The 454,343-nt window shown below is 70.9% G+C and carries 424 protein-coding genes, 4 tRNA genes, 9 pseudogenes and 1 riboswitch (2 of these 438 running past the window's edge); of the genes and pseudogenes, 236 read left to right on the forward strand and 201 right to left on the reverse strand.

Annotation, left to right across the window (positions count from 1 at the left end; all coding sequences use genetic code 11):
- On the forward strand, positions 1-395 hold the 3' portion of the coding sequence (locus tag OG522_RS18400; protein WP_329464058.1) for a DUF5926 family protein. Its footprint begins 571 nt before the window's first position; only the last 395 of its 966 coding nucleotides appear in the window; its start codon lies off the left edge, out of view; its stop codon occupies positions 393-395.
- A 194-nt stretch (positions 396-589) separates the two neighbouring features.
- Here the strand turns inward: OG522_RS18400 and OG522_RS18405 are convergent, their stop codons facing one another.
- Together OG522_RS18405 and OG522_RS18410 are read right to left on the reverse strand one after the other, a co-directional pair.
- Positions 590-1,132, reverse strand: coding sequence for a hypothetical protein (locus OG522_RS18405; RefSeq protein ID WP_329464059.1), 543 nt, complete (start codon positions 1,130-1,132; stop codon positions 590-592).
- A gap of 197 nt (positions 1,133-1,329) precedes the next feature.
- Complete coding sequence (locus OG522_RS18410) at positions 1,330-1,995, reverse strand: bifunctional DNA primase/polymerase (RefSeq protein ID WP_329464061.1); 666 nt, start codon at positions 1,993-1,995, stop codon at positions 1,330-1,332.
- Positions 1,996-2,435: 440 nt separating this feature from the next.
- Here OG522_RS18410 and OG522_RS18415 point away from each other — a divergent pair, with 440 nt between their 5' ends.
- Together OG522_RS18415 and OG522_RS18420 are read left to right on the forward strand one after the other, a co-directional pair.
- Entirely contained in the window at positions 2,436-3,923 is a 1,488-nt protein-coding gene (locus OG522_RS18415) for a PP2C family protein-serine/threonine phosphatase (protein WP_329467641.1), read from the forward strand.
- A 118-nt stretch (positions 3,924-4,041) separates the two neighbouring features.
- On the forward strand, positions 4,042-5,535 hold the full coding sequence (locus OG522_RS18420; RefSeq protein WP_329464062.1) for an aminopeptidase P family protein: 1,494 nt from the start codon (positions 4,042-4,044) through the stop codon (positions 5,533-5,535).
- Between the two features lie 33 nt (positions 5,536-5,568).
- Here the strand turns inward: OG522_RS18420 and OG522_RS18425 are convergent, their stop codons facing one another.
- Entirely contained in the window at positions 5,569-6,027 is a 459-nt protein-coding gene (locus OG522_RS18425; RefSeq protein WP_329464063.1) for an ATP-binding protein, read from the reverse strand.
- Positions 6,028-6,278: 251 nt separating this feature from the next.
- On the opposite strand from OG522_RS18425, the gene OG522_RS18430 reads away from it, so the two are divergent.
- From OG522_RS18430 to OG522_RS18470, 9 genes are all read left to right on the forward strand, one after another.
- Positions 6,279-7,133, forward strand: coding sequence for a hypothetical protein (locus OG522_RS18430; RefSeq protein WP_329464064.1), 855 nt, complete (start codon positions 6,279-6,281; stop codon positions 7,131-7,133).
- A 107-nt stretch (positions 7,134-7,240) separates the two neighbouring features.
- On the forward strand, positions 7,241-7,972 hold the full coding sequence (locus OG522_RS18435) for a YcnI family copper-binding membrane protein (RefSeq protein ID WP_329464065.1): 732 nt from the start codon (positions 7,241-7,243) through the stop codon (positions 7,970-7,972).
- Between the two features lie 44 nt (positions 7,973-8,016).
- Positions 8,017-8,676, forward strand: coding sequence for an SCO family protein (locus OG522_RS18440; RefSeq protein WP_329464066.1), 660 nt, complete (start codon positions 8,017-8,019; stop codon positions 8,674-8,676).
- On the forward strand, positions 8,673-9,143 hold the full coding sequence (locus OG522_RS18445; protein ID WP_329464067.1) for a copper chaperone PCu(A)C: 471 nt from the start codon (positions 8,673-8,675) through the stop codon (positions 9,141-9,143). Before OG522_RS18440 ends, OG522_RS18445 begins: the two co-directional genes overlap by 4 nt.
- A gap of 28 nt (positions 9,144-9,171) precedes the next feature.
- Positions 9,172-11,091: a copper resistance CopC/CopD family protein gene (locus OG522_RS18450; protein ID WP_329464068.1), complete on the forward strand. Its 1,920-nt coding sequence runs from the start codon at positions 9,172-9,174 to the stop codon at positions 11,089-11,091.
- Positions 11,092-11,102: 11 nt separating this feature from the next.
- Positions 11,103-12,377 (forward strand): iron uptake transporter deferrochelatase/peroxidase subunit, encoded by a 1,275-nt coding sequence (gene efeB / locus OG522_RS18455; RefSeq protein ID WP_329464069.1) that lies wholly within the window; start codon positions 11,103-11,105, stop codon positions 12,375-12,377.
- Positions 12,378-12,452: 75 nt separating this feature from the next.
- Positions 12,453-13,388 (forward strand): prephenate dehydratase, encoded by a 936-nt coding sequence (gene pheA, locus OG522_RS18460; protein ID WP_329464070.1) that lies wholly within the window; start codon positions 12,453-12,455, stop codon positions 13,386-13,388.
- A 554-nt stretch (positions 13,389-13,942) separates the two neighbouring features.
- Positions 13,943-15,232: a serine--tRNA ligase gene (gene serS / locus OG522_RS18465; protein ID WP_329464071.1), complete on the forward strand. Its 1,290-nt coding sequence runs from the start codon at positions 13,943-13,945 to the stop codon at positions 15,230-15,232.
- Positions 15,229-16,050 carry an HAD family hydrolase gene (locus OG522_RS18470; RefSeq protein ID WP_329464072.1) on the forward strand — a complete coding sequence of 274 codons (822 nt, stop codon included), beginning with the start codon at positions 15,229-15,231 and terminating at the stop codon, positions 16,048-16,050. Before serS ends, OG522_RS18470 begins: the two co-directional genes overlap by 4 nt.
- 357 nt (positions 16,051-16,407) lie before the next feature.
- Here the strand turns inward: OG522_RS18470 and OG522_RS18475 are convergent, their stop codons facing one another.
- Positions 16,408-17,106 (reverse strand): rhomboid-like protein, encoded by a 699-nt coding sequence (locus OG522_RS18475; protein WP_329464073.1) that lies wholly within the window; start codon positions 17,104-17,106, stop codon positions 16,408-16,410.
- Between the two features lie 110 nt (positions 17,107-17,216).
- Here OG522_RS18475 and OG522_RS18480 point away from each other — a divergent pair, with 110 nt between their 5' ends.
- The 3 genes from OG522_RS18480 (at position 17,217) to OG522_RS18490 (ending at position 20,514) form a co-directional block, all read left to right on the forward strand.
- Complete coding sequence (locus OG522_RS18480) at positions 17,217-17,900, forward strand: FadR/GntR family transcriptional regulator (protein ID WP_329464074.1); 684 nt, start codon at positions 17,217-17,219, stop codon at positions 17,898-17,900.
- Between the two features lie 311 nt (positions 17,901-18,211).
- Entirely contained in the window at positions 18,212-19,483 is a 1,272-nt protein-coding gene (locus OG522_RS18485; RefSeq protein ID WP_329464075.1) for a CynX/NimT family MFS transporter, read from the forward strand.
- Between the two features lie 440 nt (positions 19,484-19,923).
- Entirely contained in the window at positions 19,924-20,514 is a 591-nt protein-coding gene (locus OG522_RS18490) for a hypothetical protein (RefSeq protein WP_329464076.1), read from the forward strand.
- A gap of 281 nt (positions 20,515-20,795) precedes the next feature.
- On the opposite strand, the gene OG522_RS18495 is transcribed toward OG522_RS18490, so the two are convergent.
- Genes OG522_RS18495 through OG522_RS18510 form a run of 4 tightly spaced genes read right to left on the reverse strand, consistent with a single transcriptional unit; the run spans position 20,796 to position 24,381 of the window.
- The gene (locus OG522_RS18495) at positions 20,796-21,515 is read right to left on the reverse strand and encodes an ABC transporter permease (RefSeq protein WP_329464077.1); all 720 of its coding nucleotides are present in this window, start codon (positions 21,513-21,515) and stop codon (positions 20,796-20,798) included.
- Between the two features lie 28 nt (positions 21,516-21,543).
- Positions 21,544-22,455, reverse strand: a complete 912-nt coding sequence (locus tag OG522_RS18500; protein WP_329464078.1) for an ABC transporter ATP-binding protein — start codon at positions 22,453-22,455, stop codon at positions 21,544-21,546.
- Positions 22,452-23,339, reverse strand: coding sequence for an ABC transporter permease (locus OG522_RS18505; protein ID WP_329464079.1), 888 nt, complete (start codon positions 23,337-23,339; stop codon positions 22,452-22,454). Before OG522_RS18505 ends, OG522_RS18500 begins: the two co-directional genes overlap by 4 nt.
- Positions 23,329-24,381: an ABC transporter ATP-binding protein gene (locus OG522_RS18510; RefSeq protein WP_329464080.1), complete on the reverse strand. Its 1,053-nt coding sequence runs from the start codon at positions 24,379-24,381 to the stop codon at positions 23,329-23,331. The genes OG522_RS18505 and OG522_RS18510 overlap by 11 nt, the downstream gene beginning before the upstream one ends.
- Positions 24,382-24,605: 224 nt before the next feature.
- On the opposite strand from OG522_RS18510, the gene OG522_RS18515 reads away from it, so the two are divergent.
- The 4 genes from OG522_RS18515 to OG522_RS18530 are packed head-to-tail and all read left to right on the forward strand — an operon-like array spanning position 24,606 to position 29,120.
- Entirely contained in the window at positions 24,606-25,454 is an 849-nt protein-coding gene (locus OG522_RS18515) for a M24 family metallopeptidase (RefSeq protein WP_329464081.1), read from the forward strand.
- Between the two features lie 2 nt (positions 25,455-25,456).
- The gene (locus OG522_RS18520; RefSeq protein ID WP_329467642.1) at positions 25,457-27,226 is read left to right on the forward strand and encodes an SDR family oxidoreductase; all 1,770 of its coding nucleotides are present in this window, start codon (positions 25,457-25,459) and stop codon (positions 27,224-27,226) included.
- Entirely contained in the window at positions 27,223-28,155 is a 933-nt protein-coding gene (locus OG522_RS18525; protein WP_329464082.1) for a metal-dependent hydrolase, read from the forward strand. Before OG522_RS18520 ends, OG522_RS18525 begins: the two co-directional genes overlap by 4 nt.
- Positions 28,156-28,166: 11 nt before the next feature.
- Positions 28,167-29,120 (forward strand): MerR family transcriptional regulator, encoded by a 954-nt coding sequence (locus OG522_RS18530; protein ID WP_329464083.1) that lies wholly within the window; start codon positions 28,167-28,169, stop codon positions 29,118-29,120.
- Between the two features lie 153 nt (positions 29,121-29,273).
- On the opposite strand, the gene OG522_RS18535 is transcribed toward OG522_RS18530, so the two are convergent.
- Positions 29,274-29,450 carry a carotenoid oxygenase family protein gene (locus tag OG522_RS18535; protein ID WP_443074836.1) on the reverse strand — a complete coding sequence of 59 codons (177 nt, stop codon included), beginning with the start codon at positions 29,448-29,450 and terminating at the stop codon, positions 29,274-29,276.
- Positions 29,447-30,004, reverse strand: coding sequence for a hypothetical protein (locus OG522_RS18540; RefSeq protein ID WP_329464084.1), 558 nt, complete (start codon positions 30,002-30,004; stop codon positions 29,447-29,449). The genes OG522_RS18535 and OG522_RS18540 overlap by 4 nt, the downstream gene beginning before the upstream one ends.
- 111 nt (positions 30,005-30,115) lie before the next feature.
- On the opposite strand from OG522_RS18540, the gene OG522_RS18545 reads away from it, so the two are divergent.
- Together OG522_RS18545 and OG522_RS18550 are read left to right on the forward strand one after the other, a co-directional pair.
- On the forward strand, positions 30,116-30,631 hold the full coding sequence (locus OG522_RS18545; RefSeq protein ID WP_329464085.1) for a PadR family transcriptional regulator: 516 nt from the start codon (positions 30,116-30,118) through the stop codon (positions 30,629-30,631).
- 62 nt (positions 30,632-30,693) lie between these two features.
- On the forward strand, positions 30,694-31,284 hold the full coding sequence (locus OG522_RS18550) for an RNA 2'-phosphotransferase (protein WP_329464086.1): 591 nt from the start codon (positions 30,694-30,696) through the stop codon (positions 31,282-31,284).
- Positions 31,285-31,540: 256 nt separating this feature from the next.
- On the opposite strand, the gene OG522_RS18555 is transcribed toward OG522_RS18550, so the two are convergent.
- On the reverse strand, positions 31,541-32,446 hold the full coding sequence (locus tag OG522_RS18555) for an LLM class flavin-dependent oxidoreductase (protein WP_329464087.1): 906 nt from the start codon (positions 32,444-32,446) through the stop codon (positions 31,541-31,543).
- 202 nt (positions 32,447-32,648) lie between these two features.
- Between OG522_RS18555 and OG522_RS18560 the strand changes: the two genes are divergently transcribed.
- The gene (locus OG522_RS18560; RefSeq protein ID WP_443074713.1) at positions 32,649-33,527 is read left to right on the forward strand and encodes a Cof-type HAD-IIB family hydrolase; all 879 of its coding nucleotides are present in this window, start codon (positions 32,649-32,651) and stop codon (positions 33,525-33,527) included.
- Between the two features lie 133 nt (positions 33,528-33,660).
- Here the strand turns inward: OG522_RS18560 and OG522_RS18565 are convergent, their stop codons facing one another.
- From OG522_RS18565 to OG522_RS18580, 4 genes are all read right to left on the reverse strand, one after another.
- Entirely contained in the window at positions 33,661-35,418 is a 1,758-nt protein-coding gene (locus OG522_RS18565; protein ID WP_329464089.1) for a GAF domain-containing sensor histidine kinase, read from the reverse strand.
- A gap of 19 nt (positions 35,419-35,437) precedes the next feature.
- Entirely contained in the window at positions 35,438-38,953 is a 3,516-nt protein-coding gene (gene cydD, locus OG522_RS18570) for a thiol reductant ABC exporter subunit CydD (RefSeq protein WP_329464090.1), read from the reverse strand.
- 99 nt (positions 38,954-39,052) lie between these two features.
- A complete protein-coding gene (gene cydB / locus OG522_RS18575) occupies positions 39,053-40,054 on the reverse strand; it encodes a cytochrome d ubiquinol oxidase subunit II (RefSeq protein WP_329464091.1) in 1,002 nt (333 codons plus the stop codon).
- Between the two features lie 18 nt (positions 40,055-40,072).
- Positions 40,073-41,581: a cytochrome ubiquinol oxidase subunit I gene (locus tag OG522_RS18580; protein WP_329464092.1), complete on the reverse strand. Its 1,509-nt coding sequence runs from the start codon at positions 41,579-41,581 to the stop codon at positions 40,073-40,075.
- Positions 41,582-41,789: 208 nt separating this feature from the next.
- Between OG522_RS18580 and OG522_RS18585 the strand changes: the two genes are divergently transcribed.
- A complete protein-coding gene (locus OG522_RS18585) occupies positions 41,790-42,170 on the forward strand; it encodes a cyclophilin-like fold protein (protein ID WP_329464093.1) in 381 nt (126 codons plus the stop codon).
- Between the two features lie 50 nt (positions 42,171-42,220).
- Here OG522_RS18585 and hisC read toward each other — a convergent pair whose 3' ends face one another.
- Positions 42,221-43,300, reverse strand: coding sequence for a histidinol-phosphate transaminase (gene hisC, locus OG522_RS18590; RefSeq protein ID WP_329464094.1), 1,080 nt, complete (start codon positions 43,298-43,300; stop codon positions 42,221-42,223).
- Between the two features lie 408 nt (positions 43,301-43,708).
- On the opposite strand from hisC, the gene OG522_RS18595 reads away from it, so the two are divergent.
- The 3 genes from OG522_RS18595 to OG522_RS18605 all read left to right on the forward strand — a co-directional run bounded on the left by OG522_RS18595 (position 43,709) and on the right by OG522_RS18605 (position 47,280).
- Positions 43,709-44,839, forward strand: coding sequence for a LacI family DNA-binding transcriptional regulator (locus OG522_RS18595; RefSeq protein ID WP_329464095.1), 1,131 nt, complete (start codon positions 43,709-43,711; stop codon positions 44,837-44,839).
- A gap of 255 nt (positions 44,840-45,094) precedes the next feature.
- Positions 45,095-46,258, forward strand: a complete 1,164-nt coding sequence (locus OG522_RS18600; RefSeq protein WP_329464096.1) for a metallophosphoesterase — start codon at positions 45,095-45,097, stop codon at positions 46,256-46,258.
- Positions 46,259-46,431: 173 nt separating this feature from the next.
- Positions 46,432-47,280, forward strand: coding sequence for a hypothetical protein (locus tag OG522_RS18605; protein ID WP_329464097.1), 849 nt, complete (start codon positions 46,432-46,434; stop codon positions 47,278-47,280).
- Between the two features lie 68 nt (positions 47,281-47,348).
- Here the strand turns inward: OG522_RS18605 and thiC are convergent, their stop codons facing one another.
- The gene (thiC, locus tag OG522_RS18610; RefSeq protein WP_329464098.1) at positions 47,349-49,127 is read right to left on the reverse strand and encodes a phosphomethylpyrimidine synthase ThiC; all 1,779 of its coding nucleotides are present in this window, start codon (positions 49,125-49,127) and stop codon (positions 47,349-47,351) included.
- A 198-nt stretch (positions 49,128-49,325) separates the two neighbouring features.
- Between thiC and OG522_RS18615 the strand changes: the two genes are divergently transcribed.
- Positions 49,326-50,672, forward strand: a complete 1,347-nt coding sequence (locus OG522_RS18615) for a YibE/F family protein (RefSeq protein WP_329464099.1) — start codon at positions 49,326-49,328, stop codon at positions 50,670-50,672.
- Between the two features lie 10 nt (positions 50,673-50,682).
- Here OG522_RS18615 and OG522_RS18620 read toward each other — a convergent pair whose 3' ends face one another.
- The 4 genes from OG522_RS18620 to OG522_RS18635 all read right to left on the reverse strand — a co-directional run bounded on the left by OG522_RS18620 (position 50,683) and on the right by OG522_RS18635 (position 52,971).
- On the reverse strand, positions 50,683-51,120 hold the full coding sequence (locus tag OG522_RS18620) for an SsgA family sporulation/cell division regulator (protein ID WP_329464100.1): 438 nt from the start codon (positions 51,118-51,120) through the stop codon (positions 50,683-50,685).
- 102 nt (positions 51,121-51,222) lie between these two features.
- Positions 51,223-51,993, reverse strand: coding sequence for an IclR family transcriptional regulator (locus OG522_RS18625; RefSeq protein ID WP_329464101.1), 771 nt, complete (start codon positions 51,991-51,993; stop codon positions 51,223-51,225).
- 300 nt (positions 51,994-52,293) lie between these two features.
- Positions 52,294-52,515: a DUF5326 family protein gene (locus OG522_RS18630; protein WP_329464102.1), complete on the reverse strand. Its 222-nt coding sequence runs from the start codon at positions 52,513-52,515 to the stop codon at positions 52,294-52,296.
- A 138-nt stretch (positions 52,516-52,653) separates the two neighbouring features.
- Positions 52,654-52,971 (reverse strand): cupin domain-containing protein, encoded by a 318-nt coding sequence (locus tag OG522_RS18635; protein ID WP_329464103.1) that lies wholly within the window; start codon positions 52,969-52,971, stop codon positions 52,654-52,656.
- Between the two features lie 50 nt (positions 52,972-53,021).
- Between OG522_RS18635 and OG522_RS18640 the strand changes: the two genes are divergently transcribed.
- From OG522_RS18640 to OG522_RS18655, 4 genes are all read left to right on the forward strand, one after another.
- Positions 53,022-53,402, forward strand: a complete 381-nt coding sequence (locus OG522_RS18640; RefSeq protein WP_329464104.1) for a phage holin family protein — start codon at positions 53,022-53,024, stop codon at positions 53,400-53,402.
- 38 nt (positions 53,403-53,440) lie between these two features.
- The gene (locus tag OG522_RS18645) at positions 53,441-54,571 is read left to right on the forward strand and encodes a cystathionine gamma-lyase (RefSeq protein WP_329464105.1); all 1,131 of its coding nucleotides are present in this window, start codon (positions 53,441-53,443) and stop codon (positions 54,569-54,571) included.
- Positions 54,572-54,788: 217 nt separating this feature from the next.
- Positions 54,789-55,685, forward strand: coding sequence for a LysR family transcriptional regulator (locus tag OG522_RS18650; protein WP_329464106.1), 897 nt, complete (start codon positions 54,789-54,791; stop codon positions 55,683-55,685).
- Between the two features lie 58 nt (positions 55,686-55,743).
- Positions 55,744-56,226, forward strand: coding sequence for an NUDIX domain-containing protein (locus OG522_RS18655; RefSeq protein WP_053724685.1), 483 nt, complete (start codon positions 55,744-55,746; stop codon positions 56,224-56,226).
- 45 nt (positions 56,227-56,271) lie between these two features.
- On the opposite strand, the gene OG522_RS18660 is transcribed toward OG522_RS18655, so the two are convergent.
- On the reverse strand, positions 56,272-56,907 hold the full coding sequence (locus OG522_RS18660; protein ID WP_329464107.1) for an HAD family hydrolase: 636 nt from the start codon (positions 56,905-56,907) through the stop codon (positions 56,272-56,274).
- Positions 56,908-57,038: 131 nt separating this feature from the next.
- On the opposite strand from OG522_RS18660, the gene OG522_RS18665 reads away from it, so the two are divergent.
- Together OG522_RS18665 and OG522_RS18670 are read left to right on the forward strand one after the other, a co-directional pair.
- Positions 57,039-57,560: a DUF2269 domain-containing protein gene (locus tag OG522_RS18665; protein ID WP_329464108.1), complete on the forward strand. Its 522-nt coding sequence runs from the start codon at positions 57,039-57,041 to the stop codon at positions 57,558-57,560.
- A 5-nt stretch (positions 57,561-57,565) separates the two neighbouring features.
- The gene (locus OG522_RS18670; protein WP_329464109.1) at positions 57,566-58,420 is read left to right on the forward strand and encodes a GNAT family N-acetyltransferase; all 855 of its coding nucleotides are present in this window, start codon (positions 57,566-57,568) and stop codon (positions 58,418-58,420) included.
- 113 nt (positions 58,421-58,533) lie between these two features.
- Here the strand turns inward: OG522_RS18670 and OG522_RS18675 are convergent, their stop codons facing one another.
- Both OG522_RS18675 and OG522_RS18680 read right to left on the reverse strand, forming a co-directional pair.
- Positions 58,534-58,962 carry a GlcG/HbpS family heme-binding protein gene (locus OG522_RS18675; protein WP_329464110.1) on the reverse strand — a complete coding sequence of 143 codons (429 nt, stop codon included), beginning with the start codon at positions 58,960-58,962 and terminating at the stop codon, positions 58,534-58,536.
- 35 nt (positions 58,963-58,997) lie between these two features.
- Positions 58,998-60,209: an MFS transporter gene (locus tag OG522_RS18680; RefSeq protein ID WP_329464111.1), complete on the reverse strand. Its 1,212-nt coding sequence runs from the start codon at positions 60,207-60,209 to the stop codon at positions 58,998-59,000.
- 136 nt (positions 60,210-60,345) lie between these two features.
- On the opposite strand from OG522_RS18680, the gene OG522_RS18685 reads away from it, so the two are divergent.
- On the forward strand, positions 60,346-60,804 hold the full coding sequence (locus OG522_RS18685) for a MarR family winged helix-turn-helix transcriptional regulator (RefSeq protein WP_329464112.1): 459 nt from the start codon (positions 60,346-60,348) through the stop codon (positions 60,802-60,804).
- A 26-nt stretch (positions 60,805-60,830) separates the two neighbouring features.
- Positions 60,831-61,283, forward strand: coding sequence for a GNAT family N-acetyltransferase (locus tag OG522_RS18690; protein ID WP_329464113.1), 453 nt, complete (start codon positions 60,831-60,833; stop codon positions 61,281-61,283).
- Positions 61,284-61,388: 105 nt separating this feature from the next.
- Here the strand turns inward: OG522_RS18690 and OG522_RS18695 are convergent, their stop codons facing one another.
- Both OG522_RS18695 and dnaB read right to left on the reverse strand, forming a co-directional pair.
- A complete protein-coding gene (locus OG522_RS18695; RefSeq protein WP_329464114.1) occupies positions 61,389-62,792 on the reverse strand; it encodes a serine hydrolase domain-containing protein in 1,404 nt (467 codons plus the stop codon).
- Positions 62,793-62,950: 158 nt separating this feature from the next.
- A complete protein-coding gene (gene dnaB / locus OG522_RS18700; RefSeq protein ID WP_329464115.1) occupies positions 62,951-64,447 on the reverse strand; it encodes a replicative DNA helicase in 1,497 nt (498 codons plus the stop codon).
- A 422-nt stretch (positions 64,448-64,869) separates the two neighbouring features.
- Between dnaB and OG522_RS18705 the strand changes: the two genes are divergently transcribed.
- Positions 64,870-66,219 carry an MATE family efflux transporter gene (locus OG522_RS18705; RefSeq protein WP_329464116.1) on the forward strand — a complete coding sequence of 450 codons (1,350 nt, stop codon included), beginning with the start codon at positions 64,870-64,872 and terminating at the stop codon, positions 66,217-66,219.
- A gap of 144 nt (positions 66,220-66,363) precedes the next feature.
- On the opposite strand, the gene rplI is transcribed toward OG522_RS18705, so the two are convergent.
- From rplI to rpsF, 4 genes are all read right to left on the reverse strand, one after another.
- A complete protein-coding gene (gene rplI / locus OG522_RS18710; RefSeq protein WP_329464117.1) occupies positions 66,364-66,810 on the reverse strand; it encodes a 50S ribosomal protein L9 in 447 nt (148 codons plus the stop codon).
- 18 nt (positions 66,811-66,828) lie between these two features.
- Positions 66,829-67,065 (reverse strand): 30S ribosomal protein S18, encoded by a 237-nt coding sequence (gene rpsR / locus OG522_RS18715; protein ID WP_005315025.1) that lies wholly within the window; start codon positions 67,063-67,065, stop codon positions 66,829-66,831.
- A gap of 43 nt (positions 67,066-67,108) precedes the next feature.
- Positions 67,109-67,693: a single-stranded DNA-binding protein gene (locus OG522_RS18720; protein ID WP_329464118.1), complete on the reverse strand. Its 585-nt coding sequence runs from the start codon at positions 67,691-67,693 to the stop codon at positions 67,109-67,111.
- Positions 67,694-67,767: 74 nt separating this feature from the next.
- Entirely contained in the window at positions 67,768-68,058 is a 291-nt protein-coding gene (gene rpsF / locus OG522_RS18725; RefSeq protein WP_100575641.1) for a 30S ribosomal protein S6, read from the reverse strand.
- A gap of 264 nt (positions 68,059-68,322) precedes the next feature.
- On the opposite strand from rpsF, the gene OG522_RS18730 reads away from it, so the two are divergent.
- The 3 genes from OG522_RS18730 to OG522_RS18740 all read left to right on the forward strand — a co-directional run bounded on the left by OG522_RS18730 (position 68,323) and on the right by OG522_RS18740 (position 71,004).
- Positions 68,323-68,640 carry a hypothetical protein gene (locus OG522_RS18730; protein ID WP_329464119.1) on the forward strand — a complete coding sequence of 106 codons (318 nt, stop codon included), beginning with the start codon at positions 68,323-68,325 and terminating at the stop codon, positions 68,638-68,640.
- Between the two features lie 146 nt (positions 68,641-68,786).
- Positions 68,787-69,905, forward strand: coding sequence for a lipid II:glycine glycyltransferase FemX (locus OG522_RS18735; RefSeq protein WP_329464120.1), 1,119 nt, complete (start codon positions 68,787-68,789; stop codon positions 69,903-69,905).
- Positions 69,906-69,972: 67 nt separating this feature from the next.
- On the forward strand, positions 69,973-71,004 hold the full coding sequence (locus OG522_RS18740; protein WP_329464121.1) for an alanine racemase: 1,032 nt from the start codon (positions 69,973-69,975) through the stop codon (positions 71,002-71,004).
- Positions 71,005-71,080: 76 nt separating this feature from the next.
- On the opposite strand, the gene OG522_RS18745 is transcribed toward OG522_RS18740, so the two are convergent.
- Positions 71,081-72,589, reverse strand: a complete 1,509-nt coding sequence (locus OG522_RS18745; RefSeq protein ID WP_329464122.1) for a glycosyltransferase family 87 protein — start codon at positions 72,587-72,589, stop codon at positions 71,081-71,083.
- A 170-nt stretch (positions 72,590-72,759) separates the two neighbouring features.
- Entirely contained in the window at positions 72,760-75,435 is a 2,676-nt protein-coding gene (locus OG522_RS18750; RefSeq protein ID WP_329464123.1) for a transglycosylase domain-containing protein, read from the reverse strand.
- A 375-nt stretch (positions 75,436-75,810) separates the two neighbouring features.
- Between OG522_RS18750 and OG522_RS18755 the strand changes: the two genes are divergently transcribed.
- From OG522_RS18755 to OG522_RS18770, 4 genes are all read left to right on the forward strand, one after another.
- On the forward strand, positions 75,811-76,494 hold the full coding sequence (locus tag OG522_RS18755) for a PadR family transcriptional regulator (RefSeq protein ID WP_329464124.1): 684 nt from the start codon (positions 75,811-75,813) through the stop codon (positions 76,492-76,494).
- Between the two features lie 50 nt (positions 76,495-76,544).
- Positions 76,545-77,627, forward strand: a complete 1,083-nt coding sequence (locus OG522_RS18760) for an inositol-3-phosphate synthase (protein WP_329464125.1) — start codon at positions 76,545-76,547, stop codon at positions 77,625-77,627.
- 81 nt (positions 77,628-77,708) lie between these two features.
- On the forward strand, positions 77,709-78,971 hold the full coding sequence (locus OG522_RS18765; RefSeq protein ID WP_329464126.1) for an MFS transporter: 1,263 nt from the start codon (positions 77,709-77,711) through the stop codon (positions 78,969-78,971).
- 106 nt (positions 78,972-79,077) lie between these two features.
- Positions 79,078-79,548 (forward strand): LppU/SCO3897 family protein, encoded by a 471-nt coding sequence (locus OG522_RS18770; protein WP_329464127.1) that lies wholly within the window; start codon positions 79,078-79,080, stop codon positions 79,546-79,548.
- Between the two features lie 87 nt (positions 79,549-79,635).
- Here OG522_RS18770 and OG522_RS18775 read toward each other — a convergent pair whose 3' ends face one another.
- On the reverse strand, positions 79,636-81,078 hold the full coding sequence (locus OG522_RS18775; protein ID WP_329464128.1) for a CCA tRNA nucleotidyltransferase: 1,443 nt from the start codon (positions 81,076-81,078) through the stop codon (positions 79,636-79,638).
- A gap of 184 nt (positions 81,079-81,262) precedes the next feature.
- Here OG522_RS18775 and OG522_RS18780 point away from each other — a divergent pair, with 184 nt between their 5' ends.
- From OG522_RS18780 to trxA, 7 genes are all read left to right on the forward strand, one after another.
- Positions 81,263-83,584, forward strand: coding sequence for a DUF6049 family protein (locus tag OG522_RS18780; protein WP_329467643.1), 2,322 nt, complete (start codon positions 81,263-81,265; stop codon positions 83,582-83,584).
- Positions 83,585-83,629: 45 nt separating this feature from the next.
- Positions 83,630-85,798: a murein biosynthesis integral membrane protein MurJ gene (murJ, locus tag OG522_RS18785; protein ID WP_329464129.1), complete on the forward strand. Its 2,169-nt coding sequence runs from the start codon at positions 83,630-83,632 to the stop codon at positions 85,796-85,798.
- Positions 85,799-85,926: 128 nt separating this feature from the next.
- On the forward strand, positions 85,927-87,654 hold the full coding sequence (locus OG522_RS18790; RefSeq protein ID WP_329464130.1) for a protein kinase family protein: 1,728 nt from the start codon (positions 85,927-85,929) through the stop codon (positions 87,652-87,654).
- A gap of 26 nt (positions 87,655-87,680) precedes the next feature.
- Positions 87,681-88,385, forward strand: coding sequence for an RNA polymerase sigma factor SigM (gene sigM / locus OG522_RS18795; RefSeq protein WP_329464131.1), 705 nt, complete (start codon positions 87,681-87,683; stop codon positions 88,383-88,385).
- Positions 88,382-89,335: an anti-sigma factor family protein gene (locus OG522_RS18800; RefSeq protein WP_329464132.1), complete on the forward strand. Its 954-nt coding sequence runs from the start codon at positions 88,382-88,384 to the stop codon at positions 89,333-89,335. Before sigM ends, OG522_RS18800 begins: the two co-directional genes overlap by 4 nt.
- Before the next feature lie 139 nt (positions 89,336-89,474).
- On the forward strand, positions 89,475-90,434 hold the full coding sequence (gene trxB / locus OG522_RS18805) for a thioredoxin-disulfide reductase (protein WP_329464133.1): 960 nt from the start codon (positions 89,475-89,477) through the stop codon (positions 90,432-90,434).
- 50 nt (positions 90,435-90,484) lie between these two features.
- On the forward strand, positions 90,485-90,820 hold the full coding sequence (gene trxA, locus OG522_RS18810) for a thioredoxin (RefSeq protein WP_329464134.1): 336 nt from the start codon (positions 90,485-90,487) through the stop codon (positions 90,818-90,820).
- An 80-nt stretch (positions 90,821-90,900) separates the two neighbouring features.
- Here the strand turns inward: trxA and OG522_RS18815 are convergent, their stop codons facing one another.
- The 9 genes from OG522_RS18815 to rpmH all read right to left on the reverse strand — a co-directional run bounded on the left by OG522_RS18815 (position 90,901) and on the right by rpmH (position 97,825).
- The gene (locus tag OG522_RS18815) at positions 90,901-91,518 is read right to left on the reverse strand and encodes a GNAT family N-acetyltransferase (protein ID WP_329464135.1); all 618 of its coding nucleotides are present in this window, start codon (positions 91,516-91,518) and stop codon (positions 90,901-90,903) included.
- Between the two features lie 306 nt (positions 91,519-91,824).
- Positions 91,825-92,919, reverse strand: a complete 1,095-nt coding sequence (locus tag OG522_RS18820) for a ParB/RepB/Spo0J family partition protein (RefSeq protein WP_329464136.1) — start codon at positions 92,917-92,919, stop codon at positions 91,825-91,827.
- Positions 92,916-93,992 carry a ParA family protein gene (locus OG522_RS18825; RefSeq protein ID WP_329464137.1) on the reverse strand — a complete coding sequence of 359 codons (1,077 nt, stop codon included), beginning with the start codon at positions 93,990-93,992 and terminating at the stop codon, positions 92,916-92,918. Before OG522_RS18825 ends, OG522_RS18820 begins: the two co-directional genes overlap by 4 nt.
- Before the next feature lie 318 nt (positions 93,993-94,310).
- Positions 94,311-95,036, reverse strand: a complete 726-nt coding sequence (gene rsmG / locus OG522_RS18830) for a 16S rRNA (guanine(527)-N(7))-methyltransferase RsmG (protein ID WP_329464138.1) — start codon at positions 95,034-95,036, stop codon at positions 94,311-94,313.
- Positions 95,037-95,147: 111 nt separating this feature from the next.
- Positions 95,148-95,660, reverse strand: coding sequence for a Jag family protein (locus OG522_RS18835; RefSeq protein WP_329464139.1), 513 nt, complete (start codon positions 95,658-95,660; stop codon positions 95,148-95,150).
- Positions 95,661-95,674: 14 nt separating this feature from the next.
- Complete coding sequence (yidC, locus tag OG522_RS18840; RefSeq protein ID WP_329464140.1) at positions 95,675-96,967, reverse strand: membrane protein insertase YidC; 1,293 nt, start codon at positions 96,965-96,967, stop codon at positions 95,675-95,677.
- 3 nt (positions 96,968-96,970) lie between these two features.
- Positions 96,971-97,300 carry a membrane protein insertion efficiency factor YidD gene (gene yidD, locus OG522_RS18845; protein ID WP_329464141.1) on the reverse strand — a complete coding sequence of 110 codons (330 nt, stop codon included), beginning with the start codon at positions 97,298-97,300 and terminating at the stop codon, positions 96,971-96,973.
- Positions 97,297-97,668 (reverse strand): ribonuclease P protein component, encoded by a 372-nt coding sequence (rnpA, locus tag OG522_RS18850; RefSeq protein WP_329464142.1) that lies wholly within the window; start codon positions 97,666-97,668, stop codon positions 97,297-97,299. Before rnpA ends, yidD begins: the two co-directional genes overlap by 4 nt.
- Positions 97,669-97,687: 19 nt before the next feature.
- Positions 97,688-97,825, reverse strand: coding sequence for a 50S ribosomal protein L34 (rpmH, locus tag OG522_RS18855; RefSeq protein WP_006381191.1), 138 nt, complete (start codon positions 97,823-97,825; stop codon positions 97,688-97,690).
- Between the two features lie 381 nt (positions 97,826-98,206).
- Between rpmH and dnaA the strand changes: the two genes are divergently transcribed.
- From dnaA to OG522_RS18905, 10 genes are all read left to right on the forward strand, one after another.
- Positions 98,207-100,036, forward strand: coding sequence for a chromosomal replication initiator protein DnaA (gene dnaA / locus OG522_RS18860; protein ID WP_329464143.1), 1,830 nt, complete (start codon positions 98,207-98,209; stop codon positions 100,034-100,036).
- A 970-nt stretch (positions 100,037-101,006) separates the two neighbouring features.
- Positions 101,007-102,137 carry a DNA polymerase III subunit beta gene (dnaN, locus tag OG522_RS18865; protein WP_329464144.1) on the forward strand — a complete coding sequence of 377 codons (1,131 nt, stop codon included), beginning with the start codon at positions 101,007-101,009 and terminating at the stop codon, positions 102,135-102,137.
- A 130-nt stretch (positions 102,138-102,267) separates the two neighbouring features.
- A complete protein-coding gene (gnd, locus tag OG522_RS18870) occupies positions 102,268-103,143 on the forward strand; it encodes a phosphogluconate dehydrogenase (NAD(+)-dependent, decarboxylating) (RefSeq protein WP_329464145.1) in 876 nt (291 codons plus the stop codon).
- A 42-nt stretch (positions 103,144-103,185) separates the two neighbouring features.
- Positions 103,186-104,307 carry a DNA replication/repair protein RecF gene (gene recF / locus OG522_RS18875; protein ID WP_329464146.1) on the forward strand — a complete coding sequence of 374 codons (1,122 nt, stop codon included), beginning with the start codon at positions 103,186-103,188 and terminating at the stop codon, positions 104,305-104,307.
- The gene (locus OG522_RS18880; RefSeq protein ID WP_329464147.1) at positions 104,304-104,846 is read left to right on the forward strand and encodes a DUF721 domain-containing protein; all 543 of its coding nucleotides are present in this window, start codon (positions 104,304-104,306) and stop codon (positions 104,844-104,846) included. The genes recF and OG522_RS18880 overlap by 4 nt, the downstream gene beginning before the upstream one ends.
- Before the next feature lie 446 nt (positions 104,847-105,292).
- Positions 105,293-107,356 carry a DNA topoisomerase (ATP-hydrolyzing) subunit B gene (gyrB, locus tag OG522_RS18885; protein WP_329464148.1) on the forward strand — a complete coding sequence of 688 codons (2,064 nt, stop codon included), beginning with the start codon at positions 105,293-105,295 and terminating at the stop codon, positions 107,354-107,356.
- Positions 107,357-107,400: 44 nt separating this feature from the next.
- Positions 107,401-109,998 (forward strand): DNA gyrase subunit A, encoded by a 2,598-nt coding sequence (gene gyrA, locus OG522_RS18890; RefSeq protein WP_329464149.1) that lies wholly within the window; start codon positions 107,401-107,403, stop codon positions 109,996-109,998.
- 87 nt (positions 109,999-110,085) lie between these two features.
- Complete coding sequence (locus tag OG522_RS18895) at positions 110,086-110,649, forward strand: DUF3566 domain-containing protein (protein WP_329464150.1); 564 nt, start codon at positions 110,086-110,088, stop codon at positions 110,647-110,649.
- Positions 110,650-110,749: 100 nt separating this feature from the next.
- A tRNA-Ile gene (locus tag OG522_RS18900) sits at positions 110,750-110,823 on the forward strand.
- Positions 110,824-111,172: 349 nt separating this feature from the next.
- Entirely contained in the window at positions 111,173-111,442 is a 270-nt protein-coding gene (locus OG522_RS18905; protein WP_329464151.1) for a hypothetical protein, read from the forward strand.
- 473 nt (positions 111,443-111,915) lie between these two features.
- On the opposite strand, the gene OG522_RS18910 is transcribed toward OG522_RS18905, so the two are convergent.
- Complete coding sequence (locus OG522_RS18910; protein ID WP_329464152.1) at positions 111,916-112,473, reverse strand: DUF6344 domain-containing protein; 558 nt, start codon at positions 112,471-112,473, stop codon at positions 111,916-111,918.
- 222 nt (positions 112,474-112,695) lie between these two features.
- Here OG522_RS18910 and OG522_RS18915 point away from each other — a divergent pair, with 222 nt between their 5' ends.
- Complete coding sequence (locus OG522_RS18915) at positions 112,696-112,830, forward strand: DLW-39 family protein (protein ID WP_003958712.1); 135 nt, start codon at positions 112,696-112,698, stop codon at positions 112,828-112,830.
- Between the two features lie 239 nt (positions 112,831-113,069).
- Entirely contained in the window at positions 113,070-114,332 is a 1,263-nt protein-coding gene (locus OG522_RS18920) for a hypothetical protein (protein WP_329464153.1), read from the forward strand.
- Positions 114,333-114,351: 19 nt separating this feature from the next.
- Here OG522_RS18920 and OG522_RS18925 read toward each other — a convergent pair whose 3' ends face one another.
- Together OG522_RS18925 and OG522_RS18930 are read right to left on the reverse strand one after the other, a co-directional pair.
- Entirely contained in the window at positions 114,352-115,713 is a 1,362-nt protein-coding gene (locus tag OG522_RS18925) for a serine/threonine-protein kinase (protein ID WP_329464154.1), read from the reverse strand.
- A gap of 30 nt (positions 115,714-115,743) precedes the next feature.
- Positions 115,744-116,292, reverse strand: a complete 549-nt coding sequence (locus OG522_RS18930) for a helix-turn-helix transcriptional regulator (RefSeq protein ID WP_329464155.1) — start codon at positions 116,290-116,292, stop codon at positions 115,744-115,746.
- A 152-nt stretch (positions 116,293-116,444) separates the two neighbouring features.
- Here OG522_RS18930 and OG522_RS18935 point away from each other — a divergent pair.
- From OG522_RS18935 to OG522_RS18945, 3 genes are all read left to right on the forward strand, one after another.
- A tRNA-Ala gene (locus OG522_RS18935) sits at positions 116,445-116,517 on the forward strand.
- 634 nt (positions 116,518-117,151) lie between these two features.
- Positions 117,152-117,709 (forward strand): hypothetical protein, encoded by a 558-nt coding sequence (locus OG522_RS18940; protein WP_329464156.1) that lies wholly within the window; start codon positions 117,152-117,154, stop codon positions 117,707-117,709.
- 180 nt (positions 117,710-117,889) lie between these two features.
- Positions 117,890-118,249, forward strand: a complete 360-nt coding sequence (locus tag OG522_RS18945; RefSeq protein ID WP_329464157.1) for a hypothetical protein — start codon at positions 117,890-117,892, stop codon at positions 118,247-118,249.
- A gap of 366 nt (positions 118,250-118,615) precedes the next feature.
- Here OG522_RS18945 and OG522_RS18950 read toward each other — a convergent pair whose 3' ends face one another.
- Positions 118,616-118,954, reverse strand: coding sequence for a MerR family transcriptional regulator (locus OG522_RS18950; protein WP_329464158.1), 339 nt, complete (start codon positions 118,952-118,954; stop codon positions 118,616-118,618).
- A 1,673-nt stretch (positions 118,955-120,627) separates the two neighbouring features.
- A complete protein-coding gene (locus OG522_RS18955) occupies positions 120,628-121,332 on the reverse strand; it encodes a DUF5324 family protein (RefSeq protein ID WP_329464159.1) in 705 nt (234 codons plus the stop codon).
- Between the two features lie 293 nt (positions 121,333-121,625).
- Between OG522_RS18955 and OG522_RS18960 the strand changes: the two genes are divergently transcribed.
- Positions 121,626-122,159, forward strand: coding sequence for a peptidylprolyl isomerase (locus tag OG522_RS18960; protein WP_329464160.1), 534 nt, complete (start codon positions 121,626-121,628; stop codon positions 122,157-122,159).
- Positions 122,160-122,244: 85 nt separating this feature from the next.
- Positions 122,245-123,135: a rhomboid family intramembrane serine protease gene (locus OG522_RS18965; protein ID WP_329464161.1), complete on the forward strand. Its 891-nt coding sequence runs from the start codon at positions 122,245-122,247 to the stop codon at positions 123,133-123,135.
- A gap of 302 nt (positions 123,136-123,437) precedes the next feature.
- On the opposite strand, the gene crgA is transcribed toward OG522_RS18965, so the two are convergent.
- Positions 123,438-123,692 carry a cell division protein CrgA gene (gene crgA / locus OG522_RS18970; RefSeq protein WP_329464162.1) on the reverse strand — a complete coding sequence of 85 codons (255 nt, stop codon included), beginning with the start codon at positions 123,690-123,692 and terminating at the stop codon, positions 123,438-123,440.
- A 137-nt stretch (positions 123,693-123,829) separates the two neighbouring features.
- Here crgA and OG522_RS18975 point away from each other — a divergent pair, with 137 nt between their 5' ends.
- The 6 genes from OG522_RS18975 to OG522_RS19000 all read left to right on the forward strand — a co-directional run bounded on the left by OG522_RS18975 (position 123,830) and on the right by OG522_RS19000 (position 128,130).
- Complete coding sequence (locus OG522_RS18975) at positions 123,830-124,609, forward strand: DUF881 domain-containing protein (protein WP_329464163.1); 780 nt, start codon at positions 123,830-123,832, stop codon at positions 124,607-124,609.
- Positions 124,610-124,633: 24 nt separating this feature from the next.
- Positions 124,634-125,326 (forward strand): class E sortase, encoded by a 693-nt coding sequence (locus tag OG522_RS18980; RefSeq protein WP_329464164.1) that lies wholly within the window; start codon positions 124,634-124,636, stop codon positions 125,324-125,326.
- Positions 125,327-125,394: 68 nt separating this feature from the next.
- Complete coding sequence (locus OG522_RS18985) at positions 125,395-125,574, forward strand: hypothetical protein (RefSeq protein ID WP_329464165.1); 180 nt, start codon at positions 125,395-125,397, stop codon at positions 125,572-125,574.
- A complete protein-coding gene (locus OG522_RS18990) occupies positions 125,571-126,209 on the forward strand; it encodes an aminodeoxychorismate/anthranilate synthase component II (RefSeq protein ID WP_329464166.1) in 639 nt (212 codons plus the stop codon). The genes OG522_RS18985 and OG522_RS18990 overlap by 4 nt, the downstream gene beginning before the upstream one ends.
- Complete coding sequence (locus OG522_RS18995; RefSeq protein WP_329464167.1) at positions 126,206-127,366, forward strand: class E sortase; 1,161 nt, start codon at positions 126,206-126,208, stop codon at positions 127,364-127,366. Before OG522_RS18990 ends, OG522_RS18995 begins: the two co-directional genes overlap by 4 nt.
- A 26-nt stretch (positions 127,367-127,392) precedes the next feature.
- Positions 127,393-128,130, forward strand: a complete 738-nt coding sequence (locus OG522_RS19000) for a class E sortase (protein ID WP_329464168.1) — start codon at positions 127,393-127,395, stop codon at positions 128,128-128,130.
- A gap of 101 nt (positions 128,131-128,231) precedes the next feature.
- Here OG522_RS19000 and pknB read toward each other — a convergent pair whose 3' ends face one another.
- The 6 genes from pknB to OG522_RS19030 form a co-directional block, all read right to left on the reverse strand.
- A complete protein-coding gene (gene pknB / locus OG522_RS19005) occupies positions 128,232-130,229 on the reverse strand; it encodes a Stk1 family PASTA domain-containing Ser/Thr kinase (RefSeq protein WP_329464169.1) in 1,998 nt (665 codons plus the stop codon).
- 188 nt (positions 130,230-130,417) lie between these two features.
- Entirely contained in the window at positions 130,418-131,878 is a 1,461-nt protein-coding gene (locus OG522_RS19010) for a peptidoglycan D,D-transpeptidase FtsI family protein (protein ID WP_329464170.1), read from the reverse strand.
- A complete protein-coding gene (locus tag OG522_RS19015) occupies positions 131,875-133,290 on the reverse strand; it encodes an FtsW/RodA/SpoVE family cell cycle protein (protein ID WP_329464171.1) in 1,416 nt (471 codons plus the stop codon). The genes OG522_RS19010 and OG522_RS19015 overlap by 4 nt, the downstream gene beginning before the upstream one ends.
- A 26-nt stretch (positions 133,291-133,316) precedes the next feature.
- Positions 133,317-134,792, reverse strand: coding sequence for a Stp1/IreP family PP2C-type Ser/Thr phosphatase (locus OG522_RS19020; RefSeq protein WP_329464172.1), 1,476 nt, complete (start codon positions 134,790-134,792; stop codon positions 133,317-133,319).
- 135 nt (positions 134,793-134,927) lie between these two features.
- Entirely contained in the window at positions 134,928-135,464 is a 537-nt protein-coding gene (locus OG522_RS19025; RefSeq protein ID WP_329464173.1) for an FHA domain-containing protein FhaB/FipA, read from the reverse strand.
- A 10-nt stretch (positions 135,465-135,474) separates the two neighbouring features.
- Entirely contained in the window at positions 135,475-136,329 is an 855-nt protein-coding gene (locus OG522_RS19030) for a DUF3662 and FHA domain-containing protein (protein WP_329464174.1), read from the reverse strand.
- 378 nt (positions 136,330-136,707) lie between these two features.
- On the opposite strand from OG522_RS19030, the gene OG522_RS19035 reads away from it, so the two are divergent.
- The 7 genes from OG522_RS19035 to OG522_RS19065 all read left to right on the forward strand — a co-directional run bounded on the left by OG522_RS19035 (position 136,708) and on the right by OG522_RS19065 (position 143,170).
- Positions 136,708-136,790 (forward strand) — tRNA-Leu (locus OG522_RS19035).
- A gap of 135 nt (positions 136,791-136,925) precedes the next feature.
- Positions 136,926-138,617, forward strand: coding sequence for a sensor histidine kinase (locus OG522_RS19040; protein ID WP_329464175.1), 1,692 nt, complete (start codon positions 136,926-136,928; stop codon positions 138,615-138,617).
- A 47-nt stretch (positions 138,618-138,664) separates the two neighbouring features.
- Complete coding sequence (locus OG522_RS19045) at positions 138,665-139,324, forward strand: response regulator transcription factor (protein WP_329464176.1); 660 nt, start codon at positions 138,665-138,667, stop codon at positions 139,322-139,324.
- 249 nt (positions 139,325-139,573) lie between these two features.
- Positions 139,574-141,061, forward strand: a complete 1,488-nt coding sequence (locus OG522_RS19050; protein WP_329464177.1) for a DUF2252 domain-containing protein — start codon at positions 139,574-139,576, stop codon at positions 141,059-141,061.
- 149 nt (positions 141,062-141,210) lie between these two features.
- A complete protein-coding gene (locus OG522_RS19055) occupies positions 141,211-141,561 on the forward strand; it encodes a hypothetical protein (protein ID WP_329467644.1) in 351 nt (116 codons plus the stop codon).
- Positions 141,562-141,836: 275 nt separating this feature from the next.
- On the forward strand, positions 141,837-142,781 hold the full coding sequence (locus tag OG522_RS19060) for a J domain-containing protein (protein ID WP_329464178.1): 945 nt from the start codon (positions 141,837-141,839) through the stop codon (positions 142,779-142,781).
- A gap of 44 nt (positions 142,782-142,825) precedes the next feature.
- Positions 142,826-143,170: a rhodanese-like domain-containing protein gene (locus OG522_RS19065; RefSeq protein WP_329464179.1), complete on the forward strand. Its 345-nt coding sequence runs from the start codon at positions 142,826-142,828 to the stop codon at positions 143,168-143,170.
- 54 nt (positions 143,171-143,224) lie between these two features.
- Here OG522_RS19065 and OG522_RS19070 read toward each other — a convergent pair whose 3' ends face one another.
- From OG522_RS19070 to paaA, 6 genes are all read right to left on the reverse strand, one after another.
- Positions 143,225-144,367, reverse strand: coding sequence for an acyl-CoA dehydrogenase family protein (locus tag OG522_RS19070; RefSeq protein WP_329464180.1), 1,143 nt, complete (start codon positions 144,365-144,367; stop codon positions 143,225-143,227).
- 260 nt (positions 144,368-144,627) lie between these two features.
- Positions 144,628-145,677 carry a 2Fe-2S iron-sulfur cluster-binding protein gene (locus OG522_RS19075; RefSeq protein ID WP_329464181.1) on the reverse strand — a complete coding sequence of 350 codons (1,050 nt, stop codon included), beginning with the start codon at positions 145,675-145,677 and terminating at the stop codon, positions 144,628-144,630.
- Complete coding sequence (gene paaD, locus OG522_RS19080; protein WP_329464182.1) at positions 145,678-146,181, reverse strand: 1,2-phenylacetyl-CoA epoxidase subunit PaaD; 504 nt, start codon at positions 146,179-146,181, stop codon at positions 145,678-145,680.
- Positions 146,175-146,894 (reverse strand): 1,2-phenylacetyl-CoA epoxidase subunit PaaC, encoded by a 720-nt coding sequence (paaC, locus tag OG522_RS19085; RefSeq protein ID WP_329464183.1) that lies wholly within the window; start codon positions 146,892-146,894, stop codon positions 146,175-146,177. The genes paaD and paaC overlap by 7 nt, the downstream gene beginning before the upstream one ends.
- Positions 146,891-147,178, reverse strand: a complete 288-nt coding sequence (paaB, locus tag OG522_RS19090) for a 1,2-phenylacetyl-CoA epoxidase subunit PaaB (protein WP_329464184.1) — start codon at positions 147,176-147,178, stop codon at positions 146,891-146,893. The genes paaC and paaB overlap by 4 nt, the downstream gene beginning before the upstream one ends.
- Positions 147,175-148,155, reverse strand: coding sequence for a 1,2-phenylacetyl-CoA epoxidase subunit PaaA (gene paaA, locus OG522_RS19095; protein ID WP_329464185.1), 981 nt, complete (start codon positions 148,153-148,155; stop codon positions 147,175-147,177). The genes paaB and paaA overlap by 4 nt, the downstream gene beginning before the upstream one ends.
- A 113-nt stretch (positions 148,156-148,268) precedes the next feature.
- Between paaA and OG522_RS19100 the strand changes: the two genes are divergently transcribed.
- From OG522_RS19100 to OG522_RS19110, 3 genes are all read left to right on the forward strand, one after another.
- Positions 148,269-149,165, forward strand: a complete 897-nt coding sequence (locus tag OG522_RS19100; protein WP_443074714.1) for a DUF5819 family protein — start codon at positions 148,269-148,271, stop codon at positions 149,163-149,165.
- A gap of 257 nt (positions 149,166-149,422) precedes the next feature.
- A complete protein-coding gene (locus OG522_RS19105; RefSeq protein ID WP_329467646.1) occupies positions 149,423-150,652 on the forward strand; it encodes an HTTM domain-containing protein in 1,230 nt (409 codons plus the stop codon).
- Positions 150,649-151,335: a TrmH family RNA methyltransferase gene (locus OG522_RS19110; protein WP_329464187.1), complete on the forward strand. Its 687-nt coding sequence runs from the start codon at positions 150,649-150,651 to the stop codon at positions 151,333-151,335. Before OG522_RS19105 ends, OG522_RS19110 begins: the two co-directional genes overlap by 4 nt.
- Before the next feature lie 23 nt (positions 151,336-151,358).
- Here the strand turns inward: OG522_RS19110 and paaN are convergent, their stop codons facing one another.
- Positions 151,359-153,023, reverse strand: coding sequence for a phenylacetic acid degradation protein PaaN (gene paaN, locus OG522_RS19115; RefSeq protein ID WP_329464188.1), 1,665 nt, complete (start codon positions 153,021-153,023; stop codon positions 151,359-151,361).
- 199 nt (positions 153,024-153,222) lie between these two features.
- Here paaN and OG522_RS19120 point away from each other — a divergent pair, with 199 nt between their 5' ends.
- Genes OG522_RS19120 through OG522_RS19130 form a run of 3 tightly spaced genes read left to right on the forward strand, consistent with a single transcriptional unit; the run spans position 153,223 to position 156,216 of the window.
- Positions 153,223-154,764, forward strand: coding sequence for a 3-hydroxyacyl-CoA dehydrogenase (locus OG522_RS19120; protein ID WP_329464189.1), 1,542 nt, complete (start codon positions 153,223-153,225; stop codon positions 154,762-154,764).
- Complete coding sequence (locus tag OG522_RS19125; protein ID WP_329464190.1) at positions 154,761-155,354, forward strand: TetR/AcrR family transcriptional regulator; 594 nt, start codon at positions 154,761-154,763, stop codon at positions 155,352-155,354. The genes OG522_RS19120 and OG522_RS19125 overlap by 4 nt, the downstream gene beginning before the upstream one ends.
- Before the next feature lie 49 nt (positions 155,355-155,403).
- The gene (locus tag OG522_RS19130) at positions 155,404-156,216 is read left to right on the forward strand and encodes an alpha/beta hydrolase family protein (protein WP_329464191.1); all 813 of its coding nucleotides are present in this window, start codon (positions 155,404-155,406) and stop codon (positions 156,214-156,216) included.
- 41 nt (positions 156,217-156,257) lie between these two features.
- On the opposite strand, the gene OG522_RS19135 is transcribed toward OG522_RS19130, so the two are convergent.
- Positions 156,258-156,746: an Lrp/AsnC family transcriptional regulator gene (locus tag OG522_RS19135; protein ID WP_329464192.1), complete on the reverse strand. Its 489-nt coding sequence runs from the start codon at positions 156,744-156,746 to the stop codon at positions 156,258-156,260.
- Positions 156,747-156,926: 180 nt separating this feature from the next.
- On the opposite strand from OG522_RS19135, the gene pdhA (OG522_RS19140) reads away from it, so the two are divergent.
- The 7 genes from pdhA (OG522_RS19140) to OG522_RS19170 all read left to right on the forward strand — a co-directional run bounded on the left by pdhA (OG522_RS19140) (position 156,927) and on the right by OG522_RS19170 (position 164,900).
- Positions 156,927-158,051 (forward strand): pyruvate dehydrogenase (acetyl-transferring) E1 component subunit alpha, encoded by a 1,125-nt coding sequence (gene pdhA / locus OG522_RS19140; RefSeq protein WP_329464193.1) that lies wholly within the window; start codon positions 156,927-156,929, stop codon positions 158,049-158,051.
- Positions 158,051-159,058 carry an alpha-ketoacid dehydrogenase subunit beta gene (locus tag OG522_RS19145; protein ID WP_329464194.1) on the forward strand — a complete coding sequence of 336 codons (1,008 nt, stop codon included), beginning with the start codon at positions 158,051-158,053 and terminating at the stop codon, positions 159,056-159,058. The genes pdhA (OG522_RS19140) and OG522_RS19145 overlap by 1 nt, the downstream gene beginning before the upstream one ends.
- Positions 159,058-160,341 carry a dihydrolipoamide acetyltransferase family protein gene (locus tag OG522_RS19150; protein WP_329464195.1) on the forward strand — a complete coding sequence of 428 codons (1,284 nt, stop codon included), beginning with the start codon at positions 159,058-159,060 and terminating at the stop codon, positions 160,339-160,341. Before OG522_RS19145 ends, OG522_RS19150 begins: the two co-directional genes overlap by 1 nt.
- A 164-nt stretch (positions 160,342-160,505) precedes the next feature.
- On the forward strand, positions 160,506-161,369 hold the full coding sequence (locus OG522_RS19155) for an NTP transferase domain-containing protein (RefSeq protein WP_329464196.1): 864 nt from the start codon (positions 160,506-160,508) through the stop codon (positions 161,367-161,369).
- Entirely contained in the window at positions 161,366-162,727 is a 1,362-nt protein-coding gene (locus OG522_RS19160; RefSeq protein ID WP_329464197.1) for a molybdopterin molybdotransferase MoeA, read from the forward strand. Before OG522_RS19155 ends, OG522_RS19160 begins: the two co-directional genes overlap by 4 nt.
- Before the next feature lie 126 nt (positions 162,728-162,853).
- Positions 162,854-163,909 carry a potassium channel family protein gene (locus OG522_RS19165; protein WP_329464198.1) on the forward strand — a complete coding sequence of 352 codons (1,056 nt, stop codon included), beginning with the start codon at positions 162,854-162,856 and terminating at the stop codon, positions 163,907-163,909.
- 10 nt (positions 163,910-163,919) lie between these two features.
- On the forward strand, positions 163,920-164,900 hold the full coding sequence (locus tag OG522_RS19170; protein WP_329464199.1) for an NAD(P)H-quinone oxidoreductase: 981 nt from the start codon (positions 163,920-163,922) through the stop codon (positions 164,898-164,900).
- Positions 164,901-165,008: 108 nt separating this feature from the next.
- Here OG522_RS19170 and OG522_RS19175 read toward each other — a convergent pair whose 3' ends face one another.
- The 3 genes from OG522_RS19175 to OG522_RS19185 all read right to left on the reverse strand — a co-directional run bounded on the left by OG522_RS19175 (position 165,009) and on the right by OG522_RS19185 (position 168,108).
- Entirely contained in the window at positions 165,009-165,548 is a 540-nt protein-coding gene (locus OG522_RS19175) for a bacterial proteasome activator family protein (RefSeq protein ID WP_329464200.1), read from the reverse strand.
- Between the two features lie 138 nt (positions 165,549-165,686).
- On the reverse strand, positions 165,687-166,292 hold the full coding sequence (locus tag OG522_RS19180) for a hypothetical protein (RefSeq protein WP_329464201.1): 606 nt from the start codon (positions 166,290-166,292) through the stop codon (positions 165,687-165,689).
- Between the two features lie 196 nt (positions 166,293-166,488).
- On the reverse strand, positions 166,489-168,108 hold the full coding sequence (locus OG522_RS19185) for a protein kinase domain-containing protein (protein WP_329464202.1): 1,620 nt from the start codon (positions 168,106-168,108) through the stop codon (positions 166,489-166,491).
- Positions 168,109-168,432: 324 nt separating this feature from the next.
- On the opposite strand from OG522_RS19185, the gene OG522_RS19190 reads away from it, so the two are divergent.
- Positions 168,433-170,109 carry a protein kinase domain-containing protein gene (locus OG522_RS19190; RefSeq protein WP_329464203.1) on the forward strand — a complete coding sequence of 559 codons (1,677 nt, stop codon included), beginning with the start codon at positions 168,433-168,435 and terminating at the stop codon, positions 170,107-170,109.
- 61 nt (positions 170,110-170,170) lie between these two features.
- Here the strand turns inward: OG522_RS19190 and OG522_RS19195 are convergent, their stop codons facing one another.
- Positions 170,171-171,184: a phosphotransferase gene (locus OG522_RS19195; RefSeq protein ID WP_329464205.1), complete on the reverse strand. Its 1,014-nt coding sequence runs from the start codon at positions 171,182-171,184 to the stop codon at positions 170,171-170,173.
- A 377-nt stretch (positions 171,185-171,561) separates the two neighbouring features.
- Positions 171,562-172,224: a response regulator transcription factor gene (locus OG522_RS19200; protein ID WP_329464206.1), complete on the reverse strand. Its 663-nt coding sequence runs from the start codon at positions 172,222-172,224 to the stop codon at positions 171,562-171,564.
- A gap of 384 nt (positions 172,225-172,608) precedes the next feature.
- Here OG522_RS19200 and pdhA (OG522_RS19205) point away from each other — a divergent pair, with 384 nt between their 5' ends.
- The 6 genes from pdhA (OG522_RS19205) (at position 172,609) to OG522_RS19230 (ending at position 179,693) form a co-directional block, all read left to right on the forward strand.
- A complete protein-coding gene (gene pdhA / locus OG522_RS19205; RefSeq protein ID WP_329464207.1) occupies positions 172,609-173,787 on the forward strand; it encodes a pyruvate dehydrogenase (acetyl-transferring) E1 component subunit alpha in 1,179 nt (392 codons plus the stop codon).
- 2 nt (positions 173,788-173,789) lie between these two features.
- The gene (locus tag OG522_RS19210; RefSeq protein ID WP_329464208.1) at positions 173,790-174,770 is read left to right on the forward strand and encodes an alpha-ketoacid dehydrogenase subunit beta; all 981 of its coding nucleotides are present in this window, start codon (positions 173,790-173,792) and stop codon (positions 174,768-174,770) included.
- 6 nt (positions 174,771-174,776) lie between these two features.
- Positions 174,777-176,183 (forward strand): dihydrolipoamide acetyltransferase family protein, encoded by a 1,407-nt coding sequence (locus OG522_RS19215; RefSeq protein ID WP_329464209.1) that lies wholly within the window; start codon positions 174,777-174,779, stop codon positions 176,181-176,183.
- 384 nt (positions 176,184-176,567) lie between these two features.
- Complete coding sequence (locus OG522_RS19220) at positions 176,568-177,578, forward strand: hypothetical protein (protein ID WP_329464210.1); 1,011 nt, start codon at positions 176,568-176,570, stop codon at positions 177,576-177,578.
- Between the two features lie 157 nt (positions 177,579-177,735).
- Entirely contained in the window at positions 177,736-178,398 is a 663-nt protein-coding gene (locus OG522_RS19225; RefSeq protein ID WP_329464211.1) for a GntR family transcriptional regulator, read from the forward strand.
- Positions 178,395-179,693, forward strand: coding sequence for an MFS transporter (locus OG522_RS19230; RefSeq protein ID WP_329464212.1), 1,299 nt, complete (start codon positions 178,395-178,397; stop codon positions 179,691-179,693). The genes OG522_RS19225 and OG522_RS19230 overlap by 4 nt, the downstream gene beginning before the upstream one ends.
- 7 nt (positions 179,694-179,700) lie before the next feature.
- Here OG522_RS19230 and OG522_RS19235 read toward each other — a convergent pair whose 3' ends face one another.
- Positions 179,701-180,525, reverse strand: coding sequence for a maleylpyruvate isomerase family mycothiol-dependent enzyme (locus OG522_RS19235; protein ID WP_329464213.1), 825 nt, complete (start codon positions 180,523-180,525; stop codon positions 179,701-179,703).
- A 173-nt stretch (positions 180,526-180,698) separates the two neighbouring features.
- Here OG522_RS19235 and OG522_RS19240 point away from each other — a divergent pair, with 173 nt between their 5' ends.
- The gene (locus tag OG522_RS19240) at positions 180,699-181,493 is read left to right on the forward strand and encodes a carbon-nitrogen family hydrolase (protein WP_329464214.1); all 795 of its coding nucleotides are present in this window, start codon (positions 180,699-180,701) and stop codon (positions 181,491-181,493) included.
- A gap of 61 nt (positions 181,494-181,554) precedes the next feature.
- On the opposite strand, the gene OG522_RS19245 is transcribed toward OG522_RS19240, so the two are convergent.
- Positions 181,555-182,052, reverse strand: coding sequence for an LURP-one-related/scramblase family protein (locus tag OG522_RS19245; protein ID WP_329464215.1), 498 nt, complete (start codon positions 182,050-182,052; stop codon positions 181,555-181,557).
- Positions 182,053-182,128: 76 nt separating this feature from the next.
- Here OG522_RS19245 and OG522_RS19250 point away from each other — a divergent pair, with 76 nt between their 5' ends.
- Positions 182,129-183,940, forward strand: a complete 1,812-nt coding sequence (locus OG522_RS19250) for an NHL domain-containing thioredoxin family protein (RefSeq protein WP_329464216.1) — start codon at positions 182,129-182,131, stop codon at positions 183,938-183,940.
- 60 nt (positions 183,941-184,000) lie between these two features.
- Here the strand turns inward: OG522_RS19250 and OG522_RS19255 are convergent, their stop codons facing one another.
- The 5 genes from OG522_RS19255 to OG522_RS19275 all read right to left on the reverse strand — a co-directional run bounded on the left by OG522_RS19255 (position 184,001) and on the right by OG522_RS19275 (position 191,389).
- Positions 184,001-184,780, reverse strand: a complete 780-nt coding sequence (locus OG522_RS19255; protein ID WP_329464217.1) for a DUF4232 domain-containing protein — start codon at positions 184,778-184,780, stop codon at positions 184,001-184,003.
- Positions 184,781-184,868: 88 nt separating this feature from the next.
- Positions 184,869-187,625, reverse strand: coding sequence for an AfsR/SARP family transcriptional regulator (locus OG522_RS19260; protein ID WP_329464218.1), 2,757 nt, complete (start codon positions 187,623-187,625; stop codon positions 184,869-184,871).
- A gap of 130 nt (positions 187,626-187,755) precedes the next feature.
- Positions 187,756-187,974 (reverse strand): DUF6458 family protein, encoded by a 219-nt coding sequence (locus OG522_RS19265; protein ID WP_329464219.1) that lies wholly within the window; start codon positions 187,972-187,974, stop codon positions 187,756-187,758.
- Positions 187,975-188,054: 80 nt separating this feature from the next.
- Entirely contained in the window at positions 188,055-189,350 is a 1,296-nt protein-coding gene (locus tag OG522_RS19270) for a M18 family aminopeptidase (protein WP_329464220.1), read from the reverse strand.
- Positions 189,351-189,556: 206 nt separating this feature from the next.
- Entirely contained in the window at positions 189,557-191,389 is a 1,833-nt protein-coding gene (locus tag OG522_RS19275; RefSeq protein ID WP_329464221.1) for an acyl-CoA dehydrogenase, read from the reverse strand.
- A 139-nt stretch (positions 191,390-191,528) separates the two neighbouring features.
- Between OG522_RS19275 and OG522_RS19280 the strand changes: the two genes are divergently transcribed.
- From OG522_RS19280 to OG522_RS19290, 3 genes are all read left to right on the forward strand, one after another.
- Positions 191,529-191,990: an SseB family protein gene (locus OG522_RS19280; protein ID WP_329464222.1), complete on the forward strand. Its 462-nt coding sequence runs from the start codon at positions 191,529-191,531 to the stop codon at positions 191,988-191,990.
- 150 nt (positions 191,991-192,140) lie between these two features.
- On the forward strand, positions 192,141-193,097 hold the full coding sequence (locus OG522_RS19285; RefSeq protein ID WP_329464223.1) for a pirin family protein: 957 nt from the start codon (positions 192,141-192,143) through the stop codon (positions 193,095-193,097).
- 141 nt (positions 193,098-193,238) lie between these two features.
- Complete coding sequence (locus OG522_RS19290; protein WP_329464224.1) at positions 193,239-194,330, forward strand: AI-2E family transporter; 1,092 nt, start codon at positions 193,239-193,241, stop codon at positions 194,328-194,330.
- A 146-nt stretch (positions 194,331-194,476) separates the two neighbouring features.
- On the opposite strand, the gene OG522_RS19295 is transcribed toward OG522_RS19290, so the two are convergent.
- Positions 194,477-196,627 (reverse strand): SpoIIE family protein phosphatase, encoded by a 2,151-nt coding sequence (locus OG522_RS19295; protein WP_329464225.1) that lies wholly within the window; start codon positions 196,625-196,627, stop codon positions 194,477-194,479.
- Between the two features lie 148 nt (positions 196,628-196,775).
- Between OG522_RS19295 and aspS the strand changes: the two genes are divergently transcribed.
- Positions 196,776-198,548, forward strand: coding sequence for an aspartate--tRNA ligase (gene aspS / locus OG522_RS19300; protein ID WP_329464226.1), 1,773 nt, complete (start codon positions 196,776-196,778; stop codon positions 198,546-198,548).
- A gap of 66 nt (positions 198,549-198,614) precedes the next feature.
- Here the strand turns inward: aspS and OG522_RS19305 are convergent, their stop codons facing one another.
- Positions 198,615-199,085 carry an NUDIX domain-containing protein gene (locus OG522_RS19305; protein WP_329464227.1) on the reverse strand — a complete coding sequence of 157 codons (471 nt, stop codon included), beginning with the start codon at positions 199,083-199,085 and terminating at the stop codon, positions 198,615-198,617.
- Positions 199,086-199,089: 4 nt separating this feature from the next.
- On the reverse strand, positions 199,090-199,830 hold the full coding sequence (locus OG522_RS19310) for a helix-turn-helix domain-containing protein (RefSeq protein WP_329464228.1): 741 nt from the start codon (positions 199,828-199,830) through the stop codon (positions 199,090-199,092).
- A 110-nt stretch (positions 199,831-199,940) separates the two neighbouring features.
- Between OG522_RS19310 and OG522_RS19315 the strand changes: the two genes are divergently transcribed.
- The 3 genes from OG522_RS19315 (at position 199,941) to OG522_RS19325 (ending at position 201,290) form a co-directional block, all read left to right on the forward strand.
- On the forward strand, positions 199,941-200,141 hold the full coding sequence (locus OG522_RS19315) for a hypothetical protein (protein ID WP_329464229.1): 201 nt from the start codon (positions 199,941-199,943) through the stop codon (positions 200,139-200,141).
- 86 nt (positions 200,142-200,227) lie between these two features.
- Positions 200,228-200,563 carry a hypothetical protein gene (locus tag OG522_RS19320; RefSeq protein WP_329464230.1) on the forward strand — a complete coding sequence of 112 codons (336 nt, stop codon included), beginning with the start codon at positions 200,228-200,230 and terminating at the stop codon, positions 200,561-200,563.
- A 133-nt stretch (positions 200,564-200,696) separates the two neighbouring features.
- Positions 200,697-201,290 (forward strand): XRE family transcriptional regulator, encoded by a 594-nt coding sequence (locus tag OG522_RS19325; protein WP_329464231.1) that lies wholly within the window; start codon positions 200,697-200,699, stop codon positions 201,288-201,290.
- 66 nt (positions 201,291-201,356) lie between these two features.
- Here OG522_RS19325 and OG522_RS19330 read toward each other — a convergent pair whose 3' ends face one another.
- From OG522_RS19330 to OG522_RS19365, 8 genes are read right to left on the reverse strand one after another with little or no spacing between them, the layout of a single operon-like run.
- A complete protein-coding gene (locus tag OG522_RS19330; RefSeq protein ID WP_329464232.1) occupies positions 201,357-202,661 on the reverse strand; it encodes an NADase-type glycan-binding domain-containing protein in 1,305 nt (434 codons plus the stop codon).
- A gap of 3 nt (positions 202,662-202,664) precedes the next feature.
- Positions 202,665-203,231 carry a phage tail protein gene (locus tag OG522_RS19335; RefSeq protein ID WP_329464233.1) on the reverse strand — a complete coding sequence of 189 codons (567 nt, stop codon included), beginning with the start codon at positions 203,229-203,231 and terminating at the stop codon, positions 202,665-202,667.
- A complete protein-coding gene (locus OG522_RS19340) occupies positions 203,228-205,177 on the reverse strand; it encodes a putative baseplate assembly protein (RefSeq protein WP_329464234.1) in 1,950 nt (649 codons plus the stop codon). The genes OG522_RS19335 and OG522_RS19340 overlap by 4 nt, the downstream gene beginning before the upstream one ends.
- Positions 205,177-205,617 (reverse strand): GPW/gp25 family protein, encoded by a 441-nt coding sequence (locus OG522_RS19345; RefSeq protein WP_053724991.1) that lies wholly within the window; start codon positions 205,615-205,617, stop codon positions 205,177-205,179. The genes OG522_RS19340 and OG522_RS19345 overlap by 1 nt, the downstream gene beginning before the upstream one ends.
- A 10-nt stretch (positions 205,618-205,627) precedes the next feature.
- Positions 205,628-207,556 carry a VgrG-related protein gene (locus OG522_RS19350; RefSeq protein WP_329464235.1) on the reverse strand — a complete coding sequence of 643 codons (1,929 nt, stop codon included), beginning with the start codon at positions 207,554-207,556 and terminating at the stop codon, positions 205,628-205,630.
- Positions 207,553-208,275: a CIS tube protein gene (locus OG522_RS19355; RefSeq protein ID WP_329464236.1), complete on the reverse strand. Its 723-nt coding sequence runs from the start codon at positions 208,273-208,275 to the stop codon at positions 207,553-207,555. Before OG522_RS19355 ends, OG522_RS19350 begins: the two co-directional genes overlap by 4 nt.
- Before the next feature lie 2 nt (positions 208,276-208,277).
- Entirely contained in the window at positions 208,278-208,715 is a 438-nt protein-coding gene (locus OG522_RS19360) for a phage tail protein (protein WP_329464237.1), read from the reverse strand.
- 47 nt (positions 208,716-208,762) lie between these two features.
- Positions 208,763-210,208 (reverse strand): hypothetical protein, encoded by a 1,446-nt coding sequence (locus tag OG522_RS19365; protein WP_329464238.1) that lies wholly within the window; start codon positions 210,206-210,208, stop codon positions 208,763-208,765.
- A 331-nt stretch (positions 210,209-210,539) separates the two neighbouring features.
- Here OG522_RS19365 and OG522_RS19370 point away from each other — a divergent pair, with 331 nt between their 5' ends.
- Both OG522_RS19370 and OG522_RS19375 read left to right on the forward strand, forming a co-directional pair.
- Positions 210,540-210,791: a hypothetical protein gene (locus OG522_RS19370; RefSeq protein ID WP_329464239.1), complete on the forward strand. Its 252-nt coding sequence runs from the start codon at positions 210,540-210,542 to the stop codon at positions 210,789-210,791.
- Between the two features lie 138 nt (positions 210,792-210,929).
- Complete coding sequence (locus tag OG522_RS19375; RefSeq protein WP_329464240.1) at positions 210,930-211,208, forward strand: hypothetical protein; 279 nt, start codon at positions 210,930-210,932, stop codon at positions 211,206-211,208.
- Positions 211,209-212,656: 1,448 nt separating this feature from the next.
- Here the strand turns inward: OG522_RS19375 and OG522_RS19380 are convergent.
- The 7 genes from OG522_RS19380 to OG522_RS19410 all read right to left on the reverse strand — a co-directional run bounded on the left by OG522_RS19380 (position 212,657) and on the right by OG522_RS19410 (position 217,557).
- Positions 212,657-212,815, reverse strand: a complete 159-nt coding sequence (locus OG522_RS19380; protein ID WP_329464241.1) for a DUF6760 family protein — start codon at positions 212,813-212,815, stop codon at positions 212,657-212,659.
- Positions 212,812-213,252 (reverse strand): hypothetical protein, encoded by a 441-nt coding sequence (locus tag OG522_RS19385; RefSeq protein WP_329464242.1) that lies wholly within the window; start codon positions 213,250-213,252, stop codon positions 212,812-212,814. The genes OG522_RS19380 and OG522_RS19385 overlap by 4 nt, the downstream gene beginning before the upstream one ends.
- Positions 213,252-213,695, reverse strand: coding sequence for a phage tail protein (locus OG522_RS19390; RefSeq protein WP_329464243.1), 444 nt, complete (start codon positions 213,693-213,695; stop codon positions 213,252-213,254). Before OG522_RS19390 ends, OG522_RS19385 begins: the two co-directional genes overlap by 1 nt.
- A 56-nt stretch (positions 213,696-213,751) precedes the next feature.
- Positions 213,752-215,347: a phage tail sheath subtilisin-like domain-containing protein gene (locus tag OG522_RS19395; protein ID WP_329464244.1), complete on the reverse strand. Its 1,596-nt coding sequence runs from the start codon at positions 215,345-215,347 to the stop codon at positions 213,752-213,754.
- A 66-nt stretch (positions 215,348-215,413) separates the two neighbouring features.
- Positions 215,414-215,590 (reverse strand): hypothetical protein, encoded by a 177-nt coding sequence (locus OG522_RS19400; protein ID WP_329464245.1) that lies wholly within the window; start codon positions 215,588-215,590, stop codon positions 215,414-215,416.
- Between the two features lie 203 nt (positions 215,591-215,793).
- A complete protein-coding gene (locus OG522_RS19405; RefSeq protein WP_329464246.1) occupies positions 215,794-215,946 on the reverse strand; it encodes a hypothetical protein in 153 nt (50 codons plus the stop codon).
- A 156-nt stretch (positions 215,947-216,102) separates the two neighbouring features.
- Positions 216,103-217,557, reverse strand: coding sequence for a hypothetical protein (locus OG522_RS19410; protein WP_329464247.1), 1,455 nt, complete (start codon positions 217,555-217,557; stop codon positions 216,103-216,105).
- 285 nt (positions 217,558-217,842) lie between these two features.
- Between OG522_RS19410 and OG522_RS19415 the strand changes: the two genes are divergently transcribed.
- The 3 genes from OG522_RS19415 (at position 217,843) to OG522_RS19425 (ending at position 224,383) form a co-directional block, all read left to right on the forward strand.
- Entirely contained in the window at positions 217,843-221,016 is a 3,174-nt protein-coding gene (locus OG522_RS19415) for an AfsR/SARP family transcriptional regulator (protein WP_329464248.1), read from the forward strand.
- 51 nt (positions 221,017-221,067) lie between these two features.
- A complete protein-coding gene (locus OG522_RS19420; protein WP_329464249.1) occupies positions 221,068-222,636 on the forward strand; it encodes a COG1470 family protein in 1,569 nt (522 codons plus the stop codon).
- A gap of 349 nt (positions 222,637-222,985) precedes the next feature.
- A complete protein-coding gene (locus tag OG522_RS19425) occupies positions 222,986-224,383 on the forward strand; it encodes a hydrolase (protein WP_329464250.1) in 1,398 nt (465 codons plus the stop codon).
- Between the two features lie 250 nt (positions 224,384-224,633).
- Here the strand turns inward: OG522_RS19425 and OG522_RS19430 are convergent, their stop codons facing one another.
- The 7 genes from OG522_RS19430 to OG522_RS19460 form a co-directional block, all read right to left on the reverse strand.
- The gene (locus OG522_RS19430; protein WP_329464251.1) at positions 224,634-226,625 is read right to left on the reverse strand and encodes an ATP-binding protein; all 1,992 of its coding nucleotides are present in this window, start codon (positions 226,623-226,625) and stop codon (positions 224,634-224,636) included.
- A complete protein-coding gene (locus tag OG522_RS19435; protein WP_329464252.1) occupies positions 226,622-227,257 on the reverse strand; it encodes a DUF4255 domain-containing protein in 636 nt (211 codons plus the stop codon). Before OG522_RS19435 ends, OG522_RS19430 begins: the two co-directional genes overlap by 4 nt.
- Before the next feature lie 84 nt (positions 227,258-227,341).
- On the reverse strand, positions 227,342-228,016 hold the full coding sequence (locus OG522_RS19440; protein WP_329464253.1) for a helix-turn-helix transcriptional regulator: 675 nt from the start codon (positions 228,014-228,016) through the stop codon (positions 227,342-227,344).
- A gap of 186 nt (positions 228,017-228,202) precedes the next feature.
- Complete coding sequence (gene metG, locus OG522_RS19445; protein ID WP_329464254.1) at positions 228,203-229,783, reverse strand: methionine--tRNA ligase; 1,581 nt, start codon at positions 229,781-229,783, stop codon at positions 228,203-228,205.
- A gap of 194 nt (positions 229,784-229,977) precedes the next feature.
- Positions 229,978-231,744 (reverse strand): VWA domain-containing protein, encoded by a 1,767-nt coding sequence (locus OG522_RS19450; RefSeq protein ID WP_329464255.1) that lies wholly within the window; start codon positions 231,742-231,744, stop codon positions 229,978-229,980.
- Positions 231,745-231,912: 168 nt separating this feature from the next.
- On the reverse strand, positions 231,913-232,881 hold the full coding sequence (locus tag OG522_RS19455; RefSeq protein ID WP_329464256.1) for a hypothetical protein: 969 nt from the start codon (positions 232,879-232,881) through the stop codon (positions 231,913-231,915).
- A gap of 14 nt (positions 232,882-232,895) precedes the next feature.
- Positions 232,896-234,383 (reverse strand): APC family permease, encoded by a 1,488-nt coding sequence (locus OG522_RS19460; protein WP_329464257.1) that lies wholly within the window; start codon positions 234,381-234,383, stop codon positions 232,896-232,898.
- Between the two features lie 268 nt (positions 234,384-234,651).
- Between OG522_RS19460 and OG522_RS19465 the strand changes: the two genes are divergently transcribed.
- Genes OG522_RS19465 through OG522_RS19475 form a run of 3 tightly spaced genes read left to right on the forward strand, consistent with a single transcriptional unit; the run spans position 234,652 to position 235,971 of the window.
- A complete protein-coding gene (locus OG522_RS19465; RefSeq protein WP_329464258.1) occupies positions 234,652-235,080 on the forward strand; it encodes a hypothetical protein in 429 nt (142 codons plus the stop codon).
- A gap of 7 nt (positions 235,081-235,087) precedes the next feature.
- Complete coding sequence (locus OG522_RS19470) at positions 235,088-235,600, forward strand: hypothetical protein (protein ID WP_329464259.1); 513 nt, start codon at positions 235,088-235,090, stop codon at positions 235,598-235,600.
- Positions 235,597-235,971 (forward strand): peptidase inhibitor family I36 protein, encoded by a 375-nt coding sequence (locus tag OG522_RS19475; protein WP_329464260.1) that lies wholly within the window; start codon positions 235,597-235,599, stop codon positions 235,969-235,971. The genes OG522_RS19470 and OG522_RS19475 overlap by 4 nt, the downstream gene beginning before the upstream one ends.
- Before the next feature lie 20 nt (positions 235,972-235,991).
- Here the strand turns inward: OG522_RS19475 and OG522_RS19480 are convergent, their stop codons facing one another.
- Positions 235,992-236,954 carry a LysR family transcriptional regulator gene (locus OG522_RS19480; RefSeq protein ID WP_329464261.1) on the reverse strand — a complete coding sequence of 321 codons (963 nt, stop codon included), beginning with the start codon at positions 236,952-236,954 and terminating at the stop codon, positions 235,992-235,994.
- Positions 236,955-237,163: 209 nt separating this feature from the next.
- Here OG522_RS19480 and snpA point away from each other — a divergent pair, with 209 nt between their 5' ends.
- On the forward strand, positions 237,164-237,805 hold the full coding sequence (gene snpA, locus OG522_RS19485; RefSeq protein WP_329464262.1) for a snapalysin: 642 nt from the start codon (positions 237,164-237,166) through the stop codon (positions 237,803-237,805).
- 75 nt (positions 237,806-237,880) lie between these two features.
- Here the strand turns inward: snpA and OG522_RS19490 are convergent, their stop codons facing one another.
- The 4 genes from OG522_RS19490 to OG522_RS19505 all read right to left on the reverse strand — a co-directional run bounded on the left by OG522_RS19490 (position 237,881) and on the right by OG522_RS19505 (position 243,079).
- Positions 237,881-239,839 carry an FUSC family protein gene (locus OG522_RS19490; protein ID WP_329464263.1) on the reverse strand — a complete coding sequence of 653 codons (1,959 nt, stop codon included), beginning with the start codon at positions 239,837-239,839 and terminating at the stop codon, positions 237,881-237,883.
- Positions 239,840-240,079: 240 nt separating this feature from the next.
- Positions 240,080-241,027, reverse strand: a complete 948-nt coding sequence (locus OG522_RS19495) for an NADP-dependent oxidoreductase (RefSeq protein WP_329464264.1) — start codon at positions 241,025-241,027, stop codon at positions 240,080-240,082.
- 183 nt (positions 241,028-241,210) lie between these two features.
- Positions 241,211-242,212 carry an endonuclease/exonuclease/phosphatase family protein gene (locus OG522_RS19500; RefSeq protein WP_443074837.1) on the reverse strand — a complete coding sequence of 334 codons (1,002 nt, stop codon included), beginning with the start codon at positions 242,210-242,212 and terminating at the stop codon, positions 241,211-241,213.
- Positions 242,213-242,272: 60 nt separating this feature from the next.
- Positions 242,273-243,079, reverse strand: coding sequence for an alpha/beta fold hydrolase (locus OG522_RS19505; RefSeq protein ID WP_329464266.1), 807 nt, complete (start codon positions 243,077-243,079; stop codon positions 242,273-242,275).
- A gap of 87 nt (positions 243,080-243,166) precedes the next feature.
- Here OG522_RS19505 and OG522_RS19510 point away from each other — a divergent pair, with 87 nt between their 5' ends.
- A complete protein-coding gene (locus tag OG522_RS19510) occupies positions 243,167-244,663 on the forward strand; it encodes an aminotransferase-like domain-containing protein (RefSeq protein WP_329464267.1) in 1,497 nt (498 codons plus the stop codon).
- On the opposite strand, the gene OG522_RS19515 is transcribed toward OG522_RS19510, so the two are convergent.
- A complete protein-coding gene (locus OG522_RS19515) occupies positions 244,575-245,465 on the reverse strand; it encodes a hypothetical protein (protein ID WP_329464268.1) in 891 nt (296 codons plus the stop codon). The two genes, OG522_RS19510 and OG522_RS19515, sit on opposite strands and share 89 nt — an antisense overlap.
- 101 nt (positions 245,466-245,566) lie before the next feature.
- Between OG522_RS19515 and OG522_RS19520 the strand changes: the two genes are divergently transcribed.
- The 4 genes from OG522_RS19520 (at position 245,567) to trpS (ending at position 249,931) form a co-directional block, all read left to right on the forward strand.
- Positions 245,567-245,974, forward strand: a complete 408-nt coding sequence (locus OG522_RS19520; RefSeq protein WP_329464269.1) for a hypothetical protein — start codon at positions 245,567-245,569, stop codon at positions 245,972-245,974.
- A 62-nt stretch (positions 245,975-246,036) separates the two neighbouring features.
- A complete protein-coding gene (locus OG522_RS19525; RefSeq protein WP_329464270.1) occupies positions 246,037-246,165 on the forward strand; it encodes a DUF6126 family protein in 129 nt (42 codons plus the stop codon).
- A gap of 225 nt (positions 246,166-246,390) precedes the next feature.
- Complete coding sequence (locus OG522_RS19530; protein WP_329464271.1) at positions 246,391-248,562, forward strand: FG-GAP-like repeat-containing protein; 2,172 nt, start codon at positions 246,391-246,393, stop codon at positions 248,560-248,562.
- 289 nt (positions 248,563-248,851) lie between these two features.
- Positions 248,852-249,931 carry a tryptophan--tRNA ligase gene (trpS, locus tag OG522_RS19535; RefSeq protein WP_329464272.1) on the forward strand — a complete coding sequence of 360 codons (1,080 nt, stop codon included), beginning with the start codon at positions 248,852-248,854 and terminating at the stop codon, positions 249,929-249,931.
- A 307-nt stretch (positions 249,932-250,238) separates the two neighbouring features.
- On the opposite strand, the gene OG522_RS19540 is transcribed toward trpS, so the two are convergent.
- Positions 250,239-251,147, reverse strand: coding sequence for a LysR substrate-binding domain-containing protein (locus OG522_RS19540; RefSeq protein ID WP_329464273.1), 909 nt, complete (start codon positions 251,145-251,147; stop codon positions 250,239-250,241).
- A gap of 183 nt (positions 251,148-251,330) precedes the next feature.
- Here OG522_RS19540 and OG522_RS19545 point away from each other — a divergent pair, with 183 nt between their 5' ends.
- The 5 genes from OG522_RS19545 (at position 251,331) to OG522_RS19565 (ending at position 254,748) form a co-directional block, all read left to right on the forward strand.
- Positions 251,331-251,771 carry a nuclear transport factor 2 family protein gene (locus tag OG522_RS19545; protein ID WP_329464274.1) on the forward strand — a complete coding sequence of 147 codons (441 nt, stop codon included), beginning with the start codon at positions 251,331-251,333 and terminating at the stop codon, positions 251,769-251,771.
- 31 nt (positions 251,772-251,802) lie between these two features.
- Complete coding sequence (locus OG522_RS19550; RefSeq protein ID WP_329464275.1) at positions 251,803-252,741, forward strand: zinc-binding dehydrogenase; 939 nt, start codon at positions 251,803-251,805, stop codon at positions 252,739-252,741.
- A gap of 100 nt (positions 252,742-252,841) precedes the next feature.
- On the forward strand, positions 252,842-253,690 hold the full coding sequence (locus OG522_RS19555) for a helix-turn-helix domain-containing protein (RefSeq protein WP_329464276.1): 849 nt from the start codon (positions 252,842-252,844) through the stop codon (positions 253,688-253,690).
- Entirely contained in the window at positions 253,650-254,072 is a 423-nt protein-coding gene (locus tag OG522_RS19560) for a DUF397 domain-containing protein (protein ID WP_443074715.1), read from the forward strand. Before OG522_RS19555 ends, OG522_RS19560 begins: the two co-directional genes overlap by 41 nt.
- 4 nt (positions 254,073-254,076) lie before the next feature.
- Positions 254,077-254,748 carry a transglycosylase SLT domain-containing protein gene (locus OG522_RS19565; RefSeq protein WP_329464277.1) on the forward strand — a complete coding sequence of 224 codons (672 nt, stop codon included), beginning with the start codon at positions 254,077-254,079 and terminating at the stop codon, positions 254,746-254,748.
- A 34-nt stretch (positions 254,749-254,782) separates the two neighbouring features.
- On the opposite strand, the gene OG522_RS19570 is transcribed toward OG522_RS19565, so the two are convergent.
- Positions 254,783-255,508, reverse strand: coding sequence for a helix-turn-helix domain-containing protein (locus OG522_RS19570; RefSeq protein WP_329464278.1), 726 nt, complete (start codon positions 255,506-255,508; stop codon positions 254,783-254,785).
- Positions 255,509-255,631: 123 nt separating this feature from the next.
- Positions 255,632-256,012, reverse strand: coding sequence for an SH3 domain-containing protein (locus tag OG522_RS19575; protein WP_329464279.1), 381 nt, complete (start codon positions 256,010-256,012; stop codon positions 255,632-255,634).
- Between the two features lie 347 nt (positions 256,013-256,359).
- Between OG522_RS19575 and OG522_RS19580 the strand changes: the two genes are divergently transcribed.
- From OG522_RS19580 to OG522_RS19605, 6 genes are all read left to right on the forward strand, one after another.
- The gene (locus OG522_RS19580; protein WP_329464280.1) at positions 256,360-256,839 is read left to right on the forward strand and encodes a hypothetical protein; all 480 of its coding nucleotides are present in this window, start codon (positions 256,360-256,362) and stop codon (positions 256,837-256,839) included.
- A gap of 167 nt (positions 256,840-257,006) precedes the next feature.
- The gene (locus OG522_RS19585) at positions 257,007-258,947 is read left to right on the forward strand and encodes an APC family permease (RefSeq protein ID WP_329464281.1); all 1,941 of its coding nucleotides are present in this window, start codon (positions 257,007-257,009) and stop codon (positions 258,945-258,947) included.
- Between the two features lie 366 nt (positions 258,948-259,313).
- A complete protein-coding gene (locus OG522_RS19590) occupies positions 259,314-260,243 on the forward strand; it encodes an alpha/beta hydrolase (protein WP_329464282.1) in 930 nt (309 codons plus the stop codon).
- On the forward strand, positions 260,236-261,402 hold the full coding sequence (locus OG522_RS19595) for an acyltransferase family protein (RefSeq protein WP_329464283.1): 1,167 nt from the start codon (positions 260,236-260,238) through the stop codon (positions 261,400-261,402). The genes OG522_RS19590 and OG522_RS19595 overlap by 8 nt, the downstream gene beginning before the upstream one ends.
- A 43-nt stretch (positions 261,403-261,445) precedes the next feature.
- On the forward strand, positions 261,446-262,720 hold the full coding sequence (locus tag OG522_RS19600; RefSeq protein ID WP_329464284.1) for a sensor histidine kinase: 1,275 nt from the start codon (positions 261,446-261,448) through the stop codon (positions 262,718-262,720).
- Positions 262,717-263,412 (forward strand): response regulator transcription factor, encoded by a 696-nt coding sequence (locus tag OG522_RS19605; protein WP_329464285.1) that lies wholly within the window; start codon positions 262,717-262,719, stop codon positions 263,410-263,412. Before OG522_RS19600 ends, OG522_RS19605 begins: the two co-directional genes overlap by 4 nt.
- A 33-nt stretch (positions 263,413-263,445) precedes the next feature.
- On the opposite strand, the gene OG522_RS19610 is transcribed toward OG522_RS19605, so the two are convergent.
- Complete coding sequence (locus OG522_RS19610; RefSeq protein WP_329464286.1) at positions 263,446-264,321, reverse strand: lytic polysaccharide monooxygenase auxiliary activity family 9 protein; 876 nt, start codon at positions 264,319-264,321, stop codon at positions 263,446-263,448.
- Positions 264,322-264,461: 140 nt separating this feature from the next.
- Positions 264,462-266,417 (reverse strand): translation factor GTPase family protein, encoded by a 1,956-nt coding sequence (locus OG522_RS19615; RefSeq protein ID WP_329464287.1) that lies wholly within the window; start codon positions 266,415-266,417, stop codon positions 264,462-264,464.
- Between the two features lie 326 nt (positions 266,418-266,743).
- On the opposite strand from OG522_RS19615, the gene cbiE reads away from it, so the two are divergent.
- On the forward strand, positions 266,744-268,012 hold the full coding sequence (gene cbiE, locus OG522_RS19620; RefSeq protein WP_329464288.1) for a precorrin-6y C5,15-methyltransferase (decarboxylating) subunit CbiE: 1,269 nt from the start codon (positions 266,744-266,746) through the stop codon (positions 268,010-268,012).
- Positions 268,009-268,752: a precorrin-4 C(11)-methyltransferase gene (gene cobM / locus OG522_RS19625; protein ID WP_329464289.1), complete on the forward strand. Its 744-nt coding sequence runs from the start codon at positions 268,009-268,011 to the stop codon at positions 268,750-268,752. Before cbiE ends, cobM begins: the two co-directional genes overlap by 4 nt.
- A gap of 353 nt (positions 268,753-269,105) precedes the next feature.
- On the opposite strand, the gene OG522_RS19630 is transcribed toward cobM, so the two are convergent.
- Positions 269,106-270,227: a cobalt-precorrin-5B (C(1))-methyltransferase gene (locus tag OG522_RS19630; RefSeq protein ID WP_329464290.1), complete on the reverse strand. Its 1,122-nt coding sequence runs from the start codon at positions 270,225-270,227 to the stop codon at positions 269,106-269,108.
- 35 nt (positions 270,228-270,262) lie between these two features.
- Between OG522_RS19630 and OG522_RS19635 the strand changes: the two genes are divergently transcribed.
- Complete coding sequence (locus OG522_RS19635; protein WP_329464291.1) at positions 270,263-271,009, forward strand: cobalt-precorrin-6A reductase; 747 nt, start codon at positions 270,263-270,265, stop codon at positions 271,007-271,009.
- Here the strand turns inward: OG522_RS19635 and OG522_RS19640 are convergent.
- From OG522_RS19640 to OG522_RS19650, 3 genes are all read right to left on the reverse strand, one after another.
- Positions 270,994-272,511 (reverse strand): precorrin-2 C(20)-methyltransferase, encoded by a 1,518-nt coding sequence (locus OG522_RS19640; protein ID WP_329464292.1) that lies wholly within the window; start codon positions 272,509-272,511, stop codon positions 270,994-270,996. The genes OG522_RS19635 and OG522_RS19640 overlap by 16 nt on opposite strands.
- A complete protein-coding gene (locus OG522_RS19645) occupies positions 272,508-273,149 on the reverse strand; it encodes a precorrin-8X methylmutase (RefSeq protein WP_329464293.1) in 642 nt (213 codons plus the stop codon). Before OG522_RS19645 ends, OG522_RS19640 begins: the two co-directional genes overlap by 4 nt.
- A gap of 109 nt (positions 273,150-273,258) precedes the next feature.
- Positions 273,259-274,803 carry a cobalamin biosynthesis protein CobG gene (locus OG522_RS19650; RefSeq protein ID WP_329467648.1) on the reverse strand — a complete coding sequence of 515 codons (1,545 nt, stop codon included), beginning with the start codon at positions 274,801-274,803 and terminating at the stop codon, positions 273,259-273,261.
- Between the two features lie 818 nt (positions 274,804-275,621).
- Positions 275,622-275,726, forward strand: a riboswitch (cobalamin riboswitch).
- A 92-nt stretch (positions 275,727-275,818) separates the two neighbouring features.
- Between OG522_RS19650 and cobN the strand changes: the two genes are divergently transcribed.
- The gene (gene cobN, locus OG522_RS19655) at positions 275,819-279,469 is read left to right on the forward strand and encodes a cobaltochelatase subunit CobN (protein WP_329464294.1); all 3,651 of its coding nucleotides are present in this window, start codon (positions 275,819-275,821) and stop codon (positions 279,467-279,469) included.
- 14 nt (positions 279,470-279,483) lie between these two features.
- On the opposite strand, the gene OG522_RS19660 is transcribed toward cobN, so the two are convergent.
- Positions 279,484-281,172, reverse strand: coding sequence for a sigma-70 family RNA polymerase sigma factor (locus OG522_RS19660; protein WP_329464295.1), 1,689 nt, complete (start codon positions 281,170-281,172; stop codon positions 279,484-279,486).
- 443 nt (positions 281,173-281,615) lie between these two features.
- Between OG522_RS19660 and OG522_RS19665 the strand changes: the two genes are divergently transcribed.
- The gene (locus OG522_RS19665) at positions 281,616-282,785 is read left to right on the forward strand and encodes a Dyp-type peroxidase (RefSeq protein WP_329464296.1); all 1,170 of its coding nucleotides are present in this window, start codon (positions 281,616-281,618) and stop codon (positions 282,783-282,785) included.
- Positions 282,786-282,806: 21 nt separating this feature from the next.
- On the opposite strand, the gene OG522_RS19670 is transcribed toward OG522_RS19665, so the two are convergent.
- From OG522_RS19670 to OG522_RS19700, 7 genes are all read right to left on the reverse strand, one after another.
- Complete coding sequence (locus OG522_RS19670) at positions 282,807-283,280, reverse strand: RICIN domain-containing protein (RefSeq protein ID WP_329464297.1); 474 nt, start codon at positions 283,278-283,280, stop codon at positions 282,807-282,809.
- A gap of 40 nt (positions 283,281-283,320) precedes the next feature.
- Entirely contained in the window at positions 283,321-283,785 is a 465-nt protein-coding gene (locus OG522_RS19675) for an RICIN domain-containing protein (protein WP_329464298.1), read from the reverse strand.
- A 227-nt stretch (positions 283,786-284,012) separates the two neighbouring features.
- Complete coding sequence (locus OG522_RS19680) at positions 284,013-284,987, reverse strand: ABC transporter ATP-binding protein (protein ID WP_329464299.1); 975 nt, start codon at positions 284,985-284,987, stop codon at positions 284,013-284,015.
- A gap of 46 nt (positions 284,988-285,033) precedes the next feature.
- Positions 285,034-286,047, reverse strand: coding sequence for an ABC transporter ATP-binding protein (locus tag OG522_RS19685; RefSeq protein WP_329464300.1), 1,014 nt, complete (start codon positions 286,045-286,047; stop codon positions 285,034-285,036).
- Positions 286,047-287,033, reverse strand: coding sequence for an ABC transporter permease (locus tag OG522_RS19690; RefSeq protein WP_329464301.1), 987 nt, complete (start codon positions 287,031-287,033; stop codon positions 286,047-286,049). The genes OG522_RS19685 and OG522_RS19690 overlap by 1 nt, the downstream gene beginning before the upstream one ends.
- On the reverse strand, positions 287,030-287,962 hold the full coding sequence (locus OG522_RS19695) for an ABC transporter permease (protein WP_329464302.1): 933 nt from the start codon (positions 287,960-287,962) through the stop codon (positions 287,030-287,032). The genes OG522_RS19690 and OG522_RS19695 overlap by 4 nt, the downstream gene beginning before the upstream one ends.
- 13 nt (positions 287,963-287,975) lie before the next feature.
- The gene (locus OG522_RS19700; RefSeq protein ID WP_329464303.1) at positions 287,976-289,724 is read right to left on the reverse strand and encodes an ABC transporter substrate-binding protein; all 1,749 of its coding nucleotides are present in this window, start codon (positions 289,722-289,724) and stop codon (positions 287,976-287,978) included.
- Positions 289,725-289,934: 210 nt separating this feature from the next.
- Between OG522_RS19700 and OG522_RS19705 the strand changes: the two genes are divergently transcribed.
- From OG522_RS19705 to OG522_RS19720, 4 genes are all read left to right on the forward strand, one after another.
- Positions 289,935-291,077, forward strand: a complete 1,143-nt coding sequence (locus OG522_RS19705) for an NAD(P)/FAD-dependent oxidoreductase (RefSeq protein WP_382810238.1) — start codon at positions 289,935-289,937, stop codon at positions 291,075-291,077.
- A gap of 27 nt (positions 291,078-291,104) precedes the next feature.
- Positions 291,105-291,419, forward strand: a complete 315-nt coding sequence (locus OG522_RS19710) for a (2Fe-2S)-binding protein (RefSeq protein ID WP_329464305.1) — start codon at positions 291,105-291,107, stop codon at positions 291,417-291,419.
- Positions 291,420-291,501: 82 nt separating this feature from the next.
- Positions 291,502-293,010: an FAD-dependent oxidoreductase gene (locus tag OG522_RS19715; RefSeq protein ID WP_443074716.1), complete on the forward strand. Its 1,509-nt coding sequence runs from the start codon at positions 291,502-291,504 to the stop codon at positions 293,008-293,010.
- Between the two features lie 74 nt (positions 293,011-293,084).
- On the forward strand, positions 293,085-293,792 hold the full coding sequence (locus tag OG522_RS19720) for a GntR family transcriptional regulator (protein WP_329464306.1): 708 nt from the start codon (positions 293,085-293,087) through the stop codon (positions 293,790-293,792).
- 97 nt (positions 293,793-293,889) lie between these two features.
- Here OG522_RS19720 and OG522_RS19725 read toward each other — a convergent pair whose 3' ends face one another.
- From OG522_RS19725 to OG522_RS19750, 6 genes are all read right to left on the reverse strand, one after another.
- On the reverse strand, positions 293,890-294,771 hold the full coding sequence (locus OG522_RS19725; RefSeq protein ID WP_329464307.1) for an AraC family transcriptional regulator: 882 nt from the start codon (positions 294,769-294,771) through the stop codon (positions 293,890-293,892).
- Positions 294,772-294,925: 154 nt separating this feature from the next.
- Entirely contained in the window at positions 294,926-295,315 is a 390-nt protein-coding gene (locus tag OG522_RS19730; RefSeq protein WP_329464308.1) for a hypothetical protein, read from the reverse strand.
- Positions 295,316-295,392: 77 nt separating this feature from the next.
- A complete protein-coding gene (locus tag OG522_RS19735; RefSeq protein WP_329464309.1) occupies positions 295,393-295,734 on the reverse strand; it encodes a helix-turn-helix domain-containing protein in 342 nt (113 codons plus the stop codon).
- A 475-nt stretch (positions 295,735-296,209) separates the two neighbouring features.
- Positions 296,210-296,518, reverse strand: a complete 309-nt coding sequence (locus OG522_RS19740; RefSeq protein WP_329464310.1) for an SCO5918 family protein — start codon at positions 296,516-296,518, stop codon at positions 296,210-296,212.
- A gap of 158 nt (positions 296,519-296,676) precedes the next feature.
- Positions 296,677-298,191, reverse strand: coding sequence for a DEAD/DEAH box helicase (locus tag OG522_RS19745; RefSeq protein ID WP_329464311.1), 1,515 nt, complete (start codon positions 298,189-298,191; stop codon positions 296,677-296,679).
- A 341-nt stretch (positions 298,192-298,532) separates the two neighbouring features.
- Complete coding sequence (locus OG522_RS19750) at positions 298,533-298,736, reverse strand: cold-shock protein (RefSeq protein WP_030664939.1); 204 nt, start codon at positions 298,734-298,736, stop codon at positions 298,533-298,535.
- A 604-nt stretch (positions 298,737-299,340) separates the two neighbouring features.
- On the opposite strand from OG522_RS19750, the gene OG522_RS19755 reads away from it, so the two are divergent.
- A complete protein-coding gene (locus OG522_RS19755; protein ID WP_329464312.1) occupies positions 299,341-300,294 on the forward strand; it encodes a DUF4185 domain-containing protein in 954 nt (317 codons plus the stop codon).
- 138 nt (positions 300,295-300,432) lie between these two features.
- Here OG522_RS19755 and OG522_RS19760 read toward each other — a convergent pair whose 3' ends face one another.
- A complete protein-coding gene (locus tag OG522_RS19760; protein WP_329464313.1) occupies positions 300,433-300,750 on the reverse strand; it encodes a hypothetical protein in 318 nt (105 codons plus the stop codon).
- A gap of 236 nt (positions 300,751-300,986) precedes the next feature.
- Between OG522_RS19760 and OG522_RS19765 the strand changes: the two are divergent.
- The 5 genes and pseudogenes from OG522_RS19765 to OG522_RS19785 all read left to right on the forward strand — a co-directional run.
- Positions 300,987-301,292: pseudogene (locus OG522_RS19765) on the forward strand (transposase); the annotation flags it as partial.
- Positions 301,286-301,579 (forward strand): annotated as a pseudogene (locus OG522_RS19770) (hypothetical protein); the annotation flags it as partial. The pseudogenes OG522_RS19765 and OG522_RS19770, both read left to right, overlap by 7 nt.
- A gap of 351 nt (positions 301,580-301,930) precedes the next feature.
- On the forward strand, positions 301,931-303,121 hold the full coding sequence (locus OG522_RS19775) for a M6 family metalloprotease domain-containing protein (RefSeq protein WP_329464314.1): 1,191 nt from the start codon (positions 301,931-301,933) through the stop codon (positions 303,119-303,121).
- Between the two features lie 133 nt (positions 303,122-303,254).
- A complete protein-coding gene (locus OG522_RS19780) occupies positions 303,255-303,761 on the forward strand; it encodes a SigE family RNA polymerase sigma factor (RefSeq protein WP_329464315.1) in 507 nt (168 codons plus the stop codon).
- 68 nt (positions 303,762-303,829) lie between these two features.
- A complete protein-coding gene (locus OG522_RS19785) occupies positions 303,830-304,633 on the forward strand; it encodes a hypothetical protein (protein ID WP_329464316.1) in 804 nt (267 codons plus the stop codon).
- 157 nt (positions 304,634-304,790) lie between these two features.
- On the opposite strand, the gene OG522_RS19790 is transcribed toward OG522_RS19785, so the two are convergent.
- The gene (locus tag OG522_RS19790) at positions 304,791-305,744 is read right to left on the reverse strand and encodes a helix-turn-helix transcriptional regulator (protein ID WP_329464317.1); all 954 of its coding nucleotides are present in this window, start codon (positions 305,742-305,744) and stop codon (positions 304,791-304,793) included.
- Between the two features lie 243 nt (positions 305,745-305,987).
- Between OG522_RS19790 and OG522_RS19795 the strand changes: the two genes are divergently transcribed.
- Both OG522_RS19795 and OG522_RS19800 read left to right on the forward strand, forming a co-directional pair.
- Entirely contained in the window at positions 305,988-306,140 is a 153-nt protein-coding gene (locus OG522_RS19795; RefSeq protein WP_329464318.1) for a hypothetical protein, read from the forward strand.
- 175 nt (positions 306,141-306,315) lie between these two features.
- Positions 306,316-306,651: pseudogene (locus tag OG522_RS19800) on the forward strand (2OG-Fe dioxygenase family protein); the annotation flags it as partial.
- A gap of 384 nt (positions 306,652-307,035) precedes the next feature.
- Here the strand turns inward: OG522_RS19800 and OG522_RS19805 are convergent.
- A complete protein-coding gene (locus OG522_RS19805; RefSeq protein ID WP_267055052.1) occupies positions 307,036-307,197 on the reverse strand; it encodes a hydrophobic protein in 162 nt (53 codons plus the stop codon).
- Positions 307,198-307,622: 425 nt separating this feature from the next.
- Here OG522_RS19805 and OG522_RS19810 point away from each other — a divergent pair, with 425 nt between their 5' ends.
- From OG522_RS19810 to OG522_RS41255, 3 genes and pseudogenes are all read left to right on the forward strand, one after another.
- Positions 307,623-308,426: an alpha/beta fold hydrolase gene (locus tag OG522_RS19810; RefSeq protein WP_329464319.1), complete on the forward strand. Its 804-nt coding sequence runs from the start codon at positions 307,623-307,625 to the stop codon at positions 308,424-308,426.
- Positions 308,426-309,715 carry a PP2C family protein-serine/threonine phosphatase gene (locus OG522_RS19815; RefSeq protein WP_329464320.1) on the forward strand — a complete coding sequence of 430 codons (1,290 nt, stop codon included), beginning with the start codon at positions 308,426-308,428 and terminating at the stop codon, positions 309,713-309,715. Before OG522_RS19810 ends, OG522_RS19815 begins: the two co-directional genes overlap by 1 nt.
- Before the next feature lie 166 nt (positions 309,716-309,881).
- A pseudogene (locus OG522_RS41255) lies at positions 309,882-309,999 on the forward strand (flavoprotein); the annotation flags it as partial.
- A gap of 206 nt (positions 310,000-310,205) precedes the next feature.
- Here the strand turns inward: OG522_RS41255 and OG522_RS19820 are convergent.
- The 6 genes from OG522_RS19820 to OG522_RS19845 all read right to left on the reverse strand — a co-directional run bounded on the left by OG522_RS19820 (position 310,206) and on the right by OG522_RS19845 (position 313,281).
- Positions 310,206-310,478, reverse strand: a complete 273-nt coding sequence (locus OG522_RS19820) for a hypothetical protein (RefSeq protein WP_329464321.1) — start codon at positions 310,476-310,478, stop codon at positions 310,206-310,208.
- A gap of 5 nt (positions 310,479-310,483) precedes the next feature.
- A complete protein-coding gene (locus OG522_RS19825; RefSeq protein WP_329464322.1) occupies positions 310,484-311,056 on the reverse strand; it encodes a DUF5994 family protein in 573 nt (190 codons plus the stop codon).
- 174 nt (positions 311,057-311,230) lie between these two features.
- A complete protein-coding gene (locus OG522_RS19830; RefSeq protein ID WP_329464323.1) occupies positions 311,231-311,980 on the reverse strand; it encodes a GAF and ANTAR domain-containing protein in 750 nt (249 codons plus the stop codon).
- 118 nt (positions 311,981-312,098) lie between these two features.
- On the reverse strand, positions 312,099-312,323 hold the full coding sequence (locus tag OG522_RS19835) for a hypothetical protein (protein ID WP_329464324.1): 225 nt from the start codon (positions 312,321-312,323) through the stop codon (positions 312,099-312,101).
- A 167-nt stretch (positions 312,324-312,490) separates the two neighbouring features.
- On the reverse strand, positions 312,491-312,844 hold the full coding sequence (locus tag OG522_RS19840; RefSeq protein ID WP_329464325.1) for an anti-sigma factor antagonist: 354 nt from the start codon (positions 312,842-312,844) through the stop codon (positions 312,491-312,493).
- A 224-nt stretch (positions 312,845-313,068) separates the two neighbouring features.
- Positions 313,069-313,281, reverse strand: a complete 213-nt coding sequence (locus tag OG522_RS19845) for an ATP-binding protein (protein ID WP_329467893.1) — start codon at positions 313,279-313,281, stop codon at positions 313,069-313,071.
- Here OG522_RS19845 and OG522_RS19850 point away from each other — a divergent pair.
- Positions 313,246-314,002 (forward strand): annotated as a pseudogene (locus OG522_RS19850) (hypothetical protein); the annotation flags it as partial. The gene OG522_RS19845 and the pseudogene OG522_RS19850 sit on opposite strands and share 36 nt — an antisense overlap.
- Positions 314,003-314,122: 120 nt before the next feature.
- On the opposite strand, the pseudogene OG522_RS19855 reads toward OG522_RS19850, so the two are convergent.
- From OG522_RS19855 to OG522_RS19870, 4 genes and pseudogenes are all read right to left on the reverse strand, one after another.
- Positions 314,123-314,405: pseudogene (locus tag OG522_RS19855) on the reverse strand (hypothetical protein).
- A gap of 51 nt (positions 314,406-314,456) precedes the next feature.
- Complete coding sequence (locus tag OG522_RS19860; protein WP_329464326.1) at positions 314,457-314,723, reverse strand: hypothetical protein; 267 nt, start codon at positions 314,721-314,723, stop codon at positions 314,457-314,459.
- 97 nt (positions 314,724-314,820) lie between these two features.
- Positions 314,821-315,009 (reverse strand): hypothetical protein, encoded by a 189-nt coding sequence (locus tag OG522_RS19865; protein WP_329464327.1) that lies wholly within the window; start codon positions 315,007-315,009, stop codon positions 314,821-314,823.
- A 5-nt stretch (positions 315,010-315,014) separates the two neighbouring features.
- A complete protein-coding gene (locus OG522_RS19870; RefSeq protein WP_329464328.1) occupies positions 315,015-315,590 on the reverse strand; it encodes a DUF5994 family protein in 576 nt (191 codons plus the stop codon).
- Positions 315,591-315,874: 284 nt separating this feature from the next.
- On the opposite strand from OG522_RS19870, the gene OG522_RS19875 reads away from it, so the two are divergent.
- The gene (locus OG522_RS19875; protein WP_329464329.1) at positions 315,875-316,381 is read left to right on the forward strand and encodes a DUF5994 family protein; all 507 of its coding nucleotides are present in this window, start codon (positions 315,875-315,877) and stop codon (positions 316,379-316,381) included.
- 129 nt (positions 316,382-316,510) lie between these two features.
- Here OG522_RS19875 and OG522_RS19880 read toward each other — a convergent pair whose 3' ends face one another.
- The 3 genes from OG522_RS19880 to OG522_RS19890 form a co-directional block, all read right to left on the reverse strand.
- The gene (locus OG522_RS19880; protein WP_329464330.1) at positions 316,511-316,711 is read right to left on the reverse strand and encodes a hypothetical protein; all 201 of its coding nucleotides are present in this window, start codon (positions 316,709-316,711) and stop codon (positions 316,511-316,513) included.
- 386 nt (positions 316,712-317,097) lie between these two features.
- Positions 317,098-317,322 carry a hypothetical protein gene (locus tag OG522_RS19885; protein ID WP_329464331.1) on the reverse strand — a complete coding sequence of 75 codons (225 nt, stop codon included), beginning with the start codon at positions 317,320-317,322 and terminating at the stop codon, positions 317,098-317,100.
- Positions 317,323-317,595: 273 nt separating this feature from the next.
- Positions 317,596-317,669 (reverse strand) — tRNA-Gly (locus tag OG522_RS19890).
- A gap of 230 nt (positions 317,670-317,899) precedes the next feature.
- On the opposite strand from OG522_RS19890, the gene OG522_RS19895 reads away from it, so the two are divergent.
- The 3 genes from OG522_RS19895 (at position 317,900) to OG522_RS19905 (ending at position 319,529) form a co-directional block, all read left to right on the forward strand.
- Positions 317,900-318,085, forward strand: a complete 186-nt coding sequence (locus tag OG522_RS19895; RefSeq protein WP_329467894.1) for a hypothetical protein — start codon at positions 317,900-317,902, stop codon at positions 318,083-318,085.
- Positions 318,086-318,444: 359 nt separating this feature from the next.
- Positions 318,445-319,020: a dCTP deaminase gene (gene dcd, locus OG522_RS19900; RefSeq protein WP_329464332.1), complete on the forward strand. Its 576-nt coding sequence runs from the start codon at positions 318,445-318,447 to the stop codon at positions 319,018-319,020.
- 2 nt (positions 319,021-319,022) lie between these two features.
- Positions 319,023-319,529, forward strand: coding sequence for a phosphoribosyltransferase (locus OG522_RS19905; RefSeq protein ID WP_329464333.1), 507 nt, complete (start codon positions 319,023-319,025; stop codon positions 319,527-319,529).
- Between the two features lie 82 nt (positions 319,530-319,611).
- On the opposite strand, the gene OG522_RS19910 is transcribed toward OG522_RS19905, so the two are convergent.
- The gene (locus OG522_RS19910; protein WP_329464334.1) at positions 319,612-320,532 is read right to left on the reverse strand and encodes a Yip1 family protein; all 921 of its coding nucleotides are present in this window, start codon (positions 320,530-320,532) and stop codon (positions 319,612-319,614) included.
- Between the two features lie 329 nt (positions 320,533-320,861).
- A complete protein-coding gene (locus OG522_RS19915; RefSeq protein WP_329464335.1) occupies positions 320,862-323,129 on the reverse strand; it encodes a (Fe-S)-binding protein in 2,268 nt (755 codons plus the stop codon).
- Positions 323,130-323,401: 272 nt separating this feature from the next.
- On the opposite strand from OG522_RS19915, the gene OG522_RS19920 reads away from it, so the two are divergent.
- The 3 genes from OG522_RS19920 to OG522_RS19930 are packed head-to-tail and all read left to right on the forward strand — an operon-like array spanning position 323,402 to position 326,112.
- Positions 323,402-324,250, forward strand: a complete 849-nt coding sequence (locus tag OG522_RS19920; RefSeq protein ID WP_329464336.1) for an NAD-dependent epimerase/dehydratase family protein — start codon at positions 323,402-323,404, stop codon at positions 324,248-324,250.
- Between the two features lie 12 nt (positions 324,251-324,262).
- Positions 324,263-325,309, forward strand: coding sequence for an MraY family glycosyltransferase (locus tag OG522_RS19925; RefSeq protein ID WP_329464337.1), 1,047 nt, complete (start codon positions 324,263-324,265; stop codon positions 325,307-325,309).
- Positions 325,310-325,341: 32 nt separating this feature from the next.
- Positions 325,342-326,112 (forward strand): FkbM family methyltransferase, encoded by a 771-nt coding sequence (locus OG522_RS19930; RefSeq protein ID WP_329467650.1) that lies wholly within the window; start codon positions 325,342-325,344, stop codon positions 326,110-326,112.
- An 11-nt stretch (positions 326,113-326,123) separates the two neighbouring features.
- On the opposite strand, the gene OG522_RS19935 is transcribed toward OG522_RS19930, so the two are convergent.
- Positions 326,124-327,092 carry a hypothetical protein gene (locus OG522_RS19935; protein WP_329464338.1) on the reverse strand — a complete coding sequence of 323 codons (969 nt, stop codon included), beginning with the start codon at positions 327,090-327,092 and terminating at the stop codon, positions 326,124-326,126.
- A gap of 261 nt (positions 327,093-327,353) precedes the next feature.
- On the opposite strand from OG522_RS19935, the gene dnaK reads away from it, so the two are divergent.
- Genes dnaK through OG522_RS19955 form a run of 4 tightly spaced genes read left to right on the forward strand, consistent with a single transcriptional unit; the run spans position 327,354 to position 331,532 of the window.
- Positions 327,354-329,216 carry a molecular chaperone DnaK gene (gene dnaK / locus OG522_RS19940; RefSeq protein ID WP_329464339.1) on the forward strand — a complete coding sequence of 621 codons (1,863 nt, stop codon included), beginning with the start codon at positions 327,354-327,356 and terminating at the stop codon, positions 329,214-329,216.
- Positions 329,216-329,854: a nucleotide exchange factor GrpE gene (grpE, locus tag OG522_RS19945; protein WP_329464340.1), complete on the forward strand. Its 639-nt coding sequence runs from the start codon at positions 329,216-329,218 to the stop codon at positions 329,852-329,854. Before dnaK ends, grpE begins: the two co-directional genes overlap by 1 nt.
- A 45-nt stretch (positions 329,855-329,899) precedes the next feature.
- Positions 329,900-331,081, forward strand: coding sequence for a molecular chaperone DnaJ (dnaJ, locus tag OG522_RS19950; protein ID WP_329464341.1), 1,182 nt, complete (start codon positions 329,900-329,902; stop codon positions 331,079-331,081).
- Position 331,082: 1 nt separating this feature from the next.
- The gene (locus OG522_RS19955) at positions 331,083-331,532 is read left to right on the forward strand and encodes a heat shock protein transcriptional repressor HspR (RefSeq protein ID WP_329464342.1); all 450 of its coding nucleotides are present in this window, start codon (positions 331,083-331,085) and stop codon (positions 331,530-331,532) included.
- A 78-nt stretch (positions 331,533-331,610) separates the two neighbouring features.
- Here OG522_RS19955 and OG522_RS19960 read toward each other — a convergent pair whose 3' ends face one another.
- Positions 331,611-332,546: a helix-turn-helix transcriptional regulator gene (locus tag OG522_RS19960; RefSeq protein ID WP_329464343.1), complete on the reverse strand. Its 936-nt coding sequence runs from the start codon at positions 332,544-332,546 to the stop codon at positions 331,611-331,613.
- Positions 332,547-332,758: 212 nt separating this feature from the next.
- Between OG522_RS19960 and OG522_RS19965 the strand changes: the two genes are divergently transcribed.
- Together OG522_RS19965 and OG522_RS19970 are read left to right on the forward strand one after the other, a co-directional pair.
- Entirely contained in the window at positions 332,759-332,929 is a 171-nt protein-coding gene (locus OG522_RS19965; protein WP_329464344.1) for a hypothetical protein, read from the forward strand.
- Positions 332,926-333,258 carry a (2Fe-2S)-binding protein gene (locus OG522_RS19970; protein WP_329464345.1) on the forward strand — a complete coding sequence of 111 codons (333 nt, stop codon included), beginning with the start codon at positions 332,926-332,928 and terminating at the stop codon, positions 333,256-333,258. The genes OG522_RS19965 and OG522_RS19970 overlap by 4 nt, the downstream gene beginning before the upstream one ends.
- Before the next feature lie 112 nt (positions 333,259-333,370).
- Here the strand turns inward: OG522_RS19970 and OG522_RS19975 are convergent, their stop codons facing one another.
- Complete coding sequence (locus OG522_RS19975; protein ID WP_329464346.1) at positions 333,371-333,784, reverse strand: pyridoxamine 5'-phosphate oxidase family protein; 414 nt, start codon at positions 333,782-333,784, stop codon at positions 333,371-333,373.
- A gap of 129 nt (positions 333,785-333,913) precedes the next feature.
- Between OG522_RS19975 and clpB the strand changes: the two genes are divergently transcribed.
- Both clpB and OG522_RS19985 read left to right on the forward strand, forming a co-directional pair.
- The gene (clpB, locus tag OG522_RS19980) at positions 333,914-336,514 is read left to right on the forward strand and encodes an ATP-dependent chaperone ClpB (protein WP_329464347.1); all 2,601 of its coding nucleotides are present in this window, start codon (positions 333,914-333,916) and stop codon (positions 336,512-336,514) included.
- Between the two features lie 115 nt (positions 336,515-336,629).
- Entirely contained in the window at positions 336,630-337,172 is a 543-nt protein-coding gene (locus OG522_RS19985; RefSeq protein ID WP_329464348.1) for a YbjN domain-containing protein, read from the forward strand.
- A 15-nt stretch (positions 337,173-337,187) separates the two neighbouring features.
- Here OG522_RS19985 and OG522_RS19990 read toward each other — a convergent pair whose 3' ends face one another.
- The 5 genes and pseudogenes from OG522_RS19990 to OG522_RS20010 all read right to left on the reverse strand — a co-directional run.
- Positions 337,188-338,396 carry a glycosyltransferase family 39 protein gene (locus OG522_RS19990; protein WP_329464349.1) on the reverse strand — a complete coding sequence of 403 codons (1,209 nt, stop codon included), beginning with the start codon at positions 338,394-338,396 and terminating at the stop codon, positions 337,188-337,190.
- A 141-nt stretch (positions 338,397-338,537) separates the two neighbouring features.
- Positions 338,538-338,699: pseudogene (locus tag OG522_RS19995) on the reverse strand (aminotransferase class I/II-fold pyridoxal phosphate-dependent enzyme); the annotation flags it as partial.
- Between the two features lie 2 nt (positions 338,700-338,701).
- Positions 338,702-338,962: a Txe/YoeB family addiction module toxin gene (locus OG522_RS20000; RefSeq protein ID WP_328680960.1), complete on the reverse strand. Its 261-nt coding sequence runs from the start codon at positions 338,960-338,962 to the stop codon at positions 338,702-338,704.
- Positions 338,963-338,972: 10 nt separating this feature from the next.
- The gene (locus tag OG522_RS20005; RefSeq protein ID WP_329464350.1) at positions 338,973-339,230 is read right to left on the reverse strand and encodes a type II toxin-antitoxin system Phd/YefM family antitoxin; all 258 of its coding nucleotides are present in this window, start codon (positions 339,228-339,230) and stop codon (positions 338,973-338,975) included.
- Positions 339,231-339,369: 139 nt separating this feature from the next.
- Positions 339,370-339,812 (reverse strand): annotated as a pseudogene (locus OG522_RS20010) (aminotransferase class I/II-fold pyridoxal phosphate-dependent enzyme); the annotation flags it as partial.
- Positions 339,813-339,985: 173 nt separating this feature from the next.
- Between OG522_RS20010 and OG522_RS20015 the strand changes: the two are divergent.
- From OG522_RS20015 to OG522_RS20030, 4 genes are all read left to right on the forward strand, one after another.
- A complete protein-coding gene (locus OG522_RS20015) occupies positions 339,986-340,267 on the forward strand; it encodes a hypothetical protein (RefSeq protein ID WP_329467895.1) in 282 nt (93 codons plus the stop codon).
- Positions 340,267-340,539: a hypothetical protein gene (locus OG522_RS20020; protein WP_329467651.1), complete on the forward strand. Its 273-nt coding sequence runs from the start codon at positions 340,267-340,269 to the stop codon at positions 340,537-340,539. The genes OG522_RS20015 and OG522_RS20020 overlap by 1 nt, the downstream gene beginning before the upstream one ends.
- A 322-nt stretch (positions 340,540-340,861) precedes the next feature.
- Entirely contained in the window at positions 340,862-342,946 is a 2,085-nt protein-coding gene (locus OG522_RS20025; protein ID WP_329464351.1) for a hypothetical protein, read from the forward strand.
- 119 nt (positions 342,947-343,065) lie between these two features.
- On the forward strand, positions 343,066-343,818 hold the full coding sequence (locus OG522_RS20030) for a UPF0158 family protein (protein ID WP_329464352.1): 753 nt from the start codon (positions 343,066-343,068) through the stop codon (positions 343,816-343,818).
- A gap of 221 nt (positions 343,819-344,039) precedes the next feature.
- Here the strand turns inward: OG522_RS20030 and OG522_RS20035 are convergent, their stop codons facing one another.
- The gene (locus OG522_RS20035) at positions 344,040-345,230 is read right to left on the reverse strand and encodes a pyridoxal phosphate-dependent aminotransferase (protein ID WP_329464353.1); all 1,191 of its coding nucleotides are present in this window, start codon (positions 345,228-345,230) and stop codon (positions 344,040-344,042) included.
- 295 nt (positions 345,231-345,525) lie between these two features.
- Positions 345,526-345,723: a hypothetical protein gene (locus OG522_RS20040; RefSeq protein WP_329464354.1), complete on the reverse strand. Its 198-nt coding sequence runs from the start codon at positions 345,721-345,723 to the stop codon at positions 345,526-345,528.
- 379 nt (positions 345,724-346,102) lie between these two features.
- On the opposite strand from OG522_RS20040, the gene OG522_RS20045 reads away from it, so the two are divergent.
- From OG522_RS20045 to OG522_RS20120, 16 genes are all read left to right on the forward strand, one after another.
- Positions 346,103-346,627 carry a DUF2617 family protein gene (locus OG522_RS20045; protein WP_329464355.1) on the forward strand — a complete coding sequence of 175 codons (525 nt, stop codon included), beginning with the start codon at positions 346,103-346,105 and terminating at the stop codon, positions 346,625-346,627.
- An 83-nt stretch (positions 346,628-346,710) separates the two neighbouring features.
- Complete coding sequence (locus OG522_RS20050) at positions 346,711-348,294, forward strand: polyamine aminopropyltransferase (protein WP_329464356.1); 1,584 nt, start codon at positions 346,711-346,713, stop codon at positions 348,292-348,294.
- Between the two features lie 87 nt (positions 348,295-348,381).
- The gene (locus OG522_RS20055; RefSeq protein WP_329464357.1) at positions 348,382-349,167 is read left to right on the forward strand and encodes an SRPBCC domain-containing protein; all 786 of its coding nucleotides are present in this window, start codon (positions 348,382-348,384) and stop codon (positions 349,165-349,167) included.
- A gap of 35 nt (positions 349,168-349,202) precedes the next feature.
- The gene (locus OG522_RS20060; protein WP_329464358.1) at positions 349,203-349,991 is read left to right on the forward strand and encodes an aldose epimerase family protein; all 789 of its coding nucleotides are present in this window, start codon (positions 349,203-349,205) and stop codon (positions 349,989-349,991) included.
- Between the two features lie 10 nt (positions 349,992-350,001).
- Positions 350,002-350,541, forward strand: coding sequence for an orotate phosphoribosyltransferase (pyrE, locus tag OG522_RS20065; RefSeq protein WP_329464359.1), 540 nt, complete (start codon positions 350,002-350,004; stop codon positions 350,539-350,541).
- Between the two features lie 212 nt (positions 350,542-350,753).
- Complete coding sequence (fbaA, locus tag OG522_RS20070) at positions 350,754-351,776, forward strand: class II fructose-bisphosphate aldolase (RefSeq protein ID WP_114040713.1); 1,023 nt, start codon at positions 350,754-350,756, stop codon at positions 351,774-351,776.
- A gap of 72 nt (positions 351,777-351,848) precedes the next feature.
- Entirely contained in the window at positions 351,849-352,994 is a 1,146-nt protein-coding gene (locus OG522_RS20075; protein WP_329464360.1) for a MalY/PatB family protein, read from the forward strand.
- Positions 352,995-353,118: 124 nt separating this feature from the next.
- Positions 353,119-354,585, forward strand: coding sequence for an MFS transporter (locus tag OG522_RS20080; RefSeq protein WP_329464361.1), 1,467 nt, complete (start codon positions 353,119-353,121; stop codon positions 354,583-354,585).
- Between the two features lie 97 nt (positions 354,586-354,682).
- The gene (locus OG522_RS20085) at positions 354,683-355,096 is read left to right on the forward strand and encodes a DUF3151 domain-containing protein (protein WP_329464362.1); all 414 of its coding nucleotides are present in this window, start codon (positions 354,683-354,685) and stop codon (positions 355,094-355,096) included.
- 323 nt (positions 355,097-355,419) lie between these two features.
- Positions 355,420-356,169, forward strand: a complete 750-nt coding sequence (locus OG522_RS20090; protein ID WP_329464363.1) for a DUF3152 domain-containing protein — start codon at positions 355,420-355,422, stop codon at positions 356,167-356,169.
- A 102-nt stretch (positions 356,170-356,271) separates the two neighbouring features.
- A complete protein-coding gene (locus tag OG522_RS20095; RefSeq protein WP_443074717.1) occupies positions 356,272-357,132 on the forward strand; it encodes a tryptophan 2,3-dioxygenase family protein in 861 nt (286 codons plus the stop codon).
- Positions 357,125-358,315: a kynureninase gene (kynU, locus tag OG522_RS20100; RefSeq protein ID WP_329464364.1), complete on the forward strand. Its 1,191-nt coding sequence runs from the start codon at positions 357,125-357,127 to the stop codon at positions 358,313-358,315. Before OG522_RS20095 ends, kynU begins: the two co-directional genes overlap by 8 nt.
- A 525-nt stretch (positions 358,316-358,840) precedes the next feature.
- Positions 358,841-359,710, forward strand: coding sequence for an alpha/beta hydrolase (locus tag OG522_RS20105; RefSeq protein WP_329464365.1), 870 nt, complete (start codon positions 358,841-358,843; stop codon positions 359,708-359,710).
- A 148-nt stretch (positions 359,711-359,858) separates the two neighbouring features.
- Positions 359,859-361,250, forward strand: coding sequence for a sensor histidine kinase (locus tag OG522_RS20110; RefSeq protein ID WP_443074718.1), 1,392 nt, complete (start codon positions 359,859-359,861; stop codon positions 361,248-361,250).
- On the forward strand, positions 361,247-361,915 hold the full coding sequence (locus tag OG522_RS20115; RefSeq protein ID WP_329464366.1) for a response regulator transcription factor: 669 nt from the start codon (positions 361,247-361,249) through the stop codon (positions 361,913-361,915). The genes OG522_RS20110 and OG522_RS20115 overlap by 4 nt, the downstream gene beginning before the upstream one ends.
- 197 nt (positions 361,916-362,112) lie before the next feature.
- Positions 362,113-363,336: a cytochrome P450 gene (locus tag OG522_RS20120; protein WP_329464367.1), complete on the forward strand. Its 1,224-nt coding sequence runs from the start codon at positions 362,113-362,115 to the stop codon at positions 363,334-363,336.
- 7 nt (positions 363,337-363,343) lie between these two features.
- Here the strand turns inward: OG522_RS20120 and OG522_RS20125 are convergent, their stop codons facing one another.
- Positions 363,344-364,966, reverse strand: coding sequence for an ABC transporter permease (locus OG522_RS20125; protein WP_329464368.1), 1,623 nt, complete (start codon positions 364,964-364,966; stop codon positions 363,344-363,346).
- On the reverse strand, positions 364,963-365,880 hold the full coding sequence (locus tag OG522_RS20130; RefSeq protein ID WP_329464369.1) for an ABC transporter ATP-binding protein: 918 nt from the start codon (positions 365,878-365,880) through the stop codon (positions 364,963-364,965). Before OG522_RS20130 ends, OG522_RS20125 begins: the two co-directional genes overlap by 4 nt.
- 64 nt (positions 365,881-365,944) lie before the next feature.
- Between OG522_RS20130 and OG522_RS20135 the strand changes: the two genes are divergently transcribed.
- Positions 365,945-366,493, forward strand: coding sequence for a GbsR/MarR family transcriptional regulator (locus tag OG522_RS20135; RefSeq protein ID WP_329464370.1), 549 nt, complete (start codon positions 365,945-365,947; stop codon positions 366,491-366,493).
- A gap of 55 nt (positions 366,494-366,548) precedes the next feature.
- Here OG522_RS20135 and OG522_RS20140 read toward each other — a convergent pair whose 3' ends face one another.
- Positions 366,549-367,361, reverse strand: a complete 813-nt coding sequence (locus OG522_RS20140; RefSeq protein WP_329464371.1) for a diacylglycerol kinase — start codon at positions 367,359-367,361, stop codon at positions 366,549-366,551.
- A gap of 176 nt (positions 367,362-367,537) precedes the next feature.
- Between OG522_RS20140 and OG522_RS20145 the strand changes: the two genes are divergently transcribed.
- Complete coding sequence (locus OG522_RS20145; RefSeq protein ID WP_329464372.1) at positions 367,538-368,821, forward strand: adenylosuccinate synthase; 1,284 nt, start codon at positions 367,538-367,540, stop codon at positions 368,819-368,821.
- Between the two features lie 88 nt (positions 368,822-368,909).
- Here the strand turns inward: OG522_RS20145 and OG522_RS20150 are convergent, their stop codons facing one another.
- The 3 genes from OG522_RS20150 to OG522_RS20160 all read right to left on the reverse strand — a co-directional run bounded on the left by OG522_RS20150 (position 368,910) and on the right by OG522_RS20160 (position 370,925).
- Complete coding sequence (locus OG522_RS20150; protein ID WP_329464373.1) at positions 368,910-369,056, reverse strand: hypothetical protein; 147 nt, start codon at positions 369,054-369,056, stop codon at positions 368,910-368,912.
- A gap of 103 nt (positions 369,057-369,159) precedes the next feature.
- Entirely contained in the window at positions 369,160-369,357 is a 198-nt protein-coding gene (locus tag OG522_RS20155; RefSeq protein WP_329464375.1) for an acyl-CoA carboxylase subunit epsilon, read from the reverse strand.
- On the reverse strand, positions 369,354-370,925 hold the full coding sequence (locus OG522_RS20160) for an acyl-CoA carboxylase subunit beta (RefSeq protein ID WP_329464376.1): 1,572 nt from the start codon (positions 370,923-370,925) through the stop codon (positions 369,354-369,356). Before OG522_RS20160 ends, OG522_RS20155 begins: the two co-directional genes overlap by 4 nt.
- Before the next feature lie 215 nt (positions 370,926-371,140).
- On the opposite strand from OG522_RS20160, the gene OG522_RS20165 reads away from it, so the two are divergent.
- Entirely contained in the window at positions 371,141-371,791 is a 651-nt protein-coding gene (locus OG522_RS20165; protein ID WP_329464377.1) for a sensor histidine kinase, read from the forward strand.
- Positions 371,788-372,441, forward strand: a complete 654-nt coding sequence (locus OG522_RS20170; RefSeq protein ID WP_329464378.1) for a response regulator transcription factor — start codon at positions 371,788-371,790, stop codon at positions 372,439-372,441. Before OG522_RS20165 ends, OG522_RS20170 begins: the two co-directional genes overlap by 4 nt.
- Positions 372,442-372,475: 34 nt before the next feature.
- Here the strand turns inward: OG522_RS20170 and OG522_RS20175 are convergent, their stop codons facing one another.
- The 8 genes from OG522_RS20175 to OG522_RS20210 form a co-directional block, all read right to left on the reverse strand.
- Positions 372,476-372,895 (reverse strand): nuclear transport factor 2 family protein, encoded by a 420-nt coding sequence (locus OG522_RS20175; protein WP_329464379.1) that lies wholly within the window; start codon positions 372,893-372,895, stop codon positions 372,476-372,478.
- Between the two features lie 80 nt (positions 372,896-372,975).
- Positions 372,976-374,592 (reverse strand): FAD-dependent monooxygenase, encoded by a 1,617-nt coding sequence (locus OG522_RS20180; RefSeq protein ID WP_329464380.1) that lies wholly within the window; start codon positions 374,590-374,592, stop codon positions 372,976-372,978.
- A complete protein-coding gene (locus tag OG522_RS20185; protein ID WP_329464381.1) occupies positions 374,592-374,834 on the reverse strand; it encodes an acyl carrier protein in 243 nt (80 codons plus the stop codon). The genes OG522_RS20180 and OG522_RS20185 overlap by 1 nt, the downstream gene beginning before the upstream one ends.
- 55 nt (positions 374,835-374,889) lie before the next feature.
- Positions 374,890-375,903: a beta-ketoacyl-ACP synthase III gene (locus tag OG522_RS20190; RefSeq protein WP_329464382.1), complete on the reverse strand. Its 1,014-nt coding sequence runs from the start codon at positions 375,901-375,903 to the stop codon at positions 374,890-374,892.
- Positions 375,904-376,009: 106 nt separating this feature from the next.
- Positions 376,010-376,723, reverse strand: a complete 714-nt coding sequence (locus OG522_RS20195; protein ID WP_329464383.1) for an AAA family ATPase — start codon at positions 376,721-376,723, stop codon at positions 376,010-376,012.
- Between the two features lie 41 nt (positions 376,724-376,764).
- The gene (locus tag OG522_RS20200) at positions 376,765-377,784 is read right to left on the reverse strand and encodes an AvrD family protein (RefSeq protein ID WP_329464384.1); all 1,020 of its coding nucleotides are present in this window, start codon (positions 377,782-377,784) and stop codon (positions 376,765-376,767) included.
- An 84-nt stretch (positions 377,785-377,868) separates the two neighbouring features.
- Positions 377,869-378,804 (reverse strand): SDR family NAD(P)-dependent oxidoreductase, encoded by a 936-nt coding sequence (locus tag OG522_RS20205; RefSeq protein WP_329464385.1) that lies wholly within the window; start codon positions 378,802-378,804, stop codon positions 377,869-377,871.
- 37 nt (positions 378,805-378,841) lie between these two features.
- The gene (locus OG522_RS20210; RefSeq protein ID WP_329464386.1) at positions 378,842-379,234 is read right to left on the reverse strand and encodes a putative quinol monooxygenase; all 393 of its coding nucleotides are present in this window, start codon (positions 379,232-379,234) and stop codon (positions 378,842-378,844) included.
- Positions 379,235-379,472: 238 nt separating this feature from the next.
- Between OG522_RS20210 and OG522_RS20215 the strand changes: the two genes are divergently transcribed.
- Positions 379,473-380,405: an NADP-dependent oxidoreductase gene (locus tag OG522_RS20215; protein WP_329464387.1), complete on the forward strand. Its 933-nt coding sequence runs from the start codon at positions 379,473-379,475 to the stop codon at positions 380,403-380,405.
- Between the two features lie 296 nt (positions 380,406-380,701).
- Here OG522_RS20215 and OG522_RS20220 read toward each other — a convergent pair whose 3' ends face one another.
- Positions 380,702-381,580, reverse strand: coding sequence for a LysR family transcriptional regulator (locus OG522_RS20220; protein ID WP_329464388.1), 879 nt, complete (start codon positions 381,578-381,580; stop codon positions 380,702-380,704).
- Positions 381,581-381,714: 134 nt separating this feature from the next.
- Here OG522_RS20220 and OG522_RS20225 point away from each other — a divergent pair, with 134 nt between their 5' ends.
- The 8 genes from OG522_RS20225 to OG522_RS20260 all read left to right on the forward strand — a co-directional run bounded on the left by OG522_RS20225 (position 381,715) and on the right by OG522_RS20260 (position 389,405).
- On the forward strand, positions 381,715-382,431 hold the full coding sequence (locus OG522_RS20225; RefSeq protein ID WP_329464389.1) for an SDR family oxidoreductase: 717 nt from the start codon (positions 381,715-381,717) through the stop codon (positions 382,429-382,431).
- A gap of 77 nt (positions 382,432-382,508) precedes the next feature.
- Positions 382,509-383,048, forward strand: a complete 540-nt coding sequence (locus OG522_RS20230) for a pyridoxamine 5'-phosphate oxidase family protein (RefSeq protein ID WP_329464390.1) — start codon at positions 382,509-382,511, stop codon at positions 383,046-383,048.
- Positions 383,049-383,174: 126 nt separating this feature from the next.
- Positions 383,175-383,570, forward strand: coding sequence for a carboxymuconolactone decarboxylase family protein (locus tag OG522_RS20235; protein WP_329464391.1), 396 nt, complete (start codon positions 383,175-383,177; stop codon positions 383,568-383,570).
- Between the two features lie 168 nt (positions 383,571-383,738).
- Complete coding sequence (locus OG522_RS20240; protein WP_329464392.1) at positions 383,739-384,938, forward strand: acyltransferase family protein; 1,200 nt, start codon at positions 383,739-383,741, stop codon at positions 384,936-384,938.
- A 46-nt stretch (positions 384,939-384,984) separates the two neighbouring features.
- Positions 384,985-386,451, forward strand: a complete 1,467-nt coding sequence (locus OG522_RS20245; protein ID WP_329464393.1) for an MFS transporter — start codon at positions 384,985-384,987, stop codon at positions 386,449-386,451.
- A gap of 118 nt (positions 386,452-386,569) precedes the next feature.
- Positions 386,570-387,496, forward strand: a complete 927-nt coding sequence (locus OG522_RS20250) for an NADP-dependent oxidoreductase (protein ID WP_329464394.1) — start codon at positions 386,570-386,572, stop codon at positions 387,494-387,496.
- An 89-nt stretch (positions 387,497-387,585) separates the two neighbouring features.
- Entirely contained in the window at positions 387,586-388,416 is an 831-nt protein-coding gene (locus OG522_RS20255) for a thioesterase II family protein (RefSeq protein ID WP_329464395.1), read from the forward strand.
- Positions 388,417-388,736: 320 nt separating this feature from the next.
- On the forward strand, positions 388,737-389,405 hold the full coding sequence (locus tag OG522_RS20260) for an HAD family hydrolase (RefSeq protein WP_329464396.1): 669 nt from the start codon (positions 388,737-388,739) through the stop codon (positions 389,403-389,405).
- Positions 389,406-389,487: 82 nt separating this feature from the next.
- Here OG522_RS20260 and OG522_RS20265 read toward each other — a convergent pair whose 3' ends face one another.
- Positions 389,488-390,084, reverse strand: coding sequence for a TetR/AcrR family transcriptional regulator (locus tag OG522_RS20265; RefSeq protein WP_329464397.1), 597 nt, complete (start codon positions 390,082-390,084; stop codon positions 389,488-389,490).
- Between the two features lie 286 nt (positions 390,085-390,370).
- Entirely contained in the window at positions 390,371-390,994 is a 624-nt protein-coding gene (locus OG522_RS20270; protein WP_329464398.1) for a ScbR family autoregulator-binding transcription factor, read from the reverse strand.
- Positions 390,995-391,164: 170 nt separating this feature from the next.
- On the opposite strand from OG522_RS20270, the gene OG522_RS20275 reads away from it, so the two are divergent.
- The 3 genes from OG522_RS20275 to OG522_RS20285 all read left to right on the forward strand — a co-directional run bounded on the left by OG522_RS20275 (position 391,165) and on the right by OG522_RS20285 (position 394,732).
- Positions 391,165-392,202: a ScbA/BarX family gamma-butyrolactone biosynthesis protein gene (locus OG522_RS20275; protein WP_329464399.1), complete on the forward strand. Its 1,038-nt coding sequence runs from the start codon at positions 391,165-391,167 to the stop codon at positions 392,200-392,202.
- Positions 392,199-393,326, forward strand: coding sequence for an oxidoreductase (locus tag OG522_RS20280; RefSeq protein ID WP_329464400.1), 1,128 nt, complete (start codon positions 392,199-392,201; stop codon positions 393,324-393,326). Before OG522_RS20275 ends, OG522_RS20280 begins: the two co-directional genes overlap by 4 nt.
- Before the next feature lie 647 nt (positions 393,327-393,973).
- Complete coding sequence (locus tag OG522_RS20285) at positions 393,974-394,732, forward strand: bestrophin-like domain (RefSeq protein WP_329464401.1); 759 nt, start codon at positions 393,974-393,976, stop codon at positions 394,730-394,732.
- A 13-nt stretch (positions 394,733-394,745) separates the two neighbouring features.
- Here the strand turns inward: OG522_RS20285 and OG522_RS20290 are convergent, their stop codons facing one another.
- The 6 genes from OG522_RS20290 to OG522_RS20315 form a co-directional block, all read right to left on the reverse strand.
- On the reverse strand, positions 394,746-395,612 hold the full coding sequence (locus OG522_RS20290) for an immunity 49 family protein (protein ID WP_329464402.1): 867 nt from the start codon (positions 395,610-395,612) through the stop codon (positions 394,746-394,748).
- 158 nt (positions 395,613-395,770) lie between these two features.
- Positions 395,771-396,637: an immunity 49 family protein gene (locus OG522_RS20295; protein WP_329464403.1), complete on the reverse strand. Its 867-nt coding sequence runs from the start codon at positions 396,635-396,637 to the stop codon at positions 395,771-395,773.
- Positions 396,638-396,649: 12 nt separating this feature from the next.
- Entirely contained in the window at positions 396,650-399,232 is a 2,583-nt protein-coding gene (locus OG522_RS20300; protein ID WP_329464404.1) for a hypothetical protein, read from the reverse strand.
- Complete coding sequence (locus OG522_RS20305; protein ID WP_329464405.1) at positions 399,229-399,675, reverse strand: DUF6507 family protein; 447 nt, start codon at positions 399,673-399,675, stop codon at positions 399,229-399,231. Before OG522_RS20305 ends, OG522_RS20300 begins: the two co-directional genes overlap by 4 nt.
- A 46-nt stretch (positions 399,676-399,721) precedes the next feature.
- Positions 399,722-400,033 (reverse strand): pore-forming ESAT-6 family protein, encoded by a 312-nt coding sequence (locus tag OG522_RS20310; RefSeq protein ID WP_329460909.1) that lies wholly within the window; start codon positions 400,031-400,033, stop codon positions 399,722-399,724.
- A gap of 18 nt (positions 400,034-400,051) precedes the next feature.
- On the reverse strand, positions 400,052-400,387 hold the full coding sequence (locus OG522_RS20315; RefSeq protein WP_329464406.1) for a hypothetical protein: 336 nt from the start codon (positions 400,385-400,387) through the stop codon (positions 400,052-400,054).
- 474 nt (positions 400,388-400,861) lie between these two features.
- Here OG522_RS20315 and OG522_RS20320 point away from each other — a divergent pair, with 474 nt between their 5' ends.
- The 4 genes from OG522_RS20320 to OG522_RS20335 are packed head-to-tail and all read left to right on the forward strand — an operon-like array spanning position 400,862 to position 404,331.
- On the forward strand, positions 400,862-401,470 hold the full coding sequence (locus OG522_RS20320) for an RNA polymerase sigma factor (protein WP_329464407.1): 609 nt from the start codon (positions 400,862-400,864) through the stop codon (positions 401,468-401,470).
- Positions 401,454-402,206: a hypothetical protein gene (locus OG522_RS20325; RefSeq protein ID WP_329464408.1), complete on the forward strand. Its 753-nt coding sequence runs from the start codon at positions 401,454-401,456 to the stop codon at positions 402,204-402,206. The genes OG522_RS20320 and OG522_RS20325 overlap by 17 nt, the downstream gene beginning before the upstream one ends.
- Before the next feature lie 38 nt (positions 402,207-402,244).
- Positions 402,245-403,300 carry an ROK family protein gene (locus OG522_RS20330; RefSeq protein ID WP_329464409.1) on the forward strand — a complete coding sequence of 352 codons (1,056 nt, stop codon included), beginning with the start codon at positions 402,245-402,247 and terminating at the stop codon, positions 403,298-403,300.
- A 20-nt stretch (positions 403,301-403,320) separates the two neighbouring features.
- Positions 403,321-404,331 carry an ROK family protein gene (locus tag OG522_RS20335; RefSeq protein ID WP_329464410.1) on the forward strand — a complete coding sequence of 337 codons (1,011 nt, stop codon included), beginning with the start codon at positions 403,321-403,323 and terminating at the stop codon, positions 404,329-404,331.
- On the opposite strand, the gene OG522_RS20340 is transcribed toward OG522_RS20335, so the two are convergent.
- Together OG522_RS20340 and OG522_RS20345 are read right to left on the reverse strand one after the other, a co-directional pair.
- The gene (locus OG522_RS20340) at positions 404,324-404,632 is read right to left on the reverse strand and encodes a DUF397 domain-containing protein (protein ID WP_329464411.1); all 309 of its coding nucleotides are present in this window, start codon (positions 404,630-404,632) and stop codon (positions 404,324-404,326) included. The two genes, OG522_RS20335 and OG522_RS20340, sit on opposite strands and share 8 nt — an antisense overlap.
- Positions 404,629-405,465 carry a helix-turn-helix domain-containing protein gene (locus OG522_RS20345; RefSeq protein ID WP_329467654.1) on the reverse strand — a complete coding sequence of 279 codons (837 nt, stop codon included), beginning with the start codon at positions 405,463-405,465 and terminating at the stop codon, positions 404,629-404,631. Before OG522_RS20345 ends, OG522_RS20340 begins: the two co-directional genes overlap by 4 nt.
- 155 nt (positions 405,466-405,620) lie before the next feature.
- Between OG522_RS20345 and OG522_RS20350 the strand changes: the two genes are divergently transcribed.
- Complete coding sequence (locus OG522_RS20350; protein WP_329464413.1) at positions 405,621-406,040, forward strand: hypothetical protein; 420 nt, start codon at positions 405,621-405,623, stop codon at positions 406,038-406,040.
- Here the strand turns inward: OG522_RS20350 and OG522_RS20355 are convergent.
- Positions 406,022-407,605: a serine/threonine-protein kinase gene (locus OG522_RS20355; RefSeq protein WP_329464414.1), complete on the reverse strand. Its 1,584-nt coding sequence runs from the start codon at positions 407,603-407,605 to the stop codon at positions 406,022-406,024. The genes OG522_RS20350 and OG522_RS20355 overlap by 19 nt on opposite strands.
- Positions 407,606-407,881: 276 nt before the next feature.
- On the opposite strand from OG522_RS20355, the gene OG522_RS20360 reads away from it, so the two are divergent.
- The 4 genes from OG522_RS20360 (at position 407,882) to OG522_RS20375 (ending at position 413,276) form a co-directional block, all read left to right on the forward strand.
- Positions 407,882-409,243, forward strand: coding sequence for an aspartate aminotransferase family protein (locus tag OG522_RS20360; protein WP_329464415.1), 1,362 nt, complete (start codon positions 407,882-407,884; stop codon positions 409,241-409,243).
- Positions 409,244-409,334: 91 nt separating this feature from the next.
- Complete coding sequence (locus OG522_RS20365; RefSeq protein WP_329464416.1) at positions 409,335-410,006, forward strand: GntR family transcriptional regulator; 672 nt, start codon at positions 409,335-409,337, stop codon at positions 410,004-410,006.
- Positions 409,982-412,414 carry a dolichyl-phosphate beta-glucosyltransferase gene (locus OG522_RS20370; RefSeq protein ID WP_443074719.1) on the forward strand — a complete coding sequence of 811 codons (2,433 nt, stop codon included), beginning with the start codon at positions 409,982-409,984 and terminating at the stop codon, positions 412,412-412,414. Before OG522_RS20365 ends, OG522_RS20370 begins: the two co-directional genes overlap by 25 nt.
- A gap of 211 nt (positions 412,415-412,625) precedes the next feature.
- Entirely contained in the window at positions 412,626-413,276 is a 651-nt protein-coding gene (locus OG522_RS20375) for a hypothetical protein (RefSeq protein WP_329464419.1), read from the forward strand.
- A 56-nt stretch (positions 413,277-413,332) separates the two neighbouring features.
- Here OG522_RS20375 and OG522_RS20380 read toward each other — a convergent pair whose 3' ends face one another.
- Positions 413,333-414,076 carry an SLATT domain-containing protein gene (locus OG522_RS20380; RefSeq protein ID WP_329464420.1) on the reverse strand — a complete coding sequence of 248 codons (744 nt, stop codon included), beginning with the start codon at positions 414,074-414,076 and terminating at the stop codon, positions 413,333-413,335.
- A gap of 244 nt (positions 414,077-414,320) precedes the next feature.
- Here OG522_RS20380 and OG522_RS20385 point away from each other — a divergent pair, with 244 nt between their 5' ends.
- The 3 genes from OG522_RS20385 (at position 414,321) to OG522_RS20395 (ending at position 416,054) form a co-directional block, all read left to right on the forward strand.
- Positions 414,321-414,656: a YbaB/EbfC family nucleoid-associated protein gene (locus OG522_RS20385; protein WP_329464421.1), complete on the forward strand. Its 336-nt coding sequence runs from the start codon at positions 414,321-414,323 to the stop codon at positions 414,654-414,656.
- Between the two features lie 106 nt (positions 414,657-414,762).
- The gene (gene recR, locus OG522_RS20390; protein WP_329464422.1) at positions 414,763-415,362 is read left to right on the forward strand and encodes a recombination mediator RecR; all 600 of its coding nucleotides are present in this window, start codon (positions 414,763-414,765) and stop codon (positions 415,360-415,362) included.
- Positions 415,363-415,394: 32 nt separating this feature from the next.
- Entirely contained in the window at positions 415,395-416,054 is a 660-nt protein-coding gene (locus tag OG522_RS20395) for a DUF5063 domain-containing protein (protein ID WP_329464423.1), read from the forward strand.
- A 12-nt stretch (positions 416,055-416,066) separates the two neighbouring features.
- On the opposite strand, the gene OG522_RS20400 is transcribed toward OG522_RS20395, so the two are convergent.
- A complete protein-coding gene (locus OG522_RS20400; RefSeq protein ID WP_329464424.1) occupies positions 416,067-416,912 on the reverse strand; it encodes a helix-turn-helix transcriptional regulator in 846 nt (281 codons plus the stop codon).
- Between the two features lie 245 nt (positions 416,913-417,157).
- Between OG522_RS20400 and OG522_RS20405 the strand changes: the two genes are divergently transcribed.
- The 5 genes from OG522_RS20405 to OG522_RS20425 all read left to right on the forward strand — a co-directional run bounded on the left by OG522_RS20405 (position 417,158) and on the right by OG522_RS20425 (position 422,527).
- The gene (locus OG522_RS20405) at positions 417,158-417,703 is read left to right on the forward strand and encodes an RICIN domain-containing protein (RefSeq protein WP_329464425.1); all 546 of its coding nucleotides are present in this window, start codon (positions 417,158-417,160) and stop codon (positions 417,701-417,703) included.
- 340 nt (positions 417,704-418,043) lie between these two features.
- A complete protein-coding gene (locus OG522_RS20410) occupies positions 418,044-419,315 on the forward strand; it encodes an aspartate kinase (protein WP_329464426.1) in 1,272 nt (423 codons plus the stop codon).
- The gene (locus tag OG522_RS20415; RefSeq protein WP_329464427.1) at positions 419,312-420,370 is read left to right on the forward strand and encodes an aspartate-semialdehyde dehydrogenase; all 1,059 of its coding nucleotides are present in this window, start codon (positions 419,312-419,314) and stop codon (positions 420,368-420,370) included. The genes OG522_RS20410 and OG522_RS20415 overlap by 4 nt, the downstream gene beginning before the upstream one ends.
- Positions 420,371-420,638: 268 nt before the next feature.
- Positions 420,639-421,310, forward strand: coding sequence for a SigE family RNA polymerase sigma factor (locus OG522_RS20420; RefSeq protein ID WP_443074720.1), 672 nt, complete (start codon positions 420,639-420,641; stop codon positions 421,308-421,310).
- A complete protein-coding gene (locus OG522_RS20425) occupies positions 421,307-422,527 on the forward strand; it encodes a hypothetical protein (protein ID WP_329464428.1) in 1,221 nt (406 codons plus the stop codon). Before OG522_RS20420 ends, OG522_RS20425 begins: the two co-directional genes overlap by 4 nt.
- A 40-nt stretch (positions 422,528-422,567) precedes the next feature.
- On the opposite strand, the gene OG522_RS20430 is transcribed toward OG522_RS20425, so the two are convergent.
- The 4 genes from OG522_RS20430 to tatA all read right to left on the reverse strand — a co-directional run bounded on the left by OG522_RS20430 (position 422,568) and on the right by tatA (position 426,780).
- On the reverse strand, positions 422,568-423,386 hold the full coding sequence (locus OG522_RS20430; RefSeq protein WP_329464429.1) for an SURF1 family protein: 819 nt from the start codon (positions 423,384-423,386) through the stop codon (positions 422,568-422,570).
- A 236-nt stretch (positions 423,387-423,622) separates the two neighbouring features.
- Positions 423,623-425,428 carry a S9 family peptidase gene (locus OG522_RS20435; RefSeq protein WP_329464430.1) on the reverse strand — a complete coding sequence of 602 codons (1,806 nt, stop codon included), beginning with the start codon at positions 425,426-425,428 and terminating at the stop codon, positions 423,623-423,625.
- A 91-nt stretch (positions 425,429-425,519) separates the two neighbouring features.
- Positions 425,520-426,482: a threo-3-hydroxy-L-aspartate ammonia-lyase gene (locus OG522_RS20440; RefSeq protein WP_329464431.1), complete on the reverse strand. Its 963-nt coding sequence runs from the start codon at positions 426,480-426,482 to the stop codon at positions 425,520-425,522.
- A gap of 19 nt (positions 426,483-426,501) precedes the next feature.
- Positions 426,502-426,780, reverse strand: a complete 279-nt coding sequence (gene tatA, locus OG522_RS20445) for a Sec-independent protein translocase subunit TatA (protein ID WP_329464432.1) — start codon at positions 426,778-426,780, stop codon at positions 426,502-426,504.
- Positions 426,781-426,954: 174 nt separating this feature from the next.
- Between tatA and OG522_RS20450 the strand changes: the two genes are divergently transcribed.
- On the forward strand, positions 426,955-428,472 hold the full coding sequence (locus tag OG522_RS20450; RefSeq protein WP_329464433.1) for an LCP family protein: 1,518 nt from the start codon (positions 426,955-426,957) through the stop codon (positions 428,470-428,472).
- Between the two features lie 65 nt (positions 428,473-428,537).
- Here OG522_RS20450 and OG522_RS20455 read toward each other — a convergent pair whose 3' ends face one another.
- The 3 genes from OG522_RS20455 to OG522_RS20465 form a co-directional block, all read right to left on the reverse strand.
- Positions 428,538-429,632 carry a type III polyketide synthase gene (locus OG522_RS20455; RefSeq protein WP_329467656.1) on the reverse strand — a complete coding sequence of 365 codons (1,095 nt, stop codon included), beginning with the start codon at positions 429,630-429,632 and terminating at the stop codon, positions 428,538-428,540.
- A 29-nt stretch (positions 429,633-429,661) separates the two neighbouring features.
- Positions 429,662-430,867: a cytochrome P450 gene (locus tag OG522_RS20460; protein ID WP_329464434.1), complete on the reverse strand. Its 1,206-nt coding sequence runs from the start codon at positions 430,865-430,867 to the stop codon at positions 429,662-429,664.
- 175 nt (positions 430,868-431,042) lie between these two features.
- On the reverse strand, positions 431,043-432,743 hold the full coding sequence (locus OG522_RS20465) for an IclR family transcriptional regulator domain-containing protein (protein ID WP_329464435.1): 1,701 nt from the start codon (positions 432,741-432,743) through the stop codon (positions 431,043-431,045).
- A gap of 130 nt (positions 432,744-432,873) precedes the next feature.
- On the opposite strand from OG522_RS20465, the gene OG522_RS20470 reads away from it, so the two are divergent.
- The 7 genes from OG522_RS20470 to OG522_RS20500 all read left to right on the forward strand — a co-directional run bounded on the left by OG522_RS20470 (position 432,874) and on the right by OG522_RS20500 (position 439,566).
- Positions 432,874-433,656 carry a CoA transferase subunit A gene (locus tag OG522_RS20470; protein ID WP_329464436.1) on the forward strand — a complete coding sequence of 261 codons (783 nt, stop codon included), beginning with the start codon at positions 432,874-432,876 and terminating at the stop codon, positions 433,654-433,656.
- 20 nt (positions 433,657-433,676) lie between these two features.
- On the forward strand, positions 433,677-434,387 hold the full coding sequence (locus OG522_RS20475) for a 3-oxoacid CoA-transferase subunit B (protein WP_329467657.1): 711 nt from the start codon (positions 433,677-433,679) through the stop codon (positions 434,385-434,387).
- Between the two features lie 95 nt (positions 434,388-434,482).
- On the forward strand, positions 434,483-435,109 hold the full coding sequence (pcaH, locus tag OG522_RS20480) for a protocatechuate 3,4-dioxygenase subunit beta (protein ID WP_329467658.1): 627 nt from the start codon (positions 434,483-434,485) through the stop codon (positions 435,107-435,109).
- Complete coding sequence (pcaG, locus tag OG522_RS20485) at positions 435,109-435,669, forward strand: protocatechuate 3,4-dioxygenase subunit alpha (protein WP_329464437.1); 561 nt, start codon at positions 435,109-435,111, stop codon at positions 435,667-435,669. The genes pcaH and pcaG overlap by 1 nt, the downstream gene beginning before the upstream one ends.
- The gene (gene pcaB / locus OG522_RS20490) at positions 435,656-436,855 is read left to right on the forward strand and encodes a 3-carboxy-cis,cis-muconate cycloisomerase (RefSeq protein ID WP_329464438.1); all 1,200 of its coding nucleotides are present in this window, start codon (positions 435,656-435,658) and stop codon (positions 436,853-436,855) included. The genes pcaG and pcaB overlap by 14 nt, the downstream gene beginning before the upstream one ends.
- A 163-nt stretch (positions 436,856-437,018) precedes the next feature.
- Entirely contained in the window at positions 437,019-438,182 is a 1,164-nt protein-coding gene (gene pcaDC, locus OG522_RS20495) for a bifunctional 3-oxoadipate enol-lactonase/4-carboxymuconolactone decarboxylase PcaDC (RefSeq protein WP_329464439.1), read from the forward strand.
- 1 nt (position 438,183) lies between these two features.
- On the forward strand, positions 438,184-439,566 hold the full coding sequence (locus OG522_RS20500; RefSeq protein WP_329464440.1) for a 4-hydroxybenzoate 3-monooxygenase: 1,383 nt from the start codon (positions 438,184-438,186) through the stop codon (positions 439,564-439,566).
- A gap of 62 nt (positions 439,567-439,628) precedes the next feature.
- On the opposite strand, the gene OG522_RS20505 is transcribed toward OG522_RS20500, so the two are convergent.
- Positions 439,629-440,294, reverse strand: coding sequence for a helix-turn-helix transcriptional regulator (locus tag OG522_RS20505; protein ID WP_329464441.1), 666 nt, complete (start codon positions 440,292-440,294; stop codon positions 439,629-439,631).
- Positions 440,295-440,752: 458 nt separating this feature from the next.
- Here OG522_RS20505 and OG522_RS20510 point away from each other — a divergent pair, with 458 nt between their 5' ends.
- Positions 440,753-441,283, forward strand: a complete 531-nt coding sequence (locus OG522_RS20510) for a GNAT family N-acetyltransferase (RefSeq protein ID WP_329464442.1) — start codon at positions 440,753-440,755, stop codon at positions 441,281-441,283.
- 149 nt (positions 441,284-441,432) lie between these two features.
- Here the strand turns inward: OG522_RS20510 and OG522_RS20515 are convergent, their stop codons facing one another.
- Both OG522_RS20515 and OG522_RS20520 read right to left on the reverse strand, forming a co-directional pair.
- Positions 441,433-442,032 carry a hypothetical protein gene (locus OG522_RS20515; protein ID WP_329464443.1) on the reverse strand — a complete coding sequence of 200 codons (600 nt, stop codon included), beginning with the start codon at positions 442,030-442,032 and terminating at the stop codon, positions 441,433-441,435.
- Between the two features lie 95 nt (positions 442,033-442,127).
- The gene (locus OG522_RS20520) at positions 442,128-442,580 is read right to left on the reverse strand and encodes a DoxX family protein (protein ID WP_329464444.1); all 453 of its coding nucleotides are present in this window, start codon (positions 442,578-442,580) and stop codon (positions 442,128-442,130) included.
- Between the two features lie 326 nt (positions 442,581-442,906).
- Between OG522_RS20520 and OG522_RS20525 the strand changes: the two genes are divergently transcribed.
- Entirely contained in the window at positions 442,907-444,142 is a 1,236-nt protein-coding gene (locus tag OG522_RS20525; protein ID WP_329464445.1) for an amidohydrolase family protein, read from the forward strand.
- Positions 444,143-444,221: 79 nt separating this feature from the next.
- A complete protein-coding gene (locus OG522_RS20530) occupies positions 444,222-445,148 on the forward strand; it encodes an FkbM family methyltransferase (RefSeq protein WP_329464446.1) in 927 nt (308 codons plus the stop codon).
- On the opposite strand, the gene OG522_RS20535 is transcribed toward OG522_RS20530, so the two are convergent.
- The 6 genes and pseudogenes from OG522_RS20535 to OG522_RS20560 all read right to left on the reverse strand — a co-directional run bounded on the left by OG522_RS20535 (position 445,145) and on the right by OG522_RS20560 (position 452,197).
- The gene (locus tag OG522_RS20535) at positions 445,145-445,906 is read right to left on the reverse strand and encodes a glycosyltransferase family 2 protein (RefSeq protein ID WP_329464447.1); all 762 of its coding nucleotides are present in this window, start codon (positions 445,904-445,906) and stop codon (positions 445,145-445,147) included. The genes OG522_RS20530 and OG522_RS20535 overlap by 4 nt on opposite strands.
- Before the next feature lie 179 nt (positions 445,907-446,085).
- Positions 446,086-450,240, reverse strand: coding sequence for an nSTAND1 domain-containing NTPase (locus OG522_RS20540; protein WP_443074721.1), 4,155 nt, complete (start codon positions 450,238-450,240; stop codon positions 446,086-446,088).
- Between the two features lie 223 nt (positions 450,241-450,463).
- A pseudogene (locus tag OG522_RS20545) lies at positions 450,464-450,664 on the reverse strand (AhpC/TSA family protein); the annotation flags it as partial.
- Positions 450,657-450,812 (reverse strand): hypothetical protein, encoded by a 156-nt coding sequence (locus OG522_RS20550; protein WP_329464450.1) that lies wholly within the window; start codon positions 450,810-450,812, stop codon positions 450,657-450,659. The pseudogene OG522_RS20545 and the gene OG522_RS20550, both read right to left, overlap by 8 nt.
- A 557-nt stretch (positions 450,813-451,369) precedes the next feature.
- The gene (locus OG522_RS20555) at positions 451,370-451,537 is read right to left on the reverse strand and encodes a hypothetical protein (protein ID WP_329464451.1); all 168 of its coding nucleotides are present in this window, start codon (positions 451,535-451,537) and stop codon (positions 451,370-451,372) included.
- A gap of 288 nt (positions 451,538-451,825) precedes the next feature.
- Positions 451,826-452,197 (reverse strand): Cmx, encoded by a 372-nt coding sequence (locus OG522_RS20560; RefSeq protein ID WP_329464452.1) that lies wholly within the window; start codon positions 452,195-452,197, stop codon positions 451,826-451,828.
- Positions 452,198-452,717: 520 nt separating this feature from the next.
- On the opposite strand from OG522_RS20560, the gene OG522_RS20565 reads away from it, so the two are divergent.
- A complete protein-coding gene (locus tag OG522_RS20565; protein WP_329464453.1) occupies positions 452,718-453,071 on the forward strand; it encodes a hypothetical protein in 354 nt (117 codons plus the stop codon).
- A 72-nt stretch (positions 453,072-453,143) separates the two neighbouring features.
- Here OG522_RS20565 and OG522_RS20570 read toward each other — a convergent pair whose 3' ends face one another.
- Positions 453,144-453,983 carry an SDR family oxidoreductase gene (locus tag OG522_RS20570; protein ID WP_329464454.1) on the reverse strand — a complete coding sequence of 280 codons (840 nt, stop codon included), beginning with the start codon at positions 453,981-453,983 and terminating at the stop codon, positions 453,144-453,146.
- A gap of 92 nt (positions 453,984-454,075) precedes the next feature.
- Between OG522_RS20570 and OG522_RS20575 the strand changes: the two genes are divergently transcribed.
- Positions 454,076-454,343, forward strand: partial view of a winged helix-turn-helix transcriptional regulator gene (locus OG522_RS20575; RefSeq protein ID WP_329464455.1) — the 5' portion only. 104 nt of this gene lie beyond the right edge of the window; 268 of the gene's 372 nt are visible here — the first part of the coding sequence; the start codon lies at positions 454,076-454,078; its stop codon lies off the right edge, out of view.

Genomic DNA, 454,343 nt, shown 5'->3' on the forward strand with positions numbered 1-454,343 from the left:
CCGCCTCGCTGGAGCGCGCCAACGCCGCCGCGATCCCGACCGTACGGCTGACGTCGGTCGACTCCTCGTACTGGTGCGAGACGCCCGAGAAGAACCACCTGCGGTGGGTCATGCCGCACCCCGAGGAGAAGCTGCTCGACGCGCTGGCGCGGCTGCACGCGGCGGGGACGTCCTCGCTCGGCGAGGGCACCCGGCTGGTGGGCTCCTTCCGGGCGCACGGTCTGACCGTGCCGGTGTGGGACCTGCCGGTCGGCATGGGGGCCGAGGAGTGCGAGAAGCCGGCCGCCGAGTTCGCCGAGCGGCTTGCCGGGGCGCTGGCGAGTGACGCGCCGCTCACGCCGGAGGAGCGCCGGGCCAGGGGCGGCCTCACCAACCGTCAAGTGACCCTCAGCTGAGAGTGACGACCGCTGGAGTTTCGGTCGACCGACAGGTGACTCCTGTCACAACTGCCCGTACTCGCAGGTAAATCGGTGTCCGAATTACCGAGATCGAATTTGCGAACGACCGATCTCTTGTTACGGTTTCCAAGAGCCCGGTCGCTGGTGCATCCCCCGTCGCCAGCGATCGGGCCCTTCCATTGCCGGTCCGGTCAACGGGCCGAAGGCTGCGCGGAGTTGCTACCCGAACGCAGCAGCAGCGGTGAGTCCTCCGCCGCCCCCGAGAACTCCGACACCGCCGAATACGCCCCCGCTCCCGCCGGGCGCCGCGAAACATTCTGATGCGGGGTTTCACAGGATTTCGGCTGGTCGTCCGCGGCCACCAGGCAGTTCGTCTCCAGGGTCTGCCCGTCCGGCCCCATCAGCGTGAGCACGGAGTGCAGCTCCTCGCCAGTGGCGTTGCGGTAGTAGGTACGCGCCCAGGTGTCGCGCCCCCGGTCCAGCACGCAGGTCTGCGCCTCGACTCCTTCGGGGGAGACGAGTTCGGGGCCGCACTGCGCGGCCGCGTCATCGGGCACCGGGCCCCGTGGCTTGTTCGCCCGCACCGCGGTGTGTCCGAGGGGGGTTTTTGCGTCATCCGCCGCACCCTCCCTCTCGGGCCCTCCGGCGGGCCCGGCGGACGCGGCCAACGGCAGTAGTGCGGTGCACACCACGACTGCGGCGAGCCCGGCCATGCGGAGGTGCTGGAGATTCATGGGGGGACCCACCTGCTCTGGATTCCTGATGGTGGGCCGAAGGTATCCACGGAAACCGGGCGCTTTGCGGCCCGCTCGGCCAATTCCCGTACAACCAGGGCTTGCTCACACCCGAAAGAGTGAAGGCGGCTCGGAAACCGAACCGCCTTCTCGCTCATTGGGTATGCCCGGGTCCGCTCACCCCCGGGCCGCCCCTCTCAGTACGCCAGTCGGCTGCCGCCGTCCGGTGCGCTGGTGCTCGCCTCGACCAGCGCGTCCACCACCGCCTCCACGTCCGGCAGCCATGGCGCCGCCGAGCCGGGCAGCGGCGCCCGCTCCCAGCGGACCTGGCCCTTGCCGGTCAGCGACGGAGGGAGCACCAGGTACCCGCCCTCGCTGTGGAAGCGGAGCGAACTGGGCACCCAGTCCTTGGAGTAGAGCAGTTCGCCCAGGCGCTCCATCGAGTACGGAGCCACCAGGAGCGACCACCGGGTGGGGGTCGCCACGACCGGGCCGAGCCGCACGCCCATGGAGTCGAGCGCGGCGAGCGCCCGTGCTCCGGCGACGGCCGGGAGGCTGATCGCGCAGGGCGCGCCGGCGCCGGTGGCGAGCATGACCGGCGCGGTCGGCCGGTTCGCCCACCACCAGCGGATCATCCGCTCGTCGGTGGTGGCCGCGAGCAGCGGGGGGTCGAAGGGGTGCGCCCCGGGCACCACACATTCCGCATCAGGACAGGCACAGCCGCGGCCGCCCGCGGCCAGTCCCACGCCGGGGAGCACAGGCCATTTCCATCGGGTCGCACAGGTCAGCGCGGCGCCGAGCTGAGCAGCCCTTTCACTGCGCCAGAACCGGAACCTGCGTCGCCTTCCGAGGATCTCGCGCATGAGCGCTCGTTCCTTTCCGTTGAACGCCGAGTCCACATCACACCGTGTGTGCATCACTTCTCTGCGCGTACTCGCTCTGTGAGCCTGCGGTACGGGAACCCGCCAGGACCGAACGTGGGCGGGGACCTCTGGTCGCGACGGCCACTGCCTGTAACCATTTAAAGCATGGCGAAGGGTGGCGCGTGCATGGCGCTTGCCGTCCTGTGTGCAAAAACCCCGCCACTCGGGGGTGAGGCGCGGCCGGTCGGCCCTTAAGACGTCAAGACCGACCGCACGGTTCCGGGGCGTCTTCAACTGCCCAGGACCACACCGATTACGTACCCAACGCGCTTGAAACGACGCACAGTTGAACGGCCTCAGTCGACCCCAGGACTGGTCCACCGGGGGCATTTTCCGGCCAAGTTGCGCGTCCCACGGACACCAATAGTCCCGCTATGACAATGCTGGACATCCCCTCACTTGTGCGTGTACATGTGGATGCATTGATAGCGGCGCAGAATGACATGGGGGTTTGCGATGCTATTGAGCAAAATCGACCAGTCGGAAAGCCGGCTGCCATGAGCGCCCCTCACCTGCCGAAAGTGGCTGGAATCGATCCAGCCGTTCCGCCGCCCGCGCACACTCATGCGCCTCTGCCCTCACCAGCCGCCCACACCCCGCCCGGTGCGGTGCTCCAGGACCGGCTCGCCGGCTGGGTCTCCGACCTCACCACGCTGCACGAACTCACCGAGCGCCTCACCCGCACCACCGTTCTTGACGACGCCCTGAACGAACTCCTGAGGGCGGGCGCCGCCCTGGTCGGCGCCCGGCGCGGCCTGGTCGTGCTCGAACCCGCCGACGGCCTCGGCCCTGCCAGCACCACCGGGCTCGGGCTCGCCCACGCCGACCTCGGCCACATCGAGACCGTGCCGCGCAGCGCCACCGCGTACGGCCGGATCCTGGACGGGCTGCCGGACGCGGACGGCGGCTGCGACCTCATGGCGGACGACGGTGGCCTCGACCCGCGCCACCGCGAGGTCGCCACCCGCCTCGGCTACGCCGCCAGCTATGCGCTCCCCCTGTGCACCGACGGCGCGGGACGGCTCGGCGCGGCCGTCTGGTTCTACGACGAGAGCGCCGAACCCGTCGAGCGCCGGCGGTACCTCGCCGGGCTCTACATCCGGTACGCGGCCGAGCACCTGGGCCGCCTCGTCGAACTGGAGCGGGCTCGCACGCAGTTGGCGACCGTCGCCGAGGAACTGCTGCCCAGCCGGCTGCCCCGGGTCGCCCGGGTCCGGCTGGCCGCCCGCCGCCGCACCGGGCCGCGCGGCGGCGGTGACTGGTACGACGCGCTGCCGCTGCCCGAGGGCGCCCTCGGCCTCGCCGTCGGGTCGGTCACCGGTTCCGGGCCGAGCGCGGTCGCGGCGATGGGCCGGCTGCGCGCCAGCCTGAGGGCGTACGCCGTCATGGAGGGCGAGGATCCGGTCGCCGTGCTCTCCGACCTCGAACTGCTGCTCCGGCTGACCGAGCCCGCCCGCTCGGCCACCGCGCTGTTCGCCTACTGCGAGCCCGCCCTGCGCAAGATCGTCCTCGCGGGGGCCGGACACGCCCCGCCGTTGATCGTCGGCGACCGGCGCACCGAGTTCGTGGAGACCTCGCTCTCGGCGCCGCTCGGCATGCTCTCCTGCTGGGAGGCGCCGAGCGTGGAACTCACCACGGAGCCTGGAGAAACGGTGCTGCTGTACACGGACGGGCTGCTTCACCGCACCGGCGAGCCCATGGACCGGGCCTTCGCCCGGCTGCACGCGGCCGCCGCGAGCGTCCCCAAGGCGGTCCGGGACGATCCGGACGCGGTGGTCGATCACGTCCTGACGACCGTGCTGCCCGACGGCCTCGACGGGGCGGACAGCGCCGAGGACGTGGTGATTCTCGCGGCCCGCTTCGGCTAGCCCGGGTAACAGGCACTAAGGCCCTGGACCCCCTTCCGTACGCCCGTACGATGGTGAAGGCCCCCCTGGCCCTGACGGCCTCGGGGGACTCCGATGTCGTACCTAGTGGAGGCAGACCGTGGCCGACCAGCTCACCCCGGCGGAATCGAATCTTGCTGCTGGCGCAGCGGGCCCGGACGAGACTGACGAGAAGCCGATCAAGCAGCGCAAGAACGGCCTGTACCCGGGCGTCTCCGACGAGCTGGCCGAGAACATGAAGTCGGGCTGGGCGGACACCGAGCTGCGCGACCTGGAGCCGATCGCCCAGGCCGGCCGCACCGCCGACCGCCGCGCCGCCCTGTCCAAGCGCTTCCCCGGCGAGCGCCTGGTGATCCCCGCGGGCAACCTGAAGACCCGCTCGAACGACACCGAGTACAGCTTCCGCGCGGCCACCGAGTACGCGTACCTCACCGGCGACCAGACCGAGGACGGCGTGCTCGTTCTGGAGCCCAAGGGCGACGGTCACGAGGCCACGCTCTACCTGCTTCCGCGTTCAAACCGCGAGAACGGCGAATTCTGGCTGTCCGGCCAGGGTGAGCTGTGGGTCGGCCGCCGCCACTCGCTGAGCGAGGCCGAGCGGCTCCTGGGCATCCCCGCCAAGGACGTCCGCGAGCTGGCCGCCGCCCTCACGGAGGCCACCGGCCCGGTCCGCGTCGTGCGCGGCCACGACGCCTCGATCGAGGCCGCGCTGACCGACAAGGTCACCGCCGAGCGCGACGAAGAGCTGCGCGTGTACCTCTCGGAGGCGCGCCTGGTGAAGGACGCGTTTGAAATCGCGGAGCTGCGTAAGGCGTGCGACTCGACCGCGCGCGGCTTCGAGGACGTCGTCAAGGTGCTCGACAAGGCCGAGGCGACCAGCGAGCGCTACATCGAGGGCACCTTCTTCCTGCGCGCCCGCGTCGAGGGCAACGACATCGGCTACGGCTCGATCTGCGCCGCGGGCCCGCACGCCACCACCCTGCACTGGGTGCGCAACAACGGTGCGGTCCGCTCCGGCGAGCTGCTCCTGCTGGACGCCGGTGTGGAGACCACCGAGCTCTACACCGCCGACATCACCCGCACCCTGCCGATCAACGGCACCTTCTCGCCGCTCCAGCGCAAGATCTACGACGCGGTGTACGAGGCGCAGGAGGCGGGCATCGCCGCGGTGAAGCCCGGCGCGGCCTTCCGCGACTTCCACGACGCCGCCCAGCGGGTGCTCGCCGAGAAGCTCGTCGCCTGGGGTCTGCTCGGCGACCTGGACGTGGAGAAGGTCCTGGACCTCGGCCTCCAGCGCCGCTGGACGCTGCACGGCACCGGCCACATGCTCGGCATGGACGTCCACGACTGCGCCTCCGCGCGCACCGACACCTACGTCGGCGGCGACCTGACGCCGGGCATGTGCCTCACCGTCGAGCCCGGTCTGTACTTCCAGGCCGACGACCTGACGGTGCCCGAGGAGTACCGCGGCATCGGCGTCCGGATCGAGGACGACATCCTGGTCACCGAGGACGGCAACGAGAACCTGTCGGCCGCGCTGCCGCGCAGCGCCGACGAGGTCGAGGCGTGGATGGCCCGGGTCAAGCAGGCCTGACCCACCCCGCTCGCGGCATCGGGGGCGCGCCGCTCAGGACACCTTGAGCAGCGCGCCCTCTCGCCATTTGAGGATCTTGTCGAAACTGACCACCGCGCCCCGGCCCGGCCGGTTCCTGAAGTGCACGTGGTCGGCGAGCTGTTCGATCAGGCCGAGGCCCCTGCCGTGTTCGGGCAGCCAGCCGGTTCTGGCCGGGACGGCGTTGCGGTGGGCGCGGCGGGCGGGGAAGCCCGGTCCCGAGTCGGCGACCTCGATGCGGCACTTCTCGCCGTCGAGGTAGGCGGTCACCCGGTACGCCCCCGACGCGCTCCCGGAGACCGCGTCCCCGCCGTGCTCGACCGCGTTCGCGCAGGCTTCGCTGAGCGCGACCGAGAGGTCGTAGGAGATGTCCGGGTCGACCCCCGCGGTCTCCATGGCGCCGAGCAGAAGACGGCGGGCGAGCGGAACGCTCGCAGCCTCGCGCCGCAAGTGGAGAGACCACCAGATGCTCATGTTCCAGCCTCCTGGCTGCGGCTCGACAAAGCCCTTCTCTCTACGGGCGCAGTATTGCCGCAAGTTCCCGCCCGTAAGCGCCCTCTTGACGTGATGGCGCCCATTCGGCGGATGTACGCGCCCCTCACGCCGGTGTAAAGCACCTCGGAACCTTCCGGTCCGTTTCGCCGGAACGCCCCTACCAGTACCAAAGGCGACCTTCCGGACCTGCCGTATGGGGCAGGTAAGCGCAGTGCGATGATGGCCCCGCCATGTCTTCTCCCCACGCCCCAGCAGGCGCCGGTCTCCGGCTGCTCAGGGCCGCGGTGTTCGCCGCGGTCTGCGTCGTGCTGTCCGCGATGGGGCACGTCATGGCCGCCTGCGCGACGGTCCCCTGGTGGACACTGCTCGCCGGGTTCCTCGGGGTCCTGGCCGTCGTCGCACCGCTCGCCGGACGGGAACGCTCGCTGCCGCCGATCGTGGCCGCGCTCGCGGCCGGACAGCTCGGCCTGCACATGCTCTTCGGCGTCGGCCAGCACACGGCGGCCGCCTCCGGCGACGGATCCACCGGCGACCTCCCTCTGGTGCGGTTCGCCGGCAAACTCCTCTGCGGCGCCGGATCGACCCCGCTCACCGCGGCGCAGGCCCAGCGGATCGTGACCGACGCGGGCATCGACCCGGCCCGGGTCAGCGGCGGCCACGCGGGCATGAGCGGCATGGGCGGGATGGCCGACATGATGTCGGGCACCGCAGGCAGCGGCCCGGCCTCGGCGCACTCGGTGTCACTGGCCGCCTCGCTGCTGCCCTCGCTGCCGATGCTCCTGTGCCACCTGCTCGCCGCGCTCGCCACCGGGTGGCTGCTGCGGCGCGGTGAGGCCGCCCTGTTCCGGATGGTCCGCCTGGCCGCCGAGTCCGTCACAGCCGCCGCCGAAGCCGCTTCCGTACGCTCCCTGCGGCGCGCCCTGAGGCTCGTACGCTCCCTGTGCGCCGGGCTCATGGCCGCGGGCCGTCAGGGCTCACGCGCCCCCCGTTCACACCAGTTGGCCCCCCTCCCCCTGGCCGGGGCGGAACTTCAGCACTCGGTGATCAGGCGCGGGCCGCCCGCGGCGTACGCCCTCGCAGCCTGAACGCGGCCCACTCCCCACACGTACCGCAGGAGTGGTGTCGCGGGTCCCCGCGCACCTTTGGCGCGGTGGACCGTCCACACCTTCCTGCTGACTGGAGTGTCTTCGCCATGAACGTTGCCCGTTCGCGCACCCGTATCGCCGTCGTCGGTTCCGTCGCCGCCGCCTCCGTCCTGCTGCTCTCGGGGACGGCCTTCGCGCACGTCACCGTGCAGCCGGAGGGCGTACCCGCCAAGGGCGGGTACGCCGTCGTCGACTTCAAGGTCCCCAACGAGCGCGACAACGCCAAAACCGTGAAGCTTGAGGTCTCCTTCCCCGCCGACCACCCGCTGGCGTCCGTGATGCCGCAGCCGGTGCCGGGCTGGAACATCGAGGTCACCAAGTCCAAGCTCGCCAAGCCGCTGACCGTCCACGGCAAGCAGATCAACGAGGCCGTCACCAAGGTGACCTGGAGCGGCGGAACCATCGAGGCGGGTCAGTTCCAGAAGTTCCCGCTCTCCATCGGCACCCTGCCCACCGACACCGACCAGCTCGTCTTCAAGGCCCTCCAGACGTACGACAACAACGAGGTCGTCCGCTGGATCGAGGAGTCGAAGAAGGGCGCGCCGGAGCCCGCGAACCCAGCCCCCGCCCTCCAGCTCACCGCCGCTGCCGCCCCCGGCGGTGACGACGACGCGGCGGCGCCCGCCGCCACGAACACCTCGGCCAAGCAGACGGGCGCCTCGGCCGCGTCCTCGTCGGACACCGACACCACCGCCCGCGTCCTCGGCATCGTCGGCATCCTCGTCGGCATCGCCGGAGTGGCCTTCGGCGTGTTCGCCGGACGCCGCCGCTCCGCGTGACCCGCCCTCCACTCCTCGACCGGAAAAGACCGGAAAATCTCCTCATGCGCACCAAGACCGCGCTGACTGCCGCCGCTCTCGCGGCGGCAGCGGCGCTCACCCTGACCGCCTGCGGCAGCAGCGGTGACAGCGGCTCCAAGAGCCCCGTCGCCGATGTCTCCGCCTCGGCGAAGACCCAGGCCGCGACGCTGCTCGACCGGCCGTTCACCAAGCCTGACTTCGTCCTGACGGACACCAACGGCAAGAAGTTCGACTTCCGCGCCGAGACCAAGGGCAAGCCGACGCTCATCTACTTCGGCTACACCAACTGCCCGGACGTCTGCCCGCTGACCATGGGCAACATCGCCGTCGCCAAGAAGGCGCTGTCCAAGGCCGACCAGGACAAGCTCCAGGTGGTCTTCGTGACCACCGACCCCGAGCGGGACACCCCCGCCTCGCTCGGCAAATGGCTCAAGGGCCAGGACCCGTCCTTCATCGGCCTGACCGGCGACTTCGCCACCATCCAGGCCGGCGCCCGGCAGCTGGGCATCGGCATCGACCCGGCCACCAAGGACAAGGACGGCAAGGTCGTCTCGATGCACGGGGCCCAGGTCATCGCCTTCTCCCCCAAGACGGACCAGGGATACGTCCTCTACGGAGAGGACGCGACCGTGGCCGACTACACCAAGGACCTGCCGAAGATCATCAAGGGGGAGAACCCGTGAACCGCCGCACCACCCACACCGTCCGCACGACCGTCGCCGCCGCCATAGCCCTGTCCGCGGGCCTCGCCCTGGCGGGCTGCTCCTCCAGCGCCGACGCCAAGCCGAAGCTCACGGTCAGCGACGCGTTCATGCCGATGCCGACCAGTGACATGGCCGGCGGCTTCCTCACCGTCAAGAACGACGGCAAGACCGCCGACAAGCTCACCAAGGTCACCAGCGACCTGTCCGACAACGTCACGATCCACGAGACGAAGAACCAGAAGATGCAGGAGGTGGCCTCCTTCGACATCCCCGCGGGCGGCGAGCTGGACCTCGAACGCGGCGGCAGCCACATCATGTTCATGGGTCTCAAGCAGAAGCCGAAGCAGGGCGGGAAGGTCACCATCGAGCTGCACTTCGAGAAGGCCGACCCGGTCAAGGTCGACCTTCCCGTGAAGGAAGCCACGTACAACCCGAAGCACCACTGAGGCACCCAGAGGGACTTGAGGGACTGACATGACGGCCACCGCCCCACGCCTCGGAACCATCGCGAGCAGCCGCCCCCTGACCCGGCTGCTGCTCGTCACGGTTGCGCTGCTCGGCGCGCTGTTCGCAGGCGCGGTACCCGCGTCCGCGCACGCCGCGCTCACCGGCAGCGACCCGAAGGAGGGGGCGGTGGTCGCCACCGCACCCGCCCAGGTCGCCCTCACCTTCTCCGAGGGCGTCGCCCTGGACGCCAACTCCATCCGGGTCCTGGACCCGGCGGGCAAGCGTTCCGACACCGCCGAACTCGTCAACCTGTGCAGCGGCGACATCGTCAAATACGGCGTCCGGCTGCGCACCGGCATCCCCAACGGCACCTACACGGTGGCCTGGCAGGCGATCTCCGCCGACAGCCACCCGGTGTCCGGTGCCTTCACGTTCTCCATCGGCGCCCCCTCCGCGACCAGCGCCGTCGTCCCCACCCAGCAGGTGGGCGGCGGCCTCGTCGGCGTCCTGTACGGCATCACGCGGTACGCGGCCTACGGCGGGTTCGTGCTGCTCGCCGGCGGCGCCGCCTTCGTCCTCGCCTGCTGGCGGCGGGGGGCGTCCGTGCGCCCCGTGCAGCGGGTCGTCGTCGGCGGCTGGCTCACCATGACCGCGGCCACCCTCGCCATGCTGCTGCTCCGCACCCCCTACACGGGTTCCGGGAAACTCTCCGACGTCTTCGACCTGAACGGGCTGAGGGCCGTCCTGGAGACCAAGCCCGGCGCGGCCCTCATCTCCCGGCTGCTGCTGCTCGGCGCCTCCGCCCTGTTCGTCTCCGTGCTGTTCGGGGCGTACGCCAAGCGTGACGACGAGGCCGAGAAGAAGGACCTCACCTTCGGACTCTCCATCGGCGGAGCCGTCGTGGCCGCCGGACTCGCCGCGACCTGGGCGCTGTCCGAGCACGCCTCGACCGGTCTTCAGCCGGGCGTCGCCATGCCCGTGGACGTACTGCACCTGCTGGCCGTCGCGACCTGGCTCGGCGGGCTCGCCACCCTCCTGGTCGTGCTCTACCGGACCCCGGGCATCGAGCGCGCGGCCGTGCTGCGGTTCTCGAGCATCGCGCTCTGCAGCGTGGCCGTGCTCGCCGCGACCGGGCTCTACCAGTCCTGGCGGCAGGTCGGCACATGGTCGGCGCTGGTCGACACCAGCTACGGTCAGCTGCTCCTGGTCAAGGTCGGCCTGGTCGCCGTGCTGGTGGGGACCGCTTCCCTCTCGCGGCGCTGGACCGCGCGCCTGTCGGAGTACACCGCGCCGGAGGCTGAGGCCGCCGCGATCGTGGAGCAGCGGGCGAGCGAGCCGACGCCCGTCACCGTCCCCGACGACGGCAACGACTCCAAGCGGGCCGCTCAACTCGCGCGCCAGCAAGCCGCGATGAGCACCGCCCGCGAGAAGCGGATCCGGGACGCCGACCCGGAGCGCACCGGGCTGCGCCGCACGGTCCTGGCGGAGGCCGGCATCGCGGTGGTGCTGCTTGCCGTGACGACGGTGCTGACCACGACGGAGCCCGGCCGCACCCAGGAAGCCGTAGACCGGGCGAAGGCCGGCTCCGAGGTCGCCGTCGCGGACCGGCCGGTCGACATCCGGCTGCCGTTCGACACCGGCGGCCCGAACGGCAAGGGCACCGCCAAGCTCACCCTCGACCCGGGCCGCACCGGCGCCAACGAGCTGCACGTCTGGCTGGAGGACCCCTCGGGCAAGCCCAAGGACGCCCCCGAGGTGAAGGTCTCCTTCACCTTGGCCGCGAAGTCCGTCGGCCCGCTGCCCGTCGTGCCGGACCGCGTCACCGCCGGACACTGGAGCGCGAGCGGCGTCCAGATCCCGATGGCGGGCGACTGGCGGATCTCGGTGACCGTACGGACCTCCGACATCGACGAGACCACCGTGGACAAGAACGTCAAGATCGGCTGAGTAGAACTGACATGAGCGAGAGCAAGAACTCCGGCCCTGCCATCACCTCCGGCCCCTCCCTCGACATCTCCCGGCGCAAGCTGCTCGGCACCGTCGGTGCCGCGGGCGTGGCCGGCGTGGCGTTGGGAGCGGCGGGCGGTGCGGCGGCCTATGCGGCCGTGGAAGCTCCGGACTCGGGGACGGCGCTCACGACCGTCGGCGCCACCGAGGTGATGTTTCACGGGAAACATCAAGCGGGGATCACCACTCCGCTTCAGGCCGGCGGGCATCTGATCGCCTTCGATCTCGCCCCGGGCGCCGGCCGCAAGGAGGCGGCCGCCCTGCTGCGGCGCTGGTCGGCGACGGCCAAGTCCCTGATGGCGGGCGAGCCGGCGGGCGGCACGGACACGGGCGTCGCCCTGGACGCGGGCCCCTGTTCGCTCTCCGTCACCTTCGGCTTCGGGCACAGCTTCTTCGACCGTACGCAGCTGACCGACCGGCGTCCGGTCCAGCTCGACCCGCTGCCCGACTTCTCCTCCGACCAGCTCGACCCGCAGCGCTCGGGCGGCGACCTGTGGGTGCAGATCGGTGCGGACGACGCGCTGGTCGCCTTCCACGCCCTGCGCGCGATCCAGCAGGACGCGGGGTCGGCGGCGAAGGTGCGCTGGCAGATGAACGGCTTCAACCGCGCCCCGGGCGCCACCAAGAAGCCGATGACCGCCCGCAATCTGATGGGCCAGATCGACGGAACCGGCAATCCCAAGCCCTCGGACGCCGACTTCGAGCAGCGGATCTTCGTGCCGGACACCGCGCAGCCCGCGTGGATGGCGGGCGGCTCGTATGCGGTCGTCCGCCGGATCCGGATGCTCCTGAACACCTGGGAGAAGCTGCCGCTGCCCGAGCAGGAGAAGGTGATCGGCCGCAAGAAGTCGGACGGCTCCCCTCTTTCCGGGGGCACCGAGACGACCAAGATGCAGCTCGACAAGTTCGGTCCGGACGGCAAGCTGGTCATTCCGGAGAACGCCCACGCACGGATCGCGGCTCCCGAGCAGAACGGCGGCGCGGCCATGCTGCGGCGCGCGTTCTCCTACCACGACGGCATCGCGGCGGACGGCACGCCGGACGCCGGCCTGCTCTTCGTCTGCTGGCAGGCCGACCCACTCAAGGGCTTCGTGCCGGTGCAGCGCAAGCTCGACCGGGGCGACGCTCTGTCGGCGTTCCTGCGGCACGAGGCGAGCGGGCTGTTCGCGGTGCCGGGCGGGCCGAAGCCGGGCGAGTACGTGGGCCAGCGGCTCCTGGAGTCCTGACCCGGGGCCGGCGGCGGGCCGCCGGTCGTGGCGACTGCTGGGTGCGGGCGACTTCGGGCCATTAGTGTGACGTGCATGTCCGCCACGCGATACACCTATCTGGGTCCCGAGGGCACGTTCACCGAGGCCGCCCTGCGCACGCTCCCCGAGGCCGCGACCCGCGAACTGGTCCCGATGGTGTCCGTGTCGGCCGCCTTGGACGCGGTGCGCCACGGAGAGGCGGCCGCCGCCCTCGTCCCCATCGAGAACTCGGTGGAGGGCGGCATCACGACCACCCTCGACGAGCTGGTCTCGGGCGAGCCGCTGATGATCTACCGCGAGGTTCTGCTCTCCATCAAGTTCGCGCTGCTCGTCCGCCCGGGGACCACGCTTGCGGACATCAAAACGGTCACCGCGCACCCGGCGGCCCAGCCGCAGGTGCGCAACTGGCTGAAGGCGAACCTTCCGGAGGCGCTGTGGGAGTCGTCCGCCTCCAATGCCGACGGCGCCCGCCTGGTCCAGGAAGGGCGGTACGACGCCGCGTTCGCGGGTGAGTTCGCGGCCGCGACGTACGGCCTTGAGCCGCTGATCACCGACATCCACGACGCGGTCAACGCGCAGACCCGGTTCGTGCTCGTCGGCCGCCCCGCCCGGCCCGCGGCGCCGACCGGCGCGGACAAGACCTCGGTGGTCATCTGGCAGCGCGAGGACCATCCCGGTGCCCTGCTCGAACTGCTCCAGGAGTTCGCGGTGCGCGGGGTCAACCTGATGCTGCTCCAGTCCCGGCCGACCGGTCAGGGCATCGGCAACTACTGCTTCGCCATCGACGCCGAGGGCCACGTCGCGGAGCGCCGGGTGGGCGAGGCGCTGATGGGGCTGCGGCGGATCTGCCCGGAGGTGCGCTTCCTCGGCTCGTATCCGCGGGCGGAGGTGACGCTCGACGACGTACGGGCGCTGCGGGCCGGAATCTCGGACGTGGAGTTCGTGGAGGCGGCGGAGTGGCTGGCGCGCTGTCAGGACGGCAGGCCGTAGGGCTGTGCCGGGTCAGGCGGTCCTACCTGCTGATTTTCGTTGTCCACAAACTTATCCACAGGCTTGCTTCTCGACCTGTGGGTAAGTCGACAACACAACCGGACACAGTCGACAAATCCCTGTAGTGACGACAGAACAGTCCACAGGGCAGCAGGGCCCCTCCTGTCACCTCAATTCCATTGATCAACTCTTTAGAGCGAGTAATTCCCACCCGAATGAGTGTGTGGAACGGGTTTGAGAGGGGAAACCTGACGCCCGCATGCGGCTTTCGGAACGATCTCTTCCGCAGTCCACAGATCTCCCGCACAGCCTGTGGATAAGTTTTCCCGGACGCGCGCCTCTGTGGACAAGTCCCGGGCGCGGCAGGGCAGTCGGTCAACCGACGTCCATAAAGCGCCCCTTTCCGGGGAATGGCATCGATTTCCTTGACGCGCGCCCGGGAATTTCATTGCCAGATTCCCTAATTCGGTCAATTGGGACAAAGCGTCACGCGGGTGAGGCGCACCGGGGATATCGGGTGGGGGGCGGGGAGTCCGCACCGGTAGCCTGGAGGGGTGATTGACCTTCGCCTGCTCCGTGAGGACCCCGACCGTGTTCGCGCCTCCCAGCGCGCCCGTGGAGAGGACGTCGCCCTCGTCGACGCCCTGCTCTCCGCCGACGAGCTGCGCAGGTCCTCGGGCCTCCGCTTCGACGAGCTGCGCTCCGAGCAGAAGTCGCTCGGCAAGCTCATCCCCAAGGCCACGCCGGACGAGCGCGCCGAGCTCCTGAAGCGGGCCGAGCAGCTCAAGACGGACGTCAAGGCCGCCGAGGCCGCGCAGAACGAGGCCGACGAGCAGGCCAAGCACCTGCTCCTGAAGCTCGGCAACATCGTCCACTCGGACGTCCCGGTCGGCGGCGAGGAGGACTTCGTCATCCTGGAGACGCACGGCACCATCCGCGACTTCGGCGCCGAGGGCTTCGAGCCCAGGGACCACCTGGAGCTCGGCGAGGCGCTGGGCGCCATCGACGTCGAGCGCGGCGCCAAGGTGTCGGGCTCGCGCTTCTACTACCTGACGGGTGTCGGCGCGCTCCTGGAGCTCGCCCTCGTCAACGCGGCGATCGCGCAGGCCACCGAGGCCGGCTTCATCCCGATGCTCACTCCCGCGCTGGTCCGCCCGCGCGCCATGGAGGGCACCGGCTTCCTCGGCCAGGCCGCCGAGAACGTGTACCACCTGGAGAAGGACGACTACTACCTGGTCGGCACCTCCGAGGTCCCGCTCGCGGCGTACCACATGGACGAGATCATCGACGCCGACAAGCTTCCGCTGCGCTACGCCGGCTTCTCGCCGTGCTTCCGCCGTGAGGCCGGCACCTACGGCAAGGACACCCGGGGCATCTTCCGGGTGCACCAGTTCGACAAGGTCGAGATGTTCTCCTACGTCCACCCGGACGAGGCGGAGAGCGAGCACAAGCGGCTCCTGGACTGGGAGAAGCAGTGGCTGACCGCTCTTGAACTGCCCTTCCAGGTCATCGACGTCGCCACCGGCGACCTCGGCGCCTCCGCCTCACGCAAGTTCGACTGCGAGGCGTGGATCCCGACCCAGGGCAAGTACCGCGAGCTGACCTCGGCGTCCAACTGCGACGGATTCCAGGCCCGGCGCCTGTCGATCCGCATGCGCGACACCGCCGACGGCAAGAGCAAGGTCCAGCCGCTGTCGACGCTGAACGGCACGCTGTGCGCGGTCCCGCGCACCATCGTGGCGATCCTGGAGAACCACCAGCAGCCCGACGGTTCGGTCCGGGTCCCGGCCGTGCTCCGCCCCTACTTGGGCGGCCGTGAGGTCCTGGAGCCGATCTCCAAGTGAGCACCGCTGTGGGGCGCCCGTTCCCGTACAAGCTGATCGCGACCGATCTGGACGGGACGCTGCTGCGCTCCGACGAGTCGGTCTCGCAGCGCACGCGCGACGCGCTCGCCGCCGCGACCGCGGCGGGCGCCGCGCACATCGTGGTGACCGGCCGGGCGGTGCCCTGGACCCGGCACATCCTCGACGACCTCGGCTACGAGGGGCTCGCGGTGTGCGGGCAGGGCGCGCAGGTCTACCACGCGGGCGAGCACCGGCTGCTGACGTCGGTGACGCTGGACCGCCAGCTCGCCGGACTGGCCCTGTCCAAGATCGAGGCGGAGATCGGCCCGCTGGCGCTCGCCGCGAGCCGCGACGGCATCGACGGCGAGGTCCTGGTCGGCCCCGGCTACCGGGTGCAGGAGGGGCCGCTGCCGGTCCTGCACGTCGAGGACCCCGCCGAGCTGTGGTCGGCCCCGCTGAACAAGGTGTACGTCCAGCACCCCGGGTACGACGACGACGCGCTGGCGGAGATCGCGCGGCAGGTGGTCGGCAGCCTGGTGGACGTGGTCATGGCGGGCGCGGGCGTCGTGGAGCTGCTGCCGCTGGGGCTCAGCAAGGCGACGGGCCTCTCCCTCGCCGCGCGCCGACTCGGCTGCAAGGCGCGGGACACGATCGCGTTCGGGGACATGCCCAACGACATCCCGATGTTCGGCTGGGCCGAGCACGGCGTAGCGATGGCCAACGCCCACGACGAACTGAAGGCCGTGGCCCACGAGATCACCGCGTCGAACGAGGACGACGGGATCGCCGTGGTGCTGGAGCAGTTGCTCCAGCAGTGAGGTCCATGCCGCGAGCTTCGGCCAAGGGCGGCGTGTACGGCTCCGCACGACGCTGACCACAAGCACCGATACGCGCGACGGGGACAGTGCCGTTGGCGGGCACAGTAAGTACCGTTACGTGTAAGGGGCGTCCGCTACTGCGGGCGCCCCTTACACGTACGAGAGGGGCGGCCTCGCGCGGATGCGCGCTCGAAGCGGCCGCCCCGGCAGCCGCTCGCGAGCGGCTCGTCGGAGTCGTCGGTGCTACTCCGATGCCCGCCCCGCGCCACCCCGCCCGGAGCTCGACCGACTCGTGTGTACGGTCATCGTCGCGCTCCTCCCCGTTCCGACGGGCCGGCGCTGCCGCGTGCGGCTGCCTCAACCACTGTGCCCCGCACGGTCGTTGGCCGCCACTGCTTTTCGCCCGGACGCTCCCTTGGGCACGCCCCTGGTCAACGGCCAGCAGGCGAAGCCGATGGCCAGCGCCGTCACATGGCCGAGGTCGGTGAACGTACCGCCGGTCGCGAGCGGGATGCCGAAGAACCCGACCACCCCGACGAGGTACAGCCAGCGCCAGGGGTACGGCAGCCGGTACACGAGGATGCCCGCCGCCGCGGCAAGCCCATAGCTGACCCCGATGTCCACGACGTGTGACATGGCGTGCGCGAGACGCTTGGGCAGGTGCTGGTTCTGGATCGACCACAGGACGTACTCCTGGCTGATCAGGGTCGCCACGACGTGCCCGACGACGACCGTGCACAGCCAGCGCAGGGTACCGAGCCAGCGTTCCACGTTGGCGTGCACGACCTCGAAGAGCACCAGGTAGAGCAGGAACGAGGACGGGTTCTCGATCCAGAAGGCGCTGGTGAACAGCGACTGCACGGGGTGCTTGGTCAGCTCGTGGATGTTGCTGCTGTTGCGGTGCAGCAGGAAGCGCTCCAGCTCCCGGGTGGAGAGCTGGATGACAAGACTGGTGACGGCGATGATCAGCAACCAGATGTGTGTTCCGGGTGCGGAGCGCACCCAGGACCAGACCGGCCGCGAGGGCTCGGTGCCGCGGTGGAGCGTGGTCGTCATCCCTGAATGATGGCGCGGAAGGCTGTGGGGGCAGGGCCACGCCGCGTGGGGGAGGCCGGTGGAGAGGAGTTGTAGGATGACTGGGCAACCGGGTGAATGGAGTGGACGAGGTGGCTCTTCGTACAGCAGGGCGGCAGTCGCTGGTGGACACGGTGGTCGATCAGCTGCGTGCCCAGCTCACCAACGGCGAGTGGGCGGTGGACGACCGCATTCCGACCGAGCACGAGCTCGCCGAGCAGCTGGGCGTCGGCCGGAACACGGTCCGCGAGGCGGTGCGCGTCCTCGTGCACGCCGGGCTGCTCGAATCGCGCCAGGGCAACGGCACGTTCGTACGCTCCACGGCCGACCCCGCGGCCGTACTGCGAGGCATTCGCGCGGCCGGCGCCCTTGACGTACTCGAACTCCGCGTCGCATTGGAAGCCGAAGCCGCAAGGCTCGCCGCCGAACGCCGGGACACCAACGACATGGTGGCCCTGCGCGGGGTGCTCCAGACCCTGCGGGAGCACGGCGACCGGGCCGCCGACGCCGATATGGCGTTCCACATGGGCGTGGTGCAGGCCACGCACAACCCGGCGTTCATCGAGGTGTACCGGTTCTTCTCGGTCCAGGTGCACGAAAGCCTGATCACCGCGTTGCGCGACGACGAGATGCCGCCCATCGACCTCAACACGCATGAGGCGCTGGTCGACGCGATCGAGAGCGGCGACCCGGCGGCCGCCGAAGCCGCGGTACGCGAACTGCTGCGACAACCGCTGGAAGCGGTGCGCGCGGTGGTGGGCCGTCCCATCGGCTGACACTTCCACCGCGGGGCTCCGGCCGACGGGCGGACGAGGGTGCGGATGAGGGCCCATGGCGAAGGCGGACGAGGGCTGGTCATGGGCGCCGTACGCCATCCGGTGACGAGGGCCTGGCGAAGGCGGACGAGGGGTCGCCACGGGCGCGCCGTACGTCATCCCGAACCCGACCTCTTGCCTGCCGGTCCGCCCAGGCCTCCTGTCCTGCCGTCCGTCCCGATTTTGCGTCTCCCCCTTCTCCCCTTCTCCCCGTCTGCCGTCTTCCCGTCTGCCGTCTTCCCGTCTCCCTGCCTTCGAGAGAGGTGCTTGCTTTGTCACGCCCGGATGCTGACCAACTGCTGTTGCCGGACGCCGAGGCCGATGTGCGGCCCTCGTCCCAGGGCGTCGCCGCGCGGCGGGCGCTGCTCGCGCATCCGGTGGTGCTGCTGGTCGGGATCGTGCTGGCGTCGGTGAACATGCGGGCGGCGCTGGCGAGCGTGTCGCCGCTCGTGAGCGAGATCAGCCAGTCGTTCGGCCTGTCGTCGACTGCGAGCAGCCTGGTGACCTCGGTGCCGGTGCTGTTCCTGGGGCTCGGCGCGCTGGTGGCGCCCTGGCTGGCGCGCCGCTTCGGCAGCGAACCGGTGCTGCTGTTCGCGCTGCTGCTCCTGGCTGGCGGCATCCTGGTCCGGGTGGTGCACTCGACGGCGGCCCTGTACGGCGGCGGAGTGCTGGTGGGAACGGCGATAGCCCTGCTCAACGTGCTGATGCCCGGCCTGATCAAGCGCGACTTCCCGGACAAGGCAGCGTCGATGACGTCGGTCTACACCGGCGCGATGATCGCGGGCGCGACGGTCGTGGCCGCCTGCTCGGTGCCGCTGGAAAAAGCGTTCGGCGGCAGCTGGGAGGCTTCACTCGCGGTGTGGTCGCTGCTCGCGGTCCTCGCGGCGGTGGCGTGGCTGCCGCAGGTACTGATCGCGCGCGGCCGTACGGGCCATGAGGTACGCAGCGCGGCCTCCGCGGGGTCCGGTGAAGGGAAGAGCGTGTGGCGCTCGGCCCTGGCCTGGCAGGTGACGCTCTTCATGGGCCTGCAGTCGCTCTGGTCGTACGTGCTCATCGCCTGGATGCCGACGATCTTCACGGACCACGGCATGAGTCGCTCCACAGCCGGTGTGATCTTCGCCTTCAACAATCTGATCCAGGTGGCCGGTGCGTTCGGCGTGCCGCTCCTGGCCGGGCGGATGCGCAACCAGCGTCCGCTGATCGTTCTGGTCACCTCGCTGGTCGCGGCCGGATACGCGGGCCTGATGATCGCCCCGGTGAGCGGCGCCTGGCTGTGGGCGGCGGTCCTCGGAGTCGGCCAGGGGGGCGCGGTGGGCCTGGCCCTGACGCTGATCGTGCTGCGCTCCGGTGACGCCCGCACGGCGGCCCGGCTGTCGGGCATGGCCCAGACGGTCGGCTATCTGCTGGCGGCCGCCGGTCCCCTCGCCGCGGGCGCGGTCCACCAGGCGACGGGCGGCTGGACCGTGCCGATCGCGTTGGTTCTCGGCGTGTGCGCGACGGCACTGACGGTGGGTCTGTTTGCGGCCCGGGACCGGACGGTGTGACCGTCTGACCTGCCCGGCCGCCGCCGACACCGCGGAGGGCGTTCCAACACCTGTTCCCCGGATGCGCGACTTGTGCCACAGTCCGCTCGTTGTCAACGTGCGTGGAGGCAAATGGAGTTGGTGGCGTCGTACCTTTCGTGAATTCGGGGATTGCCGGTCGCAGTACGAGAACCGGTCATTGAGTCAGTGGCGTAGATGAGCGGACCTCCACCCCCTGTGGCCCGGGGATAGGGCGTCCCGCTCATGCACCAACGACCATGAACGGAAGGCCCAACCATGCCATCCGAAGTCGCCCTACTCGAATCGCGCACCCTGCGCGCCGACCATCTGGGGCGCGTCGACGTCCTGGGAGAAGGTCAAGGCGTTGCAGTTGCTACCGGAAGCTCTGCACGTGACCACCGAGGCCGTAGCCCAATGCTTCGCTGTCCACAAAGGAAGCTGTGCACAGCGTCGTCAGACGTCATCGCGAGGAGCTGACCAACGACGAGGTGATCATCCTCAGCGGCGATGAACTGCACATTTCTGACGTGGTCAAAACGACCACGCCATCCGATGGGGGTCCTGAAAGTTATCCACAGGACCGCTCCCGCCTGCGCGTCCTCAACCGCCGAGCCGTCCTAAACATCGCCATGCTTCTTCGCGACAGCGACGTGACCCGTCGAGTTCGCACCTATCTCCTCGACTCCGAGCAATCCCCCCGGACCGTCATCGCGAGCGACCCCCGCTACGACGGCCTGGACCTCCGGGTCACCAACCTGGGGAGCTCCATGGCCCGCATCGACCCCGCGCTCCAGGAGCTGGGTCCCGTGCTGCGGCGGATGTCGGTGCGGCTGGAGGCGAGGGACCATCGCATGGAGGTGATGGATCACCGGATCGAGTCGATGGACCACCGGCTGGAAGCCGTGGACCGGCGGCTCGACGCCACCAACCGCGTGGTCGGGGCGATGAGCGGCCGGCTCGCGGATCTCTCCGAGGACGTCGCGGAGCTCAAGCGGCAGTGGCCCGCCGTTCCACGACAGCGCCGGAAGTAGACCGGAGGCACGCCGCCCCCGGAAGCGGTCTGGACAAAGGCGCCCCGGCAGCGGAGCCAGAGCCCACCGGCCACCTGCCCACGGGCAGTATCACAGGCAGGGCCCGACAACCGGCCATGCCGACAGGCGCACCACAGGCAAGGCCCGACAACCGGCCACATGCCCACGGCGCGCACAACAGGCAAGGCTCGACAACCGACCACATGCCCACGGGCAGCACCACAGGCGGGGCCCGGCGACGCGTGTCGTCGCCGGGCCCCGCCCCTGTCCGGGGACCCCCGTCACTCCTCCCCGGCCAGCTTCAGGGTGCGGAGCTTCCGGCCCGCGTACCAGGTGGCCGCCATGGTCACGCCCACCAGCAGGATCACCGCGAGCGGCAGCCCCACATCGGAGGAGATCACCCCGTTCGCGCCGATCTTCTCGGCGAGCGCGAGCGACCACTGCTGGACGCTCAGCGTGCGTGCCCCCGGCACCAGGTTGCCGAACAACGACTCCCAGACCAGCGCGTACACCAGGCCGAAGACCACGGCGTGCCGGGTGACCGTGCCGAGTAGCAGGAAGACCGCCGCGTACGCGATGGACGCGACAAGAGCCGCCACCGTGTAGGCGATCGCGATCTGCTGGCCGTTGCCGTTCAGGATGAATCCGGCGATCAGCGTCGGAATCGCGGAGAAGGCCATCGTCACGGCGATCGCGACGATCAGCTTGGTGAAGATGATCGTCGAACGCTTCACCGGCTTGGCCAGCAGATAGACGATCGAGCCGTCGTCGATCTCGGGGCCGATCGCACCCGTACCGGCGATGACACCGATCAGCGGCACCATCGTGGCCAGCGCGAAGCTGCCGAGGAGATCGGCGGTGACCTGGTCGTCCGCACCGGTGAAGGAACGTACGGCCGCCGCGATCACGATCAGCAGGGCGGGCAGGACGAAGAGAATGGCGGCCCGGCGGCGGCCGAGCAGAGCCCGGTAGGTGAGCCGGGCGACGGTCGGGTTGTACATGGGAACGTCCGCTCCTTTCTGGAGGCGCTCAGGCCGCTACGAGGTAGGAGAAGACGGATTCGAGGGACTCGTCGGACGGCGACACCGTGAGCAGCCGGATGCCGTGCGCCTTCGCGACTTGCGGGAGCAGGGTGGTGAACCGGCCGAAGTCGACGGCCTGGATGCGCAGCGCGCCTTCCTTGAGGTCGACCTCGATCCCAGCGGTCGACGGGTCGGCGATCAGCGCCGCGGCCAGCGCCCGGTCGTCGCTTGAGCGGATCAGATAGCGGTGCGGGCGGTCCGTCATCAGCCGCCGGATCTTGCGGAAGTCCCCGCTGGCCGCGTGCCGTCCGGCCACGATGACCTCGATGTGCGAGGCCAACTGCTCGACCTCTTCGAGGATGTGGGAGGAGAACAGGACCGTGCGGCCCTCGGCACCCATTCGCCGCAACAGATCCATCAGTTGCATGCGCTGGCGCGGGTCCATGCCGTTGAACGGCTCGTCGAGCAGCAGCACCGACGGGTTGTGGACGAGGGCGGAGGCCATCTTGACCCGCTGGCGCATGCCCTTGCTGTACGTCTGGATCTTGCGGTCCTGGGCGTACTCCATCTCGACCGTGGCCAGGGCCTGTCCGGCCTCACGGGCACCGAGGCCGTGCAACTCGGCGTTGGCGACGACGAATTCGCGACCGGTGAGGAAGTCGTACATGGCCTCCCGTTCGGGGACGATGCCGATCTTCTTGTAGACGGACTCGTTGCGCCAGATCTGCTCGCCGTCGAGCGTGACCGTGCCCGTGGAGGGGGCGAGGAAGCCGCCCATCATGTTGATGAGGGTGGACTTTCCGGCGCCGTTGGGGCCGAGCAGTCCCGTCACGCCGGGGCCGATCGTCATGGTGACGTCGTTGACCGCCACCACGTTCCCGAACCAGCGCGAGGTGTGGTCGATGTCGATGGTGGTCACAGCCCGACCTTCCGGTAGCGGCGCATCAGCACGGCGTACGAGCCGTAGATCAGCGCGAGGACGACGAGCAGGTAGACCGCTCCGGCCCCGGCCCCCGGGCCGTGGCCACCGGGGAAGTTGGAGCTCGCCCCGAGGAACGCGGTCTGTACGCCGTCGATGAGCGTGATGGGGGAGAACAGGCCGAGCCACTGGACCGCCCCGGGGGAGCCCTGGTTGAAGGCGATGGCCTGGACCGCGGAGACGGCCCCGTAGGAGACGGTCAGTACGGCGATGACGGCGGCCACTCCGAAGCCGCGGCGCGGGGTCAGCGCGGCGACGACCAGGCCGATGCCCGCGAAGAGCAGTGAGAGCAGTACCACCGATACCAGCCCCTGGGCGAACCCCTTCGTCTGGTCCGCGAAGTCGAGTTTGGCGAGCAGCGCGCCGACATAAAGGATGACCAGCGGCGCGCCGGTGATGACGAACAGCGCCGACGCCATCGCGGCGAACTTGGCCAGGACGTAGTCCAGGCGCTCGATCGGCCGCGAGAAATACAGCGGCACCGTCTTGAAGCGCAGGTCCCGCGAGACGGTCTGGGGCGCCTGACCGGCGATGAACAGCCCGATGACGGCCTGGAGGAAGATCGCGTACCGGGTGTACTGCACCGGGAGGTCGTTGGCCTTCGTGGCGACGGCGACCGCGACCATGATGGCCGCGGGCACGCACATCACCGCGAACAGCAGCATCGGAAGCACCTTGGACTTGGCGCTGCGGCCAAGTCCGTACGCCCCGCGCAGCGACTGCGAGAAGAGTGAGCGGCGGGCGTAGGCCCGGCCCAGACGCGGCCCGTCGTAGTTGCGGTAGCCGATGTTGTGGATCTGGGTCTGGGTGCCGTCAGTTGCCATCGTGGCCGCCTCCCTTCTGCTCGGCGCCGGCCGCGGTGGCCGCCCATGCGGCGGCGCGTTCGGAGACCGGCTCCTGCGCCGGGGTCTTGAACACCTCGGCGATGTGGTGACGGCGCTGTTCCATCCGCACGAGACCGAGGCCGAGGCCGGCCACGGTGTCGCGGACGGTGTCATAGGTGTCGTCGCCGGTGGCCTCGACAAGGAGGATGTGCCCGGCGCCCGGCAGGCCGTCCTCCAGGCCCGCGTGCAGTGTGATCCCGGCGGCCGTGAGCGCCTTGCGCACCGCCTCGGTGCCGTCGGTGTGGGTGTCGGAATCGGTGACCTCGACCGCGAGGGTCGTGGTCATCTGCGTGAAGTCGCTGGTGGAGCTGGAGCGGAGCAACTGGCCGCCGTCGATCACCACGACGTGGTCACAGGTGCGCTCCAGCTCGCCCAGGAGGTGCGAGGTGACCAGGACCGAGATGCCGAAGTCGGTGTGGATGCGGCGGATCAGGCCGAGCATCTCGTCTCGGCCGACCGGGTCGAGGCCGTTGGTCGGCTCGTCCAGGAGGACCAGCTGGGGGTCGTGGACGAGCGCCTGAGCGAGCTTGACCCGCTGCTTCATGCCGGTCGAGTAGCCCCCGATGGGGCGGTAGCGCTCCTCGTAGAGGCCCACGTGGCGCAGCGTGTCGGCGGTTCGCTCGCGGGCCGCGGTGGCCGGCAGGCCCGACATGCGCGCCATGTGCACGACGAACTCGGTGGCCGAGACGTCGGGCGGCAGGCAGTCGTGCTCCGGCATGTAGCCCACCCGCTCGCGGATGGCGCTGCCGCTGGTGGCCACGTCGAGGCCGAGCACGGCAGCGGTGCCCTCCGTTGCGGGCGAGAGACCAAGAAGGATCTTGATCAACGTGGACTTGCCGGCTCCGTTGGCGCCCACCAGCCCGGTCACGCCGGGGCCGATGTCCAACGAGAGCCGGTCAAGCGCGGTCACCCTGGGGAACCGCTTGCTCAGGCTTTCGGTCGCGATCACAGTCACGTCATCGACGGTAGTGGCGCAGGACACACGAAGCGTCAGACCAGGCGGCTGGATCGGTGTCCGACTCCAGAGGTACGGACCCGTAGGGGACCCCGTACGTGAGGCTGATGGGCTCACTCCGGCGGTGCACGGAGTTGTCCACAACCGGCTCGTCGTCCACAGGCTGGTGCGGGCCCCTTGACGCAGCCGCCGAGCATTGTCACATTCATCAGTGTCAAGTTACGCACGCGTAGGGCGACAGGGGTGGACGGATGCCATCAGCGGTGAAGGCTGAACTCGACACGCGACTGCGCGGGTTCAGGGAGGTGCAGAGCCTCGCGTACGAGTGCGCGGAGGCGGTTGCCGCCCAGCTCAAGCCCGGTGTGACCGAGCGCGAGGCGGCACGGATGCAGCGGGACTGGCTGCGCGGACGGGGGGTGCGCGACTGGTTCCACCTGCCGTTCGCCTGGTTCGGCGACCGGACGGCGTTCGTGAACTTCCGTGTGCCCCTTCAGTTCTTCCCCACCAACCGGCGCCTGGAGGCGGGGATGCCATTCATCCTCGACATGGCCCCGGTCCACAAGGGCTTCACCGCGGACATCGGCTACTCGGGCTGCCTCGGACTCAACCCGGTGCACAACAGGCTGCTCGCCGACCTGGAGGCGCACCGCGAACTGATCCTGCGCGAGGTGCGCGAGAAGCGGCCGCTGCGCGAGATCTACGAGGACGTGGACCGCCTCATGGTCCGCCAGGGCTATGCCAACCGGCACCGCGCCTATCCGTTCGGCGTGATCGCCCACAAGATCGACCAGGTGAAGGAACGCCGCTGGTCGCCGAATGTGTTCGGGTTCGGCACCCAGGCGCTCAAGGGGCTGGCGAGCGACGCGGTGCACGGCCACCGGGACGGCTGGTCGCCGCTGTGGTCCCCGTACAAGTTTTCCGACCACCCTCCACAGCCCGGACTGTGGGCGGTCGAGCCGCACCTCGGCTTCCGGGGTACGGGCGCGAAGTTCGAGGAGATCCTGGTCGTGACCGACTCCAGGGACCCCGAGCAGAGCGCGTTCTGGCTGGACGACGACCTGCCGCACGTGCGGCGCTGGGCCGAGGAGAAAGCGGCGTGAGCATGGCGAGCGTAACCATCGAAGGGGCGCGCGAGCGCTGGGTGCGGACCGGCGGCATCGAACTGTGCGTCGCCGAGCTGGGCGACGACTCGCAGCCCACCGTGCTCCTCGTGCACGGCTACCCGGACAGCAAGGAGGTGTGGTCCGAGGTCGCCGAACGGCTGGCGGAGCGCTTCCACGTGGTGCTGTACGACGTCCGCGGGCACGGCCGCTCCACTGCGCCGACCCCGCTGCGCGGCGGCTTCACCCTGGAGAAGCTGACGGACGACTTCCTCGCGGTGGCCGACGCGGTCAGCCCGGACCGGCCGGTGCACCTGGTCGGCCACGACTGGGGCTCGGTGCAGGGCTGGGAATTCGCGACGGTCAGGCGCACCGAGGGCCGCATCGCCTCCTTCACGTCGATGTCGGGGCCCTCACTCGACCACTTCGGGCACTGGATCAAGAACCGGATGAGTCACCCCACCCCGCGCAAGGTGGGCCAGCTCCTCGGCCAGGGCGCCAAGTCCTGGTACGTGTACATGCTGCACACCCCGGTCCTTCCGGAACTCGCCTGGCGCGGCCCGCTCGGCAAGCGGTGGCCGAAGATCCTCCAGCGCGTGGAGAAGGTGCCCGCCGACGGCTATCCGACGGAGTCCCTGGCTCAGGACGCGGCGCACGGCGCCTGGCTCTACCGGGACAACGTCCGTGCCCGGCTGCGCCGGCCCCGCACCGACGCCTACGCCCATGTGCCCGTCCAGCTGGTCACCCCGCTCGACGACGCGTTCCTGTCGCCGAAGCTGTACGCCGAACTGGAACAGTGGGCTCCGCAGTTGGTGCGGCGGACCCTTCGGGCCAAGCACTGGGTGTCGCGCACCAGGCCGGACCAACTGGCTGCCTGGATCAGAGAGTTCGTCCGCGCCAACGAGGACGGCATACCGGCGCAGGACGCGGTGGCGACCGGCCCGTACGCGGACCGGTTCGGCGGCCAGCTGGTTCTGGTCACGGGCGCGGCGAGCGGCATCGGCCGGGCCACCGCTTTCGCGTTCGCCGAGGCCGGCGCCCGGGTCGTGGCCGTGGACCGGGACGCGGAGGGCGCCACCCGGACCGCGGAGATGTCCCGCCTGATCGGCGCGCCCGAGGCCTGGGGCGAGACCGTGGACGTCAGCGACGAGCAGGCAATGGAGAAGCTCGCCGAGAAGGTCGCCACCGAATACGGCGTCGTCGACGTCCTCGTCAACAACGCCGGGATCGGCCTTTCGGGCTCCTTCTTCGACACCACGGCCGAGGACTGGAAGAAGGTCCTCGACGTCAATCTGTGGGGCGTCATCCACGGCTGCCGCGTCTTCGGCAAGCAGATGGCCGAGCGCGGCCAGGGCGGCCACATCGTCAACACCGCGTCCGCCGCCGCCTACCAGCCCTCCCGGGCGCTGCCCGCCTACAGCACGTCGAAGGCGGCCGTGCTGATGCTCAGCGAGTGCCTGCGCGCCGAACTCGCCGGCCAGGGCATCGGCGTCTCGGCGATCTGCCCCGGCCTGGTCAACACCAACATCACGTCGACGACGCACTTCGCCGGGACCGACGCACAAGAGGAGAAGCGCCTCCAGAAGAAGACCTCGCGCCTGTACGGACTGCGCAACTTCCCACCCGAGAAGGTCGCTTCGGCAATCCTGCGGGCCGTGGTGAAGAACGAGGCCGTGGTGCCGGTGACGGCCGAGGCCCGCGGCGCCCGCCTCATGTCCCGTTTCGCGCCCAGGGCCCTGCGCGCGATCGCCCGGCTGGAGCCGCCGCTGTGAGCACGGAACGCCGAGAAGGCACGGACGGTGAGGAGCACTACTGGATAACCCCGCGCAGGGTCTCGTTCGACTGGGACGAGACACCGCTGCACTGGATACCCGGCGAGCCCACCGCCACCCATGTCATCAATGTGCTGCACCTGCTGCTCCCGGCGGGCGAGCGGTGGTTCGTGAAGGTGTTCAAGGAGGCTCTGCCCCTGGTCACCGACCCGGTGCTGCTCAAGGACGTCAAGGGCTTCATGGGCCAGGAGGCGACGCACAGTGTGCAGCACGCGTACGTCCTGGACCATCTGGCGGCGCAGCGCCTGGACACCGCCGACTACACCCGGCACGTCGACTTCCTCTTCGAGAAACTCCTCGGCGAGAAACCGCCGTTGGGGGCGCCCGTCCCCACGCAGGAATGGCTGCGTTTCCGGCTCTCGCTGATCGCCGCGATCGAGCAGTTCACGGCGGTCCTCGGCAACTGGGTGCTGCACGCCGAGGGACTGGACCGGGCCGGCTCGGACGCGGTCATGCTGGATCTGCTGCGCTGGCACGGCGCGGAGGAGGTCGAGCACCGGGCGGTCGCCTTCGACATGTACCAGCACTGCGGCGGAGAGCCGCTGCTCCGCTACGCCCGCCGCGTCGAGGGCATGGCGGTGGTCGCCCCGGTGCTGCTGTGGCTGTGGGTGTGGGGCGCCTCCTATCTGATCCGGCACGATCCCCAACTCAACGGCCAACTGCGCTACTCGCTGCGCGAGCACAACCGGGCCGTGCGCCGGGGTCTGCTGCCCAGCTGGAAGGAGCTGGGTACGGCCATACCCCGCTACTTCCGCCGGTCGTACCATCCCTCGCAGGAGGGCTCCCTGCGCAAGGCCGTCGACTACCTCGCGACCTCGCCGGCGGCCCGAGCGGCGGCGGGCGCGCTGGGCCGCGCCGCCTTGGGTTAGAGGGAGTGGGATTGTCCGGGCAGTCAGGGGAGCAGCAGGGGACGCCGTCGTCGGCGACGGCCGAGTACCGGATCGAGGACCTGGCGCACGCCAGCGGCGCCACGGTCCGCACCATCCGCGCGTACCAGGACCGGGGCCTGCTGCCCCGGCCCGAGCGGCGCGGCCGGTCCAACGTGTACGGCGACACCCATCTGGCCCGGCTGCACCAGATCGCCGATCTACTCGACCGCGGCTACACACTGGCCTCGATCAAGGAGCTCCTGGAAGCCTGGGACGCCGGCCGGGGGCTGGGCGGCATCCTCGGCCTGGTCGCCGAGGTCAACGGTCCCTGGACCGACGAGGAGGCCGCTCGGATCTCCCGCGCCGAACTCGACGCGACGTTCGGCGGCACCCAGGACGACAAGGCCGTCGCCGACGCGGTGGAGCTCGGCATCCTGGAACGCATCCCGGGCAACGAATCCGAGTTCCTCGTCCCCAGCCCCCAAGAGCTGGCGGTAGCAGCCGAGTTGCACGCCGCTGGGGTCCCGCTCGATGCCATCTCTGAGCACCTGCGCGAGTTGCGCGGCCAGGTGGAACACATCGCGGCCCGCTTCCTCGACTTCACCACGGAGCACGTCTTCGCCCGTTACCTGGACCATCACCCCCCAACCGACGCCGAGGCGGCCGAAGCCGCCGATCTGGTACGTCGCCTGCGTCCGCTCGCCCAGCAGACCGTCGACGCCGAACTCGCGCGAGCCATGCGCCTGTTCGCGACCAGGCACCTCCAGCGCCACCTCGGCACCCCTGCCGTCGCCCCGCCCGCCGCCGACCCCAGTCCGGTGACACTGCCCGAGGACACGATCCGGGCCGTTCAGGCTCTGGTGGGCCCCGACAACATCACTGCGTTCATCACCGCGGCCGCCGAACGCGAGGTTCAGAGCCGCGTGTTGGACGCCCTCTCTATGTCAACTCAGGTCAAGGAGTAGATGAAGTCCTACTAAATCTATTCATTAGGTACCTAGTTGGCCAAACTTCGCGATCCGGGCTCCAGTTGTCCACAGCGGAGCCAAATAGCCTGTGGATAACGTGACTTCACTGTGGATCAAACGCAACTACCCTCCTCAATAAGGTGATTGGCGTCACTGACCGGCGAACCCCTTGCCGTGGAGGCCGAATGGCACACGGCGAGGGAGATGGACCGTCGCGACGGGCGGATCCGAGACGTTCTCCGCGTCGAGGATGACCGGATCACTGGCGTCCCTCGCCGCGTCGTACCCATAACCGAGGAGCCGCCCCGGACCGGCCGACCGTTTCAGGCGGCCTTCTGGGCGGCGGCGCGGCGGGCGCGCTCCGGGTACTGGGCGGTGATGAACGCGGGAATGGCGAACCCCGCGGCCTGGACGGCTATCGAGGCAGCGCTGCCCAGCGACTCCGCCTCGATGACGGCGAGCCCGGCGGCGGTCAGGGTGAAGGCAGCCGCCCAGACAGTGGTCAGCACCACGTTGATCCGGATGAACACGGGGTGGTTCCACACCTCGCGCGGCGCCTGCCGCTTGGCTATCCCCGTGGTGAAGGGCCGACGGACGGCCAGCGTCGCCCAGGCGGTCAGGGCCAGCCAGCCGGTGGCCAGCGCGCCGCCGTACTCGCGGAGCCCGCTGTCAGGAGAGGCGAAGGCGATGATGCTCAGAACGGCGAAGAAGGCGATCGTGGACTGCTCAAGCATCAGGGAGTCGCCGGAGATTCCGCGCTTGCGGTCGTTGTAGAAGAACCAGGCGGCCACGGCGAGGGCAGTGACCGCGCCCCACTGCCAATGTGCGCTGCCGACGGCGGCGAACGCGATCCACGGGATGAATCCGCGCAGGTAGTTCATGAGGGCCCCCCTTGCTCCGAGCTTTCGCTGCGGTCCACATTCCAACTTCGATATGTCGAATATAGAGGGTCCTACTTTGACATGTCAACAGTGGAATGTAGAGTGGCTCCCATGAGCCTCCGCCACGCAGTCCTGGGCCTCCTTGCCGACCGACCGGCAAGCGGCTACGACCTCATGAAGCTGTTCGAGACCTCCCTCGCCCACGTCTGGTCGGCGACCCAGAGCCAGGTCTACGGCGAGCTGGGGAAGCTGGCCGACAACGGGCTGGTCGAAGTGTCCGCCGAAGGGCCGCGCGGCCGGAAGGAGTACGCGATCACGGCGTCGGGCAGAGCCGCACTGCACCACTGGCTCACCGAGGTCGAGCCAGTCCGCACCCGGCGCAGCGACTCGCTGCTCCGCGTCTTCTTCCTCGGCGAGCTGACCCCGCTCGAAGCGCAGACGTATCTGCGGACCGAGGCCGAACGCTCGGCCCGCCAGCTCGTGGGCCTCAAAGAAGCGGAAGCCGCCATCGACTGGGGCGACGACGCGATCTCGGTGCACGGCCGCCTCGCGCTGGAGTACGGCAAGCGCCTCAGCGCGATGCACGAGGAGTGGGCCCGGTGGGCGGCCGACCAGCTCAAGCCGTAACCAGCCACGCCACCAAGGAAATTGGGGTGCCGGATCGCTGTGCGACGCGCCACCCTGACCGTATGGCCACAACCTCCAACGAGAGGCCGGGCGATTTTGCGCGGCCGCTCCCGGACGACAGACGCACCGTGAAGGTGTCCAAATACCTCTCGAAACACCTGCGCCACCAACCCGAGCGCATCGGGCTCGCCCTCGACCCGAACGGCTGGGTGGAGATCGACGTGCTGCTGCGGGCCGCGGCCGCCCACCGCTTCCCCATCACCCGCGCCGAACTCGACCACGTGGTGGCCACCAACGACAAGCGGCGCTTCGCCGTGCGGGGCGATCGCATCCGGGCCAGCCAGGGCCATACCGTGGCCGTCGACCTCGGTCTGCCCCCCGCCGAACCGCCCGCGTACCTGTACCACGGCACCGTGGCCCGCAACCTGGAAGCGATCCGCTCCGAGGGCCTGCGCCCCATGGACCGCCACCACGTGCACCTCTCGACCGACCGCGAGACCGCCGGCCAGGTCGGGGCCCGCCGCGGCCGTCCCGTCGTGCTGAGCGTGGACGCCGGGGCGATGCACCGAGCGGGGCATGTCTTCCACGTGAGCGCCAACGGGGTGTGGCTGACAGACGCCGTGCCGCCTGAGTACCTCCGGCTGCCGGCCTGAGCCGTGTTGCACGCCATGATCGGCTCCATGGGGCATCCGCGTCCGCCCACCACCGAGTCGGTGATCACCGACGTGCCGCGCGACTTGGCGCCGGCCTTCCCGCGCTCCCTCTACGGTGGGCCCGCCCACTCCAGGGGCGGTTCTTCGCGCCCGGCTGGTGGCTGGTCGTGCCGGTGCCCGGCGACGGGGTTTACAAGGAACTGGTGCTCGGCGCGCTCACCCCATGGATGAGCGCGCACGTCCGCAGCGCCAAGGGCTAACGGCCGAGCTGCGCGAGCCCCTCGGTCGCGATCTGCTCGAAGACCTTGGGGTCGGCCGCGAAGTCGGAGTCCGGGATCGGCGCGTGCAGGACGATCTCCGTGAAGCCGAGCTCGAAGTGCCGGCCCGCGAAGTCCACGAACGCGTCCAGCGATTCCAGCGGGCGGCCGGGCTGCGGGGTGAACCCGGTGAGCAGGATCTTGTCCAGCTCGCCCACGTCACGCCCGATCTCGTCGCAGGCCGCGCCCAACTTCTTGACCTGATCGCGGATCGCCTCGACGGACTGCTCGGGCGTACCGGTCTCGAACAGCTTCGGGTCGCCCGTGGTCACCCACGCCTGCCCGTGCTTCGCCGCCAGTTTCAACCCGCGCGGGCCGGTCGCGGCCACCGCGAAGGGGATCCGGGGCCCCTGCACGCAGCCCGGGATGGTGCGGGCCTCAACCGCCGAGTAGAACGTCCCGTCGTACGTCACCGAGTCCTCGGTGAGCAGCCGGTCGAGCAGCGTCACGAACTCGGCGAACCGGCCGGCCCGTTCGCGCGGCGTCCACGCCTCCTGGCCGAGGGCAGTGGCGTCGAAGCCGTTGCCGCCCGCTCCGATCCCGAGGGTGATCCGGCCGTTCGACACGTCGTCGAGGGTGATCAGGTCCTTGGCCAGGGTCACCGGGTGCCGGAAGTTCGGCGAGGTGACCAGGGTGCCCAGACGCAGCCGGGTGGTGGCGCCGGCGGCGGCGGTGAGGGTCGGGACCGCCCCGAACCACGGTCCGTCACGGAACGTCCGCCAGGACAGATGGTCGTAGGTGTACGCGGTGTGGAAGCCCAGCTCCTCGGCGCGCAGCCACTCGTCACGACCGCCGTCGTGCCAGCGGCGTACCGGAAGAATCACAGTGCTCAGACGCATGCTCACGAGCCTACGTCGGATCCATGCGCCCCCGTGGCCGCTCAGGGTGCACGAGGAAGCAGCGGAAGCGGAAGCCACGACCGCAACACCGTGCACGTGCTTCCCGGAGCGTCAGATTTTTTCCGTACGCCCCCCGTGCCTCAGATGCACCATCGTCCGCTCTCAGATGTGCGCTCATTCGCACGTCCGTGCACATGTGTACGGAACAATGGACCCCGTGACCTTCGCTACGGACCCCGCCCCGGCAACCCGGCACCTGCCGGCCGCTCCACGGTTGATTGCCACCGATCTGGACGGCACGCTGTTGCGCGACGACAAATCGGTCTCCGACCGTACTGTCGCCGCGCTGGCCGCCGCCGAGGAGGCGGGCATCGAGGTCTTCTTCGTCACGGGTCGGCCGGCCCGCTGGATGGGGGTCGTCAGCGACCACGTCCACGGCCACGGCCTGGCCATCTGCGGCAACGGCGCGGCCATCGTCGATCTGCACGGCGTGGGCAACGGACACCGCTTCGTGATGGTGCGGCCCCTGGAGCGGTCCGCCGCCCTCGATGTCGTCACCCTCCTGCGGGCAGTCGCGCCCGGCACGTCATTCGCGGTCGAGCGTACCGGCGGCTTCCACCACGAACCCACCTATCCCCCCATGCACATGAACCCGGCGGCGAGCGTCTCGCCCGCCGAAAAGATCTTGGCCGAAGACGCGGATACGGCGTGCCAGCCGGTACTCAAGGTGCTCGCGTTTCACCCCGAACTGACCCCCGACGGCTTTCTCGCACTGGCGCGCACGGCGGTCGGGAACCGAGCCGAGGTCACCCGCTCCAGCCCCACCGCGCTCCTGGAGATCAGCGGTGCCGGCATCTCCAAGGCCTCCACGCTGGCCCTGTACTGCGCCGAGCGCGGCATCTCGCCCGCCGAGGTCGTGGCCTTCGGTGACATGCCGAACGACATGGCGATGCTGAGCTGGGCCGGCACCTCGTACGCCATGGGCAACGCGCACCCCGATGTCCTCGCCGCCGCCTCCGCTCGTACGGCCGCCAACAACGAGGACGGCGTGGCCGTCGTGATCGAGCAGATCCTCAAGGCCCTCTGAAGCCAGTCGGTCCCGAAGGACGACTCGGCCCCTCGGGTTGCCCGCCCAGCTTGCGCGGCTCGTAGCGCGGCCGACGGGTGTTTCACGTGAAACGCTCCCGCGCCGCTGAGCGCTGTTTCACGTGAAACAGCGCTCAGAGCGGTGCCTCCCAGATCACCGTCGTCCCGGCTCCACCGTCCCCGAGGCCGGCTCCGTACGAGCTCGACCCGCCCAGCGCCTCTGCCCGCCGCTGGAGGTTGCGCAGTCCGCTGCGGCGTCCGCCCGCGGGGATGCCGATCCCGTTGTCGGCGACCGTCAGCCGCACCCCCGGGCTGCCGTCGGGCAGTTGCGCCGTGGCATCCACGGTGACCTCGATCCGGGAGGCCTCGGCGTGCCGGAAGGCGTTCGAGAGCGCCTCGCGCAGCGCCGCGATGAGGTTCTTGCCGGCCAGCTCGCCGACCAACGTGTCGACGGGGCCGAGGAAGCGGTGGGCGGGCTTGAAGCCGAGCGGCACGGCGGCCATGTTGATCTCCCGCAGTACGCGGGTGCGCAGCCCGGAGGGCGCCTCGGCGGGCCCCTGCTGGAGCGCGAAGATCGCGGTCCGGATCTCCTGGATGGTGACATCGAGTTCGTCGACCGCCTTGCCGATGCCGCCCTGCACCTCGGGCACCACCGACTTGCGCTGGGCGCCCTCCAGCATCATTCCGGTGGCGAAGAGCCGTTGGATGACCAGGTCGTGCAGGTCGCGAGCGATCCGGTCCCGGTCCTCGTACACGGCGAGCCGCTCCCGGTCCCGCTGGGCCTCCGCCATCATCAGTGCGAGCGCGGCCTGCGAGGCGAACTGACTGGCCAGGATCCGCTCAGCCTCGCTGAAGGGGCGCCCACCGCGCACCCGGGGCGTGACGAGCGCACCGAGAACACGGCCGCCGCTCTGCAAGGGCAGCAGCATGCTCGGCCCGTAGCGCTCCGCCAGCTTGGTGATCATGCGGGAATCGGAGGCGGCGTCCTCCACGAAGACCGCCTCGCCCTCCAGCAGGGTCGAGACGACCGGACTCTCGGGCGGGATCACCACACCGAGGGAGGCACCCTGGTCGTCGGAGGAGACCGCGACGATCTCCAGACCGCCCTCCTCGGCCGGCAGGAGCACAATTCCGGCGTCCGAGTCCGCGAGATGGCGGGCCTGTTCGGCGACGACCTCCAGCGCGTCGTCGGCATCGCCCCCCGACAGCAGGGCCGTGGTGACGGCGACCGAACCGTCGATCCACCGCTCGCGCTGGCGCGCCGCTTCGTAGAGCCGGGCGTTGCCGATGGCGATCCCGGCTTCGGTGGCGAGGACGCGCACCATGTGCAGGTCGTAATCGGTGAATTCGGCCCCGTTGTGCTTCTCGGTCAGATAGAGGTTGCCGAAGATCTCCCCCTGAACGCTGATCGGGACACCGAGAAAGGTGCGCATCGGCGGATGGTTCGGGGGGAGGCCGGCCGAGCGCGGGTCGGCGGAGATCTCGGCGAGCCGCAGCGGCTCGGGATGGTGGATGAGCCAGCCGAGCAGCCCGCGGTGGCCGTCGGGCAGATGCCCGATGGCGCGAGCCACATCGTCGCCGACGCCGTACGTCACGAAGTCGCAGAGGCCTCGGCGCTCCTCGTCCACGACCCCGATCGCGGCGTAGCGCGCGTCGGCGAGTTCGGCCGCCGTCTCGCAGATCCGGTCCAGCGTGGAGTGCAGCTCCAGTCCGGTGCCCACCGAGCGCATCGCCTCCAGCAACTGCGGCACCCGCGCGGTGAGCTCGGTGGAAAGCCCCTGCAGGCTGCGAGTGGCCCGGGTCGCCGCTTCGAGCGGATCCTGGTCCGTGCGGTCCAGGGCCTTGATGTTCGGGTGGCCCGTCGGACTCTTCGGGTCTGGCGACACTGACATGCCTTGAGACTAGTTAGTCCTATTTGACGGGGAAAGTCGGGTAATGGTTGCCCTCGGTCTCGCGCTCCCGTTCCAGCATTCGTCGCAGCGGGCCTTCGATCAGCGCGAGATCCTCGTACGCACCGCGCTGCACCGTCCGTCCCTCATCGAGGACGACCACCTCGTCCACCGCCTCCAGGCCCCGCAACCGGTGTGTGATCAGCACGGTCGTACGGCCGCGGGTGGCGTCGAGCAGATCCGTGGTGAGCGCGTCGGCGGTGGCCAGATCCAGGTGCTCGGCGGGTTCGTCCAGGACCAGCACAGGGAAGTCGGCGAGGAGCGCCCGTGCCAGTGCGAGCCGCTGACGCTGTCCGCCGGACAGCCGTGCGCCGTGTTCACCGACGAGGGTGTCGAGGCCGTCCGGCAGCCCGTCCACCCAGTCGAGCAGGCGGGCCCGCTCCAGGGCGGTGCGCAGTTCACCGTCGGTGGCGTTGGTGCGGGCCAGGCGGAGGTTCTCGCGCACGGAGCTGTCGAAGAGGTGGGCGTCCTGGGCGCACAGCCCCACGAGCCGCCGTACTCCGTCGCCGCTCAGCAGGTGCGCATCACTCCCGCCGATCTCGTACGCGCCGCTCCTGGCGTCCAGGAACCGGAGCAGCACTTGGGCGAGGGTCGTCTTGCCGGATCCCGAGGCGCCGACGACGGCGACCCGCCTGCCCGGAGTGAGTCGCAGCGCGAAGTCGTGCAGCGCGTCCCGCTCCTGACCGGCGTACCGGGCGGAAAGTCCGCGCAACTCCAGCGGGAACGGCAACACGGGCGCGTCGAGGGCCGATTCGGGTTCCTGTACGGGCACGGGCGCATCGAGCACCTCGTAGACCCGCTCCGCGCTGCGCCGCACCCGCTGGCGGGCCTGGACGGCCAGCGGCAGCGCGGTCACGGCCTCGAAGGCGGCGAGCGGAACCAGGACGATCACCGCGAGCTGCACGCCGTCGAGGCGTCCGGCCACGACCGCCTGCACTCCGACCAGCGCCGCGGCCGCCACGGTGAGCCCGCAGACCAGCGCGGAGAGACCGCCGCCGAGCGCGGTGGCGGCGGCGCCCCGCGAGGCGATCCGGGTCAGTTCCGCATCGGCGTCCTTCACCTCACGGGTGCGGCGGCCGAGCGCCCCTGCGACGGTCAGTTCGCCGGTGCCTGTGAGCAGATCGGCCACCCGGGTGGCGAGTACCCCCCGGGCCGGAGCGAGCTGTCGCTCGGCCCGGCCCGCGCAGGCCCCGCTGACCAGCGGGACCACGACTCCGGCGGCGAAGAGCCCTGCGGCGAGCACTGCTCCGGCCTCGGGCAGCAGCCATGCGGTGAACCCGGCGCTCAGCACGGACACCACGACGGCGACCCCGGCCGGAAGGGCCCACCGCAGCCAGTAGTCCTGAAGTTCGTCGACATCGGCGACGAGGCGGGACAGCAGGTCGCCGCGCCGGGTCTCGCGCAGTCCGGCGGGCGAGATCATCTCAAGGCGCCGGTAGACGGCGACCCGCAGTTCGGCGAGCATCCGCAGCACGGCGTCGTGGGAGACGAGGCGTTCGGCGTAGCGGAACACCGCCCGCCCGATGCCGAAGGTCCGGGTCGCGGTGACGGCCACCATCAGATAGAGCACCGGCGGCTGCTGTGCGGCACGCGAGATGAGCCAGCCGGACGTCGCCATGAGGCCCACGGCCGAGCCGAGCGCCAGCGCGCCGAGCAGCAACGCGAGGGCGATACGGCCGCGCAGCCCGCGGGCCGCGACGCGGACCCGGGCGAGCGGGTTCCGGCCGCTCGGAACCTCACCCGTCGCGCTGTCGACGGAAGAGACCTCAACGGGGCGTGCTTTCATGCCAGTTGATGGGCGGGGCACCGCGCCCGGCACGGGGTATCGGGCCGTCGACTCGGTGGGCCGAAGCTCCACCACCCGGTCCGCGACCGCGAGCAGCGCCGGGCGGTGCACGACCAGCAGGACCGTGCGGCCCACCGCCAGCCTGCGAACCGCCTCGACGATGCCGGCCTCCGTCTCGCCGTCGAGCGCGGCCGTCGGCTCGTCGAGCAGCAGCACCGGCCGGTCGGCCAGGAACGCGCGGGCCAGCGCGAGGCGTTGCCGCTGTCCCGCCGAGAGTCCCGCGCCGCCCTCACCGAGGACGGTGTCGGCACCGCTGGGCAGTGCGGACACGAAGCCGTGCGCTCCGGCATCTCGCAGCGCGTCGAGCACGGCCGCATCGTCCGCGTCCGGCCTGGCAAGGCGTACGTTCTCCGCGATCGTCCCCGCGAAGAGGTGCGGCCGCTGAGGTACCCATGCGATCCGCTCGTGCCAGTCCGTCAGGGACAGCGTGCTGAGGTCGCTGCCGGAGACGAGGATCCGGCCGCCCTCTTGCGGGGCCACGAAGCCGAGCACGGCGTTCAGGAGCGTCGACTTCCCCACTCCGCTCGGCCCGGTCAGCGCGACCGTCTCGCCGGGCTCCACCACGAGCGAGGCGGCCGCCAGGGACGGTTCCGTACGTCCGGGGTGCCGCACGGTCACCGCGTCGGCTTCGATACGGACGGGACCGGCCGGGACCTTGTCGCCACCGCCCTGGGGCAGTGGGGTCTCCAGGACGTCGAAGATCTCCTCCGCTGCCGAGAGCCCCTCCGCCGCCGCGTGGTACTGCGCCCCGACCTGACGCAACGGCAGATAGGCCTCGGGGGCGAGGACCAGGATCACCAGGCCGGTGTAGAGGTCGAGGTCGCCGTGGACCAGGCGCATGCCGATCCCGACCGCGACGAGCGCCACCGAGATCGTCGCGAGCAGTTCAAGGGCGAACGAGGAGATGAACGCTATGCGCAGGGTCTTCAAAGTGGCTCTGCGGTAGTCCGAGGTGATCGCCCTGATCGACTCGGCCTGCGCCTTGGCCCGTCCGAACACCTTCAGCGTGGGCAACCCGGCTACCACGTCGAGGAAGTGCCCCGAAAGGCGGGAGAGCAGTCGCCACTGGCGGTCCATCTGCGACTGGGTGGCCCAGCCGATGAGCACCATGAACAGCGGGATCAGCGGCAGGGTGACGACGATGGTCGCCGCCGATACCCAGTCCTCGGTGACGATCCGGGCGAGGACGGCCACCGGCACCACGATGGCGAGGCCCAGCTGCGGCAGATAGCGCGCGAAGTAGTCGTCGAGCGCGTCGACACCGCGCGTCGCGAGCGCGACCAACGATCCGGTGCGCTGTCCCACCAGCCACTCGGGTCCGAGACACGTCGCCTGTTCCAGGAGCCGCCCTCGCAGCTCCGACTTGACCGCCGCGCTCGCCCGGTGAGCGGCGAGATCCGTCAACCAGGAGACCACACCCCGCCCGACCGCGACCGCCGCCAGGAACAGCAGCGGCGTCCTCAACCCGGCCGCGTCATGGCCGTGCTGGAAGGCACCGACCACGACCTCGGCGATGAGCATCGCCTGGGCGATGATCAGGGCCGCGCCCACGAGACCGAGGGCCACCACCGCCGCCAGGAAGAAGCGGGTGGCACGGGCGTACCGGAGCAGTCGCGGGTCGATCGGTTTCACGTGAAACATCCCCAACTGGAAGACGAGAGTCGGGCCACAGGGGTGTGTTTCACGTGAAACACACCCCGCCGAGGCCTCGGTGGAAGCCCTTCAAAGGCCTCAGTGCGCATCAGCGATGCTCTGGGTGCCGATCCGCTTGCGGAACACCCAGTAGGTCCAGCCTTGGTACAGCAGCACGATCGGGGTCGCGACGCCCGCACACCAGGTCATGATCTTCAGGGTGTAGGGAGTGGACGAGGCGTTGGAGACCGTGAGGTTCCAGGCGTCGTTCAGCGAGGACGGCATGACGTTCGGGAAGAGGCTCAGGAAGAGCGTCGCCACCGCTGCCGCGACCGTGATGCCCGACAGCGCGAAGGACCAGCCCTCCCGCCCGGCCTTGATCGCCCCGATCGCGCCGACCAGCGCCAGTACGGCGATGACCATCGCGACCAGGCTCTTCGTGTCGCCGCGCGAGGCCTGGGTCCAGATCAGGAAGCCGAGCGCCAGCACGGCCGTAGCAAGACCCAGCTTGAACGCCAGCGCCCGCGCCCGCTCCCGGATGTCACCGAGCGTCTTGAGTGAGGCGAACACCGCACCGTGGAAGGTGAAGAGGAAGAGCGTGACCAGGCCGCCCAGGATCGAGTACGGGTTGAACAGATCCCAGAAGGTGCCCACGTACTCCTTGTGGGCATCGATCTTCACCCCGTGCACGATGTTGGCGAACGCCACGCCCCACAGGAACGCCGGGATGAGCGAGGCCCAGAAGATCGCCTGCTCCCAGTTGCGCTGCCAGTTCTCCTCCGGCCGCTTGGCCCGGTATTCGAAGGCGACACCGCGGACGATCAGGCAGATCAGGATGATCAGCAGCGGTAGGTAGAAGCCGGAGAAGAGCGTCGCGTACCACTCGGGGAAGGCGGCGAAGGTCGCGCCGCCGGCCGTGAGCAGCCAGACCTCGTTGCCGTCCCAGACGGGACCGATGGTGTTGATCAGGACGCGCTTCTCGGTGCGGTCCCTGGCCAGCAGCTTCGTCAGGACGCCGATTCCGAAGTCGAAGCCCTCCAGGAAGAAGTAGCCGATCCACAGGACGGCGATGAGTACGAACCAGACGTCGTGGAGTTCCATGCCTCGATCTCCTCAGCCTCAGTACGAGAAGGCCATCGGCCGGTCGGGGTCGCGGTCGTCCCCGCCGATCTTGGTGGGCGGATTGAGGTCGGACTCGGTCAACTCGGGCGGTCCGGCCTTGACGTACTTGACGAGCAACCTGACTTCGATCACCGCGAGCACGGCGTAGAGCAACGTGAAGACGATCATCGAGGTGAGGACTTCGCCCTGCGAGACGCTGGGGGACACCGCGTCCCTCGTGCGCAGCACGCCGTACACGACCCAGGGCTGACGGCCCATCTCGGTGAAGATCCAGCCCCACGAGTTGGCGATCAGCGGGAAGCCGAGCGTCCAGACGGCGCAGAACCAATACCACTTGGTCAGGCGGGCGCCGAGCGGCTTGCTCTTGAAGAGCACCAGGTTCGGCACTTCGTCCTCACCGGTCCGCATCCCCGGCGCCAGCATGAACTTCTTGCGGGTCAGCCACAGCCCGACCAGGCCGATGGCGAACGACGTCATACCGAAGCCGATCATCCAGCGGAAGCCCCAGAAGGTGACCGGGATGTTGGGCCGGTAGTCGCCGGGCCCGAACTTCTGCTGCTCCGACTTGTTCACGTCGTTGATGCCGGGGACGTACGAGGAGAAGTTGCTGTCGGCCAGGAAGGACAGTATTCCGGGCACGGAGATCTCGACGTCGTTGTGGCCCTTGGCCACATCGCCGATGGCGAAGACCGAGAAGGGAGCGGAGTTCTGTCCGTCCCACAGCGCCTCGGCGGCCGCCATCTTCATCGGCTGCTGCTTGAACATGACCTTGCCCAACGAGTCACCGCTGACGGCCGTGAGCAGTCCGCCTATCACCAGCGTGACCAGGCCGAGCCGCAGCGACATCCGCATCACCGGTATGTGCTTCTTGCGGCGCAGATGGATGGCGGCGACACCGACCATGAACGCGCCGCCGGTGAGGAACGCCGCGGTCAGCGTGTGGAAGACGACGACGAGGGTGGTGTCCTGGGTGAGGACGTGCCAGAAGTCGGTCAGCTCCGCACGGCCGGTGGCCTTGTTGAGCTTGTAGCCGACCGGGTGCTGCATCCAGGAGTTGGCCGCCAGGATGAAGTAGGCGGAAAGCATGGTGCCGATGGAGACCATCCACATGCAGGCGCAGTGGATCTTCTTCGGCAGCTTGTCCCAGCCGAAGATCCACAGCCCGATGAAGGTGGACTCGAAGAAGAAGGCGATGAGCGCCTCGAAGGCGAGCGGGGCGCCGAAGACGTCACCGACGAATCGCGAGTAGTCGGACCAGTTCATGCCGAACTGGAACTCCTGGACGATGCCGGTGACGACGCCCATCGCGATGTTGATCAGAAAGAGCTTGCCCCAGAACTTCGTCGCCCTGAGGTACTTCTCCTTGCCCGTTCGCACCCAGGCGGTCTCCAGCCCCGCGACAAGTGCGGCGAGCGAGATCGTCAGAGGGACGAAGAGGAAGTGGTAGACGGTGGTGATGCCGAACTGCCATCGCGCCAGGGTTTCCGGCGCCAGAGCCAGGTCCACGTCGTCACTCTCCTTACGTCGCCGTGGTCACAGCCGCAGCTTGCCCTTTTAATCCCACCGATCATGGGAGCAACAGGACAGCTTGTGAACGCGTTCACATTCACAAGCATTATGTCGCACAGGCTGCCGGATGCTTCAGCGGGGGGGGGGTCCCTAAACGCGGACACCCCCTTCCCGAGAGCTTCAACATATTGTTGAATGCTGCGCCATGGAGAACCCTCTGCGCATACGCATCTCATGGCCCGCGGGAAGCCTCACCGCGACACTCGACGAAACCCCCACGAGCGCGGCGCTCGCGGGGGTACTCCCGATCACCTCCACCGCCCACACCTGGGGCGAGGAGGTCTACTTCGACACCCCGGTCTCCCCCGCCCCGGAGCCGGGCGCCCAGCAGGTGGTGGAGCCGGGCACGGTGGCGTTCTGGACCGACGGCGATGCGCTCGCGCTGCCGTACGGCCCCACTCCCATCTCGCGTGGCGAGGAGTGCCGGCTCGCGAGTCCCTGCAACATCCTGGGCCGCGTCGACGGCGACCCGCGGCTGCTGGCCACGGTCCGCTCCGGCGACCCGATCCGGGTAGACGCCCTCTGAGGGCTGGTGACCGAGCCCGCGCCCGGCGCGGACACCAGCCCCGAGGCCCGTCAGATCTGCTTGCGGAAGCCCTCCGCGACCTTCAGGAACAGATCATTGGCCTCGTTCTCACCGATCGTGACGCGCACGCCCTCGCCCGCGAACGGCCGGACCACCACGCCCGCCTCCTCGCACGCCGCGGCGAATTCGATCGTGCGCTCCCCAAGGCGCAGCCAGACGAAGTTCGCCTGCGTCTCGGGCACGGTCCAGCCCTGCTTCACCAGTCCCTCGTGCACCCTGTTCCGCTCGCACACCAACGCGCCGACACGGCCCATCAGTTCGTCCTCGGCACGCAGTGAGGCGACCGCCGCATCCTGCGCGAGCTGGCTGACACCGAAGGGCACGGCCGTCTTGCGCAGCGCCGCCGCGACCGGCTCGTGGGCGACCGCGAAACCGACCCGCAGCCCGGCGAGCCCGTACGCCTTGGAGAAGGTGCGCAGGACTGCCACGTTCGGCCGCTCGCGGTAGATCTCGATGCCGTCCGGCACCTCGGCGTCGCGAATGAACTCCCGGTACGCCTCGTCGAGCACCACCAGGACGTCGGAGGGCACCCGGTCGAGGAAGCGCTCCAGCTCGGCCCGGCGCACCACCGTGCCGGTCGGGTTGTTCGGGTTGCAGACGAAGATCAGCCGGGTCCGGTCGGTGATCGCGTCGGCCATTGCGTCGAGGTCGTGCACCTCGCCGGGGGTCAGCGGCACGCGGACGGACGTCGCTCCACTGATCTGGGTGATGATCGGGTACGCCTCGAAGGAGCGCCAGGCGTACATGACCTCGTCACCGGGGCCGGAGGTGGACTGGATCAGCGACTGCGCCACCCCCACCGATCCCGTGCCGGTGGCCAGATGCTCCAGGGGAACACCGAAACGCTCGGACAGCTCGTTCATCAATCCGGTGCACGCCATGTCCGGGTACCGGTTGAAGTTCCCGGCGGCCGACATCGCGCTCTCCATCACTCCGGGAAGCGGCGGGTACGGGTTCTCGTTCGAGGAGAGCTTGTAGGCGACCGGGCCGTCGGACGCCGCGGGCTTGCCGGGCTTGTAGGTGGGGATGCCGTCCAGCTCGGCGCGCAGCTTGGGGCTCGTCTCGCTCACCGCAGGTCCTCCTCGACCGTTCCGTGCACGTACTGCGCGCGCCGCCGCGGACAGCCGCGTACACATCCAATGCTTCTTACCTTATGAGGATTCGGCTCCCCTGCGAATAGCGGACGGGAGCCGGTTTCGTGGCGGGCGCGCGGGGAGGGGGAGCGCTGCCGTTCTGTGCGCACGCCGGTGGCTCGCGCCGTGGCGCGCATCACCCGTGAGGGTGAGTTGAGACCTCGCCGAGACCTCTGACAGTTACCAGCCGCGTACGGGTCGACAACCTCCACCATTACGTCATTGCCCTCAACTGCCTTGCATTTCAAGGTGATTAAGGTGCTTCGATCATGCAGAAACGTGTCTGTCAACGCGCGCATATGCACCAGGGCCAACCGCCTGTCATCGCCCTACTATCGGCTCGCCATGACAGCAGCAGGGAAGCACCAGGTGAGCCGGTCGACCGGTCGCCGGCTGGGGCGGGCGGGCATTCGGGACGTGGCCGCCGCCGCCGGTGTCTCCATCACGACCGTCTCCGACGCGCTCAACGGCAAGGGGCGGCTCCCCGACGCCACCCGCCGACACGTCCGCGAGGTCGCAGACCGGCTGGGCTATCGCCCATCCGCAGCGGCCCGCACGCTCCGTACCGGAAAGTCCGGCCTCATCGGCCTGACCGTGACCACGTACGGGGATGAACCTTTCACCTTCACCGAATTCGCGTACTTCGCCGAGATGGCGAGAGCCGCCACCTCGGCGGCGCTGGCCCGCGGCTACGCCCTTGTCATCCTGCCCGCCACCTCACGCCGCAGCCCGGCGGACGTCTGGTCGAACGTCGCCCTCGACGGCACCGTCGTCATCGACCCCTCCGACCAGGACCCCGTCGTCACCGAACTCGTACGCCAAGGCCTCCCGGTCGTCTCCGACGGCCGCCCGGCGGGCTCCCTGCCCGTCACGGCCTGGGTGGACAACGACCACGAGGCCGCCGTACTCGACCTGCTCGACCATCTCGCCGCCGCGGGCGCCCGCCGGATCGGCCTGCTCACCGGAACCACCACCGACACCTACACCCGGCTGTCCACCGAGGCTTATCTGAGCTGGTGCGAACGCGTCGGCCAGGACCCCGTGTACGAGTCCTACCCGGCCCACGACCCCTGTGCGGGCGCCGTCGCAGCCGACCGGCTGCTCGCCCGACCGGACCGGCCCGACGCCGTGTATGGCCTCTTCGACCCCAACGGGACGGATCTGCTCGCGGCCGCCCGGCGGTACGGGCTGCGGGTGCCCGAGGACCTGCTCCTCGTGTGCTGCAGCGAGTCCACCGTGTACGCCACCACCGAACCGCCCATCACCACGCTCTCGCTCAAACCGCGCCGCATCGGCACGACGGTCGTCCAGCTCCTCATCGACGCGATCGAAGGGATCGACAACGGTCACCCGATCGAGCAGGTGATACCGACCGAATTGATCGTGCGGACCTCGTCCCAGCGCCGTCCGCCTCGCACCACGGTCAGCCCGCCCCGCTCCCCGGCAAAAGGCCAACCCGGCCCGAACAAGGAGTGATCCGCGGCCGGTCGGCACCCACCGACCGGCCGGTGCGGGACTCGGGAGCTGGTCGAACCGCAGGGATCGGCCGGGACCAGACCGGCATATTAGGGACGTAACAACCAGCAAACGTCGCCCGCACCCGGATTGACCACCCCTGGTGCGTCACACAGCATGCGGCTCATTCCTATGATGGGCGCACGACACCACGGTTCCCCTCCCGACCTGGAGGCTCCTACGGTGTACGGCGGCGCGACGGTGGTGGAGGGGTCGATGACTCAGGGGGCCGGTCAGGGACCCGTGCGGACGGAGACGTTGCGCGACTTCCGGGTACCTCCGTACGCACAACAGACCCCCGCACCAAACCCGGAGGAACCGGCCGCCCGGCCGGAGCCGATGGCACCTGTGTTCCACCAGGAGCCTCACCAAGAGGCCTCGGCCGCCCCGGAAGCCGCCGTGCCACTCGCGCAGCCTCCGGCACCCGGCGCGAGCGCCACTCCGGCCGACGAGCCCTCCGAGGACTACACGCCGACAGCCCGCGACCTGCCCGTGATCAACCGGGGGGACACCCTGCGGCTGCCGACGGTCGAGCCCGTCGCGCCGCAGGCGCCGGACGGGCCGGGCCCCCTGTTCGTCGTCGGCGACGTCCACGGCTACCTCGACGAACTCCTGGCCGCCCTGCGCGAGCAGGGCCTCATCGACGAGTCGGGCAACTGGGCCGCGGGCACCGCCCGCCTCTGGTTCCTCGGCGACTTCACCGACCGCGGGCCCGACGGCATCGGCGTCATCGACCTGGTGATGCGGCTCTCCGCCGAGGCAGCGGCAGCCGGCGGCTACTGCAAGGCCCTCATGGGCAATCACGAGCTGCTGCTCATCGGCGCCAAGCGGTTCGCCGACACGCCGGTCAACTCCGGCGCGGGGACCGCCACCTTCCAGGCCGCCTGGCTGCTCAACGGCGGTCAGAAGGCCGACATGGACCGGCTCCAGGACGTGCATCTCCAGTGGATGTCCCGGCTCGACGCGATCGAGCAGGAGGACGACCATCTGCTGATGCACTCCGACACCACCGCCTACCTGGACTACGGCGACTCCATCGAGGCGGTCAACGACACCGTCCACGCCATTCTCACGCGCAACGACGCCGACGAGTGCTGGGACCTGTTCCGCAAGTTCACCAAGCGCTTCGCGTTCCGCGACGAATCGGGCCCGCAGGCCGCACGCGAGCTGCTCTCGGCCTACGGCGGGCAGCGCGTCGTGCACGGTCACAGCCCCATTCCCTACCTCCTGGGCGAGGTCGGCACCGAGGACGGCGAGGAGGACTCGCGTCCGGTGGTGGAGGGCCCGCATGTGTACGCCGACGGTCTCGCCATCGCCATGGACGGCGGAGTGACCATGGCCGGAAAGCTGCTGGTCCAGCAACTGCCGTTGCATGGCTGACGGTTGAAAGGGAAGGCGTTCCGCGAATCGCCGGGTATGCCATTTGCGGAAACACCCTGTCACCCCGTGCCGTAGCGGCTCTACCATCGGGTTATCCGTAGCAGGCTCTCCTCCGTTTCCGCCCAGTTGCCCGTTCACCAGGCGGGCTTCCCGGCCCGACGGAGCATCGGGGGATGCACATGAACAGCGCTCCGCACCTGCTGGCCGAGGACCGTCCGGAGTTCGAGCGGATCCTCGACGAAGCACTGCGCACCGCGCATGAACGGCCCGAGCTTTCCGGTATCGGCGACCGCCTCAACGCCGTGCAGTTGCGCACCATGGTGCTCGCCGCCGGCACCTTCATCACCGAGCGGGCAAGTGCCGAGTACGAGCACTACGTCGCGGCGCGCGAACAACGGCGCACTCAGCCGGACGAAGGCGAGGCCGCTGACGCCTCCGTCCTCGTATCAGCGGGCGAGGCCCTGGAGCCCTCGGGCGCGGGCATCGGCGCCGTCGTCACCGTCCTGGCCCCGGTGCTCGCCGGCACCGCCGCCGCAATCTTCCTGCTGGTCGGCTACATCCTGAAAATGCTCCACCCGCAGCCCTCGTTCGCCGACACGATGCTGACGGCGGGCTGGTTCTTCGGCGCGCTGACCGCCGCCGCGATACTGGCCGCCGGAGTCGGCTTGCTGCTCACCGCGCTGCGCAACGGCGCGACCCAGGTGGTGGCCGTCGATGAGGACAGCGAGGCGGATGCCCCCGACGAACGCACCCAGGAAGTCGCCCGCGCCCGAGAGGCCTGGCGTCACGCCGTGCTGGAACGCGGCATCTACCCCTTCCTGCGCGACGCGCTCGCCGACCCGAGCATCGACCCCAGCGCCCCGGCCGCACGCCGCCCTCTGGGCCGCATTCCCACCCTCGGCTACGACCGTCCGGGCTTCGACAGCCCCGACGACGGCGCCTCCCCCAACAGTCATCCCAGCTTCACGAGCCCGGACTTCACCAGCCCCGACTTCGGCGGACCGGAGCACCAGCCGGACTGAACAACCGGACGTGGGCGTGTGTTTCACGTGAAACAGCCGGTTTCACGTGAAACACCCGGCCCCGGGAGTCAGTCGGCGAGCGGCAGGTACACCCGGTTCCCGCTCGCGGCGAACTCCGCGGACTTCTCCGCCATACCGGCCTCGATCTCGTCGGACTTCAGATCGCCGCCGTGTTCGCGCCGGATGTCCTGGGAGATCTTCATCGAGCAGAACTTCGGACCGCACATCGAGCAGAAATGCGCGGTCTTGGCAGGCTCCGCGGGCAGCGTCTCGTCGTGGAACTCCCGGGCGGTGTCCGGGTCCAGGGCCAGGTTGAACTGGTCCTCCCAGCGGAACTCGAACCTGGCGTCCGAGAGCGCGTCGTCCCACTCCTGTGCGCCGGGGTGCCCCTTGGCCAGGTCGGCAGCGTGTGCGGCGATCTTGTACGTGATGACGCCGGTCTTCACGTCATCACGGTTGGGCAGACCGAGGTGCTCCTTGGGCGTGACGTAGCAGAGCATCGCGGTGCCCCACCAGGCGATCATCGCCGCGCCGATGCCGGAGGTGATGTGGTCGTAGGCGGGCGCCACATCGGTGGTCAGCGGGCCCAGGGTGTAGAACGGGGCCTCCTCGCAGATCTCCTGCTGGAGGTCGATGTTCTCCTTGATCTTGTGCATCGGGACGTGCCCGGGGCCCTCGATCATCGTCTGTACGTTGTGGCGCTTGGCGATCGTGTTGAGCTCGCCGAGCGTGCGCAGCTCCGCGAACTGCGCCTCGTCGTTGGCGTCCGCGATGGAACCCGGCCGCAGGCCGTCGCCCAGCGAGTACGTCACGTCGTACGCCGCGAGGATCTCGCAGAGCTCCTCGAAGTTCTCGTACAGGAACGACTCCTTGTGGTGCGCCAGGCACCAGGCCGCCATGATCGAGCCGCCGCGCGAGACGATGCCGGTCTTGCGGCGGGCGGTCAGCGGCACGTACCGCAGCAGTACGCCGGCGTGGACCGTCATGTAGTCGACGCCCTGCTCGGCCTGCTCGATGACCGTGTCCTTGTAGATGTCCCAGGTCAGCTCCTCGGCGCGGCCGTCGACCTTCTCCAGTGCCTGGTACAGCGGCACGGTGCCGATCGGGACGGGGGAGTTGCGCAGGACCCACTCACGCGTGGTGTGGATGTTGCGGCCCGTGGAGAGGTCCATGACCGTGTCGGCGCCCCACTTCGTCGCCCACGTCATCTTGTCCACCTCCTCCTCGATCGAGGAGGTGACCGCGGAGTTTCCGATGTTGGCGTTGACCTTCACCAGGAACCGCTTCCCGATGATCATCGGCTCGATCTCGGGGTGGTTGATGTTGGCGGGCAACACCGCGCGGCCTGCCGCGATCTCCTCACGGACGACCTCGGGGGAGACGTTCTCGCGGATCGCGACGTACTCCATCTCCGGGGTGATCTCACCGCGCCGCGCGTACGCGAGCTGGGTGACAGCCTGGCCGCCGCGGCCCCGGCGGGGCTGGCGCGGGCGGCCGGGGAAGACCGCGTCGAGGTTCTTGAGGCCCCCGCGCGGCGAGGTGTGCTTGATGCCGTCGTCCTCGGGGCGGACCGGACGGCCCGCGTACTCCTCGGTGTCGCCGCGCCCGATGATCCAGTTCTCCCGGAGTGGCGCGAGGCCGCGGCGGACATCGGTCTCGACGTTCGGATCCGTGTACGGCCCGGACGTGTCGTACAGCGTCACGTCCTTGCCGTTGGTGAGGTGCACCTGACGGACCGGCACCCGGAGGTCGGGGCGGGACCCCTCGACGTACCCCTTGTGCCAGCCGATGGACTTCCCGCTCTCCTCAGTGCTGGAGGCAGGCGTGCGTGCATCCTGAATGGTCATTGAGACCTACTCCCTACGCCGGCATTACCCGGTAACAGGTTCGGCGGTCGGCGCAGCCCTTCCGTACGGTTCGTACGGTTTTCAGCGCCCTCTCAGCCCGGTGCTCCGAGCTCCCGCGTGTGCAAAGGTGTCACCACGCTAGCGTCATCACTGGCGCGCTGAACAGAGGGCCCCCTCCGTTCTTGCGATGATCAGGCGGTGACCTCACCAGTACCGCACCATCCGCACCAGTCGAGCGGACACGGCCACGGGCACGGCCACTCTCACAGCCACGGGCCCGCCACACCTGTGTCGAAGCATCTCCGCAAAGTCATCGCCGCCGTGCTGATTCCTTTCTCCGCGGCGGTGGTCGTCGGTCTCGTGGTGCTCTGGCCCGGCGGCGCCCCGCCACACCAGCGCACCGGCGTCGGCTTCGACCGCCAGACCCAGCAGGCCAAGGTCGTCAAAGTCGACAAGGTGGACTGCAAGTCGGTCAACGCCGGTCAGACTCCGTCGAACGGCGACACCTCCACCGCCGAGGGCCAGGAGGCTCGCCGCTCCCAGCAGGGGCTGTGCGGAAAAGCGACCGTCGAGGTCACCTCCGGCAAGGAGAAGGGCCGCACCTTCACCGAGATCGTGCAGCCCGACTCCCCCCGCCAACTGCACCAGGGCCAGGGCGTGATCGTGGCATACGCCCCCGACGCGCCCCATGACCTGCAGTATTCGGTGACCGATGTGAACCGCAGGGTCCCGATGGCGCTGCTCGCCGGGATCTTCGCGCTGGCGGTCGTGGTCGTCGGCCGGCTGCGCGGGGTGATGGCGCTGGTGGCCCTGGTGGTCTCGTTCGCGGTGCTGACCCTGTTCATCCTCCCCGCGATCCTCCAGGGCTCCAATCCGCTGCTCGTAGCGGTCGTCGGGGCGAGTGCCATCATGCTGATCGCGCTCTACATGTGCCACGGGCTCTCGGCGCGCACCTCCGTCGCCGTCCTCGGCACCCTTGCCTCATTGATCCTGATCGGCCTGCTCGGCTCGGTCTTCATCGGCTGGGCCGCGCTCACCGGCAACACCGACGAGAACACCGGTCTGATCCACGGTCTCTACCCGAACATCGACATGTCGGGCCTGCTGCTCGCCGGCGTCATCATCGGCTCCCTCGGCGTGCTCGACGATGTGACGGTCACCCAGACGTCGGCGGTCTGGGAACTGCACGAGGCGAATCCGACGATGGGCCCGCGCGGTCTGTACCGGGCGGGCATCCGGATCGGCCGCGACCACATCGCGTCGGTGGTCAACACGCTGGTCCTCGCGTACGCGGGCGCGGCACTGCCCCTGCTGCTGCTGTTCTCGATCGCGCAGAGCAGTGTGGGGACGGTGGCCAACAGCGAGTTGGTCGCCGAGGAGGTGGTCCGCACGCTGGTCGGGTCGATCGGACTGGTCGCCTCGGTGCCGTTGACCACCGCGCTGGCCGCGCTGGTGGTCTCGGCCGACCGCCCGGTTTCCGGCATTCTCCCCGCCCCACGGTCGAAGCCGGTGCGCAGTGGTGGTGGCCACCGCCGCAAGAAGTAGCGGGACGGCGTCAGCCGGCGTTCTGCTCCTCGGCGAGGATGCGGCCGAGCGCGTCCTCAAGGTGTCCGTCGAAATCACCGAGCGTCCGTTCCTGCCCGAGGGGCACGAGCTTGTCGGTGCGGTCGAGGAACGCGATCAGGGGTGCGGCACCGGCCCTGAACAGGGCTCGGTCGGTGCCCACCTGAAGCCGGATGCGCACATCACAGAGCTCCCCCTGCTCGGTGGGCTCGATCCGCACATCGCCCTCCCCAGTCGGCGCGTTGATGCCGTCGAGCAGCAACTCGCGGCCAAAAGCCCAGGTGACAGGCGTGTCGCCGGGAAGGTGGAAGGTCATCCGCACCGCATACGGGTCCGCCGCTTCGTACGTCAGCTCCACCGGGATCCGAAAGGAAAGCTCCTCGGAGACGAGGAAGCTCATCATCACTTCTGCCTCAACCGACTCACGCATCACACGTACCCCGCTTTAGCTGAATCTGGCCAGGATTGATCCCCCATGGCCCTCTTGACGCCATGGTGCTGTAAGCGCTAACAGATCACAAGGAGTGAGTTTTCAGATACTGATAGAGAACGCGAGCGAACTGAGCAGACTTCCCACTTCTCCGCGTAGCCGCTCGATCGCGGGCAGCAGCCGTTCTTCCTGGTGAAGGGGTACGGAAATGGCCATGGCCGCGACGCTGGAACCGACCGTGACGGGGATCGCGGCACAGACGGTGCCCAGGGCGTACTCCTGCCGTTCGACAAGCGGGCGCATACGCTCAGTAACCGCCAGGCGGTCGAGCAACGCGCGCCGGCTGGGCACGGTGTAGGGCGTGATCGCCTGGACCGGATGCCGGTCGAGGTGGTCCTCACGGGTGCTGTCGTCGAGCTGGCTGAGCAGGCACTGACCGATCGCGTGGGCGTGCCCCGTCTCGCGGAAGTCGGCCCATTCCTCCACGGCGGGCGCGGCGGGGCTGTCGGCAACCCCGGCGATCTCGATCTCACCCTCGCGGTAAACCGCGAAGTAGACGGGCACTCCAATGGAATCCCGCCAGCGCACCAGTGAGTTTGCGATCTTGCTGCGACGATTCTGCAGGGCGCTGCCGTTCGCCAGCCGCTCCGCTGCGCAACCGAGGACGAACACTCCCTTCTCGCGCCGCAGATAGTCCTCGTGGGTCAGGGTCCGCAGCAGGTGGTAAGCCGTGGGGAGCGGCAGCCCGGCCTCACGGGCAAGCTGTTTGGCCGGAGCGCCGTCCGCGTGGGAGCCGACTGCTTCCAGCAGGCGCAGGGCCCGTTGGACCGAGCCGATCAGGGTCGGGACGGCGGCGTTCGAAGCCGTGGCCACAGGTCACCCCCAGGCGTGCTGACGGGCGCCACGCCCGCCTGCGGGGGCCGCCCCCGCGCCCGCCGCGGTCCCGAAGGCGGCGGCACGGACCGGTGGACCGGCGGTTGTGTGCGGTCGGGCCCGTGATTCCGAAGGGGGCGGCGAAGGCTCGCCACTCTAACGGCCGACTCACGGCGGAAGGGGGTTTGCACAGGTCCGTTCCCCCAGCCGGGCTAATCCCCGAACGCACCGGCCGCGACGCCGGGCTCGGTCGAGCCCGCTCCGGAGACCGGGCGGAATCTCAAGTTCCGCCCGACTCCGCTACCAATCGCCGCGTGAGGAGGACGAGGAGGACATGAACCTCCGTACGACGTAGATCAGACCGCCGACCAGGGCCACGAAGACCAGGACCTTGAAGAGCAGCCCGAACAGGAAGCCGACCACGCTCGCGACCAGTCCGCCGAACACGAACAAGGCGATGACGGGCACGGCGACCCACTTCACCCACCAGGGCATCCCCGCGAATATCTCCCGTGCGGCCATCGGCCAACCTCTTTCCGTTCAGTTCACGAGTTGTGTTCTTTCGACACTCCTGATGCTAGGGGCGAGGGGACCTCGTGCGTGGCCCCGCAGCCCTTGAACTCCCCTGATCGAACCCCTAGGGAGAATCGGGGGCGACCCTCAGCTTTCGGGCGGAGAGAAGACCACCAGAACCCTCAGGTCCTCGGTGATGTGGTGGAACTTGTGCGCCGCCCCGGCCGGCACATAGACCACGCTGCCCCGCGCGACCTGCGTCGTCTCCAGGCCCACGGTGATCGAGGCGCGGCCGCTGACCACGAAGTAGACCTCGTCCTGGGCGTGCGGGGACTGCGGGTCGTGTGCGCCCGCGTCGAGGGCGTACAGGCCCACCGACATGTTCCGTTCGCGCAGGAACTGCAGATATGCCCCGTCATTGGCGGCCCGTTCCGCCTCCAACTCGTCGAGCCGGAATTCTTTCATCGCCCTCTGCCCCTGCACTCGTACCGATCAGGTCTGCCACGATCAGACACATGAAGAATTTCGTAGTCAAGACGATCGCCAACGCGGCAGCCCTGGCCGTGGCCATCTGGCTGGTCAAGAACATCACCCTCACCGGCGACAGCACCGGCAGGAAGGCGCTGACGCTGATTCTGGTCGCGCTGCTATTCGGCGTGGTGAACTTCCTCGTCAAGCCCGTGGTGAAGTTGCTCTCCTTCCCGCTCTTCATCCTCACGCTCGGCCTGATCACGCTGGTGATCAACGCGTTGATGCTGCTGCTGACCTCCTGGCTCGCGGACAAGCTGAACCTCAGCTTCCACGTGGAGGGCTTCTGGGCCGCCGTGGTCGGCGGCTTGATCATCTCGATCGTGTCCTGGGCGATGCACATAGTCCTGCCCGACGACAAGGACTGAGCCTTGGCCACCCCCAAATGTGTTGTGGAGCGTGCGGCATGACGAACCCCGGTGACGGAACACGAGCCGTGCGGGCCGGTCTCCCCGACCCCGTGGCGTACGAACCGGCCCTGCCCGGCCCGGTGTTCGCCGCCCATTTCCATCTGCCCGGCGAAGCCGCGGGCCCGTACACCTACGGTCGCGACACCAACCCGACGTGGACCCACCTGGAACGGGCCGTCGCCGAGCTGGAGTCCCCCGACGAGGCTGCCGAGGCGATCGTGTTCGCCTCCGGGATGGCGGCGGTCTCGGCCGTGCTGCTCTCCCAGGCGCGCTCCGGCGACACGGTGGTCCTGCCGGACGACGGCTATCAGGCGCTGCCGCTGGTCCGCGAGCAGTTGGAGGCGTACGGCATCGAGGTGCGCACCGCGCCGACCGCGGACGATGCCCAACTGGGTGTCCTGGACGGCGCGAAGCTGCTGTGGATCGAGACACCGTCCAACCCCGGCCTGGATGTGTGCGACGTACGCCGTCTGGCGCGGGCCGCCCACGAGGCGGGGGCCCTGGTCGCGGTCGACAACACCCTGGCCACCCCGCTCGGGCAGCGCCCTCTCGAACTCGGCGCGGACTTCGCGGTGGCCAGCGGCACCAAGGGCCTGACCGGACACGGCGACGTTCTGCTCGGCTATGTCGTGTGCCGCGATCCAAACCTCGCCGCGCGAATCCGCAAGTGGCGCAAGGTCGTCGGCGCGATCCCGGGGCCGATGGAGGCATGGCTGGCCCACCGCTCGCTCGCGACCCTGCACCTGCGCGCGGACCGCCAGTCGGCGAACGCGCTTGCGCTCGCCGAGGCACTGGCCAAGCGCGATGAGGTCACCGGACTGCGCTACCCGGGGCTGCCGACCGACCCGTCGTACCGCCAGGCCTCGGCGCAGATGCGACGCTTCGGCTGCGTGGTCTCCTTCGACCTGCCGGATCGCGGCTTCGCCGAGCGGTTCCTGGAATCCCTCCAGCTGGTCGACGACGCCACCAGCTTCGGCGGGGTGCGGTCCACGGCGGAACGGCGCGGCCGGTGGGGCGGCGATGCGGTGGCGGAGGGCTTCATCCGTTTCTCGGTCGGCGCCGAGGACGCCGCCGATCTGATCGCGGATGTGGAACGCGCCCTCGACCGGGCGGGTTCCGCCGGATGAGTCCGGTGGGCAGTACATCCGATACGTAACACGGGCGGTCCGAGCCTCCCCCCTCGTGGCTCGGACCGCCCCGGTTCCCGCGCGCCAAGAACCGCCTGCACAAGGCTAGTTGACTGTGCGTCAGTGTCCAATCACAGTGGCGACAGCGACCTATCGACATATTTATAGTTGGATCCGGCCGGGGACGTCGTGAGGCAGTTCAGGACGGGAGGGCAGCATGGACCTCGCCCTGCTGCGTACGTTCGTCACCGTGCACCGGGCCGGTTCCTTCACCCGGGCCGCGGCACTGCTCGGGCTCTCGCAGCCTGCGGTGACCAGCCAAATCCGCACCCTGGAACGGCAGTTGGGACGCCCTCTCTTCCTGCGCCAGGCGCGTGGGGTGACCCCGACGACCATCGGTGACGAGCTCGCTCAACGGGCCGCGCCGCATCTGGACGCGCTCGTCGAGATCACCGAGTCGGGCTTCGGCGAGGAGGCGGGCATCCGCACTCTGCATCTGGCCGGGCCACCGGAGTTCACCTCACTGCGCGCCCTGCCCGCGCTCACTCGCCTCATCCCGCACGGTCTCGCCCTGCGGGCCTCCTTCGGCAGCGCCGAGGAGACCTTGGGGGGACTGGCCGCAGGCCACCACGATCTGGCGATCGCCACCGCCCGGCCTCGCGGGCGGCTGCTGAGCGCGACGCCGCTGTGCGACGAGGAGCACGTCCTGGTGGCGGGGGTGCGCTGGGCGGCCCGGCTCGGCCCCGGCTCGCTCCGGCACACCGGTCCCCGCGTCCTGGAGACCGTCCCCGTGGTGGAGGTCCACGAGTCGCTGCCGCTGGTGACGCGCTACTGGACGTCGGTGTTCGACACCAAACCCGCTGCCGCGGCCACGGTGGTCGCCCCCGACCTGCGGGCGGTCCTCGCGGCGGTGGTGGCCGGCGCGGGCCTCGCCGTACTGCCGCGCTACCTCTGCGAGACGGCGCTGGAGCAGGGGGAGGTGGTGGCGCTCCTGGATCCTCCGGTGCCTCCGCTGCGCACCTATTTCCTCGCGGTGCGCACCGGCACACTCGGCCTGCCCCACATCGCGCGGGCGCAGGATTGGCTACTGCGCGCAGCGGCCGACTGGAGCTGAGGAGCAGCAGGGGAGCCCGAGGAGTTTCGCAGCCGCCCCTTCGGGCCACATTTCTCCCATGACCGTACGTCCAGTGGTCAAGCGCACCGCACGAGCCGTTCTGCTTGACGGTGACGATCTGATCCTGATCAAGCGAACCAAGCCCGGCATGGATCCGTACTGGCTCACCCCCGGTGGCGGCGTCGAACCCGAGGACTCCACCGTCGTCGAGGCACTCCACCGCGAGGTGCACGAGGAACTCGGCGCGAAGATCACTGATGTCGTGCCCTGCTTCGTCGACACCGTCGAGCACATCGGCGCCGACGGCGGGGCGACCGGGGTGAAGGTGCAGCACTTCTTCGTCTGCCGCCTCGATTCCATGGACCCCTCCCTGCGGCACGGCCCCGAAATCGAGGAGCCGTGCGGCGAGTACGAGATCGTCCGGATCCCGTTCACCCGGGTCGGGATCGCCTCGGTCCACCTGGTGCCGCTGTCCCTCAGGCACTACCTGGACGGCAACATCGAGGGTGTACGGGCTATGCACGCCCCTGATCTGGGGTAGCCCGCTCCTCGGTCGCCCGCGTTTCGTGGCGTACGCGCAGTGCCGTCAGCCTCCCGTGCCCTGCGCCAGGGCGAAGGCCTCGCGAAGGTCGCCACCGCTGTAGGTGTGGGTGGCCCGCCCGGCGAGATGGTGGTCCGCGTTCACCGCCACCGACACGGGCACCGCCGCGAAGAGTTCCACATCGGACATGGAGTCCCCGTATGCCACGCAATCCCCGGCACCGACCCCGAACTCGGCGCACAGCTGGCCCATGACCGTCACCTTGGCGGCTGGGCTGAGGATTCCCGCCGGGTCCACGGGCCGAGTGAAGGGCACCTCGGGGAAGCGGGAGCCGCGCGCCGCATGGGCTCCCCAGCCCAGGAGACGCTCCACGAAGAAGGAAGGCGAAAGCGAGATGACAGCGCAGTAGTCGCCCCGCTCGCGGATCTCTCGCCAGACGTCCCGGATTCCGGCGAGCCAGGGAGCGGTCGCGAAGGCTGTCGCCACGTGCAGCTCAGTGAGCCCGGACCACAAGGCGTGCACCCGCACCGCGTACTCGGGCGGCCCGATCCGCCCGGTAGCCAGCTCCCGCTCCAGCTCGCCGATCTCGCTGAGCAGCCCGAGCTGCCGGGATATCTCGACCGGCGCGGCAGAGCCCCGCATGAGCGTGCCGTCCAGATCGAAGAGGTGAAGTCTCGCCATGTACGCCGAGGCTAGTACGTGGGGTTACTCCCTCTGCCGGACGCCCTGGAGGGGCGGTCGGCGGCACCGTGTTTCACGTGAAACATTCTTCTGTCCTCGCACCCATTCGCCCGCGCCGCGCGCTGTTTCACGTGAAACATCTGAGCCGTCCCGCCCGCCGGAGCTGGCTGGTGGCCCATGTCGCGGTCTCCGTGAGCTGGCTGGGGCTCACCCTGGGGCTGCTCGCTCTGGGAGTGACCGCGTACACCACGGATTCCGCCTCGATGACGGAGGCTGCCTACCGCTCCATGAAGGTCTTCGGGGACTGGCTGGTGGTGCCGATCGCGCTCCTCACTCTGGGCACCGGACTGGTGCTGTCGCTGGGTACCCGGTGGGGGCTCGCACGCCATCGCTGGGTCTGGATCAAGTTCTGGCTGACCTTGATTACGCTCTCCCTCTCGGCGTTCGCACTGCGGCCGGAAATCAACAGGGCGGTCGCGGCCGGTGTGCATGACATCAGCCTGGTCGCGGCTCCGGTCGTCTCCTCCAGCGCGTACTTCTTCATGACGGCGATCTCCGTGCTCAAGCCGTGGGGGCTGACCAGGCGTGGCCACAAGCACCGGGCCGAGAACCGGAAAGTGGTGGACGCCACGGCAGTGCGTCAGACAACCTGACCCTCATGCCCTCACCGCTCGCCGAGCTCCCCATTCGCCGCCTGACCGCCGACGACCGCATCGCCTGCGCGGACCTTTCGGAAGACCGGAGCTGGCCACGCGAAGAGCACAAGTGGGGGTTCCTGCTCGTGGCCGGAACCGGATACGGGATCGACGCTCCGGACGGCAAGGGGCTGGCCAGCGCCTGCGTCGTGACCTCGTACGGCCCAGGACTCGCGGCCATCGGCATGGTGCTGGTGGCCGAGCGCTACGCACGCCAAGGCGTCGGCCGCCGACTGATGCAGCACGTCCTGCGGGAGATGAAGGGCACTCCGCTCACCCTGCACGCAACGCCCTACGGCCGCCCGCTGTACGAGGAGCTGGGCTTCGAGACGGCCGGCCGGGCCGAGATGGTCAGGGGCCACTTCAGACCGTCGGGCCCGGCGCCGACGGTGGCGACCCGCCCCGCGACCGCCGAGGACCTGCCGAGGATCCTCCGACTGGACACGGAGGTCTTCGGCCAGGACCGCACCCACGTGATCACCCGCCTGCCGGCCTTCGCCGACCAGCTGCGCGTCGCCGAGGACTCGGCAGGACTCATCGGCTTCGCGGCCGCTTGGCCCAATATGAACACCCATGTGGTGGGCCCGCTGATCGCCCGCGACACGGAGACCGCGAAGGCTCTCGTCGCCTCTCTCGCGGCCGGCACCGACCGCCCGCTGCGCACGGATGTGGATGTGCGCCACGAGGCCCTGCTGAGCTGGCTGAAGGCTTCCGGAGTGGAGTCGGCCGGTTTCAACACGGTGATGACCCACGGCATCCCGGATCTACCCGGCGACTGGACGCGCCGCTTCGCACCCCTGACGGTGGCTGCGGGCTGACCGGGACGCGCCGGACTTACCGACCGCGGCGCGGGAGGCCCAGAAGGATCGTGAGCGTCCGCCCCTCATATGCCGTGATCCCACGGGCACTTGGAGACGGACGTCAGGCGATGTCAACGCTGCGCCAGAGCCTCCACTGCGACGGTCGCAAACCCGTGGTCCTGGTCCGGGGCGCCGCCTCCCACACCGATCGCGCCGATCAGACGGCCGCCTCGGTGGACGGGGACACCGCCCGCGATGAAGAGAAGCGGACGGTCGAGCGCCGTCGGCAGGGTGTGGAAGAGTCCGCCCGGCTGGACCGCGTCCACCAGGTCGGCGGTCGGAGCGTTGAGCTGGAGTGCCGTGTAGGCCTTGCGCGTGCTGGTCTCTCCCGCAATCAGGACGGCCCGGTCGTCCCGGCGGAAGGCGAGCAGATGACCGCCCGCGTCGAGGACGGTGACCGCGACGGTGACTCCGGCCTTCTCAGCGGCGGAGCGTGCCGCGTCGATGAGGGCTTCGGCGTCCTGGACGGTGAGCGGGGAGACAGCGAGGGCGGTGCTCATGGGAGGTAACTCCTTGATGGATCAGTGCAGTTGATTCAGTGACGCGATGCCGTTGCGCGAGCCGTCTCGGGCACGGCACCCGAGACGATCACGCTGCCCGCGTTCGTACGCCGCTCAAGCCGACTGGAGACGAAAGCAAGGACGAGGGCGGACACGGCAAGCGCGGCGCCGACCCAGTTCGGGGCGGTGTAGCCAAGGCCTGCCGCGATGACGAGGCCGCCAAGCCACGCGGAGAGCGCGTTGCCGAGGTTGAAGGCACCGATGTTGACGGCGGACGCCAGGGTGGGCGCGCCCGCGGCCTGGTCGAGTACGCGCTTCTGCAGCGGAGGTACCGTTGCGAAGCCCAGCGCACCGATCAGGAAGACCATGACGGCGGACGCAGCCTTGTCGTGGGCTGCCACGGTGAACAACGCCAGGGCCAGGGCGAGCCCGGACAGGGACACATAGAGCAGCGGCATCAACGCGCGGTCCGCGAAGCGGCCGCCGATGAGATTCCCGGCGACCATGCCGAGACCGAACAGAACGAGCAGCCACGTGACAGAGGTGTCGGCATAGCCGGCGACGTCGGTCATCATCGGGGTGACGTAGGTGATCGCGGCGAACACTCCGCCGAAGCCGAGCACGGTCATCGCCATGGCGAGCAGCACCTGCACGTTCCGGAACGCGGCGATCTCGTGCCTCAGCCGTACGCCCTCGGTCTTCGGCATGTCGGGCACGAGCTTGGCGACACCGAGCAGACCGAGCACCCCGAGTGCGGCGACGACGAAGAACGTCGTACGCCAGCCGACCTGCTGGCCTATGAGCGTGCCGGCGGGAACACCGACGACATTGGCGATGGTCAGGCCGGTGAACATCATCGCGATGGCTCCGGCCTTCTTCTCGGGGGCGACCAGATCGGCCGCGACCACCGAACCGATCCCGAAGAACGCGCCGTGTGCGAGCGAGGCGACGATCCTTCCGGCCAGCATCAGCCCGAAGACGGGTGCGACGGCGGACACCACGTTGCCGACCACGAAGAGGCCCATCAGCACCATCAGCATCCGCTTGCGCGTGATCTTCGTGCCCAGGATGGTCATCAGCGGAGCACCGAGCACCACGCCCAGCGCATAGCCGCTGACCAGATATCCGGCCGTGGGGATGGTGACGCCGAAGGTCCCGGCAACCTCGGGGAGCAGCCCCATGATCACGAATTCGGTGGTGCCGATACCGAACGCCCCGATGGCCAGGGCTAGGAGCGCGAGTGGCATTGGACGTGCCTTTCCAGGTTGCGTGAGCGCCATACAAGCGTCCACAATAATTGCAGACGCCGATTAATTGCAAACGCGGGCTATTGCGTACGTGCCCTATCCTGGTGACAACCCGCTCCGGACGGAGGACAGACGCATGACCGCGACGGACCCCGCACTCACCGCCCTCGCCCAGGGCTGGTGCGCCCTTTCCCTGCTGCACGGCAAGATCGACACCCATATCGAGCGCGCTCTGCAGTCCGGGCACGGCCTCAGCGTCCGCGAGTACTCGCTCCTCGACGTCCTCAGCCGCCAACACAGCGGTCCGGGCGGTCACCTCCAGATGAAGCAGGTGGCCGACGCCGTCGTGCTGAGCCAGTCGGCCACCACCCGGCTCGTCACCCGGCTCGAGGACCGCGGTCTGCTGACCCGCTACCTCTGCGACACCGACCGCCGCGGCATCTACACCGACGTCACCAAGGCAGGTCTCGCCCTGCTCGCCGAGGCCCGGCCCACCAACGACAGAGCCCTTCGCGAGGCGCTCGACGAAGCGGCGAAGATCCCGGAGCTGGCCCCGCTGGTCCGCACCGTCGAAGCCCTTCACATCGCTGCCTGAGACAGTCGGGCATACGATCCGACGCCATGAGCGATCTTGAGATCAGGCCTGCTGCGCCCGAGGACATCCCGGCGATCGTGGCAATGCTCGCGGACGACCCGCTGGGCGCACAGCGCGAGTCACCGGACGACCTCACCCCGTATCGTGCTGCCTTCGACCGGCTCGCGGACGATCCGAACCAGCATCTGATCGTCGCCGACCGTGGCGGCCAGGTGGTCGGCACCCTCCAGCTCACGATCATCCCCGGGTTGTCGCGGCGCGGAGCGACCCGGTCGGTCATCGAAAGCGTCCGCATCCACGGCGACGAACGAGGAGGCGGCCTCGGCACCCGGCTCATCGAATGGGCCGTCGACGAATCGGGGCGCCAGGGCTGCCAGTTGGTTCAGCTGACGTCGGACCTCACCCGTACCGATGCCCATCGCTTCTACGAGCGGCTGGGGTTCGAGGCCTCGCACGTGGGATTCAAAAAGCCCCTGTAGGGCCGAGTTCCACATCAGCCACAGTCCGCGCACCCGACGTGTTTCACGTGAAACGGCAGCCCGGTCCCCGTGAGGAAACACCGATTCCCCGTTTCACGTGAAACGTCAGACCCCGCGCCAGCCCTCGGGGTCCACGCCGCCCGGGACCGCCGTCGCGTCGGGCCCGTACGGCTCGCGTGTGAACACGAAGGACCCGAGGTCCAGGTGGCTCACGGAGCCGTCGGACCGCCGCACCACACGCAGCGTCTCCCCCTGGTAGTAGCCGTCGAGACCCGTCCAGGCGCCATCGGGGGCGGCCATGAAGCGGGAGGCGCGGCCTGGGGCCTGGAGGGGTTCGAGGGCCACTGATCGGTCGGCCGCCAGCCTGAGGACGTACGGCTGAGTACCCCAGTACCAGGGTCCCGTGAGCTCCAAGAGTTCCCTGTCGACCTCCGGAAGGGGTCGCCAGGGCTCCGGGAAGCTGGGCTCGGCCTCGGCCACGATCCGTACGAGGTCGGCGGCCAGCGTTCCGCACTTCGGGGCGGACGTCGCGTTGGCCAGCGCGACAGCGGCCACACCCCCGGCAGCGCTCACCCACAAGCCCGCGACGAAGCCGGGCAGCGAGCCGGTGTGGCCGGCCAAGTCGAGGCCGTGGACGTGGGCGAGCTGCACGCCCAGCCCGTAGCCCCCCTCTCGGTCCCCTGTCTGGGGCGGCGCGGCAGGAGTGCGCATCTGCGCCACGGAGTCGGCACTCAGCACGCGGTCGTCGCCGTTTGCCAGGAAGACGGCGAAGCGGCAGAGGTCCGCCGCGGTCGACCAGAGCTGGCCGGCGGGAGCCATCAGACCGAGGTCCTCGGACGGCTCGGGAAGCAGTACGTCGGCCCAGGGGTGCACCGCCCAGCCACCGGCGTGGGGGTGGGCCGGCTGCGTACTCGTGCGGTCGAGGCCCAGCGGTTCCAGGATCTCGGTCCGCAGGGCCTCCTCCCACGGCACTCCTCGTACCGCCTCCACCAGGGAACCCAGCAGCGTGTAGCCAGGGTTGGAGTAGTGGTGCAGCCGGCCCGCGGGGTGCAGTTGCGGTTGCTCGCCCAGTACATCGGCGAGCTCGGGGCGGACGGTGCCGGGTGTCCGCTCCCACCAGGGCGCGGGCGTCTCGGCGGCCAACCCCGCTGTGTGGGCCAGGAGTTGAGCGATGGTCGCGCTGCCCGCGTTCGTGCCGGGAAGGTGCTTCTCCAGCGGGTCGTCGAGGTCGACCAGCCCCTCGTCGCGCAGCCTCATCACGAGTACCGCCGTGAATGTCTTGGTGATGGAGCCGATGCGGTACTGGACATCGGCATCGGGGCCGTGGCCGTCGACGGAGGTGCGTGACCCGAACCAGACCATCCGCCCGTCCCGCACCACGGCCGCGACGAGCGAGGGCGCCCGCTCGGTGGACTGGGCGACTGCGATGCGGTGAAGAAGGGCGCGGCGCGTGCTCGGCAGCAGCTCTTCGAAGGGGGACGGCGATACGGGCGAACTGGATGAAGTCATGGAGCAAGGTCTATCCGGGCAGCTGCCCGCGGTCGACCGCTTTTCACCCTACTGAGCGGTCGAGCCACTAGCAGTTGGCCAGGGCCTGGTCGGGAGGCGGAATCCGGCCCACGTCGCCCGCAAGGGAGATGCCCGTCGCCGGGCCGGAGGCCGCCCGATCAGGTCTGCGCCATGTCCACGAAGCGGGAGTAGTGGCCCTGGAAGGCGACCGTGATCGTTGCGGTCGGACCGTTACGGTGCTTGGCCACGATCAGATCCGCCTCGCCGGCGCGGGGCGACTCCTTCTCGTACGCGTCCTCACGGTGCAGCAGGATGACCATGTCCGCGTCCTGCTCGATGGAGCCGGATTCACGGAGGTCGGAGACCATCGGCTTCTTGTCGGTGCGCTGCTCGGGGCCACGGTTCAGCTGCGAGAGCGCGATCACCGGCAGCTGAAGCTCCTTCGCAAGGAGCTTCAGATTTCGCGACATGTCCGAGACTTCCTGCTGCCGGCTCTCGGCGCGCTTGGAACCGCCGGACTGCATCAGCTGGAGATAGTCGATGACGACGAGGCGGAGGTCGTTGCGCTGCTTCAGGCGGCGGCACTTGGCGCGGATTTCCATCATCGACAGGTTTGGCGAGTCGTCGATGTAGAGCGGCGCCTGGGAGACGTCCGGCATGCGGCGGGCCAGTCGTGTCCAGTCCTCGTCGGTCATGGTGCCGGAACGCATGTGATGAAGGGCGACCCGGGCCTCGGCCGAAAGCAGACGCATCGCGATCTCGTTGCGTCCCATTTCGAGCGAGAAGATCACGCTGGGCAGGTTGTGCTTGATCGAACAGGCCCGCGCGAAGTCCAGGGCCAGCGTGGACTTACCCATGGCGGGACGGGCGGCGATGACGACCATCTGCCCGGGGTGCAGCCCGTTGGTGAGCGAGTCGAAGTCGGTGAACCCGGTGGGGACACCGGTCATTTCGCCACTGCGCGAGCCGATCGCCTCGATCTCGTCGAGCGCGCCCTCCATGATGTCGCCGAGCGGGAGGTAGTCCTCGCTGGTGCGCTGCTCGGTGACCGCGTAGATCTCGGCCTGTGCGGAGTTGACGATGTCGTCGACGTCGCCGTCGGCCGCGTATCCCATCTGTGTGATCTTGGTGCCTGCCTCGACGAGCCTACGGAGCACGGCCCGTTCATGGACAATCTCCGCGTAGTACGAGGCGTTGGCCGCTGTCGGCACCGACTGCACCAGCGTGTGCAGGTAGGAGGCGCCGCCGACCCGGGTGATCTCGCCGCGCTTGACGAGCTCGGCGGCGACGGTGATGGGGTCGGCGGGCTCGCCCTTGGCATAGAGGTCGAGGATCGCCGTGTAGACGGTTTCGTGGGCGGGCTTGTAGAAGTCGTGGCCCTTGATGATCTCCACGACGTCCGCGATGGCGTCCTTGGAGAGCAGCATGCCGCCGAGGACGGACTGTTCGGCGTCGATGTCCTGGGGAGGCACCCGCTCGAAGCCCGAGGACGGCCCGTCCCAGTCGTCCTGACCGCGGTCGTGCTGGTCGTCGCGGCCCCTGCCACGGCCGCGACCGCCTCGGCTCTCGCTGTCGCCGCGCTGGCGGGAAACAGGCAGACGGTCACTTGGACCGGTGTCGGCCCAGGGCTCGTCCAACGGCTCGGGAATGCTCACCGGCCACCTCCTCCCGTCCGCTCCGCGGACCTAGCCGTGCCATTCTTTCTACGGCACGACACTGACAAAACGAGAAGCCCGACTCCGGTTCCGGCGCGTCGGGCGCCGGACCACGTTAGGCCCGCGAGCGGCGTCAGCCAATCTGGTTATCCACAGGGCATGTGGACGAACGACCGGATGCTGTGGAGAAGTCTCCGGAACCTGTGCACGGACCGGGGGACAGCACTGTGGACAAAGTCATAGACCTTCCTTCATCACGGCCCTGACCTGGCATTTCTCCGTCCACCGGCTGTGGGGGAGAAAAACTTTCCCGACTGGGTCAAGATCGCGGCGAACCACCCGCACAAGAACCACCCTCAGCACCCGAGGTAAGACCCAAAGGTGCATTGCATCCATTACCTGTGGAAGATTAGATTGAGCGCATGACACAGGCCCCCGCGACACCGGACAACGACCGGCGGCGGTCCCGACGGCGACACGATCGCGAGATCGTGTCGCTTGCCGTTCCGGCCTTCGGCGCCCTCGTCGCCGAGCCGCTCTTCCTCATGGCGGACAGCGCGATCGTGGGCCACCTCGGCACCCCGCAACTGGCCGGTTTGGGTATTGCCGCGCCGCTGCTCACCACCGCCGTGAGCATTTTCGTCTTCCTCGCGTACGCCACCACCGCCGCGGTCTCCCGCCGGGTGGGCGCCGGCGATCTGCGAGCCGCGATACGGCAGGGCATGGACGGCATCTGGCTGGCACTCCTACTGGGTGCGGCCGTCGTGGCCGCCGTACTGCCCGCAGCTCCCTGGCTCGTCGGCGCCTTCGGCGCCTCGGAGACCGCTGCCCCGTACGCCATCACCTATCTCCGGATATCCGCCCTCGGCATCCCGGCGATGCTCGTGGTACTCGCCGCCACCGGCCTGCTGCGCGGGCTCCAGAACACCAGGACTCCCCTGTACGTCGCCGTCGCCGGCTTCGCGGTCAACGGCGTGCTCAATGTCGGGCTCGTCTACGGCGCCGGGCTCGGCATCGCGGGATCGGCGTGGGGAACCGTCATCGCGCAGCTCGGCATGGCCGCCGTCTACCTGACCGTGGCGGTACGTGGGGCCCGGCGGCACGGCGCCTCCCTGTGGCCGGACGCAGCAGGGATCAGCAACAGTGCACGGGCGGGCGTGCCGCTCCTGGTACGTACGCTCTCACTGCGCTCCGTCCTGATGATCGCCACTGCCGTCGCCGCCCGCCTGGGGGACGCCGACATCGCCGCTCACCAAATCATCCTGTCCCTGTGGAATCTGATGGCCTTCGCACTGGATGCCATAGCCATCGCCGGTCAGGCGATCATCGGCCGCTATCTGGGCGCCGGCGACGCGGCGGGTGCCAAGCAGGCTTGTCGCCGCATGGTGGAGTGGGGCATCGCCTTCGGGGTACTGCTCGGCCTGCTTGTCGTGGCCAGCCGACCCGCCTTCATCCCGCTCTTCACCAGCGACCCGACCGTCCAGGATGCCGTGCTGCCCGCCCTCCTTGTGGTGGCCCTCACCCAACCGCTCGCCGGAGTCGTGTTCGTACTCGACGGCGTACTGATGGGAGCGGGCGACGGCCCCTACCTGGCTCGTGCCATGGTGCTGACGCTCGTCGTCTTCGCTCCGGTCGCCCTGCTCGTTCCCACGTTTGGTGGCGGGCTGACCGCACTCTGGTGGGCCATGGCCCTGATGATGACGGTCCGGACGCTGACCCTCGTAGTCCGGGCCCGCTCCGGACGCTGGGTGGTCACCGGCGCGACCCGCTGACCCTGTTTCACGTGAAACGCCCCTCCGAAGCGTCCCCTGCGAAAGAGCGGACGCAGAGCGAGGGCAGAGGGTCCGCGTTTCACCTGGAACACAGCGAAAGGGCCGCACCCTGAGGGATGCGGCCCTTTCTGTGCTGTGCAGCGCTTAGGCGGCGATGACCTCGACGCCAAGCTTCGCGACAACGTCGGCGTGCAGACGCACGGACACCTGGTGGGCACCAAGGGTCTTGATCGGCGAACCGAGCTCGACGCGGCGCTTGTCCACGTCCGGGCCACCGGCAGCCTTGATCGCCGAAGCGACGTCAGCCTGGGTGACGGAGCCGAAGAGACGGCCGGCGTCGCCGGAGCGAACAGCCAGACGCACCTTCACGCCCTCGAGCTGAGCCTTGACCTCGTTGGCCTGCTCGATGGTCGCGATCTCGTGGATCTTGCGCGCACGACGAATCTGCGCGACATCCTTCTCGCCACCCTTGGTCCAGCGGATCGCGAAACCACGCGGGACCAGGTAGTTGCGAGCGTAGCCGTCCTTGACGTCAACGACGTCGCCGGCAGTGCCGAGGCCAGAGACCTCGTGGGTGAGGATGATCTTCATTATTCGGTCACCCTTCCCTTATCGCGCGGTGGACGTGTAGGGCAGCAGCGCCATCTCACGGCTGTTCTTGACGGCCGTGGCGACGTCACGCTGGTGCTGCGTGCAGTTGCCGGTCACGCGGCGGGCACGGATCTTGCCGCGGTCGGAAATGAACTTCCGCAGCATGTTCGTGTCCTTGTAGTCCACGTAAGCGGTCTTGTCCTTGCAGAAAGCGCAGACCTTCTTCTTAGGCTTGCGCACAGGCGGCTTCGCCATGGTGTTTCTCCTGTGTGATCAAGAAGTGTGGGTACGAGCTGCCCTAGAAGGGCGGCTCGTCCGAGTAGCCGCCGCCGGAGCTTCCGCCCCAGCTGCCACCGCTGCCACCCTGCGGCTGTCCGCCACCGGCCGGTGCGCTGGAAGCCCACGGGTCGTCGGCGGGAGCACCGCCGCCGGCCTGCTGGCTGCCACTGGGGGCTCCGCCCCAGTTGCCACCGCCCTGCTGCTGACCTCCGCCGCCGTAGCCGCCCTGGCCGCCGCGACCGGTGGTCTTGGTGACCTTGGCCGTGGCGTTCTTGAGGCTGGGGCCGACTTCCTCGACGTCCAGCTCGAAGACCGTGCGCTTGACGCCCTCGCGGTCCTCGTACGACCGCTGCCTCAGCCGGCCCTGCACGACTACGCGCATGCCTCGCTGAAGCGACTCCGCGACGTTCTCCGCCGCCTGACGCCAGACCGAGCAGGTCAGGAACAGGCTTTCGCCGTCCTTCCACTCATTGGTCTGACGGTCGAAGGTGCGGGGAGTGGACGCGACACGGAACTTCGCGACGGCCGCACCGGAGGGGGTGAAGCGCAGCTCGGGGTCGTCGACGAGATTGCCGACGACCGTGATGACGGTCTCGCCTGCCATGGATGAACCTCTCGGCGGGGATTGCTGCTGGCTGCTGTGTTGCTACTCGGACCCGATTACCTCTGAGCGGAAGCTCAGTGGGTCTCGGGGCGGAGGACCTTGGTCCGGAGGACCGACTCGTTCAGGTTCATCTGACGGTCGAGCTCCTTGACGACCGCAGGCTCGGCCTGAAGGTCGAGGACCGTGTAGATGCCCTCGGGCTTCTTCTTGATCTCGTAGGCGAGACGACGACGGCCCCAGGTGTCGACCTTCTCAACCTTTCCGTTGCCCTCGCGGACGACGGAGAGGAAGTTCTCGATCAGGGGAGAGACAGCGCGCTCCTCCAGATCGGGGTCGAGGATGACCATCACCTCGTAGTGACGCATGTGGAACCCACCTCCTTTGGACTCAGCGGCCACGGTCGTTCCGTGGCAGGAGGGTCGTGATGCGTAAGCAACGGTATCGGCGACCACTGACAATCCCCCTCCACGAGGAGCGGGACGGCATGCGGGCACGGCTGACACCGGTGCAGACCGTTCAGAGTACCTGTTGACCCGCTTCCGGTTGAAATCCGGTGGGCAGGGGACGCAGTCTGTACAGATCGGGTGTGTGCGGCGTCACCCTCGCCGCCTTCCGCCAGGAGGTGCCCCATGGCACAAGCAGTGCGACCGAATGCCCCTGTTTCCCTCTTCGCGACCGACGGCAAGCCCCATCCCCTCCAGGACACGTTCGCGGCCGTCACGGTCGTGCTGGGAGTGCTGGCCTTCACCACGGCGTGGTTCTACAACCTCCACCTGATCAGCTCGTGGGCCGGGCTCCTCGGCATCCTCACCGGTGCCTACGGGCAGTTCATCTCGGCCACGACCCGCGAGCGCTTCCTGCTGATCCTGGGACTCGGCGCATCCGCTGTCGGCTTCTTCCTCGGCATGGCCCATGGCGGCCTCTTCGGCGGTGTCGTCGGCGGCTGACCGCCGCGCGGAACCCACCGCCACCGGATGGCCGTACGGCGTGGTGCCGTACGGCCATCCTGGGCGCTCCTGCGGCCCAGTAGGCTTCGGCACGAGAGCCGGAGCCCCTGTACCCATGGGGACACACCTGCCGAGGAGCGCCCCGCATGAGCCTGACCCTGAGGACCATCAGCCGTGAGCAGCATCTGGCGTACATCCAGAGCCTGCCCTCGGCGAGCCACTGCCAGGTCCCGGCGTGGGCTGATGTCAAGACTGAATGGCGTTCGGAGAGCCTCGGCTGGTTCGACAAGAACGGCGAGCTCGTCGGTGCCGGTCTTGTGCTGTACCGCCAGCTCCCCAAGGTCAAGCGCTACTTGGCGTATCTGCCCGAGGGGCCGGTCATCAACTGGTACGCGCCCAACCTGGACGAGTGGCTGAAGCCGATGCTCGCGCACCTCAAGCAGCAGGGCGCGTTCTCCGTGAAGATGGGCCCGCCCGTCGTCATCCGCCGCTGGGACTCGGCCGCCATCAAGTCCGGTATCCAGGACCCGGATGTGAAGCGCCTGCGCGACGTCGAGGCCTCGCACATCGAGCCGCGCGCCTTCGAAGTCGCCGACCGGTTGCGGAAGATGGGCTGGCAGCAGGGCGAGGACGGTGGCGCCGGATTCGGCGACGTCCAGCCGCGCTACGTCTTCCAGGTTCCGCTGGCCAACCGTTCGCTGGACGACGTCCTCAAGGGCTTCAACCAGCTGTGGCGCCGCAACATCAAGAAGGCCGAGAAGGGCGGTGTCGAGGTCGTCCAGGGCGGCTACGAGGACCTCGCCGAGTGGCAGCGCCTGTACGAGATCACCGCGGTACGCGACCACTTCCGGCCGCGCCCGCTGTCCTACTTCCAGCGCATGTGGACGGTCCTCAACTCCGAGGACCCCAACCGGATGCGGCTCTACTTCGCGCGCCACAACGGCGTGAACCTGTCGGCGGCGACGATGCTGGTCGTCGGTGGCCACGTCTGGTACTCCTACGGTGCCTCCGACAACATCGGGCGCGAGGTCCGGCCCTCCAACGCGATGCAGTGGCGGATGCTCCGCGACGCGTACGCGATGGGTGCGACGGTCTACGACCTGCGCGGCATCTCCGACTCGCTGGATGAGACCGACCACCTCTTCGGCCTCATCCAGTTCAAGGTGGGCACCGGAGGCGAGGCGGCCGAGTATCTCGGCGAGTGGGACTTCCCGTTGAACAAGTTGCTCCACAAGGCGCTCGACATCTATATGTCGCGTCGCTGACCGGTTGCGTAACCTCGTTCCTCGTACCTCCTACACATCGCAGCCATCAGAAAGGTCCGGACGGCCAATGGCGCTCACCCTCTACGTCGACTCCGCTCGCTGGCGGGCGCACCAGAAGTCCGTGATCGACCAGTTCCCGGGCATCGTCCCGGTCTGCAAAGGCAACGGCTACGGCTTCGGCCACGAGCGGCTCGCGGACGAGGTGTCCCGCTTCGGCTCGGACATCCTGGCGGTCGGCACCACCTATGAAGCCGCCAGCATCAAGGACTGGTTCAGCGGCGATCTTCTCGTCCTGACGCCGTTCAGGCGTGGCGAGGAGCCGGTGCCGCTGCCCGACCGCGTCATCCGCTCGGTCTCCTCGGTGGACGGCGTGCACGCCCTGGTCGGCGCTCGCGTGGTCATCGAGTGCATGAGCTCGATGAAGCGCCACGGCGTCAAGGAGGAGGAGCTCGGCATGCTCCACTCCGCCATCGAGGACGTACGCCTCGAAGGCTTCGCGCTGCACCTCCCGCTGGACCGCACCGACGGCTCGGACGCCGTCGAGGAGGTCATCGCATGGATGGACCGCCTGCGCGCGGCCCGTCTGCCGCTGCACACGATGTTCGTCAGCCATCTGCGGTCCGAAGAGCAGGCGCGGCTGCAACAGCAGTTCCCGCAGACCCGCTTCAGGGCCCGCATCGGAACGCGGCTGTGGCTCGGCGACCACGAGGCGACCGAGTACCGCGGCGCCGTCCTCGACGTCACCCGCGTGGCCAAGGGCGACCGGTTCGGCTACCGCCAGCAGAAGGTCGCCTCCGACGGCTGGCTCGTCGTGGTCGCCGGCGGCACCTCGCACGGCGTGGGCCTTGAGGCCCCGAAGGCCCTGCACGGTGTGATGCCGCGCGCCAAGGGCGTCGCGCGTGCTGGGCTCGCCACCGTCAACCGCAACCTGTCGCCGTTCGTCTGGGCGGGCAAGCAGCGCTGGTTCGCGGAGCCGCCGCACATGCAGGTGTCGATCCTGTTCGTTCCCTCGGACTCGCAGGAGCCGCACGTGGGCGACGAGTTGGTGGCCCATCTGCGGCACACGACCACGCAGTTCGACCGCCTGGTCGACCGCTAGTCGCGAGCCGACCGCTCACAGAACATCGGGCCCCTGACCGACGACAGCCGCCGTCGGTCAGGGGCCCGAGCCTCTTCTACGACGCGGGGGACTTCGTGCCCCATTCGACGCGCGGCCCCTCGACACGGTGCGTCGCGTGCCGTGGCGGATGCGCCGCCTGCCCCAGGACGAACACGTCCTCGGCGCGGTCGAGGACGCCGCCCGAGGGGTCGTCCGTTCCGTCCCGACGCACCACGTCCCGCTCCGGCATCAGGATGTCGCGCACGACGAGAGCGCACAGGTACAAGGTCGTCAACAGGTGGGCGGCGATGGCCAGTTGGTAGCCCTCGGGCGGCAGCCCCTGATGCTTTTCACCGCTCATCGTGTAGGCGAGGTACAGCCAGATCCCGAGGAAGTACACGACTTCGCCGGCCTGCCAGATCAGGAAGTCCCGCCAGCGCGGCCTGGCGAGCGCCGCCAGGGGGATCAGCCACAGGACGTACTGCGGCGAGTAGACCTTGTTGGTGATGACGAATGCGGCGACGACCAGGAAGGCGAGCTGTGCGAAGCGCGGGCGGCGCGGAGCGGTGAGCGTGAGCACCGCGATTCCGGCGCAGGCGAGGACCATCAGGAGCGCGGCCAGCGTGTTCACCATGTCGGTGTCCAGGCCCTTGCCCGTGCGCTGCGAAATGATCAGCCAGAACGAACCGAAGTCGACGGACCGCTCCTGGCTGAAGGTGTAGAACTTCTTCCACCCCTCGGGCGCGAGCATCATGACCGGCAGGTTCACGACCAGCCAGGCACCCGCGGCGCCCAGCATCGCGGCCCCGAGTTCCCGCCACTTTCCGGCGCGCCAGCACAGCACGAGCAAGGGGCCGAGCAGCAGTACGGGGTAGAGCTTCGCGGCCGTTGCCAGGCCGATCAGGATGCCGAAGGCGAGCGAGCGGCCACGGGACCACATCAGCATGGCCGCAGCGGTGAGCGCGACGGCGAACAGGTCCCAGTTGATGGTGGCCGTGAGCGCGAAAGCGGGGGCGAGCGCGACGAGCAGGGCGTCCCAGGGGCGTCGGCGGTGCGTGCGCGCGACACAGACGGCGATGACGGCCGTGCAGACCATCAGCATTCCGGCGTTGACCATCCAGTACATCTGCTCGCGGTGCTGCATGTCGCCGCTGCCGGGGGTCAGCCAGGAGGCGACTTCCATGAACAGGCCGGTCAACACCGGGTACTCCAGGTAGTTCATATCGCCGTTGAGGCGGTCGAAGTACGGGACCAGATTGTCGGCGAAACCGCGGAGCGAGTACAGGTGCGGGATGTCCGAGTAGCACGCGTGCGTGTACTGCGAATTGGCACCCCGAAACCACGCCCAGTCGTAGCAGGGCAGCTTCTGGGCCATCCCCAGGGCGAACATGCCGAGCGCGACGAGCACCACGATCCTGATCGGAGTGAGCCAGTGGCGACCGGGGCCGGCCCAGCGGCCAAGCGGGCCGCCGATCAGCTGGCTGCCGGCCACGGCGACCTCGTCCTGCTCCGTGGGGTGCACGACGGGTTCCGCGGAGGCTCCGCGCCGGTCCTCGTGCACACGGGGGCTCGTCTCGCTCGTCATGCCCGACATCCTGCCGTACGCCGCTGTGGATACGGGGAGCGGTGGTGTTTCACGTGAAACGAGAGGTGTGTTTCACGTGAAACGAGGAGGCTCCAAGCGGAGGGTTCCACGCAAGCCGAAGGGGCGGTGTTTCACGTGAAACACCGCCCCTCGTCTTCAGTCGGCCGGACCTAGCCGTTGGGTCCTGCGATCCAGCCCCCCGGGCCGCCGGGTTTCGATCGGGTGGGCGACGGACTCAGGGTGGGCCCGCCGGCCGCTCCGCCGTTCGTCGGGCCCTGATTGGTGCCACCCGTGTCGGTGCAGCTCCAGTCCCACTTGCTGCACGAGTTGCTGGGACTCGGAGAGGGCGACAGCGACGGGGTGCTGGAGGGCTTGGTGGACGGGGACGGCGAGGGTGAGGTGCTCTGCGAGGGAACGGCGGTGGGGCTGGGCGACATGCCAGAGCCGTAGACCTTGTCACCGATCTTCTCGGCGGCGGGGAACGTCTCGGCCGGAGAGTTGCCGAGTGCCTGGTCCATGTAGTCGTGCCAGATGGTGGACGGGAAGGACGCGCCGTGGATCTTCTCCTGGCCGCCGGTTCCGAACATCTCCAGGAACTCGCGCTTCTTGCTGGTCTCGTTGTCGTCCAGCCGGTACATGTCGACGGCGGTCGAGTACTGCGGCGTGTAGCCGACGAACCATGCCGACTTGTTGCCGTCGGTCGTACCCGTCTTGCCCGCCACCTCGCGGCCATCGAGCTTCGCGTGCGTTCCCGTGCCCTTCTCGACGACGGTCTTCAGTACGTCCGTGACGTTGTTGGCCACAGCGGCGGGGATGGCGCTCTTGGCCTGGTCCTGGTGCTGGTAGATCACCTTCCCCTCCTTCTTCACCGACGTGACGGAGAACGGGTCTCGCTGCGTGCCGCTGGCGGCGAAGGTGGCGTACGCACCGGCCATCCGGATCGCGCTGGGTGACGACGTACCGATGGAGAACGACGGAACGCTGGAGGAGGCCATGCTGGTCTTGTTGTCGTGCAGCCCCGCCGCCATGGCGACCTGCTTCACCTTGTCGGTGCCGACGTCCATGCCGAGCTGGACGTACGGGGTGTTCACCGACTCCTGCATGGCATAGCGGAGGTCGATGCCGTAGCTCGGCGGGTTGTAGGACTGGTTGCCGTCGTTGGTCTGCAACCACTCGTTGCCGTTCTCGTCCTTCCAGACGGACCCGTCGTAGTTCTTGATCTTCAGCTTGTTCTTGCCGCTGTAGATGCTGTCGGGCGAAACAGGCGTCCGGTCCGAGTCGCTCTGCTGCGCGGGCTTCTTCGGGTCGCGCTTTCCGTACTCCATACCGGCCGCCAGGACGAACGGCTTGAAGGTCGAGCCGACCTGGGCGCCGGTTTCGTCCGCATTGTTGGTGAAGTGCCTGGTAGCGTCCTCACCGCCGTAGATGGCCGCAATGGCCCCCGTCTTCACCTCCACGGAAGCGGCGCCGAACTGGACGAAGGTGTCCACCTTCGGGCGCTTCTTCGGGTCGATGTTCTTGTCCCGGACCTCCTTGACGACGTTCTCCATCTCCTGGACCTTCTTCTTGTCGAAGGTCGTGTAGATCTGGTAACCGCCCTTGTTCAGGTCGATGTCCGGGTTGGCGTTCTTCGCGTACGCCTGGGCGAGGTCCACGAGGTAGCCGATCTGCCCGCTGAGGTTCGCGTTCTTCTTCGGCTTGTCGGGCATCGGGAAAGTCGTGTACTTCGCACGCTCGGCCGCGTCCATGTGCTTGTCCTTGACCTCCTGGTCAAGGATCCAGCCCCAGCGCTCCGTGGCGTTCTTCGTGTTCTGCTGCGCGGTGGCCGCGGGGTCGATCTCCGGGGCTCCGGCCGGGTCGAAGTAGGTCGCGCCCTTGAGGAGCGAGGCGAGGAAGGCACACTCGCTCGGGTTCAGGTCCTTGGCGTCCTTGCTGTAGTACGTACGGGCCGCCGCCTGCAGGCCGTACGCGCCGCGGCCGTAGTAGGCGGTGTTGAGGTAGCCCGCCATGATCTCGCTCTTCTTCTTGGTCGCACCGACCTTGATGGAGATGAAGAGCTCTTTGAACTTACGGGTGATCGTCTGCGACTGGTCGTCGAGGCGGGCGTTCTTCACGTACTGCTGCGTGATGGTCGAGCCGCCCTGGGTCTGGCCGCCCTTCGCCATGTTCAGCAGGGCGCGGGCGATGCCCTGGGGGTCGACGCCGCTGTCGGTCTCGAACGTCTTGTTCTCGGCCGAGATGACGGCGTACCGCATCGCCGGCGGGATCTGCTCGTACGGGATGATCTGGCGGTTCACCTCACCGCCGGTGGCGACCATCTGCGAGCCGTCCGCCCAGTAGTAGACGTTGTTCTCGGCCGTCGCCGCGCGGGCCACGTCCGGGACGCCCACCAGGTAATACGCCACACCGATGAAGACCACCAGCACGCCGAAGCAGCCCACACAGGTGGCGCTGACCAGCTTCCAGGACGGCATCCAGCGACGCCAGCCGTTCTTGCCGTAGCGGGGGTAGTCGATGAACCGCCTTTTGGGCGGCCGACCGCCGCCCGCGCCGCCCCCGGCCGACCGGCGCCCCGGCCCGCCAGGAGGGCCGGCGCCGTCTGCCGCACGCCTGCGGGCGCCGCCCCGCTGAGCCCTGCGCGCCTCGGCCCGCCCGCCAGGGGCGCGCTCCTCTGCGTGCGGCGCCGACGGCGCCCCGTACGCACTGGATGGCGACTGGGCCGAGGGGTCCGGGGATCCGCTCGCCGGCCGAGCCCCTCTGCGCCCGGAGGGCTGCTGCGCGGCGCGCCGGGCAGCGGCACGTCCACCGCCCTGGGGTTGCGACGGTTTGCGACGGTGCTCGCTCATCGAACGACTACTCCTCGGGCAGGCGAGAGCGCCTGGAAACGGCAGCTGGGTTCCTGTCCCCCCGGTACGCGAAGCTCCCCGGTGAAGGGCGCGTCCACGCTGCATCCCATGTGCCGATGGCGCTGAACACGCCGACGCCCCCTGACGTCACCCGGCACACAGTGGTCTGCATGGCGCACAGACTACGCACGCTCAAAACCCCCCTAGGGCCGAAGGTCACCCCAAATCAGGCAAGTCGCTTCCTATGAATTGAGGATGTGACGCCGTTCACCATGGCCCCACTTGTCGCAGCTGCGACTCGGGCCTATCGTGCTGATGTATCGAGTCGATACATCAGCACGGCATAAAGGTCCCCGACGACCGAGGAGGCGAAGGATGAGCAGGCGCTCCGGCATCCTCGAATTCGCCGTACTCGGCCTGCTCCGCGAGGCTCCGATGCACGGTTACGAGCTGCGCAAGCGGCTCAACACCTCGCTGGGGATCTTCCGGGCCTTCAGTTACGGGACCCTCTACCCCTGCCTCAAGACGCTGGTCGCCAACGGCTGGTTGATCGAGGAGCCGGGCAGCGCTCCCGAGGATGCGCTCGCCGCTTCACTCGCAGGGCGCCGCGCCAAGATCGTCTACCGGTTGACGGCGGAAGGTAAGGAGCACTTCGAGGAGCTGCTCTCCCACACCGGCCCCGACACCTGGGAGGACGAGCACTTCGCAGCCCGTTTCGCCTTCTTCGGGCAGACGGAGCGAGAGGTGCGGATGCGCGTGCTGGAAGGTCGCCGCAGCAGGCTGGAGGAGCGCCTCGAAAAGATGCGCGCCTCCCTGGCCCGCACGCGCGAGCGCCTGGACGACTACACGCTTGAGCTACAGCGCCACGGCATGGAGTCCGTGGAGCGCGAGGTGCGCTGGCTGAACGAGCTCATCGAGAGCGAGCGGGCGGGACGGGATCAGCGATCCGGCCCCGAAACCGGCTCGGCTCAGCAGGACCACACATCAGGAGAGACGGGCGGCCTGCCCCGGCACCGGGACAGCACCCGGCCGGATCCGTCCGAGGACACCGCCAACTGAAGGCCCTGCGCACGCAGGACTTCGAAGAGATCAAACAGGGAGCAACCGGAATGGGTTCGGTTCGCGTAGCCATCGTCGGCGTGGGCAACTGCGCCGCCTCGCTGGTGCAGGGCGTCGAGTACTACAAGGACGCCGACCCGGCCACCAAGGTCCCGGGTCTGATGCACGTCCAGTTCGGCGACTACCACGTCGGCGACGTGGAGTTCGTCGCCGCGTTCGACGTCGACGCCAAGAAGGTCGGCCTCGACCTCTCTGACGCCATCGGTGCCAGCGAGAACAACACCATCAAGATCTGCGACGTCCCGAACAAGGGCGTCACGGTCCAGCGCGGCCACACCCTGGACGGTCTCGGCAAGTACTACCGCATGACGATCGAGGAGTCCGCCGAGGCCCCGGTCGACGTCGTCCAGGTCCTCAAGGACAAGCAGGTCGACGTTCTGATCTGCTACCTGCCGGTCGGTTCCGAGGACGCTGCGAAGTTCTACGCGCAGTGCGCCATCGACGCCAAGGTCGCGTTCGTCAACGCTCTTCCGGTCTTCATCGCCGGCACCAAGGAGTGGGCGGACAAGTTCACCGAGGCGGGCGTCCCGATCGTCGGCGACGACATCAAGTCGCAGGTCGGCGCCACCATCACGCACCGTGTGATGGCGAAGCTCTTCGAGGACCGCGGTGTCCGTCTTGAGCGCACCATGCAGCTCAACGTCGGCGGCAACATGGACTTCAAGAACATGCTGGAGCGCGACCGCCTCGAGTCCAAGAAGATCTCCAAGACGCAGGCCGTCACCTCGCAGATCCCCGACCGCGACATGGGCGAGAAGAACGTCCACATCGGTCCGTCGGACTACGTGGCCTGGCTGGACGACCGCAAGTGGGCGTACGTGCGTCTTGAGGGCCGTGCCTTCGGCGACGTTCCGCTGAACCTGGAGTACAAGCTCGAGGTCTGGGACTCCCCGAACTCCGCCGGTGTCATCATCGACGCCCTGCGCGCAGCGAAGATCGCCAAGGACCGCGGCATCGGCGGCCCGATCCTGTCGGCGTCGAGCTACTTCATGAAGTCCCCGCCGGTGCAGTACTTCGACGACGAGGCCTTCGCCAACGTCGAGAAGTTCATCAAGGGCGAGGTCGAGCGCTAGAGCTCGCACCCCTGAGGACTGCTGAGGGTCCCTGTGCGCCATGTGCGCCCGGGGACCCTTTCCGTATGTGACGCTTGGCCAATGCCCGTCGTACGTGATCTGTGCGTGCTCCTGCGCCTGAAGGATTTCCGGCATCTGCTGGCCGTGCGGCTGCTGTCCCAGGCCGCGGACGGCGTGTACCAGGTCGCCCTTGCCACGTACGTCGTCTTCTCCCCCGAAAAGCAGGCCTCGGCCGGCGCGATCGCCTCCGCCATGGCCGTCCTCCTGCTCCCTTACTCCCTCGTCGGCCCGTTCGCGGGAGTGCTGCTCGACCGCTGGCGACGCCGACAGGTCTTCCTCTACGGGAACCTCCTGCGGAGCGTCCTCGCCTGCTGCACCGCACTGCTCGTCCTCGAAACCGCGCCCGACTGGCTGTTCTACGCCTCCGCGCTCGCCGTGACAGCCGTCAACCGCTTCGTCCTCGCCGGGCTCTCGGCCTCGCTGCCCCGGGTGGTCGACCCCGAGCGGCTCGTCATGGCCAACTCCCTCTCCCCGACGGCCGGGACCCTGGCCGCCACCGCGGGCGGCGGGCTGGCCTTCGCGCTGCGTCTGGTGATCGACGCCGATGCCGCGACCGTCATTCTGGGCGCCGTCCTCTACCTCTGTGCCGCGCTTGCCTCCCTGAGGCTGGCACCCGGCCTGCTCGGGCCCGACCCCGGGGCCGTGCAGCCCGGCCTGGCCGCGGTGATCACCTCCACCGCACGCGGACTGGCCGACGGCGTACGGCACTTGAACGCACGCAGGCCGGCCGCGCGGGTCCTCCTCGCGATGACGCTGATGCGGTTCTGCTACGGCGGCCTCACCGTGATGCTGCTGATGCTCTGCCGCTACGCCTGGGCGGACGGGCGGGGCACGGGGGCCGGCGGTCTCGCGCTGCTCGGGCTCGCGGTGGGCGTCTCGGGGGCGGGTTTCTTCGCGGCGGCCGTCATGACGCCGTGGGCGGTGACGCAGCTCGGCCCGTACCGGTGGATCGTGGTGTGCTCCGCCACCGCCGCGGTGCTCGAACCGGCGCTCGGCCTGCCCTTCGCCCCCGTCCCGATGCTGATCGCCGCCTTCGTCCTCGGCCTGATCACCCAGGGCGCGAAGATCACCACGGACACCGTGATCCAGTCCACGGTGGACGACTCGTTCCGGGGCCGGATCTTCTCCCTGTACGACGTCCTGTTCAACATGGCCTTCGTGGGCGCCGCCGCGGTCGCTGCCCTAATGCTCCCGCCGGACGGCCGTTCAACCGCCCTGGTCATCACGGTGTCTCTCATCTACGCGGCGGTAGCTGCCTTTATGACCCGCTTTCCGCGCGCCTGAGTGTCACATCGAGGCCACAGAATGGCCTGCGGTGTCGGCGTTGCCCCGGGGGCCCGCTAACTTACGGGCGTCATACATCGCCATCCTTTTCGAGGGGACCCTCTCAGTGACCACGCCGCCCCAGGGCCAGAACCCGTACGCCCAGAACCCCAACGCTCAGTACGGGCAGAACCCTCAGTACGGGCAGCCCGGCTTCCCGCCGCAAGGCGCGCCCTACCAGGGGGTTCCGATGGCTCCGCAGGGCACGCGCCCCAGCGGCGCCAAGAAGGCGTTCAAGGCGATCGGCATCGTCGTCGGCCTGATCGTCATAGCCGGCGGCTGGTACGTCAACCAGCACAGCGAAGACGCCAAGCAACTGGCCGTCGGTGACTGCCTGTACAACAAGGGCACCGACGACAATCCTGACATCCAGCAGGTGAGCTGCACGGACTCCAAGGCGACCAACAAGGTGCTCAAGAAGAGCCCTGGTGCCAGTGTTCCGCAGCTGACCTGTCAGAGCGTCACCGGCACCACTGCGGCCTTCACATGGAAGGAGAAGGGCAACTCCTTCACCCTCTGCCTGGGCGACGCCAAGTAGCACCCCATGCGAAGGGGCGGTGTTTCACGTGAAACACCGCCCCTTCGTCATGCCAACGACCGGTCATGTTTCACGTGAAACATGACCTCAACCCTGCGCAGCCCACCACTCCTTGAGCGCCGCGACGGCCGCATCCTGCTCCATCGGTCCGTTCTCAAGGCGCAGTTCCAGCAGGTGCTTGTACGCCTGCCCGATCGCTGGGCCAGGGCCGATGCCCAGGATCTGCATGATCTGGTTACCGTCGAGGTCGGGCCGGATCGAGTCCAGCTCTTCCTGCTGCTGAAGCTCCGCGATCCGCTCCTCAAGGCCGTCGTAGGCCCGCGACAGCGCGCTCGCCTTACGCTTGTTGCGCGTGGTGCAGTCCGAGCGGGTCAGCTTGTGCAGCCGGTCCAGGAGCGGGCCCGCATCGCGGACGTACCGGCGCACCGCCGAGTCGGTCCACTCCCCGGTGCCGTAGCCGTGGAAGCGCAGATGCAGCTCCACCAGCTGGGCGACGTCCTTGACCATCTCGTTCGAGTACTTCAGCGCGGTCATCCGCTTCTTGGTCATCTTCGCGCCGACCACCTCGTGATGGTGGAAGGAGACCCGGCCGTCCGACTCGAAGCGCCGCGTCCTCGGCTTGCCGATGTCGTGCAACAGCGCAGCGAGACGGAGCACCAGGTCCGGCCCGTCCTGCTCCAGGTCGATCGCCTGGTCCAGAACGGTCAGCGAGTGCTCGTAGACGTCCTTGTGCCGGTGGTGCTCGTCGCTCTCCAGACGCAGCGCGGGCAGTTCCGGCAACACGTGGTCCGCGAGACCGGTGTCCACGAGAAGCCGCAGCCCCTCCTTCGGATGGGCGGAGAGCAGCAGCTTGTTCAGCTCGTCCCGTACGCGCTCGGCGGAGACGATCTCGATGCGGCCCGACATCTCCGTCATGGCGGTGACGACCTCGGGAGCGACCTCGAAGTCCAGCTGGGCGGCGAAACGCGCGGCCCGCATCATCCGCAGCGGGTCGTCGGAGAAGGACTCCTCGGGCGTTCCCGGCGTGCGGAGCACCTGTGCGGCCAGATCATCGAGGCCCCCGTACGGGTCCACGAACTCCTTCTGGGGCAGAGCCACCGCCATCGCGTTGACGGTGAAGTCGCGGCGAACGAGGTCTTCCTCGATGGAGTCGCCGTAGGACACCTCGGGCTTGCGGGAAGTCCTGTCGTAAGCCTCGGAGCGGTAGGTCGTCACCTCGATGAGGTAGCCGTCCTTCTGGCAGCCGACCGTACCGAAGGCGATCCCGACCTCCCAGACGGCGTCCGCCCAGGGCCGCACGATCTTCAGGACGGCCTCGGGGCGGGCATCGGTCGTGAAGTCGAGGTCGTTGCCGAGCCGCCCGAGCAGCGCGTCACGGACCGAGCCGCCGACGAGGGCAAGCGAGAACCCCGCCTCCTCGAATCGGCTGGCGAGATCGTCCGCTACAGGGGACACCCGCAGCAGTTCGCTCACCGCGCGGCGCTGCACCTGGCTCAGTGCACTGGGATTGTCTTCGTTGGCGTTCGGCACAACAGAAAAGGGTACGTGGCCCGGCCGACCGGAGCGTCATCGTTGTTACGGTCCTCTGATGTGCGGAAGCGGCCGTCGGTACGGCACTCTTCCGATCATGTGGAGCAGTCCGCGGCACTTCGCCACAGTGCGCATCGTTACCATGCGTGGACGCAGCAACCGACAGCGAGGGACGGGCAAGCGCGTGGCCGAGGCGGCACATTCCCAGGGGATGACTCCCGCTCCTGCCCGCCGGTGGCTGCGCCGCACGGCGGCGCTGCTCGTCGGCGCCCCCCTGTTCGCGGGCCTGGTGTCCGCCACGGCCGCTCCGGCGGCGCATGCGGCGGAGGAGTCCACCTCGGCGCAGAACGTCCAGGTGTCCCTCGACTCGATGACCCCCAAGGCCCCCGTCAAGAGCGACACGCTGACCATCTCCGGACGGGTCACCAACAAGGGCAGGCAGGCGGTCACCGGAGCCCATGTGGGGCTGCGGGTGGGGCCGAAGCTGTCCGGGCGTACCGCGATCGACGAGGCGGCCGCACGCGGCGGATATTCCGCCAGCGCCGACGCCGGGGAGCTCGGCGACGGTTTCACCGTCAAGTTCCCGAGGCTGGACACCGGGATCAGCCAGGACTTCAGCCTGTCCGTGCCGGTCTCCAAGCTGGGGCTCGGCGAGGACGGCGTGTACCAGCTCGGCGTTTCCCTGTCGGGCCAGACCGCGAATCAGCCGTACGACCAGGTGCTCGGCATCCAGCGGACCTTCCTGCCGTGGCAGCCGGAAGCCACCGAGGGCAAGAAGAGCCAGCTCACGTTCCTGTGGCCGCTGATCTCCTCGGCCCACCTCACCGCCCAGACGGGCTCCGACGCCCAGCAGACGCCCGTCTTCGCCGACGACTCCCTGGCGAAGGAGATCGGCCCCGGCGGGAAGCTGGAGCAGATGGTCTCGCTCGGTCGGCAGCTGCCCGTGACCTGGGTCATAGACCCGGATCTGCTGGCCAGCGTCGACGCGATGACCCGCAACTACAAGATCAAGGTCGGCGACAACCTGGTCCCCGGCACCAGCCAGGACGTGGCCAAGGCGTGGCTGAGCTCGCTGGAGGCGGCGGTCCAGGGCGAGAAGGTCGTGGCCCTCCCCTTCGCCGACCCCGACCTCGCATCGCTCGCCCACCACGGCCGGGACGTCCCCGGCTCGCTGAGCCATCTGCAGAGCGCCACCGAGGTGGCGCAGAAGACCATCGACACGATCCTGCACGTGACCCCGTCGGTCGACTACTCGTGGCCGGTGGACGGCGCCGTCGACCCGTCCATCATCGATGTGGCCACCTCGGCCGGCGCACACAACGTGATCGCGCGCAGCGACAGCCTGCGGGACGGCGCGATTCCCTACGCTCCCACGGCGGCCCGGCCCATCGGCGGCGGCACCAACGCGATCGTCGCCGACGCCCGGCTCTCCACAGCCTTCCAGGGCGACATGTCGAGGGCGGACACCTCGACGCTCGCCGTGCAGGAGTTCCTCGCGCAGACGCTCGCGATCACGCTCCAGGACACCGACAAGCAGCGCAGCATCGTCGTCGCCCCGCAGCGCATGCCGACGGTCAGCCAGGCGCAGACGATGGCCGCCGCACTGCACGCGCTGGATCCGCAGCGCTGGACCCAGCCGCTCGACCTCTCGGCGGCAGCCACCGCCAAGCCCGATCCGCTCGCCATGACGAAGGTGCCCGGCACCGGCGCCTACCCGGACTCGCTGCGCCAGCAGGAGCTGCCGACCGACGCTTTCCAGGACATGAAGAACACCCAGGGCACCCTGGACAAGTTCAAGGTCATCCTGAGCGCACCCGACCGGGTGGTCACGCCGTTCGGCAACGCGGTCAACCGGGAGATGTCGACGTCCTGGCGCGGTGACCCGGGCGGCGCTCAGACCTACCGCACCGGCGTCCAGGTCTACCTGGACGGTCTGACCAGCCAGGTGAACCTGATCCAGAAGTCGACCGCGACCATGTCGGGGCGCAGCGCGACCATCGCGGTCACCGTGCAGAACAAACTCGTGCAGGGCGTCGACCACCTGGTGCTGAGACTCCAGCCGAAGAGCCCGACCCGTCTGCAACTGGGCGAGGACGGCGACGCCATCGGCGAACAGCCGGTGAAGGTGGACGGCGACCGCAGCCAGTCGGTGAAGTTCACCGCCATCGCCAATGCCAACGGTCCCGTACCGGTGACCGCGCGCCTCTACACCCAGGACGGCACGCCCTACGGTGAGCCGATGGAGTTCACCGTCCAGGTCTCCGAGATCACTCCGACGGTGATGCTGGTCATCGCCGGCGGCGTCCTGCTCCTGGTGCTCGCGGGCATCAGGATGTACACCCACCGCAAGCGCTCCATGGCTCGCGATGAATCCGAGGAGAACGGCGACACCGGTCCCTCGAACGGTTCACCGGACACTGATCCCGGGCAGCCGAGTGACCCGACGCCGGACACCGGTCCGGAAAGCGGGGCCCCGCCGGGCCCGGGTGAGAAAGTGGACCATTGAGCTATGTCGTGGCCGGTCGGCCGGGGACGATGAGGTGGGGTAACCATGAACGCGCCGTACGACGGTGACCGTGGGCAGGGCGCTGGCAGCGGTGCCGCGCCCTCCGGGGGCATGCCCCCGGCACCCGCCCAGCACGCACAGGTCCCGCCGCCCCAGCCCGCGCCGGACCCTTACATCCAGGACGCGTACGCCTACGACCCCTACCGGTCGCAGGATCTCTCCGCCCAGGACCCGGTGACCGAGGCGCTCTACGACCGTGCGGCCCACCCGCCGCCGCCTCCGGGCACCTATGCCGAGCAGCCGCCGCTCTACCAGCAGCCGGCCGCCCAGCAGTACGCGCCCGACCCGCGGATCTGGGCGCAGACCCCGCCACCGGAGCCCGAGGGCCCCTCACGCCATCTTCCCTACGGCGACGACGCGAGGACCACGCAGTTCGTGGGCGTCGACGACCTGGTCACGCAGGCGAGTGAGGAACTCCCCGAGCAGGACGCGTTCGCGCACCTGTACCGGGACCAGCAGCAGGCGGGGCCGCCCTCGGAGCCCGCCGCGCCGGAACCGGCTCCCGCCCCGCCGAGCAAGCCCGCCGGGCGCGCCTCCAGCCTGATGAAGTCCAGCGCCGTGATGGCGGCGGGCACCCTGGTGTCCCGGCTGACCGGCTTCGTCCGCAGCCTGGTGATCACGGCCGCGCTGGGCGCCGCACTGCTCGGTGACACGTTCACCATCGCGCTCACCCTGCCGACGATGATCTACATCCTCACCGTCGGCGGCGGTCTGAACTCGGTGTTCGTACCCCAGCTGGTCCGCTCCATGAAGGACGACGAGGACGGCGGCGAGGCCTACGCCAACCGTCTCCTGACACTCGTCATGGTCGCGCTCGGCACCATCGTCGCGCTCGCGGTCCTCGGAGCGCCACTGCTGATCAAGCTGATGTCGCCGACCATCGCCAACGACACGGCCGCCAACAGCGTCGCCGTCACGTTCGCCCGCTACTGCCTGCCCACGATCTTCTTCATGGGTGTGCACGTGGTGATGGGCCAGATCCTCAACGCCCGTGGAAAGTTCGGCGCGATGATGTGGACCCCGGTCCTCAACAACATCGTGATGATCTGCACGTTCGGCCTGTTCATCTGGGTCTACGGCACCTCCGCCGAGTCCCACATGGGCGTCCAGACGATCCCGCACGACGGCGTCCGCCTCCTCGGCATCGGCACCCTGCTCGGCCTGGTCGTGCAGTCCCTGGCGATGCTGCCCTACCTGCGGGAGACCGGTTTCCGCTTCCGGCCGCGCTTCGACTGGAAGGGCCACGGACTCGGCAAGACGGTCAAGCTCGCCAAGTGGACCGTCATGTTCGTGCTTGCCAACCAGGCCGGTGTCATCGTCGTCACGCGGCTCGCCACGGCGGCGGGCAAGGCATCCGGGCGTTCCGGCGCGGGTTTCCTCGCCTACTCCAACGCCCAGCTGATCTGGGGCATGCCACAGGCCATCATCACCGTCTCGGTCATGGCCGCCCTGCTGCCGCGCATCTCGCGGGCCGCGCACGACGACGACCCGGGCGCCGTCCGCGACGACATCTCGCAGGGCTTGCGCACCTCCGCGGTCGCCATCGTCCCGGTCGCCTTCGCGTTCCTGGCGCTCGGCGTCCCCATGTGCACCCTGCTGTACGCCTCCAGTGGCGTCCAGGCCGCCCAGTCGATGGGCTTCATCCTGATGGCCTTCGCGCTCGGCCTGATCCCGTACTCCGTGCAGTACGTCGTCCTGCGCGGCTTCTACGCCTACGAGGACACCCGGACGCCCTTCTACAACACGGTCATCGTGGCGGCCGTCAACGCGGCCGTCTCGGCCCTCTGCTACGTGGTCCTGCCCGCCCGCTGGGCGGTCGTCGGCATGGCCGCCGCGTACGGTTTGGCGTACACCGTGGGTGTCGGAGTGGCCTGGCGGCGACTGCGCAACCGGCTGGGCGGCGACCTGGACGGCGCGCACGTCCTGCGTACGTACGCGCGCCTGTGCCTGGCCGCCGTGCCGGCCGCGGTCGCCGGTGGCGCGGTCGGCTTCGCACTGCTGAAGTTCCTGGGCCAGGGCGCCGGAGGGTCGGTCGTGGCACTGGTCGCAGGCGGTGCTGTCCTGCTCGGGGTCTTCTTCGTGGCGGCCAAGCGGATGCGCATCGAAGAGCTCAACGCCATGGTCGGAATGGTGCGCGGCCGCCTCGGCCGCTGAGGCCGGAGCCCGCGCACAACCATCGTCGGCCACCGCGTGTCGTGCATAGTGCCGGACTGTGGGCACAATTGGCATGACTTTGCATGGCTGGCCGACAGCACGCAACGGATGGGGAGGCAGGAGCGACGGTGGCGGAACGTAGCACGGCTGCCGTCGACGTGGCCGACAACAGCGGCGACAACCCGCTGACCGCCAAGGCGGACAAGGCGACGACCGACGGGGTGACGGAGTCCATCGACACTGCAGACACGGCGGAGATGAGCACGAACGGCACTGGCGGCGAACGCAAGGCCACTGAGCCGTCCATTGCGACGCCCGAACTGCACAGCGGTCACAAGCTGGCCAGACGCTACCGCCTCGAAGAGTGCGTCACCCGTCTGGACGGTTTCAGCAGCTGGCGTGCGGTCGACGAGAAACTCCGCCGCGCCGTAGGCGTCCACCTGCTGCCCGCCGATCATCCGCGGGCACGCTCCGTGCTGGCCGCCGCCCGCTCCTCCGCGCTGCTCGGTGATCCGCGCTTCGTGCAGGTCCTGGACGCCGTCGAGGAGAACGACCTCGTCTACGTCGTCCACGAGTGGCTGCCGGACGCCACCGAGCTCACCGCGCTGCTCGCCCTCGGTCCACTGGAGGCGCACGACGCCTACCAGATGGTCACCCAGGTCTCGCAGGCCATGGCCGCGGCCCACCGCGAGGGCCTCGCCCACCTCAGGCTCACCCCGAGCGCGGTTCTGAGGACCTCCACCGGGCAGTACCGCATCCGTGGCCTTGCCGTGGCCGCCGCGCTGCGCGGCATCAGCTCCGACACCCCTCAGCGCACCGACACCGAGGCCATCGGCGCCCTGCTGTACGCCGCGCTGACCCAGCGCTGGCCGTACGAGAGCGACGCCTACGGCCTGCACGGGCTGCCCAAGGGCGTCGGCCTGATCGCCCCCGATCAGGTACGAGCGGGCGTCCACCGCGGCCTCGCCGAGCTCGCCATGCGGGCCCTGGTCAACGACGGGGCCACCGCGTCCCGTCAGGAGCCGCCCTGCACCACGCCGGACGAGCTGGTCAAGGCCGTCGGGGAGATGCCGCGCATCCGCCCGCCGGAGCCCGCGTTCACTGCGCCGCCCGAGTACCAGCGCACCACCTACCAGCAGGGCACCTACGGCCGCCCCGCCGCAGGCCCCGCCGTCACCCAGCCCGTGGTGCCTCCGCCGCCGCCGCTCCAGGGACGGACCGGCAAGGCGCTCAAGTGGGCCGTGTCGGCCCTCCTGATCGCTGCACTCGGTCTCGGTAGCTGGCAGCTCGCGGACACCCTGCTCCACCGCGACAAGGGGTCCACCGAAACGGGCAACACCCAGACCACGGACCACAGCGACGGCGACGGCGACAAGCCGAAGGCTCCCGTCCCGCTCAAGATCCAGGGGGCCGAGGAGTACGCACCGGACGGAACCCCGCAGGACGCCAAGGATGTCGACAAAACCTACGACGGTGACTCTTCGACGTTCTGGCGTTCCAGGCGCTTCGATGACGGACCGAGACTTGCTCCGTTCAAGATGGGCGTCGGGATCGTCTACGACCTCGGCGCGGAGAAGGATGTCTCCACCGCGTCGATAGCGTTGCGTTTCGGTGGCGACCACACCACGATCAAGCTGTACGCGACAGACTCCATGTCGTCGAGCAAGCAGGTCGACAACATGAAGCTGATCGCAACGACAACGACCAGCAGCACTACAGCCAATCTCACGGCAAAGGCTGCGGTGAAGACGCGCTACGTCGTGCTGTGGATCACTGATGCTCCTTATGCACCTGGTGACGGCTACAGCACACCGGGCTACAAGCAGGCCATCACGGATGTGAAGTTCGCCGGCTGACCGAACGGCAGGGGAGGGACTCACCGTTGGACGAGGCCACACTGGGCGACCTCGGCGACCAGGACCTGCTCGCGCGCCATGTAGACGGCGACCCCGATGCCTTCGGCGAGCTCGTGCGGCGTCACCGCGACCGGCTGTGGGCGGTGGCGCTGCGCACCCTGGGTGACCGCGAGGAGGCCGCTGACGCCGTCCAGGACGCCCTCGTCTCCGCCTACCGGGCCGCCCACACCTTCCGCGGCCAGTCGGCCGTCACCACCTGGCTGCACCGCATCACGGTGAACGCCTGTCTCGACCGCGCCCGCAAGGCGGCCTCGCGCAAGACGTCCCCGGTCGACGACCCCGAGCGCCTTGAGCAGCTCATCGAGCCGCACGAGTCGGCCGAGGCCCCGGCCGAACGCCAGGACCTGCACCGTCAGCTCATCGAGGCGTTGGGAACCCTCCCCCCGGACCAGCGCGCCGTGCTGGTCCTCGTCGACATGCAGGGCTACCCCGTGGCGGAGGCGGCCCGCATGCTCGATGTCCCCACCGGCACGGTGAAAAGCCGCTGCGCCCGTGGGCGGGCCCGGCTCGTGCCACTGCTCACTCATCTGCGCGGTGATACGGGGGGTAGCAGTGAGTCCGGTGGGGGAAGGAACCGGACGCCGGGGACATCCGTCCCACCGGCGTCGGGCACAAACAACGCAGGACCGAGCGATTCGGCTGCCGTGAAGGGCGGAGGTGGGCGCGCGTGACATCCACGACCGGAACGACACAACACCCGGACGTCTCGGAGATCTCCGAACTCACCGAGGGCATCCTGCCGCCGTCCCGTACGGCCGACGTCCGCCGCCACCTCCAGGACTGCCCCCTCTGCGCCGATGTGCGGGACTCCCTCGAAGAGATCCGCGATCTGCTCGGCACATTGCCGGGACCGCAGCGGATGCCCGCCGATGTGGCGGGGCGCATCGACGCGGCACTCGCCGCCGAAGCGCTGCTCAATGCCACTGCCCCTGAAGACACCACGCGTGAAACCACGCATGTTTCACGTGAAACGCCCGCCGCGCTGAGCGGACCGACGCCTGATCCCGCCCCGGCCGCTGCCGGGCCGGACGTGCCGCCGATCGACCGTCCGGCTGGGCGTGGCCGCGCCGCCACCGGCCCCGGCCGTTCCGCCAAGGCGCGCCGTCGCCGCACAGCCGTGCTCAGCGCGGTGCTGGGCGCCGCGGCCGTCGGAGCGGGGATCTTCTTCGTGCAGGCTGCGCAGTCGCCCTCGCCCGCCCCCAGGGCCGAGACCCACTCCTCCAGTCAGCCCCAGCCCAGTGGCCCCGTCTTCGCCTCGGACTCGCTCCAAGGGCGCGTCCAGTCACTGCTCACCCAGCACGGCGGACTGTCCTCCCAGAGCCCCTCGGCCAAACTCGCGCCGTCAACGAAGAAGGAACCCAACAACGAGAACTCCCCCGACGGAGTGCGGTCGGCCGTAAGCGTCCCGGCCTGTATCCAGGAAGGCACCGGACGCCCCTCCACAACCCCCTTGGCTGCCGAGGAAGGCACGTACGAGGGAACCAAGGCGTATCTCGTCGTCCTGCCCGACCAGGCGAACCCCGCCAACGTGGAGGCGTACATCGTCGACGCCGCCTGCGTGAGCGCCACGCCCCCGGCCCAGGGAAAACTGCTGCTGACGCACTCCTACCCCCGCCACTGAGACAGCGCGCACGCCGCGTCTCCGTGCTGCCCGTCCGGCTCGGGAATGCATCCCCCGTAGGATCCGTTGGGTGGGGTGAGAGTCCTGGACCGGGGCCCCGACAGGCAGTAGGCAGTCCGCAGAGACGAGGAAGAAACCCGTGAGCGACGTCCGTAACGTGATCATCATTGGCTCAGGGCCGGCCGGATACACGGCCGCGCTGTACACCGCACGTGCGTCGCTGAAGCCGTTGGTGTTCGAGGGCGCCGTCACCGCCGGCGGTGCGCTGATGAACACCACTGAGGTGGAGAACTTCCCCGGCTTCCAGGACGGCATCATGGGCCCCGAGCTCATGGACAACATGCGGGGCCAGGCCGAGCGCTTCGGTGCCGAGCTGATTCCGGACGACGTCGTCGCCGTGGACCTGACCGGTGACATCAAGACCGTCACGGACACCGCGGGCACCGTCCACCGCGCCAGGGCCGTCATCGTCACCACCGGTTCGCAGCACCGCAAGCTGGGTCTTGCCAACGAGGACAAGCTGTCCGGCCGCGGCGTCTCGTGGTGCGCCACCTGCGACGGCTTCTTCTTCAAGGACCAGGACATCGCCGTGGTCGGCGGCGGCGACACCGCGATGGAGGAGGCTACCTTCCTCTCGCGCTTCGCCAAGTCCGTCACGATCGTCCATCGCCGCGACAGCCTGCGCGCCTCCAAGGCGATGCAGGAGCGTGCCTTCTCCGACGAGAAGATCAAGTTCGCCTGGGACAGCGAAGTCGCCGAGATCCACGGCGACCAGAAGCTCTCCGGTCTGACCCTGCGCAACACCAAGACCGGCGAGTTGTCCCCCCTGGCGGTGACCGGACTCTTCATCGCCGTGGGGCACGACCCGCGCACCGAGCTCTTCAAGGGCCAGCTCGACCTGGACGACGAGGGCTACCTGAAGGTCGCGGCCCCGTCGACCCGCACCAACCTGACGGGTGTCTTCGGCGCAGGCGACGTCGTCGACCACACCTACCGGCAGGCCATCACGGCCGCCGGCACCGGCTGCTCCGCCGCCCTGGACGCAGAGCGCTTCCTCGCCGCCCTCGCGGACGGCGAGAAGGCCGCAGCGGCCGTCTGAGCCTTCCCCCAGCTTCTCTCTCCCCTCACCACACCCCTTAGGAGACTGCCGTGGCCGGCACCCTGAAGAACGTCACCGACGCCGACTTCGATGAGGTCGTCCTCAAGAACGACAAGCCCGTCCTCGTGGACTTCTGGGCTGCGTGGTGCGGCCCGTGCCGCCAGATCGCCCCGTCGCTGGAGGCCATTGCCGCCGAGCACGGCGACGAGATCGAGATCGTCAAGCTCAACATCGATGAGAACCCGGCGACCGCCGCCAAGTACGGCGTGATGTCGATCCCGACGCTCAACGTCTACCAGGGCGGCGAGGTCGCCAAGACGATCGTGGGCGCGAAGCCGAAGGCCGCGCTGCTGCGTGACCTCAACGGCTTCATCAGCGAGAAGTAAGTCTCTCCTCGCTCGTTGTTTCACGTGAAACGGGCCCGCCCCCTCGTGGGGGCGGGCCCGTTTCCTTATGAAGTCGAGACCTAGAGCGGCCTCAGTGCCGGCTCCTTCTGGACCGCCCCCAGTAGTCGGTCCAGTGCCAGCTCGACGTCTTCCTTCCAGGACAGCGTCGTGCGCAGTTCGAGGCGCAGGCGTGGATACCTGGGATGCGGCCGTACGGTCTTGAACCCCACCGACAGCAGATAGTCCGCCGGAAGCACGCAGGCGGGTTCCCGCCAACGGGCGTCCCCGAACGCCTCGATGGCCTTCACGCCTCGGCGCAGCAGATCCTTGGCAACCGTCTGCACCATCACTCTCCCCAGCCCCTGCCCCTGATAGCCCGGCATGATCCAGCCGGTCATCAGCAGGACGGCATCGGCGGCCACCGGGCTGGTGGGAAATGCCGTGGCGCGGGGCACGTAGGCCGGGGGTGCGTAGAGCACGTAACCGACCGGGATGTCATCGACATAGACGACCCTGCCGCAGGAACCCCATTCCAGAAGCACTGCGGAAATCCAGGCCTCCTTCTCCAGTTCGGGCCTGCCCGCCCTTACTGCGGCCTCTCCGCTGACCGGGTCGAGTTCCCAGAAGACACAGGAGCGGCAGCGCTTGGGGAGATCAGGAAGGTTGTCCAGCGTGAGCGGTACAAGCCGACGCCCCATGAAGGCTGTTCCTCACTTCCCTCGCCTGCTGCACCCCGCGCGGCTGACAGCGCGCTCCGCTCCCGGAGCAGGCTGCCGACGAATCCGCCGACGGCCCCGAGGCCCAGACCCGCTGTCATCAGTTGAGTGCGGCTCACCGTTCGCATGGCCCCCGCGCTCCCTAGAAGATGGATCAAGGTGGATGTGCCATACCAGTACGCATCGTATCCACCCGGTCATGGCGGGGATAGCGTCCGCATGCAAAGGGCGGGCCGTGTTCCGGTATGAACCAGAACACGGCCCGCCCTCACCCAGCATGGCGCCAGCTCAGCTGTCGCCATCCTCCGAGTCGTCCTCGGCAAGACCCTTTTCCAGGACCCGTCCCTCGCCCGGGGCGAGGGTGCCGAGAATCCTCTCCAGATCGTCTATCGAGGCGAACTCGACGACGATCTTTCCCTTCTTCTGCCCCAGGTCGACCTTCACCCTGGTCTCGAAGCGGTCCGAGAGACGGTTCGCCAGATTGGAGAGCGCAGGCGCCAGGCGCGTCCCCGCCCGGGGACCCTTGGCCTTGGGGGCGGCCTCGGGCTCCGAGGACATCAGGCTGACGATCTCCTCGACCGCCCGTACCGAGAGCCCCTCCGCCACGATGCGGTGGGCCAGCCGGTCCTGCTCCGCGGTGCCCTCAACGGAGAGCAGAGCCCGTGCGTGGCCGGCCGAGAGGACCCCGGCGGCGACCCTGCGTTGTACGGGCGGGGAAAGACGCAGCAGGCGCAGGGTATTGGAGACCTGCGGCCGCGAGCGGCCGATGCGGTCCGCCAGCTGGTCATGGGTGCACTTGAAGTCCCGGAGCAACTGGTCGTAGGCAGCGGCCTCTTCCAGCGGGTTCAGCTGGGCCCGGTGCAGGTTCTCCAGAAGGGCATCGAGAAGAAGCTTCTCGTCGTCGGTGGCCCGGACGATCGCGGGGATCCGCTCAAGCCCCGCCTCCCGGCAGGACCGCCAGCGCCGCTCACCCATGATGAGCTCGTAGCGATCGGGGCCGGTCTGCCGGACGACGACGGGCTGGAGGAGCCCGACTTCCTTGATGGAGGTGACCAGTTCGGCCAGAGCGTCCTCGTCGAACACCTCACGCGGCTGGCGCGGGTTGGGCGTGATCGAGTCGATCGGTAGCTCGGCGAAAAACGCACCAGCCGGCGATACCAGTTCCGTTGAAACCTCCGGCTCGGGCACCACTGTTTCACGTGAAACAGCGGCGGCCGGCAGCGTTGCCACCTTCGCGGCCGCCACCCCCCGTTCCGCGGTCAGCAGCGGCACCGCCGACGGGGACGTGGAAGCCGTCCCCACCGAGGACCCCGGCTTCTCCTGCGAGGCGGTAGGGATCAACGCTCCGAGCCCGCGCCCCAATCCTCTGCGTCGCTCACTCACTGGATCCCCTCCGACATGCTGTGCTGGTTGTTCTGGCTGACCACATGCGCGTGCGTGGGGTCATACTGCACGCCGACACCGCGCAGGGCGATCTCGCGGGCAGCTTCGAGATACGAGAGCGAGCCGCTGGAGCCCGGGTCGTAGGTGAGCACCGTCTGTCCGTAGCTCGGCGCCTCGGAGATGCGGACCGACCGCGGAATGCTGGTCCGCAGCACCTCTTTGCCGAAGTGGCTGCGCACCTCGTCGGCCACCTGCGAGGCGAGCCGGGTCCTGCCGTCGTACATGGTGAGCAGGATCGTCGACACATGCAGCGTGGGGTTCAGGTGCCCCCGCACCAGATCGACGTTCCTCAGCAGTTGGCCCAGCCCCTCCAGCGCGTAGTACTCGCACTGGATCGGGATCAGGACCTCGGCCCCCGCGACCAGGGCGTTGACCGTGAGCAGACCCAGCGACGGGGGGCAGTCGATGAGGATGTAGTCCAGCGGCTGCTCGTACGCCTGGATGGCGCGCTGCAGTCGGCTCTCCCGGGCCACCAGGGACACGAGCTCGATCTCCGCACCGGCGAGATCGATCGTGGCCGGTGCGCAGAAGAGGCCCTCGACGTCCGGGACCGGCTGCACCACTTCGGCCAGTGGCCTGCTCTCGACCAGGACGTCATAGATCGAAGGGACTTCGGCGTGGTGGTCGATACCCAGTGCCGTCGAGGCATTGCCCTGCGGATCGAGGTCGACAACCAGGACCCGAGCGCCGTGCAGCGCCAAGGAAGCGGCGAGGTTGACCGTGGTGGTGGTCTTCCCTACGCCGCCCTTCTGGTTGGCAACGACCATGATGCGGGTCTGCTCCGGCCGGGGCAGACCCTCGCCGGCCCGGCCGAGGGCTTCCACCGCCAGCTGGGCAGCGCGACCGATAGGGGTGTCGTCCATCGGGGGCGGCGTTTCACGTGAAACATCCTCCCCCGCCGATTCGGTACGGGGACCGGGGACCGGATCGGTCATCGGTCCCGCGATGTTGGCGTCGGACCGCAAGGATTCACTCTCCTCGACTTCAGGCTCGCAATAAGCAGAGCCTCCCATGTCTTCGGGGTCGTGAACCAGCGAGGCCCGGTCTTCTGTGGATGAATCCACCTCTGTGGACAACTCCGTAGCCTTCGCGGGGGACTCAGGGCCCCCTGCGAACGGCCTGCGGTCGCGCGACGAGGAAGCCGCACGGCCACGGCTGATGATTCCATGCAGCAGTGAGCGACGTTTCACGTGAAACACGATGCATCCGCGCCCACCGGAGTCCGTTACGACACTCCGAAATGCGTACGTATACCGCCTTTTATGGAGCATTGACGCGCTGGAGCCATGCGTGCGGAACAGGCCCCGCACGCTTGGCTCCGGGGCCTTGGCTCAGCGTCGGCGCCTGGTCCGGCTCGTTCGGGCGGCCTTGGCGCGCTTCGCGGCGAACCGCACACCACCGGGGCTCTCGCCGACCTCGACCCGTACGACCGTGGACAGCGGGTCCACGACACCCTGGCCGACCTGAAGAACTGTGGTCTCCACCACACCGAGCTTGCTCAGCGCGGCGCGCGCGCCCACGATCTCCTCCTCGGCCGTATCGCCCTTGAGCGCCAGCATCTCGCCGTAGGGACGCAACAGCGGAACACCCCAGCCGGCCAGCCGGTCGAGCGGTGCCACCGCGCGCGCCGTCACCACATGCACGGGCGGCACCTTGCCCAGCATCTCCTCGGCTCGTCCGCGCACCACGGTCACGTGGTCGAGTCCCAGAAGCTCCACGACCTCCTGGAGGAAATTGGTGCGCCGCAGCAGCGGTTCAAGCAAAGTGATCTTCAGGTCAGGGCGCACCAGCGCCAGCGGGATGCCCGGCAGCCCCGCACCCGAGCCGACGTCGCAGACCGTGACGCCTTCCGGAACGACCTCGGAGAGCACCGCGCAGTTGAGCAGATGCCGCTCCCACAGACGCGGGACCTCACGTGGCCCGATCAGACCGCGCTTGACCCCCGCATCCGCGAGCAGCTCCGCATACCGCACGGCCTCCGGGAAGAACTCGCCGAAAACCGCCCGTGCCTCTTCCGGCGCCGGGGGAAGCTCCGCTGCTGCCTCTGCCTCCGTCACGGGGACCGTCCCTTCCCTACCTACGCATGACCGCACTGTGGCGGCTGACTATCAGGCTGACAAAGATCGGCCCCGCCTGCGAACAGACGGGGCCGACACAACAAGGAACCCTCAGGCGGGCAGCACGACGACGAAGCGCTGGGGCTCCTCGCCCTCGGACTCGCTGCGCAGCCCCGCGGCCGCGACCGCGTCGTGCACGACCTTGCGCTCGAACGGCGTCATGGGGTCCAGCTTCACCGGCGCACCGGTGCTCTTCACCTCGTCCGCCGCCTTGGCACCCAGCTCGGCGAGCTCCGTGCGCTTCTTGGCCCGGTAGCCCGCGATGTCCAGCATCAGCCGGCTGCGCTCCCCGGTCTCGCGGTGCACGGCGAGCCGCGTCAGCTCCTGGAGCGCCTCCAGCACCTCGCCGTCACGGCCCACGAGCTTCTGCAGTTCACGACTGTCGCTGTCGCTGATGATCGAGACCGCGGCCCGGTCCGCCTCGACGTCCATGTCGATGTCGCCGTCGAGATCGGCGATGTCGAGCAGGCCCTCGAGGTAATCGGCGGCGATCTCCCCTTCCTGCTCCAGGCGGGAGAGGGGGTCGACGCCCTCAGCGGCCGGGGAGGTGGTGCCTTCCGTCACGGATGGACTCCTTCTTACTTCTTGGACGGGTGCTTGGGCCGCTGCTGACCCTTGCGCTGACCCGACTTGGCTCGTGCCTGGCCGGCGGTGGGCTTGCCCTGCTTCGGCTTGGCCTCCGGCTGGGGCTTCGCGTCCTGCGGTTCGGCCTTCTTCCCCTCGGACACCTCGTCCGTGGAGTCCGAGGCCTCGGAGTCCTTCGACAGCGAGGTCTTCGCCGCGTCGTCCTGCTGAGCCGCGGTGGCCTGGCGCTGGGCCTTGGTCTGCCGCTTGGGCTGCTGACGCCTGGGCGCCGCGCCGTCGACGTCGGCTGCGGCCGAGTCGCTCTTCACCACACCGCCGTCGGCCTGGGCCACGAAGCCCTGCTTGGACAGGCTGGTGACGAACTTGCGCTCGTTGTCGTTGCGGTCCGGGCCCTTGGCCACGATCGCCTGGACGACGGTCCGCCGCCGCTTGCCCCGTACCTCACCGTGCTGGGAGACGCTCTTGACCAGGCGCTCCAGGTAGTGCGCCTGAGCCTTGGAACCCGGCGTCGGGTTCTGGTTGATGACGTACATCTGCTGGCCCATGGTCCACACGTTGGTGGTCAGCCAGTAAACGAGGACACCGACGGGGAAGTTGATGCCCATCACGGCGAACATGACGGGGAAGACGTACATCAGCATCTTCTGCTGCTGCATGAACGGCGTCTTGACCGAGAGGTCCACGTTCTTCGTCATCAGCTGGCGCTGGGTGAAGAACTGCGAGGCCGACATCAGCACGATCATGATCGCGGTGACGACCCGGACATCGGTGATGGAGGCGCCGAGGGCCTCGACCTTGGCGGCGCTGTCCGTGAACTTCGCGGCCAACGGGGCACCGAGGATGTGGGCCTTCTGGGCGCTCTCGAGGAGCGGCTGGTTGATGACGCCGATGGTCTTGCCGTTGGCGATACCCGAGAGCACGTGGTACAGCGCGAAGAAGAACGGCGACTGCGCGAGGATGGGAAGGCACGAGGAGAGCGGGTTGGTGCCCGTCTCCTTGTACAGCTTCATCATCTCTTCGGACTGTCGCTGCTTGTCGCTCTTGTAGCGCTCCTGGATCGCCTTCATCTTCGGCTGGAGCGCCTGCATGTTCCGGGTCGACTTGATCTGCTTCACGAAGAGCGGGATCAGGCAGATACGGATCAGCACCACGAGGGACACGATCGACAGGCCCCAGGCCCAGCCCGTGTCCGGCCCGAAGATCGCGCCGTACAAACTGTGGAACTGGACGATGACCCAGGAAACAGGCCAGGTGATAAAGCTGAACAGACTGGCAATCGTGTCCACTAATCAGGCTCCTTGAACATTGGGCGGAGTCTCTGCGGCCGGGCTGGTCTCAGCGGCGGAGGTTCCGCCCTTCCTGCCGCGCCAGGCAGCGCGCAACGCCTCGTGCCATCGAGGTCGTTTGCGCTCCGGTACGTAGTCCACGCCGCCCGGCGACCACGGATTGCACCGCAGGATGCGCCAGGCGGTCAGGGCTGTGCCTTTGACGGCGCCGTGCCGGTCGATCGCCGTATATCCATAGTGGGAACACGACGGGTAGTACCTGCAGACGGGCCCAAGAAGTGGGCTGATCGTCCACTGGTACAGCTTGATCAGGGCCAGCAGCGGGTACTTCATCGCGCGCCCCCTCCCAGCAGCCGCGAAAGAGCGGCGTCCAGGTCTCGGGCCAGCTGTGCATGGTCGGCATCACCCGCACCGGGCAATGCCCGTACGACCACCAGGCTACCGGCGGGCAGCCGGCGAAGCCGATCACGCATCAGATGGCGAAGCCTGCGCTTCACCAGGTTGCGGACGACCGCTACACCCACGGCCTTGCTGACAACGAAACCCGCACGCGTCGGGGGAGCGCTCTCCCCAGGCGCGTGCGGGTCCGTTGAACCGCTGCGTAGATGGACGACGAGGAGCGGGCGTCCGGCCCGGCGTCCTCGGCGTACCGCGGTCGCGAAGTCCTCGCGCCGCCTCAGCCGATTCTCGGTAGGCAGCACGTCATGACCTGTTAGCTAATTACGCGGACAGGCTTGCGCGACCCTTGCCACGGCGGTTCGCGAGAATCGCGCGGCCGGCGCGGGTACGCATCCGCAGGCGGAAGCCGTGGGTCTTGGCGCGGCGACGGTTGTTCGGCTGGAAGGTGCGCTTGCTCACTCGGGGGCTCCAGAAATGATTCGTTGGCGGCGGGACATCGCCTGGCTGTCACCGTGCGCCCACGAGTAGCTCGCGTATACGCCCGTGTGCACCGCTTCACGACCACAGATCGTGATCTTTGCCCATCGGAGGCAGGCGGCAGCAGCCATCGACAACTCGACCTGGTTACGGTACGCGCGGCTACGCCATCCGGTCAAACCGGCGTCTCGTCGGGGCCCGGTATGCACAGGCTGTGGACAACAACTTGAACCACGTCAGTGGGCCCGACTACCGTGGCTGAACTCCGAATCTTTTCCCGATGTGTCCTTGCCTGTCTGTCTATGCCATCCCATCCCGTCCCGAGAACCACACATTCGTGGGACCTGCGAGAGAGCGTGCCCTGTGGCTGACGTACCTGCCGATCTTGCCGCAGTGTGGCCACGAGTGCTGGAGCATCTCCTCGGGGAGGGGCAGCAGGGCATCGAGCCCAAGGACAAGCAGTGGATCGAGCGCTGCCAGCCCCTCGCACTGGTGGCCGACACCGCACTGCTCGCCGTCCCCAACGAATGGGGCAAGCGCGTTCTGGAGGGCCGGCTCGCCCCGCTGATCAGCGAGACCCTCAGCCGCGAGTGCGGCCGCACCATCCGGATCGCGATCACCGTCGACGACTCCGTGGGCGAGCCCGCGCCGCCGGTTCCGCAGCAGCCCCAGCAGCAGCGCTACCAGGACGACCCCTACGGCCACCGGCCCGCCGACGACGGCCTGCCCACGGTGCGCCCCGCCTACCCCGGCGAGTACCAGCAGCGTCCCGAGCCCGGCGCCTGGCCGCGTGCCCAGGAAGACCTCTGGCAGCAGCCCCGGCTCGGCGGCTTCCAGGACCGCGAGCCGTCCGGCGAGCAGTGGCGCGAGCCCTATGGCAGCCCCCGCCCCCACCAGCCGCAGCACGACTACCGCTCGCCGCAGCCGCCGGAACGCCCCGAGCGGGGCCAGTACGACCAGGAGCGCGGCCAGTACGAACCGGAGCGCGCGCAGTACGAGCAGCCCAAGCCGCAGCCGTACGAGCAGCAGCGCCACGAACGACACGATCGGACCGAGCGCCGGGAGCTGCCGGACGCGCAGCCCGCGCAGCGCGGCGGCTCGGGTCACCTGGCGCCGTCGCCGTCCGGCGGAGCATCCGCGCAGGGCGGTCCGGGCGAGCCGCACGCGCGGCTGAACCCGAAGTACCTCTTCGACACCTTCGTCATCGGCTCGTCGAACCGTTTCGCGCACGCCGCCGCGGTCGCGGTCGCCGAGGCGCCGGCCAAGGCCTACAACCCGCTGTTCATCTACGGGGAGTCGGGCCTGGGCAAGACCCATCTGCTGCACGCGATCGGGCACTACGCGCGCAGTCTGTATCCCGGCACGCGGGTGCGGTACGTGAGTTCCGAGGAGTTCACCAACGAGTTCATCAACTCGATCCGCGACGGCAAGGGCGACACCTTCCGCAAGCGCTACCGCGATGTGGACATCCTCCTGGTCGACGACATCCAGTTTCTGGCGAGCAAGGAGTCGACGCAGGAGGAGTTCTTCCACACCTTCAACACGCTCCACAACGCCAACAAGCAGATCGTGCTGTCCTCGGACCGGCCGCCCAAGCAGCTGATGACCCTGGAGGACCGGCTGAGGAACCGTTTCGAATGGGGCCTCACCACCGATGTGCAGCCGCCCGAACTGGAGACGCGGATCGCGATCCTGCGCAAGAAGGCGGTGCAGGAGCAGCTCAACGCGCCGCCGGAGGTGCTGGAGTTCATCGCGTCTCGGATCTCGCGGAACATCCGCGAACTGGAGGGCGCGCTGATCCGGGTCACGGCGTTCGCCTCGCTCAACCGGCAGCCGGTGGACCTGGGTCTGACCGAGATCGTGCTGAAGGACCTGATCCCCGGCGGCGAGGACTCGGCGCCGGAGATCACCGCGAGCGCCATCATGGCGGCCACGGCCGACTACTTCGGTCTGACGGTGGAGGACCTCTGTGGATCCTCGCGCAGCCGGGTCCTGGTGACGGCTCGCCAGATCGCCATGTACCTGTGCCGCGAGCTCACCGACCTCTCGCTGCCCAAGATCGGGGCCCAGTTCGGCGGCCGCGACCATACGACGGTGATGCACGCGGACCGCAAGATCCGCGCGCTGATGGCGGAGCGCCGCTCCATCTACAACCAGGTCACCGAGCTCACCAACCGGATCAAGAACGGCTGACAGAGCCTCAGCGAACACGCCGAAGGGCGCCCCGGGATCGATTCCCTGGGCGCCCTTCGGCGTTCCGGGCCGCGGCCTGGGGCCTCTCAACCGTGTCCGGCCGACCCCGCCGCGAGCCCCTTCCAGGCCTCCGCGAGGGCCCCGGAAGCCTTCGGAAGGCCCGCGGAATCCGTGCGTACGAGTCCGAACGAAGCGTGTGTACGAGGCCGACGGAGCTCACAGTGTTCGAATACTGGCTGGTCAGAGACGGTTCTCCACAGATCTGGGGACTTTCTTCCGTCCACACCCTGGGGACCGCGAAGTTGTCCAGATTGCTTCCACAGGCGCAGCGGCTGATACTCCATCACCCCAGGTCAACACCCTGTGGATTTGTGGGCATCCTCGTTCCACAGGGTGTGGACGAATCCTCTGTCCACAGCCTGTGGGCGAAGTTGTCCACCGGCGGCCCACAGCTCTTGATCCGTTGTCCCCAGCTTGGTCCACGTTCTCCACACCTCTGTCCACTGTTCGGCAAGGAAACACCCGGGATCACCGGACTGAGTGAAAGCCGTCACACGAAGGGGACGGGTTGGCCTGTGGGGAACCTGGGTAAAGCTGGGGACAGGCCTGGGGAGAAGTGGCCCCCTCCTGTGCATTGGTTGTGCAGAACTTTCGGGCGTCCACAGAAACCATGAGTTGTCCACCGGCTCCACCCACAGGGGCAGTGGACAAAAAACGCGGGATGACCTGCGCAAACGGGGTTATCCACGGTTTCCACAGGCCCTACTACTACTCCCACTCATAGTTAGCTCGGGATCTGCTTCGAAGTGGGGCCTGTGCACAACTCGCCGCCGGAGCTCCCACTGCGGCTCGACGCGACTTGACCCCGACGCGCACCGAGTGTCAGCGGCGTACGTCAGACTGGTCCCCGGCGATACAGCCGACGACGAAAGCCAGCAGGGCGAGCCAGCAACAGCAGGAGGCGGTTCCGGTGAAGATCCGGGTGGAGCGCGATGTACTCGCGGAGGCGGTGGCCTGGGTGGCCCGCAGCCTCCCGGCCCGTCCGCCCGCGCCCGTACTCGCGGGCCTTCTTCTGAAGGCGGAGGACGGCGCGCTCAGCTTCTCCAGCTTCGACTACGAGGTCTCGGCGCGGGTCTCAGTGGAGGCCGAGGTCGACGAGGACGGCACGGTGCTCGTCTCCGGCCGCCTGCTCGCCGACATCTGCCGCGCCCTCCCCAACCGCCCGGTGGAGATTTCCACCGACGGTGTACGGGCGACCGTGGTCTGCGGTTCCTCTCGCTTCACCCTCCACACCCTGCCTGTGGAGGAGTACCCGGCGCTGCCGCAGATGCCGACGGCGACCGGCACCGTTCCCGGTGAGGTCTTCGCCTCCGCCGCCGCCCAGGTCGCCATCGCGGCCGGCCGCGACGACACGCTGCCGGTGCTGACCGGTGTCCGCATCGAGATCGAGGGCGACACGGTCACCCTGGCCTCCACCGACCGCTACCGCTTCGCGGTCCGCGAGTTCCTGTGGAAGCCGGAGAACCCGGACGCCTCCGCGGTCGCCCTGGTGCCCGCCAAGACGCTCCTGGACACCGCCAAGGCGCTCACGAGCGGCGACACGGTCACTCTGGCGCTCTCGGGCTCCGGCGCCGGTGAGGGCCTGATCGGTTTCGAGGGCGCGGGCCGTCGCACGACCACCCGCCTCCTTGAGGGCGACCTGCCGAAGTACCGCACCCTGTTCCCCACCGAGTTCAACTCGGTGGCGGTGATCGAGACCGCCCCCTTCGTCGAGGCCGTCAAGCGAGTGTCCCTGGTGGCTGAGCGCAACACCCCCGTGCGGCTCAGCTTCGAACAGGGCGTCCTCATCCTGGAGGCCGGTTCCAGCGACGACGCACAGGCTGTGGAAAGGGTCGACGCCAACTTGGAAGGCGACGACATCTCGATCGCCTTCAACCCGACCTTCCTGCTCGACGGCCTGAGCGCGATCGACTCCCCGGTCGCACAGCTCGCCTTCACCACCTCGACCAAGCCGGCGCTGCTCAGCGGCAAGCCCGCCGTGGACGCCGAGGCGGACGACGCGTACAAGTACCTGATCATGCCGGTCAGGCTGTCCGGCTGAGTGGTTCGAGGACGTACACCCCGGGCACCCGGGGTGTACGTCTGAGCGGCTGACCCCGCAGGTGTGTGGCCAGGCCCCGGCGTAGGCTCGGACGCGGGTACGAAACGCCACAACGTCAAAGGATCATGTGATGGAGCTCGGTCTCGTCGGCCTCGGCAAAATGGGCGGCAACATGCGCGAGCGCATCCGCCGCGCGGGGCACACCGTCATCGGTTACGACCGCAACGCGGACGTAGCGGATGTCCACAGCCTCAAGGAGCTTGTGGACAGCCTCAAGGGTCCGCGCGTGGTGTGGGTGATGGTTCCGGCGGGTGCCGCGACGCAGTCCACCATCGACGAGCTCGCCGAACTCCTGTCGCCCGGCGACATCGTGGTGGACGGCGGCAACTCCCGCTGGACCGACGACGAGAAGCACGCCGTCGAGCTGGGCATCAAGGGCATCGGCTTCGTCGACTGCGGTGTCTCCGGCGGTGTCTGGGGCCTGGAGAACGGCTACGCGCTGATGTACGGCGGCGACGCCGAGAACATCGCGAAGGTCCAGCCGGTCTTCGACGCGCTCAAGCCCGAGGGGGACTTCGGCGCGGTCCACGCGGGCAAGGTCGGTGCCGGCCACTTCTCGAAGATGGTCCACAACGGCATCGAGTACGCCATGATGCAGGCCTACGCCGAGGGCTGGGAGCTCCTGGAGAAGGTCAACTCGGTCACCGACGTCCGCGAGGTGTTCCGCAGCTGGCAGGAGGGCACGGTCATCCGTTCCTGGCTGCTCGACCTGGCGGTCAACGCGCTGGACGACGACGAGCACCTCGACAAGCTCAAGGGCTTCGCGCAGGACTCCGGCGAGGGCCGGTGGACCGTTGAGGCCGCCATCGACAACGCCGTGCCGCTGCCCGCGATCACCGCTTCGCTGTTCGCCCGCTTCGCGTCCCGGCAGGACGACTCCCCGCAGATGAAGATGATCGCCGCGCTGCGCAACCAGTTCGGCGGCCACGCGGTCGAGTCCAAGTAGCACCAAAGAGCAGTAGGTAAGCCGGGGGAGGTCGGCGACACCATGCACGTCACCCATCTCTCGCTGGCCGACTTCCGCTCGTACGCCCGGGTCGAGGTTCCGCTCGACCCGGGCGTCACCGCTTTCGTGGGCGCCAACGGGCAAGGCAAGACCAATCTCGTCGAGGCGGTCGGCTACCTCGCCTCGCTCGGCAGCCACCGCGTCTCCTCGGACGCGCCGCTGGTGCGGATGGGCGCCGAACGGGCTGTCATCCGTGCGGCCGTCACCCAGGGCGAGCGCTCCCAGCTGATCGAGCTGGAGCTCAACCCGGGGCGCGCCAACCGCGCCCGCATCAACAGGTCCTCGCAGGTCAGACCCCGCGATGTGCTGGGGATCGTACGGACCGTGCTGTTCGCGCCGGAGGACCTGGCGCTGGTGAAGGGCGACCCCGGTGAGCGGCGCCGGTTCCTCGACGAGCTGATCACCGCGCGCTCGCCGCGCATGGCGGCCGTCCGGTCCGACTACGACCGTGTCCTCAAGCAGCGCAACACCCTCCTGAAGTCCGCCGCGATGGCCCGCCGGCACGGCGGCCGCGGCATGGACCTGTCCACGCTGGACGTGTGGGACCAGCACCTCGCGCAGGCCGGTGCCGAGCTCCTCGCGCAGCGCCTCGACCTGATCTCCGCGCTGCAGCCGCTCGCCGACAAGGCGTACGAACAACTGGCCCCGGGCGGCGGGCCGTTGACCCTGGAGTACAAGCCGTCGGCGCCGGGCACCGGGCACACCCGCGAGGAGCTGTACGGCCAGCTCATCGCGGCCTTCGCGGACGTCCGCAAGCAGGAGATCGAGCGGGGCGTGACGCTGGCCGGTCCACACCGCGACGATCTGCTGCTGCGCCTGGGCGAGCTGCCGGCGAAGGGGTACGCGAGCCACGGCGAGTCCTGGTCGTACGCGCTGGCGCTGCGGCTCGCCTCGTACGACCTGCTGCGGGCCGAGGGCAACGAGCCGGTGCTCGTGCTCGACGACGTGTTCGCCGAGCTCGACGCCAGGCGCCGCGAACGCCTGGCGGAACTGGTGGCTGTGGGCGAGCAGGTCCTGGTGACGGCCGCGGTGGACGACGATGTTCCGGGAATCCTCGCGGGAGTGCGCTACGAGGTCGCGGCGGGCGAGGTGACGCGGGTATGAGCGAGGCATCCGAATCGGCCGAGCCGCTGAAAGTGCCCGAGTCCTCCGGCGTCGACCTGGCGCGCGTCGCGCTGCGCGCGGCCAAGGAGCAGGCCAAGGCACGGGGCGCGGCCGCGCAGCAGAAGAAGCAGGCCCGGCGGGGTGGCGGACTGCGCTCCGGAGCGCGGGCGGACGGGCGCGACCCGCTGCCGCTGGGCGCCGCGATCAACCGCCTGATCAGTGAGCGCGGTTGGGAGGCGCCGGCCGCGGTGGGCGGGGTGATGGGCCGCTGGCCGCAGATCGTCGGCGACGACCTCGCCAACCACTGCGTGCCGCAGTCGTACGACGAGGCCGAGGCCGTTCTCACCGTCCAGTGCGACTCGACGGCCTGGGCGACCCAGCTGCGGCTGCTCGCGCCCCAGCTGGTGGCCCGGCTCAACGCGGATCTGGGCCACGGCACGGTCCGGCTGCTCAAGGTGCTGGGCCCGAGCGGCCCGCCGCAGCGTTACGGCAGGCTGCGCGCCCCGGGGAGCACCGGGCCCGGCGACACCTACGGGTGAGGATCCTTTGTAAGAGCTCCGGCTGAGAGCTCCCCTTATATGGAGCGCGGTCCGGCCGTCTTCACAGGGAGCGGGGCCTGTCCGCCGCACGCTGGTTGACGTGCGAAAACGGGGCCTGAGAGAGCCCTGGGACCCGGTGAGGAGCATGAGGCGTCCCTCACCGTAGTCGGAGGTTGACAGGTCGAAGCGCTGAATGCCCGTGTGAGGCTCTTGGGGCCCCTCCCCGAATATGGGGAGTCGGTAGGCGCCCGCTCAGGGCGGCACATGCGGACTCAGGTACCGGCAAACCCCCATTCATGTCGGCGCTACCGGTAGACTGGTGCACAATCCCGCCGTCCTCGCGGGACCCACCGAAAGATGCGGTCGGAAGCTTGCTCCCCGGAGCGGCGCCCGACGCTGACCATCGCTGAACGACGCAGCCGCTCCTGCCTGACAGGGGAAGGCTTGTGCTGTGCCAGAAAGGGCGCTTCGTGGCCGATTCCGGCAACCCCAACGAGAACACCCCGTCCACTGCCGTCGGCGGGAACGGCGAGGTCACCGCCTCGTACGACGCCAGCGCGATTACCGTCCTCGAAGGTCTGGACGCGGTCCGCAAGCGACCCGGCATGTACATCGGCTCGACCGGTGAGCGTGGTCTGCATCACCTTGTGTACGAGGTCGTCGACAACTCGGTTGACGAGGCCCTGGCGGGGCACGCGGACACCATCGATGTCACGATCCTGCCCGACGGCGGCGTGCGCGTCGTCGACAACGGCCGTGGCATCCCCGTGGGCATCATCCCCTCCGAGGGGAAGCCGGCCGTCGAGGTCGTGCTGACCGTCCTGCACGCGGGCGGCAAGTTCGGCGGGGGCGGGTACGCCGTCTCCGGCGGTCTGCACGGTGTGGGCGTCTCCGTGGTGAACGCGCTGTCCACGAAGGTCGCCGTCGAGGTCAAGACCGACGGCCACCGCTGGACGCAGGACTACAAGGCGGGCGTGCCGACCGCGCCGCTCGCCCAGCACGAGGCCATCGAGGAGACCGGCACCTCGGTCACTTTCTGGGCCGACGGCGACATCTTCGAGACCACCGAGTACTCCTTCGAGACGCTCTCGCGGCGCTTCCAGGAGATGGCCTTCCTCAACAAGGGCCTGACCCTGACGCTGACGGACGAGCGCGAGTCGGCGAAGGCCGTCTCGGGCGCCGACTCCGCCGACGAGGCAGAGGAGCACCAGCCCCTGTCGGTGAAGTACTTCTACGAGGGCGGCATCGTCGACTTCGTGAAGTACCTCAACTCGCGCAAGGGCGAGCTGATCCACCCGACCGTGATCGACATCGAGGCCGAGGACAAGGAGCGACTCCTCTCGGCCGAGATCGCGATGCAGTGGAACTCTCAGTACAGCGAGGGCGTTTACTCCTTTGCGAACACCATCCACACGCATGAGGGGGGTACGCATGAGGAGGGATTCCGCGCCGCGCTCACGGGCCTGGTCAACCGGTACGCCCGTGACAAGAAGCTGCTGCGCGAGAAGGACGACAACCTCTCGGGCGAGGATATCCGCGAGGGTCTGACGGCGATCATCTCCGTCAAGCTGGGCGAGCCGCAGTTCGAGGGCCAGACCAAGACCAAGCTGGGCAACACCGAGGCGAAGACGTTCGTCCAGAAGGTGGTGCACGAGCACCTCACCGACTGGTTCGACCGCAACCCCAACGAGGCCGCGGACATCATCCGCAAGTCCATCCAGGCGCAGACGGCCCGCGTCGCCGCCCGCAAGGCGCGCGACCTGACCCGCCGCAAGGGGTTGCTCGAGTCGGCGTCGCTGCCCGGCAAGCTCTCGGACTGCCAGTCCAACGACCCCACCAAGTGCGAGATCTTCATCGTCGAGGGTGACTCCGCCGGTGGTTCGGCGAAGTCCGGCCGCAACCCGATGTACCAGGCGATCCTGCCCATCCGAGGCAAGATCCTGAACGTCGAGAAGGCGCGGATCGACAAGATCCTGCAGAACACCGAGGTCCAGGCGCTGATCTCGGCGTTCGGTACCGGGGTCCACGAGGACTTCGACATCGAGAAGCTCCGCTATCACAAGATCATCTTGATGGCGGACGCCGATGTCGACGGCCAGCACATCAACACCCTGCTGCTGACCTTCCTGTTCCGCTTCATGCGGCCGCTGGTCGAAGCCGGACACGTGTACCTGTCGCGTCCGCCGCTCTACAAGATCAAGTGGGGCCGGGACGACTTCGAGTACGCGTACTCGGACCGTGAGCGCGACGCGCTCGTGGAGCTCGGCAAGCAGAACGGCAAGCGGATCAGGGAAGACTCGATCCAGCGCTTCAAGGGTCTCGGTGAGATGAACGCCGAGGAGCTCCGTGTGACCACCATGGACACCGAGCACCGGGTGCTCGGCCAGGTCACCCTGGACGACGCGGCCCAGGCCGACGACCTGTTCTCGGTGCTGATGGGTGAGGACGTCGAAGCACGCCGCTCCTTCATCCAGCGCAACGCGCGCGACGTCCGCTTCCTCGACATCTGACTCGGTCTGTCGCTGACCGCTTCGAAAGGACTTGAGAACCAGCAATGGCCGACGAGAACACACCCGCCACCACTGAAGCCACCGAGGAAGGCCCCGTTCTGCGCATCGAGCCCGTCGGGCTCGAGACGGAGATGCAGCGCTCCTACCTCGACTACGCGATGTCCGTCATCGTCTCGCGTGCGCTGCCGGACGTGCGGGACGGTCTGAAGCCCGTCCACCGCCGCGTCCTGTACGCCATGTACGACGGCGGGTACCGCCCCGAGAAGGGCTTCTACAAGTGCGCCCGCGTCGTCGGTGACGTCATGGGTACGTACCACCCGCACGGCGACTCCTCGATCTACGACGCGCTCGTGCGCCTCGCCCAGCACTGGTCGATGCGCATGCCGCTGGTGGACTCCAACGGCAACTTCGGTTCCCCGGGCAACGACCCGGCCGCCGCCATGCGGTACACCGAGTGCAAGCTGATGCCGCTGGCCATGGAGATGGTCCGGGACATCGACGAGGAGACCGTCGACTTCACGGACAACTACGACGGCCGCAACCAGGAGCCGACGGTCCTGCCGGCGCGCTTCCCCAACCTGCTGGTCAACGGTTCGGCCGGCATCGCGGTCGGCATGGCGACCAACATCCCGCCGCACAACCTGCGCGAGGTCGCCGAGGGTGCCCAGTGGTACCTGGCGAACCCGGAGGCCTCGCACGAGGAGCTCCTGGACGCGCTGATGGAGCGCATCAAGGGCCCCGACTTCCCCACCGGCGCACTGGTCGTGGGCCGCAAGGGCATCGAGGAGGCGTACCGCACCGGCCGCGGCTCCATCACGATGCGCGCGGTCGTCGCGGTCGAGGAGATCCAGAACCGCCAGTGCCTGGTGGTCACGGAACTGCCGTACCAGACCAACCCGGACAACCTCGCGCAGAAGATCGCCGACCTGGTCAAGGACGGCAAGGTCGGCGGCATCGCGGACGTCCGCGACGAGACCTCCTCGCGCACCGGCCAGCGCCTGGTGATCGTCCTCAAGCGGGACGCGGTCGCCAAGGTCGTCCTGAACAACCTGTACAAGCACACCGACCTCCAGACCAACTTCGGCGCCAACATGCTGGCGCTGGTCGACGGCGTGCCGCGCACGCTCTCGATCGACGCGTTCATCCGCCACTGGGTGACGCACCAGATCGAGGTCATCGTCCGGCGTACGAAGTTCCGGCTGCGCAAGGCCGAGGAGCGGGCGCACATCCTGCGCGGCCTGCTCAAGGCGCTGGACGCGATCGACGAGGTCATCGCGCTGATCCGGCGCAGCGACACGGTCGACGTGGCGCGCGAGGGCCTCATGGGCCTGCTCTCCATCGACGAGATCCAGGCCAACGCCATCCTTGAGATGCAGTTGCGCCGGCTCGCCGCCCTGGAGCGCCAGAAGATCGTCGCCGAGCACGACGAACTCCAGGCGAAGATCAACGAGTACAACGCGATCCTCGCCTCGCCGGAGAAGCAGCGGGCGATCGTCAGCGAGGAACTGGCCGCGATCGTCGACAAGTTCGGCGACGACCGGCGCTCGGCCCTGGTGCCGTTCGACGGCGACATGTCCATGGAGGACCTGATCGCCGAAGAGGACATCGTCGTCACCATCACCAACGGCGGCTACGTCAAGCGCACCAAGACCGAGGACTACCGCTCGCAGAAGCGCGGCGGCAAGGGCGTGCGGGGCACCAAGCTGAAGCAGGACGACATCGTCGACCACTTCTTCGTCTCCACCACCCACCACTGGCTGCTGTTCTTCACCAACAAGGGCCGGGTCTACCGGGCCAAGGCCTACGAACTGCCCGACGCGGGACGCGACGCGCGCGGTCAGCACGTCGCCAACCTGCTCGCCTTCCAGCCGGACGAGAAGATCGCCCAGATTCTCGCGATCCGCGACTACGAGGCGGCGCCCTATCTGATCCTGGCCACCAAGGCCGGCCTGGTGAAGAAGACCTCGCTCAAGGACTACGACTCGCCCCGTTCGGGTGGTGTCATCGCCATCAATCTGCGGGAGACCGCGGACGGCGGCGACGACGAACTGATCGGCGCCGAGCTGGTGTCGGCCGAGGACGATCTGCTCCTCGTGAGCAAGAAGGCGCAGTCCATCCGCTTCACGGCCACCGACGACGCGCTTCGCCCGATGGGCCGCGCCACCTCGGGCGTCAAGGGGATGAGTTTCCGAGAGGGCGACGAACTGCTCTCGATGAATGTCGTCCGGCCCGGTACGTTCGTCTTCACCGCAACCGATGGCGGGTACGCGAAGCGCACCCCCGTCGACGAGTACCGCGTCCAGGGTCGCGGCGGCCTCGGTATCAAGGCCGCCAAGATCGTGGAGGACCGGGGTTCGCTGGTCGGTGCGCTGGTGGTGGAGGAGAGCGACGAAATCCTCGCCATCACGCTCGGTGGCGGTGTGATTCGTACGCGAGTCAACGAGGTCAGGGAGACGGGCCGTGACACCATGGGCGTCCAACTGATCAACCTGGGCAAGCGCGATGCCGTGGTCGGTATCGCCCGTAACGCCGAGGCGGGCAGCGAGGCCGAAGAGGTCGACGGAGCCGATGACGCCGAGGGCGCTACTGCCGAGGCTGCTGCCGAGGGCGCCCAGCCTTCGGCCGGGGAGCACGAGGAGTAAAGCGTGAGTGGAGCCACGGGCGCCGGAGCGGCCGCTTCCGGAGCGAAAGGTGCCCGTGGCCCTGCCGCGGACTCCCAGGGGGTAACGGTGACGGACACCCGGGGGCCTCAGGCCCGCACGGAGTACGAGGGCCACGCCAACGGGCCGCTGCCCGGTGAGCGTGAGCGGCCCGCACAGGGCCAGCAGCCCTACCACCCGCCGCAGGCGTATCCAGCGCCTCAGCGGGGCAGTTCGGGGGCGGCGGTCCGCCGGCCGCGTACGGGGGCGCGTACGACGCCCCGAACGCGCAAGGCGCGGCTGCGGGTGGCCAAGGCCGACCCGTGGTCGGTGATGAAGGTCAGCTTCCTGCTGTCCATCGCGCTCGGCATCTGCACGGTGGTCGCGGCGGCGGTGCTGTGGATGGTCATGGACGCCATGGGCGTCTTCTCGACGGTCGGCGGCACGATCAGCGAGGCCACGGGCTCGAACGAGTCCAACGGCTTCGACCTCCAGTCGTTCCTCTCGCTGCCGCGGGTGCTGCTGTTCACCTCGATCATCGCGGTGATCGACGTGGTGCTCGCCACCGCACTGGCGACGCTCGGCGCCTTCATCTACAACCTCTCGGCCGGTTTCGTGGGTGGCATCGAGCTCACGCTGGCCGAGGACGAGTAGCCGCTGCCCACAGCCGTCCGGCTATCGATTTTGGGACTGGCGGTCCCGTGCGCTAATCTTCAGAGGTCGGCGCGCGGGACACACTCCCGCAAGGCGCGGCGGGGCTATAGCTCAGTTGGTTAGAGCGCATCCCTGATAAGGATGAGGCCACAGGTTCAAATCCTGTTAGCCCCACAGCAGACCTGACACAGGTCACAGGCCCGGTAGATCTCATGATCTACCGGGTCTTCTGCATGTCCTCCTGCCCCACCCTGCCGGCCCGTCTGTTGCCGCCTCGGCTCTCGTCGCCGGACTCGTCGGCGTGCCTCCGGGCGCCCGGTACGAGGGACGCCCATCCTCGGCGAATGGTTCCGGAATCCAGAGGTAAATTAATTATTGCTTTTCCGGGGGCGTGCGTTTTTTATTCGCAACCACTTCGCGCTCCCGCGCGCCTGACCATCCCTTGTATTCCGTCGAGCTATTGGTGATAAAACTGTCGTTGTCCAACTCGTCGAATAGTTCTATTAATCAGAAGGGTGGAGTCATGATTCAAAGTGTCAAGCGTGTGATCGCTGTGGGTGCTGCTACTGCCGCGCTGGCCGCCGGAGTGGCTTTCTCCTCGGTCGGTACCGCGGAGGCTGCTCAGTCGCACGGGATCGTGGCGGCGCACGGTGGCAAGGAGAGGTGCCACGTGGTCAAGGGCTACTGGACGAAGACCTGGCACAAGCCCTCGCGCGACCGGCACGGCAAGGTCCACCCCGGGTACTGGACGAAGACCTGGCACAAGGCGCGCAAGGTCTGCGAACGACGGTAATGTCCGCCTACTCGCGCAAAGAGTATGTGAGGCCTCTTTAAAAAGGTCGCCAAAATCACGCGGAGCCCTCAGGGGGAAATCCCTGGGGGCTCCGTGGTATTTCTCCGGCGCTATTTCTGTGTATTTGCTGTGCGGAGTGTTGCAGGGCTGGGAGTGGCGATCTCGCGGCCGGGATCTGCTGCCTGGACCGCGATAAAGGAGAGCGTCGGGGAGTCATACGGTGTTGATCAAGGCGGGGGCGTGAGGCAGTGGGCCTACACGACACGGGGAGTGCTTGCGTCTGCACGACATGGAGAAGGCCGCCGGTGCGAATCCGGCCGCCCCGCTCCTTCAGGCAGGCCGCCCTGCGGCGTGCACGGCGCGGAAGTCGTCTCCCCGTGCACGCAGGACCGCCTCCGTGACCCAGAAAACACCGAAGAGCCCGGCAACTCGGGGGAGTTGCCGGGCTCGCAGCTCGGGCAGAGCGGGGTGGGTCAGGAGGTCATGGCCTCCGGCCCTGGGCCATCCGCGGGGGCGGCGGGGTTCGGAGCCTCCGGCCTGGACTCATCCGAAGGCCGAGCGGGGTTCGGGGCGTCGCGCCCCGGACCATCCGCGGGGTTCGGGGCTTCGGCACCCGGACCATCCGCCGAGTTCGGGGCTTCGGCACCGGGATCGGTCGCGGGGGCGGCCTCGGGCTCATCCGCTTCCGTCGGGGCGTTGTTCTCATCGGCGCCCTCGCTGGGCGTGTTCGGGTCGTCGGCCGCGTCGCGGACGTCGGTGCGCTGGCGGGAGGAGGGCGAGGCGCCGTGTGCCTCGGCGCGGATGCGCTGCTTCATGGTGGGCGGCAGCGCCGAGGCGGCGGGCAGGGCCCAGTGCACGGCAGGAGCAACGGAGGCGGGGAGTTCGCTCCGGTTGTACGTCACGTCGTGTTGCGGTACGGAAGCCGCGGGGGCGGCGGCGGAGGCCTGACCGGCGAAGCCGAGGGCTGCGAACAGGGCGACGAACATGCTGATGAGGGCCGTCCACCACGTCGTGAGCTTGCTGGTTGCCATGACTTCCTCGCTTCTTCCGTGAGCAGGGTGTGCTTTTGGGTTGCCCGAATTGCGTTGTATCCGATGATGTGCGGGCAGTGCGGAGGAGGCGAGGAGCGACGCACCGTATCGCCGGATCTTCCGATGAACTACACACGGATGGAGCATCACCGATTGATATCGATCGGTGTGTATAGTCGGGCGGCAGAGGTCCCTTACGTCAAGGAAAGACGAGGTCGCGCGGTGAAGAAGCTTCTCCTGGTCGCACTGGCTGCCATCGGCGGGCTCCTCGTGTACCGCCAGATCCAGGCGGATCGCGCCGAGCAGGATCTGTGGACGGAGGCGACCGACTCCGTGCCCGCAGGTTCGGGTGTGTGAGACGAAGACCCGGTTGCGAAGCCCCGGCCACTGATGTGGCCGGGGCTTCGTGCTGTCCCGGGGCGGGTCCGTCCCCGGGCGCCGGTGTGTTCACGTAAGCGAATGGCTGACTTGCGAGGGCAAAGGTGGGGCGGGGCGACGTGAGGGCGAGGCACAACAGGTCCTGGACCGTGGCGGACGGGTCGCGAGCGACGGCGGGCAGCAGGTCGCGTGCGGCCGCACGCAGCAGGACCCGGGCAGTGGGGCGCAGGATCGGGGCGGTCGCAGGCGTGCTCTGCGCGCTGCTCGTGTCGCCGGGCCCCGCGCACGCGGCCGGGCAACCGCAGCCGTACCGGTATCCCGGCGGTGTGCAGGACGTGGCGGGGGCGGCGAAGAACACCGACGGGCCAGTGCTGAAGCCCGACACTGCCTATAGGTCGGTCATCAAGCCCCAAGGCAAGCTCTATTTCCAGGTCGTCCTGGACGGCACGAGCGACGCCTATGTGTCGGCGGTCGCCGTGCCGGGCCCGCCGGGTGCGAAGCTCGCGTACGGCGACTCCATCAAGGTGTCGCTCCAGAACGCCGACGGCGACACCTGCGACTCCCAGCGCCGTTCGATCGGCTCGGCGCAGTACCCGCACCCCATCGCCGCCTACGCCTATCGCGCGCTCCGCCGAAGCCTGTCGACCTGTCAGGAACCCGGCACCTATTACATGGTGGTCGAGCGGGAGAGCGATGCCGCCTCCACGCCCGGCGACTGGGGTCTGGAACTGCGCTACTCGACCGAGCCCACGACGAAGACCGCCGGGCCGAGTACGGCACCGTCGGGCTGGCCCTCCGGGTCACCGGCCGCGCCGACCGGCGCCCCGCAGCGGCGTCACGGCGGCAGCGGCTTCAACGACGCGACGGCCTTGTCCGAAGGACAGTGGAGGGACTCGATCCGGCCGGGCGAGACCCTCTTCTTCAGCGTGCCGCTCGACTGGGGCCAGCAGGTCTTCGCCACCGCCGGCCTGGGCAGCATCGCCACCGCCAAGGACGGATACGTCGGCAGCGCGCTGTCCCTCCAGCTCTACAACCCCGGGCGCGGGCTCGTCTCCGGGGCGTCGGCTCCGTACGACGGAAAGCAGAAGGAGGCCGCGCTAGAGCCGCTGGCGCCGGTCGCCTACGAGAACCGGTACGCACCGGCCGACCAGGTCTCGGCGATGCGCTTCAGCGGGTCCTACTACCTGGAAGTGTCACTCAGTCCCGAGGTCGGGCAGACCTTCGGGGACACGCCGTACGACGTGACGCTGGGGCTGACCGTCCGGGGACAGGCGAAATCCGGCCCGGCATACGCGGGGCGGGCTCCCGATTTCGGGACGCCCGCGCCTTCTGCCGATGACAGCGCGATGAAACTCCTCGCAGCCGTCGCAATCGGCACCGGCACGGTGCTCGTGGCCGGGCTCGGAGTGTGGACGCTGGTGGCCCGCAGGCGCGCTGCAGCCCCCGCGCCCCAGAGGTTCGGACCGCCCGCGGCCTGGTAGGCGCCCCTGGCCCCGACCCTCAGGTCTGGGCCAGCGCCCAGAACCCGACCGCGAAACACACCAGCGCCACCAGGAGCACGGGGACCGCGACCTTGACGGGAGGCCCCGGTCGGCGCGGCTTGAAATCACCGCCAGGGACGGGAACGTGTGGGGGCGGCGGCGCATTGGGATGAGGCGTCACCGGGACATATGGCGTCGTCGCAGAGGGGTACTGCGCTGTGTATGGGGTGGTGGGCAGAGTTCCGAAGGTGTGTTCGTAACCCGGGGCCGGTTCGTACGCCGGGGACGGTTCGTACGGCGGGGCCTGGGTGGGGGGCGTCGGAGGTTGGGACTGTGCAGGCTGAAGGCTGCCGGGGTCGGCCTGCGGTTGTGCGGTCCAAGACGCCAACCCGCTTGATGGCTGGCCTTGTTGATGGGCCGCCGCTCCCAAATGGCGGTGTTGGCCGGAAAGTTCCCGTCCCTCGTCCCCGCGTACGGAGTCCGGCGCGTCCGGCGTCGCCCGATCGGGGCCCTTCTCGGTGCAGCCGGGCGGCAGGGGGCCGATCTGGTCGAAGACCTCGACGGGTTCCTCGTCCGGGTCCTGCTCGGGGAGCAGTTCCACCGCGGAGGCCAGCGCCTTGCGCGCCCCGGTCGCCGTGCGGAACCGGTTCTGCGGGTTCGGCTGGAGCAACCCCGCGAGAACCTGCCAGAGCGGCTCAGGAATGCCCTGAGGGGCTCCCGGAGTGCCGTGGGCGGTGAAGTGTTCGACGAGCGCCCGTGCGTCCGGCTTGCTGCCCTCCAGGAGGTACAGCGCGACCAGGCCGACGGCGAACAGGTCGGCCGGGAAGTCGGGCTCCGCGCCCATCAGCTGCTCGGGAGCGAAGTAACCCGGCGTCCCCACCACGTAGTTGGTCTCGGTGAGACGGGGCTCGTCCTTGCGCATCGCGATGCCGAAGTCGGAGAGCTTGAGGTGCGGGCGGCCGTTTCCGGTGGCCTCCAGGAGGATGTTGGCCGGCTTGATGTCGCGATGGACGACGCCCTCCGCGTGCACCGCCGCGAGACCGGCGAGGAGCTGGTCGAGCAGAATGCACACGAACCGGGGCGGCAGCGGCCCGTAGTCGCCGATCAAGTGGGCCAGTGAGCCGCCGCCGACCAGGTCCATGGTGAACAGGACCTTGTCGTCGTCGGCGGCCCAGCTGGCCGGGGCCAGGACGTGCGGATGGTCGATCCTGAGGGCCTGCTCGCGAACGAACCGCAGCAGGGTGTGGGCGTCGCTCTGCTGGAGGACCTTGGCCGCCACGTAGCGGCGCCGCCGCCGGTCCCAGGTGCGCCAGACGGCTCCGGCCCCGCCCCGGCCGACCGGGTCGATCAGCTCGTACCGACCGGCGAACACCTCACCCACCCGACGCCCCTTGGATCGATCCGACCGTTGTCAGCTCTGGTGTGCCTCGTAGTGCGAGACCGCCTCAGCGGTGCGCCCCGCGCCGTACACCCGGAGGAACTCTGCCAGTTCGGGGTGGGCGGGGGCGAGGGCGTCGGCGGCGTCGATGATGTCGCCCGCGGCCGCGACGGAGCGCAGCAGCGACTGGATCTCGCGGACCACGCGGCGTACCGTCGGCGCGCCCGAACTGGACGTCGTCTGGCCGGTGTTGGTCAGTACCGAGCCACCCTGCGACTTCTTGATCTCTTCCATGCGGTCGGTGGCCTCCACGGCACTCACACTGCCGTCGGCGACCTGCCCCGCCAGATCCTGGAGGGCCTGGACGCGCTGCACCACGGCGGGATTGCCGATCTTGGCGCGCTGCCCGCTCATGAGCTGTGACAGCATGGGCGCCGAGAGCCCCAGAATGGCGGCGAGCCGGGCCTGGTTGAGCCCGAGGTCGTCTATCAGCCGACGGAAGAGCGCCCCCAGCGGTTCTCCGTACCAGCTGCGCTGAAGCTCCCTGGCTCTGGCGGTCGCTTCCTGCTGTGCTGCGTCCATTGCGCGTCTCCCCATCGCTTCCCCATTGAGGCCGCTTCACGGGTGCGAACCTCGCCGAGCATCTTACGGAGCGTGGTCGTTCACCGGGAGTCCCAATCCTTTTGCGAGATCCCCCGCTGCACCCGGTACTCTGTTCCCGCAACACCTCATCCGGGGCCTTAGCTCAGTTGGTAGAGCGCTGCCTTTGCAAGGCAGATGTCAGGAGTTCGAATCTCCTAGGCTCCACATTCACAGAGCCCCTCTGACCTGCGGAAACGTAGGGCAGAGGGGCTTCTTCGTGTGCTGGCAGGGCCGGTACGTCGGCACCAGGTACGGAGCCCCCTTTCGGGCGTCGGCGGCGTGCTGGTGGGCGCGGACGCTGGTGGAGCCGATCGAGGCGAGCCAGTCGATGTTCCCGGTCGCGTCCGCGTTCACCTGCGCCGTCGCTGCATCCGCTCGAAGACGGCGTCCTTGATCCGGCGGTGGAACCCGCGCGTGCGGGGAGGCCCGAGCCCCGTTTCGTTGAGGCGCGTCCCGCCGGGCCGCCCCGGTCCGGAAATTCCACACGACTCCGTTTATGACGGTCCGATACGACGGTCCGATCGTCCAGCCGCGGAAGCCCCGTCGAGGATGTCGGCAGCTACGGCCGCAACAGATCCACTCGGCAGCAGACAGCTCATGGTGATGTATCACCCCGCCCCACCTTGATCACCACCCGAGATCGCTTCGACGGCAGGCTCTGGATCAAGCGGAGGAGGGCGGCTCCCCCGGCCGGGGGAGCCGGTCCCTCCGTGCGGGGGAGGCCGCGGACCGGGATGGGCGGAAAGCTTGAAGGCAGCGGATGAATGCCCGACTCCCTTCTTCCCGTGGAGGATTGACCATGCGTGAGTTCCCCATCGCCGCTGCGCTCGTCAGCGCGGCCGTGGCCCTCGTGGCCGGAACCACCGGAGCCGCCGCGGCGGCTCCGGTACCGGCGCCCGCCCAGCACCTCGCCCTGCGCAGCTGGACCCTGCTCAACGAGCACGGCCCGGGGGCCAACGACGGTGAGCGGCTCACCGCCCGGGTGGACGCCCGGACCGTCGACGGCCGCACCCGGGGGCACGCGGTCGTCCAGCACGTGTTCATAGGGACGGGCACCGTTCGGGTCGAGTTCGATGTCGATTGCCTGGCCGTCGACGGCGGCGCTGTCACCGTCACCGGGCCGGTCGCCACGGCCACCGCCACCCCGGTCGGCGGCGGGCCTGCGACCACCGGGCCGACCGGCTGGCACCCCGAGACAGGGCTCACCTTCTACCCGGCTGACAAGCATGGCGAGCGCCGGGTCGGCTGGGCCGGCGCCAGCCTGTTGGACCCGAGCAAGCCCGCCAGCGCCACCAAGTGCACCCCGGTCCCGGCCAGCCTCTGGGTTATCGGGGGTGGGACCGTCGTTGGCAAGTGACGCCCAGCGCGTCTATTCGAACGCACGAGGCAGCAGGTTGGTGCCGGCCCGGCCTGAGAGAGTGGCCGAGCGGCGGAAGCCGGTGGGCCCGCGGCGCCGTCTGCGCGGTCCGATCTTGCAGGTTTCGTGGAGTACCACTGCTTCAGCTGATCGGACGGCTGGTGATTAGAATCGTCTCTCATGTCGAAGCCTGACGAACTGCTTGTTGACGTCGCCGCTCTGGTGGAGTCCGGGCACAGCAATCAGATGTCTCTGACCGTGGTCGCCTGTGGTGCTGTCATCACCGGGCGCCTGGCTCCCGAAGCTGTCTGGAGGCAGCGGGTGTCGGAGGTCCTGGCGGACTCGGCTCACCTGAGCGATTTCTCCACCGTGTTCACCGCTGCCACGCGCAGCGAGGGGCCGCCCACACATCTGCACTTCCACGTGGCGCGGATTCTGCAGGGCGCGGTGGGGATTCCGGAGACGGGCGGGATGTACCGGGTGGCGATCGAGGACGTCAGCGCCTGGACCGCCGGCGACTTCAGCTACTCCGACCACTGACCTACTGACCTCCTGACCGCCGGGAACGCCTCGTTGGTCCATGGCGGCCCTGGGAGACGCCAAACATCACGGTCGGGCCTTAGCCCTTCTCCGCGTTGAACCACAGCTCCCGCAGCCATGTCTCTTGCCCGCCCGGTCGATGCCGCCTCCCGCAACGCGCGGGAGGCGGGGATGATCGCCCTCTTGCCTGCGGTACGGCACAGCAAAACGCCCACGCCGAACGTGGGCGAAGCGGAGCTTTCGAACTGTGACAGCTGACGCGGGCGCTGCGCCTCCACACGCCCTGTCACCCGAGAAAACGAGCCAAGCGCCACACCCTCGACATCTGTGTACGGGACCGCCGGTACCCGGCGGGCGCGCGACACCTCAGACCGCGGGCGGTGAATTCACCGACTCGGCGGCCCGGCGGTATTCGGCATTGATGCGCTGGGCTTCTTCGAGCTGGTCTTCGAGGATGACGATGCGGCAGGCGGCCTCGATGGGGGTCCCCTGGTCGACGAGTTCGCGGGCGCGGGCGGCGATGCGCAGTTGGTAGCGGGAGTAGCGGCGGTGTCCGCCCGAGGAGCGGAGCGGGGTGATGAGGCGGGCTTCGCCGATGGCACGGAGGAAACCCTGGGTGGTGCCGAGCATCGCGGCGGCCCGGCCCATGGTGTAGGCGGGGTAGTCGTCGTCATTGAGACGGTTGAACGAGTCGTCTGCTGTCATTGCACCTCTTTCATGGAACGCGTTGAGGGGCCCGGGTGCCATCTGGCACCCGGGCCCCGAAGGAACTGCTACACCATCTGTCGGCCCTGGCATTGCGCCGACGTTCTGTATCCGCATGCGCACCCGGGAGAGGGCGTGGAATGCGGGGATCGCGGTTGCTTGACCGAAGACCACCTCACTATCGATGTCCTGCGGTACCCGGGTTCACGACTTCCACCCGGGCGATCCTGATGGCGTGGGGCTCCTCCGTTCTTCCCTCGGTGATCAACTACTTACTGAACGGGGGACTGCGTACTGCTGGTACTGCTCTACTACTGCGTACTGCGGTGATGCGAACTACCAGTGGCCTGCTACAGCGCCACTCCCGGCAGCCAGCCCCGTCGCCCATCCTGCTCTTGCTCTGGCTTGGAACCCCACTGCCGAGCTACCCGGTGCGCGCGCCCGCAGCCGACGCCTTCACCGGGGTACTGCTCACTGACTTCACTGCTGGATATAGCGGGTACTGCCACTGCGTTTACTGCGGTACTGCTCCACGGCGGCCCCTGATCACTGCGGGCCACCCGGTCCGGTCGTCAGCCCCGTCGCCGTCCTGCAAAAACGTGGCTTCGGAACTCCACCACCGCACCGTCCTGCGTACTGCACCTTCGCGTACTGCTTCCCGGCAGTTCGTCTCTGCCGGGCCCTGCTGTCCTTCTGGGTTACGAGAGAAACCATAGCCACGCCACCATCCAATGTCTACTTCCGCCAGCATAGATTTTCGTTCATTGGTCAGAGAGATAGTCGAGTTCGACCGCAGAAGGGGGTGCGAGACGGCCACCCCAGCCGGGGGGACACGCGCTCCGAGCAGCGCCGTTACGTCAACTGCCACGCCGCGAACATGTGGCCCTGGTCGTCTCGGAGTTCATCGCCAACGCAGTCCCGCAGCGGCGGGACATGCACCTGGAAGACTGACCCGGCACCCGGTCAGCGAGGTGGCCGCGCAGGACCCATAGTTCGCAAACGCCCCGCATGGCGCACCCCTGACCTGAACGGGTGGCCCTGGCGGCTATTCGTGCCCAGGTGTCGGCGCCTTCCCGACCCGACTGTCCGCATCGGCGGGCAATGGGCGGTCGGCGGCCCTCAAACGCATGGGGCGGCGCTGGTCTCGCCCCCTGATTCTTGAGTGCAACGGTTTGCTCCGCCAGGCCCGCCGCATCAGCGCGGAGGCCCATCGGGCGGCATGGAGCAGGCTGAACAGCAGCCCGAGCGCCGCGACCAGTCCTCCCTCATGTCGGCGCCACGAGCAGGACGTACTCGGTGCAGGGCACCACGAACAGGACGTAAACGTAGAGGAGCAGCAGTCGGCCGGTCGCGATGGCGAGCGGGGCCAGGCCGCGGGCGCGGCCTCCGAGGCGCTTGGCGGCCCGGCGGAGGCCCCTATGTCGGCGGGCGCCGCGCGCGATGATGCGGCGAGTTCGCGCTCACGTAGCCGGTTGAAGGTTGTGAAGGCCCTGGATGATCCGGCGGCGGTTCGGGGCCATTCAGGCGTGGGCATGCCACACGGCTGCCCCCCCGTGCGCCCCGGGCGTGATCACTGCCCTCTCTTGACAACAGCGGGCGCGCGGCGGCCTGTTGAGGTCGCCGGACGCCCGCTGCTGGTCTACCGGTCAGCGGTGCTTGTCCACAGACACGGATCAGTGGCCTTCGTCGCGCTCCGCGGCCTCGTCCGCCGCCTGCTTTGCCTGCACCTCGGGATCGAGGACGTCGGGGCTGCTGCCGTCCACCGAGGTGAGCGGCGGGCGGTGGGCGATCTCGGTCGGCTCCGGCGGCTCGACCAGCCAGTCCGGGTTGGCCTGCTTGTCCCACCACCGCCACGCGGCGAACGCGCCGCCCGCCAGGATGCCCACGACCACCAGGCCCTTGGCGAATCGTGCCGCCTTGGCCTGCCGCCGGTGCTTGCGCACGAGCTTCTCGATCTCCTTGGGCGAGACCTGGCCGCGCAGTGCCGCGAAAGCGGCCGTCGAACGGGACAGCGCCTCCTCGCGCAGGGGCTGGGCGGCGGCGACCGCCTGTTCCACGCGCGGTGCGGCGAACTCGGCGGCCTGCCGGGCGGCCCGGCGCGAGCGTTCAGCCGCCTGGTGGGCCACCTCGTCCACCCGGGCCGGCACCCGCGGCGCGATGTGGGCGCCGTACTGCCGATGGGCCTGGCGGCGCGCCTGCGACGCGGCGTGGGACACCTTCGGTGCGACGCGTACGCGCGCTTCCTGCGCATAGTGCTGCGCGTACTGCGCGGCTTGCTGCCTGGCCGAGTCGGCGTAGGGCGCCACCACTTCCGCGGCGTGCAGCACGCTCTCCTTCGCCGTTCCGGTTGCGGCGCGCACGCTCTCCATGCGGGTCACGTGATCCTCCTCCTTGGTGGCGGTTCGGTATGTCGCCTTTCCACCCATCTCGAAATCATGCCTGTCCTGCGGGTACCCGGCATGTGCGTCATGGCATCCGGGTGGGCCTGGCTTGTTTGAAGCAACTGCGCACGCGGATGGGGAGGGAGCTCGCCGACGACGATGCCACGGTCGCGCCCGGTGCGGGGCCGTTCGACGGGTATCCATCGATAACCGGGCGCTTTTCCACCGGGCGGTCCGGTCCGTGCGAGGATCGGGGGACGTTCAGTGCAGACCTCCAAGGAAGGCAGATCGTGGCCGACCAGCTTTACGCCACCCTGAAGACCAATCAGGGCGACATCGAGATTCGGCTCCTGCCGAACCACGCTCCCAAGACGGTCAAGAACTTCGTGGAACTCGCCAAGGGCGAGCGCGAGTGGACGAACCCCGAGACCGGCCAGAAGACCACGGCACCGCTGTACGACGGCACCGTCTTCCACCGTGTCATCGAGGGCTTCATGATCCAGGGCGGCGACCCGCTGGGCAACGGCACCGGCGGTCCCGGCTACGAGTTCGGCGACGAGTTCCACCCGGACCTGGCCTTCACCAAGCCGTACCTGCTGGCCATGGCCAACGCGGGCCCCGGCACCAACGGCTCGCAGTTCTTCATCACCGTCTCGCCCACCGCGTGGCTGACCGGGAAGCACACCATCTTCGGCGAGGTCTCCAACGACGCCGGCAAGAAGGTCGTGGACGCCATCGTCTCCACCCGGACCAACCCGCGCACCGACCGCCCGGTCAACGACGTGATCATCGAATCGGTCGTCGTGGAGAACCGCGAAGGCTGATCTCCGGCTCCGCAGGGAACCTTTCCGCCCCGCTCGTCCGTATGACGAGCGGGGCGGAGCTGCTGCACGAGGACGAGGGAGCCCGATGAACCAGGACCAGGATCAGGCGCGACGGGCCGGTCTGCCCGGCTGCTACCGCCACCCCGGCGTGGCGACCGGCATCAGTTGCGCCCGCTGCGAGCGCCCGATCTGCCCCGAGTGCATGATCAGCGCCTCCGTCGGTTTCCAGTGCCCCGACTGTGTGCGCACCGGCTCCGGCACCGGCCACGCCCCGACGGCCAGTCGGCCGCGCACTCTGGCGGGGGGTCTCCTCTCGGCCGGTGATCCGCAGCTGGTCACCAAGATCCTCATCGGGCTGAACGCCGTGATGTTCCTGGTCCAGGAGGTGGTCGGCGACCGGTTCACCGACGCGCTCTTCCTCCTCGGCAGGGCCGGCGTGCCGGGCTTCGACGGCCCGCAGGGCCTCGCCGAGGGCCAGTGGTACCGCCTGGTGACCTCGATGTTCCTGCACGGCGGCGTCGTGCACATCCTCTTCAACATGCTGAGCCTGTGGTGGCTCGGCGGCCCGCTGGAAGCCGCGTTCGGCCGGGCCCGCTATCTGGCGCTGTACGTCGTCTCGGGTCTGGCGGGCGGTGCGCTGACGTATCTGATCGCGAGCCCGCTCGAACCCTCGCTCGGCGCGTCCGGAGCGATCTTCGGCCTGTTCGGCGCCATGGCGGTGCTGATGCGGCGCATGAAGTACGACATGCGGCCGGTGATCGGGCTGCTCGTGGTCAACCTGATCCTCACGTTCAACCCGTGGATGGGCATCGCCTGGCAGGCGCACGTGGGCGGTCTGGCCGCGGGCGTGCTGGTCGGCATCGGCATGGTGCACGCCCCGGCGAAGCACCGCGCGCTCGTGCAGTGGGGCAGCTGCGCACTGGTGCTCGCCGCATCGGTCGCCATGGTCCTGATCCGCACCGCCGAGCTCACCTGAGCACAGCGGGTGCGAGCTTTCCCCAGAGTTGTCCACAGCGGGTGCCCGAACTTGTGCACTGGGTGGGGAATGCTTGTGCCCCTCGCTCCCGACCTGGTGATTTCCAGGCGGGGCAAGGGGCACAAGAGGGTGGGGACAACGGTGGAACCAGTCACACCGGCGTCAACTTCCCGGAAGTTATCCACAGATCGTCTGAGTTATCCACTCCCGGTGGATAGCGCTGTGGATAACTGGGGGCAGAGCTTGCTTCCGGGCGGGAAACCAGCCCTGCCGTCCCGGTCGGGAAGCCGGCGGGAACGCCGCTACTTCCACTGCGTGGAGACGCCGAAGCCACCTGCGATGAAGCCGAAGCCGACCACGATGTTCCAGTTACCGAGCGCCTTCAGGGGCAGATCGCCCTCGGTCACATAGAAGAGGACGATCCAGGCGAGCCCGATGAGGAAGAACGCCAGCATCACCGGGGCCACCCAGCCGCGGTTGCCCAGCTTTATGGCGGTGGCCTGCTTCGCGGGGGGCGGCGTGAAATCGGCCTTCTTGCGGATACGTGACTTCGGCACGAGGAACTCTCCTGTCGATGCGCTGCGTGACCGCGCAGGGAACTGTGGCGGCGCCGGGGGACGGGACTGCGGGGGAAGCCTCCCCCAAGCGTCCGTTAGCGTAGTGCTTCCGTGGCGCCGAAGGAGATAAGGGTACGTTGAGCAATTCTGCCGACTCCCCCGACGGGGTCCCCCAACAGCCCCGGCGCCGCTTGCGCGGTCGGCCCGTCCGGCTGCTGTCGGCCGCCGTCTTCGCGCTCGCCGGCCTCATTTTCGTCACCAGTTTCAACACGGCCAAGGGCACCAATATCCGCACCGACGCCTCACTCCTGAAGCTGTCGGACCTGATCAAACAGCGCGACCACAAGAACCAGGAGCTCGGCGAGTCCACCGCGGCCCTCCGCGGCGACGTGGACGCGCTCGCCCAGCGCGACGACGGCTCGACCAAGGCCCAGGACCAGCTCCTCAACGGCCTCAAGGACGCCGCGGGCACCGCGCCGGTCTCCGGCAAGGGCCTCACCGTCACCCTCAACGACGCCCCGCCCAACGCCACCGCCGCCCCCGGCTACCCCGCCCCGCAGGCCAACGACCTGGTCATCCACCAGCAGGACCTGCAAGCCGTGGTCAACGCGCTGTGGCAGGGCGGCGCCCAGGGCATCCAGGTCATGGACCAGCGGCTGATCTCCACCAGCGCCGTGCGCTGCGTCGGCAACACGCTGCTCCTCCAGGGCCGCGTCTACTCGCCCCCGTACAAGATCACGGCGGTCGGGGACACCGGGAAGCTGCGCGGGGCGCTCAGCGCCTCCAAGGCGATCCAGAACTACCAGCTGTACGTGACGGCCTACGGGCTCGGCTGGAAAGTCGACGAGCACAAGGCGATGACTCTTCCCGGCTACTCGGGCACAGTGGATCTCCACTACGCGAAGCCGGTGCAGTAGCGGCGCGGGAGGGGGCCACCGCCGATGTCCGTGCGGATCCTCGTGAGGTCGTTCAGCGAACTCTGCATCACCGTCGGAACCCTGATCGTCCTGTTCGTCGTGTACGTCCTGTACTGGACCGGGGTGAAGGCCGACAGCGCCGCCAGCGACCAGATGTCCGGCCTCCAGCAGCAGTGGGCGCAGAGCCCCCCGCCCCGCCCGGCCGCCCCGCAGAAGGCCGCCCGGCCGCCCGCTCCGGCCGCGTACACCGAAGGCCGGTCCTTCGCTGTCATGTACGTGCCCCGGCTCGGCAGGGACTGGCACAAGCCGGTCCTCGAAGGCACCGCCGTCAAGGACCTCCAGAAGGGCCTCGGGCACTACGCGAACACGGCACGGCTGGGACAGCAGGGCAACTTCTCGGTGGCCGGCCACCGGCGCACCTACGGCGACCCGTTCAAGGATTTTCCCGAACTGCGGCCCGGCGACGCGGTCGTCCTGCGCGACGACACCACCTGGTACACGTACCGCATCGACAACGTGCCCTACCGGACCGTGCCCAGCGACGTCGGTGTCATCGACCCCGTCCCGGCCAAGTCGCCGTTCCGCTCACCGGGCCGCTATCTGACCCTCACCACCTGCGACCCGGAATGGGGCAGCAGCCACCGCTTGATCGCCTGGGCACACCTCGACGCCACTCTGCCTGTGACACAGGGCAAACCCACAGCTTTGGCCGGGTGACCCCACACCGTCACCGGGGCCCTTAGTCTGGTGCCGTAACGATCGTCGGAAGGGACAGCGGGGACGGCATGTACGGCTGGATCTGGCGGCATTTGCCGGGCAACACATGGCTGCGGGCGTTCATCTCGCTCGCCATGGTGCTCGTGATCGTCTACGTGCTCTTCCAGTACGTCTTCCCGTGGGCGGAGCCGCTGCTTCCGTTCAACGACGTGACGGTGGATCAGGGGATGGGAGCCACAGGCCGGTGAACGCGCGCATTCTCGTGGTCGACAACTACGACAGCTTCGTCTTCAACCTGGTCCAGTACCTGTACCAGCTCGGCGCCGAGTGCGAGGTCGTCCGCAACGACGAGGTCCTGCTCGCCCATGCCCAGGACGGCTTCGACGGCGTCCTGCTCTCGCCGGGACCGGGTGCCCCCGAACAGGCGGGCGTCTGCATCGACATGGTGCGCCACTGCGCCGAAACCGGCGTTCCCGTCTTCGGTGTCTGTCTCGGCATGCAGTCGATGATGGTCGCGTACGGCGGTGTCGTGGGCCGGGCCCCCGAGTTGCTGCACGGCAAGACGTCGCCGGTGCTACACCAGGGCACCGGCGTTTTCGCGGGGCTCCCCTCACCCTTCACGGCGACCCGCTACCACTCGCTGGCCGCCGAGCCGGCGACCCTGCCGGACGCGCTCGAAGTCACCGCGCGTACCGAGGACGGCATCATCATGGGGCTGCGCCACCGTGAACTGCCGGTCGAGGGCGTCCAGTTCCACCCCGAGTCGGTCCTCACCGAGCACGGTCACCGGATGCTGGCCAACTGGCTGGTGCGCTGCGGCGATGCGGGGGCCGTCGAGCGGTCGGCGGGGCTCGCGCCGGTGGTGGGCAAGGCCGCGGCGTGACTTCGGTGCGCCCGGAGCACGAGTACGACCCGCTGACGGACCCGCTGCCACCCGGCGCGCACGGATCACCCTGGTTCCGCTCCGACAACCTGGCGCCCGACGCGTCAGCCCCCGTACAGGAGCCCGTATCCCCGGCCGTACCGGAGCCCGCACAGGACCCGCTGACGCAGGCTCAGCAGTGGTACGAGCCAGGTCCGGCACAACACCAGCAGGACTGGCGACCGGAGCCCCAGGCCCCCGCGCCGCTGCCCGTCGCCGAGCCCGAGATACCGATATCGGCGCCGATATTCCCCGTGCCGGCCGACGACGGAACCGTCGCGCTGCGGAGCGCGGCGGAGGTCCCCTCGCCCCCGCCGGTCACCGGGGGACGGGCCGAGCGCCGCAGGGCCGCCAAGGGCCGGGGGCGCCGGGCCGCGGCTCCGGCGCCCGCGCCGGCCGAAGTGCCCCGCACCCGCGCGGAGGCGCGCCGGGCTGCGAAGGCCCGCAAGGACAGCGCGGCGGTGATCGCCAGCCGGGTCATCGGGGAAGCGTTCATCACGCTGGGCGTGGTGATGCTCCTGTTCGTGACGTACCAGCTGTGGTGGACCAACGTCCGTGCCCACCAGGAGGCGGGCAGCGCCGCCAAGAAGATCGCGCAGGACTGGGCGGACGGCCGCAAACCGGATGCGTTCGCCCCCGGCCAGGGCTTCGCCCTCATGCACATCCCCAAGCTGGACATCGTCGCCCCCATCGCGCAGGGCACCAGCAAGGCGAAGGTCCTCGACAAAGGCATGATCGGCCACTACGACGAGGACGGCCTCAAGACGGCGATGCCGTCGGATCCGACCGGCAACTTCGCGGTCGCGGCCCACCGCAACACCCACGGCGAGCCCTTCCGGTACATCAACCAGCTGAAGCCGGGCGACAAGGTCGTGGTCGAGACGCAGGCCGCGTACTACACCTACGAGATCACCAGCTCGCTGCCGCAGACCCCGCCGTCGAACGTCTCCGTGCTCAAGCCGATCCCCACCGGATCCGGATTCACCCGGCCCGGCCGCTATCTGACGCTGACGACCTGCACGCCGGAATTCACGAGTACCTACCGATTGATCGTGTGGGGCAAGATGGTTGACGACCGACCGCGCAGCAAGGGCAAGCCCGACGCGCTCGTGGAATGACCGAACGGACAGCAGGGGCGGGTGCGGTGGCTACAGGAACCGACCACGAGGAGCGGACCGGCACGCCCGGACCGGCTCCGGTCCGGAGCAGGCGGCGCACCATCGCCGCCGTCATCAGCGTCTTCGGTGAACTCCTTATCACCGCAGGCCTGGTGCTCGGCCTGTTCGTCGTCTACTCCCTGTGGTGGACGAACGTCATGGCCGACCGCGAGGCCTCCGCGCAGGGCGACAACGTGCGCCGCGACTGGGCGGCGAGTGCCGGGCCCGGCGCGCTGGACACCAAGGGCGGGATCGGCTTCCTGCACGTACCGGCGATGAAGAACGGCGAGGTGCTCGTCAAGAAGGGCACCGACACCGACGTCCTCAACGACGGTGTGGCGGGCTACTACACCGACCCGGTCAAGGCGGCGCTGCCCGGTACGGCCAAGACCGGAAACTTCACGCTGGCGGCCCACCGGGACGGCCACGGCGCCAAGTTCCACAACATCGACAAGCTCAAGAACGGCGATCCGGTGGTCTTCGAGACCAAGGACACCTGGTACGTCTACAAGGTGTTCGCGGAGCTGACCGAGACGTCGAAGTACAACGTCGACGTGCTGCAGCCGGTGCCGAAGGAGTCGGGCGTGAAGAAGCCCGGCCAGTACATCACCCTGACGACCTGCACCCCGGTCTACACCTCGAAGTACCGCTACATCGTGTGGGGCGAGCTGGTGCGCACCGAAAAGGTCGACGCCAAGCGCACCCCGCCGGCCGAACTGCGCTAGCCCTCACGGGCGTTCGCTCCGGCTACGCATCCAGTGCCCCTACGCGACTGAGCCCCGGCCCCCGTGAGGGAGCCGGGGCTCAGTGCTGAGCGGGCGGCGGGCTAGGTCAGCGGTCCGCCGAAGATCGGGCCGCCGTTGCCGCCGCCGAGTGTGGTCAGCGTGATCGGCTGGTTCGGGTCGACCGTGGTACCCGAGCCGGGCGTGACGATCGCGACGCGCGCCTTCTCGTCGTTCGAACTGCCCTGTGAGAACTGGATGTTGCTGAAGCCCGCGTCGTTCAGCATCTGCGTGGCCTTCTTCACCGTCTGCCCGACCAGACCCTGAGGCACCTGCCCCTGCGTCTGGGGCGGCGTCTGCTGCGGGCCCTTGGAGACCTTCAGGACGATCTGGACGTCCTTGGCCTGGGGGGTGTTGCCGGCCGGGGTCATCGAGACGATCTGGTTGAGCGGCTTGTCGGAGTCCACGTCCTGGCGCGACACGTTCGTGAAGCCGAGGGCACTGAGCTGCTGGACCGCCGCGTTGTAGTCCGAACCCGTCACGTCGGGCAGCTTCGTGGTCTGCTTCTTGGCGATCGTGAGCGTGACCGTCGAGTTCTTCTCGGCCTGTGAACCACCCTGCGGATCCTGCGAGTCGACCGTGCCCGGCGTCGAGCTGGACTCGACCTCCTTGGTCTTCACCTGGAAGCCCTTGCTCTGGAGGAGCTGTGTCGCGCTGTCCTTGTCCTTCTGCGTGACGTCCGGAACCTCGATCTTGGGCGCGCCCGTGGACACGGTGACCGAGACGGTCTCGCCCTTCTTCATGTTGCCGTTGGCCGGGGTCTGGCTGCAGATGTTGCCCTTGGGCTGGTCCGCGCACGGCTCGTTCTTGGTCACGGACATCTTGACCCCGGCGTTGGTCGCCAGCTTCTCCGCGTCGCCCTGGCTGCTGCCGACGAGCTGGGGCACGCTCACCGAGGTGCTGTCGGCGCCGCCGTTGAAGACCGACTTGCCGATGAGGATCGCGCCGACGAGGACGAGGACGCCCGCCAGGACCAGCAGGATCGTCGAGGTGTGGGACTTCTTCTGGCGGCGCCGGTCGGGGCGGTCGTCGTAGCCGTAGCCGCCGTCGTCCGGATTGACCGGGGGCAGCATCGAGGTCTGGCCGGCCGGGTCGGTGGGCCGCAGCGCGGTGGTCGGCTGGTCGTTGCCGTAGCCGCTGTTGTAGCCGTCGTACCCGTTGCCGTAGCCGACCGCGCCGAGCGCGGCGGTCGCGGCGACCGGCTGGCCGTCGAGGTAGGCCTCGATGTCGGCGCGCATCTCGTCGGCCGACTGGTAGCGGTATTCGGGCTCCTTGACCAGCGCCTTGAGGACGATGGCGTCCATCTCGGGCGTGATCTCGGCGTCGAAGTTCGAGGGAGGCTGCGGCTCCTCGCGTACGTGCTGATAGGCGACCGCGACCGGCGAGTCCCCGACGAAGGGGGGCCGGACCGTCAGCAGCTCGTACAGCAGGCAGCCCGTCGAGTACAGGTCGCTTCGCGCGTCGACCTGCTCACCCTTGGCCTGCTCCGGAGAGAGGTACTGGGCGGTGCCGATCACGGCGGCGGTCTGCGTCATCGTCATGCCGGAGTCGCCCATGGCGCGGGCGATGCCGAAGTCCATGACCTTGACCTGGCCGGTGCGCGTCAGCATGACGTTGGCCGGCTTGATGTCGCGGTGAACGATCCCGTTGCGGTGCGAGTACTCAAGGGCCTGGAGGATGCCGATGGTCATTTCCAGGGTGCGCTCGGGCAGCAGCTTGCGCCCGGAGTGCAGCAGCTCACGCAGGGTCGAACCGTCGACGTACTCCATCACGATGTACGGGATGGAGACGTTGTCGACGTAGTCCTCGCCGGTGTCGTAGACAGCGACGATCGCCGGGTGGTTGAGCGAGGCGGCCGACTGGGCCTCACGGCGGAACCGGGCCTGGAAGGACGGGTCGCGGGCGAGGTCGGCCCGCAGCGTCTTCACGGCGACGGTGCGGCCGAGCCGGGTGTCGTGCGCGAGGTAGACCTCCGCCATGCCACCACGGCCGAGCACCTGGCCCAGCTCGTACCGGCCGCCGAGGCGACGCGGCTCTTCCATAGCTAATCCAGCCCTCTCCGTCTGTCCCGACCGTACCCATGGGTGGTCCGGCGGTGTGCTGTTCGCGCATACGCTACCGGGCACCGCAAGCCGATCAGCCCGCGACCGCCACCTGATACCGGACCGGTACAGGGCACGTGTGATGTTTCACGTGAAACAGGACGACGTTTCACGTGAAACAGCCCGGATCACTTCTTGCTGTCGAGCACCGCCTTCATCACGTCCTTGGCGATGGGGGCGGCGAGCTTGCCGCCCGCGATGTCGTCACGGGTCGTGTCCGAGCCCTCGATCACCACGGCGACCGCGACCGGGGAGCTGTCGCCGGCCTTGGCGTACGAAATGAACCAGGCGTACGGATTGCCGCTGTTGCCGACGCCGTGCTGGGCGGTACCGGTCTTGCCGCCGACGGTCACGCCGGGAATCTGGGCACTGGTGCCGGTGCCGTCCGAGACCACGAACTCCATCATCTTCTGGAGCTTCTGGGCGTTGGCGGCCGACACCGGCTGGCTCATCTGCTCCGGCTGGGTCTTGGAGAGCACGTCCAGGTTCGGCGCCTGGAGCTGGTCGACCATGTACGGCTTCATCAGCTTGCCGTCATTGGCGACGGAGGCGGCGACCATGGCCATCTGGAGCGGGGTCGCACGGTTGGACGCCTGCCCGATGCCCGCCATCGCGTTCTGCGGGCGGTTGTCCTTCGGGAAGACGCTGGCGTCCGTGCGGACCGGGTTGAAGATCTCCTTGTTGAAGCCGAACTTCTCGGCCTCGGCCTTCATCTTGTCGTTGCCGAGATCGTCGCTGATCTTGCCGAAGACCGTGTTGCAGGAGTACTGGAGGGCCACCTTGAGCGTGGCGTTCTCGCAGGGAATGTTGCCTTCGTTGTTCAGGGGCTGAGTGCTCAGCGGCAGTTTGAACGGAACCGGGGACCTGGTCGGCTCATCGATGGTGGAGTACAGGCCGTTCTCCAGGGCCGCCGCGGCGGTCACCACCTTGAAGGTGGAGCCGGGCGGGTAGGTCTGGCGCAGCGCCCGGTTCAGCATCGGCGCGTTCTTGTCGTCGAGCAGCTTCTTGTACGCCGCCGAGTCATTGCTGCTGCGCCCGGCGAAAGCGGCCGGGTCGTACGACGGAGTCGAGGCGAGCGCCAGGATGGCGCCGGTCTGCGGGTTGATCGCGGCGACGGCGCCCTTCTTGTCACCGAGCCCCTTGAAGGCGGCTTCCTGGGCGGCGCTGTTGAGCGTCGTGACGACGTTGCCGCCCTTCTTCTTCTCGCCGGTGAACATCGACAGCGTGCGGTCGAAGAAGAGCCGGTTGTCGGTGCCCGAGAGGATGCCGTCGTCGATCTTCTCCAGCTGGGTGGCGTCGAAGACCTGCGAGGCGTAGCCCGTGACGGGCGACCACATCGGGCCGTCCTTCCAGGACCGCTTGAACTTGTAGTACGTGTCCTGGGTGGCGACCGAGCCCGTGATGACCTGGCCGTCGGCGGTGATGATGTTGCCGCGCTCCACGGCGAAGCGCTCGATCTGCACCCGCTTGTTGTTGGCGTTCGCGTTCAGCTCGTCGGCACGGACGTACTGGAGCCAGTTGTCGCGGATCATCAGCGCGAGGACCAGCAGCCCGCAGAAGATCGCGATCCGGCGCAGGGGCTTGTTCACGGGCGGACCACCTGGGTCATCTCGGCGTCGGGGGACGGGGCGGGGGCCGGGGCGGGGCGGCGTGCGGTGTCGCTGATCCGGATCAGAATGCCGATCAGCGCCCAGTTGGCGATGACGGAGGAACCACCGGCCGCGAGGAACGGCATGGTCATACCGGTCAGCGGGATGAGTCCCATGACACCGCCGGCCACGACGAAGACCTGGAGCGCGAAGGCGCCGGAGAGGCCGATCGCGAGCAGCTTGCCGAAGGGGTCGCGGGCCGCGAGCGCGGTGCGCACGCCTCGCTCCACGATCAGGCCGTAGATCAGCAGCAGCGCCATCATCCCGGCCAGGCCGAGCTCCTCACCGACGGTGGAGAGGATGAAGTCGGCGTTGGCGGCGAAGCCGATGAGGTCGGAGTTGCCCTGGCCCAGACCCGTGCCGAGGGTGCCGCCGGAGCCGAACGACAGGATCGCGTTACCGATCTGCTCGCAGGCGCCGCTGGTCTTGTAGCAGGCGAAGGGGTCCATCCAGGCAGTGACGCGTGCCTTGACATGCGATTCAAAGGAGGCGACGCCGACCGCGCCGACCGCCGACATCAGCAGACCGAACACGATCCAGCTGGTCCGCTCGGTCGCCACGTACAGCATGATCACGAAGAGGCCGAAGAACAGCAGCGAGGTGCCGAGGTCGGTCTCGAAGACCAGGATCAGGATCGACATCGCCCAGATCACGAGGATCGGGCCCAGGTCACGCCCGCGCGGCAGGTAGATCCCCATGAAGCGGCGGCTGGCCAGCGCCAGCGCGTCCCGCTTCACCATGAGGTAGCCGGCGAAGAAGATCGCCAGGATGATCTTCACGAACTCACCGGGCTGGATCGATCCGAGCCCCGGAATGGTGATCCAGATACGGGCACCGAACTTCGCCGGGAAGAACATCGGCGTGATCAGCAGCAGCATCGCCACGACCATCGAGATGTACGTGTAGCGCTGCAGAACCCGGTGGTCCTTGATGAGCAGCAGCACCCCGATGAACAGGGCCACACCGAGCGCCGAGAACATCAGCTGGTGCGGTGCGGACGGGCTGAACGACCCGTACAGGCCCTTGGCCTGCGAGATCAGCCGGGGTGACTGGTCCAGACGCCAGATCAGCACGAGGCCCAGACCGTTCAGCAGCGTCGCCAGCGGCAACAGCAGCGGATCGGCGTACCTGGCGAACTTGCGCACCACCAAGTGCGCGACACCTGCCATCAGGCCGAGGCCGAGGCCGTACCCGAGCATGCCGGAGGGCAGGCTGCCGGTCATGGCAAGCCCCACATTGGCGTACGCGAACACCGGGATGGCCACGGCGAAGATGAGCAGGGCCAGCTCGGTGTTGCGGCGGCTCGGTGCTTCGATCGCGCCAATGGTGGTCGTGTTGGTGACAACGCTCATGATGTGGAAAGGCCCCCTACGGCTGCCTACTGCTTACCGCACTGCGAGACCAGCTTCTGCTCGTCCTCGGAGAGGCTGGGGCCGGGTGTGGGAGATGCGGTGGTGGTCGTCTTGTTGGACTGGGCGCCGGTGGTGCCCGTGCTGGGCTTCGCCGGCGGAGTGTTGCCCTCGGCGGCGCGGCGCGCCTCTTCCTTCCGGCAGGCGGACGCCTGGGTCGAGAACTCCTTGATCTTGGCCTGCGCCTTGTCGAGGCTGCTGGCGGCGATCGTCGAGTCGATCTGGCTGCGCTGGTACTGCGGAAGGTACTTGAGTTCGACGTCGGGGTAGTCCGTCTCCACCTTGGAGAGCTTCACCCACGCCAGGTCCTGGCTGATGCCCCGGTACAGCGCGACGTGCGGAGAGCCCTCGCTGTTGGTGCCGATGTAGTACTGCGTCTGCGTCCAGCGGTAGCCGCCGTACAGGCCGCCGCCGACGACCGCCAGGGCCAGCACGATGTACAGGGATCTGCGCAGCCACCGGCCGCGCCGGCGCGGCTTGACGAAGTCCTCGTCGGTGTACGAGCCGAAGGCGCCCTCGGGCGGGTTGCCGTAACCGCTGTCCTCACCGCTGCCGGGCGGGCCGAAGCCTCCCGGTGGCGAGGGAGCGGGCCGGCCGAGCCCGGAGGCACGGCCCGCCGGGGTCTGCATGGCGCCGCCGTCGTTCAGCTGCAGCTGGTTCTCGGCGACCGCGCCGACGATCACCGGAGTGTCGTTGAGCTGCCCCGCCAGGGTGTCCCCGGAGTCGACGTCGAGCACATCGGCGATGATCACCGTGATGTTGTCGGGACCGCCGCCGCGCAGCGCCAGCTGGATCAGCTCCTGCACCGTCTCCTGCGGGCCCTGGTAGCTGGCGAGGGTCTCCTCCATCGTCTGGTGGGAGACCACGCCCGACAGCCCGTCGGAGCAGATCAGATAGCGGTCGCCGGCCCGGACCTCGCGGATGGAGAGATCCGGCTCGACGTGGTCACCGCTGCCCAGCGCCCGCATGAGGAGCGACCTCTGCGGGTGGGTGGTGGCCTCTTCCTCGGTGATCCGGCCCTCGTCGACCAGCCGCTGCACCCAGGTGTGGTCCTGGGTGATCTGGGTGAGGACGCCGTCGCGCAGCAGATAGGCGCGCGAGTCGCCGACGTGCACGAGACCCAGGCGCTGGCCCGTCCACAGCAGAGCGGTGAGCGTGGTGCCCATGCCCTCCAGCTGCGGGTCCTCCTCGACCATCATGCGCAACTGGTCGTTGGCCCGCTGCACGGCGGTGCCCAGCGAGGTCAGGATGTCGGAGCCGGGTACGTCGTCGTCGAGCGTGACCAGCGTGGAGATCACCTCGGACGAGGCGACCTCCCCGGCGGCCTGACCGCCCATGCCGTCGGCGATGGCGAGGAGGCGCGGGCCGGCGTAGCCGGAGTCCTCGTTCCCCTCGCGGATCATGCCTTTGTGTGATCCGGCGGCGAAACGCAGGGACAGACTCATGTGCACCTGCCCTGTCGACGCTTCCTCGGGGTACAGCCGGTCATGTCGAGCCACACTGCCCACCCTCCGGTCGGGAGCCCGCCCCGGTCCGTCGGGACCGCCGAGACTCGCTCGCTCCGCTCGCTCATTGTCGTACTACTTCCGCAGCTCGATGACGGTCTTGCCGATGCGGATCGGCGCGCCCAGCGGAATCGGGGTCGGGGTGGTGAGCCGGGTCCGGTCCAGATAGGTGCCGTTGGTGGACCCGAGATCCTCGACGATCCAATTGCCGTCCCGGTCCGGGTAGATCCTGGCATGGCGGCTCGACGCGTAGTCGTCGTCCAGGACGATCGTCGAATCGTGCGCCCGGCCCAGCGTGACGGTCTGGCCCTGCAGCGCGACCGTCGTGCCGGTGAGGGTGCCCTCGGAGACGACGAGTTTGGTGGGCGCGCCGCGGCGCTGGCGCCCGCCGCCCTGCTGCTGGCCGCGCTGAGGCGGTGGCGCGGCGGCCGCGGCGGTGGCCTGCCGGCCGGTCTGCTGCTGCCGGTTCGCGTCATTGCCCCGGCGCGAACCGCGCTGGGTGACGCGCGTACCGAACAGGTCGCTGCGAATGACCTGGACGGCCACGATGACGAACAGCCACAGTACGGCGAGGAAACCCAACCGCATGACCGTGAGGGTCAGCTCTGACATTGCCCCCGCTTCACCCTTCGGCTTGCCGGTAAACGATGGTGGTACTGCCCACGACGATCCGCGAGCCGTCGCGGAGCGTAGCGCGGGTGGTGTGCTGCCCGTCCACCACGATGCCGTTGGTGGATCCGAGATCCTGGATCGTCGGGGGCGTTCCGGTCCGGATCTCACAGTGCCGGCGCGAAACGCCGGGATCGTCGATCCTCACGTCCGCATCGGTGCTGCGGCCGAGGACCAGCGTCGGGCGCGAGATCTGGTGGCGGGTGCCATTGATCTCGATCCAGCGTCTCACCTGGCCGTGACCGCCCGGCATCGGCCCCGGCACAGCCGGTCGGCGGTCGGCGGGCGAAGCGCTGGGACGGCCCGGCGGCGGCGCCGCGGGCATGGGAGGCGCAGCGGCCGGCGGATAGCCGTAGCCGCCGCGGCCGCCCTGGGCCGGCGCGGGACGCTGCGAGGCACCGGGGCCGGGGCCCTGGGGGCCCTGCTGGTCGGTGCTGGACGCGAGCGTGCGGCTGCGCACCCGGTACAGGCCGGTGTCGAGATCCTCGGCCTTCTCCAGGTGCACCTTGATCGGGCCCATGAAGGTGTAACGCTGCTGCTTCGCGTAGTCACGCACCAGGCCGGACAACTCGTCGCCGAGCTGACCCGAGTACGGACTGAGCCGCTCGAAGTCCGGGGCGCTCAGCTCGACGATGAAGTCATTGGGTACGACCGTGCGGTCCCGGTTCCAGATCGACGCGTTGTTGTCGCACTCACGCTGGAGCGCGCCCGCGATCTCGACTGGCTGGACCTCGGACTTGAAGACCTTCGCGAAGGTGCCGTTGACCAGGCCTTCGAGACGCTGCTCGAAACGCTTCAGGACTCCCATGGGGCACCTCCTCCGTCGTTGCCGTCCAAGTGTTGCTGCCGGTTCTGCTGTGCGTCGTGCTCTTGGTACTGCTTACTGATCGTATCCACGCGTCGGGAAATCGGCTGGTTCCCCTTCTGTGCCCTGTGGACGAGTGTCACCTCTCACACGCACCTCTCGTACGGATCGTAGAGGTGGCCTCCCAACAGTGTCCCGCACCCGGAGTGCACTCAGGAGGAGCGGGTAACGATGCCGGGGGTTGCCTCTCTCCTGATCTGCTCCTCCCCAGCAGGGTCGCCCCAAACAACGGATGTGAATCCACCCTGTCCAGCGTGCTAATCTTCTCGACGTCGCCAGGCAATCGCACCGAAAAGTGAGAGAGCCCAGCACACCACTCTTGCGCGAGTGGCGGAACGGCAGACGCGCTGGCTTCAGGTGCCAGTGTCCTTCGGGACGTGGGGGTTCAAATCCCCCCTCGCGCACAAGTCGGAAGCCCCGCAGATCTTCGGATCTGCGGGGCTTCCTTCGTCATGCCACCGGGCGGTGCGACTTTTGTCGCGGCGGGGCGCGACGAAAGAGAGCCGCCGGGGCGAAGACCCGCTGTCTAGGGTGCGGGCGTGGATGTGTCATCGAGAGTCCGGTCCGGGTGGCGCCTGCTGAAGGGGCCCGAGCCCTGGTCGCGGCGCCGGATCACCGGCGAAGTGGCGCTCGCTCTCGCTCTGGCCCTGGTGGTCGGCGGGATCGGACTGCTCAACGGAGGCCCTTGGCGGGCCGGAGCCGTCGCCGCCGGGGTCGCCGTGCTGTCGCTGCTGCGGCGCTCCCTGCCCGCGAGCGTGCTGCTCGCGGCGGCCGCCCTGACCATGCCGGCCGGCGAGACGGCCCCGCTGCTGCTGATCGCGGCCTGGTCGGCGGGGCGCCACATCATCGGCGCCACACGGGCGCTGGCCGCGTTCACCGGTGCCTTCCTCCTCTACCTGGTGGTCGGCATCGCCGTGCTGTGGCCCATCGCACAGCCGGTCCTGGTGGCCATCTTCGGCACGCTGTTCTTCCTGGCGGCGGCCGTCGTGCCCGGCCTCACCAGCCGGTACTGGTCGCAGCGGCGCACCCTGCTGCGTGCCATGCAGGAGCACAACGCCCAACTGCTGCGCGAGCGCGCGATGGTCGCGGGCCAGGCGCGGCTGCGCGAACGCCAGCGCATCGCCCAGGACATGCACGACAGCCTCGGCCACCAGCTGGCGCTGATCTCCGTGCACACCGGCGCCCTGGAAGTGGACCCCGAACTGACCGGCCGCCAGCGGGAGGCGGTCGGAGTGCTGCGGCAAGCCTCGGTCTCCGCCATGCACGAACTGCGCGAAGTCGTCGGCATCCTGCGGGACGGCATCGAAGCGCCCACGGCGCCCGGCGCCCAGCCCGCATCCCGCGGCACCGCCGGGATCGAGGCGCTCGTCGCGGCCGCCCGCGCCGCCGGAAACACCGTCGAACTGCGCGGCAGCGGCGAGCCCAGGCCACTGGCAGCCGCCGGTGACCACGCCGCCTACCGGATCGTCCAGGAAGCTCTCACCAATGCCTACAAGCACGCGCCGGGCGCCCCCATCACCGTGGAACTGCGCTACGAACCGGACTCCTTCGTCATCGAGGTCGTCAACGGCGTCGTCGACCGCGCCGCCGTGGAACAGGCCGGCGAGGTGGTCAGCGGCGGTCAGGGACTGACCGGACTGCACGAGCGGGCCCGCCTCGTCGGCGGCATGGTGCACACCGGCCCCACCGACGACGGCGGCTTCCGCGTGGCGGGGGTCCTGCCGTACGGGGCGGCCGACGCAGCGACCTTCGTAGCGGCCGGCGACGACTTCCGGCAGCAGTCGGCATCCCTCCCGCTCGGCGACGGTGGTCCGGTCGTGGACTGGAACATCGCGGAGAAGGAGCTGGGCATGAGCGGCAGGAACAAGGCGGGCGGCGTCGCGCTGGGATGCGGGATCGCCGTGGGAGCGGTGGTGCTCCTCGTGATCGCGGCGGTCGTCGGGCTGTTCCTCCTCGCCGGATCGGCTGAGAAAGCCATGATCGACCCGTCCGAGTACGACAAGATCCAGGTCGGCACGTCCGAAGCTCAGGTCCGCGAGCAGCTGCCGAGCGGCGACACGGTGCTGACCTCCGGCCTAGCCGGCAAGGGACCCGCAGAACCGGAAGGCTCCCGGTGCACCGTCCTGATGTCCTCCGAAACCGGCGAGGGCATCAAGACAGAGCCGGTGTTCCGGTTCTGCTTCAAGGACGGCAAGCTGATCGAGAAGAAGTCGTACGACGTGGAGCGCTAGCTGCGGCCCCGGGGGCGGCTCAGCGGCGGACAGGACAGGATTTGGGTGTGACGGGACCACGCATCAGGGTCGTGATCGCCGACGACGAACCCCTCATCCGGGCCGGGATCCGCATGATCCTCACCTCGGACGCGGCGATCGACGTCGTCGCGGAGGCCACCAACGGCCGAGAAGCCGTCGAACTCGCCCGCTGCCACGCCGTGGATGTGGTACTGCTCGATATCCAGATGCCGGAAATGGACGGCCTGAGCGCCCTGGCCGAACTCCGCAGGGCCGTACCCGCGGCGAGAGTGATCATCCTCACGACGTTCGGCGAACGGGAGAACGTCTTGCGCGCACTGGAGCACGGCGGCGCCGGATTCCTCCTCAAGGACACCGCGCCCGCGGAGCTGATCCGGGCGGTACGGGCCGCTGCGGCCGGCGACGCCTATCTGTCGCCCGGCGCCACCCGGCACGTCGTGGACCAGCTCGCCACGGGCCGGGCCGCGGCCCGCGCGGAGGAGGCCAGACGCCGGGTCGGCGTCCTCTCCGAGCGCGAGCACGACGTTCTGTCGCTGCTCGGCGAAGGCCTGTCGAACGCGGACGCCGGCAAGCGGCTCCACATGAGCGAGGCCACGGTGAAGACGTACGTCAGCCGGATCCTGGCGAAGCTCGACTGCGAGAACCGGGTCCAAGCGGCGCTGCTCGCACGGGACGCGGGGCTTTAGGCGGGGCAAGGGCGCCGAGGGAGTTGCGGGGGCGGGACGGCGGCGGGCGAGGCAGGAAGCGGGTCCCCCACCGCTGTTTCACGTGAAACAGCGGGCCGGCCTGCCCGCCCGCAGAGTTATCCACAGGGGGAGGCGGCTGCTGGCCAGCGCCTGTACGGTCAGGGGCAGTTGAGCTTTTGACGTGGTGCGAGAGCGCTGTACGTACGCGCCGTACGCGAGGTTGTCCGAGGACGGGGGAGGCGGCACGCCATGGGTGGAGTCGACGTGTTGGTACCGGCGCAGCGGACCGGGCCCGGGGAAGGGGCTCAACGGATCCCCGAGGTCGCGGGTTTCGCCCGGCTTCCGAAGACGAAGGCAGGTCTGGGCGGGCTCTCACCGAAAGGTGATGCGCTGAAGGACGGTTCGCCGAAGAGCGAAGGAAAGGCGCTGCGGGACCTGGTGCCGCGTGCCTCGCACGATTCCCTGCTGCTCTTCGCCGACCGGCCGGACGCCCTGCGCGCCGTGGAGGAATCCAACCTCGGCCGCGTGGCAGAGCTCACGCCGATACGCGTGGGCCGCATGTCCGCCAGCCCCTTCGCTTTCCTGCGCGGCTCGGCCGGGCTGATGGCACACGACCTGGCCGGCACCCCCGTCACCGGCGTCAGCGCACAGATCTGCGGCGATGCCCACGCGGCGAACTTCGGCCTCTACGGCGATGCGCGCGGCAGCCTCGTCATCGACCTGAACGACTTCGACGAGACCGTCACCGGCCCCTGGGAGTGGGACGTGAAGCGGCTCGCTGCCTCACTCGTCCTGGCCGGCCGGGAGGCGGGCGCCGACGAACACACCTGCCGCGCGGCGGCGTTCGACGCCGTCGGGTCCTACCGCCGCACCATGCGCCTGCTCGCGAAACTACCGGTCCTCGACGCCTGGAACGCCATAGCTGACGAGGAACTCGTCTCGCACGCCGACGCCCGAGACCTCATCGGCACCCTGGAACGGGTCTCAGCCAAGGCCCGCAACAACACCAGCGCACGATTCGCGGCCAAGGCGACCGAGCAGCGCGAGGACGGCGGTCGGCACTTCGTGGACGCACTGCCCGTGCTGCGCCGAGTGACCGACGCCGAGGCGGCAGCGGTCGCTTCGGCACTGGAGCAGTACCTCGACACCCTGCCGGAGGACCGGCTACCGCTGCTCGCCCGGTACGCGATCCACGATGTGGCCTTCCGCGTGGTCGGTACGGGAAGCGTGGGGACACGGTCGTACGTCGTGCTGCTCCTGGACCACCGCGGTGAGCCGCTGGTGCTCCAGGTCAAGGAAGCCAGGCCCTCTGCTCTGCTCCCGCATCTGCCGAAGGCCGGGTTCCCGATACCGGACCCCGGACACGAGGGGCGCCGCGTGGTGCTCGGGCAGAAGCGGATGCAGGTGGTCAGTGACATCCTGCTTGGCTGGGCGACGGTGAACGGACTGCCCTACCAGGTAAGGCAGTTCAGGAACCGGAAGGGCAGCGTGGATCCCGCCGCGCTCGCTGTTGACCAGCTCGACGACTACGGGCGCATGACCGGCGCGCTGCTCGCGCGGGCTCATGCGCACAGCGTCGACCCGCGGCTGATAGCCGGGTACTGCGGAAAGAACGAGGAGTTCGACGACGCGGTGGCCGCCTTTGCGGTGACCTACGCCGATCGCACGGAGGCCGACCACACGATCCTGGCCGCTGCGGTCCGCGCCGGCCGGGTCGCGGCTGAGCTGGGAGTCTGAGGGGCTAAGCGAGAAGGAGGAGAACGAGGAGGGGAGGAGAGAAGGAGTAGGACGAGAAGGGCGGCTGACGCGGAGGGCGAGGAGCCCTGCGCAGAACGAGCTTCGTGGGGCGGGGAACCGGCATGCTCAGTCGGTCCGTTAAACAGGGCATGCCTTCCGTTCTCGTTCTCGGTTTCGACCCGCACGCGGTGCCCGGCATGGACGGGGACGCCATGCGCGCCGTCCTCGACCAGGAACTGGCTCGTTTTGGCGACCATGCCATCGACGCGTCCATGACGCTGATTGCGCCCGATGCATCAGCTGAGTCCACAGTGATCGCCGCGCTGGGTGAGCGGGACTGGGACGTCGTCGTCATCGGGGGAGGAATACGCAAACCCGAGCCCGCACTGATGTTCTTCGAGCACGTCGTGAACCTGGTCCGGCAGCATGCGCCGGGGGCCGCGTTCGCGTTCAACACCAGCGGCGGCGACAGCGTCGAGGCAGCCAAGCGGTGGCTGTGATGCCGGGCTGTGAACCTGGAGTGTGATCCCGGACTGGGTTCGCCAGGCTGTGACGCCGCGCCGTGATGCCCGGCGGACGCGGACGGTCTGGCGGACGGGGGCGGTCTGGGGGACAGGGACCGGCTGCCCGTAGTCCGGCTGGGGTGGGCGACCCCGAGGAGGACTGAGCAGGCGGGCGGGTGTGCGCTTGCGCCGGGGGGACGGAGGGGGTGGGTGGGGAGGGGGAGGGAGGGGGGAGGGCCCCCGCCCCTCCCCGCCGCCCGTACGCTGGAGCGGTGACGGACGAAGCTGCCGGCGGTACGACTGCCCGGAACGACGACCCGCGGACCGCCCCGCCGAGCGCGGCGGCCGAGCCGGAAACTCCGCTGGGCGGGGACGCCGGGGGCGGCTTTCCATTGAGCGAAGGCGACTCTGCCGGGCAGGCCGAGCCGCCCGACGGGGCCGGGGAGCGGCCCGAGGCCCGGCTGGAGCGGGCGGTCCGGGCGGCTGAGCAGGCGCTGATCGAGTTCGAGATCGCGGTGGAGACGTTCCGGGTCGAGGTGGAGAACTTCTCCCGGCTGCACCATCAGAAGCTCGGTCCGATGTACGCCCGTCTCGATGAGCTGGACGCGCAGATCGCCGAGGCCAGGGCCGTACAGAGCGGTGACCCCGAGGATCTGCGCAGGGCGCAGGAGGCGCGGGCGGCGGTTCAGCCCATGCCCGGGGTCGACGAACTCTTCCATGACTGGATGGACTCCGACGGCCTCTCCCCCGAAGCGGCGTCGATGCTCACCGACCAGCCGGTGCGGCCGCCCAAGCGGGTGCGGCCCAGCGAGGAGGTGCGTCGGCTGTATCGCGAGCTGGCGCGCAAGGCGCATCCGGACCTGGCGCAGGACGAGGCGGAGCGGGCTCGGCGGGACGAGTTCATCTCCCGGGTCAACGCGGCGTACGGACGCGGTGACGAGGCGTTGCTGCGCGAACTCGCCGAGGAGTGGGCGGCGGGTCCGGTGCCGCCCGAGGTGCGGCCCAGCGAGAGCGAGGAACTGTACGCGCGGCTGGAGTGGCTGAGCCGCCGAAAGGAGTTGCTCGCGCTGCTGGCGCGGGAGTTGGAGGACAGCGCGATCGGCTCGATGCTGCGGATGGCGCCGGACGATCCGGACCGGCTGCTCGATGAGATCGCCGAGCAGCTGCTGGCCGAGGTGTCCGGTCGTGAGGCTGAACTCGCGAAGCTGGTGCAGTAGCGTTCGGATGACCTGCCGGGTTCGTACGAGAGAAGGCATGACCCATGAATTTCGCCCAGCTTCCCTCGGTGGATGTCGCTGAGGTGCCGGCCGATGCTCTGGTGCTCGATGTCCGCGAGGACGACGAGTGGGCGGCCGGGCATGCCGAGGATGCGCTGCACGTGCCGATGAGCGAGTTCGTGGCCCGCTTCGGTGAGGTGACCGAGGCGGTGGCCGATGGTCGCCGGGCGTATGTGATGTGCCGGGTCGGTGGACGGTCGGCGCAGGTCACCCAGTACCTGGTGCAGCAGGGTATCGACGCGGTGAACGTGGACGGCGGCATGCAGGTGTGGGAGGCGGCGGGCCGCAAGGTGGTGGATGCGCAGGGCGCTCCGGGCACGGTCATCTAGCTTCCGGCGGGCCCGGAGCGGTTGCCCGGCCTCCCGTTTTCTGCCTTCTCGGGGCTAGGCGCCCTGCCCCGGCGGGTGGGCCGCGATCAGGTCGCCGAGGGCTTCCTCGTGGGCTGCGGCCGGGCCCAGGGAGAGCTCCAGCTGTTTGGCCCAGGCGTGGTAGCGGTGCAGCGGGTAGTCGGTGTCGGCGCCGAAGCCGCCGTGCAGGTGCTGGGCGGTCTGTACGACGCGGCGTACGCCCTCGCCGGCCCAGATCTTGGCGACCGACACGTCACCCGCGGCGGGGAGCGCTCCCTGGGCGCCGGTGCTGATGCGCCAGGCGGCCTGCCAGAGGGTCGCTTCCATGGCGCGCAGGTCGATGTAGCGGTCGGCGGCCTGGACGGCGACGGCCTGGAAGGTGGCGATCGGGAAGCCGAACTGCTCGCGTTGTGCGGTGTATTGGCTGGTCATGGCGAGTACGGCGGTGCCGAGGCCGAGGGCGAGCGCGCAGGTTCCGGTGGTGAGCAGATTGCGCAGCGATTCCCATGCGCCGTCCGCGTCGATGACGGCGTGCGCGTCGATGCGTACGGCTTGGAGGTGGACCTCGGCGAAGCGTTCGCCGTTGGTGGAGGTCTGGTCGGCGAGGTTGGTTCCTGGGTGGGTGCGGGGGACCAGGGCGAGTACGGTGCGGCCGTCGATGGTGTGGGCGGGGACGGCGATGTGGTCGCAGGTGTGGGCCCAGGGGACGCCGGTCTGGGCGCCGTCGAGCACCCAGTGGTCGCCGTCCCGGCGGGCGGTGACGGCGAGTTCGGCGCCGTCGTGGCCGGTGCGGCCGTTGGCGGCGACGGTCAGCGCGAGCTCGCCTCGGCCGACGGCGGGCAGCAGTTCGCGCGCCAACTGCGGTTGCGCATACCGCTGTACGGTCATGGCGACCGCGCTGGTTTCCAGTAGCGGTACCCGGGCGAGGACCTTTGCCGATTCGCGCAGCACCAGGCACAGGGCGATCGGGTCGAGCTCCGCTCCGCCGTACTCGGCGTCGAGGACCAGGCTCAGCAGGTCCGACGCGGCGAGCTTGGCCCACAGTGCGCGGTCGAAGTCGTCGGCGACGGCGCCCGCGGTGAGCGCGGGGCTGGGGACCGTGTCGGGTGTGACGTCGAAGAAGACGGCCTTGGCCGCCTCGACGGCTGCCTGCTGCTCCTCGGTGAAGGTGAAGTCCACGTGCTGTCCTCCCGCGTGCACCGGCTCTGTCGGGATCCGCCGTGCGGCATCAAGTGGCGGGCTCCCGGCTGTATCTGACGGGTCGTCAAGATAGAACAGGTTCTACAGGAATAGAACAGCTTCTTCGGGATGGGAATGGGCGCACACCGGCCGGGCCTGATGATGGAGGGATTCCGAGTCGGCCGCCTCCGACCGCCCCACCCCTGGCGCAACCTCGCCGCCCCCCTCGGGCCCCCATCGTCCTCACCGACCCACCGACCTCACCGGTCGAAGTCCAGCTCCACCTCCCCGGTGGCGGGGTGCGACTGGCAGGCCAGGACGTAGCCCGCTTCGGTCTCCTCCGGCTCCAGCGCGAAATTGCGGTCCATGCGCACCTCGCCCCGGACCAGGAAGGCCCTGCACGTTCCGCACACGCCGCCCTTGCAGGCATACGGGGCGTCCGCGCGGGCCCGCAGGACTGTTTCCAGCAGGGACTCGCCTTCCTTGACCGGCCAGTTGCCCGAGCGGCCGTCCAGGGTGGCGGTCAGCGTCGCGTGCGCGGGGGCGGCAACGGCGACCGGCGCCGGTGCCTCGTCCACGTGGAAGATCTCCTGGTGGATCCGGTCGCGCCGGACCCCGAGCCCGCGCAGGGCCCGCTCTGCACCCTGGACCAGACCGAAGGGCCCGCACAGCAGCCAGCCGTCGATGTCCGTCACCGGCAGCAGCGCGGGCAGCAGCCCGGTCAGCCGCTCCTGATCGAGTCGGCCCGACGGCAGCCCCGACTGCTGTTCCTCCCGGGACAGCACGGTGACCAGCTGGAACCGGCCGGGGTAGCGGTCCTTCAGGTCGGCGGTCTCTTCGAGGAACATCGTCGACGCGGCGCTGCGGTCGCTGCGTATCAGGCAGAACCGCGCCGCGGGCTCGCGAGCGAGCAGCGTTGCCGCCATCGACAGGACGGGGGTGATCCCGCTGCCTCCGACGATCGCCGCGAAGTGCCCCGGGCGGGGGGCCAGCACGAACCGGCCCATCGGCGCCATGACCTCGACGGTGTCACCGACGGACAGCTCTTTGAAGGCGTACGTCGAGAATTCGCCGCCTTCCACGAGCCGGATGCCCACCCGCAGGACCGGCTCGCCCGGTGCCTCGACGGCCGGCGCGCAGATCGAGTACGTACGGCGGATCTCCTTGCCCGCCACGGTGCGGCGCAGGGCGAGGTGTTGGCCGGGGAGGTGGCGGAAGGTCTCGCGGAGCTCGGGCGGCACGGCGAAGGTGACGGCCACCGAGTCGTCCGTGAGCTGCTCGACCTCGCTGACCCGGAGCGGATGGAACATCTACAACTCCTTGAAATGGTCGAAGGGTTCACGGCACGACACGCAGCGGCGCAGTGCCTTGCACGCGGTGGACGAGAACCGGCTGAGCAGCTCGGTGTCGGTGGATCCGCAGTGCGGGCAGCGCACCGACAGGGTGAGCGCCACGGGGCCCTCGGTCGTGTGCGGCCGCGGTGGAGCTATGCCGAACTCCGCGAGTTTGCGGCGTCCTTCGGCACTGATGTCGTCGGTCGACCAGGCGGGCGACAGCACCCGTACGACCGAGACCTCGGGTATCCCGTGGTCGTGCAGTACACGCTCGATGTCGCTGGACATCGCTTCGACGGCGGGGCAGCCGGTGTAGGTCGGCGTGAGCTCGACCCGAACCCGGCCGGGCTCCTCGACGTGGACGCCGCGCAGTACGCCGAGTTCTTCAAGGGTGAGGACCGGCAGCTCGGGGTCGGGGACGGAGCCGGCGAGGCGCCGTAGCTCGGTCTCCAGGGGGGTGAGGGCCGCCTTCGTCACCATGACGCCCCCGGGTGGCTGCGGTGCAGGTGCTGCATTTCGGCGAGCATCCGCCCGAACGATTCGGTGTGCAGTCCCTGCCGTCCGGCGCCGGCCGTCCAGGCTCCGCTGCGCGGGCCTTCGGGGACGGTCAGCGTCGCGCGGCCGAGGATCGAGGTCACGGACTGTTCCCAACTGGCTTCAAGACTGGCCCAGTTGAGGTCGAGACCGGGAATCGGCTGGAACATCTCGCCTGTGAAGCGCCACAGCGCCTCACAGGCCCGCTGCATCCGCCGGTGGCTCTCCTCGGTGCCGTCGCCGAGCCTCAGGGTCCACTGTTCGGCGTGGTCGCGGTGGTAGGCGACCTCCTTGACCGCCTTGGCCGCCAGGTCGGCGAACTCGCCTTCCCCTGCCGCCAGTTCTCCGTACATCAGGTGCTGGTACGTCGAGAAGTACAGCTGGCGGGCGATGGTGTGGGCGAAGTCGCCGCCCGGCTGCTCGACCAGCTGGAGGTTGCGGAAGGCCCGTTCTTCGCGGAGGTAGGCCAGCTCGTCCTCGTCGCCGACGCGGGAGAGCAGCACCCGGGCCTGCCCGAGCAGGTCGAGGGCGATGTTGGCCAGGGCGACTTCCTCTTCGAGGACGGGCGCGTGCCCCGCCCACTCCCCCAGCCGGTGCGAGAGCACCAGGGCGTCGTCGCCGAGGGCGAGGGCGGCGTCCGACGAGACGGTGGCCGTCACAGGTGCTTCACCCCTTCCGGGATCTCGTAGAACGTGGGATGGCGGTAGGGCTTGTCGGCGGCCGGGTCGAAGAACGCGTCCTTCTCGTCCGGCGAGGACGCGGTGATCTCGGTGGACGGGACCACCCAGATCGAGACGCCCTCCGACCTGCGGGTATAGAGGTCGCGGGCGTTGCGCAGCGCCATCTTGGCGTCCGGCGCGTGCAGGCTTCCCGCGTGGGTGTGGGACAGCCCGCGGCGGGAGCGCACGAACACCTCCCAGAGCGGCCAGTCGTGCGTGCTCATGCTGTTGCCTCTCCGTTCGTGTGCTGCTTCGTGGCGTAGGCGGCGGCCGCTTCGCGGACCCAGGCGCCTTCTTCGTGGGCGCGGCGCCGCTGGGTGATCCGCTGCTCGTTGCAGGGGCCGTTGCCCTTGAGGACCTCCCAGAACTCCGTCCAGTCGATCTCGCCGAAGTCGTGGTGGCCGCGCTCCTCGTTCCAGCGCAGCTCCGGGTCGGGCAGCGTCAGGCCGAGCGCCTCGGCCTGGCCGACCGCTATGTCCACGAAGCGCTGGCGCAGCTCGTCGTTGGAGTGGCGCTTGATCTTCCAGGCCATCGACTGCGCGGAGTGCGCCGAGGTGTCGTCGGGCGGGCCGAACATCATCAGTGACGGCCACCACCAGCGGTTCACCGCGTCCTGCGCCATGGCGTGCTGCTCCGGCGTCCCCCGGGACAGGGTGAGCAGCAGCTCGTACCCCTGTCGCTGGTGGAAGGACTCCTCCTTGCAGATGCGGACCATCGCGCGGGCGTACGGGCCGTAGGAGCAGCGGCACAGGGGGACCTGGTTGGTGATCGCCGCGCCGTCCACCAGCCAGCCGATGGCGCCGACGTCGGCCCAGGTCAGGGTGGGGTAGTTGAAGATCGAGGAGTACTTCTGGCGGCCCGAGTGCAGTTTGTCGAGCAGTTCCTCACGGCCGGTGCCGAGTGTTTCCGCCGCGCTGTACAGGTACAGCCCGTGGCCCGCCTCGTCCTGGACCTTCGCCATCAGGATCGCCTTGCGGCGCAGGGACGGGGCCCTGGTGATCCAGTTGGCCTCCGGCTGCATGCCGATGATCTCGGAATGGGCGTGCTGCGCCATCTGGCGGACCAGGGACGAGCGGTATTCGTCGGGCATCCAGTCGCGTGGCTCGATCCGCTCGTCCGCGGCGACGGCAGCGTCGAACGCCGCCTGGTAGGACTCGTCCGTCCCTGCGGCTGCCGTGGCTGTCGCGGTCACTCCGGTCATTCCGGCCCCCTGCCGATCTGTTGTGCGGCTGTCGCCAACCGACCGATCGTTCGGTCCAATGACTTCAATGGTCGGTCGACGGCCCGTAGGGTGTCAACCCTGTGGATAACTCAGTGGGTGCCGATCGGGGCGGGATGGATTCGTACAAGGACGAGACCGGAGCCGGGGGCCAGGCCGACGGAGCGGGGTTTGGGCAGGTCAAGGCCGGTGTGGCCGGAGCCGACGCCCCTGACGGCACCGGCCACGGCGACCGCGCCGACGAAGGCCACGGCGACCCGGCGGGCGGAGGCCACGGCGCCCCCGACGACGGGGGTGCGGCCGTGGGAATCGACCCCGCGGACGATTCGCCGCGCGGGATAGCCGGACTGCCCCGGCGGTTCCAGGTCGTCGCCGCCGTCGCGCTGGCATGCGTCGGCGTGATCGCCTGCGTCCAGATCGGCATGGTGTTCCTCCACGTCGCTCCGTCCAACACGGTCAGCAAGCAGTACGGCAAAGCCGTCGACGACTGGGTGTACCCGGAGTTCGAGCAGAACTGGAAGCTCTTCGCGCCCAATCCGCTCCAGCAGAACATCGCGGTGCAGTCGCGTGCCGAGATACGCATGCCCGACGGCCGGACCAGGACCACCGACTGGATCGACCTCTCGGCCCAGGACAGCGCCGCGATTCACCACAACCCGCTGCCCAGCCACACCGAGCAGAACGAACTGCGCCGCGGCTGGGACTTCTTCGTCGGTTCGCACACCGACGACAACAAGCCGAACGGCCTGCGCGGTGAGCTCTCCGAGCAGTACCTGCGCCGCATCGTGATGCTTCGCCTCGGCGCGCAGCGCGACGGCGGCACCATCGAGCGGATCCAGGTCAGGTCCATGACCACGGCCGTCAAGGGCCCCCCGTGGAGCGACGAGAAGACCGACACCCGGCCCGCCTACCGGGTCGTGCCGTGGTGGACGGTGACCCCGGCCGACCTGCCCGGTGGTGTCGGTGACGCACGTACGGAGGCCAAGCGGTGAGCACGCACGACCACGGCGGCCCGACCGCCCCGCCCTCGGACAGCCCGGCCACCGCGCCGTCGGCCGCCCCGCTCTCCTCCAGCCCCGCCACCGCGCCCGCGTCTGGCCCGACCGCCCCGGCGTCGGCCGCCCCGCCCGCCGAGCCCGCGGCTGGCGTCGCCCCGGTGTCCGTGGCTGACGCGCGGTCTTCGGCGGGTCTCGGATCCGCGGCCGCCGCAGAGCCCCCCGCCACCGAGCCCCCCGCCCCCGGGAAGGCCGTGCCAAGCGGCCCCGCCGCGGGTACCGCCACCCCTGTCGAGACCGTTGCCGCGCGTGCCGTGCGCATCGCCTCGGCCACGGCTCTCGGCCCGTACCAGAGCGCGGTCGTGCGGATCGGGTTCTCCGCGACCTGGCTGTTCTTCCTGCTGCGCGAGCTGCCCAACCGCCGTGAGCTGTACGGCCCCGACGGCCCCTGGGGCTGGGATCTGGGCAGCAGGCTCGTCGCGGGCAACCACGCCTTTACCTCGCTGCTGTGGACCGACAGCACCATCTGGTTCGAGATCGTGTACGCGCTGGCGCTCGTGTCCAGCGCGCTCCTGATGCTCGGCTGGCGCACCCGCACCACATCCGTCGTCTTCATGATCGGTGTGCTCTCTCTGCAGAATCGCTCCGTCTTCGTCGGGGACGGCGGTGACAACGTCATCCACCTGATGGCGATCTATCTGGTCTTCACGCGGTGTGCCCAGGTCTGGTCGCTCGACGCGCGGCGCGCCGCGCGCGGGGCGGCCAGGGACCGGATCGGTCCGGCCCGGGACCGGATCGGTCCGGTGCTGTGGGCGGTATGCGGTCTCGCGCTGCTCGCCGGGACCTGGCGTACGTCGGCTGCGGGGGTGTCCGGCGGCGGTGAGTGGTGGCTGTGGGTCGTCTTCTGGGGCATGTGGGCCGTGCAGGGGCTGTGGTGGGCGACCGGGAGGTTCGCCGCCGCCGAGTCGCGCGCGCTGCTCGACGTCCTCGGCAACCTCGTTCACAACGCGGCCATGGTCGTGATCATGGCGGAGGTCTGCCTGATCTACGCCACCGCCGGCTGGTACAAGATCCAGGGCAGTCGCTGGCAGGACGGCACCGCGCTGTTCTACCCGCTGAAGCTGGACTACTTCTCGCCGTGGCCCGAACTCTCCTCCCTGCTGGGCGCGAGCGGGGTGATCGTGATGCTGCTCACTTATGGAACGGTCATGGTCCAGGTGGCGTTCCCGTTCACGCTCTTCAATCGGCGGGTCAAGAACGTGCTGCTCGTGGCGATGATGCTGGAGCACGCCGGGATCGCGGTCCTGCTCGGCCTGCCGTTCTTCTCGCTCGCGATGATCGCCGCGGACGCGGTGTTTCTGCCGACGTCCTTTCTGTGCCGGGTGGGTGCCGTCGCGGGCCGGGCCTGGCGGGGCGTGCGGCTGCCCGAGCAGCGCCGGGAACGGGACGGGGCGGCCGAGCGGCCCCGTACGCTCGTGGGGTGAGCAGCACCGAACAGTCGGCCCCGGCCGAGAGCGCCCCGGCAGACGATCCCATCCAGTACGACGAGGGCTTCGGCCCGGCCGAGGTCGGGGTGGGCCCGCATCCGCTGCCCTGGCCCGAGGGCGGGCGCTACGACCCGGAGCTGCTCGCGCACGGCGACCGGCGCAATGTCGTCGACGCCTACCGGTACTGGACGCGTGAGGCGATCGTCGCCGACCTCGACACCCGACGGCACGACTTCCATGTGGCCGTCGAGAACTGGGGCCACGACTTCAACATCGGTTCCGTGGTGCGTACCGCCAACGCGTTCCTCGCGAAGGAGATCCACATCGTCGGGCGGCGGCGTTGGAACCGGCGTGGGGCGATGGTCACGGACCGCTACCAGCACGTGCGCCACCACCCCGACACCGAGTCGCTGACCGCGTGGGCGGCGGCCGAGGGTGTGCCGATCATCGGCATCGACAACCTGCCCGGCGCGGTGCCGCTGGAGCGGACCGAGCTGCCGCGCCGGTGTGTGCTGCTGTTCGGGCAGGAGGGTCCCGGGCTTACCGAGGAGGCCCGCGAACACGCCCAACTGGTGTGCTCCATCGCGCAGTTCGGCTCCACGCGGTCGATTAACGCGGGTGCCGCGGCCGCCGTCGCGATGCACGCCTGGGTGCAGAGGCACGCCGTCGTCCCCGACTGACGCGCCCCCGCTCCCCCCAAGCGTCAGGCCTGCCTGCGGACCTCCACCACGCGGAACCTGTTGGCCACGAACGCGCTGTCGCACAGGGCCGCGTTGGCCGCCGGGTTGCCGCCCGAGCCGTGGAAGTCGGAGAAGGCGGCCGTCTGGTTGACGTACACCCCGCCCGTCAGGTTCAGCGACAGCTGGGCCGACTCGTCCAGGCAGACGTCCTCCACGGCACGCTCCACCTCCGGGGAGGTGGTGTACGCGCCCACCGTCATGGCGCCCTTGTCGCGGATGGTGCGGCGCAGCAGCTCGACCGCGTCCGCGGTGGAGTCGACGGCGACCGTGAAGGAGACCGGGCCGAAGCACTCCGACAGGTAGACCGCCTCGGCGTCCGGCTTCGCGCCGTCCAGCTTGACGATCACCGGGGTGCGGACCACCGCGTCCGGGAACTCGGGGTTGGTCACTTCCCTTGAGGGCAGGGCCACTTCGCCGAGGCCGGCCGCCGCTTCCAGACGTGTCTTCACGTCCGGGTTGACCAGGGCGCCCAGGAGCGCGTTGGCGCGGGCGTCGTCGCCGAGGAGGCCGCCGACCGCGCCCGCGAGGTCGCCGACCACCTCGTCGTACGACTTCTTGCCCGCGTCGGTGGTGATGCCGTCGCGGGGGATCAGCAGGTTCTGCGGGGTGGTGCACATCTGGCCGCTGTACAGGGACAGCGAGAAGGACAGGTTGGCGAGCATGCCCTTGTAGTTGTCGGTGGAGTCGATGACCACCGTGTTGACGCCGGCCTTCTCCGTGTAGACCTGCGCCTGGCGGGCGTTGGCCTCAAGCCAGTCGCCGAACGCGGAGGAGCCCGTGTAGTCGATGATCTTGATTTCGGGGCGCACGGCGAGGGCCTTGGCGATGCCTTCGCCGGGCCGGTCGGCGGCCAGCGCGACCAGGTTGGGGTCGAAGCCCGCCTCGGCCAGGACCTCGCGCGCCACCTTCACGGTCATCGCGAGCGGCAGGACCGCGCGCGGGTGCGGCTTGACCAGGACCGGGTTCCCGGTGGCCAGCGAGGCGAACAGGCCCGGGTAGCCGTTCCACGTCGGGAAGGTGTTGCAGCCGATCAGCAGGGCGATGCCGCGGCCGGCCGGAGTGAACGTCTTGGCGAGCTCCAAAGGCTCGCGCTTGCCCTGCGGCTTGGACCAGGCGGCGCTGCCCTCAGGGGTGCGCGTCTGCTCCTGGTAGGCGTAGGCGACGGCTTCCAGGCCGCGGTCCTGGGCGTGCGGCCCGCCCGCCTGGAACGCCATCATGAACGCCTGGCCGCTGGTGTGCATGACCGCGTGCGCGAACTCGTGGGTCCGCGCGCCGATCCGGGCCAGGATCTCGATGCAGACCAGGGCCCGCGTCTCGGGACCCGCGGCCCGCCAGGCGCCCATGCCGGCCCGCATCGCGGGCAGCAGCACGTCGAAGTCGGGGTGCGGGTACTGGACGCCCAACTCGATGCCGTACGGAGAGACTTCGGCGCCCGTCCAGTCGTCGGTGCCCGGCTGGTCGAGGTCGAAGCGCCGGTTCAGGAGCGCGTCGAAGGCCGCTTTGCCGTCCTCGGCGCCCGTCTCCCCGTAGGCCTTGGGGTGCTCCGGGTGCGGCGACCAGTACGCACGCGTGCGGATCGCTTCGAGGGCCCCGTCCAGAGTGGGCCTGTGCTTCTCGGTCAGCTGCATGCGAGCAACTCCTCGTCGAGTCATCGAGCTGGGCAGGGAGAGCCGGACACCGTTAGAGTAACCGAACGATCGGTCGGGACAAGAGGGCCAGGGAAAACCTGTGGACAACTACCGGCCACAGTCGCCGCGGGTCCGGTGGGCAGCCCTTGGGAGGGGGCCCGCCGGGCCCGTCGGCCAGTCGTAGGGGAGGATCGCGTCCATGACCGAAACCGCCACCTCAGCCATCGCGCCGAGCCGTACCGTCGCCGTCGTCGGCACCGGGACCATGGGCCAGGGCATCGCCCAGGTGGCCCTGATCGCCGGGCACCGCGTACGGCTCCACGACGCCGCGCCGGGCCGCGCGCGCGAGGCCGCCGACGCCATCGCCGGGCGCCTTGGGCGGCTGGTCGACAAGGGCCGCCTGGCCGTCGCGGACCGCGAGGCGGCGCTGGCCCGGCTGCACCCCGCCGAGGATCTCGCCGAGCTCGCCGACGCGGCGCTCGTCATCGAGGCGGTCCTGGAACAACTCCCCGTCAAGCAGGAGCTGTTCACCGCCCTGGAGGGCGTGGTCGGCGAGGACTGCCTGCTCGCCACCAACACCTCCTCGCTCTCCGTCACCGCGATCGCGGGCGCGCTCAGGCACCCCGGCCGCTTCGTCGGCCTGCACTTCTTCAACCCGGCGCCGCTGCTTCCGCTGGTCGAGGTCGTCAGTGGCTTCGCCACCGAGGAGGCGGCCGCGACCAGGGCGTACGAGACGGCGAAGGCCTGGGGCAAGACGCCGGTGCGCTGTACGGACACTCCGGGATTCATCGTCAACCGCATCGCCCGCCCCTTCTACGCCGAGGCCTTCGCGGTGTACGAGGAGCGCGGGGCGGACGCGGCCACCATCGACGCGGTGCTGCGCGAATGCGGCGGCTTCCGGATGGGCCCGTTCGAGCTGACCGACCTGATCGGGCAGGACGTCAACGAAGCGGTGACGCGCTCGGTGTGGGAATCCTTCTTCCACAGCCCCAAGTTCACGCCGTCGCTCGCCCAGCGCCGCCTGGTCGAGTCCGGGCTGCACGGGCGCAAGAGCGGACGCGGCTGGTACGCCTACGAAGCGTCCGGCGCGTTGGCGCAGGGTGACGGGCGCGGTGAGCCGCACACCGCGCCGCCCGCCGAGGCGCCGGCGGCCGTCACCGTCGTCGGAGACCTGGGCCCGGCCCGCGAACTGGTCGCGATGATGACCGAGGCCGGCATCGACGTGAAGACCGTCAACGACGGCGGTCCCTACATCGAGCTTCCGGGGGATGGACAGCTCGTCCCGGCCGACGGCAAGACGTCCGTCGAGTTCGCGGACGTCGTCTACTTCGATCTCGCCCTCGACTACCGGGGCGCCACCCGCATCGCGCTGTCGGCGAGCGAGGACACCTCCGAGCGCGCCCTGGCCGAGGCCGTCGGGCTGTTCCAGAAGCTCGGCAAGGAGGTCAGCGTCATCGGTGACGTGCCGGGAATGATCGTCGCCCGCACCGTCGCGATGCTGGCCGACTTCGCCGCCGACGCCGTCGCCAAGGGCGTCGCCTCTGCCGAGGACATCGACACCGCGATGCGGCTCGGCGTCAACTACCCGCTGGGGCCCGTCGAATGGAACCGGCGGCTCGGCCCGGACTGGGCGTACGACCTGCTCTCCGCACTGCATGAGCGCTGCCCCACCGGCCGCTACGCGCCCTCGCTCGCGCTGTACCGGCAGGCGTACGCCACCGAAGGGGAGACGGGCTCATGACGACCGCCAAGCGGGACACCTACACGCCCGAGACGCTGCTCACGGTCGCCGTCAGGGTCTTCAACGAGCGCGGCTACGACGGCACGTCGATGGAGCACCTGTCCAAGGCGGCCGGGATCTCCAAGTCGTCGATCTACCACCACGTCGCCGGCAAGGAGGAACTGCTGCGGCGGGCCGTGAGCCGCGCCACCGACGGTCTCTTCGGCGTTCTGGACGAGCCGGGCGCGCTCCGCGGGCGACCGATCGAGCGGGTCGAGTACGTCACTCGCCGTACGGTCGAAGTCCTCATGGCGGAACTTCCCTACGTCACGCTGCTGCTGCGCGTCCGCGGCAACACCAAGACGGAGCGCTGGGCGATGGAGCGGCGCAGGGAGTTCGACCAGCGGGTCGCGGATCTGCTCAAGGCTGCCGTCGCCGACGGGGATCTCCGGTCCGACCTGGACATTCGGCTGGCGACCCGGCTGCTGTTCGGCATGGTCAACTCGCTGGTGGAGTGGTACCGGCCGCAACGTGAGGGGGAGGCGGACGGCGACCAGGTGGCCGACACGGTGGTCCGGATGGCGTTCGAGGGGTTGCGTACCGGCCAGTGAGCACCGGCGCCGTTGACTGGGGCACCGAAGCGGATCAACATCCACGGTCATGGCTGCTTCGCGAACTCCTGCGCCCGTTGTGTCCGTCTGCGCCGCGGTACTGCTTGCGGGTCTGACGCTGGCCGGGTGCAGTGGTGCGGGCGGAAAAAACGATGCGGCGGCAAAGTCGCCGGATGCCTCGGCGGCCGTCAAGAAGGCCGAAGCGGGGGCCCCCGCTCCGGCGCCGCCCGCCAAGGGGGACGACTTCGGTTGTCTGACGCCCGAGCAGGCCAGGGCGGGCTCGATCGTCTTCACGAGTGCGGCAGGCGCGCCCACTGGCGGCTTTCTGACCGGTAGTGGCAATACCGGGATCGTTCTCGCCCATCAGGCGGATGGAAATGTCTGTCAGTGGAAGGACAAGGCCGTTGAGCTCGGCAAGGCGGGCTTCCGGGTGCTCGCGGTCAACAGCACGACCGGCGACGAGACCGCCGAGATCGAGGGCGCGGCCACCGCGCTGCGCACCGAGGGCGCCTGGAAGCTGCTCCTCATGGGCGCGTCCAAGGGCGGCACCGCCGCCCTCCAGGCGGCCGCCGGCATGCCCCTGAAACCGGACGCCGTGGTCGCGCTGTCAGCCGCCGAGAAGTACGGCTCGATGGACGCGCTCGCCGCCGCGAAGACGCTCAAGGTGCCGGTGCTCTACATGGCCGGTGACCAGGACGGCACGTTCACCGCGGCCGCAAGGGAGCTGAGCGCGGCCAGTGCCGGGGCCCCCGAGGACCGGCTCGTGTCCGCCAGGGGAACGGCCGCGCACGGAGTGGCCCTGCTCGGCGCCTCCGACAACTGGGACACCGTGCTCGCCTTCCTCAAGAAGTACTGCACCTGACTTCCTCGGGAAGTACTGCACTCGACCTGACGGCCCGGCCCTCACACCGGGTCCAGATCGGTCTCCTCGAACACCAGCAGGGTGCGCGTCGACAGGACCTCGGGGATGGACTGGATCCGGGTCAGGACGAGCTCGCGCAGTGCCCTGTTGTCCGGGGTGTGCACCAGGAGCAGAACGTCGAAGTCGCCGCTCACCAGGGCGATGTGGGCCGCCCCGGGCAACTCCTGGAGCTGCTCGCGCACGGTGCGCCACGAGTTCTGCACGATCTTGAGCGTGATGTACGCGGCCGCTCCCTGGCCCGCCCGCTCGTGGTCCACGCGGGCGGTGAAACCGCGGATGACGTTGTCCTCGACGAGCCGGTTGATGCGCGCGTACGCGTTGGCGCGCGAGACGTGCACCCGCTCGGCCACGGCGCGGATCGACGCCCTGCCGTCCGTCTGGAGGATGCGCAGGATCGCGTGGTCGATCTCGTCCAGCGGGCGCGGTGGTGCGGGCCGGGTGCCACCGTTGGCCATTTGTTCAGCTGCCATGTCCCCCCGCCTTCCTGTTGTGGACGACCTGTTCCCATCCCAGGCTGTGGAGAACCGTTTGTCCACAGGCTGAAGGTGCCTGTAGCCAAAATGCGTCCACGACCGAACAATCGGTAGGTGAGGGGCGTCACATTCACGCCTCGCGTTCGGATGTCCGCTCCTACAAGGAGGTGCATTGGCATGACGGTCCAAGAGCTCCCCGGTGCCGCCGCATACCGGCCGACCCCTCCACCCGCCTGGAGGCCCCGCACCGACCCCGCGCCGCTCCTGCCGGACCCGGAGCCCTTCCGCGTCCTTGGCACGGGCGCCGAGCTCGACGCCGCGCTGATGCTGAAGCTGTACGGGGAGCTGGTGCGCGGCCGCCGCTACAACGCCCAGGCGACCGCTCTCACCAAGCAGGGCCGCCTCGCCGTGTACCCCTCCTCGACCGGGCAGGAGGCCTGCGAGGTCGCCGCCGCGCTCGCCCTGGAGGAGCGCGACTGGCTGTTTCCCAGCTACCGCGACACCCTGGCCGCCGTCGCCCGCGGCCTCGACCCCGTCCAGGCGCTGACGCTCCTGCGCGGCGACTGGCACACCGGCTACGACCCGCGCGAGCACCGCATCGCACCGCTGTGCACGCCGCTGGCAACCCAGCTGCCGCACGCGGTGGGCCTGGCGCACGCGGCCCGCCTCAAGGGCGACGACGTGGTGGCGCTGGCGCTGGTCGGCGACGGCGGCACCAGCGAGGGCGACTTCCACGAAGCGCTGAACTTCGCGGCCGTCTGGCAGGCCCCGGTGGTCTTCCTGGTCCAGAACAACGGCTTCGCGATCTCCGTGCCGCTCGCCAAGCAGACCGCCGCGCCCTCCCTCGCCCACAAGGCCGTGGGGTACGGGATGCCCGGTCGCCTGGTCGACGGCAACGACGCGCCCGCCGTGCACCAGGTGCTCTCCGAGGCGGTCGCCCGAGCCCGGCGAGGTGGCGGACCGACCCTGATCGAGGCCGTCACGTACCGCATGGAGGCGCACACCAACGCCGACGACGCGACCCGCTACCGGGGCTCCGCCGAGGTCGACGCCTGGCGCGAGCACGACCCGATCCGGATCCTGGAGGACGAGCTGACCGCCCGCGGCATCCTCGACGAGCACGGCATACGGACCGCCGCCGAGGCCGCCGAGACCATGGCCGCGGCGCTGCGCGAGCGCATGAACGCCGATCCCGTCCTCGACCCCATGGATCTCTTCGCCGAGGTTTATGCCGAGCAGAGCGGCCAACTGCGCGAGCAGGCAGCCCAGTTGCGTGCCGAGCTGGAAGCCGAGGCCCGCTGATGACCACCGCCACGGCCAAGAAGCCGGCCACCATGGCGCAGGCCTTGCAGCGCGCGATGCGCGACGCCATGGCCGAGGACCCCTCCGTCCATGTCCTGGGAGAAGACGTCGGCGCGCTCGGCGGTGTCTTCCGGGTCACCGACGGGCTCGCCAAGGAGTTCGGCGAGGACCGCTGCACCGACACCCCGCTCGCCGAGGCGGGCATCCTGGGCACGGCCGTCGGCATGGCGATGTACGGGCTGCGGCCGGTGGTCGAGATGCAGTTCGACGCCTTCGCCTATCCGGCGTTCGAGCAGCTCATCAGCCATGTCGCCAAGATGCGCAACCGCACCGGCGGGGCGATGCCGATGCCGATCGTGGTGCGGGTGCCGTACGGCGGCGGGATCGGCGGCGTAGAGCACCACAGCGACTCCAGCGAGGCCTACTACATGGCCACGCCCGGACTGAAGGTCGTCACGCCCGCCACCGTCGAGGACGCGTACGGGCTGCTCAGGGAGGCGATCGCCTCGGACGACCCGGTCGTCTTCCTGGAGCCGAAGCGGCTGTACTGGTCGAAGTCCGACTGGTCGCCCGAGGCTCCGGTGACGGTGGAACCCATCGGCAGGGCGGTCGTGCGGCGCACCGGACACAGCGCCACGCTGATCACCTACGGGCCGTCCGTGCCGGTGTGCATGGAGGCGGCCGAGGCGGCCCGCGAGGAGGGCTGGGACCTCGAAGTCGTGGACCTGCGCTCACTGGTGCCCTTCGACGACGAGACGGTGTGCGCATCGGTGCGCCGCACCGGGCGGGCCGTGGTCGTCCACGAGTCGGCCGGTTTCGGCGGCCCCGGCGGCGAGATCGCGGCGCGCGTCACCGAACGCTGTTTCCACCACCTGGAGGCACCCGTGCTGCGGGTCGCCGGATTCGACATCCCGTACCCGCCGCCGATGCTGGAGAAGCACCATCTGCCGGGCGTGGACCGGGTCCTTGACGCGGTGGCGCGGTTGCAGTGGGAGGCGGAGCACTGATGCCGAAGGTCCTGGAGTTCAAGCTGCCCGACCTCGGCGAGGGGCTCACCGAGGCGGAGATCGTGCGCTGGCTCGTCGCGGTGGGCGATGTGGTCGCCGTCGATCAGCCGGTGGTCGAGGTGGAGACGGCCAAGGCGATGGTCGAGGTGCCCTGCCCCTACGGGGGCGTGGTGACCGCGCGCTTCGGGGAGGAGGGCACGGAACTGCCCGTCGGATCCCCGCTGTTGACGGTCGCGGTCGGTACCGCGGCGGCCGTGGCGGAGGCCGAGGCCGCCGGTGCCGCGGAGGGCTCGGGCAACGTCCTGGTCGGATACGGGACGGCCGCGGCCACCACCCGCCGCAGGTCCCGGATAAGGCCCACGACGCCGACGAGGTCCGCCGCCGCGCCCGCACCCGCGAAGGGGCCCGTGCCGGTCATCTCGCCACTCGTGCGCCGACTGGCCCGTGAACACGGCCTGGATCTGCGGGAGTTGCGGGGCAGCGGGCCCGAGGGGCTGATTCTGCGCGCCGATGTGGAATCGGCCGTGAAGGCACCGGCCGAGGCAGCCGCACCCGCCTCCGTGGCGCCCGCTCCCGCCGCCGCCCCCGCGTCCGGCGGTGAGCGCATCGCGTTGCGCGGCATCCGCGGCGCGGTCGCCGACAAGCTCAGCCGCAGCCGCACCGAAATCCCCGACGCCACCTGCTGGGTGGACGCCGACGCCACGGAGCTGATGGCAGCACGCGCAGCCATGAACGCCGCGGGCGGCCCCAAGGTGTCCGTCCTCGCGCTGCTCGCCCGGATCTGCACCGCGGCCCTCGCCCGCTTCCCCGAGCTCAACTCGACGGTGGATGTGGCCGCCCGCGAGATCGTGCGGCTGCCCGAGGTCCACCTGGGCTTCGCGGCCCAGACCGAGCGCGGCCTGGTCGTCCCGGTCGTCCGCGACGCGCACACCCGCAGTGTCGACTCGCTCGGCGCCGAACTCGCCCGGCTCACCGAGGCGGCCCGCACCGCGTCCCTGACCCCCGCCGACCTGACCGGCGGCACCTTCACCCTCAACAACTACGGGGTGTTCGGCGTCGACGGCTCCACGCCGATCATCAACCACCCCGAGGCGGCGATGCTGGGCGTCGGCCGCATCATCCCCAAGCCGTGGGTGTACGAGGGTGAGCTCGCGGTGCGTCAGGTGGTCCAGCTCTCCCTCACCTTCGACCACCGGGTGTGCGACGGCGGCACCGCGGGCGGCTTCCTGCGCTACGTCGCGGACTGCGTGGAACACCCGGCGGTACTGCTGCGGACCTTGTGACCGACCCCTGCGGCGCTGCCGCGGACCTCACGACGATCGCCCGGCCGCGCTGCCGGCGCCCCGGGTGACGGACGTGGCGGTGCCGGGCGCCCTGTGACGAACGCCCCGGTGGACTCGGGACGTTCGCGGGTGGTGGTGATCGTCCGGCGGCCCATACTCGGGGGATGACCGCGTATGACGCCGTAGTACTCGCCGGGGGCACCGCCACAAGACTCGGCGGCGCCGACAAACCCGGGCTCAGCGTGGGCGGCCGGGCGCTGCTCGACCGGGTACTCACCGCCTGCTCCGGGGCCGCCACCACCGTGGTGGTGGGCGGCCGCCGGGGCACCGCGCGGCCCGTGGAGTGGGCCAGGGAGGATCCGGCCGGCGGCGGACCGCTGGCCGCCCTTGACGCCGGGCTGCGTCACACGACGGCCGAGAGCGTGCTGGTGCTCTCGGCCGATCTGCCCTTCCTGGCCGCACCGGCCGTCGACGCGCTCCTCGACGCGCTGGGGCGTACCGGCCACGACGGCGTGCTCTGCACCGACCCCGACGGCCGCGATCAGCCGCTCGTCGCCGTCTACCGTGCCGAACCACTGCGCCGCGAGTTCGCACTGCTCGTCACCCGGCACGGCTCGCTCGCCGGACTGCCCTTGCGGCTGCTCACCGCCGGACTCGACCTCGCCCGCATCGACGCGGGCCCGCTCGCCTCGTTCGACTGCGACACCTGGGAGGACCTCGCGGCCGCACGGGCCCGGATCAGGGAGCATGGAAGCGTGCTGGACGAATGGATCACCGCAGTCAAGGACGAACTCGGCATCGAGCTGGACGTCGACACGAGCGTGCTGCTCGACCTGGCCAGGGACGCCGCCCACGGCGTCGCCCGGCCCGCCGCCCCCCTCACCACCTTCCTGGTCGGCTACGCGGCCGCGCAGGCGGGCGGCGCGGGCAAGGACGTGGCGGACGCGGCCCGCAGGGCAGCCGCGCTCGCCAACCGGTGGGCGGCCGAGGCCGAGGCGTCCGACGGCCCGAAGAACGAGGCCGGATGACCGCCCCGAGTCCCACCGCGGACGACGGCTCCGACGAGGCCCTCGCCCTGCTGCGCGAAGCCCGCACCCCGGCGGGCGGCGGCGCAGGGACCGCGAAAGCAGGCAGGGACCGCGCTCAGGCCCCGTCGTTCGACGACCCTCCCGCGCCCCGCCGCCGCGCCGCCGCCTGGGCCGACGCGCGGGCGGTGGCCGCACGAGCCGGCCGCACAGCCCCCTCCCGCTCCCACCGGGTGCCGCTGGAACAGGCCGTCGGCGAGATCCTCACCGAACCGCTCACCGCACTCACCGACCTGCCGTCCTTCGACACCTCCGCCATGGACGGCTGGGCCGTAGCGGGGCCCGGCCCCTGGGCGGTGCAGGAGGGCGGGGTCCTCGCCGGACACGCGGCACCAGGCCCCCTCGCCGACGGTGAAGCGGTACGCATCGCCACGGGGGCCCGCATCCCGGCGGGGGCCACCGCGGTGATCCGCAGTGAACACGCCCGCACCGACGAGGCCCGGACGCAGCTCCAGGCCGACCGCGTGGTGCTGCACGGTCAGGACATCCGCCCGCGCGGCCAGGAGTGCCGCTCCGGCGACGTGCTGCTGCCCGCCACCGCGCTGGTCACCCCGGCCGTACTCGGCCTGGCCGCGGCCGCCGGCTACGACGACCTTGCCACCGTTGCGCGGCCCCGCGTCGAGGTCCTCGTCCTCGGTGACGAGCTGCTCACCCAGGGGCTCCCCCACGACGGGCTGATCAGGGACGCGCTCGGCCCGATGCTCGGGGTCTGGTTGCGGGCGCTCGGCGCCGAAGTCGTCGGGACCCGGCGCCTGAAGGACGACGCGGGCGCGCTACTCGCCGCCGTCACCGGCTCCTCGGCCGACCTCGTGATCACGACCGGCGGCACGGCCGCCGGACCCGTCGACCACGTCCACCCCGTGCTGCACAAAGCCGGTGCCGAACTCCTCGTCGACGGGGTCGCCGTACGGCCCGGACACCCCATGCTGCTGGCGCAGATCGGAGTGGGAAAGCACCTGGTCGGGCTGCCCGGCAATCCACTCGCCGCAGTGTCCGGACTGCTCACTCTGGCCGAGCCGCTCCTGCGTGAACTCGCCCACCGGGCAAGCCCGGTGGCGTACACCGCGCCGCTGCGCAACGAGGTGCAGGGACATCCACACGACACCCGGCTCGTCCCCGTGGTGCACCGGGGCGAAGGAGTCCTGCCGCTGCACTACAACGGGCCCGCGATGCTGCGCGGGATCGCGGCGGCCGACGGGCTCGCGGTGGTGCCGCCCGGCGGGGCACGGGCAGGACAGGAGGTCGAGATCATCGACCTGCCATGGTCCCCATCGGGCTCCGGCGAAGGGCGTTTCACGTGAAACACCCGGCCCTGACCCACAACTCCCGTACAGCTGAGGGATGTTTCACGTGAAACACCCGCCGCGGAACGCCAACTCACGTATCCGACCCGGCAGTTTCACGTGAAACTGCCGGGCCAGGACGCGATGGCACGCCAGGCAGCGGAGAAGCTGATCACCCGGCGGGTGCAACTGCCCCGCCGGGTTGTCGACCGACCACTGCGCCAAGTCGCCAAGCGGCTCCTGATGGCGCTCGCCGTGCTGATACTGACGACCTTCATCGTCTGGATCGACCGCGAGGGCTACCACGACAACGCCACCGGCAGGGTCGACTTCCTCGATGCCGTCTACTACGCCACCGTCACGCTGTCCACGACGGGCTACGGCGACATCGTTCCGTACAGCGACAGTGCACGGCTGACCAACATCCTGCTGGTCACACCCCTGCGCGTGCTGTTTCTGATCATCCTCGTCGGAACCACTCTGGAGGTCCTCACCGAGCGGACCCGCGAGGAGTGGCGGCTCAACCGCTGGAAGGCTCAATTGCGAGACCACACCGTCGTCGTCGGCTTCGGGACAAAGGGCCGCTCGGCGATCCAGACCCTGTGCGCGACCGGCCTGAAGAAGGACCACGTCGTGGTCGTCGACCCGAGCGCGAAGGTGATCGAGACCGCCACCGCCGAAGGCTTCGTCGGGGTCATCGGCGACGCCACCCGCAGCGATGTGCTGCTGCGGGCCGAGTTGCAAAAGGCCCGCCAGATCGTCATCGCGACCCAGCGCGACGACACCGCGGTTCTGGTCGCGCTGACGGCGCGCCAGCTCAACCGGGGCGCCAAGATCGTCGCCGCGGTGCGCGAGGAGGAGAACGCGCCGCTGCTGCGCCAGTCCGGCGCGGACGCCGTCATCACCAGCGCCAGCGCGGCCGGCCGACTGCTCGGCCTGTCCGTGCTCAGTCCGAGCGCGGGCACCGTGATGGAGGACCTGATCCAGCAGGGCAGCGGGCTCGACATGGTGGAGCGGCCCGTGAAGAAGAGCGAGGTCGGGCGCGGAGTGCGGGAGACCGAAGACCTCGTGGTGAGCGTGCTGCGCGGTCACCGGCTGCTGCCGTACGACGATGCCAGGGCGAGCCCGCTCCAGCTGACGGACCGGCTGATCACGATCGTACGAGCGGGTGGCACGTCTTCGCGGGAGCAGCCGGAGTAGCGTCGCACGCATGTATGCGATCACGATTCCTGAGCCGGGCGGTCCCGAGGCGCTGGTCTGGGCCGAGGTGCCCGATCCCGTACCGGGCGAGGGCGAGGTCCTCGTCGAGGTGGCGGCCGCCGCGGTCAACCGTGCCGATGTGCTCCAGCGGCAGGGCTTCTACAACCCGCCGCCGGGGGCGTCCCCGTATCCGGGCCTGGAGTGTTCCGGGCGGATCATCGCGCTGGGGACCGGAGTGTCCGGGTGGAGCGTCGGCGACGAGGTGTGCGCGCTGCTGAGCGGCGGCGGATACGCGCAGAAGGTGGCGGTGCCGGCCGGGCAGCTGCTGCCCGTGCCCGATGGAGTGGAACTGACCGACGCGGCGGCCCTGCCCGAGGTCGTCTGCACCGTGTGGTCGAACGTGTTCATGGTGTCCCAGCTGCGCCCCGGAGAGACGCTCCTGGTGCACGGCGGAGCGAGTGGAATCGGCACGATGGCGATCCAGCTCGGCAAGGCGGTCGGCGCCAAGGTCGCGGTGACGGCGGGCGGTCCCGAGAAGCTGGCGCGCTGCGCCGAGCTGGGCGCGGACATCCTCATCGACTACCGCGAGCAGGACTTCGTGGACGAGGTCCGCAAGGCCACGGAGGGCGCCGGCGCCGATGTCATCCTCGACATCATGGGCGCGAAGTACCTGGAGCGGAACGTGCAGGCGCTCGCCGTCAACGGCAGGCTCGCGGTGATCGGTCTCCAGGGCGGAGCCAAGGGCGAACTCAACCTGGGCGCGCTGCTCACCAAGCGGGCCGCCGTCACCGCGACCTCGCTGCGGGGTCGGCCCGCGTCGGAGAAGGCCGCGATCGTGGCGGCCGTGCGCGAGCACGTGTGGCCGCTGATCTCCGGCGGCCGGGTGCGGCCCGTGGTGGACCGGGCCGTGCCGCTCGCGGACGCCGCCGAGGGCCACCGGGTGCTCGAAGCCTCCACGCACGTCGGGAAGGTCCTGCTGACCGCCGGGTGAACGCCACAGGGGGCGCCGTGAAGGCGCCCCCTGTTCATGCTGCGTACGGCCCGACCGGCCCTGCCCCGGCCGCCCCGAATGACGGAGTGTGCGCCCGAAGGGTCGGGTTTACAGGTACGGGCCCGAGCGGGCGCCGGCGTGCAGGCCGCCGTCTTCGTCGTCCTCGTGGGAGGCACCGGGCGGCAGCGCCCGGCGCATCTGCTCCAGCTGGGCGCGGGCCGCCATCTGCTGGGCGAACAGGGCCGTCTGGATCCCGTGGAAGAGACCTTCGAGCCAGCCCACCAACTGGGCCTGAGCAATGCGGAGTTCGGCCTCCGAGGGGATCGCCTCGTCCGTGAACGGCAGGGAAAGGCGCTCCAGTTCCTCGACCAGCTCGGGCGCCAGACCGTCTTCCAGCTCCTTCACCGAGGAGGCGTGGATGTCCTTCAGACGCACCCGGCTCGCCTCGTCCAAAGGAGCGGCGCGGACTTCCTCAAGAAGCTGCTTGATCATGCTGCCGATCCGCATGACCTTCGCCGGCTGTTCGACCATCTCTGTCACCGGGACCTCGCGGGACTCGTCGTCTCCACCGCCGATGGCCATTCCGTCCTGGCCTACGACCAGGATGTGGGGGCTGTCCGGCGACTTTTCGTTCCTCGGCATCTCCATGCCGTCCATTCTCTCGCACACGTGCCTCACATCACGTTGTGCCCCCGGCAAGCAGTGATCCACCTCCTGCTGCTTGACGATTCCGGTTGAATGCGCGGTGTTTCACGTGAAACACCGCGCATTCAACCGGCCCTCGCGTCACGACCGGCGAAGCCGCAGCCCCAAGAACCCGAGACCCAGGCCGGTCAGTGCCAGGCCCGCGCCCAGGGAAAGGACGTGGTAGCGCAGGTCGGACTCGTCGGTGACGGCCTGGGCCGACGGGTGGTGGTGCGCGGACGGAGGGCGCTTCGCGGCGGTGCTGGGGGCGGGCGGCGGAGCGGACTTCCGGGGCTCGGGCGGCTTGGGTACGGGGGTCTGCGTCTGTGGCTGCGTCTGTGGCTGCGTCTGCGTCTGCGGGGCGTCCTCCTGCCGGGCCGGCCTGGCGGCGTCGGGCAGTTGCAGTTCGTCGTCGGCGGCGTAGGGGAGGAAGTCGTGCGGCGGCGAGACTCTGCCCGGCCGGGTGCGGCCCTCGCCCGCCCGGCTGCCCGCGAGGCGCTGCTCGGCGGAGGCGGTCGGCGAGGAAGGCCGCGCGCTGGGCGGGGAAGTGCGCGTGCTGGGCGAGGAGTTGGGGGAGTCGGAGGGAGTGGCCGTGGCGGGCGGGCTGGGTGACGGGGTGCTGACGGCGGACGCGTAAGGCAGCGGTGTCAGGAGCAGCGCCCCCGTCAGTGTCGCGGCCGCGGTGAGCGGCCGGAGCCCTGGAGCCATGGGATGGGCCCCCTCCCGTACGGACGTGCACGATCGCCTGGGCTGACCGAATCAGCGTCACACGGGGCGACTTGTGCGGCATCCCGGGAGCCCGCGGGCGTCCGCCGAACGTGAGGTCCTCGGCCCGAAGTCGTCGCCCGCGCACCGAAGGCCCGGCACCAGGGTGCCGGGCCTTCGGTGAACGAGCGGTGCGCGGTTACTGCGCCGGGGCATTGCCCGAGGAGATCTGGATCGTGAACTGCGCTTCCTTCTTGTCGACGTCTACGCCGGCGGCGGGGAACTGGGTGATCACCACGTCCTCGCCCCACTGGCCGTTGTCGACCTTCTCGACGTTGACCTTCCAGCCCGCGGCCTGCAGGCAGGACTTCACCGACAGGACGTCCTTGTACGTGAAGTCGGGCGCTTGCACCTTGCCCGGATCCAGCGTGGAGGTCTGCGGCGAGGTGCACTTCTCGGTGTCCATCGTGCGTGAGCGCTCCGGGCCCTTGTGGCCCGCGGCCGGCGCCGAGCTGCTGGCCTTGGCGTCGCCGCCGGAGCCGCCCGAGTCGTTGTTGTTCAGCATCACGGCCGTGACCAGACCGCCGACCGCGAGCAGGGCCACCGCGACCGCGCCGACGATCACCGGGGTGTTCCGCTTCGAGCCGCCGGAGGCGGGCGACGAGGGCTGGGCCGGGGAGATCGTGTATGGGGGCGGGGTCTGGGCGGCCATCGGCGCGGGCTGCTGCGCCGCCTGCGGGTATCCGTACGAGGGCTGCTGCTGCGGGGCGGTCGGCGCGGGCGTCGGCGGACCGTAGGGCCCCGGCTGGTACGGCGTCTGCACACTGCCCTGGAGGCCGGGCGCGGCCTGCGAGTCGAGCGGCGGGAAGACGGTCGCGCCGACGCCCGCGCCGCTGGTGGCCGGGGCGCCGCCGGTGATGACCGGGGCCGCGCCCATCTGGCCGGAGGACGCGATCCGCAGGATCTCGTCGTGCATGGCCTGGGCACTGGGGAAGCGCTCGTTCGGGTTCTTCTTCAGGGCGCGGGCGACCAGCGCGTCCATGGCGGGGGTGATCGACCGGTTCACCGAGGAGGGAGCGACGGGCTCCTCCTGGACGTGCGCGTACGCGATCGCCAGCGGTGAGTCGGCGTCGAAGGGGATGCGGCCCGTCAGCAGCTGGAAGAGCATGATGCCGACCGAGTACAGGTCGGAACGGGCGTCCACGCCGCGGCCGAGCGCCTGCTCGGGCGACAGGTACTGGGGGGTGCCGACGACCATGCCGGTCTGGGTCATCGAGGTGACGCCGGACTGCATGGCGCGGGCGATGCCGAAGTCCATCACCTTGACCTGGCCGCGCTTGGTCATCATGACGTTGCCCGGCTTGATGTCCCGGTGGACCAGGCCCATCTCGTGGCTGACCTCAAGGGCGGCCAGTACGTCGGCGGTGACCTTGAGCGCCTTGTCGGCGGGCATCGCGCCGTACTGCTGGATGTCCCTGTGCAGCGTCGAGCCGAGCGGCTCGCCCTCCACGTACTCCATGACGATGTACGGCATCAGCGCGCCGCCCAGCTCGTCCTCGCCGGTGTCGAAGACCGAGACGATGTTGGTGTGCTGGAGCTTGGCGACGGCCTGCGCCTCGCGGCGGAACCGCTCGCGGAACGACTGTTCCCGGCCGAGCTCGGTGTGGAGCGTCTTGATGGCGACCTGGCGGTCCAGGGCCGAGTCGTAGGCGAGGTACACCGACGCCATTCCGCCTTCGCCGAGGAGGTCGCGAAGCTGGTAGCGCCCGCCCGCGATGGAACCGCCCGCATAGCGGCCGTGTGCGCCGTCCTGGCTCATGACTGTGCATCCCCCTTGGCGCGGTGGCCCGTGCTGATCCTCGTTTTTTCAGGCCAAGTCTGCCCGAGGGGTCACCCACGTCAAGCCGGGTGCCCGTTCCGTGACCGTACGCACTGGAAGAGTCTCGCAAGCGTTACAGGAACGGCATCGAATACGTACGGGATTTGCATGGGTACACGTGGAACCGATTGGATGGCCGGTCCATCCCGGGCCGACGCCCCGCGGTAACGCTGTAGCGTGCACTACTGCACAACCAGGTGAAGAGCACGACGGAAGACCGTAAGGAACGACCGCGGACGCGGCCAGATACGACGGCGAGGACTGATGGCACCCGAACCCGACGGAAACGGCGCCGGGATGGCCGATGCGCAGGACCACGAGTCGTGGGTCGGCGGACTCGTCGGCGACGGCCGCTACCGTCTGACCCACCGGCTGGGACGCGGTGGCATGGCGGAGGTGTTCGCCGCCGAGGACGTGCGCCTGGGCCGTACCGTCGCCGTGAAACTGCTCCGCGCCGATCTCGCCGAGGACCCGGTGTCCAAGGCCCGCTTCACGCGTGAGGCACAGTCCGTCGCCGGGCTCAACCACCACGCGGTGGTGGCGGTGTACGACTCCGGTGAGGACTTCGTGGGCGGTCAGACCGTCCCGTACATGGTGATGGAGCTGGTCGAGGGCCGCACCATCCGCGACCTCCTGGTCGACGCGGACGCGCCGCCGCCGGAGCAGGCGCTGATCATCGTGTCCGGGGTGCTCGAGGCGCTCGCGTACTCGCACCAGCACGGCATCGTGCACCGTGACATCAAGCCCGCGAACGTGATCATCACCGACACCGGCGCGGTCAAGGTGATGGACTTCGGCATCGCGCGGGCCCTGCACGGCGCCCAGTCGACGATGACCCAGACCGGCATGGTCATGGGCACGCCGCAGTACCTCTCGCCCGAGCAGGCGCTCGGCAAGGCCGTCGACCACCGCTCCGACCTGTACGCCACCGGCTGCCTGCTGTACGAACTCCTCGCGCTGCGGCCTCCGTTCATCGGCGAGACGCCGCTGAGTGTGGTCTACCAGCACGTCCAGGACATGCCGGTGCCGCCGTCGCAGGTGGCTCATGTGGCGCCGCCGGAACTCGACGGCCTCGTCATGCGTTCTCTCGCCAAGGACCCGGACGACCGTTTCCAGTCCGCCGAGGAGATGCGCGGCCTGGTCCAGTACGGACTGCAGATGCTCCAGGCGCAGGGCGGCCACACCGGCACCTGGAACACCGGCCCGGTCGAGCTGATGTACGAGGGCGCCCACACCCCCGCGATGGGCACCACCGGAGCGACCACCGCCATGGGTCACCCGGGGCACGGCGAGACCTCGCAGTTCCGCGGTCCGATGCTGCCGCCGATGAACCCGGACGACGGCGGCTACGACGGCTACCGTCACGGCGCCCAGAAGCAGGGTGGCGGCCGGGGCAAGATGATGCTCTTCGTGGTGCTCGCGATCATCGCGATCGCCGCGGGGGTCGCCTTCGCGCTGAACGCCACGAAGGGCTCGGGCGGCGGCACGGGCGGCACGCCCTCGAACTCGCCGAAGGTCTCGCCGTCCATCTCCCAGTCGGACACCCCGTCGGCGCCGGACACCCAGGGCAGCAGCGAGGGCCAGTCGTACGGCAGCAGCACGGGCGGCGGCAACGAGTCGCCCTCCCAGCACCGCTCGCGCTCCGCGTCGCCGTCGCCGAGCAAGTCGCACGCCTCGCACTCGCCGGGCACCGATCAGGGCACGACGTCGGGCACGTCCTCGGGCACGGACACCCAGGGCACGTCCTCGGGCACGGACCAGGGCACCACCCAGGGCACGTCCTCGGGTACGACCACCGGCACCACGCAGGGCACGACCACCGGGACCACCCAGGGCACGTCCTCGGGTACGAACCAGGGCACCACCAAGGGCACGACCACCGGCACCACCCAGGGCACCTCCGCCGGCCCGGGTGGCTCATCGCCGAGCCCCGGGCACTGACCGACGATCCCGGGGCCCGATACCGAGCCCCGGGGGGTGCCCGCGGGCCGCGCACCAGCGCTCAGCCCGCGAAGGCCTCGCACACCGCTTCGTACTCGCGGGTCCACCAGACCGCCAGGGCCGACGCCGCAGGAAACTGCGGGTCGGCCCTTCGGTCGTGCAGCTGGTAGCGCCAGCGCAGGATCCAGAAGTCGTTGAGCCGTTCCCACCACACCCGGTGCACGGCGGTGGCCAGCTCCCCGGCGTCGGCCCCGGTGGCCCGCCGGTAGGCCCGCGCGTAGGCCCGTACCTTCGCCAGCGGGAGCTCGCCCGACGGGCGGACGAAGAAGATCACCGCTGCCCGGACCGCCTCCTCGGCGCGTGGCTGCACGCCCAGCCGGTCCCAGTCGACGATGGCCGCGGGTTCGGCCCAGCGGCCCTCGCCGCGGTAGAGCAGGTTCAGCGGATGGAAGTCGCCGTGCACCCAGGCGCCGGTGGCGGGGGCGGCGGGGCGGCGGTGGGCGTGCTGGCCGAGCAGCACCCGCCGCTCCAGGAGCCGGTGCTCGGCGAGTTCGTCGAAGGCGTCCCGCGGCCGGTGCCGGCGGGCCCGCGCCACCAGGTCGTCGATGAGCGCGAAGCTGTCCGCGGGATCGGCACTGCGGTGCTCGGCCTGCGGTACGTCGGGCTCCATGACCTGCGCCAGGCAGGTGTGTACGAGCCCGAGCAGCGCACCGAGGCGGTGGGATTCCCCGGCGGAGAGCTGGGCGCCGTCCCGGTGGCTGCCGTGCACCCAGGGGTGCAGGGCGTAGCAGTGGCCGCCGATCACGGCGACGGTGTCGCCGTCCGCGTCAGGTACGGGCGGGGCGACCGGGACGCCGAGTCCCTGGAGGCGTTCGGTGGCCCGGTGCTGGCGGGCGATGGCCTCGCGGTCGCCGTCCAGGTGGTGCTTGAGGAAGTATTCGCCGCGGGTGGTGGCGAGCCGGTAGCCGCGGTTCAGCAGGCCCTGGGCGACGCGTTCGCAGGAGAGCGGCTCACCGGGGGACGCGTAGCGGCGCAGCAGGGCGCCGACGGGTGGGGTTGCAGATGAGCGCGGCACTCGTCAGATGTTAGATCACACAACGTGCTTGAGTTGTCGCTCTTTGGAGTAGTCAGGCGAATGGGCTGTTGGGGCACCACGAGGGCCCCGGACCGAAAGCCGGTCCGGGGCCCTCGTGGAGTGCGCATGCAGCCGCAGCGGCACCCGGCCGCCGAGCACGATGTGGCGGGCCGGGCGACGAAGGGCAGGGCTCGCATGCTGGTCGCCACGCGGCCCGTACGGGACGCGGCTGAGCAGTTCGATGGCGCGGGCTTCCTCGCTGGACATGCCCCCACTGTGAGCGGCGCCCTGGGGCGCGGAAAGAGCCCGCGGCCCCTCGCGGGCCGGGACGCAGGTCCCGAAGTGTGCGCGGGCCGGGCGGGGCAGGGAAAGGGGGCTCAGTGGCTCTTCTCGGCCTGGATCCGGGCCACGTACGCCGCGGCCTGCGAGCGGCGCTCCATGCCCAGTTTGGAGAGCAGTGAGGAGACGTAATTCTTGATCGTCTTTTCCGCGAGGTGCAGCCGCTCGCCGATCACGCGGTTGGTGAGGCCCTCGCCGATCAGGTCGAGGATCTTGCGCTCCTGGTCGGTGAGGTTGGCCAGACGGTCGTCGTCCTTGCTCCTGCCGCCGTCGCGCAGCCGCTCCAGGACGCGTGCGGTGGCCACCGGGTCGAGCAGCGACTTGCCGGCCGCCACGTCGCGCACGGCGGTCAGCAGCTCGCTGCCGCGGATCGCCTTGAGGACATATCCCGAGGCACCGGCCATGATCGCGTCGAAAAGGGCCTCGTCGTCCGCGAACGAGGTGAGCATCAGGCATTTGATGTCCTCGTTCTGCGAACGGATCTCACGGCAGACCTCGACTCCGCTGCCGTCCGGAAGGCGGACGTCGAGGACCGCGACGTCCGGGCGGGTGGCGGGGATCCTGACCAGGGCGTCCGCCGCGGTGCCGGCCTCGCCGACCACTTCGATGTCGTCCTCGACGGACAGCATTTCGTGGACGCCTCGGCGCACCACCTCGTGGTCGTCGAGCAGGAATACGGTGATTTTGCCTGTTTCGCGCACGGAATCAGTCTCACACATTCGTCCGAAGCACGCCGGAGAGTGCCATAAGTGACCCCTTCCCGAGTACCGCGTGACCGGGATAACGTGCCGTTGTTCCGGCGGCCTGCAAGGCTGTGACCAGGGGCTGTTCCCGCCTTTCTCGATTTACTTGGAAATCCAAGCAAAATCGCAGGTCAAGTGGGGTTTCGCAGTAATGCGCAGCACTGGGTAACGTGCCTTTGACAGGGCGCTCGCCGGGGCACCTGTCACGCCTGATTCCCGGCCGGGCGCGCACACCCCGCGCACTTTGACGGACAGGCGAGCCTCCCCCAAGCCCTGATGGGCCGGGGGGACCCCCAGGCTTACCGGCGAACCCGGAAGCCGGACAGACGGAGGAGCACGCACGTGACCGTGGAGAGCACTGCCGCGCGTAAACCGCGACGCAGCAGCAAGCGCACCGCCGGCGCCGGCGCAAGGAAGACGGCCGCCGACCCCGAGCTCGTACAGCTGCTGACGCCCGAGGGCGAGCGGGTCGAGCACCCTGATTACGCCATCGACCTGAGCGCCGAAGAGCTGCGCGGGCTCTACCGCGACATGGTGCTGACCCGGCGCTTCGACGCGGAGGCCACCGCGTTGCAGCGGCAGGGCGAGCTGGGCCTGTGGGCCTCGCTGCTCGGCCAGGAGGCCGCGCAGATCGGCTCCGGCCGCGCGCTGCGGGACGACGACTACGTCTTCCCGACCTATCGCGAGCACGGCGTCGCCTGGTGCCGCGGCGTCGACCCGACGAACCTGCTCGGCATGTTCCGCGGCGTCAACCACGGCGGCTGGGATCCGAACAGCAACAACTTCCACCTGTACACGATCGTCATCGGCTCGCAGACGCTGCACGCGACCGGATACGCGATGGGCATCGCCAAGGACGGCGCGGACAGCGCGGTCGTCGCCTACTTCGGCGACGGCGCCTCCAGCCAGGGCGATGTCGCGGAGGCCTTCACGTTCTCCGCCGTCTACAACGCCCCCGTGGTGTTCTTCTGCCAGAACAACCAGTGGGCGATCTCCGAGCCCACCGAGAAGCAGATGCGGGTGCCGCTCTACCAGCGCGCCCAGGGCTTCGGCTTCCCCGGTGTCCGGGTCGACGGCAACGACGTGCTGGCCTGTCTGGCCGTGACGAAGTCGGCCCTTGAGCGGGCCCGGCGCGGCGAGGGGCCCACCCTGGTCGAGGCGTTCACCTACCGGATGGGCGCGCACACCACCTCCGACGACCCGACGAAGTACCGGGCCGACGAGGAGCGCGAGGCCTGGGAGGCCAAGGACCCGATCCTGCGGCTCCGCGCCTACCTGGAGAACGCGGGCCACGCGGACGCCGCGTTCTTCGAGGAACTGGAGAGCGAGTCGGAGACGCTGGGCAAGCGGGTGCGCGAGGCGGTCCGTGCCATGCCCGACCCCGAGCCCATGGCGATCTTCGACAACATCTACGCCGACGGCCACGCCCTGGTCGACGAGGAGCGCGCCCAGTTCGCCGCTTACCAGGCGTCGTTCGCGACCGAGTCCGAGGGCGGCGTCGCCGCGGTGGAGGGCAACTAGCCATGACCGTACAGAAGCTGCCGATCGCCAAGGCGATCAACGAGTCGCTGCGCAAGGCGATGGAGACCGACCCCAAGGTCCTGATCATGGGCGAGGACGTCGGCAAGCTCGGCGGTGTCTTCCGGGTCACCGACGGGCTGTTCAAGGACTTCGGCGAGGACCGGGTGATCGACACCCCGCTCGCCGAGTCCGGCATCGTCGGCACCGCGATCGGTCTGGCCCTGCGCGGCTACCGGCCCGTCGTGGAGATCCAGTTCGACGGTTTCGTCTTCCCCGCCTACGACCAGATCGTCACCCAGCTCGCGAAGATGCACGCCCGCGCGCTCGGCAAGATCAAGCTGCCGGTCGTCGTCCGCATCCCGTACGGCGGCGGCATCGGCGCGGTCGAGCACCACAGCGAGTCCCCCGAGGCGCTGTTCGCGCACGTGGCGGGCCTGAAGGTGGTCAGCCCCTCGAACGCGTCGGACGCGTACTGGATGATGCAGCAGGCCATCCAGTCCGACGACCCGGTGATCTTCTTCGAGCCGAAGCGGCGTTACTGGGACAAGGGCGAGGTCGACCCGGAGGCCATTCCGGGCCCGCTGCACGCGGCCCGTACGGTGCGCGCGGGTTCGGACCTGACGCTGGTCGCCTACGGCCCGATGGTGAAGGTGTGCCTGGAGGCGGCCGCCGCCGCTCAGGAGGAGGGCAAGTCGATCGAGGTCGTGGACCTGCGCTCGATGTCCCCGATCGACTTCGACGCGGTCCAGGCCTCGGTCGAACGGACCGGCCGCCTGGTCGTCGTCCACGAGGCGCCGGTCTTCTACGGCGCCGGTGCGGAGATCGCCGCCCGGATCACCGAGCGCTGCTTCTACCACCTGGAGGCCCCGGTGCTCAGGGTCGGCGGTTACCACGCCCCGTACCCGCCGGCCCGCCTGGAGGAGGAGTACCTTCCGGGCCTGGACCGGGTGCTCGACGCCGTCGACCGCTCGCTGGCGTACTGAGGAATCGTGACGACAATGACTGAGAACGCTGCCCGCTACCGCGAGTTCAAGATGCCGGACGTCGGCGAGGGACTCACCGAGGCGGAGATCCTCAAGTGGTACGTCAAGCCCGGTGACACGGTGACCGACGGCCAAGTGGTGTGTGAGGTCGAGACCGCGAAGGCGGCCGTCGAACTCCCCATCCCCTACGACGGTGTGGTCTCCAAGCTGCACTTCGAAGAGGGCGTGACGGTGGACGTCGGCATGTCCATCATCACCGTCGACGTGGCCCCCGGCAGCGTGGAGGAGGCTCCGCCCGCCGAGGCCCCGGAGGCAACCGCGGTGGCCGCCGCCCCGCCCGCCGAGGAAGCGCCCAAGGGCCGCACGCCGGTCCTGGTCGGCTACGGGGTCTCCGAGGCCTCGACCAAGCGCCGCCCCCGCAAGGGCGCTTCGGTGCCCGAGCAGGCCCCGGCCGAGGCCCTGCGGGCCGTGCAGACCGAGCTGAACGGCCAGGCGCCCGCCCCGGCTCGCCCGCTCGCCAAGCCCCCGGTCCGCAAGCTCGCCAAGGACCTCGGCATCGACCTCGCCAGCGTGGTGCCCACCGGCCCCGACGGCATCGTCACCCGCGAGGACGTGCACGCGGCGGCGGCTCCGGTCGCCGAACAGGTCGCGGCGCCGGCCGCTGTTTCACGTGAAACAACTCCCGCTCCGGCGGTGCCCGTTCAGGCGGACGCCCGCGAGACCCGGATCCCCGTCAAGGGCGTCCGCAAGGCGACCGCGCAGGCCATGATCGGTTCGGCGTTCACCGCTCCGCACGTCACGGAGTTCGTCACGGTGGACGTGACCCGCACGATGAAGCTGGTCGAGGAGCTGAAGTCCGACAAGGACATGGCGGGCCTCAGGGTCAACCCACTGCTCCTGATCGCCAAGGCACTCCTTGTCGCGATCAAGCGGAACCCGGACGTCAACGCGGCCTGGGACGAGGCGAACCAGGAGATCGTCCTCAAGCACTATGTGAACCTGGGCATCGCGGCGGCCACTCCGCGCGGCCTGATCGTCCCGAACATCAAGGACGCCCACACCAAGACCCTGCCGCAACTGGCCGAGTCCCTGGGTGAGTTGGTGGCGACGGCGCGCGAGGGCAAGACGTCGCCCGCGGCGATGTCGGGCGGCACGGTGACCATCACCAACGTCGGCGTGTTCGGCGTGGACACCGGCACCCCGATCCTCAACCAGGGTGAGTCCGCGATCCTCGCGGTCGGTGCGATCAAGCTCCAGCCGTGGGTCCACAAGGGCAAGGTCAAGCCCCGCCAGGTCACCACGCTGGCGCTCTCCTTCGACCACCGCCTGGTCGACGGCGAACTCGGCTCCAAGGTGCTCGCCGATGTGGCGGCGGTCCTGGAACAGCCCAAGCGCCTGATCACCTGGGCCTGACCGCCCCGCCAACACGGCCGTCCAGCACGGCAGTTGCCCCCCGGCCCCCGTCGCGTATCCGTACGCAACGGGGGCCTCGGCGTGCCCCGGGTGGACAGGTTCCCGGGCCCGGCGGACAGTGGTGGGGAGGCGGCGCGGGGCCTGCCACCTCATGACCTGGCGGCTGCCCGCCGCGTGACCTGGGCGGACAGGGGTATGAGGGGGGTGTGTGGCCTCTGTCACGCGCCCGTGACATGGAACAGACGGTTCTCGCACAGGTGCTCCATAGCTTTCTTCTTGCAGCCCCGCCCAGCCTCAGCGGCCCCACCCGACAGAGGAGGCGGCATGCAACCTCTCCTTCTTCCTCCTCCGGCCGCCCGGCCGCCCTGCTTCACGGAGTCGTTCATGTCGACCTACACCCCTTCCCGCCGCCTCGCCCTTCGCACCGCCGTCGCCACCGCAGCTCTCGCCGGCGCCCTGTTCGCTCCGGCGGCCGCGTTCGCCGCCACCACCGCCGAGGCCCCGGCCGCGGCCCAGCCTTCCGCCGGCCAGTCCGCCAACCCCCGTTACGACGGCGAGAAGGTCCTCGTCTACAAGGACGCCACGCACGGCGTGCTCGCGGTGCTGCGCAACGGCCCCGAGGGCCCCGAGGCCTGGTTCCGCGCGGTGGGCCCGAACTGGAAGCCGGGTGACGCCTGGGCCGTACGCGTCATCGCCGGGGTCAGCCGTCAGCAGCCGACCGACACCGCCAAGGAGTACGTGGTCGGGCTCAAGGCGCAGCTCCTCGACGCGTCGAGCGCGACCCCGAGCGTCAAGGTCACCTCTCCCGACGGCACCGTCAAGACGTACGCCCTGCCGAAGGGCCGGCCCGCGACGAAGCCCACCACCCCGCCCGTCGGTGGCGCGTCCGCCAAGAGCTGCACCGTCACGCGGACCAACTCCATCGGCGCCGGCACCGACGCGGTGATGACCATGAGCCCGAGCGGCCCCACCGTCACCTTCCAGGACGGCCCCGGCGACCCGGTCCCCAGCCTCGGCAAGCTCGACCGCAACCACCCCAAGCTGCCCGCCTCGGCCGGCATCTACGCCGAGATCCTGCACCCCTACGCGACGGCGCCGCAGCTCAAGACCAAGGTCGAGGGCGGCGTCGGATCCCGGTACGCGATCCAGGACTTCCCGAAGCTCCCCCAGGGCTGCAAGCTGAACGCCACCACGCCCGCCAAGACGCCCTCCGCCGCGCCCTCGGCGAACACCGGCCAGACCTCGGTCGTGCCCAAGGGCGCCGTCGCGGCCGGTGCCGAGATCAAGGACCAGTCCGGCGACAAGTCGGCGCTCCTCGTGGGTGGCGCCGGTCTCGCCCTCGTGGGCGGGGCGGGCTACACGGTGCTGCGCCGCCGTGCCGTGAACCGGGGCTGACCGCCTGCGAATCGCTCGGATCCGCTGCCCCCGGACGCCTGGTGCGTCCGGGGGCAGCGGCACACCCGGAGACCCCTGGAGTCCCGCCCGCACCCGGCTCGTTCCGCGATCCGGACGCGTCTTCCTGATGCACCCCTGTTGTATCTATCCTGTGCGCATGTCTCCCGCCCCGGCCCCCGCCATCAAGCAGCCCCCTGCTGCCGACCGCGTATACATGCACGTCAAGCAGGCGGTACTCGACCGCCGCTACGAAGGCGGCACGCTGCTCACCGAAGGGGAGCTGGCCGAGGCGGTCGGGGTTTCGCGGACGCCCGTGCGCGAAGCGCTGCTCAAACTCGAAGTGGAGGGGCTGCTCAAGCTCTACCCGAAGAAGGGCGCCCTCGTGCTCGCCGTCTCCGCGCAGGAGACCGCCGACGTGGTCGAAACCCGGCTGCTCGTCGAGGAGTTCGCGGTCCGCAGGGCCGTACCCGCGCCCGAGCGCCTCGTGGTGAGCCTTCAGGAACTGCTCACGGAGCAGAAGGCCCATGCCGCCGCCGGAGACCTGGCGGCGCTCGCCGTCGCCGACCGCTGCTTCCACGCCGAGATCGTGCGCAACGCCGGAAACGAGATCCTGGCCCGGCTCTACGACCAGATGCGCGACCGGCAGCTGCGGATGGGCGTCGCCGTCATGCACGCCCAGCCCGACCGCGTCGCCAAGAACATCGCCGAGCACGAGGAGATGCTGGCCGCGATCCGCGACGGCGACGGCGAGCGCGCCGCGCAGTGCGTGCGCCAGCACCTCAGCTGGGTCAAGGTGCTGGTCAGGGGGGACGACCGATGAGCTCAGCCGCACTGGGCACCCGAGAACCGCTCGGCGGACGCCGGGCGCTGTTCGTGTGGGGCATAGGCGTCGGCGTCTACTTCGTCGCCGTCATCTTCCGTACCTCGCTCGGCGTCGCCGGACTCGACGCCGCCGACCGCTTCCACGTCAACGCCTCGGCCCTGTCCACCTTCTCCATACTCCAACTGCTCGTGTACGCGGGCATGCAGATACCCGTCGGCCTCATGGTCGACCGGCTCGGCACCAAGAAGGTCCTGGTGCTCGGGACCGCCTTGTTCACCGTCGGACAGCTCGGCTTCGCCCTGTCCCCCTCGTACGCCACCGCGCTCGCCTCCCGCGCCCTGCTCGGCTGCGGCGACGCGATGACCTTCATCAGCGTGCTGCGGCTCGGCTCGCGCTGGTTCCCCGCCAAGCACGGACCGATGATCGGGCAGGTCGCCGCCCTGTTCGGGATGGCCGGGAACCTGGTGTCCACCCTCGTCATCGCCCGCGCGCTGCACGGCGTCGGCTGGACCCAGACCTTCGCGGGCAGCTCGCTCGCCGGCGTCGTCGTCCTGGTGCTGCTCCTGCTGTTCCTGCGTGACCACCCCGAGGGCCACGAGCCGCCGCCGGCGCACCACGCCGGTGCCGCGTTCGTACGCCGCCAGATCGCCGCCGCGTGGCGCGAACCCGGGACCCGGCTCGGAATGTGGGTGCACTTCACCACCCAGTTCCCCGCGATGGTGTTCCTGCTGCTGTGGGGGATGCCGTTCCTCGTCGAGGCGCAGGGACTGAGCCGCGGCACGGCGGGCACGCTGCTGACACTGGTGGTGCTCTCCAACATGGTCGTGGGCCTGGTGTACGGGCAGCTCATCGCCCGCCACCACGCGGCCAGACTGCCGCTGGCGCTCGCCACCGTCGGGGCGACCGCGCTGCTGTGGGCGGCCACCATCGCCTACCCCGCCGCGCACGCGCCGATGTGGCTGCTCGTCACCCTGTGCCTGGTGCTCGGCGCGTGCGGGCCCGCCTCGATGATCGGCTTCGACTTCTCGCGCCCGGCCAACCCGCCGGAACGCCAGGGCACCGCGTCCGGCATCACCAACATGGGCGGTTTCGTGGCCTCCATGACGACGCTGCTCGCGGTGGGTGTGCTGCTCGACGCGACCGGCGACAATTACCGGATCGCGTTCTCGTCGGTGTTCTTCCTGGAGGCGCTCGGCCTCACCCAGATCCTGCGGCTGCGCGCCCGCGCGGAGCGCCGCGAGCGCGACCGGCTGGTGGCGAGCAGGGTCGAGGCGGTCCACGTCCCGGTGTGAGCGGCGCCTACGGCGTGACCGCGAACTCCCGCAGGATCGCCTGGGCCATCGCCTGGTCGCCCTCCGCCTTGACGCGGTCGGCGACCGCGTGCGGGCGGACCCGGCCGCAGGCGAGCCGCAGGAAGGTCTCCCAGTCCATGGCCAGGGTGACCAGCGGGCCCAGCGAGGGCGCGCCGTCGATGGTGCCGCGCCCGTCCGCGTCGACCCGTACCGTGCGCAGGAACTCGACCGGCCCGTGGATGTCGAAGACCACCGCCGAGTTGGGCGGCGCGCCCGCGTCCTTCGCGACCACCCGGGGCAGCGTGCTCAGCAGGATGTCGCGGGCCACGTACGCGCCCGGCGAATCCAGGTTCCCCGGCTTGTTCAGGGCCCAGCGCAGATCCTGCTCGTGCACCCACACGTCGAACGCCCGCATCCGCAGCGCCAGTTCCAGCGTCTGCTCGGCGCCGAGGGGGGCCCGCACCTTGGTGTCCGGATCCCGGTTCTCGTTGCGCAGCTGCCGCGCCCGGCGAATGATCGTGTACTCCAGCTCGGAGGTCATCTCCGGCGCCGTGTGGTGCCGGCGCACGTCGACCTGCATCTCCATGTAGCGGGCGAACTCGGTCTGTACGTGGAAGAGGTCGCGCGGCAGGGTGTGGATGGGACGGGGGTCGCCCAGCTGCTCGCACTCCATGCCGATGATGTGCGACACGATGTCCCGCACCGACCAGTTGGGGCACGGCGTCGCACGGTTCCACTCGCCCTCGACGAGCGGCAGCACCAGCTCCGATATCGCCTCGATGGAGTGGGTCCAGGCATCGGCGTAGGTCTGAAGGCTGGGATGGACGGTCACGGGACCCCTCGGCGGTTCTTTTGTACGCGGGCTGGACTGCGGGACTGCGGGACTGCGTGGGAGGCTTGATGGCTAAGTTACGCTGCTCGCAGGCACCCCGGCAGTGCTTTGGTGTGACGATCGTAGGCTGTTTCCCATAGTGCTGACGGCCCGAAGGCCAGGACGGTGGTACTGTGCGCGCTTCGCTCATCCAGATCGACGTAAATCCCGAAGAGTCCGTCAATTCCCGGCGTCGACGCGTCGGTTCACTCGTCCGGGAACAGCGGGGCAGCGATCTCGTCGTCCTCCCCGAACTGTGGACGGTCGGAGCCTTCGCCTACGAACTCTTCGCGGACGAGGCGGAGGCACTCGACGGGCCGACGGCCCGGGAGATGTCGGACGCGGCCCGCGACGCCGGGGTCTGGCTGCACGCCGGGTCCGTTCCCGAGCGGGGTGACGACGGGGTCCTCTACAACACCTCCCTCGTCTTCTCGCCCGACGGCACGCCCGCGCACACCTACCGGAAGATCCACCGCTTCGGCTTCGACAAGGGCGAAGCGGTACTGATGGGTGCGGGCGAGCACCTGGTCACCGCCGCCTTGCCGGACCTCACCCTGGGCCTCGCCACCTGCTACGACCTGCGCTTCCCCGAACTGTTCCGCGGCCTGGTCGACGCCGGCGCGCACGCCTTCGTGATCCCGGCCGGCTGGCCCGAGCGGCGCCGCGCCCACTGGACGCTGCTGGCGCGGGCCCGTGCCGTCGAGAACCAGGCGTACGTGCTGGCCTGCGGCACGGGCGGGACGCACGCGGGCGTCGAGCAGGCCGGCCACAGCATCGTCGTGGACCCCTGGGGCGAGGTGCTGGCGGAGGCCGGCCCCGGCGAGGAGATCCTCACCGTGGACCTCGACCCGGCGAAGGTGGCCGACACCCGCGAGGTGTTCCCGGCGCTGAAGGACCGGGTGCTGGGTCTGGACCCGCCCAAGCGCTAGCCGGGGTGGCCGGCGGCTCCTGGCCGTCGGGCCCCGCAGTGCCACCGGCCCGGCACACGGGTCAGTCGTCGTGGCCGCGCTCCTTCTCGTCCATGCGGATCACGCAGATCACCACCGCGATCATCAGCGCCGCGTCCGCGTCCTCCCGTACGACGTTCACCGCGTACGTCTCCCGCACCCGGAACCACTTGCGTGAGACGTGCGCGAGCAGCTCGCCGTCGTACTCGACGGTGAACTCCCTATCCAGGATCCTGCCCGTCACGTCGAGCTCGGAGCCCTCGACCAGGCTGACGCGGTAGTGGTTGCGCAGCAGGGACAGCCGCTTGCGGCGGACGGTCGCGAGGGTCTCGTCGTCCCGCTCGATGGTCATCGCGTCCCGCAGGCTGAACATCTTCTCCCGCAGCGTGATGAGCACCCGCCCCGACGGGTCCTTCAGCTCCAGGGTGTCGCGCAGCCGCAGGGCCTTGCCGTCGGCGAGAAAGGCCTGACGGCCGTCCTCGGTCTCGATCCAGTAGTCGTCACCGATGGCGAAGATCTTGTCGCGCACGAGGTATTTCATGCGGTAACCCTGCCCGCCCCGGGGGCCCGCCGAACTGCGTCACGGGGTGTTCATACCGGGATGGCAAGCTTGAACCATGAACGATGCTGCCCCGGCGCCCACCCCCGCGCCCGCGCCCCGCCGTGCCCGTGTCCGCGCCCCCGAGCTGATCGGCAAGGGCGGCTGGCTGAACACGGGTGGGAAGGACCTGAGCCTCGCCGATCTGCGTGGGCGCACAGTGATCCTCGATTTCTGGACCTTCTGCTGCATCAACTGCCTCCACGTCCTGGACGAGCTGCGAGAGCTGGAGGAGAAGCACCGGGACACCGTGGTCATCGTCGGGGTGCACTCGCCGAAGTTCGTGCACGAGGCCGAGCACCAGGCCGTCGTGGACGCCGTCGAGCGGTACGGGGTGGAGCACCCGGTGCTCGACGATCCCGAGCTCGCGACCTGGAAGCAGTACGCGGTGCGGGCCTGGCCCACGCTCGTGGTGATCGACCCCGAGGGGTACATCGTCGCCCAGCACGCGGGTGAGGGGCATGCTCATGCCATCGAGCGCCTGGTGGAGGAGCTGGAGGCCGAGCACGACGCGAAGGGGACGCTGCGTCGCGGCGACGGGCCCTACGTGCCGCCGGAGCCCGTCGCCACCGATCTGCGCTTTCCCGGCAAGGCGATCGTGCTGCCCAGCGGGAACTTCCTGGTGTCCGACACCACCCGCCACCAACTGGTCGAGCTCGCCCCGGACGGGGAGAGCGTCGTGCGGCGGATCGGCGGGGACGGGCAGTTCAAGGAGCCGCAGGGGCTGGCGCTGCTCCCGGACGGGAAGGTCGTGGTCGCCGACACCGTGCACCACGCGCTGCGGGTCTTCGATCCGGCGAGCGGGGACATCGAGCCGCTCGCCGGCACGGGCAGGCAGTGGTGGCAGGGGCAGCCGACCTCGGGACCCGCGCTCGAAGTGGACCTGTCCTCGCCGTGGGACGTGGCCTGGTGGCGCGGCAAGGTGTGGATCGCCATGGCGGGCGTGCACCAGCTGTGGACGTACGACCCCCAGACGAAGACCGTCGAGGTGGCGGCAGGTACCACCAACGAGGGGCTGGTCGACGGGCCCGGCGGTGAGGCCTGGTTCGCGCAGCCGTCCGGGCTCGCGGCCACCGAGGACCGGCTCTGGGTCGCCGACTCGGAGACCTCGGCGCTGCGCTACGTCGACGCCGACGGCGCGGTGCACACCGCTGTCGGTACGGGGCTCTTCGACTTCGGGCACCGTGACGGGGCGGCCGCGCAGGCGCTGCTCCAGCACCCCCTGGGCGTCACCGCGCTGCCCGACGGCTCGGTCGCGGTGGCGGACACCTACAACCACGCGCTGCGCCGCTTCGATCCGGCGAGCGGTGAAGTGACCACGCTCGCGACCGACTTGAGGGAGCCCAGCGCCGCCGTGCTGGTCGGCGACGACATCGTGGTCGTCGAGTCGGCGCGGCACCGGCTGACCCGGCTGCGGCTGCCCGAGGAGGCGGTACGGGTCGAGGCCGTGGCGCACCGCACCCAGCGTGCGGCGACCGAAGTCGCCCCGGGCGGGCTCCAGTTGGACGTGGTGTTCCAGGCGCCGGCCGGGCAGAAGCTGGACACCCGCTACGGTCCCTCCACCCGGCTGCTCGTCTCCTCGACCCCTCCCGAGCTGCTGCTCGCGGGCGAGGGCACGGGCACGGATCTCGCGCGCGAGCTGAGTCTGAACCCGCAGGTCGCCGAGGGCGTGCTGCACGTCTCGGCGATGGCGGCCTCCTGCGACGACGACCCGGCGAACGAGTACCCCGCCTGCCACGTCCACCAGCAGGACTGGGGCGTCCCGGTCAAGCTGTCCCTGGACGGCGCGAGTCGCCTGCCCCTGGTACTGGCCGGAATGGACCCGGCCTGACACCCCGCACCTGACGGTGGGGGGGGGTAGGTGCTCCCGAAGGGGCGCGGGCAAAGCCCCCTACCCGAACCCCGGCTTGAACGGTCCGATGCTCAGGGGCGGTCCGCACAGGGGCAGCACCGCGGGGCGGCCCTGGGAGTCGAGGACCGGCAGGGTGCTCGCGGTGGCCGAGCCCGGCAGGGTCACCCGCACCGTGGATCCCCGGTCCGGGCACGGGCGCGCGGTGTAGTGGACCAGGGCCGCACCGCTCGCCCCGGGGTGCAGTGCGAAGGCCTGCGCGTACGGCTTGGCCGGGGCGGAGGTGAGGGTTGCCCGGCCCGCGTCGTCGGTGAGGGTCAGCGCGGGCGAGCCGTGCAGCACGCACGCGTGCCCGGAGCTGTTGCGGACCGTGAGGACGGCGACGCCCATGGCCGGGCCCGCGCCGTGGCCCCGCCCGGCGGGGCCGTCGCCCGCGATGCGGAACGTGAACGACAGCGCGGTGGGCGGGCAGTACGTGCGGGCGTCCTCCCCGCCGTCGTCACCCGGCCCCGTCCGGGGGTCCGTGCCCGGGGTGCCCGGCGACGCGGTGGCCGCGGTCGGGCCGGCCGGGGGCGGGGTGCCCGGTCCGGTGGAGGGCAGCGGCGTGCCGCTCGGGGTGGGCGGGGCGGGCGCGGCCGGGGACGGCGGCGTCCGCGTGGTGCCGCTCGCCTGTGCCGGGGTGCCGGACCGCACGGATGTCTCGCCGGTCCCGGGCGTGGTGGTGGGCGCGCCGTCCGTGCAGCCCGTGAGCGCGGCGAGCAGCACGACGAACGTGGCGAAGGCGGCCGAGGCCTGGCCCGAGCTGGTCCTCCCCCTGCGCATCGCGTCTCCCCGTCCGTGTCGAATGAGTCGAATATATGTGCCGCGACTCTATGTGCGCGGCACTCTCGCAGGCTCCCCTGCCGATCCGCTAACGCGCCGCCGCAGTGGGGCCCGTGGGCCCCTCCCGTCCATGGCGGCCGACCCCCGGATCCCCACCGGTCACGCGGGACGGCAGCTCGCCGAGCCGGGCGTGCGCCGCCGCCGCGCCTTCCTCGTAGCCGTGGTCGTCGGCCTCACGAGCCGCGACGGTGAGCTGGCGGCGTGCCTCCTCGGTGTGGCCGAGGCCGGCCAGCGCCTCGCCGTAGCTGGTGCGCAGCAGCACCCGGCGCGGGATCGCCTCCGGCGAGGGGCCGAGTTCGAGGCCGCGCCGGGAGTGCTCCATGGCGAGGCCGAAGGCGCGGGCGTCCAGGAAGTGCCGGGCCAGGTGCTGGTGGGCGAGCATCTCGGTGGAGCGGTCGCCGACCCGGCCCGCCAGGGTCAGCGCATGGCCGAGCAGGTCGCCGGCCCGGTCGTTCTCGCCGTACTGGACGAGGATGAGCGCGAGGTTGATGCGGGCGATGGCCTCGCTGGTGACGTCGCCGGCCCGCCGGGCGAGGTCGGGGGCCTTCTCCAGCTGGGCCAGCGCCTCGTCGTAGCGGCCCTCCTCGTGCAGCACCCAGCCGAGCAGCGCGCGGGTGCGGGACTGGGCGTCGAGCTCCTGCTCCAACTCCGCTGATTCCAGGGCCTGTTCGAGCAGCGGGACCCAGCCGTCGCGGACCCGCCACAGGATCAGCGGCCACTGGAGCAGGACGAGCCGCCAGGCCCGGTCGTGCATGGAGGCGGCGACGGCGGCGGCGACCGCCCCGCGCAGGGTGGCCCGTTCGGCCTCGTACCAGGCGAGCGCGGCCTGGCGGTCCTCGAACTCGCGCACCGCGGCCGGCCGGCGGGCGCCGGGGGGCGGCACGAAGCAGGGCTGGCTGCCGGGTTCGGCGGTGGCGGTCGCGACCAGACCGGTGTGCAGATAGTGGTCGAGGAGACGGGCGAGCCCGTCCGGGTCGGCCTCGGGGGCGAGCGCACGGGCGTAGAGCCGTACCAGGTCGTGCAGCGTGTACGAGTCCGGCCTGGTGCGGGAGTGGGCGGGGCCGCGCGGGCCCGACTCCACCACGAGATGGGCGGCGGCGAGGCGTTCGAGGGCGGCGGCGGCCTGGTCGGGGGTGCAGCCGGCCAGCGCGGCGGCCGTATAGCGGTCGAGTTCGGAGCCGGTGTGCAGGCCGAGCGCACGGAACATCCGGCGGGCCTGTTCGGGCAGTTGCTGCACGGTCAGCCGCAGGGCCGCGGCCACCCCGGTGTCCTCGACCCGCAGCAGCCCCAACCGGTGCTGTTCGTCGGCGAGTTCGCCGACCAGGGCGGCGAGGGTCCACTGGGGGCGGGCGGCGAGACGGGCGGCGGTCACCCGCAGGGCGAGCGGGAGGCCGTCGCAGAGCGCGGCCAGGCGGGCGGCCGCGGCGGGTTCGGCGGCGACGCGCTCCTCGCCGATGACGGCGGCGAGCAGGGCGGTGCAGTCGGCGGCGGGGAGTTCGTCGAGGCGGACCGGGCGGGCCGCGTCGGTGGCGACCAGGCCGCCGAGCCGGTCGCGGCTGGTGACCAGGGTGACGCAGTGGTCGCCGCCCGGCAGCAGCGGGCGGACCTGCTCGGAGTCGCGGGCGTTGTCGAGCACGACCAGCATCCGGCGGTCGTCGGTCAGCGAGCGGTACAGCGCCCCCATCCCGGCCTCGGTCTCGGGTATTCGCTGCACGGGGACGCCGAGTGCGAGCAGGAACTCCCGCAGGACGACGGTGACCTGACGGGCCGGGGTGTCGCTGTAGCCGCACAGGTCGGCGAAGAGACGGCCGTCGGGGAAGTCGCTCAGGCGCTCGTGCGCCCAGTGCACGGCGAGCGCGGTCTTGCCGACCCCGGCTCCGCCGGTGACCAGGGCTATCGCGCCGTACTGGCCGGCCGTGGCCGCGTCGAGGGCGCGGAGTTCGGCGTGCCGGCCGGTGAAGCCCCGGGGCCTGCGGGGCAGCAAGTCCGGTACGGGATCGGACAGTTGGGGCAGTTCGGCGGCCTTGGCCGGACCGGTCGGGGTGCCGGTCCGCAGGATCGTGGCGTAGGCCTCGGCGAGCACCGGGCCGGGGTCCACGCCGAGCTCGTCGCAGAGCAGGCGTCGGGTGCGGTGGAACCAATCGAGGGCGTCGGACTGCCGTCCCGAGTGGCTCAGCGCCAGCATCAGCGCGGCCGAGAGGGGTTCGCGCAGGGGGTGGGCGACGGCTTCGGTGCGCAGGACGGCCGCGGCCCGGCCGTGCTCGCCGAGCTTCCCGTAGGCCTCGGCGAGCGCCTCCACCGAGGCCAGCCTGAGCTCTTCGAGGGTGTGGGCGGCGGCTTGCAGGGGCGGGCTGGTGACGGTGCCGGTGAGAGCGGGTCCCTGCCACAGGGCGAGCGCCTCGCGCAGCATCAGCACCGCGTCGCCGGGGCTGCGCTGGCCGCGGGCGAGGGAGACCAGTTCCTCGAAGCGGTGGGCGTCGATCAGGGTCTCGGGCAGCCGCAGGACGTAGGCCGGTCCCTGAGTGGCCAGTTCGATGCCGTACGCCTCAGCGCCGTGCTCGGCGAACAGCGCCCGCAGCCGTGAGACGTGGCCCTGGAGGACGGTACGGGAATGGGTGGGCGGCTCCTCGTCCCACAGGGCCTCGGTGAGCCGGTCGACGCCGACGGCGGTGTTGGGCCGCAGCAGCAGCATGGCGAGCAGGCTGCGGCGCTTGGCCGGACCGAGCGGGAGGAACGCACCGTCCTCCGTCGCCACGCCTACTGTTCCCAGGACGCGGAACTCCACGGCGACGGTACCCCCTTGCTCCCCGTACCTGGTCTGCTCGGGCCTGGTCAGGGCCCGGACAGTCGAGGATACGCGGGGCCCAGGGGGGTCGGCCCACGTCCGGGGCCTCAGCGGCCGGAGGTGGCGCGGGTCACCCCAGGTGGTGGCGGTGCTCCTCCTCGACGACGGCGGTCGGCGGCAGCACCCGGCGCCGCCGCAGCACGCTGGTGAAGACGGCGACGCCGATGATGCCGACGGCCATGAGTATCAGGCCGACCATGTCGAGGTTGACTCCCTTGGCGTGCCAGTCCGTCGCGAAGGTGAGGATCGCCCCCACCGCGATGAGGATGATGCAGCCGCCCAGGCCCATGGAACTCGCCTCCGTAAAGTGGTTGGCCGTTCCGGGTACCCGCACCCGCAACGGCCAATCCCCTTCACACACACGGCGGTTCAGCCCGCCAGGAACGCGGTCAGCGCGTTCGCGAGCAGGTGCGGGTCGTCCGCCCCGCACAGTTCCCGCGCGCTGTGCATCGACAGGATCGCCACGCCGATGTCGACGGTCTGGATGCCGTGCCGGGCCGCGGTGATGGGTCCGATGGTGGTGCCGCAGGGCATCGCGTTGTTGGAGACGAAGGTCTGCCACGGCACCCCGGCGCGCTCGCAGGCCGCGGCGAACACCGCGCGTCCGGCGCCGTCGGTGGCGTACCGGGCGTTCACGTTGACCTTGAGGATGGGGCCGCCGTTGGCGCGCGGGTGGTGCGTGGGGTCGTGCCGCTCCGCGTAGTTGGGGTGCACGGCGTGCCCGGTGTCGGAGGACAGGCAGACCGTACCGGCGAAGGCTCGGGCGCGGTCCTCGTACGTGCCTCCGCGCGCGAACACCGAGCGCTCCATGACGTTGCCGAGCAGCGGTCCGTCCGCGCCGGTGTCGGCCTGCGAGCCGTCCTCCTCGTGGTCGAAGGCGGCGAACACCGGGATGTACGGGAGGGCGGCGGCCGTCGAGACGGCGGCGAGCGCGGCCGTTCCGGCGTGCACGGAGAGCAGGTTGTCCATCCGGGGCCCGGCCACCAGCTCCCGGTCGCGGCCCAGGTAGGCGGGCGGCTCCACGGAGTGCAGCATCAGGTCCCAGCCCGCCACCTCGTCCTTGACCAGGCCCGCCTCCTGCTCCAGGAAGCGGATCAGATCGCCTTCCTGCACGTCGTCGCCCAGACCCCAGATCGGCTGGAGGTGGCGCTGGCGGTCGAGCTTGAGCCCGTCGGTGTTCACCGAGCGGTCCAGGTGCACGGCGAGCTGCGGTACGCGCAGCAGCGGCCGGTCCACGTTGACCAGGCGGTGGCTGCCGTCCTTCAGGGTGAGGCGGCCCGCGATGCCGAGGTCGCGGTCGAGCCAGGTGTTGAGCAGCGTCCCGCCGTAGATCTCGACGGCCACCTGCCGCCAGCCGAACGCCCCCGAGTCGGGCTGCGGCTTCACGCGCAGGTTCGGGGAGTCGGTGTGGGCGCCGACGATCCGGTACGGGGTGTGGGGCTCGGCGCCCTCGGGCACGTACCAGGCGACGATGGCGCCGCCGCGCAGCACGTACTTGCCGCCGTGGCTGCCGTCCCACGCCTCCGTCTCCTGGACCTGCCGGAACCCGGCCTTCTCCAGGCGTGCGGCAGCGTTGGCCACGGCGTGGTACTGCGACGGGCTCGCCGCGAGGAAGGTCAACAGATCGTCGGTGTGGCCGCGGTCGAAGCGGGGCGGTGTGCTCATGCCAGCCACCCTAGCGGCGGCCCCGCCTTTGCTCCGGGGCTCTGCCCCGGCCTGCCCCGGACCAGCCAGGGACCTGCCCTGCGGGGCCTGCCGCCGCTGCCCGCCCGCCCCTCGGTGAGAGCCGGACGAGCCGAGACGCCCGGACGGGCCGGGCACGGGAAAGGGGCCCGGGGTCCGACCACCCCGAGCCCCTCGCACCAAGGGGGCTAGAACGCCGCCTCGTCCAGGTCCATCAGGGAGTTGTCGACCGTCTCGGCCAGCGCACGCGCCGTCCCGACACCCGGCAGGACGTTCGCGGCGAAGAACTTCGCGGCGGCGATCTTGCCCTGGTAGAAGGGGACGTCCTTCGCGGAGGCGGAGGACAGCTTCTCGGCGGCGACCGCCGCGCCCTTCAGGAGCAGGTAGCCGACCACGACGTCGCCGGAGGCCATCAGCAGGCGGGTCGTGTTGAGGCCCACCTTGTAGATGTTCTTGACGTCCTCGCCGGTCGCCGTCAGGTCGGTGATCATCGTGCCGACGATCGCCTCCAGGTCCACGGCCGCCTTGGCGAGCGAGTCGAGCGAGCCCGCCAGCTCCTCGGGGCCGCCGTGCTGCTCGGCGAGGAACTTCTTGATCTCCTCGGAGAGCGCGTTCAGGGAGGCGCCCTGGTCGCGGACGATCTTCCGGAAGAAGAAGTCCTGACCCTGGATCGCCGTGGTGCCCTCGTACAGCGTGTCGATCTTCGCGTCACGGATGTACTGCTCGATCGGGTACTCCTGGAGGTACCCGGAGCCGCCGAAGGTCTGGAGCGACTCGGACGACAGCTTCTCGTACGACTTCTCCGAGCCGTAGCCCTTGACGATCGGCAGGAGCAGGTCGTTCAGGCCGACCAGCGCCTTGGTGTCCTCGCCCGCGGCCTCCTTGACCTGGATCGCGTCCTGGACCGAGGCGGTGTAGAGCACCAGCGAGCGCATGCCCTCCGCGTACGCCTTCTGCGTCATCAGCGAGCGCCGTACGTCCGGGTGGTGAGTGATCGTCACCTTCGGCGCGGCCTTGTCCATGAACTGCGAGAGGTCGCTGCCCTGGACGCGCTCCTTGGCGTACTCAAGGGCGTTGAGGTAACCCGTCGACAGCGTCGCGATGGCCTTCGTGCCGACCATCATGCGGGCGAACTCGATGATCATGAACATCTGGCGGATGCCGTCGTGCTTGTCGCCGATCAGCCAGCCCTTGGCGGGGTGCTGGTCGCCGAACGTCATCTCGCACGTGTTGGACGCCTTCAGGCCCATCTTGTGCTCGACGTTGGTGGCGTACACGCCGTTGCGCTCGCCCAGCTCGCCGGTCTCCCAGTCGAAGTGGAACTTCGGGACGAGGAAGAGGGACAGGCCCTTGGTACCGGGGCCGTGGCCCTCGGGGCGGGCGAGGACGTAGTGGAGGATGTTCTCCTCCATGTCGTGCTCACCGGAGGTGATGAAGCGCTTCACGCCCTCGATGTGCCAGGAGCCGTCGTCCTGCTGGACGGCCTTGGTGCGGCCGGCGCCCACGTCCGAGCCGGCGTCCGGCTCGGTGAGGACCATGGTCGAGCCCCACTGCTTCTCGACGGCGATCTGGGCGATCTTCTTCTGCGCCTCGTTGCCCTCCTCGAAGAGGATGCCGGCGAACGCCGGGCCCGAGGAGTACATCCAGACCGCCGGGTTGGAGCCCAGCACCAGCTCGGCGTAGGCCCAGATCAGCGAGCGCGGCGAAACGGTGCCGCCGATCTCCTCCGGCAGGCCCAGGCGCCAGTACTCGGAGTCCATGAACGCCTTGTAGGAGCTCTTGAAGGACGCCGGGACCGGAGCGGTGTTGGTGGCCGGGTCGAAGACCGGCGGGTTGCGGTCGGCGTCCGCGAAGGAATCGGCCAGCTCGTTCTCGGAGAGACGCGCTATCTCCTCCAGGATCGACTTGGCGGTGTCGACGTCCATCTCCCCGAACGGGCCGGTGCCGTACAGCTTGTCGCGTCCGAGCACCTCGAAGAGGTTGAACTCGATGTCGCGGAGATTCGACTTGTAGTGCCCCATGGCGACGGCTCCGTAAGCAGGATCGGTTACATCAATACCAGCAAGTAGCTCCGATGATGCTACCCGTGGGTAATAAGATGCAACCCCTAACGGGACAACTGTGACGCGGCTCTAATCGCCGAGCACTACGCTGTGGCCCATGTACGGCTACGACCAGCACGCAGGCGGCCCTGCCGCGCAGCAGCAGTACGCCCCGCCGCAGCAGGGCGGGTACGGGGAGCAGCCGCTGTACCCCGAGCCGTCGCCGCCCTCGCTCGCGGACGCGGTACGCGCCTTCACCACCGGGTCGCTGTCCGCCGAGGACTTCCAGCAGATCTTCGCCGGGTCGAAGGTGTACTGCCCGCGCGGTGACAACCCCGGGTTCCTCGCGCTGCACAACACCCAGCAGCCGGTCATCCCGATGTTCACCTCGCTCAAGGAGCTGCGCCGGTACGCGGGCAAGGAGTCGAAGTACTTCGTCATCACCGGCGCCGAGGTCATCGACCTCCTGCCGACCGGCTACGGCTTCGTGCTCGACATGGAGGGCGACCACCGGATGGTCTTCGACGCGAAGGCCGTGGAGCAGATGGTCGACTTCGCGATGCGGCGCATGTACGGATAGCCACCGCTCGGCGGCTTCACTTCGGGCCCGTACCCCTTGGGGGTGCGGGCCCGAGGCGTACTCCGGGCGGGCCGGGAATGAGGGGCGCTTGCTAGATGTTCACCATTCAACTACTTTGGATGCAGAGCATCCCGCAAGGAGGGCCGTCCCATGCCAGCTGTGACCGTCGAAAACCCGCTGACCCTGCCGCGCGTCACCGTGCCCGAGGGCGCAGCGGCCCGCCCCGTCCTTGCCGTGACCACCGCGCCGCAGGGGTTCGAGGGGGAGGGGTTCCCGGTGCGCCGCGCGTTCGCCGGGATCAACTACAAGCACCTCGACCCGTTCATCATGATGGACCAGATGGGCGAGGTGGAGTACGCGCCGGGCGAGCCCAAGGGCACCCCGTGGCACCCGCACCGGGGGTTCGAGACGGTCACGTACCTGCTCGACGGCACCTTCGTGCACCAGGACTCCAACGGTGGCGGCGGCACCATCACCGACGGTGACACCCAGTGGATGACGGCGGGCTCCGGCCTGCTGCACATCGAGGCGCCGCCGGAGTCGCTCGTCATGTCCGGCGGGCTCTTCCACGGCCTCCAGCTGTGGGTGAACCTCCCGGCAGCGGACAAGATGAAGGACCCCCGCTACCAGGACATCCGCGGCGGCCAGGTCCAGCTGCTCACCTCCGGCGACGGGGGCGCGCTGCTCCGCCTCATCGCGGGCTCGCTCGACGGGCACGAGGGGCCGGGCATCACGCACACCCCCATCACGATGGTGCACGCGACGCTGCGGCCGGGTGCGTCCGTCACGCTGCCGTGGCGGTCCGACTTCAACGGGCTCGCCTACGTGCTGGCCGGGCGCGGGTCGGTCGGCGCCGAGCGTCGTCCCGTCCACATGGGGCAGACGGCCGTGTTCGGCGACGGCGGCTCGCTGACGGTCCGCGCGGACGAGAAGCAGGACGGTAACGCCCCCGACCTGGAGGTCGTGCTGCTCGGCGGGCGCCCCATCCGTGAGCCGATGGCGCACTACGGGCCGTTCGTGATGAACACCCGTGAGGAGCTCCAGAAGGCCTTCGACGACTTCCAGCAGGGCCGACTGGGCAAGATCCCGGCGGTCCACGGCATGTGAGTCCCCTTCCCCGCCCCTTTCCGGGCAGCGTCCCCGGTTCGGGAAGGGGCGGGCAGGGCAAAGGCTCCGCCAGCTGACGGGGCGTCACCCGGGCGGGCTGCCGGGCGGGCGCGCCGGCGCCCGCCGTGGTCGGGTGGGCGGGTGGAGAAACCTCAGGCGCTGCTTCCCGAGGGGGCCCGGCGGGCCGCCGCCTGGTGTGTGGTCGTGCTGCTCGTCACCGGCGTCGCCGCCATCGCCGTCTGGCTGTGCATCGTCTTCAAGGCGGTGGTAACTCCCGTACTGCTAGCGCTACTTGGCACCGCTCTGCTGGGCCCGGTGCACCGCTGGCTGATCCGCGTGGGGGTCCGGCGGTCCATCGCCGCCGGGCTCACCTGCGTCGCACTCGTCGCGGTGGTCGGCGGCGCCGGATACATCGTCGTCAGCGCGCTCATCAACACCGGTGACCAGATCGTCGCCTCGCTCAAGCAGGCCGGGCACTGGGTGGCCGATCACCTCGGGGCGGCCGGCGGTGACGGGGTGACCAACATCGCCGACAACGCCAAGCAACTGCTGTCCAAGTTCGGGGCCGGGGCGGCCAGCGGGCTGCTCGAAGGGCTCAGCGTGCTCGGCTCGCTCATCGCCACCAGTGTGCTCGCGCTGCTGCTCACCTTCTTCTTCCTCAAGGACTCCGACCGGGCCGCCGACCTCGCGCACTCACTGGCCCCGCGCGGTACGGGTGACACCGTGGAGGCCATGGCGCGACGGGCCTTCGAGGCCGTCGAGGGGTTCATGCGCGGCACCACGATCATCGCGTTCATCGACGCCATCTGCATCACCGCCGGGCTGCTGATCCTGCGCGTGCCCGGCGCCGTCGGCCTCGGCGCGCTCGTCTTCATCGGCGCCTACATCCCCTACCTGGGGGCGTTCGTGTCGGGCGCGGTGGCGGTGCTGGTCGCGCTCGCCGACCGGGGGTTCGGGATCGCCCTGTGGACGGTCGGGGTGGTCCTCGCCGTGCAGCAGCTCGAAGGGCACATCCTCCAGCCCGTCATCCAGAGCCGCACCGTCCAGATGCACCCCGCGATGATCATGATCGCGCTGACGGCGGGCGCGAGCGTGGCCGGACTCGTCGGGATGCTGCTCGCGGTGCCGGTCGCGGCGGCCGGGTTCGGGGTGCTCGGCGAACTGCGCAGGCGCTACGCCCCCAACGGCCCGGCCCCCGCGAATCCGGCGGGCCCACCGCGACCCGCGCCGTAACGCGGGGCGAGCGGGGCGATCCGACGGGCTCGCGCGCCCCGCCGCCCCTTACCCGGCCGCCCCTTACCCGGCCGCGCCGGGCGGCCCGCCCCCACTGCCCAGGCGTCCCCGGCAGCCCGGCCGCCCCCGGCGACCGGCCACCCCACCTACCCCTCCACCTCCGGCGACCCCTCCGTTTCCCGCGAACCTCCCGCCCCCGCCTCGTGCAGCTCGAACCAGATGGACTTGCCGTCGCCCCTCGGGTCCACGCCCCACGCGTCCGCGAGCATCTGCATCAGGACCAGGCCCCGGCCGCTGGATGCCATTTCGCCGGGGCGGCGGCGGTGCGGGAGTTCGTCGCTGGCGTCGGCGACCTCGACGCGCAGGCGGCGGGTGCCCAGCGGGCCGCAGGCCTCCGCCACCAGCACCGCGTCGCCGTCGGTGTGGACGAGGACGTTGGTGATCATCTCCGAGATCATCAGGACCGCCGAGTCGACCTGCTCCTCGTCCGCCCAGTCGTGGAGGAGTTCGCGCAGCTGCCTGCGGGCGCCCGCGATGCGCTCGGGTTCGGCCTGGGCGACGGTCAGCGCGGTGCGGCGGATGGCGGTGGTCGTGGCGGGACCGGCGCCGCCGCCAGCGTTTCGGCGGAGCAGCAGCAGCGCGACGTCGTCCTCGCGGCGGTCCACCAGTGGACCCGTCGTGTAGTGCGAGGAGGGCCCGTGCACGGCCTGGACCAACTCGTCGGCGAGTTGCTCAAGGCCCTGGTCCGGGTCCTTCTCCAGGACGGGGCGCAGCCGGGTCCAGCCGCTGGCCATGTCGTGGCCCCCGGTCTCGATCAGGCCGTCCGTGCAGATCATGATCGTCTCGGTGGGTTCGAGGACGAGCCGGGTCGTGGGGTAGTCGGAGTCCGCCTCGATGCCGAGCGGGAGACCGCCCGCGGTGGGGCGTATCAGCGCGGTGCCGTCGGCGGTGCGGATCACCGGGTCGGGGTGGCCGGCCCGTGCGATGTCGAGGGTGCCGGTGGCCGGGTCGACCTCGATGTACAGGCAGGTGGCGAAGCGCGGCGCGTAGTCCTCGTGACCGTCGCCCGCCGGCTCGGGCACCCCGTACGACTCGGTGATCCCGTACAGGAAGCGGGAAGCGCGGGAGAGGACCGCGTCGGGGCGGTGGCCCTCGCTCGCGTACGCCCGCAGCGCGATGCGCAGCTGGCCCATCAGCCCGGCGGCCCGGACGTCATGGCCCTGTACGTCGCCGATGACCAGGGCGAAGCTGCCGGTCGGCAGCGGGATCATGTCATACCAGTCGCCGCCGACCTGGAGGCCGCCGCCGGTCGGGACGTAGCGGGCGGCGACCGTCATGCCGGGGATCTCGGGACCGAGCGTCGGCATCATCGAGCGTTGCAGGCCGAGCGAGAGTTCGCGTTCGTTCTCCGCCTCGCCCGCCCTGGCCAGGGCCTGCGCCAGCATGCGGGCCACCGTCGTCAGGACCGAGCGCTCGTCGGGGGTGAACGCCACCGGGTGCTTGAACGCCGCCATCCACGCCCCGATCGTCCGGCCGGCGACGATCAGCGGGACGAACGCCCACGACTGGCGGTCGAAGCGCTGCGCCATCGGCCAGGTGGCGGGGAAGCGGCGCCGGTACTCCTGTGGCGTCGGCAGGTAGATCGCTCGTCCGTTGCGCACGACATCGGCCGCCGGGTAGTCCATGTCGAGCGAGATCTCCGCGAAGGGCCCGTCGTCGCCGGGGTTGTGCCCGTGGTGCCCGATGATCGTCAGCCGCTCGCCCGCCACCCCGAACACCGCGAGGCCGTCCGGCGAGAACCCGGGCATGGAGAGCGAGGCGGCCACCCTCAACACCTCCGAGGTCGAGCGGGCCTCGGCGAGCGCGCGGCCGGCGTCCAGCAGGAACGCCTCGCGCGAGCGCCGCCAGTCGCCGGTGATCGAGGTCTGGGCGGCCGTGGTGCCCGGCTGCGGCTCGGCGACCTCCTGGAGGGTGCCGATCAGTACGTAGCTGTCGCCGCTGGCCAGCGGCTTGGAGCGGCTGCGTACGGTACGGAGTACCCGGCCGCTCTCGTCCATGATCCGCAGCCGGGCCTCGGCGAGGGTGCCCTCGGCGACGGCGAGATTGATGATGCCGTCGACCTCGTTCCAGTCGACGGGGTGAAAGCGCGAGCGCACGGCCCCCTCGGTCGTCGTCACCCGTTCCGCGGGCAGGCCGAGCAGCCGGGCGGCCTCGGCGTCGAGGGTGACCGTCCCGGATGCGTTGTCCCAGCGCCACAGGCCAGTCGCGATAGCGGCCAGGACGTCCTCTGTGCGCATTGCCCCACTTTATGAATGTTTGCTCCCTCGTCGCCACCGAGAGTGCCCGTTCCACCGGGCGGTAACCTGGACGGGTTGATTCCCGCCTGTCTCGCGAAGAATCTCGCGAAGTAGTCGCGACCACCGTTCGCGAAGAATTGGATGAACGATGCACCGGTACCGGTCCCACACCTGCGGCGAGCTCCGCGCCTCCGACGTCGGCAGCGACGTCCGGCTGAGCGGCTGGCTGCACAATCGCCGAGACCTGGGCGGCATTCTCTTCATCGACCTGCGGGACCACTACGGCATCACCCAGCTGGTCGCCCGGCCCGGCACGGCCGGCGCCGAGGCCCTGGACAAGCTGTCCAAGGAGACCGTCGTACGCGTCGACGGCAAGGTCGTCTCGCGCGGCACCGAGAACGTCAACGGTGAGCTCGCCACCGGCGAGATCGAGATCGAGGTCGGCGAGGTCGAGGTACTCGGCACCGCGAACCCGCTGCCCTTCACGATCAACGCCGACGACGGCGTGAACGAGGAGCGGCGCCTGGAGTACCGCTTCCTGGACCTGCGCCGCGAGCGCATGCACCGCAACATCATGCTGCGCTCGGCGGTCATCGCCTCCATCCGCTCCAAGATGGTCGCGCTCGGCTTCAACGAAATGGCGACCCCGATCCTGACGGCGACCTCCCCCGAGGGCGCCCGCGACTTCGTGGTCCCCTCCCGCCTGAACCCGGGCAAGTTCTACGCGCTGCCGCAGGCCCCGCAGCAGTTCAAGCAGCTCCTGATGATCTCCGGCTTCGACCGGTACTTCCAGATCGCGCCCTGCTTCCGTGACGAGGACGCCCGCGCCGACCGCTCGCCGGGCGAGTTCTACCAGCTCGACGTCGAGATGAGCTTCGTGGAGCAGGAAGACGTCTTCCGGCCCATCGAGAAGCTGATGACCGAGCTCTTCGAGGAGTTCGGCAACGGCCGCCACGTCACCTCGCCGTTCCCGCGGATCCCGTTCCGCGAGTCGATGCTGAAGTACGGCAACGACAAGCCCGACCTGCGCGCCAAGCTCGAACTCGTCGACATCACCGACGTGTTCGAGGGCTCGGAGTTCAAGGCGTTCGCCGGCAAGCACGTGCGCGCCCTGCCGGTGCCGGACGTCGCGTCGCAGTCGCGGAAGTTCTTCGACGGGCTCGGCGACTACGCCGTCTCGCTCGGCGCGAAGGGCCTGGCCTGGGTGCGCGTGGCCGAGGACGGTTCGCTCTCCGGCCCGATCGCCAAGTTCCTGACCGACGAGAACGTCAAGGTCCTCACCGAGCGCCTGGGCCTGGTCCCCGGGCACGCGGTGTTCTTCGGCGCGGGCGAGTTCGACGAGGTCTCCAAGATCATGTCGGGCGTCCGCGTCGAGGCCGCCAAGCGCGCCGGGCACTTCGAGGAGGGCGTCTTCCGGTTCTGCTGGATCGTCGACTTCCCGATGTACGAGAAGGACGAGGAGACCGGCAAGATCGACTTCTCGCACAACCCGTTCTCCATGCCGCAGGGCGGCCTGGAGGCCCTGGAGACCAAGGACCCGCTGGACGTCCTGGGCTGGCAGTACGACATCGTGTGCAACGGCATCGAGCTGTCCTCGGGCGCGATCCGGAACCACGAGCCCGAGATCATGTTCAAGGCGTTCGAGGTCGCGGGGTACGACCGGGAGACCGTGGAGCGCGAGTTCGGCGGCATGCTCAAGGCGTTCCGCCTCGGCGCCCCGCCGCACGGCGGCATCGCGCCCGGCGTCGACCGCATCGTGATGCTGCTCGCGGACGAGCCGAACATCCGCGAGACGATCGCGTTCCCGCTGAACGGCAACGCGCAGGACCTGATGATGGGCGCGCCGACGGAGCTGGACGAGTCCCGCCTGCGCGAACTGAACATCGCGCTTCGCAAGCCGGCGGCGGACAAGACGAAGTAGGGCCCCGCGCCCCTTCTCCAACCCCCCGGGCCGCAGCCGGGGGGTTGCGTCTTTCCGGCACCCGGCTCAGCCGAGGTACGGCTCGCAGCGATGCTCCAAGTAGTGCTGGATGCGCAGGCGTTGGGTGTGGTGCATGGGCAGGGCGTCGAGGTCGGCCGGCGCGACGAACCGCAGTTCCGTGCTCTCCTCGGAAAGGGCCGGCTCCCCACCGGTGATGCGGGCAGTGAAGCAGATATTGAACTGCCTTCGTACCTCGCCGTCGCTGTACTCGATGATGTGCCGGGGGTCCGTGTACGTGCCGACCAGTCCCGTGATCTCCACGTCGAGGCCGGTCTCCTCCTTGACCTCACGCACGGCCGTGCCGGGCAGCGAATCGCCCAGCTCCATCCCGCCACCGGGCAGGGCCCACAGGCCGCTGTCCCGACGCCTTTGCAGCAGGAGACGCCCCTCACCGTCGGCCACCACCGCAGACGCGGCCACGACCATGCTGTTGGGCGCGGGCGCCTGCGGATCGTCGTAGTACTCGGTCCGGGCCATCGGCTCATGCCTCCAGGGGGCGCGCTGTTTCCCACACAGCATGGAAACTGTCCGCGTAGGTGTCGAACATGCCGCCGGATTCATGGCGGCGAAGGTGCCACACGGGCGCACCGTATGCGTTCGTACCCCAGACGTGGGCATTGACCAACACTTGATCATCAGCCCGATAAAGGCTGTTGTAGAGCGTCGTGCCGTGCGTCCGGAGTTCGATGCCGGGCGTATCCGCCAACGGGTGGTAGTGCAGGAGGGCGAGGCGGCAGCGTGATTCGATGCCGTGCCCGAACTTCTCTTCCCGCCCTCTCTGCTGGATGTTCTCGCTGTCCGCATCACCGACCGCGATACGTATCGCGCACCCGTCGGCAGCCCGCTCCCGCAGGAGATCGTTCAGCCGGGGATACGCCTCGTGCAGGAACAGTGCCGCGTAGACCAGGACGTCGATGCGCTCGCGCGCTGCCGTGAGGAGGTTCACGAACACGGATACGGGAAGGTCCGCCCGCTGGTCGTACAGCGCGACCAGTTCCGGACTCACTGCCCGAGCGGCGCGTGCCTGACGGAGCGTCGGCCACAGGGTGTGAACGTCCTCGCCCAACGTCTCGGCCGCCTTGAGCGCGGTCGTCCGCCGTGGAGTGCGCCCGAGGTTGACCCACCGTTCCACGCTCTTCGGATCCACGCCCATCACCCTGGCCAGTGAGGCGTGCGTCCAGCCTCCGGACGCCATGACGGCCCTTAACCGCTCGTTCTGCATGGGGACGTTCTACAGGGTATGGGACGTCCCGAAGTGCCGAACGTACGAGGTTCCCTCGTCCTGATCACCAGCGCGACGATCGCCACACCAGCGGAGTGAAGGGGTGCAGGATGGTGTGGGGACTGTGGCAACAGGCCGAACAGCGTGATCCGTTCCCGGTGTACGACGCCGATCCGGCGGATCCGGACTGCGACGTGTGCGTGGCACTGGTTGCGCAGCGCACTGAGTGCTACTGGCTCCGGGACCTGTCCGGCGCCGTCGACTGCAACGTGGAGATCCGTCGGCACCCGCACGCAGGGGTGTACCGATGACCCGCGCTGGGCTCCGCTACGTCTCCCACACGAGCACGCTGGACGGACTGGGCCAGGCACGTTCCTCGCGCGTCGGGAATCCGAGCATGGGCGACATCGAGTACCGATGTACCGTCCGGGCCGCATTGCGGCTCGATGCGCGGCATGTCGAGATACTGATCAACTCTCACGGCACGCCATCGCCGGTCCTTGCCGCATCTTGGCTGGGTGCTCAAGTGCGCTGGTGCGTTGGCGCATTGGGCTCCCATGACCCTTCGGGTGGGCAGCTTCAGGCCTGGCTGGAGAACGACACCGCACAGTGGGCGTTGCTTGCCGCCCTGACGGCGGGCCAGAGCGCCCACGTACGGATCTGCCATGGCACGTCCACGGTCGAGCTGTGCGCACAGCGGGTGGTCAAGGCGCCGGCCGTGGTCACCCCCTGACTTCGGCCCTCCTGGACAAGGCCCAATCGCCTGCGCTGAGGGGGTATCCGTCAAGCAGGTGGAACGATGGCTCGGGGACGGTGAGTTGACCCCGCATGCCAGGAACCGCGCGGACGCCTGTCAGGTGTTGGGAGTGGATGAAGACGTGATCTGGCCGCGGGCGGTCAAGGACCGCATCAAGACGGGCGACGACCGTGAACTGGTCCACAGCTATCCCTACCGGTCCGCATGCCCTTCCACGGTCTGGGCCGAGGTGGTGGAACGCGCGGACTCGGACATCTTCCTGGCCGGGTACACCAATTACTTCTTCTGGACGCAGATCCCCGCGTTCGCGGATGTCGTGCGCCGGAAGGCCGAGTCCGGCTGCCGGGTCCGGTTCCTGCTCGGGGACCCTGGGGGACAGGTGACGCGGCAGCGGGAGGCCGTCGAGGACGTGGCTCTGAACGTGTCCACGCGGATTCGACTCACCCTGGAGAGCCTGACGCGACTTGCGGCCGTGGAGGGGCTGGAGGCACGGTTCAGTGCGCCTCTGGACGCAGTCAACCACGTGAGTCTGTCCGTGTTCAGGTTCGATGACGAAGCGCTGGTCACTCCGCATCTGGCACGGCTGGCCGGGCACGACTCGCCGCTCCTGCATCTGCGCCGCCGCGGCCCCGGCGGCATGTTCGACCGGTTCGCCGGGCATGCCGAGGAACTGTGGAGCAGGGGCGTGCCGGTCCCGCGGTGAGGGAGCCCGCCCCGCCCCGCCGTACCTCATCTGCGGCGCGGCGGGGCGGTTTTGCCGGGGCTGGGCTCAGTTCTTCGAGCGGCTGAAGAATTCCAGTTCGGCTATGGCCACCTGCTTGTCGGGGGCCGTGCCGAATGCCGAGCGCAGGATGAGGCGGACCGAGGCCGCGTCGCGTACGCGGACGTCGATGCGCTGGACGCCGCCGTCGTTGATGCTCTGGTGCGAGGTGTGCGCCTTGCCGCTGGAGTCGGTGACCACCAGGTCGAACTCCTGCGGGCGGGCCTGCTCCGACTGCTGGCCCGAGCGCTTCGAGGTGCCCGGCGTGATCAGCAGGGCAAGCAGGTCGGTCGGCTGGCCGAACGTCGCCTCCAGGTACTGGCCCGCCGAGTCGCCCTGAAGGCCGGTGCCCCACCACGTGTTGGAGTAGCTGTCGAAGGCCAGCTCCGGGCCGTGCTTGGGGTCCGAGTGCGAGGCCTTCCACGCCGTCGGGTGTACGGCGACGCGTTTGGCGAAGTGGTCCTGTACGGCGCGGGCCGCCGGGGGGCCGCCGAAGATGCCGCCCACGATCAGGCCCACAACCGCCAGGGTGATCAGCACCCTTGCGATCCAGCGCTTGCGGTCCCGGTACAGCGGGGGGCGCTGGCCGGCGTACGGGCCCTCCGCGTTGTCCGTGCGGCGGGGCGTGAGCGGGGTGGCGCAGCTGCGGCAGAAGTTGCGGTGCTGGTGGTTGGGCGTGCCGCAGGCCGGGCAGGGCGTGCCGTTTTCCGGGGCGGGGGCGGGAGCGGCCGTGCGGACGCGGGGGCGCGCTGCTTCCGGGCGGCCGGGCAGGACCGTTCCCGGCGCCTCGGGGGGCTGGGCGGGGGTGGGGTCCTGTACGGGTACGAGGAGGGCGCGGGCGGCGTCCGACGCGGTGGGCCTCGCCGTGGGGAGGGGGGTGGTGGTCGCCGCGGAGTCGTTCACCGCCGGGATGGGAGTCGTGGTGGCTTCCGGGGCCGCGGCAGCGGGGTGCGCCGAAGCCGGGGTCGCCGGTTCGGCCGGGTTGGCGGCCTCCGGCTCGGCAGCGTCGGGCGCGCCGGCCGCTGACGGGGTTCGTCCAGCGGCGGGTGCCGGGGCGTCAGGCTCCTCGGCCGGTGTGGCGGCCGCGCGGGACTCACCGGTAGGGGTGCCGCCCGCCTTGGACGTGGACGCGGGCCGGTGCTCATCGGCCGGGGCGGCCTCCGACGACGGCGTGGACGCGGACGCGTCCGGGGTCGGCGCGGTCGCCGACGGGGTCCAGCGGAGGAAGGCTCCGCAGGAGTCGCAGAAGGACTGGCCCGTGGCGCGGGCCGGGGTGCCGCAGTCGGGGCAGGGGACGGTGGCCGGGGTGGACATCTGTCAATTCCCTTCGGGATTCAGGGTTTTGCCGGTTACCTCGGCCGTGAAAGGGAGGTGGGCGGGGCGGGCTGCCGCCACCACCGCCTGGAGGCGGTGGGGGTCGATCGTGGACGGGTCGGGGACGGCGAGGACGACCCGCAGGGACGCGCGGGCGGCGCCGGGGAACGGGCCCAGCGGGCGGCCCGACCACGTCGCGCCGCCGCTCTCGATGATCTGAGGGGTCACCCCGAAGGCCAGTTGGACCGCGCGGGCCAGGCCCTGCGCGGTACCCCGCACCCGGTGCAGCGAGACCGCCGTCGCCACCGCGTGGCGGCGGATCTCCAGCGGCTCCGTGCCGTCGAGCTCCGTGCCGACCCAGCTGGTGAGCCAGTCCACGAAGTCCTCGGGGGCCAGCGCCGGGTCGAAGTAGGCCTCCAGGCAGTCGAGCACGTTGAACAGGGGGGCCAGCACCACGTCCAGGCCCTCGACGAAGCGCTGCGCGAAGTCGTCGTCCGCGTACACCGCGGGCAGCTGGCCGCCCAGTGGGTGCGAGGAGCCGAGGCCGGCGACGGATCCGCGGGTGCTCATCGGGCCTCGATGACGCGGACGCGGTGGTCGAAGGGGAAGAGGAGCGCGGAGGGGGCGAGTTCTATTCGGTCCGTCGCGTCGCCGCGACGGCCGGTCAGCGGGTCCGCGGGGTGCAGCAGCACCTCGTCCACCAGCTCCACGCCCGGCACCCGCTGGAGCGCCGCGAAGATCTCGCCCGCCCGCAGCGGGCGGCCGAAGGGCCAGCCGGTGCCGTGCGCGCCACCGGTCAGCGGGTCCAGGTAGGAGTAGAGGGCGTTGAGGGCATCGTCGCGTACGTGGTCGGCCTTCGCCGCGCGGAACGCGTGCAAGGTGGCGACCACCGTCACGCCCTGGTAGAACGGCGGGCCGACCGCGAGCCGGGTGCCCAGCGGGCGGCGGTCGTCCAGGAAGGACGTCACCCGGCCCAACAGCTCGTCGCCCGGCACGAGTTGCTCGAAGCGCAGCCGGCCACCCCGGTCGGGGACGGCCTGCGGGACGACCAGGACCCGTACCGCGTTGTCGCCGGACTCGGCCGCGTCCGCCGCCAGGCACGCGATGCGGGCGGTCTCGGGGGCGGCCCGGCGGGCCAGCTCCTCGTAGTCGCGGGCGGTCACCGCGCGTTCCTGGGCGCGCAGCGCGATCGGGGCGCGGGTCTTGGCCTCCTCGACCGTCTCGCCGTCGACCCCGCCGCGCGCCGCCTCCCGGTTCTCGACCCGCGCGATGTACGGGATGGAGCTGCGCAGCACCTGGATCGCGCCGCGGGCCACGTTGCCGGAGCGGCCGCCGCCGGTTCCGTAGCGGGAGGCCCGGATGGCCGCGCCCTTGACCGGGACGGCGCCGAACTGCCGCACCGATCCGTCGGGTTGGCGCACCGCCGGGCCGAACGCGATCTCTCCGGTCGCCGCGTCCAGGGTGAAGTGACGGTCGAAGGGGCCCGAGGCCGCGAAGTCGTCCACCGACTCCCACTCCTCCCACCCCTCGCCCGCCGACACTTCCAGGCGTACGCCGCCCACGACGGGCGCGTGGGCGAGCAGCAGCCGCTGGCCCGGGACGCCCTCGGAGTCGCCGAGGGACTCGTCGCGCACCGACTCGGCGTGCGAGACCTGGGTGGTACCGCCGATGGTGAAGCCCGATGCGCCGCGCACGGTCGGCGAGACGCTGTAGAACGGCTGGCCGGGGGCGGCCTCCACGACGCGGCAACGCAGCCAGCCCGCGTCCAGCCGGCCCGCCATCCGGGACACCGTGTGGCCGCCCGGCATGTGCAGGATGACCTCGCCGGGCCGGTTGAGGCCGCCGGTCGAGTCCTCGGCGACCTCGCACTCGACCCAGCCGTCGGCCGTCCACGCCTCCCACACCAGGGGCGGCTGGCGCGGGTCGACGCCGACGCCGTCGACGCGGCTCTCCAGACGCAGCGCGGCCGTGCAGTTCGGGATGGCCGCCGACAGGCCGAAGAGCAGCACGTCACCGGGGAGCGGCCCGGAGCTGAACACGGACACGTCGGTGTTGCCGAGCACGTCCTGCGAGCAGTCCTCGGGTCCGGCGCCGGCGGGCTGGCGCAGGACGTGGGTGAGGTGGCAGGGCACGATCGTCAGATCGTCCTCGGTCGCGAAGACCACCGCCTCCTCGGTCTCGGTCCGGCTGGTGGCGACCTCGGTGCCGGTGGGCAGCACCACCGGTTCCGACTGGGGCGCGGAGAGCCAGAACGTCACCGACGCGCGCGCGGCGGCCGGCGGGAACAGGGTCACGCCGAGCAGGTCGAGGAAGGCGAGCTGGTTCTTCTCGGGGACCCGGTTGAGCCGGTACACCAGCTGGTCGGCCATGTGCGCGACGGCTTCGATGAGGGTGACACCCGGGTCGGAGACGTTGTGGTCGCTCCACTCGGGGCAGCGCTGCTGGATGTAGCGCTTGGCGTCGTCGACGAACTGCTGGAAGCGGCGGTCGTCGAGATGGGGTGCGGGCAGGGCCATCAGTGTCGTTCGCTTTCGCCGGCCGTCGGGCCAGGCTGGTCGCCGCCCTCGGAGGGAATCACATAGAAGGGGAAGACGAGGCTGCGCGGGTTGTTGGTGCCGCGCACCGAGTACCGCACGTCGATGTGCAGCACCGTCGGCTCGTCGGGGGCCGGGGTCACCGTGACCTCCTCGACCTCGATTCTGGGCTCCCAGCGGTCGAGCGAGGTGCGCACCTCGTAGCGGATGCGCCCGGCGGTGGCGTCGTTGACGGGCGCGAACACCAGGTCGTGCACCGCGCAGCCGAACTCGGGACGCATGGGCCGTTCGCCCGGCGCGGTGGCGAGCACCAGGCGCATGGACTCCTCGATCTCGCGGTCGCGCCGGGCAAGGGCGATGCCACCACCCGGGTCGGTGCGCATCGGGAAGGCCCAGCCGGCCCCGACGAAGTGTTCGCTCATCTCAACTCTCCTAGACGATCGGCGCGCCGTTGACCAGCGGGGCCGCGGAGGTCAGCTCGATGGCGGCCGCTCCGCTGATGGCGACGGTCGCCGCGGTGATGCTGGCGTTGGCGATCGCCGTGATGGCCGCTTCGCCGGCCGCGTTGAGCGACACCGCGCCTCCCGCGGCGACGGACGCCTCGCCACCGGCCTTCACGTCGAAGGCGAGGCCCGCCTTGACGTTGACGGCCATGCCCGCGTCCATCTCGATGCCCGCGCCCGCCCGCAGGCTCAGACTGCCGCCGGCCTTCAGGGACAGGTTGCCGCCCGCCTCGATGTCGACGCTGCGCGTGCCCTTGATCTCGACGGTGCCGTCGCTGCTGATGGTGAGCGACGTACGGGCCTCGTTCAGCTGGATGTGCAGCCTGCCCTTGCCGGTGCGCAGCCGGATGCCGCTGGACATGCGGGCGGCGCCGCCCTCTTCGAGCAGCTCGACGGTGTGCCCGCTGCGGGCGGTCAGGGACCGCCAGTTGATCTGCCCGCTGGTCGGGTCGACGGCCGGGATGCTGTCGGGTTCGCGGGTGTTCTTGTCGATGCCGTTGTAGAGACCGGCGATGACGTAGGGGTGCTCAAGGGACCCCCGGTCGAAGGCGCACAGCACCTCGTCGTTGACGTCGGGGAGCACCAGCCCGCCGCCGCCCTTGCCGCCGAACTGCGCGATGCGGCACCAGTCGCTCTCGTACGTCTGGGACAGCCACGGAAAGCGCAGTCTGACCCGGCCGAGCTTCAGCGGGTCCTTGGTGTTGGTGACCAGGGCGATCGCCACGCCCGGCATCAGTGGCGCCTGGTCGGTTCCGCCCGCGGCGAGCCCGTACAGCGAACGGAACTGGCGGCCCGAGACGTTCAGCCAGGTGGTGAACTGCTCGCCGGACGCGAAGACATGGCGGACGCCGGTGGCCGTGTACTTGCCCTCGAAGGGGAAGCCCGCGCCCTTCACCGCGATCGGCACCCCGGGCTTCAGGGCCGGGTTGCCGGTGACGGCGACCTCCAGCTCCGCGAAGGCTCCGGTGACGTCGTCGGCGAGGGCGCGCGCGGCGTGCGTGACCTCGGACTGGGTGGTGTACGGGACCTGGGTGGCGGTGAGTTCCGCCGCTCCGAACGGCGTGGTGACGGTCGCCGGGGTGATGTCGGCGGCGATGTCCGGGCTGGTGACGGCCGGGACGGGCGCCTGGAGCTGCTGCTTGGTCCGCATGTCCCAGCCGCGCACCGTGACCTTCTTGACCTGCCCGGCCGCGGTCATCGCGACCCGGCTGTGCAGGGTGTTCGCCCCGAAGTCCAGGACGTACGGGCTCTGGGCGGCGGGGGTGGTGTCGGAGGGGGCGCCGGACGCGGGCTTGAGGGCGGCGAAGTCCAGCTTGCCCTCGTTGTCGAAGGACAGCCGTACGTCGTTCTCGGCCGCGAGCCGCGCCAGGAAGTCCCAGTCGGTGGTGTTGGGCTGGGTCGCCAGGTCGTACACCGTCGACGTCGAGTCGATCTTGCCGAGGGTGAGGCCGTTGAGCCCGGCGACGCGGCGCACGATGTCGGAGGCCGTCATGCTCGGGTAGCCCACGACACGGCGGTTGCGCAGCAGCCGGTGACCGGGGTCGTAGCCGCGGACCACGAGGTGGCGGCCGGTGCCGGGCTCGGCGTCGACCTCCAGCGCGGTGACCTCGCCGGTCAGCATCGGATCGCCGCGCCGGCCGTCGGTGAACGGGCTCAGAACGGCCTTCGCGCCGATCTTCAGCTGCGGGAACTTGGTGGTGAGCGTGCCGTCCTTGTCGCTGAAGGTCAGCTGGAAGGCGGAGGGCACGTTGACGGAGGCGTCCACCCAGCCCTCGATGAGCCGCACGGCCAGCGGGTCGGGCAGCACGGCGCCGTTGAGCTGGACGTGCAGGACGGTGGTGAAGGTCTTCTCGCTCACGCGGCCCCCTCGGAGGAAGCGGGCAGCAGCAGCTCGGTGCCGGGCCGCAGCCGCATCGGGTCGTCGATCTCGTTGGCCTCGGCGATCACCCGCCACTGGGTGGCGTCGCCGTACTCGCGCCAGGCGAGCGAGGCGAGCGTGTCCCCGGCGACCGTGCGGTGCACCCGGCGCGCCGAGAGTGCGCCCGAGGTCGGGTTCTGGCCCTTGGTGGAGGTCGCGATCTCGGTGAGCGCGAGCGTACAAGTGGCGCGCAGCGGCGTGCCGTTGGGGCTGAACAGGGTGTAGTGGGCGTTGACACTGGTGACGTATGCCGTGAACTGGACGGTCGAGAACGACCCCCAGCTGAACTTCACCCACGGCGGCGACGGCGCCTTCGCGCTCACGCTCTGCGAGGTCACCTCGCAGCACGACAGCAGCAGCTCCACCTGCTTCTGCACGGTGGTGGAGTTGGGCGTGCCCGACGCGTCGAGGAACACCTCCAGCTGGAGCGAGGCGGGCTGCGCGCCGGTGAACTTGGGCGGCGCGCCCCGGGTGTAGGCGACGGCCGGCGCGGTGTGCCAGCTCGCGGACCGGCCCAGCTGCACCTGCGACGGGTTGAACTGGAACTTGACCTCGCCGATCAGGCCGCCCATCGAACCGCCGAGGTCCGTGGGCGGCTGGTGGATGGCGAGGGTGGCGCGGGACAGCCCCGCGGCCTTGCCTCCGGTGGGAGCGGCCATGCTCACGCACCTCCCGCGTCGGTGAAGCCGTGGTGGGCGATCTCCAGGGTCTCGGTGGCCACGCTCGGACTCGCCGGGTCGAGGCTCGGCCCCGTCCAGCGCACCGGAAGCACCTCGACGAGCCCCCACTGCGCGACGATCGAACCGTCGGCGCGCAGCGCGGCGATCTGCGCGGTGGGCCGGGTGATGCCGGTGGCCAGCGACGAGATCCAGGCGGCCACCTTGGAGGTGTCGGCGGTCAGCGGCCGGGTCAGCCGGATCGTGGAGAAGGTGACCCGGGTGGGCAGCTGCCACACGAACCCGTTGTTGCCGCCTTCCTGGCGCTGCTCCACCTCGACCTCGGACGCGAGACCGTCGCAGCCGTTGAACAGGCCGAGGTTCTGGCCGTCGATGGTCAGCTTGAAGAAGACGGTGGAGCCGGGGTCAAGGGTGGTGGGCATGGGGTGGTCTTCCGTCGGTGGGAGTGGCTACGGGTCTGTGGTGGCGGTCAGCGGTCGCGTAGCCGGCCGACGCGCTCGCGGTCGCCGCGCAGCTCGGCTCGCAGGAGCCGGGAGAGCGGCGCGACGAGCCGTCGGGCCAACGCGTCCAGATCGGTGGGCTGTTCGGGGCCGGTGGACTCGGCGGTGGGCGTCGGCGCGGGCGTGGTGGCAGGAGCCTGCGCGGTGCGCTGCACCTGTCGCGGTACGGGGGCGGGGGCGGGCGCCGGCTGCGGTGCCGGTGCCGGTGCGGGCGGGGGGCTCTGGCGCCGTACCGGAGTGACGGGTGCCGGGGCGGCCGGGGCCCGCTGCACGGACGGCTGCGCGACGCCCCGGGGCGCGGCGGGCCCGCGCAACGGAACGACCGGCCGGGCCTCGCTGGACGCGGGGGCCTGCTTGAGGGGCGCGGGTGATGCCGTCGGCGCCGCCCCGCGGGTCGCTGCCGCCTCCTGGTGCCGCGTGGTGAGCGGCCGCGCGGAAGCGAGCGGGGGCCCGTCAGCGGAGGCCATTTGTATGGGAGTTGGGCCGGGAAGCCGGACCTTGCGAAGCGGGGTCGCCGGGGCCGCCGGGGCCGCCGGGGGCGCGGGGGCAGGAGCGCGCTGGACGGGAGGAGGCGTGGGGGCGGCGGCCGGCGGCGGGGTGGCCGGAACGACTGGCGGGGCGGGCGGGGTGGCGCTCGGCGTGATGGGGGCCCCGATGAGGGGGCGGCGCCGGGGGCCGTCGGCCGCCGCGCTCTGCACCCGGCTGACCCGCCGGACGACCGGCTTGCGCTGGACGGGAGGCGCGGGGGCGGGCGTCACCGGCTGGGGGGCGGCGACGGGCGCGGCAGCCTGCGGCGCAGGTGCGGGTGCGGGTGCCGGGGCGGGGGCGCGTACGACGCCCACCGGGTCGAGCTGGTAGGAGGGGCGGACCGGCCGGGGGGCGGAGGTCAGCGGAGGACGGACGGGCGTCAGAGCGCGCTGAACAGGTCGCGGAGCAACGGGAGTCGAGGCCGATTCCCGTACGGGTGCGACCGGCGGTGCCGACTGCGAAGAGGCCGAGCGCTGGACCGGTGCGTCCTGCGGTGCGCGGGTCTCGGCGCTCGGGCCGCGTACCGGCAGGGCGGAGTGCGGTGCGGGCGCGGTGGCCCGCTGGACGGGGGAGTTGGCGCCCTGGGTGTGTGCGGGGGTGGTGGAGTGCTGCGCCGCGGCGGGCATCCCGGTGGGAGCCGACGCGCCGGAGGGTGTCGTACGGGGGTGGGCAGCGTCGGGCGCGGCCGGGGTGGCGGGGCGTATGGCTTCGGCTGCTCGGGGTCGCGGCGAGTCGGGCGCGGGCGTGCCGGACCGCTGCACGGCGTCGCTCGCGGTGGGCTGCGGTGCCGCGGGCGTGGCGGTGGAGCGCTGTACTGCCGGGGCCTGTGGGGCCTGCGGGGCCTGTGGGGACGTGGCGGGTGCAGGCTGACCAACTGCTCGCTGCACAGCGTGAGTTGAGCCGATCGTAGGCCGGGTCGCTTCAGGCGCGGGGTCGGCGGACGGGCGCTGCGGGTTCGCCGCATGGCTCGCGTCGCCGGGCGTGGTCGGGCGGCTCTGCGCGGGGTGGACGGGGGGTGCGCTGGGCGTGGCGGCCCGCTGTACCGGGGCAGGGGCGCCGGAGGCGGGGCGCGGTGCAGCGGCGGGGGTGTTCGGAGTCGCGACCGGGGGGCCTTGCGGCGGCGTGGCGGCCCGCTGGATCGCGGGGCCGACGTTGGGTACCGGGGGTTTCGGTGCCTGTCCGGGGCTGTTCGTAACTGCCCGCTGTGCAACGGGAGTTGTGCCGCTCGCGGAGGGCGTGGTGTCGGCGCCACGCGGCGCCGGGCCCTGCTGCGAGGTGATTGCCCGCTGGACCGCAGGCTCGGCCGAGGTCGTGGGCCGCGGCGCTGAAGCGCTGGGCGTGGTGGGTGTCGTGGACCGCGCCGCCGGTGCGGAGGGAGGGGTGGCCCCGGTGGGTGTGGCGGGATTCGCGCCGGTCGCGGAACGCGTGGCTTCGGCCGCCGGGCGCTGCTGCGAGGTGGTCGCCCGCTGAACCGGAGGTGTGCCCGGCGTCGTGGGCCGCGGAGCCGATGCGCTGGGTGAAGGCGTCGTTGGGCCGTGGCCGGGCGAGGCGGGCGCCGTGGGCTGCGGTGCCGCGGGGGAAGGAACGGCGCGCTGTACCGCGGGAGTCGTGCCGGGTGCGGGGTCTGCCGATGCGGCGGGACCCTGCTGGGCCGCTGCCCGCTGTACCGCGGGCACGACCGGCGACGCCGCCGGGCCCTGCGCCCTGGAGGCACGCTGGTCGCCCGCGCTGCGCGGTGCCGCCGCACGCGGCCCCGGCGTCGCGGAGCCGCCCGTCGACCCGGGCGAAGTCGGGGTGGCCCGCTGCACCGAAGGGGTGGGTGCGGTACGGGAGTCGGTGCCGGCGCCAGGCTGGGCGGCGGCCGCCCGCTGCGCGGCGCTCCCCTGAGCGGGAGCGGCGGGCGTACCGGTCCGCGCCGGTCCGATCGGACTCGGCGACACACCCTGCCCGGGAGTAGCCGCCCGCTGCACGGAGGCCGAACCGGCCTGCGAGGCCGGGCCGGAGCCGGAGGTTGGGCGGGAGCCCGAAGCCGGGCGGGAGCCCGAGGCTGGGCCGGAACCTGAAGCCGGGGCAGAGCCCGAGGCCGAAGGGGAGCCCGAGGCCGGACCGGAACCCGAAGCCGAGGCAGAACCTGAAGCCGGGCGGGAGCCCGAGGCCGGAGCGGAACCCGAGGCCGGAGCGGAACCTGAAGCCGGACCGGAACCTGAAACCGGACGCGAGCCCGAAGCCGAGGCAGAACCTGAAGCCGGGCGGGAGCCCGATGCCGGGGCAGAGCCCGAGGCCGAAGGGGAGCCCGAGGCTGGACCGGAGCGCGAAGCTGAGGCAGAACCTGAAGCCGGGCGGGAGCCCGAAGCCGACGCAGAACCTGAAGCCGGGCCGGAACCCGAGGTCGGACCGGAGCCCGAGGTCGGACCGGAGCCCGAAGCCGCGCCAGGAGTCGAAGCCGGACCGGAACCCCGGCCCGAGCCGGAAGCCGGAGCCGAGCCGGAAGCCGGAGCCGAGACAGCCCTCGAAATCGGAACTGACCCCGGGCCCGAACCTGACGCGGAGCCCGAATTCGACGCAGAGCCCGAGGCCGAACGCGAACTCGACGCCGACGCAGAACCTGACGCAGAGCCCGAGCCCGATCGCGGAGCGGAGCCCGACGCCGACCCAGAACCCGACGCGGATCCCGATCGCGGAGCGGAGGCCGGACCCGAACGCGATCCCGAAGTAGAACCTGACCCCGAAGCCGGACCGGAACCCGGAGCGGAGCCCGAGGCCGAGCCCGGACCGGAACCCGATCCCGAAGCAGAACGCGACCCCGAGCCCGGACCGGAACCCGAAGCAGAACGCGAACCCGAGGCCGGACCGGAACCCGAACCCGGAGCAAAGCCCGACCCCGAGACCGACCCGGAATCCGAACTCGACGCCGACCCAGAGCCCGAACTCGTCCCCGCGCCGAAAGCCGGAGCCGAAGTCGAGCCGGGGTTCGCGGTGGAAGGCGGGGTTGCCGCGTCCCCCCGGGGCCCACCGGGCGCCGAACCGGCCACCGGCAGGCGCATCAGGGGTGCCGACGGGCCGGGTGCGACCGGGGTCACGGCGTTGTGGAGGACGCCGTGGGGGGCCGTGGGAGAGACCGCGTGGGTCAGGGGGCGGACGACCGAGAGGTCCTGGTGGGCGGCCAGGGTGGAGCCGAAGCCGGCCTCCGCGGTGAGGCGGGGCGCGGCCAGGGCCCGCTGGATCGGGGGCGCGGCGGCCCAGCCGCCGTCACTCCGTACGGGAGGGGCGGCCGGAGCCGCCGCGGCGGTCTCGGACGTGCGACCGCGTCGGCGCTTGAACAAGCCCATCCCCCGTCACCGCTCCCCTTCGCCTTGTTCCACCAGTGCCGCCACCCGCCGTACGTACGCCCGCCGGTCCGCATGCTCCAGATCGAGGATGGAGTCCATGCCCCAGTGGAAGTGGTAGGCCAGGTACGCGGTCTCCTCCTCGATCCGGTCGGCCGCGTACGTCACGATTCCCCCAGGCGGCTCCCGGCCAGCTCGACCTCGAAGGACTCGTTGCAGTGCGGGCAGGCCACGGCCGCCCGGGTGTGCCCCTCGGCGTTGATCTGCCGGTAGAAGTCCTGGAGGAAGGCCAGGTCGGAGGCGAACATGTTCTCCACCGTGCCGTCGTGGACGTCGCCGAGGGTGCCGAGCCGGGTGATCACCCGGCCGAGCAGGACCACCGACAGGTACGCCGGGTTCTCGCGAACCCGTACGTCCCGCAGCGGGACCAGCTCGTCGCGGGCGGTGGCAAGACGCATCGCACCGTGGCGGTGCACGGTGCCCGACTCGTCCACGTAACCGCGCGGCAGCTCGAACTCGAACTCGGTGCGCAGCGGCTCGCGCGCGCCCGACGGGGGCTGGGCCTGCGCCTCGGCTCCCCCGACTCCAGGACCTTCGCGCCGCATTACTCGATGACCAGCTCTTCGAAGGTGATGGTGACCTGCTCGGTCATCGCGGCGGCGTCGCCGGCCTTGACCGAGCTGATCTCGACCTTGGTGCACCAGGCGTTGCGCAGGTTGTAGCGCTTCACCGGGTTCTCCTGGTAGTCCATCATGATGATGGAGGCGTTCTTGCGGGCCGAGCCCATGTTGCCTTCGATGGACTGCTTGATCCACTCGGAGAACGTGGACGACTGGGTGGCGCCGCGGGTCACGGTGCACTCGCCGGCCTTCTTCACACCGGGCAGCTTCTTGATGACCGGCTTGCCGGCCGAGGAGACCTGCTGGTACTCGATGACGTCCTGCTCCATCGAGAGGCTGCTGACTTCCTGCAGGTACTCGACCATGACACCGTCGATCTGCAGGCCGAAATTGTGGGTGGTGAGGGCATCACCGGGCTGAAGCGACATGCTGGGTTACTCCTGTTCGTACGAAATCGGCCTAGAAAAAGGGGAGTTGGTGCTGACTACTCCTCCAGCTCGCCGCCGCCGCCCGAGAACTGGGCCAGGCGGAACACCACGAACTCGGCGGGCTTGACGGGCGCGATGCCGATCTCGCAGACGACGCGACCGAGGTCGACGGACTCGACCGGGTTGGTCTCCTCGTCGCACTTCACGTAGAAGGCGTCCTCGGGCCGCTGGCCGAACAGGGCGCCGTTGCGCCACTCGTTGACCAGGAACGCCGAGATGTTGCGGCGGATGCGGGCCCACAGCGCCTGGTCGTTCGGCTCGAACACCACCCACTGGGTGCCGATCAGGATCGACTCCTCCAGGTAGTTGAAGTAGCGCCGCACGTTCAGGTAGCGCCAGGCCGGGTCGGAGGCGAGGGTGCGGGCGCCCCAGACGCGGATGCCGCGGCCCGGGAACGCGCGGATGCAGTTGACGCCGACCGGGTTCAGGAGGTCCTGCTCGCCGCGGGTGATCTGGAGTTCCAGGTCGACGGCGCCGCGCACGATCTCGTTGGCGGGAGCCTTGTGGACGCCGCGCTCGGAGTCGTTGCGCGCCCAGACGCCGGACATGTGGCCGGACGGCGGTACGACCTTGGTCTGGCCGGTGGACGGGTCGAAGACCTTGACCCAGGGGTAGTACAGGGCGGCGTACCGGGAGTCGTAGCCGGCCACCTCCATGCGCCACTTGCGGATGTCGCGGGCGTTGAGTCCGGGCGGCGGGTCCAGGACGGCCATCCGGTCGCCCATCAGCTCGCAGTGCGCGACCAGACCGAGCTGGACGGCCTTGACCTGCTCCAGGTCGATCAGACCCTGCTGGTAGATGGCCATCAGGTCGGGCACCGCGACCATGTTGATCTCGTCGAGGGCCTCCAGGCCGCCGAAGCCGGTGCGGTCGGCGGAGTCGCCGATGAACTGGCCGGACTCGATCCGGGCGACGGTGCCGGCACCCGTGGCGGTGGCCTGCGCGGGGACGACGACCGGCGGCGCGAGCGTGACGGCCTGCGCCTCGGGGCGGGCCAGCTGGCCGCCCGCGACGGCCTCTTCGACCGTGATCGTCTTGGAGCGCTGCTTGACCTGCGTGACGACGAAGTTCCGGGCCGACTTCTTCGCGCTGACGTCGAAGTTCTCGACGACGGTGTCGCCGTCCTTGACGACCAGCTTGAAGCGGTCGCCGCCGTTCTCGCCCTCGATGTCCTGCACCTCGACGGTGAGCGCCCCGCCGTTGCTCGCGCCGGTCGTGATGGCGGCCACCTTGAACGCGCCGAGCGCCACGGCCTCGCCCGCGGTGATCGCCTGGGGCGCCGCGGTGGCGGCGGCCTGCGGGGCGCCGGTGTTCGCCACGGAGGCGTCGGTGCCGCCGACGCGCACGACGTAGGCCGCCGTACCGCCGTTGTTGAAGAAGCCGTAGACGGAGTGCGCGAGGTAGTACCCGTCCGTGAACTCCCCGAACTCGGCGACGTACTGCGACCAGTTGGTCACCAGGGTCGGCTCGTTGAGCGGCCCGACGGGAGCGAGCCCGACGAAGGCCGCGACGGAGGTGCCGACGCCTTCGATGGGGCGGGATCCGCTGGCGACTTCCTCGACGTAGACGCCGGGGGAGAGGTAGTTGGGCACGGTCGGGGTCTCCTCGTGAAGGTGGGTGGTACGAGCCGGGACGATCCGGCTGCCGGGCGAGGTCCGTTACGGGTGGTCGACGCCACCTTGCGGGGCGGACGCCGCCGTGCTGCCCGCGGTCCGCCGGGCGGCTGCCACGGCGGAGGTGGTCTGCGGGGCCGCGTCGCTCGGGGCGTGCCGGGCAGGGTCCGTCGCTCGCGGGCGGTCAGTGCCCCGCGCGGCCTGCTGGTCCTGCGCACGCATGTGGTTCCCGTTCCCCCGAGTCGCCGTGGTGGCCAATGTCCTGCCCAGCCTCGCTGGCGCGGGCGGGCGGCGGGAGGGGAGAAGGTGCGGGGGCGAGGGCAGCCCGGGTTGCCCGTCCGGTCACTCGGACGGGTGGGCGCGGGCAGCGGCGCGGGCGGGAGACGGTGTCGCACCCCGCTCCCGGGGGCCCTGCGGCGGCAGGCTCAGCCGTCTTCCTCGGCCGGCGCCGCCGGGCCGGGAGCGGTCGGCGCGCCGGGGCGGCCGGCGCTCAGCCGGTTCGCCTCGCGGACCTTCTCGATCAGTTCCTCCCTGCGCCTGGCGTCCTCGGTCGCCTGCTGTTCCGTACTGTCACCCATGGCGTGCACCCCCAGGCAGGTCCGGCTCCGCCGACGTGGTCCCGGCCCGTGTTCGTCCGGTAGCTGTCCGTACGTCAAGCAGCGTGCTCCTGGGACCACGGGTCCTGCCAGTGGGCGCGACGGTCGAATGCTTTTTGGGTGCGTGTTCGAACTCCCCTACGCCATCCGGGTGTTGGGCTGGTCCGCCGGGCGGGACACCCGGAGCGTCAGCGGATTGTTGAAGTAGCCGGACGCCGCCTGCTGTTCGTGGAAGCTTTCGCCGGGCCCGCCGCCGTAGACGCGGAAGAACCAGGAGCGGCAGGTGTGGTCCTCGAAGTCCTGCTGCAACTGAAGGCGCGGCTTGCCCGTGACCTTCTTGACCTCGGGGTCGGTGACGAGGGCGGCGAGCACCTCGTCGAACTTCGTCTTGAAGGCCTGCTGGTCGTCGCTTTCGAGCAGCGGCTTGAGCTTGCTGAACCAGCCGCGGCTGTCGTTGGCCCGCTTGAGCAGCACGTTGTACAGCTCGGAGCGGGCCTTCGCGTCGAACTCGTTGCGCGCGTAGTTCTCCAGCGTCACCTGGCAGCTGCCGTCGAGGGACCGGGCGACGACCGCGGCGAAGTGGTAGCCCCACACGTCGCCGCCGCGGTCGGCGGCGGGGGACACCGAGTGGTCGAGGCCGTCCTTCGCGAGCATGCTGAAGATCGCGAAGCCCTCGCCGGCGCCGGGGGAGGCGTACTTGTTGATGCCGAGGCGGGCCTCGGTGGCGTCCCGGCCGCCATCGCGGGTGGCTTCGCCGTACGCCTTGCCGAGGTCTCCGGCCGGGGCCGGGCCGGTGTCCGCCGCGGTGACCGCGCCCGCCACGTCGAGCTCGGAGCCCGCGTCGGTGGCCACGGCGTGCGCCAGGCGGTTCGCGCGGGCGTCGCTGTCCGAGCCCGGGGTGAGCAGGAAGTTCCCCGCGCCGCCGCCGAGCACCGCCGAGGCGCGCTTGGCGTGCTGCGAGCCGATCAAACTACAGGCCAGCGAGATGCAGGTGGACCGCAACAGGGAGACGAACGGCCCGAGTTGGCTCTGGGCGGGGGCGTTCATGACGACGGTCGGCTGGACCCGGAGCAGTCGCTGCGCGCCGACGCCGATGCTGCGCCCGCCGGTGACCAGTTCCACGGTGCTTCCGGCGGCCCGCAGCGCCGCGTTCGCGGTGTCGACGACGGCTTGCACCGCGTAGAACTCCTTGGGCTCGTCCACGCCGTGGACCGCCAGCGTCCCGTCGTCGGCCACCCGCAGCGGCGCGTCGGCGGGGCCGACCTCGGCGAGCTCGTAGCGCAGCCGCTCCCTGATGTCGCGCGGCTCGCCGCCGCCGCCCACGGCGACCTTCGGCTCCGGGCCCTGCGCGACGAAGTGCGGGCCCCGCTCGCCCGGTTGGGGCTCGGCGTCGTAGCTGCCGCCCGCGTGGGTACTGATGCGCTGCACGGACGCGGGTGCGTGGGTGCGGGCGGCGGGTGAGAGGAGCCGGGCGAGGGCTCCGTTGCCCGCCGTGCGCTGGAGGTCCGCGAGGTGCGAACCGGGCCGCAGCGGCGGCCGGGCACCCGGGCCGTCGCCGCGCCGGTCGGCCGGCTTCTGCTCCTGGACCCGCACGTGTTGGGACTCCCCTCGGTGGCTGCCTCGCGATTCTTCGTCCGGATAGGTGGGAACGCACGAGGCGCACGGCCCGTCTTGGGGGCAGGGAACTTGCCCTTTCGCCCGGTTACCCACGGGATACAGGCGCGCTTCAAGCCAACTCCATGGGGGATACACGGGATGATGAGGGCTTCGGGGCGGTCCTGACGTAGCGTGCGGGGTGGACCGGAAGAACAAGATCCGTGGGCCGGAAGGGCAAACGTCGGGGGACGAGACGGCCGGGTGAAGGAGAGGCAGCGGCGCGTGGCGGAATCCGGCGGAACGGGCGAGAGCGGCATAACCGGCACACTGCGGTTCCGGATGCTCGGACCCGTGGAAGGCGAACTCGACGGCAGGCCCCTGCTGTTGGGCCCGCCCCAGCAGCGGGCCCTGCTCGCCGTGCTGCTGCTGCGCGAGGGCAGGGCGGTCTCCATGCCGGAGCTGCTCGACGCGATCTGGGGAGACCGGCTGCCCCCGCGCGGGGTGGGCACCCTGCGCACGTACGTGTCGCGGCTGCGCACCCTCTTCGAGCCCGGCCGCCCCGCGCGCACCCCGGCCCGGCTCCTGGTGTCGGCCGACGACGGGTACGCGCTGCGGGTGCCGTCCGAGGCGCTCGACACCGCGGTCTTCGAGGCGCGCCTGGCCGAGGCGGCGCGGCTGCGGGGCGCGGGCGACACCGAGGGCGCGCACCGCGAACTGACCGCGGCGCTCGCGCTGTGGGGCGGCAGCCCGCTCGCGGGCCTGCCGGGGCCGCACGCGGAACGCCAGCGCGACCGGCTGACCGAACTGTGGCTCTCGGCCCGCGAGGACCACTTCCACTGCGACCTGGCCCTGGACCGCCACGCGGCGACGATCGCCCCGCTGCGGGCGTTCGCCGCCGAACACCCCCTGCGCGAACGCGCGCAGGCACTTCTGATGCTGGCCCTGCACCGGGCGGGCCGCCAGGCCGACGCGTTCGCGGTCTACGACGCCACCCGCCGCACCCTGGACGCCGAACTCGGCGTCCCCCCGGGCCCGGAACTGACGGCCCTGCACACCCGCCTCGTCAGCCGCCCCCTGGTGGCACCCTCCGCCCCCGTGGTGGGCGAGTCTTCCGCGGGGCGAGCGGACTCTCCCCCGGTCGAGCGGAGCCGCGACCTCGGGCAGGAGTGGGCGCGCCGAACCCCGGATGCCGCCCCGCCCGCTCCCGCCGTCCCCGCCGCTCCCGCCGTGCCCGCACCGGACGCTCCGGCCCAACTCCCTTCGGACACCCCGGACTTCACCGGTCGCACCGCCTCCCTCGCCGAGCTGACGGCCACCCTCCAGGACGCCTGTGACGGCCAGGCCGTAGGCGTAGCCGTCCTCACCGGCCTGGCCGGAGTCGGCAAGAGCGCCCTGGCCGTACGCGCCGGGCACCTGATGCGCGCCGCGTTCCCCGACGGCCAGCTGTACGTCGACCTGCGCGGCCACGACCCCGAGCCCGCCGACAGCGCCGCCGTCCTCGCCCAGCTGCTGCGCTCCCTCGGGGTCGGCGAGGGCGCCGTACCCGAGGACGCCGGACAGCGCGCGGCGCTGTACCGCTCGCTGCTCGCCGGCCGGCGCGTCCTGGTCCTGCTCGACAACGCGCACGACACCGCGCAGGTCCGCCCGCTGCTGCCCGGCGCCCCGGGCAGCGCGGTCCTCATCACCAGCCGGACCCGGATCGTGGGCCTGCCCGGGGCGCGGCTCGTGGACGTCGAGGCGCTGTCCGAGCAGGACGCCCTGACCATGCTGGAAGCGATCGCGGGCAGCGAACGGGTGCGGGCCGAGCCGGGGGAGGCCCGTCAACTGGTGGGCGCCTGCGGTCGGTTGCCGCTCGCCGTACGCATCGCGGCGATGCGCCTGGCCGCCCGCCCCGACTGGGCGGTGGCCGATCTGCTCGCCCGGCTGCGCAGCGAGCGCCGCCGCCTGGACGAGCTGGAGGCCGACGGGCTCGGCGTGGACGCCGCCTTCCGGCTCAGCTACGAGGGCCTCGCCGCGCCGGCCGCGCGCGCCTTCCGCCTCGCGTCCGCCGCCGACGTGCCGGTCTTCGGCCGGGACACCACGGCCGCGCTGCTCGGCGTCGACGAGTACACCGCCGAGAGCGCCCTGGAGGCACTCGTCGACGCCGGTCTCATCGAGGCGTACGGCGTGGACCGCTACCGCTTCCACGACCTGGTGCGGATCTTCGCGCGGCGGATGCTGGAGCGTTCCCCCGACGCCGCCGAACGGCCCGCCGCCCAGCGCAGGCTCCTGGACCACGTGCTCGCCGGGGTGCTGAACGCGCTGCGCTGCCTGCAACCGCTCAGCGGCGTACCCGATCAGCTGCACGCGCCGCGGGCGGCGGGACACCGCCCGGCCGACGCCGCCGACGCCCGCGACTGGCTGCGGGAGTCGCACGAGCTGATCCGGGCCACCGTCGAGCAGGCGCTCGGCAAGGGCCCCTGGGGCGACCTGGGCGAGCAGGCACTGCGGCCCGCCGTGGACCTCCTCACCGGTTGGGCCCAGCTGATCCGCGGCACCGCCCACCGCCGCGAACTCCAGGGCCCGGCCCGCCTGGCCCTGTCGGCGGCGCACCGCCACGGTGACGCGCGGGCCGCGGGCCGGGCGCTGCGCCTGATCGCCGTCGTACCGCAGCAGGGCGCCGACACCTACCCGCGCACCGAACGCACCCTGCGCCAGGCGCTCAGGTACGCCGCGCTGGCCGGTGACCCGCTGACCGAGTCGGAGGCGGCGCACGAACTCGCCATGATCCTGGGCGTGATGGGCCGCCCCGCCGAAGCGCTCCCCCTGTTCGAGCAGGCGTACGCGCGCTTCACCGAACTGGACAGTTCCGGCGACGCGGTGCGCGTCCTCGCCCATGTGGTGCGCACCCACATGCTGCTCGGCCAGAAGGAGCGCGCCGAGGCGGCGGCCGATGAAGTGCTGCGCAGGGCAAGGGAGTTGGAGGACCGGGGTACGCTCGGTCATGTGCTGTACCAGATCGGCTGCGCGCTGCTCGCGGGCGGCCGTCCGGTGCGGGCCGCGGCTCATCTGCGCGAGTCGCGCCAGCACCACCAGTGGAGCGGCGACCTTCGCTGGGAGGCGCTGGCCTGGGCGCGGCTCGCGCACTGCGCGCTGGCCCGGGAGCGGCCGAGCGAGGCGGCGGCCTGTGCGACACAGGCCCTGTCCATCGAGGGCGACCTCGGGGACCCGTTCTGCCGGGGCATCGCGCTCGCCGCGCGCGGCCGGGCCCTGCTCGCGCTGGGCGAGACGCCGACGCTGTCCGCGCTGGCCTCGCTGCGCACCGCGCACCGGCTGCTCAGCGCGCGCGGCGCGGCGGAGGCCGACGAGTTGACCTCGCTGCTGTGGACCGGCCCGCACACGGTGCCCCGGCAGTCGACCGGCCCATCGGCCAGCCAGGTCGGCGAGGCCACGAGTGCAGCGAGGGCTGCCCTCTGACAAAGCCTTTCGGGCACGGTGACGTCCGGCGCGCCCCCTAGCCTTTCGCTCATGACCATGTGGACGTCTCTGGACCCGGCCGCTGTCGCCGTCGATCCCGGTGGGCGGGCCACCGCGCGGCTGCGCGTCCGGAACACCGGTGACACGGTCGAGGAATACGGCCTGTCGGTGGTCGGCACTCCCGCGGGCTGGGCCCGTGTCGAGCCCGACACCCTGCGCCTCTACCCCGGCAGCGAGGGCACAGCGGAGATCTCCTTCGCGCCGCCCCGCTCCCCCGACGCCCTGGCGGGCCCGGCCCCGTACGGCGTCCGCGTGGAGCCCCGCGAGCACCCCGAGCTGCGGGACGTCCTTGAGGGACAGGTCACCGTCGCGCCCTTCACCGAGGTACGCGCGGAACTGCTGCCGTCCAGCCTGGTCGGCCGGTTCCGCGGTCGGTCCGCCGTCGCCGTGGACAACGTCGGCAACACCCCGCTCACGGCCTCGCTGACCGTACGCGACGAGACCAACCGGCTCACTTACGAGATGACGCCCAACTCGGTCCAAGTGGCGCCGGGGCGCGCCGCGTTCGCGAAGGTGGTCATCCGGCCGCAGCAGGTCCGCTGGACCGGCTCCGCCGAGCAGCACCGCCTGACCCTGGCCGTGCGCCGCTCCGGCGACGACCGGGGCCTGGAACTCGGCGGCACCTTCGACCAGCGGCCGGTGCTGCCGCGCTGGCTGCTCGCCGTGGGCAGCGTCCTGGTGGCGGCCGCGGTCGCGTTCGTCGCGCTGTGGCTGGGTTTCCAGCCCAAGGTGAACACCGCGACCGGCGAGACGCAGCCGGGGGCGAGCGCCCAGCCGGTTCCGCAGGGCGCCGAGTCCCCGCTGCCCTCGGCACCTCCGACCCAGGCGTCGCCGCCGCCGGGCGCCCAGAACCCGCCCGGTGGCAGCAGTGGTGGTGCCGGCGGTGGCGGTGGTGGCGGCGACGACAACAGCTCCGCGCCCGGCGGCGGTCCGCCGGTGATCCCCGCGCCGCCCAAGCAGCCGCCCGCGAACGCGAACGCCAAGCCGGGGCCGCCCTGGAGGATGGGCTACAAGCCGGACGAGATCGTCACGTTCGCCCAGTACCGCCTGGCCACGCTCAACAACGTCTGCGAGCTGAAGCCCGGCTGGACCGCCGGCGTCATCGACAAGCTCACGGACACCTCGCTGCGCTGCTATCAGGAACACGTCATGCGGGACCAGAAGAGCAGCCGCGAACTGACGAAGACCGACCCGATCGGCACCCTGGGCCGGGCCACCCTGACCTCGCTGTGGGCGCAGGGCATCCGGCCGGACGACGTGAAGAGCGGCGCCAAGAACTACCAGGTGACGCAGTTGGCCGCGTCGTTCTGGTGGGCCTCGCAGGCTGTCATCTCGACCCAGGACCTGACCTACGACCGCGGCTACGCCCGCACCGGCATCGAGTACTTCAAGAGCGGCCAGAAGAACGGCCAGGTAACGGTGTCGGACGACAAGATCAAGGGCTGGATCAAGCAGTACCAGCAGGAGGTCGGCCTCCCGGCGACCGGCACGGCCGACGCGGCGACGATCGGCAAGCTGGTCGGCGGCTCGGTCAACGGACCCGGACAGCCGGGCCGTTAGCGCGGACGTTAGCGGGCGTTAGGCATCGGCTGCGCCCCCGAAAAAGCTCCCGGGCGGCTGTTCCCCCACAGTCGCCCGGGTCAGGCCTCCCGGTGATCCCGGGCCGGCCACCGGCCGCCCGCGACCCGGTCACCCCGGAGCCGCGACCGCGGCCGACGGGGCCCGGCCACCCCGGGCCCCGGCCGCTCAAACGTCCGGACGGTCGTCCCCCGCGACCGTCCGGATCCGGCCACCGCCACCGGGCCGGGCCATCCGCGCATGGCCGTCAGGGCACCGACAGCTGCCCTCGGGACTGCCCTTCGCGGCGCTGTACGGGCCCCCGTGCTGCCACTTGACTCATGGGGTGAGTATGTGGACATCTCTGGAACCCCCCGCGACCAGCGTCGCCCCCGGGGACAGCACCGTCGTACGGCTTCGGGTGCGCAATACGGGGGACACCGTCGAGGAGTACCGGCTCTCGCCGGCCGGGGAGGCCGCCGGCTGGGCGCGGGTGGAACCGGACGTGCTGCGGATCTACCCCGGGGCCGAGGGCACGGCCGAGGTCACTTTCGCGCCACCGCGCACCTCGGACGCCGTGGCGGGCCCGGTGCCGTTCGGCATCCGGGTCGAGCCGCGCGAACACCCCCAGGCGGGCGATGTCGCCGAGGGCCGGCTCACCATCGGCCCGTTCACCGAGCTCCGCGCCGAACTGGTGCCGCGCACCCTGCGCGGCCGCCGGCGCGCCCGGGGCCGAGTGGCCATCGACAACCTCGGCAACCAGCCGCTCACCGCGTCCTTCTCCACCCGGGACAACGGCGACGCCTTCGGGGTCGACGTCAACCCGGGCGCGGTCCAGGCCGCCCCGGGCCGGGCCGGTTTCGCCGAACTCCAGCTCACCGCCGCCAAGATCAGCTGGTTCGGCCCCTCGCGTGAGCGCCCCTTCTCCGTGCAGGTGTCGCGGGCCGGGGCGGCCGCCCCGGAGGAGCTGCGCGGCACTTATGTACAGCCGTCGGTGTTCCCCCGCTGGGTCCTGGCGGTCGGCTCCCTCCTGGTGGCGCTCGCCGTGACGTTCGCGCTGATCTGGTTCAAGCAGGCCCCGGGGGTGACGAGCCAGGCGAGCGAGAAGGCGCCCTCCAAGGAGGAGCCGCTGCCGCAGGGCAAGGCGAGCGCGCTGCCGGCCGCCCCGCCACCGCCCTCGCCGTCGGCCTCGGCGAAGGCCCCCGACGCCCCGCCGCCGCCCGCCGGTGACGCCCCGAAGCCGAACAAGCCCGCCGGCGGCGGTGGGCCGAAGCCGCCGACGTACGACCCGGGCAAGCTGGTGCGCATCCAGTCCGGGCTCGGGAAGTACATGACGACGGCCACCGACCAGAAGCCCGAGGGCCGCTACGTCTACAGCTGGGCCGAGATCCGCAACCAGCCCACCTGGGACCAGTACTGGTACGTCCACCCGCTGCCGAACAACGAGTTCGCCTTCAGCTCGTCCACCGAGTCGTGGGCCGTCGCGGACAACACCAAGGAGGGCAACCAGATCCAGATGTGGGGCGCGTCTGGCGGTCTGCCCAGCCTGTCCAACGGGCAGATGACCAGCAACCAGAAGTGGGCGATCCAGCCGATAGACGGCGCCGACGGCTTCGTGCGTCTGGTGAGCAAGGACGACGGCTGGTGCCTGTCGGACCTGTCGCCGAACGACAAGGTCATGCAGGTCACCGAGGTCCGCCCCTGCGGCGCCCTCCCCGCCGACCAGCAACGCTGGAAAATCGTGCCGTAGCCCTATGAGCCCGCCCCGTCAGGGGCGCGGGGAACTGCGCGACAAGCCGACCACGGCTCGCAGCCGACCCCCCGCCCCGGTGGGCGCGATCTGGGCATGGCGCCAAGCCCGCCCCGTCAGGGGCGTGGGGAATTGATGGGCATGGCGCCAAGCCCAACCCGTGAGGGGCGCGGGGAATTGCGCGACAAGCCGACCGCGGTCCGCGGCCGAGCCCCCGTCCGCCAACCCCCATCCCCCGCCCCCCGGAAGGCTACGGCTTCCAGGCTGCCCCAACCCCCGGCACGAGCCGCCCCGACTTCACGTACTCCCGCCGCGCCCCGGTGCGCACGTCCTCCGCGGTCACGGGAGACCCCCGGCCGGCCGCGAGGTACCCCGCCGTCACCGCCGCGGAGCGCACCGCCCCGCCCGCCAGCTCGAACTCCTTCGCGCAGGCGTCCAGTTCGGCTTCCAGGCCCTCCTCCTGCGGCACTCCGGCGAGGCAGGCGCGCCACAGCGTGGCCCGCAGTTCCACGTCGGGGAAGGGGAAGTCCACCACCAGGTCGAGCCGTCGGGTGAAGGCCTCGTCGATGTTGGCCCGCAGGTTGGTGGTCAGGACCGCGATGCCGTCGAAGGCTTCGAGGCGCTGGAGCAGATAGGCGCTCTCCAGGTTGGCGTACCGGTCGTGCGAGCTCTTGACCTCCGAGCGCTTGCCGAACACGGCGTCCGCCTCGTCGAAGAGCAGCACCGAGTCGGTCCGGTCGGCCTCCGAGAAGATCCGCTCCAGGTTCTTCTCGGTCTCGCCGACGTACTTGTCCACGACGGACGACAGGTCCACCACGTACAGGTCGAGGCCGAGTTCGCCCGCGACGACCTCCGCGGCCAGCGTCTTGCCGGTGCCGGAGTCGCCCGCGAACAGGGCGACCACGCCCCGCCCGCGCCCGCCTCCGGTGCGCAGCCGCCACTCGCCGAGCACCCGGTCCCGGTGCCGGGCCCGCCCGGCCAGCTCGTGCAGCAGGGCGAGCGGCTCGTCGGGCAGCACCAGGTCACCGAAGCCGACGGCGGGCCGCACCCGTCGCGCGTGCTTGTCGAGCAGCGGCGCCGACAGCAGCCGCGCGCTCTTCTGTACGTGGCCGAGACCGACCGGCACTCCTTCGAATCCGGCCAGCGCCCGCGCCCCCCGCGCGGCCCTGCGCACCTGCCCCGCGCCGAGCCGGTAGGGCCCGACGGCGTCCGCCAAGTCACCTTCGTAGGAAGGGAGTTCCTCGCTCCAGGCGGCCAGCGGGGCGGTCTCGGCGGCCGTGTCCTCCAGGGCGAGGAGTCCCGCGTCGGGCGCCCAGCCCGGGTCGTACGGCTCGGTCCCCGCAAACACCACGGTGACGTCACCGGCCGCCAACTCGCGTACGTACGGACCGGGTTGATCCTGCGGCAGTTCCACCACGACGGCGGTGCCGGCCCCGCGAAGGCGGGCCTCGCGCAGCAGTAGGCGGGCGGTCGCCGCTTCGGCGCGCTCGGGGCGGTGGTGCAGCACCGGCCGTCCGGCGCCGCGCAGGGCCGCCGTCACGGCGTCCGCGCCGCTCCCGGCCCGGCGCTCGCGCAGATGGACGGCGACGGGCCGCGGGGAGTGGGCGATCCGCGCCGCGAGCCCGTCGGCGGTCGCGCTTTCGTCCCCCGGCACGGGGGTCAGCAACTCGACGCGGGCGTCACCCAACTGACCGTCCAGCGTGTCGTCGCCCAGGAGGTGGGCGACCACCCGCTCCGGGACCCGCAGTGCCCGGCCCGGCAGCGGCCGGTCCTCGTCCTCCACGACGATGAGGCCCCCGTCGACCAGTGGCGCGGCCGGATGGAGGCGACCGCGGGCGACCGGGTCGTACGATCCGGTCCCCGACAGTTCCAGGGCGAGGGCCACCGAGGCGCGACGCCGGCCCACATCGTCGTTGAGGTAGCCGTAGAGCTGCTCGAAGCGCCGGTCCACATCGGGGGCGAGCGCCGCCAGGAGGATCAGCTCGTCGAGCACGGTGAGCCCGAAGCCAGCCGCGACCGCGGCCAGGCGGTCGCCGGGCTCCGGGGTGAACGGGCCGTCGGCAGCCGGGAGTTGGGGAGCGGGCGCGTTCACGATCCGGGTCGCCGTCTCCGGCGAGATGTACAGACCGCGCAGCGGGTCGCCCGCCGTCGGGTCGTCGGCGGAGCGGGCCGCCACCAGGGCGGCGACCGAGGTCCGCAGGCGTTCGAGGCGGTGCAGCAGGGCGCGGGCGGCCTCGCTCACTTGCCGCCACCGCCCCGCGTGGTGCGCCGCATCCGGGGCTGCGAGTCGCCGGGCACTCCGTGCCGGCCGGACACGGTGACCACCGCGCCCTCGGTGACCGGCGGCGCGACCTCGTACACCGGGGTGACCGGGAACGGCGTCGTGATCACCACGTCGAGCGAGGGCTTGAGCTCGCCGCCCAGCGCCGACCAGATGTCGGCCAGCGAACGCGACTCGGCGGGCGGCACCGCGACCGTGAGCGGAATGGTCGCCTTGTACGCGTCGAGGGCCTGGGGCACCGACTCGGCGGGCAGCATCTCGTGCGGCAGCAGACACGCCAACGCGCCGGAGAGGAGGCGGTGTTCGTCCTCGGGGCGGCTGGTCCAGGCGGTGAGGAGATAGGACAGCCGGTACCAGCGGGGCGGCTGGCGCTTGCGCAGCACGATGCCGTTGGCGTCCCGCTCCGCGTACGCGCCGCGCTCGCGGCGGGCCACGTCCTCGCGGATGTCGTACAGGTAGGCGTTGAGGGTGGGTGTGTTGCGGCGCGCCGCCCAGTCGCGGGTGGGCGCCTCGAAGACGACGTCCCCCGTTCCCTCGGGCAGCGCCCCGCCGCGCAGGATGCGCCGCAGCGCCTCGTCGATTTCGTGGATCATTGAGCCAATTCCCCGGGTTGCCGGACACCGGCCGAAACCGGGCGGTCGCGGCGGCGATGGTGCGGTAGGAGCCGTGCGGGCTCTTTAGATGTAGCCCTCGCGCAGCGCGTAGGCGACGGCGTGGGCGCGGTTGGTGAGCTGGAGCCGTGTCATGAGGGCGTGCAGGATGTTCTTGACGGTCCGTTCCGAGTAGGCGAGCTTCTCGGAGATCTGCCGGGTGTCCAGGCCCTCGGCGACCAGGCGCAGTACGTCCACCTCGCGCGGCGCCATCCCGAAGAGCGGCGCGGCCGACGCGGACCCGGCCGAGGAGGTGGTCTCCGAGCGGCGCAGCCGCCCGACCTGCACGAGCAGTCGGCTGATGAGGTCCGGCGGCAGTTCCCCCTCGCCGCGCGCCGCGCTGTGCACGGCCTTCAGCAGGCGCTGCTCGGTGGCTTGGTGGCGCCACAGGATGGCGCGTACGCCGTACTCGACCACGGTCAGCAGATCGGGTTCGCGCAGCTCGCGGGCGATGAGGACCACGCGCTGCTCGCCGCCGCGCACGACCCGGCGCAGCTCGGCGGAGGCCGTGTCGTCCACCTGGTCGACGAGCATCACGGCGACGGCGGGGTCGGCCGGACGCCCCTCGCCCTCGCGGGTCTCCCGGGTGTCGCGCAGGACTTCCACGGTCGGCTGGTGCTGAAGGTGGCTGATGACCCCGGCCCGGCTCAGCGGATCGGAGGCGTGAACGGTCACCGTGACACGATTCGCGAGCAATGGCATTCCCTGTCCCTTCTCCCACCCCGTGCGTATTCGATCAGCACATGGTGGTCCGGCCCGATCAACAGCGAATCAACAACCGTTGAATAGGCCACCAATCCGGTCGGCAGCGGTCGGAAGTGACAGGAAAAGAGGGGCGGAGCCCCGGATCGGCCGATCCTGGACCCCGCCGCCGCACAGGGAGACCCGTTACGCGGGCTTCTCCTCAAGGCGCGGGAACAGCACCGCGCCCTTGGTGACCTTCGCCCCCGGGGCCAACTGGCCCCAGCCGCCCGCCTCCTGGACCCGTCGGCCGTCGAGCGCGCCGAGCGCGGCCTCGGCGCCCAGCGACTCCCACAGCTTCTGCGAGGTCTCCGGCATCACCGGGTTGAGCAGCACGGCGACGCCGCGCAGCGACTCGGCCGCGGTGTACAGGATCGTCGCGAGCCGGGCCCGGCCCTCGGCGGATTCGTCCTTGGCGACCTTCCACGGTTCCTGCTCGGTGAGGTAGCCGTTGACCTGCTTCACGAAGTCGAAGACCGCCAGGATGCCGCCCTGGAAGTCGAGTTCGTCGCCGATGCGCCGGTCGGCCTCGGCGACCGCCTTCGCGAGACCCTCCTGGACGGCCTTCTCGGCGTCCCCGTCCGCGCTGGAGGCGGGCAGCTCGCCGCCGAAGTACTTGCCGACCATCGCCGCCACCCGCGAAGCCAGGTTGCCGTAGTCGTTGGCGAGTTCGGAGGTGTAGCGGGCGGTGAAGTCCTCCCAGGAGAACGAGCCGTCCTGGCCGAAGGCGATCGCCCGCAGGAAGTACCAGCGGTAGGCGTCCACACCGAAGTGCGAGGTGAGGTCCTGCGGCTTGATGCCCGTCAGGTTGGACTTCGACATCTTCTCGCCGCCGACCATCAGCCAGCCGTTGGCGGCGACCTTCCCCGGCACCGGAAGCCCGTTGGCCATCAGCATCGCGGGCCAGATGATCGCGTGGAAGCGCAGGATGTCCTTGCCGACCAGGTGCACGTCGGCCGGGAAGATCTCGTCGAAGCGGGCCTGGTCGGCGCCGTACCCGACAGCCGTCGCGTAGTTGAGCAGCGCGTCCACCCACACGTAGATCACGTGCTTGGTGTCCCACGGCACCGGTACGCCCCAGTCGAACGTGGACCGCGAGATCGACAGGTCCTGAAGCCCCTGCCGCACGAAGTTCAGGACCTCGTTGCGGGCCGACTCGGGCTGGATGAAGCCGGGGTTCGCCTCGTAGAACTCAAGGAGCTTCGGGCCGTACTCGCTCAGCTTGAAGAAGTAGTTCTCCTCCTTGAGGAGCTCCACCGGCTTCTTGTGGATGGCGCACAGCTCGGTGCCGTCATCGGACTTGATCAGGTCGCCGGGGAGCTTGTACTCCTCGCAGCCCACGCAGTACGGGCCCTCGTAGCCGCCCTTGTAGATCTCGCCCTTGTCGTACAGGTCCTGCACGAACTCCTGCACCCGGTCGGTGTGCCGCTTCTCGGTGGTCCGGATGAAATCGTCGTTGGCGATGTTCAGGTGCTCCCACAGAGGCTGCCATGCCTCGCCCACCAGCTTGTCGCACCACTGCTGCGGGGTGACGCCGTTCGCCTCGGCCGTCCGCATGATCTTCTGGCCGTGCTCGTCGGTGCCCGTGAGGTACCAGACCTTCTCGCCGCGCTGGCGGTGCCAGCGGGTGAGCACGTCACCCGCGACCGTGGTGTAGGCGTGGCCCAGGTGCGGGGCATCGTTGACGTAGTAGATGGGCGTCGAAACGTAGTACGTCGGCGAAGGCATGCGCTAAATCCTATCCGGCGCCACGCCCCGGGCCGCCCGGGATGTCCGAATGGCGGGCACCGCCGGAGGGGTTCGCGGAAACCCGTTCCATCGGGCGCTCCATCGCCGTCGCGCCCGGCGGATACGGTGACGGCGCCGACCGACCCCCGGGGGCCGGTCGGCGCCGTCACCGTCTCACTGCCGAAGGCCCCCGGTCAGCCACCCTGGGGGCGGAACGAGCCGAGCAGCCCGCCGTAGACCTCGGCGTCGCTCAGCTCGCGCGGCGCGGGGCCCGCGTGGAAGAACCCGATGTGATCGTTGTCGGCCTCCGCGGCGCGCAGGAAGTCGAACGCCTTCGAGTCGTCCTCGCCGAACGCCACGAACTGCCAGTACAGCGGCTTGTCGGCGACATCGGCGAGCGCCTGCCGTGCGGGCAGCTTGGCGTCGGGGGCGCCGTCGGTCTGGAACACGACGAGCACCGGGCCCTCGTGCCCCGCCTTCTCGACGTGTTCGACGACCTCCTCGACGGCCCGGTGGTAGCTGGTCCGCCCGAGGCGCCCGAGCCCGGCGTGCGTCTCGTCCACGGCACCCTCGTACGCGTCGAGGGTGAGGTCCACCGACCCGTCGATGTCGGTCGAGAAGAACACCGTGTGCACGGTGGCCTCCTCGTCCAGGTGCGCGGCCAGCCCGAGCACCTGCTCGGCGAGGCCCTGCGCGCTGCCGTCCTTGTAGTACGGCCGCATCGACCCGGACCGGTCGAGCACGAGGTACACCTTGGCGCGCACCCCGCCGATCCCGGCCTTCTTGACCGCGGCCCCGGCAGCCTTGTAAGCCCCGACGAGCCCAGGAGCCCGCGACTTGAGCCGCGCGGCAGAGACAGCGGCCTTGGGCTTGTCGGCGTCGGCGTCGGCCTGTACGGGGGTGGGCGCGGCTTCGGCCTGTACGAGGGTGGGCTCGGGCTCGGCGTCTGCCACGACGGGCTCGGGCTCGGCGTCGGCCTGTACGGGGGTGGGCTCGGGTTCGGCGACCGGCTCGGGCTCCGGGGTCGGCTCGGCTTCGGCCTCCGCTGCCAGGGGCTCGGGCTCAGCTTCTGCCTGTACGGGGGCAGGCTCGGGCTCGGCGTCTGCCACGACGAGCTCAGGCTCGGCGTCGGCGACCGGCTCGGCTTCGGCCTTCGCCTGCTCGGGCTCGGCTTCGGCGACCGACTCGGCCTCCGCCGCCACGGGCTCGGGCTCGGCCTCCGCCGCCACGGGCTCGGGCTCGGCGTCGGCCTCCGCCGCCACGGGCTCGGCTTCCGCCTCCGCCTCCGCCTCCGCCTGCGCGGGCTCGGGTTCGGCTTCTGCCGCCACGGGCTCGGGCTCCGGCTCGGCTTCCGCTACGACGGGCTCGGGCTCCGCTTCCGCCACCGGGGTGACGGGCTCGGGCTCGGCGTCTGCCAGGACGGGCTCGGGCTCCGCCTCGGCGAGCTGCACGTGCTCAGGGGCCACGGCCTCGGCCTCGGCCTCCGGCTCCGGCTCGGAGGCCACAGCGGGCTCAGCCTCTGGCTCGGCCTCCGGCTCGGAGGCCACAGCCACAGGCTTGGGCTCCGGCTCGGCTTCCTCCGCCCGCGCCGGCTCCTCGGTCGCCTTCACCGGCTCGGTCGCCCTCACCGGTTCCGGGTTCGACTCCGTGCGGGGCTGGGGCACCTCCGCGGCGGGTTCGGTGGGGTCGGCCGGCTCCGGGGTGGAGGGTTCCGCCGGGTGGGACGGGGACGGGATCGGCGGGCGCGGGCCGTCGAAGGCGGCGGCGACGAGTTCCTCCGCCGTGGACAGGTCGCGCCGGCCCGGCGCCGGAACGGTGGGTGCCGACGTGCCGGACGCGACCGGTGCCGGTGCCGCCTCGGCCGTGCGTTCCGTCTGGGGCGGTACGGAAGCCGCCGCCGTCTCGGCACGCTCCGCGCGATCGCGTCCGAACACCTTGCGCAGCAAGCTCCGAATGCCCATGGGCGAGGCCTTTCGCATGAGTTGGGTGCGATACGTACCGCACTGCGCCACAGTTCCGGGATTCGATGCCCGGGATCCCTGGCCAGCACGGACACGTAAGGTTAGCGACCCTCCCGGGCGATTCCGGGAAGGGGCCGGGGCACGCCCCGAATGCGTCGTCGCGCGGTGCTACTTCCCGCGCTGTCCGCGCCAGCGGGCGATCTGCTGCACCGGGTCGCCGGTGTACGCCCAGGGCACCTTGGCCACCCGTTCCCCGAGCAGCGCGACGAGCTCGGCACCCTCGTGGGTCAGGCCCGCGCAGCAGGCGGCGTGCGCGAGGTAGTTGAGCTCGGCGGCCTCCTCCGGCCGGATCGGCCCCGGCGCTCTGCCGCCGAGCCAGCGGTCGTGGGTGCGGCGGAGTTCGGTGACGGCGAGCTCGTGGGTCCAGTGCTGCCCGAAGCCCCGGACCGGCGTGCCCCTGGCGGCTTCGGCGACATAGCGGTACTCCTCCACTCGGGCGATCTGCACCAGGACCGGCAGCGGTGACCCGGCCGGGGCGGCGCCCGCCGCGTCGCGCGCGAAGTCGTACATCGAGCCGTGCGTACCGTGCCAGCGCGCGGAGAAGTAGCGCAGCATCTGGACGTGGCCTTCGAAGTGGTACGGGTCGCGCCGGCGCAACTCGTCCCACCAGGAGCGCAGTTCGCGCCGGGCCACCCCGCCCTCGTACAGCCGCACCACGGTGAGCAGGGAGGCCCAGGGCATCGGGTCGGCGGGGCGGGCGTCGGCGGCGCCGAGGCAGGCCATGACGGCGACGTCGATGCGGTCGCGGTCGCTTCCGGCGCCGCGCCCGGCCGCGATGGCGGCGTTGAACACCCGGGTGACCTCGGTCGCGGCGCGCAGCACCGCCGCGTCCGGGTTGTCCGGTTCGGCGGCTCGCCAGGCTTCGACGATGGACGACCCGGCGGCGGCGTCGGCGAGCAGCCTGATCCGGTGGCTGCGCAGCGGCCAGTCGTCACCGGTGGCCCGCAGCAGGTCGCGCACGCCCTGCCAGCGGCCGATCACGATGTCGTGCCGGGCCTCGGTGAGCGGCCGGTCGCCGAGGTCGGGATCGAAGCGCACGGCCGGTTTCCGGTCGAAGCGGCGGCGCAGTGCGGCCATCCGCGTACCGCCTCTCAGAAGTCGGTGGGCAGGCCGAGACCCGCGTTTCCGGGCTTTTTGGTACGGCGGCCGACGGCCGGGTCGTCGGCCGCGGCGGACCGGGTGGCATCCAGGAGGGCCGGGCGGTAGTAGGCGCTGCCCCGGCGCCAGTACCAGAGCATCGGGACGACCCCGGCCAGCAGGCTGCCCAGGCCGATCGCGATGGCGGCGCCGCTGAGCCGGGTCAGCGAGGCGCCGAACACGCAGAACATGAAGACCGAGCCGAGCAGCGGCCAGGCCCCGCCGAGTAGGAAGGAGCTGATGGATTCGGTGAGGGTGCGGCGGTAGGCGACGACCGCGGCGAGGCCCGCGAGGCCGTAGTACAGGGCGGTCTGGAGGCCGATCGCGGCGAGCGCGTCGGCCATGATGTCCTCGACGGAGCCGAGCGCGTTGGCGGCGACGAACAGTACGAGCGCGACCGCGCCGACGACGACGATCGCCACCCAGGGGGTGTTCCACCGCCGGTGTACGGTGCCGAGCGCGCCGGGCATCGTGCGGTCCCGGCCCATCGCGAACAGCGAGCGGGTGACCTGGATGAGGGTGGTCTCCAGGGTGGCGATGGTGGAGAGGACCACGGCGAGCACCATGAGCTTGCCGCCGGCGCCGGGCCAGATCCGCTCGCCGAGCACGGCCAGGACGTTGGACTGGTGGGCCTCGATCTCGCCGCTGGTGAGCAGCACATTCACGGCGACGGTGAAGGCGATGAACAGGGCGAAGACGAGCCCGACTCCGATCAGGGCCGCGAGCCCGGCGGTGCGGCGGCTGTCGCGGGTCTCCTCGCTGAGGTTGCTGGTGACGTCCCAGCCCCAGTAGTAGAACGCGGCGATGAGGGTGCCGGCGGCGAACCCGGACACGCTGTCGAAGTGGCTGAATCCGAGCCACCCCCAGTCGAAGGCGGTCACGCCGTCGCCCTCGCCGATGCGGATCAGGGCGCCCGCCCCGAATCCGACGAGGATCACCAACTCGACTCCGGAGACGATGAGTTGGGCCCGTGCGGAGAGGCGGGCGCCGCCGAGCACCACCCCCAGCATGAGCAGGAACCAGGCGGCTCCGGTGGCGGTGGCCAGGGCGGTGTTCTGGGCGAGCGCCGGGTCGAACAGGCCGAGCGTCATCTGCCCGGCGGGCAGCGATCCGGCCACCATGAAGATGGTCGCGGCGACGACGAGCGCCCAGCCGCTGAGGAATCCGAGAAAGGGGTGCAGGGTGCGGCCGACCCAGGAGTAGGCGGCCCCCGCGTTGACGTCGATCCGGCCGAGCCGCCCGAAGGCGAGCACGATGCCGAGCATGGGTATCGCGCAGTACAGCAGCGCGGCGGGACCGGCGAGCCCCACGGCGCCGACGAGCACGGCGGTGGTGGCGGCCAGCGAGTAGGCGGGCGCGCTGCCCGCGACCGCCATGACAACGGTGTCGAACGGGGACAGGACGTTGGGCTGAAGCCCTCTGCCGCTGGTGGTGCTGCGCATGGCCCGAACATCCTTTGACGGCTAGACATATGGCGGTATGTCACACACCTCGCTTCCGCTGCGCCGGGCACACGAAAGCCGACCGCATCGTAGTCGCCCCTGGCCGGGCCCCGGCCATCGCGGCTTTGGGGAACGCACGTCCACGTAAGCGGCGCGGGCATGCCCGGCCCTGCTCACCCGTGCGGGGGATAGGGCGCATGGCCGGGCAAACCGACGGGGAGTGTGAGCTCGCTCGGATCGATCGCCACCACCTCGGGGGACCGCCCGCATGCGTCAACTCCTCGTCAGCTCAGCCGTGTTCATGACCGCGCTCGCCGCCGCGCCGGCACCCACGGCGCACGCCATGCCCACCGCCCGCACCACCGCCCCGGCCGCGCCCGCAATCCATGCCGTCCATTCCGTCCACGCCGTCCCGCCCGGACAGGTCTACTTCTGGTCCGGGCCCGACCAGATGGGGGCGGGCGGGGCCTGGGCCTACAAGCCGCCGGGGTACCGCGAGGCCGATCCCCGCATCAAGCGGCGCGCCTACTCCTTCGACTCGCACGCCGGCGTCACCGTGTACGCCATCAGCCACCAGGGCGGTGGCGACTGCCTCTACCGGGCGATCCTCCCGGACGACTACGACAACAACTGGACCGCCTGGGCGACCAAGTTCGACGGCGTGAGCGACAACAAAATGGGCTGCGAGCCGGGCTGATCCGCCGATGCGTTCTCGTGCGCGGGCCGCCGCGCCACTGCTGCTGGCCGGGGCCCTCGCCCTCGCGGGCTGCGCCGCCCCCGGCCCCGACGAGGTGATCAAAGCCGCCACCCAGCGCCTGACCGATACCTGTCTGAGCCGTCAGGGGCTCGTCCCGCCCCGTCCCGGCCGGAGCTCGCCGCCCGCCGAGCAGCAGCGCGTGTCCGCCGCGCTCTTCGGCACGGGTCCGGCGCAGCTGTCCGTCGACCTGCCCACCGGGTACGTCGTCCGCACCCACACCGACGGCTGCCTCGCCGCCGCACAGCAGCGTCTCTACGGCGACCAGCCCGGCTGGTTCCGGGCCTCGGTGATCGTCGACAACCTTCAGCCCGAAGCCGACCACAACCACCAGAGTCTCGCCGAGGTGCGTGCCCGCCACCCCGCCGAGATCGCCGACTTCGAGCGGCTGCGTGCGCACGCCCTCGTCCAGGCGACCGCCCTGCTCAGCAAGCGGCCGACGACAGGAGAACCGTCCCCATGAAGCGAATCGCCGTGCTCCTCGCCGCCACCCTCATCTCCACCGGAGCCGTCCTGGCCACCTCGTCCGCCGCCCAGGCGTCCGCGCCCTGCCGCAGCGGGTTCTTCTGCGTCTGGACGGACGCCAACTTCTCCGGCATGAAGATCGAGCACAGCGGCGACGACCACTGGTGGGAGGGCGACATGTTCAAGCACGACTCGTCCTGGGCGAACCACGGCATCTCCGGGCCGGGGGTCAAGGACCACGTGAAGGTGTACGAGGGCCGCGAGCTGCTCGGCCGCGTGACGATCTGTCTCGCTCCCGGACAGGAGGTCGGCTACAGCAGCGGCGCCAACGACCAGGGCGGGTCGCACACGTGGACCATGGGCTGCTGAGACCCCCGTGGAGCGGGCCGCTACGACCGGGCCCGCTCCCCGACCCAGCCCCGCTCCCCCAGCCACTCGCGGTAGGCGGGCGCCGACGCCGCCGCCTCCCAGTACGCGGCCTCCAGATCCGCGCGCACCCCGGCCAGCTCACCTCCGTACGCCCCGCCGCGCACCGCGACCATCAGCCGCACGCCCAGCGGGTCGTCGCGCAGCGGGCGGATGGCGAGGTCGGGGCGGGGCAGGGAGGTGGGCTGGCAGAGGGTGACGACCTCGCCGGTGGCGACCAGGCCCGCCGCGGTGAGGTAATCGCCGTGCAGGACACGGGGGTTGAGGCCCGCGGTGTCCAGGACCCGGCGCAGGCCCTCCCACTCGCCGTCCACGCTGGGGTCGATCATCCACTGGTCGGCGGCGAGGTCGGCGAGGTCCACGACCCGGTGGCGGGCCGCCGGGTGGTCGGCGGCCAGGCACACGAACTGCGGCTCGCGCTCCACCAGGACGTGGACGTCCAGGCCCGGCGGCACCCGCAGCGGGCAGCCCTCCACCTCGTGGACGAAGGCGACGTCGAGGTCGCCCGCCGCGACGTGGCGCAGCAGTGCGGTGGCCGAAACCGCCACCTGGAGCTGGGTCTCGGTGCGGGGTAGTCGTTCGCGCAGCCGGCGCAGCCAGCCGGGGATGGCGCGGCTCGCGGTGGAGCCGATGCGCAGCCGGTCGCCGTCGGCGCCGCGGGCCGCGGTGGCGCGGGTCTCGGTGACCAGCGCGGTCAGGCCGGCGAGCAGTGGCCGGGCCCGGCCGACCACGCCCCGGCCAAGTGCGGTGGGCACACAGCCGGTCCTCTCGCGGGCGAAGAGGCGCCCGCCCAACATCGCCTCGATGCGCTGTAGTTGGGTGGTCAGGGCGGGCTGGCTCGTGCCGAGCGCACGCGCGGCGCCATGCAGACTGCCGGTGTCGGCGATGGCGCACAGCAGCTTCAGATGTCTCACCTCCAGCTCCATGCGGCCGAGGTTAGGGCGCGCTCAGTGGTCGCACCAGATGGCCAAAACCACGCTGATACGCGGGAGTTATCGCAGATCGGCATCATTCCCGTGCGCCGCTGTGGCCTCCACAATCACCGAAACGCGACGATGACGTACCCGTCGTCGCACGCCACCCGCGGTCGGCCCACCCAGCCGTGCGCGGATCCCCGAACGATTGGCAACCCCCCATGAGACACTCCCGCACCCTTGTTGTGACCGCCGCGCTCGGCATGGCCCTCGCGGGCCTCGGCGCGGTCCCCGCCACCGCCGCGACCCCCACCCCCGCCACCGGGCACTACACCGCGGGCGCCAAGCACACCGCCGCCAACGACCGGGCGTTCTACGACGCCGTGATGAAGTCGGTCGCCAAGAAGCGCGCCGCCAACCCGCTCGCCGCCGCGGTGACGGTCACCTACAGCACCGCCAACGCCCCCAGCTTCCGCTCGCAGATATCCCAGGCGGCGCAGATCTGGAACTCCTCCGTCCAGAACGTCCGCCTCGCGGAGAGCAGTTCGGGCGCCGACTTCGAGTACTACGAGGGCAACGACCCGCAGAACGGTTCGTACGCCTCGACCGACGGGCACGGCAGCGGCTACATCTTCCTCGACTACGGCCAGAACCAGCAGTACTACTCGGTCCGCGTGGTGGCCCACGAGACGGGGCACGTACTCGGTCTGCCGGACCACTACTCGGGCCCGTGCAGCGAGCTCATGTCGGGTGGCGGTCCCGGTACGTCGTGCCGCAACGCCTACCCGAACAGCACGGAGAAGTCCCGCGTGAACAGCCTGTGGCGCAACGGCCTGGCCTCGGCCTTCAAACCGGCCGCCTGACCCGGGGTCCCGGGGCTCCCGATCGTGCCGGGAGCCCCGGGCTCACATCCGAACCGACCGGGTCCGGGACGGCGCTCACGCGCCGGGCGACGCGATCGCTCGGGCCGCCCGGACCTCCTGCCTCAGCGGAGCGAGGACACCCTCCTCGTCTCCCTCCAGTTGGGCCCGAACCTCCACGAGGGTCTCGCTTTCCCGCAGCCCGTCGGCGAGTTCGCGGAGCTGGACCGCGATGTCCTCGGCCTCGCCCGCCGCCGGCGGCCGCGCCCCGTGGTTGACCCGGACCCGCGCCGCCGTCGTCGCGTCGACGATCCGCTCGACCGCGACGACCAGCGGCCACCACGCCGCCGCCCTCGCGCCGGTGGGCGGCGGTTCCGTCAACGCCCGCTGGAATTCGCTGCGTACGGTCGACAGGTCCCGGTACAGGCGGCGCCGGTGGCGGACCCGTTCGGTCCGGTCGTCCTCGGAGCCGAACGCGTACTCCACGTAGTCCGCCGTCGCCGCCACCGCGTCCGCGAGCCGGGCGCCGATGCGGGTGTGCCAGCTCTCGGGCCACAGCAGATAGCCCGCGACGAGCGCGATCGCGCAGCCGATGAGGCTGTCCCACAGGCGGGGCATGACCAGGTTGAAGCCCTGGTGGTTGAGGACGTCGGAGAGCAGCAGGATCACCGGGGTGATGGCCGCGGTCTGGAAGGCGTAGCCCTTGGCCGAGAACGCCGGGATCAGTGCCGCGAGCACCATCATGACCGGCACGTCCCACCATCCGCGCGGCACGTTGGCGAGCACGCCGGCCGCGATGACGAGCCCGAGCGCCGTGCCGATCGCCCGCGTCAGGGCGCGCGCGAACACCGAGCCGAAGTCGGGCTTCAGGACGAAGACGATGGTCAGCGCGACCCAGTACGAGCGCTCGACCGGGATCACGGACACCAGCACCTGCGCGAGGCCGATGCACAGCGCGAGCCGCAGGCCGTAGCGCCAGGACGCCCCGGACAGCAGGACGTTGCGGCCCGCGCGGCGCACCCGGATGCGCAGGGCGGCGGGGCGGCCGAGCCGGTCGTCGATGTTGGTCCGGCCGGGGTCGGCGTCGTGCACCACGGCGAAGGCGTGCCGCAGCGCGGTGTCCAGGGCGCGTTCGGCGGGCGTCGCGGGCGCGGGCAGCCGCAGTTCGGGTGAGTCGGTGCGGCCCTCCTCCACCGCGCCCGCCAACTGCCGTACGGCTGCCGGGATCGCGGCGTCGACGCCCCAGCCGCGCAGATGCACCGCGGGGGCCGCCTCCACGAGCGGGATCACCACGTTGAGCTGGGCGAGCAGGCGCACCAGCTCCCCGCGCCTGCCGTGTTCGCGGGCCCGGCGGCTGAGGATCAGGTCGTAGGCGGTGTTGAGGGACTGCGTGACCGACTGGCGTCTGGTGTCGTACGCGTCGGTCGCGGCGGCTTCGATGGCTTCGGCGACCGCGCGGTAGGTCCCGGCGACGGCGGCGCGTTCGGGTTCGGTGCGCCGCAGCGGCCAGCCGAGCAGGCTGAGCAGGAGCACGAACAGGCCGCCGAGGCTGAGCAGCATCGGCGCCTTCCACCAGGGGCCCGGCATCGGCAGGCCCGCTCCGACGACGGCGTTGAGCAGGAGCAGCAGTCCGGAGACGGAGGCGACCGCGCCGATCGAGGAGATCATTCCGGAGACCAGCGCGACCAGGGTCAGCGCGCCGACCGCGAGCCAGCCGTGCCCGAAGACGAGGCTGCCGACGGTTACGCCGACTGCCCCGAAGAACTGCGGCACCGCGATGTTGAAGATCCGCATCCGGTACGCGTCGGCGGTGTCGCCGATGACCCCGCTGAGCGCGCCCATGGAGACGAGCGCGCCGTACGCGGCCTGCCCGGTCGCCATGCCCACGGCGAGCGGTGCGGCCAGCGCGACCGCGGCCCGTGCGACGGCGGGCCAGGGGATGGGGGCGGGGGCCGGTCGCAGCCCGCCGATGAGCCATTCCGGCGGCGCGAGCCGCCCCTGCCGTATGCCGCCCTCCGCCCGCTTCTGTTCAGCCATGACCACACGACACCGTAAAGAGATCACTTGGTGCAAACGGGACGCCCAATGGAACCGTAATTGTTATCCACAGCCTGTGGATAACAATTACGGTTCCGTCCATGCGGCCCGCACCCGCGCGCACCGCACTCGCTCGCGCATCCCGGGGCGGGTGCCTGCGCCCGTTCCCCGCCCGTCTGCCCCCTCCCGTCAACGGTTGCGCGCGGCTCGGGGCACCCCCGTGTCCGGATCATCCCCGAATCACACGGCGAAGACCGTCTTGCCGCGCGCGCCCCCCGCGCGGTTCCGGGCGAGCGCCCGCGGGGCCATTTCCAGCGGTAGTTCCGCGTCGACCGGCACCGAAAGGTCGCCCCTGGTGGCCGCCGCTGCGAGTTGGTCGAGCAGGGCCGTCGAGGCCTTGAGCCCGAAGTTGACCGCCTCGACGCCGGGCGGAACGAGCGCCGGGTCCGCGACGGAGCGGGTGGTCAGCGCGGTCCCGCCGGTCCGCACGAGGCGGGCGTGCGCGGCGAAGTCCTGCGGGGTGGACGACACGAGGTCGACCAGGGCGTCGAGACCCTGCGGGCACACCTCGCGCACCCGGGACTCCAGCGACTCCTTGGTCGTGTCGATCGTGGCGACGGCACCCAGTGCGGTCATCCGCTTCCGCTCGTCGCCCCGCACCGCCGCGATCACCCGCACCTCGCGGGCCGTCGCGAGCTGGGTCAGGACGCTGCCGACCCCGCCCGCCGCGCCCACGACCAGCATGCTCTCGCCGGGCAGCAGCACGGCCGCGCTCACCAGGATCTGGGCCGCGGTCATGCCCGAGGTGGGCAGCACCGCCGCGGACCGCAGGTCGAGGCTGTCCGGCACCTCGGCCAGCCCGGAGTCCTGCGGCACGGTCACGTACTCCGCGTACGTCCCGGCCCCCACCGGCGGCCGCGACACCTGCCCGTACACCCGGTCGCCCACCACGAACCGGTGCTCGCCGGGTCCGACCACGTCGACGCGCCCGGCGAAGTCCACGCCCATGACCAGCGGGAACACATGGGGCGCCCGCCCTTCAAGGAGGCCGTCCATGACCTGCCAGTCGTACGGGTTGAGCGCGGCGAACTCGACCTTCACCAGGATCTCGCCCTCGCCCGGCTCCGGCTTGGGCATGTGGACGAGCTCGGGCTCGGCCCGGAAGGCCGTGACGGCGACAGCGCGCATACGGGTACGCCTCCTGCTCGCCCCCCTGGACTCCTACGATCCTGACCCGCCGGCCCCGGCCCCGCACGTCGGCGTCAAGCGCTCCGCGGGAAGCGCGGCTCGTCGCTGCGACGGGCCGTGGCTGGCCGCGCGGTTCCCGCGCCCCTTCAGGGCTCCGTACCGCACCGGACACCCACAAGCCGCCTACCCGCCGTACAGGCCGACCCGGACGAGCAGCGCGCGGTGGTCGGTGCCGCGCAGGGTGAGGAAGCGCGCGGAGCTCACCTTGAAGTGGCCGCTCACCAGGACGTGGTCGATCTGGGTGCGCAGCGGGGTGGTGCGGTCGGCGGGCCAGGAGTAGGCGCGCGACTGCCCGGTGAGCCGCGCACTGTCGTGCAGAGCGCCCGTATCGAGCACCGACCGGAACAGGGCGTGGTCCTGGGAGGCGTTGAAGTCCCCGGCGACGATGACGGGCTGCCCCTTCACCGCTCGCGCGAACTCCCTTACCCAGCCCAGCTCTTGGCGCCATTTCCCCTCGTCGCCGGGCAGCGGTGGAGAGGGGTGCGCGAGCTGGATCCGCACATCCCGGCCGCCGACGGTGACCACCGCGCCGGGCATCGCCATCACGGACGCGATGGGCTCGGTGGCCCGGAGCGGGAACCGGCTGAGGATCGCGGACCCCGCCGAACCGTCCTCGCGCACGACGTCGCGGTACGGGTAGTCGGCCTTGGGCAGCTCGGCGGCCAGTGCGTCGGCGCACCGGAAGCTGCACTCCTCGACGAACACGAGGTCGGGCTTCTCGCGCCTGACGGTGGCGATCAGATCGTCCGTGGCCCACCCGAACTCGGTGTTGGAGGTGAGGACTTCGAACTCGGCGAGGATGGCGCCGCCGGGCCGGGTGACCGCGGCGCCGTACGGCTGGGTGTACCAACCGGTGACCGCGAGCACCGCGACGCCCCAGACCATGCCGGTACGCCAGCGCGCGAGCACGCTGAGGGCGAGCCCCGCCCCTCCTGGCACGAGCAGCCAGGGCAGGAAGGCGAGGGCCTGCGGCACCGGCGTCACCCCGTCCGAATCGGCGGCCCGGCACCCCACCACGACACTGACCCCGGCGAGCAGCAGCGCGCCGAGGACGCCGGACACCCACCGCCACGGATGCCGCCGCCCCTCGATCACCGACCAGTCCGGCACGGTCCCGGTCCCCAAGGTGTCCAAGTCGGCATCCCCCCCCACGTCGGCCGTACGGTAGAACGCCCGAATCCTCCCTCAAAGACGGCGGGAGGCGGGGGACGGTTGCCGGTCCTTTGCCTTCGCCGCCACCCGGGCGAGGATTGCGCGCAGGGCGTGGTTGAAGGCGTCCGGCTGTTCCAGGTTCGGCAGGTGGGCGGCCGACTCGATGACGGCCAGCGACGATCCGGGCACCGCGGCGTGCATCGCCTCGGCGTCCGATACCGGCGTGTATGAGTCGTCGCGGCCGACCACGACCAGCGCAGGGACGGTGACGGTCGTCAACAGGTCCTGGTAGTCCGGGCGTTCGGCCCGGCCGCGCAGGGCCGCCGCCGCCCCTTCGGGGTGGGTGGAAGTCATCATGCGGTGCACCTGGGCCCGTACCGACGCGTCGGCGTACGGGGCGACCATCTTGTCCAGGACCTCGTCGGCGTAGCCCCGCATGCCCTCGCTCAGCAGCCGGTCGGCCATCGCGTTGCGGGCCGCCTTTCCCTCGGGGGTCTCGGCGGTGGGGAAGGTGTCGGCGAGGACGAGGCCGTTGATCCGCTCCGGGAAGAGCCGGTAGCACTCCATGACGATCTGGCCGCCCATGGAGAGGCCGCCCAGCGTGAAGCGCTCGATGCCGAGCGCGTCCACGAGCGCCCGCACGTCCTCGGCGAAGACGCTGAGCGCGGTGGTGCCGGGGACCACCGGCGCGCTGCCGTAGCCGCGCAGGTCGGGGGCGATCACGCGGTGCGTACGGGAGAACTCCGCGATCTGCGGGGCCCACATCGTGCGGTCGAAGGGGTGGCCGTGGACCAGGAGCAGGGCGTCGCCCGTGCCCTCGTCGGTGTAGGTGCGGGACATGAGAAGGAGGCTAGGCGGGCCAACTCATCGGTGCAATAAGATCTTTGCTCTCGGTGCAATGAGGGAATCGGTCGAAGGGGGTGCCGCGTGGACTACCGCGGGATTGCGGACGAGGTCGAGGCGGAGATCGCCTCCGGGACGCTCAAGCCGGGCGAGCGACTGCCCACCCAGCGCGCCTTCGCGCGCCGCCGCCGCATCGCGGTGTCCACCGCGATCCGGGTGTACGGGGAGCTCGGCCGCCGGGGTCTGGTGGTGGGCGAGGTCGGGCGCGGCACGTTCGTACGGGCCGCGCCGCCGCACCCCGGGTCGGTCCTCGCCGAGGACAGCGGCCGCACGCCCGTCAACCTGGAGCTCAACTACCCGGTGGCGGACGGGCAGTCGGAGCTGATGGCGCGTTCGCTCGGGGCGCTGCTGCGGCCCGACGTCCTCACTGCGGCCACCCGCCCCGCCGCGGCCGACGGCACGCCCGAGGCCCGCGAGGCCGCGGCCTCGCTGCTTGCCCGGCCGGGCTGGCGGCCCGACCCCGCGCGCATCCTCTTCGCGGGGAACGGCCGCCAGGCCATCGCCGCCGCACTGTCCTGCCTGGTCCGCCCCGGCGGCCGGATCGGCGTCGAGGAGCTGACGTACCCGCTGGTCAAAGCGGTCGCCGAGCGCCTGGGCATCGATCTGGTGCCCATCGACATGGACGAACAGGGCCTGCGCCCCGACGCCCTGACCACGGCCCACCGCCGCACCCCGCTGAGCGCGGTATACCTCCAGCCGACCCTGCACAACCCGCTCACCCTGACGATGGGGGAGGAGCGGCGCCGCGAACTGGCCGGTGAACTGGGCGAGTTGGACCTGTGGGCAATCGAGGACACGACATGGGCGTTCCTGGCGCCGCGGGTCGGTACGGGGCAGCCGGGCGACACGCGAGCGCTGGGCGACGGGCCGCCCGGCGGCGGGTTGCCGGGCGGAATTGAGCCGCCGGGTGGAACCGGGCAGCCGGATGGCGTCCGGTCCTCGGGCGGCATCCGGCCGCCGGGCGGCGCCCCGACCCCCAGCAGTCCCGCCGACCCCCCGCCTCCCCTCGCCGCGTACGCGCCCGAGCGGACGGTGCTCGTCGACAGCCTTTCCAAGCGGCTCGCCCCCGGGCTCACCACCGGGTTTCTCGTGGTGCCCGCCGCCCGCGCGGACGACCTCGCGCGGGCCCTGCGCTCGGGGGCCTGGACGGCGGGGCGGTTCAATCTGGAGGCGGCCGTGCGATGGGCCGCTGACGGGACCGTGGCGGCGGTCGGCGCCGCCAAGCGGGCCGATGCGGCCGAGCGGTACGAGCTGGTGCGCAGGCACCTCGGCGGCTTCCGCGTCCGCAGCGACCCGGCCGCGTACTACTGCTGGTGGGAGCTGCCCGCGCCCTGGCGGGCCGAGACGTTCGCCGCGGCCGCGGCCGAGCGGCTGGGGATCGCGGTGACGCCGGGTACCGCGTTCGCGGTGGGGAGCCGGGTGCCGGACGCGGTCAGGATCGGCCTGGCGACCCCGCCGATTCCGGTCCTGGCCGAGGCGCTTCGGTCTCTGGCCGCTCTCGCCGCAGCCGCCGCCCCGTGAGCCACGCCCCCAGCGCGAGCAGCAGCCCGAACGCGAGCACCCCCCACGCCGCCGCGGACAGGGAGTCCGTGAGCGCGTCGTAGACCGCGCCCGCCGCCGCCGGGTCGGAGTCCGCGGGCAGCCCGTCGAGGGTGAGCGAGCGGCCCACGGCGACCAGCACGTGCAGGACCACCGCGCCCACGGCGAGCCCGAGGCCCACCCCGATCAGGGCGCGGCGCCGGCGCGGCGCCGCGAACACCGCCCCGACCGCCACCACCGGCACGGCGATCGCGCCCCACACGCCGATGCGCTGGAGCCACCGGAAGACGGTGCGGACGGGACCGAGCTTCGTCGATTCGACGACGGTGAGGTCGGTGGGTTCCACGGGGATCTCGTTCGCGAACGGCACGCCCTGTGCCTCCAGTTCGTTCTTGATCTGCTCGATCGCGGGAGCCAGGTCGATGCGGACGTTGTTGCCGCCGCCGTTCTGGGTGAGGGCGGCTTCGACGCTCGCGTGGGCGGCCCGGTTCGCGGTGTTCCACACGCCCTGGAAGGCGGAGGTGGTGGTGAACGACCGCACGGCCCCGCCGACCAGCGAGGCCACCGGCGCCTGGAGCGGCCCCACGTCGATGTTCGTCATGATCGCGTCGGTGACCCGGGTGGCCACCGCAGTGCGCACGGCGTCGTTCCCGGCGAGCGGGGCCATGGCGGAGACGTACCGGTCGCGGTCACCGATCTCCGTCTTGGTCCAGGTGGAGATCGCGCCCAGCGGGACCAGGACGGCCGCCAGGACGATCAGCACCGCCGACAGGAAGCTGCGCACCCGTCCACGAAATCCCGGGTTGCCGGGCGGCGCGCGCGGGTGTGGGCTGTATGGGGGACGGGCACGCGCCGCGCCCGTCGGCAAGCGGAAGGAGTGCCGCCATGGCCGCACAAGCTTCGGTACCCGCCAGGAGTCACCGCCACGGACGCCCGATCGCCCACCGTCCGAGCGGGGCCGTCCTCGCGATCCCGGTCGTCCTGGGAGTGGTGTACGGCATCTACGCGGCCGCCATCGATCGCGCCGGTGGCCAGGTCACCGGCGGCAACATCGCCCTCGGTGTCGTGTCCGGCGTCGTGATCATGGCTCTGGGCGTCGGGCTCCTCAGCATCCAGTCGAGCCTTTCCCGCGAACGGCGCGCGGCGGCGTACGGGGCCCTGTTCGGCGTCGGAATCGGCTTCCTGCACAGCCTGACCGGCGAGAGCATCATCAGGGCCTCGGGCATGGGGCTGGCCTTCGGCGGGGCGATGTTCGCGGCGTCGTTCTACTGGTTCTACACCCACGAGAACTGAAGGTTCCCGCCGAGCCCCGGACCCTCCCCGTACCCTGGTGCCGAACCAGGAGGAGGTGGCCCGTGGCCGACAGCGAGAAGAGTCAGGAGCGCGGCATCGCCCTGCGCGCCGGGTTCTACATCTTCGGCACCCATGTCTTCGCCGGATTCGTGTGGCTCCTGTTCTACGTGGGGAGCCACGCCCACAAGTAGCCCCCACATGCAGCCCGCCGACAAGTAGTCCCCACACGTAGTCCGCCCCCAGTCGGTTGCGTCAACAACTAGTCCCCGCAGGGGAGTTCGGGATTCGGCAGACGCTGTTAACCTCCCCGCTACTCGCATGGGGGGCCCGAGCCGGGCGGCTTCTCTATCCTCGCGCGGCATGCACGCGCGGCTTCGCGTACCCCGCATGCTTCCCACGCATGAGGCGGAGTACTTGTGGCAGAGAACAAGCACGGCCGGCGAAGCACGCTCCTGCGCAGGGCGGTGGGCGCTGCGCTGACGCCCGCGCTGGCCCTCGGCGCACTCGGAACGACGGGTGCGACGGCCAGACCGCACCCCACCCCGGCCCTCGCATCCGACCACTGGGGCGCCCCTTCGGCGCTCACCGACGGTACGACCATCCAGACCCTCATAGACACCCGAACCACCAAGCAGGGCACGGTAGTTGGGCTCTGGTCCCGGCTCGCCGCCGACCGCTCGCAGCGCGACCTGCTGGTCGCGGTGCGCCCGGCGGGCAGCACCAAGTGGGGCGCCGCCCGCACCCTGGCGAGTTCCACCTACGACACCTCCTCGCCCGTGGACGCCCGCGTCCTGGCCGCGCCGGACGGCTCGCTCACCGTCGCCTGGGTCGACTTGGCCGCCGCAGGGGCCCGGCTGCTCACCTCGGCGCTGCCCGCCGGGGCCGCGTCCTGGTCGTCGCCGGTGCAGATAGCCGCCGCCGACCGGATCCAGGACATTCAGCTCGCGGGCACCCCCGCGGGCCGCACCGTCGTGGTGTGGGCGCACGGCGTCGACCCGCAGTACGAGGTGTACGCGGCCGAGCGCACCGGCGCGGACGGCGCCTGGTCGGCGCCCGCCCGGCTCGACGCCACGGCCGCCGGAGTCCAGGACGCGTACCCCCAGGTCGCGGTGGCTGCCGACGGGTCGGTGACGGCGGTGTGGACCGAGTACGGGTCGGCGGGCGCCGCGTTCAAGTCGGCCGAGCAGGGCGCGGCGGACACCGCCTGGAGCGCCCCGCACGACACGTTCGACCACCCGGTCACGGCGAGCCACGCCAAGCTGGCGCTCGGCCCGCGCGGTGACCTCGCGATGGCGTGGCTGGCGAACGGCGCCCTGGACTACGCCCAGAGACCGGCCGGAGCCGCCGCCTGGGGCCCGGTCGAGACGGCCGCCCCGACGGACAGCTTCGGCGACGCGGTACCGTCCCCGCTGCCCGGCCCGGACGGTGACGTCACGCTGGTCTGGTCCGACTACCGGTCCGGCACCGACGGCTACTGGATCCGCACCACGACCCGGGCCGCCGCCACCGGCACCTGGGAGCCGGTGCAGACCCTCTCGACGCAGTACGCGGGCGCGACGCCCTTCGCCGCGGACATCGGCGCCGACGGCACGGTGTGCGCCGGGTGGAGCCAGCCCGCCGACAGCGGCGACGCCGACCGTTTCGTGGTGGCCTCCCGCGTCGGCGGCGCCTGGAGCCAGGCCAAGGAGCTCAGCACCAACACCACCGGGTACGCGCGCGGCGGCATATCCGTGGGCGGTCCCGAGAACCGCCCGACCGCCCTGTGGGAGGACCCCACCGGGACCTACACCACCCGCCTGATGACCGCGACGACCTCCACGCAGCCCGCGGTGTGGCGCGACTACAACGGCGACGGCAAGGGCGACCTCCTCGCCCTGACCCCCGGCGGCAGCCTCACCATCCGCACCGGCACCGGCACCGGCGACGTCACCCCGGGGCCGTCCGCCCCGGGCTGGCCGACCAGTTCCCGCTACATCCCGGCGGGCGACCTCACCAACGACGGCGACAACGACCTCCTCGTACGCGACGCGTCCGGGCAGCTCACCCGCTACGACGGCGCGGCGGGCAAACCCTTCGCGCCGGGCGGCCCGCACCTCGCGCTCGGGGCCGGCTGGAATGCGTACGACGTGCTCACCGTCCCCGGCGACCTGACCGGCGACGGCCGCCCCGATCTGCTCGCCCGCACCCCCTCCGGCGATCTGTACATGTACGCCGACAACGGCGCGGGCGCCTTCAAGGATCCCGTGAAGATCGGCTTCGGCTGGCAGGCCTACAACACCGTCATCGGCGCGGGCGACCTGAACGGTGACGGCTTCGGCGACCTGCTCGCCCGTGACGGATCCGGCGTGCTGTGGCGCTACGACGGCAACGGCAAGGGCACCTTCAACGACCGGGTCCGGATGGGCGCGGGCTGGGGCGTGTACAACGCGCTCGCCGGAGTCGGCGACATCACCGGCGACGGCAAGTCGGACCTGGTGGCCCGCGACACCGACGGGGTGCTGTGGCGCTACCCCGGCAACGGCGCCGGAAGCTACACCGACCGCGTGCGGATCGGCGGCGGCTGGCAGATGTACCAGAACCTGTACTGACCGTCCCCTGCGGCGCCTGCGGACCGTCGGCAAAGACACCGTAATGCCGGGCCCTTTGTTCCTGGGGCCCGGCATCATCGCGGGCTACAGTGGCCGCATGTCGTCCGCGTCGCAGTCCTCTCACCTCTGCTGGTGGCGCTCCTTCTAGGAGCGGCCACGACTCACGCGCGACACCATCGCGGGCCGTTCAATATGGACGGCCCCTTTTTGTTGCCCTTGCCCTCGCTGGTCAAGCAGTGGGCGCCGTCCAGGCCCGGCCCCGCATCCCACTGCCCCCGAGGAGCCCGCAATGCACACCACCACCACCGCCGCGCCCACGACCACCGTCGAGGCCGCGCCCACCGTCACCGCCCCCGGCGCCGCTCCCGCGAGGACCGCCGACCGCATCCTGACCGGCGACCGTCCCACCGGCGCCCTCCACCTCGGGCACTACTTCGGCACCCTCCAGAACCGGGTGCGGCTCCAGAACGAAGGCGTCGACCTCTTCCTCGTCATCCCCGACTACCAGGTGCTCACCGACAGAGACGTCGCCGAGCGCCTCGACGAGAACGTGGTGGGCCTCGTCCTCGACTATCTCGCCGCCGGTGTCGACCCGGACCGCGCGACGATCTTCACGCACAGCGCGGTCCCCGCCCTCAACCAGTTGCTCCTGCCGTTCCTGAGCCTGGTCTCGGTCGCCGAACTCGGCCGCAACCCCACGGTCAAGGACGAGATCGCCCACTCCCGCCAGGCCGCCGTCTCGGGCCTCATGTTCACCTACCCCGCGCACCAGGCCGCCGACATCCTGTTCTGCAAGGCGACCCTGGTCCCGGTCGGCCAGGACCAGCTCCCGCACCTGGAGTTGACCCGTACCATCGCCCGCCGCTTCAACGAGCGGTACGCCCGCGTCTTCCCCGAGCCGCGGGCGCTGCTGTCCGCCGCGCCCCTGCTGCTCGGCACGGACGGCGGCAAGATGAGCAAAAGCCGGGCCAACTCCATTGCCCTGCAAGCGAGTTCGGACGAGACGGCGCGCCTGATCCGGGGCGCGAAGACCGACGCGACGCGCCGCATCACCTTCGACCCCGAGACCCGCCCCGAGGTCAGCAACCTCGTACTGCTCGCCGCGCTCTGCCAGGGCGGCCGTGACCCGCACGAGGTCGCGGCCGAAATCGGCGACGGCGGATCGGCGGCACTGAAGAAGACGGTCACCGAAGCCGTGAACACCCACTTCGCCCCGCACCGGGCCCGCCGTGCGGAATACGCCCAAGACCTCACGCACGTACGAGAGTTGATCGAGAAGGGAAACCAGCGGGCGAACGAAATCGCCGAGACCACCCTGGATGAGGTGAGGGAGGCCATGGGAACGTTCCGGTCGGCGGCATCCTGTTAGGGGCGCGGGGCTGTGACACTGTGCGGCTTCGCCGCGCAAGGCGGTGCCGGTCGGGCGGCACCCTGTTAGGGGCGCGGGGAACTGCGCGACCAGCCACGCACGGTCCGCAGCCGAACTGTCCGCGCTGGCGGAGCCGCGCACGGTCCGCCGCCGAAGGGCAGCGCGCAGCCAAGAGCACATGCCGGTCGGCGGCATCCTGTTAGGGGCGCGGGGAACTGCGCGATCAGCCGCGCACGGTCCGCAGCCGACCTGTCCGCGCTGGCGGAGCCGCGCACGGTCCGCAGCCGAAGGGCAGTGCGCGGAGCGGCTACGCCGGGGAGTGGAGCCAGCCCTGCGCGCGGGCCGTCTCGGAGGCGGTCCGCAGCAGGTTGGCGACGGCCGGGCGGCGCCCCGAGCCCCGCGTGAGCAGATGGAGCTCGATCGTGGACGCCGGCCGCAACCGCCGCCACGCCAGCGCCCCCGGCAGCCCTTCCACCGCCGACTCCCCGATGACGGAGACCGCCTCGCCCCGCAGCACCGGCGAGTGCGCGGCGTCGAACGACAGCTGCCGCAACAGGAGTTGAGGCTCAAGACCCGCCCCCGCGAAGATCCCCACAATCGCGTCGAAGTGCCCGGGGTTCGCCTCGCGCGGATGCACCAGCAGGCGCTCGCCCGCGAGCGAGGCCACCTCGACGGACTCCCGCGCCGCCAGCCGATGGGCGGCGGGCAGCAGTACGCCCTGCGGTTCGAGGCGTACCAGGGTGCGGACGAGTTCGGGCGTCGGCGGCGGGCAGCGGACCAGACCCGCGTCCAGGGTGCCGTCCGTGACCCCGGCGACGATCTCGGCGGTGGTCAGCAGCCGGGTCGTCACGGCGAGCGCGGGGTGGCGTTCGGCGAGGGCGGCGAGCAGCGCCGGTGCCGTGCCGTACCCCGTGCTCGTGCTGTACCCGAGTGTCAGCGCGTCCCGCTCCGTCTCGGCGAAGCCACGCACATCACGCCACAACCGGTCGGCCTCCGCACACAGTTCGGCCCCGCGTTCCATCAACAACCGCCCGGCGTCGGTGGGTTCGACGGAGTGGGTGGTGCGGTCCAGGAGCCGTACGCCGAGCTCCTGTTCCAGCTGCCGGATCTGACGGCTGAGCGCGGGCTGGGCTATGTGCAGACGTTCGGCGGCGCGCGTGAAGTTCCGCTCCTCGGCGACGGCGAGGAAGTAGCGCAGACGGCGGAGTTCGAACATGCCCAGCAGCATACGAACGGTCGTGAGCAGCGGTTATGCCGGTACGGCATGAGCCGGTCCCGAACAGGTCTTTCCCTCGGGCGGGCCCCCGTTCCTAGTGTTCAGGTGTCGGAAAGAGACACCGCGAACACGGCGAATACCGATGAACACCACAAATGCAGCGAACACGAAGGATTAAGAAAAATGAGCATCGAGACCACCACCTCAGCCGCCCCCGCGAACGTCACCGAGGCCAGCCGGGCTGTCGTCCTCGCCTACATGGACACCCTGGTCACCGGCGACTTCGACGCCCTGCGCGAGTTCTTCTCGCCGGACGCCACCTGGACCCTCGCCGGTGACCTCCCGCTGTCGCGGACCTGGACCGGCCCCGGCGAGATCCTGGACGAGTTCATCCCCGCGATGCTGTCGCGGCTCGTGCCGGAGTCGCTGGAGCTGGAGTTCGGCGGCGTCATCGCGGACGGCGAGCGCGTCTTCGCCGAGTGGAACTCCCGTGGCCTCGCCAAGTCGGGCCTGCGCTACGACCAGCACTGCCTGGCCGTGTTCACCATCCGGGAGGGCCGCATCGCCGAGGTGCGCGAGTTCTTCGCCGACACGCTGCACGCCAAGAACGTCGTCTTCGTCTGAACCCGGACCCTCCTCCTGAAAGGCACCTGCCATGAAGGCCGTACTGCCGGGCTCCCCCGCCGACACGGACAAGCCCGTCATCCTGGGCGAGGCCCCCGAACCCGCCCCCGCCGCCGATGAGTTGGTGGTCGCGGTCGAGGCGTACTCGGTCAACCGGGGCGAGACCTTCCAGCTCGACGGGCAGCTTGACCGTACGTGGCCCGGCTGGCGGCCCGGCAAGGACGTGGCGGGGACGGTCGTACGCCCCGCTGCCGACGGCAGCGGCCCCGCCGCCGGAACCCGGGTCGTGGCCCACCCGCCCGCGTTCGGCTGGGCCGAACGCGTCGCGGTGTCGAGCGCGAGTGTGTCCGAACTGCCGGACGGCGTCGACGCGTTGACCGCCGCCGCCCTGCCCCTCGCCGGGATCACCGCGCTCCGGCTGCTGCGCGCGGCCGGACCCGTCGCCGGTCGCCGCGTCCTGCTCACCGGCGCGAGCGGCGGAGTCGGCCACTACGTCACCGAGCTCGCCGCGTCGTCCGGAGCGGCGGTCACCGCGGTCGTCGCCACTCCTGAACGGGGCGCCCGCTTGCGGGAGTTGGGCGCGGCCGTGGTGGCCACATCGCTCACGGACACCGAGGGTCCGTACGACCTCGTACTCGAATCGGTGGGCGGCGACTCGCTCCCCGCCGCCCTCGCCCTCCTCACGCCGGGCGGTCTGCTCGTCTGGTTCGGCCAGGCCAGCCGTACGCCGGTGACCCTCGACTTCTTCGACTTCTTCAAGGGCCCGAGCCAGGCCCGCATCGCCCACTTCGACTACACGACCTCCGACAGGACGTACGGGGCCGACCTCGCCACCCTGGTCCGCCTGGTCGCCACCGGGCGCCTGCACCCGGAGATCGGTTCGGTACGGGACTGGTCGCGCACGGCCGAGGTCATCGCGGACCTGCGCGCCCGGAAGGTGCGGGGCAACGCCGTACTGACCGTCTCCTGAAGGGAGTTGGGTGATTTGCGTCACCCAGGGTCGATCAGGCGATTACGCTCGGCGATGAACCGACCGTACGCGACGCCGCGTGATCCCGGAGGTGCCCGCCATGGCCAACATCCGACACCTCGACCCCAGCGCGTCGCCGCTGGACTACTACGGCTCGGAGCTGCGTAGGCGCCGCGAGGCCGCAGGCCTCACCCAGGAAGCGCTGGGCGGCTGCATCTTCGTCACCGGCTCCCTGGTCGGCCAGATCGAGACCGCCCACAAGGTCCCGACCCGTGATTTCTCGGAGCGGGTCGACGCGGCGCTGGGTACGGATGGGATGTTCACGCGGCTCGTGGGGTTGGTGCTGCGCAGCCAGCTCCCGACGTGGTTCCAGCAGTACGCGGAGATGGAGGCGACGGCCTCCTACATTTCCACGTACCAGGCGCAGTTGGTGTACGGCCTTCTCCAGACGCCGGAGTACGCACGTGCCGTGCTCGGCGTACGGACCGAGGGGGACCTCGATGCCAGGGTGGCGGCCCGAATGGAGCGGCAGCGAATCCTGGAGCGCGATACGCCACCGCTGATGTGGGTCGTGATGAGCGAAGCGGTGCTGCATCAGGAGATCGGCGGCCGTGACGTCATGCGACGGCAACTGGCGCACCTGTTGGACCTGCGTGAGCGGGAATGGGTGAAGGTGCAGGTGCTGCCGTTCGAGGTGGGCGAGCATGCGGGCTTGATGGGGTCGTTCACCTTGCTCCGTTTCGATGACGACCCGGACATCGTCTACACGGAGGACTTCATCCAGGGCCATATGACCGCCAACCAGCAAGCCGTCAAGGAGGGTTCACTCCGTTACGATCATTTGCAGGCCGCCTCGCTCTCTGTCGAACGCTCGGCGGCACTGATCGCCCGCGTAATGGAGGAGCGTTATGGGGACCAACCAGAACCTGACGGGCGCACCGTGGCGTAAGTCGTCGTACAGCGGCGACACGGGCGGTAACTGCATCGAGTGCACGCCCCTCGGCGGAGCCGCCTGGCGCAAGTCGTCGTACAGCGGTGACACCGGAGGCGAGTGCATAGAGTGTGCCCCCCTCGGCGGTGCCGCCTGGCAGAAGTCTTCGTACAGCGGCAACACCGGAGGCGAGTGCATAGAGTGCGCCCCCCTCGGCGGAGCCGCGTGGCAGAAGTCCACGTACAGCGGAGCTGGCGGAGGCGACTGCGTTGAAATCGCCGCTCAGCCGTGCCGGATAGCCGTCCGGGACTCCAAGAACACCGAAGGCGGAGCCTTCACCACCACCCCCGAGGCCTTCGGGGCCTTCGTGGCGGCGGCGCGTGAAGGTGTGTTTGGCTGAGCGGATGGTGAAGGCTGAGCGTAAACGGGGTCTGCGGGCGCGGTGGCTGGTGTTTCCGGTTGCCGCGCTCCTCGGGTGGGGGTGCACGCGGTACGTCGGCACGCACGCGGACCCGGGGTCCACGAAGCCCACGCCGTCCGCCTCCGCCTCCGCGTCCGCTCCGGCGAAGGCCGCGCCGACGCCGGGCGGCACGTACGATCCCGCCGACTACGCGCCGCAGGTGCGGACGTACGCGAAGAAGGCCGGGATCAGCGCGCAGCTGCTGATGGCGATCCTCTACAACGAGGACTACAAGCCGCACGACCCGGCGTTCGAGCGGAGCTGGCAGAAGTACAAGCCGGACGCGGCTTTCGGCATCGCGAACATGCACCGGGCCGCGTTCGACCAGACGAAGCGCGGGCGGGACTTCGCGTCGCGGAAGTGGGAGGAGCTGCCCGACGACCGGGCGCTCGCGGTGGAGGCGGCGGCCTGGTACCTCCACGACATGTCCGAGCAGTTGCCCTCGCACTGGTCGGGACCGTACTCGCGCGACGAGTTGATGGCGCTCGGCTACAACGCGGGCGGCGGCAACATGGCGGCGTTCGCGCGGGGCGCGAAGCCGGGGAGCCAGGCGGGGGACTACCTGGCTCGGCTGCGCGAGAACTGGAAGAAGGCCGGGACGGCGGTCGGCGGCTGAGGAGCGGGGCGGCGTTCCGGGCTGAGGCCCGGGGCTAACCCGGCGGCGACGGTTCGACGTCGCCCGTGCACAGCATCTTGTGGCCGACCTCCGCGCACGCCTCCGCTTCCTTCGGGTCGGGAGCGACCAGCATCGGGCTCTCGGTGTCGGTACCGGTCGAGCTGTTGCGTACTTCGGACCAGATGGTGTCGCAGGACGGGCTGTAGCGGAGCTTCACCGCGTACGAGGCCGTCGTCAGTGCGCTCTGGGTGCGGGCGTCGGTGCGGCAGGGGGAGACGGCGGGGTCGGCGCCCTGGCAGCTGGCACCCCGGCAGGCGGGCGACGCGGCGGGCGCGGGTCTCGCGGTGGGGCCGTGCGGGACGGCGGCCCAGGCGGCGGACCCGACCAGGGCGAGCGCGGCGGCGATGGTCACCGTACGGCGGTGCGGGCGGCGGGGCGGCGCCGGTGCGGGCAGCGCGGGCGCTTCGGCCGACGGGGGCGGTGGGGCCACGGGCTCCGGGGGACGTACTGCCTGGTCCCAGAGGGCGAGGAGCCGGGCGTGGTGCTCGGGGCCGCCGAGGGCTCCGAAGGCGTCCACCGCGCTGCGGGGCGGAAAGTTGTCCCCGTTCAGATAGCGGTGCCAGGCCGACTTGCTGTAGGCGGTGCGGGGGGCCAGTCCGGCCAGGCTCAGGCCCATCGACTGTTTGAGGTGCCTCAACTCCTCGATCAACAGCCTCGTTTCGGGCCGGGTCGACTCGGGCAACGGTCGCCACTGGGCCACGCGGTCCCTCCAAAAAGTCCACAAGATCCCGTTCCAGGGGCATCTGTACCCCTGGAGGGCCGGAGCCAAGCTCCGGCCCCTGGGGCGAACGGGCGAAGTTGTGGGTTCAGCCGCCGGCCCCGGTCAGCACCACGGGACGGCCGGGGCGGCCGTGACGCGGACGTACCGGGCGGAGACGTAGCGGGCGTGCTGCACGGCCACGCGGTACCAGATCTTGTTGCCGTGCACGGAGGTCCCGATCGTCTTGCAGACCAGCGGCACCCTGCGCCCCGAACGCAGGGTGCCGGTGGTCCGGTAGGTGACGCCCGCGCCGGAGCGGACGTGCAGCCGGTGGCCGCGCGGGGCGGCCACCGTGCCGTGGGGCAGCACCCGGTGGTGGTGCGCGGAGGCGACGGTCGCCGTGGCGGGCGCGGCCGTCGGCGTGGCGGCCATGGCGGTGGTCGGGAACAGGGCGATGACGGCGGCGACGGCGACGACGCTGTTGCGCACGGTGCTTCGGTTCATGTGTGTTCTCCAAGGTGCGGGGTCCCCGAGTAAGTGACCCTGTGTCATCAACTGTGTCCGGAGGGTGTCAAGGAGATGCGTCCCAGTCGTTCCTGGGACGAATAGGGACGGGGACGGTGGGGCGCCGCCCGGCCCTGGAGCCGTTCGCCGTCGCGGGCGTTCACACGCGTGGCGGAACGCCTGAGCCTCACTCGGCGTGAGGGCGCGCTCCGAACCGGGCGGCGGGCGATGACATTTGTCCTGCGGCAGTCAGGACGCTTCACTCTGCCGCCGTGACCGCCCCGGACGGGAGTATCAGTGATGTCGGCAAGGGCCGGCGGCACTGAGGAAAAGGTGAGGGGAACGCCATGAGCGCCACGGTCGCGATGCAGACGCCGGTTCGGATCAACACCCAGGTCGAGGCCCAGGCCGACGCCACGGCGACCGTCGACGGAGCCGTCCTCAAGGGTCTGCCCAACTGGTACTTCCCGCTGGTCGGCCTCTTCGCCGGGATCTTCGACATCGCCCGCGCCTACCCGATCCTGTACGCGCTGATCCCGGTCGTCGCCATCGTCCAGATCGTGCTCGCCTTCACCGTCCTGAAGGCCCGCATCCGGTACATGAAGTCGCTCTGGAAGAACAAGCGCACCCGCTTCCTGGCGCTGGGCCTGCTCGTCGTCCGCTTCGTCATCCGCTACGGACTCGGCGTCGCGGGCCTCGCGCTGGGAGCCGCGACCGGTCAGCTCACCCTCGGCATCGTGATGGCCGTCATCGGCACCGCGATGGCCTGGGGCGACCAGTGGCTCATCCTGCGCACCCTCAAGCGCGCCCGGACCGTGGCCGCCTGATCAGACCGCCCGTCCTCCTCAGCGCCGCGCCGGTCCCGGAACCCCGGGGCCGGCGCTCGCTGTTTCCCCGGCGTATCGCCAGGGCGGGGGCCTGTGCGGGCGCCCGAACGGCGCCGCTCGGTGCGGCACACCTTTCGATATGCCTGGTACAGCTAGTTTCATCACTTATGGGAGTTTCGAGTTCCGCGAAGCGGATGCTGGTCGGACGGCCGCTGGACACCAGCCGCCTGGGGGAGACGCTGCTGCCCAAGCGGCTCGCGCTGCCCATCTTCTGTAGCGACCCGCTGTCCTCGGTCGCGTACGCCACCGAAGAGATCCTGCTGATCCTCGCGCTCGGCGGAGCCGCCCTGCTCAACCTCACCTGGTACGCCGCCGCGGCCATCGTCTTCCTGCTCATCGTCGTGGTCGCCTCCTACCGGCAGACCTGTTACGCCTATCCGGGCGGCGGCGGCGCCTACATCGTCAGCTCCGAGAACCTCGGGCCGACCGCCGCGCTCACCGCGGCCAGCGCGCTGCTCGTCGACTACGTGCTGACCGTCGCGGTCTCCGTCGTCTCCGGCGTCGCCGCCATCACCTCCGCGGTCCCCGCCCTCAACGACCACCAAGTCGCCCTGTCCGTGGCCTTCGTGGTGGTGCTCACCGTCATGAACCTGCGGGGCGTACGCGAGTCGGGGCGCATCTTCGCGATTCCCACGTACGGCTTCGTGTGCGTGATCTACCTGATGTTCGCGGTCGCCGCCGTCCGCCTGGCCACCGGCACAACCATCCTCGCCGAATCCGCCCACCTGCCCATCCACGCCACCGGGAACTACACCGGGATCGCCGTCGTCCTGCTTGCCATGCGCGCCTTCGCCTCCGGGTGTACGGCGCTGACGGGCGTGGAGGCGATCAGCAACGGCGTGCCCGCCTTCCGGCGGCCCAAGAGCCGCAACGCCGCCAACACCCTCGCCGCGATGGGCCTGCTTTCGGTCACCATGTTCGCCGGGATCACCGCGCTCGCCATGATCTTCCAGGTCCATGTGGCCGCCGACCCAACGGAGTTGGGGCTGCCGGCGGGGACCGCGACTGCGACCGCGCTCGCCCAGATCGCCCGCGCCACGTTCGGCCATGTGGACATCCTGTTCTACCTGGTGCAGGCCTTCACTGCGGGCGTGCTGATCCTCGCCGCCAACACCGCCTTCAACGGCTTCCCGATGCTCGCGTCGATCCTGGCCCGGGACCGGTACGCGCCGCGCCAGCTCTACAACCGGGGTGACCGGCTCGTCTACTCCAACGGCGTCGTGCTGCTCGCGCTCGCCGCGATCGGCCTGATCGTGCTGTTCAACGCCGAGCTGACCCGGCTCATCCAGCTCTACATCATCGGCGTCTTCGTCTCCTTCACGCTCTCGCAGGCCGGCATGGTCAAGCACTGGCGCAAGGAGCTGCGGACGCCCGAGGGGCAGCAGAACCGGCGGCACATCCACCGCTCGCTCGCCATCAACTCGGTCGGCGCGACCATGACCGCGATCGTCCTCGTCATCGTGCTGATCACCAAGTTCACGCACGGCGCCTGGCTGGTGATCATCGCGATGCCGCTGCTGTTCTTCGGGATGAAGGGCGTGCGGCGGCACTACGACCAGGTGGCGAGGGAGGTCGCCGTCGCGCCGGACGCCAAGCCACGCAAGCCCTCCCGCCACCACGCGTTCGTGCTGGTCTCCGCCGTGCAGGCGCCCACCCTCAAGGCGCTCGGCTTCGCCCAGGCGCTGCGACCCGACACGCTCACCGCACTGACGGCGGCAGCCGACGACGACGCGGTGCGGCTGCGCGAGAAGTGGGCGGCGTACGACCTCGGCGTACCGCTGACCATCATCGACTCCCCGTACCGCGAGGTCGTCGGGCCGGTCCTCGCGCATGTGAAGGAGACGGCCGAAGCGGATCCGGGCGCAATGGTGTCGGTGGTCATCCCCGAGTACATCGTGAGCCACTGGTGGGAGCAGCCGCTGCACAACCAGAGCGCACTGCGGCTCAAGGCCCGGCTGCTGTTCATGCCCGGGGTGACCGTCATCGACGTGCCCTACCGGCTCCAGTCCGCCCGCAAGCGCGAGGGCGCCGAGCGCCGCACGGGGTGACCACGGGTGCCCGGCCACGGTGGGGCCGGGCCTCGCCCCCGTAGTACTTGGGGAGTCACCCCTAGGTCTACGGAGCTACCCGCCAAGTGGCAACTCCAGCGCGACGCGGACGACATGGCCTGATCCATAGCTTCGGTACCGGCAGAACACCCCCGGTACGGAAGGTCTCCCATGGCGTCGCGTCCGCACGGCAAACACCCGCACGGCCCGCGCACGAACGACGGCGCTGCGCACCCGGAAGCTGGCCATGGCGCTCCGCGTCCGGAAGCGGAGCCTGGGGGCGACGGCGCTGCGCACCCGGAAGCGGGCCATGCGGGCCACGGGGGCGACCGCGTTTCGCGTCGCGGCCGGGCGCGCGTCGGGCGGGTGCGCCGCACCCTGATCGCCGCCTTCGTCGCCGCCTCCGTGGCCGTGCCGCTGTCGGGCGCGGCCCGGCCGGCGGCGGTCGCGGCCCCCGCGCCCGCCGCCCTCGCGCCACTCTCCGTCGGCACGCTCGGCGCCCGCTACGAGACCAACCGGGCCAACGTCCTGGCCGCCGAGAAGATGGCCGAGGACCACCAGGACCGGCGCAGGGCAAGGGCGTTGAGCGCCATGGCGGACCCGGACCGTCACTTCCTGTCCTTCGACGGGCGCGCGGGCGGACGCACCGCCGAGGTCTTCGGCGACCTGGCCCGCGCCGAGACGATCGCGGTCCTGGTCCCCGGCTCGGACACCAGCCTCGACCAGTACGGGCGGCTGCTCGACGGCGCCCGAGCGCTGGCCGGTCAGCTCGGCCCGCAGGCCGCCGTCATCGCCTGGATGGGATACGAGACCCCGGGCACCGTGAGCCCGGAGATCCTCACGCCGGGACGAGCCGACGACGCCGCCCCCCAACTCACCACATTCATGAGGGAGTTGGCGGCGGCCAAGCCGACCGCCCGGACCTCCCTGGTCTGCCACTCCTACGGCTCGGTCGTCTGCGCGAAGGCCGCGTCCGGCGTCGAGGCCGCCGACATCGTCCTGTACGGCAGCCCCGGCACCGGCTTCGACACCGCATCCGCCCTGCACACCTCCGCCACCGTGTGGGCCGGCCGCGCCGGCGGCGACTGGATCGCCGACGTGCCCCACACGAGCCTCCATCTCCCCTTCGTCACCGTCGGATTCGGCAGCGACCCCGTGTCGCGGCACTTCGGCGCCCGCCACTTCGACGCGGGCTCCGGCGGCCACAGCGACTACCTCAGACCCGGCTCCGTACCGCTGAGGAACATCGCCCGGATCGTGAACGGCCAGAGTCCGCAGGAGGACCGTCATGCGTGAACTCGTCCACCGGATCGAGGCGGCGACCCCGCCCGACCGCGACCGCGCCATCGACGCGCTGCGCGCGTTCGCGATCCTCGGGGTGGTGCTCGGGCACTGGCTGGTCACCGCCCTCGTCTTCGACAGCGGCACCGTGCACGGGGCGAGCCCTCTCCAGCACATGCCCCAACTGGCGCCCATATCCTGGGCGTTCCAGACCCTCGCCGTCTTCTTCCTGGTGGGCGGGCAGGTCGCCACGAAGAGCTACGCGTCCGCTCGCGCCCGGGGCACCACGTACGGGCAGTGGCTGCGGGCCAGACTCGGGCGGCTGTTCAGGCCGGTCGCGGCGGTGCTCACGGTGTGGCTGGTCGCGGCGGGCGGCATGCTCGCCACGCAGGTCAGCCCGGACGTCGTGCACACCCTGGTCAAACTCGTCCTGTCCCCGCTGTGGTTCCTGCTGGTGTTCGCCACGCTGACGGCCGCGACGCCGATCGTCTGCCGGGTGCATCCGCTGTGGCCGCTCGCGGTCGTCCTGTACGTCGACGTGTACCGCTTCGGATACGGCGGGGCGGCCTGGACCGGCTGGATCAACGTGGCCGCGGGCTGGCTGGTGCCGTACTGCCTGGGCGCGCTGTGGGCGCGGCGCGGGGCGGGCACCTCGCTGCGGGCGACCGGATGGGTGCTGCTCGTCGGCGGGGCCGTGGCGACCGCGCTGCTCGTGCTGTTCGCGGGCTATCCGGCCTCGATGGTCGGGGTGCCGGGGGCCGCGATATCCAACCTCAACCCGCCGACGCTGGCCGCCGTCACCTTCGGACTCGCCCAGTGCGGCGCCGCCCTGCTGCTGCTCGGGCCGCTGCGCCGGGTGCTGCGCCGGCCCGCGCTGTGGGCGGCGGTGGCGCTGGTCAACCTGTCCGCGATGACGATCTTCCTGTGGCACCAGACGTCGATGATGGCCGTCACCTGCCTCGGCCTGCTCACGGGTGGCACGCTGCCCGGACTGCACACCGTGCCCGACGGCGGCAGCTGGATCCTGGCCCGGCTCGCCTGGCTGCCGGTGTTCGCGCTGATGCTGACGGTGTGCTGGCTGACGTTCCGTACGTACGAACAGCCCCGGCGCGGGGCGTCGAGAGTGGTGCGCGAAGGGCGTCCCGCCCGAACGGGGGAGATGGGGCGTGCCTAGGGTGAGCCCTGTGAAACAGGGGGACGGGCAACGGGTTCGACAGGTGGGGCGTCGGCTCGCGGCGCGACTGCGGGCGGTGCCGCGCGACGTACGCAAGGATCTGTTCCCGACGGCCGAGTCGTCGCCGCCCGCGGAGCAGCCGGACTGGATGATGTGGCGGCCCGCGCTCATCTTTCCGCTGCTGTTCGGCGCGGTCGTCGCGGTCGCCTTCGGCACCGACCAGTACGCGCACCGTTTCCATTTGGGGGTGGAAGCGGGTGTGGTGCTGGCCGGGATCCAGTCCGGGGCGGTGATCCTCGCGCTCTACCGGCCGCTGGCGGCCTGGTGGGCGACGACGGCCGTCATGTTCGTCGCCGCGCTGTGGGCGGAGTCCTGGGTCGACCTGGACGCCATGTATCCGTGGAGCGGGCCCGGGATCGCGATCCAGACCGCGGTCCTCCTGTTCGTCGCCCTGCGCCACCGGCCCCGGGTCGCGGCACAGACACTGGCGTTCAGCCTCGGGGCGGGTGCGCTCTGCGCCGTTCTGCCCGGTCGGCCGAACAGCTCGCCGAGTGCCGGCCTCGCCCTGGTGTTCTTCTCGCTCGCCGTCGTGGTCGGGGTCGCGCTGCGCGGACGCCGGGTGGCCCGGACGCAGCTCGTCGCGCAGCGGGAGATGACCGCGGAGGAACGGGCCCGGCGCACGCTCCTGGAGGAGCGCACCCGGATCGCCCGCGAGCTGCACGACGTGGTGGCCCACCACATGTCGGTGATCTCCATCCAGGCGCAGGTGGCGCCGCACCTCGTGGAGAACCCGTCCGACGAGCTGAAGGAGAACCTCGCGGGCATCCGGCAGAACGCGGTGGAGGCGCTCACCGAACTGCGCCGCGTCCTGGGCGTGCTGCGCTCCGAGGACCCGCTCGCCGAGGGCGCCCGGCACGCGCCGCAGCCCTCGCTCCAGCGCCTCGGCGAACTCCTCGCCAACGTCCGCGGCGCGGGGGTGGAGGTCACGGTGGACGTCCTCGGCACGCCCCGCCCGCTGTCGCCCGGCGTGGAACTGTCCGCGTTCCGGGTCGTCCAGGAAGCGCTCAGCAACGCGATGCGGCACGCGCCTGGGGCCTCGGTGGGGGTGGTGGTCGCGCACCAGAGCGCGGAACTCGTGGTGCGGGTCACCAACACCGCGCCGGACCGGCCGGTCGCGCCGTCGCCCGGCGCCGGGCACGGGCTGCTCGGCATGCGCGAACGCACTGCCATGCTGGGCGGTGCGCTCGCCACGGGCGCGACGCCCGACGGCGGTTACGAAGTCACCGCCACGTTTCCGCTGGAGGACAGCCGCCCATGACCATCCGTGTCCTGATAGCCGACGACCAGGTGATGGTCCGTCAGGGATTCACCGTCCTGCTCAACGCGGAGCCGGACATCGAGGTCGTCGGCCAGGCGGTCGACGGGCTCGACGCGGTGGCCCAGGTCGGTCAACTGGCCCCCGATGTCGTCCTGATGGACATCCGCATGCCGCAACTCGGCGGCATCGAGGCGACGCGGCGCATCACGGGTGCGGCCGGTGCCGCGGAGCCCGCGGGTGCGGGGTCCGCGGTGAAGGTGCTCGTCCTGACCACCTTCGATCTGGACGAGTACGTGTACGAGGCGCTGCGCGCGGGGGCGTCGGGGTTCTTGCTGAAGGACGCCTCCGCGGCCGAACTCGCCCAGGCGGTACGGGTGGTGGCCGCGGGGGACGCGCTGCTGGCGCCCAACATCACCAAGCGCCTCATCGCGGAGTTCTCGCGCCTGGCGCCGGTGCCGCAGGCGACGCCGCTGAAGGAACGGGTGGGCGAACTGACCGAGCGCGAGACGGAGGTGCTGACGCTGATCGCCCAGGGCCTGTCCAACGCGGAGATCGCGGCGCGCCTTGTGCTGGCGGAGCAGACGGTGAAGACACACGTGAGCCGGATCCTGGTGAAGCTGGGCCTGCGGGACCGGACGCAGGGGGCGGTGTTCGCGTACGAGTGCGGGCTGGTGCGGCCGGCGGGGTATTGACCCCGCCGGCCGCACGGTCACCTGCTGGATCCCTCAGCCGCGGCGCCGCCGAAGCAGGAGGAAGCCGCCCGCTGCCACTCCGGCCGTGGAGACCGCGGCCAGGGCCTGCGGGGCCACCGCGTTCCCGGACGACGTCGAAGACGACGACGAAGGCGATGCCACTGCCGCCGCCGGGTCGCCGCCGTGGCCGTGGTGGCTCACCGTCGAGCGGGGCGCGCCAGCCGCGATCTTCTGCTCGGTGGGCGCGGCCGGCTGCGCGGCCGCCTTGGCCGGGGCCCCGTACACCACGTCCGAGCAGCCGTAGAACGCCTCGGGACTGTCGTCGCGCTGCCAGACCTTGTAGATGATGTGGCGTCCGGTGCGGGCGGGCAGCGTGCCGGTGAAGTCGTAGTAGCCGTCCGTCGCCGTTCTGGAGGTCCGGTAGGTGGCGACGGGCGTGTCGTCCAGGTCGGACCACTTCAGTGGTTTGGTCGGGTCGAAGCCGTCTTTGGTGATGTACAGCGTCATCGTGCCCGAATGCGGCGCGGTCACCCGGAACTTGAAGTCGAACGAGCCCGCCGACACGTTGGTCGCGGGCCAGTCGGTGCGGGCCCAGTCCAGCGCGCGGTACTTGTCCCGGTTCGCCGAACACAGCTTGCCGTCCGGGATGAGCTGGCGGGACTGGCCGTTGGCGTCGGCGATGTTCACCTCGTTCCAGTCGTACAGCGGCTGGGTGCCGGAGTCCGCGACCAGGTCCTTGCACACCTGCGACACCGGGTGCTCGGGGCCCTCGGCGTAGCAGGCGGCGACCCGGCTGACCGGGTTGAACAGGGAGCCGTGCGCGGAGGCGGGCGTGGGGGCGAGGGCGAGGAACGCGAGGGAGGTCGCCCCGAGGACACCCAGGGACGCTGCGGTACGCCGAGCGGACATGCGAGTGCTCCTTGATCGTGGGAGTACGTGCGGTGGCGAGCTGCGGCCGGGCTGGGCGGCGGTGCCGGGGATACGCCAAGTCGGCCTGGTGTAGCGGCACTTGAGAGACTGGCATTGGCCTAGACCAAGCCGCAAGAGGTCTACGCCAACCTGTCCGCACGGCCTGAGGACGACGGCCCGCCCAACGGCCTGTCACGGTGGGGACGGGACCACCAGTGGGCCTCTCCGTGGGTCAGTGCGGGCAGCCGCCGTTCCAGCGTCGCCACCCGGCGGGCCGCGACCGTGCCGCGCAGCAGCCGCACCTCCTCGCCGCCGGTGGTCTCCTCAATGAGCGCGCCCATCGCGGACAGCTGTGCGGTGACCGCGGTAAGCGTGCCGAGCGGAACCTCCAACTCGAACGCGTGGTACGGCTCGTAGACCCGCGTGCCCGCTTTCCGCAGCGCGTGCTCCAGGACGATCCGGCTCGCGGCGCGGAAGTCACCCGCCGTACTCATCACGCTGTCGAACCCGGAGCGTACGAGGGTGACCGCGCAGTCCGTCACCGCCCACCCCTGCGGGCCGCCCGAGCGCAGCACGTCGTACACGGTCTCCTCGACCGCCTGGTGGAACGCCCTCGGCAGCGCGCCCAGTTCGGTCTCGTACCGGAAGACGTTCCCGGTTCCGTACGGAGCCGGCGCCACGCGCAGGCCCACGGTCGCCCAGTACCCGGAGGGGGACGGGCCCCGGTTGATCTCCTCGGTGAACTCGGCTACAGAGTGCGGACGTTCGCTGCACACCGTGCGGCTCGGCTCGAAGACCGCCTCGATGCCGTACGCGTCGGCCAGCGTGGCCGCGATGACCTCCTTCTGTACCTCCCCGTACAGGAACACCGAGGTGGCGCCGCCCGGTTCGGTGCGGGCGCGGATCAAGGGGTCCTGCTCGGAGAGGTCAACCAGCGCCGCGTGCAGCCGCGCGGCCGCCGCGGTGCCGGGCTGTCGGGGGTGTACGACGCTCTGGAGGGTGGGGGCGGCGAAGTGCTGTGCGCCCGGAGCCTTTGGCGGGCCCAGGCGGTCGCCCACCCGGATGTGGGGCAGTCCTCGCAGTCGGCCGATGTTCCCGGCGGTGAGAGGGGTCGGGCCGGACGCGCCCGCCGTGCCTCCCGCGCCCTCGGCTCCGACGACGTCCAGGGCGGTCAGGCGGCCGGTGTGGGTGGCGCCGTCGGACGCGGTGAAGGTCAGACGCTGACGGTTGCTCAGACGCCCCTCAGTCAGGCGGAGGTACGCCACCTTGCGCCCCGAGCCGTCGCGCTTCACCGCGAAGACCGTGCCGCGCGGCGGGGCGGCGGTGTCCGGCGTGGGCGCCGGGAGCAGGGTCACGACGGCGTCGACGAGCGCGGCGATGCCCTGTCCGCCGATCGCCGAGCCGAAGTACACCGGGTGCACGAGCCCACGCGCGGTCTGGTCGGCGAGCGCCTTGGTCAGTTCGGCGGGCGTGAGCGGTGGGCCGTCCACGACGCGGGCGAGGATCGCGTCGTCGTGCTCGGCGAGCAACTCTCCTTGGGCAGCGCCGAATCGGGCGTCGCTGTAGGAGTGTGGCGCCGTCTTGGCGGATGGCGTGCCCAGGTCGCGTACCGCCGTCATGGGGGCGATGTGCGGGGCCAGTTTGCGGCGGATGTCGGCGAGGAGGGCGTCCGCTCGGGCGCCCGCGCGGTCGATCTTGTTGACGAATACCAGCGTCGGGAGCCGGGCCTCGCGCAGGGTGCGCATCAGGATGCGGGTCTGCGCCTGTACGCCCTCCACGGCGGACAGGACGAGTACCGCGCCGTCGAGCACGCCGAGCGCGCGCTCCACCTCGGCGATGAAGTCGCTGTGCCCCGGGGTGTCGATCAGGTTGACCTGGGTGTCGCCAACGCGGAACGACGCGACCGCGGAGCGCACGGTGATGCCGCGCTGCCGCTCGATGGCGTCGGTGTCGGTCTGCGTGGACCCGGCGTCCACGCTGCCGAGCCGGTCGATCGCGCCGGTGTCGTAGAGCAGCCGCTCGGTCAGGCTGGTCTTACCGGCGTCGACGTGGGCGAGGATGCCGATGTTCAGGGTGCGGGTGGGCAGGGCTTTCATGGGTGCGGGGTTCTCCGAAGGTCGCCTTGAGGTGTGGGCTCTGGGCTGTTTCGAAGAGTCGGCGCACTTGTTGCTCCCGCGGGTGGGGTGGGTTCGGCTCGGTCAGGCTAGGCGGAGGGGGACGGGGGCGCGAGGGGTTTTGCGGGCGGCTCCACCCCTGTGGCTCCGCCCCCGGGGTCGTCTGGGGCTCGGTCCCCCACCCCGCCAGGGACGTGGGGAACTGCGCGAACGGCCACCCCGGGTCGGGCCGGACCCGGCACGGGGTGTGGGGGTGGGTGGACAGTAGAGTGCGGCTCCAGCCACTCGCACCGCATCCCGAGGTATCCGTGACCCCCCACCTCCCAACCCCCCTCCCCGACGTCACCGTCGTCGGGATCGGGGCCGACGGGTGGGCCGGGATCGCCTCCCGGGCCCGGGACGCGCTCGCGCACGCCGACGTGATCATCGGCGGGGCCCGGCAGCTAGCCCTGCTGCCCGACGGCTGCGAAGCCGAACGCGTCGCCTGGCCCTCGCCGCTGCGACCCGCCGTCCCGGGGCTGGTCGAAGCCCACACCGGGTGCCGCATCGCCGTGCTGGCCAGCGGTGATCCCATGTTCTACGGCATCGGCCGCACCCTCGCCGATGTGCTCGGCGCCCCGCCGCTCGTCCTGCCGCACCCCTCCTCCGTCTCGTACGCCTGCGCCCGGCTCGGCTGGGCCGTCGAGGACACCGAGGTCGTCACCGTCGTCGGGCGGCCCGCGGCCAGGATCGCGGCAGCGCTGCACGACGGCCGGCGCGTCCTCGTGCTCAGCGCCGGAGCCGCCACGCCCGCCGATGTCGCCGCCCTGCTGCGCGACCGCGGCTTCGGACCGAGCCGGATGCGGGTCCTCGAACAGCTCGGCTCCGAGGACGAACAGTGCGTCGAGGGCACCGCCGACGGCTGGTCGGCCCCTCCTGGCGACCCGCTCAACGTCGTCGCCGTCGACTGCCGCCGCGCTCCCGGCGCCCTGCGCCTTGGCGCCGTACCGGGTCTCCCGGACGAGGCGTACGAACACGACGGCCAGCTCACCAAGCGGCACATCCGCGCCGCCACCCTCGGCGCGCTCGCGCCCGCGCCCGGCGAACTCCTCTGGGACATCGGCGGCGGCTCCGGCTCGATCGCCGTCGAGTGGATGCGTACGCATCCGTCCTGCCGGGCCTTTACCGTCGAGCGGGATCCGGTACGGGCCGAGCGCATCGGTCGCAACGCCGACCGGCTCGGTGTGCCCGCGCTGCGGGTCGTCACCGGTGCCGCGCCCGCCGCTCTCGCCCAACTCCCCGCCCCCGACGCCGTGTTCATCGGCGGCGGGCTCACCGCACCCGGGCTGCTCGCGGCCTGCTGGGACGCGCTGCCCACCGGTGGACGGCTGGTCGCGAACACCGTCACCCTGGAATCCGAGGCGCTGCTCGCCGAGTGGTACCGCCGCCACGGCGGCGAACTGGTACGGCTCGCGGTCGCGCACGCCGTGCCCGTCGGTACCTTCACGGGCTGGCGCCAGGCCATGCCCGTCACCCAGTGGGCGGTGGTCAAGTCCGGCCCCGTACCGCTCGACACCCTTACTGGAGCAGACAGATGACCGTGTACTTCATCGGCGCGGGGCCCGGCGCCGCCGACCTGATCACGGTGCGCGGCGCCCGTACGCTCGCCTCCTGTCAGGTCTGTCTGTACGCGGGCAGTCTCGTGCCGCGCGAACTCCTCGCCGAATGCCCCGAGGGCGCCCGGCTCGTGGACACAGCGCAGCTCAACCTGGATGAGATCACCGCCGAGTTGGTGCGCGCCCACGAGGCCGGGCAGGACGTGGCCCGGCTGCACTCCGGCGACCCGTCCGTGTTCAGCGCCGTCGCCGAGCAGATGCGGCGGCTGGACGCGGCGGGCGTGCCGTACGAGGTGGTGCCGGGGGTGCCCGCCTTCGCGGCGGCCGCGGCGGCGCTCAAGCGGGAGCTCACCGTGCCGACGGTCGGCCAGACCGTCATCCTGACCCGCGTCGCCCAGCGTGCCACCGCCATGCCGGAGGGCGAGGACCTCGCGACGCTGGGACGCAGTGGGGCGCTGCTGGTGCTGCACCTGGCGGCGGGGTACGTCGACCGGGTGGTCGAGGAGTTGCTCCCGCATTACGGTGCCGACTGCCCCGCGGCCGTTGTCGCCTTCGCCTCCCGGCCCGAGGAACTCGTCCTGCGCGGCACGCTCGCCGACATCGCGGGGCAGGTGAAGGAGGCGGGTGTCGTGCGTACGGCGGTGATCCTGGTGGGTCGGGTGCTGGGGGCGTCCGAGTTCCGGGACAGCCACCTGTATTCGGCCGAGCGCCACCGCTGCTAGGGCCTCCGGTCTTGGGGTGCTGGGGGCGCTCGCCCAGGCCCCCGCCTCCCGCTCCTCAAACTCCCCAAGGCCTTAAGGGCCAGGGGGGACCCCCATGACGGGCTGGGGTCGAGTGCCGGTGCGGACCGGTGGGGGCTGGTCGCGCAGTTCCCCGCGCCCCTGGCGGGATGCGGTGCGGGTCCCCGGGCCGTGCTCCGGATCCCCGACGACCGTCAAGCCGCGGACCGGTGGGGGCTGGTCGCGCGGTTCCCCGCGCCCCTGGCAGGGTTGGTGCCGGCCCGCATCGGCATCCGTAGCCAGGCGGGTGGCTGGTCGCGCGGTTCCCCGGGCCCCTGGCGGGGTCGGGACCGGGGTCACGGACCAGCCGGATCGCTTCGGCCCACCACCGACCCCGCGCGGTCGATGCAGATCACGTCCACCACCACCGGTGCCCCCCGCAGCACTCCCAGCGCCTCGTCCCGTGCGCGGGTGGCCACCAGGTCGCCCAGCGGGATCCCCGCCGCCGTGCACAACTGAAGTGCCGCCAGGCCCGTGTTGGCCTCCCTCACCTGGTCCGCGAGGGACTCGTCCGCGCCGCCCTGCCGGGCCAGCGCGGCCAGGAAGGGCTTGTTCACCTGGGAGCGGGCCGAGTGGAGGTCCAGGTGGCCCGCGGCCAGCTTCGACAGTTTGGCGAAGCCGCCGCAGATCGTCAGGCGGTCCACCGGGTGACGGCGTACGTACTTCAGGACCGCGCCCGCGAAATCGCCCATGTCCAGGAGGGCGTCCTCGGGCAGGGCGTACTGCGCCATCACCGTCTTCTCCGAGGTCGAGCCCGTGCAGCCCGCCACGTGGCGGCGGCCCGCCGCCCTTGCCACGTCCACGCCGCGGCGGATCGAGTCGATCCACGCCGAGCACGAGTACGGCACGACGATGCCGGTCGTGCCCAGGATCGACAGGCCGCCCAGGATGCCCAGGCGGGGGTTCCAGGTGGAGCGGGCGATCTCCTCGCCGTGGTCGACGGAGACCGTGATCTCGACATCGCCCGGCGCACCGTGCCGCCCCGCCACCAGCGCCACGTGCTCGCGCATCATCTGGCGCGGCACCGGATTGATCGCCGGGTCGCCCACCGGCAGCGGCAGGCCGGGCAGGGTGATCGTGCCCACGCCCTCGCCCGCGCGGAACACGACGCCGGAGCCGGGCGGAAGGAGCCGTACCGTCGAACGGATCAGCGCGCCGTGCGTCACGTCCGGGTCGTCGCCCGCGTCCTTCACCACGGCCGCCATCGCGTGCCCGGCGGCCAGCTCCTCGGCCGCCAGGGCGAACGCTGGCGTCTGGCCCCGCGGCAGGGTGATCGTCACGGGGTCGGGGAAGTCGCCGGTCAGGAGCGCGGTGTACGCGGCCGTGGTGGCCGCCGTCGCACAGGCGCCGGTGGTCCAGCCGGGGCGCAGCCCGGTGTGCTTGAGTTGGGCGCCGCGCCCGCCCTTGGCCTCACTCATGATCCTCGGCCTCACTCACGAACGGAACCGATCCTGTGCACGTCTTGATTCTGGGGGGTACGGGCGAGGCCCGGCGGCTGGCCGGGCTGCTGTACGACGCGGACCTCTCCGGGATGCGCGTGACGAGTTCGCTCGCGGGGCGGGTCGCCGCGCCCCGCCTTCCGGCCGGCGAGGTCCGCGTCGGCGGGTTCGGAGGCGCCGAGGGGCTCGCCCAGTGGCTGCGTACGCACCGGGTGGACGTACTCATCGACGCCACCCATCCTTTCGCCCGGACGATCAGTTTCAACGCTGCGGCGGCCGCAGCCGCAGCCCATGTTCCCCTGCTCGCGCTGCGCAGGCCCGGGTGGGTCCCGCAGGAAGGCGACCGCTGGCACGCCGCGGACTCGCTGGACGACGCGGCGTCGCTGCTTGCGGAGCTGGGCCGCCGGGTCTTCCTGACCACGGGACGGATGGGCCTTGCCGCCTTCGCCCACCTCGACGAGCTGTGGTTCCTGATGCGCTCGGTGGACGCGCACGAGCCGCCCTGCCCGGCCCGAATGGAGGTGCTCCTGGACCGGGGCCCCTTCACCCTCGACGGGGAGCGGGAGGTGCTGCGGGCGCACGGGATCGACGTGCTGGTCACCAAGGACAGCGGAGGGGCCGCCACGGCGCCCAAGCTCACCGCCGCCCGCGAGGCGGGGATCCCCGTCGTCGTGGTGCGGCGGCCGCCCGTGCCGGACGGCGTGCGCGTGGCGGCCACCCCCGAGGAGGCGGCCGCCTGGGTGCGTCAGTTCTCCGGGTAGCGGCGCGGGGTCCAGACGATCTCCTCGCCGTCGCCCCGGCGTACCGTCCGCGTCTGCGAGGAGCCGATGAGCAGGATGGTGCGCATGTCGACCTCGGCCGGGTCCAGCTCGGCCAGGCGCACGATGCGGACCCGCTCGGCGAGCCCGCCCACGTCCCGCGCGACCACGACCGGGGTGTCCGGCGCCCGGTGCTCCAGGAGTAGTTCGCGGGCCTTGGCGACCTGCCAAGTGCGGCTCGCGGAGCCGGGGTTGTAGAGCGCGAGTACGAGATCGGCCGAGGCCGCGGCGTGCAGGCGCTCCGCGATGACCTCCCAGGGCTTGAGCCGGTCGGACAGCGAGATGGTGGCGTAGTCGTGGCCGAGCGGGGCGCCCGCGCGGGCGGCGGCCGCGTTGGCGGCGGTCACCCCCGGCAGAACCCGCACGGGGACGTCCGCGTACTCGGGCTGGGACGCGACCTCCAGGACGGCCGTGGCCATCGCGAAGATGCCCGGGTCGCCCCCGGATACGACCGCGACCCGCCTGCCCCGCATGGCCAGTTGGAGCGCGAATTCGGCGCGCTCGGACTCCACCTTGTTGTCCGATCCGTGCCGCCGCTGCCCCGGGCGCTCCGGCACCCGGTCCACGTACGTGGTGTAGCCCACGATGTCGTCGGCGGCGGCGAGCGCGCCCCGCGTCTCGGGAGTCAGCCACAGCGGCCCGGCGGGACCGGTGCCGACGACCACGACCTCGCCGCGCTCGCGCTCGGGGGGTGTGGCGTCGATCCGGCTGGGCAGCACCGCGACGGAGAAGTACGGCACCGACTCCGGGTCCACGTCGGCCAGTTGGCCGGTGCGCTCGCCCGCCATGGTGGCGCGTTCCACGTACCGCGCCTCCTCCAGGCGGCCCGAACGCTCCAGCGCGCGACGCACCTTGGTGAACGTACGCCCCAGCTTCATCACGACGGCCGAGTCGGTCGCGGCCAGGCGCGCGGTGAGCTCCTCCTCCGGCAGCGTGCCGGGCAGGATCGTGAGCACCTCCTCGGCCTCCACCAATGGCTCCCCGAGCCGGGCGGCCGCGGCGCTCACCGAGGTCACACCGGGGATCACCTCGGTGGGATAGCGGTGCGCGAGCCGCTTGTGCATGTGCTGGTACGAGCCGTAGAACAGCGGGTCGCCCTCGGCGAGCACGGCGACCGTGCGACCAGCGTCGAGGTGCTCGGCCAGCCGGGCCGAGGCCTCCTCGTAGAAGTCGTTGAGGGCGCCCCGGTAGCCGCCGGGGTGGTCGGTGGTCTCCACCGTGAGCGGGTAGACCAGCTTCTCCTCGATGTGGTCGGCACGGATGTGCTGCGCCGCGATCGAGCGCGCTATCGACCGGCCGTGGCGTGCCGAGTGGTACGCGACGACATCGGCCTCGGCGATCGCCTGGACGGCGCGGACCGTCATCAGCGACGGGTCGCCGGGCCCGAGCCCGACCCCGTAAAGCCGACCGCTGGTGTTGCCGGTCTCGTTGCTGTTCTCGTTCATTCCGTCTCACTCGCGATCGCGTTGAGCGCGGCGGCGGCGATCGCGCTGCCGCCGCGCCGGCCCCGTACCACCAGGTGTTCCAGGCCCGAAGGGTGCGCGGCGAGCGCGTCCTTGGACTCGGCGGCGCCGATGAAGCCGACCGGTACGCCGATGACGGCGGCCGGGCGCGGCGCGCCCTGCTCGATCATCTCCAGGAGACGGAAGAGCGCGGTGGGCGCGTTGCCGACGGCGACGACCGCGCCGTCCAGGCGGTCGCGCCACAGCTCCAGGGCGGCGGCGCTGCGCGTGGTGCCCATCTTCGCGGCGAGCTCGGGCACCGACGGGTCGGCCAGGGTGCAGATGACCTCGTTGTCGGCGGGCAGCCGCTTGCGGGTCACGCCGCTGGCGACCATCCGCGCGTCGCACAGGATGGGCGCGCCCGCGCGCAGCGCCTCGCGGGCGCGGGCCACGACGCCCGGCGTCCAGCCGAGGTCGCGGGTCAGGTCCGTCATGCCACAGGCGTGGATCATGCGGACCGCGACCTGGCTCACGTCGGCGGGCAGCCCGGCGAGGTCCGCCTCGGCGCGGATCGTGGCAAAGGACTGGCGGTAGATCTCCGCGCCGTCCTTCTCGTAGTCGAACACTGTGCTCCCGCTCATCTCGTGGTTGTTCCGTCGCCGCCCGGTTCCGCGGGCGTCGTACGTCCGCCGCCCGTCCGTGCCGGTTCTGCCGTACTCATGTCTGGCCGCCGTGCCGGTTCTGCCGTACTCATGTTCGGCCGTTCCGCGCTCGGGCGACCGCTTCGGCCAACTCGCTTTCCGGCACCGGGACTTCGCGTGCGGCCGCGCCCCGTACGGCGACCGTGTAGTGGCCATCGGCGGTCGCGGTCACGTCCACCCAGTCGCCCTGCGGATGCCCGCAGCGGCGTTCGCAACCGGACCAGTAGACCGGCAGCGCGCCCGGCCCCGGCAGGGCGTCCCGACGTACGTCGGCCAGCGCCTTGGCGCAGCCGGGCCGCCCGGTGCACGCCCCGACGCCGGTCCATGGCGAGCCCGGCGCGGTGATGAACCCGGCGTCGCCGAGCTCCCGCAACCGCTCCCGCGCCGCGCGCTCGCCGAACCCGGGCACGACGAATCCGCGCCAGGGGGTGACCCTGATCTCACCCGCGGGCCCGGCGAGCGCCCGCAGCCGGCGCGCGCCGACCCGGCCGAGCACGGGCACGACGACCAGGGTGTACGTGCCGTCGGGGCTTGCCACGATGCCGGGGGCGGCCGAGGCCGCGGGGATGTCCGCCGTGGCCGGAACCGTTGGCAGGTCCGTGGTTGCCGGGCCCGCTGGGACGTTCGCCGTGGCTGGGCCCGTTGGCAGGTCGGCTGTTGCCGAGCCCGCCGGGGCGTTCGCGGTTGCCGGGTCCGGGATGTCCGCGGGTGTTGAAACCGCCTGAGTGTTCGCCGTGGCCGGGCCCGGCGGGACGTCCGCCGTGGCCGGGCTCGCGCTGATGCCCGCGTGCTCCAGGGCCGTCGCGAGGTCCACCGCGCACCCCGGAGGGAGTTCGCGGACTCGCCACGCGCCGTTGCCCGCGGCGCTCGCGGTCGCCAGGAAGGCGTGCGCGGCGGCGAGCGCGGCGCGGCAGGCGTCGGCCCCGGCCACGCGCAGCGCGCTCGCACCGACGCGTACGACCGCCGTGTCCCCGCCCGGCTGTGCGAGCAAGGTCACATCGGCGCCGAGGCCCGCGACGTCGCCGCGGCCGTCGTCCAGGGCGAACAGGAACCGGCCCGAGAGTGCCGCCGTCCAGTCCCGGCCGCACAGCAGGGCGTCCAGTTCGCATAGCCATGGGCGCAGGTCGCCGTGGCCGAGGCCGTCGAGTCCGGCCAGCGGAGAGGCGATGATGTTGCGGACGCGCTCGTGCCGTTCGGAGGGCAACAGGCCTGCCCCGCGCAGGAGTTCGGCCAGGCCCGTCCCGCAGGAGTCGCCGAGCCCGCGCAACTCGGCGTTGCCGCGGGAGGTGATGCCGAGGTGGCCGTCTCCGTACCGCTCGGCCGCGGTGGCCAGCGCGTCGAGCTGATGATTCGTCAACATGCCGCCGGGCAGCCGGAGTCGGGCCAGGCGGCCGTCGTCGGCGGTGTGCAGCCGCAGGGCGCCGGGGCAGGCGTCGCCGCGGTCCCGCACGACGGGGGCCGGGCGGCCGGGTTCTCCGGTCGCATCCCGGTCCGGGGTGCGGGCCTCGCGTACGACAGCTCCCAAGGGGTCCTCTATACGGGGTTCGCCCTGGTTGGGAGGTGTTGAGGAGGGGGGCGGCATGGCGGCGAGCATACCCACGCGTGCGCCGGTGGCCACCCTGGGTTCTTCCCCCACCCCGCCCCTTCCCGAGACCCTCCGGCGGTGAAGGACCCTGGGGCTCCGCCCCAGACCCCGTTCGCGCCTGAAGGGCGCTCGTCCTCAAACTCCCCCAAGGCCTTAAGGGCCAGGGGGGACCCCCAGGACGGGCTGAAACGCTCCGTTGCGGGCCGGGGCCGATCCCGCCAGGGGCGCGGGGAACTGCGCGAGCAAGCAAGCAGGGCCCGCCCCCGACCGCCGCCCCCGGGTCAACCCTGCCAGGGGCGCGGGGAACTGCGCGAGCAAGCAAGCAGGGCCCGCCCCCGACCGCCGCCCCCGGGTCAACCCTGCCAGGGGCGCGGGGAACTGCGCGAGCAACCATCCACGGCTCGCACCCGACCGCCGCCCCCGGGTCAACCCTGCCAGGGGCGCGGGGAACTGCGCGAGCAAGCAAGCAGGGCCCGCCCCCGACCGCCGCCCCCGGGTCAACCCTGCCAGGGGCGCGGGGAACTGCGCGAGCAACCATCCACGGCTCGCACCCGACCGCCGCCCCCGGGTCAACCCTGCCAGGGGCGCGGGGAACTGCGCGAGCAACCACGCACGGCCCGCCCCCGACCGCCGCCCCCGGGTCAACCCTGCCAGGGGCGCGGGGAACTGCGCGAGCAACCACCGCACGCCCGGGGGAGCCCGCACCCCGCCCCGCCCGCGCGAGCGGCCCGCGGAGCCCAGCCGAGCAGCCCGGGACGACCCCGAGCGGCCAAAGACCGCCCTGGACGGGGTCGCTACTATGCAGGCAGCGGGCCACCTGGCCCGGCACGCCGGTGACGGCGTCAGGGGAGGAAGCCCGGTGTGATTCCGGCGCGGTCCCGCCACTGTGAGCCCGGACCCGAGCCCCGCTCGGCCGGGTGAGTCAGGAACTCCCCTTCCCCAGCTCCGGGTCCCGCCCGGCGCGGGGGAGACCCATTCCGACACCACCCGGGGCGCGGACACCCCGAGGAAGGCCTGACGCCGCATGCTGCACACGTCCGGGGAGCCCGCAGAGGACCCCCGCCCCATCCTGCTCCTGTCGACGTCCGACACCGACCTGCTCAGCGCCCGCGCCGCGAACGGCCCGGTGGGCTACCGCTTCGCCAACCCGTCCCGGCTCGCCCTGGACGAACTCCCCGCGCTCCTCGACGGCGCCGGACTCGTCGTTGTGCGCCTGCTCGGCGGCGTACGCGCCTGGCAGGAGGGCCTCGACGCGCTCGCCGAGAGCGGACTGCCCGTTGTCGTGCTGACCGGCGAACAGGCCCCGGACGCCCAGCTGATGGCGGCCTCGACCGTCCCCGTCGGCATCGCGGCCGAAGCGCACGCCTACCTCGCGCACGGCGGCCCGGCCAACCTCGACCAGCTCGCCCGCTTCCTGTCCGACACCGTGCTGCTCACCGGCCACGGCTTCGAGCCGCCCGCGCCCGCCCCGTCCTGGGGACCGCTGGAGCGTACGGCCACCGCCACCGGTACCACTGCCGCCACCGACGGCCCGACCGTCGCCGTGCTCTACTACCGCGCCCACCACATGAGCGGCAACACCGCCTTCGTGGACGCCCTGTGCGGCGCGATCGAGGACGCGGGGGGCCGGGCGCTCCCGCTGTACGTGTCCTCGCTGCGGGACCCCGAGCCCGCGCTCATCGAAGAACTGCGTGCCGCCGACGCCATCGTGACCACCGTTCTCGCGGCCGGCGGCACCAAGCCCGCCACCGCGTCGGCGGGCGGCGACGACGAGTCGTGGGACGCGGGCGCGCTCAGCGGCCTGGACGTGCCGATCCTCCAGGCGCTCTGCCTCACCGGCTCGCGCAGCGCCTGGGAGGAGAACGACGAGGGCGTGTCCCCGCTGGACGCGGCCAGCCAGATCGCGGTGCCCGAGTTCGACGGCCGCCTGATCACCGTGCCGTTCTCCTTCAAGGAGATCGACGAGGACGGACTCCCCTCGTACGTCGCCGACGCCGAGCGGGCCGCGCGAGTCGCCGGGATCGCCGTACGGCACGCGAAGCTGCGGCACATCCCGGCCGCCGACAAGCGCATCGCGCTCGTGCTGTCCGCGTACCCGACCAAGCACTCCCGGATCGGCAACGCGGTCGGGCTCGACACCCCCGCGAGCGCCGTCGCGCTCCTGCGGCGGCTGCGCGCCGAGGGGTACGGCTTCGGGCCCGAGGAGGAGATCCCGGGCCTCGTCTCCGGCGACGGCGACGAGCTGATCCGCGCCCTGATCGAGGCGGGCGGCCACGACCAGGACTGGCTCACCGAGGAGCAGCTCGCCGCCAACCCGGTCCGCATCCCGGCCGCCGACTACAAGCGCTGGTACGCGACGCTGCCCGGGGAACTGCGCGAGAACGTCGAGCAGCACTGGGGGCCGCCGCCCGGCGAGATGTTCCTGGACCGGTCCCGCAACCCCGAGGGCGACATCGTGCTCGCGGCCCTGCGCCGCGGCAACCTGCTGATCCTCATCCAGCCGCCGCGCGGCTTCGGCGAGAACCCGATCGCGATCTACCACGACCCCGATCTGCCGCCCTCGCACCACTACTTGGCCGCCTACCGCTGGATCGCGGCGTCCGCCGCCGACGGCGGGTTCGGCGCCGACGCGATGATCCACCTCGGCAAGCACGGCAACCTGGAGTGGCTGCCCGGCAAGAACGCGGGCCTGTCCGCCGCCTGCGGCCCGGACGCGGCTCTCGGCGACATCCCGCTCATCTACCCGTTCCTGGTCAACGACCCGGGCGAGGGCACCCAGGCCAAGCGCCGCGTGCACGCCACGCTGATCGACCACCTGGTGCCGCCGATGGCCCGCGCCGACTCCTACGGCGACATCGCGCGCCTTGAGCAACTCCTGGACGAGCACGCCCAGATCGCGTCCATGGACCCGGCGAAGCTCCCCGCGATCCGCGCCCAGATCTGGACGCTGATCCAGGCCGCGAAGCTCGACCACGACCTGGGGCTCGAAGACCGCCCCGAGGACGAGGGCTTCGACGAGTTCATCATGCATCTCGACGGCTGGCTCTGCGAGATCAAGGACGTCCAGATCCGCGACGGTCTGCACGTGCTCGGCAACGCCCCGGCGGGCGCCGATCGCGTCAACCTGGTCCTCGCGATCCTGCGCGCCCGCCAGATCTGGGGCGGCACCACCGCCCTGCCCGGCCTGCGCGAGGCGCTCGGCCTGGACGAGTCGGCGGCCACCCGCACCATCGCCGACGAGGCCGAGGACAAGGCCCGCGCCCTGGTGCAGTTGATGGACGACGCCGACTGGGACCTCGCCGCGATCCCGGCCGATCAGCCCCAACAGGTCCGCGCCATCCTGGAGTTCGCGGCCCGCGAGGTCGTCCCGCGACTCGCCGCGACCACCGCCGAACTCGACCACGCCGTGCACGCCCTGAACGGCGGCTTCGTACCGGCGGGCCCTTCGGGCTCCCCCCTTCGCGGCCTGGTCAACGTCCTGCCGACCGGCCGCAACTTCTACTCCGTCGACCCCAAGGCCGTGCCCTCCAAGCTCGCCTGGGAGACCGGCCAGGCCCTCGCCGAATCGCTGGTCAACCGCTACCGCACCGACAACGGCGACTGGCCGACCTCGGTCGGGCTCTCCCTGTGGGGTACGAGCGCGATGCGCACGGCGGGCGACGACGTGGCCGAGGCGATGGCGCTGCTCGGCGTGCGCCCGGTCTGGGACGACGCCTCGCGCCGCGTCACCGGCCTGGAGGCCATCCCGTACGAGGAGCTCGGCCGCCCGCGCATCGACGTGACCTTGCGCATCTCGGGCTTCTTCCGCGACGCCTTCCCGCACACCATCGGCCTGCTCGACGACGCCGTACGCCTGGCGGCCTCCCTGGACGAGCCCGCCGAGCACAACCACGTACGCGCCCACACCCAGGCCGACCTGGCCGAGCACGGCGACGAACGCCGGGCCACCACCCGCATCTTCGGATCGCGCCCCGGCACCTACGGTGCGGGCCTGCTCCAGCTCATCGACTCCCGCGACTGGCGCACCGACGCCGATCTCGCCGAGGTCTACACGGTGTGGGGCGGTTACGCCTACGGCCGCGAACTGGACGGGCGCCCGGCCCGGGACGAGATGGAGACGGCGTACAAGCGGATCGCGGTCGCGGCGAAGAACACCGACACCCGCGAGCACGACATCGCCGACTCGGACGACTACTTCCAGTACCACGGCGGCATGGTGGCGACCGTCCGCGCCCTGCGCGGGACCGCCCCCGAGGCCTACATCGGCGACTCGACGCGCCCGGAGACGGTCAAGACGCGCACCCTGGTCGAGGAGACCAGCCGGGTCTTCCGGGCCCGGGTCGTCAACCCCAAGTGGATCGAGGCGATGCGCCGCCACGGCTACAAGGGGGCCTTCGAACTCGCCGCCACCGTGGACTACTTGTTCGGCTACGACGCCACGACCGGCGTGGTCGCCGACTGGATGTACGACAAGCTCACCGAGACGTACGTCCTGGACCCGGCCAACCGCGAGTTCCTCCAGGACGCCAACCCCTGGGCCTTGCACGGCATCGCGGAGCGCCTCCTGGAGGCCGAGTCGCGCGGCATGTGGGCCAAGCCCGACCCGGCGGTCCTCGAAGCACTGCGCCAGGTGTACCTGGAGACCGAGGGCGACCTGGAGGAGGGCCAGGGCTGAGGCCGCCCGGCCGTTCAGCCCTGGGTGCCGAAGTCCTGCGTCCACCAGGGGCCGCCGGACCCGTAGTGCACACCGACGCCGACCTCCTTGAACGCGCAGTTCAGGATGTTGGCGCGGTGGCCGGGGCTGTGCATCCAGGAGTCCATCACCGACGCCGCGTCCTGCTGGCCGCGGGCGATGTTCTCGCCGTACGAGCTCCACTGGTACCCGGCGGCGGTGATGCGGTCGCCGGGGCCGGCGCCGCTCGGGTCGGTGTGGTCGAAGAAGTTCTGCGCGGCCATCGCCTCGGAGTGCTTCAGCGCCGCCGAGTACAGCTTGGGGTTGCTGGTGAGGGCGGAGCAACCGGCCTTGGCGCGCTCGGAGTTGAGCAGCGTGAGCACTTCCTGCGCGGCGGGCACCTCGGCACTGGCCGTGTTCGGCGCCGAACGGGCCGCGGACGTCGCGGGCTTCGGCGGGGCCGGGCGCGCGGACGGCTTGGCGGCGGGCGCGGTGTGCTTCTCCGGCGCCTTGCTGGGTGAACTGCCGGTCGCGGGGCGGGAGTTGGAGGCTGACGGCGACGGCGGTACGGGCTTGGTGCTGATGCCGTCGGCGGCCGCGTCGGTGGTGGTCTTGGCGGCGTCCGCGACGGAGTGGGCCGGGTCCTGCCCGGTGCCGGTCATGAAGTGCAAGGCCCCGCCGAGGGCGCCGACCACGGCCAGGGCGGCTATCACGGCGGCGGCCCGGCGCCGGCGCCGGGCCTGCCGGTCCCGGCGCAGATCACCCCGCGAGGCGGGCGCGCGGCCCTTGCGGGCGCCGTGGGTGGCGCGGTGCGAGCGGGGGGCGTGCGGGGCGTCGGTGGCGTGCGCCGCCGTCTGCATGCCCTGCGCCTGAGCGGCGCTCTGGCCGTGGGCGGCGTTCTGGAGGTTCGGCGTCTGTCCGTGCAGGGCGGCGAAGAGGCCCGCGGTGGCCGCGACCGGGACGAGGGCGAGGCCGACGAGGAGTCCTTCGGCGGGTATGAGCCCACTCCAGTGTCCGGAACACACCGCACAGGTTCGCGCGTGCCGGGCTATTCGCTTGCGCCACAGCGCGGAGGGCACGCCGTCCCATGACAGCGCGAGCCCCGACAGTTCGCCGCAGCGCTCGACGCCGGACAGGGCGCGCACGACGACGCGGGCCGTCTCCAGCTGGCCCTTCATGCGCTGGATGCGTACGGCCGCGTGCTCGGGGGACAGGTCGAGCGCCGAGGCGACCTCGCCCCGGGTGAGCACCCCGGCCGCCTCCAGCCACCACAGCGAGAGCAGCGCCCGGTCGTCGGGTTCCAGCCAGCGGGTGGCCTCGGTGACCTCCTTGCGCTGCCCGGAGAGCCCGAGCCGCACGATGGTGAGGTCCACGAAGTCGGCACCGGGGTCGGCGACGTCGTACGCGTCCTGGAGCCCGCCGTCGACGGGGGCGCGGCGGTGGCCCTGCCAGTACCGGCGGACCTCGTTCATGGTGACGGCGACCAGCCAGGACCGAAAGGCCGCCGGGTCCCGCAGCGAGCCGAGCCCGTCGAGCATCCGCAGCAGGCTCTCCTGCACGACGTCGTCGACGTCGGCGTGCCCGTTCAGCGCCCGGCCGACGATGTTGTAGACGAGCGGCAGATACTCGGCTATGAGCTCGTCGCGGGCCCGCTGGTCCCCGGCTCCGGCCGCGACGACCATCGCGGCTCCCTGTTCACTGATCACGCCTCGACCACTCTCCCCAGCACCGACCGAACCTAACTGACCCGACCCAAGGGAGAACACCCTGGCGGCCGTCGGATAACAGAAAACGGATTACGGAAATCGGATCACAGGAACCGGCCGGCGGAAACCGGACGACCGCCGGCCGGGTCACGGCGCGCCGGCGCCCCATGTCACCCGGGGCGTGCCCGACCCCCAGCATGTGGGAGCCGGCCGACGGAAACTCGGGGCACGGCTCGGCGAGCCGGGCGGCGCCGACCAGAGCAGCGGCGGCCACTCGGCCATTCGGTCATTCGGCCACGAGGCTGTCCTTCTGGGGCCGCGTTGCCGACATGCGCACCGGCCGACGAACCGCCGGGCGCAAAAACGCAGGAGCCGCGGAAACCCGGTCACCCAGCGCCGCAGGTGTATCGTGCCCAGCACCTTCCTGAGCGAAATGCACCGTTTTGTACGAAGAGTCGAGTGCCCCCAGGCCCGCCGTACCCCGGACCGCCGCCCCCCGGGTCGGCCGCCGCACCGTCCTGACCACCCTTCCCGCGGCGGTCGCGCTGACCGGATGCGGCCCCGCGCCGCGGCGTGAGCGGCGGCCCGAGCCCGGTGCGGCTCCGCGGCCGGTCCGCCAGCCGGGGGTCACCGAACCCCAGCAGCCGCACGCCCTCCTCATTTCCTACGACCTGACGCCCGGCACCCGCGGTGCCGCCGGGCGGGACGCGGTGCGGCGGCTGCTCGCCCGGTGGACCGAGCTGCTCGCCGCTGCCGAGCCCGGCCCCACCGCGACCGTGGGCATCGGCCCCGCGCTGCCCGCGCGGCTCGGCGCCGGCGCCCCCGAGGGTCTGCGCGAACTGCCCGCGTTCGTGGGCGAGCGCCTGGAGGCGGGGGCAGGCGGCGGTGAGATCGCCGTACAGATCTGCGCGCAGGACCCGCGGGCCTGCGAGCGGACGGCCGCGATGCTGGCGGGTGCGGGCGCCGGGGTGCTGCTGCCGCGCTGGCGCCAGTCCGGTTTCCTGCCGCCGGAGCGCCCCGGCGCCCGGTCGGGCCCCTTCACCTCCGTACAAGGGGGCGACACCCCGCGCAACCTCCTCGGCTTCAAGACCGGCACGGCCAACCCCACTCCGGCCGAGAGCGAGCACTGGGTGTGGCTGGCCGGCCGGAACCCGTACGCGGACGGCACCTTCCTCGTCGTACGCCGGGTGCGCCTGCGCACCGAGGAGTTCGGGCGGCTGCCGGTCAGCAGGCAGGAGCAGATCATCGGGCGGCGCAAGTACGGTGGCGAGCCGCTCGGCGGCGGAACCGAGCACCAGGACGTCGATCTGGAGGCGAAGACGCCGGAGGGCGCGCTCGTGCTGCCCGCCGACGCACACGTGCGGCTCGCGCATCCCCGGCTCGACAACGGCGCGCGGATGCTGCGGCGCGGCTACGCCTACGAGAACAGCCCCCAAGATCGGGGGCTGCTCTTTTTGGCCTATATGAACGATCCCGGGCTCTTCGTCCGCGTGCAGCAGCGGCTGGCTGCGGGGGACGCGCTCAACTCATTTGTCCAGCACCACGGTTCGGCGCTCTTCTACGTGCTGCCGGGCGCCCGCCCGGGGTTCCCGCTCGGCAGCACCGTGCTGTAGGCGTCCGCCGCTGTCAGGCCCTCAGGACCAGAGCTGGTAGACGTTCCCGTCGTTGCACTCGTGCGTGTAGACCTTGCTGGCGTCGTTGGCATCGAGGCATTCGCCGGTGGCCACGTTCTGCAGCTTCCAGCCGTCGCCGGTGTTGATCTCCCGCCAGCGCTGGTAGTCGTTCTGGCCGCTGCTGCAGGCCTCCACGTAGGCGTCGTGGTCGGTGTACCCAGCGAGGCAGGAACCCGGTACCTGCGCCATCCGCTCGATGAAGACATTGCCTCCGACGTTGACGTCGTGCCACTTCGAGGCGCCGAACGAACAGGGGTAGAGGCCCACGTCGTTCCAGCCGGAGTGGTGGTCCCACATGCCGCTGAGACAGCCTCCGCCGTTCTTGTGGTTCCACACGACGTCACCGTCCGCATGGGCCGCCGCGCTCGTCCCGACGATCAGGAGCGGTGCGACCAGGGCCGCACCCACCAAACGCCCAATACGCTGCCGAATCACTTCAGTTCCCCCTTGTTGTAGCGGTCTGCGGCAGGTTGTCTCAGTACCAGAGCTGGTAGACGTTTCCGTCGTTGCACTGGTGCATGTAGACGGAGCTTCCGTTGCTGTCGAGGCATTCGCCGGTCTGCCGGTTGCGCAGCTTCCAGCCGTTACCGGTGTCGATCTCGTCCCAGCGCTGGTAGTTGTTTCCGCTGCAGGACTCCAGGTAGACGTCGTGGTCCGTGTAGGCCGTCATGCAGTAGCCGGGGCTGGTCGCGTCCTTCTCAAGCCAGCTTCCGTCGCTCTGGTGCACGTCGTGCCAGAAGGCGACGGTGTTCTGACAGTTGTCGACCTCGACGTCGTTCGGCGTGCCCGCCCAGTTGTAGCTCGGCTCCAGGCACGCGTTGTCCGGCTTGTGGGTCCAGTGGACGTCCGAGTCGGCGTGGGCCGCCGCGCTCGTCGCCAGGACGAGGAGCGGAGCGGCTGCGAATGTTCCGACCGCCTGAGCTATGCGCTTGAGACGCATGTCTGATCCCCCTGTTTCGCAGTGCGACGGATTAGGTGTCCGGACTCGTGCGGAGTGCGGACCACGTCGGCGCCGACTCCCCGTTGGCGCCCTGCGCAACCGTATGCAGCCGGGTGCCGCCGAGCAGCACCCACAGCTTCCCGAGACGTGTCCCGTCGGCATCTCACCGTACTGACCTGCGATGTGGGAAGCCGAGCACCCTCGATCCCGGGACGTCCCGCCGGAACTCACCCAGCCTCCGGAAAGTGGCAGGCCACCTCCCGCCCCTCCCCGGGCACGACGGTTCGCAGCACCGGCGCCTGAGTGCGGCAGATCTCCTCGGCGCTCGCGCAGCGCGGGTGGAAGGCGCAGCCGGGCGGGGGTGCGGCCGGGCTCGGGGGGTCGCCGAGCAGGGTGATGCGCTCCCGGCTCCGCTCGGCCGCCGGGTCCGGCAGCGGCACGGCGGACAGCAGCGCCCGGGTGTAGGGGTGGGCGGGGGCCGCGTAGACGCGCTCCTTGGCGCCGATCTCCACGATGCGCCCCAGATACATCACGGCCACCCGGTCGCAGACCCGCTTCACCACCGACAGGTCGTGCGCGATGAAGAGGTAGGCGAGGCCGAGTTCCTTCTGGAGGCGCTCCATCAGGTTGACGATCTGGGCCTGTACGGAGACGTCGAGCGCGGAGACCGGTTCGTCCGCGACGATCAGCCTGGGGCTGAGCGCGAGTGCGCGGGCGATGCCGATGCGCTGGGCCTGGCCGCCGGAGAACTCGTGCGGATAGCGGTCGATGTGCTCGGGGATGAGCCCCACCAGGTCCATCAGCTCGACCGCTCGGGCGCGCGCCGTGGATGCCGAACTCCCGTGTGCCAGAAGGGGATCGGAGATGATCCTGGCCACCGTCTGGCGCGGGTTGAGGGAGGAGTGCGGGTCCTGGAAGACCATCTGGAGGTCCTTGCGCACCGGCCCCAGCTCGCGCCGGTTCAGCCGGCTGATGTCGCGGCCGTCGTACGCGATCGTCCCGGAGGTGGGTTCCAGGAGCCGCACGATCATGCGGCCGGTGGTCGACTTGCCGCAGCCGGACTCGCCGACCAGGCCGAGCGTCTCACCGGCCGCCAGGTCGAAGCTGACGCCGCCGACGGCCCGCACGGGCGCGGAGCGGCTGCGCCGGCCGGGGAAGGACATCGTCAAGTCACGTACGGAGAGCAGGGGTTGGGCACTCATGGTCACGGGTGGCTCCTTGCTGCGGGCCTCGTTGCGAGGTTCGTGGTCATGAGGCGACGCCTTCGTACGCGGGGAGGTGGCAGGCGACCGGATGGCCGGACGGGCCGGTGAGCAGCGGCCGTTCGCTCGTGCAGCGCTCCCGTACGGTCTCGGAGGCGACGGCGGCCCTCGGGCAGCGGGGCGCGAACGCGCAGCCGGGTGTGGGGGTGAGCAGGGACGGCGGGCTGCCGGGGATGGCCCGCAGCGGTTCGTCGTCGCTGTCGTCGAGGCGGGGCAGCGAGTCGAGCAGGCCGCGCGTGTAGGGGTGGGCGGGCATGGCGAACAGGTCGTCCACCGGGGCCTGCTCGGCGGCCCGTCCGCCGTACATCACCAGGACCTCGTGGGCGACCCGCGCGACCACCCCGAGATCGTGGGTGATCATGACGACGGCGAGTCCGCGTTCCTCCTGGAGACGGGCGAGCAGCTCCAGGATCTGGGCCTGCACGGTGACGTCGAGGGCGGTGGTCGGCTCGTCGGCGATGAGCAGTTCGGGTTCGCAGGCGAGCGCCATGGCGATCATCACGCGCTGGCGCATGCCGCCGGAGAACTGGTGCGGATACTCGCCCGCCCGACGCCCCGGCTCGGGGATGCCGACCTCGGCGAGCATCTCCACGGCGCGTCTGCGGGCCTGTGCGCGGCGGGAGTTGAAGTGCACCCGGTGGTGTTCGGCGATCTGCTCGCCGACCGTGTAGTAGGGGTGGAGGCTGGACAGCGGGTCCTGGAAGATCATCGCGATGCGGCGGCCGCGCAGCCGGTTCAGGGAGCGTTCGGGCAGGCCGACCAGCTCCTGGCCGTCCAGGCGGATGGAGCCGGTGACCTCGGCGCCGGTGTGCAGGCCGAGGACGGCCATCGAGGTGACGGACTTGCCGGACCCGGATTCGCCGACGATGCCGAGGGTGCGCCCCCGGTGGACGTCGAAGGAGAGCGCGTCGACGGCCCGTACCGGACCGCGCCCGGTCGGGAAGGTGACGCTCAAGTCCCGTACGGACAGCAGGGTTTGATCGTCTGTGGCGGCGGCCATCAGAACCTCACTCGCGGGTCGACGACGGCGTACAGGAGGTCGACGGCCAGGTTGGCGACGACGATGAAGGCGGCGGCGAGCAGGGTCACGCCGAGGATGACGGGCTGGTCGCCGGTGGACAGGGCGTTGTAGAAGAGCCTTCCGATGCCGGGCAGGCCGAAGATGGACTCGGTGATGACGGCGCCCGCGAGCAGCCCGCCCAGGTCCATGCCGAACAGGGTGAGGATCGGGGTCATCGCGGCGCGAAGGCCGTGCTTGACGACGACGGTGCGGCGCGGCAGGCCCTTGGCGCGGGCTGTGCGGATGTACGGCTCCGCCATCGTCTCGATCATCGAACTGCGGCTCTGGCGCGCGTACATGGCGGCGTACAGGATGGCGAGCGCGATCCAGGGGAGCAGCAGGTTGGACGCCCAGTGCACCGGGTCGGCGGTGAGGGAGACGTACTGCGGGTAGGGGAGCAGTCCGGCCACCCGGATCAGGCCGTAGATCAGCATCACCGAGGTGAAGTAGACCGGCAGTGAGGCGGCGGCGACCGCGCCGACCATCAGGGCCCGGTCGGTGAAGGTGTCCTTGCGCAGGGCCGCGACGACCCCGGCGGACAGGCCGAGCAGCAGCCAGAGCACGGCCGCGCCGAGCGCCAGCGAGGCGGAGACCGGGAGGCGGTCCATGAGCAGCGACCAGACGGACTGGCTGTTCTCGTACGAGTAGCCCAGGCACGGGAAGCCGCAGTGCAGCGTGTACTGGCCGCTGCCCATGGTGCGGCCGGTGAAGATCCCGGAGGCGAAGTCCCAGAACTGCCGCCACAGCGGCTGGTCGAGACCCATGTGGGCGCGGATCGCCTCCAGACGGTCGGCGCTGCACGACTTGCCGCAGGCGGCGGCGGCCGGATCGGAGGGCAGGACGTAGAAGATGGTGAACGTGACGGCGGCGATCGCGATGAGCACGCCGATCACGCCGAGGACGCGGCGGGCGAGGTAGCGGGTCATGTGCGGCTCCCCCGCGGGTCGAGGACGTCGCGCAGCGCGTCGCCGAGCAGCGTGAACGCGAGCACCGTGAGGAACAGGCAGCTGCTCGGGACGATGAAGTACATGGGGTCGGTGTCGTAGAAGGACACGCTCTCGGCGATCATCTGGCCCCAGGACGGGGTGGGCGGGCGCACGCCCACGCCGAGGTAGCTGAGCGCCGCCTCCGTGGCGATCATGCCGGGGACGATGAGCGTGGTGTACGCGATGACGGGCCCGGCGACCCCGGGCAGGATGTCCCGGCTCAGGATGCGCCAGGGTCCCGAGCCGCCGACGCGGGCGGCGTCCACGTACTCGCGGTGTTTGAGCGAGAGGGTCTGGCCGCGCACGACACGGGCGATGCCGGGCCAGCCGAACAGGCCGATGACGGCGGTCATCAGCAGGATCCGGTTGACGTCCTTGGCCACCGACATCATCGCGATCATGAAGATGAGGGAGGGGAAGGACATGGTGAGGTCCATCAGGCGGGAGAGCACGGCGTCGGTGCGGCCGCCGAAGTATCCGGCCGCGATCCCGGCGGCCGTGCCCGCGACCACGACGATCGCGGTGGCGGTCAGCGCGATGAGCAGGGAGACCTGCGCGCCGTAGACGACGCGTGCGAACAGGTCGCGGCCGGTGACGGGTTCGACGCCGAGCCAGTGGTCGGCGGAGATCCCGCCGAGCGGCCCCAGCGGCTGGCCGCCGAGGTAGGGGTCGATGGCGGTCTTGTCGAACTCGTCGGGCGACCAGCCGCCGAGCGCGCCGAGCAGCGGGGCGCCCGCCGCCATGAGCAGGAACAGGACGACGACGGCGAGGGAGACCTTCACGGAGGTGCGGCGGCGCAGTTCCGCGCGGGCCGCGCGCCAGGGTCCGGCCCCGGTCGCCGCCACCGGTGACTTCACCAGAGTGGTCATGACGATCGTGTCCTCAATTCCCGCTCTTGGCGGGGGACTTGAGCCCGACGGTGGCGTAGTCGAGCTGACCGCCGAAGGACGTCTGGCCGTAGGCCCCCGCGACGTTGGTGCCGAGCACGAGCGGCCAGCGCCGCACCAGGACCGGGACGGCGGGCGCCTTGGCGAGGATCTCGCCGTCGAGCTGCTGCCAGGCGGCGGCCGCCGCCTTCACGTCGGTCATCGCCGCGATCTCGTCCATCCGCTTCATCGTGGCCGCGTCGCGGAACAGCGAGTGGTTGCCGGAGTTGCCCTGGTCCTTGATGAAGCGCCCGTCGAAGACGAACGGCAGGAAGGTGGACCCGGACGGGTAGTCCGGGCACCAGCCCGTGTACACCATGTCCGTGCGGTTCTTGGTGTCGCCGATGGTGGCGTAGAACGCGGAGGGGTCGACGGTCTCGATCGTGACCTTGATCCCGGCCTTGGCCAGCGACTGCTGGACCGCCTCGGCACGCCCCTTGTCGCCGGTGGACACGGTCATCTTCGTCGTGAACCCGTCGGGCTTGTCCGCCTCCTTGAGCAGTTCCTTCGCCTTGGCGACATCACCGGTGGCGGGGATCTTGAGGGTGTCGGGCTGCTTGCCGTTGAAGAGCGTGGCCGGCATGTACGCGGTGGACAGGTCGTTGAAGGCGGGCCCGCCGGAGGAGGTGAGCACCGCGTCCTTGTCGAGCGCGTACTCGACGGCCTGGCGCACCTTCACGTTGTCGAAGGGGGCCCGCCCGGTGTGCATCTGCACCATGTCCGTGCAGTTGGTGGACTCCGCGAGCAGCCGCGAGCGGACCTCCGCGCTGGGGAGCACCTTCGACGCGCTCTCCGGGCGCAGCGCCTCCCAGGAGACGGCGGAGGCGTCCGGGCCCTGGCTGGCGATCATCCGGTCGTCGATCTGGGTGGCCTTGAGCCCCATCGTGACGACGATCCGGTCGGGGTAGGCCTTGCGCACCGTGTCGGTCGCCGGGTCCCAGCCGGTGTTGCGCACCAGGACCAGCTTCTTGTTCCGCTCGTAGGACTCGACCTTGTACGGGCCGGACGAGAAGGGTCTGTTGTCGTAGGTGGGGCCGGTGTCCCGCGCCTTCGGGACGGGGGCGAACGTCGGCATGACGGTGGCGTTCGGGAACTCCGCGAAGGGCTTGCGCAGTTCGAAGACGATCGTGTGGTCGTCCGGTGTCCTGATCGAGTCGAGGTGCTTGCCCTGGGCGGGCCCCCGGTAGCCGTCGGCGCCCGCGAGGTAGCGGGCCGCGTAGTCGGCGCCGCCGGGCAGGTCGGGCGAGAAGGACCGCTCGACGTTGTACTTGACGTCCTGCGCGGTGACGGGTGTGCCGTCCTCGTACTTGACGCCCTGTTTCAGGTGGAACGTCCAGGTCTTGGCCCCGTTGGACGAGGTGCCGAGGTCGGTCGCGAGGTCGGGGACCAGCTCGGCGCCGCCGGTGCCGGGGGCCGCCTTGTAGGTCACCAGGGTGCGGTAGAGGAGCCGGGTGCCGAAGTCCATGTCGTCCATGACCCAGTTGCGGGCCGGGTCGAGATGGCTGAAGTCCTGGTCGGACAGGACGTTGAGGGTGCCGCCCTTGGCCGGGGTGCCACCGACGATGTTGCCCACGTTGGCGGCGGCGGGGTTCTTGCCGCCGGCCTCGCCCCCGCTCGCGTGCTTTCCCCCGGAACAGCCGGCCGCGCCGAGGGCGAGCGTCGCCGCGAGGGCTGCGGCGACGGCGGTGGAAGTGCGCTTGTTCATCAGTGGTCACTCCGTGAACAGGTCGGACAGCCAGAGCTGGCTGGAATGTGACCCGTAACATAGTAATGTGAAATTGTACTGGCAACCCATCAGCACGCCTTTTATCCACCCTTGCCCATGGCGGAGTTGGTGCTGGGGGCCGTCGGGCGCCTGTTCCGGGTGGGTCTCTTGGCAGGCGCCAGTGCCATGTGAAATATTACTGAGGTGTCCATGCGAAGCACGTCGGATGTCATCGTCGTGGGGGCCGGAGTGGTCGGTGCCGCCTGTGCCTACTACGCGGCCCGCGCCGGTCTGCGGGTCACCGTGCTCGACCGGGGCCCGGTGGTGGCCGGCACCACCGGCGCGGGCGAGGGAAACATCCTCGTCTCCGACAAGGAACCCGGCCCCGAACTCGAACTCGCCCTGTTCTCCGCCCAGTTGTGGCGCGAGCTCGCCGGGCTGCTCCCACCGGGCATCGAGTACGAGCCCAAGGGCGGCCTGGTGGTCGCGTCCGACGGGGCGGGCTTGGCCGCGCTGCGCACCTTCGCGGCGGGCCAGGAGAAGGCGGGCGTGACCGTACGCGACGTGGCGGCCGACCGGCTGCACGACCTGGAGCCGCACCTGGCGCCGGGTCTCGCGGGAGGCTTCCATTATCCCCAGGACGCCCAGGTCATGCCCGCCCTCGCCACCGCCCACCTGCTGCGCGCCTCGGGCGCGGAGATCCGGCTCGGCGAGGCGGTCACCGGGGTTCTCACCGGACCCGGCGGCGCGGTGCGCGGGGTGCGGGGTGCCTGGGGCGAGCTGCACGCGCCGTACGTCGTGAACGCGACCGGCGCCTGGGGCGGCGAACTCGCCCGGCTCGCCGGCGTCGAACTGCCCGTGCTGCCCCGGCGCGGCTTCGTCCTGGTCACCGAACCGCTGCCGCGCGTCGTACGGCACAAGGTGTACGGGGCCGACTACGTGGCCGATGTGGCCAGCGGCTCGGCGGCGCTCCAGACCTCGGTGGTCATCGAGGGCACCCCGGCGGGCCCCGTCCTGATCGGCGCGAGCCGCGAACGCGTTGGCTTCGACCGCACCCTGTCGCCGGAGGCCCTGCGCCGCCTGGCGGCCGGGGCGACCGCGCTGTTCCCGGTGCTGGCCGGCATCCGCGCGATGCGGACGTACGCGGGCTTCCGCCCCTACCTGCCGGACCACCTCCCGGCGATCGGCCCCGACCCGCGCGTGCCCGGACTGCTGCACGCGTGCGGCCACGAGGGCGCGGGCATCGGCCTCGCCCCGGCGACGGGGCACCTGGTGGCGAGCTGCCTGACCGGGGCCCAACCCGCCCTGGACACAACGCCGTTCGAGCCGTCCCGGTTCGACTCCGCCGCCTGACAAGGACGTCACGAAAGGAGGCCCGCGGTGGCCCGTACCCCCGCAGAGCTCACCGGGGCGCAGCCCGGCCCGGCGTTCGACATCACCGTCGACGGGCGGCCGGTGCCCGCGCTGCCCGGCCAGTCCGTCGCCGCCGCGCTGTGGGGCGCGGGCATCCTCGCCTGGCGCACCACCCGCGAGGGGGGCCGCCCGCGCGGCGCGTTCTGCGGCATCGGCCAGTGCTTCGACTGCCTGGCGACGGTCAACGGCGTGCCCAATCGGCGGGCCTGCCTGGTGCCCGCTGCACCGGGCGACGAGATCACCACGCAGGAGGGACACGGCCATGCGGGACTTGGCGTCTGAAGGGGCGGGGGGAACGGAACCCGGGGCGGCGCATGATGCGGGGTCGGGCGCGCCGGCTTCCGGCCCGCTGGAGGTGTCTGGTGTGGGGGTGCCGGGTCCGGCGGGTGGTGTCGGCGGCGGGGTCGCTTCCGCGGGCGATCCCTATGACCTTGCCGTCGTCGGGGCCGGGCCGGCCGGGCTCGCTGGGGCCGTCACCGCGGCCGAACGCGGCCTGAAAGTCGCCCTGTTGGACCTCTCTGATGGCATCGGCGGGCAGTTCTACCGGCAGCCCGCGGCCGCGCTCGGTGCTGCGCGGCCCGAAGCCCTGCACCACGACTGGCCCGCGTTCGTGGAGCTGCGCCGACGCCTGGAAGCGAGCAGTGTCACCCACCTCGCGGGCCACCACGTCTGGACGCTCGCGCGCGATGGCGACGAGGCGTGGACGGTGCACGCCGTGATCGGCGCCGACGGCGACGGCGAGAAGCCGGTACGGGTCCGGGCTCGGGCCGTGCTGCTCGCGACCGGCGCGTACGAGCGCCAGCTCCCCTTCCCCGGCTGGACGTTGCCCGGCGTGGTGGGTGCGGGTGGCGCGCAGGCCATGCTCAAGGCCGGGCTCGTGCTGCCCGGGAAACGGGTGGTCGTCGCGGGCAGCGGCCCGCTGCTCCTGGCCGTCGCCTCCTCCCTCGCCGCGGCCGGTGCGCGCGTCCCCGCCGTGGTCGAGGCCTCCGGCTACCTCGGCTACGCCCACAGTCCCAAGGCGCTTGCCGTAAACCCGCACAAGCTCGCCGAGGCCGTGGTGCACGGCAGCGCGCTGCTGCGCCACCGGGTACCGCTGCGCACCCGCAGCGCGGTGACCGAGGTGCACGGCAGCGAGCGCGTCGAGGCCGTCACCGTTGCGCGCCTTGACCGCGAGTGGCGGCCGGTGCCGGGCACCGGGCGCCGCATCGCCTGTGACGCCCTGGCCGTCGGCCACGGCTTGGTGCCGGGCATCGAACTCGCCACCTCGCTCGGCTGCGCCACCCGCCGCACCCTCGACGGCACCCTCGCGCTCGCCCTGGACGCCCACCAGGAGACCTCGCTGCCCGGACTCTGGGCGGCGGGCGAGACCGGCGGCATCGGCGGCGCCCAACTGGCACGTATCGAAGGGGAGTTGGCGGCCAGAGCGATCGCCGACCGGCTCGGCGGGAGCCCTGGGCCGGCTGGGCGCGTGCGGCGGTTGCGCCACCGCCGCACCCGGCTGCGCGCCTTCGCCGACGCCATGGCGGCCGCGCACGCGCCGGGCCCCGGCTGGACCGACTGGCTCCCCCACGCCACCGAAGTGTGCCGCTGTGAGGAAGTGACGGCCGGCCGGATCCGCGAGGCCGTGGAGGACTACGGCGCCCGCGATGCCCGTACGGTCAAACTGCTCACCCGGGCGGGCATGGGCTGGTGCCAGGGCCGGATGTGCGGGACGGCGGTTGCCTGCCTCGCGGCCGGTGCCTCGGCCCCCGAACCCCCGGCACAACGACGCCCGTTCGCGACCCCGGTCCCGCTCGGAGTGCTGGCCTCGCTGACCCCCCAGGCTTCACCGTCCCCGGCCCCCCAGGCCTCGCCGGAGGGGGGTGAGCCGTAGCCGCCCCGGCCGGCGCGGCGGCTCGGAGCAACGTGACATTGTACTCTGGGTCTCCGCTCGTACGGAGGAACAGCATGGGGCACCTGAAGCAGGGCAAGGTCATCACCACCACCGAGCGGCTGCGCGACCAGGTGGCCCACGCGTTGCGCGCCGCCCTGATCTCCGGTGAACTCCGACCCGGCCAGGTCTACTCGGCGCCCGGCCTCGCCGAGGACTTCGGCATCTCCGCGACCCCCGTACGCGAAGCCATGCTCGATCTCGCCCGCGAGGGCCTCGTGGAGCCGGTCCGCAACAAGGGGTTCCGGGTCACTGAGGTCAACGAGCGCGATCTCGACCAGTACACCGAGATCCGGGCCCTGATCGAGGTCCCCATGATCGGCCGGATCACCCGCACCGCGGACCGCGCCGACCTGGAGGCGCTGCGGCCGGTCGCCGAGGAGATCGTGCGCGCCGCTCGCGAGCACGACCTCATCGGTTACCTGGAGGCGGACCGCCGCTTCCACCTCTCGCTGCTCGCGCTGTCCGGCAACGAGCGCCTGGTCGAGACCGTCGGCGATCTGCGCAAGCGCTCCCGCCTGTACGGGCTGACCGCCCTGGACCAGCGCGACGAGCTGATCCCGTCGGCCGAGGAGCACCTCGAACTGCTCGACCTGATGCTGTCCGGCGACGCGCGGGCCGCCGAGAAGTGCATGAGCCGCCACCTCGGCCACGTCCGCTCCCTGTGGGCGCGCAGCGAGGCCGCCGACCCGAAGCCGAAGCGCCGACTGGGCGCGAGCCGCTGAGCGTACGGCTCCCGAAGCCCCGACCCACGCACGTGCGACGCGCGCGGGCCGGACTCCGGTTCCGTACTCCTAACTCCTGACCCTCGACTCCTGGCGCCTACGAATCGGCGCCGGGGGCCCGCACGATCGGGATCCACAACTCGGCGTCCGTCTGCTCGTTCCCGGTCGCCGGCCGGGTGCGCAGGAGCTCGGGGCCCGGCCGGTTCTGGTACGGGTTCGACGGGAACCACTCCGTGTACACGTCGCGCCACATCTCCTGGAGCGCGAGCGGGAAGGGCCCGGTGCTCTCGAAGACGGCCCAGGTGCCCGCGGGCACCACCATCGAGTCGAGGTCGTCGGGGACTTCCGCGTCCGGCCGCGCCAACGCCGCGTGCCAGTAGTCCAGTTCGGTCCCTTCGGCCCGGCTCGGGTCGAGGTCGTCGCACACCGAGACGACGCCCTCGGGCAGCTGGTCGGACAGCTGGTGGATGCGCAGCGCCGTCTCCTGCCCGATGCCCTGGATGAACGCGGCGATCGCCGGGTTCACCCCCTCGTGCACGAGGGGCACCCGCGCCTTCCTGCCCACCAGCAGGAATTCTTCCTTCTCCACAACCCGGTACCGCATGCTGCTGCTCCCTTCGATGACGAGACGGAAGGACATCCGGGGCTGGGACTGCAGGGCCGCACCGGTCCGCCGCGCCTCGCCGGGGCCGACGCCGTGCACGGCACGGAACGCCCGCGCGAACGCCTCGCCCGACGTGTAGCCGTAGCGCACCGCCACGTCGAGCAGGGTTCGCCCGCCGGCCAGTACCTCGGCGCCCGCGACGGTCATCCGCCGCCGCCGCACGTACTCCGACAGCGGCATTCCGGCCAGCGCCGAGAACATCCGCCGCAGGTGGTACTCCGAGGTCACCGCGATCCGGGCGAGCTCGGCCACGTCGATTTCCCGGTCGAGACAGTCCTCGATGTGGTCCATGGCCTGATTGAGCCGCTCGATCATTCCCCGCCCCCCTTCCTTCCTTACGCGCTCCACGCTAAGAGCCGCCCGCCCTGCCCGACCCGACAATCCGTGCCCGCCCCGATCGGGTCCGCGAGACGCGTACTGCGCCGAGTGATCCGGGGTCAGGGCGCCGGGGCCTGCCCGCGGGTCCCGTTCAGTCCCGCCGCTCGTGCGGGCCGGTGTTCCAGATCGACCAGCACTCCTCCAGGTCGGACGAGGCGGCGCCGGGCCGGGTTTCGAGGTGCGCGGCGGAGATGGCCGCGTGCAGGTGGTCGAGTTCGTGCAGATAGGCCTCGGCGAACAGGCCGGACTCGGGCTCCGCCTGCGGGGGGTCCGCCTTCGCGCGCGGTCCTGCCCCGCCGAACAGGACGGAGAGCAGGACCCAGGCCAGCCAGGACAGGCCGGTGGCCGTGGCGATGGTGCCTTCGACGGTCATGGCGGGGGCGGCGGGCATGATCTGCTCCTTGAGGGGCTGGCCGGGCGCGGCCTCGTACGACAACCGCGACACCCTGCCGCAGGCCCGGTTGATCATTCCGTCCGCCACCGGGAGGCAGCTATCCCCGGAACAGGTGGTTCACCGCTCGTACCCCTGACGGCCACCGGCCCGAACCGGCCACCGGCTCAGTGCGGGGCCTCGCCCTGGTGGGCCGCGGCGGCGCGGCGGTACTCCGCGTTGATGCGCTGGGCCTCTTCGAGCTGGTCCTCAAGGATCACGATGCGGCACGCGGCTTCGACGGGGGTTCCCTGGTCCACGAGCTCACGGGCGCGGGCGGCGATCCGGAGCTGGTAGCGGGAATAGCGGCGGTGCCCGCCCTCGGAGCGGAGCGGTGTGATCAGGCGGGCCTCACCGATGGCCCGCAGGAAGCCGGGTGTGGTGCCGAGCATTTCGGCGGCCCGGCCCATCGTGTAGGCGGGGTAGTCGTCGTCGTCCAGACGGCCACTGAGCGGAGTTTCTGCTGTCATGTCACCTCTTTGTGCAACGCGTCGAGGGGCCCTGGCGCCGTACGGCACCAGGGCCCCGAAGGAAATTCAACACCATCGGTCGGCCCTATCGCTGCGCCGACCTTCTGTTTCCGCCCACGGGCCCGGTGAAGGGGCGCGTGTGCGGGGATCGTGAATGCTCGACCGGAGACCACCTTCCGTTCTGGGGTCTTGCGGTACCCGGGCTCTTCCCAGCTCACCCGGGCGATCCTGATGGCGTCTGCATCCTCCGTTCCCGGTCTGTCCCGCACGGCTGTCCTGGCCGTGCCTGTGGAAGAAATCCTAATCACTTGAAAGTCTAATGTCTATGTTGGCGAGCGTAGATTTCGAGTCGCGGACGTACGTGTGCGATGGCTCGCGGCGTGGCGGCGGGTACGACGACGAGGGCCCCGCCGGTGTTCCGGCAGGGCCCTCGTGGATGTGCTGGGTGCGGGCCGTGGCCCGTCTTCGTGGTGCGTCAGGCGAGCGCGGGCGAGCCGAGCAGCGCCGAGGCGGTCTCGACCGGGCTCATGGCGGGCGCGGGTGCCACCTCGGCGGCGGTGGCGCACTTGAAGCCGAGCATCGTCATGGCCCGCACGACTTCCTGGGCGCTGAAGTCGCGGCGGTCCTGCCGCGTGACGACCGAACCCACCTGCTTGACGGGGTAGTGGCGGCGGCCGATCTGTACCGAGTCACCCACGAGCGGCTCGGGCTTGATGCCCTTCATGGACTCGATGACCCCGTCCTTGGTGAGGTCGAACGGGAAGCGGGCGATGACACAGCGCATGTTGCCTCACAGAGGGAGGAGGGGCGGCCGGGTGTTGGGGCCTGACGGGAGGGGGACTGAGGGGGAGCGTCCGGCGGTCCTGCGGACCTGCGGCCGTGTGGCGATCGTACGGATCGGCGGACGTCCGGCGGTCGTCCGGCGGTCGTACGCCAACGGGCTTACGCCGCGGCGTTGTCGGCGCCGGGGTTTCGCTGGCCGGCGGCGCGCGCGGACTGGCCGGAGCGCCGGTCCTGGGCCGTACGGCTGCGGCGTCCCCGGGACGAGGCGGAGGCGCTGCGCCGGGGGCGTTCCGCCACCGGCACGCTGATGGTGACCGGGACGCCCGAGGGGGCCTGGGCGCCCGTGATGCGGGTCAACTCGGCGTCTCCGGAGCGCACTTGGGTGGTCTGCGGCACGATCCCCGCGGTGGCCATCAGGCGGCTCATGTCGCGGCGCTGGTTGGGCGTGACGAGCGTGACGACGCTGCCGGACTCGCCGGCGCGGGCGGTGCGGCCGCCGCGGTGCAGGTAGTCCTTGTGGTCGCTGGGCGGGTCGACGTTGACGACGAGGTCGAGGTTGTCGACGTGGATGCCGCGGGCGGCGACGTTGGTGGCCACCAGCACGGTGACGTGTCCGGTCTTGAACTGGGCCAGGGTCCGGGTGCGCTGGGGCTGGGACTTGCCGCCGTGCAGGGCCGCGGCGCGTACCCCGCTGTTCAGCAGGTGGTCGGTCAGCCGGTCGACGGCGTGCTTGGTGTCCAGGAACATGATGACCCGCCCGTCGCGGGCCGCGATCTCGGTGGCCGCCTGGTTCTTGTCGGCGCCGTGCACGTGCAGCACGTGGTGCTCCATCGTGGTGACCGCGCCCGCCGAGGGGTCGACGGAGTGGACGACCGGGTCGGACAGGTAACGGCGGACCAGCAGGTCGACGTTGCGGTCCAGGGTCGCCGAGAACAGCATCCGCTGGCCGTCCGGGCGCACCTGGTCGAGCAGGGCGGTGACCTGCGGCATGAAGCCCATGTCGGCCATCTGGTCGGCCTCGTCGAGGACGGTGATGGCGACCTGGTCGAGGCGGCAGTCGCCGCGGTCGATGAGGTCCTTGAGGCGGCCCGGGGTCGCGACGACGATCTCCACGCCGTTGCGCAGCGCACTGGACTGCTTGCCGATCGACATGCCGCCGACCACGGAGGTCAGACGCAGCCGCAGGGAGCGGGCGTACGGCATGAGCGCGGCGCTGACCTGCTGGGCCAGCTCGCGGGTGGGGACCAGGATCAGCGCCAGCGGCTGGCGGGGTTCGGCTCGCAGGCCCGCGGTGCGGGCGAGCAGCGCGAGGCCGAAGGCCAGGGTCTTGCCCGAGCCGGTGCGGCCGCGGCCCAGGACGTCCCGGCCGGCCAGCGAGTTCGGCAGGGTCGCTCCCTGGATCGGGAACGGCACGCTCACGCCTTCGCGGCCGAGCGCGGCCAGCAACTGATCCGGCATGGCGAGATCGGCGAAGGCTTCGACGGCGGGGAGCGCCGGGGTGGTCGTCACCGGCAGCGCGAATTCGCCCTGCGGCGAGGAGGGCCGGCGGCCGTAACCGCCCGGCCGTCCGGTCGAGGCCGGGCGGCCGCCACCCCTGGGGGCGCCGGAATTCGCGGACCGGGTGCGGGTCCTTGAGAAGCGGTCGTTCGGGGCGTTCGTACGGGTGCGGTTCACGGGGAACCTTCCTTGATGGGGCACGTATCAAGGAATTCCCGGAAATCGAACGGCACAGGGAATCGCAAGAACGAGCCAAGTGGATGCGAAGGCGAATCGAACCCCGATGGAATTCGGGGTGAGTCGCCGGATCGCTGAGCAGCTGGGTTGCCGGGGCCGGAAATGAAGGGCGGTCCCGGCTGCCCGGACGAATCGAAAACGTCGCGGGCGTCGCCGTGCGGCGGGCGCTCGGACCGGACGCCGGCGCTGGGCCGGACGTCGCGGGCGCCGGGCCCGGAAACGCAACGAGCTGGGGCCCGCACCCCAAGGTGCGGGCCCCAGCTACGAAGTACGCGTCTGCGTCAGGCGGGAACGATGTTCTCGGCCGTCGGGCCCTTCTGGCCCTGCGCGATGTCGAAGTTCACCTTCTGGCCTTCGAGCAGCTCACGGAAGCCCTGAGCGGCGATGTTCGAGTAGTGGGCGAACACGTCCGGACCGCCACCGTCCTGCTCGATGAAGCCGAAGCCCTTTTCAGCGTTGAACCACTTCACGGTACCAGCAGCCATGTCAATCTCCTTCGGGGCATTTCCCGGAGTCCGCACCGTGCGCACTCCGCGTCACTGCGATGATTACCCCGCCGGATCATGACCGGACATACAAAAGTGCGCTCATCGGCACGAACGGCCGACGAGTGCACCTGAAGTTTCGGGAACCACAACTGCAACTGATATCGACAGTAGCACGCCTTCATCGCCGGGGCCTGGGCAATAATTCCACTCCGCCAGTCACATGAAAAACCCTCACAGCGCCTTATCGCGATTTCTCTCTTCGCGGCGACAGATATACGGGGGCGGCCGGAAGGCGGGGGCGGCGCGCCGGGGCCATATCGGTGACATGGGTGGTGGCCGGTAGTGGCGCGTCCCGAAGAGGCGGCGTCTGTGTGAAGCTGCCGTTCGCGTATCTCGCGTTCATGGCGGACCAGGGAGTGTGCGTGCGGGGCAGTGAGGTGGGCGCGGTGTCGAACTCGTCGTCCAACAAGCCGTGTTGAGGCGGTCGTTGCTCCTGGGGGCGGCCGCCGGCGCCGCGATCGGAAGGCAGTCGCCGAGGGGCGGTCAGCCCGGCGTGCGTGCCGCGGCCCGGAACGTACCCGATGGCCTGACGGTGGCGAAGGTGGGCGATCTGACCGGGCCGGGGATCACGTCGCGGTTCGGGATGGCGGCTGCCGACCTGGCGATCGCGGCCCGCACCCCGGACGGCCGACTGCTGTTCGTGTTCGGGGACACCTTCGAGGAGGCGCGGATGGGCGGCGCCGGTTGGCGCTCGCCCGTCGCGCTCTACGGCCGCATGCCGCCGGGCGGACAGGTGGCCTGGACCGGCGCCGTCGGCGGTAGGTACGCGCGCCAGCTGATGCGGTACCGGCACGACGGCCCGGAGCTGTCGACGGTCCTGCCCACCGACGTGATCACCATCGGCGCCGACATGTATCTGCACATCGCGGTGCACCAGGGCTTCGGGAACGTGCGGTGGAGCGAGATCTGGCGCTCGCGCGACGCGGGAGCGACCTGGCGCCCCACCGGGGCCCGCTTCCCCGGCGGCCTGCACGGCGGGCACTTCCAGCTGCTCACCTGGGGGCTGGGCGGCGACGGGTACGTATACGTGTACTCGACCGGTTTCCAGCGGGACAAACCGGCCATCCTCCACCGCGTCCCCCGGGCACGGATCGCCGATCCCGCCGCCTACCAGCCATGGGGCCGGGCCCAGGGCGTCTGGGCCTGGGGCAACCCGCCCACCCCCGTCCTGCCCGGCAGGATCGGCGAGATGTGCCTGCGTCCGCTCGCCGGCCGGTGGCTGCTGACCTGGTTCGACGCGGGTGAGTACCGGATCGACGCGCTCGTCCTGGACACCCCCGCGCACGACACGTCCGCCGCGCCCCGCACCACGCTGCTGCGCGGCGGAGCCTGGGGGAGCGAGGACGACACGCATGTGGCCCAGCTGTACGGCGGCTACGTCATCCCGGGGTCGACACTGAGCGACCTGCACCTGTCGGTGAGCCAGTGGAACACGGCGGCCGGTTGGCCCTACCGGGCGATGCACTTCCGGATCCGCGGCGACCTGCGCGCGTGAGGATCGCGGTGACCATCCGGCGGGGCGGCGGGGCGACGGGCCGCCATGAAGCACGCGGGCGGGCGGGGGCCCGTCCGACGGCCCGGGGCGGGGCCCCGGCCGCTGGTGGGTCGGGGCCCGTCCGGTGTGCGGGGGCCGTCACGCGAGGTGGTAGACGTCGTCCTTCAGCTTGGTGAGCCTTTCGTAGTCGGCCGTGAGCCGCTCGTCGTCGTCCGCGGTGAGGTGGGCGCGCAGCGGGCTGGTGAGCAGGTCGACGGTCGGGCTGATGCGCGCGCCGGGCCGGAGCTTCGCGCTGACGGTGAAGACGCTGTCCAGTGCGGCTATTTCATCGACGACGGACTGGTCGACGAAGGCCACCACGCCGTCAAGGGTGGTGGGGGCGTTGTAGACGGCGGCGGGGCGCAGCTTGCGGTAGGTGCGGCCGCCGTACTGCTCGATGAACCGGTCCGGGTGCACGAACGCCTGCGCCGTGAGGCCCGCCTGGTTGTGCCCGAGGCACAGGTCGTGGAAGTCCGCGTGGATGTTGCCGTTGAGCCGGGTGCCGATCCATCGTCGACACCGTCAGCGCCGACGGCCACCACTACACGTGTGGCGTCTGGCAGTACGAGAAGACGCTTCTGCCGTCCGGCAGGAACAGGTCCGCCACGAAGGACGTGAAGGCGTCGTCACTCCGGGGGCCCGGCACAGGGCTCGCCGCCATCCCCAAGCGGGGCGACCACTCGGCCGGGGTGCACCGCCGCTTCGTCCCGGCCCAGGGGCGCACGGTGAACTGCCAGGCCGGTTTGGGCGCGTTCCTGTCGGGACCGGGCGGACACATACCCGTCGACTGGCGTCTCCTGCTGCCCGGCCGGTGGAGCGAGGACGAGCGGCTGCGCTCCCGCGCCCGCATTCCCGCCGACCACCGTGACCGGCCGCTCGCCGCGCAGGTGCTCGGCCTGGTCGACTCCCTGGCGGCGTCGGGCGGCGCGGCCGGGCTGCCGGTCGTGGCCGACACGTCTTCCAGTACGCCCTGCGCACGCCCGACTCCGACCGGCGCTGGGCCCTTGAGCCGTACCGGCCCACCGGCGACGACCTGGCCTTCGCACAGTGCTTCGTCGACTGGAACGCGCTCGACCACGGCATTCAGCGCGTCGACGCCTGCCGCACGCGGGACGGCCGCCTGCTGCTGGTCGAGCTGGAGGATCTCAACCCCTATCTCTCCCTGGACCGCCTCGCCCCGGCCGACCGCGACGCCTTCGTCGCCGCTCTGAAGACGTCGCTGCTGCGGTTCAGCGGATCGAATTAGCGCGCAGCGCACCACAAGGACTTGTGCTGGCGGCACGCGCGGTGCAATGTGAAATATCACTGATGCCCGCGCCGGGCGGGGTGGCCATGCGTCTCCTCGCGGCGGACGGGCCGGGCAACTGACGGATGTGCGCTGCCTGTTGGGCGCCGCACAGCGATTAATAAAATGTCACATGCCATAGAGAGTTACCGCACATGACCGTCGGCGTCGCGGCCTGCGGAAGCGCCGGGTCGCGCCGCTGGGCCGAGCGGGCGGGCGAGGCGGGCTGCGGCTCGGTCGTCGCCCGCGCCCCCGGCCGACCCCGTAGACGTGCTCCGCGCCGGTCCCCGCCGCCCTCCCGATCGGAGAGACATGCCTGTCCTGCCCGTACGCCTGCGCCCCCTCGCCCTCGCCGCCGCACTCCTGCCCTGCCTTGCCGTCCCCGCCACGGCGGCCACCCCGACACCGGCCAACTCGCCTCACTCTGCTGCGAGTTGTGCGCTCCCGGGAAAAACAGGCTGGACCGACGAAGGGCATGACACCGACCGCGCACAGTTCCAGACCGCCACCGGCACCCACCGCGTCCTCACCCTCTTCGTGGACTTCCCGGACGCCCCGGCCACCGACTCCACCAGCGCCTACGCCGCCCAACTCGCCCCCGCCGCCGACTGGATGGCCAAGGCCAGCTACGGCCGCTCCCGGCTCGCCATCACCTCCCTGCGCCGCTGGGTCCGCATGCCGGCCGACTCGACCTCGTACGGCTTCGCACGCGGACTCACCTTCGAAGCCCACGAGAAGTACGTGCGCGACGCGGTCACCGCCGCCGACCCCTACGTGGACTTCTCCCGCTACGACATGGTCTACGTCGTCCCCGACAAGGCGGCGACCGCGATCTCCTTCTCGCCGACGTACCTCTACGACCCGGCCACAGCCGGCATCACCGCCGACGGCACCCGGCTCAAATGGGCCGTCACCTTCGGCCAGGACATGTGGCACTGGGGGGCCAAGGTCGCCGACCACGAGACCTCCCACACCTTCGGGCTGCCCGACCTGTACTCCTTCACCGGCGCCACCCACCAGTACGTCGGCGGCTGGGACGTCATGGGCAACATCGCGGGTCCGGCCCCGCAGTACCTCGGTTGGCACTCCTGGAAGCTCGGCTGGATCCGCGACGGCCAGGTCGCCTGCCTGTCGGCGCCCGGAAGCCGCACGGTCGGGCTGACGGCGGTGGAACGCCCCGGCGGCACCAAGATCGCCGTACTGCGCACCAGTGACACCACGGCGTACGTCGCCGAGTCCCGCCGCGCCGAGCGCGATGACAGCTCCGCCTGCTCCACCGGCGTCCTCGTCTACAAGGTCGACTCCGCCGTGCGGACCGGCGAGGGGCCGGTGCGCGTCGTGAACGCCCACCCGGCCGCGACCCCGCCCGCAGGCTGCGCCCAGCTCGACATGGCCGCGTACGAGCCGGGCCAGAGCTTCACCGATCCCGCGACCGGTGCCCGCATCGACGTCCTCGCGGGTGGCAGGGCGGGGAACACGGTGCGGATCAGCAAGGGGCGATGACGAGCCCGGTGCGCCGGACCGGTTCCCGCCCCTCGCAAAAGAAAGTGCCGCTGCCGCGCGACACTCTGGCGACTCACGTAGTCAAGAGGGGTATGCACGGGAACCACAGCACAAGAGAGCAGGCGGGGGCCGAGTGAAATCAGCACAGGAGGACGCCTATCTGGAGTTCGTGGCCGAGAGGGGGAAGGCGCTCTACCGCGCGGCGTACGTACTCGCGGCAGGCGACACGCACCTCGCCGAGGACCTGGTCCAGGAGACCTTCAGCCGGGTGTACGTCCACTGGAAGCGGGTGGCCCGTGCGGCCAGCCCGGCGGCGTACGCGCAGACGGTTCTGATCCGTGTCTTCCTCACCCTGCGGCGGCGGCGGAGCACCGGCGAGCGTCCCACCGGCCAGCTGCCCGACAGTGCGGCATCCGGCCCGGACACCGCGCTGCGGCTCACCCTGCTGGACGCGCTGGCCGAACTCCCGCCCCGCGACAGGGCAGTTCTGCTGCTGCGGTACTGGGAGGGCCACAGCATCGAGGAGACCGCCGGGATGCTCAAGCTGAGCAGCAGTGCGGTCCGCTCCCAGGGGACCAGGGCACTCGACAGGCTGCGCGCTCTGCTCGGCGACAGCCTGTCCGACCTGGTTCCCCACTGAGGTTCCCGGTGCGCGCAGGCCCGTACCACCACCACATCCCCTCCAGCCACAGACAAGGTGACGCACGCATGCCGTTCGAAGCAGACCTCGCACATGCCCTGGGCCGTACGACCGACTCCCTCGACCCCGATCTCTCCGCGCTCGTCGGCGGAGCCGTGGAGCGCGGACGAAGCCGTCGTCGCCGGCGCAACCTCGGAGCGGGGGCGGCGGCCTGCGCCGCGATCGCCGTGGCCGGCCTGGTGATCCCGGGCGTGCTCTCCGCGGCCCGCCCCGGCGGATCGGACATGGAGACGGTGGCGCTGGCGACGCCCCGTTCCGCGATCACCGGCACCCAGATGAGCGAGACCCTGAAGAAGACGTTCCCCGGGGGCCGGTTCAGCCAGGTGACCGGGCAGAGCAACAACCCCTCTGATCCGTCCGGCGGTTACGTCGCCAACGGCGAACTCGTCGTCGACGACGGGCACGGCGCCGCCTCGGTCGGTGTCTCGGCCGTGCGGCTCAAGCTGCCGCTCGGGGACGGCGACGGGCTGAGCTGCGAGCGGGCCCGGACGCCCGCACGTGCCAAGGGCGACACCTGCGAGCTGAAGAAGCTGCCGAGCAGCCCCGCGCTTCCCGGCGGGGCCCTGGTGATGTTCGAGGAGACCGCGGACAGGCACCCGGCCGGTACCGAGCCCGCCCACCGCTGGACGGTGACGCTGACCCTGAAGAAGACCGGCGCGCAGCTTCAGATGGTGCAGTGGAACAGCGCCGGCCCCTTCGACGGCGGCCACACTCCGACGCCGACCCGCCCCGCCCCTCCGCTCTCCGAGGAGCAGGCGGTGGCCGCACTCACCGGTGCCGTGTGGTCGCCGATCCTGGGCGCCGTCGCCTGATCCGTCCGTAAACGGACTCGTAAGAAGTCATAAGGAGTTGTACGGAGTCGTACGAAGTCCGCGGGGTACGGGGCCCTGGCTATGGGCCGCGTCTCAGTCGTCCGCGAGGCGTATCGGGGCGAACTCGATGTCGCTGGGGACCGAACCGAGGGTGGGCTCAGTCCTCGGCCCGGAACGGGCCGTTCGCGCCGGACAGGTCCAGCGTCCGGAGCAGGTATCCGGCCTGCACGCGGTTACGGGCGCCGATGCGCGTCATGATCTCGTTGATGTGGCGTTGGCAGGTCCGTACCGACATGCCCATGCGGCGCGCGATCGCCTTGTCGTCCTCGCCCGCGATCATCATCCGGATGATGTCCGACTTCACCGCGTCGGACACCGCGATGGCCTCCCGGCGACCCACCGCCAGGGGGAAGGCGCTGGCCTGCACCCAGGCGCGTTCAAAAGACTCGACCATGAAGTGGACCACGCTGGGGTCCCGGACCAGCGCCGCGCCCTGAGGCGCGTCCCACAGTTCGATGAACGCGACCTCGCGGTCGAAGACGATCAGCCGCGAGAACGCGTCGCCGATCGTGCGGATCTCGGCTCCCATGGCCGTCATCTGTTCCACGAACGCGAGCGTGGCCTGGCTGAACTGCGCGGTGTGCTGGTAGATCGTCCGCATCACGACCCCGCGGGCCAGGGCCGCTTCGGTGCGGACCATTGCCTCGCCCAGGACCTCTTCGGGGCGCGCGCCGCCCGGCTGTGAGGTGAGCACCTCCCGCTTCACACCGGCGGCCAGCTCCTCCAGCCGGGCGCGGACGTCGGCGAGGTTGCTGATGGTCTCCACGCCTTCCTGGCGCAGCCGGTGGATGATGCCCTTGCGGTAGAGGTCGGCCAGCCCGGAGAGCTCGATGCGGATCTGGTCCACGGCGCCCTGCATCTCGGCGACGCGCCGCGTCACGGGCCCCACGATGTTGAGTTCCGCGCTGTCGGGCGAGACCACGGTCAGGGTTCCCGGACTGCTGTCGTGCTTTTGCAGCAGGCCCAGGCCGAGCAGCGTGCGCACGGCACCCGCCACGCGTTCGGGCGGCTCACCGAACCGTTCTGGAAGATCCACCTCCTCGATGCTCATGCGGTGAACCGCAAATTCATAGATTCGATGTTCTAGCGCCCCGAGGGGCGTTACCGCCGCCAGCTGCTCAATGTCCACGTTTGGAATCTTAGATCACTGATCGTTCACCCCTCGAAGGCTGAAGCAGCGCATAACGATGCGTTCATATGGGTGCCATCGGCTGTCAGTGCAAGCAGCATAAAACTGCTGACGCACAGCGACGTTGACCAGACGTTGCGCCACGGAACGACGGGGGATACACGCGTGATCATGTACGAGAGGGCCGCGCTCGCCTGCTGCCCGCCCGCCCTAATTTTGGTTGCGCCGTTCGCGCCCGGCGGGCATGGAGTGGTCGCCGTCGAAGAGGGCCACGTCACGGCCGGCCCGGCAACCGAGAGCGACCTCGGCTGGGGCTGAGCTTCCGCGTGATCAAGCCCTCTGAGCGATCGGAAGGGCACCCCATGCCACTCGGTGAGGCCGGGTGCCGCATCATCGACATGCCCGCATCATCGACATGCCCGCGTCCATCGACATGCCCGCGCCCTCGGACGACCTCCTCGCCAGCTACGAGGAGCTGCCGGTCGACGCGTACATGGGCCACGGCACCCGGTACAAGAAGTTCTCCCAGTACCGGCTGTCGGCAGCCGCCGACGGAAGCTGGTCCTTCGAGCGGCTGCCGCACCGCGACTACACCGCGTTCAAGAAGTTCAACGCGGTCGGCGGAGGCATGCGCCGCATGTATCTGCCCATCGACGTGGATTTCACGCCGCTCATCGCCCTCGGGGCCCAGGAGTTGGACCTGGACCGCGGCGAGGACTGGCAGATCAACGTGCACCAGAACCGCACCCGCGCCGAGCTCGGGCGGCCCGGCCCGCCCACTCCGGAAGGCGTGCACCACGACGGGCACGAGTTCGTCATGATCGGCGTGCTCGACCGGCAGCGGGTCGGCGGCGGCGAGACCCGCCTGTGGCGCCCCGGCGCCGACGCCCCTTCTGGAGCGGCACGCTGGAGCCCGGACAGGCCGTACTGCTCGATGAGTCGCCGCCGTGTGGTTGACGCTGGTGACGGCGTTTGCCGCCCGCATGCTGACGTGGCTGCGGCGTCCGCGCGTGAACACGGCGATGGACCGAACCGCCGTCGGCGTTCTGGTACTTCTGGGCGTCGGAACTGCTGCCGAGACGGTCTAGGCCCGAGCGGAGTCGGCGCAGGTCAAGGAATGCGTCGCGCAGTACGAGACGGTCGAGCGCTGGATCGACCAACAGGCCCGGACCGCACCGTTCCGTCGGGCCCACAGGCGTTACGAAGTGTGGCGTCACCAGCGATACCAACGGCCACTTCCGCCGCGCGGGCGGGCGACGAAGCCGATGAGCCACACGACCAGGACCACGATGGCAATCCACCACAGCGCCTTGAGTGCGAAACCGGCACCGAAGAGGATCAGGGCGAGCAGAAGAACGAGAAGCAGGGGAACCATAGTTATCAACCTCCGGTCCGCCGAGTGCCCCGGAAAGCCCAGGCCACACGTCTGAACGACATGATTCGTATTCGCTCTTCCGGGCATTCGGATTCAATTGGCCGGCCCCGCCGGGGGTGATCGACGCGCGGCCGAATGGTGATTCTGAGGGTTGGGACGCGGCAGCTGCGGCAGCCGAAACCTTCGGCTTGGCTGGGCCCTTTCCGCTGCCCCAAGCGCGGCCCTGCTCGCCGTGCGGGTGCTCCCCGTGGTGAACTCAACGAGTTGATCAGTGCGGCACGTGACAGAGATGCTCGACCGGGCAGGAGCCGAGCCGCGAGGACCGTCCAGGCGCCATCGACGCGGTCGGCGCACCTTGTGAAGGCATCGAGTGGGGTGTCGGGGGCACTTGGGGCAGCGGACCGGACTTGAGGAAGTGGTGCTTCATGGATATCGCGCGCAGGAACAACGTCACCGTCACCGGTAACCCGCAGGGGCGGACGGTGGTGCTGGCCCACGGCTTCGGCTGCGACCAGAACATGTGGCGGCTGACAGTGCCCGCCCTGGTCGAGCACTACCGGGTGGTGCTCTTCGACTACGTGGGCTCGGGCCGCTCGGATCCGTCCGCGTTCTCCGAGGACCGCTACGGATCGCTGGGCGGCTACGCCCAGGACGCGGTGGAGGTGTGCGAGGCTCTGGACCTGCGCGACGCCGTGTTCGTCGGCCACTCCGTCAGCGCCGTGATCGGAGTCCTGGCCGCCGACCTGGCTCCCGAGCGGATCGGAGCGCTGGTGATGGTCGCTCCGTCTCCGCGGTACATCGACGACGACGGCTACCGGGGCGGGTTCAGCACCGAGGACATCGACGAGCTGCTGGCGTCGCTTGAGTCGAACTATCTGGGCTGGTCGGCGGCGATGGCACCGGTGATCATGGGCCATGAGGACCGGCCCGAGCTCGGCGAGGAGCTGAAGAACAGCTTCTGCGCCACGGACCCGGAGATGGCGCGCGTGTTCGCCCGCACTACGTTCCTGTCGGACTCAAGAGACGAATTGAAGAGTGTGCGGGTGCCGACGCTCGTCCTGGAATGCACCCAGGACGTCATCGCCCCCCGCGAGGTCGGCGCCTACGTCCACCGGGCGATCCCCGGCTCGACGCTGGTCACGCTCGACGCGACCGGACACTGCCCGCACCTGTCCGCACCCGAAGCCACCAACGAAGCGATCCGGAACTTCCTGGCCAGCCTTCGATGATGTGCCGCAACGGGGAGCATCCCGACCCGCACGAGGCGGACGGCGAGAGAACCGCGGACGCGGCGTTCGCCGCACTGCTTGAGGACAGCGCCGAGGAACTCTACGAGTGCGCGCCGTGCGGATATCTGTCCACGCTGATGGACGGCACCATCGCCAAGATCAACGCCACCCTGCTGGGCTGGCTCGGCCTGGAGCGCGCGGAGGTGGTGGGCCGGATGCGCTTCACCGACCTGCTGACGGTGGGCGGCAAGCTGTACCACGAGACCCACTTCGCCCCACTACTGCGGATGCAGGGCGAAATCGGCGGCATCGCCCTGGAGATCAAGCAGACCGGCGGTGCCCGCATGCCGGTGCTGGTCTCCTCCGCGATCAAGCGCGGTGACACCGGCGAGCCGCTGCTGATCCGTACAACCGTCTTCGACGCCCGGGATCGCCGCGCCTACGAGGAGGAACTCCTGCGCGGCCGCAAGGCCGCCGAAGCGGCGCGCAAACAGTCGGAAGCCGACCGCGCCAGGCTCCAGGACGCCCTGGCCGTACTCCAGCAGTCCCTGCTGCCCGACACCCTGCCGCCAGTGGCCGGGATGGAGACGGCCGCCTACTACCACACCGCCCATCCCGACCGGCTCGGCGGCGACTTCTACGACGTCTTCCCCATCGACGCGAATCGGTTCGGCTTCTTCCTCGGTGACGTGTGCGGCAAGGGACCCCAGGCCGCCGCCGTCACCTCGCTGACCCGCTACACCCTGCGCGCCGCCGCCCTGCACGACCCGGACCCCGTCGCCGCCCTGACCACGCTCAACAAGGTGCTCCACGAGCGCTACGCCGGCGATGGCGACCCGCGTTACTGCACCGTCGTCTTCGGCACGCTGGAGCCCGACCCCGAGACGGGGAACGTCGCCGTACACCTCGCTTCCGGCGGCCATCCTCCCGTCATCATCGTGCGGGCCGACGGCACGGCCGACTTCCTGCCCACGCCGGGCGGCCTCCTCGTGGGCATCCTGCCGTCCGCACGCTTCACGGCCGCCACGAGCGTGCTCACCCCCGGCGACACCCTCCTGCTCTACACCGACGGCCTCACCGAAGCCCGCACGAGCCAAGACCGCAGCAGCCTGTACGGAGACGAAGCCCTAATCGCCTTCGCCGCCGGCCACGCCGGCAAACCGCCGAACGTCCTGATCCAGTCCCTGACCGGCCTGCTGAACAGCTTCGGCGAAGGCGTCGGCGACGACACCGCCCTACTCGCTCTCGGCGTCCCCGCCGCCAACCCGGGGACGAGAAGCCTCGAATGAGGGCCATCCGGGATCTGCTCGCCGACATGGCCGCCCGCGGCTGCCGCCGTACGCTGCCGGAACTGCGCCGCTTCAGCCGTCAACTGGGGGAGTCCCCGCGTGAGCGATCAGCCCGGCGAGCAGACCAAGAAGCCCTTCCTGTACGTCGTCGTGTGTGGGGCCGGAGGGCGTCCTGGTCGGCTCGTACAAGCCGCACAAGCCGAAGGGCGGTGGCGGGGCCGACCGCTTCCACCGGGAGGAAAGCGCTGGAACTGCTCACGCCCGAGCCGCCCGCACCGGCCTGATCAGGCCGACAGCGATCGAAATGCCAGCTCGTCGCGCCCCGCGCCGGCGGCAATTCCAGTAATTCCCGCATCGCTGGCGCGACTTCACGGGCGGACTGGCAACAAGTGCGCGGGCTCCACAGGGGGGTCTCAGGGTTAGAAGCGACCGGCACTCCCCTGGATGAGGACCTACGGCGCCTGAGCGGGTTCCGGGGACGAGTCACGGATCAACGGCCGTGCTCATGGCGGATGCGCCGCCGCGGGCGGAGCCGCCCCCGGCCCCCGTCGCGCTGGTCGCGGCGGGTCGGGACGGCGGGCGGCTCGGCCAGGCCGGGAACCGGTCGTGCCGGGCCGCCGCGGGTTCCTCGGCCGACGGGGTGGAAGCGGCTGTAGGGGTGGAGCGCAATCCGCTCGGAGTGCTGTGCGTTGAGGAGGTGGATCACGCGTGCCGCTCCGACGATCAGAAGCAGCGTGACGGCGATGGTCAGGGCCGTGGTCATGGCGGTCACATCCCCACCAGGAGGCGGCTGGGACGGGCCGGGACGATGGCATGGGGCGAGGTGGCACCGCCCTCGTACTCCCACGCCTCCTCACGATCCTGCGGTCGCTCGGTGGCCGGTGTGTCGTGGAGGGCCGCCCCTGCGGCCATGAGTGCGCTCGCGGTGAGCTGGGGGCCGGTGCCGTCGGTCGCGGCGGCCATCAACCGGGCGGCCGCAGGGGCGTTGGTCTCCGGCGGGATGACGAGGAGGTCCCAGCGTCCGGCCGTGTAGGACAGCAGCAGGAGCTTGTGCGGGTCTTGCTCGGCCTTGAACCAGCCTGCCTTCACCACGTGTCCGGCAACGGGGATCTTTCGCGGGATGACGGGCCAGTGCCGGGGATTCACCGCGATGCGGGTGATCCGGCCCCACCGCGAGTCCAGTACGTCTATCAGTGCGGGCAGTTCACGCAGCAGGTCACGGGAGCGGGGCCACCAGGCACCGTCCAGGAGCCCGGGGGAGCTGCCCGGGGATTTCAGTGCGACGCGCGCCGCGGGGGGCTCGCGCTGAGGGAAGTGCCGGTCGGTCGTGGTCGCGGACATGGCGCGGACCTGTCTCCGGGGGCACTGTCCACGGACGACACCCGGTGTCTTTGCTCACCGGGAACGACGTCGGCGTGAAGGCCGGCGTGCGAAATGCTCCCGGTGGCTCAACCGTACTCCCCGACGAGGGCGGGCAGACGGGTACGGCGGCCGCAGAATCCCGCGTGAGACGGATCAGCTCTCGGGCGGGGGCGGGGGGATGGTGGAGGTGTCGAAGGTGCCCGTGATGATCGAGGTGGCGAAGTCGGTCAGGCCCAGGTGACGGCTGCGGGCATAACCGCGAAACGCGCCGAACGCCTCGTCCGGTGAGGTCCCCCAGCGTTCGGCGAGGAGGCCCTTGACCTGCTCCACCAGGATGCGGCTGTTGAGCGCGGTCTGGAGCTGCGTCCTCTCGATATGGGACCGCTCCAGAGTGCGCTGCTGGAGGATCGTGATCGTGGCGACGCTCGCGAGCGCCTTGGCGAGCGCGATGTCGCTCTCGCCGAGGCGGTGGGGTGTCTTCTGGAAGAGGTTGAGTGCGCCGATGTTCCGGTCCCGCAGCCGCAAGGGGATCGCGTGGGTGGTGACGTAACCCGTCTCGCGCGCGCGAGTGGCGAAGCGGGGCCAGCTCGCCGTCGTCCTGGGACTGATGAGGTCGATATTGGTCCTGGCGGTCCCGCTGCGGAAGCAGTCCACGCACGGACCCTGGCCGTACTGGAGAGCGAACAGTTCCAGGAGCCGGGCGTGTTCGTCGGAGGCGGCCACGACCTGGAGTTTCCCGAGCGGGTCGGCGAGCAGGATGCCGGCCGCGGAGACGTCGAGGAGTTCGACGCATCGGGTGGACAGGCGCTGGAGCAGGTCCAGAACGTCGAAGTCGTCCGTCAGTGAGTCGGTGACCTCGATGAAGATCTCCGTCAGCCGTTGTTCGCGGGCCATGCCGATCATCCCTTTCGACCGCCGCGCGACTGCGGCCCATTCAAATCGTCGTTGAACCGAATCCGTCCGGCCACCACGTCCCCAGCCACGTCGCCGAGCGGCAGATCCCGGCGGTATGCGTACGCCCTCAGCCGCAGCAGAGCCTCCGCCAGGGAAGCGTCCAGCTGGGCGCTGACCATGCCCGTGGCCCGGTGCAACTCCCCGGTAGCCCCACGACCGTCACGGAATCCGCCAGTCCGTTGCCGCCGCCGTGCCCGTTGCCTTCCAGGACCACCCCGGTCAGCGCGGCGGTCAGGGCCAGGGCGTCGGTGTACTGCTGCTCCGGTACGGAGGCGCTTGTCCTGGAGGACACCACGCCCAGTACGCCGGGTCAGCGGTCGGCGCGGACCGCGCCAGGTCCAGTGCCAGGACGGCCATGCCGTCGCTGATCAATGGGCTCCGCCCTGCCGGGGTTTGGCGACCAGCCCAATCAGCTCACCGTGAACACTATCCGCGCCCGCCGGACACCGCTGCCGCTGTCTAGCGGGGGCTGGCCGAGACCACCCCCTGACGGGCCGCGTCGACCGTCGCGTACCGCGGAAAGACGCCGGTGAGATCGACGATGCGGAGCAGCAGACCGATGCTTCGTCCCACGTAGACCAGGCGCAGCCATCCGGAGCGGTCCAGACACGTGGCCCGTGCCACGCACAGGGGGCCCAGGGCGCTGCAGTCCATGAATGTCACTTGGGTCAAATCGACTACGACATAGGGGATTTGAGCGCCCCGCTGCGCTCTGGCCAGGTCTCCGGACAGGAGCGGGGCGGTCAGGATGTCGAGTTCGCCGGATGCCCGGATCACCCGGCACTCCTGCGAGAGGTCGGCAGCGGTGCCCATGCGGCCCGTCTCCTCATGACGTACTGCGTACGAGTGGGATGGAGCGGTCTGCGGAGAGACGGCCGAGGTCTGGGGCACCCGCATGAGCAGAGTACGGCTCCCGGGCCCCGGAGCGGTTTCGTCTGTGTTCGGGTCGCGAGTTGAGCATGAACTGCTCTGCCTTGCATGTTCTGTTGGCGCAATCCGGTTGTTCCGGGTTACTTCTCTGTTCGTTTCGTGCTTCGTCAGCGGTGGCGACGCATGTGCATGCGGACGGTCGTGCCGTGCTCCGTGGTGCGCATGTCGACGGCGTCGCTGAGCTGCCGGATGATCCATAGCCCGCGTCCGTCCAGGTGGGACGTGTCGGGCGGCAGATACCCGGCCAGGGCGGTATCGAGGGTGCCCTTGGGGTTGGTGATCTCGCCGTCCCGGTCGACAAGCCCGGCACGACGCTGCACGAGCCCACCCGGGTCCTGGGAGGTCTGCTGGAAACGGTTATGGCGCGCACGGCAGGGCGCCGCGACTTCCGCCTGTTCGGACCGGACGAGACGGCCTCCAACCGGCTCCAGGCCGTGTACCGGGCCACCGGCAAGGCGTGGCAGGAACAGACGCTGGAGGTGGAGAACCTGGACCGGCACGGCCGCGTGATGGAAATCCTGTCCGAACACACCTGCCAGGGCTGGCTGGAGGGCTAAGTCCCCTGAGGTCGTCCGGGTCCACCTGCCCCCGGACGCCAACACCCTTCTCGTGGTGGCCGACCACGTGCTGCGCTCCCGCGACTACGTCAACGTGGTCGTCGGGGCAAGCAGCCCTGCTTCGACTGGCTGACGCATGACGAGGCCCGCGCGCACTGCGCAAACCGGTCGTTTTCGCCTACCACGGCTACCCGTGGCTGATCCACCGCCTCGCCTACCGCCGCACCGGACACGCCCACGCCCACTTCCACGTTCGCGGCTACAAGGAGGAAGGATCCACCACCACGCCCTTCGACATGGTCGTACGCAACGACCTCGACCGATACCGCCTGGCCATGGATGTCATCGACCGCGTCCCGGGCCTGGCGGTGCGCGCCGGGACCAAGTACGACAGGAGCTCGCGGACACCCGGCTGCGCCACCACACCTGGATCCGCGAACACGGCACCGATCTCCCCGAAGTCGCCGAATGGACCTGGAACTGAACACCGGGAACGGACCGGACGTCGGTGTGACGCTGTGTGGAGCCTTGTGGCCGAACCGGGGACGCGGAACTGGGGCACCGGGTACCCACGTGCCCGGCCCTTCTCCATGTGAAAGGGGATTCAGCCGTGCTCCTCCTCCTCGGACTCCTCGGACTCCATGCGCCGGATTCCCTCGTGGGTGAGGGTGACCATCGCGGGGGTGTTGCCGGGTTCCCAGTCGACGGTGATCAGGCCGTCGCCCGCCAGGTAGGTGCAGGCGGCCGCCAGGTCCTGTTCCGGCACGTGGATGTCGCGTTGCAGCTGTGCCCCCGGTGATGCCGAGGAGGCGGTTGCCTTCGACGGCTTCGTACAGGACCCGGAGCACCTGATCGCGGTAGGTCCTGCGTTCGTGCAGTGTGGCCATGGCCGCGTCCTTTCGTGTGCAGGGGGCGGGCTCCGGGGCTCGTGCGGGCTCTCAGGTCTCGTCGGAGTGGGCGCCGATGCCGACGGGGGGCCGGCTGGCGTCCAGCCAGGAGCGGGCGGGTCCGGCGGGTGTTGCAGTGTCCACGGTGAGGTGGAGGCGAGTGTCGCCGTCGAGGCCGGGATAGCTGCGCTGTTCCGCGCCGGCGAAGCGGCCGCGAAGGGCTTCCGCGACCGCTCGGGCGGCTTCGGGCGTGTGCGCGATGATCCGTACCTCGGCCTGCCCGAGCGACGGCAGTCTCTGGGTCTGGATGTACTTCATGTGGGCGTGTCCCCTTTCGGAGAGGGCGAGAAGCCGGCGGGTCGGAGCGCCGTGGCGCGCTCCCACCCGCTGCCCCGGTCGGAGCAGGGTCTGTTCCTCACCGGTCGGCATCCGTGTGGCGGTCTCGACGGCTGGTGTCGTTCGGCAGGCCGGGAGGTCTCGGCAGGGGGTCGCTGAAGTGGTGGGCCGCGATCCGTGCGTCGTGCTGGGCGTTGAGCAGGTGGATCCAGCGCATGCCGATGCCGGTTGCCAGGATGATCAGCGCGATGATGACGAGGGTCTCCATGTCGCTCACCTCCAGCCGTTTCCGGGCAGAGGGAGGGCGCTTCGTCCCATCGGGCTCCCGAAGGGGGACATGCAGGCCCCGCCTTCGCTCTCCCAGGTGGCTTCCCGGCGCACGTCATCGCCGATGCTGCGCCCGATGACGGCTTCGTTGATCATCAGGACGCCTGCGGTGAGGACGCTGCCCGGGATCGCGGCGGCGTCCATCAGGCGGGCCGCGGCGGCGGGTGCGGTCTCGGGCGGGATGACGAGGAGGTCCCAGCGCCCCACGGTGTAGGACAGCAGGATGAGCTTGTCGGGGTCCTGTTCGGTGAACCAGCCCACGTGCAGCACGCGCCCGTCCACGGCAACCGTGTGTGGGACGACGGGCCAGCGGATGGGGTTCACGGTGACGCGGGTAACGCGGCCCCAGGGTTCCTCCAGGGCGGCGACGAGCGGTGGGAGCTCGGCTTCGAGGTCGCGGGAGTAGGGCCACCAGGCCCCGTCCAGCTGGCCGGCGATGGTGGTCTTCGGGGTGAGGGACAAGCGAGCCGGGAACTCTGCGGCGAGGTCGCGGGGCGCGGTCCGATCGAGGGTGGTGGTCATGATGCGGACCTGCCCCCGGGCTGCCCGTCGGCAGCCCGGTTTTTAGGCGATCGCCGGAAATGACACCCGCGTGAAAGCCGGTGTGCGAAGTACTCCCGGTGTTTTCACTGTACGCCCGTTCGGTGGGCTCTGACCGGCGTGACCAGGTATTTTCCGGCGGGCGGTGGAACGGGCGGCGGGAGTATCGTGAAACGAGGCGGCCCCTGCACGTCGCCGACCGGGCACTGGCATCGGCGCCGCCCTGCAACGGCGTACGGCCGCACCCCGTAGACGGGCGAACCCACATGGCTGACTCCGACATCCCCCACACGCCCCCACTGCTCCTGCCGGATGAGATCCACCATGCGGTCAAACCTGGCACGGCCCTGCTGCGGCTGGAGACCACCAGCTCCCGGGAGGGGCGCCTGGACGGCGCGTGGTGGCCCCGCACGCGCGACATCGAGACCGAACTGCCCGCGCTGATCAGCGTGTTGACCGGACATCTCGGGCCCATCACCCGGGTGGGCCTGGACGCGTCCGCCTGGAACGGCCTCCCCACCCGCCTGGTCATCGACGGCCAAGTCGTGCACCTCGACTCCCACCCGGTCGGCGACGGCACCGTCCTCATCACCCGCGGCCACAACGACCACTTCGCCCTCCTGCTGGTTCCCCCGGACACCACGGCCGACGCCGCCCGCGAAGCAATGGCCCGCGCCGTCCGCGCCGACAACATCACCCAGGCCACTCAGATCCTCATCGCCACCACCCCCGAACCCGAGGACGGCGCCGCCGACCCGGCAGCCCGATCCTGAGGATCCTCCGGTGCGTTGTGCCCCGTGCGCTGGAGCACCTCGGGTCGGGCGTCGGGCGGGAAGCACAGAACCCGGCCGGGGTGACTGCGGGCCGGCCGGGCTCTGGGCGTGTGGCGAGTGGTGCTCTGGTCAGAGCGGCTCGTCGTGCAGGTCCTCTTCGCGCAACAGGTCGTCCTCGCGGCGGCGCGAGGTCTCCTTCTGGTCCTGCTTCTGTCCCTGCTCGCGGGACGCCTTGCCTGGCCGGGGGTGAGCGGGGTCTCCGGGGCGATGGTGCTCCTGCGCCTCGCGGCCCTTGCCCGGCTCCGGACGCTTGTCCTGCGTATCGCCCATGACAGCGGCTCCTCTTGATGAGTGGGTACGGATTCCTCTCGGACGACGCTGACATGCACAGTTACGGGCTGCATCATTTCGACGACGAGGCGAGGCACACGGGTGACGCCCGTCCCCGATGCGGCGGCATCCGAAGGCGGGCCGGCGGCCGTTCAGTTCCGAGGATGGGCGGGATCACGCATTCCTTCCGCTACTTGGCCGCCGGTGATTGCTGGTTCAACGACGAGAGCTCCGGCGATCAGGACGGCCCCAACTGCCGTCTGCACACCTGATGGACCCAGCGGCATGACTGGCAACGCCCGCGCCGCGTGCCCCCGCCCCACACACTCCCAGGGCGGGGAGGTGCGTGACGGCCCCTGATCAGGTGACCGGCGCCCGGCCACTCCTCAAAGCGGGCCCAGCTGATCCATCAACATTCCACGCGGAAGCATCAGCGCAAGCTCGCCGGTGCCATTGATGTCGATGTGCGCCGTCAGCGCGCGGAGGTCGAGGCGGCCGGGCACGCGGATGGCGAAGGGGTAACCATCCACCCCTTCGTCCCGCGCGCACGCGACATGGTTGAGGACCCCGTCACCCAGGAGGCGTGACCACTCGCAGCGCCGGATCGACATCCGACGGTCCGGCGCTCCGGCGCGCCTGCCGACTGCGGTCAGTCCAGGGGCACTTCGCAACCGCACACGAGCAGCACTTGGCCCGGCGAGTGGCGCGGGCCGCACGAAATGGGTCTCAGGATTGGAGACGACCCCACGGCGAGCGTTCAGAAAGGGGCTTGCGCCGCGCAATTCGGCGCGGCAGTCGGTCCCTTATGGCACGCGAATGGCACGAGCCCGGAAATTGGTCTAGACAACAAACAAACCCCAGGCCCTCGGCCTGGGGTTTCGTCATGGAGCGAGTGACGGGAATCGAACCCGCGCTCTAAGCTTGGGAAGCTTATGTTCTACCATTAAACTACACTCGCGTGATCATTTCCCTACGGGGGAGTGGATCGTCGCTCACTCTACCCCATGCCCGGCCCTCGGTGAATTCACCGAGGGCCGGCGTGCTGTCCGGGGTCGGGATCCCTGTGTGGGCGGGGGGAGTTGGGGCGTACCGTGAAGGGCGTGTGCGTGGCGGAGTGCCGCGTGCGAGTGCGTTCAGTTCATCCCCTAATGTGGTGTTTTCTCCGTCCATGCTTGTTGGGGAAGGGACTTGAGCGACTTGATGGACTCGTTGGAGCGCACCGTCGTCCGTTGCGCCGGAGGGCATGTCTTCACCACGGAATCGTTCCCGATGCAGCGGCTCGGTGCCGAGCGGATCGGGCCCGGCCGGCTCATCCGCTGCCCGCGCTGCGCGCGCCTGCGGCACGCCGTTCCCGTACTGCCCGATCAGCGGTAGCGGAACCCGGAAGCCGGCACCATCGGCGGTAGCCACGGGACCAGGTGGCCAGCGCGATCAGCTGTAGGCGCCGGGCCCGGTGGCCCGCCCGGCCAGGGGGCGAGCCGCTGGACCCGGTGGCCCGCCCCGCCAGCGGCGGCAGCCGCCGACCCCGCTGGCCAACCCGGCCCCCGGTATCCGCGGACCCCGCTGGGCCACCCAGCAGCGGCATCCGCAGGCCCCCCTGCCCCACCCAGCCGCGCGGTGGCCGCCGGGCCACGCGCCGTCCCCGCCCGGCCGGGGATGGCGGAACGCGGTGGCCCGGCCTCGCCGCGGTGGTCGATTGGGGTCGGGACGGGCGCTCTGCGTATCCTCGGGACGTGCTTCTCTCAGACAAGGACATCCGGACCGAGATCGACGCCGGGCGGGTACGGATCGATCCCTACGACGAATCCATGGTGCAGCCGTCAAGCATCGACGTGCGCCTCGACCGCTTCTTCCGGGTGTTCGAGAACCACCGCTACCCGCACATCGACCCCGCCGTCGAGCAGGCCGATCTCACCCGGCTCGTCGAGCCGGACGGGGACGAGGCGTTCATCCTCCACCCCGGCGAGTTCGTCCTCGCGTCGACCTACGAGGTCATCTCGCTGCCCGACGACCTCGCCAGCCGGCTCGAGGGCAAGAGCTCGCTCGGCCGGCTCGGCCTCGTCACGCACTCCACCGCCGGGTTCATCGACCCCGGGTTCTCCGGGCACGTCACCCTTGAGCTCTCCAACGTCGCCACGCTGCCGATCAAGCTGTGGCCGGGGATGAAGATCGGGCAGCTGTGTCTGTTCCGGCTCAGTTCGTCCGCCGAGGAGCCGTACGGGTCCGAGCGGTACGGATCCCGCTACCAGGGCCAGCGCGGCCCGACCGCCTCGCGGTCCTTCCTCAACTTCCATCGGACCCAGGTGTGAGTATGAACGACCAGAACGACGTGCGCGAGAACCTCACCTACGAGAAGTTCGGCGGTGCCATCCGCGAACTCGCGCAGACCATCGCGGACGACGGGTACGAGCCCGACATCGTGGTCTCCATCGCCCGGGGCGGCGTCTTCGTCGCCGGCGGCCTCGCCTACGCGCTGGACTGCAAGAACATCCACCTGGTGAACGTCGAGTTCTACACCGGCGTGGGCACCACGCTCGAAATGCCGGTCATGCTCGCGCCGGTGCCCAACGCCATCGACTTCTCCGGCAAGAAGGTGCTGATCGCGGACGACGTGGCCGACACCGGCAAGACGCTGAAGCTGGTGTACGACTTCTGCCTCGACCACGTCGCCGAGGTCCGCAGCGCCGTCATCTACGAGAAGTCCCACTCCCTCGTGAAGTGCGAGTACGTCTGGAAGCGTACCGACGAGTGGATCAACTTCCCGTGGAGCGTCGAGCCCCCCGTCGTACGGCGTGAGGGCCAGGTGCTGGACGCCTGACATCCCCCTGGACGACGAGAAGGGCCCCGGTTCTCGCGAACTGGGGCCCTTTTTGCCGTATGCGCGACAGGCAGCCGTACGCCTAGATCGTGCCCAGCTTGATCAGCGAGAGCAGCGCGATCAACTGGATCGCGGAGGCGCCCAGCGCCTTCGGCCACGGCAGGTCGTGGGACTTGCTCACCATCGAGGTGAACAGCGCGCCGGCCGCCAGCCAGGTCGCCCAGCCCAGCACCTGGACCACGCCGTTGTTGCCGCCCAGGAACACGGCGAGCAGCAGGCGCGGGGCGTCCGTCAGCGACATGATCAGCATGGAGAGGCCCACCGTCGGCTGCCACGCGCCGTCGCCGCCGAGCTGGCGGGCCAGGGTGTGGGTCACCGCGCCGAGGATCAGCCCGCCGATCACGAAGACAACGCCGGTGGTGAGGACCACCGGGGCCGCCTTGGACAGCGCCGTGCTGATGACGTCCTCGCGGGCCTTGTCGAAGCCGAAGATCGCCAGCAGGCCGTACAGGAACGTGACGACCAGCGCCGGGCCCCACACGGGGTGGTCGCGCATCTGCCAGAACGTCGGGCCCGGCCGCATCACGATGCCGGACAGGAGTTCCTTCCAGTGCAGCCGCGGACCGCTCGGGGCGGCCGTGGCCGCGCCCGCCCGGTAGGTCGCGCCGTCGCCGTACGGATCCTCGCCGATGCTGAACGCCTGGGTGTGGCCCGGGTTGTTCGCGTACGGGTCCTGGGCGGGGGCGTAACCCTGGCCCTGGCCCTGGTAGGACGGGTCGCCGAAGTACTCCGGCTCGTCCTGACGCGGCTGGGGCGCCTGCCGGTATGGCGGCTGCCCCTGCCCGTAGCCCTGCTGGTTTCCCTGCCCCTGTCCGTACCCGTACTGCGGCTGCTGCTGGGCTCCCGGCCACTGTTGTGACGGGGCCTGCTGCTGCCCTTGCTGTTGCGGTTGCCGCGGGGGGCGGTTGTCCCGGCCGCCGCGTCCGATCCTGAATCCAGCCACGAATCGAACGTACCTGTTCCGCCGGTACGCCAACCGTGGGACGACCGGAACCGGACGCCTTTGCGGCTGACCTGTGACATCCCCTAGGGGGCGGCCGCAGGGGGGAGTTGGCTGAGCCTCCTCCGACCGGACCCCGATGATCGCGGCCGGCGGCGGCATCGCCCCCGGGGGCGCCGCGGGCCTCGGCTTTGCGATGCTGCGCCGCCGCGGCGGCCAGCGCTGACCGGAGGCGCACGCCTCACCGCGTACGACGGAAAGCGGCCGGTTCCGCCCCTTGGGCAGAACCGGCCGCTTCCGTGTGCGTAGAACCCCTGGACTGGGGGCCGGGGTTACTTCACCGGCTCCGGCTCCGGCGTGGTCTCCGTCTCGGCGGTGCCCGCCGGGTCGGCCGGGGTCTTCACCGAGTCGAGGAGCAGCTGCGCCACGTCCACGACCTGGAGCGACTCCTTGGCCTTGCCGTCGTTCTTCTTGCCGTTGACGGAGTCCGTCAGCATGACCAGGCAGAACGGGCAGGCCGTCGACACGATGTCCGGGTTGAGGGACAGGGCCTCGTCCACGCGCTCGTTGTTGATGCGCTTGCCGATCCGCTCCTCCATCCACATGCGCGCACCGCCGGCGCCGCAGCAGAAGCCGCGCTCCTTGTGGCGGTGCATCTCCTGCTGGCGCAGGCCCGGGACGGCCGACATGATCTCGCGCGGCGGCGTGTAGACCTTGTTGTGACGGCCCAGGTAGCACGGGTCGTGGTAGGTGATCAGACCGTCGACCGGGGTGACCGGGACCAGCTTGCCCTCGTCGATGAGGTGCTGGAGCAGCTGGGTGTGGTGGATGACCTCGAACTCGCCGCCCAGCTGCGGGTACTCGTTCGCGATCGTGTTGAAGCAGTGCGGGCAGGTCGCGACGATCTTCTTCGCGGACTTCGGCTTCTTGGTCGACTCCTCTTCGTCGTCCTCTCCGAACGCCATGTTCAGCATCGCGACGTTTTCCTGGCCGAGCTGCTGGAAGAGCGGCTCGTTGCCGAGGCGGCGGGCCGAGTCACCGGTGCACTTCTCGTCGCCGCCCATGATCGCGAACTTGACGCCCGCCATGTGCAGGAGCTCCGCGAAGGCCTTCGTGGTCTTCTTCGCCCGGTCTTCGAGGGCGCCCGCGCAGCCGACCCAGTACAGGTAGTCGACCTCGGTGAGGTCCTCGATGTCCTTGCCGACGATCGGGACCTCGAAGTCGACCTCCTTGGTCCACTCGACGCGCTGCTTCTTGGCGAGCCCCCAGGGGTTGCCCTTCTTCTCCAGGTTCTTGAGCATCGTGCCCGCCTCGGACGGGAACGCGGACTCGATCATCACCTGGTAGCGGCGCATGTCGACGATGTGGTCGATGTGCTCGATGTCGACCGGGCACTGCTCGACGCAGGCGCCGCACGTGGTGCAGGACCACAGGACGTCCGGGTCGATGACGCCGTTCTCTTCGAGGGTGCCGATCAGCGGGCGCTCGGCCTCCGCGAGGGCGGCCGCCGGAACGTCCTTGAGCTGCTCCTGTGTCGCCTTCTCGTTGCCCTCCATGTCCTTGCCGCCGCCTGCGAGCAGGTACGGGGCCTTGGCGTGCGCGTGGTCGCGCAGGGACATGATCAGCAGCTTGGGGGAGAGCGGCTTGCCCGTGTTCCAGGCGGGGCACTGCGACTGGCAGCGCCCGCACTCGGTGCAGGTGGAGAAGTCGAGGATGCCCTTCCAGGAGAAGTGCTCGATCTGCGAGACGCCGTAGACGTCGTCCTCGCCCGGGTCCTCGAAGTCGATCGGCTTGCCGCCCGACGTCATCGGCTGGAGCGCGCCGAGGGCGACGCCGCCGTCCGACTCGCGCTTGAACCAGATGTTGGGGAAGGCGAGGAAGCGGTGCCAGGCCACACCCATGTCGGTCTTGAGCGCGACCGTGATCATCCAGATGAACGACGTCGCGATCTTCAGGCCCGCGAAGAAGTAGGTGAGGTTCTGAAGGGTGGTCAGGCTCATCCCCTTGAACCAGGCGACCACCGGATACGAGACGAAGAACGAGGCCTCGTAGCTGTCGACGTGGTGCTGGGCGCCCTCCAGGGCGTGCAGCGTGAAGATGCAGACGCCGACGATGAGGATGACGGCCTCGACGAAGTACGCCTGGCCGGTGTTGGACCCCGCGAACCGGGACTTGCGGCCCGGCGCGCCCGGCCGGTTCAGCTGCCGGATGACGATCAGGGTCAGGATGCCGATCGTCGTCATCGTGCCGAGGAACTCGACGAAGACGTTGTACGGCGCCCAGTCGCCGATGATCGGCAGGATCCAGTCGGCCTGGAAGAGCTGGCCGATGGCGTTGACGATCGTCAGCAGCAGCGAGAAGAAGCCCACGGCCACGAACCAGTGCGCGACGCCGACGATGCCCCACTTGTTCATGCGGGTGTGGCCGAGGAATTCCTTGACCACGGTGACCGTGCGCTGCGTGGGGTCGTCCGTGCGGGTGCCGGCCGGTACGGACTGGCCGAGGCGCATGAAGCGGTAGATCTGCACGATGGCACGGCCGAACAGCGCTACGCCGACCGCGATTAGGACCAGCGACACGATGATCGCGGCGAGTTGCATGGTGGGGCTCCTCGGGCCTGCGAGGTGGGTGACGGGGGACGGGCTCGAACGGATTACTAAGCAGTAACTTATCCAGTCCACCTGAGCGTACCCACTTATCCCGCCGCACTGTAGCCGCGCAAGCGGTGATCTGTGTCGCTCAGAGTGCCCTCGAACGCGACCGGTTATCCATCGTGTTATTCACCACATATGCGGACATAACAAACTAACTTGTTCTCCGCCACTTCTTGTTCTCCGCGCCTTGCCGACGATCGAACCGAATTGGGTGTCCCATGCCAGCTCCCGCCACGTACCTCGTCACCGGTGGCGCCGGATTCATCGGCTCGCACCTCGCCGACGCGCTGCTCGGCCGGGGCCACACCGTGATCGTGCTCGACGACCTGTCCACCGGCGCCCGCGCCAACCTCGCCGCCGTCTGGTCCGACCCACGGCTGCGCTTCGTGCGCGGCTGCGTCCTGGACGAGCGCCTCACCGACGAACTGACCGCGCGCTGCGACACCGTGGTCCACCTCGCCCCCGTGACGGGCTGCGTCGGCGCCGCGGCCCTGCGGCACGGCCGCGGGCTCCTGATCGCGGCGGCGGACGGCCGCGGCGAGGCGGCCGCGGGCGCCACCGTCGTACGGATCGGGGAGACCGTCGGACCCCGCCAGTCGCCCGGACATGGCACCCTGCTGCGCCGCCTGGTGCGCCGGGCCGTCGCCGGCGAGCCGCTCACCGTGTACGGCGGCGGCACCCGGCGCTGCCGCTTCCTCGACGTCGCCGACGCGGTGGACGCGCTGCTCGCCCTGCTCGCGCACCCGGCTGCCGCGGGCGCCGAGTTCGATCTCACCGGCGCCGAGGAGACGACCGTCCTGGCCCTGGCCGAGCGCACGCTGGCCCGCAGCGGCGTCGCCGGCGAGGTCCGCCGGCTTCCGTACCCCGACGACCGCGCCCCGTGCGAACAGGAAACTGCTACCCCGCCCGACCCGGCGCGGCTGAGCGAACTCACCGGCTGGCGGCCCGCGCGCGGCCTCGACGACATCCTCGACGCGGCGCTCGCGCGGGCCCGCACCGAAGCGCCCGTCGTCCTGCCCGGCCTGCGCCTGCCCGCCGCCTCGCCGGCCGGGCAGCACCTCGGCTGAGGGGGGCCGGACATGCTGCACGGGATCACGGCCGCCACCTCGGCCCTCGTACTGGCCGCCCTGCTGGCCGGCCTCATCCGCACCCTAGCCCTGCGCTTCGGCTGGGCCGGGGTCCGCAGGCGCGGCACCACCCCGCACCTCGGCGGCATCGCCGTCGCGCTCGCCACCCTCGGCGTGGCCTGCGCGGGGCCGCTGCTCGGCGTCGCCGAACTCGGCGAGGGCGTCGCCCCCCTGCTCGGCGCGGCCGGCGCGGTCGCGCTGCTCGGCCTGGTCGGCGACCTTCGGCCGCTGGGCGGACGGGTCCGGCTCGGCGCGGAAGCCGCCGCCGCTACCGCTGTCGTCACGCTGGCCGGTCTGCCGCCGGGCGCGGGCGCCCTCGCGGTGCTGTGGATCGTGTTCGTCACCAACGCCTTCCAGCTCCTGGACACCTCCGACGGCGCGATGGGCGCGGTCGCCGCCGTCACCGCGCTCGGCCTCGCGGTCTGCGCCATCGCCGAGGGCCGCCCCGGACACGGGCTGCTCCTGAGCGTGCTCGCCGCCGCCCTGACCGGCTTCCTGCTGCACAACTGGCACCCGGCCCGCATCCATCTCGGCGACTGCGGCTCCCTGTTCACCGGGTTCCTGCTCGCCTCCTCCGCGGTGGCCGTGCACGCCACCACGCCCGCCCCGCAGGCCACCGCCGAACTGTTCGCGCTGACCGTCGTCGTCCTCACCGACACCCTGCTGGTCCTGGTGTCCCGGCGCCTCGTGGGCCGCCCGCTGCTGCGCGGCGGCGGCGACCACATCGCCCACCGGCTGCGCCGCATGGGCTTCACCACCCAGGGCTCGGCCGTCGTCCTGGGCCTCGCGTCGCTGGCCGCGACCCTCGTCGGTCTCCAGATCCACGACGGGCGCATCGCCCCGGTCGCGGTGCTGCCGCTCGGCCTCCTGGTGCCCTCCGCGGTGGTGCTGCTGCTCCGGGTGCCGGTGTACGGCCCGGCCTCGCGGCGCCGCGCACCCCGCGCCCGTACCCCCGCGGGATCCACCGCCTCCGTCGACATGGCGGGCGGCCGCGGATGACCCCGTTTCCAGCAGGGAGCAGTACGCACGTGATGACCTACCTCCTGCGCCGGGCGCGCCGCGCGCTGCGCCGCCTCGGCGTCGACGTGGTGCGCCACCGCCCCGGCGCCGACGACCTGGTCCGCCTGCTCAGCCGGTACGAGATCGACCTGGTCATCGATGTCGGCGCGCACCGCGGCGACTTCGGCGCCCGGCTGCGCGAGGCGGGCTACCGCGGCCGCATCGTGTCCTTCGAGCCGCTGCGCGAGGCCCGCGCCGAACTGCGTCACCGCGCCGCCCTCGACGACACCTGGAGCGTCCTGCCGTACGCGCTCGGCGACCGCACCGGCACCGCGACCCTCAACGTCTCCGGCCACTGCGGCCCAGCGAGCTCCTTCCTGGAGATGATGCCCCGCCACCTCGCCGCCGCGCCCCGCACCGCGTACACGGGCGACGTCATCGTGGAGACGCGCCGCCTGGACGAGCTCTGGGAGCAGGTCACCGCCCCCGGCGAGCGGGTCTTCCTCGCGCTGGACGTGCAGGGGTACGAGGCTCAAGTCCTGGGCGGGGTGGGCGAGTTCGCCGACGAGATCTGCGGGCTGCGGATCGGCGCGCCGCTGGTGCCGCTCTTCAAGGGCGCCCCGCTCTTCGACGAGCTGCTCGCGCTGGCCCGGGAGGGGCTCGGCCTGACGCTGATGTCGATGGCACCGGGCCTCAGCGACCCCCGCGACGGCCGCCTGCTCCAGTGCGACCTGGTGCTGCTGCGCGAGGACAGCCCCCGCCCCGATGAGCAGGTGCCCGCGCAGGTCCCGGCCGCCGTGTGAGCCGTGCGGGCCTAGGCCCAGAAGCCCTGGTGGGTGGGGAAGCCCTCCCACGGGTCGCTCGGCGGGGCCGGGAGCGGGACGTAGGCGCGCAGCATGTGCTGGAGGGCGTGGCGTTCGGTGAGGCGGGCGGCGGCCCAGGTGCGCAACCCGGCCGCCCGGCGCAGCAGTTCGGCCGGGTCCTGGCGCAGCAGCTCCCGCACCCGGTCAGCCGCCTTGCGCGGGGTGTCCACCAGGTGCAGCCCGTGTTCGGGACCCGGCAGCCACTCCAGACCGGGGCGGCGCGGGCCGACGTGGGCGCGGCCCGCCCCGAGCGCGAGGGGGAGCCGTTCGCAGAAGTACCCGGCGTGGTGGCGGTGGTGGTGCCAGCCGACGGTGACCAGCGCGCGCCGCAGCGCCCCGGGCGACTCGGGGTGCTCCGGCCGGTACGGCATCGGGTCACCCGCGAGCAGGCCCCTCAACTCCCTTGCTAGCAGCCGGTGTTCGCGTCCGCGGCCGGCGATCAGGGCGACCCCGCTCGGTTCGTGGTGGGCGGGCTCGTCCAGGAAGGGCTGCGGCACGGTGTGCGGTACGTAGTGCACGGGGCGGCGGGCCGCGCGCTGGAGCAGTGCCGCCTGTGGGCCCATGGCCACGCTGTAGATCTCCTCCGCGCACCGCATCCAGACCAGGTTGCGCTCGCGGGGCGGCCGGCTCAGCCCGCTCCAGGCCTCGCCCTCCCACACCACGACGGGCGGCGCGCCGATGGCGCCGAGCCAGCCGAGCACGTCCCGGCGGCGCCAGGGGCGGGGTTGCGGCGACTGCACGAAGACCGCGCACGGGCGGACGTCGGCGGGCAGCGGCTGCCCGTCGCCGGGCACCACGCAGGCGTACCGGAGCAGCCCGTCGGCGGCGAGCGAGGCGAAGGCGGCCCCGAACCGGGTGTGCGGGCCCAGCGGGCCGCGCTCGTTGCCGATGTGCAGGACGAGGGGGGTGCGGGGGGTCATCGACGTACGCCTTCCTCGGTGCGGGAGGCTCATCATCGACGGACAAAAGGCGTGAAACGGAAAGGCCGGGCCGCTGGCCGGGGGTGAACGACCGGAAGGGTGCCGCCCGTTCGGGCCCGGTGTGAGCTGGCCCGACGGCTCTGATTGCCGGTAAGCGCAGGATAAAAGTTGAGTCGATGCCACTCAGCTCTGTTGACGCCGTGGGACGAGTGATGCATCCTTGAGCCAGTTCCACTCAAGTAGTCAGTTGGAGGAATCGAAATGGCACGTGCGGTCGGCATCGACCTGGGCACGACTAACTCCGTCGTCAGCGTTCTTGAAGGCGGCGAGCCCACCGTCATCACCAACGCAGAGGGCGCCAGGACCACGCCGTCCGTCGTCGCCTTCGCGAAGAACGGCGAGGTGCTGGTCGGCGAGGTCGCCAAGCGCCAGGCGGTCACCAACGTCGACAGGACCATCCGGTCGGTCAAGCGCCACATGGGCACCGACTGGAAGATCGAGCTCGACGGCAAGAGCTTCAACCCGCAGCAGATGAGCGCCTTCATCCTGCAGAAGCTGAAGCGTGACGCGGAGGCCTACCTCGGCGAGAAGGTCACCGACGCGGTCATCACCGTGCCGGCGTACTTCAACGACTCCGAGCGCCAGGCGACCAAGGAAGCCGGCGAGATCGCGGGCCTCAACGTCCTGCGCATCGTCAACGAGCCGACGGCCGCCGCCCTGGCCTACGGTCTCGACAAGGACGACCAGACCATCCTCGTCTTCGACCTCGGTGGCGGCACCTTCGACGTGTCCCTCCTGGAGATCGGCGACGGCGTCGTCGAGGTGAAGGCCACCAACGGTGACAACCACCTCGGTGGTGACGACTGGGACCAGCGCGTCGTCGACTACCTGGTCAAGCAGTTCCAGTCCGGTCACGGCGTGGACCTGTCCAAGGACAAGATGGCCCTCCAGCGCCTCCGCGAGGCCGCCGAGAAGGCCAAGATCGAGCTGTCCTCGTCCACCGAGACCTCGATCAACCTGCCCTACATCACGGCGTCCGCCGAGGGCCCGCTGCACCTGGACGAGAAGCTCACGCGCGCCCAGTTCCAGCAGCTCACCAGCGACCTCCTGGAGCGCTGCAAGACGCCGTTCCACAACGTCATCAAGGACGCGGGCATCAACCTGTCCGAGATCGACCACGTCGTTCTCGTCGGCGGTTCCACCCGCATGCCGGCCGTCGCCGAGCTCGTCAAGGAGCTGACCGGCGGCAACGAGGCCAACAAGGGCGTCAACCCGGACGAGGTCGTCGCCATCGGCGCCGCCCTCCAGGCCGGTGTCCTCAAGGGCGAGGTCAAGGACGTCCTGCTCCTCGACGTCACCCCGCTGTCCCTCGGCATCGAGACCAAGGGAGGGATCATGACCAAGCTCATCGAGCGCAACACCACGATCCCGACCAAGCGGTCCGAGATCTTCACGACGGCCGAGGACAACCAGCCGTCCGTGCAGATCCAGGTCTACCAGGGCGAGCGCGAGATCGCGGCGTACAACAAGAAGCTCGGGATGTTCGAGCTGACCGGTCTGCCGCCGGCCCCGCGCGGTGTCCCGCAGATCGAGGTCGCCTTCGACATCGACGCCAACGGCATCATGCACGTGACCGCGAAGGACCTCGGCACGGGCAAGGAGCAGAAGATGACCGTCACCGGCGGCTCCTCGCTGCCGAAGGACGAGGTCAACCGCATGCGTGAGGAGGCCGAGCAGTACGCGGAGGAGGACCACCGCCGCCGCGAGGCCGCCGAGAGCCGCAACCAGGGCGAGCAGCTCGTCTACCAGACCGAGAAGTTCCTCAAGGACAACGAGGACAAGGTCCCGGGCGAGGTCAAGACCGAGGTCGAGGCCGCCGTCGCCGAGCTGAAGGAAAAGCTCAAGGGCGAGGACTCGGCCGAGATCCGCACCGCCACCGAGAAGGTCGCGGCCGTCTCGCAGAAGCTGGGCCAGGCCATGTACGCCGACGCCCAGGCGGCGCAGGGTGCGGCGGGTGCCGAGGGCGCCCAGCAGGCCCAGCCCGGTGGCAAGGAGGACGACGTGGTCGACGCCGAGATCGTCGACGACGAGAAGCCGCACGACACGAAGGGCGGCGCCGCCTGATGACGGAGGAGACCCCGGGCTTCGAGGAGAAGCCCGACGTCCCCTCCGGCGCTCAGGAAGACGCCGAGCCGAAGGCCGCCGACTCCTCCGAGAAGGGGAAGGCGGCCCCGGCCGGGGACGCAGCCAAGGACATCGCTCTGCAGGCTCAGCTGGACCAGGCCCAGACGGCGCTCGCCGAGCGCACCGCGGACCTCCAGCGCCTCCAGGCCGAGTACCAGAACTACCGCCGCCGCGTGGAGCGGGACCGCGTCACGGTCAAGGAGATCGCCGTCGCCGGCCTCCTGACCGAGCTGCTGCCCACGCTCGACGACGTCGGCCGGGCCCGTGAACACGGCGAGCTGACCGGCGGCTTCAAGTCGGTGGCCGAGTCTCTTGAGACGGTCGCCGCGAAGATGGGCCTCCAGCAGTTCGGCAAGGAGGGCGAGCCCTTCGACCCGACGGTCCACGAGGCCCTGATGCACAGCTACGCGCCGGACGTCACCGAGACGACCTGCGTGGCGATCCTGCAGCCCGGGTACCGGATCGGCGAGCGTACGATCCGGCCCGCCCGGGTCGCGGTGGCCGAGCCCCAGCCGGGGGCGGCCGCCAAGGACGAGAAGTCGGACGACGAGGAGAGCGGTGGCCCCGACAAGGGCTGACGCAGCGGTCTTGGAAGCAGTGACCGTTCGGAAGGAGGGACGTCGATGAACACGAAGGACTTCGTCGAGAAGGACTACTACAAGGTTCTCGGCGTCCCCAAGGACGCCACCGATGCCGAGATCAAGAAGGCGTACCGCAAGCTCGCCCGCGAGAACCACCCGGACGCCAACAAGGGCGACACCAAGGCGGAGGAGCGCTTCAAGGAGATCTCCGAGGCCAACGACATCCTCGGCGACCCCAAGAAGCGCAAGGAGTACGACGAGGCGCGCGCCCTGTTCGGCAACGGCGGCTACCGGGCGGGTCCCGGGGCCGGCGGCGGCTTCAACTTCGACCTGGGCGACCTGTTCGGCGGGCAGCAGCCCGGCGGCGGCGCCGGGGCCGGCGGCTTCGGGGGCGGGCTCGGCGACGTGTTCGGCGGCCTGTTCAACCGGGGCGGCGCGGGCACCGGCACCCGCACCCAGCCGCGCCGCGGGCAGGACCTGGAGTCCGAGGTGACGCTCAGCTTCACCGAGGCGGTCGACGGCGCCACCGTCCCGATCCGGCTGTCCAGCCAGTCCCCCTGCAAGGCCTGCTCGGGCACCGGCGACAAGAACGGCACGCCCAGGGTGTGCCCGACGTGTGTCGGCACCGGCCAGGTCTCGCGCGGCTCGGGCGGCGGCTTCTCGCTGACCGACCCGTGCGTGGACTGCAAGGGCCGCGGCCTGATCGCCGAGAACCCGTGCGACATCTGCAAGGGCAGCGGGCGGGCCCGCTCCTCGCGCACCATGCAGGTCCGCATCCCGGCCGGCGTCAGCGACAACCAGCGCATCCGGCTGCGCGGCAAGGGCGCGCCGGGCGAACGGGGCGGCCCCGCGGGCGACTTGTACGTCGTCGTCCACGTGGACACCCACCCGGTCTTCGGCCGCAAGGACGACAACCTCACCATCACGGTGCCGGTCACCTATGTGGAGGCGGCGCTGGGCGGCGAGGTCAAGGTCCCCACCCTGGGCGGCCCCGCGGTCACCCTGAAACTGCCCGCGGGCACCCCCAACGGCCGTACGATGCGGGCGCGCGGCAAGGGCGCGGTCCGCAAGGACGGCACCCGGGGCGACCTGCTGGTCACGGTCGAGGTGGCCGTGCCGAAGGACATGGACGACAAGGCCCGCGAGGCCCTGGAGACCTACCGCGAGGCGACTGCGGGTGAGGACCCGCGGGCAGAACTGTTCCAGGCCGCGAAGGGAGCATGAGATGGACCCCCGCCGGAGTCGGAACCCGTACGAGTTGAACGACGAGACGCCGGTGTACGTCATCTCGGTGGCGGCCCAGCTCTCCGGCCTGCACCCGCAGACCCTGCGGCAGTACGACCGCCTCGGCCTGGTCTCGCCCGACCGCACGGCCGGGCGCGGCCGGCGCTACTCGGCCCGTGACATCGAACTGCTGCGTACGGTGCAGCAGTTGTCGCAGGACGAGGGCATCAACCTGGCGGGCATCAAGCGCATCATCGAGCTGGAGAACCAGGTCGCGGCGCTTCAGGCGAGGGTGGCCGAGCTGTCGTCGGCGGTCGAGGGCGCGGCCGTCGCCATGCGGCAGCGCGAGGCCCAGGTGCACGCTTCCTACCGCCGGGACCTGGTCCCGTACCAGGACGTGCAGCAGGCGAGCGCGCTGGTCGTGTGGCGCCCGAAGCGGGCGACGGAGTAGTCCGGGCCGTCCGCGGCCCCGCGAGCGCTCTCAGGGCCCGCTGTCCCCTCTCCCGGGGCGGCGGGCCTTGTGCGTGCCTCAGGCGTCCTGGTCGAGGATCCCCGACTGGGCGATGAGGAAGCCGAGTTGGGCCCGGCTGCCGCTGCCGAGGGCGGCGGCCAGCTTGGCTATGTGGGCGCGGCAGGTGCGCACGTTCATGCCGAGGCGGCGGGCGATGGCCTCGTCCACGTGGCCTTCCACGAGGAGTTTGGCGATGGAGCGCTGGACGCCGGTGATGCCGGCCGTCTCCAGGTGGTAGGGCACCTCGTCGTCCCAGGGCGTGGCGTACTGCCAGAACTGGTCGAAGACGCCCACCAGGTACTGCACGAGCCCCTCGTGGCGCAGTTCCAGGGCGACTTGGCGGTCGCTGCGCGCGGGTATGAAGGCGATCTTGCGGTCCATGATGATGAGCCGGTCGATGATCTCCTCAAGGGTCCGCACCTCCAGACCGTACGGAGCGATCCGTTCCACATAGCCGATGGTGGCGGAGTGGTGGCGGGCGGTGTGCTGGTAGAGGGTGCGCATCTCCACCCCGCGGGCCACCAGTGGCTCGATGCGGCGCAGGCCCGCCTCGAAGCTCTCGGGTCTGCGGCCGCTGCCCGGCTGGATGACGAGAAGCTCCTCGGTGCACTCGTCGATGACGCCGTCCAGGGTCGCGTTGATGAGCTCCAGGCCTTCGAGGACCGTGATCGCGTGGGTGCCGGTGAGGGCCGGCGTGGCGATCGACATGAACGGCTCGAAGGTGTTGGCAAGTGCGACGGAGAGCTTCCTGCGCTCCTGGATCTCGCGCTCCAGCGGCTGGGTCAGCAAGTTGAGCACCACCGTGGGCGGAACCGGGCGCAGGAGTTGCGCGTCATCCGGGTCGGGGCGGAGCAGGGTGAGATCGACCAGGCACGGGGCCGAGTCGGCCTCTGAGCGGGTAATTCCCCCGGTACGCAGGGCAAGCGCGTACAGAGCCGTTCCTGTCTCGCACAAGTCAACCGGGCCGTGATCGTGTCCTATATGCCCCTGATTCAACCTAGTTGCACCCCCCTCATCCTTTTGAATTACAGGAACATGATGCCTGGCTGCGCTGGTGCAAGCGCTCGGAGTGGGCCATCGTCGTATCCGCGGGGGGAGGTAATGATCAAAAGAGGTGGAGATCGGCCATGAGCAGGATGGTTCGAGCACTAAGCACGACAGCCGTTGTGGCGGCTGCTCTCTGCGCTCTCTCGGCGCCTGGGGACCTCACTTGGGAGAGCCACCCCGCGAAGGATGTCGCGTCCCGGCAGGACATCACCTGGGAGATCGCGCCGAAGGCGGCGACGGTCGCCCAGGACATCACCTGGGAGGTCGCTCCCGCGGGTGCTGTCGCATGAGCTTCCCGCCCGACGACCGTACTTTCCGTCGCGAAATGGCCACGGCCTACCGCTCTGGGTGGCACTTCATCGACCTCGCCACAGCAGTTCCCCATCGTGGCGATTCGTTGATGGTCACCCTGCTCGGTGAGCCGATCCTGATCGCACGTGAGGACGACGAGGACGTCCGTGCCTACCGGTGCCTGCGCCGGCCGCGCGGGGCGCCGCAGCCCATTCGCTGCGTTGTCCGGTACGGCATGGTCTTCGTGAATCTTGACCAACGCGACCACCAGCTTTTCGAGTCGGAGACACAACCCGATTCATCCACCGCCACCCCCCGCAGTGCCTGACGCGATCCCCCGTCGTTGTACATCGCGCAGGTGCTTCCCCCACACAGCGGCGCCATCGTGGACCTGAACACGATGGCGCCGCTGTGCTGTCCGGGCACGGACGGCGCTCGTCTCAGGTGTTGCCCATCGCCCTGGTCAGCCTGATCTCGATGAGCACCCGGTCCGGGTTCGGGGCCGGGGTCCGCTGGTAGCGCACCGCGTAGCGCTCCACCGCGTCCGCGATCAGCTCCGCCTCCGTGCGCACGACGGCGCGGCCCTCCAGGGTCGCCCAGCGCCTGCCCTCCAGCTGGCAGAGCGCGACCCGCGCGCCGGCCGGGTCCACCGCGAGGGCGGCCAGGATGTTGGCGACCTTGCGGCTCCCCTTGTTGGTGATGATCCGCGCCAGCCCCGCCTGTGGGTCGTACGTCGCCCCCACCGGCACCACGTGCGGCGAGCCGTCCGGCCGCTGGGTGGTCAAGGTGCAGATGTGGCGCTCGCGCCAGAAGCTGAGATAGGCGTCGTCGGGTTTGCGTACGTCGATGGCCATGGCCAAGCAACCTAGTCGCCGGACTCCCTTCCGACACCTTGAGCGGAATAGACTCAACTTTGTGTACGTTGGAAGGGTCATGGGTGGTGGGGCCATGCCCAGCCGTACGAGGAGGAGGAGCGAACGCACGTGGATGCCGAGCTGACCAACAAGAGCCGGGACGCGATCAACGCGGCAAGCAGCCGGGCCGTCGCCGGGGGCCACCCGGATCTGACCCCCGCGCATCTGCTGCTCGCGCTCCTGGAGGGCCAGGACAACGAGAACATCACCGACCTGCTGGCCGCCGTGGAGGCCGACCAGGCCGCCCTGCGCTCCGGCGCCGAGCGGATCCTGGCCGGGCTGCCGAGCGTGACCGGCTCCACGGTTCCCCCGCCGCAGCCCAACCGCGAACTGCTCGCCGTCATCGCCGACGCCGCCCAGCGCGCCAAGGAGCTGGGCGACGACTACCTCTCCACCGAGCACCTGCTCATCGGCCTGGCGGCCAAGGGCGGACAGGCCGGTGAGATCCTCTCCGAGCAGGGGGCGAGCGCGAAGAAGCTCCTTGCCGCGTTCGAGACGAGCAGGGGAGGGCGCCGGGTGACCACACCCGACCCGGAGGGTCAGTACAAGGCACTGGAGAAGTTCGGCACCGATTTCACGGCCGCCGCCCGCGAGGGCAAGCTCGACCCGGTCATCGGCCGGGACCAGGAGATCCGCCGGGTCGTCCAGGTGCTCTCCCGGCGCACCAAGAACAACCCGGTGCTCATCGGCGAGCCCGGCGTCGGCAAGACCGCCGTCGTCGAGGGCCTCGCCCAGCGCATCGTGAAGGGCGACGTACCGGAGTCCCTGAAGAACAAGAGGCTGGTCTCGCTCGACCTCGGTGCAATGGTCGCAGGTGCGAAGTACCGCGGCGAATTCGAGGAGCGCCTCAAGACCGTCCTGTCCGAGATCAAGGAGAGCGACGGGCAGATCATCACGTTCATCGACGAGCTGCACACCGTGGTCGGCGCGGGCGCCGGCGGCGACTCGGCGATGGACGCCGGCAACATGCTCAAGCCCATGCTGGCCCGCGGCGAGCTGCGCATGGTCGGCGCGACCACGCTCGACGAGTACCGCGAGCGCATCGAGAAGGACCCGGCCCTTGAGCGCCGCTTCCAGCAGGTCCTGGTCGCCGAGCCGAGCGTGGAGGACACCATCGCGATCCTGCGCGGACTCAAGGGCCGCTACGAGGCCCACCACAAGGTGCAGATCGCGGACAGTGCCCTGGTCGCCGCCGCCACCCTCTCCGACCGGTACATCACCTCCCGCTTCCTGCCCGACAAGGCCATCGACCTGGTGGACGAGGCCGCGTCCCGGCTGCGCATGGAGATCGACTCCTCGCCCGTCGAGATCGATGAACTCCAGCGCGCCGTCGACCGGTTGCGCATGGAGGAGCTGGCCCTCAAGAACGAGACCGACGCCGGTTCGCTCCAGCGCCTGGACAAGCTCCGCAAGGACCTCGCCGACAAGGAGGAGGAGCTGCGCGGCCTCACCGCGCGCTGGGAGAAGGAGAAGCAGGGTCTCAACCGGGTCGGTGAGCTGAAGGAGAGGCTCGACGACCTGCGCGGCCAGGCCGAACGCGCCCAGCGCGACGGCGACTTCGACACCGCCTCCAAGCTGCTGTACGGCGAAATCCCGGGCCTGGAGCGGGAGTTGGAGGAGGCCGCCGAGGAGGAGGCCGAGCAGGAGAAGTCCAAGGACGCCAAGGACACGATGGTCAAGGAGGAGGTCGGACCCGACGACATCGCGGACGTGGTCGGTGCGTGGACCGGTATCCCCGCCGGGCGTCTGCTGGAGGGCGAGACGCAGAAGCTCCTGCGCATGGAGGCCGAACTGGGCAAGCGCCTGATCGGCCAGTCCGAAGCCGTCCAGGCCGTCTCCGACGCGGTGCGCCGCACCCGGGCCGGCATCGCCGACCCCGACCGTCCCACCGGCTCCTTCCTCTTCCTCGGCCCGACCGGCGTCGGCAAGACCGAGCTGGCCAAGGCCCTCGCCGACTTCCTCTTCGACGACGAGCGGGCGATGGTCCGCATCGACATGTCGGAGTACGGCGAGAAGCACAGCGTCGCCCGCCTCGTCGGAGCGCCCCCCGGCTACGTCGGCTACGAGGAGGGCGGCCAGCTCACCGAGGCGGTCCGGCGCCGCCCGTACAGCGTGGTGCTCCTGGACGAGGTGGAGAAGGCGCACCCCGAGGTCTTCGACGTGCTGCTCCAGGTCCTGGACGACGGCCGGCTCACCGACGGGCAGGGCCGCACGGTCGACTTCCGCAACACGATCCTGGTCCTGACCTCCAACCTGGGCAGTCAGTACCTGGTCGAGCCGACGACGTCGGAGGCGGAGAAGAAGCAGCAGGTCCTGGAGCTGGTCCGGGCGTCCTTCAAACCCGAGTTCCTCAACCGCCTGGACGACCTGGTGGTCTTCTCGGCGCTCACCAAGGACGAGCTGTCCCACATCGCCGAGCTCCAGATCGCCCGCCTGGCCAAGCGCCTCGCGGACCGCAGGCTCACCCTTGAGGTCACCCCGGCCGCCCTTGAGTGGCTCGCGGAGGAGGGCAACGACCCCGCCTACGGAGCGCGCCCGCTGCGCCGTCTGATCCAGACCGCCATCGGCGACCGGCTCGCCAAGGAGATCCTGGCGGGCGAGATCAAGGACGGCGACACGGTTCGGGTGGACCGATTCGGGGAGGGGTTGATCGTGGGGGCCGCGAGCTGATTGAGCCACCCGCGCCCGATTCGGTCAGCCCGCAGCGGATACCCGGGGGCGGGGCTTGCCAGCCCCGCCCCGCAATGGGGGAGGATGACCGGAACCGTACGAAGGAAGATTCACGATGAGCATCGACCCGTCCTCGATTCCGAATTTCGGGGCTCAGCCCGGCCCGCCGTCCGGCGGCGCGCCCTCCGGGCCCGTCATCCCCGACCAGGACCTGGTGAAGCAGCTCCTGGACCAGATGGAGCTCAAGTACGTCGTGGACGACGAGGGCGACCTCGCCGCGCCGTGGGAGGATTTCCGTACGTACTTCATGTTCCGCGGCGAGGACGACCAGCAGGTCTTCTCGGTGCGGACGTTCTACGACCGGCCGCACAGCATCGACGACAAGGTGCAGATCCTTGAGTCGATCGACGACTGGAACCGCCGCACCCTGTGGCCCAAGGTCTACACGCACACCCACGACGACGGCACCGTCCGCCTGATCGGTGAGGCGCAGATGCTGATCGGCACCGGTGTCGCTCTTGAGCACTTCGTGTCGTCCACGGTGAGCTGGGTCCGCGCCTCGATCGAATTCGACAAGTGGCTCCTGGAGCAGCTCGGCCTGGAGAAGGACGTCGAGGGCGGCGAGGGCGAAGAGCCGGGCGAGTCCGACTCCGAGTGAGCCCGGCGGCGTGACTCACAGCGCCATCGGGGCCAGCGCCAGCAGGTAGGCCCCGTAGCAGAACGAGAGCCCGGCCAGGGCGACGGTCACCGCGACCGCCGCCCGGGGCCGGGCTCTCGTCAGTGCGCGGGCGAGCGGCACGAGGAGCGGGAAGGCCGGGAGCAGGAAGCGCGGCTTCGATTCGAAGAAGCCGGACCCGCCGGCCGTGATCACCACCAGGACCGCCGTGTAGAGAAGCAGCACCAGCGGCGGCCGGTCCAGGGCGAACAGCACGAACAGCACCACCATCACCGCGGTCAGCAGCGCGGCCATCGTGAACCCCAGGTCGTACGGGGTCGTCGCCATCCGGGTGAGGAAGCGCGGCCAGCCCGCGCCGAAGTCGAAGCGCGAGGTCCAGCCGGCCTGCACCGCGAAGTAGCCGCCGAGCGGATCGCCCGTGCGCAGCCCGACCCACAGGACGTACCCGCACCAGCCGAGCGGCGCGCACAGCGCGGCCGCCCACGGCCGCCAGTCGCGCCGCCCGCCGCGCCAGATCTCGGGCACCGCCGCCGCCGTCACCGCCGCGGCCACCGCGACGGCGTTCGGCCGGGACAGGCCGGCCAGCAGGGCGAGCGAGCCCGCCCACAGCCAGTGGCGCTCCAGGGCCGCCCACAGCGACCACGCGGCCAGCGCCGTCATCACCGGCTCGGTGTACGCCATCGTCAGGACGACGGAGTGCGGAAGCAGCCCCCACAGCAGCACGAGCAGCGTGCCCACCCGGCGCCCGTACAGGCGCTCCCCGATCCGGTAGATCCCGCAGGCCGCGACCGCCGCCGCCGTCCACGACACGAGCAGTCCCGCGGTGCCGCCGGTGACGGGCAGCGCGGTGGTCACGGCCCGGATCAGGCCCGGATAGAACGGGAAGAACGCCAGGTCGCTCTGGACCGAGCCGTCCGGCCAGGACAGGGTGCGGCCGTAGCCGTGCGCGGCGATGCGGAGGTACCAGTCGGCGTCCCAGGCGGTCGCGAGCCGCGCGCGAGGTGACATCCCCCGGTGCCAGGCCACCGCCGCCAGGACCAGGAGCCCGATCAGCCGGGCGGCGGCGAACAGGCCGAGCGCGGGGGCCGCCCGGATCAGCACGTCCGCCCGGTGCGGAACGCGCGCGAGGCCCCGGACCCGGGCGGCGGCGGTGATCTCGGCGGACAGGGGGCACCTCCGGGCGCACTGGTCGGTCAGACCGACCATCCGCGCGGATCCGGCGTCCCGCACCCGGTGCGCCGCCTACCGGGTGGAACTTGGCCCACTCGGCGGCGTCCACGCGTGTCCCGTGTCCCGTGTCCCCGCGTGTCCCGTGTCCCCGCGTCGGCACGAGCGGGCGGGGCCGGACTACGGGGCCAGTGCCTTGAGCCGGGTGACTGCCTCTTCGAGCACCGCTGTCCGCTTGCAGAACGCGAAGCGTACGAAGGGGGCGCAGGCCTCCTTGTGGTCGTAGAAGACCGCGTTCGGGATCGCGACCACGCCGCAGCGCTCGGGCAGGGCGCGGCAGAAGGTCAGCTTTCGTAGTGGTAGCGGCACTGTGCGATCAGGACGCCGTCCTCGGTGGCCTTGTAGATCAGCCGGTGCTCATCGTTGATGCGGCGCGACCAGTAGCCCTGGAATCCGTGCTTGAGCGGTTCCGGTTTGCCGATGCCCTCGTTGCCGTTCCGGGTGATGTCCGCGATGAGCGCGTTGATGCGCTTGAGGATCTTCCGGTCCTGAAGCTGCCACCACAGGTAGTCCTCCCAGGCACGGGAGGAGAAGGTGATCTTCAACTCGCGGCCCTTACTCGTCCGTTGCCAGCTCGCGCACGATGCCGCCGCCGTTTTCCAGCTCGTCGATGGACGCAAGCAGGCGCCGGGCGTTGGCCGGACTGCGCAGCAGGTACGCCGTCTCCTTCAGGGACTCGTAGTCTTCAAGGGAGACGATGACGACCGGCTCATGTCCGGCCCGGGTGATGACGACCTCTTCGCGGTCGTCGGTGACGGAGTTGAGCACCTCGGCGTACCGCGCGCGCGACTCGGAATACGTCATGGTCTTCACAATCGACCTTCCTTCCACGTACAGAATATTGTACGTCCGCCCTGTTGGTGCGGCAAGCGCCGAAATGACGGCCTCCGGCGGGAAAGTGCCCGGCAGGCGAGGCGGCGGGGACGCGTCGACCAGTCCCGCAGGGCGACGGTCAGCCCGCGAATGCCTTGCGGAGCCGGCCGACCGCTTCCTCCAGCACGCTCACCTTCTTGCAGAACGCGAAGCGGACCTGACTGCGGCCGGCGTCGGGATCGTCGTTAGAAGACGGCGTTTGGGGATCGCCACGACGCCGCAGCGCTCGGGCAGGGCGCGGCAGAAGGCGTGGCCGTCGCTCTCGCCGAGGGGAGTGATGTCGGTGGTGATGAAGTAGGTGCCGGCCGGGCGGTGCACCGCGAACCCGGCCGCCGTGAGCCCCGCGCTCAGTAGGTCCCGCTTGGCCTGGTGGTCGGCGCGGAAGGCGGAGAAGTAGGAGTCGGGCAGGGACAGCGCCTCGGCCACCGCGTACTGGAAGGGCCCCGAGGCCACGTACGTCAGGAACTGCTTGGCCGAACGGACCGCGGTCACCAGTTCCGGGGCGGCGGTCACCCAGGCGACGCCTCGTTGGCCTACCTATTCGTCGGTGGTGCGACTGGCCCCGCTGCGGATCTCCGGCATCGTCGGTGAGCCGACCGCACAAGCCGTCCGGACCGGTCTCCCGGCCGTACCGCCGGGCTCGGTGGCGCGGCACTGTCCGTCGTATCCTGACCACGCACGGGAAGGAGCCGTCCATGAGCGTCGACGCGATCGTGCACACCGAGTTTCCCAAGGGGTACACGGTCCTGTTCGGGGCCGACGGAAAGGTGATCATGACCCCGCAGAGCGAAGAGCACTCCAGCACCATCAGGTCGATGCAGATCGACTCCGCTCTCGCCCTCGGCCGCCACGCGAAGGTCACCTCCGATGTCTACATCGACTTCCCCGCCGACGAGAACTCCGCCCCCGATCTGGCGATCCTTCGCGAGGACGCCCGCCGGAGGGCAAGCGCTACAGCTTCGAGGACGTCCTGCTGATCTCCGAGGTCGTCCCGACCTCTTCCGCGCGCAAGGACTACGACGACTGCACCGCGAAGTACGGCCGCTACGGCATCCCGATCTACCTGGTCCTGGACCCCTACGCCCAGGAAGTCGTCCTCCACACCCAGCCGACCGCCACCGGTTACATCGCGGCACACACGCACAAGTACGGCACGGGCAAGCTCCCCATCCCCCTGGCCGACGGCCGCACTTTCACCCTCGACCTCGACGAGCTCCCGCGCCCGGAGCCCGAGGCGGACGCCCGCTGACGACGGACTCCCGGTGCGGCCCGGCCCGTGCCGTTGGCACCGCTGTCGTCGGACTGTCGTTCCTGGTCGGGGGAGTCGGCTCGGCCTGCCCGGCCTTTCGTCGATCGGGATCGGCCAGGAGGCGTGCCGTTCCGTGTGCCGTGAGTCCGTGCGACGAAGTCCGGTTCGCCGCAAGGAAGTTCGAAGCCGTGTTTACTGCGGGTGACAACCACCACGTACTGCCCTTGAGGCAGCGGCCGCCCGTCCTCGGCCGAGTTGCCGGCCCCGGTTCGGCGATAGCGTGGCACGGCAACGACTGCTGCAGACAGGTGGACGAGATTTCATGCGGATGCGGTTCGAACCCGAGGCCGAGGAGGAGTTCGAGGCGGCGTGCGGACTGCTGGTCGACCGGCTGGTCCGGTGGGCCGGGGAGCAGGGGCTGGCGGTTGACGGCTTCCTGGCCGAGGCGGCGCTGGACTACCGGCACCGGGCGACTGCCGACGGCCGACTGGGGCGGTGGGAGTCGCGCCATGTGGAGGAGCTCCTGCTCTCCTGGCTTCCCCAGCAGGTCACTGAGCTTCCCGGGGAGGAACGCGCCGACGCCCCGGGCACACTGCGCACGCTGCTGCGCTACCTGCACGCCGCGCAGTTGGCGGACCCGCGCGGCCCCTCGCTCCAGGATTCCCTTGCCGTGGTCGACAGGGTCGCGGAACAGCATCCGGCGGCGATGACGGACCGCACTCGCTGGGGATTGGCGAAGTTCTGGGCGATGACGGCCGCTGAGCAGGGCGTGGACGTCCAGGACGGGGCGGCGTTTCAGCGCTTCGCGGACCGGGCGCAACGCGGGGAGGTCGCCTACGATCAGCAGGCTCTCGCCGCGATCATGGAGCGGCGGCTGACCGGCCGCGCGCTGTCCGGCGTGGCTCGGGCCGAGCCACAACTGCCCGTGACGCTTCCCCCGAACGACGAACTGCGCCGACGGGCCGAGGCGTCGACAACCGTGGCGCAGTTGCGCGGACTCGCCGAATGGGCGGGGCAGGGCGGCCGCCCGGTGACGGCGACGGGACGGCTGCGGATGGCGGAGGCCCGCGAGCTGGTGGACGTACTCGGCACCGGCGACAGGATTGAGGGGGTGCGCTCTTCGGCCGACCTGCCGCGGCTGGGACTGCTGATGGAGTGGGCGAAGAAGGCACGGCTGGTCCGGGTGGTCAAGGGGCGGTTGCACGCGGTGGCCAAGGCCCGGCCGGTGCTGGCCGACCCGCTCCAGCTGTGGCTGCGCGCCTTCGACGCTTGCTTCGAGTTGCGGCAGGCCCTGATCGGGGCGCGCAGCGGCTGGCACGTCGAGTCGATGCTCTTCGACGTCTACGAGCACATCCTGGACGACGTGCTGAACACGCTCTACAGCCTGTCGTACCCGATGCCCTGGCCGCGGCTGCACGACACCGTACACCTGGCCTATCGGACCTCCTTCCAGCTTGACGCCGGGTTGGACCTTCAGCACCGGATGTGGTTCGAGCACGCCGACCGGGATCTGCGCGTGGTGCTCGACCTGCTGGACGACCTGGGCGCGATCGAGCGTGACCGTGGGATGGCCGATCCTGTGTTCCTCGACATCGACCTCTCCGATGCCGGTCCCGAGCTGCTCGCGGACATGCCGCCGGAGCTCGCGGAGCTGCTGGGCGTCGCGGGGGAGGCAACGGACCCGGCGGCACGGGAGCGTGCCGATGCCCGGCGGGAGGAGCTGACCGCCGGGCCGGTCGAGCTCATCCGTCTCACCGAGCTCGGTACCCGGGCCGTACGACAGCGGTTGCTGGCGGCCGGCAGGGACGCACCGTTGGTCGGTGAACTGGCCCAGGCGTCGGCGGCCGGCCTGCTGGGGGTGCTGGCCGAGGACTACGCCCCGGACGCCGCCCGCACGGAGCTGGTCGGCTGGATCACGGCCCACGGCGAGCGGGAAGGTGCCCTGCGCCAACTGATCGACGCCGTAAGGACCATGACCTTCCGCACGCGTGCGCAGGCGATGCTCGACGTGCTGCTGGCGGCGTTGCCGGACGGTGAGGGCGAGCGGCTGCTGCGCACGCTGCAGCGAGACACACAGTTGGCGCCGCTGGCGCTGAACACGCTGGCACACCGTGAGTTGCTGTCCCCAGAGGACATGAGCGATGCAGAGTCTCTACTGGTGCTCGCCGAGAGCCTGCTTCAGCTCGTGGAGTTGGCGGGCGGCGGGGACGGCGCCGAGGAGACGCTGCGCGCCCAGGGCTCCCAGGCCAGGGACGCGGTTGCCGCCGCGTTGGACTCCGCGCACCCGGACCGGGCCGGACTCGACGAGCTCAGGCAGTTGGCGGCCCGGGCTTTGGGTACCCACCGCGCCCGCGCCCGGAAGGCTCGGCGCTCCTCAGGCAAGAGCGGCCGCAAGCGGCGCCGCTGACCGGGCAACACCGCCTGCCCCCAGGCGCCGGGTGCGCCGGCACTGGCACGGAGCCGGGCGGAGGGAAACCGATGGGTCCCGGCGTCGCACGTCCTCGGCGGCGCGTTACCGTCGGGGTCGTGGTTGAGGGATGGGGCGAGGACGGGTTGCGGGCCCTGCGTGGCGCGCTCCACGCGCAGGACGGAGTGGCGTTGCTTGCGGCGTTGCGTCGTGGGCCCGTGCGTGAGGTGCTGCAGCTGGTCGGCGATGGTGTGGCCGGGGCCGCGGCGCAGGGCCTGCCGGGGGCTGCGGAGATGGCGGCCTTGTGTCTCGGCGCGCTCCAGGAGCGCGGCTTCCGGGGCGATGAGGAGCTGGCGGAGAGGTTGCGCGCGGCCACGGGAGACGCGGCGATCCCCCTCCTGCGCCCGCTCGCGGTCGATCTGGAGATGCTCGCCATGCTGCTGGAGGGCGACCCGGCCGAGTCCGGTGGCCGGATCGATCTGTCCACCGGGGAGTGCTGGCCTGCGTTCACCGATGAGCTGGGGCCTGGGCCTGGGCCCGAGGCCGAGGAGGACGACGATCCCGAGCGATCGCTGTACGTGCCGGCTCTGGGGTCCCGGGCCGGTTACCGGGACATGGAGCTGTTCATCGGAGCGGTCGAGGACGTCGCCCTTGCCGACAGGCTGCGGATCGCCATCGGTGGGCGGGGCGCCTTCCGGCGCTTCAAGGACGTCCTCGCTGGTGACGAGCGCTCCTGGAGCCGGTACCACCGGTTCCGCGATGAGCGACAGCGCGGCCGAGCCCGCGCCTGGCTGGCCGAGGAGGGGTACTTCCCGCACATCACCTTCTTCGTAGAGCCCAGCTCGGGTTCGTATCCTTCGGGGCCGGTATGACTCTTTGCTGCCCCTGTCCTGCGTGATCCGGGGCGCTGTCACCGGGCCTGGCGGCGCCGGTTGATCGCTGATGAAAGTGTGTCCGCCGACAGGCGGGCTGTGTGATGTGACTGTCGATCACCGGTGTCCCGGTCGGCCAGGCAGCAGTCGAGTGCGGGTGCGCGACGGCTCGGAGCAACCAGGCCATGTGGCCGGTACATTTGCTGGTACATCTGTGGCTGTCAGGCGGCCAGCGTCTTGAGTCGGGAGGCCGCCTCCTCCAGCACGCCTGTCCGCTTGCAGAACGCGAAGCGGACAAAGGGCGCGCCGTGCTCGCGGTCGTCGTAGAAGACCGCGTTGGGGATCGCCACCACGCCGCAGCGCTCCGGCAGGGCGCGGCAGAAGGTGAAACCGTCGCTCTCACCAAGGGGCCGGATGTCGGTGGTGATGAAGTACGTGCCGGCCGGGCGGAAGACCTTGAAGCCCGCCCGCTCCAGGCCGCCCGCGAGCAGATCCCGTTTGGCCAGCATGTCCGCGCGGAAGTCCGCGAAGTACGAGTCGGGCAGGCGCAGGGCCTCGGCCACGGCGTATTGGAAGGGCCCGGAGGCGACATACGTCAGGTACTGCTTCGCCGAGCGGACGGCGGCCACGAGTTCTGCGGTACCGGTTACCCAGCCGACCTTCCAGCCGGTGAAGGAGAACGTCTTGCCCGCCGAGCCGATGGTCACCGTGCGCTCGCGCATGCCGGGGAGGGAGGCGAGCGGGATGTGCTCGGCGCCGTCGAAGACCAGGTGCTCGTACACCTCGTCGGTGATCACCAACAGGTCCCGCTCACAGGCGAGTTCGGCGACCGCGGTCAGCTCGGCGCGGGTCAGGACCGTGCCGGTCGGGTTGTGCGGGGTGTTGAGGAGGATCAGCCGGGTGCGCGGGGTGACGGCGGCGCGCAGCTCGTCCAGGTCGAGCACGAAGCGCCCGTCGGACGGGCGCAGGGTCACCGGGACCCGGGAGGCGCCCGCCATCGCGATGCACGCGGCGTACGAGTCGTAGTACGGCTCCAGGGCGATCACCTCGTCGCCGGGTTCGAGCAGGGCGAGCAGGGCGGCCGCGATCGCCTCGGTGGCGCCCGCGGTCACCAGGACCTCCCGGTCCGGGTCGTGGTCCAGGCCGTACCAGTGCCGCTGGTGTGTGGCGATCGCGGTGCGCAGTTCGGGCACGCCGGGGCCCGGCGGGTACTGGTTGCCGTGGCCCGCGCGCAGGGCCCGCACCGCGGCCTCCCGGACGGCTTCGGGCCCGTCGGTGTCGGGGAAGCCCTGCCCGAGGTTGATGGATCCGGTCCGCTGGGCGAGGGCGGACATCTCGGCGAAGATCGTCGTTCCGAACTCGGCGAGGCGGCGGTTGAGCAGGGGGCGCGCGCTGGAGGTCATGACGGCCATCCTGCGGGCAACCTCTGGAGTTGCTCAAGTGTGCTTTGGCGTGGGGCGGCCGGGGGCATCCCCCTTCCACGCGGGACCACGGGGGTCCGGGGACATGGGGACGGTGGGGGATGAACATCGCCATTGGGGTCGGGATCGTCGCGCTGGTGCTGTTGGTGTTCGCGATCGGCCCGGCCGGCCGGCGCCGGCGCAAGAGCCGGCGATCGGGCGGGCGCTCGTTGGCGTCCGGGGGGTCCGGCAGCTGGTGGGCGGGCGGTTCGGACGGCGGAAGCAGCGGCGGCCACCACGGGGGCGGTCACAGTGGGGGCGGCCACCACGGCGGGCACTCCTGCGGGGGCGGCCATTCGTCCTGCGGCGGGGGCCACTCGTCCTGCGGGGGCGGCGGCTGCGGTTCGAGCTGAGCGGCCCGCGGAAGTCCGGCGCGGCGGCGCGCCCCGGAGGGGTGCGGGGCGGTGGCATCGGGCGGCTGGGCCGTGGCGCGGGGTTGTGACATCGGTCGGTTTTGCCGCGGTGCGGGGTTGTGACAGCGGGCGGTTCCGCCGCGGCCGCGAGGGCGGTGACAGCGGGCGTCTCCGCCGCGGTGCGGGGCCGCGACATCGTGCGGCTGCGCCGCGGCGGACACCGACCGGGTGCTTTCTTTTCCGCCCGTAGTTGAACGTTTGAGCCCAGTGGCCCCCCAGGGGATGGAAACCACATCAAGTTGGGTAAAAAACCTGTGAGCGCCGCGCACTTCGTGATTCCCTCGCAGATGAGAAACGACGCAGCCCTCGGACCCCTCCCGGGCGACCAGAGCCGGTCCCCCGGTACCACGTTCCGGTCCGAGGTGACATCGGTCACCCACCCGCCACATGTGTGTTTTGCGGAGCCCACCCATGCTCACGACCCTCAAGACCGCCTACACCGACACGCGCGCCGCCGACCTCGCCTGGGCGCTGGGCCGGGAGCCGTTGCCCGCCCTCGCCGTGCTCGACCTCGAACTCGCCGGCGCCAAACTCCAGTTGAGACTTCTCGGCGCCTCGCACCAGGTGCTCCTCGACGAGGAGTGCGGTACCTGCTCGGAGACCGTCGCCTGCATGCCCGGCAGCAGTACGCCGCTGCCGCTCGGCGTGGCCAAGCGGCTCGGGCAGTGGGACTACGAGTTCGCCGCGCGCGTCGAGACCCTCTCGCACGGTTCGTTCGCGGGGCGCGCGCAGGAGCTGCTCGCCCTGGTCGCTGACCACCCCAACGGGCTGGCCGGAACGTTTCCGGGGTCCCCGCACGCGTTCACCGCGATGCTCGCCCAGCGCGGCGAGGGCCAGGTGTGGTGGCGAACCTGGCACGCCTACCCGCAGGAAGGGCAGTTGGTGGCGACGCGGACCCGGGTCGGCGCCCGGATGCCCGCACCCCTCGGGTTCTGAGGCGCCCGATTCGCCGGTGGCCCGCTCCAGTTGAACCCGTGTGGGTGACAGGAAGCGAACGGGGTGTCACGTAGCGTTCGGACATGATCGAACCGCTCCCCGCTCCCCTGAGGAGGCCGCGGTCGGGTCGGTTCCTCGTCCTGGCCGTCGTGTTCATCTGCGCCGCCTGCGGCCTGGTGTACGAGCTCGAACTGGTCGCCCTCGCCTCATACTTGATCGGTGACTCGGTCACCCAGGCCTCCGTGGTCCTGTCGGTGATGGTCTTCGCGATGGGTGTCGGCTCGCTGCTCGCCAAACGGCTGCGCTGCCGCGCCGCCGTCGGCTTCGGCCTCATCGAGACCACCCTCGCCCTGGTGGGCGGCTGCTCCGCGATGGCGCTGTACGCCACGTTCGCCTGGCTCGGCGGCTCCCGGTACGCGCTGGTCGCCTTCTCGCTCGCCATCGGCATGCTGATCGGCGCCGAGATCCCGCTCCTGATGACCCTCATCCAGCGCGTGTCGAGGCGCGTTGAGGGGGACGCGAGCGGCACCGTGGCCGACCTGTTCGCCGCGGACTACGTGGGCGCGCTGGTCGGCGGACTGGCCTTCCCGTTCCTGCTGCTTCCCCAACTCGGCCAGCTTACGGCCGCGTTGCTCACCGGCGCCGTCAACGCGATCGCGGGCGGCTCGCTGGTCCTGCTGCTCTTCGGCCGCGACCTGTCGACGCGCGCCCGCTGGGTGCTGCTCGGTGCCAACGTCCTCGTCCTTGTGGTGCTCGCCCTGACCACCGCCATGGTGGCCGACTTCGAACAGGCGGCGCGCCGCGCGGTGTACGGGGGCCAGGTGCGGGTCGCCGTCCAGAGCCGCGTCCAGGAGATCGTCCTCACCGGCCAAAAGAGCGGCCCGCTCGACCTGTTCCTCGATGGACGGCTGCGCGTCGACGGCCGCGACGGCTCCCGCTACCCTCGCTCCCTGGTCGGCCCCGCCCTCGACGCGGGTCCGCACGGCCGGGTCCTGATCCTGGGCGGCGGCGACGGCCTGGCCGCCCGGGAGGCGCTGCGCCACACCGGCGTCCGCTCGGTGACCGTCGTGGAGCGCGACCCGGCGATCCTTCAACTCGCCCGCACAGACCCGGCGTTGAGCACCCTGAACGGCCACGCCTACCAGGATCCGCGGCTGCGCCCGGTGGTCGCGGACGCCTTCGGCTGGCTGCGCCGGGACGGCCGCACCTCGGGAACGTACGACGTCATCGTCTCGGACCTGCCGGACCCCGGTGTCACCGCCGGTACCAAGTTCTACTCGCAGGAGTTCTACGGGCTCGCCTCCCGCGTGCTGGCTCCCGGCGGGCGGCTCGTGGTGCACGCCGGGACCGTGGCGAGCAGCCCCCGCACGTTCTGGACCGTCGAGAGGACCGTGCGCGCGGCGGGCCTGGCGACCTTCCCGTACCGCGCGGCCGGGCATGCGAGCGGCCCCGCGCGCGGCGGCGAGCGCGCGTCCGGCGCGGCTTCGGCGAAGCCCGCGCGCGACTGGGGATTCGTCCTGGCCGACCGCCCGGCACCGCTGTCGCTGGGCTCGGCCGGAGCCCGCCCGGGGGTGCGGCTGCCGGCCGGTGCCGAGCCGCTGACCGCGCCGGGCGAGGCGGCCCGGTACCCGCCCTCCACGCTGGTGCATCCGCGTTACTCCGGTTGAGCCGGACCCGCGCCGCGCGGACCGGGTACGCCACCCGCGCCGCGTTTGCGCAGACGTGACGGCCGGTGCTGAGTAGGCTCGGTGGCTATGGAGCATGAGGTGTTCGTTCCGGTTGAGGCCCAGTCACTCCGGCAGACGCTGCGCGACCCCGCCCGGGTCGCGGGCTGTGTGCCGGGGCTCCAGCAGGATGCGGGCGAGCCGCCCATCGCGGGCCGGCTGAAGGTCCGGCTCGGCGGGAGCACCATCACCTACCGCGGCGCCCTGCGCGTCAGCGAGCGCGACGGCGACGTGTTCGCCTTCGAGGGCGAGGGCGTCGAGGTGCGCGGGGCGGGCGCGGCCGAGCTCGCCCTGACGGTGCGGCTCGCCCCGGCTGACGGCGGCACCACGCTCGCCTTCACGGGGACCGCGCTCGCCGAGGGCCGGGCCGCCGACGTCCCCGACGAGGCGGTCAGGGCCTCGGCGGCCCGGCTGCTCGACCGGTTCGCCGCGGCGCTCGCCCAGCCCGCGGCGACCGAGGAGCCGTCCGCCACGCAGCTCGCCGACACCGACCTCAACACCGACCTCGACGCCGAGGCGCTCGCCTCGGTCTTCGAAGCGGAGGTGCCGCCGCCGTCCCTGGACCCGATCGCCGACGAGGAGTTCGCGATCGAGGTCGACGACACGATGCCCGCCGAGGCCGCACACGCCCGCCGCACGATGATCGGCCGCAGCGCCGAGGAGGTCGACCACGCCCCGCCGCGCGGCCGGTACGCACCGGTGCCCGCGCCCTCCGGCGGCGGTGCGGGTGCCACCCTGCGCTGGGTCGCACCGGCCGCGGCGCTCGCCCTCGCCTCGGCCGTCGTCGTCGGCCGCGCGCTCAGGCGCCGTCGCTGACCCCGCCCGGCGGCCCCACCGGTTAGGGTCGGGGCGTGAGCAGTGACCAGATCAAATTGGGCGCCGGCGGCACGGAATTGACCGTGGACGCGGGCGACGGCTGCCGGATCAGCAGCCTGCGGATCGACGGCACCGAGATGCTGCGCCAGGGCGAGCGGTACGGCTGCTTCCCGATGGTGCCGTGGTGCGGACGCGTCGAGAACGGCCTGTTCCGCGACGGGGGCGAGAAGTACCAACTGCCGCTCAACGCGGCCCCGCACGCCATCCACGGCACCGCGCGCGACCATGCGTGGAAGACGGCGCGGGTCTCGGACACCGAGGCCGTCTTCACCTACGAGCTGGCCGAGCCCTGGCCGTACACCGGCACGGTCACCCAGATCTTCGAGCTGACCCCGGACGCGCTGACCGTGCGGATGGGCATCGAGACGTACGACAACTCCTTCCCGGCCCAGGTCGGCTGGCACCCCTGGTTCCGGCGGGAGATCGACGGCAGCCGGGTCGAGCTCGCCTTCGAGCCCGAGTGGCAGGAGGAGCGCGGCGATGACCACCTGCCCACCGGACGGCGCATCCCGCCCCTGCCGGGCCCCTGGGACGACTGCTTCGGCATGCCCGACGGCGTGGACGTCACCCTCACCTGGCCGGGGCTGCTCGAACTGAAGGTGACCAGCCCCGGCGAGTGGGTCGTGGTCTACGACGAGCAGGACGAGGCCGTGTGCGTGGAGCCGCAGTCGGGGCCGCCCAACGGTCTCAACACGCTGCCCCGCCTCGTCACCCCCATCGACCCGCTGGAGCTGGCGACCACATGGACCTGGCGCCGCCTCTAAGCTGACTGGCATGACTGACGTACGCGCTGACCTGCTCCAGCAGATCAAGGACAAGGCCGTGGTGCACGGCAAGGTGACCCTTTCGTCGGGTCGTGAGGCCGACTACTACATCGACCTGCGCCGCATCACGCTGGACGGCGAGGCCGCGCCTCTGGTCGGTCAGGTCATGCTCGACCTCACCGCCGAGCTCGACTTCGACTGCGTGGGCGGTCTGACCCTCGGCGCCGACCCGGTCGCCACCTCGATGCTGCACGCCTCCGCCGCCCGCGGGCAGCGCCTCGACGCCTTCGTCGTGCGCAAGGCGCAGAAGGCGCACGGGATGCAGCGCCGTATCGAGGGCGCCGACGTCAAGGGCCGCCGCTGCCTCGTGGTCGAGGACACCTCCACCACCGGCGGCTCGCCGCTGACCGCCGTCGAGGCGGTGCGCGAGGCGGGCGGCGAGGTCGTCGCCGTCGCCACGATCGTCGACCGGGGCGCTTCTGCCGCGATCGCCGACGCCGGGCTGCCCTACCTCACCGGGTACCAGCTGGCGGACCTCGACCTCGCGTAAAACTCGTGACGTAGCTCCCGGGATCCGGTCCTACGGTTCTGACCTGGGCGTTCTTCAAGGGGCGGGCTGTTTCACGTGAAACGGCCCGCCCCTCGCGCGTCCGCCGGGTGGAGCCAGTGCCAGAGTCTGGAAAGATGGGCCGCGACGATGACGTCGCCCCCAGGTCAGGGCCAGCACATACCGCACACCCGCACATCCCAAGGAGCGGACAGATGCCCATCGCAACCCCCGAGGTCTACAACGAGATGCTCGACCGGGCGAAGGCAGGCAAGTTCGCCTACCCGGCCATCAACGTGACCTCGACCCAGACCTTGCACGCTGCGCTGCGCGGCTTCGCGGAGGCCGAGAGCGACGGCATCATCCAGATCTCCACCGGTGGTGCCGAGTTCCTGGGTGGCCAGTACAACAAGGACATGGTCACCGGCGCGGTCGCCCTGGCCGAGTTCGCGCACGTCGTCGCCGCCAAGTACGACATCACGGTCGCGCTGCACACCGACCACTGCCCCAAGGACAAGCTGGACGGCTACGTCCGCCCGCTCCTTGAGGTCTCCGCCGAGCGCGTCGCCAAGGGCCTGAACCCGCTCTTCCAGTCGCACATGTGGGACGGCTCCGCCGAGACCCTCGCCGACAACCTGGCCATCGGCCAGGAGCTGCTCGCGAAGGCCGCCGCCGCGAAGATCATCCTTGAGGTCGAGATCACCCCGACCGGCGGCGAGGAGGACGGCGTCAGCCACGAGATCAACGACGAGCTGTACACGACCGTCGACGACGCGCTGCGCACCGCCGAGGCTCTGGGCCTGGGCGAGAAGGGCCGCTACCTGCTCGCCGCGTCCTTCGGCAACGTCCACGGCGTCTACAAGCCGGGCAACGTCGTGCTCCGTCCCGAGCTGCTCAAGGACCTCCAGGCGGGCGTCGGCGAGAAGTACGGCAAGGCCTCGCCGTTCGACTTCGTCTTCCACGGCGGCTCCGGCTCGACGGCCGAGGAGATCGCGACCGCCCTGGAGAACGGCGTCGTCAAGATGAACCTCGACACCGACACCCAGTACGCCTTCACCCGCCCCGTCGCGGACCACATGTTCCGCAACTACGACGGCGTCCTGAAGGTCGACGGCGAGGTCGGCAAGAAGTCGACGTACGACCCGCGCACCTGGGGCAAGCTGGCCGAGGCGGGCATGGCCAAGCGCGTGACCGAGGCGTGCGCGAACCTTCGCTCGACCGGCACGAAGCTGAAGTAATCACGTCCTGACCGCTTGGGCCCGGCCTCCCCTTGGGGGGTGCCGGGCCCGAGCCGTATCCGGAGGCCTTGGATGACGTACGACTTCGACATACCCGTGGACCGGCGTGGCACCTGGAGCGTCCAGTGGGACGGGGTGGACCGGCGGTTCGGGGCGGCGGGGCTGTTGCCGTTCACCATCTCCGACATGGACTTCGCCTGCCCGCCGCCCGTGCTCGCGGCGCTCCAGGAGCGGGTCGCACACGGCGTGTTCGGCTACACCGACTGGCAGAACGAGGAATTCCGCTCGGCGGTGCGCGACTGGTACCGGGTGCGGCACGCGACGGAGATCGACACCGGCCGCCTCGTCTACGCGCCCTCCGTGCTCAACCAGCTCTCGCAGCTCCTGCGCATGTGGACCGGGCCCGGGGACGCGGTCGTTGTCCACACCCCTGTGTACGACGGTTTCCGCAAGGCGGTCGGCGGGCTTGGGCGCGAGCTGCGCGGCGTCCCGCTCGACGACCCGGCCGCGCTTGAGGCGGCACTGGCCCGGGACGGCAGCCGGGTGCTGCTGCTGTGCTCGCCGCACAATCCGACGGGCCGGGTGTGGACCGAGGCCGAACTGGCGGGCTTCGCCGCGCTGGCCGAGCGCTGCGGGGTCGCGGTGATCAGCGACGAGATCCACGCGGACTTCGTCCACGACGGCCACCGCCACCTGCCGTGGACCCGGTTCGGGCGGGGCCGCTGGGCGCTGATCACCTCCGGCACGAAGTCGTTCAACTTCCCGGCGCTGACCGGTTCGTACGGGGTGGTCGGCGAGGCGGCGGACCACGCGGAGTTCGTCCGCCGCATGGAGACTGGGGAGGGGCTCGGCTCGCCCGCGGTCCTTTCGCTGGTCGCGCACATCGCGGCGTACCGGGAGGGCGGGGAATGGCTGGACGAGGTGCGGGCGTACGTCGCGGGAAACCTGGCATTGGTGGCCGATCGCCTCAACTCTGCCTTTTCCACGCTGAGTTGGGAGCCCCCGGAGGCCGGGTACCTCGCCTGGATCGACCTGCGTCCCCTGGGTGTGGACGACGCGGCGCTTCAGCGGGAGCTGGTGGAGGGGGAGCGGGTGGCGATCATGCCCGGGTCGGTTTACGGGGCGCCGGGGTTCGTTCGCCTGAACGTGGGCTGTGCGCGGTCGAAGGTGGAGGCGGGGGTGGGGGCGCTGACGCGGGCGCTGGGCCGGCTGGCCTGACCGGGCCCGCTGCCGGCTCCGGTCGGCGGAAACCAACCCCCTTGCGGCTACTGAGGAACGGACCTCGTCCCCGCCCCGGCCCCGGTGGGTTTCGGGAAGGGGCGGGGTGGGGGACAGTTCCGCTGTGGCGGACTACGTACGCATCGGTACCCGTCCCGGCCGCTGGGTGCTGCTCACCACCGTGCTCGGGTCCGGCATGGCCATGCTCGACTCGACCGTCGTCAACGTCGCGCTCCCCCACATCGGCGTCGACCTGGACGCCGACATGGCCGTCCTCCAGTGGACCGTCAACGCCTACATGCTCACCCTCGCCGGCTTCATCCTGCTCGGCGGCGCCCTCGGCGACCGCTACGGGCGGCGGAAGGTGTTCGTCATCGGAGTGGTGTGGTTCGCCGCCGGGTCGCTGCTGTGCGGGCTCGCCCCCGGCGCCGGGGTGCTCATCGCCGCCCGCGCCCTCCAGGGCATCGGCGGTGCCCTGCTCACCCCCGGCTCCCTCGCGATCATCCAGGCGAGCTTCCATCCGGACGACCGGGCCCGCGCGGTCGGCGTGTGGTCCGGGCTCGGCGGGGTCGGCGCGGCCGTCGGCCCCTTCCTCGGCGGCTGGCTGGTCGACGGCCCCGGCTGGCGCTGGGTGTTCCTGATCAACGTGCCGCTGGCCGCGCTCTGCGTCCCGGTCGCGCTCGGCCGCGTACCGGAGTCGCGCGACCCCCGCGCCCACACCGGTCGCTTCGACGTGATGGGCGCCGCGCTCGGGGCGCTGACGCTCGCGCTCGTGACGTACGCGCTGATCGAAGCCCCCGGGCAGGGCTCGTCGCGGCTGGTCGTCGGGGCCGCGGTCGCCGGGCTCGGGCTCGGCGCGGCGTTCGTGCGCCGCGAGCGGCGGCTGCCCGACCCGATGCTGCCGCTGGACATCTTCCACTCCCGCGTCTTCACCGCCGTCAACGCGGTCACCGTCTGTGTGTACGCCGCCTTCGGCGGGTTCTTCTTCCTCGCCGCGCTCCAGCTCCAGGTCGTCGCCGGATACTCGGCGCTCGGCGCGGGCGCGGCCCTGCTGCCGACGACGGTGCTGATGCTGCTGCTCTCCGCCCGCTCGGGCGAGCTCGGCCAGCGGATCGGGCCGCGCATCCCGCTCACCGTCGGACCGCTGCTGTGCGCGGCCGGGATGCTGCTGATGCTGCGGGTCGGCGAGCACGCGGCGTACGTAACGGATGTGCTGCCCGCGCTGCTGGTGCTCGGCCTCGGCATGGTCACCCTGGTGGCGCCGCTCACCGCGACGGTGCTCGGGTCCGTGGACGTGGGGCGGGCCGGGCTCGCCAGCGGCATCAACAACGCCGCCGCGCGCGCCGCCGGACTGCTCGCGGTGGCCGCGCTGCCGCTGGCCGCGGGGATGGGGCCCGAGGCGTACCGGTCGGCGGCGGAGTTCGGGGCGACGTTCCGGCGGGCGATGCCGATGTGCGCGGGGGCGCTGGTGCTGGCCTCCGTGATCGCCTTCCTGACCGTGCGGCGGCCGGGCGCGGAGGCTTCCGAGCCGCAGTGCCGGATGCAGTGCGGGGTGTCCGGGCCGGCCATTGAGCCGGGGCGGGCCGAGTAGCGCGGCCGGGCCGAGCCCCAGCAGCCACCGGGCCGCACCCCGGAGGGTCTCGCCAAGGGGCGGGGCGGTGAGATCTTCCCCTGGCAGACTGGGCCCCATGTCCATTCACGAGAACCTGCTCGGGGGCCCCGCCCCGACCCTGCTGCCCGACGACCCGGAGCCGCGTGAGCTGCTCGCCGGCGGCACCGCGCCCGCCGAGGTCGCCGCCAAGTACCCCACCTCCTCGCTCGCCTGGGCACAGCTCGCCGACGACGCGTTCGACGGCGGGCGCTCCGTCGAGTCGTACGCCTACGCCCGTACCGGATACCACCGCGGCCTGGACTCGCTGCGCCGCGCCGGATGGAAGGGCCACGGCCCGGTGCCGTGGGAGCACGAGCCCAACCGCGGTTTCCTGCGCGCCCTGCACGCCCTCGCGCGCGCCGCGCAGGCGATCGGCGAGGACGCCGAGCACGAGCGCTGCACGGCCTTCCTGCGGGACTCCTCGCCGCTCGCCGCCGACACCCTGGGCTGACGCCGTGGCCTGATCAACTCGGGCCGGATCGGGAACGCCTGTGCCGTCCGTGGCGTCTGTACATCTGACACGGACGGCACGGGCAGCCGCGTACGGCACGAAAACGCGGGCCCGGCCGCATCGACAGGCTGGCGCAGAGGCCCCACTCCTCTCCCCCCAACTCCAGCCGGGGACCAGGGGAGAACTCCGTCTTGGGCAAGCGAGGCGCCCGCAGCGCAGTCAGTGGTGGCCGGAAACAGGCAGAGCGGCACGGGGCACGTCAGCGGCCGCCGGGCCGGGCGCCGCGGCGCGGCCGGGCCGCTCGGCGGCGGTCGCGACCGCGCGTGCTGCTCGTCGTCGGATGCCTGCTCGGGCTCACGGTGATCGGCGGGGTCGCCGTCGCGCAGTGGCCGGGTGGCGGCCACACGAGCGCCGTGGAGCCCGGCAACACCGTCGCGAGCCCCATGGAGGCCCAGCCCCCGCTGCCCGTCAAGCCCTCGGTGTCCACCAGCCCGAACGCGCCCCATGTACCCGCCTCGGGCCCCGGCACCTTCACCACCGCGCGGGCCTCCGGCCAGACCGTCGGCACGGCGGGGCCGCTGCGCCGCTACGCGGTGCAGGTCGAGGACGGCGTGGACGTCTCGGCCAAGGACGCCGCCCTCGACGTCCAGAAGATCCTCGCCGACCCGCGGAGCTGGGCCGCGCACGGCAAGGGCCGCTTCCAGCTGGTGGCCGACGGCGCCGATGTCGTCATCAAGATCGCCACCCCGAAGACCACCGACAAGCTGTGCGCCTCCAACGGAGATACCGGCGGCGAGCTGAACTGCGAGGTCACGGGCGGTGTCATCGTCAACCTCAAGCGGTGGGTGACCGGCTCGCCGCAGTACGACGGGCCGCCCGCCGAGTACCGCCACCTCATCATCAACCACGAGATAGGCCACATGATCGGCTATCACCAGCACATGGCCTGCCCGGGTGCCGGAAAGCTCGCCCCGGTGATGATGCAGCAGATCAAGGGCCTCAACGGCTGCAAGTCCAACGCCTGGCCGTACACCTCGGACGGGACGTTCATCTCGGGGCCCTCGGTGCCCTGACGAAGCGGACGGAACCGTGTTTATGATGCGGGTGGGGACCGGGGCTCCGATGCCGACCAAGGAAGGGGCGGACCGCTACCCGGACACATCGAGGAGACAGCGATGTCATCAAAGATGTCCGAACCGGTCGAGTCGCCCCAACCGGGCGACGAGCCGGAGACCCCGAATCTGGACTTCGCGGGCACCACACCGTACGAGGACTACGTCCAGGCGGACGTCCTCACCCACCTCCAGCACCTGCGCTCCGACGATCCGGGCGAGATGGTCTTCCTGGTCACCACCCAGGTCATGGAGCTGTGGTTCACGGTCATCGTGCACGAGTGGGAGACCGCGTCGCGGGCGCTGCGCGCGGACCGGGTGCAGGTCGCGGTCGACGCCCTGAAGCGTTCGGTACGGGAGCTGGAGGCGCTCAACGCCTCGTGGACGCCGCTGGCGCAGCTGACCCCGGCCCAGTTCAACTCCTACCGCTCCGCGCTCGGCGAGGGCTCCGGATTCCAGTCGGCGATGTACCGGCGGATGGAGTTCCTGCTCGGCGACAAGTCCGCGTCGATGCTGGTCCCGCACCGGGGCGCGCCGCGCGTGTACGCCGAGCTGGAGAAGGCGCTGGGCGAACCGAGCCTGTACGACGAGGTGCTCGCGCTGCTCGCCCGCCGCGGGTACGCGATCCCAGCCTCGGCCCTCCAGCGCGACCTGGCCCAGAAGTACGAGCCGTCCGCCGAGGTCGAGGCGGTCTGGTCCGAGCTGTACGCGGGCGACCAGAACGCTGAACTGGTGCGCCTGGGCGAGGCGTTGACCGATGTCGGCGAACTCGTGTGGCGATGGCGCAACGACCACCTCGTCGCGACCCGGCGGGCGATGGGCGCGAAGACGGGTACCGGCGGGTCGGCCGGGGTGGCGTGGCTGGAGAAGCGGGCCACGAAGAGCGTGTTCCCCGAGCTGTGGACAGCGCGCAGCCATGTCTGAGGCGCTGGCCAAGAAGGCCGCGGCGCTGGACGCCGCAGACGAACTCGCCCCGCACCGCGACCTGTTCGCCCTCGAAGAGGGCGCCGTCTACCTTGACGGGAACTCGCTGGGCGCGCTGCCCCGCCACGTTCCGGCCCGGATGCAGGAGGTCATCGCCCGCGAGTGGGGCGAACTGCGCATCCGCTCCTGGGAGGAGAGCGGCTGGTGGACCGCGCCGGAACGCATCGGCGACCGGATCGCGCCGCTGGTCGGGGCCGCGCCGGGCCGGATCGTGGTCGGCGACTCGACGAGCGTGAACGTCTTCAAGGCGCTGGTGGCGGCGGTGCGGCTGGCCGGGGACGACCGGGACGAGATCCTGGTCGACGCCTCCACGTTCCCCACGGACGGGTACGTGGCGGAGTCGGCCGCGCGCATGACGGGTCGTCAGATCCGGGCCCTGGCGCCCGGGGAGATGGTCGCGGCGCTGGGCTCGCGTACGGCGGCGGTGCTGGTCAACCACGTGGACTACCGCACGGGCCGCCTGAACGACCTGCCGGGGATGACGGCGGCGATCCAGGCGGCCGGGGCGCTCGCGGTCTGGGACCTGTGCCACAGCGCGGGCGCGCTGCCGGTCGGCCTCGACGCGCACGGCGTCGATCTCGCGGTGGGCTGCACCTACAAGTACCTGAACGGCGGCCCGGGTTCACCGGCGTACCTGTACGTACGCGGCGACCATCAGGCCCGCTTCGACTCGCCGCTGCCCGGGTGGAACTCGCACGAGGACCCCTTCGGGATGCGGCCCGAGTACGTGCCGGGCGAGGGCGCGGTACGGGGCCGGGTGGGCACCCCGGACATCCTGTCCATGCTGGCCCTGGAGTCGGCCCTCGATGTGTGGGAGGGAGTCTCGATCGAGGCGGTCAGGGCGAAGTCCCTGGCCCTGACGGACTTCTTCCTGGAGTGCGTGGAGGCGTACGTTCCGGCCGGGCGGGTGTCGTCGGTGACGCCGCTGCCGCACGCGGAACGCGGCAGCCAGGTCTCGTTGCGCTGCCCGGAGGCGGGCGAGGCGATGCGCGCGCTGACCGCCCGCGGGGTGGTGGGCGACTACCGCCGCCCCGACATCCTCCGCTTCGGCTTCACCCCCCTGTACGTGGGCTTCGCCGAGGCGGAGCGGGCGGCGGGGGAGCTGGCGAGGGTCCTGAGCTGAGGGCGGGGCCTTGCCCTCCCCACCCACCCCCTGCGGGGCCGCCCCCTGGTCCGCCGCTGGCCGTGCGCTGCGCCTGATCGCGCAGTTCCTCGCGCCCCCTGGGGGGCGGGGTGCTTGGTCTTGTGCGGACCGTGTGTGGTTGTTCGCGCAGTTCCCCGCGCCCCTGGGTGGGTTGGGGTGCTTGGTCTTGTGCGGGCCGTGTGTGGCTGGTCGCGCAGTTCCTCGCGCCCCTGGGGGTGTGGCCTGGCGGTGCGTGGAATGGGCTCGCGGCACGGAGGGGCGGCCGCCGGCGGTGGGATGTGCCCACTGGTGCTCAGCCTTGGCAGGGCAGTCACGGGTGGGCGGGAGGGTGGGTAGGCCCGCCGGAGGCGGGCGCTCGCGTATGGCGGGCGGGCGCCGAACCCCGTGGCCACCCACTGGTGCTCAGCTTTGGCAGGGCAGTCACGGGTGGGCGGGTGGGAAAGGGCGCCCCCCAACCACACTGGTAGCGTGATCAACCCCCGTGGCCCGGCGAAAGGTTGGGGAATGACGGATTCCGCAGAGCGTGACGCGGCTGAAGAGGCCTCCGCCTTTTCGCATCCCCCCGTCACCCCGGACGCCACCGCCGCCTACGGCTCCCACCCCGACCAGGTGGTCGACTTCTACACCCCCCGGGACGGGAACAACGCCGCCCCCCTCGTCGTGCTCCTGCACGGCGGCGCCTGGCGGGCCCCGTACGACCGCACCCACCTCACCCCCTTCGCGGACTTCCTGGCCCGGCGCGGATTCGTCGTGGCGAACGTGGAGTACCGGCGCGGGAGCCTGCTGCCGCAGCAGGGTGGCGACGCCCCGGTCGCCGGGCGCTGGCCGGACACGTTCGACGACGTGGCGGCGGCACTGGACGCGCTGCCCGCCCTCGTACGGGACGCGGTGCCGCACGCCGACCCCCGCCGCACCGTACTGGCCGGGCACTCGGCCGGCGGCCACCTCGCCCTGTGGGCGGCGGGCCGCCATGTGCTGCCCGAGGGTTCCCCGTGGCGCACCCCGCGCCCGGCCCCGCTGCGCGGAGTCGTGGCGATGGCCCCCATAGCGGACTTCGCGAAGGCGCTGGAGCTGGACGTGTGCGGCGGAGCGCTGCTCCAACTCCTCGGCGGAAAGGGGGAGTTGGCGGCGCGTGCCCCGCACGCCGACCCCGCCGCGCTGCTCCCCACCGGCATCGCCACGGTCGTCGTGCAGGGCCGGGAGGACATCGTCGTACCGCAGGCCGTCGCGGAGGCGTACGTGGACGCGGCGGCGAAGGCGGGCGAGACCGTGGGCCTGACCCTCCTGGACGACGTGGGCCACTTCCCGCTGATCGACCCGGCGGCGGACGCGTGCGCGGTGGTGGCCGAGGAAATCGCCCAGCTCGCGTACTGAGTCGCCCCGCTCGCGTACTGAATCGCCCCGCCGCGTGCTGAACGGTCGCGGGCGGCGTTCCCCGTGCCCGCCTAGTACCTGAGGCGGAGCTTCAAGGATCCCCATCTCGCCGGACGCCGCCCGGCGGCCCGCCCCCTACCGTGGAGGCGTGAACGAGACGACCAGACCCCGGCAGGGGAGAGGCAGTGCGGCGGGTGGCGGTGTCGGCCACGCGACGCTGCGGAGTCCAGAGTTCCGGTTGGCCGCGAACGTGTACGCGGGGCTCCGCAACGACCTGTTCCACGACGCCTTCGCCTACCGGCCGCTGCCCCGCAAGAAGACCGACGGCCTGCTGACCCGCCGCCTGAGGGGACGGATACGCGAGTACGCGTCGTGGACCCCGCACGCGTTCGTGGGCTTCCTGGCGTTCTGCTCATTCCTGTTCGGGCTGGGAAACCGCGACCAGGAGTGGTTCGGCGGGATCACCTGGCTGCTCGGCGGACTGTTCCTGGCCACGCCGGTGGTCATGACGCTGGTGCGTCCCGTCGGCGCGTTCTGGCTGTCCTGCGCGGTGACGCTCGTGTCGGGGACGACCGCCGGCCACGGCGGTTTCGGCCCCTGGTCACCCGGCACGTTCTTCATGCACCTGTGCGTCCTCGCCGTGGTGGGCCTGCGCACCCGCCCCCGGGTGGCGGCCTGGATGTGGGCGCTCACCGTCGTCCTCGGCTTGCTCCTGAGCTCCGTACAGGGCACGTACGGTGGCAACGCCGTGCCGATGGCGACCGTCTACGCCCTCGTGCTGCTCGTCATCTGCGTCCTGCACATCCGGCGCGACGCCGAGCGGCAAGTCAGCGCGGAGAAGTCGGTCACCGCCGTGGAGCGCGACCGGCGGACCGTGCTTGAGGAACGTACGAACATCGCGCGCGAGCTGCACGATGTGGTGGCGCACCACATGTCGGTGGTCGCCATCCAGGCCGAGGCCGCGCCGTACCGGGTGGAGAACCCGCCGCCCGAGCTGGCCCAGGCCTTCGTCACGATCCGCGAGAACGCGGTGGCCGCGCTCACCGAGCTGCGCCGGGTGCTCGGTGTCGTACGCGCGGAGGACTACGAGGCGCCGGACGCCCCCCAGCCCACCCTCGCCGACCTGGACAGTCTGCTGGCCAACGTCCGCGAGGCCGGGCTGCCCGTCGAGAAGGTCATCACCGGTGCGGTACGCGAACTCCCGCAGGGCGTGGAGCTGTCGGCGTACCGGATCGTCCAGGAGGCGTTGAGCAATACGCTGCGGCACGCGCCCGGCGCGGCGGCACGGGTGGAGATCGGATACGTTCTGGGCGGCCTCGGCCTGCGGATCGTCAACGGTCCCGCGACCGCCGAGGCGGGGCCCTCGCAGGGGTCCGGGCACGGGATCACGGGCATGGAGGAACGGGTGGCGATGCTGGGCGGAGCGATGACGGCGGAGCCGGGCGCGGCGGGCGGCTACGAGGTCACCGTCTTCATCCCGGTCGCCGCGGCCGAGCCGGAACCGGCGGCCACGAGCCTGGCGAAGGACGGACAGGCATGACGGCGATACGCGTTCTGATCGTCGACGATCAGATGATGGTGCGCGAGGGCTTCTCCGTGCTGCTCGGCGCGCAGCCGGACATCGAGGTCGTCGGCGAGGCGGTCGACGGCCGCGAGGCGGTCGCCCAGGTGCAGGCGCTGCGGCCCGACGTGGTGCTGATGGACATCCGGATGCCCGGGATGAACGGCATCGAGGCGACGCGGGAGATCGTCGCGGCGGGCGACGCGTCGAAGGTGCTCGTCCTGACGACGTTCGATCTGGACGAGTACGTCTACCAGGCGCTGCGGGCGGGCGCGTCCGGCTTCCTGCTGAAGGACGCCTCGGCGCGTCAACTCGCCGAAGGCGTACGGGTGGTGGCGTCCGGGGAGGCTCTGCTCGCGCCCTCGGTGACGCGCCGCCTGATCAACGAGTTCGCGCGGGTTGTGCCGGCGCCGCGGGCCGGGGCGCCGGCGCCGGGGCAGGTCGATGAGCTGACCGACCGGGAGACGGAGGTCCTGGTGCTGATCGCCCAGGGCCTCTCGAACCAGGAGATCGCGGACCGGCTGGTGGTGGCGGAGTCCACGATCAAGACGCATGTGAGCCGGGTGCTGGTGAAGCTGGGGCTGCGTGACCGTACGCAGGCGGCGGTGTACGCGTACGAAACCCGCCTGGTGACGCCGGGCTGAGGCGCCCTTCGCTTGCCGCGGGCTGTGCGGGTGCGTGGTCTTTGCGCGGGCCGTGCGTGGTTGATCGCGCAGTTCCCCGCGCCCCTGGGTGGGTTGGTCTCGTGTGGTCTCGTGCGGGCCGTGCGTGGTTGGTCGAGCGGTTCCCCGCGCCCCTGAGGGGGCTTGATCTGCTGGGGTTCGCCCCGCATGCTCCCCGCATGGATGCCACCGCCGTCTTTCGTCCTGGCTCGGCCGACTTCGTAGCCGACCCCTATCCCGCGTACGCCGAGCTCCGCGCCGCGGGCCGGGTGCACTACTACGCCCCCACCGCCCAGTGGCTCGTCCCGCACCACGCGGACGTCTCCGCGCTGCTGCGGGATCGAAGGCTCGGCCGGAGTTACCGGCACCGCTTCACCCACGAGGAGTTCGGCCGCACCACGCCACCCGCGGCGCACGAGCCGTTCCACACCCTCAACGATCATGGCCTGCTCGACCTGGAGCCCCCGGACCACACCAGGATCCGGCGGCTCGTCTCGCAGGCGTTCACCCCGCGTACCGTCGAGCGCCTCGCCCCGACCGTGCGGCGTCTGGCGGCCCGCCTCGTCGACGACTTCCGTGCGGCGGGCGGCGGCGATCTCGTCGCCGAGGTCGCCGAGCCGCTGCCCGTCGCGGTCATCGCCGAGATGCTCGGCATCCCCGAGGCCGACCGCCCCCTCCTGCGCCCCTGGTCCGCCGCCATCTGCGGCATGTACGAACTCGCCCCGGACGAGGAAACCGCCGCCCGCGCCGTGAAGGCTTCGCTGGAATTCACCGAATACCTGCGGGAGTTGATCGCCGGGCGGCGCAAGAACCCCGGCGACGATCTCATCTCCGCGCTCATCGCGGCGTACGAGGACGAGAGCGGCGACCGGCTCAGCGAGCAGGAGATGATTTCGACCTGCGTGCTGCTGCTCAACGCGGGCCACGAGGCCACCGTCAACACCACCGCCAACGGATGGTGGGCCCTGCTGCGCAACCCCGCACAGCTCGCCGCGCTCCGAGCCGCCCCGGACGCGCTCCTGCCCACCGCGGTCGAGGAGCTGATGCGGTACGACACTCCGCTCCAGCTCTTCGAGCGCTGGGTCCTCGAAGACATCGAGTTCGCGGGACAGATCCTGCCGCGCGGCAGCGAGGTCGCCCTGCTCTTCGGCTCCGCCAACCGCGACCCGGCCCGGTTCGCCGACCCCGACACCCTGGACCTCGCCCGCGCCGACAACCCGCACATCTCCTTCGGCGCCGGCATCCACTACTGCCTCGGCGCGCCGCTGGCCCGCCTCGAACTCCAGGCTTCCTTCGGGGAGTTGCTCAAGAAGGCGCCCCTGCTGCGACTGGCCGCCGAACCCGAGTGGCAGGCCGGATTCGTCATCAGGGGCTTGAAGGAACTCCACGTGGTCGTCGAGTGAACGGAGTTCACGTCACCAGGTCGCGACGGCGGAACGCCGCGAGCCCCGCCGTCACCAGCGCTGCCGCGATCAGCGTCAGGACCAGCACCGGTGTCCACACCATCGGAGTACCGGGCAGCTTCGGCAGCCGGCCGAAGGGTGAGAGGCCGAGGACGGCCCGGGGCAGGTTCAGCGCGGGGCCGATCCAGCCGAGCGCCAGACACACCCCGACCACCGCGAGCGCGGCCTGCGCGAGCTTCGGGAACGCCCCGTACAGCAGCATCGCGAGCCCCGCGAGCGTCCAGACCGCCGGGAGCTGGACCAGCGCCGCGCCCAGGACCGGGCCCGTCCTTCCGCCGTAGCCGACGGCCAGGCCGAGCCCGCCGACCACCATGATCAGGGCCGAGCCGCCGAACGCGATCACGAGGTGCCCGGCCGCCCACCGCACCCGGCCCACCGCGTTCGCGAGCACCGGTTCGGCCCGCTGTCCGGTCTCCTCGCCGTGCAGTCGCAGCACCGAGGAGGTGGCATACAGGGCCGCGACCATCCCCAGCATGCCGACCATCGTCGCCAGGAACGCGTCGGTCAGGCCCGACTGCCCGCCCATGCGCTGGATGATCTCCTTGGTCTGTGCGTTGTCACCGACCAGATCGGCCGCCCCGTTCGTCATCCCGCCGAAGAGCAGCCCGGCCAGCGCGAATCCGAGGGTCCAGCCGATGACGCCGCCGCGCTGGAGCCGCCGGGCCAGCCCGTACGCCGTCGTGATGCCGCCCTCGGCGGGCCCCGGCCTCGGCGCGACGAAGCTCATCCCGATGTCGCGCCGCCCCGCCAGCACGTACGCCGCCGCGCCCTGCGCGAGGGCCGCCGCCGCGATCAGGAGCAGCGCCCACCAGCGCTCGCCCGCGTACGGCCGTACGTTCTCGGCCCAGCCCAGCGGGGAGAGCCGGTCGAGTACCGAGGAGGCGTCGCGGGTGGCGGTGTCTCCGGCCGCCCTGAGCAGGAAGGCCGCGCCGAGCACCGCGCCGGTGAGCCCCTTGGCGAGGCGTGCGCTCTCCGTCAGCTGCGCCATGATCGCCGCCATGCCCGCGAAGAGCATGCCGATCGCGGCGGTCGTCAGTCCCAGCGCGGCCGAACCGGCCGTGTTTCCGGTCGACTTGGCGAGCCCGGCCGTGATGATCAGCGCGACGGCCGCGTTGGCGACCAGCGCGGCGAGCAGCGCCGACGTGAGCGGCGCCCGTCGCCCCACCATGGCGGAGGACAACAGTTCCTGACGCCCCGTCTCCTCTTCCTCCCGGGTGTGCCGTACGACGATGAGCAGGCTCATCACCGCCGCGAGCACATACCCGAACCCGCCGAACCGCCAGGCCGTGAGCCCGCCGACCGAGTCCCCGAAAACCGGCCCGTACAGCGCCCGCAGCGAGCCGTTCCGGCCCATCGAGTGGGCCACGTCCGCGCGTTGTGCGGCGGTGGTGTACACCTTCTCCAGCGTGCCCGCCCCGCTGGCGACCAGCGAGCCGAGTGCGAGGGCCCACACCGGGAGCATCACCCGGTCCCGGCGCAGCGCGAGTCTCAACAGGGCACCGGTGCCGGTCAGTTCACCGGCCGAGCGGACCCGTACCCGTACCGGCCGGGATGCCGTGGTCGTACTCATCGGGTCACCGCCCCTTCGCCGTCCGCTTCCTCGGCGCCGGTGTAGTGGCGCAGGAACAGCTCCTCCAGGGTGGGCGGGGTGGAGACGAGGGAGCGTACGCCCGACGCGGTGAGCGAGCGGAGCACCGCGTCCAGCTTGTCGGTGTCGACCTGGAGCTTGACCCGCCGTCCTCGTACGTCCAGGTCGTACACGCCGGGCAGGTGGGCCAACCCGTTGGGGGCGGCGGCGAGTTCGGCGGTGACGGAGGTGCGCGTGAGGTGGCGCAGCTCGGCGAGCGAGCCGGTCTCCACCGTCCGGCCCCGGCGGATGATGCTCACCCGGTCGCAGAGGCTCTCCACCTCGCTGAGGATGTGCGAGGACAGCAGCACGGTCCGGCCCCGGTCGCGCTCCTCCTCCACGCAGCCCTGGAAGACCTCCTCCATCAGCGGGTCGAGCCCGGAAGTCGGTTCGTCCAGGATCAACACGTCCACGTCCGAGGCGAACGCCGCGACCAGGGCGACCTTCTGCCGGTTGCCTTTGGAGTAGGTGCGCCCCTTCTTGGTGGGGTCGAGCTCGAACCGCTCGATGAGGTCGGCGCGGCGGGACGCGTCGAGGCCGCCCCTCAACCTGCCGTACAGGTCGATGACTTCGCCGCCGGAGAGGTTGCGCCACAGGGTCACGTCGCCCGGTACGTACGCCACGTGCCGGTGCAGTTCGACCGCGTCCGTCCAGGGGTCGCGGCCGAGGAGCTGGGCGGCGCCGGAGTCGGCGCGCAGCAGTCCGAGCAGCACCCGGATGGTGGTGGACTTCCCGGAGCCGTTGGGGCCGAGGAACCCGTGGACCTCGCCGGTCTCGACGGCGAGGTCGAGGCCGTCGAGGGCGTGGGTGCGCCCGAACGACTTGTGCAGTCCGGCGACCGTGATTGCCTTCGTCATGTTTTTGAACGTACGGTATTTTCACGAAGTTGTGAAGTTAAGGAACCCTGTAAAGTCCGTGTTCATGACCAGGGTCGAGCGGGAGGTTCGGGACGTGCGGGACGCCAACGGGACGCCGTCGGAGCGGGACGAGGACGCGGTGGCCCGGTTCGTCGAACGGTTCGCCTCCGAGCTGACCGAGGCGGGCATGCAGCGGATGGCGGCCCGGGTGTTCGCCGCGCTGCTCATCTCCGAGTCCGGTTCGATGACCTCGGCGGAACTCGCCTCGGCGCTCCGGATCAGCCCCGCGGCGGTCTCGGGTGCGATCCGCTACCTCTCCCAGGTCAACATGGTCGGCCGCGAGCGCGAGCCGGGTTCGCGGCGGGACCGGTACGTGCTGCACAACGAGCTCTGGTACGAGACCTTCACCAACCGGGACCGGCTGCTCACGCGCTGGGAGCAGGTCATGCGGGACGGCGTCGCCAGTGCGGGTGGGCCGGGGACGGCGGCGGGGGCGCGGATGGCGGAGACGGCGGCGTTCTTCACGTTCCTGCACGGGGAGCTGTCGCAGCTGATGGGGCGCTGGCGCACCCACCGCGCGACCCTGGACCTGCCGCCGATTCCGCCGGAGTAGAACTCCCCCGGCGCCCGGGAGGGGCCTGATGCCCCCCCGCCGGGGCCGGGCCCGGTCACCCCGGCAGAACCAGCCCCCACGCGCCCGAAAGCGCCGTCCACGTCCGGGTGCGGACCGGGCCCGCGACCACTGCGTCCGCCCGGTAGCGGAAGCCACCCGCCGGCCCGGCGCCGGAGACCGTCACCACCCTCGCCACCGCCCGCGCCCGTTCCCCGGAGCGGCCGTGCACCACCACCTGTGCGAGCCCGTCCGCCGAGGCCAGGGACACGCCGGTCACCGGGCGGTCCACGTCCGTCAGGAGCACCCCGTCCGCCTCCACCCGCAGGCGGTGGGCCATCGCCGCCGCCACCGGCGCGGGGGCCCGCACCAGCGTGCGGGCGAGCGAGCGGCAGGTGCCCCACACCGACGACGGCGGCGCGGCCGGCGCGGGCCGGCTCAGGTCGGGGATCCGCAGCGCGCCGAGCACCACCCCGTCGCTGTCGTCGACCAGCAGGTCGAGGCGGCGCTCGGTGCCCTCCAGGACCGCCCGCGCCGCCGCCACCGCGCCCATCGGCACGCCCAGCGAGCGGGCGAGCTCCAGCGAGGCCGCCCCTCCCACCGGAACCAGCGCCAGCGCGCCCCGCGCCAGCTCACGCTCCTTGTGCAGCAGCGTCACGGTGCGTAGCAGCGCGGCGTCGTCACCGACCACTACCGTGCGTCGGCCGCCCCGCCGGGCCAGCGCCCGCGCGAATTCCTCCGGGCCCTGCGGCCAGCAAATCTTCGCCTGTGCTCCCGCACACAGAACATCCTTCGCGATCCGTACGGACTCGCCGTCAATACGGCGGGCGACCGGGTCGATGAGCACGACGAGCTGGTGCGCAGCCGACACCTCGGTCCTTCCTCGGGTAGCATCTTTGTGCAAGAGCCCCTTGCGCTATTGCGCCAGGGGCTTCGTCTATTCCGGGGCAGCGGTTCAACGGATCAGGCCCATGGTGTACGCATCCACGTATGGAACGCGTATGCCCCTGACCTTGGACATGCCCCGCCCGGAAGGGGTGTACGCCTGTGCCCGCACTTGTGCTGCTCGGTGCTCAGTGGGGTGACGAGGGCAAGGGAAAGGCCACCGACCTCCTCGGTGGATCCGTTGACTATGTGGTGCGTTACCAGGGCGGCAACAATGCCGGCCACACGGTTGTCGTAGGCGACCAGAAGTACGCGCTGCATCTTCTCCCTTCCGGAATCCTCTCGCCGGGGTGCACCCCGGTGATCGGTAACGGAGTCGTCGTCGACCCGGCGGTCCTGCTCTCCGAGCTGAGCGGGCTGAACGAGCGCGGCGTCGACACGTCCAAGCTCCTGATCAGCGGAAATGCTCACCTGATCACGCCGTACAACGTCACGCTCGACAAGGTCTCCGAGCGCTTCCTCGGCAAGCGGAAGATCGGCACCACGGGTCGCGGCATCGGCCCGACCTACGCCGACAAGATCAACCGCGTCGGCATCCGCGTCCAGGACCTCTACGACGAGTCGATCCTTGAGCAGAAGGTCGAGGCGGCCCTGGAGGGCAAGAACCAGCTGCTCGCCAAGATCTACAACCGCCGCTCGATCGAGGCGGGCAAGATCGTCGAGGAGATGCTCCAGTACGCGGAGCAGATCAAGCCGTTCGTCGCCGACACCACGCTGATCCTCAACAAGGCGCTGGACGACGACAAGGTGGTCCTCTTCGAGGGCGGCCAGGGCACCCTGCTCGACGTCGACCACGGCACGTACCCGTTCGTCACGTCCTCCAACCCGACCGCGGGCGGCGCCTGCACGGGCGCGGGGGTCGGGCCGACGAAGATCAGCCGCGTCATCGGCATCCTCAAGGCGTACACGACCCGCGTCGGCGCGGGCCCGTTCCCGACCGAGCTGTTCGACGAGGACGGCGAGGCGCTGCGCCGCATCGGTGGCGAGCGCGGTGTCACCACCGGCCGCGACCGCCGCTGCGGCTGGTTCGACGCGCCGATCGCGCGCTACGCGACCCGCGTCAACGGCCTGACCGACTTCTTCCTCACCAAGCTGGACGTGCTGACCGGCTGGGAGGAGATCCCGGTGTGCGTCGCCTACGAGATCGACGGCAAGCGCGTCGAGGAACTGCCGTACTCGCAGACCGACTTCCACCACGCGAAGCCGATCTACGAGAAGCTGCCCGGCTGGTCCGAGGACATCACCAAGGCGAAGACCTTCGCGGACCTGCCGAAGAACGCGCAGGCGTACGTGAAGGCCCTTGAGGAGATGTCGGGCGCCCCGATCTCCGCGATCGGCGTCGGCCCCGGCCGCACCGAGACGATCGAGATCAACTCCTTCATCTGATCGCTGTTCACGTCATCCGGGAGCCCCCCCCGGATCGAGGATTGCTGAGTGGGGCTCCCGGCGGCAAACGTGCCGCCGGGAGCCCCACTCAGTCGATTCCGGGCAGTATGTGCGGCTCCGCGAGGTCCTCCTCGTAGCCGGCGAGCCGGATCGGGGCGCATCTGGCCCAGATGTCGAGGCTGCTCAACTCCTGTTCCCCCGCGGCTCGTTCGCGGATGGTCGTGTCCGGTGCCATCGGCTGACTCCTTCCGTCCCTGACGTTGCGGGAACGCTAACGGCCGCCGCTGGACCGCGGGACGCGGCTGCCACGAAGGTGGGAGCGCCCGGTACCGAAGGTGTCAGCGGTGCCAGGATCCGGCGCCGGGGTGGTGGGCCCGGCGCGGGCGGCGCCAGGCGGGCCGGGGCGGCGGCGCGGGCTCCGCGGCCGGCTGCCGGGCGAGGCCGAGCAGCACCGCGGTGAGGGCGGCCAGTTCGTGCGGGTCGGGATCGCCGCGGACGACGTGGAAGGCGGCGGGGCGGTTCTCGGCGGCGCTCATACCGGCGGGTTCCCGTGTTTGCGGGCCGGCAGGTCGGCGTGTTTGGTGCGGAGCATGGCCAGCGCCCGGATCAGCACCGAGCGGGTGTCGCGCGGGTCGATGACTTCGTCCACGAGGCCGCGCTCGGCGGCGTAATAGGGGTGCATCAGCTCGGTCTCGTACTCCTTGATGCGCTGGGCGCGGACCGCGTCCGGGTCGTCGGCCGCGGCTATCTCGCGGCGGAAGATCACGCCCGCCGCACCCTCGGCGCCCATCACGGCGATCTCGTTGGACGGCCAGGCGAGCGACAGGTCGGCGCCGATGGAGCGCGAGTCCATGACGATGTACGCGCCGCCGTAGGCCTTGCGCACGATCAGCTGGATGCGGGGCACGGTCGCGTTGCAGTACGCGTAGAGCAGTTTGGCGCCGTGCCGGATGATCCCCTCGTGCTCCTGGCCGACGCCGGGCAGGAAGCCGGGCACGTCCACCAGCGTCACCAGCGGAATGCTGAACGCGTCGCAGAACTGCACGAAGCGGGCGCCCTTCTCCGACGCCTCGATGTTGAGGACGCCCGCCACCGCCGATGGCTGGTTGGCGACGATCCCCACCACCTGGCCGTCGAGCCGGGCGAGCGCACACACCAGGTTGGCGGCCCAGGCGGCGTGCACCTCGAAGTAGTCGCCGTCGTCGACGACTTCCTCGATGACCTGACGCATGTCGTAGGCGCGGCTGGGCTCGGTGGGCACGAGGTCGAGCAGCCCGTCGCAGCGCCGGTCGGCCGGGTCCTCGCTCGGCACCGCGGGCGCCAGCTCGTGGTTGTTGGCGGGCAGCAGCGACAGCAGGTGGCGTACGTCCGCCAGGCAGCTCTCCTCGTCGTCGTAGGCGGCGCTCGCCACCCCGGACAGCTGCGCGTGCACATCGGCGCCGCCGAGTTCGTTCTGGCTGACCTTCTCGCCGGTGACGGCCTGGACGACGTCGGGGCCGGTGATGAACATCTGGGAGATGCCGCGGACCATGAAGACGAAGTCGGTGAGCGCGGGGGAGTAGGCCGCGCCGCCCGCGCAGGGGCCGAGCATCACGCTGATCTGCGGGATGACTCCGGAGGCGGCCACATTGCGGCGGAAGATGCCGCCGTAGCCGGCCAGCGCCGAGACGCCTTCCTGGATCCGGGCGCCCGCGCCGTCGTTGAGGCTGACCAGCGGGGCGCCCGCGGCGGCCGCGAGGTCCATCAGTTTGTGGATCTTCTCGGCGTGCGCTTCGCCGAGGGCGCCGCCGAAGATCCGGAAGTCGTGGGCGTAGACGAAGACGGTGCGGCCCTCGACGGTGCCCCAGCCGGTGACCACACCGTCGCTGTAGGGGCGTTTGTGCTCCAGGCCGAAGCCGGTGGCACGGTGCCGGCGCAGCGATTCGATCTCGGTGAAGGAGCCCTCGTCCAGCAATAGCGCGACACGTTCGCGGGCGGTCAGTTTGCCGCGGGCGTGCTGGCGTTCAGTGGCCGCGGGCTCCGGTCCCTGGTGGGCCCGTGCGCGCAGCCGTTCCAGCTCGCCGAGCCGGGTGTGCGCGTCGGACCTCTGGTCGAGCACGGTCATGAGTACTCCTGCCTCCACTGAGGGGCCGGCGTCGGCCGGCCGGGGCGGTGATCCGGGGCGGTGATCCGGGAATCAGCATGCCAGAGATTGATTCCTTCGTGAAGGTATTTTATTGTGGGGGTCGTTGGTGAGGGTGCGCGCACTGTCGGTGCCGCCCCGGGCCTTCCCCTGTTTGTACGTACTCCGTCACGCACCCAGCGAGGAAGGAAGGACCGATGCAGCAGCAGGAGACCGGCCGCCGGCACCAGTGGGTGGCGCGCGAGCTGCACGACCGGGTGGGGAACGAACTCGCTGTGGCCCAGCGTCAGTTGGAGCTCGTCGAGCTGCACCTGACGCGGAACCCCGCGCTGGCCGCGGAGCGGATCTCCGGTGGTCTGCGGGCGCTGGCCGAGGCGATGCGCGTCACCCGTGAGCTGGCCGGGGAGCTCGCCGCGGGCCGCGCCCCGCGCCCCGCCCGCGGCGATCTGGCCGACGACCTCCGCTCCTTCGCGCGCGCCCTCATGCCGACCGGTACGCGGGTCGCCGTCCAGGTGGGCGGCGACCAGGACCGGCTTCCCGACGAGCAGCGCGGCCAGCTGTTCCTGATCCTGTGCGAAGCGATGCGCAACGCCTCCACGCACGCGGCGGCGGAACACGTCTTCGTCCACGCGGACATCACCGCGACGGCCGTGTCCGCGGCCGTCGAGGACAACGGAAAGGGATTCGACATGATCGGCGACCCACCGGCCGGCCACGGCATCGGCCTGGCCTCCATGCGGGAGCGCGCCCGCGCCCTGGGCGGCAGAGCGAGCGTCGTCTCCGTGCCGGGCCGGGGCACCCGGGTCAGCGCGTGGCTGCCGCTGCCCGTCGGGGGGCCGCGGCCGTGACCGGCGCCCGGGTACGCATTCTGCTCGCCGACGACCACGCGATCCTGCGCGAGACGCTGCGCGAATGCCTGGAGGCCGAGGAGGACTTCGAGGTGGTGGCGGACGGCGCGGACGGCGCCCAGGCCACCGCGCTCTCGGCCCGGCTGCGCCCCGATGTGCTGCTGCTCGACGTGGAGATGCCCGGAGCACCGGTGGGCGTCACCGTCCAGCGGGTCCTGGAGGTGTCCCCGCGCACCCGGATCATCATCCTCAGCATGCACGAAAGCCCGGACCTGGTCCGGGAGTTGCTGGCGTTGGGCATCCGCGGCTATCTCAACAAGCGGGTGAGCAGGCACCATCTGGCGTCGGTGATCCGGGGTGTGATGCGCGAGGGCGACGAGGTCCAGATCTCGGTGTCGCAGTTCGCCGCGCTCGCGCCGGGCGCGCAGGACAACCGCATCTCGCCCCGGGAGCGGGAACTGCTCACCCTGGTCGCCCAGGCGCTGAGCAACCGTCAGATCGCGGTCCGCCTCAGCATCACCGAAGGCACCGTCAAGCGTCATCTGCGCAACATCTTCGGCAAGTTGGGCGCGGTCTCGCGGATCGACGCCGTCAACAAGGCGGTCGCCGCCTCGCTGATCGCGCCGCAGCCCGCGGGGCGGGAGAGGTGACACCCCTCCCGCCCCGCGCCGGGTGGCCCGCCCGTCAGGCGGCGAAAGCCTCCGCGGCAGCGTGGCCGTCCTCGAACATGTGGTAGAGCCGGATCCGGCCGTCGGCGACCGCGATGTGCAGCGCGAACTCCGAGCTGAACTTCTTGCCGGTACGGCGGATCACGTGGATGAAGCGGCCGAGCGCGATGCCGGTGTCGCCGTCGGCGACGATCCGGTCCACCTCGAACCGCTCGGTGGCCGCCACCTCCTCGCCCGCGCTCTTGAAGAACGCCGCCAGCTCGTCCTTGGTCGAGCGGCGCCCGGTCCACGGCACGGTGGCCGAACCGGCCACGTTCCAGTCGACCTCGTCGGTGAACAGGTCGAGCAGCGCGGTCAGGTCGCCCGCACCGAAGCGGGTGAAGAACTCCTGGATCGTCTCGGTGGTGCTGGCGTTGGCGACGGTCTGGACGGACATGGAAATCTCCAGATGACTCGGGTGACTCAGGTGATGGACAGGGAAGTTCGGCAGGTGCAGCTGCCGAAACCGGCGGCGGCTCAGGCGAGCGCGGGCACCGGGACCTCGGTGGGGGCGGACGCGTGCAGGAAGGCCTGCGCCTGCTCGGGTGCGGTCACCGGCGCCAGGTGGGCCAGGTGGCCGTCGGGGCGTACGGTCGCGATCACCGGGCGCTTGCCGAAGGCCCGGCGCAGCGGTTTCGTGGCCGCCGGGTCCACCGCGCCCAGGTCGAGCACGGCGACCTGGTCGGTGAACCGGCGCCGCAGCCCGGCGGCCGTGGCCGCCCAGTCGGCCGGGGCCTGGCCGCCGGGCCAGAGCACCACGGTGTACTTGTACGGATCGAGCGCCGGCACCCCGTTGTCCTGGACCGGCGGGGCGAACAGCGGCACGCGCTGGCCGACCCGGGCCGGGTGCGGGATCCGGCGGAACAGCGGATCCGAGACGGACTCCGAGTAGTCGACGTCCGCCTGGGCGAGCAGCGGCACCAGGATCTTCTGGATCAGCCCGGTCCACTTCGCCGTCACGAAGATGGCGTCGCGCACCGCGATCCGCAGGGTGGAACGCTGCATCGCGAACCTGGCCTGCGCGGCGGACGTCTTGGACATCCGTACGGCGCCGACACTGCGCTCGGGGTGGTACGTCTCCAGGATCGCCTCGTCGAGCCGGCCCTGAACCACCCCGCCGAGCTTCCAGCCGAGGTTGGCGGCGTCCTGGAAGCCGATGTTCATGCCCTGGCCGCCGGCCGGGCTGATGACGTGCGCGGAGTCGCCGACCAGGAAGCAGCGGCCCTGGCTGAAGCGTTCGGCGAGGCCGAGCCGGGGGCGGAACGAGCGCGTCCACACCGGCTCGCCGACCTTGAAGGTGGTGTGCGCGCGCCGGTTGATGACCTCTTCGATCAGCTCGCGCGAGGGGTTGCCCTCGTCCGCGCCCCGGTGCGGGATGTTCGCCGCGATGCGGTAGTGCCCGCCGGCCAGCGGCACCAGCGCCACCACACCGTCGCGCGAGTAGTAGTACTGCGCGTTGGCGGGCACGCCGCCGGTGATGGGCGCGTCCCCGATGGCGTACGTGACGTCGATCGGCTCGCCGTCGAAGCGGATGCCGAGCATCTCGCGGGTGACGCTGCCGGGGCCGTCGGCGCCGACCAGGTACAGCGGGAGCACGGTCTCGGCGGTGCCGTCGGAGTGGCTGAGCACGGCGCGCGGCAGGGTCTGCGAGGTGGCGTCCAGCTCCTCCAGGGTGACCCCGAACTCGATGGTGCCGCCGAGCTCGGCGAGCCGGTCGCGCAGCACCCGCTCGGTCTCCCGCTGGGGCAGGGTCAGGACGAACGGGTACGGCGAGTCGGGCAGCCTGTGCATGTGCGCGGTGCCGCGAAGACGGCCCTCGGAGTAGTAGCCGACTCCCTTGCTGCGGTGGCCCGTTGCGGCCAGCCGCTCGCTGACGCCGATCCGGCGCAGCACTTCGAGGCTGCGCGGCCACACCAGGATGCCCTTGGAGTGCGGGTCGGACTCGTCGATGCGGGCCCGGCGGTCGATCAGGCGGATGCGGACGCCCTGCTGGAGCAGCTCGCAGGCCAGCGTGATGCCCACCGGTCCCGCGCCCACGATCAGAACCTCCGGCGAGTCGCCGGACAGCGGCGCGCGCGTGGTGTCCCACTCCATCAGACCGTCACATCCTTGGTGCTGAGGAGCTCGGCGGCCTCGCCGATGGACTCCACGGACAGCAGCTCGTCGTCGGTGACGGGGATGCCGAGCCGGCGTTCCAGGATCACCGCGAGTTCCACCATGACGAGCGAGTCGAACTCGAGCGCGTCGAAGCGGGTCTCGGGCGAGAGGTCCTCGCCGGGCAGGCCGTACTTGTCGGTCAGGATCTGTATGAGGTCGTCGGCCAGCAGCTGTGACATCGACTTTCTCCTTCGTCCAGGTCAAGTGGTGTGGAAAGCGGGGTGGTTGGGGCGGTCACACGGGAACGAGCTCGGGCCACACCAGGGCCGCCGAGCCCCAGGTGACACCGCCGCCGAAGGCGCTCATCAGGACCCGGTCGCCGGCGCTGATGTCACCGGCCGCCGCGGCGTCGCCGAGCGCGAGCGGGATGGATGCCGCCGAGGTGTTGCCGACCTTGTCGAGGTTGATCACGGCGCGCTCCACCGGCACCCCGAGCTGTTCCGCGACGGCGTGCAGGATGCGCACGTTGGCCTGGTGGCCGACGAACCGGTCCACCGAGTCCACCGGCCAGCCGATCCGTTCGAGCAGCGCGCCGGCCGAACCGGCCATCCGCTTCACGGCGTTGGTGAACACCTGGCGGCCCTGCATGGTGAACCAGGAGTCCGCCGGGTCGGGCGCCAGGCCGCCGGCCCGCTGCCGCGAACCGCCGCCGGGGATCTTGATGAGGTCGGCGAGTGCTCCGTCGCTGCCGAGGTCGAAGCCGAGCAGCGCGCCCGGCTCGTCGGCGTGGCCGGCCCGCAGCACCACCGCGCCCGCGCCGTCGCCGAAGATGACCGCGCCCGAGCGGTCCTCGGGGTCGATGATGGAGGTGAAGGTCTCCGCCCCGATGACCAGGACGCGGGTCGCCTGACCGGAGGCGATCGCCCCGGCCGCGCCCGAGAGCGCGTACACGAACCCGGAGCAGACCGCGGCCATGTCGTACGCCGGTATGGGGCCGAGGCCGAGCCGGGAGGCGACGTCCGGTGCGGTGGCCGGGCACGGGTGGTCAGGGGTGGTGGTGGCCACGACGACCAGGTCGACCTCGCTGACCCCGGCGGACTTCAGGGCCCGCTCGCCCGCCTCGACCGCGAGGTCGCTGGTGGCCACCCCCGGTCCCGCCATGCGCCGTTCGGTGATTCCGGTGCGGCTGCGGATCCATTCGTCCGAGGTGTCGAGCCGCTCGGCCAGCTCCGCGTTGGTGACGATACGGGGCGGGAGCGCGGTCCCCAGCCCCTCCAGGACAGCCGTCAGTCGGGTAGTACTATCCATGCTGGACCCTCGATGGTCTGAGCGAGACCATTCGGCGACTGACCGGCTCACGGCGTCAACTGTCTGCCGGTTGGTCGTCGGATGGCTCGTGTGGACGGTTGGGTGGTCAGCCGGCGAGCGCCGGCTCGCGCTGCGTCTCGATCGTGGTGTCGATGCGCCCGTACGCCTCCCGTGCCTTGGCTATCGCCTCGTCCTCGGTCATGACCGGGGTCAGGCCGGTGATGGCGACGATCTTCCGCAGCCGCTCGGGCAGCGGACCACCGACGATGTGGACGGGGATCTCCAGCTCGGCCAGGACTTCGAGCAGCCGCTCGTCGGCCATGGTGCGGAAGCGGTTGTTGACCGGACGGTGTCCGTCGGCCGACAGCGGGAGCTCGTTGCGCAGGTGGACGAAGGCGTCGAAGCTCCGCTTGACGTGCTGCTTGAACGAGACGCCCAACTGCCGCATCACGGCGTCGAAGAAGGCGATCTCCGCGGTGCGCTCCACGTCCTCGCCCTCGGCCAGGTTCACCGAGTCGTTCGGGTTGATGCCGACCCGCACCCGCAGCGCGCCGTAGATCCACTCCTGGAGCGAGGAGCCGTCGGAGACGAAGCCGTCGGCGAGCTGGTACTCGTACTTCACCCGCTCGGTGTGCCGCACGACGATCATCTGGAGCAGCTCGGCGGCGGTGCACTCCTCCAGGGTCTTGCCGGGCGCCGCCTCCGGGAGGATCTCGCGCATGGTCTTCGCCATGGTGCGCGGGAGCCCGGTGTAGTGGGCGAGGGCGAGCGCGGTCAGTGTCTTGCCGGACGAGTAGGTGCCGGAGATGCCAAGCCTCATGTGCGTACTGCCTTATCAACTAGGGGAGTTGGAGCGGGCGCTCAGCCGGCGGCGGTGGCGGCGAGCCGGGGGATCTCGTGGGTCACCGAGCACATGACGCGGATGCCCGCGCAGGTGCTCGTGATGTCGGCGGTGCGCCACAGGGCGCCGCGCACATCGAGGAGGGTGCTGTCGGTGAGCTCGGTCGTCACCGCGAACGGGTCGGCCGCGGGGCGGTCGGGGCCCTCGCACTCAAGGACGGTGCGCCGCATCCACAGCGTGTTGCTGCGGGCCCGCTCCACGTTGTCCAGGCCGTACAGGAGCGCCTGGCCCATCTGGAGGGCGACCACGAAGGCGTCGACGAAGGAGACGGACGGCTGGTAGGCGCCCTCCAGGCCGACCGCGCTGCGGTGGGCGCCGGGCACCGGCACCACGGTCACGGTGGCGTCCGCGCGCTGTCGTTCGAGGTCGACGGTGACCTCGGTGATCGGCTGGCGGCGGTGCTTGAAGCCCTCTCCGTACACACCGGCGGGCAGATCGGCGAGGCCGGTGTCGTACGTGGCATGGCCGCTCTCGCACAGGCGGCCCGCCGGGTGGACGATGTCGCACCGGACCCGCATGCCGCCGACCGTGCAGTCGAGCACCGACAGGGCAGCCGACGGATCGGCCTCGTCCTCGCGGGTGGTACGCAGCCGGGCCTCGGCGCTCAGCGCTTCGAGGTTCTCCTCGTCCGGCGCGTTCCCGGCCCGGATCTCGATGCGCCGCACCCACATCGCGGCGCGCTCGCGCTCGCTCAGGCCGTGCCGGCGGGTCAGGAACAGCTCGCCGAGCCGGGCGCCGATGACCAGGGCGTCGATGGTGCTCAGGTGCGGGCGCTGGTCGGTGTCGCCCTTCTTGGACCAGTCGGGCGGGCAGATCACCGAGGCGGTCGCGGTGATGGTGCCGCTGCCGGGCGGTCCCGGGGCGACGACCACGTCGCCGAACCGGTAGTCGACTCTGCGGTGGCCGTCACCGAAGAACCGCCGCTGGGCCGGGCCCAGGCTGTCGTCGATGGACGCCAGAAAAGCCGTCGCGGACGTCATGACACTCCTTTCCTGTCGCTCTCGTGCGGTGGAGGTGTGCGGGGGCGCGGGGCCGGGGTGCGGGGTGCGGCGAGCGGTGTCGGCTCAGCCCCGCACGGTGGCGCGCATCAGGGTGGGGGCGCCGGACATCCGGAAGTTCACGGATCCCAACGAGCCGCCCACGACGGGGAGTTGACCCTCGTAGGTGTACGGGCAGACCCCGGCGGGCACCTCGACGCGGCCGAGCAGCTGGTCGGTGACCTTGCGCAGCTTCCCGAGGAACTGGCGGTCGTACGCCTGGGACAGGGCCCGGCCCGGGAAGAAGCCGTCGAAGTACTCGCCCGTGACGTGCTCCATGGACGGGTCGGTGATCAGCCGCAGCGTGGGCGCCGCGCCCTGGGCGACGGTGGCCAGCGGCTGGATGCGGCTCTCGCGCACCATGCCGGTGTCCATGAACCCCGCCGGATGCAGGCAGTTGACGGTGACACCGGTGCCGCGCAGCTCCTCGGCGAGGTCGAAGGTGAAGGCGACCAGGGCGAGCTTGGCGCGCCGATAGGCCACCACACCGCGGTAGTTGTCGTAGAAGGTGGCCTCGGCCGGGTCGAAGGGCGCCTGGCCCACCGAGCCGATGTTGACGACGCGGGCCGGAGCCGTGCGGGTCAGCAGCCCGAGCAGCGAGCGGGTCAGGGCCACCGGGGCCAGGTAGTTGACGGCGAAGCGCAGCTCGTGCCCGTCCCGGCTGGTCTGCCTGGTCTCGCCGGGCGGGCCGAAGCCCACCGCGGCGTTGTTGACCAGGACGTCCAGCCGGGGGGTGACGGCACGGACCTGTTCGGCCAGGTACTCCACCTCGGCGAGCGAGGACAGATCGGCCGTGCACGGGATGGCGAGCGTGCCCAGTTCCGCGGCGAGTTGGCGGACCCGCTCCGGATCCCGCCCGTGCACCAGCACGCGCCGGCCGCCGGCCACCAGCTCTTGGGCCAGGTGGCGGCCGAGACCGGCGGTGGCTCCGGTGATCAGAACGGTGGGCGTGTTGTCGGTCATGTCCTGCTCCATCGAAGGGGGACGGGGGCCGGTTGCCTCAGTTGCCGCGCGGCGGGTGGTTGACGTTGGGGATCGAGAAGTTGTTGACGTAGATGTTCGGCCCGTCGATCTTGTTTCGGGCCACCATCTCCAGGAATTCCTGGGCCGGGGCGTTGTTGCGGTGCTGCTCGTAGGAGGCCTCGTCGGTGAACGTCGCCTGGAACACCACACGCGTCGGGTCGTCCTGGTCGGGAACGATGTGATAGCTGATCGTTCCCTCTTCGTCGCGGAGCGAGAGGAAGGCCTCGCGCTGGGCCGACTCCAGGAATTCGTCCCGGTGTTCCGCGGCGATGTTCTCGAAACTGGCGACGACGGTCAGGATGATTCCGTCGTCGCCTTCCGAGCCGAGCGTGGCGGGTGCGGAAGTGGCGACATCCTGCTGAATGGTCACGGGTTTTCTCCCTGAACTCCGGTGTGGCCTCGAAGTGTTGCGGCCTGACGTGATCCGACATTAGTGAGCGGTCGGCCGGAATTGAATTCCCCCATGGGTCTGCGGCCGGGTTTCAAAAGTTGTACGTGGCTACCCCGTCGGAATAGTTCGGGCTTCTCCTGTGGTGCGGAACGGGAAGGATGGCAGCCGTAGGACTCCCGGAGAGCCCGGAAGTCCCGGACATGACGGGAGAATTCGTATGCGAGCGATCGTCCAGCAGGCCTTCGGCGGCCCCGGGGTCCTGACCATGGGGGAGGCCGAGCGGCCGACGCCCCTGCCCACCGAGATCCTGGTGCGGGTCAAGGCGATCGGGGTCAACCCGGTCGAGGCGATCATCCGCAGCGGCGCGTTCCCGCTGCACGGGCAGCCGCCCTTCATCCTGGGCTGGGACGTCTCGGGCGTCGTGGAGCACGTGGTGCCGGGCACCTCCCGCTTCAAGGAGGGCGACGAGGTGTTCGGCATGCCGCTGTTCCCGCGCGCGGCCGGCGCCTACGCCGAGTACGTCGCGGCTCCCTCGCGGCACTTCGCCCGCAAGCCCGCCGCGCTGAGCCACGCGCAGGCCGCCGCGATCCCGCTGGCCGGGCTCACGGCCTGGCAGAGCCTGGTGGAGGTGGCCCAAGTCGGGCCTGGGCAGCGGGTGTTGATCCACGCGGGCGGCGGGGGAGTGGGCCATCTGGCGATCCAGATCGCGAAGGCCCACGGCGCGTACGTGATCACCACGGCGAGCGCGCCCAAGCACGACTTCCTGCGCGGGCTCGGCGCGGACGAGGTGATCGACTACCGGGCGGTCGACTTCGAGGACGCGGTCTCCGGCGTCGACACGGTCCTGGAGCTGATCGGCGGCGACTATGCGGACCGCTCCCTGCGCACGCTGCGCCCCGGCGGCCTCCTGGTCACCGCGATCGCCCGCTCGGACACCGCCCTCGCCGCCCGCACCCGTGAGGCGGGCTTCCGCTTCGCGGGGGTGTCGGTGGAGCCGGACTACGTGGGCCTGGAGGCAATGGCCGCCCTGGCGGACAAGGGCCTGCTGCACCCCCACGTGCACAAGACCCTGCCCCTGACAGAGGCCCCCAAGGCCCACGAACTGATCGAGTCGGGCCACGTCACAGGAAAGGTAATCCTGGAACCGTAACCCCCGAACCGCCCCGACCCCGGTCGGCTGAAGGGGCGCGGGGAACTGCGCGTGAAACCACGCACGGTGGGCGGTCGAGAGACGGGGTGGTGGGGCTCAGCTGCCGGACCGGCCCACCCCGCCCAGCCAGGGGCGCGGGGAACTGCGCGCCAAGCCACGCACGGGCCGCGGGCAAGAGACGGGCCGAGCCCGTCGAAGGGGCGCGGGGAACTGCGCGAGAGGCCACGACGACCCGCGGCCGAGCCGCAGAGGCAAGGGCGCCCGCGACCCCACCCCGCCCCGCGGAACACCCGTGCCTACGCCGGCGCAAGGGGCCGGGCCCCCACCCACCCCACCCCCTCCGCCACGCGAACAAACGCTGAGGTCAGCTCCGAGCGATCCCCCGCCGCCCGCGCCAGGCAGATCTCCTGCGGGGGCAGCCCGAGCAACGGCACGTAGCGCACCCCGGGCCGCGTGTAGAAGGCGGCGGCGGACTGCGGCAGCAGGGTCAGTCCGCCGCCGCGAGCCACCAGCTCCAGCTCCTCCTCCACCGGCCCCGCCCCCCACGCCGCCCGCACCAGCGACGCCGCCCCGCGCACCACGGCCGGCGCGCTGCCCGCCCGGCGCAGCAGGGGTTCGCCGTCCAGGTCCGCGCCGGTGAGCGCCGCGGCCCCGGCGAGCCGGTGGCCCGCCGGAAGCGCCGCCACCAGGTCCTCGCTGCCCAGCGGCGTGAGCACGATGCCCTCCCGCGGCACCGGCGCACGTACGAAAGCCACCTCCACCGCGCCCCGCAGCACGGCCTCCGCCTCGGTCCGCGCGGCCAGCTGGCGCACGTCCACGGTCACCCCGGGCCGGCGCGCGGCGAACTCGGCGGTGATCGCGGCCACCGTCATGCCCCAGCCGAAGCCGACCGTGAGGTGCGTTTCCCCGCCCGCCGCCCGGTACATGCGGTGCCGGGCCGCCTGCGCCGAAGAGAGCAGACCGCGGGCGTCGTCGAGAAACTGCCGCCCCGCCGCCGTGAGGGCCACCGAACGCCGGTTCCTGGCGAGCAGTTCGAGCCCGATGTCCTGTTCCAGGGAGCGAATCTGCCGGCTCAGTACGGGCTGCGCGATATGCAGTTCCTCGGCCGCCCTCCCGAAATGCAGCAGATCGGCCACGGCCACGAAGTAGCGCACTTTGCGGAGATCGAGATCCATCGTATTCACCGGCCCTCTCTTGCGGTTTGGGTATCACAGGAATCAATTTAGGTATTGGACGGCCGAGTTGATTTCCGGGCACTGTTGGCACAGCAGAAATTCGACTCGCCGAACACAATCGGAAAGGTACGGAAATGAGCCTTGCAGGAAAGCGTGTGGTGCTTCTCGGCGGCAGCTCGGGAATCGGGTTCTCGGTCGCCGAACTGGCCGCCGCGGAAGGCGCGCAGGTGGTCATCGCTTCCAGCAGCCAGGACAAGGTGGACCGGGCCCTCAAGCGCCTGCCGGACGACGCCCAGGGTTTCCGCCTGAACGTCACGGACGAGGACGAGGTACGCCAGTTCTTCGCGGAGCTCGGCGAGTTCGACCACCTCGTCTACACGGCGGGCGACCCGCTCCAGATCAAGTCCTTCGACGAGACGGACGTGGCGCAGGCCCAGGAGTTCTTCAAGGTCCGCTACTGGGGCGCGTTCACCGCGGCCCGGCACGGCGCCGCCCACATCCGCAAGGGCGGTTCCATCGTGCTGAGTTCGGGCAGCGCCGGCGCCCGCCCCGCCAAGGGCTGGATGGTCGCCGCCTCCATCACCAGCGCTTCCGAGGCGCTCGGCCGCGCCCTCGCGGTGGAGCTCGGCCCGATCCGGGTGAACGTGGTCCGCCCCGGGCCGACCCGTACCGAGCTGTGGGACGGCAGCGTCCCGGAGCCGGAGGAGCTCTACCAGGCGCTCGGCGACAAGCTGCTCGTCGGCCGCGTCGGCCAGGTCTCCGAGGTCGCGCAGACCTACGTCTACCTGATGAACAACGGCTTCAGCACGGGCTCCGTCGTCACGGTCGACGGCGGCCACTTCCTGTCCTGACGCCCGTTCCCCCAGATTCCGGCGGCGGCCAATCCCCCGGGCCGCCGCCGGCCCCCGTAGAGGAGACGCATTCCCCGATGCGCATCGAACTGGACCACGGGCCGGACGGAGAGCCCGGCTTCCTGGCCGTGACGGAGTCCATCGAGTGCCTGCTGGACGGCACCCGGCTGCTGTCCATGGCGACCGTCGGCGACGACGGAGCGCCCTGGTCGCACAACGCCTACTTCGCATATGACTCGGACCTCCATCTGTACTGCCTGACGCGGCCCGCCTCGGGGCACGTCAGGAACCTGGTGAACAGTGCGGGCCGGGTGTCGGTGACCGTCGCCGACACCGGCCAGCCGGGCATCCCCGGCACCCGGCAGGGCCTCCAGCTCCAGGGCCACTGCGAACTGGCCCACGGCTCTCAACTGGCTCTCGGCATCGAGGAGTTCGCGGCCCGCTATCCGGCCTTCGCCGCGGCTGTCCGCGACGCCGCGCGGCCCGATCCCTCCGGACGGGCCCTGCGGCTCTTCGTGTTCACGGCCGAGGAGTTCAAGGTCTTCGACGAGCGCGCCTTCGGCCTGGACACCTGGCTCACCGGACGCATCCGCCGGACCGCGCCGGCCGCCGTCTGACATCTGCTGCGCCCGTACAACGCTATGCACCGCGCGGCCCGCCGGGTATTCCGATTGCGTGACACCGGAATACCTCCGGCGGCGTGCCCCGGTGCGCCCTAAGAGGTATTTCCCAGGAGGTTCACCATGTCCGTCGACGCCCCTTCCGCCCTCGCCCCGCGCACCGGTGAGGAGGTGTTCCGCGCGCTGGCCGCCCCGGGCGACCGCACGCCGTGGGAGTCCATCGGCGACCTCGCGCCGGGCCTCGGCGCGCACATCCAGCACGGCCTCGGTGCCCTGGTCGGCGACGCGGGCCTGGACCTGCGCACCCGTGAACTGGCCACCGTGTGCATGCTCGCGGCGCTCGGCGACAGCGCCCCCCAGCTGGCCTTCCACACCGCGGGCGCGCTGCGCGCCGGCGCCACGAAGGGCGAGGTCGTCCAGGCGGTCGCGCAGGTCGCGCTGTACGCGGGCATCCCCCGCACCCTGAACGCGCTGGCCACCGTCCGGCCGGTCCTCGACGCCCACCCCGACGCCGGCTAGGCCCCACAACTCCCGTGTGCCGTACCACTTTTGACACACCCCTACGCGCCCAAAGCGGAATTCCCGGGGTGCGGCGGGGCCACTAGCGTCAAAAGGGCGCCGGGACATGCAACTGCACTTACGTAAGGCAATGCGCCTGGAGAAAAAAGAAAGCAGGAATTGATCGCCGTGACCACGTCCGTCGCGCCACCCAGCAGAGACAGACTTCCCTCGCTCACCGGTCTGCGCACCATCGCGGCCCTGATGGTCTTCTCGTTCCACATCTACGCCGTGGCCATCTTCGCCTCGCCCACCGTCAACAAGTGGATGTCGCACTCGGCGAGCCAGGGCGGCGTCGGGGTGACCTTCTTCTTCATCCTCAGCGGCTTCCTGCTCACCTGGACCGCCCGCAAGGACGACCCGGCCCGCAAGTTCTGGCGCCGCCGGGCCGTGAAGATCATCCCCAACCACCTGGTGACGTGGGTCCTCGCGTTCGTCTTCCTGTCGCTGAGCGGCCTCACCCTCACCGGCTCGTTCGGCGGCATCGGGCTCGACTCGCTGCCGAACCTGTTCATGATCCAGGACTGGTTCCCGCGGGCCGGGGTGTTCTTCAGCATGAACATCCCGAGCTGGTCGCTGGGTTGTGAGGCGTTCTTCTACCTCCTGTTCCCGGTCACCCTGTGGGCCGTACGCCGTGTCCGCCCCCAACTCCTGTGGCCGACGGCCGTGTTGCTCGTCGGGCTCGTCTGGCTGATGCCGGTGCTCGCCAACACGTTCTTCCACGGCGGACCGCTGGTGCCGGGCCTGCCGGTGTCCGAGGACCGCATGTGGTTCGTCTACACCCTGCCGCCGGTGCGGATGCTGGAGTTCGTGCTCGGCATCGTCCTCGCGCTCATCGTTGAGTCCGGCCGCTGGCCGCGCATCGGCCTGTGGCCCGCGACCGCCCTCGCGCTGGCCGGGTACATCGGCTCCTCGTACCTGCCCTACCTGTTCGGCCTGGTCGCCGGCGCCGTCATCCCGCTCGCCCTGCTGATCCCCACGGTCGCCGTGGCCGACCTCCAGGGCAAGTCCTCGCCGTGGCGCGGGAAGACCATGGTGTGGCTGGGCAACGTGTCCTTCGCCTTCTACATGGTCCACCAGCTGGTGATCCGCTGGGTGCACTACGCGCTCGGCGCCACCCGCTCCTGGGACACCCCCCAGGCCATCGCCGTCACCGCGCTGATCCTCGCGATCTCGCTGCTCGCGGCGACGGTCCTGTACTACGCCGTCGAGATGCCGCTGGTCCGGCTGCTCAGCCGGTCCCGCCGCACGGCCCCCGCCGCACCGCTCACTGCCGCTCCCGCACCAGAGGCGGAGGTGGCAAGCCGCTCGCTCACCCTCCAGCGATGACTCCCCCCACTGCCATCACCGCACCCAGCCCCGCGTAGGAGTTCCCATGTCCGCAACCGTCAGTGAAACCCCGACCATCGCCTCGGTGGCCGATCCGCCGCAGCTGCGCATGACGTCCCGTCAGCGCCTCATCCTGGTCCTGCTCCTCGGCTCGCAGTTCATGCTCGCCGCCGACTTCTCGATCCTGAACGTCGCGCTGCCGGACATCGGCACCGGCCTCGGCTTCTCGATCGGCTCGCTCCAGTGGGTGACCACCGCGTTCGCGCTGGCCGCCGCCGGATTCACGCTGCTCTTCGGCCGCGTCGCCGACCTGTTCGGCCGCCGCAGGCTGTTCCTGATCGGCATGGGCATGCTGACGCTCGCCTCGCTGGTCGGCGGTCTCGCCACCTCGCCCGAGATGCTGCTCATCGGCCGCGTCGCGCAGGGTCTGGCCACCGCCATCGTCACCCCCGCCGCGCTCTCGCTGCTCACCACGACCTTCTCCGAGGGCCCGCTGCGCGCGAAGGCGCTGGGCCTCAACGGTGCGATGCTGTCGGCCGGTTTCATCACCGGCGCGGTCCTCGGCGGTGTCCTCACCGACCTGCTGAGCTGGCGCGCGACCTTCTTCATCAACGTGCCGGTCGGCGCCGCCGTGTTCTTCATCGGCCTGTCCGTCATCCAGGAGAGCCGCGCCGAGCGCACCGCCAAGCTCGACGTCCCCGGCGCCATCACGGTCTCCGGCGGTCTGCTCGCCCTGGTGTACGGCATCAGCACCGCCCAGGAGAAGGGCTGGACCAGCGCCGCGACGCTCATCCCGCTGCTCGCCGGCATCGTCCTGCTCGGCGTGTTCTGGGCCATCGAGCTGCGCACCCCCGAGCCGCTGGTCTCGGTCCGGGTGGTCAAGCGCCGCACGGTGCGCTGGGGCAACCTCGGCGGCTTCGTCAGCTTCACCATGGCAAGCAGCCTGACCTTCCTGATGACGCTCTACCTCCAGCGCGTCCTTGGCTACTCCCCGCTGGTCACCGGCCTGACCTTCGGCCTGCTCGGTGCCGCGGCGTTCGTCGGCGGCACCGTCGCCCCGCGCCTCATCGGCAAGGTGGGCGGCCCCGGCGGTCTGGTCGTGGGCCTCGCCGTCCAGGCGTCGGCGAGCTTCCTGCTGTTCTTCGTCGGTGACACCAAGAGCTGGATCACCCTGGTCCTGGTCGGTACCGCGATCTCCGGCTACGGCCACATCACCGCCGTGGTCTCGTACATGGTGACCGCGACCTCGGGTCTGCCGGACGAGGAACAGGGCCTGGCGACCGGTCTGACCACCCTGACCCAGCAGGTCGGCCTGACCCTGGGCGTCCCGGTCCTGAGCACCATCGCCACCGCCCAGGCCGGCCGGCCGCACCCCGGGCAGAGCGACGCGCAGGCGGTCCTCGACGGCGTACGTACCGCGACGCTCGTCAACGGCGGCGTGCTGCTCGCCGGCATGGTCCTGCTCGCCGTGTTCTTCCTGCCCAAGGCGCGCCGCGCCGAGGTCACCGCGTAACTCCTCCCACGGTGCCGGGCCGCCCCGAGCCCGCGCCCCTCACGGCACCGGGCCGCCCCGAGCGCGGCGGCCCGGTGCCCGCTGTCCCCCAATCACCCTTGCTTGAAAGGCAGTTCACATGCGCGCGATCGTCGTCAAGGCCTTCGGAGACCCGGACGTTCTGGAGGTCGCCGAGGTGGCGCTTCCCGAGCCCGCCGCCGGCCAGGTACGCATCAAGGTCCAGGCCGCCACCGTCAACCCGGTGGACGTGGCCACCCGGGCCGGGGCGCTCGCCCCCTTCCTGCCGGAGCTCGACCAGTACCCGCTCGGCTGGGACGTCGCCGGCACCATCGACGCGCTCGGCGAGGGCGTCGACGACTTCAAGGCGGGCGAGGCCGTGGTCGCCCTGTCCGACTGGTTCGGCACGCTGGCCGGCGCCCAGGCGGAGTACATCGTCCTGAACGCCTCCGCTGTCGCCATCGCCCCCACCGGCTTCTCGCCCGCCGAGGCGGCCACCCTGCCGCTCAACGGCCTGACAGCCCTCCAGGCCCTCGACCTCCTCGGCCTGTCCGAGGGCCAGAGCCTGGTCGTCACCGGCGCGGCCGGCGCGGTCGGCGGCTACGCCCTCCAGCTCGCCGCCCGGCGCGGCCTGAAGGTCTACGGTGTCGCGGGTTCCGAGGACCGCGACTTCGTCACGGGTACGGGTGCCACGTTCATCGCCCGTACCGACGCCCTCACCGAGGCCGTGCGCGCGGTGCTGCCCGGCGGCGCGGACGGCGTCCTGGACACCGCGGTGCTCGGCGGCCCCGCGCTGGCCGCGGTGCGCGACGGCGGTGCGTACACCGGCGTGTTCGGCCCGGCGGCGCCCGAGTCCGAGCGCGGCATCCGCGTGGACGCGGTGTCCGTGCAGAGCAACGCCGACCAGCTCGCCGAGCTGGTCTTCCTGGCCGAGTCCGGCGCGCTGACGCTGCGCGTGGCCCGCACCTTCGGCTTCGACGAGGCTGCCGAGGCGCACGCCCTGTTCGGCAAGGGCGGCACCCGCGGCCGACTGGTCCTGGTGCCCTGAGGCACGCCCTCGCGAGGCGGGGCGGCGGAGAGGTTTCCCGCCGCCCCGGCCCGTCCTCTTGATCGCAACGGCGGTCGGAGGTGGCAGAGGTGCTCGCTGAAGCGGCAGAAGTGACCGCTGAAGCGGCACAAGTGATCGCGGAGGTGACAGAAGTGAACGACCCGTACGCCCTGTCCGTCGTCAGGCCGCGACCGGTCGCCGATCCCGCGGTGCGCATCTTCCTGTTCCACCACGCGGCGGGATCGCACCGCGTGTTCGCCGACTGGGTGCCGCACTTCCCCGCCGACTGGGAGGCCTGCCTCCTGGAGGCACCGGGGCGCCGTCGGCTGAGCGGGCTGCCCGCCCTGCGCGACGCCCGCGCGCTCGCCGGGTACTTCATCGACGCCATCGGCCCCCGCCTCGATCGCCCCTTCGCCCTGTTCGGGCACAGCATGGGAGCGGCGGTCGCCTACGAACTGACCGCGCAGCTGGCCGAGTTGGGGGCGCGGATGCCGCGCTGGCTCGGGGTGTCCGCCTGCCGGGCGCCGCGGCTCGCCGCCGAGACCCTGCGCGGCCGTCCCGTCCACAGCCTGCCCGACCGCGAACTGCGCATCGTCCTCGCCGAGATGGGCGGGATGCCGACCAGGGCGCTCGACGACGAGGACGTCTGGCAGCGGATCGCCCCCCGCATCCGGGACGACTTCCGGCTCGCCGAGGGCTGGCGCCCGCGCACGGCGGGCGATCGCATGCCGGTCGCGCTCTCGCTGTTCGGCGGCGCGGCCGATCCCGTCGTCTCCCCGCGCCAGCTCGTGGCCTGGGCCGATGCCACCGACCGCCCGGCGGGTCAACACCTCTACAGCGGCGGCCACTTCTACTTCCAGGACCGGACCGCCGAGGTGGTGAGCAGGATCGTGACGGAAGTCCGGCGGTACGGCGGCTGACCACTGCGCGGGACGTGGCGTCCGTCGGTCGCGGGCCGACGGGGCCCCGCGCCCCTGGGGTGCCCTGGCGTGCCACGTGGCTGGACTTGGTCACAAGATGACGCGTCTTTGCCCGTACTTGACGGACGGTTAGATTCCGGCACGCACCCGGTACCACCCAGTGGGACCAGGGTTTCCAGGCCGGTCCTCACCGTCGATGATCTTCGGCGCGATGGCCGCGGACGGCGCTCGGGCCCCGCCTTCCCGGCGGTCACTCGCACATTTCCGGCCATGCGCGCACCGGCGCGCGCATGCCTTCGCCTTCACCGAGGAGAGACCCCATGACTCCGGTACGCCGTGCGTCCTTTTTCGACGTGGACGAGACGCTGGTGACCCAGAAGACCCTGTTCGGCTTCCTCCGCTTCCACTTCACGGCCACGGGCCGCCCGGCGGGCGCGTACGAACAGGCCCGCGCGGGCGTGCTCGGGCTGCGGGAGCGCGGCGCCTCGCGCGAGGAGGCGAACCGCGCGTACTACGCGCTGTACGCGGGCGCGTCGGCGGCCGAGCTCACCGAGCAGGGAAAGGTGTGGTTCCGGCTCCAGTTGAGATCCGGCGGCTTCTTCCATCCGCCCGGTCTCGACGCGCTCCGCCGCCACCAGACGGACGGCGACGCCACGGTCCTGGTGTCCGGCTCCTTCTTCCCCTGCCTGGATCCGATCGCCCAACACCTTGGCGCGGACGACGTGTTCGGCACCGCCCCGGTCATCATGGACGGCAGGCTCACCGGCGATGTGGTGCGGCCGATGATCGGCGACGCGAAGGCGGACGTCGTCGTCGCCTGGGCGACCGGCCACGGGGTGGACCCCGCCGACTGCTACGCGTACGGCGACCACGCGTCGGACCTGCAACTGCTCCGTGCCGTGGGGCATCCGGTCGCGGTGGGCGACGACCCGGCGCTGCGCGCCCACGTCACCGAGGCGGGCGGCGGCATCCTGCCGGGGGTGGGCTAGTGGTCCCCGGCTGCTCATCGTCAACCAGGGGCGCGGCCACGGCAGTTGCGGGGTGTGGGCTAGCGGTCCCGGCCGCTCCTCGTCAACCGTGGGAGCGGCACCCCCGGATCATCGCGAGCACCAGCTCCCACACCCGCTCCAGCCACGGTTCGAAGGAGCTGTCGCGGGTCAGGGCGGCCGCCGACTGCGCGCCGAGGACCACCGAGAGCAGGAGCTGGGCGATGGTCTCGGCGCGGTAGCCGGACGTCACCTCGCCCTCGTCCTGGCCCCGCAGCACCACGGACACGATGGCCCGGCACATGTCGCCGAGCAGGCCGCCGTCGCCGGTCCCGGCGATCAGCCCGTCGTTCTCCAGACGGACCGCCGCCCTCAGCCGCTCGTCCTCGCGCAAAGCGTGCGCCAGCCCCACGGTGATCGTCCGTAGCGCGGTGAGCGGGGCGGTGCCCGGCAGCTGGGACTCCGCCAGGAGGCGGGCCCAGCTCTGGGCGCCCACGGCGACGAGCGCGCCGGCGAGCCGCTCCTTCGACGGGAAGTGGCCGTAGAGCGCGCCCTTGGTCATCCCGGTGCGCGCCGCCACGGACTGCACGGCGGCATCGGCGTACCCGTGGCGGGCGAACTCCTCGGCGGCGGCGTCGAGAACCTGCTCGCGCGTACGCCGGGACCGCTCCTGCTGGTTCATCTGCCACCTCTCCGGTGAGCTGCACTCTTGACCGAAAGATACCCTCCTGAAGGAATTTTTTTAAGATCGAAAAGATGCCACCTTCGATACATCTCCGGTGCCTCCGGCGCGGTCGGCCGGTAATCGTCGCACGTCATCCGGGTGCGGTGGTCCTGGGGCGGGTCCCCGTCCGGCGCGGGGACAACGATGTCCTCACTCGGTACGTGGCAGCCGCGTAAGGCCCCACGGCCCGCCGCGCGACGAGGTGCCGGGCGTCGCGGCCCCGCCCGTAATCCGCTCGGCACCCCTAAGCCCGCGCCGCGCCCGGCAGCACGATGGCGAGGATCTCCTGCACCCGGTCGGCGATGTCCGCCCGGTTGTTGATCACCCAGGACATGTGCTGAGCGCCGAAGAAGGCCGAAACCAGTACCCGCGCCAGGGCCTGCGGGTCGCTGCCGGCCGGCAGCGAGCCCTCCGCCTCGGCCGTGCGCAGCAGGCCGGTGACGATCTCGGTGTAGCCGAGGAAGGGGGTCGGCAGGTCGGCGTCGATGAGGGACTGCTCGATCTGGAGCCGGGCCCCTGCCCGGATGACCTCGTCGTCCCGGAACATCGCGCCTGTACGGGTGAGGAGTTCGGTGACCGCGGCCAGCGGGGCAAGCCCTTGCTCCTGCACCTCGTGCGCGGCGGAGCGCAGGCGCACGTAGAACTCCTCGGTGACCGCGACGGCGAGGGCGTTCTTGTTGGTGAAGTGGAAGTAGACGGCGCCCTTGGTCGCGCCCATCAGCTCGGCCACGTCGAGGATGGTGGTGGCGGGGTAACCCTTGTCCGCGAAGGCGCGCGCCGCCGCGTCCAGGATGAGAGCGCGGGTTCGGATGGCGCGCTCCTGCTTGAGGTCGGAGGCGGCGGGTTTCTGGCGGGCCCTTGTGCTCATGCCCAGTCCCTTCTCTTCGCTGTGCTGCCTTGCGCTCTGGATCGGCGCCGGGGGAAGGCTTTCCCATTATACCTTCTTGAAGGTATGTTCTTGGAGTGCCAAGCGGCCCATCCGCCGCGCTGGCCTGTTCACTCACTTCATTGGGGGATTTTGTGAGGCAGACGTCCATCGTGTCGCGACCGGCCCTCGAAGCTTCGGCGCCGGCCGCCCGCACCGCGTACGACTCGAACGGCGAGCACGGGCTGTCCTTCCAGCAGCCGGTGCCCCGGCGCCTGGTCCACCGGGCGGCCGTGGCCGAGGTGCTGCTCACCGACAGCGTCCGGCTCGGCGAGCACAGATTCCTGGTCGCGGCCCAGTGGCCGCGCGACCACGCGCTGCACAACCCCGACGCCGCGGGCCGCACCGATCCGCTGCTCTTCGCGGAGACCATCCGGCAGATGTTCGTCTACCTGCCGCACACCTACTTCGGCATCCCGCTGACGCACCGCTTCATCGGCGACGGGCTGAGCTTCGACTTCGAGGACGCCGCACCGCTCAAGGTCGGTGCCGCGCCGCTCGACGTGGTCCTCGAAGCCGAGTGGACGTGGGTGGGCAACCGGCCGCCGAACCGGTACGGCATGCGCCTGGACGTGGTGCTCACCATCGACGGCCAGGTCTACGGCCGCGGCCGGATCAGCGGAATCGCCGTCGACGATCGCCGCTACTCGCTGCTGCGCCGGCGCGACGCCGGCGCCTGCCCCGCGGGGGACGGGGACGCGGTCGAGCGGACCGCGGTGGCTCCGGCCGCCGTCGGCCGGCTGCGCGGCAAGGACTGCGTACTGGAGCGCGGCGTACGCGACGGCTCGTGGTGGCTGCGCGTCGACACCGATCACGCGATCTTCTTCGACCACCCCAGCGACCACGTGCCGCTGATGGTGGCGATGGAGGGCGCCCGCCAGCTCGGGCATCTGCTGGTCCACAACGGCGGCCCCGGCGCCCCGCTGGTCCTGGTCTCCGCCCAGGTCGAGTGCCTGGCCTTCGGTGAACTGGACGTGCCCACCGAGCTGGTGGTCGAGGAGGCCGACGAGCCGACGGGCGACCCCTCGCTGCGCCGGCTGCGCATCAGCTCGTACCAGAACGGCCGCCCCTTCGTGTCCATCACGACACTCTGGTCGCGCCCCGTCGCCCCCCGCCTCGCCTACATCCCGACGCAGGCGGCCCGACCGTGACGCTGCGTCTTCTCGAACTCGAACTGGCCACTCCCATCAATGAGTTGGTGAGCAAAGCCGCCATCATGGCCGCCCGCGGCGCCGAATTAGCGGAACGGGAAGGCCGGTTGGGCGGCGAGGCGGTGACGGCGCTGACCCGGGCCGGGTTCCCCGCCCACTTCGTGCCGCGCCGGTGGGGCGGTCGCGAGGGTGACTTCGCCTCGCTGCTCACGGCCGTGGCCGAGGTGGGCGAGGGGTGCGCGTCGGCCGCCTGGTGCGCCGGACTGTGGGCCGCGCACAGCAGGTTCGGGGCGTTTCTGCCGGAGCGGGGCCAGCGCGACCTGTGGGAGTCCTCGCCCGGCGTCCGCATCGCGACGGGCCTCGCGCCCCACGCCGCCCGCGCGGTGCGCACCGATCCCGGCGACTGGTCGCTGAGCGGCCAGTGGGAGTGCGTCAGCGGCATCGACAGCGCCCACTGGGTGCTGCTCGCCGCCGCCGTGCCCGAGGAGGAGGGTGCGGTACGCGTCTTCGCCGTGCCGCGCGCCGACGTCGAGGTGGTCGACTCCTGGCACAGCACCGGACTGCGCGGCACGGGCAGCAACACCGTTGTCCTGGCCCCGACTTCGGTGCCGCACCACCGCTCCTTCGCCCTCGCCGGTCTGCTCGCCGGCCGACCGGACGACGACGGGCCCCGCTGCCACAGCGTGCCCGCCCAGCTGGTCGGGGGCCTGATCTTCTGCGCCCCGGCCGTCGGCGCCGCCCGCGCCGCCCTGCGCGCATGGTCCGACTGGGCGGCGCCGAAGGCCGCCACCGCCGCCCCGGGCAGCGAGCTGCACCGCACGCTCGCCCGCTCGTCGGCGGAGATCGACGCGGCTGGACTCATGCTGGCGGAAGCAGCCCGGCGGGCCGACGAGGAGCCGGTGACCCGGCTCGGCGTCGCCCGCAACCAACGGGACGCCGCGGTCGTGATCGACCTCCTGGTCACCGCCGTGGAACGCCTCTTCCGTACCGGCGGTCTGCACGCCCGCGACGGCGGCGGCACGGTGGAGCGCTGCTGGCGCGACGTCCACACGGTGTCGGCGCACGCGGTCCTCCAGTTCGAGGGGGCGGCGACGCAGTACGCGGCGGCGGCGCTGGCCCGCTAGAGCGCGGCGGGTGGTCCTGGGGGCTGCGCCGGCCCCCAGGACCCCTCCCCGCCCCTCCCCGAGGCCTGACGGGCCGGGGAGGGGACCACGAGGGACTGGATTTCCGGCCCCGGGGCCGCAACCGGCCCGCTGCGTAGGCGATTTGGCGACCGGAACTGAATTGCGGCGCATCCTCGGGCCGAGGGGATCGTTTCTCCAGATGTGATCATCCGGGACCTGTTCATCTGCGTGGCCGCCGCCGCGGCGGTGGGCCCATGGGCAGTCCAACTGGACACCTGCCCAGCCCCGTCACCGGCGCCGGCTGCGCATCCCCACCCTCATCCCCCGCTGTGGACAGTGGTTCCACAGAACCCCGGGGGCCCCTCAAAGCCGAGCGAGCGCGAGACCGTGCGGGAGCGCGGGCACGGCGAACCCCCTCAGTGGGAACCGCCCCCACCGCCCGCGCCCACACCCGGCAGGGCGCCGGTAGCGGCCCCGCCCGCCGTGCACGCGCCCCCGCACGCGGAGCCGTACCACCCCACCGCCGCCCAGGCCCCCGCCCCCACCGGCCTTTCGGTGATGACCCTCATGCTCGTCGTCACCACCCCCGCCGTACTGGCGGCCGCAGCCCTCCGCCCCAGGAACCGATCCCGCTCAGGAGCCCGCCCATGCCGCAATGGCTAGTCCTGACTCTCGCCGTCGCGCTCGTCTGTGCCGTCGTGCTGACCGCCACCGTGCTGCGACACCGCAGAGTGGCAGGCGCGGAGGACCCGTCCGAGACACCCGACGTCATCGAGTACATGGTGATGATGGTCGGCGTGGTGTACGCGATCGTCCTCGGCCTGGCCATCGCCGGGGTGTGGGAGGCCCGCAACGCCGCCGACGACTCGGTGCACCGCGAGGCGCAGGCGCTGTACGAGGTCGAGCAGCGGGCGCAGGTCTACCCGCCCGGCGTGCGCGACCGCATCCGGAGCGAGATCGGCGCGTACGCCCAGCACACGGTCACCGTCGACTGGCCCCGGCTGGTCAACGGCGAGGAGCCCGCGCCGCGCGGGGCCGAACTCCTCGGCACCGTGCGCGCGGACGTCACCCGGCACAAGCCCGCCGACGAGCTGGAGGCCCAGGCCTACCAGCCGCTGCTGGACCAGATCGCCGCCGCCGACAGCGCCCGTCACGCCCGCATCGACAACGCCGGTTCGACGCTGCCCGGGGTGGTGTGGTTCGGCCTCGTCGGCGGGGCGGTGGTGACGATCGGCCTGATCTTCATGCTCCAAATCCGGCGCTCGGCAAGGGAGTTGCTGCTCGCCGGAGTGTTCAGCGCGCTGGTGGTCTTCCTTCTGTTCCTGGTGTGGAGCTTCGACGCCCCGTTCGGCCGCTCCGGCGTGGAGTCGGCGCAGCCGTTCCAGGAGCTGATCAGCACGGTGTAGGCCGCGGCCGGGCTCAGGTGGGGAACTCGCCCACCCAGCTGCGGTCGAGGAGGTTCTCGGGAAGGTACTCCGACTCCACCGTGATGGGCATCCCCGCGTCGTGGGCGAGGCAGGCCAGGGCGAGCGGGGCGAGCGCGACGGCACCGTCGAGGTCCTCGCGCCGCTCCTCGTCGGCGGTCCAGTACTCGTGGTGCAGCTCGACGGCCTGGGTGAGCGCCGCGCTGAACTTCTCCTCGTCGCCCGTGATGAAGCGGTAGAAGACGTTGAGCGGCGGATAGAGGATCTTGAGCATGAGCTCGCGGTCCACGAACCGCAGCGCGTCGGGGCTGGTCCCGTCGAACGCGGCGACCAGCTTCTCGCCGAGCTCGGGGCGCTGCATCCAATACGCCTGGACGGCCTCCACCCAGGGGTAGATGTACTCCTCGAACTCCGCTCCCGAGGCACGCAGCAACTCGACCGGAACGGCGGCGAGTTGGTTCATCCGGTTCTGGTCCCGGCAGATGACGGCGAGCCAGAAGGCCTCCAGCCAGGTGCCGGCGTCACTGAAGTGCGCCGGAGGGATGGCGGGGATGGTGCGCGGCTTGTGCGCGATCAGGCACTCCACCGTGCTGCCCTCGGGCGCGGTGACCGCCGCGAACAGCGCGGAGCCGGTCTGCATCGCCGCGACCCAGGCCTCCCACGACTCGACCGCGTTCGCGGTGGGGTCGTGGAGGGCGTGGACACGTGCCGTGGTGAGCGCCTTGCTGAAGGTGAGACCGAAGCTGTCCGGATACTCACCAAGGTCGTCGATCTCCGCCAGGGTGTCGGCGTCGATCTGAGCCAGCCGCTCGGCCGAGCCGTCGCCCGGGTCGTACGCGGGCCGCGAAATCTTCGTTGTCATGGCTCAGTTCCTCACGGACAGGTCGAACCGCTTCATCCGCGGTGCGGAGATCCTTCGCCTTCCTTCTGTTCCTGGTGTGGAGCTTCGACGCCCCGTTCGGCCGCTCCGGCGTGGAGTCGGCACAGCCGTTCCAGGAGCTGATCAGCACGGTGTAGCGCTCACGCCTCGTACTCTCCGACCCAGGACCGCTTCACGAGGTGCTTGGGCAGGTATTCGGAGACGACCTCGATGGGGAACGCGGCGTCGGCGGCCATGCAGGTGAGGGCCAGCGGGCCGAGGGCGACCAGGCCGTCCCGGGTGAGGGAGCGCGCCTCGTCGCCGGTCCAGTACTGCTTGTGCCAGGTGAGGGCCTCGCCCAGAGCCTCGTTGAACTCGGCCGCGTCCCGCTTCACGAAGCGGTAGAAGAGGTTGATGGACGGATAGACGAGCTTGAGTGTCGTGTCCGGGTCGGCGATGGTCGCCTGTTGGGGATCGGTGCCGTGGAAGGCGGCCTGGAGCTTGTCGCCCAGGTCGTCGCGGCCGTGGAAGAGGCTCTGGAGGGTCTCCACCCAGGAGTACATGTATTCGTCGAAGACCTGCCCGGATGCGCGGAGCAGGGAGACGGGCACGTTCATCAGCCGTTCCAGGCGGTCGTTGTCGCGGCAGATGACCGCGAGGTAGACCGTCGTGAGCCAGGCCCCGGCGTGCGTGTAGGACGTCGGGCCGGTCGCCGGGAGGTTCTTCACCTCGCCCTTGCTCCCGATCCGGCACGGTACGGGCCCCTCGGCCGCCGCGGCCGCGTCGAACAACCCGCACCCGACCTGGAGCGCGGTGACCCACGCCTCCCACGTCTCGAACTGACCCGCGTCGGGGTCGGTCGCGCAGTACGAGTAGGCCACGGTCAGCGCGCTGTCCAGGGCCCGGGACCGGGACATCTCCGACCCTTCGAGCCGCTGGAGCACCCGGTTGGTGCTCGCCAGGAGCCCCTCCATGTCCTCCTTGATCTGCACGACGGGAAAGTCATGGCGGGGGACGCTCGTGACCACTGGTGCTCTCCTTTAAATCTTGAAGTGTTCCATCACGGCACCAGCGTAGGAGCCCGTGTTGTCGGCCGCCTTCACCAGGACGTAATCGATCTTGTTGTCCTCCAGCGCGTCGAAGAGGGCGTCCGCGATGTCCCGGTCCTTGCCGCCGCGATTCCACATCTCCGTGAGGATGGTGTGGACGTATTCCTTGGTCCCCTGCTTGACCATCATGTTCGCGGCCGTACCGGAACCCTTGCGCCAGCCGAGCTCCCCGGAAGGCGCCTTCGCCTCGACTATGAGGTACTTCCCGTTGTCGTCCAGTTTGTAGAGCTGGTCGAACATGTTGGCACCGTTGGGCGTCTTGGGAAGGTCGATCCAGTCGGCGGTCGGGAATTCCTTGGGAACCACGTGCAGTTCGGCCGCGAGTTCGCCGAGTTTCTCCGACAGTTTGCTGTTGTTCGGCGTTCCGAGGAGATCCTTGTCATAAGCGAGCTGCGCCGCGGCAAGGTCCTTCTGGGCCTTGGGGCTCGGGGCCTCGTCGAATGCCTTCTGGGCATTGGTGAGGTCGACACCGAGTTTGCGGTGCTTCGCCGCCTCGTCGAGGTTCGGCAGGTGCCGGGGGTCGACCGAGTCCAGGTTCAGCGCCGTCTTGCCGAACTTGAACTCGGACGGGCCGTGCGGCAGGGCGTGCCGGGGCACCCAGCTGCCGTTCGGCATCTCCACGAGCTGGGGGAGTTCGACGCCGTCCACGAGCGTCTCGACGCTCTTGCGGTGGCCGAGCGTGTTGTAGTACTTCTCGCGCCAGGCCGGGTCCTCGTTCGCCCTGCGGACGTGCTCGTCCATGAGGCGCTTGCGCTCCGCGGCGTCGATCTGCCGCGGCTCGTGGCCGCTCGGGTGCCCGTCCGGGTGCGCGGCATCGCCGCCCGAGCCGTCGTGCCCGCCGCCGGAGCCGTGGCCGCCGGAGCCGGAGCCGTGCCCGCCGGTGGTGGAGTCGTGGCCGCCGGAGGAGGGCCCGTGCCCGCCGTGGCCCGGGGTGCTGCCGTGTCCGGCGTCCGCCGCGTGTCCCGCCGTGTCGCCCGTCGAGGGACCGCCCCCGCGGCTCCCGCCCGTCGCACCCCGGTCGAGGTCGTTGGCCGCGCCGTGGCCCAGGTCGCGGGCGGTGCCGCCGGGGGTGTGGGTGCCCGGGGTGGCCGGGTGGTCGCCGACGTGTCCGGCCCGGTCGCCCGCGCCGACCAGCACCGGCTGCTTGACCCCGGCCGGTACGGATTCGGCGGCGTGCGGCAGGGAGCTCTTGAGCTTGGCGATGTCGTCGGCGGAGAGCTCGACGTGGGCCGGGGCCAGAGTGCCGTCGGGTTTGTAGACCTTGCCGTCGTCGAGGTTGAGGCGGCTGCCGCCGGGCCATTCGACGTAGTTGCCCTTGATGACGGGGGTGTCGTCGGCGAAGGAGATGTTGTCGAGGTGGCCGAGGCCGGGGAGGGCGGTTTTGGATGCGCCGAAGGTGATGTTCTTGAGGTTGCCGAAGAGGTCGCCGACTTTGATGATGCCGAATTTCCCGGCCTTGGCGACGTAGGTCATGGGGTCGACGACCTTGGCGACCTTGCCGGTGACGGAGAGGACCTTGGCGACGGCGCCGGTTTTGGCGGCGGTGCCGCTGCCGCCGGTGAAGACGGTGGTCAGGACGTTGAAGGTGACCGATCCGGCCGCGCGGGCGGGGTTCTTGCCCCATTCGTCCCAGGCGACGAGGGCTTTGCCGGTCTCCTTCATCGCGGTACGCGAGTCACGGAGCCAGGAGGGCATGTTCTTGTCGGGGACGGTCCAGAACACCCCGGCCAGCGGGGTGGAGGTGATGACGAGGCCGGTGGCGAGTTTCGCGAGCCCGGTCCAGGCCTGACCGGCCTTGTCCCAGCCGTCGACACCGACGAGGGTGCCGAGGCCTTTGACCGTGCCCCAGATCCCGTCGACGATGAACCCGTCCCACACGAAGCTCTTCACCTGGTGCCAGGCCCAGGCGAGGCCGGTGTACTCGCGTTCGGCGTGGCCGCCCCAGGGGGTTTCCTCGGCGTGTTTGAGGGCGTCCTCGGAGTACCCGTACATGCCGTCTTTGTGGCTGCCGTCATCGACGGTCAGTTTGCTTCCGCCGACCAGCGCGGTGATCTTGTCGTGGCAGGTGCGCTCGGCGGCGGTGAACGCGGCGATCGCGGCGGCGACATCGTTCATCAGCCGCTCGTTGTGGTCGACCTTCTTCTGGTCGCGCCGCCAGTGGTCATCGCCCTCGATGCTGTCGGTGAAGGTGAACGCCTCCGCCCGCAGGCTCTTCAGCTTCTCCACCAGCGGCCGCACGTCACTCTCGTACGCGGTCAGCGCGGCGGCCGCCTTCTCCAGCCCGTCGGCGAAATCGTCCGCCTTCGTCTTCACGGCCAGCGTCGTGGCGAACAACTGGTCCGCCTCCGGGGCGTGATAGCACGCCGACAGGCCCTGGAACTCTTGGTGGACATCGGACCCACCGGTACGGAACTCACCGGCCTGCTTCGTCAGCGCGGCCGCGTCCTTGCCCAGCTGCTCCAGGTTCCCGGTGAACATCGGGATCCCGCCGGGCTCGATCACATCCTTGCTCACTGGCCCGCCCCCGACGCGTCAGCATTCTTGTCGGCGGGGGGAGCGGGCACGGGCTTGCCGTCGGGCCCGATCTCCTGGCCCTTGTCATTGATGACGGGCTCCTTGACGGCCTGCGCCTGCTTGTTCGCGGCCATCTGGAGATCACCGTGAATGTAGGCGGTGGTGGCATCGAAGGCGCCCTGCATCGAACGCCCCGTCCGCACCGCGATGTAACCGAGCTCCTGCGCCTTGTGCTCCATGAACTCACCCAGCGCCGCACCGACCGGCCCGATCGGAGGAGCCGTACCGCAGTACGGCCCCGAAATCGTCCCCGCCGAGGAAGCCGCCGACTTCAGACTGGTCTGCATACCCGTCCCGGCCGTCGACATCGCCTCAGCCGCATGCGCCGTCTTTTGCAGCACACCCGACACACCCGCCGGCGAAACATCCCAGCTACCCACCACACACCCCCGTCACGCACACCACAACTGCCCTACAACTGCGCCCAGTTCAGCCGATCGCGTCGACGGCGGCCTTCGCCTTGGACAGCGTCGAATGCGCCGTGCCGTCATTGAGCTCCAGCGTCCCGCGCACCAGCCGGATGATGTCGCGGACCTCGTTCGCGGCCTTGTTCCAGCGCAGTTCCTTGCCGTGGTACTCGTCCGAAACACCGTCGGCGGTGAACTCGGCCATCGCGGCCTTCACCGCGCGGTCACGGTCGTTGAGAACGCGCTCAAGATGCCCGATGATCCCCGCGAGACCACCCTGGACCTCGGTCGAAGCCCCCGTGTCGTAACTACGCCGGTCCTGGTTCTGACCCATGATCCCTGCCCCCTGTAGTTAGTGACGCGCGCCGAAACGAGCCGCGTCGAAGTTCGCCGACGACATGTTCTGATGCGCGTTGGACTCCTGCTCGTGATCACCAGACCCGAACGCGGAGTCCATCCCGGACTGCCCGCCCAGAATGTCCTGCAACGACCCGTTCAGGTCATTGGTGATCTCATCCGCGTGCGCCTTGAACGTGTCGAACGCGGACTTACCCGCGCCGTTGAACTTCCCCTCCAGCGGATCCGCCGCAGCGATCAACTGCCGGATCAACGCGCCGAGATCAGTACTCGACCCATCGGTGCTCTTCCCCAGATCGGACAGAGTCGTGGACCCCATGTCGAACTTCACGCACACACCCCCGTAACAGACACGGCCAATACGAATCGCCAGGCTTGAAGCGCGTGGCGAGATCATGTCTATCGAACGTGTGTTGCGGACGCAATCTGCTTCTGTCCCAGTTTGGTAGCAGGCCCCTTAGCTGGGGTGCCCAGCCCTGAAGGGGCGCGGGGAACTGCGCGACCAGCCGGAGACGCCCCGCACCCGACGATCAACCCGCGCCCGGGGCGAATCCCCGAGGGGTGCAGGGTGCCCAGCCCCAAAAGGGGCGCGGGGAACTGCGCGACCAGCCAGAGACGCCCCGCACCCGACGATCAACCCCGGCCCGGGGGGGCGACCCCCGAGGGCAGGGAGGGCTCTGCGTCAACCCCCTCCGCGCACCCCCCAATTGACCCGAGCAAAAAAATTCCACCCCGCCGCGCAGCGCATTGCACGGATCCCACCCCCGCCGCCCCCTATAGGTGACCAACCATCAAGGAGGTGGCCGTGAGCCCCGGTCTGGTGGACTACGACGACTTCTTCCGCGCAGAGTTCCCAAAGACCGTCCGCTACCTCATGCGGACCGGTGCCTCTTTCGAAGAGGCCGAGGACTCCGCGCAGGAAGCCATGAAGGCACTGCTGCACAAGTGGCCGGGCTGCGAGCACCCCGTCGGATGGGTCCGCACCACCGCTTGGCGTGCGTACATCAGGAAGGCCGAACGCGACCGCAAGCGCGTCGCACTGGAGTCCCTGAACGCCCGCCTCGCACCCGCGCCGCACCACCAATCCACCCATCCGGACGAGTACGCCCAGGTGCTGAAGATCCTGCGCGAACTCCCGCCCCGGCAGCGCGAAGTACTCGCCCTCGCCCTGGACGGCTACGGCACGGACGAGATCGCCGAGCTCCTGGACCTGAAGTCCGGGACCGTGCGAAGCAACCTGCGCCATGCCCGCGCCGCCCTGCGCAGCGCCCTGGAGACCCACCTGGAACTCCCGCCCCACCCCGAGACCAAACCCCAAGCCACACCCGCCATCAACCCCACCATCCACCCCACAACCAACCCCGTTCCCGAAACCCACTCCCAAGAAGGAGGTCCGCATGCCCAGCAGGGATGAGAAGGGTCTCGTGACGAGCCGGCCCCACCCGCAGGCCCCCACACCGGGGGAGGCGGCCCTTCAGCTGCGCCGGCTGCACCCGGCCTTCGAACGCTTCCTGCGCGGCGTCGACGCCGAGGTCGACGCCAGGATCACCGACGACGAGCTGGAACACCGCCTAGGCCGCATCAAGGAGGCGGCCCACGGCACCCACCAGATGCCGCCTCCGCCACCCAGCCCCCACGAGTTGGCCTCCCGAGAGGAATGGGCGGCGTACGGCTACCACGTCGTACGGCTCTGGCTGACCGCCATAGCGACAGCAACTCGCGCTCACACAACGGGAGTTCGCCGGGACGACATCGATCCGCTCGCCGTGGAGACCGTCGCCCGCGCCGTCAACAGTTTCCGGGACCGGGCCCTGCGCCCGGACCGCATGCCGGAGCCTGCGGCCGCCGGGGCCGAGCCGAGGGCGGAGTTCCTGACGGAGTGCGTACGCCACCTGCCGTACGCCCAGCGCAGCCGCCGGCTCATGGGGGAGCACATTCCGTACGACGAGTTCGAGGACACGGACGAGGTGGAGATCGTGCAGGCGCTGTACGGCTGCGTGGCGCCCGGCCGTACGGACACCCTGCGCCGGGTGGCTCGCGAGGAGGACTGGCCGGGCCAGACCGAGGAGGTCATCACGCTCACCCCGATCGCCATCCGGGCCGCCGCTCAGAACTACCCCGAGGCCGTCGATCCGACGGCCATGACCTGACAGAGTCCGCACCACCACCGCCCCGCGCAAGGTGACACATGAACGCGAACGACGATGCCAAGGTGCGGCAGATACTCCGCCGCAGTCACGAACTCGACTACGGACACTTCGCGATCGGAATCGAGATCCAGCCCTACAAGCTGGTCGCGGTCCTGTCCGAGATCGACGGAAGAGTGGTGGCACGTTCGCGCCGGGACCTGACCGACATGGACCCGGACGAGGTCGTCAAGCACGCGGCGGAACTGGCGGCGCAGGTCGCCTCGGACCGGCTGGGCTGCGGGTTCCCGAGGAGCAGGCTCTGTCTCGGCGTGCAGGTCGGCGGTCCCGTCGATCCGGACACCGGGATGGTCCTGCACCTCCTGAACGCCCCCGACGACCGGGGCAAGGACCGTCCGCCCCCCTATGAATGGGTGGACTTCCCGCTCGGCCCCGAGCTTGCGGCCGCGTTCGGCTGCAAGACCGCGGTGGAGAACGACGCGCACGCCTTCGCCGCGTACGAGCAGCGGCTCGGGGTGGGCGCCGATTGCCCGACGTTCGCCGTCATCCTGATCCGTGACGGCGTGGGCGCGGGAGTGGTCGTACGCCGTGAACGGCTCGCGGTGCCAATCGAGTTCGGGCACTACCAGGTGTGGCCGCGCGGGAGGGCCTGCGACTGCGGGATGCGCGGCTGCATCGAGAGCCAGCTCGGCAACCGTGCGATTCCGGCGGTCGTCAAGGAGCGCACCGGGCGGGAGCTGGACGGTCTGGAGGCCGCCATAGCGCTCGCCGACGGCGGCACCGCCCAGGCCTCCGAGGCGACCGCCGCCTTCCGCAAGGCCGGGGTCTCACTGGCCCGGGGCATCGCCACCCTGCTCACCACTTTCGGGCCGAGCCAGATCGTCATCTACGCCGCCGAGGACCTCATCACCGGCGGTCCGGGCCGCCGCGCGGCCAACGCCTTCCTGCGCGCGCTGCGGAACTTCCCCGACCACACCTTTCAGATCAGTCGCAACTGTCACATCGTCACCAAGCCGCTGGATGTCGTACGAGGTGCGCAGGGCGCTGCCCTGATCGCGCTGGAGAACTGCCTGGGCATCCAGCTCCAACCTCGCTGATCCCGCTAGGAGCACACCGCATGGGCTCTTCTGCCACCCCTCACGAGCGCGCCGCGCGCTCCATCGGTCTCGATGTCGGAGGAACGAAGATCGCTGCCGGAGTAGTGGACGCCAAGGGGCACGTCCTGGAACGCGTACCGCAGGTGCCGTGCCCGGCGGACGACCAGGAGGCCGTGCTGCGGGCCGCCTCCCGGCTCATCGACGGGCTGCGCGACCGCCACCCGGGCGTGGTCGCCCTCGGTGTCGGGGCGGCCGGTCTGGTCAGCTGGCCCGAGGGCCGCATCCGCACCGCCCCCAACAACGCCTACCACGACCTGCCCTTCCGCCACCTGCTTGAAGATTCCACCGGCCTGCCAACGGTGGTCGACAACGACGCCAACGCGGCGTGCTGGGCGGAGTACCGCATGGGCAACAGTGCCTCGTACATGGCGTTCGTGACCGTCGGTACGGGGGTCGGCGGCGGGCTCGTCCTGGACGACCGGCTCTTTCGCGGACGCACCGGCATCGGCACCGAGCTCGGCCACATGATCGTCGATCCACACGGCCGGCAGCGCTGCGGCTGCGGCATCGTCGGCTGTCTCGAACCCCTCGCGTCGGGCCCCGCGCTCGGCCGGTACGGCAGGTCGGCCGCCGCCACCGAGCCGCAGGGCCTGCTCGCCACCCTCGCGGGTGGCGCGTCCCGGGTGACCGGCGAAACCGTCTCGACGGCCGCCAGCTCCGGAGACCCCACTGCCCGAGCCCAGTTGGCGCACCTGGGCCACTGGCTCGGCATCGGCATCGCGACGCTGGTCAACCTCTTCGACGTCGAGCTGGTGGTGGTCGGCGGCGGCGTCGCGGACGCCGGTGACGCCCTTCTGGCCCCGACCCGGCGCAGCTTCGAGCACTACGTCACCGCCCGGGGCCACCGCCAACTCCCGTCCATCAGGCCCAGTTTGCTCGGGCCGGGCGCGGGCTGGATCGGCGCGGCGCTGCTGGCGCTCGACGCCTACGAGGAAAACGCGCTGTGCGGCAGCAGCGCCGCCCTCACCTGACCGACGCCGACTCCCACCCGAGGAACGCCGTCCACGCGCGGGGATCGACAGCGAGGGAGGGCCCATCGGCCACCTTCGAGTCCCGCACGTGGACGGCTTGGGGGCAGGCGGCCACCTCTACGCACTGGCCGCCGCTGTCGCTGCTGTAGGAGGACTTCTGCCAGGGGAGGGCCACCTCTATGCACTCCCCGCCGCTTGCGTTGCTGTACGAGGACTTGCGCCAGGCGAGAGCCACTTCCACACAGTCACCGCCTCCGCTGTCGCTGTAGCTGGACTTGAACCACTGGAGCATGCTGCTCATCTCTGCTCTCCCGCCAACTCCTCGATGAGGCCCAGTGAAGTGCGAGGATCCAGGGCTTGTGCCTGGATCTTCGCATAGCGCTGGGCGAGCGTACTCACCTTTGGAGGGTCGGTGATCAGCAGGCTTTCGCCTTGCACCTCCAGGAAGGCGAGACGATCGTGCTCCAGGGTCTCCACTAGGTTCATCGTGCCTCGATCACCTGAATGTTCACCACTCAACCCGCAGTCCATCGGCAGTACTTGGAGCGTCACGTTACGCCTACGCGCACATTCTGCGAGGTGCAGCATCTGTCCACGCATGACCTCCGGCCCGCCGATCACCCTCCTCAGTACCGACTCCTCCAGCACAATCTCGATCAGTGCGATCGGGTTCCGGTCGAAGAGCACTTTGCGTGCCATCCGCGCCTCCACCAGTTCCTCGACGCGCTGCTCAGGAAAGGGCGGGTAGCCGCCGCCGATCAGCGCCCGTGCGTACTCCTCGGTCTGGAATAGGCCATGGATGACGAAGGTCACGTACGGCCGCATCACCAACGCCTGCTGCTCCAGCAGGGCGTAGTCCTGGAACTGCACCGGGAACTTCTCCAGGCGTACTGGCACCCGGGCATCCTCGAAGATGCCCATGCCGTCGCCGAGGACCCGCTCCAGCTGAACCAGCATGTCGTCCGATGCGGGCTGGGCCAGGGTCTCCATGGCGCTCACAGCGGCACCGGAGAATCCCAGCTGCTTCCCCAATTGCTCCTGCGTCCACCCCTTCCGTACGCGCAATTTGCGGGCCAGATTGGCCACCATCTGGGCCGTCGGGCCCGCCGTCACTTTGTTTTCCGCTCGTGCCATTGCGATCACGCTCCGACTCAACCGGTCTCAACCGGTCTCAACTCAGCCCCGCCGAATTCGACTCCTCATCAAGGGAGTTGGGGCTGGTCAACGGCTCCCCGACGGTCCCTCTGAGGCCATGGAAAACGCTAGCGGGACGGACCCAAACTGTCCCCGTGGATACGCAAATCGGCGACGTAAACCTGGACTGGATTCCGCGCTCCGGGTTCCAACTCAGAAAAGCGGGCGTGCAATTCGACGCCGTACGCATCGACGGTGACGGCGGGCTGCGCACGGCCGAGGCGCTGGAGCGGTTGACCGGGGGCGATCCGGGGCCGATCGTCGTGGAGGCGAACGGGCAGCGGGCGGTGTACTTCCTCGTCGCGCCGGGCAGCACCTCGCACCGGGTCTGGCCCGTCGGGGTCACACCGTTCAACTCGGCGTCGAACAGCGTGAGTTATGTGCCGGTCCCGGGGCTGACCGGGCACACCTGGCCGCTGTTGTGGCGGTCCGTACCGTCCGGGCCGGACCGGTTCGTGCACACCCTGCTGCTGCGGTCGGTGGTGACCCTGCTCGGTCAGTGGCCCTTCGTGTAGTCGAGGAACTCGCCAGTGCCCACGGTCTGGCGGTGCAGTCGGCCGTCCGGCAGCAGTGTGACGGTGCTGGGCTTTCCGGGGTTGCACGCGCCGGTCGAGCCGGGGCCGACCTCGGAGGGGCCGAGCTGGAGCGGGGCGCCGGCCGACGCGGGTGCCTCGGTCAGGCGTGCCCGGAAGACGCAGTGGTAGCCGCTGCCGTCGGCGGTGAGCGTGAGCACCGTGTCGCCGACTCCGCCCGGCCGGATGACGAGGCTGCGGGTGTTGCCGCCCGCGATGGTGGCCGACCAGGAGCCGACGTACGGCTGCGGTACTCCGCCGGGCGTGGCGGGGGACATGTCGTCCGGGCTGCCCGAACTCCTTGAGTGGGATGGGGAGTTGGTGGCTGGGGGACTGACTCCCCGGTCACCCGTGGTGCCGGTGGCGCCGCTGCTCATGTACGCGTACACCGAGCCGCCCGCGACGGCGGCGACCACGATCGCCACCGCGATCAGCGCCGCCGTGGACTTCGCGCTGCGCTGCGGCGGGGCCTCCGGGGCGTACGGGTCGTACCCCCGGGGCGGATGGGCGGGCGGCGTGGTCGGCCGGGTGAGCGGCGGCGTGGACGGCTGGGTGGGGACGGGCGCGGGGGCCGGTTCCGGGCGCTCCGGGACGGATGCCGGGGGTATCTCCATGTCGAGCAACTGCACGGCGTGGCTGCCCAGTTCGGCCACCAGCGGCGCGGGCAGCCACGGGTCGTCGGCGTCGTCCGGGACGCGTCGCAGGATGCGCTCCGGGCTCGGGCGGGCCGCCGGGTCCTTGTGGAGGCAGTCCCCGATCAGCTCCTGGAGCCCTTCGGGTACGCCGTCGAGGTCGGGCGGTTCCTGCGCGATGCGGAACATCAGCGCGTGCACCCCGTTCGTCGGCTCCCCGAAAGGCATGCTGCCGCTCGCCGCGTACGCCAGGACCGAGCCGAGGCAGAAGATGTCGCAGGCCGGGGTGATCGGGTCGCCGCGCACCTGCTCCGGTGCCATGAACCCGGGCGAGCCGACGAGCGAGCCGGCGTGCGTCAGACCGCCGTCGGTGACGGTCTCCAGGGCGCGGGCGATGCCGAAGTCGATGACGCGGGGGCCGTCGATGGTGAGGAGGACGTTGGACGGCTTGAGGTCGCGGTGCACGATCCCGGCGCCGTGGATGTCCTTGAGCGCGTGCGCGAGGCCGCGTGCCAGGGCCCGTACGGAACGTTCGGGCAGCGGGCCGTGCGGGCCCGTCACGACGGACTGGAGGGAGGGACCCGCGACGTAACCGGTCGCCACCCACGGCACGGGTGCCTCGGTGTCGGCGTCGAGCACGGGCGCGGTCCATCGGTCGGCCACCCGCCGCGCGGCCAGTACTTCCTGGCGGAAGCGGCCGCGGAAGTGGTCCTGGTTGGCGAGTTCGGGCCGCACCAGCTTGACGGCGACCGTACGCCCGCGGTCCGAGCGTGCCAGATACACCTGGCCCATGCCGCCGGCGCCGAGCCGGGCGAGCAGCCGGTAGCTTCCGATCCGCTCCGGATCCCCCGGCCCCAACGTCCCCGATATGCCCACGTCGGCCGTACCTTCCCCGATCCCTGCCGCCCCCGCACGCCGAGAATAGTGCGGGTTTCCTGACGGGGGGTGTGTGTCGGTGCGTGCGGGCCGTATGTGGCTGGTCGCGCAGTTCCCCGCGCCCCCTTGGGTATCCGGGCCTTGGGGTTCCCGCGCCCCTTAGGTGTCCGGGGCTTAGGTGCCGGGGGGATGGGCCGACACCTTGCCGAGCCCTGCGGGTCAACGTGGACAGGGTGGCCATGGCTGGTGCCGCCTGGGGCTCCTTACCCTGGGGGCATGACCCCTCAAGGCACCCCTGATCCGCAGGCGGGCGCGGCTGTGAAGGCCGCCGACCGTGCGCACGTGTTCCACTCCTGGTCCGCCCAGGGACTGATCGACCCGCTCGCCGTGGCCGGCGCGGAGGGGTCCTATTTCTGGGACTACGACGGCAACCGCTATCTCGACTTCACCAGCGGCCTCGTCTTCACCAACATCGGCTACCAGCACCCCAAGGTCGTCGCCGCGATCCAGGAGCAGGCCGCGAAGATGACGACCTTCGCGCCCGCGTTCGCCGTCGAGGCCCGCTCGGAGGCGGCCCGGCTGATCGCCGAGCGCACCCCCGGCGACCTCGACAAGATCTTCTTCACCAACGGCGGCGCGGAAGCCGTCGAGAACGCCACCCGCATGGCCCGCCTGCACACCGGTCGCCACAAGGTGATGAGCGCCTACCGCTCGTACCACGGCGGTACGAACACCGCGATCAACCTCACCGGTGACCCGCGCCGCTGGGCCTCCGACAGCGGCTCGGCGGGGGTCGTGCGGTTCTGGGCGCCGTTCCTGTACCGCTCGCCCTTCCACGCCACCACCGAGGCGGAGGAGAGCGCGCGTGCGCTGAAGCACCTTGAGGACACCATCGCCTTCGAGGGCCCTGCCACCATCGCCGCGATCATCCTGGAGTCCGTGCCCGGCACCGCGGGCATCATGACGCCGCCGCCCGGCTACCTCCCCGGCGTGCGCGAGATCTGCGACCGGTACGGGATCGTCCTCATCCTGGACGAGGTCATGGCCGGGTTCGGCCGTACCGGCAAGTGGTTCGCGTGCGAGCACTTCGACGTGGTGCCCGACCTGATGACCTTCGCGAAGGGCGTGAACTCCGGGTACGTGCCGCTCGGCGGTGTCGCGATCAGCCAGAAGATCGCCGAGACCTTCGAGCACCGCCCCTTCCCCGGCGGCCTCACCTACTCCGGGCACCCGCTGGCCTGTGCCGCGGCCGTCGCCACCATCAACGTGATGGAGGAGGAGGGCATCGTCGAGCAGGCCGCCCGCATCGGCGCGACCGTCCTGGAGCCGGGCCTGCGCGAGATCGCCGAGCGGCACCCCTCGGTCGGCGAGGTGCGCGGCAGCGGCGTGTTCTGGGCCCTGGAGCTCGTACGCAGCAAGGAGACGCGCGAGCCGCTCGTCCCGTACAACGCGAGCGGCGCGGACAACGCGCCGATGGCCGCGTTCGGCGCCGCGTGCAAGAAGAACGGCCTGTGGCCGTTCATCAACATGAACCGCACCCACGTCGTGCCGCCGTGCAACATCACCGAGGCGGAGGCCAAGGAAGGCCTCGCGGTCCTGGACGAGGCGCTCACCGTCGCGGACGAGCACACCGTCTGACCACCTCCGCCGGGGGGAAATGGGCGCTCTCCTTTGTCCGGTTTCCGGGCACCCCATAGGGTGGCCCGGAGCCCGAGGAGGGGAGCGAGCCATGCCCGCGAGCGGAGCGGTCACCCGCAGCACTCTTCGGCAACAGATCGCGGACGCGCTGCGTGACGAAGTACTCGCAGGGCGTATGCAGCCCGGGGTGGAATTCACGGTCAAGCAGATAGCGGAGCAGTACGGCGTCTCCGCGACGCCCGTGCGGGAGGCGCTGGTCGACCTCTGCGCGCAGGGCCTGCTCGACTCCGACCAGCACCGCGGCTTCCGCGTGCGGGTGTTCTCGGTCGGGGACTACAAGGGGATGGTCGAGGCGCGGGCGCTGGTGGTCGACGGGATCTTCCGCCGCGCCGCGGTCCCCGGCTCGCTCGAACCGTACGGGCCGGCCCTCGTGTCCGTACGCCGCCGCGGCGAGGAGGCCGCGCGGGCCGCCCGCGGCCGTGACCTGAACATCCTGGTCGGCTACGACCTGCGGTTCTGGCGGGAGCTGTGCGCGCTGGCCGGGAACACGTACATCTCCGACTTCCTGCACCGCCTTCGCATGCAGAGCTGGGTGTTCGCCGTGCCCTACCTGCGCGACCACGCCGAGCTCAGCGACTGGCTGTGGACCGGCCACGACGAGGTGGTCGACGCGCTCGGCCGGGGCGACTTCGAGCTGGCCCGCGCCCTGATCAACGCCTACAACGACGATTCCCTCGCATGGGCGGAGCGGCTTCCCCGGTGAACATAGATGTGGCCGGACAGGTCGAACTGAGCGTCGTCGTCCCCGCCTACAACGAGGAACAGCGCCTGGCGCCCACCCTCGAAGCCATACGCACCCACCTCGGCGACAGCTGTAGCTGGGAACTCATAGTCGTCGACGACGGATCGGCCGACGAGACCGTCCGGGTCGCCCGCGAGGCAGCCGCCCGCGACCCGCGCATCAACGTCGTCGTCAGCGAGACCAACCGCGGCAAGGGGCACGCCCTGCGGCTCGGGGTGCTCGCCTCCTACGGGCGCCGCGTCCTGCTCACGGACGCCGATCTGGCCACCCCCATCGAGGAGTTGGACCAGCTCGCCAAGGCGATGACCGAGGGCGAGACGGCCGCCGCGATCGGCTCGCGCGCCCACCCCGACGCGAACATCGAAGTCCACCAGAGCCGGCTGCGCGAACTCCTCGGCCGGATGGGCAACCGGCTCATCAGGGCCGTCGCCGTGCCCGGCATCCGCGACACCCAGTGCGGGTTCAAGCTGTTCGACGGCGAGAAGGCGCGCGCGGCGTTCGCGGACGCCCGTCTCGACGGCTGGGGCATAGACGTCGAGATCCTCCAGTTCTTCCGCCGCAAGAGCTGGGAGATCGCCGAGGTGCCGGTGCGCTGGTCGCATCAGGAGGGCTCGAAGGTCGGCGCGGCGGACTACGGCAAGGTGTTGTGGGAGCTGGCCCGCCTCAAGGCGCGGGCCGTCCGGCGCGTGGACCTCGTCCTCGGCACGCTGTTCCTGCTCTCCTCCGTCCTGCTCTACAAGAACCTGTGGGCCGACCTCCGGCACGGCTACCTCGCCGACTCCCTTCAGGACCAGAACCAGTGGGAGTGGTTCTTCGCGGTCACCGCGGACAACGTGGCCCATCTGCGCGACCCGCTGTTCACCACCGTCCAGAACTTCCCCGACGGCGTGAACCTCATGGGCAACACCCCGATGCTGGGCCTGTCCGTCCCGTTCACGCCCGTCACGCTGGCCTTCGGGCCGACGGTGACGTGGGCGCTGGTCCTCACGCTGGGCATCGCGGCGACGGCGTACTCCTGGTACTGGCTGTTCGCCCGCCGGGTCACCGAGAACCGGTGGGCGGCGGGCCTGGGCGGCGCGCTCGCGGCCTTCGCGCCGCCGATGATCTCGCACGGCAACGCGCACCCGAACTTCTGCGTCCTGTTCATGATCCCGCTGATCATCGACCGCGCGCTGCGCGTGTGCGAGGGCGCGAACGTCCGCCGCGACGGGCTGGTCCTGGGCCTGTTCACGACGTACCAGATCTTCCTCGGCGAGGAAGTGCTGCTGCTCGCCTCGCTCGGCATGGCGCTGTTCGCGCTGTCGTACGCGCTGGCCCGTCGCGATGCGGCGCGTGCCGCTCTGCGTCCGCTGGCGAAGGGTCTCGGGTACGCGCTCGGGATCTGCCTGGTCCTGATCGCCTACCCGCTGTACTGGCAGTTCGCCGGCGCGCAGAGCTATCACAGCGTGCTGCACGGCGACAGCGCGGGCAACTCACCGCTCGCGCTGGTCGAGTTCGCGAGCCGTTCGCTGCTGGGCGACGACGCGACGGCCGACAAACTGGCCCTGAACCGCACGGAGCAGAACGCGTTCTACGGCTGGCCGCTGGTGGCGCTCGCCTTCGCCCTGGTCGTACGCCTGTGGCGCGAGCCGCTGGTGAAGGCGCTGGCGTTCACGGGCGCGGCGGCCGCGATCCTCTCCCTCGGCCAGAAGATCCGCATCCCGTACACGGACGTGGTCTTCCCCGGGCCCTGGAAGCTGCTCGCCCACCGCCCGCTCTTCGAGTCGGTGATCGAGGGCCGGGTGGCGATGATCTGCGCGCCGGCCCTTGGCGCACTGGTCGCGCTCGGCGCGGGGCGGCTCGCGCGCAGCGGGGTGCGGGCGAACAAGGCGGTCGGCTTCGCGGCGATCGCGCTCGCGCTGATCCCGATCGTCCCGACGTCGTTCCCGACGAACGGGCGCCCGGAGGTGCCGCATTTCATCTCCTCCGGGATGTGGAAGAAGTACGTGAAGCCCGGGAAGTCGCTGGTCCCGGTGCCGCTGCCGGATCCCGGCTCGGCGGAGGCGCTGCACTGGCAGTCGTCGACGGGCCTCGGCTTCTCCGTGCCCGGCGGCTACTTCAACGGCCCCTGGGGCCCGGACCGCGTCGGCATCTACGGAGCCTCCCCGCGCTGGACGTCGAACCTGTTCGGCGACATCCGCTCGGGCAAACCGGTCCCGGACATCGGCACGGACTGGCAGAACCAGGCGCGGCAGGACCTGGACTACTGGCGGGCGGGGGTCGTGGTCCTGCCCCCGCAGCCGAGGGCGCCCGAACTGTACGAGGCGGTGAGCCGACTGCTCGGACGGCCGGGCGAGAAGGTGGACGACGTCTGGATCTGGCAGATGTGACCTCCGTGTCGGCCGGCTGCGGCTTCCCCGGTCCTCCCCCGCGGGCGCCCAGCGCCGAGTAACGGGCGAGCGGCTGGGTAAACCCCCGGGGCTGGAACAGCAGGGGAATCGGTCACCCCGTACCGGCAGTTGACCGGCGCTCTTCGCGCAGAGTACCCAGCGCATTACGCTGTCCCGACCATCGCACGAACGAGTTGAGAGCGAGCCCGCTTTGGCCTGTGACCTGTGGCTGGTCCCCCTCGTCGACGTCCTGTGCCACAGCCCCGACAACCCGTTCGCCGAGGAGATCGCCTCGTACGACAAGGCGCTCGGCGACGCCGGTCTGCCGCCGGTGCCGGTCTTCGCGTACATGCCGGGTCTCTCCGGCGACGTCGCGCCCGTCGCGGGGTTCGACTACGACGCCCTGCACTTCCTGCGCCGGGCCTACCTGCTCCTGCTGTGCGGGCTCGCGGTGACCCCCGTCGATGAACTCGGCGGCGACTACGAGCAGTTGCTGGAGATGTTCGAGGCGACCGCGCAGCAGTCGCACCTGGTGTGGCACTACGACCACGCGGGGGCCTACGTCCCGGTCGACTTCCAGGCACCGCTGTCCAACGAGGAGCTCCTCGCGGGCGGCGGCCCGCTCGGCTCGGCGCAGGGCCTGCTGCGGGAGCTGGCGTACGTGGCGCCCGCGATCGGGATAGATCCCGCCAATCCGCCGACCGCACCCGCGCCCCCGGACCGGCCCACCTCGCTCGAAGAACCGGCCGGACCCATCCCGTACGACGAGAGCCCGTTCGCGCGCGAGCGGCACGTGTGGCTGGGCCTGCACGCGGCGGCGACCCGGAGTCTGGCCCAGGGATCAATGATCATCTTCAGCTGAGGGACCCGAGGTACTCGCGGTACTTGAGGGTCTGACTCCTGAGGCCCCCGAGGGCGCTACCCCCGAGGCCCCTCCGGCGGCCGCTGGCGCGGCATGTTCGGCCGGGTCGCCGGCGGCAGGGGCAGGCGACCGGGCCCAGGGGCCCCGTCCGTCCGCGGAGCCGCCGCGTTCAGGCTCTGCATGACCAGCGGCGCCGGACCCGAGCGGAACTCCACCATCCAGTCCGCGGTCTCCGAGCGGACCAGTTCGGTCACGTCCTCGGTGAACCGGCGCAGCACCGACAGGCAGCGCTCGGCCGCCTCGCCCGCCGTGCCCTCGGTGGGCCCGAGCACCTCTCGTACGCTCTCCGACGCCCAGTCGAACTGCAACGCGCCGAGCCGCCGCTGCACGGCCTGCGCGGTGGCCACGTCCCTTATCCAGCCCGAGGTCAGGCCGAAGTAGCGGTCGCAGGCCATGCACGCCCCGCCGAGCAGCAGACACAGGTAGCCCCACCCCGCCGCGCCCTCCAGGGCGCCCGTCAGGTCCAGGAGCGGCAGCACCGCCCCCGCGACCGCCCCGCACGCCGTGCCGGCCCGCAGGCCACGCGCGCCGCGGCGCTTCCAGAGCCGGTCGGCGAGGTACCAGTCCGCGGTGCGCAGCGCCCCCGCCTCGACCCACCGGTACAGCTCGTCGAGGCGCTCGGCGGGCTCGCCCCAGTCGCCGCGCGGGAACGGCCTGCCGGTCAGGTCACCGGTCTCCTTGCCCCCGCCGGGCCGGGCCTCCCCCGGGGGGCCCTCGGGCTGCATCTCCGGCTGGCTCACCCGGCCGCTCCCTCCGCGCTGCTGCTGTGACCCTCTGTGACCTGCCATTCCTACCGCCGAATGGAGGGCCGGGCGGTCGATATCCAGGTATTTCCGCCCGGAAGTGCCCCTTGATCAGGTATAGGAACGCACATCGCGTCACTCGAAAGAGTCGCGGAGCAGCGGGCCGGTCGACCACGTAGGCTCGGAGTGCCGAAAGCGGCAGCGTTTGCCGAAGCCTTCCTGACGAAACCCGGAGTGAAACGTGATCCCTGGTGGTGGCCAGCCCAACATGCAGCAGCTTCTCCAGCAGGCCCAGAAGATGCAGCAGGACCTCGCCCGCGCCCAGGAGGAGCTCGCGGCGACCGAGGTCGACGGCCAGGCCGGCGGCGGTCTGGTCAAGGCGACCGTGACCGGCTCGGGCGAGCTGCGCGCCCTCGCCATCGACCCGAAGGCGGTCGACCCGGAGGACACCGAGACCCTCGCGGACCTCATCGTCGCGGCCGTGCAGGCCGCCAACGAGAACGCCCAGGAGCTCCAGCAGAAGAAGCTCGGCCCGCTGGCCCAGGGCATGGGCGGCATGCCGGGCCTGCCGTTCTGACCCGTACCCGGCACGTAATCAGAACCCGCGCCCGCCTTACTCAGGCGGACGTGAAGCAACTACCGTAAGCATCAGAGCACCAGCGCGACCCACGAGAGGCGTTCCGTTGTACGAAGGCGTGGTCCAGGACCTCATCGACGAACTGGGCAGGCTGCCCGGCGTCGGTCCCAAGAGCGCGCAGCGGATCGCCTTCCACATCCTCCAGGCGGAGCCGACCGACGTACGCCGTCTCGCCCATGCCCTCCTTGAGGTCAAGGACAAGGTCCGGTTCTGCGCGGTGTGCGGCAACGTGGCGCAGGAGGAGCGGTGCAACATCTGCCGCGACCCGCGCCGCGACGAGACGGTCATCTGTGTCGTGGAGGAGCCCAAGGACGTGGTGGCCATCGAGCGGACCCGCGAGTTCCGCGGGCGTTACCACGTGCTCGGCGGCGCCATCAGCCCGATCGAGGGCGTCGGCCCGGACGACCTGCGCATCCGCGAGCTGCTCGCGCGCCTGGCGGACGGCACGGTCACCGAGCTGATCCTGGCCACCGACCCCAACCTGGAGGGGGAGGCCACGGCGACGTACCTCGCCCGCATGATCAAGCCCATGGGCCTCAAGGTCACCCGTCTCGCCAGCGGACTGCCGGTGGGCGGCGACCTGGAGTACGCCGACGAGGTCACCCTGGGCCGGGCCTTCGAGGGAAGGCGGCTGCTCGATGTATGACGCCCACGAGGGGTACGAGGAAGGTCAACTCGATGTCTGACGCAACGCTGCACGCGACCAGCCAGGACCCGGACTCCTTCGTGGTCCAGATCGCCGACCAGGTCGAGTCCTTCATCGTCGCGGTCACGGAAGTGGCCAAGGGCGACGAGCCCGACAGCGCGGTGCCGTTCCTCCTCCTGGAGGTCTCCCAGCTGCTGCTCGCGGGCGGCCGGCTCGGCGCGCACGAGGACATCGTCCCCGACGAGCGTTACGAGCCGGACCTCGGCCCGGAAGCGGACGTGGACGAGCTGCGCGAGCGGTTCGCCCGGCTGCTGGAACCCATCGACGTGTACTCCGAGGTCTTCGACCCGTACGAGCCGCGCAAGGCGCCGGTGCCGTGCCGGATCTCCGACGACCTCGCCGATGTCGTCACCGACCTGCGCCACGGCCTGGCCCACTACCGCGCGGGCCGCACCACCGAGGCCCTGTGGTGGTGGCAGTTCTCGTACTTCTCCAACTGGGGCTCGACGGCCTCCGCGGCCCTGCGCGCCCTCCAGTCCCTGGTCGCCCACGTCCGCCTCAACCAGCCCCTGGAGGAGCTGGACGGCCTCGACACCGACCAGGATCTGGCGGAGGACGCCCTGGCGGAGGAGGCGGGCCGCGTCATGGCCGAGGAACTCGCGGGCCCGCTGGGTCTGCGCGAGGCGAAGTAGCCGGGGTTCACTTCAAGTGGCTTCCCACGCCGGGGAGTTGGGGCGTGCGGCCCGGGTGGACCAGTTCATCGGGACGGCCGGCATCTGGGTCGGGGTGAGACCGGTCGTCGCCTTGAAGACGTGGTTGTAGTGGGCCTGGTCGTGGAAGCCGCAGCGCTGCGCGACCAGGCACGGCGGCAGTCCGCTCTCGCGCAGCCGCAGCGCCGCCCTGAACCGCAGGATGCGGGCGATCGCACCGGGTGAGCGCCCCACCTGTTCGCGAAAGCGCCGCTCCAGCTGACGCACGCTGCAATGCGTGGCGGCGGCCAGGTCGCCTACCGTCACCCGGCCCCGGCGCAGCTCCAACTCCCGCCAGGCGCAGGCGACTTCGGGCGCGATGCGCGGGCGGAGGCCGGCGCCGTGCAGCCGTGCGAGGTACTCGTCCAGGAGCCGGCACTGCTGCGGCCAGTCGGCCGTCGCCTCCAGCCGCTCCGGGAGGTGGCGCAGGGCGGGCGGCAGCAGGTGCACCGGGTCCAGATGCGGCAGGTCCCACTCGTACATCGGGATGCCGAACAACCGGTAGGCGCCCATCGGCGACAGCCGCACCGCGACGCCCCGTACACCGCCGTCGTGGTGGCCCAACAGGGCGGTGGTGAACGGCAGATCGGCCCGCGAGCGGCAGCTCACCGTCCGCACCGGCTCGACGAGTCCCACGATCTGCACCGGTACGTCGAACCCGAAGACGACGGTGCACGCCGTGTCCGGGAAGACCAGCCGGCGCTGCGGGCTGTGCGGGGGGTAGTGGTAGCCGAAGTAGCCGTGGACGTGTGGCGCGAGGCCGGGCCCCGGCGGTCTGTAGCGGAGCGGCGGTGCACCCATGGCAACCCCTTCACGAAGCCCTTCTGTCGCCGGACGCCGAGATGGTGCTCGCGGCGCCCCCTCTCCCGCAACGAACTCCCGCGCCAATCAAGGCGTTTGATGGCTCAATCGCACCTCTCATGGCAAAGGACCCGTTACTTCCGGATGGTGTCGCGTCCGTACAAAGACGGGGAGTGTCCGGTCGGTCGATGGTGGTGACCGCCGCACCAGCCTCTGGGGCGGCACCCTCTGGACAGGAGACGACCATGAACCTCCTTACGCGGCTGCCGCTGCGCGCGGCCAAGATCGCGGGAGCGCTCGCCGCCTCGGCGGCCCTCGCCTTCGCCGGCACCGGTACGGCCTCGGCGGCCACACCGTCGGTCCCGGCCCCGCTCGCCCACTCCACTCAGCTCCGCCCCGGCGCCCAGCCGGTCCACGCCCTCGACGCGGGAGCGCTCAGGAACCTCAACACGGGCCGCTGTATAGACGACAGCTTCGCCTACGGCCTGCGGGCCTTCGGATGCAACGGCATGAACTACCAGTACTGGGGCCTGTACGGCCAGTCCAACGGCAACTGGGTCATGAAGGACGGCAACACGGGTCGCTGCATAGACGACAGCGGCGCCTACGGCCTGCGTTCCTTCGGCTGCAACGGCATGAACTACCAGCGCTGGGAGATCTACTACAACGGCAACGGCACCCTGACCTTCCGCAACGAGAACACCGGCCGCTGCATAGACGACAGCGGCGCCTACGGCCTGCGGTCCTTCGGCTGCAACGGCATGAACTACCAGCAGTTCGTGGGTCAGTAGCCATACGTTTTTCCGGGTCTCGGGACCCGGGACCCGTGACCAGGGTTTGGTTTGGTCTTCAGGGGGGGGGTGGGCTTCGCCCAGCCCCCCTTTTTTTTGTGGGGTGACCGGTCGGCTCGGCTATCTGGTCGCAGTCCTCGTCCGCCGTGGGGGCCTGTGACGCCGCCCACAGTCCGCGTACCCGGCATGGAAAAGGGCAGGTGGACCGTGCGAGCGGTCCGGAACAGCGCCCGGTGATCAATTCGTGAGCGGGACATCTCACGGAGTGATACGGCGCGGGCGAATCCGGCCCGCTCGTTAGACTGAGCCGACCCAGTAATGAACTGAGCGAGGAGCGCACGTGGGCCTTGTCGTGCAGAAGTACGGAGGCTCCTCCGTTGCCGATGCCGAAGGCATCAAGCGCGTCGCCAAGCGGATCGTGGAAGCCAAGAAGAACGGCCACCAGGTGGTCGTCGTGGTTTCCGCGATGGGCGACACGACGGATGAGTTGATCGAGCTCGCGGAGCAGGTGTCACCCATGCCTGCCGGGCGGGAATTCGACATGCTGCTGACCGCCGGAGAGCGGATCTCCATGGCACTGCTTGCCATGGCGATCAAAAACCTGGGCCACAAGGCCCAGTCGTTCACGGGAAGCCAGGCCGGTGTCATCACCGACTCGGTCCACAACAAAGCGCGGATCATCGACGTCACGCCGGGGCGGATCCGTACCGCGCTGGACGAGGGCAACATCGCGATCGTCGCCGGTTTCCAGGGCGTCTCCCAGGATTCCAAGGACATCACGACGCTGGGGCGCGGAGGGTCCGACACCACCGCTGTCGCCCTCGCCGCCGCGCTCGATGCCGAGGTCTGTGAGATCTACACCGATGTCGACGGCGTCTTCACCGCGGACCCCCGCGTCGTGAAGAAGGCCCGGAAGATCGACTGGATCTCCTTCGAGGACATGCTGGAGCTGGCCGCGTCCGGCTCCAAGGTGCTCCTGCACCGGTGCGTCGAGTACGCCCGCCGTTACAACATTCCGATCCATGTGCGCTCGTCCTTCAGTGGACTCCAGGGCACCTGGGTCAGCAACGAACCGCGAGGGGACCAGCAGGTGGAGCACGCCATCATCTCCGGAGTCGCCCACGACGTCTCCGAGGCCAAGGTCACGGTCGTCGGGGTGCCCGACAAGCCGGGCGAGGCCGCGGCGATCTTCCGCGCCATCGCGGACGCCGAGATCAACATCGACATGGTGGTGCAGAACGTCTCCGCCGCGTCGACCGGTCTGACGGACATCTCGTTCACGCTTCCCAAGGCCGAGGGCCGCAAGGCCATCGACGCCCTGGAGCGGACCAAGCCCACCATCGGGTTCGAGTCGCTGCGCTACGACGACCAGATCGCCAAGATCTCGCTGGTCGGCGCCGGGATGAAGACCAACCCGGGCGTCACCGCGGGCTTCTTCGAGGCGCTCTCCGACGCGGGCGTCAACATCGAGCTCATCTCGACCTCCGAGATCCGCATCTCGGTGGTCACCCGCGCCGACGACGTGAACGAAGCCGTGCGCGCCGTGCACTCCGCCTTCGGCCTCGACTCCGACAGCGACGAGGCCGTCGTCTACGGGGGCACCGGGCGATGACCCGTAGACCGGCGCTCGCGGTCGTCGGTGCGACCGGGGGCGCCGGTGCGGTGATGCTCCAGATCCTGTCCGAGCACGCGGACGTGTGGGGCGAGGTCCGCCTCGTCGCGTCCGCGCGCTCGGCCGGGCGCACCCTGCTCGTACGGGGCGAGGAGTGCGAGGTGCTCGCGCTGAGCGAGGAGGCCCTGGACGGGGCCGACGTCGTGGTGTTCCTCGTCCCCGAAGCGGTCGCCGCCCAGTGGGCGCCGGTCGCGGCCGCCAAGGGCGCGGTGGTGGTGGACAGCTCGTCCGCCTTCCGGATGGACCCCGACGTGCCGCTCGTGGTCCCCGAGCTCAATCCCCACGCGGTACGGATGCGCCCGCGCGGCATCGTCGCGAGCCCGCACGCCACCACCCTCGCCATGATCGTCACGGTTGGCGCGCTGCACGCCGAGTTCGGTCTGAGTGAGCTGGTCCTGTCCACGTACCAGGCCGTCAGCGGTGAGGGGAAGGCCGGCGTCGAGGCGCTTCGGCGGCAGATCTCGCTGGTCGCGGGGACCGGGCTCGGCACGAGTCCGGGTGATGTGCGCCGCGCCGTCGGCGAGGGGCTCGGCCCGTTCGCGGCGCCGGTCGCGCTGAACGTGGTGCCCTGGGCCGGGGAGCTGGCCGAGGACGGCTGGTCCTCGCAGGAGCTGGGGCTGCGCGACGAGTTGCGCAAGCTGCTCGACCTGCCGCGGCTCCCGGTGGCCGCCACCTGTGTGCGGGTGCCCGTCGTCACCACGCACTCCGTGTCCGTGCACGCCCGCTTCGAGAACGAGGTCGATGTGGCGCGGGCCCACGAGATCCTGGCGACCGCCCCGGGTGTCGTGCTCTTCGACAACCCGGCCGTCGGCGACTTCCCCACGCCCGTGGACGTGGTCGGCACCGACCCCACCTGGGTCGGCCGGGTGCGCAGTTCGCCGGACGATCCGCATGTACTGGAACTTTTCGTCTGCGGTGACAATCTGCGCAAGGGCACGGCCCTGAACGCCGCGCACATCGCCGAGTTGGCGGCCCGGGAATTCACCGACCGGTGAGGGCTACAGGTTTGTACGATCTGTGAACGCTCTGTGGGCAAGTCGCTGGTCTGTACCACTTGAACTGCACCGACGCCTTGTTACACGATTCATTTCCATGTCCCTGCAACCGCAGTCCGGCATGGAGCGTCTATGCGGTCGCCCCTTCAAGGTGCCGTAAAAATCGGGGCATTGGGGAAGAGCGGTTACGCATGAGGGCATTTGTCGCACCGCCAAACACGGTGTCGTACGCGTACAACCCTGGCGGGGAGGAACGTGTCCAACAGGCGTGGCAGAGGTACTCGACTTCAGAGCGGTTCCGGTGCGCGGCGGGACGACCGTCCGTCCGCGCCGGCGCCCCGGTGCGGCCGGTGGCATGCCGGTGATCGCGCCCATGCCCGCCACCCGCCCCGCCCGCGTACCGTCCCAGGCGACCTCGTACGAGAGCGCTGACGGGGTGATGGCGGCCGGCACCACAGTCGATCACCTCACCGAGACCTACCGCGCGCACTACCGCTCGCTGCTCGGTCTCGCGGCCCTGCTCCTGGACGACACCGCCTCCTGCGAGGACGTCGTGCAGGAGGCGTTCATCCGGGTCCACTCGGCCCGCAACCGGGTGCGCGAGCCGGAGAAGACCCTCGCCTACCTCCGTCAGACCGTCGTGAACCTGTCACGCTCGGCGCTGCGCCGCCGCATCCTCGGACTGAAGCTGCTCTCCAAACCGATGCCCGACATGGCGAGCGCCGAGGAGGGCGCGTACGACCAACTGGAGCGCGACGCGCTGATCAAAGCGATGCGCGGGCTCCAGCGCCGCCAGCGCGAGGTGCTCGGGCTGCGGTACTTCGCGGACATGACCGAGGCCCAGGTCGCCGAGACGCTCGGTATATCCGTGGGCTCGGTGAAGGCGTACGGATCACGCGGCATCGCCGCCCTGCGCGTCGCCATGGAGGCACCGGCATGAACGGGCCCGACAGGTACGGCAACAGGCAGCCGGGGGACCACGGGGAGCACGGGAAGAACGGGCCGGACCAGCGGCCCGCGAATGACCTGAACGACCTGACTGGATACGGATTCGTGGACAAGACGCCGGACAAGAACAACACCGGCACCCCTCCCTACGGCCTGCCGCCGGTCCCGGCGGGGGCGTACTCGCCCGAGGAGCAGGCACTGCGCAGCCTGCTGCACGGCGCGGTCGGTGACCTGACGCCCTCGGAGGGGGCGCTCGACCATCTGCGCGGCGCGGTGCCCCTGCGCCGGACCCGCAAGCGGCAGGCCGTCGTCGGCTCGGTCGCGGCCGCGCTGCTCGTGGCCACCGCCGTACCGGCGTTCATCCACGTCGCCAACACCGCGGGCAGCGCGGGCGAGCAGCCCGCCGTCGCCGGGCACGGCGAGCAGGCGTCCGGCACCGGCGGAATCCGGACGGGCGACCCGGCGACCGGCGTGCAGGACGGCGATCAGCCCTCCGCGATGGGCACGCCGCCCGGGAAACCCGACGGCAAGGGCATGCCCGCGACGCCCGGCAGGGGCACCACCGGCGGCACGGCGGGCGGCGCGACCGGAGTCGGCAGCGGACCCGTGCAGACGAACTCGCCGGCGTGCGGGCCGGACGCGCTGAGCGTCAAGTCGGCGAGCGTCGGCAAGCCCGACTCCACCGGCAAGGTGTACGGGAGCTTCCGCATCGTCAACGCGTCGAAGAAGCAGTGCGCGATCGGCGGGGTCGGCAAGTTCAACGTGCAGGCGCAGGGCGCGGCCAACCCCTCGAAGATCACTGTCGTGGAACACGCGGCGGGCGATCCGGCGGCCGGGCTGCCCGACCCCTCGCAGGAGACCACGCACCTGGTGCTGAACCCCGCCGCGGCGTACGAGGTGCGGTTCGCGTGGGTGCCCTCGGACACCTGCCCCAAGACGCCGGTCTCGCCCGGCCCGAGCCCGACGGCGGCCCCCAACGGCAGCACCAGCGGGATCGCCGCGCCGACCACGGCCGGCGGCCGGACGGCGCAGTTCAGCACGGACGGCGGTACGCCGAGCGCGACGGCGGACGGCACGGTCGCGGTGACCCACGTCGCCGAGCCGGGCGCACCGACCGCGGAGGCGAAGATCCCGAACGCCTGCGCCGGGACGGTCTACAAGACGGGTGTCCTGGACGCGGCGACGCAGCCGGCCGTCGCCTCGCAGTAGCCGCCTGCCCGACCGGCCTGGTGGCTCGCGGCGCTGCCGGTCAGCCGGGAAGCGGTGCCGAGGGGGTCTCGCTGGGGGTGTCCGCCGTGGTGTCCGCGGACGTCGCGTCCGGCTCCGGGGCGAGGCCGAGTTCGGCGTCCTCCAGGGCTTCCGCCTCGCGCCGCACCAGGCGGAACCACATGAAGACCACGAACCCGGCGAAGACGAACCACTCGCCGGTGTAGCCGAGGTTCTGGAACGCCTTCAGGTCGAGCCCGCTGTTCTGCGGCGCGGCCGCCGGTACCGGAGTCATCCCGGCGTCGGCGCTGGGCAGCGTCACCCAGGCGTCGTACACCGGATACGGAACCAGGTTGACCAGGGCCGCCGCGCTGATCATGCCGACCTGGCCCGGCGGGAGGCCGCCCGCCGCGTTCACCCCGTCGGAGCCCGCGTTCTCGGACGCCTGGAGCTCACCGGTGACGGACACCTCGCCTGCGGGCGGGGCCGGGGCCTTGGTGCCCTTGGGAATCCAGCCCCGCACCACGGGCAGCACCTTGCCGCCGTCGGTGCGCAGCAGGGTCAGTACGTAGCTGCCGGTCTTGCCGTCGACCTCGCGGCCGGGCACCAGGAACTGCTCGGCGTACCGGCCGCGCGCCGCGGCCGGGCGGCCGGAGGTGCGCTGGTCCACGGGGAGCAGCGAGGCGAGCGGCTCGGCCTTCCGCGTGGCGGGATCGGGGGCCTTCTCGGCCGCGTTGTGGGACTGCACGCGGTCCTCGAAGCGGCCCAGCTGCCAGGACCCCATGAAGATGCATACGGGGATGGCGAGCAGGACGAAGACGTGGATTCCCCACCAGCGGGGTGTGAGCAGGAACCGGTACACACCCCCACGGTACGGAATCCTGCCGGGGGGCCGGGCCGCGGGGTGCCCGCGAGTACCCCGGTCTTTGCCCCGGCCCCCGGGGCTCCGCCCCCGGGCCCCCGCCTCTCACTTCGTCCGCGCGCCGTATGTGGCCGCTCGCGCGGTTCCCCGCCCCCTGGCGGGGTTGCTGCCGGGCGGAGCCCCGGATACGCCTGCAACCCCCCGAGGGCCTCGGGAAAGGACGGGGTGGAGAAGAATCAGCCCGGCAGGTGTCGCGCCGCGAAGTCCAGCTCCAGGCGGACCTGCTTGATGCGCTCCTCCACGACCAGCGACCCGTGCCCGGCGTCGTACCGGTACACCTCATGGGTCGCCCCCCGCTCGGCGAGGCGGTCCACGTAGTTCTCCACCTGCCGGATCGGGCAGCGCGGATCGTTGACGCCCGCCGAGATGTAGACGGGCGCCTTCACCGCGTCGACGTACGTGAGCGGCGAGGACGCCGTGAAACGCTCCGGCACCTCCTCCGGTGTGCCGCCGAGCAGCGTGCGGTCCATCGCCTTCAGCGCCTCCATCTCGTCGTGGTAGGCCGTGACGTAGTCCGCGACCGGCACCGCCGCGAGTCCCAGCGCCCACGCCTGCGGCTGTGTGCCGAGGCCGAGCAGGGTGAGGTAGCCGCCCCAGGATCCGCCCGCCAGGACGAGGCGCGCGGGGTCGGCCAGACCCGAGGAGACGGCCCAGTCGCGGACCGCCGCGATGTCTTCGAGCTCGATGAGTCCGACCCGGTGCTTGAGCGCGTCGGTCCACTCCCGCCCGTACCCCGTCGAGCCGCGGTAGTTGACCCGGATCACCGCGTAGCCGTGGTCCACCCAGGCAGCCGGGCCCGAGGCGAACGCGTCGCTGTCGTGCCAGGTCGGACCGCCGTGGATCTCGAAGACGGTGGGGAAGGGGCCCTCGCCGGCCGGGCGCTGGACCAGGGCGTGGATGCGGCCGCCGGGCCCTTCCACCCAGACGTCCTGCACCGGGACGGAGGCGGGCGCCTTGAAGCTGGGGGTCCCCCCTGCTCCTTCAGAGCTTGGGGGAGGATCGAGGACGACCTCGCCCGTCGTGGAGCGCACCTCGGAGGGGCTGGCCGCCGACGACCACAGGTACTCCACCGTGCCGTCGGGCCGGGCCGTCGCCCCCGACACCGAGCCGGCCGGGGTGTCGATCTCGATCAGCGAACGCGTCGCCAGATCGAAGCGGAACAGGCTGCTGCGGGCCTCGAAGCCGTGGACGACGAGCAGCCCCGAGCCGTCCGGGTACCACTCGGCGGACACGTCGCCCGGCAGGTCGAGCGCGAGGTCGGTCTCCTCGCCGGAGGCCACGTCCCAGATCATCGGCTCCCAGCGGCCGCGGCGCTGGTGCGCGACGAGCAGCCGGGTGTCGCCCGTCAGCGGCGCGAACCCGAGGATTTCCAGGCCGAGTTCATCGGTGCCGCCCTTGGTGTCGTCGAGCTCGGCGACCGTCGAGCCGTCCGGGCGCACCACGCGCAGCGCGGAGTGCATCGCGTCGCCGTGCTCGGTGTGCTCGATGGCGATCAGCGTCCCGTCGTGGGAGAGGTCGCCCACGCCCGCCGACTCGCGGTGCCGGTAGATCTCGACCGGGGCGGAGCCGGGGCGGGCGACGTGGATCGTCGTGCCGTCCTCGTCGGTGGAGCGGCCGACCACCGCCGTGCCGTCCCGGCCGAGCGCGAGGCCCGCCGGGTAGGACGGTTCGAGACCGGGCACGGCCGGCTCGTCGTCGCCGCCCCCGAACGGCTGGCGCTGCCACACGCCGAACTCGTCGCCGTCCGTGTCGCTGAACCACCAGATCCACTCGCCGTCCGGCGTCAGCACGCCGTCGGTCGTCCCGTTCGGGCGGTCGGTGGCCCGGCGCTGCGCGCCGGTGGTGCGGTCCCATGCGTACAACTCGTACGTCCCTGTCGCGTTCGACACGAACAGCGAGCGGTCCGGGGCGTCCTCCGCCCAGTCGGGGAGCCCCACCCGGGGCGCCCTGAACCGCTTCTCCCAATCCGGCATCTCGTTCATGACCCCATCATGCTCCGTGGCACCGACAGCCCGTCCGCGTCCCCCCGAGCCTGTGGACAACTCATGGCGGACCTCGGTCAAGGCCGGGGATTCAGCGGCCCAGCAGTTCCACGAAACGGTCCATGTCGACGTTGCCACCGCTGATGATCACGCCCACCCGCTTGCCGCGGTAGCGCTCCGCGAGGTCGCGGGCCGCCGCGAGGCCCAGACAGCCCGTCGGCTCGACGACCATCTTCATGTGGGTCGCGAACAGCCGCATGCAGTCGACGAGTTGGGCATCGGTGGCCGTCACGATGTCCGTCACGCGGTCGCGGATCACCGGGAAGGGGTGGGCGCCCAGGTGCTGGGTCTGGGCGCCGTCGGCGATGGTCGCCGGGGTGTCGATGTGGACGACGGAGCCCGCGCGCAGGGACCGGCGGCCGTCGTCGCCCGCCTCCGGCTCGACCCCGTACACCTCGCACGACGGCGCGAGCGCGCCCGCCGACAGCAGGGTGCCCGACAGCAGCCCGCCGCCGCCGAGCGGCACGAACAGCGCGTCGAGCGGGCCGGTCTCCTCGAAGAGCTCCTTGGCGGCGGTGCCCTGGCCGGCCATCACGTGGGGGTGGTCGTAGGGCGGGATCAGCGTCAGGCCGCGCTCGGCGGCCAGCGCCCGCCCGATGGCCTCGCGGTCCTCGGTGTAGCGGTCGTACAGGACCACGTCCGCCCCGTACCCGCGGGTGGCGGCGAGCTTGCCGGCGGGGGCGTCGTGCGGCATGACGATGGTCGCGGGGATGCCGAGCAGGGCCGCGGACAGCGCCACGGCCTGGGCGTGGTTGCCGGAGGAGTAGGCGACCACGCCCGCGCGGCGCTGCTCGGCGGTGAACCGCGACAGCGCGTTGAAGGCGCCGCGGAACTTGAACGCCCCCATGCGCTGGAGGTTCTCGCACTTGAAGTAGAGGCTCAGACCCAGCTCGGCGTCGGTGAGCCGCGAGGTCAGGACCGGGGTGCGGTGGGCGTGCGGGGAGATCCGCTCGTGCGCGCGGACCACATCGTCGTATGTCGGCAGCTGCTCCATGCCTTCGGAGCGTACGGGGCTACTGTGCCGGGTGCGGAGGCGTGTCCGTGGGGGTCTGGGCCGCGGTCTGGGCCGCGGTCTGGACCGGGGCCGCGGCCGGGGTCACCTGCGGGGTGGCGGCAGCGGGCGCGGGTCCCTTGTCGTCCTCGCGCATCGCCTTGGTCTCGCTCTTGAGGATGCGCAGGGACTTCCCCAGCGCACGTGCCGTGTCAGGCAGCTTCTTGGAGCCGAACAGCAGGATCAGTACTACGGCCACGATCAGCAGATGCCAGGGCTCCAGCCCATTGCGCAGGAACATCCCGCCGTCCTTCCTCGTTCGCGTCCTACAGCCGTTTTCGTCCAGCCGTTTTCGTCGCACGGCTGGGGCTGATGTCTCTCAGTGAGACTTGCTACATTGCGCAACTGTACAACCAGAGCGTGCGACTCACCGTCTCCTCTACAGAAGAGGCGTACCTGAGGGATGAGGGGTCCGATGGCCGGCAGCCACAAAGCGGGAGCAAGCAGGCGTGAGGGTGGCGGCGCCGCCGCACCGCGGCGCCGCGGCAAACGCAGCCGTGCCCGTATCGCCGGGGTCACCGCGCTCTCGGTCGTCGTCCTCGCGGTCGCCGGCGGTGGCTGGGTCTACTTCCAGCTGAACGGCAACATCAAGACCTTCGACGACGGCGGCGTCTCCGCGGAGCGCCCCGCTGCCTCCACCAAGGGCTCGAACGTCCTGGTCATCGGCTCGGACACGCGCTCCGGCGACAACGCCCAGTACGGCCACGGCACCGGCGACATCGGCCGCTCGGACACCGCGTTCCTGATGCACGTGTACGCCGACCAGAAGCATGCCGTCGCCGTCTCCATACCCCGCGACTCCCTGGTCGACATACCCCCGTGCAAGCTGCCGAACGGCAGCTGGACCACCACCAAGCACGGTGTGATGTTCAACTCGGCGTTCGAGGTGGGTGAGACGGTGCAGGGCAACCCGGCCTGCACCCAGAACACCGTCGAGAAGCTGACCGGGCTGCGCGTCGACCACACCGTGGTCGTCGACTTCGCGGGCTTCTCGAAGATGACGGAGGCCGTCGGCGGCGTCCAGGTCTGCGTCCCCAACGACGTCTACCAGGGCGACCTCAACCCCAACCTGCACCACAAGGGCAGCCTGATCTTCGCCAAGGGTCCGCAGACCGTGGCCGGCCAGAAGGCCCTGGACTACGTGCGCATCCGGCACGGCATCGGCGACGGCTCCGACATAGGCCGGATCCAGCGCCAGCAGGCCTTCGTCGGCAGCCTGATAAAGAAGGTGAAGGGCAACGGCCTGGACCCGACCAGCCTGCTGCCGCTCGCCAGCGCCGCCACCAAGTCCATGACCGTCGACTCGGGCCTCGGCTCCGCGGACAAGCTGATCTCGTTCGCGATGTCCATGAAGGACATCGATCTGCACAACACCAAGTTCGTGACCCTGCCCTGGCGCTACGAGGGCGCGCGCGTCGCGGTCGTCAAGCCGGAGGCGGACGCCTTGTTCGCCGCGCTGCGCGCGGACCGCACCGTCGACGGCCAGGACGCGGGGGCGAAGGGCGCGAGCGCCTCGCCGAGCCCGTCCGCCTCGGCCGGCGCCCCGGGCGCCGCCGGGCAGGGCATCGCGGTCGCCGTCTACAACGGCACCGTCGCCAAGGGCCTGGCCGGCAAGGTCGCCGATTCGCTGAAGGCGTCGGGCTTCACCGTGACCGGCGCCACCACTGCCGCCACCCACGACTACACGCACACCGTCATCGAGTACGGCGCGAACGACGAGGCGAAGGCCAACACGCTCGCCACGCACTTCCCCGGCGCACTGCTGCGCAAGTCGAAGGCGCCCGGTCTCAGTGTCATCGTCGGCACGAAGTACGAGGAGAGCGGCGGGGGCACGAGCTCCGCGCCCAGCGCGCCCGCCGCGGTGCCCTCGTCGGTCGCCGACAAGGCCCGCTCGGCCGACGACAACATCTGCTCGAACCTCTCCTACGGGTAACTCGAACCCCTCCTACGGGTAAGGCGGGGCCGGGGCCGCCCCCGCCCCGCCCACCGAGCGGGATCTCAACCGCGTACGGCTGCCACCTCGCGGACCGGGGGCAGCCGCGGCTCGTCCGCGCGCCAGCGGCCCACGCCCATTTCCGCCGTGATGCCGGGGCCGAAGCCGGCGATCAGGCCGCGGGCGCCCTGCGTCATGCCGCCCTCGGCGAAGAGCCTGGCCAGGGCGTCGAAGACCACCGAGCTCGCGATGTTGCCGCGTTCGGTCAGGGTGTTGCGGCTGAAGCGGAACATCTCCGGGCCGAGCCCGAGGAAGCGGCACAGGTCGTCCAGGATGCGCGGGCCGCCCGCGTGCACGATGTAGAAGTCGAGCTCGCCGACCTCCCAATCGTGGTCCGCGGCAAGGGACTTGAGGGCCGGGGCGAGCATTTCCATGGTGCCCGGGACGCGTTTGTCGAGCTGGAAGTGGAAGCCCGTCTCGCGCACGGCGTACGAGATCCAGTTCTCGGTGTCCGGCACCAGGTGCGAGGCGTTCCGCTCCATCCGCATGCCGGTGCCGCCGTCGCCCCGTACGACCGCGGCCGAAAGGGCGTCGCCGAACAGGCCGTTGGAGAGCAGTGAGCCCACGCCGATGTCGGTGGGCTGGTAGAGCAGCGAGCAGAACTCGCACGAGACGATCAGCACGTTGGAGCCCGGGTAGGCGGTGCAGAAGTCGTGCGCGCGGTTGATCGCGGCGCCGCCCGCCGCGCAGCCGAGCTGGGCGATGGGCAACTGTCTGGTGTCGGTGCGAAAGCCCATCGTGTTGATGAGCCAGGCGGTCAGCGAGGGCATCATGAAGCCCGTGCACGACACGTAGACGATCAGGTCGATGTCCACCGTCTCGACCTCGGCGTACGCGAGGGCGCGGCGCACCACCTCGGGCACCCGGGCCTTCGCCTCGACCTCGTACACGCGGTTGCGGCGCTCGAAGCCGGGATGGCTCAGGGTCTCTTCCAGGGGCTGGACGAGGTGGCGGGTCAGGACGCCGGTGTTCTCGATCAGTCGCAGTACGAGATCGCGCTGGGGGTGCTCGGCGTGCGTCTCGCGCGCGAGCGCCAGGGTCTGCTCCTGGGTGATGACGTGGTCGGGCACGGCGACCGCCGGTCGGCACAGGGTGGCCATCGAACTTCCCTTCTTCGGTGGACGGTTGGTCACCAGGCGACCGGAAGAGCCAGTGGGTAGCGCCAGATGGAGTGGGTGTTCCACGGCACCTCACCGGCGCCGCCGTCGAGCCGAAGTGAGGGGAAGCGGGTCAGCAGCGAGGTGAACGCCACCTCCAGCTCCATCTGCGCGAGCGGGGCGCCGAGGCAGTGGTGCGCGCCCCAGCCGAACGTCATGTGCGGGACGGCGCCCCGGTCCAGGTCGACCTCGTGCGGCCGGTCGAACTTGACGGTGTCCCGGTTGGCGGTGAGGTACGAGACGTGGACGACGTCCCCGGTCTTGATGAGCACCCCGCTCAGTTCGACGTCCTCGGTGGCGACGCGGGGGATGCCGACGCCCTTGCGGAACGGGATGAACCGGAGCAGCTCGTCGAGGACGGAGGGGAAGCGGTCGGGGTGCGCGCGCAGGGCGTCGAGGATGTCCGGCTTGGTCAGCAGGGTGTACGCGATGTTCCCGAGCTGGTAGGTCGTGGTGTCCTGGCCGGTGATGAGCAGGACCATCGCCATCACGGCGAGCTCCTGGTCGTCGAGGAGCTCGTCGCCGTCGCGGGCGGTGGCGAGGGTGGAGATGAGGTCGTCGCCGGGGGCGCGCCGGCGGGCGGCGGTGAGGTCGGTGAAGTAGGCGCGCAGTTCGGCCTTGGCCCGTACGGCCGCCTCCCGTGCGGCGGCGCCGATGTTCATCATGGTCAGCGCGTGGCTGCGCAGCCAGTCCCGCTCGTCCGCCGGGATCGCGAGGACCTCGCAGATCGTGACCAGCGGCAGCGGGGCGGCGACGTGCTCCACGAAGTCGGCGGGTGAGCCCTGGGCGGCCATCCGCCCGAGCAGCTCGTCCACCACCAGCTGGGTGCGCTCGCGCATCCGCGCCACGTGCTTGGGGGTGAAGCTCTTGGCGACGAGGCCGCGCAGCCGCGTGCTGTCCGGGGGGTCCATGAGGTTGATCGACTCGGCCTGCACGATGGGCTCCGGGGTCATCCGGGGGAAGTCCCGGCCCGTGACCGCGCTGCGGCTGAACCGGCGGTCGGTGGTCACCGTCCGCACGTCCTCGTACCGCGTGACCAGCCAGGCCTCGCCCTCGCCGTAGGCCATCCGGATCCGCGCCACGGGCTCGTCCGTCAGCATCCGGCCGAGCTGCGGATCGAACTCAAGGGCCTCCGCATAATCGAAAGGGCAGCTCCACACGGTGTCTCTGGTCTTCACGAGGCGTACTCCGGTGTGTCAGGAACAGGCTGTGCAGTGGACTAGCCCTGTATCCCCGATTTGGGTCATGAACATGTCCGCGATCCACCGAATTAACCGATTAGAGGGATATTTGCGGAGCCAGGGTGACAAGCGGGGGTCGGCCCGGATTCCGGGGTCGGCACACGGGTGTCCGTCACGACAGCGGGATGCGGCAGAAGCGGCCCACGACACCCAGGTCCGCCTCGATCGCGGCCGCCGCACCGCGCAGCACCGGCAGCACCTCGGCGACACACTCCGCCACCGTGCGCCGGGTCGTGTGCATGGCCACGTTCACCGCCCCCACCGCCCGCCCGTCAGGGCCGCGTACCGGTACGGCGATCGACCGCAGCCCCTCCTCCAACTCCTCGTCCACCAGGGCGTACCCCTGGGCCGCCACTTCGTCCAGGGTGGCGGCCAGCGCGGCCGGGGAGGTGAGGGTGCGCGGCGTGAGCGCCCGCAGCTCCATGCGGCCGAGCCGGGCCGCGCGTTCCGCGGCGGGCAGGTCCGCGAGCAGCACCCGGCCCATCGAGGCGGCGTACGCGGGGAAGCGAGTGCCCAGGGTGATGTTGACACTCATGATCCGGCTGGTGGCGACCCGGGCCGTGTACTGGATGGCGTCGCCGTCGAGCACCGCGAGCGAGGCCGAGTCGTGCAGGGTGCTGACCAGCGCGGCCAGGTGCGGCGCCGCGATGTCGGGCAGTGCCGTACGGGACAGCGGGGGGCAGCCCAGCGACAGGACGCGCGGGGTGAGCCGGAAGGTGCGGCCTTCGGTGGCGACCAGGCCCAGGTGGTGCAGGGTGATCAGGGCGCGCCGGGCGGTGGCGCGGGCGAGCCCGGTGGCCTCGGCGACCGCGCTGAGCGAGAGCTCGGCCCGGCCCTCGCCGAACGCGGTCAGCACGGTGAGACCCCGGGCCAGCGACTCCACGAATTCCGCGCCGAGTTCCTGTTTGGAGGCGGAGGTCCAGGCCGCGAGCGCGCGGGGCGCCGAGGGCGTGGGGGCGGGCGCGCCGCGCAGCTCGGCCTCCATCGCCATGGCGGTCTCGCGCAGCCGGGGCAGCACCGCCGCGCGCAGGGACGCCGCGCTGTGCCGGCTGGTGTGACTCACCACGCTCACCGCGCAGACGGGCGCGCCCGCCGCGTCGCGCACCGGCACGGCCACCGCGATGAGCCCCGGCTCGATGAGCTGGTCGTCCACCGCCCACCCGGCGTGCCGGGCCGCGGCGACCCGCTGCTCGAATCCGCCGACGGCCTGGGTCACCCGCTGCTCGAAACCGGTGCGGGTGCTGGTGCCGGTGTTGTTGCCCGTCCCCGCCCCCGTGTCCGTGCCGGACGGGACCGCGGGGAAACCGGCACCGGCCGGACCGGCGGCGCGCTGTTCGCGCCAGTCCTGCCACTGCCGGGGTGACCAGTGCGCGGCGAACAGCGGCCCCGGCGCGGTGCGTTCGGCGGGAAGCAGGTCGCCGATGCGGAAGGTGAGCGACATCGCGCGGCGCCGGGTGCTCTGGTGGACGAAGCGGATGCCATCGCGGTCGGGCACCGCGAACGACACCGACTCGTCGAGTTCTTCGGCCAGTTGGACCGCGTGCGGGCCGAGCAGCGCGGGCAGCCGCAGCGCGCCCAGGTAGGCGTTGGCGAGCTCCATGAGGCGTGGGGCGAGCGTGGCGCTGGACCCGTCGAGGCGGAGATGGCCCATCCGGGCCAGGGTCGCGACCACCCGGTCGACGGTGGATCTGGCCAGGCCCGTCGCCCGGACCAGCTCGCCGAGGCTGAGCCGCCCGTCCGCGTCGCTGAGCGCGCGCAGGACCGCCACCCCGCGCATCAGCGGACCGACGGCTTCGGCGGGGGCGGTGTCCATGGGGCCTCCGGGGGCAGGGCGTTGACGCACGGGGCGTTGACACGCGTACCGGCTGAACGCACACTCGGGGCGAGCGCAATTCTGAACCTTAGTTCATCTGGCGAACACGACCAAACGGCGAGAGCGTTCCATGGACAAAGTCGTACCGGCCCCCGCCGCGGCGGTGGCCGACATCCCCGACGGTGCCTCCCTCGCGGTCGGCGGCTTCGGCCTCAGCGGGGTGCCGAACGTCCTGATAGCAGCCCTGTACACCCAGGGCGCCACCGCCCTGAGCGTGGTCTCCAACAACTGCGGCGTGGACGGCGGCGGCCTCGGCGTCCTCCTCGCGGCCGGCCGCATCGCCCGTGTGACCGGCTCGTACATCGGCGACAACAAGGAGTTCGCCCGCCAGTACCTGGGCGGCGAACTGGAGGTGGAGCTGGTCCCGCAGGGCAGCCTCGCCGAGCGGCTGCGCGCGGGCGGCTGCGGAATCCCCGCGTTCTACACCCCGGCGGGCGTCGGCACCCAGGTCGCCGACGGCGGGCTGCCACTGCGCTACGGCCGCGACGGCGAGGTGGCCGTTGCGTCGGCACCCAAGGAGGTCCGGGAGTTCGGCGGCCGCGAACACGTCCTGGAGCATGGCATCACCACGGACTTCGCGCTCGTACGGGCCTGGAAGGGCGACCGGCACGGCAATCTGCTCTTCCGCCGGGCGGCCCGCAACTTCAACCCGTCGGCCGCGATGGCCGGACGGGTCACGATCGCCGAGGTCGAACACCTCGTGGAACCGGGCGAGCTCGATCCGGACACGGTGCACGTGCCGGGGGTTTTCGTGCAGCGCGTGGTGCCGTTGACTCCAACTCAGGCGGCATCCAAGGGAATTGAGAGGCGAACGGTGCGTGAGGGGATGCGCGAAGGGGAGGCGGGACGGTGAGCGGCTGGACCCGGGAGCAGATGGCGGCGCGCGCTGCCGCCGAACTGCCCGACGGCAGCTGCGTGAACCTCGGCATCGGGCTGCCGACCCTGGTGCCGGGGCGGCTGCCGCCGGGAGTGGACGTGGTGCTCCACTCGGAGAACGGCATCCTCGGCGTCGGGCCCTACCCCCTGGAGGCGGACGTGGACCCGGACCTCGTCAACGCGGGCAAGGAGACGGTGACCGTGCTGCCGGGGGCCGCGTTCTTCGACTCCGCGCTGTCCTTCGGGATGATCCGGGGAGGCCATGTCGACACCGCGATCCTCGGCGCGATGCAGGTCTCGGCGGGCGGCGACCTCGCCAACTGGGCCGTCCCCGGGCGCCTGGTGAAGGGGATGGGCGGCGCGATGGACCTCGTGCACGGGGTACGGCGGGTGATCGCGCTGACCGAGCACACCGCGAAGGACGGGACCCCGAAACTCGTGGAGCGGTGCACCCTGCCGCTCACCGGCCGGGCCTGCGTGCACCGGGTTATCACCGACCTGGGGGTACTGGACGTCACCCCCGGCGAAGGCTTCGTCCTGGTCGAGACGGCGCCCGGCGTCGAGGCCGAAGAGGTGCGCGCGAGGACGGGGGCCCCGGTTCGCATCCGTACCGCACGAAGCGAATCACCAGAGGCAGCGGCACAGGCAGCAACAGAGACAGAGACCGAGGCAGCGGCACAAGCAGAAGGAGAGGTGGCAGGACGATGACGCTCACCCAGGGACACGACGGCACCGCGCGGGAGGCGGCCACGCCGGGGCACGGCGTGGGCCCGTACCGCAGCGGCGCGTTACGCGTTCCGCTGATGGCCCCGACAGCCGTCGGCGGAGATCCGGAGGCGGTCGAGCTGTACGGTCCGGTCTTCGGCGTCACCGAGGTCACCGCGCTCGACGCGGACCTGACCCGCCAGCACGCGGGCGAGCCGCACGGTGAGCGAATCACCGTGTCGGGCCGGGTGGTCGACCGCGCCGGACGCCCGGTCCGCCACCAACTGGTCGAGATCTGGCAGGCGAACGCGTCCGGTCGCTACGCCCACCGGCGCGACCAGCACTCCGCCCCGCTCGACCCGCACTTCACCGGGGCGGGCCGCTGCCTGACGGACGCCGAGGGCAGGTACGCGTTCACCACGGTCAAGCCGGGCGCGTACCCCTGGGGCAACCACGAGAACGCGTGGCGCCCGGCCCACCTCCACTTCTCGCTCTTCGGTACGGCCTTCACCCAGCGCCTGGTCACCCAGATGTACTTCCCGGGCGACCCGTTGCTGGCGTACGACCCGATCCTGCACGCGGTCACCGACCAGGCGGCCCGGGACCGTCTGGTGGCGGCGTACGACCCACAACTGTCCGTACAGGACTGGTCGTTGGGCTACCGATGGGACATCGTGCTCGACGGCCCGGCCGCCACCCTGCCCGACCCGGAGGTGGCCGCGTGATGCCCGAGGCCACCCCTTCGCAGACCGTCGGCCCCTTCTACGGTTACGCCCTGCCCTTCCCCGGCGGCGGTGACATGGCGCCCACCGGACACCCGGAGGCGATCACGGTGCACGGGTACGTGTACGACGGGAACGGCGAACCGGTGCCGGACGCGCTCCTGGAGTTCTGGCAGGCGGCGCCCGACGGTTCGGCGGCGGGCCGGGCCGGCTCGTGGCGCCGGGACGCGGCCACCGGCGCCTTCCTCGGCCGCGAAGGCCTCGACTTCACGGGATTCGGCCGGGTACCGACGGGTGCGGACGGCCACTGGTCGCTGCGCACCCTCCCGCCGCCGCCGGCCGCGCCCTACCTCGCGGTCTGCCTGTTCGCCCGCGGCCTGACGCGCCACCTCTTCACGCGGGCGTACGTCGAAGGGCTCGGCGGGGACGGCCAGTTGAAGGCGCTGGCGGGGGCGCGGGCAGAGACGCTGCTCGCGCGACGGGAAGGTGACCGAAGCCCGGTCTTCCGCTTCGACATCCACTTGCAGGGGGAGAAGGAGACGGTCTTCCTTGACTTCGCGTGACGGCGCCCGGAGCGTCCAGGACTCGGGGGACGTCGGACTTCTGGCGCCGGTGAGCGCGGGGAGCCCGGGGGAGGCGGCGACGGGTGACAGTGCGGTGCTGCGGGCGATGCTGGCGGCCGAGGCGGCGCTGACCCGGGCGCAGGCGACGCTCGGGGCGGCGCCGGAGCGGGCCGCGTCGGCGGTGGCGAAGGCCGCCTGCCCGGAGGCGTTCGACGCGCGGGCACTGGCCCTGCGGGCCGGGGCGGGCGGCAATCCGGTGATCCCGCTGGTGGCCGACCTGAGGCGGGCCGTGTCCGAACTGTCCCCGGGGGACGAGGAGTTCGTCCACCGGGGTGCGACCAGCCAGGACATCCTGGACACGGCGCTGATGCTGGTCGCCGCCCGCACCCTCGATCTGATCGCCACGGACCTGGCGGCGACGGCCGGGTCCCTCGCGGTCCTCGCCGACCGGCACCGCGCCACGCCGATGGCGGCCCGCACCCTGACCCAGCACGCCGTGGCGACGACGTTCGGCCTGAAGGCGGCGGGCTGGCGGTCGCTGGTGGTGGACGCGCACGAACGTGTCGTACGGGTCAGGAGCACGCTGCCCGCCCAACTGGGCGGCGCGGCAGGCACGTTGGCGGCGTTCGAGCTGGCCGGGCTGGAGGGCCCGGTCCTGGTCGAGGTGTTCGCCGCGGAACTGGGACTGGCCGCCCCTGCGCTGCCGTGGCACGTCCTGCGCACACCGGTGGCGGATCTGGGTGGAGCGCTGGCGTTCTGCGCGGGGGCGCTGGGGAAGGTGGCCGCGGATGTGCTGGTGCTGTCCCGCACGGAGGTGGGGGAAGTGGCGGAGCGCGTGGGCGGGATCTCCTCCGCGATGCCGCACAAAAGCAATCCGGTGCGCTCCGTCCTGATCGCCTCGGCGGCCCGGCAGGTACCGGCGCTGACGTCGGTGCTGTACGCCTCACTGGCGGCGGAGGACGAACGCCCACCCGGGGCGTGGCACGCGGAATGGTCCCCGCTGCGCGAGGCCCTGCGCCTGTGCGGGGGCGCGGCGCGGGCGGCATCGCAACTGTGCGCGGCGCTGCGGGTCTCCCCGGACCGCATGCGGCGAAACCTGGAACGGGGCGAACTGGGCGACCCCGGTGCGCCGGTGGGCGCGGCGCAGGCGCTGGTGGATCGGGCGCTGGGGAGAACCCTGGGGTGAGGGGGTGCTGTGGGCTTGGGTGGTGCTGTGCGCCGGCCCGCTGGGCGGTGTCCGACGCGCGCCGGCTCATGTTCATGCCGTGCCCCGGCCCGTCCGTGCCCGAACCACTCCACGCCGCCGAACAGGCGCGGGGAGGAAGTGTCCCTGCGCTCAAAGGAAACCCGTGCTGCACCATCACCTGACCGCCGCCTCCGCATCCACCGCCCCCACCCTCCTCCTCGGCCCCTCCCTGGGCACCACCCTCGACGTCTGGGAGCCTCAACTCACCCCCCTCTCCCGTCACTTCAACGTCATCCGCTGGGACCTGCCCGGTCACGGCGGCTCCCCGGCATCCGACCTCCTCCCGGCCCCTGCTCCCACCCTCGCCACTCTCGGCGCCCTCGTCCTGGAGCTTCTCGACACCCTCCGCGTCGACACCGCCGCCTACGCCGGTATCTCCCTCGGCGGAGCCGTCGGAGCCTGGCTCGCCGCGCACCACCCCGAGCGCGTCGCATCCCTCGCCCTCATCTGCTCCTCCGCCCACTTCGGCCCGCCAGAACCCTGGCGCGAGCGGGCAAAGAGCGTACGTTCCAGAGGAGTTGGGCACCTCGCGGACACCGCACCCGGACGCTGGTTCACCCCCCGATTCCCCGCCCCGCCGCACCTCCTCAACGGCCACCGCCGCGTGGACCCGGCCGCGTACGCCGCCTGCTGCGACATCCTCGCCGGGCTCGACCTGCGCGCCGACCTGCCCCGCATCGCCGCTCCCACCCTGGTCGTGGCGGGCCGCGACGACCTCGCCACCCCGCCCCCGCACGCCCGCGAACTCGCCGACGGCATACCGGACGCCCAGCTCGTGGAACTCCCCCGCGCCGCCCACCTCGCCAACGTGGAGCAGCCCGAAGCCGTACGCGACGCCCTGCTCGGTCACCTCATCCGCGACCACCCCGGGTCCGTCGCGTCCCGAGGCGAGGGCGCCCGGCGTGCCGTACTCGGCGACGCCCACGTGGACCGAGCCCTCGCCCGCACCACGCCCTTCACCGCGCGCTTCCAGGACTTCATCACCCGGTACGCCTGGGGCGAGATCTGGGGCCGGGACACCCTGGACCGGCGCACCCGCAGCGCCGTCACGCTGACCGCCCTCGTCGCGGGCGGCCACAAGGACGAGCTCGCCCTGCACGTGCGGGGAGCGCTGCGCAATGGCCTGAGCCCCGACGAGATAGCCGAAGTACTGCTCCAGTGCGCCGTGTACTGCTCCGTCCCCGCCGCCAACTCGGCGTTCGCGATCGCGGAACAGGTGATCAGCACGTACCAGGACGACGACGAACGAGAAGAGGCGGACCACTGACATGCACGCAACCAGCCCGAACGGTTCGGCCAGCCCGACCGGCTCGACCAGCCCGAACGGCTCGGCCAGTCAAGCCAGCCCGTCCAGTCCAGCCGGTTCAGCGAGCCCCACCGGTTCAACGAACCACGGCCGTCACACCACCCATCACACCACCGTCGCCATCATCGGTGCCGGCCCCGCCGGGCTCCTCCTGGCCCGGCTGCTCGACAACGCCGGGATCGACTGCGTGGTCCTGGAACGCCGCGACCGCGCCTACGTCGAGCAGCGCCAGCGCGCGGGCATCCTCGAACAGACGACGGTCGACGTCCTGAGAGCCGCCGGTGCGGCCGAGCGCATGGACCGCGAGGGCATGCCCCACGACGGCATCGAGCTCCGCTTCGACCGCCGCTCCCACCGCATCGACTTCCCCTCCCTCACCGGCGGCCGCCGCGTGATGGTGTACGCCCAGACGGAGGTCGTGAAGGACCTCATAGCTCAACAACTGGCCGGTGGCGCAACGCTGTTGTTCGAAGCGGAAGTCGAAGGAGTGGAAGGGGTCGAAGGGGCGGGGGCAGGCGAGGGAGGCGGGAGAGGCTTGAAGGACGCACATCAGACCTCCGCTCCCACCCCCACCGTCCACTACCGCCACCAAGGCCACCCCGCCACCCTCACGTGCGAGTACATCGTCGGCTGCGACGGCTTCCACGGGGTCGCCCGCAACGCGGTCCCCGCCGCCGTCCGTACGACGTACGAGCGCACCTACCCGTACTCCTGGCTCGGCATCCTCGCCGAAGCACCGCCCGTGTACGACGAGTTGATCTACGCGCACTCCCCGCGCGGCTTCGCCCTCGCAAGCATGCGCTCGCCCGCCGTCAGTCGCCTCTACCTCCAGGTGCCCAACGGCACCGACCCCGCCGAGTGGTCCGACGCACGCGTCTGGGAGGAGTTGGACGCCCGCCTCGCGACCGACGCCGACCATGGCTGGAAACTGGAACGGGGCCCCGTTGTCGCCAAGTCCGTTCTGCCGATGCGGAGTTGGGTGACCGAGCCGATGCGGTACGGGCGGCTGCTGCTGGCGGGTGATGCCGCGCACATCGTTCCGCCGACCGGCGCGAAGGGGTTGAACCTCGCGGTCGCCGATGTCGTCACCCTCTCCCGGGCGCTGGTCCAGTGGCAGGTGACCGGTTCGACGGAACGGCTCGACGCGTACTCCGAGACCTGCCTGCGCCGGGTCTGGCGCGCCGAGCACTTCTCGTACTCCATGACCGGGCTCCTGCACGCCGACCCGGCGCAGTCCCCCTTCGAAACCCGGCTCCAGCTTGCCCAGTTGGACCGCATCAGCCAATCGCGACACGCGGCCGCCGAACTCGCCGAGAACTACACAGGCCTCCCGATCAAGCCCTGACCACACCCGACACCCGCCGCAGGTCCGCTCGCCCATACCCCCACGCGGGGACGGGCCGCCTCTTACCTGCGGGCTTCCAACTCCCCGGCCAGTACTCCCGCCTGGAACCGGGAGGTCGCCCCCAGCGCTTCCATCAGCTCGGCGACCCTCCTGCGGTACGTCCGCAACGACATGCCGAGCCGCCGCGCTGCCGATTCGTCGGTGTGCCCGGCGCCGAGCATCCGCAGGATCTGCCGGGCCTCCGCGCCCAGTTCCACGGGCGGCCTGCGCAGATGGTCCGCGAGATCGGGCGACGCCGCCCAGGCCGCGCGGATCAGCGATCGGACCCCGGCGACGATGTCAGGCGTTCGGATCACCGTGTACGTACGTGTCCCATCGGCCGGAGTTCCGGCGAGGATCGCTATCCGCCGGTCGAGCACGATGGTCTCCTGCGTGAGCGGCGCGGCGCAGATGCGTATGTGCGCCCCGCCCGCGGCCATCTTGGCGAGGCGCCGCTCGGCCCGTGCGTCGGGGAGGGCGTGGGGGGTGTAGAGCTTGCGCATCCTGAGCCCGCCGGGCTCGGTGGTGGGCCGCAGCCCGGCGGAGAAGGCAGTGCGCACCCCGGCCGACCAGGTCATCGGGTCGGCGGCGGCGACCAGGAACTCCCGCCGTGCCCCCGCGAACAGATGCCCGGCCCGGTCGATGAGCTCCCGCTCGCCGCGGAGCGTCACGATCTGGTCGTCGGTCATGAGGCGAAGTCTGCGATGCCGCTCGGCGCAGGTCAACGCAAGGCCCGCCCGGCGACAAGCCGGCCTTGAACGCTGGGCCCGGCCGACAGGACGACCTTGGACGACCGCCGGTCCGAGGCCGCGCGAGGCGCAAGCCACCTTGGGACGATCACCGCGATCGGACTCGCATGGGGAAAGGGCGCCGTTCCGGGCGATCGATGGGTTCGGTCTCGGGCGGGGGAGAGCGCTGTCCGGTGCGGTCACCGCGATCGGACTCGCGCAGAGGAAGGGTGCCGTCCGGTGTGATCGCCGGGTTCGGGCCCGTGCGGGGGATAGGGTCCGTACCCGCCGATTACCCCCGCTCGGGTCGCGCAGGCGGATGCGGTGCATCGCGGGTGATCGCCTCGCACGTGAGTTTCCGGGCTACGTGATCCCGTCCGCCTGTTCCGTCAACCGCTCTGACCTGCCACGCTGTTGCGATGACAGAGGTGTTCTTGCGGCGACTGTCGCGTTGGCAGGCCGAGCAGCAGCGGGAGTCGGTGGCGGACCTGTACGTCGCGGCGTACGAGGGTGTGTCCGGTGCGGATCCCCGCGGCCGGGAGGGGTTCCTGCGTCGCTTCGCCGAGGACGTTCAGCGCCCCGGATTCGACATGATCATCGCGAGCGACCCGTCCATGGTGGGCTGCGCCTACGGCTACCCCCCGGGCCGTGAGGGCGAGTGGTGGCACGGCTTCCGCGGTGCGGTGACCGACGGCGACGAGGAACTCGCCTCCGGCGACCGGGTGTTCGCGCTCGCCGAGCTGATGGTGCTGCCCGCGCACCGCCGTGCCGCCATAGCCACCCGGCTGCGCCAACGTCTCCTGGAACGCGTAGACGCCGACCTGATCACCACCCTGATCGACCCGGCCAACACGGCGGCCGCGGCGGCGTACGCCTCCTGGGGCTGGACCAGGACCACCCGCCCCACCCCCGCCGGCCTGGAGGCCTGGACCAGCCGCCACCCAAGCTGAGCCGGGCCCGCGGCGGACCCGAACCGGCCCAAACCGGGCCAGCCCGCACCCGCCCAAACCGCACCCGCCCAAACCGCACCCGCCCAAACCGCACCCCCCCAAACCGCACCCGCCCAATCCGGGCCCGCCCAAACCGCGCCCCCGTCACCTCACAGGTGCATCATCGCCATCAGGTCGGCGCTCCGTATCCCTGTCACCACTTCGGGGGCCTGCTGTCCGGGCTGTAGCCAGCCCGCCGCCTCGGCGGCCAGGACGGCTGCCGCTTCGGCCGCGTCCGCCGCGGAGTTCAGGGCGGGGTCCCTTCCGAGGGCGCCGGCCGCGGCTGCCTCTCCCGCGGCCCGGGACGCCGTGTTCGCGGCGCGCGAGGCGGTGACGGCGAGTTCGCCGTCACCGTCGTGGGCCAGGCCCATCTGCGAGGCCTGCGCGGCGGAGGCGGCGGCGTTCCTGGCGCAGCGGGAGTCCGCGGCGGCGTCGGGCGGCCTTTCGGCGAGCACGGCAATCGCCTGAGCAGCCGTACGCGCGGCGTGGGCGGCCTTCCAGGCGGTGTTCTTCTCCTCGTCGCTGCTCCGGTCGGCCGGGGTGTGCTGCTCCACGTAGTGGCTGACCGCCGCGGCGCGGGCGGCCGCACTACGGGCGCGGGCGGCGTGACCCGCCCTGAAGTGCTCGTCCGTGGCTGGCTCCGCCGCATCCCGGTGGTCCTCGCGCCCCTCGGCCGGAGCCGCGCTCTGCTCGTCGTCGCGTTCGCTCATCGCCCTCTCCTCGTCTCCCCGTACGCCTATTTTCTGGAACGAACAGGCCAAGCACCCGTACGTCTACGTCTGGAACAGACCAAGCACTCGTCCCCCTACTTCTGGAACAGACCAAGCACATGGTCGAGCGACCAGGCCTGCCAGCACATGGCGAAGAACCCGGCCACCGAGATCAGCGCCATCATGAGGTTCTGCCCCTGTTCGGCCCAGTCGTGGATCATCAGCACGAAGTACGTCAGGTTCAGCAGCAGCCCTCCGACCAGGGCGACCGGCGTCAAGAAGCCCGCGATCAGGCCGAGGCCGAGGGCCAGTTCGGCATAAGCGACGAGGTAGGCGTGCAGCCGCAGGCGCGGCTTCACCAGCCGGTCGAAGCCGTGCTTCACGAACGGCCACCGGTGCTTGTCCGCGATGCCCGCGGCCCAGGCGATCCCGCCGCCGTCGAACCACGTCGACTTGTCCTTGTGGCGCCAGCTCTCCAGCCACCACAGGCCGAGACCGATCCTCAGGACCGCGAACCACTCGGCCCCGCCGAGCCCAAGCGTCTGCATGACACGCCTCCACAGCCGTACTCGAAGCCGCCGCACGCGAAGCAGCCGTACGCCAAGCTGCCGCACGCGCGAATCTGCCGCACGCGAAGCCGCCGTACCCGAAATCCGTACTCGGAGCAGCCGTACTCGGAGCAGCCGCACTCGGCACGCGTGGCACTCGACCTGATGGGCCGTCAGTTCAGCGGAAACGGGGAGATCTATCAAGGGGTGCGTGCGACTGACCGCCGAACGACTCCACTTGTCGGGCCGGGTTCTTGCCCATACGCTCAATCTGATGGACCGTCAGATATGAGTTGATGAAACGGCCAGCGGCAGGGGGCAACGACGTGCTCGACAGTCAGGACGGCTCGCAGGACATCCCGAAGGTGATCAGCGTGGACGACCACGTGATCGAGCCTGCGCACCTCTTCAGGACGTGGCTTCCGGCCAAATACCGGGAGCAGGGCCCGCAGCCCTTCACGGCGGGCATCGGCGACCTCCAGTACATCGGCGGGAAGTACCGGTTCACCACGGACCCGGCCGGACAGCAGACCGACTGGTGGCGGTACGAGGGCGAGCTCTTCCCGTACAAGCGCATCATCGCCGCGGTCGGCTTCTCGCGCGACGAGATGACCCTCGACGGCATCACCCGCGAGCAGATGCGGCGCGGTTGCTGGGACCCCAAGGCGCGGCTGGCGGACATGGACCTCAACCACGTCGAGGCCTCCCTCTGCTTTCCGACCTTCCCCCGGTTCTGCGGCCAGACCTTCGCCGAGGCCAAGGACAAGGAGGTGGGACTGGCCTGCGTCCGGGCGTACAACGACTGGATGGTGGAGGAGTGGTGCGGCGACAGCGGCGGACGGCTGATCCCGCTGTGCCTGATCCCTTTGTGGGACGTCGAGTTTGCGGTGGCGGAGATCAGGCGCAACGCCGCCCGCGGGGTGCGCGCGGTGACCTTCTCCGAGATCCCCACCTACCTCGGGCTGCCGTCCATCCACTCCGGCTACTGGGACCCGTTCTTCGCGGCGTGCGAGGAAACCGGCACCGTCGTCAACATGCACATCGGCAGCAGCTCGCAGATGCCCGCCGCCTCCCCCGACGCGCCGCCCGCCGTCCAGGCCGCACTGAGCTTCAACAACGCGATGGCCTCGATGATGGACTTCCTGTTCAGCGGAGTCCTGGTGAAGTTCCCGCGGCTCAAACTCGCTTACAGCGAAGGGCAGATGGGCTGGATCCCGTACGCCCTGGAGCGCGCCGACGACGTGTGGGAGGAGCACCGCGCCTGGGGCGGCGTGAAGGACCTGGTCCCCGAGCCGCCGTCCACGTACTACTACCGGCAGATCTTCTGCTGCTTCTTCCGGGACCGGCACGGCATCGAGGCGATCAAGACGGTGGGCGTCGACAACGCCACCTTCGAGACGGACTATCCGCACGTCGACTCCACCTGGCCGCACACGAAGCAGGTGGCGGCCGACCATGTGGCTGGGCTGTCCGACGACGTGGTCTACAAGCTGCTCCGCGGCAACGCCATCCGCATGCTGGACCTGCCCTTCGACGCCGACCGGAGGCCGACCGCCGTCTGACCTGTACGGCAGGGGTAGCGCTGGGGCCCGCGCCTCCCGGCGCTACGGTTCCCCTGTGATCCTTCTAGGAGGCGGTCGGATGGACAGCCACACGTCACAGGCACTGCTGACGCTCGGGCGCTGGTACGTCCGCCACGCCCCCGGCGCGATCGGCAAGGCCTCCCTGGCGGCCGGGTACCTCAACCAAGGGCTCCGCGATCAGCCGCGGCGGCGGATCGTGCGCACTCGCTCCGGGGCGCGGATGGGTGTGGACACCCAGGACATCATCCAGCGCTACCTCTACCTGTTCGGTGTGTGGGAACCACACATGACCCGCTGGCTCCGGGGGCGGCTGCGGCCGGGTGACGCCTTCATCGACGTGGGCGCGAACATCGGCTACTACTCCCTTCTGGCGTCCCAACTGGTGGGCGCCGGCGGCCAGGTGGTGGCCATCGAGGCATCGCCGGTGTTCCACCGGCGGCTCGTGCGCCAGGCCGCGCTGAACCGGCGCACCAACATCCGTGCCGTGAACGAGGCCGTCGCCGATTCCCGCAGGACGCTGACGTTCACCCTCGCCAGCTCCCACAACATGGGCGCCAACAGCATCGTCCCGTACGAGGGCCCGGCGGAATCCAGCTTCGAGGTCGAGGCCCGCCCGCTCGCCGAAGTGCTGAGCGCCGCGGAGGTCGCCCGCGCTCGCGTCATCAAGATCGACGTCGAAGGCGCGGAAGGGAGCGTCGTGCGGGGCCTGGCTCCGGTCCTCGACCGGCTTCGTCCCGACGCGGAGATCACGGTCGAGGTGACCCCGGTGCGAATGGCCCAACTGGGCGACCGTGCGGAGGAGTTGATCGCCACCATGCGGGCCCACGGGTTCCACGCGTACCGGATGGCGAACGACTACGCCCCGCAGAGCTATCCGGCGGCCCTGCACGCCACGACGCCCGAAGTCCCCGTCCGCCTGCGTACCGCGGTGGCCGGCGAGAGCGACCTGGTGTTCTCGCGGACGGACGCCGAGACCCTTCCCTAGGCAGTGCCCGCCGGGTACCGCCACCCGAGCCCGGCCAGCGCCGTGGCGCGCGCCTCCACGACGGCCATCCGGGCATCGCGCTCGGCGGTGTCGGTGTGGGCGGCCTGACCGGTCGCCTGGCCGGGCCACTTGCGGTAGAGGAGGCCGGGCTCCGCGGTGAACCAGCCGCGGCTGACGGCGTTCAGCGCGAGCAGCAGGCCGGTGTCCTCCGATGCGGGCAGAGCCATCCATCCGCCGAGCGCGAGGAGCAGGTCGCGGCGGACGAAGAGGGCGGCCGGGTGCACCGGGGCGCGGAAGTCGTGCGCCTTCCAGTAGGCGAGCACCTCGCCCCGCTCCAGCGGGCCGCCCGCCGGATCCCCCTCGAAGCCGACCGTGGAGCCGTCGGGCAGGAAGTCGAGCACCCGGGACGTCGCCCAGCCGATGGCGGGGTCCGCTTCGAGCGCGGCGAGGTCGCGCGCCAGGCAGCCGGGGGTGAGCTGGTCGTCGGCGTCCAGGACCTTCACGTAGTCGCCGTCGGCCTGTGCGAGTGCAATGGTCCGGGCGACTCCCGGGCCCCCTGGCCGGCCCTGCCGGAAGGTCACCCGGCGGTCGTGCGGGACGTATGGCTGGACATCGTCGGTGAAGCCGTCCTCCTGGACCAGCCAGTGCCACTCCCACCCGTCGGGCAGCTCCTGGGTGCGCAGCGACTCGTACGCCTCGGGCAGATACCGGGCCGAGGGGCCGTGGACGGCGGTGAGGACGATGATGCGCCGGGGCACGGCGGTCACCACCTTTCCGGGGAGTGGTGAACTGCGGGGTGGCACGAAAAGACCCGACCGCTGGCGACGGGGGATGCACCAGCGATCGGGCTATGGCCAACACTAACAACGAGGCTCGTCCGGCGGGAGTCAACTGCGCGACCGCAATGACGAGTTGTGATCGACATCACGCCGTCCGGTTACGTATCGCAAGGGGGTGCGTACGAGAGGCGGGGCAGGTTTTCGTGCCATTTGTCCGGAGTCAGTACGCCTTGGGTGGTCGAGCAGATGCGGCTGATGGCCTCGCCGGCGTCCAGGTTCCACAGCCGGACGGTGTCGCTGCCGCTCGACACCCCGAGCAGATGGCTCCCGGGGCTGAACGACAGGAAGTTCCCCGTCTTGGCGTTGGGGCTCATCGACTGCCCGATGGGGGCGGTCTGCGCCGGGTCGGTGACGTTCCAGAGCCGGACCGTGTTGTCGTTGCCGCCGCTGGCCAGGGTGCGGCCGTCCTGGCTGAACGTGAGCGACACGACCGCTTCGGTGTGGCCGACGAGGGGGGAGCCGAGCCGGGTGGCCCGCGCGGGGGAGGCGATGTTCCAGAGCCGGACCGTGTCGTCGTCGCTGCCGCTGGCCAGGGTGCGGCCGTCCGGGCTGTAGGCGAGCGCGTTGACGGGGCCGAGGTGCCCGGTGAGCGGCGAGCCCAGCGGGGCGACGTGCCGCGGGTCGGTGACGTTCCACAGCCGGATCGTGGTGTCCGCGCTGCCGCTGGCCAGCGTGTGGCCGTCCGGGCTGAAGACGAGGGAGTTGACGTAGCCCCGGTGGCCGGTGAGCGGGGCCCCGAGCGGAACGTTGTGGGACGGATTGCTGACGTCCCACAGCTGGATCGTACGGTCGTCGTAGGCGGTGGCCAGGGTGCGCCCGTCCGGGCTGAAGGCCAGCGCGTCGGGGCCCGAGAACCGGGTCCGCAGCGGGATGGGTGAGCCGTACGAGACGGGCCGGGCCGGGTCGGTGACGTTCCACAGCTGGACCCTCTGGCTCCCCAAGAACACGGCGAGTGTGCGACCGTCGGGGGAGAACGCCAGGTCACGCAGGTCGCCGGGGCCGGGCACGAACGGCACGCTCAGCGACACCGGCCGACCCGGAGCGTCCACGTTCCACAGCCGCACCCGGTCGTCGCTCGCGGCCGTGGCGAGCACCCGCCCGTCCGGGCGGAACGCTCCGATCCGGCCGGTCATGTCCGATGTCGGTATCGACCACAGGCGGACCTTGCTGTCGCCGCTCCCGGTGGCGAGGGTGCGGCCGTCGGGGCTGAAGCCCAGGGCGTACATCTCGCCACTGCTCCCCGCGAGGGGCTCGCCGACCTGCGAGGGATAGGCCGGATCGGTGACGTTCCACAGGCTGGCCGTGCTGTCCGCGCTGCTGGCGGCCAGCATGGTTCCGGCCGGGTTGAAGGCCACCGACCAGATGGGACCGGTGTGGCCGGTGAGCGGTGAACCGAGCGAGGCCGGGTGATGGGGGTCGGCCACGTTCCAGAGCCGGACGGTGTCGTCCGAGGCGCCGCTGGCGAGGGTGTGGCCGTCGGGGCTGAACGCCACGGAGTGCACCGTGCTCGTGTGGCCGGTCAACACGGTGTCGATCCCCACCGGATGGCCCGGGTCCGTCATGTCCCACAGCCTGACGGACCCGTTGTCGCCGCCCGCCGCCAGCGTCCGTCCGTCGGGGCTGAACGCCACGCAGCGCACTGCGGCACTGTGGCCGGTCAGCACACCGCGCGGGGTCGGCCGGTGGGGGTCGGACACGTCCCACAGGCGGACGCTGTGATCCTCGTTGGCGGTGGCCAGCGTGTGTCCGTCCGGGCTGAAGGCGACCAGGTAGACCGTGCCGCCCTCGCCGGTCAGGGGCGCGCCGATCGGTTGCGGGCGGCTGGGATCGCGTACGTCCCACAGCCGAACCGTGCCGTCGTCCGAAGCACTGGCGAGGGTGTGCCCGTCCGGGCTGAAGACCGCGCTGCTCACCCAGCTGGTGTGGCCGGTGATGGGCTGGCCCAGGGGTTTGGGACGGGCCGGGTCCGACACGTCCCACAGCCGTACGGTCCGGTCGTAGCTGGCGGTGGCGAGCGTGCGCCCGTCCGGGCTGAACGACGTGAGGTAGACCGCGCCGGTGTGGCCGAGGAGCGGGGTGGCCAGCGGCGCGTTCACGATCGAGATCAGCCGGTTGTTGGTGCCCTCGTCGTCGGGCCTCAAATGGTGCGCCACCAGGGCGAGTTGAGCCGAAAGGGATGGGTCCGAGTGCTGCACGCGGTCGGCTTCGGCGACCACCTGCTCGAACACGGCGTCGTCGCGCTGCTGCCAGGCGACCACCGCCGCGCCGACGGCGAGCATCGCGAGGACGACCAGGGCCGACACCGCGGCCCGGCCGATCCAGACCGTGCGCCTGCGCAGTTTGACCGACGCGGCGAGGAAATCGACCGCGACCCGGGTCAAGAAGGTGTCACCCGAGGACTTCGCCCAGGTATGGGCCTGTTCGAGGCGGGACCCGCGGTAGAGCAGGGACGCGTCGCGGCTCGACCCCTCCCAGGCCCTGCCGTCCTCATCAAGACGCTGGCGCAGCAGGTTGCCGGTCCGGTCCTCGTCGATCCAGTCGCGCAGCCGCGGCCAGGCGTGGAGCAGCGCTTCGTGGGTGATCTCCACAGTGTCCGAGTCGAGGGTCACCAGCCGGGCGCGCACCAGCGCTTCGAGCGACTCCTCCGTCTTGCCCGAGTCCGTCGACTCCTCCGCCAGCTGGCGGCGCGTCCCGCGCCTGCGGGTGGCCTGGGTGTCCTCGCCCAGCCTGACCAGCCGGAGCAGGAGCAGCCGCGCGGCCGTGCGGGCCGCCGGATCGAGACTGGACCAGGCCTGCTCGGCGGTCGCTGCCACCGCGCCCTGGATCCCGCCCGCCGCGCGATAGCCGGCCAGCGTCAGCCGTCCCGCCTTCCGCCGCTGCCAGGTGGCGAGCAGGGCGTGGGACAGCAGCGGCAGCGCCCCCGCGTTGCGCGCCCCGCGCGGGCCGTCGGCGCTCACTTCCCGGACGATGAGCTCGGCGAGGCCGGGTTCGAGTTCCATGCCCACGGCCTTGGCCGGACCGGTCACCGCCTCGCGCAGCTCAGCGGTGGTCAGCGGCCCGAGCACCATGTGCCGGTGCTGGAGCGCGTCGGCAAGTTCCGGAAAGGCCAGGCACTGCTCGTAGAAGTCGGCGCGTACGCCGAGGACGACGAGCACGGGCGCCCGTTCACCCTCGGCGGGTGTGCTCGCGGCGTGCAGGAGCTGGATGAACGTACGCCGGTGCGCCTCGTCGGCGCAGAGGGTGAAGGCCTCCTCGAACTGGTCCACGATGACGACCGGAGGGGCGGGGGAGGGGGCGCCACCTGGGATGGCCGAGGGTGCTGTCCTGCCCGGCGTGGGGGCGGACGCTCCCCTTGAGGACGCCGTCTTGTGCGGGGTGGGTGCCTCGCCCGGGACGGGGGAGGAGGCCTCGCGGCGGGCCCACGCCGAGACGGCCGCCCGCACCGCCCGCCCGAACTCCGCGCTACCGGGCCGCTTCGCGGCGGAGGGCCGTACGCCGGGTTCGTGCGCGGCCGACTCCTCCGCGGCCCGGATGACGGGTACCAGCTCGGGTATCCGGCGGCCCAGCTCCCGCAGCGGGTCGGCGCCCGGCACGAGCTGGAGCACCTCCCGCGCGCGGCCGTTCCCGCCGCCGAGCGCGCCGTCGTGCAGCGTGGGCACCAGGCCGGCGTTCAGGAGCGAGGACTTTCCGGCTCCCGAGGCGCCGACGAGCATGACCAGGCCGCCCGTCTCCTCCACCGCGCGGAGCTGGGCGACGAGGCACTCCGTACTGCGCTCCCGGCCGAAGAACCACCGGGCGTCCTGTTGGCGGTAGGAGGCGAGCCCCCGGTACGGGCACACGCCGGCGGGGACGGCCGGGGCTTCGGCCGGGGTCCCTTCCTTGTCCTCGGCGGACGACGCGGGACGGTCGCCGACCGGATCGGCGACGGCGCGCTCCCACAGGCGCTGCCACTGGGTCAGGTCGTAGAGGCCCGGCGACACGGGTACGGGCCGGGCCCGACGCGCCTCGGGTATCAGGATGTGCAGGACCACGGCGAGGGCGGCGAACTGGGCGGGTACGTTCTTGGCCCGCCGCCAGTCGCTGATCCGCTGGGCGGACACCCGCACCGGCCGCCCTCGTTCGTCGACCCGCTGAAGTCGGACGACGGCCTCGGAGACGCGCTTGAGGGGAGGGTCGCCGGCCTCCTTGTACAGCAGCGCGAGGCGTTCCGCGAAGGCCGTGCGTGTCCCTGAGTCGGAACTCAAGGTCTCCACCCCTTACCTCACCGCGCCTGAACGTCCGGACCGGAAAACCCACCCTATATGGCTGACCTGCGAATAGGCCCTGGGCCGGACACCGGAACCTCTGCGGCCGAGGGCCCGGGTGGCAGGATCTCATGCAGTAGCGCAGCACCGACCGTATGGTCCGGAACCGGTCCTCACAGGGGAGGGACCGGTGCCGGACCACATGGGCAGCGAGGTGTCAGGCGCGGGCCCGTCAGCCGGGGGTGTCGAGAGCGGCCAGGATGTCGGCCGGTTCCGCACGGACGGTGTAGTCGGTGTCGACGAAGGCCCAGCGGATGGTGCAGTCGCGGTCGATGACGTACGTCGCGGGCAGCGGCAGGGTGCGGGAGTGGCCGCCGTTGACGCGCCGGAGATCGAAGCCGAACGTGTCGTAGAGGGCGCCGAGCTCAGGCGGGGGCCTTGTCCCCAACACCGAGGGCGCGCTCGGCCAGCTCGGACGCGGCCAGTTCCCGACCGCCCCGCGCCATGACCTCACGCAGATCGGCGGGGGCCTGCTCGGCGAACGCGTCGTAAACGGCGCGGAGCTCGGCGCCGAGACTCATGGGGCGGTTCCTCCTGGGAAGTCTTGGAATAGCCGTTCCGGGATGGGGTGGTGCGGGACGGCGCGGGACGGGTGGGACACGGCGCGGGACAGGACCGGTGCGGTGGGGACGACGCGGTTGGGCGGCCGTCCGGCGCGGTACGGCTCGGCTCGCTCGCCGGTGAGGGGCGCCCGCGTCGGCGTCGACACGGGCGTCGGCGTGCCGGGACGGTCGAAACGGGGCGATGCGTCTGTGTCGCCATGGGCGTCGATACGGGCATTGGCGTGCCGGGTCCGCCGGTGAGGGGCGCCCGCATCGGCATGGACACGGGCGTTGGCGCCTCGGGGCCGTCGGAGGGGGCGATGCGTCCGCGTCGCCGTGGGCGTCGGCACGGGCATTGGCGTGGACCTGGCCGGGCCGACTTGGGCCGGACCTGTCGGCCCTGGGCCTGAGCCGACCCGGGCGTCACGCGGGCGTCACCCGGACGTGCCGCGCGGACGGCTGAGCCGATGACCCCCGGGTCCGCAACGGACCTGGGGGTCATCGGCTAGGCACCGCGTTGTCAATGGACCGCGGTGCTATCGGCCCTGGCCCTGGCCCTGTAGCAGCAGCCAGACCAGCGTCGCGACCGCGACACCGACACCGAGCGCGATGCCCAGTGCCGGGTTGAGGAACGCGATGTAGCTGACCATCGCGAACACCAACACCACCACCAGCGCGATCAGCGTCCTGTTCTCGTTCGGCATGGGCACTCCACGTTCTCGGCCACATCCCAGGAGGGTTCTCTCCACGGGCGGCGCGCGCGTCCCGCCCCGCGCCGGTCTTCGGGGGCGGCTCGCACACGGAATACGGAATACGGAATACGAATATGGGGAATCCGCGCCCCTCTCCGTGCAACAGAGCCGCGCCAGCCGGTCGTTCGCGCTGATCGGACGCCCGGCGTCGCCTGCGCTGACGCTAGGAGACAAACACCTTCTGCGCGGAGTTCAACCCCGGCCCGCCGACCGGCTGGGCCAGTGCCGCCGTGCTGAACGTCAGGGCGACCAGCAGCGCGCACTCACCCAGCGCGGGGGCCGGTGGTCGAAGCCGGCTCCGATGGAGGGGCCGAGGGCTGCCCCCACGTTCAGGGGCGCGGTCGCGAACGTTCCGCCCAGGGAGGGGACTTCGGTATCCGCGTACAGCGCCTGGGCGATGAGGGTCGATCGGACGGTGAACGACAGCACCCCCCGGACGAAGACCAGCAGGAACGTCGCCACCATGGTGCCCGCGGCGGCCGTGAACAGCGTCCAGCCGACGAGCAGGGCCAGACCGCCGGGAACCAGGAGTCGCATGGGCCGCGCGGCCGACTTACGGCCACCGACGATCACACCCGCGAACGCCCCGAGCGCAAGCACGACGGTGCCCAACTACCCCTGAAACCACTGGCGTTGATGACGGCGATGAGCCAGGTAGGTGAACGTGCAGAACGCCCCGGCGTTCACCAGGCCGCCGAGGGCCAGCATGACGAGTAGCCACGGGCCGGACCGCCCAGGACCCGCAGCTCACGGCGCACGCTGGGCGAGGATTCGCCCGGCGAGGATGAGAAAGCGGGTGTGGGCCTGGCGTGGGCGTGGTTTCGTCCGGGCACGGAGGCTCGGTGGCCATGGGCCCTGGCGTGGGTTCGCCCGGCACGGAAGGCTTGGGCGTTGGTCCTGGCACCCGCGCGGGCGCGCACCCGGCGTTGAGCAACGTCGGGCGCGGGCGCCGCCGTCCTCACCGGGCTCGCCCGGCGCCGACGGAACCGCCGACGCGGGCCGCCCCGGCACCGATCGTACGATCGCGAAGATGACGGGTGCGCAGACGAGAGCCACGACCCAGAACGCCGGGCGCCATCCCCGCAGTTGATCCGCCCCGGCGCCCGCGGGCACCCCGGCGATGCAGGCGAGGGTGACACCACTGAGGCGAACGGAGACGGCCCGCCCCCTGGCGTTGGGCTCGACCATGCTGGTCGCCGTCGCCGTCGCCGTCGCCGTCGCCGTCGCCGTCGCCGTCGCCGTCGCCGTCGCCGTCGCCGTCGCCGTCGCGAGGCCGACGTCGAGGAATCCGGCGTTGGCCAACGCCCCGACGGCACGGCTCATGCGCAGGACGTCGAAGCTGGTGGTGAGCGCCCGGCGGCATGGACGATCAGGAATGCGACCAGGGACGCGACCAGAGACGCGATCAGGAAGGGCGATCAGCAAGGCGGCGAGCAAGGCGGCGAGGAAGGCGACCAGGGCCCGCCGCCGGGAGCACCGCCGGTAGCGCCGCCTGGAGCACCGCCGTGGCCGCTCGGGACCGCGCGCGGCCGCTCAAGCGCCGCAGCTGCGTTGCGTCTCAGCGGAAAGCGGCGATATTGCGGGCGACCCAGTCGTTGAAGGGGCGCGGAGCTCGGCCGAGGACTCGATTCACGTCGGGGCTGATCCGCAGTTCGGCGGGGTTCGGGGCGGCGATGATGTCCAGGGTGTCGTCGGCGAGCTCCGGCGGCACGAACTGGGTCATCGCAGCCTTGGCCTCCTCGCGGGTGAGCTCGTGGAACCGTACCGGCGAGCCGAGTGCGACGGCGATGGTCTCCGCCTGCTGACGCGGCGTGATCACCTCCGGCCCGGTCAGCTCGAAGACCTGCCCGGTGTGCCGGTCGTCCAGCAGGCAGGCCGCCGCGACTTCGGCGATGTCCGCCGGGTCGACGACCGGAACCCCGACATCACCGAAAGGTGCGGCGACCATGCCTTGCGTGCGGACGGACTCCGCCCAGGCCAAGGCGTTGGAGGCGAAGCCGCCCGGTCGCAGGACGGCCCAGTCCAGGCCGGACTCCCGCAACGCGTCCTCCACCGCGCGCATCGCGACCCGCGACGGGCCGAGCGGCCTGGTCGACACGCCCTGCGACGACAACAGGACGACCCGGCTGACCCCGGCCGCCGCAGCCAAGCCGATGATGTCGGACGGCCTGGCTTCGGGGGCGTGAAGATCGCCGGACAGCAGAAGGAACAGCGCCTTCGCCCCCTCCAACGCGGACGTGAGCCCCGCCGGCTCGGCCAAGTCGGCCAGCACGTGCCGGACCCCGTCCGGCATCGCCACCGCGTGCCGTGACACCGCCGTCACCTGCTCGCCCGCCTCGGTCAGGGCCTGCGTCAAAGGCCGGCCCACGTTCCCGGTAGCTCCGGTCACCACGATCATGTTCAGCTCCTACTCCGTTGTGCGCTTGGGTAGTTGACGCTAGGAGCCGGGCTTACTTTTCGTAAGAACATACCCAGAGGTAAGCTCCGGACATGAGGGAAGGCGCGCAGCTGAAGCAGGCCGGGACAGCCAGCCGGTATGAGGTGTTTCACACCGACTGCCCCGCGCGCGACGTGGTGGACCACATAACCAGCAGGTGGGGTGTGTGGGTGCTGATCTCCTTGCGCAGGAGCGACCTTCGGTTCTACGAGCTACGCGACAGCATCCAGGGCATCAGCGAGAAGATGCTCGCTCAGACCCTGCGCGCCCTGGTCCAGGACGGCCTCGTCCGGCGTGAGGTCGAGCCGACGACACCACCCC

The organism is Streptomyces sp. NBC_01431 (genome assembly GCF_036231355.1).
Taxonomy (GTDB): domain Bacteria; phylum Actinomycetota; class Actinomycetes; order Streptomycetales; family Streptomycetaceae; genus Streptomyces.

Excerpts from the sequence above, each read along its gene's own strand:
- OG522_RS18405 (WP_329464059.1), bottom strand. The coding sequence starts at position 1,132 with ATGAATCTCCAGCACCTCCGCATGGCCGGGCTCGCCGCAGTCGTGGTG.
- OG522_RS18410 (WP_329464061.1), bottom strand. The coding sequence starts at position 1,995 with ATGCGCGAGATCCTCGGAAGGCGACGCAGGTTCCGGTTCTGGCGCAGT.
- OG522_RS18415 (WP_329467641.1), top strand. The coding sequence starts at position 2,436 with ATGCTGGACATCCCCTCACTTGTGCGTGTACATGTGGATGCATTGATA.
- OG522_RS18425 (WP_329464063.1), bottom strand. The coding sequence starts at position 6,027 with ATGAGCATCTGGTGGTCTCTCCACTTGCGGCGCGAGGCTGCGAGCGTT.
- OG522_RS18430 (WP_329464064.1), top strand. The coding sequence starts at position 6,279 with ATGTCTTCTCCCCACGCCCCAGCAGGCGCCGGTCTCCGGCTGCTCAGG.
- OG522_RS18435 (WP_329464065.1), top strand. The coding sequence starts at position 7,241 with ATGAACGTTGCCCGTTCGCGCACCCGTATCGCCGTCGTCGGTTCCGTC.
- OG522_RS18440 (WP_329464066.1), top strand. The coding sequence starts at position 8,017 with ATGCGCACCAAGACCGCGCTGACTGCCGCCGCTCTCGCGGCGGCAGCG.
- OG522_RS18450 (WP_329464068.1), top strand. The coding sequence starts at position 9,172 with ATGACGGCCACCGCCCCACGCCTCGGAACCATCGCGAGCAGCCGCCCC.
- efeB (WP_329464069.1), top strand. The coding sequence starts at position 11,103 with ATGAGCGAGAGCAAGAACTCCGGCCCTGCCATCACCTCCGGCCCCTCC.
- pheA (WP_329464070.1), top strand. The coding sequence starts at position 12,453 with ATGTCCGCCACGCGATACACCTATCTGGGTCCCGAGGGCACGTTCACC.
- OG522_RS18475 (WP_329464073.1), bottom strand. The coding sequence starts at position 17,106 with ATGACGACCACGCTCCACCGCGGCACCGAGCCCTCGCGGCCGGTCTGG.
- OG522_RS18495 (WP_329464077.1), bottom strand. The coding sequence starts at position 21,515 with ATGTACAACCCGACCGTCGCCCGGCTCACCTACCGGGCTCTGCTCGGC.
- OG522_RS18505 (WP_329464079.1), bottom strand. The coding sequence starts at position 23,339 with ATGGCAACTGACGGCACCCAGACCCAGATCCACAACATCGGCTACCGC.
- OG522_RS18515 (WP_329464081.1), top strand. The coding sequence starts at position 24,606 with ATGCCATCAGCGGTGAAGGCTGAACTCGACACGCGACTGCGCGGGTTC.
- OG522_RS18520 (WP_329467642.1), top strand. The coding sequence starts at position 25,457 with ATGGCGAGCGTAACCATCGAAGGGGCGCGCGAGCGCTGGGTGCGGACC.
- OG522_RS18540 (WP_329464084.1), bottom strand. The coding sequence starts at position 30,004 with ATGAACTACCTGCGCGGATTCATCCCGTGGATCGCGTTCGCCGCCGTC.
- OG522_RS18545 (WP_329464085.1), top strand. The coding sequence starts at position 30,116 with ATGAGCCTCCGCCACGCAGTCCTGGGCCTCCTTGCCGACCGACCGGCA.
- OG522_RS18550 (WP_329464086.1), top strand. The coding sequence starts at position 30,694 with ATGGCCACAACCTCCAACGAGAGGCCGGGCGATTTTGCGCGGCCGCTC.
- OG522_RS18560 (WP_443074713.1), top strand. The coding sequence starts at position 32,649 with ATGGACCCCGTGACCTTCGCTACGGACCCCGCCCCGGCAACCCGGCAC.
- OG522_RS18565 (WP_329464089.1), bottom strand. The coding sequence starts at position 35,418 with ATGTCAGTGTCGCCAGACCCGAAGAGTCCGACGGGCCACCCGAACATC.
- cydB (WP_329464091.1), bottom strand. The coding sequence starts at position 40,054 with ATGGAACTCCACGACGTCTGGTTCGTACTCATCGCCGTCCTGTGGATC.
- OG522_RS18585 (WP_329464093.1), top strand. The coding sequence starts at position 41,790 with ATGGAGAACCCTCTGCGCATACGCATCTCATGGCCCGCGGGAAGCCTC.
- OG522_RS18595 (WP_329464095.1), top strand. The coding sequence starts at position 43,709 with ATGACAGCAGCAGGGAAGCACCAGGTGAGCCGGTCGACCGGTCGCCGG.
- OG522_RS18600 (WP_329464096.1), top strand. The coding sequence starts at position 45,095 with ATGACTCAGGGGGCCGGTCAGGGACCCGTGCGGACGGAGACGTTGCGC.
- OG522_RS18605 (WP_329464097.1), top strand. The coding sequence starts at position 46,432 with ATGCACATGAACAGCGCTCCGCACCTGCTGGCCGAGGACCGTCCGGAG.
- thiC (WP_329464098.1), bottom strand. The coding sequence starts at position 49,127 with ATGACCATTCAGGATGCACGCACGCCTGCCTCCAGCACTGAGGAGAGC.
- OG522_RS18620 (WP_329464100.1), bottom strand. The coding sequence starts at position 51,120 with ATGCGTGAGTCGGTTGAGGCAGAAGTGATGATGAGCTTCCTCGTCTCC.
- OG522_RS18630 (WP_329464102.1), bottom strand. The coding sequence starts at position 52,515 with ATGGCCGCACGGGAGATATTCGCGGGGATGCCCTGGTGGGTGAAGTGG.
- OG522_RS18635 (WP_329464103.1), bottom strand. The coding sequence starts at position 52,971 with ATGAAAGAATTCCGGCTCGACGAGTTGGAGGCGGAACGGGCCGCCAAT.
- OG522_RS18640 (WP_329464104.1), top strand. The coding sequence starts at position 53,022 with ATGAAGAATTTCGTAGTCAAGACGATCGCCAACGCGGCAGCCCTGGCC.
- OG522_RS18645 (WP_329464105.1), top strand. The coding sequence starts at position 53,441 with ATGACGAACCCCGGTGACGGAACACGAGCCGTGCGGGCCGGTCTCCCC.
- OG522_RS18650 (WP_329464106.1), top strand. The coding sequence starts at position 54,789 with ATGGACCTCGCCCTGCTGCGTACGTTCGTCACCGTGCACCGGGCCGGT.
- OG522_RS18655 (WP_053724685.1), top strand. The coding sequence starts at position 55,744 with ATGACCGTACGTCCAGTGGTCAAGCGCACCGCACGAGCCGTTCTGCTT.
- OG522_RS18660 (WP_329464107.1), bottom strand. The coding sequence starts at position 56,907 with ATGGCGAGACTTCACCTCTTCGATCTGGACGGCACGCTCATGCGGGGC.
- OG522_RS18670 (WP_329464109.1), top strand. The coding sequence starts at position 57,566 with ATGCCCTCACCGCTCGCCGAGCTCCCCATTCGCCGCCTGACCGCCGAC.
- OG522_RS18675 (WP_329464110.1), bottom strand. The coding sequence starts at position 58,962 with ATGAGCACCGCCCTCGCTGTCTCCCCGCTCACCGTCCAGGACGCCGAA.
- OG522_RS18680 (WP_329464111.1), bottom strand. The coding sequence starts at position 60,209 with ATGCCACTCGCGCTCCTAGCCCTGGCCATCGGGGCGTTCGGTATCGGC.
- OG522_RS18685 (WP_329464112.1), top strand. The coding sequence starts at position 60,346 with ATGACCGCGACGGACCCCGCACTCACCGCCCTCGCCCAGGGCTGGTGC.
- OG522_RS18690 (WP_329464113.1), top strand. The coding sequence starts at position 60,831 with ATGAGCGATCTTGAGATCAGGCCTGCTGCGCCCGAGGACATCCCGGCG.
- OG522_RS18695 (WP_329464114.1), bottom strand. The coding sequence starts at position 62,792 with ATGACTTCATCCAGTTCGCCCGTATCGCCGTCCCCCTTCGAAGAGCTG.
- OG522_RS18705 (WP_329464116.1), top strand. The coding sequence starts at position 64,870 with ATGACACAGGCCCCCGCGACACCGGACAACGACCGGCGGCGGTCCCGA.
- rplI (WP_329464117.1), bottom strand. The coding sequence starts at position 66,810 with ATGAAGATCATCCTCACCCACGAGGTCTCTGGCCTCGGCACTGCCGGC.
- rpsR (WP_005315025.1), bottom strand. The coding sequence starts at position 67,065 with ATGGCGAAGCCGCCTGTGCGCAAGCCTAAGAAGAAGGTCTGCGCTTTC.
- OG522_RS18720 (WP_329464118.1), bottom strand. The coding sequence starts at position 67,693 with ATGGCAGGCGAGACCGTCATCACGGTCGTCGGCAATCTCGTCGACGAC.
- rpsF (WP_100575641.1), bottom strand. The coding sequence starts at position 68,058 with ATGCGTCACTACGAGGTGATGGTCATCCTCGACCCCGATCTGGAGGAG.
- OG522_RS18730 (WP_329464119.1), top strand. The coding sequence starts at position 68,323 with ATGGCACAAGCAGTGCGACCGAATGCCCCTGTTTCCCTCTTCGCGACC.
- OG522_RS18735 (WP_329464120.1), top strand. The coding sequence starts at position 68,787 with ATGAGCCTGACCCTGAGGACCATCAGCCGTGAGCAGCATCTGGCGTAC.
- OG522_RS18740 (WP_329464121.1), top strand. The coding sequence starts at position 69,973 with ATGGCGCTCACCCTCTACGTCGACTCCGCTCGCTGGCGGGCGCACCAG.
- OG522_RS18745 (WP_329464122.1), bottom strand. The coding sequence starts at position 72,589 with ATGACGAGCGAGACGAGCCCCCGTGTGCACGAGGACCGGCGCGGAGCC.
- OG522_RS18750 (WP_329464123.1), bottom strand. The coding sequence starts at position 75,435 with ATGAGCGAGCACCGTCGCAAACCGTCGCAACCCCAGGGCGGTGGACGT.
- OG522_RS18755 (WP_329464124.1), top strand. The coding sequence starts at position 75,811 with ATGAGCAGGCGCTCCGGCATCCTCGAATTCGCCGTACTCGGCCTGCTC.
- OG522_RS18760 (WP_329464125.1), top strand. The coding sequence starts at position 76,545 with ATGGGTTCGGTTCGCGTAGCCATCGTCGGCGTGGGCAACTGCGCCGCC.
- OG522_RS18765 (WP_329464126.1), top strand. The coding sequence starts at position 77,709 with ATGCCCGTCGTACGTGATCTGTGCGTGCTCCTGCGCCTGAAGGATTTC.
- murJ (WP_329464129.1), top strand. The coding sequence starts at position 83,630 with ATGAACGCGCCGTACGACGGTGACCGTGGGCAGGGCGCTGGCAGCGGT.
- OG522_RS18815 (WP_329464135.1), bottom strand. The coding sequence starts at position 91,518 with ATGGGGCGTCGGCTTGTACCGCTCACGCTGGACAACCTTCCTGATCTC.
- OG522_RS18825 (WP_329464137.1), bottom strand. The coding sequence starts at position 93,992 with ATGGGAGGCTCTGCTTATTGCGAGCCTGAAGTCGAGGAGAGTGAATCC.
- yidD (WP_329464141.1), bottom strand. The coding sequence starts at position 97,300 with ATGAAGTACCCGCTGCTGGCCCTGATCAAGCTGTACCAGTGGACGATC.
- gnd (WP_329464145.1), top strand. The coding sequence starts at position 102,268 with ATGGAGCTCGGTCTCGTCGGCCTCGGCAAAATGGGCGGCAACATGCGC.
- recF (WP_329464146.1), top strand. The coding sequence starts at position 103,186 with ATGCACGTCACCCATCTCTCGCTGGCCGACTTCCGCTCGTACGCCCGG.
- OG522_RS18880 (WP_329464147.1), top strand. The coding sequence starts at position 104,304 with ATGAGCGAGGCATCCGAATCGGCCGAGCCGCTGAAAGTGCCCGAGTCC.
- gyrA (WP_329464149.1), top strand. The coding sequence starts at position 107,401 with ATGGCCGACGAGAACACACCCGCCACCACTGAAGCCACCGAGGAAGGC.
- OG522_RS18905 (WP_329464151.1), top strand. The coding sequence starts at position 111,173 with ATGATTCAAAGTGTCAAGCGTGTGATCGCTGTGGGTGCTGCTACTGCC.
- OG522_RS18910 (WP_329464152.1), bottom strand. The coding sequence starts at position 112,473 with ATGGCAACCAGCAAGCTCACGACGTGGTGGACGGCCCTCATCAGCATG.
- OG522_RS18930 (WP_329464155.1), bottom strand. The coding sequence starts at position 116,292 with ATGGACGCAGCACAGCAGGAAGCGACCGCCAGAGCCAGGGAGCTTCAG.
- OG522_RS18940 (WP_329464156.1), top strand. The coding sequence starts at position 117,152 with ATGCGTGAGTTCCCCATCGCCGCTGCGCTCGTCAGCGCGGCCGTGGCC.
- OG522_RS18945 (WP_329464157.1), top strand. The coding sequence starts at position 117,890 with ATGTCGAAGCCTGACGAACTGCTTGTTGACGTCGCCGCTCTGGTGGAG.
- OG522_RS18950 (WP_329464158.1), bottom strand. The coding sequence starts at position 118,954 with ATGACAGCAGACGACTCGTTCAACCGTCTCAATGACGACGACTACCCC.
- OG522_RS18965 (WP_329464161.1), top strand. The coding sequence starts at position 122,245 with ATGAACCAGGACCAGGATCAGGCGCGACGGGCCGGTCTGCCCGGCTGC.
- OG522_RS18980 (WP_329464164.1), top strand. The coding sequence starts at position 124,634 with ATGTCCGTGCGGATCCTCGTGAGGTCGTTCAGCGAACTCTGCATCACC.
- OG522_RS18985 (WP_329464165.1), top strand. The coding sequence starts at position 125,395 with ATGTACGGCTGGATCTGGCGGCATTTGCCGGGCAACACATGGCTGCGG.
- pknB (WP_329464169.1), bottom strand. The coding sequence starts at position 130,229 with ATGGAAGAGCCGCGTCGCCTCGGCGGCCGGTACGAGCTGGGCCAGGTG.
- OG522_RS19015 (WP_329464171.1), bottom strand. The coding sequence starts at position 133,290 with ATGAGCGTTGTCACCAACACGACCACCATTGGCGCGATCGAAGCACCG.
- OG522_RS19020 (WP_329464172.1), bottom strand. The coding sequence starts at position 134,792 with ATGAGTCTGTCCCTGCGTTTCGCCGCCGGATCACACAAAGGCATGATC.
- OG522_RS19025 (WP_329464173.1), bottom strand. The coding sequence starts at position 135,464 with ATGTCAGAGCTGACCCTCACGGTCATGCGGTTGGGTTTCCTCGCCGTA.
- OG522_RS19030 (WP_329464174.1), bottom strand. The coding sequence starts at position 136,329 with ATGGGAGTCCTGAAGCGTTTCGAGCAGCGTCTCGAAGGCCTGGTCAAC.
- OG522_RS19050 (WP_329464177.1), top strand. The coding sequence starts at position 139,574 with ATGGGTGGAGTCGACGTGTTGGTACCGGCGCAGCGGACCGGGCCCGGG.
- OG522_RS19055 (WP_329467644.1), top strand. The coding sequence starts at position 141,211 with ATGCCTTCCGTTCTCGTTCTCGGTTTCGACCCGCACGCGGTGCCCGGC.
- OG522_RS19065 (WP_329464179.1), top strand. The coding sequence starts at position 142,826 with ATGAATTTCGCCCAGCTTCCCTCGGTGGATGTCGCTGAGGTGCCGGCC.
- OG522_RS19075 (WP_329464181.1), bottom strand. The coding sequence starts at position 145,677 with ATGTTCCATCCGCTCCGGGTCAGCGAGGTCGAGCAGCTCACGGACGAC.
- paaD (WP_329464182.1), bottom strand. The coding sequence starts at position 146,181 with ATGGTGACGAAGGCGGCCCTCACCCCCCTGGAGACCGAGCTACGGCGC.
- paaB (WP_329464184.1), bottom strand. The coding sequence starts at position 147,178 with ATGAGCACGCACGACTGGCCGCTCTGGGAGGTGTTCGTGCGCTCCCGC.
- paaA (WP_329464185.1), bottom strand. The coding sequence starts at position 148,155 with ATGACCGGAGTGACCGCGACAGCCACGGCAGCCGCAGGGACGGACGAG.
- paaN (WP_329464188.1), bottom strand. The coding sequence starts at position 153,023 with ATGCAGCTGACCGAGAAGCACAGGCCCACTCTGGACGGGGCCCTCGAA.
- OG522_RS19120 (WP_329464189.1), top strand. The coding sequence starts at position 153,223 with ATGACCGAAACCGCCACCTCAGCCATCGCGCCGAGCCGTACCGTCGCC.
- OG522_RS19125 (WP_329464190.1), top strand. The coding sequence starts at position 154,761 with ATGACGACCGCCAAGCGGGACACCTACACGCCCGAGACGCTGCTCACG.
- OG522_RS19130 (WP_329464191.1), top strand. The coding sequence starts at position 155,404 with ATGGCTGCTTCGCGAACTCCTGCGCCCGTTGTGTCCGTCTGCGCCGCG.
- OG522_RS19135 (WP_329464192.1), bottom strand. The coding sequence starts at position 156,746 with ATGGCAGCTGAACAAATGGCCAACGGTGGCACCCGGCCCGCACCACCG.
- pdhA (WP_329464193.1), top strand. The coding sequence starts at position 156,927 with ATGACGGTCCAAGAGCTCCCCGGTGCCGCCGCATACCGGCCGACCCCT.
- OG522_RS19145 (WP_329464194.1), top strand. The coding sequence starts at position 158,051 with ATGACCACCGCCACGGCCAAGAAGCCGGCCACCATGGCGCAGGCCTTG.
- OG522_RS19150 (WP_329464195.1), top strand. The coding sequence starts at position 159,058 with ATGCCGAAGGTCCTGGAGTTCAAGCTGCCCGACCTCGGCGAGGGGCTC.
- OG522_RS19155 (WP_329464196.1), top strand. The coding sequence starts at position 160,506 with ATGACCGCGTATGACGCCGTAGTACTCGCCGGGGGCACCGCCACAAGA.
- OG522_RS19160 (WP_329464197.1), top strand. The coding sequence starts at position 161,366 with ATGACCGCCCCGAGTCCCACCGCGGACGACGGCTCCGACGAGGCCCTC.
- OG522_RS19165 (WP_329464198.1), top strand. The coding sequence starts at position 162,854 with ATGGCACGCCAGGCAGCGGAGAAGCTGATCACCCGGCGGGTGCAACTG.
- OG522_RS19170 (WP_329464199.1), top strand. The coding sequence starts at position 163,920 with ATGTATGCGATCACGATTCCTGAGCCGGGCGGTCCCGAGGCGCTGGTC.
- OG522_RS19175 (WP_329464200.1), bottom strand. The coding sequence starts at position 165,548 with ATGGAGATGCCGAGGAACGAAAAGTCGCCGGACAGCCCCCACATCCTG.
- OG522_RS19180 (WP_329464201.1), bottom strand. The coding sequence starts at position 166,292 with ATGGCTCCAGGGCTCCGGCCGCTCACCGCGGCCGCGACACTGACGGGG.
- OG522_RS19185 (WP_329464202.1), bottom strand. The coding sequence starts at position 168,108 with ATGAGCCAGGACGGCGCACACGGCCGCTATGCGGGCGGTTCCATCGCG.
- OG522_RS19190 (WP_329464203.1), top strand. The coding sequence starts at position 168,433 with ATGGCACCCGAACCCGACGGAAACGGCGCCGGGATGGCCGATGCGCAG.
- OG522_RS19210 (WP_329464208.1), top strand. The coding sequence starts at position 173,790 with ATGACCGTACAGAAGCTGCCGATCGCCAAGGCGATCAACGAGTCGCTG.
- OG522_RS19220 (WP_329464210.1), top strand. The coding sequence starts at position 176,568 with ATGTCGACCTACACCCCTTCCCGCCGCCTCGCCCTTCGCACCGCCGTC.
- OG522_RS19225 (WP_329464211.1), top strand. The coding sequence starts at position 177,736 with ATGTCTCCCGCCCCGGCCCCCGCCATCAAGCAGCCCCCTGCTGCCGAC.
- OG522_RS19230 (WP_329464212.1), top strand. The coding sequence starts at position 178,395 with ATGAGCTCAGCCGCACTGGGCACCCGAGAACCGCTCGGCGGACGCCGG.
- OG522_RS19245 (WP_329464215.1), bottom strand. The coding sequence starts at position 182,052 with ATGAAATACCTCGTGCGCGACAAGATCTTCGCCATCGGTGACGACTAC.
- OG522_RS19250 (WP_329464216.1), top strand. The coding sequence starts at position 182,129 with ATGAACGATGCTGCCCCGGCGCCCACCCCCGCGCCCGCGCCCCGCCGT.
- OG522_RS19255 (WP_329464217.1), bottom strand. The coding sequence starts at position 184,780 with ATGCGCAGGGGGAGGACCAGCTCGGGCCAGGCCTCGGCCGCCTTCGCC.
- OG522_RS19265 (WP_329464219.1), bottom strand. The coding sequence starts at position 187,974 with ATGGGCCTGGGCGGCTGCATCATCCTCATCGCGGTGGGGGCGATCCTC.
- OG522_RS19270 (WP_329464220.1), bottom strand. The coding sequence starts at position 189,350 with ATGAGCACACCGCCCCGCTTCGACCGCGGCCACACCGACGATCTGTTG.
- OG522_RS19275 (WP_329464221.1), bottom strand. The coding sequence starts at position 191,389 with ATGGGGCACTACAAGTCGAATCTCCGCGACATCGAGTTCAACCTCTTC.
- OG522_RS19280 (WP_329464222.1), top strand. The coding sequence starts at position 191,529 with ATGTACGGCTACGACCAGCACGCAGGCGGCCCTGCCGCGCAGCAGCAG.
- OG522_RS19285 (WP_329464223.1), top strand. The coding sequence starts at position 192,141 with ATGCCAGCTGTGACCGTCGAAAACCCGCTGACCCTGCCGCGCGTCACC.
- OG522_RS19295 (WP_329464225.1), bottom strand. The coding sequence starts at position 196,627 with ATGCGCACAGAGGACGTCCTGGCCGCTATCGCGACTGGCCTGTGGCGC.
- aspS (WP_329464226.1), top strand. The coding sequence starts at position 196,776 with ATGCACCGGTACCGGTCCCACACCTGCGGCGAGCTCCGCGCCTCCGAC.
- OG522_RS19305 (WP_329464227.1), bottom strand. The coding sequence starts at position 199,085 with ATGGCCCGGACCGAGTACTACGACGATCCGCAGGCGCCCGCGCCCAAC.
- OG522_RS19310 (WP_329464228.1), bottom strand. The coding sequence starts at position 199,830 with ATGCAGAACGAGCGGTTAAGGGCCGTCATGGCGTCCGGAGGCTGGACG.
- OG522_RS19315 (WP_329464229.1), top strand. The coding sequence starts at position 199,941 with ATGGTGTGGGGACTGTGGCAACAGGCCGAACAGCGTGATCCGTTCCCG.
- OG522_RS19320 (WP_329464230.1), top strand. The coding sequence starts at position 200,228 with ATGGGCGACATCGAGTACCGATGTACCGTCCGGGCCGCATTGCGGCTC.
- OG522_RS19330 (WP_329464232.1), bottom strand. The coding sequence starts at position 202,661 with ATGTCCACCCCGGCCACCGTCCCCTGCCCCGACTGCGGCACCCCGGCC.
- OG522_RS19335 (WP_329464233.1), bottom strand. The coding sequence starts at position 203,231 with ATGAGCACCCGCGGATCCGTCGCCGGCCTCGGCTCCTCGCACCCACTG.
- OG522_RS19340 (WP_329464234.1), bottom strand. The coding sequence starts at position 205,177 with ATGGCCCTGCCCGCACCCCATCTCGACGACCGCCGCTTCCAGCAGTTC.
- OG522_RS19345 (WP_053724991.1), bottom strand. The coding sequence starts at position 205,617 with ATGAGCGAACACTTCGTCGGGGCCGGCTGGGCCTTCCCGATGCGCACC.
- OG522_RS19355 (WP_329464236.1), bottom strand. The coding sequence starts at position 208,275 with ATGGCCGCTCCCACCGGAGGCAAGGCCGCGGGGCTGTCCCGCGCCACC.
- OG522_RS19360 (WP_329464237.1), bottom strand. The coding sequence starts at position 208,715 with ATGCCCACCACCCTTGACCCCGGCTCCACCGTCTTCTTCAAGCTGACC.
- OG522_RS19385 (WP_329464242.1), bottom strand. The coding sequence starts at position 213,252 with ATGCGGCGCGAAGGTCCTGGAGTCGGGGGAGCCGAGGCGCAGGCCCAG.
- OG522_RS19390 (WP_329464243.1), bottom strand. The coding sequence starts at position 213,695 with ATGTCGCTTCAGCCCGGTGATGCCCTCACCACCCACAATTTCGGCCTG.
- OG522_RS19400 (WP_329464245.1), bottom strand. The coding sequence starts at position 215,590 with ATGCGTGCGCAGGACCAGCAGGCCGCGCGGGGCACTGACCGCCCGCGA.
- OG522_RS19405 (WP_329464246.1), bottom strand. The coding sequence starts at position 215,946 with ATGGGTGACAGTACGGAACAGCAGGCGACCGAGGACGCCAGGCGCAGG.
- OG522_RS19420 (WP_329464249.1), top strand. The coding sequence starts at position 221,068 with ATGACCATGTGGACGTCTCTGGACCCGGCCGCTGTCGCCGTCGATCCC.
- OG522_RS19425 (WP_329464250.1), top strand. The coding sequence starts at position 222,986 with ATGTGGACATCTCTGGAACCCCCCGCGACCAGCGTCGCCCCCGGGGAC.
- OG522_RS19435 (WP_329464252.1), bottom strand. The coding sequence starts at position 227,257 with ATGATCCACGAAATCGACGAGGCGCTGCGGCGCATCCTGCGCGGCGGG.
- OG522_RS19440 (WP_329464253.1), bottom strand. The coding sequence starts at position 228,016 with ATGCCATTGCTCGCGAATCGTGTCACGGTGACCGTTCACGCCTCCGAT.
- metG (WP_329464254.1), bottom strand. The coding sequence starts at position 229,783 with ATGCCTTCGCCGACGTACTACGTTTCGACGCCCATCTACTACGTCAAC.
- OG522_RS19450 (WP_329464255.1), bottom strand. The coding sequence starts at position 231,744 with ATGGGCATTCGGAGCTTGCTGCGCAAGGTGTTCGGACGCGATCGCGCG.
- OG522_RS19455 (WP_329464256.1), bottom strand. The coding sequence starts at position 232,881 with ATGGCCGCACTGCGCCGCCGCTTCGACCGGAAACCGGCCGTGCGCTTC.
- OG522_RS19460 (WP_329464257.1), bottom strand. The coding sequence starts at position 234,383 with ATGCGCAGCACCACCAGCGGCAGAGGGCTTCAGCCCAACGTCCTGTCC.
- OG522_RS19465 (WP_329464258.1), top strand. The coding sequence starts at position 234,652 with ATGCGTCAACTCCTCGTCAGCTCAGCCGTGTTCATGACCGCGCTCGCC.
- OG522_RS19470 (WP_329464259.1), top strand. The coding sequence starts at position 235,088 with ATGCGTTCTCGTGCGCGGGCCGCCGCGCCACTGCTGCTGGCCGGGGCC.
- OG522_RS19475 (WP_329464260.1), top strand. The coding sequence starts at position 235,597 with ATGAAGCGAATCGCCGTGCTCCTCGCCGCCACCCTCATCTCCACCGGA.
- OG522_RS19480 (WP_329464261.1), bottom strand. The coding sequence starts at position 236,954 with ATGGAGCTGGAGGTGAGACATCTGAAGCTGCTGTGCGCCATCGCCGAC.
- snpA (WP_329464262.1), top strand. The coding sequence starts at position 237,164 with ATGAGACACTCCCGCACCCTTGTTGTGACCGCCGCGCTCGGCATGGCC.
- OG522_RS19490 (WP_329464263.1), bottom strand. The coding sequence starts at position 239,839 with ATGGCTGAACAGAAGCGGGCGGAGGGCGGCATACGGCAGGGGCGGCTC.
- OG522_RS19495 (WP_329464264.1), bottom strand. The coding sequence starts at position 241,027 with ATGCGCGCTGTCGCCGTCACGGCCTTCCGGGCCGAGCCCGAGCTCGTC.
- OG522_RS19505 (WP_329464266.1), bottom strand. The coding sequence starts at position 243,079 with ATGTCCCGCACCTACACCGACGAGGGCACGGGCGACGCCCTGCTCCTG.
- OG522_RS19520 (WP_329464269.1), top strand. The coding sequence starts at position 245,567 with ATGGCCGCACAAGCTTCGGTACCCGCCAGGAGTCACCGCCACGGACGC.
- trpS (WP_329464272.1), top strand. The coding sequence starts at position 248,852 with ATGCACACCACCACCACCGCCGCGCCCACGACCACCGTCGAGGCCGCG.
- OG522_RS19540 (WP_329464273.1), bottom strand. The coding sequence starts at position 251,147 with ATGTTCGAACTCCGCCGTCTGCGCTACTTCCTCGCCGTCGCCGAGGAG.
- OG522_RS19545 (WP_329464274.1), top strand. The coding sequence starts at position 251,331 with ATGAGCATCGAGACCACCACCTCAGCCGCCCCCGCGAACGTCACCGAG.
- OG522_RS19550 (WP_329464275.1), top strand. The coding sequence starts at position 251,803 with ATGAAGGCCGTACTGCCGGGCTCCCCCGCCGACACGGACAAGCCCGTC.
- OG522_RS19555 (WP_329464276.1), top strand. The coding sequence starts at position 252,842 with ATGGCCAACATCCGACACCTCGACCCCAGCGCGTCGCCGCTGGACTAC.
- OG522_RS19560 (WP_443074715.1), top strand. The coding sequence starts at position 253,650 with ATGGGGACCAACCAGAACCTGACGGGCGCACCGTGGCGTAAGTCGTCG.
- OG522_RS19565 (WP_329464277.1), top strand. The coding sequence starts at position 254,077 with ATGGTGAAGGCTGAGCGTAAACGGGGTCTGCGGGCGCGGTGGCTGGTG.
- OG522_RS19575 (WP_329464279.1), bottom strand. The coding sequence starts at position 256,012 with ATGAACCGAAGCACCGTGCGCAACAGCGTCGTCGCCGTCGCCGCCGTC.
- OG522_RS19580 (WP_329464280.1), top strand. The coding sequence starts at position 256,360 with ATGAGCGCCACGGTCGCGATGCAGACGCCGGTTCGGATCAACACCCAG.
- OG522_RS19585 (WP_329464281.1), top strand. The coding sequence starts at position 257,007 with ATGGGAGTTTCGAGTTCCGCGAAGCGGATGCTGGTCGGACGGCCGCTG.
- OG522_RS19595 (WP_329464283.1), top strand. The coding sequence starts at position 260,236 with ATGCGTGAACTCGTCCACCGGATCGAGGCGGCGACCCCGCCCGACCGC.
- OG522_RS19605 (WP_329464285.1), top strand. The coding sequence starts at position 262,717 with ATGACCATCCGTGTCCTGATAGCCGACGACCAGGTGATGGTCCGTCAG.
- OG522_RS19610 (WP_329464286.1), bottom strand. The coding sequence starts at position 264,321 with ATGTCCGCTCGGCGTACCGCAGCGTCCCTGGGTGTCCTCGGGGCGACC.
- OG522_RS19615 (WP_329464287.1), bottom strand. The coding sequence starts at position 266,417 with ATGAAAGCCCTGCCCACCCGCACCCTGAACATCGGCATCCTCGCCCAC.
- cobM (WP_329464289.1), top strand. The coding sequence starts at position 268,009 with ATGACCGTGTACTTCATCGGCGCGGGGCCCGGCGCCGCCGACCTGATC.
- OG522_RS19630 (WP_329464290.1), bottom strand. The coding sequence starts at position 270,227 with ATGAGTGAGGCCAAGGGCGGGCGCGGCGCCCAACTCAAGCACACCGGG.
- OG522_RS19640 (WP_329464292.1), bottom strand. The coding sequence starts at position 272,511 with ATGAACGAGAACAGCAACGAGACCGGCAACACCAGCGGTCGGCTTTAC.
- OG522_RS19645 (WP_329464293.1), bottom strand. The coding sequence starts at position 273,149 with ATGAGCGGGAGCACAGTGTTCGACTACGAGAAGGACGGCGCGGAGATC.
- OG522_RS19650 (WP_329467648.1), bottom strand. The coding sequence starts at position 274,803 with ATGCTCGCCGCCATGCCGCCCCCCTCCTCAACACCTCCCAACCAGGGC.
- cobN (WP_329464294.1), top strand. The coding sequence starts at position 275,819 with ATGCTGCACACGTCCGGGGAGCCCGCAGAGGACCCCCGCCCCATCCTG.
- OG522_RS19675 (WP_329464298.1), bottom strand. The coding sequence starts at position 283,785 with ATGCGTCTCAAGCGCATAGCTCAGGCGGTCGGAACATTCGCAGCCGCT.
- OG522_RS19680 (WP_329464299.1), bottom strand. The coding sequence starts at position 284,987 with ATGAGTGCCCAACCCCTGCTCTCCGTACGTGACTTGACGATGTCCTTC.
- OG522_RS19685 (WP_329464300.1), bottom strand. The coding sequence starts at position 286,047 with ATGGCCGCCGCCACAGACGATCAAACCCTGCTGTCCGTACGGGACTTG.
- OG522_RS19690 (WP_329464301.1), bottom strand. The coding sequence starts at position 287,033 with ATGACCCGCTACCTCGCCCGCCGCGTCCTCGGCGTGATCGGCGTGCTC.
- OG522_RS19695 (WP_329464302.1), bottom strand. The coding sequence starts at position 287,962 with ATGACCACTCTGGTGAAGTCACCGGTGGCGGCGACCGGGGCCGGACCC.
- OG522_RS19700 (WP_329464303.1), bottom strand. The coding sequence starts at position 289,724 with ATGAACAAGCGCACTTCCACCGCCGTCGCCGCAGCCCTCGCGGCGACG.
- OG522_RS19705 (WP_382810238.1), top strand. The coding sequence starts at position 289,935 with ATGCGAAGCACGTCGGATGTCATCGTCGTGGGGGCCGGAGTGGTCGGT.
- OG522_RS19720 (WP_329464306.1), top strand. The coding sequence starts at position 293,085 with ATGGGGCACCTGAAGCAGGGCAAGGTCATCACCACCACCGAGCGGCTG.
- OG522_RS19725 (WP_329464307.1), bottom strand. The coding sequence starts at position 294,771 with ATGATCGAGCGGCTCAATCAGGCCATGGACCACATCGAGGACTGTCTC.
- OG522_RS19735 (WP_329464309.1), bottom strand. The coding sequence starts at position 295,734 with ATGACAGCAGAAACTCCGCTCAGTGGCCGTCTGGACGACGACGACTAC.
- OG522_RS19740 (WP_329464310.1), bottom strand. The coding sequence starts at position 296,518 with ATGCGCTGTGTCATCGCCCGCTTCCCGTTCGACCTCACCAAGGACGGG.
- OG522_RS19750 (WP_030664939.1), bottom strand. The coding sequence starts at position 298,736 with ATGGCTGCTGGTACCGTGAAGTGGTTCAACGCTGAAAAGGGCTTCGGC.
- OG522_RS19775 (WP_329464314.1), top strand. The coding sequence starts at position 301,931 with ATGCCTGTCCTGCCCGTACGCCTGCGCCCCCTCGCCCTCGCCGCCGCA.
- OG522_RS19785 (WP_329464316.1), top strand. The coding sequence starts at position 303,830 with ATGCCGTTCGAAGCAGACCTCGCACATGCCCTGGGCCGTACGACCGAC.
- OG522_RS19790 (WP_329464317.1), bottom strand. The coding sequence starts at position 305,744 with ATGAGCATCGAGGAGGTGGATCTTCCAGAACGGTTCGGTGAGCCGCCC.
- OG522_RS19805 (WP_267055052.1), bottom strand. The coding sequence starts at position 307,197 with ATGGTTCCCCTGCTTCTCGTTCTTCTGCTCGCCCTGATCCTCTTCGGT.
- OG522_RS19810 (WP_329464319.1), top strand. The coding sequence starts at position 307,623 with ATGGATATCGCGCGCAGGAACAACGTCACCGTCACCGGTAACCCGCAG.
- OG522_RS19815 (WP_329464320.1), top strand. The coding sequence starts at position 308,426 with ATGTGCCGCAACGGGGAGCATCCCGACCCGCACGAGGCGGACGGCGAG.
- OG522_RS19820 (WP_329464321.1), bottom strand. The coding sequence starts at position 310,478 with ATGACCACGGCCCTGACCATCGCCGTCACGCTGCTTCTGATCGTCGGA.
- OG522_RS19825 (WP_329464322.1), bottom strand. The coding sequence starts at position 311,056 with ATGTCCGCGACCACGACCGACCGGCACTTCCCTCAGCGCGAGCCCCCC.
- OG522_RS19830 (WP_329464323.1), bottom strand. The coding sequence starts at position 311,980 with ATGATCGGCATGGCCCGCGAACAACGGCTGACGGAGATCTTCATCGAG.
- OG522_RS19840 (WP_329464325.1), bottom strand. The coding sequence starts at position 312,844 with ATGGGCACCGCTGCCGACCTCTCGCAGGAGTGCCGGGTGATCCGGGCA.
- OG522_RS19860 (WP_329464326.1), bottom strand. The coding sequence starts at position 314,723 with ATGAAGTACATCCAGACCCAGAGACTGCCGTCGCTCGGGCAGGCCGAG.
- OG522_RS19865 (WP_329464327.1), bottom strand. The coding sequence starts at position 315,009 with ATGGAGACCCTCGTCATCATCGCGCTGATCATCCTGGCAACCGGCATC.
- OG522_RS19870 (WP_329464328.1), bottom strand. The coding sequence starts at position 315,590 with ATGACCACCACCCTCGATCGGACCGCGCCCCGCGACCTCGCCGCAGAG.
- OG522_RS19875 (WP_329464329.1), top strand. The coding sequence starts at position 315,875 with ATGGCTGACTCCGACATCCCCCACACGCCCCCACTGCTCCTGCCGGAT.
- OG522_RS19880 (WP_329464330.1), bottom strand. The coding sequence starts at position 316,711 with ATGGGCGATACGCAGGACAAGCGTCCGGAGCCGGGCAAGGGCCGCGAG.
- OG522_RS19885 (WP_329464331.1), bottom strand. The coding sequence starts at position 317,322 with ATGTCGATCCGGCGCTGCGAGTGGTCACGCCTCCTGGGTGACGGGGTC.
- OG522_RS19905 (WP_329464333.1), top strand. The coding sequence starts at position 319,023 with ATGAACGACCAGAACGACGTGCGCGAGAACCTCACCTACGAGAAGTTC.
- OG522_RS19915 (WP_329464335.1), bottom strand. The coding sequence starts at position 323,129 with ATGCAACTCGCCGCGATCATCGTGTCGCTGGTCCTAATCGCGGTCGGC.
- OG522_RS19920 (WP_329464336.1), top strand. The coding sequence starts at position 323,402 with ATGCCAGCTCCCGCCACGTACCTCGTCACCGGTGGCGCCGGATTCATC.
- OG522_RS19925 (WP_329464337.1), top strand. The coding sequence starts at position 324,263 with ATGCTGCACGGGATCACGGCCGCCACCTCGGCCCTCGTACTGGCCGCC.
- OG522_RS19930 (WP_329467650.1), top strand. The coding sequence starts at position 325,342 with ATGACCTACCTCCTGCGCCGGGCGCGCCGCGCGCTGCGCCGCCTCGGC.
- OG522_RS19935 (WP_329464338.1), bottom strand. The coding sequence starts at position 327,092 with ATGACCCCCCGCACCCCCCTCGTCCTGCACATCGGCAACGAGCGCGGC.
- dnaK (WP_329464339.1), top strand. The coding sequence starts at position 327,354 with ATGGCACGTGCGGTCGGCATCGACCTGGGCACGACTAACTCCGTCGTC.
- grpE (WP_329464340.1), top strand. The coding sequence starts at position 329,216 with ATGACGGAGGAGACCCCGGGCTTCGAGGAGAAGCCCGACGTCCCCTCC.
- dnaJ (WP_329464341.1), top strand. The coding sequence starts at position 329,900 with ATGAACACGAAGGACTTCGTCGAGAAGGACTACTACAAGGTTCTCGGC.
- OG522_RS19955 (WP_329464342.1), top strand. The coding sequence starts at position 331,083 with ATGGACCCCCGCCGGAGTCGGAACCCGTACGAGTTGAACGACGAGACG.
- OG522_RS19970 (WP_329464345.1), top strand. The coding sequence starts at position 332,926 with ATGAGCTTCCCGCCCGACGACCGTACTTTCCGTCGCGAAATGGCCACG.
- OG522_RS19975 (WP_329464346.1), bottom strand. The coding sequence starts at position 333,784 with ATGGCCATCGACGTACGCAAACCCGACGACGCCTATCTCAGCTTCTGG.
- OG522_RS19985 (WP_329464348.1), top strand. The coding sequence starts at position 336,630 with ATGAGCATCGACCCGTCCTCGATTCCGAATTTCGGGGCTCAGCCCGGC.
- OG522_RS19990 (WP_329464349.1), bottom strand. The coding sequence starts at position 338,396 with ATGGTCGGTCTGACCGACCAGTGCGCCCGGAGGTGCCCCCTGTCCGCC.
- OG522_RS20015 (WP_329467895.1), top strand. The coding sequence starts at position 339,986 with ATGAGCGTCGACGCGATCGTGCACACCGAGTTTCCCAAGGGGTACACG.
- OG522_RS20025 (WP_329464351.1), top strand. The coding sequence starts at position 340,862 with ATGCGGATGCGGTTCGAACCCGAGGCCGAGGAGGAGTTCGAGGCGGCG.
- OG522_RS20035 (WP_329464353.1), bottom strand. The coding sequence starts at position 345,230 with ATGGCCGTCATGACCTCCAGCGCGCGCCCCCTGCTCAACCGCCGCCTC.
- OG522_RS20040 (WP_329464354.1), bottom strand. The coding sequence starts at position 345,723 with ATGTCACAACCCCGCGCCACGGCCCAGCCGCCCGATGCCACCGCCCCG.
- OG522_RS20045 (WP_329464355.1), top strand. The coding sequence starts at position 346,103 with ATGCTCACGACCCTCAAGACCGCCTACACCGACACGCGCGCCGCCGAC.
- OG522_RS20050 (WP_329464356.1), top strand. The coding sequence starts at position 346,711 with ATGATCGAACCGCTCCCCGCTCCCCTGAGGAGGCCGCGGTCGGGTCGG.
- OG522_RS20055 (WP_329464357.1), top strand. The coding sequence starts at position 348,382 with ATGGAGCATGAGGTGTTCGTTCCGGTTGAGGCCCAGTCACTCCGGCAG.
- pyrE (WP_329464359.1), top strand. The coding sequence starts at position 350,002 with ATGACTGACGTACGCGCTGACCTGCTCCAGCAGATCAAGGACAAGGCC.
- fbaA (WP_114040713.1), top strand. The coding sequence starts at position 350,754 with ATGCCCATCGCAACCCCCGAGGTCTACAACGAGATGCTCGACCGGGCG.
- OG522_RS20075 (WP_329464360.1), top strand. The coding sequence starts at position 351,849 with ATGACGTACGACTTCGACATACCCGTGGACCGGCGTGGCACCTGGAGC.
- OG522_RS20085 (WP_329464362.1), top strand. The coding sequence starts at position 354,683 with ATGTCCATTCACGAGAACCTGCTCGGGGGCCCCGCCCCGACCCTGCTG.
- OG522_RS20095 (WP_443074717.1), top strand. The coding sequence starts at position 356,272 with ATGTCATCAAAGATGTCCGAACCGGTCGAGTCGCCCCAACCGGGCGAC.
- kynU (WP_329464364.1), top strand. The coding sequence starts at position 357,125 with ATGTCTGAGGCGCTGGCCAAGAAGGCCGCGGCGCTGGACGCCGCAGAC.
- OG522_RS20105 (WP_329464365.1), top strand. The coding sequence starts at position 358,841 with ATGACGGATTCCGCAGAGCGTGACGCGGCTGAAGAGGCCTCCGCCTTT.
- OG522_RS20115 (WP_329464366.1), top strand. The coding sequence starts at position 361,247 with ATGACGGCGATACGCGTTCTGATCGTCGACGATCAGATGATGGTGCGC.
- OG522_RS20120 (WP_329464367.1), top strand. The coding sequence starts at position 362,113 with ATGGATGCCACCGCCGTCTTTCGTCCTGGCTCGGCCGACTTCGTAGCC.
- OG522_RS20125 (WP_329464368.1), bottom strand. The coding sequence starts at position 364,966 with ATGAGTACGACCACGGCATCCCGGCCGGTACGGGTACGGGTCCGCTCG.
- OG522_RS20130 (WP_329464369.1), bottom strand. The coding sequence starts at position 365,880 with ATGACGAAGGCAATCACGGTCGCCGGACTGCACAAGTCGTTCGGGCGC.
- OG522_RS20135 (WP_329464370.1), top strand. The coding sequence starts at position 365,945 with ATGACCAGGGTCGAGCGGGAGGTTCGGGACGTGCGGGACGCCAACGGG.
- OG522_RS20150 (WP_329464373.1), bottom strand. The coding sequence starts at position 369,056 with ATGGCACCGGACACGACCATCCGCGAACGAGCCGCGGGGGAACAGGAG.
- OG522_RS20155 (WP_329464375.1), bottom strand. The coding sequence starts at position 369,357 with ATGAGCGCCGCCGAGAACCGCCCCGCCGCCTTCCACGTCGTCCGCGGC.
- OG522_RS20160 (WP_329464376.1), bottom strand. The coding sequence starts at position 370,925 with ATGACCGTGCTCGACCAGAGGTCCGACGCGCACACCCGGCTCGGCGAG.
- OG522_RS20165 (WP_329464377.1), top strand. The coding sequence starts at position 371,141 with ATGCAGCAGCAGGAGACCGGCCGCCGGCACCAGTGGGTGGCGCGCGAG.
- OG522_RS20175 (WP_329464379.1), bottom strand. The coding sequence starts at position 372,895 with ATGTCCGTCCAGACCGTCGCCAACGCCAGCACCACCGAGACGATCCAG.
- OG522_RS20180 (WP_329464380.1), bottom strand. The coding sequence starts at position 374,592 with ATGGAGTGGGACACCACGCGCGCGCCGCTGTCCGGCGACTCGCCGGAG.
- OG522_RS20185 (WP_329464381.1), bottom strand. The coding sequence starts at position 374,834 with ATGTCACAGCTGCTGGCCGACGACCTCATACAGATCCTGACCGACAAG.
- OG522_RS20190 (WP_329464382.1), bottom strand. The coding sequence starts at position 375,903 with ATGGATAGTACTACCCGACTGACGGCTGTCCTGGAGGGGCTGGGGACC.
- OG522_RS20195 (WP_329464383.1), bottom strand. The coding sequence starts at position 376,723 with ATGAGGCTTGGCATCTCCGGCACCTACTCGTCCGGCAAGACACTGACC.
- OG522_RS20200 (WP_329464384.1), bottom strand. The coding sequence starts at position 377,784 with ATGACGTCCGCGACGGCTTTTCTGGCGTCCATCGACGACAGCCTGGGC.
- OG522_RS20205 (WP_329464385.1), bottom strand. The coding sequence starts at position 378,804 with ATGACCGACAACACGCCCACCGTTCTGATCACCGGAGCCACCGCCGGT.
- OG522_RS20215 (WP_329464387.1), top strand. The coding sequence starts at position 379,473 with ATGCGAGCGATCGTCCAGCAGGCCTTCGGCGGCCCCGGGGTCCTGACC.
- OG522_RS20220 (WP_329464388.1), bottom strand. The coding sequence starts at position 381,580 with ATGGATCTCGATCTCCGCAAAGTGCGCTACTTCGTGGCCGTGGCCGAT.
- OG522_RS20225 (WP_329464389.1), top strand. The coding sequence starts at position 381,715 with ATGAGCCTTGCAGGAAAGCGTGTGGTGCTTCTCGGCGGCAGCTCGGGA.
- OG522_RS20230 (WP_329464390.1), top strand. The coding sequence starts at position 382,509 with ATGCGCATCGAACTGGACCACGGGCCGGACGGAGAGCCCGGCTTCCTG.
- OG522_RS20235 (WP_329464391.1), top strand. The coding sequence starts at position 383,175 with ATGTCCGTCGACGCCCCTTCCGCCCTCGCCCCGCGCACCGGTGAGGAG.
- OG522_RS20245 (WP_329464393.1), top strand. The coding sequence starts at position 384,985 with ATGTCCGCAACCGTCAGTGAAACCCCGACCATCGCCTCGGTGGCCGAT.
- OG522_RS20250 (WP_329464394.1), top strand. The coding sequence starts at position 386,570 with ATGCGCGCGATCGTCGTCAAGGCCTTCGGAGACCCGGACGTTCTGGAG.
- OG522_RS20260 (WP_329464396.1), top strand. The coding sequence starts at position 388,737 with ATGACTCCGGTACGCCGTGCGTCCTTTTTCGACGTGGACGAGACGCTG.
- OG522_RS20265 (WP_329464397.1), bottom strand. The coding sequence starts at position 390,084 with ATGAACCAGCAGGAGCGGTCCCGGCGTACGCGCGAGCAGGTTCTCGAC.
- OG522_RS20270 (WP_329464398.1), bottom strand. The coding sequence starts at position 390,994 with ATGAGCACAAGGGCCCGCCAGAAACCCGCCGCCTCCGACCTCAAGCAG.
- OG522_RS20285 (WP_329464401.1), top strand. The coding sequence starts at position 393,974 with ATGCCGCAATGGCTAGTCCTGACTCTCGCCGTCGCGCTCGTCTGTGCC.
- OG522_RS20290 (WP_329464402.1), bottom strand. The coding sequence starts at position 395,612 with ATGACAACGAAGATTTCGCGGCCCGCGTACGACCCGGGCGACGGCTCG.
- OG522_RS20310 (WP_329460909.1), bottom strand. The coding sequence starts at position 400,033 with ATGGGTCAGAACCAGGACCGGCGTAGTTACGACACGGGGGCTTCGACC.
- OG522_RS20325 (WP_329464408.1), top strand. The coding sequence starts at position 401,454 with ATGCCCAGCAGGGATGAGAAGGGTCTCGTGACGAGCCGGCCCCACCCG.
- OG522_RS20330 (WP_329464409.1), top strand. The coding sequence starts at position 402,245 with ATGAACGCGAACGACGATGCCAAGGTGCGGCAGATACTCCGCCGCAGT.
- OG522_RS20335 (WP_329464410.1), top strand. The coding sequence starts at position 403,321 with ATGGGCTCTTCTGCCACCCCTCACGAGCGCGCCGCGCGCTCCATCGGT.
- OG522_RS20340 (WP_329464411.1), bottom strand. The coding sequence starts at position 404,632 with ATGAGCAGCATGCTCCAGTGGTTCAAGTCCAGCTACAGCGACAGCGGA.
- OG522_RS20345 (WP_329467654.1), bottom strand. The coding sequence starts at position 405,465 with ATGGCACGAGCGGAAAACAAAGTGACGGCGGGCCCGACGGCCCAGATG.
- OG522_RS20360 (WP_329464415.1), top strand. The coding sequence starts at position 407,882 with ATGACCCCTCAAGGCACCCCTGATCCGCAGGCGGGCGCGGCTGTGAAG.
- OG522_RS20365 (WP_329464416.1), top strand. The coding sequence starts at position 409,335 with ATGCCCGCGAGCGGAGCGGTCACCCGCAGCACTCTTCGGCAACAGATC.
- OG522_RS20370 (WP_443074719.1), top strand. The coding sequence starts at position 409,982 with ATGGGCGGAGCGGCTTCCCCGGTGAACATAGATGTGGCCGGACAGGTC.
- OG522_RS20395 (WP_329464423.1), top strand. The coding sequence starts at position 415,395 with ATGTCTGACGCAACGCTGCACGCGACCAGCCAGGACCCGGACTCCTTC.
- OG522_RS20400 (WP_329464424.1), bottom strand. The coding sequence starts at position 416,912 with ATGGGTGCACCGCCGCTCCGCTACAGACCGCCGGGGCCCGGCCTCGCG.
- OG522_RS20405 (WP_329464425.1), top strand. The coding sequence starts at position 417,158 with ATGAACCTCCTTACGCGGCTGCCGCTGCGCGCGGCCAAGATCGCGGGA.
- OG522_RS20415 (WP_329464427.1), top strand. The coding sequence starts at position 419,312 with ATGACCCGTAGACCGGCGCTCGCGGTCGTCGGTGCGACCGGGGGCGCC.
- OG522_RS20425 (WP_329464428.1), top strand. The coding sequence starts at position 421,307 with ATGAACGGGCCCGACAGGTACGGCAACAGGCAGCCGGGGGACCACGGG.
- OG522_RS20435 (WP_329464430.1), bottom strand. The coding sequence starts at position 425,428 with ATGAACGAGATGCCGGATTGGGAGAAGCGGTTCAGGGCGCCCCGGGTG.
- OG522_RS20440 (WP_329464431.1), bottom strand. The coding sequence starts at position 426,482 with ATGGAGCAGCTGCCGACATACGACGATGTGGTCCGCGCGCACGAGCGG.
- tatA (WP_329464432.1), bottom strand. The coding sequence starts at position 426,780 with ATGTTCCTGCGCAATGGGCTGGAGCCCTGGCATCTGCTGATCGTGGCC.
- OG522_RS20450 (WP_329464433.1), top strand. The coding sequence starts at position 426,955 with ATGGCCGGCAGCCACAAAGCGGGAGCAAGCAGGCGTGAGGGTGGCGGC.
- OG522_RS20455 (WP_329467656.1), bottom strand. The coding sequence starts at position 429,632 with ATGGCCACCCTGTGCCGACCGGCGGTCGCCGTGCCCGACCACGTCATC.
- OG522_RS20465 (WP_329464435.1), bottom strand. The coding sequence starts at position 432,743 with ATGGACACCGCCCCCGCCGAAGCCGTCGGTCCGCTGATGCGCGGGGTG.
- OG522_RS20470 (WP_329464436.1), top strand. The coding sequence starts at position 432,874 with ATGGACAAAGTCGTACCGGCCCCCGCCGCGGCGGTGGCCGACATCCCC.
- OG522_RS20475 (WP_329467657.1), top strand. The coding sequence starts at position 433,677 with ATGGCGGCGCGCGCTGCCGCCGAACTGCCCGACGGCAGCTGCGTGAAC.
- pcaH (WP_329467658.1), top strand. The coding sequence starts at position 434,483 with ATGGCCCCGACAGCCGTCGGCGGAGATCCGGAGGCGGTCGAGCTGTAC.
- pcaG (WP_329464437.1), top strand. The coding sequence starts at position 435,109 with ATGCCCGAGGCCACCCCTTCGCAGACCGTCGGCCCCTTCTACGGTTAC.
- OG522_RS20500 (WP_329464440.1), top strand. The coding sequence starts at position 438,184 with ATGCACGCAACCAGCCCGAACGGTTCGGCCAGCCCGACCGGCTCGACC.
- OG522_RS20505 (WP_329464441.1), bottom strand. The coding sequence starts at position 440,294 with ATGACCGACGACCAGATCGTGACGCTCCGCGGCGAGCGGGAGCTCATC.
- OG522_RS20510 (WP_329464442.1), top strand. The coding sequence starts at position 440,753 with ATGACAGAGGTGTTCTTGCGGCGACTGTCGCGTTGGCAGGCCGAGCAG.
- OG522_RS20515 (WP_329464443.1), bottom strand. The coding sequence starts at position 442,032 with ATGAGCGAACGCGACGACGAGCAGAGCGCGGCTCCGGCCGAGGGGCGC.
- OG522_RS20520 (WP_329464444.1), bottom strand. The coding sequence starts at position 442,580 with ATGCAGACGCTTGGGCTCGGCGGGGCCGAGTGGTTCGCGGTCCTGAGG.
- OG522_RS20530 (WP_329464446.1), top strand. The coding sequence starts at position 444,222 with ATGGACAGCCACACGTCACAGGCACTGCTGACGCTCGGGCGCTGGTAC.
- OG522_RS20550 (WP_329464450.1), bottom strand. The coding sequence starts at position 450,812 with ATGAGTCTCGGCGCCGAGCTCCGCGCCGTTTACGACGCGTTCGCCGAG.
- OG522_RS20555 (WP_329464451.1), bottom strand. The coding sequence starts at position 451,537 with ATGCCGAACGAGAACAGGACGCTGATCGCGCTGGTGGTGGTGTTGGTG.
- OG522_RS20570 (WP_329464454.1), bottom strand. The coding sequence starts at position 453,983 with ATGATCGTGGTGACCGGAGCTACCGGGAACGTGGGCCGGCCTTTGACG.